Origin of the sequence: Pararhizobium sp. LjRoot255, from assembly GCF_964252905.1 — a bacterium.
GTDB lineage: Bacteria > Pseudomonadota > Alphaproteobacteria > Rhizobiales > Rhizobiaceae > Pararhizobium.
Genome location: NZ_CAXUPQ020000002.1, coordinates 1 through 452,917 on the forward strand (window position 1 = coordinate 1; position 452,917 = coordinate 452,917).

At 59.6% G+C, this 452,917-nt stretch carries 404 protein-coding genes, 48 pseudogenes and 1 riboswitch (1 of these 453 cut by a window edge); of the genes and pseudogenes, 226 read left to right on the forward strand and 226 right to left on the reverse strand.

Annotation, left to right across the window (positions count from 1 at the left end):
• On the reverse strand, nt 1-5,649 hold a 5,649-nt coding region (locus ACSQ2W_RS18980; RefSeq protein WP_436087840.1), incomplete at its 3' end, for a calcium-binding protein.
• 157 nt (nt 5,650-5,806) lie between these two features.
• The gene (locus ACSQ2W_RS18985; RefSeq protein ID WP_436087841.1) at nt 5,807-6,079 is read right to left on the reverse strand and encodes a hypothetical protein; all 273 of its coding nucleotides are present in this window, start codon (nt 6,077-6,079) and stop codon (nt 5,807-5,809) included.
• A 423-nt stretch (nt 6,080-6,502) separates the two neighbouring features.
• Between ACSQ2W_RS18985 and ACSQ2W_RS18990 the strand changes: the two genes are divergently transcribed.
• The 5 genes and pseudogenes from ACSQ2W_RS18990 to ACSQ2W_RS19010 form a co-directional block, all read left to right on the forward strand.
• Complete coding sequence (locus ACSQ2W_RS18990) at nt 6,503-6,676, forward strand: hypothetical protein (protein WP_436087842.1); 174 nt, start codon at nt 6,503-6,505, stop codon at nt 6,674-6,676.
• 210 nt (nt 6,677-6,886) lie between these two features.
• Nucleotides 6,887-7,945 (forward strand): phosphatase PAP2 family protein, encoded by a 1,059-nt coding sequence (locus ACSQ2W_RS18995; protein WP_436087843.1) that lies wholly within the window; start codon nt 6,887-6,889, stop codon nt 7,943-7,945.
• 105 nt (nt 7,946-8,050) lie between these two features.
• Complete coding sequence (locus ACSQ2W_RS19000; protein ID WP_436087844.1) at nt 8,051-9,061, forward strand: acyltransferase family protein; 1,011 nt, start codon at nt 8,051-8,053, stop codon at nt 9,059-9,061.
• Nucleotides 9,062-9,244: 183 nt separating this feature from the next.
• Nucleotides 9,245-9,358 (forward strand): annotated as a pseudogene (locus ACSQ2W_RS19005) (IS30 family transposase); the annotation flags it as partial.
• Nucleotides 9,359-9,547: 189 nt separating this feature from the next.
• Nucleotides 9,548-9,982, forward strand: a pseudogene (locus ACSQ2W_RS19010) (ISNCY family transposase); the annotation flags it as partial.
• 323 nt (nt 9,983-10,305) lie between these two features.
• Here the strand turns inward: ACSQ2W_RS19010 and ACSQ2W_RS19015 are convergent.
• Entirely contained in the window at nt 10,306-11,337 is a 1,032-nt protein-coding gene (locus ACSQ2W_RS19015) for an IS110 family transposase (RefSeq protein WP_436087845.1), read from the reverse strand.
• 122 nt (nt 11,338-11,459) lie between these two features.
• Between ACSQ2W_RS19015 and ACSQ2W_RS19020 the strand changes: the two are divergent.
• Nucleotides 11,460-12,218: pseudogene (locus ACSQ2W_RS19020) on the forward strand (ISNCY family transposase); the annotation flags it as partial.
• Nucleotides 12,219-12,940: 722 nt separating this feature from the next.
• Here the strand turns inward: ACSQ2W_RS19020 and ACSQ2W_RS19025 are convergent.
• Complete coding sequence (locus tag ACSQ2W_RS19025; RefSeq protein ID WP_436087846.1) at nt 12,941-14,440, reverse strand: lipopolysaccharide biosynthesis protein; 1,500 nt, start codon at nt 14,438-14,440, stop codon at nt 12,941-12,943.
• Nucleotides 14,430-15,725, reverse strand: a complete 1,296-nt coding sequence (locus ACSQ2W_RS19030; protein ID WP_436087847.1) for a hypothetical protein — start codon at nt 15,723-15,725, stop codon at nt 14,430-14,432. The genes ACSQ2W_RS19025 and ACSQ2W_RS19030 overlap by 11 nt, the downstream gene beginning before the upstream one ends.
• 268 nt (nt 15,726-15,993) lie before the next feature.
• Between ACSQ2W_RS19030 and ACSQ2W_RS19035 the strand changes: the two genes are divergently transcribed.
• Both ACSQ2W_RS19035 and ACSQ2W_RS19040 read left to right on the forward strand, forming a co-directional pair.
• Entirely contained in the window at nt 15,994-17,265 is a 1,272-nt protein-coding gene (locus ACSQ2W_RS19035) for an O-antigen ligase family protein (protein WP_436087848.1), read from the forward strand.
• 170 nt (nt 17,266-17,435) lie between these two features.
• Nucleotides 17,436-18,110, forward strand: a pseudogene (locus ACSQ2W_RS19040) (IS630 family transposase); the annotation flags it as partial.
• A gap of 34 nt (nt 18,111-18,144) precedes the next feature.
• Here ACSQ2W_RS19040 and ACSQ2W_RS19045 read toward each other — a convergent pair.
• A protein-coding gene (locus ACSQ2W_RS19045; RefSeq protein WP_436087849.1) for an IS5 family transposase occupies nt 18,145-18,899 on the reverse strand; the annotation gives its coding sequence in 2 pieces (ribosomal slippage) (nt 18,145-18,566 and nt 18,566-18,899; 756 coding nt in all).
• Between the two features lie 462 nt (nt 18,900-19,361).
• On the opposite strand from ACSQ2W_RS19045, the gene ACSQ2W_RS19050 reads away from it, so the two are divergent.
• From ACSQ2W_RS19050 to ACSQ2W_RS19065, 4 genes and pseudogenes are all read left to right on the forward strand, one after another.
• On the forward strand, nt 19,362-20,900 hold the full coding sequence (locus tag ACSQ2W_RS19050; RefSeq protein WP_436087850.1) for a dTMP kinase: 1,539 nt from the start codon (nt 19,362-19,364) through the stop codon (nt 20,898-20,900).
• A 23-nt stretch (nt 20,901-20,923) separates the two neighbouring features.
• Nucleotides 20,924-22,081, forward strand: coding sequence for a glycosyltransferase family 4 protein (locus ACSQ2W_RS19055; protein WP_436083675.1), 1,158 nt, complete (start codon nt 20,924-20,926; stop codon nt 22,079-22,081).
• 109 nt (nt 22,082-22,190) lie between these two features.
• On the forward strand, nt 22,191-23,213 hold the full coding sequence (locus tag ACSQ2W_RS19060; RefSeq protein ID WP_436083676.1) for an SDR family NAD(P)-dependent oxidoreductase: 1,023 nt from the start codon (nt 22,191-22,193) through the stop codon (nt 23,211-23,213).
• A 24-nt stretch (nt 23,214-23,237) separates the two neighbouring features.
• Nucleotides 23,238-23,456, forward strand: a pseudogene (locus tag ACSQ2W_RS19065) (IS66 family transposase zinc-finger binding domain-containing protein); the annotation flags it as partial.
• A gap of 64 nt (nt 23,457-23,520) precedes the next feature.
• Here the strand turns inward: ACSQ2W_RS19065 and ACSQ2W_RS19070 are convergent.
• From ACSQ2W_RS19070 to ACSQ2W_RS19090, 5 genes are all read right to left on the reverse strand, one after another.
• Nucleotides 23,521-25,515: a Calx-beta domain-containing protein gene (locus ACSQ2W_RS19070; RefSeq protein ID WP_436087851.1), complete on the reverse strand. Its 1,995-nt coding sequence runs from the start codon at nt 25,513-25,515 to the stop codon at nt 23,521-23,523.
• A gap of 171 nt (nt 25,516-25,686) precedes the next feature.
• Nucleotides 25,687-26,253, reverse strand: coding sequence for a hypothetical protein (locus ACSQ2W_RS19075; RefSeq protein ID WP_436087852.1), 567 nt, complete (start codon nt 26,251-26,253; stop codon nt 25,687-25,689).
• A 389-nt stretch (nt 26,254-26,642) separates the two neighbouring features.
• Complete coding sequence (locus tag ACSQ2W_RS19080) at nt 26,643-27,395, reverse strand: sugar transferase (protein WP_436087853.1); 753 nt, start codon at nt 27,393-27,395, stop codon at nt 26,643-26,645.
• A 34-nt stretch (nt 27,396-27,429) separates the two neighbouring features.
• Nucleotides 27,430-28,518, reverse strand: a complete 1,089-nt coding sequence (locus ACSQ2W_RS19085; RefSeq protein WP_436087854.1) for a DegT/DnrJ/EryC1/StrS family aminotransferase — start codon at nt 28,516-28,518, stop codon at nt 27,430-27,432.
• Nucleotides 28,519-28,621: 103 nt separating this feature from the next.
• Nucleotides 28,622-29,341, reverse strand: a complete 720-nt coding sequence (locus tag ACSQ2W_RS19090; protein ID WP_436087855.1) for a nucleotidyltransferase family protein — start codon at nt 29,339-29,341, stop codon at nt 28,622-28,624.
• Between the two features lie 299 nt (nt 29,342-29,640).
• Here ACSQ2W_RS19090 and ACSQ2W_RS19095 point away from each other — a divergent pair, with 299 nt between their 5' ends.
• On the forward strand, nt 29,641-30,474 hold the full coding sequence (locus tag ACSQ2W_RS19095; RefSeq protein ID WP_436087856.1) for an IS5 family transposase: 834 nt from the start codon (nt 29,641-29,643) through the stop codon (nt 30,472-30,474).
• Nucleotides 30,475-30,553: 79 nt separating this feature from the next.
• On the opposite strand, the gene ACSQ2W_RS19100 is transcribed toward ACSQ2W_RS19095, so the two are convergent.
• Complete coding sequence (locus ACSQ2W_RS19100) at nt 30,554-31,264, reverse strand: LuxR C-terminal-related transcriptional regulator (protein ID WP_436087857.1); 711 nt, start codon at nt 31,262-31,264, stop codon at nt 30,554-30,556.
• Nucleotides 31,265-31,853: 589 nt separating this feature from the next.
• The gene (locus tag ACSQ2W_RS19105) at nt 31,854-33,185 is read right to left on the reverse strand and encodes a polysaccharide biosynthesis/export family protein (protein WP_436087858.1); all 1,332 of its coding nucleotides are present in this window, start codon (nt 33,183-33,185) and stop codon (nt 31,854-31,856) included.
• 551 nt (nt 33,186-33,736) lie between these two features.
• Between ACSQ2W_RS19105 and ACSQ2W_RS19110 the strand changes: the two genes are divergently transcribed.
• From ACSQ2W_RS19110 to ACSQ2W_RS19135, 6 genes and pseudogenes are all read left to right on the forward strand, one after another.
• A complete protein-coding gene (locus ACSQ2W_RS19110) occupies nt 33,737-35,866 on the forward strand; it encodes a GumC family protein (RefSeq protein WP_436087859.1) in 2,130 nt (709 codons plus the stop codon).
• A 277-nt stretch (nt 35,867-36,143) separates the two neighbouring features.
• A pseudogene (locus tag ACSQ2W_RS19115) lies at nt 36,144-36,353 on the forward strand (tyrosine-type recombinase/integrase); the annotation flags it as partial.
• Between the two features lie 104 nt (nt 36,354-36,457).
• Nucleotides 36,458-36,721, forward strand: a complete 264-nt coding sequence (locus ACSQ2W_RS19120) for a tyrosine-type recombinase/integrase (RefSeq protein ID WP_436083689.1) — start codon at nt 36,458-36,460, stop codon at nt 36,719-36,721.
• A gap of 64 nt (nt 36,722-36,785) precedes the next feature.
• Complete coding sequence (locus tag ACSQ2W_RS19125) at nt 36,786-37,550, forward strand: tyrosine-type recombinase/integrase (protein WP_436087860.1); 765 nt, start codon at nt 36,786-36,788, stop codon at nt 37,548-37,550.
• Complete coding sequence (locus ACSQ2W_RS19130) at nt 37,547-38,218, forward strand: tyrosine-type recombinase/integrase (protein WP_436087861.1); 672 nt, start codon at nt 37,547-37,549, stop codon at nt 38,216-38,218. The genes ACSQ2W_RS19125 and ACSQ2W_RS19130 overlap by 4 nt, the downstream gene beginning before the upstream one ends.
• A gap of 27 nt (nt 38,219-38,245) precedes the next feature.
• Nucleotides 38,246-38,524 (forward strand): annotated as a pseudogene (locus ACSQ2W_RS19135) (helix-turn-helix domain-containing protein); the annotation flags it as partial.
• On the opposite strand, the gene tnpB (ACSQ2W_RS19140) reads toward ACSQ2W_RS19135, so the two are convergent.
• Together tnpB (ACSQ2W_RS19140) and ACSQ2W_RS19145 are read right to left on the reverse strand one after the other, a co-directional pair.
• The gene (gene tnpB / locus ACSQ2W_RS19140) at nt 38,439-38,789 is read right to left on the reverse strand and encodes an IS66 family insertion sequence element accessory protein TnpB (protein ID WP_436087862.1); all 351 of its coding nucleotides are present in this window, start codon (nt 38,787-38,789) and stop codon (nt 38,439-38,441) included. The pseudogene ACSQ2W_RS19135 and the gene tnpB (ACSQ2W_RS19140) overlap by 86 nt on opposite strands.
• Before the next feature lie 61 nt (nt 38,790-38,850).
• Nucleotides 38,851-39,123 (reverse strand): transposase, encoded by a 273-nt coding sequence (locus tag ACSQ2W_RS19145; RefSeq protein ID WP_436083693.1) that lies wholly within the window; start codon nt 39,121-39,123, stop codon nt 38,851-38,853.
• A gap of 444 nt (nt 39,124-39,567) precedes the next feature.
• Between ACSQ2W_RS19145 and ACSQ2W_RS19150 the strand changes: the two genes are divergently transcribed.
• Entirely contained in the window at nt 39,568-39,801 is a 234-nt protein-coding gene (locus tag ACSQ2W_RS19150; protein WP_436083694.1) for a hypothetical protein, read from the forward strand.
• A gap of 210 nt (nt 39,802-40,011) precedes the next feature.
• Here ACSQ2W_RS19150 and ACSQ2W_RS19155 read toward each other — a convergent pair whose 3' ends face one another.
• The 3 genes from ACSQ2W_RS19155 to ACSQ2W_RS19165 form a co-directional block, all read right to left on the reverse strand.
• Nucleotides 40,012-41,454: an HlyD family type I secretion periplasmic adaptor subunit gene (locus ACSQ2W_RS19155; protein ID WP_436087863.1), complete on the reverse strand. Its 1,443-nt coding sequence runs from the start codon at nt 41,452-41,454 to the stop codon at nt 40,012-40,014.
• On the reverse strand, nt 41,451-43,211 hold the full coding sequence (locus tag ACSQ2W_RS19160; RefSeq protein WP_436087864.1) for a type I secretion system permease/ATPase: 1,761 nt from the start codon (nt 43,209-43,211) through the stop codon (nt 41,451-41,453). The genes ACSQ2W_RS19155 and ACSQ2W_RS19160 overlap by 4 nt, the downstream gene beginning before the upstream one ends.
• Before the next feature lie 248 nt (nt 43,212-43,459).
• Nucleotides 43,460-44,896, reverse strand: a complete 1,437-nt coding sequence (locus ACSQ2W_RS19165) for a hypothetical protein (RefSeq protein ID WP_436087865.1) — start codon at nt 44,894-44,896, stop codon at nt 43,460-43,462.
• Nucleotides 44,897-45,793: 897 nt separating this feature from the next.
• Between ACSQ2W_RS19165 and glmS the strand changes: the two are divergent.
• Nucleotides 45,794-47,617, forward strand: a pseudogene (glmS, locus tag ACSQ2W_RS19170) (glutamine--fructose-6-phosphate transaminase (isomerizing)).
• Between the two features lie 108 nt (nt 47,618-47,725).
• Here glmS and ACSQ2W_RS19175 read toward each other — a convergent pair.
• From ACSQ2W_RS19175 to nusG, 5 genes and pseudogenes are all read right to left on the reverse strand, one after another.
• A pseudogene (locus ACSQ2W_RS19175) lies at nt 47,726-48,091 on the reverse strand (transposase); the annotation flags it as partial.
• A gap of 91 nt (nt 48,092-48,182) precedes the next feature.
• Complete coding sequence (locus ACSQ2W_RS19180; RefSeq protein ID WP_436087866.1) at nt 48,183-49,496, reverse strand: HlyD family type I secretion periplasmic adaptor subunit; 1,314 nt, start codon at nt 49,494-49,496, stop codon at nt 48,183-48,185.
• A 28-nt stretch (nt 49,497-49,524) separates the two neighbouring features.
• Nucleotides 49,525-51,276: a type I secretion system permease/ATPase gene (locus ACSQ2W_RS19185; protein ID WP_436088930.1), complete on the reverse strand. Its 1,752-nt coding sequence runs from the start codon at nt 51,274-51,276 to the stop codon at nt 49,525-49,527.
• A 1,064-nt stretch (nt 51,277-52,340) separates the two neighbouring features.
• The gene (locus ACSQ2W_RS19190) at nt 52,341-53,951 is read right to left on the reverse strand and encodes a hypothetical protein (protein ID WP_436087867.1); all 1,611 of its coding nucleotides are present in this window, start codon (nt 53,949-53,951) and stop codon (nt 52,341-52,343) included.
• 243 nt (nt 53,952-54,194) lie between these two features.
• Entirely contained in the window at nt 54,195-54,827 is a 633-nt protein-coding gene (gene nusG, locus ACSQ2W_RS19195; protein ID WP_436087868.1) for a transcription termination/antitermination protein NusG, read from the reverse strand.
• A gap of 367 nt (nt 54,828-55,194) precedes the next feature.
• On the opposite strand from nusG, the gene ACSQ2W_RS19200 reads away from it, so the two are divergent.
• The 3 genes from ACSQ2W_RS19200 (at nt 55,195) to ACSQ2W_RS19210 (ending at nt 57,721) form a co-directional block, all read left to right on the forward strand.
• Nucleotides 55,195-56,388 carry a PqqD family peptide modification chaperone gene (locus ACSQ2W_RS19200; protein WP_436087869.1) on the forward strand — a complete coding sequence of 398 codons (1,194 nt, stop codon included), beginning with the start codon at nt 55,195-55,197 and terminating at the stop codon, nt 56,386-56,388.
• Entirely contained in the window at nt 56,388-57,386 is a 999-nt protein-coding gene (locus ACSQ2W_RS19205; RefSeq protein ID WP_436087870.1) for a nucleotidyltransferase family protein, read from the forward strand. Before ACSQ2W_RS19200 ends, ACSQ2W_RS19205 begins: the two co-directional genes overlap by 1 nt.
• Before the next feature lie 83 nt (nt 57,387-57,469).
• Entirely contained in the window at nt 57,470-57,721 is a 252-nt protein-coding gene (locus ACSQ2W_RS19210) for a hypothetical protein (protein ID WP_436087871.1), read from the forward strand.
• Between the two features lie 94 nt (nt 57,722-57,815).
• On the opposite strand, the gene ACSQ2W_RS19215 is transcribed toward ACSQ2W_RS19210, so the two are convergent.
• On the reverse strand, nt 57,816-58,145 hold the full coding sequence (locus ACSQ2W_RS19215; protein ID WP_436089006.1) for a hypothetical protein: 330 nt from the start codon (nt 58,143-58,145) through the stop codon (nt 57,816-57,818).
• On the opposite strand from ACSQ2W_RS19215, the gene ACSQ2W_RS19220 reads away from it, so the two are divergent.
• Nucleotides 58,078-58,257 carry a glycosyltransferase gene (locus ACSQ2W_RS19220; protein WP_436088931.1) on the forward strand — a complete coding sequence of 60 codons (180 nt, stop codon included), beginning with the start codon at nt 58,078-58,080 and terminating at the stop codon, nt 58,255-58,257. The two genes, ACSQ2W_RS19215 and ACSQ2W_RS19220, sit on opposite strands and share 68 nt — an antisense overlap.
• 199 nt (nt 58,258-58,456) lie before the next feature.
• Here ACSQ2W_RS19220 and ACSQ2W_RS19225 read toward each other — a convergent pair whose 3' ends face one another.
• The 3 genes from ACSQ2W_RS19225 to ACSQ2W_RS19235 all read right to left on the reverse strand — a co-directional run bounded on the left by ACSQ2W_RS19225 (nt 58,457) and on the right by ACSQ2W_RS19235 (nt 59,872).
• Nucleotides 58,457-59,005 carry a GNAT family N-acetyltransferase gene (locus ACSQ2W_RS19225; protein WP_436087872.1) on the reverse strand — a complete coding sequence of 183 codons (549 nt, stop codon included), beginning with the start codon at nt 59,003-59,005 and terminating at the stop codon, nt 58,457-58,459.
• On the reverse strand, nt 59,005-59,313 hold the full coding sequence (locus ACSQ2W_RS19230; protein WP_436087873.1) for a DUF1778 domain-containing protein: 309 nt from the start codon (nt 59,311-59,313) through the stop codon (nt 59,005-59,007). The genes ACSQ2W_RS19225 and ACSQ2W_RS19230 overlap by 1 nt, the downstream gene beginning before the upstream one ends.
• A gap of 286 nt (nt 59,314-59,599) precedes the next feature.
• The gene (locus ACSQ2W_RS19235; RefSeq protein WP_436087874.1) at nt 59,600-59,872 is read right to left on the reverse strand and encodes a nitrilase-related carbon-nitrogen hydrolase; all 273 of its coding nucleotides are present in this window, start codon (nt 59,870-59,872) and stop codon (nt 59,600-59,602) included.
• Here ACSQ2W_RS19235 and ACSQ2W_RS19240 point away from each other — a divergent pair.
• A pseudogene (locus ACSQ2W_RS19240) lies at nt 59,856-60,161 on the forward strand (transporter); the annotation flags it as partial. The gene ACSQ2W_RS19235 and the pseudogene ACSQ2W_RS19240 overlap by 17 nt on opposite strands.
• Nucleotides 60,162-60,320: 159 nt before the next feature.
• Here the strand turns inward: ACSQ2W_RS19240 and ACSQ2W_RS19245 are convergent.
• A complete protein-coding gene (locus tag ACSQ2W_RS19245; RefSeq protein WP_436087875.1) occupies nt 60,321-61,487 on the reverse strand; it encodes an ROK family protein in 1,167 nt (388 codons plus the stop codon).
• 252 nt (nt 61,488-61,739) lie between these two features.
• Here ACSQ2W_RS19245 and ACSQ2W_RS19250 point away from each other — a divergent pair, with 252 nt between their 5' ends.
• The 7 genes from ACSQ2W_RS19250 to ACSQ2W_RS19280 all read left to right on the forward strand — a co-directional run bounded on the left by ACSQ2W_RS19250 (nt 61,740) and on the right by ACSQ2W_RS19280 (nt 68,058).
• The gene (locus tag ACSQ2W_RS19250; protein WP_436087876.1) at nt 61,740-63,035 is read left to right on the forward strand and encodes a glycoside hydrolase family 30 protein; all 1,296 of its coding nucleotides are present in this window, start codon (nt 61,740-61,742) and stop codon (nt 63,033-63,035) included.
• Nucleotides 63,036-63,082: 47 nt separating this feature from the next.
• Nucleotides 63,083-64,345, forward strand: coding sequence for an extracellular solute-binding protein (locus ACSQ2W_RS19255; protein WP_436087877.1), 1,263 nt, complete (start codon nt 63,083-63,085; stop codon nt 64,343-64,345).
• Between the two features lie 56 nt (nt 64,346-64,401).
• Nucleotides 64,402-65,322, forward strand: a complete 921-nt coding sequence (locus ACSQ2W_RS19260; protein WP_436087878.1) for a carbohydrate ABC transporter permease — start codon at nt 64,402-64,404, stop codon at nt 65,320-65,322.
• A complete protein-coding gene (locus ACSQ2W_RS19265) occupies nt 65,322-66,152 on the forward strand; it encodes a carbohydrate ABC transporter permease (protein WP_436087879.1) in 831 nt (276 codons plus the stop codon). The genes ACSQ2W_RS19260 and ACSQ2W_RS19265 overlap by 1 nt, the downstream gene beginning before the upstream one ends.
• Before the next feature lie 25 nt (nt 66,153-66,177).
• The gene (locus ACSQ2W_RS19270) at nt 66,178-67,173 is read left to right on the forward strand and encodes an ABC transporter ATP-binding protein (protein ID WP_436087880.1); all 996 of its coding nucleotides are present in this window, start codon (nt 66,178-66,180) and stop codon (nt 67,171-67,173) included.
• A 310-nt stretch (nt 67,174-67,483) separates the two neighbouring features.
• A complete protein-coding gene (locus ACSQ2W_RS19275) occupies nt 67,484-67,762 on the forward strand; it encodes a type II toxin-antitoxin system ParD family antitoxin (RefSeq protein WP_436087881.1) in 279 nt (92 codons plus the stop codon).
• Between the two features lie 2 nt (nt 67,763-67,764).
• A complete protein-coding gene (locus ACSQ2W_RS19280) occupies nt 67,765-68,058 on the forward strand; it encodes a type II toxin-antitoxin system RelE/ParE family toxin (protein ID WP_436087882.1) in 294 nt (97 codons plus the stop codon).
• Between the two features lie 165 nt (nt 68,059-68,223).
• On the opposite strand, the gene ACSQ2W_RS19285 is transcribed toward ACSQ2W_RS19280, so the two are convergent.
• The 4 genes from ACSQ2W_RS19285 to ACSQ2W_RS19300 are packed head-to-tail and all read right to left on the reverse strand — an operon-like array spanning nt 68,224 to nt 71,464.
• Complete coding sequence (locus ACSQ2W_RS19285; protein WP_436087883.1) at nt 68,224-68,952, reverse strand: transporter substrate-binding domain-containing protein; 729 nt, start codon at nt 68,950-68,952, stop codon at nt 68,224-68,226.
• 39 nt (nt 68,953-68,991) lie between these two features.
• Nucleotides 68,992-69,759, reverse strand: coding sequence for a 4-hydroxy-2-oxoheptanedioate aldolase (hpaI, locus tag ACSQ2W_RS19290; protein ID WP_436087884.1), 768 nt, complete (start codon nt 69,757-69,759; stop codon nt 68,992-68,994).
• Between the two features lie 7 nt (nt 69,760-69,766).
• Complete coding sequence (hpaH, locus tag ACSQ2W_RS19295; RefSeq protein WP_436087885.1) at nt 69,767-70,549, reverse strand: 2-oxo-hept-4-ene-1,7-dioate hydratase; 783 nt, start codon at nt 70,547-70,549, stop codon at nt 69,767-69,769.
• A 21-nt stretch (nt 70,550-70,570) separates the two neighbouring features.
• Nucleotides 70,571-71,464, reverse strand: coding sequence for a dioxygenase (locus ACSQ2W_RS19300; protein ID WP_436087886.1), 894 nt, complete (start codon nt 71,462-71,464; stop codon nt 70,571-70,573).
• 286 nt (nt 71,465-71,750) lie between these two features.
• Here ACSQ2W_RS19300 and ACSQ2W_RS19305 point away from each other — a divergent pair, with 286 nt between their 5' ends.
• The 12 genes and pseudogenes from ACSQ2W_RS19305 to ACSQ2W_RS19360 form a co-directional block, all read left to right on the forward strand.
• Nucleotides 71,751-72,491 carry a GntR family transcriptional regulator gene (locus tag ACSQ2W_RS19305; RefSeq protein ID WP_436087887.1) on the forward strand — a complete coding sequence of 247 codons (741 nt, stop codon included), beginning with the start codon at nt 71,751-71,753 and terminating at the stop codon, nt 72,489-72,491.
• Nucleotides 72,492-73,322: a sugar phosphate isomerase/epimerase family protein gene (locus tag ACSQ2W_RS19310; protein WP_436087888.1), complete on the forward strand. Its 831-nt coding sequence runs from the start codon at nt 72,492-72,494 to the stop codon at nt 73,320-73,322. It abuts the gene before it with no gap.
• Nucleotides 73,323-73,397: 75 nt separating this feature from the next.
• Nucleotides 73,398-74,066 carry an amino acid ABC transporter permease gene (locus tag ACSQ2W_RS19315; RefSeq protein WP_436087889.1) on the forward strand — a complete coding sequence of 223 codons (669 nt, stop codon included), beginning with the start codon at nt 73,398-73,400 and terminating at the stop codon, nt 74,064-74,066.
• A gap of 11 nt (nt 74,067-74,077) precedes the next feature.
• On the forward strand, nt 74,078-74,728 hold the full coding sequence (locus ACSQ2W_RS19320; RefSeq protein ID WP_436087890.1) for an amino acid ABC transporter permease: 651 nt from the start codon (nt 74,078-74,080) through the stop codon (nt 74,726-74,728).
• Between the two features lie 52 nt (nt 74,729-74,780).
• A complete protein-coding gene (locus tag ACSQ2W_RS19325; protein ID WP_436087891.1) occupies nt 74,781-75,623 on the forward strand; it encodes a transporter substrate-binding domain-containing protein in 843 nt (280 codons plus the stop codon).
• Between the two features lie 64 nt (nt 75,624-75,687).
• A complete protein-coding gene (locus tag ACSQ2W_RS19330; RefSeq protein WP_436088932.1) occupies nt 75,688-76,410 on the forward strand; it encodes an amino acid ABC transporter ATP-binding protein in 723 nt (240 codons plus the stop codon).
• Between the two features lie 13 nt (nt 76,411-76,423).
• A complete protein-coding gene (locus tag ACSQ2W_RS19335) occupies nt 76,424-77,305 on the forward strand; it encodes a shikimate dehydrogenase (protein WP_436087892.1) in 882 nt (293 codons plus the stop codon).
• Nucleotides 77,306-77,334: 29 nt separating this feature from the next.
• Entirely contained in the window at nt 77,335-77,703 is a 369-nt protein-coding gene (locus ACSQ2W_RS19340) for a 5-carboxymethyl-2-hydroxymuconate Delta-isomerase (RefSeq protein ID WP_436087893.1), read from the forward strand.
• 28 nt (nt 77,704-77,731) lie between these two features.
• The gene (gene aroQ / locus ACSQ2W_RS19345; protein WP_436087894.1) at nt 77,732-78,181 is read left to right on the forward strand and encodes a type II 3-dehydroquinate dehydratase; all 450 of its coding nucleotides are present in this window, start codon (nt 77,732-77,734) and stop codon (nt 78,179-78,181) included.
• 17 nt (nt 78,182-78,198) lie between these two features.
• Nucleotides 78,199-79,236 carry a Gfo/Idh/MocA family protein gene (locus ACSQ2W_RS19350; protein WP_436087895.1) on the forward strand — a complete coding sequence of 346 codons (1,038 nt, stop codon included), beginning with the start codon at nt 78,199-78,201 and terminating at the stop codon, nt 79,234-79,236.
• 470 nt (nt 79,237-79,706) lie between these two features.
• Entirely contained in the window at nt 79,707-80,138 is a 432-nt protein-coding gene (locus tag ACSQ2W_RS19355; RefSeq protein WP_436087896.1) for a CHRD domain-containing protein, read from the forward strand.
• Between the two features lie 60 nt (nt 80,139-80,198).
• A pseudogene (locus tag ACSQ2W_RS19360) lies at nt 80,199-80,384 on the forward strand (integrase); the annotation flags it as partial.
• Between the two features lie 115 nt (nt 80,385-80,499).
• Here the strand turns inward: ACSQ2W_RS19360 and ACSQ2W_RS19365 are convergent.
• Together ACSQ2W_RS19365 and ACSQ2W_RS19370 are read right to left on the reverse strand one after the other, a co-directional pair.
• Entirely contained in the window at nt 80,500-80,754 is a 255-nt protein-coding gene (locus ACSQ2W_RS19365) for a hypothetical protein (protein WP_436089007.1), read from the reverse strand.
• 379 nt (nt 80,755-81,133) lie between these two features.
• Nucleotides 81,134-81,340, reverse strand: a complete 207-nt coding sequence (locus ACSQ2W_RS19370) for a cold-shock protein (protein ID WP_027511051.1) — start codon at nt 81,338-81,340, stop codon at nt 81,134-81,136.
• Nucleotides 81,341-81,771: 431 nt separating this feature from the next.
• On the opposite strand from ACSQ2W_RS19370, the gene ACSQ2W_RS19375 reads away from it, so the two are divergent.
• From ACSQ2W_RS19375 to ACSQ2W_RS19385, 3 genes are all read left to right on the forward strand, one after another.
• The gene (locus ACSQ2W_RS19375) at nt 81,772-82,914 is read left to right on the forward strand and encodes a TRAP transporter substrate-binding protein (protein WP_436087897.1); all 1,143 of its coding nucleotides are present in this window, start codon (nt 81,772-81,774) and stop codon (nt 82,912-82,914) included.
• Nucleotides 82,915-82,988: 74 nt separating this feature from the next.
• A complete protein-coding gene (locus ACSQ2W_RS19380) occupies nt 82,989-83,657 on the forward strand; it encodes a TRAP transporter small permease subunit (protein ID WP_436087898.1) in 669 nt (222 codons plus the stop codon).
• Complete coding sequence (locus tag ACSQ2W_RS19385) at nt 83,654-85,396, forward strand: TRAP transporter large permease (RefSeq protein ID WP_436087899.1); 1,743 nt, start codon at nt 83,654-83,656, stop codon at nt 85,394-85,396. The genes ACSQ2W_RS19380 and ACSQ2W_RS19385 overlap by 4 nt, the downstream gene beginning before the upstream one ends.
• A gap of 46 nt (nt 85,397-85,442) precedes the next feature.
• Here ACSQ2W_RS19385 and ACSQ2W_RS19390 read toward each other — a convergent pair.
• A pseudogene (locus ACSQ2W_RS19390) lies at nt 85,443-85,523 on the reverse strand (hypothetical protein); the annotation flags it as partial.
• Nucleotides 85,524-85,644: 121 nt separating this feature from the next.
• On the opposite strand from ACSQ2W_RS19390, the gene ACSQ2W_RS19395 reads away from it, so the two are divergent.
• Nucleotides 85,645-86,049, forward strand: coding sequence for a 6-pyruvoyl trahydropterin synthase family protein (locus ACSQ2W_RS19395; RefSeq protein ID WP_436087900.1), 405 nt, complete (start codon nt 85,645-85,647; stop codon nt 86,047-86,049).
• A gap of 462 nt (nt 86,050-86,511) precedes the next feature.
• Here ACSQ2W_RS19395 and ACSQ2W_RS19400 read toward each other — a convergent pair whose 3' ends face one another.
• A complete protein-coding gene (locus ACSQ2W_RS19400; protein WP_436087901.1) occupies nt 86,512-87,444 on the reverse strand; it encodes a LysR substrate-binding domain-containing protein in 933 nt (310 codons plus the stop codon).
• 225 nt (nt 87,445-87,669) lie between these two features.
• Here ACSQ2W_RS19400 and katG point away from each other — a divergent pair, with 225 nt between their 5' ends.
• Entirely contained in the window at nt 87,670-89,862 is a 2,193-nt protein-coding gene (gene katG / locus ACSQ2W_RS19405; protein ID WP_436087902.1) for a catalase/peroxidase HPI, read from the forward strand.
• 148 nt (nt 89,863-90,010) lie between these two features.
• On the opposite strand, the gene ACSQ2W_RS19410 is transcribed toward katG, so the two are convergent.
• Nucleotides 90,011-90,937, reverse strand: a complete 927-nt coding sequence (locus tag ACSQ2W_RS19410) for an SMP-30/gluconolactonase/LRE family protein (protein ID WP_436087903.1) — start codon at nt 90,935-90,937, stop codon at nt 90,011-90,013.
• Between the two features lie 121 nt (nt 90,938-91,058).
• Between ACSQ2W_RS19410 and ACSQ2W_RS19415 the strand changes: the two genes are divergently transcribed.
• From ACSQ2W_RS19415 to ACSQ2W_RS19440, 6 genes are all read left to right on the forward strand, one after another.
• On the forward strand, nt 91,059-92,087 hold the full coding sequence (locus ACSQ2W_RS19415) for a LacI family DNA-binding transcriptional regulator (protein WP_436087904.1): 1,029 nt from the start codon (nt 91,059-91,061) through the stop codon (nt 92,085-92,087).
• Between the two features lie 362 nt (nt 92,088-92,449).
• The gene (locus tag ACSQ2W_RS19420; RefSeq protein WP_436087905.1) at nt 92,450-92,992 is read left to right on the forward strand and encodes a gluconokinase; all 543 of its coding nucleotides are present in this window, start codon (nt 92,450-92,452) and stop codon (nt 92,990-92,992) included.
• Nucleotides 92,989-93,180, forward strand: coding sequence for a hypothetical protein (locus ACSQ2W_RS19425; protein ID WP_436087906.1), 192 nt, complete (start codon nt 92,989-92,991; stop codon nt 93,178-93,180). The genes ACSQ2W_RS19420 and ACSQ2W_RS19425 overlap by 4 nt, the downstream gene beginning before the upstream one ends.
• A gap of 90 nt (nt 93,181-93,270) precedes the next feature.
• Complete coding sequence (locus tag ACSQ2W_RS19430) at nt 93,271-94,767, forward strand: sugar ABC transporter ATP-binding protein (protein ID WP_436087907.1); 1,497 nt, start codon at nt 93,271-93,273, stop codon at nt 94,765-94,767.
• A gap of 22 nt (nt 94,768-94,789) precedes the next feature.
• Nucleotides 94,790-95,854 carry an ABC transporter permease gene (locus ACSQ2W_RS19435; protein WP_436087908.1) on the forward strand — a complete coding sequence of 355 codons (1,065 nt, stop codon included), beginning with the start codon at nt 94,790-94,792 and terminating at the stop codon, nt 95,852-95,854.
• Nucleotides 95,855-95,904: 50 nt separating this feature from the next.
• Nucleotides 95,905-97,005 carry an ABC transporter substrate-binding protein gene (locus tag ACSQ2W_RS19440; RefSeq protein ID WP_436087909.1) on the forward strand — a complete coding sequence of 367 codons (1,101 nt, stop codon included), beginning with the start codon at nt 95,905-95,907 and terminating at the stop codon, nt 97,003-97,005.
• A gap of 275 nt (nt 97,006-97,280) precedes the next feature.
• Here the strand turns inward: ACSQ2W_RS19440 and scpB are convergent, their stop codons facing one another.
• Complete coding sequence (gene scpB, locus ACSQ2W_RS19445; RefSeq protein WP_436087910.1) at nt 97,281-97,976, reverse strand: SMC-Scp complex subunit ScpB; 696 nt, start codon at nt 97,974-97,976, stop codon at nt 97,281-97,283.
• 2 nt (nt 97,977-97,978) lie between these two features.
• A complete protein-coding gene (locus ACSQ2W_RS19450; protein ID WP_436087911.1) occupies nt 97,979-98,929 on the reverse strand; it encodes a DUF1403 family protein in 951 nt (316 codons plus the stop codon).
• 466 nt (nt 98,930-99,395) lie between these two features.
• Here ACSQ2W_RS19450 and ACSQ2W_RS19455 point away from each other — a divergent pair, with 466 nt between their 5' ends.
• Nucleotides 99,396-99,611, forward strand: a complete 216-nt coding sequence (locus ACSQ2W_RS19455) for a hypothetical protein (RefSeq protein WP_436087912.1) — start codon at nt 99,396-99,398, stop codon at nt 99,609-99,611.
• A gap of 50 nt (nt 99,612-99,661) precedes the next feature.
• On the opposite strand, the gene ACSQ2W_RS19460 is transcribed toward ACSQ2W_RS19455, so the two are convergent.
• Together ACSQ2W_RS19460 and ACSQ2W_RS19465 are read right to left on the reverse strand one after the other, a co-directional pair.
• Complete coding sequence (locus ACSQ2W_RS19460; protein WP_436087913.1) at nt 99,662-100,894, reverse strand: type II toxin-antitoxin system HipA family toxin; 1,233 nt, start codon at nt 100,892-100,894, stop codon at nt 99,662-99,664.
• Entirely contained in the window at nt 100,891-101,163 is a 273-nt protein-coding gene (locus ACSQ2W_RS19465; protein WP_436087914.1) for a helix-turn-helix domain-containing protein, read from the reverse strand. The genes ACSQ2W_RS19460 and ACSQ2W_RS19465 overlap by 4 nt, the downstream gene beginning before the upstream one ends.
• 619 nt (nt 101,164-101,782) lie before the next feature.
• On the opposite strand from ACSQ2W_RS19465, the gene ACSQ2W_RS19470 reads away from it, so the two are divergent.
• Nucleotides 101,783-102,007, forward strand: a complete 225-nt coding sequence (locus ACSQ2W_RS19470; RefSeq protein WP_436087915.1) for a hypothetical protein — start codon at nt 101,783-101,785, stop codon at nt 102,005-102,007.
• Nucleotides 102,008-102,385: 378 nt separating this feature from the next.
• Here ACSQ2W_RS19470 and ACSQ2W_RS19475 read toward each other — a convergent pair whose 3' ends face one another.
• Nucleotides 102,386-102,571, reverse strand: coding sequence for a hypothetical protein (locus tag ACSQ2W_RS19475; RefSeq protein WP_436089008.1), 186 nt, complete (start codon nt 102,569-102,571; stop codon nt 102,386-102,388).
• A gap of 50 nt (nt 102,572-102,621) precedes the next feature.
• On the opposite strand from ACSQ2W_RS19475, the pseudogene rsgA reads away from it, so the two are divergent.
• Nucleotides 102,622-103,661, forward strand: a pseudogene (rsgA, locus tag ACSQ2W_RS19480) (ribosome small subunit-dependent GTPase A).
• 56 nt (nt 103,662-103,717) lie between these two features.
• Here the strand turns inward: rsgA and ACSQ2W_RS19485 are convergent.
• From ACSQ2W_RS19485 to ACSQ2W_RS19550, 14 genes and pseudogenes are all read right to left on the reverse strand, one after another.
• Nucleotides 103,718-104,676, reverse strand: a pseudogene (locus ACSQ2W_RS19485) (OB-fold nucleic acid binding domain-containing protein); the annotation flags it as partial.
• 2 nt (nt 104,677-104,678) lie between these two features.
• The gene (locus ACSQ2W_RS19490) at nt 104,679-104,864 is read right to left on the reverse strand and encodes a hypothetical protein (protein ID WP_436087916.1); all 186 of its coding nucleotides are present in this window, start codon (nt 104,862-104,864) and stop codon (nt 104,679-104,681) included.
• A gap of 335 nt (nt 104,865-105,199) precedes the next feature.
• Nucleotides 105,200-105,394: a hypothetical protein gene (locus ACSQ2W_RS19495; RefSeq protein WP_436089009.1), complete on the reverse strand. Its 195-nt coding sequence runs from the start codon at nt 105,392-105,394 to the stop codon at nt 105,200-105,202.
• 62 nt (nt 105,395-105,456) lie between these two features.
• The gene (locus tag ACSQ2W_RS19500) at nt 105,457-106,449 is read right to left on the reverse strand and encodes a L,D-transpeptidase family protein (protein WP_436087917.1); all 993 of its coding nucleotides are present in this window, start codon (nt 106,447-106,449) and stop codon (nt 105,457-105,459) included.
• A gap of 181 nt (nt 106,450-106,630) precedes the next feature.
• Nucleotides 106,631-106,792 (reverse strand): annotated as a pseudogene (locus ACSQ2W_RS19505) (helix-turn-helix domain-containing protein); the annotation flags it as partial.
• 254 nt (nt 106,793-107,046) lie between these two features.
• On the reverse strand, nt 107,047-107,751 hold the full coding sequence (locus tag ACSQ2W_RS19510) for a GntR family transcriptional regulator (protein ID WP_283073070.1): 705 nt from the start codon (nt 107,749-107,751) through the stop codon (nt 107,047-107,049).
• 123 nt (nt 107,752-107,874) lie between these two features.
• Complete coding sequence (locus tag ACSQ2W_RS19515; protein ID WP_436087918.1) at nt 107,875-108,630, reverse strand: aspartate/glutamate racemase family protein; 756 nt, start codon at nt 108,628-108,630, stop codon at nt 107,875-107,877.
• Nucleotides 108,631-108,653: 23 nt separating this feature from the next.
• Nucleotides 108,654-109,376, reverse strand: a complete 723-nt coding sequence (locus ACSQ2W_RS19520; RefSeq protein WP_436087919.1) for an ABC transporter ATP-binding protein — start codon at nt 109,374-109,376, stop codon at nt 108,654-108,656.
• Nucleotides 109,377-109,379: 3 nt separating this feature from the next.
• A complete protein-coding gene (locus ACSQ2W_RS19525) occupies nt 109,380-110,159 on the reverse strand; it encodes an ABC transporter ATP-binding protein (RefSeq protein WP_436087920.1) in 780 nt (259 codons plus the stop codon).
• A 3-nt stretch (nt 110,160-110,162) separates the two neighbouring features.
• Nucleotides 110,163-111,152, reverse strand: coding sequence for a branched-chain amino acid ABC transporter permease (locus tag ACSQ2W_RS19530; protein ID WP_436087921.1), 990 nt, complete (start codon nt 111,150-111,152; stop codon nt 110,163-110,165).
• A gap of 4 nt (nt 111,153-111,156) precedes the next feature.
• Entirely contained in the window at nt 111,157-112,023 is an 867-nt protein-coding gene (locus tag ACSQ2W_RS19535; protein ID WP_239601771.1) for a branched-chain amino acid ABC transporter permease, read from the reverse strand.
• A 124-nt stretch (nt 112,024-112,147) separates the two neighbouring features.
• A complete protein-coding gene (locus ACSQ2W_RS19540) occupies nt 112,148-113,347 on the reverse strand; it encodes an ABC transporter substrate-binding protein (RefSeq protein ID WP_283073065.1) in 1,200 nt (399 codons plus the stop codon).
• A gap of 223 nt (nt 113,348-113,570) precedes the next feature.
• A complete protein-coding gene (locus tag ACSQ2W_RS19545; RefSeq protein ID WP_436087922.1) occupies nt 113,571-114,005 on the reverse strand; it encodes a DUF1772 domain-containing protein in 435 nt (144 codons plus the stop codon).
• A gap of 703 nt (nt 114,006-114,708) precedes the next feature.
• Nucleotides 114,709-117,555, reverse strand: coding sequence for an ATP-binding protein (locus tag ACSQ2W_RS19550; protein WP_436087923.1), 2,847 nt, complete (start codon nt 117,553-117,555; stop codon nt 114,709-114,711).
• Nucleotides 117,556-117,874: 319 nt separating this feature from the next.
• On the opposite strand from ACSQ2W_RS19550, the gene ACSQ2W_RS19555 reads away from it, so the two are divergent.
• From ACSQ2W_RS19555 to ACSQ2W_RS19585, 7 genes and pseudogenes are all read left to right on the forward strand, one after another.
• Nucleotides 117,875-118,930, forward strand: coding sequence for an enoyl-CoA hydratase/isomerase family protein (locus tag ACSQ2W_RS19555; protein ID WP_436087924.1), 1,056 nt, complete (start codon nt 117,875-117,877; stop codon nt 118,928-118,930).
• A gap of 70 nt (nt 118,931-119,000) precedes the next feature.
• Nucleotides 119,001-119,807 (forward strand): SDR family NAD(P)-dependent oxidoreductase, encoded by an 807-nt coding sequence (locus ACSQ2W_RS19560; RefSeq protein WP_436087925.1) that lies wholly within the window; start codon nt 119,001-119,003, stop codon nt 119,805-119,807.
• 124 nt (nt 119,808-119,931) lie between these two features.
• Complete coding sequence (locus ACSQ2W_RS19565; protein ID WP_436088933.1) at nt 119,932-120,528, forward strand: VOC family protein; 597 nt, start codon at nt 119,932-119,934, stop codon at nt 120,526-120,528.
• 130 nt (nt 120,529-120,658) lie between these two features.
• Nucleotides 120,659-121,959 (forward strand): annotated as a pseudogene (locus ACSQ2W_RS19570) (epoxide hydrolase family protein).
• An 89-nt stretch (nt 121,960-122,048) separates the two neighbouring features.
• On the forward strand, nt 122,049-122,762 hold the full coding sequence (locus ACSQ2W_RS19575; protein WP_436087926.1) for an SDR family NAD(P)-dependent oxidoreductase: 714 nt from the start codon (nt 122,049-122,051) through the stop codon (nt 122,760-122,762).
• Between the two features lie 80 nt (nt 122,763-122,842).
• Nucleotides 122,843-123,079, forward strand: a complete 237-nt coding sequence (locus ACSQ2W_RS19580; protein WP_436087927.1) for a tautomerase family protein — start codon at nt 122,843-122,845, stop codon at nt 123,077-123,079.
• 226 nt (nt 123,080-123,305) lie between these two features.
• A complete protein-coding gene (locus ACSQ2W_RS19585) occupies nt 123,306-124,661 on the forward strand; it encodes an FAD-containing oxidoreductase (RefSeq protein ID WP_436087928.1) in 1,356 nt (451 codons plus the stop codon).
• 423 nt (nt 124,662-125,084) lie between these two features.
• On the opposite strand, the gene ACSQ2W_RS19590 is transcribed toward ACSQ2W_RS19585, so the two are convergent.
• The 3 genes and pseudogenes from ACSQ2W_RS19590 to ACSQ2W_RS19600 form a co-directional block, all read right to left on the reverse strand.
• On the reverse strand, nt 125,085-125,726 hold the full coding sequence (locus ACSQ2W_RS19590; protein WP_436087929.1) for a peroxiredoxin-like family protein: 642 nt from the start codon (nt 125,724-125,726) through the stop codon (nt 125,085-125,087).
• Nucleotides 125,727-125,741: 15 nt separating this feature from the next.
• Nucleotides 125,742-126,068 (reverse strand): annotated as a pseudogene (locus ACSQ2W_RS19595) (adenylate/guanylate cyclase domain-containing protein); the annotation flags it as partial.
• Between the two features lie 262 nt (nt 126,069-126,330).
• Nucleotides 126,331-126,996: pseudogene (locus tag ACSQ2W_RS19600) on the reverse strand (tetratricopeptide repeat protein); the annotation flags it as partial.
• 2 nt (nt 126,997-126,998) lie between these two features.
• On the opposite strand from ACSQ2W_RS19600, the pseudogene ACSQ2W_RS19605 reads away from it, so the two are divergent.
• Both ACSQ2W_RS19605 and ACSQ2W_RS19610 read left to right on the forward strand, forming a co-directional pair.
• Nucleotides 126,999-127,100 (forward strand): annotated as a pseudogene (locus ACSQ2W_RS19605) (RidA family protein); the annotation flags it as partial.
• Nucleotides 127,101-127,634: 534 nt separating this feature from the next.
• Nucleotides 127,635-129,215, forward strand: coding sequence for a Swt1 family HEPN domain-containing protein (locus ACSQ2W_RS19610; protein WP_436087930.1), 1,581 nt, complete (start codon nt 127,635-127,637; stop codon nt 129,213-129,215).
• Nucleotides 129,216-129,580: 365 nt separating this feature from the next.
• Here ACSQ2W_RS19610 and ACSQ2W_RS19615 read toward each other — a convergent pair whose 3' ends face one another.
• Both ACSQ2W_RS19615 and ACSQ2W_RS19620 read right to left on the reverse strand, forming a co-directional pair.
• Nucleotides 129,581-130,318 (reverse strand): SDR family oxidoreductase, encoded by a 738-nt coding sequence (locus tag ACSQ2W_RS19615; protein ID WP_436087931.1) that lies wholly within the window; start codon nt 130,316-130,318, stop codon nt 129,581-129,583.
• A 259-nt stretch (nt 130,319-130,577) separates the two neighbouring features.
• Complete coding sequence (locus ACSQ2W_RS19620) at nt 130,578-130,973, reverse strand: Ohr family peroxiredoxin (RefSeq protein WP_258163062.1); 396 nt, start codon at nt 130,971-130,973, stop codon at nt 130,578-130,580.
• Nucleotides 130,974-131,242: 269 nt separating this feature from the next.
• Here ACSQ2W_RS19620 and ACSQ2W_RS19625 point away from each other — a divergent pair, with 269 nt between their 5' ends.
• Nucleotides 131,243-134,119, forward strand: a complete 2,877-nt coding sequence (locus ACSQ2W_RS19625; RefSeq protein ID WP_436087932.1) for an ATP-binding protein — start codon at nt 131,243-131,245, stop codon at nt 134,117-134,119.
• 1,100 nt (nt 134,120-135,219) lie between these two features.
• On the forward strand, nt 135,220-136,602 hold the full coding sequence (locus tag ACSQ2W_RS19630) for an alpha/beta fold hydrolase (protein ID WP_436087933.1): 1,383 nt from the start codon (nt 135,220-135,222) through the stop codon (nt 136,600-136,602).
• A gap of 578 nt (nt 136,603-137,180) precedes the next feature.
• Here ACSQ2W_RS19630 and ACSQ2W_RS19635 read toward each other — a convergent pair.
• The 8 genes from ACSQ2W_RS19635 to ACSQ2W_RS19670 are packed head-to-tail and all read right to left on the reverse strand — an operon-like array spanning nt 137,181 to nt 144,341.
• Complete coding sequence (locus tag ACSQ2W_RS19635) at nt 137,181-138,191, reverse strand: alcohol dehydrogenase catalytic domain-containing protein (RefSeq protein ID WP_436087934.1); 1,011 nt, start codon at nt 138,189-138,191, stop codon at nt 137,181-137,183.
• Between the two features lie 4 nt (nt 138,192-138,195).
• The gene (locus ACSQ2W_RS19640) at nt 138,196-139,254 is read right to left on the reverse strand and encodes a branched-chain amino acid ABC transporter permease (RefSeq protein WP_436087935.1); all 1,059 of its coding nucleotides are present in this window, start codon (nt 139,252-139,254) and stop codon (nt 138,196-138,198) included.
• Nucleotides 139,255-139,260: 6 nt separating this feature from the next.
• Entirely contained in the window at nt 139,261-140,118 is an 858-nt protein-coding gene (locus ACSQ2W_RS19645) for a branched-chain amino acid ABC transporter permease (protein WP_436087936.1), read from the reverse strand.
• Nucleotides 140,105-140,851, reverse strand: a complete 747-nt coding sequence (locus tag ACSQ2W_RS19650) for an ABC transporter ATP-binding protein (protein ID WP_436087937.1) — start codon at nt 140,849-140,851, stop codon at nt 140,105-140,107. The genes ACSQ2W_RS19645 and ACSQ2W_RS19650 overlap by 14 nt, the downstream gene beginning before the upstream one ends.
• On the reverse strand, nt 140,848-141,576 hold the full coding sequence (locus ACSQ2W_RS19655) for an ABC transporter ATP-binding protein (RefSeq protein ID WP_436087938.1): 729 nt from the start codon (nt 141,574-141,576) through the stop codon (nt 140,848-140,850). Before ACSQ2W_RS19655 ends, ACSQ2W_RS19650 begins: the two co-directional genes overlap by 4 nt.
• A gap of 20 nt (nt 141,577-141,596) precedes the next feature.
• The gene (locus ACSQ2W_RS19660; protein ID WP_436087939.1) at nt 141,597-142,889 is read right to left on the reverse strand and encodes an ABC transporter substrate-binding protein; all 1,293 of its coding nucleotides are present in this window, start codon (nt 142,887-142,889) and stop codon (nt 141,597-141,599) included.
• A gap of 27 nt (nt 142,890-142,916) precedes the next feature.
• Nucleotides 142,917-143,783: an SDR family NAD(P)-dependent oxidoreductase gene (locus ACSQ2W_RS19665; RefSeq protein WP_436087940.1), complete on the reverse strand. Its 867-nt coding sequence runs from the start codon at nt 143,781-143,783 to the stop codon at nt 142,917-142,919.
• A gap of 42 nt (nt 143,784-143,825) precedes the next feature.
• Nucleotides 143,826-144,341 (reverse strand): 2,4'-dihydroxyacetophenone dioxygenase family protein, encoded by a 516-nt coding sequence (locus ACSQ2W_RS19670; RefSeq protein ID WP_436087941.1) that lies wholly within the window; start codon nt 144,339-144,341, stop codon nt 143,826-143,828.
• Nucleotides 144,342-144,582: 241 nt separating this feature from the next.
• On the opposite strand from ACSQ2W_RS19670, the gene ACSQ2W_RS19675 reads away from it, so the two are divergent.
• Nucleotides 144,583-146,331: a XylR N-terminal domain-containing protein gene (locus ACSQ2W_RS19675; RefSeq protein ID WP_436087942.1), complete on the forward strand. Its 1,749-nt coding sequence runs from the start codon at nt 144,583-144,585 to the stop codon at nt 146,329-146,331.
• 814 nt (nt 146,332-147,145) lie between these two features.
• Here ACSQ2W_RS19675 and ACSQ2W_RS19680 read toward each other — a convergent pair.
• Nucleotides 147,146-149,002, reverse strand: a complete 1,857-nt coding sequence (locus ACSQ2W_RS19680) for a flagellin (RefSeq protein ID WP_436087943.1) — start codon at nt 149,000-149,002, stop codon at nt 147,146-147,148.
• A gap of 685 nt (nt 149,003-149,687) precedes the next feature.
• Between ACSQ2W_RS19680 and ACSQ2W_RS19685 the strand changes: the two are divergent.
• Nucleotides 149,688-150,337: pseudogene (locus tag ACSQ2W_RS19685) on the forward strand (adenylate/guanylate cyclase domain-containing protein); the annotation flags it as partial.
• A 2-nt stretch (nt 150,338-150,339) separates the two neighbouring features.
• Here ACSQ2W_RS19685 and ACSQ2W_RS19690 read toward each other — a convergent pair.
• A pseudogene (locus tag ACSQ2W_RS19690) lies at nt 150,340-150,468 on the reverse strand (aldo/keto reductase); the annotation flags it as partial.
• Nucleotides 150,469-150,525: 57 nt separating this feature from the next.
• Nucleotides 150,526-151,956 carry an MFS transporter gene (locus ACSQ2W_RS19695; RefSeq protein ID WP_436087944.1) on the reverse strand — a complete coding sequence of 477 codons (1,431 nt, stop codon included), beginning with the start codon at nt 151,954-151,956 and terminating at the stop codon, nt 150,526-150,528.
• A 125-nt stretch (nt 151,957-152,081) separates the two neighbouring features.
• Here ACSQ2W_RS19695 and ACSQ2W_RS19700 point away from each other — a divergent pair, with 125 nt between their 5' ends.
• From ACSQ2W_RS19700 to ACSQ2W_RS19720, 5 genes are all read left to right on the forward strand, one after another.
• Nucleotides 152,082-152,975, forward strand: a complete 894-nt coding sequence (locus tag ACSQ2W_RS19700) for a LysR family transcriptional regulator (RefSeq protein ID WP_436087945.1) — start codon at nt 152,082-152,084, stop codon at nt 152,973-152,975.
• A 140-nt stretch (nt 152,976-153,115) separates the two neighbouring features.
• On the forward strand, nt 153,116-153,601 hold the full coding sequence (locus ACSQ2W_RS19705; RefSeq protein WP_436087946.1) for a (R)-mandelonitrile lyase: 486 nt from the start codon (nt 153,116-153,118) through the stop codon (nt 153,599-153,601).
• Nucleotides 153,602-153,691: 90 nt separating this feature from the next.
• On the forward strand, nt 153,692-154,117 hold the full coding sequence (locus ACSQ2W_RS19710) for a cytochrome P460 family protein (protein ID WP_436088934.1): 426 nt from the start codon (nt 153,692-153,694) through the stop codon (nt 154,115-154,117).
• 31 nt (nt 154,118-154,148) lie between these two features.
• Complete coding sequence (locus ACSQ2W_RS19715) at nt 154,149-154,850, forward strand: DUF4405 domain-containing protein (RefSeq protein WP_436087947.1); 702 nt, start codon at nt 154,149-154,151, stop codon at nt 154,848-154,850.
• Nucleotides 154,851-154,916: 66 nt separating this feature from the next.
• On the forward strand, nt 154,917-156,071 hold the full coding sequence (locus ACSQ2W_RS19720) for an aldo/keto reductase (protein WP_436087948.1): 1,155 nt from the start codon (nt 154,917-154,919) through the stop codon (nt 156,069-156,071).
• Between the two features lie 590 nt (nt 156,072-156,661).
• Here ACSQ2W_RS19720 and ACSQ2W_RS19725 read toward each other — a convergent pair.
• The 10 genes from ACSQ2W_RS19725 to ACSQ2W_RS19770 all read right to left on the reverse strand — a co-directional run bounded on the left by ACSQ2W_RS19725 (nt 156,662) and on the right by ACSQ2W_RS19770 (nt 166,974).
• Nucleotides 156,662-157,651, reverse strand: a complete 990-nt coding sequence (locus ACSQ2W_RS19725) for a GlxA family transcriptional regulator (RefSeq protein ID WP_436087949.1) — start codon at nt 157,649-157,651, stop codon at nt 156,662-156,664.
• A gap of 23 nt (nt 157,652-157,674) precedes the next feature.
• Nucleotides 157,675-158,673, reverse strand: a complete 999-nt coding sequence (locus ACSQ2W_RS19730) for a 4-hydroxyproline epimerase (protein ID WP_436087950.1) — start codon at nt 158,671-158,673, stop codon at nt 157,675-157,677.
• A gap of 21 nt (nt 158,674-158,694) precedes the next feature.
• Nucleotides 158,695-159,549 carry an ABC transporter permease gene (locus tag ACSQ2W_RS19735; protein ID WP_436087951.1) on the reverse strand — a complete coding sequence of 285 codons (855 nt, stop codon included), beginning with the start codon at nt 159,547-159,549 and terminating at the stop codon, nt 158,695-158,697.
• Nucleotides 159,549-160,394 carry an ABC transporter permease gene (locus ACSQ2W_RS19740; protein WP_436087952.1) on the reverse strand — a complete coding sequence of 282 codons (846 nt, stop codon included), beginning with the start codon at nt 160,392-160,394 and terminating at the stop codon, nt 159,549-159,551. The genes ACSQ2W_RS19735 and ACSQ2W_RS19740 overlap by 1 nt, the downstream gene beginning before the upstream one ends.
• Before the next feature lie 13 nt (nt 160,395-160,407).
• Nucleotides 160,408-161,499, reverse strand: a complete 1,092-nt coding sequence (locus ACSQ2W_RS19745; protein WP_436087953.1) for a quaternary amine ABC transporter ATP-binding protein — start codon at nt 161,497-161,499, stop codon at nt 160,408-160,410.
• Nucleotides 161,500-161,591: 92 nt separating this feature from the next.
• On the reverse strand, nt 161,592-162,443 hold the full coding sequence (locus ACSQ2W_RS19750) for a glycine betaine ABC transporter substrate-binding protein (RefSeq protein WP_436087954.1): 852 nt from the start codon (nt 162,441-162,443) through the stop codon (nt 161,592-161,594).
• Between the two features lie 77 nt (nt 162,444-162,520).
• Nucleotides 162,521-163,849: an NAD(P)/FAD-dependent oxidoreductase gene (locus ACSQ2W_RS19755; protein ID WP_436087955.1), complete on the reverse strand. Its 1,329-nt coding sequence runs from the start codon at nt 163,847-163,849 to the stop codon at nt 162,521-162,523.
• Nucleotides 163,846-165,363 carry an aldehyde dehydrogenase gene (locus tag ACSQ2W_RS19760; RefSeq protein ID WP_436087956.1) on the reverse strand — a complete coding sequence of 506 codons (1,518 nt, stop codon included), beginning with the start codon at nt 165,361-165,363 and terminating at the stop codon, nt 163,846-163,848. The genes ACSQ2W_RS19755 and ACSQ2W_RS19760 overlap by 4 nt, the downstream gene beginning before the upstream one ends.
• Nucleotides 165,356-166,267, reverse strand: coding sequence for a dihydrodipicolinate synthase family protein (locus ACSQ2W_RS19765; protein WP_436087957.1), 912 nt, complete (start codon nt 166,265-166,267; stop codon nt 165,356-165,358). The genes ACSQ2W_RS19760 and ACSQ2W_RS19765 overlap by 8 nt, the downstream gene beginning before the upstream one ends.
• Entirely contained in the window at nt 166,264-166,974 is a 711-nt protein-coding gene (locus tag ACSQ2W_RS19770) for a GntR family transcriptional regulator (protein WP_436087958.1), read from the reverse strand. Before ACSQ2W_RS19770 ends, ACSQ2W_RS19765 begins: the two co-directional genes overlap by 4 nt.
• A 642-nt stretch (nt 166,975-167,616) precedes the next feature.
• Between ACSQ2W_RS19770 and ACSQ2W_RS19775 the strand changes: the two genes are divergently transcribed.
• From ACSQ2W_RS19775 to ACSQ2W_RS19815, 9 genes and pseudogenes are all read left to right on the forward strand, one after another.
• A complete protein-coding gene (locus ACSQ2W_RS19775) occupies nt 167,617-168,021 on the forward strand; it encodes a hypothetical protein (protein ID WP_436087959.1) in 405 nt (134 codons plus the stop codon).
• A gap of 265 nt (nt 168,022-168,286) precedes the next feature.
• A pseudogene (locus ACSQ2W_RS19780) lies at nt 168,287-168,662 on the forward strand (transposase); the annotation flags it as partial.
• 300 nt (nt 168,663-168,962) lie between these two features.
• On the forward strand, nt 168,963-170,096 hold the full coding sequence (locus ACSQ2W_RS19785) for an aminomethyltransferase family protein (protein WP_436087960.1): 1,134 nt from the start codon (nt 168,963-168,965) through the stop codon (nt 170,094-170,096).
• A gap of 10 nt (nt 170,097-170,106) precedes the next feature.
• Nucleotides 170,107-170,712, forward strand: a complete 606-nt coding sequence (locus ACSQ2W_RS19790) for a dimethylamine monooxygenase subunit DmmA family protein (protein ID WP_436087961.1) — start codon at nt 170,107-170,109, stop codon at nt 170,710-170,712.
• On the forward strand, nt 170,709-171,674 hold the full coding sequence (locus ACSQ2W_RS19795) for a PDR/VanB family oxidoreductase (RefSeq protein WP_436087962.1): 966 nt from the start codon (nt 170,709-170,711) through the stop codon (nt 171,672-171,674). Before ACSQ2W_RS19790 ends, ACSQ2W_RS19795 begins: the two co-directional genes overlap by 4 nt.
• A gap of 18 nt (nt 171,675-171,692) precedes the next feature.
• On the forward strand, nt 171,693-172,733 hold the full coding sequence (locus tag ACSQ2W_RS19800) for a heme-dependent oxidative N-demethylase family protein (RefSeq protein WP_436087963.1): 1,041 nt from the start codon (nt 171,693-171,695) through the stop codon (nt 172,731-172,733).
• A gap of 226 nt (nt 172,734-172,959) precedes the next feature.
• Nucleotides 172,960-174,297 carry an NAD(P)-binding domain-containing protein gene (locus ACSQ2W_RS19805; RefSeq protein WP_436087964.1) on the forward strand — a complete coding sequence of 446 codons (1,338 nt, stop codon included), beginning with the start codon at nt 172,960-172,962 and terminating at the stop codon, nt 174,295-174,297.
• 137 nt (nt 174,298-174,434) lie between these two features.
• Nucleotides 174,435-174,704 carry a type II toxin-antitoxin system ParD family antitoxin gene (locus ACSQ2W_RS19810; protein WP_436087965.1) on the forward strand — a complete coding sequence of 90 codons (270 nt, stop codon included), beginning with the start codon at nt 174,435-174,437 and terminating at the stop codon, nt 174,702-174,704.
• A gap of 51 nt (nt 174,705-174,755) precedes the next feature.
• A complete protein-coding gene (locus ACSQ2W_RS19815; RefSeq protein ID WP_436087966.1) occupies nt 174,756-174,977 on the forward strand; it encodes a type II toxin-antitoxin system RelE/ParE family toxin in 222 nt (73 codons plus the stop codon).
• A gap of 50 nt (nt 174,978-175,027) precedes the next feature.
• On the opposite strand, the gene ACSQ2W_RS19820 is transcribed toward ACSQ2W_RS19815, so the two are convergent.
• Entirely contained in the window at nt 175,028-177,397 is a 2,370-nt protein-coding gene (locus ACSQ2W_RS19820) for a DUF1989 domain-containing protein (protein WP_436087967.1), read from the reverse strand.
• A gap of 291 nt (nt 177,398-177,688) precedes the next feature.
• Here ACSQ2W_RS19820 and ACSQ2W_RS19825 point away from each other — a divergent pair, with 291 nt between their 5' ends.
• From ACSQ2W_RS19825 to ACSQ2W_RS19840, 4 genes and pseudogenes are all read left to right on the forward strand, one after another.
• Nucleotides 177,689-179,476, forward strand: a complete 1,788-nt coding sequence (locus ACSQ2W_RS19825; protein ID WP_436087968.1) for an APC family permease — start codon at nt 177,689-177,691, stop codon at nt 179,474-179,476.
• Nucleotides 179,477-179,657: 181 nt separating this feature from the next.
• A pseudogene (locus ACSQ2W_RS19830) lies at nt 179,658-179,824 on the forward strand (IS21-like element helper ATPase IstB); the annotation flags it as partial.
• A gap of 418 nt (nt 179,825-180,242) precedes the next feature.
• Entirely contained in the window at nt 180,243-180,521 is a 279-nt protein-coding gene (locus ACSQ2W_RS19835; protein ID WP_436087969.1) for a type II toxin-antitoxin system ParD family antitoxin, read from the forward strand.
• A 2-nt stretch (nt 180,522-180,523) separates the two neighbouring features.
• Nucleotides 180,524-180,832, forward strand: a complete 309-nt coding sequence (locus tag ACSQ2W_RS19840; protein WP_436087970.1) for a type II toxin-antitoxin system RelE/ParE family toxin — start codon at nt 180,524-180,526, stop codon at nt 180,830-180,832.
• 158 nt (nt 180,833-180,990) lie between these two features.
• Here ACSQ2W_RS19840 and ACSQ2W_RS19845 read toward each other — a convergent pair whose 3' ends face one another.
• From ACSQ2W_RS19845 to ACSQ2W_RS19875, 7 genes are all read right to left on the reverse strand, one after another.
• Complete coding sequence (locus ACSQ2W_RS19845; protein ID WP_436087971.1) at nt 180,991-182,328, reverse strand: aminotransferase; 1,338 nt, start codon at nt 182,326-182,328, stop codon at nt 180,991-180,993.
• A 62-nt stretch (nt 182,329-182,390) separates the two neighbouring features.
• Entirely contained in the window at nt 182,391-184,748 is a 2,358-nt protein-coding gene (locus tag ACSQ2W_RS19850; RefSeq protein WP_436087972.1) for a xanthine dehydrogenase family protein molybdopterin-binding subunit, read from the reverse strand.
• Nucleotides 184,745-185,215 (reverse strand): (2Fe-2S)-binding protein, encoded by a 471-nt coding sequence (locus ACSQ2W_RS19855; RefSeq protein WP_436087973.1) that lies wholly within the window; start codon nt 185,213-185,215, stop codon nt 184,745-184,747. The genes ACSQ2W_RS19850 and ACSQ2W_RS19855 overlap by 4 nt, the downstream gene beginning before the upstream one ends.
• On the reverse strand, nt 185,215-186,069 hold the full coding sequence (locus ACSQ2W_RS19860) for an FAD binding domain-containing protein (protein WP_436087974.1): 855 nt from the start codon (nt 186,067-186,069) through the stop codon (nt 185,215-185,217). Before ACSQ2W_RS19860 ends, ACSQ2W_RS19855 begins: the two co-directional genes overlap by 1 nt.
• Before the next feature lie 101 nt (nt 186,070-186,170).
• A complete protein-coding gene (locus tag ACSQ2W_RS19865) occupies nt 186,171-188,135 on the reverse strand; it encodes a hydantoinase B/oxoprolinase family protein (RefSeq protein WP_436087975.1) in 1,965 nt (654 codons plus the stop codon).
• 11 nt (nt 188,136-188,146) lie between these two features.
• Nucleotides 188,147-190,165 (reverse strand): hydantoinase/oxoprolinase family protein, encoded by a 2,019-nt coding sequence (locus ACSQ2W_RS19870; RefSeq protein ID WP_436087976.1) that lies wholly within the window; start codon nt 190,163-190,165, stop codon nt 188,147-188,149.
• 117 nt (nt 190,166-190,282) lie between these two features.
• Nucleotides 190,283-191,239 carry a helix-turn-helix domain-containing protein gene (locus ACSQ2W_RS19875; RefSeq protein ID WP_436087977.1) on the reverse strand — a complete coding sequence of 319 codons (957 nt, stop codon included), beginning with the start codon at nt 191,237-191,239 and terminating at the stop codon, nt 190,283-190,285.
• A 522-nt stretch (nt 191,240-191,761) separates the two neighbouring features.
• Here ACSQ2W_RS19875 and torT point away from each other — a divergent pair.
• From torT to ACSQ2W_RS19900, 5 genes and pseudogenes are all read left to right on the forward strand, one after another.
• Nucleotides 191,762-192,817 (forward strand): TMAO reductase system periplasmic protein TorT, encoded by a 1,056-nt coding sequence (gene torT, locus ACSQ2W_RS19880; protein WP_436087978.1) that lies wholly within the window; start codon nt 191,762-191,764, stop codon nt 192,815-192,817.
• Nucleotides 192,817-194,418 carry a sugar ABC transporter ATP-binding protein gene (locus tag ACSQ2W_RS19885; protein ID WP_436087979.1) on the forward strand — a complete coding sequence of 534 codons (1,602 nt, stop codon included), beginning with the start codon at nt 192,817-192,819 and terminating at the stop codon, nt 194,416-194,418. Before torT ends, ACSQ2W_RS19885 begins: the two co-directional genes overlap by 1 nt.
• Before the next feature lie 4 nt (nt 194,419-194,422).
• A complete protein-coding gene (locus tag ACSQ2W_RS19890; protein ID WP_436087980.1) occupies nt 194,423-195,418 on the forward strand; it encodes an ABC transporter permease in 996 nt (331 codons plus the stop codon).
• Complete coding sequence (locus tag ACSQ2W_RS19895; protein WP_436087981.1) at nt 195,415-196,386, forward strand: ABC transporter permease; 972 nt, start codon at nt 195,415-195,417, stop codon at nt 196,384-196,386. Before ACSQ2W_RS19890 ends, ACSQ2W_RS19895 begins: the two co-directional genes overlap by 4 nt.
• Nucleotides 196,387-196,532: 146 nt before the next feature.
• Nucleotides 196,533-196,673 (forward strand): annotated as a pseudogene (locus ACSQ2W_RS19900) (XdhC family protein); the annotation flags it as partial.
• 215 nt (nt 196,674-196,888) lie between these two features.
• Here the strand turns inward: ACSQ2W_RS19900 and ACSQ2W_RS19905 are convergent.
• The 4 genes and pseudogenes from ACSQ2W_RS19905 to ACSQ2W_RS19920 form a co-directional block, all read right to left on the reverse strand.
• Nucleotides 196,889-198,070, reverse strand: coding sequence for a Fic family protein (locus ACSQ2W_RS19905; RefSeq protein WP_436087982.1), 1,182 nt, complete (start codon nt 198,068-198,070; stop codon nt 196,889-196,891).
• 176 nt (nt 198,071-198,246) lie between these two features.
• Nucleotides 198,247-198,495, reverse strand: a complete 249-nt coding sequence (locus ACSQ2W_RS19910; RefSeq protein WP_436087983.1) for a hypothetical protein — start codon at nt 198,493-198,495, stop codon at nt 198,247-198,249.
• A complete protein-coding gene (locus ACSQ2W_RS19915; RefSeq protein ID WP_436087984.1) occupies nt 198,492-198,863 on the reverse strand; it encodes a hypothetical protein in 372 nt (123 codons plus the stop codon). The genes ACSQ2W_RS19910 and ACSQ2W_RS19915 overlap by 4 nt, the downstream gene beginning before the upstream one ends.
• A 146-nt stretch (nt 198,864-199,009) precedes the next feature.
• Nucleotides 199,010-199,090, reverse strand: a pseudogene (locus ACSQ2W_RS19920) (DUF1127 domain-containing protein); the annotation flags it as partial.
• A 176-nt stretch (nt 199,091-199,266) separates the two neighbouring features.
• Here ACSQ2W_RS19920 and minC point away from each other — a divergent pair.
• From minC to minE, 3 genes are read left to right on the forward strand one after another with little or no spacing between them, the layout of a single operon-like run.
• The gene (minC, locus tag ACSQ2W_RS19925; RefSeq protein WP_436088935.1) at nt 199,267-200,001 is read left to right on the forward strand and encodes a septum site-determining protein MinC; all 735 of its coding nucleotides are present in this window, start codon (nt 199,267-199,269) and stop codon (nt 199,999-200,001) included.
• A gap of 35 nt (nt 200,002-200,036) precedes the next feature.
• Nucleotides 200,037-200,852 (forward strand): septum site-determining protein MinD, encoded by an 816-nt coding sequence (gene minD, locus ACSQ2W_RS19930; RefSeq protein ID WP_436087985.1) that lies wholly within the window; start codon nt 200,037-200,039, stop codon nt 200,850-200,852.
• Nucleotides 200,849-201,112 (forward strand): cell division topological specificity factor MinE, encoded by a 264-nt coding sequence (minE, locus tag ACSQ2W_RS19935; RefSeq protein ID WP_436087986.1) that lies wholly within the window; start codon nt 200,849-200,851, stop codon nt 201,110-201,112. The genes minD and minE overlap by 4 nt, the downstream gene beginning before the upstream one ends.
• 314 nt (nt 201,113-201,426) lie before the next feature.
• On the opposite strand, the gene xth is transcribed toward minE, so the two are convergent.
• From xth to ACSQ2W_RS19970, 7 genes are all read right to left on the reverse strand, one after another.
• Entirely contained in the window at nt 201,427-202,197 is a 771-nt protein-coding gene (xth, locus tag ACSQ2W_RS19940; protein ID WP_436087987.1) for an exodeoxyribonuclease III, read from the reverse strand.
• A gap of 13 nt (nt 202,198-202,210) precedes the next feature.
• Nucleotides 202,211-202,852, reverse strand: coding sequence for an alpha/beta hydrolase family protein (locus tag ACSQ2W_RS19945; protein ID WP_436087988.1), 642 nt, complete (start codon nt 202,850-202,852; stop codon nt 202,211-202,213).
• A gap of 1 nt (nt 202,853) precedes the next feature.
• A complete protein-coding gene (locus ACSQ2W_RS19950; RefSeq protein ID WP_436087989.1) occupies nt 202,854-203,939 on the reverse strand; it encodes a tetratricopeptide repeat protein in 1,086 nt (361 codons plus the stop codon).
• Nucleotides 203,939-204,814 carry a Ku protein gene (locus ACSQ2W_RS19955; protein ID WP_436087990.1) on the reverse strand — a complete coding sequence of 292 codons (876 nt, stop codon included), beginning with the start codon at nt 204,812-204,814 and terminating at the stop codon, nt 203,939-203,941. Before ACSQ2W_RS19955 ends, ACSQ2W_RS19950 begins: the two co-directional genes overlap by 1 nt.
• Nucleotides 204,815-204,852: 38 nt before the next feature.
• Nucleotides 204,853-207,303 carry a DNA ligase D gene (gene ligD, locus ACSQ2W_RS19960; protein WP_436087991.1) on the reverse strand — a complete coding sequence of 817 codons (2,451 nt, stop codon included), beginning with the start codon at nt 207,301-207,303 and terminating at the stop codon, nt 204,853-204,855.
• A gap of 154 nt (nt 207,304-207,457) precedes the next feature.
• Nucleotides 207,458-207,667: a dodecin gene (locus ACSQ2W_RS19965; protein ID WP_436083548.1), complete on the reverse strand. Its 210-nt coding sequence runs from the start codon at nt 207,665-207,667 to the stop codon at nt 207,458-207,460.
• Between the two features lie 47 nt (nt 207,668-207,714).
• A complete protein-coding gene (locus ACSQ2W_RS19970; protein WP_436087992.1) occupies nt 207,715-207,999 on the reverse strand; it encodes a hypothetical protein in 285 nt (94 codons plus the stop codon).
• A gap of 164 nt (nt 208,000-208,163) precedes the next feature.
• On the opposite strand from ACSQ2W_RS19970, the gene ACSQ2W_RS19975 reads away from it, so the two are divergent.
• The 6 genes from ACSQ2W_RS19975 to ACSQ2W_RS20000 all read left to right on the forward strand — a co-directional run bounded on the left by ACSQ2W_RS19975 (nt 208,164) and on the right by ACSQ2W_RS20000 (nt 214,185).
• Nucleotides 208,164-208,595 carry a hypothetical protein gene (locus tag ACSQ2W_RS19975; RefSeq protein ID WP_436087993.1) on the forward strand — a complete coding sequence of 144 codons (432 nt, stop codon included), beginning with the start codon at nt 208,164-208,166 and terminating at the stop codon, nt 208,593-208,595.
• 277 nt (nt 208,596-208,872) lie between these two features.
• Nucleotides 208,873-210,216, forward strand: a complete 1,344-nt coding sequence (locus ACSQ2W_RS19980; protein WP_436087994.1) for an extracellular solute-binding protein — start codon at nt 208,873-208,875, stop codon at nt 210,214-210,216.
• A gap of 81 nt (nt 210,217-210,297) precedes the next feature.
• Complete coding sequence (locus ACSQ2W_RS19985) at nt 210,298-211,188, forward strand: carbohydrate ABC transporter permease (RefSeq protein WP_436087995.1); 891 nt, start codon at nt 210,298-210,300, stop codon at nt 211,186-211,188.
• 7 nt (nt 211,189-211,195) lie between these two features.
• The gene (locus tag ACSQ2W_RS19990; protein WP_436087996.1) at nt 211,196-212,083 is read left to right on the forward strand and encodes an ABC transporter permease subunit; all 888 of its coding nucleotides are present in this window, start codon (nt 211,196-211,198) and stop codon (nt 212,081-212,083) included.
• A gap of 30 nt (nt 212,084-212,113) precedes the next feature.
• Nucleotides 212,114-213,274, forward strand: coding sequence for a sn-glycerol-3-phosphate ABC transporter ATP-binding protein UgpC (gene ugpC / locus ACSQ2W_RS19995; protein ID WP_436087997.1), 1,161 nt, complete (start codon nt 212,114-212,116; stop codon nt 213,272-213,274).
• A complete protein-coding gene (locus ACSQ2W_RS20000) occupies nt 213,271-214,185 on the forward strand; it encodes a sugar phosphate isomerase/epimerase family protein (protein ID WP_436087998.1) in 915 nt (304 codons plus the stop codon). The genes ugpC and ACSQ2W_RS20000 overlap by 4 nt, the downstream gene beginning before the upstream one ends.
• 116 nt (nt 214,186-214,301) lie before the next feature.
• Here the strand turns inward: ACSQ2W_RS20000 and ACSQ2W_RS20005 are convergent.
• Nucleotides 214,302-214,497, reverse strand: a pseudogene (locus ACSQ2W_RS20005) (SMC-Scp complex subunit ScpB); the annotation flags it as partial.
• 365 nt (nt 214,498-214,862) lie between these two features.
• Nucleotides 214,863-215,618 (reverse strand): SDR family NAD(P)-dependent oxidoreductase, encoded by a 756-nt coding sequence (locus ACSQ2W_RS20010; protein ID WP_436087999.1) that lies wholly within the window; start codon nt 215,616-215,618, stop codon nt 214,863-214,865.
• A gap of 277 nt (nt 215,619-215,895) precedes the next feature.
• On the opposite strand from ACSQ2W_RS20010, the gene ACSQ2W_RS20015 reads away from it, so the two are divergent.
• The 6 genes from ACSQ2W_RS20015 (at nt 215,896) to ACSQ2W_RS20040 (ending at nt 219,818) form a co-directional block, all read left to right on the forward strand.
• Nucleotides 215,896-216,480 (forward strand): L,D-transpeptidase, encoded by a 585-nt coding sequence (locus tag ACSQ2W_RS20015; RefSeq protein ID WP_436088000.1) that lies wholly within the window; start codon nt 215,896-215,898, stop codon nt 216,478-216,480.
• A gap of 184 nt (nt 216,481-216,664) precedes the next feature.
• Nucleotides 216,665-216,799 carry an ABC transporter gene (locus ACSQ2W_RS20020; RefSeq protein ID WP_436088001.1) on the forward strand — a complete coding sequence of 45 codons (135 nt, stop codon included), beginning with the start codon at nt 216,665-216,667 and terminating at the stop codon, nt 216,797-216,799.
• 186 nt (nt 216,800-216,985) lie between these two features.
• Complete coding sequence (locus ACSQ2W_RS20025) at nt 216,986-217,516, forward strand: hypothetical protein (protein ID WP_436088936.1); 531 nt, start codon at nt 216,986-216,988, stop codon at nt 217,514-217,516.
• A gap of 64 nt (nt 217,517-217,580) precedes the next feature.
• A complete protein-coding gene (locus ACSQ2W_RS20030; RefSeq protein WP_436088937.1) occupies nt 217,581-218,174 on the forward strand; it encodes a protein-S-isoprenylcysteine O-methyltransferase in 594 nt (197 codons plus the stop codon).
• A 10-nt stretch (nt 218,175-218,184) separates the two neighbouring features.
• The gene (locus ACSQ2W_RS20035; protein WP_436088938.1) at nt 218,185-218,970 is read left to right on the forward strand and encodes a hypothetical protein; all 786 of its coding nucleotides are present in this window, start codon (nt 218,185-218,187) and stop codon (nt 218,968-218,970) included.
• On the forward strand, nt 218,967-219,818 hold the full coding sequence (locus ACSQ2W_RS20040) for an SDR family NAD(P)-dependent oxidoreductase (RefSeq protein WP_436088002.1): 852 nt from the start codon (nt 218,967-218,969) through the stop codon (nt 219,816-219,818). Before ACSQ2W_RS20035 ends, ACSQ2W_RS20040 begins: the two co-directional genes overlap by 4 nt.
• Nucleotides 219,819-219,921: 103 nt before the next feature.
• Here the strand turns inward: ACSQ2W_RS20040 and ACSQ2W_RS20045 are convergent.
• Nucleotides 219,922-220,077 (reverse strand): annotated as a pseudogene (locus tag ACSQ2W_RS20045) (recombinase family protein); the annotation flags it as partial.
• Nucleotides 220,078-220,296: 219 nt separating this feature from the next.
• Nucleotides 220,297-223,629 carry an AAA family ATPase gene (locus tag ACSQ2W_RS20050; protein ID WP_436088003.1) on the reverse strand — a complete coding sequence of 1,111 codons (3,333 nt, stop codon included), beginning with the start codon at nt 223,627-223,629 and terminating at the stop codon, nt 220,297-220,299.
• A gap of 238 nt (nt 223,630-223,867) precedes the next feature.
• On the opposite strand from ACSQ2W_RS20050, the pseudogene ACSQ2W_RS20055 reads away from it, so the two are divergent.
• Nucleotides 223,868-224,964 (forward strand): annotated as a pseudogene (locus ACSQ2W_RS20055) (IS1595 family transposase).
• A gap of 77 nt (nt 224,965-225,041) precedes the next feature.
• On the opposite strand, the gene ACSQ2W_RS20060 reads toward ACSQ2W_RS20055, so the two are convergent.
• A complete protein-coding gene (locus ACSQ2W_RS20060; protein ID WP_436088004.1) occupies nt 225,042-225,605 on the reverse strand; it encodes a magnesium transporter in 564 nt (187 codons plus the stop codon).
• Nucleotides 225,606-225,920: 315 nt separating this feature from the next.
• Here ACSQ2W_RS20060 and ACSQ2W_RS20065 point away from each other — a divergent pair, with 315 nt between their 5' ends.
• The gene (locus ACSQ2W_RS20065; protein WP_436088005.1) at nt 225,921-226,754 is read left to right on the forward strand and encodes an IS5 family transposase; all 834 of its coding nucleotides are present in this window, start codon (nt 225,921-225,923) and stop codon (nt 226,752-226,754) included.
• Nucleotides 226,755-226,856: 102 nt separating this feature from the next.
• Nucleotides 226,857-227,189 (forward strand): annotated as a pseudogene (locus ACSQ2W_RS20070) (transposase); the annotation flags it as partial.
• Here ACSQ2W_RS20070 and ACSQ2W_RS20075 read toward each other — a convergent pair.
• The 7 genes and pseudogenes from ACSQ2W_RS20075 to ACSQ2W_RS20105 all read right to left on the reverse strand — a co-directional run bounded on the left by ACSQ2W_RS20075 (nt 227,144) and on the right by ACSQ2W_RS20105 (nt 233,423).
• On the reverse strand, nt 227,144-227,788 hold the full coding sequence (locus tag ACSQ2W_RS20075) for a PQQ-dependent sugar dehydrogenase (RefSeq protein ID WP_436088939.1): 645 nt from the start codon (nt 227,786-227,788) through the stop codon (nt 227,144-227,146). The pseudogene ACSQ2W_RS20070 and the gene ACSQ2W_RS20075 overlap by 46 nt on opposite strands.
• A 423-nt stretch (nt 227,789-228,211) precedes the next feature.
• Entirely contained in the window at nt 228,212-228,268 is a 57-nt protein-coding gene (locus ACSQ2W_RS20080) for an excalibur calcium-binding domain-containing protein (protein ID WP_436088940.1), read from the reverse strand.
• Nucleotides 228,269-228,272: 4 nt separating this feature from the next.
• Nucleotides 228,273-228,470: pseudogene (locus ACSQ2W_RS20085) on the reverse strand (transposase); the annotation flags it as partial.
• Nucleotides 228,471-228,730: 260 nt separating this feature from the next.
• Nucleotides 228,731-229,711 carry a 4-hydroxythreonine-4-phosphate dehydrogenase PdxA gene (gene pdxA, locus ACSQ2W_RS20090; RefSeq protein ID WP_436088006.1) on the reverse strand — a complete coding sequence of 327 codons (981 nt, stop codon included), beginning with the start codon at nt 229,709-229,711 and terminating at the stop codon, nt 228,731-228,733.
• 65 nt (nt 229,712-229,776) lie between these two features.
• Entirely contained in the window at nt 229,777-230,910 is a 1,134-nt protein-coding gene (locus tag ACSQ2W_RS20095; RefSeq protein WP_436088007.1) for an iron-containing alcohol dehydrogenase, read from the reverse strand.
• Between the two features lie 404 nt (nt 230,911-231,314).
• Nucleotides 231,315-232,505, reverse strand: a complete 1,191-nt coding sequence (locus ACSQ2W_RS20100) for a sialidase family protein (RefSeq protein WP_436088008.1) — start codon at nt 232,503-232,505, stop codon at nt 231,315-231,317.
• Nucleotides 232,506-232,517: 12 nt separating this feature from the next.
• Nucleotides 232,518-233,423: a dihydrodipicolinate synthase family protein gene (locus tag ACSQ2W_RS20105; protein WP_436088009.1), complete on the reverse strand. Its 906-nt coding sequence runs from the start codon at nt 233,421-233,423 to the stop codon at nt 232,518-232,520.
• A 298-nt stretch (nt 233,424-233,721) separates the two neighbouring features.
• Between ACSQ2W_RS20105 and ACSQ2W_RS20110 the strand changes: the two genes are divergently transcribed.
• From ACSQ2W_RS20110 to ACSQ2W_RS20150, 9 genes are all read left to right on the forward strand, one after another.
• Nucleotides 233,722-235,374, forward strand: coding sequence for an ABC transporter substrate-binding protein (locus ACSQ2W_RS20110; protein ID WP_436088010.1), 1,653 nt, complete (start codon nt 233,722-233,724; stop codon nt 235,372-235,374).
• A gap of 139 nt (nt 235,375-235,513) precedes the next feature.
• The gene (locus ACSQ2W_RS20115; RefSeq protein WP_436088011.1) at nt 235,514-236,470 is read left to right on the forward strand and encodes an ABC transporter permease; all 957 of its coding nucleotides are present in this window, start codon (nt 235,514-235,516) and stop codon (nt 236,468-236,470) included.
• Between the two features lie 3 nt (nt 236,471-236,473).
• A complete protein-coding gene (locus ACSQ2W_RS20120) occupies nt 236,474-237,436 on the forward strand; it encodes an ABC transporter permease (protein ID WP_436088012.1) in 963 nt (320 codons plus the stop codon).
• The gene (locus tag ACSQ2W_RS20125) at nt 237,436-238,470 is read left to right on the forward strand and encodes an ABC transporter ATP-binding protein (RefSeq protein ID WP_436088013.1); all 1,035 of its coding nucleotides are present in this window, start codon (nt 237,436-237,438) and stop codon (nt 238,468-238,470) included. The genes ACSQ2W_RS20120 and ACSQ2W_RS20125 overlap by 1 nt, the downstream gene beginning before the upstream one ends.
• Nucleotides 238,470-239,462 (forward strand): ABC transporter ATP-binding protein, encoded by a 993-nt coding sequence (locus ACSQ2W_RS20130; RefSeq protein WP_436088014.1) that lies wholly within the window; start codon nt 238,470-238,472, stop codon nt 239,460-239,462. The genes ACSQ2W_RS20125 and ACSQ2W_RS20130 overlap by 1 nt, the downstream gene beginning before the upstream one ends.
• Nucleotides 239,459-240,559, forward strand: coding sequence for a four-carbon acid sugar kinase family protein (locus tag ACSQ2W_RS20135; RefSeq protein ID WP_436088015.1), 1,101 nt, complete (start codon nt 239,459-239,461; stop codon nt 240,557-240,559). Before ACSQ2W_RS20130 ends, ACSQ2W_RS20135 begins: the two co-directional genes overlap by 4 nt.
• A gap of 8 nt (nt 240,560-240,567) precedes the next feature.
• On the forward strand, nt 240,568-241,326 hold the full coding sequence (locus tag ACSQ2W_RS20140) for a FadR/GntR family transcriptional regulator (protein WP_436088016.1): 759 nt from the start codon (nt 240,568-240,570) through the stop codon (nt 241,324-241,326).
• Nucleotides 241,327-241,596: 270 nt separating this feature from the next.
• Nucleotides 241,597-241,803, forward strand: a complete 207-nt coding sequence (locus tag ACSQ2W_RS20145; protein WP_436088017.1) for a hypothetical protein — start codon at nt 241,597-241,599, stop codon at nt 241,801-241,803.
• Nucleotides 241,804-242,163: 360 nt separating this feature from the next.
• A complete protein-coding gene (locus tag ACSQ2W_RS20150; RefSeq protein WP_436088018.1) occupies nt 242,164-242,547 on the forward strand; it encodes a hypothetical protein in 384 nt (127 codons plus the stop codon).
• 237 nt (nt 242,548-242,784) lie between these two features.
• Here the strand turns inward: ACSQ2W_RS20150 and ACSQ2W_RS20155 are convergent, their stop codons facing one another.
• On the reverse strand, nt 242,785-242,982 hold the full coding sequence (locus tag ACSQ2W_RS20155) for a hypothetical protein (protein WP_436083513.1): 198 nt from the start codon (nt 242,980-242,982) through the stop codon (nt 242,785-242,787).
• 196 nt (nt 242,983-243,178) lie between these two features.
• On the opposite strand from ACSQ2W_RS20155, the gene rpsU reads away from it, so the two are divergent.
• Nucleotides 243,179-243,412 carry a 30S ribosomal protein S21 gene (gene rpsU / locus ACSQ2W_RS20160; protein ID WP_436088019.1) on the forward strand — a complete coding sequence of 78 codons (234 nt, stop codon included), beginning with the start codon at nt 243,179-243,181 and terminating at the stop codon, nt 243,410-243,412.
• A gap of 472 nt (nt 243,413-243,884) precedes the next feature.
• Here the strand turns inward: rpsU and ACSQ2W_RS20165 are convergent, their stop codons facing one another.
• Nucleotides 243,885-245,051: a polysaccharide biosynthesis/export family protein gene (locus tag ACSQ2W_RS20165; RefSeq protein WP_436088020.1), complete on the reverse strand. Its 1,167-nt coding sequence runs from the start codon at nt 245,049-245,051 to the stop codon at nt 243,885-243,887.
• Nucleotides 245,052-245,410: 359 nt separating this feature from the next.
• On the opposite strand from ACSQ2W_RS20165, the pseudogene ACSQ2W_RS20170 reads away from it, so the two are divergent.
• Nucleotides 245,411-245,538: pseudogene (locus ACSQ2W_RS20170) on the forward strand (IS5/IS1182 family transposase); the annotation flags it as partial.
• 21 nt (nt 245,539-245,559) lie between these two features.
• Here ACSQ2W_RS20170 and ACSQ2W_RS20175 read toward each other — a convergent pair.
• Nucleotides 245,560-247,761: a glycosyltransferase family 2 protein gene (locus ACSQ2W_RS20175; protein WP_436088021.1), complete on the reverse strand. Its 2,202-nt coding sequence runs from the start codon at nt 247,759-247,761 to the stop codon at nt 245,560-245,562.
• Between ACSQ2W_RS20175 and rfbC the strand changes: the two genes are divergently transcribed.
• The 10 genes and pseudogenes from rfbC to ACSQ2W_RS20225 form a co-directional block, all read left to right on the forward strand.
• Nucleotides 247,736-248,308 (forward strand): dTDP-4-dehydrorhamnose 3,5-epimerase, encoded by a 573-nt coding sequence (rfbC, locus tag ACSQ2W_RS20180; RefSeq protein WP_436088022.1) that lies wholly within the window; start codon nt 247,736-247,738, stop codon nt 248,306-248,308. The two genes, ACSQ2W_RS20175 and rfbC, sit on opposite strands and share 26 nt — an antisense overlap.
• A gap of 16 nt (nt 248,309-248,324) precedes the next feature.
• Nucleotides 248,325-249,230 (forward strand): dTDP-4-dehydrorhamnose reductase, encoded by a 906-nt coding sequence (rfbD, locus tag ACSQ2W_RS20185; protein ID WP_436088023.1) that lies wholly within the window; start codon nt 248,325-248,327, stop codon nt 249,228-249,230.
• On the forward strand, nt 249,227-250,102 hold the full coding sequence (gene rfbA, locus ACSQ2W_RS20190) for a glucose-1-phosphate thymidylyltransferase RfbA (protein WP_436088024.1): 876 nt from the start codon (nt 249,227-249,229) through the stop codon (nt 250,100-250,102). Before rfbD ends, rfbA begins: the two co-directional genes overlap by 4 nt.
• A 75-nt stretch (nt 250,103-250,177) precedes the next feature.
• A complete protein-coding gene (locus ACSQ2W_RS20195) occupies nt 250,178-253,768 on the forward strand; it encodes a glycoside hydrolase family 99-like domain-containing protein (protein WP_436088025.1) in 3,591 nt (1,196 codons plus the stop codon).
• Between the two features lie 112 nt (nt 253,769-253,880).
• A complete protein-coding gene (locus ACSQ2W_RS20200) occupies nt 253,881-254,558 on the forward strand; it encodes an ABC transporter permease (RefSeq protein ID WP_436088026.1) in 678 nt (225 codons plus the stop codon).
• Nucleotides 254,555-255,208, forward strand: a complete 654-nt coding sequence (locus ACSQ2W_RS20205) for an ABC transporter ATP-binding protein (protein WP_436088027.1) — start codon at nt 254,555-254,557, stop codon at nt 255,206-255,208. Before ACSQ2W_RS20200 ends, ACSQ2W_RS20205 begins: the two co-directional genes overlap by 4 nt.
• A 12-nt stretch (nt 255,209-255,220) precedes the next feature.
• The gene (locus tag ACSQ2W_RS20210; protein ID WP_436088028.1) at nt 255,221-256,486 is read left to right on the forward strand and encodes a hypothetical protein; all 1,266 of its coding nucleotides are present in this window, start codon (nt 255,221-255,223) and stop codon (nt 256,484-256,486) included.
• Nucleotides 256,487-256,495: 9 nt separating this feature from the next.
• Nucleotides 256,496-257,590 carry a hypothetical protein gene (locus ACSQ2W_RS20215; RefSeq protein WP_436088029.1) on the forward strand — a complete coding sequence of 365 codons (1,095 nt, stop codon included), beginning with the start codon at nt 256,496-256,498 and terminating at the stop codon, nt 257,588-257,590.
• Nucleotides 257,591-258,955: a hypothetical protein gene (locus ACSQ2W_RS20220; RefSeq protein WP_436088030.1), complete on the forward strand. Its 1,365-nt coding sequence runs from the start codon at nt 257,591-257,593 to the stop codon at nt 258,953-258,955. It begins immediately after the preceding gene.
• Between the two features lie 91 nt (nt 258,956-259,046).
• Nucleotides 259,047-259,176: pseudogene (locus ACSQ2W_RS20225) on the forward strand (IS5/IS1182 family transposase); the annotation flags it as partial.
• A gap of 56 nt (nt 259,177-259,232) precedes the next feature.
• On the opposite strand, the gene ACSQ2W_RS20230 reads toward ACSQ2W_RS20225, so the two are convergent.
• Entirely contained in the window at nt 259,233-259,469 is a 237-nt protein-coding gene (locus ACSQ2W_RS20230) for a hypothetical protein (RefSeq protein WP_436088031.1), read from the reverse strand.
• 111 nt (nt 259,470-259,580) lie between these two features.
• Between ACSQ2W_RS20230 and ACSQ2W_RS20235 the strand changes: the two genes are divergently transcribed.
• Complete coding sequence (locus ACSQ2W_RS20235) at nt 259,581-260,636, forward strand: hypothetical protein (protein ID WP_436088032.1); 1,056 nt, start codon at nt 259,581-259,583, stop codon at nt 260,634-260,636.
• 3 nt (nt 260,637-260,639) lie between these two features.
• On the opposite strand, the gene ACSQ2W_RS20240 is transcribed toward ACSQ2W_RS20235, so the two are convergent.
• Nucleotides 260,640-262,145, reverse strand: coding sequence for a glycosyltransferase domain-containing protein (locus ACSQ2W_RS20240; protein ID WP_436088033.1), 1,506 nt, complete (start codon nt 262,143-262,145; stop codon nt 260,640-260,642).
• A gap of 339 nt (nt 262,146-262,484) precedes the next feature.
• A complete protein-coding gene (locus ACSQ2W_RS20245) occupies nt 262,485-263,456 on the reverse strand; it encodes a capsular polysaccharide export protein, LipB/KpsS family (RefSeq protein ID WP_436088941.1) in 972 nt (323 codons plus the stop codon).
• Nucleotides 263,457-263,690: 234 nt separating this feature from the next.
• On the opposite strand from ACSQ2W_RS20245, the gene rfbB reads away from it, so the two are divergent.
• Nucleotides 263,691-264,752 carry a dTDP-glucose 4,6-dehydratase gene (gene rfbB / locus ACSQ2W_RS20250; protein WP_436088034.1) on the forward strand — a complete coding sequence of 354 codons (1,062 nt, stop codon included), beginning with the start codon at nt 263,691-263,693 and terminating at the stop codon, nt 264,750-264,752.
• A gap of 288 nt (nt 264,753-265,040) precedes the next feature.
• On the opposite strand, the gene ACSQ2W_RS20255 is transcribed toward rfbB, so the two are convergent.
• The 8 genes and pseudogenes from ACSQ2W_RS20255 to ACSQ2W_RS20290 all read right to left on the reverse strand — a co-directional run bounded on the left by ACSQ2W_RS20255 (nt 265,041) and on the right by ACSQ2W_RS20290 (nt 272,079).
• The gene (locus ACSQ2W_RS20255; RefSeq protein WP_436088035.1) at nt 265,041-265,811 is read right to left on the reverse strand and encodes an ABC transporter ATP-binding protein; all 771 of its coding nucleotides are present in this window, start codon (nt 265,809-265,811) and stop codon (nt 265,041-265,043) included.
• A 9-nt stretch (nt 265,812-265,820) separates the two neighbouring features.
• Nucleotides 265,821-266,804, reverse strand: coding sequence for an ABC transporter substrate-binding protein (locus tag ACSQ2W_RS20260; RefSeq protein WP_436088036.1), 984 nt, complete (start codon nt 266,802-266,804; stop codon nt 265,821-265,823).
• A 38-nt stretch (nt 266,805-266,842) separates the two neighbouring features.
• Entirely contained in the window at nt 266,843-267,694 is an 852-nt protein-coding gene (locus tag ACSQ2W_RS20265; RefSeq protein WP_436088037.1) for an ABC transporter permease, read from the reverse strand.
• A 9-nt stretch (nt 267,695-267,703) separates the two neighbouring features.
• The gene (locus ACSQ2W_RS20270; protein WP_436088038.1) at nt 267,704-269,056 is read right to left on the reverse strand and encodes an LLM class flavin-dependent oxidoreductase; all 1,353 of its coding nucleotides are present in this window, start codon (nt 269,054-269,056) and stop codon (nt 267,704-267,706) included.
• 52 nt (nt 269,057-269,108) lie between these two features.
• Nucleotides 269,109-269,669 (reverse strand): FMN reductase, encoded by a 561-nt coding sequence (gene msuE, locus ACSQ2W_RS20275; RefSeq protein ID WP_436088039.1) that lies wholly within the window; start codon nt 269,667-269,669, stop codon nt 269,109-269,111.
• Nucleotides 269,670-269,861: 192 nt separating this feature from the next.
• Nucleotides 269,862-270,779 (reverse strand): nucleotidyltransferase and HEPN domain-containing protein, encoded by a 918-nt coding sequence (locus ACSQ2W_RS20280; protein WP_436088942.1) that lies wholly within the window; start codon nt 270,777-270,779, stop codon nt 269,862-269,864.
• Nucleotides 270,780-270,903: 124 nt separating this feature from the next.
• Nucleotides 270,904-271,184, reverse strand: a pseudogene (locus ACSQ2W_RS20285) (SIS domain-containing protein); the annotation flags it as partial.
• Entirely contained in the window at nt 271,162-272,079 is a 918-nt protein-coding gene (locus tag ACSQ2W_RS20290; RefSeq protein ID WP_436088943.1) for a nucleotidyltransferase and HEPN domain-containing protein, read from the reverse strand. The pseudogene ACSQ2W_RS20285 and the gene ACSQ2W_RS20290, both read right to left, overlap by 23 nt.
• Nucleotides 272,080-272,820: 741 nt before the next feature.
• On the opposite strand from ACSQ2W_RS20290, the gene ACSQ2W_RS20295 reads away from it, so the two are divergent.
• Complete coding sequence (locus ACSQ2W_RS20295; RefSeq protein ID WP_436088040.1) at nt 272,821-273,042, forward strand: hypothetical protein; 222 nt, start codon at nt 272,821-272,823, stop codon at nt 273,040-273,042.
• Here the strand turns inward: ACSQ2W_RS20295 and ACSQ2W_RS20300 are convergent.
• The 5 genes from ACSQ2W_RS20300 to ACSQ2W_RS20320 all read right to left on the reverse strand — a co-directional run bounded on the left by ACSQ2W_RS20300 (nt 273,032) and on the right by ACSQ2W_RS20320 (nt 278,359).
• Nucleotides 273,032-273,742 carry a winged helix-turn-helix transcriptional regulator gene (locus ACSQ2W_RS20300; protein ID WP_436088041.1) on the reverse strand — a complete coding sequence of 237 codons (711 nt, stop codon included), beginning with the start codon at nt 273,740-273,742 and terminating at the stop codon, nt 273,032-273,034. The genes ACSQ2W_RS20295 and ACSQ2W_RS20300 overlap by 11 nt on opposite strands.
• Before the next feature lie 17 nt (nt 273,743-273,759).
• Nucleotides 273,760-274,533 (reverse strand): 3-oxoacyl-ACP reductase FabG, encoded by a 774-nt coding sequence (fabG, locus tag ACSQ2W_RS20305; protein ID WP_436088042.1) that lies wholly within the window; start codon nt 274,531-274,533, stop codon nt 273,760-273,762.
• The gene (locus ACSQ2W_RS20310; protein WP_436088944.1) at nt 274,533-276,239 is read right to left on the reverse strand and encodes an acetolactate synthase catalytic subunit; all 1,707 of its coding nucleotides are present in this window, start codon (nt 276,237-276,239) and stop codon (nt 274,533-274,535) included. The genes fabG and ACSQ2W_RS20310 overlap by 1 nt, the downstream gene beginning before the upstream one ends.
• 5 nt (nt 276,240-276,244) lie before the next feature.
• Nucleotides 276,245-277,600 carry an aspartate aminotransferase family protein gene (locus tag ACSQ2W_RS20315; protein ID WP_436088043.1) on the reverse strand — a complete coding sequence of 452 codons (1,356 nt, stop codon included), beginning with the start codon at nt 277,598-277,600 and terminating at the stop codon, nt 276,245-276,247.
• 102 nt (nt 277,601-277,702) lie between these two features.
• Nucleotides 277,703-278,359, reverse strand: coding sequence for a GntR family transcriptional regulator (locus ACSQ2W_RS20320; protein ID WP_436088044.1), 657 nt, complete (start codon nt 278,357-278,359; stop codon nt 277,703-277,705).
• Nucleotides 278,360-278,563: 204 nt separating this feature from the next.
• On the opposite strand from ACSQ2W_RS20320, the gene ACSQ2W_RS20325 reads away from it, so the two are divergent.
• The 7 genes from ACSQ2W_RS20325 to ACSQ2W_RS20355 all read left to right on the forward strand — a co-directional run bounded on the left by ACSQ2W_RS20325 (nt 278,564) and on the right by ACSQ2W_RS20355 (nt 285,131).
• Nucleotides 278,564-279,673 (forward strand): ABC transporter ATP-binding protein, encoded by a 1,110-nt coding sequence (locus tag ACSQ2W_RS20325; RefSeq protein WP_436088045.1) that lies wholly within the window; start codon nt 278,564-278,566, stop codon nt 279,671-279,673.
• Nucleotides 279,673-280,566, forward strand: a complete 894-nt coding sequence (locus tag ACSQ2W_RS20330; protein ID WP_436088945.1) for an ABC transporter permease — start codon at nt 279,673-279,675, stop codon at nt 280,564-280,566. Before ACSQ2W_RS20325 ends, ACSQ2W_RS20330 begins: the two co-directional genes overlap by 1 nt.
• Nucleotides 280,567-280,723: 157 nt before the next feature.
• The gene (locus ACSQ2W_RS20335) at nt 280,724-281,446 is read left to right on the forward strand and encodes an ABC transporter permease (RefSeq protein WP_436088946.1); all 723 of its coding nucleotides are present in this window, start codon (nt 280,724-280,726) and stop codon (nt 281,444-281,446) included.
• 62 nt (nt 281,447-281,508) lie between these two features.
• Nucleotides 281,509-282,513, forward strand: coding sequence for an extracellular solute-binding protein (locus tag ACSQ2W_RS20340; protein ID WP_436088947.1), 1,005 nt, complete (start codon nt 281,509-281,511; stop codon nt 282,511-282,513).
• Between the two features lie 103 nt (nt 282,514-282,616).
• Nucleotides 282,617-283,324, forward strand: a complete 708-nt coding sequence (locus tag ACSQ2W_RS20345) for a winged helix-turn-helix transcriptional regulator (protein ID WP_436088046.1) — start codon at nt 282,617-282,619, stop codon at nt 283,322-283,324.
• 109 nt (nt 283,325-283,433) lie between these two features.
• Entirely contained in the window at nt 283,434-284,678 is a 1,245-nt protein-coding gene (locus tag ACSQ2W_RS20350; RefSeq protein WP_436088047.1) for an aminotransferase class I/II-fold pyridoxal phosphate-dependent enzyme, read from the forward strand.
• Nucleotides 284,679-284,741: 63 nt separating this feature from the next.
• Entirely contained in the window at nt 284,742-285,131 is a 390-nt protein-coding gene (locus ACSQ2W_RS20355) for a hypothetical protein (RefSeq protein WP_436088048.1), read from the forward strand.
• Here ACSQ2W_RS20355 and ACSQ2W_RS20360 read toward each other — a convergent pair.
• The 5 genes from ACSQ2W_RS20360 to ACSQ2W_RS20380 all read right to left on the reverse strand — a co-directional run bounded on the left by ACSQ2W_RS20360 (nt 285,063) and on the right by ACSQ2W_RS20380 (nt 288,090).
• Nucleotides 285,063-285,542: a helix-turn-helix domain-containing protein gene (locus ACSQ2W_RS20360; RefSeq protein WP_436088049.1), complete on the reverse strand. Its 480-nt coding sequence runs from the start codon at nt 285,540-285,542 to the stop codon at nt 285,063-285,065. The two genes, ACSQ2W_RS20355 and ACSQ2W_RS20360, sit on opposite strands and share 69 nt — an antisense overlap.
• A 153-nt stretch (nt 285,543-285,695) precedes the next feature.
• Complete coding sequence (locus ACSQ2W_RS20365) at nt 285,696-286,247, reverse strand: hypothetical protein (protein ID WP_436088050.1); 552 nt, start codon at nt 286,245-286,247, stop codon at nt 285,696-285,698.
• 27 nt (nt 286,248-286,274) lie between these two features.
• Nucleotides 286,275-286,946 (reverse strand): thermonuclease family protein, encoded by a 672-nt coding sequence (locus ACSQ2W_RS20370; protein ID WP_436088051.1) that lies wholly within the window; start codon nt 286,944-286,946, stop codon nt 286,275-286,277.
• Complete coding sequence (locus tag ACSQ2W_RS20375) at nt 286,943-287,479, reverse strand: thermonuclease family protein (protein WP_436088052.1); 537 nt, start codon at nt 287,477-287,479, stop codon at nt 286,943-286,945. The genes ACSQ2W_RS20370 and ACSQ2W_RS20375 overlap by 4 nt, the downstream gene beginning before the upstream one ends.
• On the reverse strand, nt 287,476-288,090 hold the full coding sequence (locus ACSQ2W_RS20380) for a hypothetical protein (protein WP_436088948.1): 615 nt from the start codon (nt 288,088-288,090) through the stop codon (nt 287,476-287,478). The genes ACSQ2W_RS20375 and ACSQ2W_RS20380 overlap by 4 nt, the downstream gene beginning before the upstream one ends.
• 189 nt (nt 288,091-288,279) lie before the next feature.
• Between ACSQ2W_RS20380 and ACSQ2W_RS20385 the strand changes: the two genes are divergently transcribed.
• From ACSQ2W_RS20385 to ACSQ2W_RS20440, 12 genes are all read left to right on the forward strand, one after another.
• Nucleotides 288,280-289,152 (forward strand): lytic transglycosylase domain-containing protein, encoded by an 873-nt coding sequence (locus ACSQ2W_RS20385; protein WP_436088053.1) that lies wholly within the window; start codon nt 288,280-288,282, stop codon nt 289,150-289,152.
• A 38-nt stretch (nt 289,153-289,190) separates the two neighbouring features.
• Nucleotides 289,191-289,508, forward strand: coding sequence for a TrbC/VirB2 family protein (locus ACSQ2W_RS20390; protein ID WP_436088949.1), 318 nt, complete (start codon nt 289,191-289,193; stop codon nt 289,506-289,508).
• Nucleotides 289,509-289,511: 3 nt separating this feature from the next.
• Complete coding sequence (locus ACSQ2W_RS20395; RefSeq protein WP_436088054.1) at nt 289,512-289,811, forward strand: type IV secretion system protein VirB3; 300 nt, start codon at nt 289,512-289,514, stop codon at nt 289,809-289,811.
• 5 nt (nt 289,812-289,816) lie between these two features.
• Entirely contained in the window at nt 289,817-292,231 is a 2,415-nt protein-coding gene (locus tag ACSQ2W_RS20400; protein WP_436088055.1) for a VirB4 family type IV secretion/conjugal transfer ATPase, read from the forward strand.
• A complete protein-coding gene (locus ACSQ2W_RS20405) occupies nt 292,228-293,310 on the forward strand; it encodes a lytic transglycosylase domain-containing protein (RefSeq protein ID WP_436088056.1) in 1,083 nt (360 codons plus the stop codon). The genes ACSQ2W_RS20400 and ACSQ2W_RS20405 overlap by 4 nt, the downstream gene beginning before the upstream one ends.
• A gap of 11 nt (nt 293,311-293,321) precedes the next feature.
• Complete coding sequence (locus ACSQ2W_RS20410; RefSeq protein WP_436088057.1) at nt 293,322-294,023, forward strand: type IV secretion system protein; 702 nt, start codon at nt 293,322-293,324, stop codon at nt 294,021-294,023.
• A gap of 208 nt (nt 294,024-294,231) precedes the next feature.
• Nucleotides 294,232-295,257, forward strand: a complete 1,026-nt coding sequence (locus ACSQ2W_RS20415; RefSeq protein ID WP_436088058.1) for a type IV secretion system protein — start codon at nt 294,232-294,234, stop codon at nt 295,255-295,257.
• A gap of 34 nt (nt 295,258-295,291) precedes the next feature.
• Nucleotides 295,292-295,984: a virB8 family protein gene (locus tag ACSQ2W_RS20420; protein WP_436088059.1), complete on the forward strand. Its 693-nt coding sequence runs from the start codon at nt 295,292-295,294 to the stop codon at nt 295,982-295,984.
• On the forward strand, nt 295,984-296,793 hold the full coding sequence (locus ACSQ2W_RS20425; protein ID WP_436088060.1) for a TrbG/VirB9 family P-type conjugative transfer protein: 810 nt from the start codon (nt 295,984-295,986) through the stop codon (nt 296,791-296,793). The genes ACSQ2W_RS20420 and ACSQ2W_RS20425 overlap by 1 nt, the downstream gene beginning before the upstream one ends.
• Nucleotides 296,793-298,043 carry a type IV secretion system protein VirB10 gene (virB10, locus tag ACSQ2W_RS20430; RefSeq protein WP_436088061.1) on the forward strand — a complete coding sequence of 417 codons (1,251 nt, stop codon included), beginning with the start codon at nt 296,793-296,795 and terminating at the stop codon, nt 298,041-298,043. Before ACSQ2W_RS20425 ends, virB10 begins: the two co-directional genes overlap by 1 nt.
• Nucleotides 298,009-299,037: a P-type DNA transfer ATPase VirB11 gene (gene virB11 / locus ACSQ2W_RS20435; protein ID WP_436088062.1), complete on the forward strand. Its 1,029-nt coding sequence runs from the start codon at nt 298,009-298,011 to the stop codon at nt 299,035-299,037. The genes virB10 and virB11 overlap by 35 nt, the downstream gene beginning before the upstream one ends.
• Nucleotides 299,034-301,055 carry a type IV secretory system conjugative DNA transfer family protein gene (locus ACSQ2W_RS20440; protein ID WP_436088063.1) on the forward strand — a complete coding sequence of 674 codons (2,022 nt, stop codon included), beginning with the start codon at nt 299,034-299,036 and terminating at the stop codon, nt 301,053-301,055. The genes virB11 and ACSQ2W_RS20440 overlap by 4 nt, the downstream gene beginning before the upstream one ends.
• A gap of 203 nt (nt 301,056-301,258) precedes the next feature.
• Here ACSQ2W_RS20440 and ACSQ2W_RS20445 read toward each other — a convergent pair whose 3' ends face one another.
• Nucleotides 301,259-301,951: a winged helix-turn-helix transcriptional regulator gene (locus ACSQ2W_RS20445; RefSeq protein WP_436088064.1), complete on the reverse strand. Its 693-nt coding sequence runs from the start codon at nt 301,949-301,951 to the stop codon at nt 301,259-301,261.
• Nucleotides 301,952-302,117: 166 nt separating this feature from the next.
• Between ACSQ2W_RS20445 and ACSQ2W_RS20450 the strand changes: the two genes are divergently transcribed.
• From ACSQ2W_RS20450 to ACSQ2W_RS20460, 3 genes and pseudogenes are all read left to right on the forward strand, one after another.
• On the forward strand, nt 302,118-303,275 hold the full coding sequence (locus ACSQ2W_RS20450; protein WP_436088065.1) for an acyl-CoA dehydrogenase family protein: 1,158 nt from the start codon (nt 302,118-302,120) through the stop codon (nt 303,273-303,275).
• A gap of 186 nt (nt 303,276-303,461) precedes the next feature.
• A pseudogene (locus ACSQ2W_RS20455) lies at nt 303,462-304,056 on the forward strand (tyrosine-type recombinase/integrase).
• Between the two features lie 145 nt (nt 304,057-304,201).
• Nucleotides 304,202-304,540, forward strand: a complete 339-nt coding sequence (locus ACSQ2W_RS20460) for a hypothetical protein (protein ID WP_436087426.1) — start codon at nt 304,202-304,204, stop codon at nt 304,538-304,540.
• Between the two features lie 409 nt (nt 304,541-304,949).
• On the opposite strand, the gene ACSQ2W_RS20465 is transcribed toward ACSQ2W_RS20460, so the two are convergent.
• Nucleotides 304,950-305,942: a LacI family DNA-binding transcriptional regulator gene (locus ACSQ2W_RS20465; protein WP_264223100.1), complete on the reverse strand. Its 993-nt coding sequence runs from the start codon at nt 305,940-305,942 to the stop codon at nt 304,950-304,952.
• Between the two features lie 211 nt (nt 305,943-306,153).
• Between ACSQ2W_RS20465 and ACSQ2W_RS20470 the strand changes: the two genes are divergently transcribed.
• From ACSQ2W_RS20470 to iolE, 7 genes are all read left to right on the forward strand, one after another.
• On the forward strand, nt 306,154-307,104 hold the full coding sequence (locus ACSQ2W_RS20470) for a sugar ABC transporter substrate-binding protein (protein ID WP_112858084.1): 951 nt from the start codon (nt 306,154-306,156) through the stop codon (nt 307,102-307,104).
• A 156-nt stretch (nt 307,105-307,260) separates the two neighbouring features.
• Complete coding sequence (locus tag ACSQ2W_RS20475) at nt 307,261-308,382, forward strand: ABC transporter permease (protein ID WP_436088066.1); 1,122 nt, start codon at nt 307,261-307,263, stop codon at nt 308,380-308,382.
• A complete protein-coding gene (locus ACSQ2W_RS20480) occupies nt 308,382-309,170 on the forward strand; it encodes an ATP-binding cassette domain-containing protein (protein WP_112858082.1) in 789 nt (262 codons plus the stop codon). The genes ACSQ2W_RS20475 and ACSQ2W_RS20480 overlap by 1 nt, the downstream gene beginning before the upstream one ends.
• Nucleotides 309,171-309,194: 24 nt before the next feature.
• Nucleotides 309,195-309,992 carry a TIM barrel protein gene (locus ACSQ2W_RS20485; protein WP_115114386.1) on the forward strand — a complete coding sequence of 266 codons (798 nt, stop codon included), beginning with the start codon at nt 309,195-309,197 and terminating at the stop codon, nt 309,990-309,992.
• 31 nt (nt 309,993-310,023) lie between these two features.
• Nucleotides 310,024-311,043 (forward strand): Gfo/Idh/MocA family oxidoreductase, encoded by a 1,020-nt coding sequence (locus tag ACSQ2W_RS20490; protein ID WP_436088067.1) that lies wholly within the window; start codon nt 310,024-310,026, stop codon nt 311,041-311,043.
• A gap of 29 nt (nt 311,044-311,072) precedes the next feature.
• Nucleotides 311,073-311,357 carry an RpiR family transcriptional regulator gene (locus ACSQ2W_RS20495; RefSeq protein ID WP_115114384.1) on the forward strand — a complete coding sequence of 95 codons (285 nt, stop codon included), beginning with the start codon at nt 311,073-311,075 and terminating at the stop codon, nt 311,355-311,357.
• A gap of 22 nt (nt 311,358-311,379) precedes the next feature.
• Nucleotides 311,380-312,306 carry a myo-inosose-2 dehydratase gene (iolE, locus tag ACSQ2W_RS20500; protein WP_436088068.1) on the forward strand — a complete coding sequence of 309 codons (927 nt, stop codon included), beginning with the start codon at nt 311,380-311,382 and terminating at the stop codon, nt 312,304-312,306.
• A 299-nt stretch (nt 312,307-312,605) separates the two neighbouring features.
• On the opposite strand, the pseudogene ACSQ2W_RS20505 reads toward iolE, so the two are convergent.
• From ACSQ2W_RS20505 to ACSQ2W_RS20515, 3 genes and pseudogenes are all read right to left on the reverse strand, one after another.
• Nucleotides 312,606-312,824: pseudogene (locus ACSQ2W_RS20505) on the reverse strand (helix-turn-helix domain-containing protein); the annotation flags it as partial.
• Nucleotides 312,824-313,096 (reverse strand): annotated as a pseudogene (locus ACSQ2W_RS20510) (NAD(P)-binding domain-containing protein); the annotation flags it as partial. The pseudogenes ACSQ2W_RS20510 and ACSQ2W_RS20505, both read right to left, overlap by 1 nt.
• A 72-nt stretch (nt 313,097-313,168) precedes the next feature.
• A complete protein-coding gene (locus tag ACSQ2W_RS20515) occupies nt 313,169-313,903 on the reverse strand; it encodes an SDR family NAD(P)-dependent oxidoreductase (RefSeq protein ID WP_436088069.1) in 735 nt (244 codons plus the stop codon).
• A 227-nt stretch (nt 313,904-314,130) separates the two neighbouring features.
• On the opposite strand from ACSQ2W_RS20515, the gene ACSQ2W_RS20520 reads away from it, so the two are divergent.
• A complete protein-coding gene (locus tag ACSQ2W_RS20520; RefSeq protein ID WP_436088070.1) occupies nt 314,131-315,024 on the forward strand; it encodes a LysR family transcriptional regulator in 894 nt (297 codons plus the stop codon).
• 423 nt (nt 315,025-315,447) lie between these two features.
• Here the strand turns inward: ACSQ2W_RS20520 and ACSQ2W_RS20525 are convergent, their stop codons facing one another.
• Complete coding sequence (locus ACSQ2W_RS20525; protein WP_436088071.1) at nt 315,448-316,137, reverse strand: recombinase family protein; 690 nt, start codon at nt 316,135-316,137, stop codon at nt 315,448-315,450.
• A 165-nt stretch (nt 316,138-316,302) separates the two neighbouring features.
• Complete coding sequence (locus ACSQ2W_RS20530) at nt 316,303-317,910, reverse strand: transposase (RefSeq protein WP_436088950.1); 1,608 nt, start codon at nt 317,908-317,910, stop codon at nt 316,303-316,305.
• Between the two features lie 523 nt (nt 317,911-318,433).
• Here ACSQ2W_RS20530 and ACSQ2W_RS20535 point away from each other — a divergent pair.
• Nucleotides 318,434-318,895, forward strand: coding sequence for a YHS domain-containing (seleno)protein (locus tag ACSQ2W_RS20535; protein ID WP_436088072.1), 462 nt, complete (start codon nt 318,434-318,436; stop codon nt 318,893-318,895).
• A 4-nt stretch (nt 318,896-318,899) separates the two neighbouring features.
• Here the strand turns inward: ACSQ2W_RS20535 and ACSQ2W_RS20540 are convergent, their stop codons facing one another.
• The 3 genes from ACSQ2W_RS20540 to ACSQ2W_RS20550 form a co-directional block, all read right to left on the reverse strand.
• Nucleotides 318,900-320,801, reverse strand: coding sequence for an adenylate/guanylate cyclase domain-containing protein (locus tag ACSQ2W_RS20540; protein ID WP_436088073.1), 1,902 nt, complete (start codon nt 320,799-320,801; stop codon nt 318,900-318,902).
• Between the two features lie 244 nt (nt 320,802-321,045).
• Nucleotides 321,046-321,735, reverse strand: a complete 690-nt coding sequence (locus tag ACSQ2W_RS20545) for a recombinase family protein (protein WP_436088074.1) — start codon at nt 321,733-321,735, stop codon at nt 321,046-321,048.
• 409 nt (nt 321,736-322,144) lie between these two features.
• Nucleotides 322,145-323,695, reverse strand: a complete 1,551-nt coding sequence (locus tag ACSQ2W_RS20550; protein ID WP_436088075.1) for a winged helix-turn-helix domain-containing tetratricopeptide repeat protein — start codon at nt 323,693-323,695, stop codon at nt 322,145-322,147.
• Between the two features lie 118 nt (nt 323,696-323,813).
• Here ACSQ2W_RS20550 and ACSQ2W_RS20555 point away from each other — a divergent pair, with 118 nt between their 5' ends.
• The 3 genes from ACSQ2W_RS20555 (at nt 323,814) to ACSQ2W_RS20565 (ending at nt 325,636) form a co-directional block, all read left to right on the forward strand.
• Nucleotides 323,814-324,248 (forward strand): cupin domain-containing protein, encoded by a 435-nt coding sequence (locus tag ACSQ2W_RS20555; RefSeq protein ID WP_436088076.1) that lies wholly within the window; start codon nt 323,814-323,816, stop codon nt 324,246-324,248.
• 19 nt (nt 324,249-324,267) lie between these two features.
• A complete protein-coding gene (locus ACSQ2W_RS20560) occupies nt 324,268-324,750 on the forward strand; it encodes a RidA family protein (protein WP_436088077.1) in 483 nt (160 codons plus the stop codon).
• 253 nt (nt 324,751-325,003) lie between these two features.
• Nucleotides 325,004-325,636, forward strand: a complete 633-nt coding sequence (locus ACSQ2W_RS20565) for a tyrosine-type recombinase/integrase (protein ID WP_436088078.1) — start codon at nt 325,004-325,006, stop codon at nt 325,634-325,636.
• Nucleotides 325,637-325,820: 184 nt separating this feature from the next.
• Here the strand turns inward: ACSQ2W_RS20565 and ACSQ2W_RS20570 are convergent, their stop codons facing one another.
• From ACSQ2W_RS20570 to ACSQ2W_RS20595, 6 genes are all read right to left on the reverse strand, one after another.
• Nucleotides 325,821-326,441 carry a YdeI/OmpD-associated family protein gene (locus tag ACSQ2W_RS20570; RefSeq protein WP_436088951.1) on the reverse strand — a complete coding sequence of 207 codons (621 nt, stop codon included), beginning with the start codon at nt 326,439-326,441 and terminating at the stop codon, nt 325,821-325,823.
• Between the two features lie 61 nt (nt 326,442-326,502).
• Nucleotides 326,503-326,715, reverse strand: coding sequence for a hypothetical protein (locus tag ACSQ2W_RS20575; protein ID WP_436088079.1), 213 nt, complete (start codon nt 326,713-326,715; stop codon nt 326,503-326,505).
• A 44-nt stretch (nt 326,716-326,759) separates the two neighbouring features.
• The gene (locus tag ACSQ2W_RS20580; RefSeq protein ID WP_436088080.1) at nt 326,760-327,191 is read right to left on the reverse strand and encodes an SRPBCC family protein; all 432 of its coding nucleotides are present in this window, start codon (nt 327,189-327,191) and stop codon (nt 326,760-326,762) included.
• The gene (locus ACSQ2W_RS20585; protein WP_436088081.1) at nt 327,188-327,523 is read right to left on the reverse strand and encodes an ArsR/SmtB family transcription factor; all 336 of its coding nucleotides are present in this window, start codon (nt 327,521-327,523) and stop codon (nt 327,188-327,190) included. The genes ACSQ2W_RS20580 and ACSQ2W_RS20585 overlap by 4 nt, the downstream gene beginning before the upstream one ends.
• 454 nt (nt 327,524-327,977) lie before the next feature.
• Nucleotides 327,978-328,895: an RNA polymerase sigma factor gene (locus tag ACSQ2W_RS20590; RefSeq protein WP_436088082.1), complete on the reverse strand. Its 918-nt coding sequence runs from the start codon at nt 328,893-328,895 to the stop codon at nt 327,978-327,980.
• Complete coding sequence (locus ACSQ2W_RS20595; protein ID WP_436088083.1) at nt 328,892-329,635, reverse strand: SDR family NAD(P)-dependent oxidoreductase; 744 nt, start codon at nt 329,633-329,635, stop codon at nt 328,892-328,894. Before ACSQ2W_RS20595 ends, ACSQ2W_RS20590 begins: the two co-directional genes overlap by 4 nt.
• 569 nt (nt 329,636-330,204) lie before the next feature.
• On the opposite strand from ACSQ2W_RS20595, the gene ACSQ2W_RS20600 reads away from it, so the two are divergent.
• Entirely contained in the window at nt 330,205-330,744 is a 540-nt protein-coding gene (locus ACSQ2W_RS20600) for a 5' nucleotidase, NT5C type (protein WP_436088084.1), read from the forward strand.
• Nucleotides 330,745-331,013: 269 nt separating this feature from the next.
• On the opposite strand, the pseudogene ACSQ2W_RS20605 reads toward ACSQ2W_RS20600, so the two are convergent.
• Nucleotides 331,014-331,319 (reverse strand): annotated as a pseudogene (locus tag ACSQ2W_RS20605) (nucleoside kinase); the annotation flags it as partial.
• 225 nt (nt 331,320-331,544) lie between these two features.
• Between ACSQ2W_RS20605 and ACSQ2W_RS20610 the strand changes: the two are divergent.
• From ACSQ2W_RS20610 to ACSQ2W_RS20620, 3 genes are all read left to right on the forward strand, one after another.
• On the forward strand, nt 331,545-332,288 hold the full coding sequence (locus ACSQ2W_RS20610) for a protein-L-isoaspartate(D-aspartate) O-methyltransferase (RefSeq protein ID WP_436088085.1): 744 nt from the start codon (nt 331,545-331,547) through the stop codon (nt 332,286-332,288).
• A gap of 5 nt (nt 332,289-332,293) precedes the next feature.
• Nucleotides 332,294-334,777 carry an SAM-dependent methyltransferase gene (locus tag ACSQ2W_RS20615; RefSeq protein WP_436088086.1) on the forward strand — a complete coding sequence of 828 codons (2,484 nt, stop codon included), beginning with the start codon at nt 332,294-332,296 and terminating at the stop codon, nt 334,775-334,777.
• Between the two features lie 977 nt (nt 334,778-335,754).
• The gene (locus ACSQ2W_RS20620; protein ID WP_436088087.1) at nt 335,755-336,021 is read left to right on the forward strand and encodes a DUF2277 domain-containing protein; all 267 of its coding nucleotides are present in this window, start codon (nt 335,755-335,757) and stop codon (nt 336,019-336,021) included.
• 130 nt (nt 336,022-336,151) lie between these two features.
• Here the strand turns inward: ACSQ2W_RS20620 and ACSQ2W_RS20625 are convergent, their stop codons facing one another.
• From ACSQ2W_RS20625 to ACSQ2W_RS20655, 7 genes are all read right to left on the reverse strand, one after another.
• A complete protein-coding gene (locus ACSQ2W_RS20625; RefSeq protein WP_436088088.1) occupies nt 336,152-336,856 on the reverse strand; it encodes a class II aldolase/adducin family protein in 705 nt (234 codons plus the stop codon).
• Nucleotides 336,853-338,337, reverse strand: coding sequence for an FGGY-family carbohydrate kinase (locus ACSQ2W_RS20630; protein WP_436088089.1), 1,485 nt, complete (start codon nt 338,335-338,337; stop codon nt 336,853-336,855). The genes ACSQ2W_RS20625 and ACSQ2W_RS20630 overlap by 4 nt, the downstream gene beginning before the upstream one ends.
• A 64-nt stretch (nt 338,338-338,401) precedes the next feature.
• A complete protein-coding gene (locus ACSQ2W_RS20635; protein WP_436088090.1) occupies nt 338,402-339,250 on the reverse strand; it encodes a sugar phosphate isomerase/epimerase family protein in 849 nt (282 codons plus the stop codon).
• A 5-nt stretch (nt 339,251-339,255) separates the two neighbouring features.
• Nucleotides 339,256-340,251, reverse strand: a complete 996-nt coding sequence (locus tag ACSQ2W_RS20640) for an ABC transporter permease (RefSeq protein WP_436088091.1) — start codon at nt 340,249-340,251, stop codon at nt 339,256-339,258.
• A complete protein-coding gene (locus tag ACSQ2W_RS20645; protein ID WP_436083441.1) occupies nt 340,248-341,249 on the reverse strand; it encodes an ABC transporter permease in 1,002 nt (333 codons plus the stop codon). Before ACSQ2W_RS20645 ends, ACSQ2W_RS20640 begins: the two co-directional genes overlap by 4 nt.
• Nucleotides 341,242-342,756: a sugar ABC transporter ATP-binding protein gene (locus tag ACSQ2W_RS20650; protein WP_436088092.1), complete on the reverse strand. Its 1,515-nt coding sequence runs from the start codon at nt 342,754-342,756 to the stop codon at nt 341,242-341,244. Before ACSQ2W_RS20650 ends, ACSQ2W_RS20645 begins: the two co-directional genes overlap by 8 nt.
• 96 nt (nt 342,757-342,852) lie before the next feature.
• The gene (locus tag ACSQ2W_RS20655; protein ID WP_436083439.1) at nt 342,853-343,830 is read right to left on the reverse strand and encodes a substrate-binding domain-containing protein; all 978 of its coding nucleotides are present in this window, start codon (nt 343,828-343,830) and stop codon (nt 342,853-342,855) included.
• Between the two features lie 244 nt (nt 343,831-344,074).
• On the opposite strand from ACSQ2W_RS20655, the gene ACSQ2W_RS20660 reads away from it, so the two are divergent.
• A complete protein-coding gene (locus tag ACSQ2W_RS20660) occupies nt 344,075-345,136 on the forward strand; it encodes a LacI family DNA-binding transcriptional regulator (protein ID WP_436088093.1) in 1,062 nt (353 codons plus the stop codon).
• Between the two features lie 228 nt (nt 345,137-345,364).
• Here the strand turns inward: ACSQ2W_RS20660 and ACSQ2W_RS20665 are convergent, their stop codons facing one another.
• Nucleotides 345,365-345,601, reverse strand: coding sequence for a hypothetical protein (locus ACSQ2W_RS20665; RefSeq protein WP_436088094.1), 237 nt, complete (start codon nt 345,599-345,601; stop codon nt 345,365-345,367).
• Nucleotides 345,602-345,668: 67 nt separating this feature from the next.
• Nucleotides 345,669-346,613, reverse strand: a complete 945-nt coding sequence (locus ACSQ2W_RS20670) for a complex I NDUFA9 subunit family protein (protein WP_436088095.1) — start codon at nt 346,611-346,613, stop codon at nt 345,669-345,671.
• A gap of 625 nt (nt 346,614-347,238) precedes the next feature.
• On the opposite strand from ACSQ2W_RS20670, the gene ACSQ2W_RS20675 reads away from it, so the two are divergent.
• From ACSQ2W_RS20675 to ACSQ2W_RS20690, 4 genes are all read left to right on the forward strand, one after another.
• Complete coding sequence (locus tag ACSQ2W_RS20675; protein WP_436088096.1) at nt 347,239-347,910, forward strand: protein-L-isoaspartate(D-aspartate) O-methyltransferase; 672 nt, start codon at nt 347,239-347,241, stop codon at nt 347,908-347,910.
• Nucleotides 347,911-348,094: 184 nt separating this feature from the next.
• Nucleotides 348,095-348,451, forward strand: a complete 357-nt coding sequence (locus ACSQ2W_RS20680; protein WP_436088097.1) for a DUF1622 domain-containing protein — start codon at nt 348,095-348,097, stop codon at nt 348,449-348,451.
• Between the two features lie 14 nt (nt 348,452-348,465).
• Complete coding sequence (locus ACSQ2W_RS20685; protein ID WP_436088098.1) at nt 348,466-348,942, forward strand: MgtC/SapB family protein; 477 nt, start codon at nt 348,466-348,468, stop codon at nt 348,940-348,942.
• Nucleotides 348,943-349,619: 677 nt separating this feature from the next.
• Nucleotides 349,620-350,015: a hypothetical protein gene (locus ACSQ2W_RS20690; RefSeq protein WP_436088099.1), complete on the forward strand. Its 396-nt coding sequence runs from the start codon at nt 349,620-349,622 to the stop codon at nt 350,013-350,015.
• A 28-nt stretch (nt 350,016-350,043) separates the two neighbouring features.
• Here the strand turns inward: ACSQ2W_RS20690 and ACSQ2W_RS20695 are convergent, their stop codons facing one another.
• Nucleotides 350,044-350,826 (reverse strand): universal stress protein, encoded by a 783-nt coding sequence (locus ACSQ2W_RS20695; RefSeq protein WP_436088100.1) that lies wholly within the window; start codon nt 350,824-350,826, stop codon nt 350,044-350,046.
• Between the two features lie 53 nt (nt 350,827-350,879).
• Nucleotides 350,880-350,940: riboswitch (Fluoride riboswitch) on the reverse strand.
• A 665-nt stretch (nt 350,941-351,605) separates the two neighbouring features.
• On the opposite strand from ACSQ2W_RS20695, the gene ACSQ2W_RS20700 reads away from it, so the two are divergent.
• Complete coding sequence (locus tag ACSQ2W_RS20700; RefSeq protein WP_436088101.1) at nt 351,606-352,130, forward strand: c-type cytochrome; 525 nt, start codon at nt 351,606-351,608, stop codon at nt 352,128-352,130.
• 88 nt (nt 352,131-352,218) lie between these two features.
• On the opposite strand, the gene ACSQ2W_RS20705 is transcribed toward ACSQ2W_RS20700, so the two are convergent.
• The 3 genes from ACSQ2W_RS20705 to ACSQ2W_RS20715 all read right to left on the reverse strand — a co-directional run bounded on the left by ACSQ2W_RS20705 (nt 352,219) and on the right by ACSQ2W_RS20715 (nt 354,716).
• Nucleotides 352,219-352,407: a hypothetical protein gene (locus tag ACSQ2W_RS20705; protein WP_436089010.1), complete on the reverse strand. Its 189-nt coding sequence runs from the start codon at nt 352,405-352,407 to the stop codon at nt 352,219-352,221.
• Entirely contained in the window at nt 352,388-353,926 is a 1,539-nt protein-coding gene (locus tag ACSQ2W_RS20710) for an FAD-dependent oxidoreductase (RefSeq protein WP_436088102.1), read from the reverse strand. Before ACSQ2W_RS20710 ends, ACSQ2W_RS20705 begins: the two co-directional genes overlap by 20 nt.
• Nucleotides 353,927-354,284: 358 nt before the next feature.
• The gene (locus ACSQ2W_RS20715) at nt 354,285-354,716 is read right to left on the reverse strand and encodes a hypothetical protein (RefSeq protein ID WP_436088952.1); all 432 of its coding nucleotides are present in this window, start codon (nt 354,714-354,716) and stop codon (nt 354,285-354,287) included.
• 269 nt (nt 354,717-354,985) lie between these two features.
• Between ACSQ2W_RS20715 and ACSQ2W_RS20720 the strand changes: the two are divergent.
• Nucleotides 354,986-355,105 (forward strand): annotated as a pseudogene (locus tag ACSQ2W_RS20720) (glutaredoxin); the annotation flags it as partial.
• Nucleotides 355,106-355,656: 551 nt separating this feature from the next.
• Here ACSQ2W_RS20720 and ACSQ2W_RS20725 read toward each other — a convergent pair.
• The 5 genes from ACSQ2W_RS20725 to ACSQ2W_RS20745 all read right to left on the reverse strand — a co-directional run bounded on the left by ACSQ2W_RS20725 (nt 355,657) and on the right by ACSQ2W_RS20745 (nt 361,663).
• On the reverse strand, nt 355,657-356,622 hold the full coding sequence (locus ACSQ2W_RS20725) for a hypothetical protein (protein ID WP_436088103.1): 966 nt from the start codon (nt 356,620-356,622) through the stop codon (nt 355,657-355,659).
• 442 nt (nt 356,623-357,064) lie between these two features.
• Nucleotides 357,065-358,714 (reverse strand): IS66 family transposase, encoded by a 1,650-nt coding sequence (tnpC, locus tag ACSQ2W_RS20730; RefSeq protein ID WP_436088104.1) that lies wholly within the window; start codon nt 358,712-358,714, stop codon nt 357,065-357,067.
• Nucleotides 358,715-358,777: 63 nt separating this feature from the next.
• Nucleotides 358,778-359,131: an IS66 family insertion sequence element accessory protein TnpB gene (gene tnpB / locus ACSQ2W_RS20735; protein WP_436088105.1), complete on the reverse strand. Its 354-nt coding sequence runs from the start codon at nt 359,129-359,131 to the stop codon at nt 358,778-358,780.
• Complete coding sequence (tnpA, locus tag ACSQ2W_RS20740) at nt 359,128-359,583, reverse strand: IS66-like element accessory protein TnpA (RefSeq protein ID WP_436088106.1); 456 nt, start codon at nt 359,581-359,583, stop codon at nt 359,128-359,130. Before tnpA ends, tnpB (ACSQ2W_RS20735) begins: the two co-directional genes overlap by 4 nt.
• A gap of 181 nt (nt 359,584-359,764) precedes the next feature.
• Nucleotides 359,765-361,663 carry a potassium transporter Kup gene (locus ACSQ2W_RS20745; RefSeq protein ID WP_436088107.1) on the reverse strand — a complete coding sequence of 633 codons (1,899 nt, stop codon included), beginning with the start codon at nt 361,661-361,663 and terminating at the stop codon, nt 359,765-359,767.
• A 320-nt stretch (nt 361,664-361,983) separates the two neighbouring features.
• Here ACSQ2W_RS20745 and ACSQ2W_RS20750 point away from each other — a divergent pair, with 320 nt between their 5' ends.
• Nucleotides 361,984-362,307, forward strand: coding sequence for a DUF982 domain-containing protein (locus tag ACSQ2W_RS20750; RefSeq protein ID WP_436088108.1), 324 nt, complete (start codon nt 361,984-361,986; stop codon nt 362,305-362,307).
• A 387-nt stretch (nt 362,308-362,694) separates the two neighbouring features.
• Here the strand turns inward: ACSQ2W_RS20750 and ACSQ2W_RS20755 are convergent, their stop codons facing one another.
• The 3 genes and pseudogenes from ACSQ2W_RS20755 to ACSQ2W_RS20765 all read right to left on the reverse strand — a co-directional run bounded on the left by ACSQ2W_RS20755 (nt 362,695) and on the right by ACSQ2W_RS20765 (nt 364,689).
• Nucleotides 362,695-362,970, reverse strand: coding sequence for a hypothetical protein (locus tag ACSQ2W_RS20755; protein ID WP_436088109.1), 276 nt, complete (start codon nt 362,968-362,970; stop codon nt 362,695-362,697).
• A gap of 305 nt (nt 362,971-363,275) precedes the next feature.
• Nucleotides 363,276-363,766, reverse strand: a pseudogene (locus ACSQ2W_RS20760) (hypothetical protein); the annotation flags it as partial.
• Between the two features lie 23 nt (nt 363,767-363,789).
• Complete coding sequence (locus tag ACSQ2W_RS20765; protein ID WP_436088110.1) at nt 363,790-364,689, reverse strand: LysR substrate-binding domain-containing protein; 900 nt, start codon at nt 364,687-364,689, stop codon at nt 363,790-363,792.
• Between the two features lie 118 nt (nt 364,690-364,807).
• On the opposite strand from ACSQ2W_RS20765, the gene ACSQ2W_RS20770 reads away from it, so the two are divergent.
• The 7 genes from ACSQ2W_RS20770 to ACSQ2W_RS20800 all read left to right on the forward strand — a co-directional run bounded on the left by ACSQ2W_RS20770 (nt 364,808) and on the right by ACSQ2W_RS20800 (nt 372,039).
• Nucleotides 364,808-365,740 carry a VOC family protein gene (locus ACSQ2W_RS20770; RefSeq protein ID WP_436088111.1) on the forward strand — a complete coding sequence of 311 codons (933 nt, stop codon included), beginning with the start codon at nt 364,808-364,810 and terminating at the stop codon, nt 365,738-365,740.
• A gap of 95 nt (nt 365,741-365,835) precedes the next feature.
• Complete coding sequence (locus ACSQ2W_RS20775; protein WP_436088112.1) at nt 365,836-366,525, forward strand: hydrolase; 690 nt, start codon at nt 365,836-365,838, stop codon at nt 366,523-366,525.
• A gap of 70 nt (nt 366,526-366,595) precedes the next feature.
• Nucleotides 366,596-366,886: a XapX domain-containing protein gene (locus ACSQ2W_RS20780; protein WP_436088113.1), complete on the forward strand. Its 291-nt coding sequence runs from the start codon at nt 366,596-366,598 to the stop codon at nt 366,884-366,886.
• Complete coding sequence (locus tag ACSQ2W_RS20785) at nt 366,886-368,868, forward strand: amidohydrolase family protein (RefSeq protein ID WP_436088114.1); 1,983 nt, start codon at nt 366,886-366,888, stop codon at nt 368,866-368,868. The genes ACSQ2W_RS20780 and ACSQ2W_RS20785 overlap by 1 nt, the downstream gene beginning before the upstream one ends.
• Nucleotides 368,869-368,878: 10 nt before the next feature.
• Complete coding sequence (locus ACSQ2W_RS20790) at nt 368,879-369,310, forward strand: DoxX family protein (RefSeq protein ID WP_436088115.1); 432 nt, start codon at nt 368,879-368,881, stop codon at nt 369,308-369,310.
• Complete coding sequence (locus ACSQ2W_RS20795) at nt 369,307-370,908, forward strand: MFS transporter (protein ID WP_436088116.1); 1,602 nt, start codon at nt 369,307-369,309, stop codon at nt 370,906-370,908. The genes ACSQ2W_RS20790 and ACSQ2W_RS20795 overlap by 4 nt, the downstream gene beginning before the upstream one ends.
• A 294-nt stretch (nt 370,909-371,202) precedes the next feature.
• Entirely contained in the window at nt 371,203-372,039 is an 837-nt protein-coding gene (locus tag ACSQ2W_RS20800; protein WP_436088953.1) for an alpha/beta fold hydrolase, read from the forward strand.
• A 176-nt stretch (nt 372,040-372,215) separates the two neighbouring features.
• On the opposite strand, the gene ACSQ2W_RS20805 is transcribed toward ACSQ2W_RS20800, so the two are convergent.
• Complete coding sequence (locus ACSQ2W_RS20805; RefSeq protein ID WP_436088117.1) at nt 372,216-373,109, reverse strand: helix-turn-helix transcriptional regulator; 894 nt, start codon at nt 373,107-373,109, stop codon at nt 372,216-372,218.
• 299 nt (nt 373,110-373,408) lie between these two features.
• Here ACSQ2W_RS20805 and ACSQ2W_RS20810 point away from each other — a divergent pair, with 299 nt between their 5' ends.
• The 3 genes and pseudogenes from ACSQ2W_RS20810 to ACSQ2W_RS20820 form a co-directional block, all read left to right on the forward strand.
• On the forward strand, nt 373,409-374,242 hold the full coding sequence (locus tag ACSQ2W_RS20810; RefSeq protein ID WP_436088954.1) for a helix-turn-helix domain-containing protein: 834 nt from the start codon (nt 373,409-373,411) through the stop codon (nt 374,240-374,242).
• A 392-nt stretch (nt 374,243-374,634) separates the two neighbouring features.
• Nucleotides 374,635-374,940 (forward strand): hypothetical protein, encoded by a 306-nt coding sequence (locus ACSQ2W_RS20815; RefSeq protein WP_436088118.1) that lies wholly within the window; start codon nt 374,635-374,637, stop codon nt 374,938-374,940.
• 41 nt (nt 374,941-374,981) lie between these two features.
• A pseudogene (locus ACSQ2W_RS20820) lies at nt 374,982-375,323 on the forward strand (integrase core domain-containing protein); the annotation flags it as partial.
• Nucleotides 375,324-375,338: 15 nt separating this feature from the next.
• Here the strand turns inward: ACSQ2W_RS20820 and ACSQ2W_RS20825 are convergent.
• Nucleotides 375,339-375,553: pseudogene (locus ACSQ2W_RS20825) on the reverse strand (3'-5' exonuclease); the annotation flags it as partial.
• Between the two features lie 408 nt (nt 375,554-375,961).
• Here ACSQ2W_RS20825 and ACSQ2W_RS20830 point away from each other — a divergent pair.
• Both ACSQ2W_RS20830 and ACSQ2W_RS20835 read left to right on the forward strand, forming a co-directional pair.
• A complete protein-coding gene (locus ACSQ2W_RS20830) occupies nt 375,962-377,050 on the forward strand; it encodes a nucleotidyltransferase family protein (protein ID WP_436088119.1) in 1,089 nt (362 codons plus the stop codon).
• 208 nt (nt 377,051-377,258) lie between these two features.
• A pseudogene (locus tag ACSQ2W_RS20835) lies at nt 377,259-377,904 on the forward strand (zinc-binding dehydrogenase); the annotation flags it as partial.
• Nucleotides 377,905-378,244: 340 nt separating this feature from the next.
• Here the strand turns inward: ACSQ2W_RS20835 and ACSQ2W_RS20840 are convergent.
• The 5 genes from ACSQ2W_RS20840 to ACSQ2W_RS20860 all read right to left on the reverse strand — a co-directional run bounded on the left by ACSQ2W_RS20840 (nt 378,245) and on the right by ACSQ2W_RS20860 (nt 382,181).
• Nucleotides 378,245-378,370 (reverse strand): hypothetical protein, encoded by a 126-nt coding sequence (locus ACSQ2W_RS20840; RefSeq protein WP_436088120.1) that lies wholly within the window; start codon nt 378,368-378,370, stop codon nt 378,245-378,247.
• Nucleotides 378,371-378,394: 24 nt separating this feature from the next.
• Nucleotides 378,395-378,811 (reverse strand): organic hydroperoxide resistance protein, encoded by a 417-nt coding sequence (locus ACSQ2W_RS20845; protein WP_436088121.1) that lies wholly within the window; start codon nt 378,809-378,811, stop codon nt 378,395-378,397.
• A gap of 162 nt (nt 378,812-378,973) precedes the next feature.
• The gene (locus ACSQ2W_RS20850; protein ID WP_436088122.1) at nt 378,974-380,296 is read right to left on the reverse strand and encodes a sensor histidine kinase; all 1,323 of its coding nucleotides are present in this window, start codon (nt 380,294-380,296) and stop codon (nt 378,974-378,976) included.
• Complete coding sequence (locus ACSQ2W_RS20855) at nt 380,293-381,033, reverse strand: response regulator (protein ID WP_436088955.1); 741 nt, start codon at nt 381,031-381,033, stop codon at nt 380,293-380,295. Before ACSQ2W_RS20855 ends, ACSQ2W_RS20850 begins: the two co-directional genes overlap by 4 nt.
• A gap of 104 nt (nt 381,034-381,137) precedes the next feature.
• A complete protein-coding gene (locus ACSQ2W_RS20860) occupies nt 381,138-382,181 on the reverse strand; it encodes an alpha/beta fold hydrolase (RefSeq protein WP_436088123.1) in 1,044 nt (347 codons plus the stop codon).
• A gap of 333 nt (nt 382,182-382,514) precedes the next feature.
• Between ACSQ2W_RS20860 and ACSQ2W_RS20865 the strand changes: the two genes are divergently transcribed.
• Both ACSQ2W_RS20865 and ACSQ2W_RS20870 read left to right on the forward strand, forming a co-directional pair.
• Nucleotides 382,515-384,290, forward strand: coding sequence for a cytochrome c biogenesis protein DipZ (locus ACSQ2W_RS20865; protein ID WP_436088124.1), 1,776 nt, complete (start codon nt 382,515-382,517; stop codon nt 384,288-384,290).
• Nucleotides 384,291-384,337: 47 nt separating this feature from the next.
• The gene (locus tag ACSQ2W_RS20870) at nt 384,338-385,096 is read left to right on the forward strand and encodes an alpha/beta hydrolase (protein WP_436088125.1); all 759 of its coding nucleotides are present in this window, start codon (nt 384,338-384,340) and stop codon (nt 385,094-385,096) included.
• Between the two features lie 83 nt (nt 385,097-385,179).
• Here the strand turns inward: ACSQ2W_RS20870 and ACSQ2W_RS20875 are convergent.
• The 5 genes and pseudogenes from ACSQ2W_RS20875 to ACSQ2W_RS20895 form a co-directional block, all read right to left on the reverse strand.
• Nucleotides 385,180-385,472: pseudogene (locus ACSQ2W_RS20875) on the reverse strand (type II toxin-antitoxin system RelE/ParE family toxin).
• A complete protein-coding gene (locus tag ACSQ2W_RS20880) occupies nt 385,469-385,777 on the reverse strand; it encodes a type II toxin-antitoxin system RelB/DinJ family antitoxin (RefSeq protein WP_436088126.1) in 309 nt (102 codons plus the stop codon). The pseudogene ACSQ2W_RS20875 and the gene ACSQ2W_RS20880 overlap by 4 nt, the downstream one beginning before the upstream one ends.
• A 417-nt stretch (nt 385,778-386,194) precedes the next feature.
• The gene (locus tag ACSQ2W_RS20885) at nt 386,195-386,524 is read right to left on the reverse strand and encodes a type II toxin-antitoxin system RelE/ParE family toxin (RefSeq protein ID WP_436088127.1); all 330 of its coding nucleotides are present in this window, start codon (nt 386,522-386,524) and stop codon (nt 386,195-386,197) included.
• Nucleotides 386,521-386,796, reverse strand: coding sequence for a type II toxin-antitoxin system ParD family antitoxin (locus ACSQ2W_RS20890; protein WP_436088128.1), 276 nt, complete (start codon nt 386,794-386,796; stop codon nt 386,521-386,523). Before ACSQ2W_RS20890 ends, ACSQ2W_RS20885 begins: the two co-directional genes overlap by 4 nt.
• A gap of 190 nt (nt 386,797-386,986) precedes the next feature.
• Nucleotides 386,987-388,312 (reverse strand): hemolysin family protein, encoded by a 1,326-nt coding sequence (locus ACSQ2W_RS20895; protein ID WP_436088129.1) that lies wholly within the window; start codon nt 388,310-388,312, stop codon nt 386,987-386,989.
• Nucleotides 388,313-388,868: 556 nt separating this feature from the next.
• Here ACSQ2W_RS20895 and ACSQ2W_RS20900 point away from each other — a divergent pair.
• Nucleotides 388,869-389,447 carry an intradiol ring-cleavage dioxygenase gene (locus ACSQ2W_RS20900; RefSeq protein ID WP_436088130.1) on the forward strand — a complete coding sequence of 193 codons (579 nt, stop codon included), beginning with the start codon at nt 388,869-388,871 and terminating at the stop codon, nt 389,445-389,447.
• Between the two features lie 228 nt (nt 389,448-389,675).
• Here ACSQ2W_RS20900 and ACSQ2W_RS20905 read toward each other — a convergent pair whose 3' ends face one another.
• Together ACSQ2W_RS20905 and ACSQ2W_RS20910 are read right to left on the reverse strand one after the other, a co-directional pair.
• Nucleotides 389,676-390,305, reverse strand: coding sequence for a GntR family transcriptional regulator (locus ACSQ2W_RS20905; protein ID WP_436088956.1), 630 nt, complete (start codon nt 390,303-390,305; stop codon nt 389,676-389,678).
• Nucleotides 390,306-390,478: 173 nt separating this feature from the next.
• The gene (locus ACSQ2W_RS20910; protein WP_436088131.1) at nt 390,479-390,646 is read right to left on the reverse strand and encodes a hypothetical protein; all 168 of its coding nucleotides are present in this window, start codon (nt 390,644-390,646) and stop codon (nt 390,479-390,481) included.
• Nucleotides 390,647-390,705: 59 nt separating this feature from the next.
• On the opposite strand from ACSQ2W_RS20910, the gene ACSQ2W_RS20915 reads away from it, so the two are divergent.
• From ACSQ2W_RS20915 to ACSQ2W_RS20955, 9 genes and pseudogenes are all read left to right on the forward strand, one after another.
• Nucleotides 390,706-391,836, forward strand: coding sequence for a BMP family ABC transporter substrate-binding protein (locus ACSQ2W_RS20915; protein WP_436088132.1), 1,131 nt, complete (start codon nt 390,706-390,708; stop codon nt 391,834-391,836).
• 17 nt (nt 391,837-391,853) lie between these two features.
• Nucleotides 391,854-393,020 (forward strand): ABC transporter permease, encoded by a 1,167-nt coding sequence (locus ACSQ2W_RS20920; RefSeq protein ID WP_436088133.1) that lies wholly within the window; start codon nt 391,854-391,856, stop codon nt 393,018-393,020.
• Nucleotides 393,020-393,946, forward strand: coding sequence for an ABC transporter permease (locus ACSQ2W_RS20925; RefSeq protein ID WP_436088134.1), 927 nt, complete (start codon nt 393,020-393,022; stop codon nt 393,944-393,946). Before ACSQ2W_RS20920 ends, ACSQ2W_RS20925 begins: the two co-directional genes overlap by 1 nt.
• An 11-nt stretch (nt 393,947-393,957) precedes the next feature.
• Entirely contained in the window at nt 393,958-394,677 is a 720-nt protein-coding gene (gene biuH / locus ACSQ2W_RS20930) for a biuret amidohydrolase (protein ID WP_436088135.1), read from the forward strand.
• Complete coding sequence (locus tag ACSQ2W_RS20935; RefSeq protein ID WP_436088136.1) at nt 394,674-396,224, forward strand: ABC transporter ATP-binding protein; 1,551 nt, start codon at nt 394,674-394,676, stop codon at nt 396,222-396,224. Before biuH ends, ACSQ2W_RS20935 begins: the two co-directional genes overlap by 4 nt.
• Nucleotides 396,224-396,892, forward strand: a complete 669-nt coding sequence (locus ACSQ2W_RS20940) for a cysteine hydrolase family protein (protein WP_436088137.1) — start codon at nt 396,224-396,226, stop codon at nt 396,890-396,892. The genes ACSQ2W_RS20935 and ACSQ2W_RS20940 overlap by 1 nt, the downstream gene beginning before the upstream one ends.
• Nucleotides 396,885-397,238, forward strand: coding sequence for a cupin domain-containing protein (locus ACSQ2W_RS20945; protein WP_436083424.1), 354 nt, complete (start codon nt 396,885-396,887; stop codon nt 397,236-397,238). The genes ACSQ2W_RS20940 and ACSQ2W_RS20945 overlap by 8 nt, the downstream gene beginning before the upstream one ends.
• A complete protein-coding gene (gene atzF / locus ACSQ2W_RS20950) occupies nt 397,235-399,055 on the forward strand; it encodes an allophanate hydrolase (RefSeq protein ID WP_436088138.1) in 1,821 nt (606 codons plus the stop codon). Before ACSQ2W_RS20945 ends, atzF begins: the two co-directional genes overlap by 4 nt.
• Nucleotides 399,037-399,381: pseudogene (locus ACSQ2W_RS20955) on the forward strand (BMP family ABC transporter substrate-binding protein); the annotation flags it as partial. The gene atzF and the pseudogene ACSQ2W_RS20955, both read left to right, overlap by 19 nt.
• Nucleotides 399,382-399,414: 33 nt before the next feature.
• On the opposite strand, the gene ACSQ2W_RS20960 reads toward ACSQ2W_RS20955, so the two are convergent.
• On the reverse strand, nt 399,415-400,491 hold the full coding sequence (locus ACSQ2W_RS20960) for a LacI family DNA-binding transcriptional regulator (RefSeq protein WP_436088139.1): 1,077 nt from the start codon (nt 400,489-400,491) through the stop codon (nt 399,415-399,417).
• Nucleotides 400,492-400,711: 220 nt separating this feature from the next.
• Between ACSQ2W_RS20960 and ACSQ2W_RS20965 the strand changes: the two genes are divergently transcribed.
• The 6 genes from ACSQ2W_RS20965 to ACSQ2W_RS20990 all read left to right on the forward strand — a co-directional run bounded on the left by ACSQ2W_RS20965 (nt 400,712) and on the right by ACSQ2W_RS20990 (nt 407,671).
• Nucleotides 400,712-401,665, forward strand: a complete 954-nt coding sequence (locus ACSQ2W_RS20965; RefSeq protein WP_436088140.1) for a sugar phosphate isomerase/epimerase family protein — start codon at nt 400,712-400,714, stop codon at nt 401,663-401,665.
• Between the two features lie 56 nt (nt 401,666-401,721).
• Nucleotides 401,722-402,954 (forward strand): ABC transporter substrate-binding protein, encoded by a 1,233-nt coding sequence (locus tag ACSQ2W_RS20970; protein ID WP_436088141.1) that lies wholly within the window; start codon nt 401,722-401,724, stop codon nt 402,952-402,954.
• Nucleotides 402,955-403,057: 103 nt separating this feature from the next.
• Nucleotides 403,058-403,945 (forward strand): carbohydrate ABC transporter permease, encoded by an 888-nt coding sequence (locus tag ACSQ2W_RS20975; protein ID WP_436088142.1) that lies wholly within the window; start codon nt 403,058-403,060, stop codon nt 403,943-403,945.
• Nucleotides 403,945-404,829, forward strand: a complete 885-nt coding sequence (locus ACSQ2W_RS20980; protein ID WP_436088143.1) for a carbohydrate ABC transporter permease — start codon at nt 403,945-403,947, stop codon at nt 404,827-404,829. Before ACSQ2W_RS20975 ends, ACSQ2W_RS20980 begins: the two co-directional genes overlap by 1 nt.
• A gap of 7 nt (nt 404,830-404,836) precedes the next feature.
• Entirely contained in the window at nt 404,837-405,919 is a 1,083-nt protein-coding gene (locus ACSQ2W_RS20985) for an ABC transporter ATP-binding protein (protein ID WP_436088144.1), read from the forward strand.
• Between the two features lie 84 nt (nt 405,920-406,003).
• On the forward strand, nt 406,004-407,671 hold the full coding sequence (locus tag ACSQ2W_RS20990; RefSeq protein WP_436088145.1) for a GMC oxidoreductase: 1,668 nt from the start codon (nt 406,004-406,006) through the stop codon (nt 407,669-407,671).
• Between the two features lie 209 nt (nt 407,672-407,880).
• On the opposite strand, the pseudogene ACSQ2W_RS20995 reads toward ACSQ2W_RS20990, so the two are convergent.
• From ACSQ2W_RS20995 to ACSQ2W_RS21015, 5 genes and pseudogenes are all read right to left on the reverse strand, one after another.
• Nucleotides 407,881-408,525: pseudogene (locus tag ACSQ2W_RS20995) on the reverse strand (GlxA family transcriptional regulator); the annotation flags it as partial.
• Between the two features lie 46 nt (nt 408,526-408,571).
• The gene (locus ACSQ2W_RS21000; protein WP_436088146.1) at nt 408,572-409,087 is read right to left on the reverse strand and encodes an isochorismatase family protein; all 516 of its coding nucleotides are present in this window, start codon (nt 409,085-409,087) and stop codon (nt 408,572-408,574) included.
• Between the two features lie 113 nt (nt 409,088-409,200).
• Nucleotides 409,201-409,362, reverse strand: coding sequence for a hypothetical protein (locus tag ACSQ2W_RS21005; RefSeq protein WP_436088147.1), 162 nt, complete (start codon nt 409,360-409,362; stop codon nt 409,201-409,203).
• Between the two features lie 11 nt (nt 409,363-409,373).
• Complete coding sequence (locus ACSQ2W_RS21010; RefSeq protein ID WP_436088148.1) at nt 409,374-411,737, reverse strand: hypothetical protein; 2,364 nt, start codon at nt 411,735-411,737, stop codon at nt 409,374-409,376.
• Nucleotides 411,737-412,147 carry a plasmid mobilization protein gene (locus ACSQ2W_RS21015; RefSeq protein WP_436088149.1) on the reverse strand — a complete coding sequence of 137 codons (411 nt, stop codon included), beginning with the start codon at nt 412,145-412,147 and terminating at the stop codon, nt 411,737-411,739. Before ACSQ2W_RS21015 ends, ACSQ2W_RS21010 begins: the two co-directional genes overlap by 1 nt.
• A 487-nt stretch (nt 412,148-412,634) precedes the next feature.
• Here ACSQ2W_RS21015 and ACSQ2W_RS21020 point away from each other — a divergent pair, with 487 nt between their 5' ends.
• Both ACSQ2W_RS21020 and ACSQ2W_RS21025 read left to right on the forward strand, forming a co-directional pair.
• Nucleotides 412,635-413,345 (forward strand): ParA family protein, encoded by a 711-nt coding sequence (locus ACSQ2W_RS21020; protein WP_436088150.1) that lies wholly within the window; start codon nt 412,635-412,637, stop codon nt 413,343-413,345.
• On the forward strand, nt 413,342-413,722 hold the full coding sequence (locus tag ACSQ2W_RS21025; protein ID WP_436088151.1) for a hypothetical protein: 381 nt from the start codon (nt 413,342-413,344) through the stop codon (nt 413,720-413,722). Before ACSQ2W_RS21020 ends, ACSQ2W_RS21025 begins: the two co-directional genes overlap by 4 nt.
• Nucleotides 413,723-413,779: 57 nt before the next feature.
• Here the strand turns inward: ACSQ2W_RS21025 and ACSQ2W_RS21030 are convergent, their stop codons facing one another.
• Nucleotides 413,780-413,914, reverse strand: coding sequence for a hypothetical protein (locus ACSQ2W_RS21030; protein WP_436088152.1), 135 nt, complete (start codon nt 413,912-413,914; stop codon nt 413,780-413,782).
• Nucleotides 413,915-414,180: 266 nt separating this feature from the next.
• Between ACSQ2W_RS21030 and ACSQ2W_RS21035 the strand changes: the two genes are divergently transcribed.
• The 3 genes from ACSQ2W_RS21035 (at nt 414,181) to ACSQ2W_RS21045 (ending at nt 416,098) form a co-directional block, all read left to right on the forward strand.
• A complete protein-coding gene (locus ACSQ2W_RS21035) occupies nt 414,181-415,383 on the forward strand; it encodes a DUF1173 domain-containing protein (RefSeq protein WP_436088957.1) in 1,203 nt (400 codons plus the stop codon).
• A 92-nt stretch (nt 415,384-415,475) separates the two neighbouring features.
• A complete protein-coding gene (locus ACSQ2W_RS21040) occupies nt 415,476-415,745 on the forward strand; it encodes a WGR domain-containing protein (RefSeq protein WP_436088153.1) in 270 nt (89 codons plus the stop codon).
• 38 nt (nt 415,746-415,783) lie between these two features.
• A complete protein-coding gene (locus ACSQ2W_RS21045) occupies nt 415,784-416,098 on the forward strand; it encodes an HU family DNA-binding protein (RefSeq protein ID WP_436088154.1) in 315 nt (104 codons plus the stop codon).
• Between the two features lie 149 nt (nt 416,099-416,247).
• On the opposite strand, the gene ACSQ2W_RS21050 is transcribed toward ACSQ2W_RS21045, so the two are convergent.
• The 19 genes and pseudogenes from ACSQ2W_RS21050 to ACSQ2W_RS21140 form a co-directional block, all read right to left on the reverse strand.
• The gene (locus ACSQ2W_RS21050; RefSeq protein WP_436088155.1) at nt 416,248-416,592 is read right to left on the reverse strand and encodes a DUF2958 domain-containing protein; all 345 of its coding nucleotides are present in this window, start codon (nt 416,590-416,592) and stop codon (nt 416,248-416,250) included.
• A gap of 71 nt (nt 416,593-416,663) precedes the next feature.
• Nucleotides 416,664-416,987, reverse strand: a complete 324-nt coding sequence (locus ACSQ2W_RS21055; protein ID WP_115097633.1) for a DUF736 family protein — start codon at nt 416,985-416,987, stop codon at nt 416,664-416,666.
• 484 nt (nt 416,988-417,471) lie between these two features.
• Nucleotides 417,472-418,006 (reverse strand): annotated as a pseudogene (locus ACSQ2W_RS21060) (hypothetical protein).
• Nucleotides 417,996-418,256, reverse strand: coding sequence for a type II toxin-antitoxin system Phd/YefM family antitoxin (locus tag ACSQ2W_RS21065; protein WP_436088156.1), 261 nt, complete (start codon nt 418,254-418,256; stop codon nt 417,996-417,998). Before ACSQ2W_RS21065 ends, ACSQ2W_RS21060 begins: the two are co-directional and overlap by 11 nt.
• 63 nt (nt 418,257-418,319) lie before the next feature.
• Nucleotides 418,320-419,261 carry a DUF2493 domain-containing protein gene (locus tag ACSQ2W_RS21070; RefSeq protein ID WP_436088157.1) on the reverse strand — a complete coding sequence of 314 codons (942 nt, stop codon included), beginning with the start codon at nt 419,259-419,261 and terminating at the stop codon, nt 418,320-418,322.
• 310 nt (nt 419,262-419,571) lie between these two features.
• Nucleotides 419,572-420,609 (reverse strand): DUF7146 domain-containing protein, encoded by a 1,038-nt coding sequence (locus tag ACSQ2W_RS21075; protein ID WP_436088158.1) that lies wholly within the window; start codon nt 420,607-420,609, stop codon nt 419,572-419,574.
• A gap of 410 nt (nt 420,610-421,019) precedes the next feature.
• Nucleotides 421,020-422,210 (reverse strand): DUF932 domain-containing protein, encoded by a 1,191-nt coding sequence (locus ACSQ2W_RS21080; protein WP_436088159.1) that lies wholly within the window; start codon nt 422,208-422,210, stop codon nt 421,020-421,022.
• 167 nt (nt 422,211-422,377) lie between these two features.
• The gene (locus ACSQ2W_RS21085) at nt 422,378-424,504 is read right to left on the reverse strand and encodes a ParB/RepB/Spo0J family partition protein (protein WP_436088160.1); all 2,127 of its coding nucleotides are present in this window, start codon (nt 424,502-424,504) and stop codon (nt 422,378-422,380) included.
• 1,110 nt (nt 424,505-425,614) lie between these two features.
• A pseudogene (locus tag ACSQ2W_RS21090) lies at nt 425,615-425,779 on the reverse strand (PAS domain S-box protein); the annotation flags it as partial.
• A 78-nt stretch (nt 425,780-425,857) separates the two neighbouring features.
• Nucleotides 425,858-426,517: a DUF6766 family protein gene (locus ACSQ2W_RS21095; protein ID WP_436088958.1), complete on the reverse strand. Its 660-nt coding sequence runs from the start codon at nt 426,515-426,517 to the stop codon at nt 425,858-425,860.
• Between the two features lie 189 nt (nt 426,518-426,706).
• Entirely contained in the window at nt 426,707-427,285 is a 579-nt protein-coding gene (locus ACSQ2W_RS21100) for a cysteine hydrolase family protein (protein ID WP_436088161.1), read from the reverse strand.
• 340 nt (nt 427,286-427,625) lie between these two features.
• The gene (locus tag ACSQ2W_RS21105; protein WP_436088162.1) at nt 427,626-428,936 is read right to left on the reverse strand and encodes an NRAMP family divalent metal transporter; all 1,311 of its coding nucleotides are present in this window, start codon (nt 428,934-428,936) and stop codon (nt 427,626-427,628) included.
• 618 nt (nt 428,937-429,554) lie between these two features.
• The gene (locus ACSQ2W_RS21110) at nt 429,555-429,923 is read right to left on the reverse strand and encodes a response regulator (RefSeq protein ID WP_436088163.1); all 369 of its coding nucleotides are present in this window, start codon (nt 429,921-429,923) and stop codon (nt 429,555-429,557) included.
• A gap of 10 nt (nt 429,924-429,933) precedes the next feature.
• A complete protein-coding gene (locus tag ACSQ2W_RS21115; RefSeq protein WP_436088164.1) occupies nt 429,934-433,029 on the reverse strand; it encodes a CheR family methyltransferase in 3,096 nt (1,031 codons plus the stop codon).
• 291 nt (nt 433,030-433,320) lie between these two features.
• Nucleotides 433,321-433,515, reverse strand: coding sequence for a hypothetical protein (locus ACSQ2W_RS21120; RefSeq protein WP_436088165.1), 195 nt, complete (start codon nt 433,513-433,515; stop codon nt 433,321-433,323).
• A 382-nt stretch (nt 433,516-433,897) separates the two neighbouring features.
• Nucleotides 433,898-434,104: a CsbD family protein gene (locus ACSQ2W_RS21125; protein ID WP_436088166.1), complete on the reverse strand. Its 207-nt coding sequence runs from the start codon at nt 434,102-434,104 to the stop codon at nt 433,898-433,900.
• A gap of 118 nt (nt 434,105-434,222) precedes the next feature.
• Nucleotides 434,223-434,474: pseudogene (locus tag ACSQ2W_RS21130) on the reverse strand (PRC-barrel domain-containing protein); the annotation flags it as partial.
• Between the two features lie 131 nt (nt 434,475-434,605).
• Nucleotides 434,606-435,151: a DUF2934 domain-containing protein gene (locus ACSQ2W_RS21135; protein ID WP_436088167.1), complete on the reverse strand. Its 546-nt coding sequence runs from the start codon at nt 435,149-435,151 to the stop codon at nt 434,606-434,608.
• A gap of 115 nt (nt 435,152-435,266) precedes the next feature.
• Nucleotides 435,267-435,539, reverse strand: a complete 273-nt coding sequence (locus ACSQ2W_RS21140) for a hypothetical protein (protein WP_436088168.1) — start codon at nt 435,537-435,539, stop codon at nt 435,267-435,269.
• Between the two features lie 247 nt (nt 435,540-435,786).
• Here ACSQ2W_RS21140 and ACSQ2W_RS21145 point away from each other — a divergent pair, with 247 nt between their 5' ends.
• Complete coding sequence (locus ACSQ2W_RS21145) at nt 435,787-435,990, forward strand: hypothetical protein (RefSeq protein WP_436088169.1); 204 nt, start codon at nt 435,787-435,789, stop codon at nt 435,988-435,990.
• Nucleotides 435,990-436,217: a hypothetical protein gene (locus ACSQ2W_RS21150; RefSeq protein ID WP_436088170.1), complete on the forward strand. Its 228-nt coding sequence runs from the start codon at nt 435,990-435,992 to the stop codon at nt 436,215-436,217. Before ACSQ2W_RS21145 ends, ACSQ2W_RS21150 begins: the two co-directional genes overlap by 1 nt.
• A gap of 285 nt (nt 436,218-436,502) precedes the next feature.
• Here the strand turns inward: ACSQ2W_RS21150 and ACSQ2W_RS21155 are convergent, their stop codons facing one another.
• Nucleotides 436,503-437,858 (reverse strand): PQQ-dependent sugar dehydrogenase, encoded by a 1,356-nt coding sequence (locus tag ACSQ2W_RS21155; RefSeq protein ID WP_436088171.1) that lies wholly within the window; start codon nt 437,856-437,858, stop codon nt 436,503-436,505.
• Between the two features lie 100 nt (nt 437,859-437,958).
• On the reverse strand, nt 437,959-438,873 hold the full coding sequence (locus ACSQ2W_RS21160) for a hypothetical protein (RefSeq protein ID WP_436088172.1): 915 nt from the start codon (nt 438,871-438,873) through the stop codon (nt 437,959-437,961).
• Nucleotides 438,874-439,152: 279 nt separating this feature from the next.
• On the opposite strand from ACSQ2W_RS21160, the gene ACSQ2W_RS21165 reads away from it, so the two are divergent.
• Both ACSQ2W_RS21165 and ACSQ2W_RS21170 read left to right on the forward strand, forming a co-directional pair.
• Nucleotides 439,153-439,419 (forward strand): hypothetical protein, encoded by a 267-nt coding sequence (locus ACSQ2W_RS21165; protein ID WP_436088173.1) that lies wholly within the window; start codon nt 439,153-439,155, stop codon nt 439,417-439,419.
• A 10-nt stretch (nt 439,420-439,429) separates the two neighbouring features.
• Nucleotides 439,430-439,669, forward strand: a complete 240-nt coding sequence (locus ACSQ2W_RS21170; protein ID WP_436088174.1) for a hypothetical protein — start codon at nt 439,430-439,432, stop codon at nt 439,667-439,669.
• Nucleotides 439,670-440,142: 473 nt separating this feature from the next.
• Here the strand turns inward: ACSQ2W_RS21170 and ACSQ2W_RS21175 are convergent, their stop codons facing one another.
• Nucleotides 440,143-441,594 carry a PAS domain S-box protein gene (locus tag ACSQ2W_RS21175; RefSeq protein ID WP_436088175.1) on the reverse strand — a complete coding sequence of 484 codons (1,452 nt, stop codon included), beginning with the start codon at nt 441,592-441,594 and terminating at the stop codon, nt 440,143-440,145.
• A gap of 504 nt (nt 441,595-442,098) precedes the next feature.
• On the opposite strand from ACSQ2W_RS21175, the gene ACSQ2W_RS21180 reads away from it, so the two are divergent.
• From ACSQ2W_RS21180 to ACSQ2W_RS21195, 4 genes are all read left to right on the forward strand, one after another.
• A complete protein-coding gene (locus ACSQ2W_RS21180) occupies nt 442,099-442,554 on the forward strand; it encodes a pyridoxamine 5'-phosphate oxidase family protein (protein WP_436088176.1) in 456 nt (151 codons plus the stop codon).
• 252 nt (nt 442,555-442,806) lie between these two features.
• Nucleotides 442,807-443,793, forward strand: coding sequence for an NADH-quinone oxidoreductase subunit NuoH (gene nuoH, locus ACSQ2W_RS21185; protein ID WP_436088177.1), 987 nt, complete (start codon nt 442,807-442,809; stop codon nt 443,791-443,793).
• Between the two features lie 30 nt (nt 443,794-443,823).
• On the forward strand, nt 443,824-444,390 hold the full coding sequence (locus ACSQ2W_RS21190) for an NADH-quinone oxidoreductase subunit I (protein ID WP_436088178.1): 567 nt from the start codon (nt 443,824-443,826) through the stop codon (nt 444,388-444,390).
• A 45-nt stretch (nt 444,391-444,435) separates the two neighbouring features.
• Entirely contained in the window at nt 444,436-444,876 is a 441-nt protein-coding gene (locus tag ACSQ2W_RS21195; protein ID WP_436088179.1) for a CBS domain-containing protein, read from the forward strand.
• Between the two features lie 71 nt (nt 444,877-444,947).
• Here ACSQ2W_RS21195 and nuoG read toward each other — a convergent pair whose 3' ends face one another.
• The 8 genes from nuoG to ACSQ2W_RS21235 form a co-directional block, all read right to left on the reverse strand.
• Nucleotides 444,948-447,527, reverse strand: a complete 2,580-nt coding sequence (nuoG, locus tag ACSQ2W_RS21200; RefSeq protein ID WP_436088180.1) for an NADH-quinone oxidoreductase subunit NuoG — start codon at nt 447,525-447,527, stop codon at nt 444,948-444,950.
• Nucleotides 447,528-447,559: 32 nt separating this feature from the next.
• Nucleotides 447,560-448,825 carry an NADH-quinone oxidoreductase subunit NuoF gene (gene nuoF, locus ACSQ2W_RS21205; RefSeq protein ID WP_436088181.1) on the reverse strand — a complete coding sequence of 422 codons (1,266 nt, stop codon included), beginning with the start codon at nt 448,823-448,825 and terminating at the stop codon, nt 447,560-447,562.
• A gap of 4 nt (nt 448,826-448,829) precedes the next feature.
• Nucleotides 448,830-449,342, reverse strand: coding sequence for an NADH-quinone oxidoreductase subunit NuoE (locus ACSQ2W_RS21210; protein ID WP_436088182.1), 513 nt, complete (start codon nt 449,340-449,342; stop codon nt 448,830-448,832).
• Between the two features lie 16 nt (nt 449,343-449,358).
• Complete coding sequence (nuoD, locus tag ACSQ2W_RS21215) at nt 449,359-450,573, reverse strand: NADH dehydrogenase (quinone) subunit D (protein ID WP_436088183.1); 1,215 nt, start codon at nt 450,571-450,573, stop codon at nt 449,359-449,361.
• A gap of 1 nt (nt 450,574) precedes the next feature.
• The gene (locus ACSQ2W_RS21220; protein WP_436088184.1) at nt 450,575-451,138 is read right to left on the reverse strand and encodes an NADH-quinone oxidoreductase subunit C; all 564 of its coding nucleotides are present in this window, start codon (nt 451,136-451,138) and stop codon (nt 450,575-450,577) included.
• Nucleotides 451,135-451,638 carry a NuoB/complex I 20 kDa subunit family protein gene (locus ACSQ2W_RS21225; protein WP_436088185.1) on the reverse strand — a complete coding sequence of 168 codons (504 nt, stop codon included), beginning with the start codon at nt 451,636-451,638 and terminating at the stop codon, nt 451,135-451,137. Before ACSQ2W_RS21225 ends, ACSQ2W_RS21220 begins: the two co-directional genes overlap by 4 nt.
• Nucleotides 451,626-451,991 carry an NADH-quinone oxidoreductase subunit A gene (locus ACSQ2W_RS21230; RefSeq protein ID WP_436088186.1) on the reverse strand — a complete coding sequence of 122 codons (366 nt, stop codon included), beginning with the start codon at nt 451,989-451,991 and terminating at the stop codon, nt 451,626-451,628. The genes ACSQ2W_RS21225 and ACSQ2W_RS21230 overlap by 13 nt, the downstream gene beginning before the upstream one ends.
• Nucleotides 451,992-452,145: 154 nt before the next feature.
• Nucleotides 452,146-452,917 carry the 3' portion of an NADH-quinone oxidoreductase subunit N gene (locus ACSQ2W_RS21235; protein WP_436088187.1) on the reverse strand. The gene runs 668 nt beyond the window's last position, so the window shows 772 of its 1,440 coding nt (coding positions 669-1,440); the start codon falls outside the window, past its right edge; it ends in the stop codon at nt 452,146-452,148.

Sequence of the window (452,917 nt, forward strand, 5' to 3'; positions counted from 1 at the left end):
AGCGTCTCCGGCCCCCGGCGAACTTTCGGCGATAACGACGGTGAGATCGTTGCCGTTGCGCACCAGGGTGACGTCGGCCGGGTTGACATCGGCCAGCAGCAGCCGGTCGTTGGCACCGTTGTTGGCTTCCTCGGTGATGGTGTCGTTGCCGTCACCGCGGGCATAGACATAGGTGTCATTGCCGCCACCGGCGTTCAGAGTGTCATTGCCCTTGCGTCCTCCGAAATCTCCAGCAGCGTCTGTGCCGACCAGGGCGTCGTTACCATCGGTTGCCGAGTCGAAGACTGACCATTGTCGAAGATAAGCGGCCGTCCAATTCGTTCCATTGTCGAATACAATCGATTCCAAACCATATTGGTCGTAGTGGCCGGAAGTCCCTAATAGCCGAATTGTGCCACCGTCTGACGTACCAATCCCCGACTCACCAATCTTCACAAGTAGATCGCCCCCCGCTCGTTCAAAGCTGACTTTCGTCGGATCAACGTCCTTGAGTTTGAGGGTGTTCGTAGTCCCTACCTCTTGTAGTTCTTGAATCGTGTCGTTTCCGTCCCCTCTGGTATAGGTGTAGATGTCAGCACCGAGCCCCCCCGAAAGAATATCAGACCCCGTCCCGCCCACAATCGCGTCATTGCCGAAGCGGCCTTCAATGATGTCGTCCCCATTTTGGCCGACCATCTTGTTGGCCCCATCGTCACCCTTGATGACGTCGTTGAAGGCCGTTCCGGTGACGCTCTCCATTGCCACCAAGGTAGCCACCAGAGTGTCAGTCGATTGCGTCCTGGCTTCGCCTGCCACAAGATCGACGGAGACAGCTTGGCCGAAGTCGGCAAAGGTTACAGTATCAGTCCCCGCACCGCCGTCGATTGCATCCAGTTCGCCTGTATTCCATACACTGATGCTCAGCGTATCCTGGCCCGCATCGCCGAAGATGAGGTCACTGCCGCCCTTGCCGTCGATGAAGTCATCGCCCTCCGCTCCGGAAAGACGTTGATCAAGGTAGGAGCCAACGATCGTGTCTGCGCCCATTGTCCCCGCATAGAAGGCTGAACCTTTTGTGGCCCAATAGGTGATATCCGAGCGCGACCATGTCGTGCCGTCGTCAAAGACAATTTGGTCAATACCAATCCCGTCGGAATTTCTGAAGCGGAACGAATCTTCGTCCCTGATTTGCTGACCATTGGCATTGAATTTGATCAAAAGATCATAGCCATCAATCAGCAGGGTTACGTCCTCGGCATTGATGTCTTCAAGAATGAGTTTGTCGGTGCCAACGACGGAATGGCCTCCTTCGTAAATCGTGTCGTTGCCATCGCCGAGTTTATATTTGAAAATGTCGCCTTCATCAGAAAGGTAGATATAACCTCTTCTCGGGGCGGAAATGATAAGGTCGTCACCTCGACCGCCGACAAACACGTTTGTATGCGTATCATCGCCATGAAGCACGTCGGCTGTCACTGTTCCCCTGAACCAGGCGTTTTCGCGCAATTGGCTGCGGTTCCAAATGGTACCGTCCGCAAACTGAATTTGCTCAAGCCCCCTGGAATAATAATCCCACATTGAAAATGCACCGGCATTGGTAATCACGGCACCGGTGGTCAGATCCTTGATGAAAAGAGTGTCGCCAGTCCTTGAAAGCTGCACGTCAGCCGCATTGAGATCCGTGAGCAACAGCGTGTCGGTTTCGTAACTTTCGCGGGAATCGTCAACGATGATGTCGTTACCGTCGCCGCTGCTGTAGACGAAGGTGTCGCTACCGTTGCCAGCGCTACCGGTCAGCCCGGAAATAATAATATCATCGCCGCCCTTGCCGTAAAAAGTATCGTTCGTCGTTGCCTTGGTAGACAATTGGTCCCGACCTTGAGTGCCACGTATCCACGCATGGTCCCGCATATCGCTACGATCCCACAGCGTTCCGTCGGCAAACTCAATGACGTCGATGCCCACATGCCAACTGTCGTTCCAATTGACGTAATTGAAGGAGCCGCTTGTCACCGTCTGACCAGTGCTGAGCACCGTGATGATCAGATCGTTGTCATTGATCGAAAGTTCAACATCTTCAACGTTAAGGTCTGTAAACAGCAGTTTGTCTGTCTCTGACAATGACCCAGAGGCGTCCTGGATGATATCGTTACCGTCTCCGCGCGAATAGACGAAGGTGTCGTTGCCGGTCTCGTCAGATCGATCGCTTCCAGACACAAGCAGATCGTCTCCGGTTCCACCCTTGAAAACGTCATTCGCGGCGCTTTCATCACTGAGCATATCGGATCCACTTCCTCCATCCAGAGAATCAGATCCTGCGCCGCCTGTAAGAATGTCGTTGCCACTGCCTCCGCTGAGGCTGTCGTTACCCTCGCCGCCATCGAGATAGTCATGCCCTGCATCGCCATTCAGCGTGTCATTCCCTTTGCCTCCAATAAGAGTGTCGTGGCCATCACCTCCATAAATTAGGTCGTTGCCCAATCGACCATCGAAATAATTGTGCCCCTCGGGAGAGGCCAAGACCCTGCCTAATTCGTCGACGCCCTGTCCCGACCCGATAACATCATCGCCATCCGTGCCAAAGCTAATATCGTTCCCGCTGACCTCCTGATCGTAGCTCACAGCGCCAGTCTTAAAATCAAATATATCCCCGGTGTGACCGAGTTCATCGACGAACCAAGACTTCATCATAATTGAATTGAGAGCGATATAAAAATTGTCCACGTCTAATCCGACACTGACGACGCTGGTCATGATCTTCTCACGGCCCCACTCCAGGCCGTTTGAAAATCGGATCGTTTCCAAGCCTTGTGTGCCGTAGTTCCAGTCTTCGACGATGTTGCTCACGCCTTGAAACTGGCCGCCTACTTGAATCACTTCCTGCGTGGACTTGATCAGGATCAGCAGATCATTTCCCCGGCGGATCAACTCCACATCGCTACTTCTGACGTCCTGAAGGACCAGGGTGTCTGTCGTGCGCGCTATGTAGTCGGTCCCATCATCTATTGAGTCGCTGCCATCGCCTTTCTTCCACACGTAAGTGTCAGAGCCCCATCCACCACTCAGCGTGTCGTTACCCCCGTTCCCCTGAAGCGTGTCGTCGAGTGTCGAGCCCACAAGTCCATTTGCCCGTTGATCGCCGCGGTACCATCCTTCGGTAGCAATCTTACTCCGGTCCCAAGAAATACCGTTGTCGAACTGAATGCGATCAACGCCCCAATGGCCCAGGAGCGATTGATCCTGCCGGAAGAATTCGAGATTGGTGATGTATTCCCCGGTCGCTTTAACCTTGATCAACAGCGCATCGCCGTTTCTCGAAAGCTCCACGTCGGAGGGCCGCAAACCCGCGAGCCTCAGAACGTCATTTTCTGACGCCAATCCACTCAGGTCCCGCACGACGTCGTAGCCGTCGCCCTGCGCGTAAACAACGGTGTCGTTGCCTTGGCGGATGCTGATGTCGTCATCGCCGCCGCCACCTTGGAGGATATCATCGAGAACCGTGTCGGTGATGACGTTGTTTTCTTCTGTTCCCATGGCTGTCGTCAGTTCGGCAATGGCATCCCGATCAAGGACAGCGCCGTCCGACAGAACAATCTTGTCGATACCACGGTTCTCGACTCCCCATTCCTTGAAGAAGTTTTCAGAGGAAATGACATCGTTCGAACCGACAAATCGGATCTGCAAAGTGTTGCCGATCCGTTCGAAAATCAGGTCAGCGGCGACACGATCCGTCAGCAGAAGCGTATCCGTCTCGGTCAATGATTTCGCGGTGTCGCGGATATAGTCCTTGCCGTCGCCCTTGCTGAAAAGGAAGAGATCGCTTCCTTCCCTGGAAACAATGATATCGTCGCCTTTGCCACCGACGAACAGGTTGTCACCTTCCAGTCGGACTAACCCATCGGCGGTTTCCGAACCGATCGCTGCATCGCCGCTTACAATTGCAGTAGCAAGAGAAAGCAAGAGCGGATCGGCTATAATGTTTAGAGCTGGCCCCGCGATATCAAGATAGGCTTCGCGGTCATTCTCAAAGGCAATGGGTACCATTCCATTCAGGCCAGCGAGCGCCTTCTCAAGGAAAAGAGCCGCCGCCCCAGTGTTCCCAGGTGTCATTCCGACGATGAGTTCGACCACCTGAGCGACGTTGCCGGGCGTTGGCGAGACAACAGCGTTCTCGGAGTCGGCGTTGCCAAAATTGAGCAGCGCGTATGCGAAATACGGGCTCGAAATCAAGTCATCGAGTTCGCCGCCGCGAAGCAGAACACTCTGGCCGGCCTGCGCAAGAAATGCGGTCATCAGAACATCGACGATCTGGTCAAAACTACCTTCGATGTGACGGCCGAACGAGTCTGTGCTTGGAGACGTATTCGTGCCGAGACCAACGTGCGTCTCAAGATAGCTGTTGCCGAAAAACTTCTCGACCAAGGCCAGATGCTGCGCATCAACGTATTGTCCGCGAGAATTTTGATCGATGCCGTCAACGCCGGCCCATTTGAGGAGAAGCGCTTCGAAACCGCCTCTCAGTTCATCGAAAGAAAGCGTAGCGGCCTGATCCGTCAGTTCCGTCCAGGCTTCAAGGAAATCGGCGTCTTGTGTGGCTTTCCATGCGATTGAATTGATTTGTCCTGAACCTGGCAATTGCGGCAGCAGAAGAACGTCCTCGGCGGGTGTAAAATCGGGCGTGTGATCTCCGGTCGTATCTTGTCGATCTGTCTGAAAATAGACGCTTTGCGTGGTTCCTGTGGAACCGTCGGCGCGGGTAAAAATCGCTTCAAAGCCGATCGTATGGCCATTGTTTAGGCCGTTAACAACGGTCCGCACCAGCGAGATTGATGTAATGCCGGCCTCTGCAAGCGAAACAAGTTCGCCTGCATCCGACACGCCGTCCTGGTCGAGATCGCGCCAAACGCGCAGCTGCTCGAACATTTCGTCGCTCGCGTCGATTTTACCGTCGCTGTTGCTGTCGAGCGTTTCAAGAATGGCGAAGCCATCCTGGTCGGGAGAACCGAACAGCTCCGAGGCACCATCAATGACACCGTTGTTGTTCGCGTCGATGGCAAGAATACCGTCGTCTGACGAAACCCAGCCCGTTTGTTCGGCGAAGCCGTCTTGGTCGTAGTCGAAGTGAACAGCTGAGCCGTCAAGCGCGCTCAGTTCGATGCCATCGCCGTCAAGGTCGAGGACTAGCGGATCCTGAATGACGTTGAGGAGGGGCGAAGGCAGATCCGGGAAAAGCCAATCCACCAAGGGGCCTGCAAGCTTCCCGGCAATCCAGGCTGCCGCGTATACGCCAGCAGCAGTTGCGAGTGCGAGCGCCAATGGGGTCGCGAGAGCGGCGGGAACCGCGACGCCAGCGAGAAGGAACCCAAGCGCGGCCGCGTCCAGTATTGCCGGGCCTAGCCCAGCGCCCACAGCTGCACCTGCAGCGCTGGCTAGCGCTTTTAGCACGCCCGCTGCGACATCCTCGGGAAGACCCGCAGTTGGGTCATCCGACATGGAAGCGTCCGACAGTGCGGCAACCCCGTCAATAATGAAAGGGCCCAAATATTTGGCCCAATGGAACGACGGATTGGTCGCAGCTATCCCAGCGAATACAGCTGCCGCAACCTCCATGGTGGCGCCTAATTTACTCCAGTCAACGCCGGTATTAGGCACGGTTGTCGCAGCAGTCATGTTAGGAATCTCCCCGGTCGAGAACTATCTTAGCTTATTGCAGCAAGTTATGGCGCGCATCGACGTTCGTCGCGATACGCTATAGGTAATAGATTTTAGGAAAACTAGAGTAACTAATGGCGAGTGACGCAAATAAACTCGTAATCTTAGCCAAGTTTTATTTATCTATGTATCTCTCCAAGGAAGGCATTTTATGCACTGCTAGTATAGCTAGAATAATCATGGAAAAAATACCTATCCAAAAACCTACAAAGGTCGAAATCAGCAACACAACAGAAACCCCGCTTGCCAGTATCGTACCTTGCTTGAAGGAATAGGAATAAGGTCTTTGCCGACCCCTGATACCGCAAACAACAGTCATTACTGCATGCAGCACGGCAATGGCGAGAACGATTCCAAAATTCCCAAGCGATAGTATATATTCTTTCATGTACTGCAGCTCCGATATACTAGACGAACGTTGATCGCGGAACGTATTTACTTCGACCTCGGTCTAGCATGAAGTGCAGTTGTAACTCCGTCGGATATGACGAAAAATGTTGCCGCTAACGCTCGCCCTAAGCCCCTAGAATGATGTTAAAAATTGCCCTCAGCCATCTAGAATCACAACTTATTTTCGACGCCCAAAAATTGCAACCATGAACGCGCCACAATCTTTTTTTGTTTATTGTATGAGTGTGGAAAGCTCGGTCCCACTCCCGCCGGGCGGCGATAACATGTTCGATGGTTATTGGACGGTCGGCGTATATTCTCGATCCGTTCTTAAAGTCGGACAGATTCACCACTTTCGTGTCGTGATGCCTATCAGTATTGGGTCGAGCCTGGCCACACGGTCGCTGCGGAGGTCTGATCGATGGCCGGAATTTCCTTGCGGCTGGGGCTTGGGCTGCAGCGCCCGGCGATCAGCAGGGCGCCGGCGGTGGCGACCTATTTCACCGAGTTGACCATCGCGGCCGGAGAGGTCTCCTCGGACCTCACAGATTATCCGGTCTATGTCGATTTCTCAGATTTGCCGGCCGGCTTTTGAAGCCACGTCAAGGCGGATGGTGGCGACATCCGCGTGAAGACGGCCGCCGGAATGGTGATCCCGTTCGATTTGGCGCGTTTTCGACTACTACGATCAGGGCGGCGCGCTGACCGCCATCCGAAATCACAGCTGGGAGACATGGCGCTACTTGACGGAATGCTAAAATTAAGTTGAATTACCGGCCGGGGAAAACAATTCGCGATTGAAACCATGAGAGTGTTCTTTTCGGCCTTCGGGCGAACCGCATTCGACTATCGCTTCGCGTACTTCATTTTGATCTCACATTCGGCACTGATGTCCGGCCTCGTCTGGTATTTCGACGCCAAGCCGCATTTCAGGACGGCGACGACCTATCTTTCCTGGTCGTTTACGGCACTGTTCAATATCGCGATTTTCAACATGCTTTGGATTGTATTCCGGCTTTTTCGGGAGGGTCACGAGCACCCGACGGCGGCATTGAAACAGAAGATGGCTTATCTGTTGTTGCGAAACGATCGGCTCGCTCACGCAACGCATTCAACGCTCATCTTCCTGGCGCTGATCGTCGTTTTCGGCAGTGTTAAATCGACGATCCCGGCGATCACACCCTTCGTTTGGGATGAAACCCTGATCCGTCTTGATCGGGTGATCTTCGCTGGCGTCGATCCTTATGTCGTCACTAGCGCGATTTTCGGCAACGCATACGGCATTACCTATTTGAACTTCGTTTACAATCTCTGGCTTGCCATCTTCATCATATCGATGATCTGGGCTCCATGGATCGGCAATCACACGCTGCGGCTTCGCTACATGCTGACGGCGCTTCTCACATGGTTCGTCGGCGGCAACGTCATGGCGCTCTGTTTTTCGTCGGCCGGACCATGCTTCATTTATCTGCTCAACGGTGATCAAACATTTGTACCGCTGATGGACATGCTGAAGGGCATCGACGCCGAGACCGGCACGGCGTGGGCGCTGTTTGCGCAGAACGTTCTCTGGACATCCTACTCGGTGGAGGAGGGCGCCATCTCCGGCATATCGGCGATGCCCAGCATGCATGTGGCCGAGGCTGTTGTCCTCGCCTGCGTCGCATGGCAGTTCGGCGGGATCCGGCGCTGGCTTGGGGTCGCCTTTGCGGCGACCATCTTCATCGGCTCGATCCAGCTTGGCTGGCACTATGCGAGCGACGGCATTCTCGGCGGTTCGCTGGCCCTCATGTTCTGGAAATCGTCGGCCGTTCTGGCTGCATGGTCGCTGGATCGACCGGAGATGACCGCCGAAGCGGCTTGACCAACATCTGAATTTTTGAATCAACGGCGGCCGGCTCAAACAAGTCACGCGCTGGCAGAATTGATCTGCATTCATTACGATTAGCGTGCAAAAGGAGGGTATTGGTTGCAGTACAATCCAGCACTTGATGGATTGCGTGCCATAGCCGTGTTCGCTGTGGTGGCGTTCCATTGCAGACTGCCTTTGGTGCTCGGCGGAGCGATCGGGGTCGACGTATTCTTCGTGTTGAGCGGCTATCTGATCACCTCAATTTTGCGTGCCGAAGTGATCGAAACCGGGACCGTCTTCCTCGGCCGTTTTTACTGGCGGCGGGCGCTCCGGCTTTGGCCGCCGTTGTTACTGATGCTCGCTGCCTACGGTGCGGTCGCGCCGATTGTATTCCCGTCGCGCAACGCTCTCGTCGATGTGACGCTGGCCGCCACGTATCTGACCGACTACGCCATGGCCTTCTGGCATCAGCCCATCATGATCAGCCACACCTGGTCGCTTTCGGTGGAGGAACATTTCTATCTGCTCTGGCCGCTCGCGATTTTGGCGACGCGATCGCTCTCGACGCGGGCGCTCACAGGCATGTTGGCGGTAGGCTTCGTTGTCGCGACAGCATGGCGCGTCGCCGATGTGTGGATCTGGCAGGACTGGTATCGTAGCTACTACCGCTTCGACACGCGGCTGAGTGGCCTAATCTTGGGCGGCTTGATCGCCGTTATGCCATGGCGGCCCGCGCGAAAAACAGCTGCGACGATCGGCCGGATTTCTTGCTTTGTGCTGATCGTCGCGCTCGTAACGTTCCGTTACAAGGCGCTTTGGTGCACCGCCTGGGGTGGCATCTTCGTCGATCTTGCGGCGGCTGGACTGATCCTTTCGGCGATCTCGGCAGAGGGCACGAGGCTTCATCGCCTGCTGACGCTGCGGCCGATCGTCTATCTCGGGCTGATCTCTTACAGTATCTATCTCTGGCACTATCCGATAGTGCGAATGGTCAGGGGGGTAATCGATCCGTTCATCGCGTTTCCGGCAGTCTCCGTCCTGTCGATCGGGCTGGCGGTGCTTTCTTATGAGTTCATCGAAAAGCCTTTGAAGGCGGTTCGCAGGCGCCAGGCTGAAGCGGCAATCTGATTTTGCGGCGTATGTTCCCATAGTATTGAAAATGTCCCCATCCGCGACATTTTGACATTCCGAATTTCCACGCAGATGGCCTTGCCGCAGAAAACACCGCCACAGTCCCACGCTGCGACGCCGGTTTGGACACCTTTCGGCACCCTCTTTGTGCCCGCATACGCCGGGAACGCGAGTGCGACCATCGATGCGTTCTCACCCTTGCCGGCCTTCGCCCGCCAGAGTTTCACCTTCGACCGCGGTACCGAGTTTCGCGGCTTTAGGGCTTTGGAAGATGGGATCGGCGCCCGAAGCTGGTTGTCTAATCGCGCTTGGCGAGTCAAGCCCGTTTAGAAACGTGCGATGAGCTCCGGGCACGGTTTCACGGCTCGGATTCGGATCGGCCATATGGTGGGTTCTCGGTGTTTCGCCCAGTGCTTCAATTCGACGTGAAGCAATCGTATGTCGGGAACATGGTTGTCTCCGCGGTCGGTATAAAACCGCCGCATGATGGTCTTCGCAGGCAAGGCCTTCCTATGTTCCGCGCGCAGTCTCTGGGAGCTGCTGCCAGCTTCGCGGAATGGCCAAGACCTACGTCCACGACAGGGACGCCTCGTCGCGCCAGATGGTGCGGCATCGATCCGGCACAAGACGATCGGCCGGCCGTCGAATAACCGGATCAACGATGGGGTTCGCGATTATGCTGTGGCTCTCATTCGAGAGCGCTATGCCGATTTCGGTCCAACCTTGGCAGCCGAGAAGCTTGCGGAGCTCGATGGGCTGACGGTATCGCGCGAGACCTTGCGGCACTGGATGACGGAAGCCGGAATCTGGTTGTCGCGCAAGCAGCGCCGGACGTTTCATCAACCGCGATTGCGGCGTGAGGCCTATGGCGAATTGGTGCAGATTGACGGCTCGGAGCACCGCTGGTTGTCTAATCGCATTCGGTCCGTCAAGCTGATTTGAGCATACGGCGACCTCGCCGGCTTGCGAGATATGCAACACGGCGGAATTGATTGGGTGAAGCTGCCCTCGCCGCCGGTGCAGTGCCGTCAAAGCTGTCCAGTGCTGGGAGCAGGGTTGTCTCCGCGGTCGACAAATGTCGCCGCACAATGGTCTTCGCAGGTGGGATCTTCCTAATGTTCGAGGCGCAGTCTCAACAAGCTGCAGCCACCAGAAGCGGAATGATCCTGCCCACGTCCGCAGCAGGGACGCTCAGCACCCAAAGTTAGATGGCGCGCTGAGGGACGAAGGCTGAGCGTCTCCTATATGGTTGCGCCAGCCGATGCGTTGAACACTTCTCCCGTTTTGAGCATGCTGTGCATTATGACCGCGAGTTTCCGGGCGACTGCCACAGCGGCCCGCTTGAAGCCAAGTCGCTCCCGCAGCTTAAGTCCCCAACGCTTGAGACTGCTCTCGGTCCTGGCACTGGTTCTCGTCAGAAGCGCTGTCGCGGCTTCATAAAGCAGCCCACGTAAACGATTGTCACCCCTTCGCGAGATATGGCCGTCATAATCGACCTCGCCTGATTGATAACGCCGCGTTGTCAGCCCAAGCCAGGCGCCCACCGAGCGCGACGTTCGAAAGTTTTCTGGATTTTCAATTGCCGTAACGTAGGACACCGCCGTGACCGCGCCGATTCCCGGAATCGTCATCAATAGCTTCGTGGCTTCGCTCCGACGTGCCACTATGAGCAACTGGCGACCAAGATCGGCTGCGCGCTTGCGGATATCGTGCCAGGCCTCCAAAAGAGGCAAGATAATCTTCGCAAGCTCGTTGTTACCATCTAAAAGCTTCCGCACATCGCCATCAAAGACCCAACCCTTCCCTTTCGGGATGATCAGACCGAAGGTCTTCATCAGGCCGCGGATTTGATTGCCAAGTTGTGTTGAGATGTACAGGAGTTGTTCGCGGGCAGCCACCAATGTGCGGGCCATCATAGTGTCAAACGACTTGACGCGAACCGCTTTGTAAAAGCCTGCTTCAGCGAGTTGCGCTAAGCCATCCGCATCATTGGCGTCGGTCTTGTTGAGCGTCTCGTTCAATACCTTTTGCGCGTGCCGCGCTTCAATGCAGATCGCCGGCACCCCCTCGGCCGTCAGGGCATGATAGAACCACGTCGACAACGGCCCTGTTTCAAAGACGACGCCCCTGGCCTGCGGGGCGTGTTTGCGGATCACCTCAGCCAGGAGCTTTGGATCCGAAGGACACTTTCCCCGCCAGATCCGCTTTCCATCCTGTCGAATCGAAATCGCGGTATCTTTCAACGAAACATCAAGCCCAATATATTGGTTCACGGTTGCCTCCATCCGATGTTTGGGCCCGGTTCCAATCGAGAGCCCGTGTTTCCATCTTATCGGGGGCAACCACCCTCGCCAGCCAAAAACGGCCAGGGCGCCCGCGCCGCGATTACTCCATGTTCGAGAACCGCGGTCCCAAATGCGCCCTGCTCGTCTATATCGACGATGCCACCGGCAAGCTGTTGCATCTGCGCTTTGCCGGCTCGGAGAACACCTTCGACTATCTGCACGCGACGAAGGCTTACTTGCAGCAATGGGGCAAGCCGATCGCGTTCTACAGCGACAAGCATGGCGTCTTTCGCTCGACCCACGCGTCGGAGAAAGACCGGACGAGCGGTCTGACGCAATTCGGTCGGGCACTGTATGAGCTCAACATCGACATTATCTGCGCCAACACCCCGCAGGCCAAAGGCCGCGTAGAAAGGGCCAACCAGACGCTGCAGGATCGGCTGGTGAAGGAACTGCGGCTGCGCGGTATCGATACGATCGCGGCGGCCAACGCCTATGCGCCGGAGTTTATGGCGGATTTCAACTTTCGTTTCGGCAAGCCACCACGCAATCCCAAGGACATGCATCGGCCGCTGGCGGATCACGAGAACCTCGATGGCGCCATGTGCCGCAAGGAGGTTCGTAAGCTGTCGAATTCCTTGACGCTGCGCTATGACAAGGTGATGTTCATTCTCGATCCGACAGAGCGCGCAACGGCGCTGGCGGGCAACAAGGTCGTCGTCTGCGACTATCCCGACGGACGCCTAGAGATCACGGACGGGGAAGCCTCCCTGCCCTACAGAACGTTCGACACCTTACGGTCCGTGCATCGCTCCGAGGTGGTCGAGAACAAACGGCTGGATGACATGCTCTCGATCGTCGCTGAGCTGCCGTCGTGCGGATCAAGGTACCACCCGCCAATGCGGCCATTGGCGAAACCCGAAGAGATTTCCCCTCGAGGATGCTTCGGCGCGCCTTGGAGGAGCAGCCACTGCCGATTTACGGAACCGGCGCCAATGTGCGCGAGTGGCTCTATGTCGACGACTCCGTCGAATAGGCCGTTCGGACCCGGATCGAGTTCGTACACGGCCCTCGTGCCGGCGTCATCGGAGAAGTAGAGGTGCTTGTTGATCGGGTTGTAGGTGACACCGGTCGGGTCATCGGAAAAGGCGAAGGCGGTAAGCGGGCTCAGCAGCGCCCCATGATCAGCAGCACCCCAAGGTGGGTTGGCGATGTAGGTAACGCCTGAAGAGTCGGTGCTGGGCGTCGACTAGGTCGAGGTTTTGGTGGTCCTCACCAAGGTCGTGGATGTCGGCAACTGACGAGGCGAGTCGCTCGTGACGTCTAAACTGAAGGATTCCACATCGCTGAATCTAGTCACTTGAAATCTCTCTTCGCAGGCCCGATCGCCACATCGCTAATGTGTCCGAGGGGGCTGTTGTCATGCTGGTCGGGCCCGTCAAAGCGGCCAAGCATTTAAAGCGCCGCAGGCCAGCCGAGTGGGGACCCAGGCATGATAGGAAATGAGGCAAAGCAGCCCCATTTCAAATCAGGACTAGTCCTGAAGGGTGACAGGCATGGGGGGCCTCCTACCCGCCTTGCCGCCCCGCCGCTATGTTGGGCGGCGCTGGAGCCAAGCCGGGGCAAGGCTCATGAGGACTTGCAATGCCGACCTGCCATCGTGACCAAGGAACAACGCTGGTGCGCGCCAGCACAACAGCGCGCCGGCAGGGGCCGTGGAAAGCACGATCATTCCCAGCAGGGAGAGCGGCGGCGTGTGAAGTTCTCGCAATAAATGCGCAAGAATCCAAGCGCCGCCTCCCACCGTGACCGCGAGCGCCACGCCGGGTAGGTGCGCGACGGCAAAGTCCGACCACTGAAGCCCCGTAAGGCGGAGGCTGAGCTGCGCCATGAGAAGGAAGTTGCTCACCACCGCTATGACGACCCCAAGCGCCACTCCTGTCACACCCCAATGTTGCCCGATGAATGAGCCGGCCGCGACTGCGCAGGCAAAAACGGCTTGCCGCCACGCCCGGGCGTATACGGCCCCCGTTGCCCGGGCAATCGAATCACTGAGCTTGTAACTTGTGCGGAATAGCATCCCCCCCCCCAGGACCTGAAGCGGGAGCACCGCTTTCTCCCATCCGGGGCCGAGCAGCACCTGTACCAGTTCCGGCAGAACAGCCATAACCACCACGCTGGCGGGAAGTACAAGCAATGCACAGGACGCGACTGCGCTGCGAAAAGCGCGTGCCAATCGCGCCGGCTCCTGCTGGACCAGCGCCATCGTCGGAAACAAGACCATATCGAGGGTCTGGCCGACAATCATCGCGGGTGCTGTCATCAGCTGCGCTGCAAGCGCATACAGCCCCAGCGACTCAGCTCCTAGCCAACGACCGACCACCACCTTGTCGGCCTGCCCGGCCAGGTAGTTGAATATGCGAGCGATGGTAAAGCCGCCTCCAAAATAGAGCAGGTCTCCGATCGCGGGTCGTTCCAGCAGAAGCCGTTTCGGGTGCGGCTGGCCGATGAGCAGCGCCAGCATGCGCACGAAATGCTGGCACACCAGCGCACCAACAAGGGCCCAGATCCCAAGGCCGTGCCAGGCTAATAGTGGACCGACGAGAACGAACCCGGCCGCAAAGGCTCCTGCATCGATGCCCGCGAGCCAGCGAAACCGCAACTCGCGCTGGGCCGAGGCCTGCGCCACCATCGATATTCCACGGCACAGGAATACGCCGCAGGTCGCCCGCACCACGGGAACGAGTTCGGTTAGGCGGAATAGGTTCGCGATAATGGGCGCTGCCCACCAGACGAAACCAGCCACGGAAAAGCTGAAAATGAGCGACAGGGTAAACCCAACACGTAGATGGGATTCTTCCACAACAGGCCGCTGCACAATCGCCGGAGCGACGCCCAGGCTTTCGAATATCGCGGAAAAGTTGATGACAACCAGCGCTGCAGCATAGAGGCCAAACTCACTCGGAGCAAGCAATCTGGCCAGAACTATGAGGGCGACGAGTTCCGCAACGGCTAGCCCGCCCATGGAAAGGCCAGTCCACATCAGGCCCACCGCGCTGCGCGCTGCCAAGCCTCGCCGGTCACTCGTCATGACGCGTTTCCTTCTTGGCAACTGGGGTTTGCAAGTGATATGCCGAGACTGTTTCTAGCCAGGACAACCGGGCAACGTAAGCCGCAACAGGTCCACCCGGCTGGCCCCAATTGCTCGCCCAAATGACCTGCGAGCCATCAGGCGAGGGCGATGCATGCGCCTCGCTCAGATAGTCGTCCTTCGCACTTCGATGATGGACGATACGCCGGATTTCGCCGCTTCCGTCAATTTTCAATGCTACGATTTCCCCATACAAGGGCGTCGCTCCGCTTCGCCCCGCCCGCTCGTATGAGCCGCTATATGTCAGGAATACCCAGCCCGGCCGGTTGATGCTGCGCGCTGATGCGTGCTGCGCAAAGCCGCGCGGTGTCAGAACCGTCACCTTACCGTCTGAGAGGCGGCGCTTGATGACTTGATATTTGTCCGGCTCGCTCTTGCTTATTCCGACATAGACATCACTGCCGTCGCTGTCGATCGTCATGTCGCCGTGGCCAGGTCGATGATGCTCAGCCCAGTGCTGGACCTGATGGCCGTCAAAACTGAAGATGTCGGCGATGTCCCTGCCGTCAGGTAATTCTTGATGGCAGAAGATGTACTGGCCCGAAGGCGAAATGGTGCAGTAGTTGTTGGTGCTCTCATGGTCAAGCTGGATATCGGGGTATTTTGTTGCGGATTGTATGTCGTATGCAAAGGTGACCCGTTCGCCAGACGGTTTGACAGCCCGGATCGCCAATCGGTTACCATTCTGCGAAAGGTTGTTCTTTCCGGGGCCGAATTCCAACTTTCGGTACTCTGGGGGAGCGTAGATCGTCATCCGCTCATCGCTGAGCACTTTCCAACGAAATATCTCAGTAGTGCTGACGCAGATCATTTGCGCAGGATCTGTCGGGTGCCACTCGCAGACACCGGATGGGCGGCGCTGGAACAGCGGCTGATAGTTCTGCCCGTCCAGAAAGCACAGCCCAGGGCAGCCTTTTTGGACAACCAGCAAACTCTGATCGGCATTCCATGCCTGCGCGCTGGAATAGCGGTGCCTGCAAAAGGCTGGGTCACAGGCGACTCCGGCCATGATCTCCTTACCCGGATCCGTGACTCGGACGAAAGCAGTACCAAACGCTGGATCGGTGCTCCGCTCGAGATAGCCAGGGACAATCATTTCTGGCACCGCGACCACCCGTGTGTCCGCCAGATTGTCAAAGGCAAGCACATTGCCGCTGCCCGACAGCGCCAAAATCGAGCCCGCCAGCAGTATCGACCCCAGCAATCTGGGCTTGTCTAGGTTCATTGTGGCCTCCGGCGGTCTCTAAGGCCAGAGACCTTTATCGGGGTTGCTGCAGCAATCTCAATAAGATGCTGGCGCAGCATAGTGGAGTAAATACCCCCTTAGTGGGTAAGCGCTGTCGCGATCTAGCCCTTTTTGGGCATCGCAGTATCCGATTTGCACATTCCCGACAGAGGCGAATGTGAGAAGATTGGGCTGTCGCCTCGTGCGCTCGCAGGTCAAAGGGCGAGCACTTGCTGCTTCGGGTTTGGTCTAATCACCGGTCGTGTCAATGATTAAAGATGGACTGCTCGCATTTGGACTGTTGTTGTCGACTGCGACGCAGCTCCGTCTGCCCGGCACGCCTTTAGGAGCCGGCGAGTCGCTGCTCACGATATGGATTGTTGGAGCGCTGGCTGACCTCGCATACCGGGGCGCTCCGGCGCTGACAAGGCCTGTTTCCCATATGCTGCTATTCTGGGCGGTGTTCACCTTCGCCCAGAGCATAGGTTTGCTTTTGGGATTAGCCACAGACAATATCTATGCTTCGGGCGTCCTGCACACCGGACAGGCTTACGCCTTCGTGGCAATTCTGTCGCTTCTCGTGGTCATTCTCCCTGCTTGGCGGCTTCACCGCGTGGCGTGGATAATCTCGGTCTGCGGCGCCGCCACGGTCATTCTGTTGCTCGCCGGCGGCTATGGCATGGTTCCCATGTCAGGCCTTGACCTTTGGATGTGGAACCGGTTCATCGGCTGGTCAATGAATCCAAACCAATTCGGACTTCTATGCACCGTACTTGTGCTCCTGTCGCTTCAAAGCGCAGAAGCGGAGGCTCGCCTGCGCACCAAAATTTTCGCGCTTAGCTGCATGGCCCCTCCTTTCATTGCCGGAATTCTGACCCGAAGCGACTCGTTTACCCTGGCCATTGGCTTTGCGGCACCGCTTTTCGTGGGGAGCAAGTTTCTAATCAGGTTCGTGCGCGCCGAGCGTCAGCCGTCTCTGGTCACGACCGTCGCCAGTCTGATGATCCTGTCACTTCCATTGCTGCTTGCGTCCGTAACCCCGTTCACTCCGAAGATCGCGGAGAATGCGCGCCAAGCGATCGTCGAGACCATGACAGAAAATGATCAAGCTGAAGATCGATTTCAACTCTGGAGTGAAGCGGTGGAAATCGGCCTGAAATCAGGAATGTTGGGCCTCGGACCAGGTCCGCATCTTCTCGGAAAGCGGACGAAACTACCGCCCCCTGAAAAGGCAGAAGCGCATAACACTGCCCTCGACTTGATCACTCAGGGCGGCATCCTAGCTGTGCTGATCTTTTTCTGGATCATTACGGCGGCACTCATCGCTGCCTACCGGGCTGGGCTCATAGCGCTGGCAAGTCTGATTTTCTCGCTATTCGTATATTCCAACTTTCACCTGGTTGTTCGTCACCCGATTTTCTGGTTCTCGGTCGCGCTCGGTCTGGCGGCCATGCATTCAGTCGCACCGCGAAAGTCGACGCGTGTGCGACCGCTCGATATCAGCCCCAGCGCCCCTCGCACCCGAGCCCAAATCAACTGACGAATATTCGCTCACAGCGCTGCCAACGGCGATTCACGGCCCCAGACACCCGTCCCGTCTGCTCCCTCGGCGCCATCCACCAAATTGCCGTCCGCGGTGCCGCTAGTGGTTTCCGCTTTAACATAAGAGTCCGTGTTTTTCTTTGGCGAGTGCGTATGCGAGTGTGGCGCATGCGCACAGGAATATCCTTCACCGTTGCGCCGACCGATTCGCAATGCGCCGCAGAAGCACGTCTGGTGCGCCGAGATCATCCTGCTGAGTGCTGACGGCGTCGGCACCGTCGAGATCATGTGACAGACCGGCAAGTCGAAGACCTGCGTGTGGCGCTGGCAGGAGCGCTTCGCCACAGAAGGGTTCGAGGGTCTCTTGCGCGACAAGACGCGCCCCTCGCGCTTTCGCCGCTCGGGCCGGAGATCAGCGAGCAGGTGTGTGGCGCTTTCGCTTGCCGACCCGCACGGGCGAAACGACGCACTGGACTGCCGACATGATGGCGGCCGAGGTGGGCGTTAGCGCCAGTGCGGTGCGCCGCATCTGGAAGGCGCACGGTCTCCAGCCCCGCCGCTGGCGGGCCTTCAAGCTCTCCAGCGACCCTGAGTTCGTCGCCAAGCTCAAGGACGTCGTCGGCCTTTCGTCGATCCTCCCGCCCACGCCATCGTGCTGTCGGTCGATAAGAAGAGCCAGATCCAGGCGCTCGATCGCACTCAACCCGTCCTGCCCCTGAAGAAGGGCGGCTCGGCACCCTGACGCACGACTACAAGCGGCACGGCACGACCACATTGTTTGCCGCCCTCAACGTGCTCGATGGCACCGTCATCGGCAGGAACATGCAGCGTCACAGTCATCAGACCACGGCACTGGCCTAGGGTCAGGGCTCGTTAATCACAGCCAGAAGATGACAGAAGCTGCGATGCAGATTGCCGAGAAGAAGGTGTGGGCACATCGGTCATAGCGTGTTGCGATGCGCCTCCAAACCTTGAGTTTGGCGAAAAGGTTCTCGACCTTGTGTCTGCGACGATAGAGGGCCTTGTCGTAGACGTACGGTTTCTTCCGGCTTTTAGAGGATGGGATGCAGGGCTCGATGCCCCTTGCGAGGAGCTCTTCGCGGAACCAGGTGCTGTCGTAGCCCTTATCGGCGATGAGGCAATCGGCTTTGGGCAACGCGTTGAGCACGATCCGAGCGCCCTTGTGGTCGCTCATCTGGCCTTCAGAGAGCAGCATGATGATCGGCCGGCCGTCATCATCGCAGACGGCATGGAGCTTCGAGTTCAGTCCGCCCTTAGTGCGCCCGATACGACGGGGAACATCCCCTTTTTTAGAAGGCTTGCCGCCGTGCGGTCGGCCTTCAGATGTGTCGCGTCGATCATGATGCGCTCAGGCTGGGGGCCTTCGCCGGCCAAAGAGGCGAAAATCCTGTCGAACACGCCGAGCCGGCTCCAGCGAATGCAGCGGTTATAGAGCGTCTTATGTGGCCCATACTGCGAAGGTGCATCCTTCCACTGCAGACCATTGCGGATCACATAGACGATACCACTGACGACGCGCTGGTCATCGACACGCGCAACCCCATGAGAAAGCGGAAAATGCGGAGAGATGCGAGCCATTTGGCGCTCGCTTAGCAGAAACAAATCACTCATCAGAAGCCCCTTCAATGGAGACTCTGAATCACATCTCAAACGAAATTAATAGGTCCTGAACCTAGCGGTGTCGAGTGCGTCTTGTCGGCTCCGCCACCACTTCTTGCTTACATTCTGGCTTAGTGAACAGCACTTTTCTTGGGTATTCAGGTTTGGCAAGCGAGCTTCCTGCCGGAAAACCTCCTCATCCTTATTAGCATTAAGTTGATCGTTAGCCGGCGCGCTAGACTGGAAATGGCAAAGGGGCAAAGTCGCCTCAGAGGCGGGTTTCGCAGCCGTGGCATCGGCCCGTTTAGCGGAGGGAGTCCATTGATGAAAGCAGTAATGCAATGTGGCGGTCAGGGAACTCGCCTGTGCCGGTATACCATGGTCCTCCCGATACCTCTGATGCTCGAGCTGCTGCTGTCTGGCTCGATATTGGCCGGATAGACGATTTCCACACCGCCCAGGAGCTCGATTGGGATGTTCAGTCGCCATCATTTGACGTCCATGCAGCCTAAAGCCCATCCCGATGGAGGAACCGGCCCCGAAGCCACGTCAGGCCCCTCACCGAAGGAACCGACACGTCGCCTGCTCGCCTCACTCGACCGTATGGGGCTACGGTACTGCCACTGGAAGAGCAATCTGCGCCTTGCCGACAGCCTTGCTGGCGAAGGGGATCTCGACCTGCTCATCGACCGCCAGGACGCCGCCGGGTTCCAAACCGCGCTGGTCGAAAGCGGTTTCAAGCTCGCGGTTTCCGCGAACGGGGCCGGACATCCCGGTGTCTTCCACGCCTTTGCTCTGGATCCCGATGTGCCGCAGCTGCTTCACGTGCACGCCTATTTCCAGATCGTCACCGGCGACAGTCTGGTCAAGGCCTACCACCTCCCCGTGGAATGGGCGCTGCTGGCCAATACGCGTCGCCTGCACGGCGTTCCGATCCCCACGGTGGAGGCCGAGCTCGTGCTCTTTGCGCTCCGAATTGCGCTCAAGCATACCAGTCTTACGGAGCTGTTTTTGCTTCAGCGCCACTACGACCTCGTGCTGCAGGAGCTGAAATGGCTCTGTGCAAGCGCGAACCGCGGCAAGGCCGAGGTGCTCTGGACGACCTGGTTTCCGGGTACGCCTGTTTCGCTTCTTTATGATCTGATCGAAGCCATCGGCGAGCCGCGGGCCATGGTTCGGCGAATCCTGCTTGGTCGTCAAGTAGCGCGCCATCTCCGTGCCTGGCGACGGCTCAGCACACTCTCGGAAGCGCTGTCCCGGATGCAGCGTGTTCTACTGTTGCTGCTGAGGCGTCGCCGCAGGCTAACCCCTACTGCGGCAGGGGTCGTAATCGCTTTTGTCGGTCCCATGGGCACGGGAAAATCTACCTTGAGTCTCGCCTCGGCCCGCATTCTGGGCCATCATTTCGATGTCCGCGCCGTCCATGTCGGCAAACCTCCCGCGACGTTCGTTTCGCTCCTCCCGCGCCTCGCCCTTCCTTTGGCCCGGCGGATCCTGTCCGGACACCGATCTAGCGCGCGCGCGGAACTTGAGCAGCAGCAAAACGTGCCGCCTTCTTTGCTGAATACTCTGTGGCTCACTGTTCTGGCCCACGACCGCCGCGCGCTTCTGAGCCGTTGCTGGCGCTATGCCGCCGCCGGGTCGATTGTGATTGCCGATCGTTACCCTTCCGCAACCATTGGCGCCGTCGACAGCAGTCGGTTCGATGATGAGGCGCTGGCGCGGTGCGGACGTGGCCTGAAGCAGTGGCTGATGAGGCGCGAGCGGGCTCTCTACACCGGGCTTCCGCAGCCGACGCTTGTCATCCGTTTAACCGCGCCGATCGAGACGTCGCTAAAAAGGGACGCGGTGCGCAATAAGAAAGACGGACCCGATCCCGCAGCCGTAAAGAGGCGCAGAAAGATCGAGACGGAGACTGAATTCCCGGATTCGCGTGTGATTTCCGTTGATACGGAGCAGCCGCTCGAGGAGACGGTGAAAGCCGTGATGAAGGCTCTGTGGGTTAGCGTCTAAGTGGAGCTGTGGGGGGGGGGCCGATGTCTATTCTAACGTCACACGGACAGCGGACGACCGAGCAGGTCGACCATCGTCTACGGATTGTTTTCGTGATTTCGCGCGGAGACGAAATCGGGGGGGCACACATCCACGTGCGCGATCTATCCGCTGCGCTTCGTTCCAGAGGTGCGGAGGTGACGATTTTAGCTGGGCGCGACGGTCGGTTTGCCAATCACCTCAGAGAGCGTGGAATTCCCATTCATTGCGTACGAAACCTGCATCGCAGCGTGGGGCCGTTCCAAGCCGTGAGAGCTGTACTTGAGATCCGAGAACTATTACGTCAGCTTCGCCCCGACATCGTATCGACGCACTCTACCACTGCGGGCCTGCTTGGTCGGATTGCCGCGTCCAGTCTTGGTATCCCGGCTCTGTTTACCGCCCACGGCTGGGGCTTCACGAAGGGGCATCCATGGACCCAGCGTGTTATTTTTTGGCTGGTCGAATGGGCGGCAGCACCGCTTGCGTCTCGTATCATTACGGTATGCGAATCTGACTTCAGTGCTGCCGAGCGGAGCTTCCTGACTCGCAAAGATCGGCTTGTGGCAATCCCGAACGCCATGCCCGACGTCAAGGAATCGCTTCGCGCCCGACCGGAAAGATCGCCGCCCAGGATCGTAATGGTGGCACGCATGGCCTGGCAAAAAGACCATGCGACGCTCTTGCGCGCTCTTGCGCAGTTAATGGACCTCGATTGGCAGCTGGAGCTGGTCGGAGACGGGCCACTGCTCTCCTCTGTCGAGGCGCTCGCTGCCTCGCTGGGGATCGCGTCGCGCGTTCGCTTTACGGGTTATCGACAGGATGTGGCAGAGCGTTTGGCGGATGGGCAGATATTTGTGCTCGCTTCCAATTGGGAAGGATTCCCGCGCTCGATCCTCGAGGCTATGCGAGCGGGGCTGCCCGTGATTGCGTCAGACGTTGGAGGAGTGCGCGAGTCGGTTCGCGAGAGCGAGACCGGATTCATTGTACCGCGGGGAAACATCGATGTCCTCCGCGACCGTCTGCGCTTGCTTATTGCGGCTCCACTGTATCGTCGCCAGATGGGAGAGGCCGGACGGGCTTGGTACGAGAAGCGCTTCTCCCTCGACCGCCTGGTGGCGGAGACAACTGCTGTTTATGACTCTGTGCTTTCGGATTCGTGAATGGAGGTCGGGGCCTCGGTGGTAATCCCCTGTCGCCTCTGTGGGTACGCCGCCATCTTGAACTTCGCGGGTTCAAGCAGAAATAACCAACGATGGGGAACTCAGTGCCATGGCTATCGATACACGCTACGACGGACTAACGACGGTGATCACTGGAGCCGATGGATTCATTGGTTCACATCTGGCGGAGAGCCTCGTACGTCAGGGTGCAAAGGTCACCGCGCTCAGTCTCTACAACTCTTTCGGGCAAAGGGGATGGCTGGATGAGACCCCGGCCGAGCTTCGCCAAGCCATGAATCTCGTGGCTGGCGATGTCCGCGACTCCCATTTTGTGCGCAAGTTGGTCGACGGGGCAGATGTCGTATTTCACCTCGCCGCGTTGATCGCGATCCCTTACAGCTATAGTGCGCCGCAATCCTATGTGGACACCAACATAACGGGCACGGTGAACGTGCTCGAGGCTTGTCGCGCAGGCGGGGTCGGCCGGATGGTCCACACGTCCACCTCCGAAGTCTACGGCACCGCGCAGTTCACACCAATCACCGAAGAACACCCACTTCAAGGCCAGTCACCCTATTCCGCCAGCAAGATTGGTGCGGACAAGATGGTAGAGGCCTATGCCCGATCATTCGAGACGCCCGCCGTCATCATGCGCCCCTTCAACACTTACGGGCCGCGTCAAAGCGAGCGCGCCGTCATTCCGACGATCATCCGGCAGGCCCTCCAGCCGGAATCGAAAGAGATCCGGATTGGTGACCTTAGCCCGATACGAGATTTCAATTTCGTAGACGACACCGTCAGTGCGTTTCTAGCCATCGGCCGAGCGGAACAGCTGAAATGGGGTGCCGCTTATAATGTAGGCTCGGGGTTTGCAGTTACCATTGCCGAGACCGTCGAGCGCATCAGCGAACTCGTGGCTGGGCCAGCCAAACCGATAATCGCGGAAGACGTTCGCAAGCGGCCGGCTGCATCGGAAGTGATGGCGTTAATTGCCGACTCGGATCGTTTTCGAGAGTTGACGGGCTGGGCGCCTCGCGAAACGCTCGACAGCGGCCTCGAAAAGACGATCGAGTGGTGGCGCTACCGGATCGCAGCCGGGCGCGTTCGCCCCGAGTTGAGCTATCTGATCTGACAGGCTTTGCCCCCTCGCTGCCTTGAAGTAGCGGCGGAGATGGCGGCAGGCTCCTCGGCGGTCAGGGCCTTCGAGCGCAAGCGTCCGTCCAGGAAGGCGTTTCCCGAGCATCTGCGGCGCGAGCGCGTCGTCATCGCAGTGCCGGCGACATGCCCGTGCTGCGGTTTTGGCAAGCTGGCGAAGTTTGGCGAGGACATCACCGAGACGCTGGAGGTGATCCCGCGTCAGCGGAAGGTAACCCAGTGGCGCCGCGCGGCTTCGCCGGAAGGCGAAATCCCTCCGGCAAACGACAGCCCCAATTGGAGTGCTAAACGATGAGCCAACCGCTGCCCAAGTCGATCTCGATCACACGCCCGTCATTGACATGGCTGTTCCCGTAGTCGGCGACGTAGAGATTCATTTCACCCGGATCGTCATTGGGATCACTGCTCGGCGCGAATTCCAGGTCCTTGATCTTGGCGCTGGTATCGCCGATCGGGTTGCGGTAATCCTTAAGAAGATCGATGGTCTGCAGGATATTGCCGCCGCGATCGACAACCCAGATATTCTTGCTGAAGCCGCCGCCCACGAAGAACACGTCGTGCTGGGCGTCATAGGCCAGCGCCTCCGGATCCTTGATTACCGTGGGGAGAGTGATCCTGGAGAGAACCTGGCTGATTGCCTTGTCGGTCTCGACGATCGTACGGGAAGTCCCGTTGGCAATGAACACGTTGCCATTGTTCGGGTTGACGGCGACGTCCTCCGGATCGTCACAGTTGAGGGACTTGACCAACACCGTCCCGAGCCTCGCTGTCGGGTTCTGCGGATCGACCCAGAAGACCTTGTAATTATCATCGTCCGTGATGAGCAAATGACCGGTGACCGGGTTGAACGCCAGACCCGTCGGCTCCGTCGTGAAGCCCGTAAGGCTGAGCGACGTCTCCAGGACACCACTCGTGCTGATCTGGAACAGATTGTTCGAGCGGGAGAATGGCTTCTCATCCACTTCCGAATCGGAAAGGAAGAGGCCCTGACCCGGCACATAGGCAAGCCCTGACGGATCCGGGCTGTTGATCCCTCCGGCCTTGATGCTGGTGTCAATGATGTTGACCACGGTCGGATTCGCAGGCGGAGGCGGGTTGACATCATTGTCGGCGATACTGCCCGTTCCCGAGGAATCGGCAAGGGTGAGCGCCGTGCCGCTCGTGACGAGCTTTGCCTCGTTGATCAGGACCTGGAAGGTCTCGGTATTCTCCACGATGGTGTCGTCGCGCAGATTGATGGTGACTTCGACGCTTGTCTGCCCGGCCGGGATATCGACCACGCCACCGCTCACGCCCACGAAGTCCTCACCGGCTGTCGCCGTGCCGTTTTGCGTACTGTAGGTGATGCGCACCGTCTCGGAGGCCGCCGCCGACAGCGTGATCATGAACTTGATCGTGGCCGTGCTGCCTTCCGTCTGCGGGTCGGGCGCTCCGTCCGTGATCGATATTTGCGGCGGTGGTTCTGAACCGCCAGACCCGGAAATCGTGAAGCGGTCGGCGCTCAGGATGCTTGCAATATCCGTATCGAAGGTGGCGATCGCGATCCCGGCTGCGCCGCCGGCACCATCCCCATCCCACATCAAAGTCCGATTTCCACTCGAGTAGATGAACTGCCCGTGAGACGTGGTCGCCTGGTCGCCGGAACTCACAATGGTAAAGTAGTCGCTCGACAGTTTCCCGTTGGTCAGACCGCTCCCCGCGCTCAGGCCGTAATCGGCGGCGAAGATTCCGAGTCGGTCGTCCGCGTCGAAGTCCACCACCCGGTCCGTGCTACTGACCTCAGCTGGACCGAATAGGAACGTGTCGGCGCCGCCACCGCCAGTAAGTATATCTTTTCCCCCGTCTCCAGTAAGGACGTTCGCAGCGGTATTTCCCTTGATCTTGTTGTCGAGTTCATTGCCTGTTCCGTTGATGGTGTCCGTCCCCGTCAGCGTCAGGTTTTCAAAGAACTTGGGAAGGGTGAACGTGATGGAACTCTCGACCAGATCGATTCCGCCATCATCAATGCCGTCGTTGTTTTCATCCTCGCTGATCACATCGCCGACATTATCGATCCTGTAGCGGTCGTTGCCTGATCCGCCGTACATGGCGTCCGCCCCGGTCATGCCGTCGAGCAGGTCATCCCCACCCCGGCCATAAAGGATGTCATTGCCATCCTTGCCGTAAAGCCTGTCGTTCCCCCCCTTGCCATCGAGCAGATCGTTTTCAGCGCCGCCGATGAGGTCCTCGCCAGCATCCGTGCCGATCTTATCTACCATAGCTAGTTCTCCTTTCTGCAACCGGCTCCGAAAGCCGCTATGGCGGGGGCAGCTCTTGCATCACCCGCGGCAATTGTTTCCGCAGCGAGCGTTGCGCTCGGTCAAGCGGTGCCGGACGCGACCGATGAAAACGGCTCTGTTTGATCCGTCATTCAGCGTCGCGGGTACAAGGCGATTTCGCACCAAGTCAGGTCATGGCGATCCGTGTCCCTTCTTCAAGACGATTTCGTCCGCGATCGTCTCGACGGCCATTGCGAGGGTGTCTTGGTCCCGCCAACTCACACGCATCGAATGCCGGCCGGCCTCCTTCAGCAAATCATCAATCATCGAGGAGATCTCGATCTGCCGAAGCGATCTTTGGATGTCGCTCTCAAACAGTCGCTCAAACAACCCTTGACGACGCAGCCGTTTTTTAAGGCGCGCCTGCAGCACTTCGCGCGGCGTCTCCACACGAATGAGCAAATCGGGCGCTGGAACAAGCGATAGTCCTCGCGACAGGGCATGCTGGTTTACCGCACCGGAAAAGAGGGCGAGCGAGCAGAGCGAATTCATAAAGCCCTGATCGAAGATGACGACGCTGTCCGAGGTCAGCGCCGCACTCCAGGAGCCGCAGATGTTCCGCAGATAACGTCGAGCCCGGATCGCTCTGGTCCAGCTCTTTGGCGGCAGGATCTCCATCAGTTGCCCGACGAGCGGGTCGATGGAGACCCCTGGCACCAGCGCGTCCAGAGCGGTGAAGACTTTCGAGGCGCGGGCCAAGGCTGCACGCAGCGCGGAGGGCGGCTTGGTCCCTGCTCCTGGTGGCTCAGAACCTCTTTCTGCAGGTCGCGAGCTCCCGACGAGCCGCACCGCGATGCCCCTAGCATCGAGCGCCGCCTCGAGGGCTCGGGCAAGGGTCGTCTTCCCGGAAGCAGCTGGCCCGAAAAGCTCGATAATGATGGTGTTGCGCCTTGGAGCCGGTATCCTTGCCCATGACGATGGAATCGTGCCGGGATTGCATGCCCGCGAGGGGATCGGGCTTTCCGCACCGAGGAGCGCGCCCGAACCCCACCTCTCACGAGGCACTGGCGTTGCTGCTGTCCGGTGGGACGATCCCTGCGTCGCGTCCGCGGGACCCTGCTCAAAGGGCCTCTGCGGAGTTGCCCAGCTCATAGTTGCATCCTCCTCGCGTGGCTCCAGCTCGAAGGTGGCGATAGAGCGCCCTCCGTCACAGGCGCCTGGCTGGTCCGCAGCGTGGGCAGCTGCGTTGGAAGCTTGGTCAATGTTGGATGGAGGCCGACTACCGCCATGACTCCGCGAACGATCCACACTAGGTCCTTGAGCATGGTCTTACGCGGATAATATTCGAGATCGAGACAGGCCTTCAGCGGGAAGATCACCTCTCGATAAACCTTGATCAGGTCGGTATTCACGGGGTACAGGCTGGCCTCATTGCGAAACGCTGCCTGGCTCGGACCGAATATTCCAGGCCTATAGTCCAAGATAGCCCGGTGCTTGTCGTCGAAGCAGTCGGCAAAAGCGAGGCTCTCTGGCCGCGGGCCGACAAAGGCCATATCTCCCCGGAGGATGTTATAGAGTTGCGGGAGCTCATCGAACTTTGTTTTTGCGAGTAATCGTCCAATTCTGGACGTTCGACCGTCATTGTTGACCGTCAATGGAAGGCCGAAGGGGCTGCAGTCCGCGCGAAATTTGCGAAACTTGTAAATCCGGAAGTGCCTGCCGCCCTGTCCAAGGCGCACCTGCGAGAAGAACACCGGACGGCCGCTCTCCGCGATGATCGCCACGGCAATCAGCAGCATCACGGGGCTTAGAACCGCCAAGCAGACGGCGGCGAACAGAACGTCGAGGGAGCGGGCAATCCAGCCGATAAGACGTGCTGGCGGACGGTCGTCATGGCGCATTACGTATCTCCTCACATTTGTTTCGTGACGTCCTTCATGCCTGCGCAGCAGCGGCCAGAGCGGCGACTACGCGCTCGACGTGACCGTCATCCATGCCGGGATGCAGCGGGAGCGTCAGCTCGCGACGAGAGAATTCCTCCGTCTTCGGGAGCCGAAGGTCGGGTAGCCGAGATCTGTAGAAAGAAAAGTCGTGAACAGGCGGGTAATGGATGCTCGTTTGGATGCCATCGCTTCTCATGGATGCGATGATCCGATCGCGGTCGGCTTCGGCCGGCAAGACGACCGGCATGATGTGATGAGCCGAATCGCAACCCTGCAGGCTGGGGACGAGGATGGTCGGGCAATCGGCTGCCAGAACTTCTGCATATCTGGCCGTCAGGACGCGCCGGCGTTCATTCCACGCTGTCAGGCGACCGAGTTGAACCAGACCCATGGCAGCCCGGAGTTCGTCCATTCGGTAATTGTAGCCGAGCATGGTCACGTCGTAGCGCGGCGCGCCACTCTGGTGGCGCTGGAATGTGCCGCTTGTCATCCCATGACTGCGCATTTGTCGGACTCGCTCCAGAAGGTCGGTTTGAGTCGACACCACCATGCCGCCTTCTGCGGTCGTCATGTTCTTGTTGCCGTAGAAGCTGAAGGCAGCTGCGTCGCCGAAGGTTGCGACGTCCTCGAGGCCCACTGCATGCGCCGCGTCCCCAATGAGGAACAGGCCCCGCCGGGAGGCGAACTCGCGCCATGCGCTGCGCTGCGCGACACAGCCAGCATAGTGCACGACAATGACAGCCTTCGTTCTCGGGGAGCACTTTTGCGCAGCGTCCTCCAGGGACATCAGCGGCATGGCGAGCGACTCGATGTCGACGAAGACAGGCGACGCTCCAGTATACAAGACGCTGTTGGCCGTCGCCACGAATGTGAGCGAGGGCACGAGGACTTCGTCGCCTGGCCCTATCCCCAGTGCATGGAGGATAAGATGAAGTGCGGCGGTGCAAGAGCTGACTGCCACGGCATCGTCCGTGCGATGCCGCTCGGCGAAGGCTAGCTCGAAATCGCGTACACGCGAGCCCATCGTGACCCAGCCGTCGTCCAAGACTTCGGAAACGGCGACCTGCTCCTGACGCCCCAAGATTGGTCGCGCGACGTAAATCTCTGAGCGATCGTCGGCCCCGCTGCCGGCACGCGCCGTTGCGGCACCTCCGCCCGGGGCGGCAGCATTCAGCAGAACAGCCTCAGGCTGCGTAGACGCGTTCAAACGGTGGTGACTGGACATCCCAATCTAGCTCCTGAGCGGTTTGGAAATCTTCGATCCGGCCAATGTCGAGCCACATGCCCTCGTGAATGTAGCTGTGGGTCGGAACGCCTCGCCGAAGGAGGCACAGGATCAAATCATCGAAGCCGAATGGGACGCCCGCAGGAATGTATTGAAGCACCGAGGGCTCCATGCAGTAGACACCCATGCTCACAAGGTTCGAGAGTATCGGTTTTTCCTTGAAGCTGGTGATCCGCCCGTCATGTGCCTCGATGACGCCGAAATCCATTCGAGTCTGCCGGTGCATGGTAGCCACCGTGAGTAGTCCGCCCGTGCTGTGATGGTACTGGGCGAACGCACCGAGGCTCAGATCGGTAATGACATCCCCATTGATCACCAGGAAGCTGGTGTCGAGTTCATCGCGCAGCAAGCCGAGTGGCCCGATCGTCCCCAGGGGTGCCGCTTCATCCGTATAGCGGATCCGGATGTCCCACCGCCGCCCGTCGCCACAGAAGCTCTTAATCAGCTGCCCGAGATAACCGGTGGTGATATAGACCTCTGTCAGGTCGTTTCGTCGAAGCCATTTCAGCAGAAGCTCAAGTACCGGCTGAGAGCGGACTGGCATCAGCGGCTTGGGTAGCACCATAGTGTATGGTCTCAGGCGCGTTCCCTGACCGCCACACTGGATTACGGCTTTCATCGAATCTCTCCCTGAAGTTGACTCGGTACTGCCTCAAAATCCGCGTTTGCGGAGATGTGACAGATCGATGACAGCAATCTAGCAGTCGATCAGTCCTCGGCAACTGCGCATAAGGATAGAAGGCAGTCGAGCGGCAAAGCCATACTTTGTGGAGCATCCTTTTGTGGAGAGCTACCCAAGCGGGATGACCGCTCCAAAAGGGGGTATTACTAGAATTTTTAGAGGCGACTTCAGAAAGAAGTGAGTGATTCCAGCCAGTTGTGATTCCCTCGGATTTGCGAAGATTCGATGGAGATCATATGGCCTGGACTGAAACCACCCGAAAGATTTATGCCCGTAAGGCGAGCCGCTACGCAAGTGATGTGACGGATCGCGAATGGGAATTTATTGCACCATTTCTGCCTGCGCCGTATCGGCTTGGGCGGCCTCGCAAGGCTGACCTACGGGAGATTGTGAACGCGATCCTCTATATTGCTGCGACCGGTTGTCAGTGGCGCATGCTGCCGAAGGACTTCCCGCCTTGCTCGACGGTGCAGCGTTATTTCTACGAATGGCGTGCGATGCGGCTATGGAGCCGGATCAATCATTGTCTGGTGATGGCGGCGCGAGAGCTGGAGGGAAAGGAGGCTTCACCGACGGCAGGGGCAATCGACAGCCAAAGTGTCAAAACCACGGAAAGCGCTGGGATCAAAGGCTTTGATGCTGGCAAGAAGATCAAGGGCCGCAAGCGCCATATCGTGGTCGATACGCTCGGCCTGATGGTTGGCCTCATGGTTCACAGCGCCGATATTCAAGATCGTGACGGTGCTCCCGATCTCCTGAAATCCATCCGGCACCGCTGGCCGTGGTTACTACACATCTTTGCCGACGGCGGCTACGCCGGAGCAAAACTGAAGACGCGATTGGAGAAGATCGGCAAATGGACACTCGAAATCATCAAGCGATCCGACAAGGCCAAAGGCTTCGAGCTATTGCCGCGCCGATGGGTTGTTGAGCGAACCTTTGCCTGGCTCGGTAGATGCAGGAGTCTGGCTAAGGACTTCGAAAAATCCATCGCCTCAGCCGAGGCCTGGATCATGATCGCTCACGTTCGCATGCTCACCAGGCGGCTCGCAAGGTACTATTTTTATTGATGTCTTTTCGAATCCGACTCTTAGATAGCCTTTATTTTTCTGGGGCTTGCTGAGCCGGCTTGATCAGAACGGAAATCGATCACTGCTGGTACGGTGAGGTCTGCTGCCCCGCACCCGTTGCCCACAAGGCCGCCTCGGTCCGGTTCTTTATCCGAAGCTTCCGCAAGATTGCCTTCACATGTACCTTCACGGTGGCATCCGAGATCTCGAGCTTCCTGGCAATCTCCTTATTGGAGTTTCCCTGACTAAGTGACATCAATACTTCAATTTCTCGCGACGAAAGATTAGGCGCCAGGGAAATTATATGAGTTGAATGCCCGTTGTGACCATTGTTTTCGTTGTGCTTCTGTAAGACATACTCCTTTGTGATGAGCGATGTCTTGACCGGAGCGGGGGGAGGGAAAACAGGTTCGCCGAGCAGGACCAATTCCAGCGATTTCACCATGGCTTCGACGCGCATGCCCTTGTCAATCAAACCATGAACACCCGCTTGGATGGCCTGGGTGACTACAGCTTCCTCAACAGAGTCCGCCATTAGAACAACAAATGACTTTGGAAATTGCGTTTTGAGCTTCTCGACGTCCGCTTTAAATCGGCAAATATTTTGCCCCACGTCTATCAAAAACAAATCGACTTCCTGACCCTTTTCTATCAGCTCCCACAACTGAGCCATATTGGCGCATTCGATTTGTTCTTTGAATGCCGTTCGTGCAAATATTCGTGCCAGCCCTGCGCATACAATGTAGTTCGGCTCGACGATTGTAAAATTCCACGTTTTCTTCTTGTTCACGCTGCACCCCCTTCCGGAGTAGGTAGAAATTTTGCAAATAATTCATCATGTCAAAAAAGAAATGGTACCACAGACGCGCAGCGGAGCAATCAACCGGGATAGCCCCAAAAAGTCAACGATGACGTTTCAATGGTCATCTCTAGGGTTGTATACATAGCACAATGGATTTACACTTGTTCGCCAACCCCCTTATACTGTTACCGCTTTTGACGTAGATATTGCCCAGTGCCGGAAAACAGGCTCTTGCTCGACGAGCGAGTTGTCGATGCGGCCACGGATGGCAAATAAAGCGACCACGAGATGGGCACGGGGGTTGGAAGAGCTCTCGGTTCGACCGCAAAACTTTGGCGAAGCGCTGCGTCTCGCCGTCGGCCGCCATCGCAAAGCCTTAAGGTCCTGCCGCAAAGGCTTCGACCACGGAAATGGACAGCGGTCCGGCCAACACAAGCAGGTTGACGAACTCACTCAAGTTGGCGGCAGAGATGAAATGCCAGCGGCCATCGCCTCGCGAAGACTCGGCCTCCTCGTCTATCCGCGCTCCGCTCGAGCATCGATCCGGAAGACCAAGTAGAATTGAGGGATTGAGAGGTTATTTCGCGCTCTGTGCATATTGAGGCCGGTCAATGCCAAGTGCGCCGAGATCATCGCTCGTCGATAAGGACCCTTGGCGTAACGCGACTTCCACCATATCGCCCGGCTCGACCTCTTCATCATACCCCGCTTCAAAAGCGACGGGCTTCATGTCGATCCTGCGAATAACGGTAACCGCCGGGCTGGCCTCCTGGCTGGCCTCCTGGCCGCGCGGGACGGCGATGCCAGCGAGGTCCAATTTCGCCCGCAGACTCTGTAGGCGGGCATGTTCCTCGGCCAGTTTCAGATCTATGGACCGCAGTTCTTCATGAATGCCGAGCCGGCGCTGGTCTTCGAGCTTTTCCAACGACCGGCGCGCCTCGTCCAGCCGTCTGCGCATCTGCATGAGCTCGCTTTCCGTTTGCAGCCGGCGCGTGGCTGAGTAAAGCAATGAGCGTCGGGCCTCCACTACCCGCAAATTGGTGAATGCGCCTTGCCGCAGAAGTTCTTTCGAAGTTTTGTAGACTTGAGTGTCCTCGAGTTCGCCTTGGGTCTCGAGTTCGACGCGTTCGGATAGCGACTTGATCTGCTCCTCAGCAAGAGCCGCGCTCCGGTCCAGAAAGGCCCGCTCGCGATCGAAATCCACCTGCCGAAGCTCACGAATCTGCTTCTCGGTTGCCAGAATGCGCGTCAACGCGTCTTCAGGCACCGGTGCTGCTGGAATTGATGTCTTGTCGAATTCGGCCGTCTCGCCGAGCTCGGTGCGGAACCTCCAGGCGCGGGCGGCGTGGCCAGCCAATGTGAGCCAGCTGGCAATGTAGTCGCTCTGCAGCGGGATCGGATCGTATAGCGGCAGCGTGCCGGTAGTCATAATCGGTGGACGGAGCCCGCCCGCAGACGCGATCGCCTGGCGTACCGTCATCCGTGGCTGGAAAGGATGCTCGCCGGACCGAACAACATCACCGGATACCCATATCGGCGCATATTGCACGATTGCCGCCGATACATCCTCGCGTTCAACCGTACGCGTCAACTCCCGACCATCGGAGGCATAGAGGGTCAGGAGCCGGCTGGTGTAGGCCGCCTGAATAAGTTCGCGAACATTGGCCAACGTGACGCCCTCGACGTCGAGCGTGCCGATGGTCGAAATTGTGATGCTGCCATCGAGCTGAACCGGCGCGCGTTGGCCGAACTGCGGAAGCCCAGCGAGCGAGACCTCGATCACATCGCCCGCATGCAGCCGGTACTCGGAGGCGGCCGACCACGACAGCCCCAAGGCCAGAGCTACTGCGGTGCGGGCCGCCAGACCAAACAACTTGAAAAACGTGCGCTGTCGGTGACGAAGGACCATCGGCGTACTCCAATCTGAAGATTTGCTGGAGTCAGTGCATCTGGCCGGCAGACTGGCCCGGCGCGCTTCACCAGCATCATATAAATGATGACAAAAGCCCCAATATCAATAAATGGAAAATAGGTATGCTCATTCAGGCAGAGCGACATAAGGGGGTACCCCACAGCACCATGATTAGGTAATCCCGCCGAATCCTTACTCAATTTGCATCAATTTACGCGTCGTACAAATGATGAAATTCTATACGCTGGAAATGTTGTGAATGGGGGCAATCGGGTGAGCACTCGCATTCCCATCATCGCATTTGCCGCCGGCTAGTCAAGCAGCCGAGAACGGGTGCTCGCGGGTGGATGGAATGGTTGAGGAGTGGCACGACACAGGCTACCAAGGTCCCCTCGCCGACCAACGGCGTTGACCGTGGTGTTGCGCACCCGCTCTCGGGCCCACTCCTCCGTGGCATCCAATGTCTTCTCAAAACGCTTTGATCGATGCCGACGAACCGCAAAATTAACAAGAGCGACGCCTTCGCGCCCTTATCTCCAGGACGAGCAATGACCTACGAAGAAGACCGTACGCTCCATCTCTTGGATCTTGTTGCACTTTTGGGACGGCGATGGAAGCTGGTCGCCGTTTGCGCCGCGAGTGGTGCGTTGATGGCCATGTTGATTGCTACCAGCATCCCGGCCCGCTATACGGCGAAAGCGCAGTTGCTCGTGGCGCGCTCGGAGTCCGGGCCGGCGGGCTCTTTCGATGAGGCTGTCGTCGACACCCACGTGGAACTCATCCTGTCGCCCAGCCATCTGCGCGCGGTGCAGAAAAGCCTCGCCGAGGATCCCGGCAGCAGCGGTCCCGCAACATCCGATGCGTCCCCGTCCCCGTTTAGTGATCGGGCGCAGCGGCCATGGAGCAAGATGCTTTCAGACGCCATCTTTGGTGCAAACGACGAGCCGCCCTCCTCCCCAACGACGGGTTCATCGGGAGAAGCCGTGCCCGAAGAGTCGGAGCCCATCGATTTCGAGGTCCTCCGGCAAAACCTCAATGTTTATAAGGAACAGCACTCACGTGTAGTTGCCGTAACCTTCACTACAGAGAATCCGCAGATGGCCGCGGTCATTGCGAACCGAGTGGCCGAGATGTACGTAAATAGAGGTCGCGACCGCCTTCAGGCGCGGCGTGAGCGGCTGGAGAAGGAACTGGCCGAACGCATCCCTTCCGCGCGGGCCGCTGTCGAGCGTGCGGAAGCAGCCGTTCGTGACCACCGAATGGCCTCAGGACTTATTGACCAGAAGAACGTCGAATCGATGGATCAGCAGATTGCCGAACTGAGGCGACAGCTCGCAATTGATCTGGCCAGACTTGGAGAACGGGGAGTGCGTCTCTCAGCCTTGCTGAGCCAACAGGATCAGAAAGGGCCTCGCGTCGACGTTTTGAGTGACGGCCAGCCCGCAAATGCCTTCCCACTCGCGACGGAGGCCGAAACAGACGCAGCCGATGCCCTTCACCAAGTAGGTCCGTTACAGCGTGAAGAGTTGAGCCGGCTCCTCGATGAGGTCCTTGCCGAACTGCCCTTCGATCGTAGGGCGCTTGGGGAGCGCCTCCACCGCACTCGGCAACGCCTCGATTCACTCGAACAATCTCGGGAAAGCCTCCGCGAAGCTGAGGCAAAGCTGCGCGAATTGGAGCGTGGGGCCACTGCATCGGCGCAGCTATACGAGAGCCTTCTGCGGCGACAGACCGAAATCTTCGTCCAAGACCGAATTCAAGAGGAAGCACATATTGTCTCTGCTGCATTGCCACCCCAATTTCCGAGCTCGACTTCGCCGGCCCTGTTCGTGCTGCCGGCATTCGTTGCCTTTGCCATCGGCGGCGGATTGACGGCTGTGCTGCTGGAGCGTTTCGACCGTCGCGTGCGCAGCGAGCGCGATGTCGAAGAATCGGTCGGAGTCCCGTGCATCGGGCTCGTGCCCAACCGCTTCCGGATGAACAGCGCGCGACACGCGTTGATCGACGACCCGTTCAACAGCTATGGCGAGGCGGTTCGCTCAGTCGTGGCGACGGCCCTGTCGCGGCGGCGTATTCTCCCGCATCAGGGCCGACTCCGTGATTCGGCCGTCTTCGCCATCACATCGAGTGACAAGGACGACGGAAAGACCGCGCTTGCTCTTAGCTTTGCCCTGAGTGCGGGCACGATTGGGCGGCAGGTCCTGCTCATCGATCTCGATTTTCGCAACCCCAGCATCGCGCATAGTCTTGAGGGATTCGGAAAGGACAGGGCGACGTATTTCGGCGAGGAAACGGTACCCGCTGAGGAAACGGTACCCGCTGAGGAAACGGTCAAGACAATCGCCGAGTTCGGAATCGACTTTCTCCCGCTTTCCTACAGGCGGGAATATGCGCTTTCGTTCCTTTCAACAAACCAGCTTACAATCATGCTGGACAAGTTCAAGGACCAGTATGATTGCATTGTGATCGTAAGCCCACCGCTCCTTGGTGCAACGGAAGCACGCGTCATTGCTTCCGTTGTAGATAACGTCATCTTTGCACTGGAGTGGAGCGCTACGGAGGTCGACGTCGCCCGCCGCGCACTAAGTCAGCTCGGACATGTCGGGATCAAAGATGCACACGAGCGGGTGTTTGGCGTGCTGACGCAAGTTAACATGCGAAAGCACCATTTCCGATAGGAATTCGGGGATTAACAAGAGACGCACCACCAAGCGGCTCCAGCCGCAAGAGTCGATCGTGTCCCGTGAGGTGGTTGCCTACCCGCAACCTGGCAAGGTCGCCGAATGCCTAAACCACCTTGACGATTGGAATGCGATTAGACAACCACTTGTGGGGACGCGGCCCGGCGAGCGAGTGGCTCCGGAGCGTGCGGATTTCGGATTAACGGGACAGCGATTCCGGTAAATCCCGGACAGTCGTTTCACTAAATCGCGGACAGTCTCGCGTTTGGCACATTTGCCGCCGCGCCTTGCGTGGGATGACGTTCGGCACGCGATCGATGCAATCGGCGCAACGACGTCGGTCGGCATCCGCGATCGAGCCGTCCTGCTGCTGCTCGCCACCACGGGCATTCGCAACGGCGAGTTACGCGCCATTCGGCTTCGGGATATCGACTGGCGTACTGGCGAGGTTTTTGTCCGGCGGACCAAGGGCAAGCGTGATCGGGTGGTGCCACTCCTCGAGGAGACCGGCGCCGCACTCGCCGATTACATCCTGCGCGCTCGACCGAAGTGGATAGTCCGTATCTGTTCCTGTCGTTCACGCCGCCGGTGGGACCGTTCAAGTGTGCGGCGCCTGTTTCAAGGATCGTGCGGAAGCGGTTGCGGCATGGCGGGGTCGAACTCGGGCGGGTCGCAGGTGCGCATCTCCTGCGTCACAGCCTTGCTACCCAGCTTGTCGGGCAGCGAAGGCCGATCAACGAGGTCGCCGATCTTCTTGGCCACCGGAGCATCAACACAACGGCGCTGTACGTGAAGGTTGCGGCCTCGCAGCTCGCCGAGGTCGCACTCCCCTTTCCGGGAGGCGCGGCATGACCGTCTTTGCCCGATTCCTCGGCGAGAAGGCGCGTTACATCGAACTGCGCCCGCCACCCGGACGATGGCGCTGGACTTCGTCCTGTCGTTCGGCGGCGCCGCCAACAGCCGCGCCACTCGTCACGGCGTGCTCGGCCGATTCTACGAGTATCTCTCCGTCTATGACGACCAAACCGAGACCTTGGAGCGCAGAGTATTCCCCAGATCCAGGGCGATTCCGCCTCCGCGGATCCTCAGCGAGTCAGAGTTGGTGTCGCTCATCGACGCATGCGCCCGCATTTCGCCAGGCATCCCCCTCAGGGGGCGGACGATGGCGACGCTGATCGGATTTTTGGCAAGCTCGGGCGAAGTGGTCAGGCTTGATCGTTCCGACGTCGATCTGACCAACGGGGTTCTCCTCGTTCGGAAGACAAAGTTCCGCAAGCACCGTCTCGTTCCAGTTCACACGACGACCCAGGCTGCCCTTCGCCACTACGTGCGTGTGCGCGATGCAGCTTTTCCTCAGCCTAAGGACCAGGCCTTCTTTCTGAGCTCCCGTGGCAACCGCCTCTCTGCGACCGGCCTTAAAAACGGTTTTGCTGAGGTCCGCAAGTTCGCCGGCCTTGACGACGGCAAGCCGTTGCGGCCGCACGATCTCAGGCACCGGTTTGCCGTGACCCGCCTGAGCCTTTGGCACCAACAGCGCGCCAACGTCCAGGCGCTGCTCCCGTTGCTCGCCACCTATCTCGGCCACGCCAGCTACAGCGACACAGCCTACTACCTCACTGGCTCGGTGGATCTTCTCGCCATGGCGGCGGAGCGCGCCTTCCTCGATGGAGGCGCAGCATGAGTGAACACCTACTCCTGGCGCCGCTTTTGGAGTCCTACTTTCGCCGGCGCTTGACCAAACAACGCAACGCCACTCCCGCGACCGTGGCCAGCTATCGCGACGCCTTGCGCATGCTGATCCTCTTTGCCGCCGCCCGGCTGCGGAAGAAGCCGGCGGCCTTGGCGCTCGAAGATCTCGATCGAGACCTCGTTCTCGCATTTCTCGACAAACTCGAAGAGAAGCGGAACAACGCCGTCGCCACGCGCAATGCCCGTCTTGCGGCGATACGATCTTTCTTCCGCCATGTCGCAGCCTCCGACCCAGCGTCCTTCGGTGTCGCCCAACGCGTGCTCACGATTCCCATAAAGCGGGCGCACATCGAGGTGACGCACCACCTCACCAAGGCCGAAGTGGACGCCCTCGTTGCGGCGCCCAATCCACGGACGTCACGTGGTCGGCGTGACCGTTCGTTCCTATTGTTCCTGGCACGGACCGGCGCGCGGGTCTCCGAAGGTACCGGCGTCAACGCAAACGACCTTCAGTTGGAGCGGTCGCACCCGCAAGTGCTGCTGCGCGGCAAAGGGCGCAGAGACCGTGTCGTCCCCATTCCTCTGGATCTGGCGAGAGCACTGATACCAACGAGCGCCGTTTCTGACTCTCAGGAGATTCCCAAGGTGTCGCGAATCTGAATCCATGCTGCAAACAGGAGGTTTGCGATGGGTTCGGCGGTTTTGTTGCGTGATGATTTCGACGGAGCTGCTCGTCGACAGCTCGCACGGCAGACGAAGGATGCCAATCAGGCCCGGCGGTTGCTGGCTCTTGCCGCGATCTATGACGGCAGCCCGCGCTCGGATGCGGCACGGATCGGCAGCGTGACGCTGCAGATTGTGCGGGATTGGGTTCTGCGTTTCAACGCGCGCGGCCCCGATGGACTGGTGAATGGCAAAGCGCCTGGCGGCCGAGCGAAGTTGAATGCCGCTCAGCGCCAGGCTCTCGCGATCTCGGTGTGCGTTTCCGACCAAATGACGCCGTTCTGCAACTGCTAAACAGCATCTGAATATTATGTGGCGGAGAATTCCAGATTTGGCAGGCCTCGGCCGGCGCCGAGACGGGCTCCGCCACATAATCTCGCTCGACGCATAAAAAAGGATCGCGGCCGAGGCCCTCCTGCACCAGCAGCACCAGACCCTGCATGCCCTTGCGCATGTCGCAGTGACCGTTCGCGATCCACACCCGCACCCCGGAACTGATCGGGATCATTTGAGCGCTCGCATCACCGCGGCTGCCAGGTCGGATGGCTGTGCGGAGCCAATTCTCACCTTCACGCCATTCGGGAAGTCCACGAGCATGGCCGCTTCGACCGCATCACTGCTGGCAGAGCCAACAAGCTTGGCTTGGACAAAGGCGGGCTCGGCCTGCTGGACCAAAGCTTGCCGCCGCATCTGTAGAGCAGGCAGGTCGAAACCTCGAAGCGGCGCGCAACTTCGGAAACCACCGCGCCTGGCGCGAATGCCTCCGCCAGTATCTGCGCGCGATCTTCTAACGACCATCGCCGACGCCGCTCTGGCCCCGTCAGCAAAACTGCATGTCCCATGAATTGCTCAGTGCGCTCTTAAGTCCACTCTTAAGAGCGCAGACTCACGGCTGCCGCGGAACTTCGCAAGGCGGTCCCTGCCGGAGGGATACTACCATCGGGTAATTTACGCATTTCAGAAATGATGGAACTCTCTTCGCCAAAATAGTCGTTGGAGCAAGTTGGTGAGTGGGTGCACTCTTGCAAGGCGTCAGGCGACCAATCCGATCGGCTGGGGTTTTGTGCGCCATCTGCCGACGTGACGCTGATGAACAGGGCCGAAGAGCCTTGCCACAATCGGCAATGAACAGGTGCGGCCGCGGCTGTCCATGATGGTGGTCGCGCTCGGCCTGTTCTCGGCGGAGCGGTATCTGCTGCGCGTGCTCGTCAGGCATCGGCAAAGCACTTGTACGCTGATCACCGGCGCTAGGCGATGAACTCTATATCCAAGAGGAGCAAAGCTTTGTGCCCGCCAATTTAGAAGAAGCACAAGCCCTGAGCTACGAAGAAGGCGTGCCGCATCCTCGCGATCTGGCTGCAATGCTGCGACGGCGATGGAAGTTGATCGCAGGTTCCGCGCTGTGCGGCGCGCCGATGTTGGAAAATCTGAAGGCAAGCTACGATTGCATAGTGATCGACAGTCCATCCTTGCTTGAGGCAACTGAAGCCCGCGCCTTGTTTCAGTTGCTGACAATGTGATTTTCGCGTTGAAATGGTCTGCGACCGAGGTCAATATTGCGCGTAGAGCCCTCCAACAATTGCGGCACGACGGGATCAAAGATGCACCACAGCGCGTGCTCGGTGTGATAACGCAGGTTAAGGTGCGAGAGCACGCCTTCTATCACCGATAAGCTTCACCATCGATGCGATCCGATGATTTCTGGTCCTGTGGACGGAGCGGATAATTTCCTATTCCCGGAAAGCGCGCCTAATCTGATCTGTGAGTGGTTTCACTAGGTAGGAGATGACCGTGCGATCAGCAGTAAGCAAGAACGCTTCTACCGGCATGCCGGGCTTGAGGCTTTCCGGTTTGAAGGAGCCACGCTGACCTTTGTCGAGCTTGATTCTCACGCTGTAGAAGGACAACCCATTTCGCTCGTCTTCGACGAGGTCCGGTGAAACGGTTAGTACATGTCCCCCGATTTCGGGCGTGATCTGCTGATTGAAGGCCGACAGACGCAGGTGGACTGGCTGGCCGGGCTGGACTTGGTCGATGTCTTGAGGCGCGATGCGCGCTTCCACCGCCAACTTGTCGGCAATGGGGACGATTTTCATGATCGGCTCGCCCGCGGCAACAACGCCTCCTACCGTGTGGATCGCAAGTTGATGTACGCGTCCGGCCTGAGGCGCACGAATGTCGGTTTGCCTCAGAAGCTGATCTGCGGCGATCTTTCGTTCTTCCAACCCCGCGATTTGGGCCTCCGTATCGCGAAGTTCTTGTGCGACGTCGCTGCGCCAATTCTCCTGAATCTGAATGACGGCTATTTCGGTTTCGCTAATCTTGCCCTTGGCCTCGGCGATCGCAGCGATCAGCTGGCCGCGGCCTCCCAGGAGCTGCGCTTCCTGGCGCTCCAACTCCAGCAGTCGTGAGTGCTGGACAAGCTTTTTCTCCCACAGGACTTTCACGCTGCTGAGTTCGTCGCGGACCAGACCAAGCTCCCGCTCCTTAGCCTCCCGTTGAGACTCGAGTCCCGCTATCTCCTTTGTGAGCTGGCCAATCCGCTCCCTGCGTTGCCCGATCTCTGCTTGATAGGCCGCGCGGCGCAGTGCGAACAGTTTCCGTTCCCCTTGGAGGACCCGCGCCACGTGCGCGGCGGAGGAGCGACTCACAATATCCTGGGGAAAGAGGAGCGCTTCAGCACCTTCGCGCTCTGCAGTCAGGCGCGCTTGTCGGGCCGAGAGTTCGTCCAGGCTCTTAGTAATGACGGCAAGGTTGGCGCGAGTGACCGTGTCATCGAGGCGAACCAAGATATCACCTGCCTTAACCTCGTCGCCATCACGCACGTTGATTGCGCCCACAACGCCGCCGCTTAGATGTTGCACCGCCTTCACGTTGGATTCAACCGCAATATGGCCCGGGGCGATCACGGCACCTGACAGCCCCGTCGTCGCGGCCCATGCGCCAAGCCCGCCAAACAGCAGTGCCACGATCGCCGCGCCGAGGACGATGTGCCTGCGCAGGGAGATATCGTTCTGCGTGGGCGCGGATACACCCTTCGCAGGAGCGTAGGCCGCAGGCAATGTCGGCCGATCAATTCTGCCCTTAGCACTTGCTGTCAAATGGCTTTTGTCCGTAGTCAACAGATTCGCGACGCCATGCGCGCGCTGAGCCCAGTCGCGAATACTCATCATCCGGACACCCTTTCCCCCGCTGGAATCGCTCGAATTGATCTCTCGGGCGCAAGCCGCGTCTGCTCCCGCAAAATCATATCCCGGGATCCGAAAGCGTTCTGGCGGCCGGACTGAAGAACGAGCAAGAAATCGACAGCCGCCAGCGCGCTCGGGCGATGGGCAATTATGATGACCACGCCTTTGCGGCGTTTCACGGCAAGGATCGCCTGGTTCAGTGCATGCTCCCCATTGGCATCGAGGTTCGAGTTGGGTTCGTCCAAAACCACGAGGAAGGGATCACCATACAGCGCGCGAGCCAGTCCGATGCGCTGCCGCTGGCCTGCTGAGAGCGATGCTCCGCCTTCGCCGATCTCGGTCTGATATCCGCCAGGCAAGAGCAGGATCGTCTCGTGCATGCCCGCGGCCTTGGCGGCCGCGATGATGGCCGCTGGATCCGGCGTGGGATCAAAGCGAGCGATGTTTTGAGCGATCGTGCCTCCAAATAGCTCGACATCTTGTGGTAGATACCCGACATGCCGCCCCAGCGCGTCAACCGGCCACTGCCCGATCGCGGCCCCGTCCAGGCGGATCTTGCCATACGCTGTCTGCCAGACGCCGACGATCGCCCGCGCCAAGGACGACTTACCCGAAGCACTCGGACCGATGATGCCGAGCGCGGAGCCCGCGGTGAGCGAAAATGCAATATCCTGAGCGACAAAACGGCGCTCGCCCGGAGGAATGACGCCGACACCTTCCACCGAGAGTTCCGATTGCGGCGGCGGCAGCTGCAGTGCATCCCTGGCGGGGGGAACCAGCGCAAAAAGCTCATCCAGCCGGCGCCAGCTTTGTCTGGCGGCAAGAAATCTTTTCGAATGCGCGATAGCCTGTTCGGCAGGCGCCAGGGCCCGCGCCGTAAGAATTGAACTCGCGATGATGATACCGCCAGTGGCCTCCTGGCGGATCACCAAGAACGCGCCGGTCGCTAGCACGAGCGACTGCAGCATCATCCTGAGGCCCCGCGAAAGCGCCCCGAAGGAGCCGGTGATATCGCTGGCCCGTATCTGCGCCTGCCTATAGTTCGTGCTTGCATTGTTCCACAGCGCGGCAAGATTGGATCGCATCCCCATCGCTTCAATGACTTCGGCGTTGCGCATGCTTGCCAGTGCAACGTTGTTGCGTGCCTGAGCATAGCCCGACATTTCAGTTGCCGGACGGCGGACCGTTTTTTCCGTGACGACGGTTACCGCCAAAAGCAGGATCGCACCGATCAACGCTGCCGCGCCCAGCCAAGGATGGAAAGCGAAGCAAAGCCCGAGATAGAGCGGCATCCACGGCAGATCGAAGAGAGCGGCGGGACCGCCGCTGGCCAGGAATCCGGAAATTTGGTCGAGGTCTCGCACTGGCTGTAGGCCTTCGCCCGAGTTGCCCCTCATCAGGGGCAACTTCGACATCACACGATAGGTCGCTTCGTTCAGGCGCTCATCGAGTCCGCTGCCAATACGTGCCAGCACGCGGCCGCGTATGGCGTCGAGCGCGCCCTGAAAAACGTAAAGTATTAAAATTAGGAAGATCAGTGCGACGAGTGTCGGCACGCTGCGGCTGGGCAGAACTCTGTCATAGACCTGCAGCATAAAGATCGAGCCGGATAGCGTCAGCACGTTGAGAAGACCGCTGAAGGCCGCCACCACGAGAAAAGCCCGTCGAAATCGCCGCAGACAGGCAGCTAACTCGGACTTCGCCCCTGACGTGCGGAGCATTCCTAAACCGGATTGTGACATTTCGTCCCCTCAACAACTGCATGTGTGAGCCCGCGATGCGGGCCTTCAACACTACTGGCGTTTGGTTAGTTTTCTGATCGGCCAGCGGCACGCATAATCCCCTGCCTGACCTTCGCCGCCCCGTGCGAATGTCAGCCTCAGATACTCGAGCGTTTAGCCGTGGAGTTACTCAGAGCAACGGCGTATTCTCCTCCAGAAACCAAATGAATCTGGAGGAGAAGTTCCACCGTCCCCCATTGGCTGGGAGTCTAGAGCACGAGGTCACCCGAGGTCAGGTTGACCTCGCCGTGAAGCCAGAGCGTGAACTCAGCCTGAACGTCGGTGTCCACGTTCCCGCTCACAACGGTTGCGTCGGAACCGGCATCGTAGGACACCTTAAGCTGGCCGGGAGCGTCGCTGAAGTCGCCCTGGATCAGATGGAAGGCCTGGTCGCCAGTCAGATCCCTGTTTGCGTCGATCGCTGACAGTTTGATCTTGTCGCCGGCGGCGAAATCCATGATCGTGTCGACGCCGCCGTTCTCGCGCGAGTCGCCGAGGCGGGCCAGGAGGAAGGTGTCGTTCCCGCTGCCGCCCCACAGCTTGTCGACGCCATCATTGCCCCTGATGACATCGTTTCCGGCGGACCCTTTCACGACATCGTTCCCGTTGTTGCCGTCGATGATGTTGTCCAGCCCGTTGCCGATGATGGTCTCACCGTCGCTGGACCCCTTAAAGCTCACGCCGCTGAACGAAGCAGGCTCGGCAGCGAGCGGGGGCTGTTCGGCTACCGGCGGCTGTTCGGCTATCGGCTGCTCGGTGGCAGGTGAATCGGGGGTAATGCCTTCTTCACCGCTGTGTCGCTCGATCCACTCGGTTTTGGCCTCCTGCCAATAGTCGCGCGCCGCCTGGCCCTGCAGGACCGTCCAACCTTCGGGAGGCATCGGGTAGTCGTCCGGGAGCGGTGTGTCCGACAGATTCAGGAAGACGTTGCCTCTGGACTCGACGGTGTTGTTCCAAGCGTCTTGCATGCTGCGGTAGCTGTGGTGCTCAACGTCCTCGATGGCAAAGACCGTGTTAATGAAGCGCAGGTTCGGTGTGACCTCGCCGTCCGTGGCAGAGTCGGTCTTGATCATCGAGGAGTGCGTCATCTCACCCTCGTAAAGGAAAGATTGCATCCGCATCAGCACGCCGTCCAGCGTGACAGTGTTGTTATGGCCGTCGACAGGGCTTGACGACGATGGGTCTACGCTGATGCCACCGAACACCCCGTCGAAAAGGCTGTCACGGATAGTGCCCGTCTGGAGGCGGTCGTTCTCGACCGCGTCGTCGCGGGCGTTGGTGACCCAGACGTCCTCGACGAGGAAGTTAGGGCTGTCCCAAGATACGCGGACAGCGTCCCACGTATTCGTGATATGCCAGTCGCGGATCACGACGCCTGGCGTGCCCTCTGTCCTGATGCCAGCCGAGTTGCCGTCGTTGTAGACGCCACGCCAATCACCGGTCATGTCGACTTTGCCGTTGATCGTGCCGCCATCAAGTATCGCACCCGGTGAGTCGTAGACCATAAAGGGGTACGGGCTGCCGTCGCTCCCATCGTTGTCTTGTGTCCAGGATGCATTTTCGGCATCGATCAGAGTTCCCGCGGCAAGGCCGGAAGCCTTGTAAGGTTTGGAGCCGTAGTCTCCGGTCAGCGTAATTGTAGTCACTATGAAAGTTCTCCAGTTTCTTTCTTTCCCCAGGAGTGAGTGGGGAGGCAATACACGGCTGTGATTTGCAGCCGCCCAATTCGTATATTAGCGGAGTATGGCAAACCTGCGGCGTTTCCGATCACCCTGGTCGCACTCGCGGGATCATGACGCACGACGCACCTCCCGGGTCCGGCGCAAAGGCATGATAGTGCACGACGTTCGCCTTCGGTTCGTTGGCCAGCGGTGCATCCACGACCGGCGCAGCGGCCGGCAATTCGGCGAAGCGCTCGCCGTCGCTGTTTGGGCACGAGCCCCAATCAGGCCACAAATCTCGACCTTTGCGGAATGTCGCCATAGGGAAAGCCTCGATCACCATCGCCGTGATCGGTCACATTCCAGGCATGGACATCAATTGGGCTGCGTTCTCGGAGTGCTTCCCACGCCGACTTGAGCGCCTTTTCCAATCTGGCAATCCGGGAAGAGAGCGGCTCGATCGGTTCAAGGTAAATGCGTCGGTCTCCACGGCGTCGTCATCCTCGATGATCTGCTTCAGCGAAGCCAGGTTCGTCGGCGCGACTTCCAGTTTTGCACCGACCGATAGAGACACAACAGGCCCGCCAAGGCCGTGCCACTGGCTTCGGACCGCGGTCAGAAGGTCAAGTAACCCATGTGGCTGCGGCAATAGCCCTAACAGGCAAATTGAAGCGTGCCGGCCAGGAGAACACAATGCCATAGGCTTGAGTTGATGTTGCTCGCACTGGTCATCGGGGTCGGAATGACAGCTCTGGTGGATGCCCTGCGGGTGCAGTTTTGGATCCTGCTACCGGACAGCGGTCCGCGGAGCTGACCCTCGTATGTCGGTCGCAGCTTCCGAGTTCGTCGAAAACTAGCAATGGAAGGCTTAAGGCAAGTAAAATGTGCGGGATCGTCGGGATTGTCGGGCACTCGCCCGTTGCGCCACTTATCGTGGACGCTCTCAAGCGGCTGGAATATCGCGGCTACGATTCTGCCGGTGTCGCCACTGTTGAGGGCGGGCAGCTCGCCCGCCGACGTGCGGAAGGCAAACTGGTCAACCTCGAGCGCCGGTTGCAGGCCGAACCACTGGGCGGCACGATCGGCATCGGGCACACGCGCTGGGCCACGCACGGCGTCCCGAACGAGACCAATGCCCATCCGCATTTTTCCAGGGATGTGGCGATTGTCCACGATGGCATCATCGAGAATTTCGCGGAACTGCGCGCGGAACTGATCGCAGATGGTTTCGAATTCGCTTCGGAAACCGATACCGAAGTTGTCGCCCATCTGATCTCGCGCGAACTGGCGCGCGGCACGAAACCGGTCGGGGCCGCACACAATGCATTGAAGCGGCTCGAGGGCGCCTTCGCGCTGGCAATCATGTTCCGTGGAGACGAGGATCTGATCATCGGGGCGCGCAACGGGCCCCCGCTTGCGGTGGGCCACGGCGAAGGCGAGATGTATCTGGGCTCCGACGCCATCGCGCTCGCGCCCTTAACCGATTCTATCACCTATCTGGAGGATGGAGACTGGGCGGTCGTGCAGCGTGGCGGCTTGCAGATATTCGACATCAGCGGCACGCCGGTCGAACGTAAGCGGCAGCGGTCGATCGGCTCCTCCTTCCTGGTCGACAAGGGCAATTACCGGCATTTCATGGAGAAGGAAATCCATGAACAGCCGGAGGTGATCTCGCATACCCTTGCGCATTATCTCGACTTCGCCCAGGGAAAGGCCAAGCCGGTCGATCTGCCATTCGATTTCGCGAAGCTCGACCGTATGGCGGTTTCGGCCTGCGGCACCGCTTATCTTGCCGGCCTGATCGGGAAATACTGGTTCGAACGCCTGGGGCGGTTGCCGATCGATATCGATATCGCATCCGAGTTCCGCTATCGGGAAATGCCGCTGTCGAAGTCGAGTGCAGCCCTGTTCATCTCGCAGTCCGGCGAGACTGCCGACACGTTGGCAGCGCTACGCTATTGCCGCAGCGCCGGCATTCCGATCAGCGCAATCGTCAATGTCCGTGAATAGACGATCGCGCGCGAATCTGACTGCATTTTCCCGACGCTTGCCGGGCCGGAGATCGGCGTCGCCTCGACCAAGGCCTTTACCTGCCAGCTTTCAGTGCTTGCAGCGCTCGCGGTACGTGCGGCCGCAGTGCGGGGGACCATCGGCGGGGAAAACGAAAAGCGGCTCATCCGCCAGTTGTCGGAAGCGCCGCGTTTCGCCAGCCAGGTGCTCAAGCTCGGAGAGCAGATCGAGAAGGTCGCGCGCGAACTCACGCAGGTGCGGCATGTGCTGTATCTGGGGCGCGACACCAATTATCCGCTCGCCATGGAAGGCGCGCTCAAGCTCAAGGAGATCTCATATATCCACGGCGAAGGCTATGCCGCGGGCGAACTGAAACACGGCCCCATCGCGTTGGTCGATGAAACCATGCCTGTCATTGTCATCGCGCCGCATGACCGGATTTTCGAGAAGACTGTCTCCAACATGCAGGAGGTCGCAGCCCGCGGCGGCAGGATCATTCTGATCACCGACCGGAAGGGGGCCACGCAGGCAAGCCTGAAGACGATGGAAACGATCATCCTGCCCGACATGCCGGAGATCATAGCGCCGATCATCAACGCCCTGCCGATCCAAATGCTGGCCTATCATACCGCCGTGCACATGGGCACCGACGTTGATCAGCCGCGCAATCTGGCAAAATCCGTCACAGTGGAATAGCTCTCGCGCAGGACCGAGAGCCGGTGGGCGGGGCTGCTTATCGGACGCGCTCATATGGAATACGATGCCACCAGGCACGCAGTGCAATGCGTATCCAGCCGCTCCAAGATAGACCTGCTCGATGGGATTGAGGTCCGGGCTGTAGGGCGGCAGGAAGAAGAGGCGTGCCTCCTTGACGGCGCGGCGCACGGCTTATCCCTTGTGGCTGCCGAGATTGATTACGATGTCGCCCTTGGCGAGCGTGGGCACGAGGACTTTCTGGACATAGAGGGTGAAGAACTCGCCGTTGATCGGCCCGTCGACGACCCAAGGCGCATCGATACGGTCGCAGCGCAAAGCAGCGATGAAGGTCATGGCTTTCCAGTGGCCGTGCGGGACCGGTGCAGCGAGCCGCCGGCCGCGCGGCGCCCAGCCCCGCAGTGGCGCCATATTCGTCTTGATGGTTTCATCGGGAAAGACCAGCCGACAGGCTTCGGAGCCGAGGGGATAGCTTCGTTGGCATCATTGGCAAAATCCTCCTTCAAATGACTTCTGAAACAGGATCCGGCGCGACAAACCGCTCAATCTACTGGTCCCGGAAAGCCCGCATCATCTGATCCGTCAACGGCTTCATCAGATACGAGAGCACCTTGCGCTCACCGGTCTGGATGAAAACCTCGACCGGCATGCCGGGAACGAGCGCTATCTGGCCGAGTCTCTGCAATCCCTCCGGACCCGGGGTGATGCGCACCACGTAATAACTCTCGTTGGTGCGCTGATCCCGCGTGATGTCGGCAGCGACCCTGGAGACCACTCCGATAAGCTCAGGCGTGCTGCGCAGATTGAAGGCGGTGAACCGAAGCAGGGCTGCTTGGCCAACCAGAAGCTGGTCGATGTCTTGCGGAGCCAACTTTGCCTCGACCGTGAGGGCGTCAGCATCAGGGACAATCAGCATGATCGGTTCCCCGGCACCAATGACACCGCCGACGGTGTGCACAATCGACTGATGAACGGTACCGCTCGCAGGAGCACGAATATTGATGCGCGCCAGCTGATCTTCGGCCGTGACGTTTCGCTCCTCGAACTCGGCTATCTTGGCGTCGACCTCGCGCAATTCGCGTCCCGTCTCGCTCGAGAATTCCTTATCCAGTTGCAGGACCTGGAGCTCCACTTCCGCGATCGCTCCCTTTGTCTGCGCAATGCTCGAAACAAGCTGGGCCCGTTCGCCTTCGATCCGCGTAGCTTCGCGTTCATAAGCCGTCAGCTTGGATATCGGCACCAGCTTCTGTTCAAAGAGGCTGCGAATCCCGTCGAGCTCATTGTTGACCAGCTCGATCTCCCTAGCCTTGGCCACTTCCTGGGCCGAATGGCCTTCGATCTGCTTGCGGTACTGTTCCATCCTTTCGTGAAGTCGTGCCTTGTTGCCGGATCGCGCGATCCGGCGAAGTTCGAACAGTCGCTTTTCGCCGGCAACCAGCGCCGCCACCTCGGGAACGCCCATCCGGCTCGCAAGCAATGGAGCGAGCGTCATCTCTTCGCCGCCATCGCGCTCGGCCTCGAGACGGGATTTGCGGGCGTAAAGCTCGTCCAGGCTCCTGGTCACGAACGCGAGATTGGCACGGGGAACAACGTCGCTAAGCCGGACCACAACATCGCCGGCATTTACGTGGTTGCCGTCACGCACGAAGATCTCGCCGACGATACCTCCGGTGGAGTGTTGCACCTTCTTCTCATTATCCTCGACGACCACCGCGCCATGCGCGATGACCGCGCCCGAAATGTCCACGGTTGCGGCCCAGCCGCCGACGATGCCGGCGAGCAGGGTGATGAACGTCACCCCTCCCATGAGATTGCGTCGAATGGACCGCCGGTTGCAGTGCGTCGACCGAATATCTGCCATCTTTGCGCCTGCCTCTTCTCGAGCGCTGTCAATTCGGCCGTTTCGGCGAGATCGAAACGGGCTTCGGGTTGGCGTTGTTGGCCGGCTGCAATGGCAAGAGTTTTGCCAGGACCCGTTCTCGCGGCCCGATCATGTGCATCTGTCCTTCCTTCATCGCCAGAACGAAGTCCAACTCAGAGAGGATGTTCGGTCGATGCGTCACGATCACGACAATCCCGGCGCGGGCCTTGACCCCCCGGATCGCCTCGGCAAGCGCCATTTCGCCTTCAACGTCGAGATTGGAATTCGGCTCGTCGAGGACAACGAGGAACGGGTTCCCGTGGAGCGCGCGCGCGAGCGCCACACGCTGACGCTGTCCCGCCGACAAAGCGGCGCCGCCTTCCCCGATCTGGGTCTCGTAACCGTTGGGCAGGCTGACGATCAGATCATGGACGCCCGCCGCTCGGGCGGCGGCAACGACGACGCCAGGGTCCGGGTACGGGTCGAAGCGGGCAATATTGCCCGCCACCGTCCCCGCAAAAAGCTCGACATCCTGGGGCAGATAGCCCACGTGTCTGCCGAGTTGTTCCGATGGCCACTGATCGAGCGCCGCGCCATCCAGCTTTACCCGCCCCGCCAGGGGCCGCCATGCGCCGACCAGCGCGCGAACGAGGCTCGACTTGCCGGAGCCGCTTGGTCCTATGACGCCGATCCCCGAGCCGGCATCCAGATTGAACTCGATGCCCTGGACAACAACCCGCTGCGTCCCTGGCGCGCCGATCACGAGCCGGTCCACGGTCAAGCTCGATCTCGGTGCCGGAAGCGCCATTGGCTGCACGTCCTGGGGCAGGCGGGCGAGCAGTTGCCCAAGCCTGCGCCAGCTCTGGCGTGCACCCACGAAATTGCGCCAATGGGTGATGGCAAGGTCGATGGGGGCAAGCGCCCTGCCCACCAGGATCGAAGCTGCAATGATGATCCCGGCGGTCGCCTCGCCATGGATCACGAGCCAGGCACCTACGCCTAGCATTGCGGACTGCAGCATCAGCCGCAATGCGCGCGAAGCGCTACCCAGGCCGCCCGTGACATCGCTGACACGCTGCTGCTGGGCGAGGCACTGGCGACTTGCGTCCCGCCATTGGTCATGGAGGCGCCTCCCCATCCCCATCGCCGCGAGGACCTCCGCATTGCGGCGACTCGCCTCGGCGAGGATATTGCGGCGGGCGCCCGTCAAGACCGCCGCGCTCGCTGGCCTGCGCGTGAGTATCTCGGTGGTCGCTGTGAGGAGAACCAGTATGATTGCGCCGCAAATGGCGGTTATCCCGAGAACCGGATGGAAACTCCAGATGATTGCCAGATAGAAGGGGAGCCACGGCAGTTCGAAGAACGCATTGGGTCCCGGCCCCGAGAGAAAGGAGCGGATGCTGTCGATATCGCGCTGCGGCTGCAGCCCGTCGCCCTGATAGCCGACCAAGAGGGGCAGCCTGGTTATCGCGGTGAAAACACGTCCGGAGACCGCCTCGTCCAGTTCGGTGCCGATGCGGGCCATGATGCGACCACGCACGAGGTCGATGATGGCCTGCCCGACGAAGAGAATGCCGGCCAGTATTGCCAGGCCGACCAGCGTCGGAACGCTGCGGCTCGGCAACACGCGGTCATAAACCTGCAGCATAAAAAGCGCACCGTTCAGCATGAGGATGTTGCTCACGCCACTGAACGCCGCAACACCGGCGAGCGCTCCCTTGCAGGAGCCAAGCGCGCTGGCCAGTTCCGAGCCCGCTGCCGGCTTACCGGCAAGGGAAATGGGCCACGCAGCCGCCGATGGCTGTGGCGAGGGTCCCGTCCGCTTCCGCCGTGCCGGCCAGAATAACAGCAACAGGCCGAGACTTCCGATCATCAGCCAGAACGGGAGCCCGTCCGCTGCGCTCTGCAGGTCTTGAAACGACAAAGGATCGGGCAGGTACCCCGTCAGGGCCGCAAGCGCGCTACCGCCGGGATCGCCGATTTGATGAGGCAACAGCAGAGCCAAAGGTCCGGCCTGCGCGAGAGCGATGAAGATCAGAACCATACCGGCAGTCTGCCACTTTGTGAGGCTGCGTCGACGACGGCTATAGCGCGGCCTTTTCCGGCGCCATCCGGTTCGCAACAGCGCCGATCCACCGGGCTCTGCGAGGCGAGGCTCCGCGCGCAGATGGCCCGCCAGAACCACCAGTGCGGTTCCGACAAACATCGTCAAAGCCGGAGGGATGAGATCCAAGATGCCGAGCTCCGCGCCCCCGGGTTCGACACCGTCGGGAAGATAGATCCCCAAGGGCTCCGACAGCGCCTTGACGGCAACGAGAAGATCAAGAAACCGCGATTGGACGAACCAGGCAAATCCAAACAGCAGCAAGACAAAGCCCACGCTCGTGCCGAGCCGGGCGATTCGCCGCACCTGTTTATCTCCCTTGTCTTTTGCGGGCATCGCGCATGAAAATTTGGACCGGATCGGTGGCATCGAAATGATCGCCCATCAAAGCAGCAAGTATCTCGACAAAGAGCGCGAAGAGGACGTTCGAATAGACCTCAGACCTGCTGCATGGCCGCGCCTTACCTGCGCGCTGCAACACGCCAAAGTATTCTCCTCGGAACCGCCGCGAAGCAGTCGGGTCAACACATGCACGATCTTCATTTGCGAAAACCTCCGCTAACCTGTGTGCCTGAGACGACGCCTCGACCGGGAGCCCGCGGGTCGAAAAAGGAAGGTCCGGATTTCAAGAATGCGCTGCAGCCCGGCTTTGCAGGGGATCATTTTCGTCCTGAAAAGGCCAGATCGATGAGCGCGCGCGCTGCATCTCATGAGGCGTCTTTGCGAAGCGGCGAAGCCTTCTACAAGGAGAGCCAGATCTCCTTGAAGAGCTCCCGCTTGACACTCTCAGCGCTAGCGCTGGCGTCGATGGTCCTGATGTCCTTGTCCAAGGCCCGCAGTTCGGCCATGAGTGCCAGCCGCGCGTCGAACCCCTCCCTGGTAATTTCTCCGGGCTTTCGCGCCTCGGAAACCGAATAATCGGAGACGAGATGCAGCGTCAGATGCGGCCTGCAAGAATCCATCCGCTCGTATAGCTTCTTTTCAAGCCGCGCCAGCATGCCCACGCCAGGCGCGGATGAGAGATTTGGCGGTATCATCGGCCCGTCCAGATATCCGTGCCGAAGCTTCTGTGGCCAGCGGTCGCTGATAACGATCATGCCGCGCATTGCCCATCGATGCGCACGGTTCACAACGGCGTACCGTTCGATTGCGATCAGAACTCCCCAGAGCGCCAAACCGACCGATAGTATCCTTCCCATTGCGCGGCTTTCCCGGCCCTCGGTCCGGATCATCGCCTTGAGCTCGCGCCGGCGGTAAAAAGCCAGGCGCTGCAGCCCCTTGCGCAACCACCATCCTCTTCCCTCGCCGGTGCCGACATAAACCTGGGCGCAGCCGAACTTCCATCGAAATATCCGTGTCAGCAGGCTGACCTGCGTGCTCTTTCCCAGTCCGTCCGGAGCGACGAGCGCCACCACGACCCCGCCGGCCCAGGGCCACCGTTTTGGCGGTACGGCGCCGGGCATGACGCGACCTGCGAGCCTCAGGGCGAGATAGGAGGCCTTGCGTACGAAATGAACCGCAGCATCCGCGATACCGCTGGCTCTCGAGAAGCCGCATCTCTGCCGGAGCGAAAGCCTCAGTCTTGCAAGGTCGCCGCTGTGCACCAGAATACCGTCCTCGCTCGGCCGAATCCTGCAGCTGACGCTTCTGCCACGGCCAAATTTGTATTCAATGATGTAGGAATTCGGTTCGCCGGGGGCGGGGGACAGGCGCGCAAGTTGCTCCTTGCGACTGCCACGTATCGCCACCCAACGTTTCCACGGAAGCGTCCACAGACGGAACGCGAAGCGGGCGATCGATATCCGAACCTCGTCCTCAGGGGAGACGACGGGGATGGAAATCCCCCCAACGAATACATGCTCCCACCGCCCGACCGCCGCATGATCGAAAGCCAGGTAGCGCTTGCGAAACTCCCAGCCGACACGAATTCCGACGTGGAGGTCGAGATGGAGATAGGCACCGCATGAAAAATCGGCAACGAACCAATCCTCTCTGCCGGCGCAAACATTGTCGTAGCAAGAGAGGCTTACCCCGCGGCGACCATGCAACTCAGCCATTATCGAACAGAACATCGGGTAGTCCTGCTTATCGAGGAGCACATCCAGATCGTCGCAGCCGGCGACCGCCTCAGGCAGGCTCGCGAGATCCTGGATAATCCCGTATCTCACCCCTGCCTCATCCAGGGCGCGAAACAAGGTTGCCGCCACTGGAAACGCGGCAGCCGTATCGGCTGCGTGCAACGGCGCGATTGCGTCCGAGCCAGCTTGGTCCATGCCTGGTACGTCATTCTGCTTGTCCGCCGCATCCACGGTCAGATTCCGGCGCCCAGCGATTACCTGATGTGGGTTCATATCGTGCTCCCGGGCCGCTTGCCGACCATGGCGCGCGCCGTGTTCGAAGGAGTGACGGTAATGTGCTTGTCCGGGCGGGCTTCGCTTCGCGATCTCTGCATGAAGCGCATGTGTGGCCATTTTGCCAAGGCGACGTCTACTGCGGATTTCTTCGCAAGCTGCCGCACTTAGGGTGAGTCGTGTGACTGCGCCCCCACACCAATAGAAACTATACCAAACAAGAACAATACTCTACATTAACATTCATGTTATAAGCAATTTATCCCTATCAATATACATAGGAACGGATCTATTCATAACATCAATAAGTATTCTTACTGCTCCAGACCGCCCAACATAATCCAAAGTACCAAGCTGGTCCGTAAATGGCCCATTCGTGACCCGTATCTTCTGCCCTGGCTCCCAAAGACTCTTCGGGTGCAGGAACCCCTCGTCATCGGTTGCTGACAGGAGAGTCTCAATGACGCCGAATGGAACCGGAATCGGCGCGCAATCTGTCATGACGAGCTTGCGAACGCCCACGGTGGAATTGATTGGCGACCACCTTTGCTCGCGAATATCGAATGATATGAACAGGTAACCTTCAAAATATGCGGAACAAACCGGTCTGATTTTGCGCGCATGCCGGACAGTTCGCCGTCTTTTCGGCAAATAGGTTCGGAAGTTTTGAGACGACAGGTGTCGTTCGGCCAGGACTTCGCAGCGCTGGTGCGTCTGAACCACATACCAACGTGCACTACGCGCATCCTGGCTGTCCAGCGGTTCCGCAACCGAACTTTCCATTTTTAGCATACTCAATCCTCTGAATGCAGATGGGCCGCCACAAGCAAATAAAATCAACAATTTTGCATGGCCGCGCTCATGCCCGTGAACCATCCATGTTCCGCCACCCGTTGTCGCGAACATCCATGAACATTGCACACCGAGGCGCCAGCCACCCGAGAATGTATCAGGTTCGCGGACCTGCGTGCCATCAGCACTAGAGCGTAACAGGCTGGGAGCAAGTGATTAGCAGATAGATACTTTTTGCCGATCAACCCTGCAAAAAGGCGCAGGCGCATACCACCGTAGTGGAGCGAGCTTACGACGGATTAGACGGATCGGCCCGCTGATTACAGACTTTCAAATGTGCTATTTCTCAAGCGGATTACCGGCTTTGTGAGGCCGAGTTGGGTGCACCATGATTTTTGCCCCTCTGGCGCGGCTGCCGGCGGAGTGAAGACACGGGGTGCGGTCGGCAATTATGACGCGGGAAGGCACGGAGGAGGCCACGACGATGACCTTACTAAAAGCGAATGAAGGAGCTGTCGTGCAAGTTTCCCCTGATGGCGTGGCGGCGGGCCTCGTGACCCAGGCCGGGCTCGTGCGCATCCGTGGGCAGAACATCCTGTTCAGCCCAACCCAGCGCGCCATCTTCGCCCTTAACGACACGGCCGCCGACATCTGGCGCTCGTTGCAGGAAGGCGCTTCACCGGATGCTATCCCGCGCAGGATCATGCGCGGTCACGTTGATGCCCTCGATGCGAAAGAATACGTTCAAACCGCGCTAAGGGACTGGGAGCGCCTGGGCCTGATCCGGCCACACGCACCATCGGCCTCCGCTTCGCTTCACAAGCATGTGGTCCAAACGGTGGCCGTGGCGGACCGTCGCATCCGGATTGTCTATCCCGCGACCCATGTCTTTCCGGCAATCACCGTCTTCAGGCACCTCGAAGTCCAGCCGGAGGCCACCGACACTCTCCTGGAACTGGTCGAGCACGGGGATCGGATCCACGTGTTCCGGAATAGTGACTGGCTTCGGACCTGCTCCCCCGAGGAGATCCCCACCGTGCTGAAGGGGGAATTGCTGTCCGAAGCGCTCGAGCATGGCATCTATGAACTTGCACTCCACGCAGCCGCCCTCTCCTCAGGCGAACGCCTGATCCTGCTCTGCGGCGATCCCGGTGCAGGCAAGACGACGCTGACATTGGCCCTGGCCCAATCGGGCTTCGGCTTCGTCTCGGATGATGTGACCCTTTTGAACTGCGGCGGGCTTGGCATCGGACTTCCCTTCGCCGCCGGCGTCAAGCCCGGCGCATGGCCTCTTCTTGCCGGATACTATCCCGAGCTCGCTGCAGCACCGATCTTCAGGCGCCCCGATGGCAAGCGAGTGCGCTACATCGTGCCGAAACACTTTTCGCCGGTGTCGCAGGCCCCCCGAGCCATAGGCTGGGTGATCCTGCTTAACCGCGACCGCGGCTCCCGTCCCAGTCTGGATCCGGTCGATGCGGTCGGTGCGTTGCGCGGCTTGCTCAACGGTGCGTTTGCGCCCGGCCGAGATCTCGGCAGCACCGCCTTCGAAGTGCTGACACAGGTTATTGGATCGGCCAGGACCTGCTCCCTCACCTATTCCTCGCTGGAAGATGCGTTGGAATTGATCCGGGGAGCTTGCCGGTGATGCGTGCCGACACCGCTCTTGACGCCCTGGTCTCCGGCCTTCAGGGGCACCTCGTCGCCGATGTCGACTGGCAAGCCTTGATCGCACTGGCGAACCACACGCTGCTCACGCCCGCCCTATTCTCCTCGCTCGCCCAATCGGGCCAGATAGAGCGGCTGCCAGGCGACGTGCGCGATTATCTTGCCTTTATCGATGACTGCAATCGGAACCGGAACCTGAGCTTGAGGGCACAGTTGATCGAGACCGTCGCCGCGTTCAACAGCCGAGGGATCGTTCCGATTCTGCTCAAGGGAGCCGTTCCGCTCTTTGTTTCCCCGCCCGGCCGGTTACCCAGCAGGATGACGAGCGATCTCGATATCGCCGTGGAAGCGGGCGAGGAGGCTGCCGCCAAGGCCTGCCTCGAAGAGCTTGGCTATCGTGAGGTGCCGGACGTTCGTGGCATGGCGCGTCCGCAGGATGCGGGCATCCTGGAACTCCGGTCGTATCGGCCGGACGGATTCGGATGCCCCCAGCCCGTCCAACGGGATGGCCTTCGGGTGAAGATTCCTTCCCTTGAGGCCCGCGCAATGCACTGGATCATGCATGACCTCCTCAAGGAAGGAGATTACTGGCGCGGAAGAATCGATCTGCGGCACCTGCACGATCTGGCACAACTCGCCGAAAGCGAACAGTTGGATTGGGCGGCGCTGCGCACGGCAATGCCAAACAAAACCACCCGGAATGCGCTCGACACCCAACTGCTGACCTTGCACCATTTCTTTGGGACGAAGATTCCGGCAGACGCCGCAGGGCGCCCGATGCCCCGCCTCCAGCACTGGAGGCGCATCTATACGGTCAGGCATCCTGTCTCCGGCGCTCCGCTACGCCTCGCCGGCAACCTGGCATGGGGCCTCAGCCGGCTCATACGTTCCCTTGAGCTGGCGCGTCGCAACCCGATCGAACTGGTGCGTCGCGCAGGCCTCATCCTTTCGAATGGGGGGCTACGCTCAAAGATTTAGGGATCAAATCTAAGGTCTCGATGGTTCCCTACACGGACAGGATCTATGCTGTTCATGAGAGTGTTTCCAAAGGAGCCAGGGCAATGGAGAAGAGAAACGACTCAGAAATGGTCCCTGAGGGACTGGAAACTGAAGCGCAGGCTCGAAGAGATTTTCTCAAGAAGGCCGGGCGTTTTGCCGTTGTAACACCTCCGGCGATTACCCTCCTCCTTGGTACGAGCCTGAGTTCGCGCGCCATTGCCAAGTCCAATGGCACACGTCCCGGCTGGGGTTTTGGGGACAAGAACCATACCCACAACGGACCTCCGGGTCTCTGGAAGCGGTTCGGCGGCTGATCGGTGGTCCTTCGCCTCACACTCAGTTCTTGATCATCTTCTTCCACGACTTGGTGTCCACCTATTTTGGTGGACACCTTATGCGTCAGCTTACTCAAGAGAAGACGGCGCGGGGAATTTCGCGCTTGGCGTTGATTTTCCTTGGACCCCGCTCGTTCTGAGCGTGATCTTCCTTTTTCACCCAACGCTCTCGGATAGGTCGCCAGCGGTGGCGGGCTCGTGCTGATCGTCCTGACATTGGCAAACCAGTTGCGTTCCCGGACACCCGCCTCGGCCCATTGGCCGGGAAGACGAGGCGCCGGGGCAGAATGCCGAGGCGGTTCAGGTTCTCGGAATGCGCGAGGCTGCCGTTTGTGATGGTCTCCCGATTGTCCAAGGAAAAAGGCTGTAATATCTCGATAAGCGCCTTTTCGCGCGTCGCCATTTTGAATCCGAAGGCGAGGCTTGATGTTTTCGGCGACGGGCCAGAGCGCGAAAGTCTAGAGAGACTTGTCAAGAAACTCCGCCTTCAGAATAATGTCAGATTCCAAATATAGAATCTTGCAAAATCAGTAATAACGAATAGGATGAATGTCGCGTTTCTACATTGATTACTTTTTCTCATCTTTAAATAGCTGTGACAGTTGATGTATCTATTTTAATTCATTTATTTTTCTAGCATCGCAGGAGCGAGTTGAACTCCGAAGGGTCGCAGGCGACTACCACTGTGATCGTGTGTTTCGACGTCCGAGATACTCACTCGTCCGCAATCAACGTCCGAACGGTTGCGATTGGAAGGAAAAGGCGCATCTCGTTCGAGTGAAAAGGCAGAAACCCGTATTCGAGATAGAGCGCGCGACGTTTTTCTGTACGTTCCGGATTGCCACAGTCAAGGACGTCAAGAACCACCATCGCCACGCCGACATTTTCGGCAACACGCGCGACCCGGGTCAAACAATCGATAAGAAGGTCGCCGCCATATCCGCCTCCCCTGAACTTCTCATCCCGTCCTATCATCGAAATGTAAATCGCCGGTATGGACCCGTGTCCCGGCCTGTTGCGCGCGAACTTATCGGGCAGTTCCGAATAGTCGATCGAATGGGTGTTCAGAGCATAGAAACCGATGACACGTCCGTCTTCGTGAGTCATAACGAAAACGCGTAGATTATCGGCCTTTGAGAGCTTGTTTGCGGTTTTCTTGAAAAAGTTGTCAACCTGTTCAACGCCACATGAAAAAGCCGCCCGATCATGCTTGGCTGGATCGAGCGGCTCTATCGTGATTTTCGGAACTGCTGCCTGCGACATTACTTCGAAACGACCGTTTCACGGTGCCGCTTGAACGCATCCTTCAATCGAGCGCTCGGTGCTGGCGGATTGTCGAGAGCCCCAAAAAACGCTTCATGATCGACCGCCGCAAGGCGCGTGCGTTCATGTGCGGCAATCGTCTCCATTGCCGACTGGTAAGCGGCAGTCATCGCGAACGACGTGTCATCTACACCGGCCAACGCAGCCGCTCTTTGAATGGTCTTCTTGATGTGCGCCTTCGTACGGAAATTCATCCGAGCATCATTGGGCTCATCGACCGTCGCAGTAGCATCGTGGAAAGCACGCATAGACGCCTCCTTCGGCGCATAGTTCACCTTTCTCCACCGTGTACGCTCATGAGGCGTACGTGTCAACAAGATTTAAGCGCTAGGCTGCAAAGTCGCATCGCGTTTCAATCACACGGTTGGGCGATCACCTCCGATGCGGCCGGGAGACGGGACTATTTCCCACCATTGATCCGATACAGATCTATTCGAATTCCGGCATTATTCATGTCATCACTCTCACCTTCCCTGCCGGGACCGGTCAACATCCTCAGTCGAAGCGGCTTCTGAATCGCCCACGTCGCCCTGGTTAGCCGGGGACCTCGTGTCTGGACGGCAATGATGGAAGTCCCGGCAGTCCACCAGCTGTTCCCCCGGCTAGAATTAAATCCGGTGAAGACAGCATCGAATGCAGCACGGGCAAGAAGAGTAATTGCTCGTAGCAAACCAGCGGTGCGACATTTCTGCCGGCGACTTTGACTCCGGGGTTTGCAAAGAGATGAGCACGAGCGCCACCGTGCTGCCCAGCGACATAGATCCACGGCTGCCACATCGCCACTGGTGCCGGTATGCGTTCGACCATCGTTGCTCTGAAGCAGGACGGACCCTGGACCTATGGCGTGCTCGCCAACCATGCCTGGTTATTTGCCGGCAACGACGAGCGAAATGACATCAGCAATAACTTTCTGCAGCCGTTCCTGTCCTATACCAACGCCCGAAGCCTGGACATTCGCTTTGAACACCGAGTCGACCTATGACTGGAAGGCGGAAGAGTGGATGACAGCGGGGATGGGCTATTGGGGGGCTGCGCCGGACAATGCCCGGAAGTCTTGGGATTTCGGCTCGGGCTGACATTCCTCCTTCCCAAGTGAGGCAGCAGGCAAACGCCCATGCCGATGCTGAAAGCGGCATCCTCAAAATGAGTTCCAGGCGAGATATTATCCGATCGGGAGAGTAGCGATCGGAAACCCAGATGGCTCGCAAAACTCGCTTGCTCGGCGATGACAGACGCCAGAAATTACACTGCGTTTTCAGCTCAGTGCCACCCCGGACGCACTTTCAAAATCGAAGAACTTCTGGATCGCAAGTGCTGAAGCGCCGCGCGACCAGATGTTGTTCTCCCAGTCGATCTCGATCGGTGGCGGCACTTCGAAGCTGAATCGTTTAACCGCTTCGGTCATCGGGTCAATCAGCGCCCTGCCAAAACGAATGGCCTCGCCACCGACAATGACCACTTCGGGATCGACAAGGTCGATCATGCCGACGAGGCGAAGGCCGATATCACGGCCGATCGATCCAAGGAACGCAACGGCCTGCGTGTCACCGGCTTCCATTGCTTCCTGCAAGCCGGCCGGTCCCTGCACGGCATTCGTGGCGCACAGTTCCGCCCACTGCCTTTCGATAGCCGGTTCCGAAAACCGATGGCCCCAGTTGGAAAAACCGTCCGTTTTCAAACTGCCGCCATCGACGGCAAAACCGATTTCACCGGCCGCGAAGCGCGCGCCGCGATGGATTTGCCCGTGGAAGATCAGCGCCGACCCAACACCCGTGCCGATGATCAGCACAAGCGCCGAAGAACGCCTGCGCGCCGCGCCAAACAGTTGCTGGGCGATCGCAAAAGCATTGACGTCGTTGTCCACCCAAACGGGAACGTGAACCCGCTCGGCAAGGAGGGACGCGATCGGGACATTGTGCCAGTCGAACCGATGAGAGATCCGACAGACACCATGTTCAACGTCTATCAGTCCCGGCATCGCAAGCCCCACGCCAATCAGCTTTTCTCTGCGCCGGGTGATGTCCGGTATCAGTTGTTCGACCGCCTGCTTCGATGCCTCTGCCACAGTTGAAGGCTCCAGGTTCGGCAAGGCGATCACCGTGGTGGCTAGCGGTTCCGTCGAAAGATCCGTAAGCACCGCCTCAAGACGGTCCGCCATCAGCTTGAGACCGATCGAATATCGGGCGCCGTAATCGAGTTCGACGAGCACCGGCTTACGCCCACCCGTGCTTTGGGTGCTCTCGCCCTCTTTCAGAAACCCTTCCTCGATCAACTCGGAGACCAGCCCCGTTATCGCGGCATTGCTGAGGCCGGTTTTTGCGGCGAGATCCCCGCGGCTCAAGCCCCCTTCCCGACGCAGGAGATTGAGGGCAAGTCTCCGGTTGAGGGCCTTTGCTGTTCCTTGATCGACTTTAAGCGCCATATGCCCATCTTATTTCATTAAGTGAAAAAAGTCTTGCTATAATCCGCAAGAGCCATTAGAAGGCTTGCGAGGATCAATCTCCTGTTGCTGTAGCACAGCCGATTGGCGTCTGGGAGGAGTCCAGACAGTCTTCCAGCAAATAGCGGGCCTACCCGCAGAAACGAACATATTCAGGCACGTATGCGCCGGATGTGGTGCGCGATCCCCTTCGCGCGCCATGGGTTTTTGCGCGCCCCAAGGTGGAACGAGACGATGACGATTACTTGGATTTCAACATGTCCGGCGGAGCAATGGGTCGCCAGGTCAGTCGAACGACCGCTCAACGCCGTGAGTGGTCCCGCGTTGACCACCGGGAAGACGATCCTTGAGAATTTCAAAGGCTTTGGCGGCTGCTTCAATGAGCTCGGCTGGAAGGCACTCCAGCTTGTCGACGACAATGTGCGCCAAACCATCCTTGCGGAGCTGTTTTCCACGGATGCCTGCGCGTTCAACTACTGCCGCCTGCCGATCGGCGCGAACGACTATTCGGAAATTTGGTACAGCCATAATGAAACAGCTGGCGACTTCGCCATGGCTGCTTTCTCCATCGCACGCGACCATAAATATTTGATCCCGTTCATCGAGGCGGCCAGGGAAATGCGGGGCGAGGACTTTATCCTCTTTGCGTCGCCCTGGAGTCCCCCGACCTGGATGAAATTTCCGCAGGCCCACAATTACGGAACGCTTGTCTGGGACCCCGAGTACCGCAAGGCCTACGCCGACTATTTCGTCCGTTTTGTCCAGGCTTACAGCGACGCTGGCATCGCAATCGATGCCGTGCATGTCCAGAATGAACCGAATTCCGACCAGAAATTCCCGTCCTGCATCTGGACAGGGGCCAAGATGCGCGACTTCATCCGCGATGACCTCGGGCCGGCGTTCAAGGCCGCCGGCCTGGAGACGGAAATCTGGGCCGGTACGATCGAACGAGGTGACTTCAACGCCTGGGCGGGCACGATCTTTTCCGATGCCGAGGCGGCCGCCTACATCACCGGGGCCGGATTTCAATGGGCCGGAAAACATGCCGTCCAGCGGACCCGCCAGGCATTTCCGCACCTGCCGATCATCCAAACGGAAAACGAATGCGGCGATGGAACCAACACATGGGACCATGCCCACTACGTCTTCGACCTGATCCAGCACTATATTTCAAACGGCGCTGAAGCCTATGTCTACTGGAACATGGTCCTCAAGCCGCAGGGCGAAAGCACCTGGGGCTGGCAGCAGAACTCGATGATCACCATCGAACCTGAAAACCTGGCCGTGATCTACAATCCAGAATTCTACGTGATGAAGCACTTCAGCGCCTTCATCCGTCCGGGTGCCCAGGTGCTTGCGACCGTGGGACCAATGGCCGCGAACGCGCTTGCCTTCCGCAATCTTGATGGCACGACCGTCGTTGTCATCCAGAATCCCGGCGATGCCCCGCGCGCCGTCCCGCTGTCTCTCGGGGAAGAGACGCTGGCGCTCACCCTGCCCCCACTCTCGATCAACACAATCCGATTTTGACTGTTCAGGTGGACGATTCCCGTCCGCCTTGCTTGAGGAGGAAGTACATGAACATTTCAATGCGCGTGCTCAGGAACACCGCGCTTTTCTTGTCGCTGTCGGCGTCAACCGCACTGGCGCAAACGACCGTCAACATTCTGCGCCCGGAAGTGCCAGCCAATGAGAAGGCCTACTACGACCAGGTCGTCAGTGAATTTGAGAAGGCGCATGCCGGCGTCGACATTGCGTTCGAATACCTCGCCAACGAAGCCTACAAGCAAAAGCTGAGCACGCTTCTGCAATCCGACCAGAAGCCGGACTTGATCTACAGCTGGGCGGGTGGCGTGCTGGCGCAGCAGGCGGAAGCCGGCGTCTTGCAGGATGTTAGTGCGATGATGACGCCGGAATGGGCGGATAGTCTGTCGGCGGCAAGCCTTGCAGCGTTCACCATCGACGGCAAGGTCTTTGGAGTCCCCACCAATGCCAATGAGATCGTGTTCTGGACCAACACGGACCTCGCCGCCAAGGCCGGAATCGATCTGGGTGCCATCAAGACTTGGGACGACTTCCTGGCTGGAGTCAAAAAGGCGAAGGAAGCCGGCATCACGCCGATCGTCGTCGGAGGCAAGGACAAGTGGCCGCTGCATTTCTACTACGGCTATCTGATGGTGCGCGATGCCGGCAAGGACGGCCTGACTGCGGCCATGGCCGGAGAAGGCGATGGCTTTGCAGCCGCACCCTTCGTCAAGGCTGGCGGGGATTTCAAGGCGCTTCTCGATCTTCAACCGTTCCAGCCGGGCTTCATGGACACGACCTTCGAGCAGGCGACCGGCATGTTCGGCGACGGCAAGGGCATTTTCCACCTGATGGGCGACTGGGACTACGGCACAGCGAAGCAGAACTCCGCCACAGGCAAGGGTATCTCTGACGAAAAGATGGCGACCGTCCGGTTCCCGGCAGTTGCCGGCGGTGCTGGGCAGCCAACCGATACGTTCGGCGGCATCAATGGTTTTGCCGTCGTCGCCGGTGCGAAGCCCGAAGCGGTCGAATTCCTGAAATATCTCTCCAGCAAGGAAAACCAAGCGGTAGCTGGTGCCGAGGGCCTCTTCATTCCCGTTACCAAGGGTGCGGATGAAGGGATGAGCAATCCCTTCTTCAAGCAGATGTCGGCCGCCCTAATCGCGTCCAGCTTCCACCAGATCTTCCTCGATCAGGCACTGGGGTCGGACGTTGGGGCGACCATCAACGATGCTGCTGCGGATCTCGCACAGGGCGCGGTGACACCGGAGGAGGCCGCGACAACTGTTCAGGACGCGTGGTCCGTTCGTTGAATTTCGCATCTCGCCGGCAGGCTTGACCTGCCAGCCCCATCCAGTGGAGCGAAGTCATGTCCAACGCAGCAAGCATACGTGCCCCGAAGTCCAATTCAATACTTGCCGATCTCATGTCGAGCAAAGGCCAGGCGGTCCTTCTCATGTTGCCGCCCGCCTTCCTGCTCTTCACCCTCTTCGTCGCTTTGCCGCTGTTCGATGCGGCATACTACAGCCTGTTCAAATGGAACGGCTACGGCACCCCAACCGACTTTGTCGGGCTCGACAACTTCCGTCAGGTCCTCAATCACGGCATCTTCTGGCAGTCCGTTCGGAACACCCTGATCGTCCTGGCTGTTTCGCTGTTCATCCAGTTGCCGCTCGCACTCGGCCTTGCGCTGATGGTCTACGAGAAGACGCCCGCGAACACGTTGTTCCGGCTGGTCTTCTTCCTGCCCTACATCCTGGCCGAAATCGCCTCTGGATTGATCTGGAGCTTCGTCTTCGATGGCAATGCCGGCGTCGCGAGTGCCCTGTTCAAGTCGCTGGGGATGAATCCTGTGTTCATTCTTGCCGATCGCCATTGGGCCTTCCTCGCCATCACGCTTGTGGTGCTGTGGAAGTATTTCGGGTTCCATATGATGATTTTCGTGGCCGCCTTGCAAAGCGTTCCGAAGGAACTTCTGGAGGCAGCACGACTCGAAGGCGCGAAGCGCTGGGAAGTCGTTCGCTTTGTCCAGGTGCCGTTGATCGGGGCGGCAATCGGCGTCTCCGCCTTTTTCGCCGTCGTCGGGTCGCTGCAGCTCTTCGACGTGGTCATTCCGCTCACCAATGGCGGGCCGTCGAATTCGACCCACACCATCGTCACCTATCTCTACACGTTCGGCCTCACCCGCACCAGGATCGGATTCGGAAGCGCTGTCGGCGTCCTGCTCTTCGTTGCCGCCGTCGGGGTTTCGATCCTTTACCAGCGTCAGACCAACAAGAGGAGCAAGTGATGACCTCCGCTCGTTTAATTCCACAGCTCGCTCGTCTGGCGATCCTGCTGATTGTCGTGACGTTCGTCCTCGGCCCTTTGACAGTCGCCGTGTTCGGCGGCTTCAAAACGAATGGCGAACTGCTGGCCAACCCGTTCGGCATTCCGTCGCACTGGAACACGGAATTCTATTCAGCCCTGCTCAACGATCCGAGTTTCTGGAAATATCTCGGTAATTCGCTGATCATCTCGCTGTCCACGGTCGTCCTGACGCTGATCGTCGCGGCCGCCGCCGCATACGTTTTCGCGCAGATCCGATTCTTCGGCTCGAAAATGCTGATGTCCTACCTGCTGGCAGGGCTGGTGTTTCCATTCGCGACGGCGATCCTACCACTGTTCATCAAGGTGCGCGACTTCGGACTGCTCGATAGCTACTGGGCAGTGATCCTGCCGCAGACGGCGTTTGGCCTGTCGCTCTCCATTTTGCTCTTCAAGACGTTTTTTGAACAATTGCCGAAAGAGCTCTTCGAAGCGGCCTACGTTGAGGGGTGCGGCTATATCCGCTTCTTCTGGCGGTTCACCCTGCCCCTTTCGACACCCATCCTCGCCACCGTTGGTGTTTTTGCCTTCGTGCAGAGCTGGAACAACTTCCTGCTGCCGCTCGTGGTGATCAACTCGCGCGAACTGTTTACCTGGCCGCTCGGCATGATGCAGTTCCGCGGCGAATTCCTCGTCGAATGGAACAGGGTTCTGGCTTTCATCACGCTCACCATCCTGCCGGCCGTCGTGTTCTTCGTCGCCGCGCAGAAATACATCGTTGCGGGCCTGACAGGCGGTGCAGTCAAGGGCTGAAGCTTAATTTTGGGAGGATCAGGACATGGCAAATGTAGAACTTAGCAATATCAGCAAGACCTTCGGCGCGATCGAGACGATCCCCGATTTGACGCTGTCGGTTCCGGACGGTTCGTTCACGGTGCTCGTCGGACCCTCCGGCTGCGGAAAGTCGACGTTGTTGCGCATGGTGGCGGGTCTGGAGGCCCCCAGCCGCGGCAAGATCTCGATCGGAGGCCGGGATGTTACCCGCGAAGAGCCGTCCAAGCGCGGCATCTCGATGGTTTTCCAATCCTATGCCCTTTTTCCGCATATGACGGTCGAGCAGAACATCGACTTTGGTCTTCGGCTTTCGAAGACGGCACCGGACGAACGGCAGAAACGCGTGGACGCAGCGGCCGAGATCCTGCATCTCAAGGCACTTTTGAAGCGCAAGCCGGCGGCCCTGTCCGGCGGCCAGCGGCAGCGCGTTGCGATCGGGCGTTCGATCGTCCGCAACCCTGACGTTTTCCTTTTTGACGAACCCCTTTCCAATCTCGACGCAGCGCTCCGCAATCAGATGCGGGTCGAACTCGCCGATCTGCATGGGCGGTTGAAATCGACGATGATCTACGTGACCCACGACCAGGTCGAGGCGATGACGCTCGCCGATCAGATCGTTGTTATGAATGCGGGTCGAATCGAACAGGTCGGTGCGCCAATGGAGCTCTACAATCGTCCGCAAACACTGTTCGTCGCTGGATTCATCGGCTCCCCCCGGATGAACATGATCACCGGTGAGGCCGCAGCAAAGCAAGGCGCAAAGACGATCGGCGTCCGGCCCGAACATATCGAGCTTGGTGAGCATGGCCACTGGAACGGCCGGTTGCGAGTTGCCGAACATCTCGGCAATGAAACGATCGCCTATATCGACTCCGAACTTGGCGAACTGATCGTTCGCATCAATGGCGACCACAAGATGAAAACAGGGGAAGTGCTGCAGTTTCAATTCCTGCAAGAGCACCTCCACCGCTTTGATGACAGTGGGCAACGGATTCCCTGACTGAAGGCTGGCGCTAGCGTTTGCGCCGTTGGTAGAGGAATTCATCACGAGCTTACGCCGGGACCTTACGGCATGAGACATCACTCGAAGGCGATGCCCCATGTCAATCTCTAACGCACGGGCACTAAAATAGAACGGCTTATGGTGCTCGCCTTAATAGATGCGAACCGCTGACCACGGGATGGAGTTAGGGGGACGCATAATCAATTAGTTACCGACATTGTCCTGCTGCTCTAGTTTGCAATGTTTATTACTTGTGTACGGTACGCTAATCGCATACCGTTCTGCGGGTAAGTCGGAGACTAAGACTATGGCGACTGTGGAGAAGATTACAATTGCACTGACGTCGGAGATGGCGGGGTTTGTGCGGAGCGCGGTGGATGCGGGCGAATATGCATCGACGAGTGAAGCCATCCGTGACGCCGTCCGCGAGTGGAAGGAGCGACGTGATTTGCTCGGGTACACAGTCGAGGATCTCCGAGCGCTTGTGCAGGAAGGCATCGAAAGTGGGCCAAGTTCGCGCTCGACAATGGCAGAGGTAAAAGCTGCAGCGCGCCATCGATTGGAATCTCTACGACACGAACGCTAGCCGTGCTTTCAATTATTCGAACCGATCGTGCGGACGAGGACCTGATCGAGATATGGTCTTACATAGCCGTTGAGAACATATCCGCAGCTGACCGTGTTCTTGACGCGATTGAAGCACGCTGGGACAATCTCGCCCGACACCCCTACTCGGGAGTTGCGCGCGACGATATTGCGCCTGACATTCGGCATCTGGTCTCAGGCGAGTATCTAACTCTCTATCGGCTTAGTAGCGGTGCGATTGAAATCGTCCGCGTCCTGCATGGCCGCAGAAAGATATCCTCGAAAGTCATTTTATAAGCGGCAGCCTCACGGTCTCATGAATACGGAGACCCGTGATCGCACGTGTGAGGCGTAAGCCGTAAGGTGATTTATGGAACTTTCCTGTGCGCTTAGTCTGCAGGGGGCAAGCGCACGCAGCGGTTGTCGTAGGTCCCGCAGTCGCTATACCAACCAGGATTTGACTCAATTTGCCAAGGTAACGCCATTGCGTTGCGCTTCGCGGACGACGTTTTCCGAGAAGCCCTGTTGGAGAGCGTCCTCGACGAATGCGCGCACCAGGAGACCCGCAGATGAGTGGGAACAACTGACAGCAATCGTTTGCCTGATAATGAGGAACGGTTCGACTAAAATACGAAACCCTTCATGCTCGCTGACAAAGCGCTCAAGTGCCTGCTTTATGCCCGCAGACGCCTCATGATTGCCGTTCACAAATAGGTCGAGTGATTTCGGTGGCGTTGACGCATGAACCAATTGGGCGTGAGCGAGACGCCGCGCCAAATGGAGGTCGTATGCAGCGTTTCGCGTGACGCAGACTTTCACCCCCTCCATATCTATATCAGAAAAGGAGCGGTACGGACTTTCCTCCCGCACCACAAGCGTGCCTTCTATCAGCGCATAGGCAGGCGAGAATAAAAGCCTGTCTTCACGGGCCGGATCGGCGGCCAGGAAGGCGATGTCCCACTCGTCCTGATCGACCTTTTCCAGGATTTTGGCGGCCGAAGGATATGTAACAAATTCGACGCGACAACCGAGACGCTTTGAAAGATCACGGGCCAGTTCAACGCTGACGCCTTCAAATTTGCCAGTCGCCGGATCGCCTCTCACCAAGGCAACGTTGGCAAGGTTGACCGCCGCACGCAGGTAGCCCTTCGGCAACAGCGCGGCCCGCGAACGTGCAATTTCGTCGGTCATGTTTTCGATCCTCTGCCGAATAGAACGCAAACCCGCTGGTCAGCGTGGCTTGAACTTGGCTGCGAGCGCCTCGGTCCCACGAGCGAGAATACCGACATCGACACCGACCGCGGTAAAGGTCGTTCCGAGTTCGATGCAGCGCGCAGCAAAGGCAGTGTCCGGCGTGAGAATGCCGGCCGGCTTGCCGAGAGCCGCAAGACGGATGATCGCATCCTCGACGGCAGCGACGACCTCAGGATGGCCGGGCTCCCCCGGATGTCCAAGGCTGGCGGCAAGATCGGCGGGGCCGATGAAGACACCATCAACGCCATCGACCGCGGCAATGGCCTCCAACGCCTCCAGTGCCGCACGGGTTTCCAACTGCACCAGCAAGCACAGCTCCTCCTCTGCCCGCTTGGCGTAGCCGGCGACACGGCCAAAGCGCGTCGCCCGCGTCAGCCCGGACACGCCGCGGATACCGGCGAGCGGGTAGCGCATGGCGGAAACCGCTGCTTCGGCTTCCTCCCGGTTCTGCACGTAGGGGATGAGCAGCGTCTGCGCGCCGATGTCGAGATAGCGCTTGATCAGGACCGCGTCGTTGCTGGCAGGGCGCACGATAGGCGAAACGTTATAGGCCGCGACCGCCTGCAATTGCGGCAAGACCGTCAGCACATCGCCGGGCGAGTGCTCGGTATCAAACAGCAGCCAGTCGAACCCGGAGGGGGCCACAATTTCAGCGGCATAGCTGCCCGGGAGGCTGCACCAGAGGCCGATCTGCTGCCTCTTTTCGTGGAGCGCGCGTTTGAAGTGGTTTTCCGGAAGGTTCATGAATCACCTATAGAAACGAGACGCCGAGCGCGCCGATCGGACCGTAATCCGCCTGGATGACATCACCGGCGGCAATATCGACCGGCCGAGTGAAGGAACCGGCCAGGACGATCTGCCCCTTCTCCAGCTTGCCGCCGACCGCATGGAGCTTATTGACGAGCCAGGCAATGCCTGCCGCGGGATGCCCCATGACGGCCGCCGAAACGCCGGACTCCTCGATGATCCCATTCTTGGAGAGCGTTGCCCCGATCCACCGGATGTCGACATCCATCGGACGGATGACGCGGCCCCCGACGACAATGGCGCCGAAGGCCGCGTTGTCCGCGATGGTATCGGTGATCGCGCGTGGGACCTCGGTTCTGTAATCGATGATTTCGAGCGCCGGCACGATGAATTCGGTAGCGCGCATGACGTCGTAGATGCGGGTGTTCGAGCCTTCGAGATCCTCGCCCATGATGAAGGCAAGTTCCACTTCAAGGCGCGGTTTGATGAAGAGGTCGGCCCTGATCTGGGCGCCATCGTTGAACAGAGCATCATCGAGGATGCGCCCGTAATCCGGCTCGGTCATCTTCGATGCCATCTGCATGGCCCGCGATGTCAGGCCGATCTTGTGGCCTGCGACGCGCGCACCTTTGGCAATCCTGCCTTCCGCCCAAAGATCCTGGATGCGGTAGGCGTCCTCGATCTCGATGTGCGGATAGGTCTTGCTGAGTTGCGGGATCGGCACCCGGCTTTCCTCGGCCGTCAGCAACGCCTGTGCCGCAGCGCGGCGCTGTTCATCCGTCAACATGGGTGTCGTTCTCCCGTTTGCTTATTTGATTGGTGCGCGTGGCAGGACTGCCTCGCCGGGCTCCATCACGTATGTGTATTCCAGGGAAAACCAGGGAATATTGACACTCGGATCGTCCGGATGCGGTTCGTCATGCTGCACGAAATCGCCAGTCAGCGCGGACGTCACCCCGAACTGAACGTCGGAATCGATATTCGGATCACTCGGATCGAAAACCTGCGAAATCAAGGTCTTGTACCCTTCCTTGAAGATTAGCGCGTGCAGATGCGCTGGGCGATAAGGGTGACGTCCCTGCACCTTCAAAAGCCGGCCGACGACACCGTCCACCGGGATGGGATAGCCCACCATCTTGACCGTGCTGAACCGGAAGCGACCATCTGCGTCCGTCGTGAATTTGCCCCGCAGGTTCATCTCGGCCTGATCAGGATCCTGGTTCTCGTAGAGACCGACGGGCGACGCGTGCCAAACATCCACCTCGGCGCCCGCAACGGGCTCACCGTGTCTGTCAACAACCCTGCCTCGCACAAACAGCGGAGAGCCGGGCGTATCCGACCGGATAATAGTACCGCCATTTTCAACGCGCGGCGAGTTGAGGCGCCAGAAGGGGCCAAGCAGCGACTGGGACGTTTCGGTCTGGCCCTGATCGCCGTTGTTGAGCAGGCAGACCAGCGTTGAAACGCCGAGCGAACCCGACATCAGGACAAACTCGTTATGGCTGTCGGTTTGCAATTGACCGATTTCGTTGAGGATTGCCGTGGCATCGCGAAACTCCGGCTCCGTCAAGCGGACGTCGCGAACAAAGGCATGCAGATGCTTTACCAGCGCCGTCAGTATCTCGCGAAGTCGGTGATCCGAGGTCTGCTCCATGACCCTCAAAACAGCCGCCGTCACATCCTCTTGGGTCCGTATCACCATCTCACACCTCCACGTGGGTGTGCCTGTTTTGATAAATCATCGATTATTTGTCAAGCAGGCAGTTGTTGAACTGCGGGCATTTTCGCCATAAAGCGCTAACAGCGGCACTAGATTGTCAATAATCGAATTGATTTTGTTATATAAATAGCAGATGGGAGGTTTCCCATGATGCAAATCGACTGTTTTGTTGCCCAAATCGTTTGACACGAATAATCGTTTATTATATCGATCGTCGATAATGAAATCCGACGCCAGAAACGTGCGGAGCCATCTGGGAGGATGCCAATTGCGATCAGGGCCTGGAAGCCTGATTTCGGAAAACGGCGTGGAGGCGGCGACGCCCGCTCCATCGTTTTTGGATGACGGCAAGAACACGATCGCCAGCCAGTTAGTATCGCGGTTGCGCGAAGCAATCATTTCCGGCCAGCTCGAGGCGGGCAGCAAGATCAATCTCGATCGAGCAAAACTGAGTTTTAACGTCAGCCTCAGTCCTTTGCGCGAGGCATTGGCGCGTCTGATTTCAGACGGGTTGGTCGAATTCGAAGACAACCGCGGCTACCGCGTCGCGCCCGTGTCATTGTCCAATCTCAAAGAGATCACCAGTCTGCGCGAGGAATTCGAAACGTATGCGCTGCGGGAATCCATGCGTGTCGGCGATGTCGAATGGGAAGGCAACGTCATGCGCGCGCTGCATCGCCTGAACCGGACGGAACGGGATGCAGCCAAACCCGAAACTCTGGAGCAGTGGGAGGCCGTCCACCGGGAGTTTCATCTGACCCTGATTTCGGGCTGCCGGAAGCCCCTGCTTCTCAATTTCTGCAAGACCATGCTGAACCTGAACGACCGCTATCGGCGCACCTTTCTCACCCGCACATCCGGCGACCGCAACGTCAGTGTCGAGCACAGCGAAATCGCGCAGGGAACGGTAGCGCGGGACATGGACTATGCCTGCGACCGGCTGCGCGAACATATCCATCGCACCGGAACAAATCTACGAAAGCATCTCGCGGAAAAGGGAATTGCCTGAATGGAGACCCGGGAGGAAACCATGCCGGCCAAGATTTCAGTGCCGCCGCTGGGGGTCGCGCATTTTTCAGCGATTGATGTCGAGCCGGCGAAATTCGTGTCGCTTGCCGCAGCAGCGGGCTTTTCGTCGGTTGGCCTGCGCCTATATCCGGCCTTTCCCGGCGCTCCCTATTATGAGCTGCCGGCGAGAAGTGACGCAGCGCGTGACGTTAAAGCGCGTCTGGAGGGTGAAGGGATCTCGCTGTATGACATCGAATTCGTTGTCATCGGGCCGGACTTCGATGCCGCTGCTCTGACGTCCATGCTTGAAGCCGCCAGCGCGCTTGGTGCGCAACGTCTCAGCGTTTGCGGCGACGACCCGGATCGGGAACGCCTCGTTGCCAATTTCGTAGCGCTTTGCGACCTCGCGGCCACCTTCGGCATGGGTGTCGATCTTGAGAACATGGGCTGGCGCACTGTCGCCAGCTTTGATGACAGCCTGACGATCGTGCAGGGATCGAACCGGGACAACGCCGGCGCGCTGATCGATGCGCTGCACTTCTTCCGCAATGGCGGACAAGCTGAGGATGTCTCTGCTGCGCCTCCAGGCATGATCAGAAGCATTCAGCTCTGCGATGCGCGGGGACCTGCGCCGACAACGGCAGATCAAATGGTCAGCGAGGCCAGAACGGGACGGTTTGCTCCGGGGCTGGGTGAGCTTCCCGTGGCGAGCCTGATGAGGGCGTTGCCCGCAGGCGCTGCCGTTTCGGTGGAGGTGCCGATCCATTCCAGTCAGGCGCCCGAGGAGCATTTGCGTCACCTTCACGATGCCACCCGTGCGTTGACCGGCTAACCAGAGGCACAACGCAAAACGGATACCAACACGGAGACAGGCAGAAGAGCCCGTCGACGGAAGAGAGATATTGTCATGAATTACGTGCTGGATTTCAGCGTTGTCTTCGAAAAGATGCCCGACCTGCTGATGGCGGCTCTGGCGACGATCGGCCTTGCACTCGCGGGCATGTCGCTGGCGCTGGTGATCGGCGTCATCGGCGTCGCGGCCCGGACATCGAATATCCGTCCCTTGCGCGCGGCCGTCATCACCTTCGTCGAAGTGGTCCGCAATACACCGTTCCTGGTGCAGATCTTCTTCATCTTCTTCGCTCTACCAATGATGGGCATTCGCCTCAACCCCACGGTCACGGCGATCATCGCGCTGGCCATCAACGGCGGCGCTTATGCGATCGAGATCATTCGCGGCGGGGTCGACAGCGTCCACAAGGGTCAGGTTGAAGCAGGCCTCGCGCTCGGCCTGCACAAGGCGCAGGTGTTCCGCCTGATCGTCCTGAAACCGGCGCTGAGGGCGATCTACCCCTCGCTGACCAGCCAGTTCATCATGCTGACGCTCACCACGTCGGTCTGCACGTCGATCGCAGCCTATGAGCTGACCTCCGTCGCACAGATCATCGAGTCCGACACGTTCCGCAGCTTCGAGGTCTATTTCACGATCACGCTCATGTATCTCGCCATCTCCTGGATGATGATGGGGCTGTTTGCGCTGATCTCGCGTCGTTTCTTCAGCTATCCGGTGCGGTGAGGAGCAGGACAATGGGTGTTATCGGCCAAAACGAAATGCTTTTCCTGCTGCAGGGTCTGAAGTGGACATTGCTTCTGTCTGCGATCGGCTTCATCGGTGGCGGGGTATTCGGACTCCTCATCGCGCTTGCCCGGACGTCCGGACGCTCCGCGCTCCGCAAGACGGCGGCGGGTTATATCTCCGTTTTCCAGGGTACGCCGTTGCTGATGCAGCTGTTCGTCGTCTACTACGGCATCGCGCTTCTCGGCGTCAGCATCGAGGCCTGGGTGGCCGTCGCAATCGCCTTCACACTGCATGCCAGCGCCTTTCTCGGAGAAATCTGGCGCGGCGGCATCCAGGCAATCCCGAAAGGCCAGACGGAAGCCGCCAATGCGCTGGGCCTCCACTATGTGTCGCGGATGAAGGATGTGGTCCTGCCGCAGGCGTTCAAGGTCTCGCTGCCGGCAACGATCGGCTTTCTCGTCCAGCTCATCAAGGGCACGTCGCTTGCCGCCATCGTCGGCTTCATCGAACTCGCCCGCGCCGGACAGATCGTCTCGAACCAGACCTACAGGCCGCTGCTGATCTTCGGCATCGTCGGCGCGATCTACTTCACCATTTGCTGGCCCCTGTCGCTCTATGGGGCCCGGCTCGAGAATCGGATGGCCAAGGCTGCCCGGTAAGTTGGCAATCCAACAAACAGACAAGCTCTTATCAACCAAGGAGGAGAAGGTAATGATCAGCAGCTTCAAGACCGGCCTGAAGCGCCGTGGAATTCTGTTCGCCGCCGCAGCTCTGGTGGTGGCCCCATGGCTACTGCCGATGTCTGCCCAAGCCGCAACGGTCGAGGAGGTCAAGGCCAAGGGCAAGATCGTCGTCGGCATTCAAGGCGACAACGCGCCCTGGGGCTTCGTCAATTCGAGCGGCGTTCAGGACGGCTTCGATGCCGATATCGCCAAGCTTTTCGCCAAGGAACTGGGCGTTGAGGTCGAGTTCTCACCACTCGCGGTCGCTAATCGCATCCCGGCTCTCGTCACTGGCAAGGTCGATATCCTGTTTGCCACCATGGCGATGACCGAGGAACGCGCCAAGTCGATCCAGTACAGCAAGCCGTATGCGGGCAATACAATTTCGCTTTATGGACCGAAGGACAAGAAGATGGCCGAAATCGGCGATCTCGCAGGCCTGGAGATCGGCGTTCCAAAGTCAAGCTCGCAGGATAAGGCGGTGACCACCGCTGTCGGCGATACGGCGACCGTCCGGCGTTTCGACGATGATGCCGCTTCCATCCAGGCCCTGCTTTCGGGCCAGGTGCAGGCGGTGGGCGGCAACCAGTTCTACCTCGACCGTCTGGAGGCGGCCAGTGCCGGCACATACGAACGCAAGATCGATTTCCTGACGACATTCAATGGCGTCGGGACACGACTTGGCGAGAAGGACTGGAATGAGACCGTCAACGCCTTCCTCGACAAGATCCTGGCGAACGGCGAGCACGCCAAGGTCTACGCCAAGTGGATGAAAGTGGACGTTCCGACGTTCCCCGAGTCCATCCCGAACATCCCCTTCACCATCAACTGATACACGTTCTGCGCAGGAGATCGCCGTGCCGCACGCCGCTGACACTCGAAGCCCGCTTCTTTCCATGGAAGCGGTAGACAAATGGTACGGCGCATTTCATGCGTTGAAGAACATCAACCTAACGGTTCGCAAAGGCGAAAAGATCGTCCTTTGCGGACCGTCCGGATCCGGCAAATCCACGCTTATCCGTTGCATCAATGCGCTCGAGAAAATCGAGAAAGGCACGATCATGGTCGAGGGGACAAAGCTGGACGACAGCGGCAAGTCGATCGATGCCGTCCGGCGAGAAGTCGGCATGGTGTTCCAGAGCTTCAACCTGTTTCCGCACATAACGATTCTGGAAAACTGCACGCTTGCGCCGATGCGCGTCCGTGGCACCAGCAAGGCGGATGCTGAGAAAATCGCCCGAAAATATCTCGAACGCGTCCGCATTCTCGATCAGGCCGACAAGTACCCCGCCCAGCTTTCCGGCGGACAGCAGCAGCGTGTTGCGATTGCACGGGCGCTCTGCATGGAGCCGAAAGCCATGCTGTTCGATGAGCCGACCAGCGCGCTTGATCCGGAAATGGTCAAGGAAGTCCTCGACACGATGATCGGTCTGGCGCGGGACGGCATGACGATGATCTGCGTCACCCATGAAATGGGCTTTGCCCGGCAGGTGGCCGACCGCGTGATCTTCATGGCCTCCGGCGAGATCATCGAAGAGGCGCCACCGGAAATTTTCTTCCGCAATCCCACGCATCCGCGCACCCAAGCCTTCCTCGGCGAAATCCTGGCTCATCATTAAGGCGACGCTCACAATGACCGGTTCAAACGGAACATCGCAGACACAGCGCAAGGTCCTAGTGGGATTGATCGGCGCTGGTATCCAGACGTCGAAATCCCCTGCCCTGCATGAGCGCGAGGGCGCGCTTCAGGGGCTCGACTATCGCTATGAACTCCTCGACCTCGCCGAGCGCGGACTGCCTCCCAACGCCCTCTCCGATCTTCTGGCCGAAGAGGAAGCGCGTGGCTTTGCCGGCAGCAACATCACCCACCCCTGCAAGCAGACGGTGATTGAGTACCTCACGGATCTCTCCGACGACGCCCGCATGCTGGGCGCGGTCAACACCGTCGTATTCGAGAATGGAAAGCGCACCGGCCACAACACCGACTGGTACGGTTTCTACGAAAACTTTCAGCGCGGCCTTCCTGACGTTCCGCGGCATCGGGCCGTCCTTCTCGGCGCCGGCGGCGCAGGTGTGGCCGTCGCCCATGCGGCGATGAAACTCGGGATCGAGCGTCTCGCGGTTTTCGATCAGGATAATGCGCGCGCCACCAAGCTGGCGGAGGATCTGAACAGCCGATTTTCCGCCGAACGTGCCTTTGCGATCACCGATGTCGGTGAAGCGATGCGGACCGCCGACGGTCTCATCCATGCGACGCCGACCGGAATGAAGAACCATCCGGGCTTGCCGATCGAGGAGAGCTGGCTCGAGCTCCGCCATTGGGTCGCCGACATCGTCTACATGCCGCTGGTGACCGAGCTTCTAGCCCTTGCAACCCGCCTTGGCTGCCGCACCTTGCCCGGTGGCGGGATGACGGTGTTTCAAGCTGCGGCGGCCTTCAAGCTGTTCTGCGGCATCGAGCCCGACGCCGATAGGATGAGTTCGCACTTTACCGAACTCTGCATCGGCGCCTGAAGCGGCCGCACCCGAAGGGAAGATTGAGAATGCCGCACATCGTTATCGAATACAGTAAGGGAGCCGGAAGTCGGATCGACATGCCGGCACTCGTCAAGGCGGTGCATCGTAGCATCCGCGAAAGCGGTGCGGTGAAGCCGAACGCCGTTCGTACCTTTGCCCGCGAGGCGACGTATTCGCTTGTCGCCGACGGGGACCCGGCCAATCAGTTTGTGCAGATCATCCTGCGCATCGCCCCCGGCCGCCCGGCCGATGAAAAGCGGCAGATATTGCAAACGGTTTATGACGCCGCGGCCAGCATCGCGCGTCCGGCCCTGGACGAAGGACGCTGCGCCTTGCGGGCCGATCTTATCCAGTCGGATCCCGATTTTGCGATCCAGGAAAACACCCTGCCGTGACCAATTCGACAGTTCGAAAGGAAGACATATGAGCCTGATCTACGTTCTCAACGGCCCAAATCTCAATCTGCTCGGCAAGCGCCAGCCACATATCTACGGCTACGAGACGCTCGCCGATGTCGAGGCCGCTTGCCGCCGGTTGGCCTCCGAACTCGGCCACGATATCCGCTTTCACCAGAGCAACCGCGAATACGAAATCATCGACTGGATCCATGAGGCGCGCGAGGAAGGGGCCGGCATCGTCATCAATCCTGCCGCCTTCACCCATACCTCCGTTGCCATTCTCGACGCGCTGAACACCTTCGAGCAACCGGTGATCGAGGTGCATATTTCCAACGTCCACAAGCGCGAAGCCTTCCGTCATCATTCCTTCGTCTCGCAGCGCGCCGATGGCGTGATCGCCGGTCTTGGAACCGAAGGCTATCAGCTTGCAATCCGCCGTGTGGCAAACCTGATCGCGTCTGCCGCGAAGACGTGAGTGGGAAGGGTGTTGGCATGGAACGGAAAGTAAGACTTGCAGTGCTGGGCGCCGGCCTGATCGGCAAGCGACATATCCAGCACGTTCTTGCCGAGCCGCAGGCGGAACTTCTGGCCGTCGTCGATCCGATGCCGCTCGGGCAGCAGATCGCGCAGGAATCCGGCGCTAAATGGTTTCCGACCTTTGCGGCAATGATCGAGACGGATCGTCCCGACGGCGTCATCGTCGCGACGCCCAACCAGGTCCATGTCGCCAACGGCCTCGAAGCCGTTGCCGCCGGGGTGCCGGCGCTGATTGAAAAGCCGATTGCCGGCGATATCGCGGCCGGTGAAAAACTGATCGCCGCGGCGGAAGCCGCTGGCGTTCCGCTTCTGGTCGGCCATCACCGCCGCCACAATCCGATGATCCAGAAGGCGAAAGAGATCATCGACAGCGGCGAGCTTGGCCGTATCCTCGTGGCCAATGCGATGTTCTGGCTGTTCAAGCCGGGCGACTATTTCGACATCGACTGGCGGCGCCAGGCAGGAGCCGGCCCCGTCTTCCTCAACCTGATCCACGACGTCGACAACCTGCGCTACCTCTTCGGCGACATCATTGCCGTCCAGGCGCGCGAATCCAACGCCGTCCGCGGCAATGTCGTCGAGGAAACCTCGGTGATCGTGATGGAATTTTCGAGCGGTCTTCTTGCCACGGCTTCTGTTTCGGATGCCGTCGTCGCGCCCTGGAGCTGGGAGATGACGACGGGCGAAAACCCAGCTTACCCGAAAACGGAGGAGGCATGCTACGTGATCGGCGGGACGCACGGATCCCTGACGATCCCGGCGCTCGACGTGTGGAAGAACGGCATAAAACGCAGCTGGTGTCAGCCCTTTGAAAAGCGCCGCGTCGCCGTTCGGGACGAAGACCCGCTGTTGTTGCAGATCCGGCAGTTCTGCAAGGTGATCCGCGGTGAAGAAGCGCCGCTGGTCAGCGGGCGCGAAGGGCTGAACACGCTCAGGGTCATTGTGGCAGTCAAGCAATCTGCGGCACGCGGCGAACGCGTCGTCCTGGGCTGAAGACGCGCCCAAAGTGACATTTTAACTTCGCGCACAAACGGACATTCCAACGTTGCTGCCACAGTTATTGTAGCCGCAAAGTTGAAGTGTCCTGTTTCTGAAAAGTAAGAATGTCACTCTCCTCGGGTTTTGATGACCTGGGAGATTGCGGATCGGATTGATTCGATGAGCGAGCGTGATCTGCAGCGGATCGAGGTTTTGTCGAAGGTCGTCGACGGCCGGACAACATTTTTGCGCTAACTTTGCCAATAGGGAGAGTTTGCACTGGCGCCGTGGACCGTAGTTCGGCTGATAGGTGTTGTCGTAGGCCCGGTAATGGAGAATCCGGACCGGCAACGAGATCGCAGCACCGGCGCGTTTTCGGCTACTGGTCGTCAGCAATACGCGCCTTATCTACATGCCCTAGCTCCTGCTGGCGGAGCACAATTCAGCAAATGGACCAGCAGCAAAATGAACGGGAGGAATGAACCATGCAATTGAGCGCTTTGAAAGTCGGTGCCATCGCACTTGTGGGGTTTCTCGCTATGGGAGCAACCGGTTTTGCCGAGGAGATGAAGTTCAAGGCTGACCTCAAGGGAAGCACGGAGGTGCCCCCGGTCCAGACCAGCGCCACCGGCACGGCCGACATCACCTACGATTCCGCAACGAAAAATCTTTCCTGGACGATCGAGCACACCGGACTGAGCGGTGACGTCACGGCGGCCCATTTCCACGGCCCGGCCGCGGTCGGGGTGAACGCGCCGCCTGTCGTGCCGATCGACATGTCGGCGCTGGCGAAGGGTTCCGCCACGCTCGACGACGCCCAAGCCACCGATCTTACCGAAGGACGCTGGTACCTGAACCTGCACACTGCCGCGAACCCCGACGGGGAAATCCGCGGCCAGGTGATGAAGGCTCAATAGACTTTAACGCCACGCACCTGCGATCGCCGTTGAAGAATGGCGGCGGTCGCTTCATCAGCTCCTATTGCGTGCGGCAAGCGCTGGCTGACGGAAGCCGGCATCGATAGCGGGCCGGTGTTCCGGCGCATCGATCAATGGGGCAATCTCGATCGGCAGGCGCTGACGTCGCAGTCGGTCAACTTGATTCTCAAAGCGCGCTGCAAGCAGGCCGGGCTCGACGCGGAAAAATTTTCGGCACATGGCTTGTGCCAACCGTGGCATTCCGCTCCTCGAATGCAGCAGTCGGTGGCGCAAGCGGCAAGGTACTATAACAATGCTGAACGCAAGAATGGGCGCGGCGCGGCTGATCGTCTGAGTACGACTACGCGCCGAGTCCGCCGAAGGGCGTATCGGCTAACCTGTCGGATGGTTCCTCCTCTGCCCCATTTGTCTCGGTTGGAGCGCCACGATCGGCGGCAAGCTCTGCCCTGCCCCAGTCTTCGGCAGGCTGCATCAGCGACACCATCTCGCCCTTCAAGCGATGCGATCGTTGCAGGTCGCCGGCGTGGTCCACGTTGCGGCGCGGATCATAGAAGACGTCGATCGCCTCGCTGGCCGCCTGTTGGGCCGTTTCCAACTGCCCTTCAGGATTTCCAGCTCAACCTTCGCCGCAAAGTACCGTCTCATCACCGCGATCAGGTCGCGGTCGCTGGCGCCGATGTCCATGGTCCGCCCTGGCATTGTTCAAGTGAGGCAGTGATCGACAAGATCGCGATGTGCCCTACCCCTGCCGCGATCGTCTGCTTGCGCAACGAAAAGCCCGGCGCGGGAGGAGTGCGCCGGGCTTCGATAGTGACTGACAGCTTGGGAGGAGATGAACCGCATCGGTACACAGAAGATAATACTGCGCTGCAGCAAATTCAAGCCGCGCGATTGCACCGATGACGCGTACCTCAAACTTCAAACGGAAAAGGCCGGGCAAACCCGGCCTTCCGACGATCGCATTGCAGTCAGGCTCAGGCCTGTAGGTTGTCCGCCGACATCTTGCCGGACTTGCGATCCTTCACCAGCTCATAAGTAATCTTCTGGCCATCGTTGAGCCCGCGCATTCCAGCCCGCTCCACCGCGGAAATGTGGACGAAGACATCGGCGCTGCCATCGTCCGGCTGGATGAAACCGAAGCCCTTCGTTGCGTTGAACCACTTTACCGTACCGGTCGCCATAACGTCTTCCTTTTGTCATCTGTCTTGCCGAACCTGTGGGCTCAGCTGACGCTTTTCTTTGCGCTCGTACTGATAGACGCTTTCGGCCACAGGGGAAAGCCATACGACTGTCATGGCGTCTCCCGCGCTCATAAATCACCGCGACGGTGGGCGCTACTTTTTGTCGAAGGAGAAAGCGCTTGCGCAGCATCATATTGACCCCGAGCCGATTTCGGCCGTCAGGTCAAGAGCCGGCCGGGGAACATTTGTAGAGGTCGGTTTTCCGGAACGATATTCGGGCGTTGTTCCCCCGCAATCTTTGCTTGGAGCTTCATTGAGGAGTATTGTTCTGGGTTAACACCCTAGATCACGAGCGGGACGCGGGTGACGTGACCCGGCTCCTCGTCCCGCTTGGTTATGGGCAGGAAAACCTGTGTTTTCGGGAGGACGAGATGAAAGGAAGGACCCAGATTGGAGGGAGGACGTCGCGTCGCAGATTCCTGAGCGGCGCAGCCATGGCGGGCGCGGCGATGATTGCCGCGCCCAGTGTCGTCAAGGCGCAGGGGCCGGTCAACATGCGCTGGCAGAGCACATGGCCCTCCAAGGATATCTTTCACGAATTCGCGCTCGATTTTGCCAAGAAGGTCAACGACATGACCGGCGGCGACCTGAAAATCGAGGTATTGCCGGCGGGCGCCGTCGTGCCTGCTTTCGGTCTGCTCGACGCGGTGTCGCAAGGGACACTCGACGGCGGCCACGGCGTGGTCGTCTATCACTACGGCAAACAGACGGCGCTGGCGCTGTGGGGGTCCGGTCCGGGCTTCGCCATGGACGCCAACATGCTGCTCGCCTGGCACAAATACGGCGGCGGCAAGGAGCTGCTTGCAAAGCTCTATGAATCGATCGGCGCCAATGTCGTTTCGTTCCTCTATGGGCCGATGCCGACGCAGCCGCTCGGCTGGTTCAAGAAGCCCGTGGCCAAGGCCGAGGATCTTCAGGGCCTGAAGTTCCGCACCGTCGGCATTTCCATTGATGTGTTCACCGGTCTCGGCGCGGCGGTCAACGCGCTGCCGGGCGGCGAAATCGTCGCGGCATTGGATCGTGGTCTGCTCGATGCGGCCGAGTTTAACAACGCGTCGTCCGACCGGGTGCTCGGTTTCCCCGACGTCTCGAAGATCTGCATGCTGCAAAGCTATCACCAGAATGCCGAGCAGTTCGAGATCATGTTCAATAAGGCGAAGTACGATGCCCTGCCTGATCAGATGAAGGCCATCATTACCAATGCGGTCGAGGCGGCATCGCAGGACATGCACTGGAAGGCAATCGACCGCTATTCGAAAGACTATGTGGAGATGCAGACGACCGACAAGGTCAAGTTCTACAAGACACCAGACGCGATCCTCAAGAAACAATTGGAGATCTACGACGAGGTCGTGAAGAAGAAGGCCGCGGAAAACCCGATCTTCAAGGAGATCATACTCTCCCAGATCGCCTTTGCCGAGCGGGCGACGCGATGGGAACAGGATACTGTCGTCGGCCGGCGGCTGGCGTTCGATCACTACTTCGGACAGGACGGAGTCGCGAAGGAATTCTGACGCGTGGTGCGTGCATCATCGGGCCGCTGCCCGGTGATGCTGCTGACCAAAGTCTGCGCCATCCGGGGGCACACGTGAACGTTCAGCATTTTCTGCTCAGGATCGATGCAATCAGCGTGTGGGTCGGCAAGGCTGCGGCCTGGCTCATCATAGGGCTGATGACGCTCGTCTGCGTCGAGGTCTTCAAGCGCTACATCATGAACATGCCGACCGCGTGGATCTTCGACGCCAGCAACATGTTCTACGGTACGCTGTTCATGCTGGCCGGAGCCTACGGGCTGGCGCAGAATGCCCACGTGCGCGGCGATTTTCTCTACAGCTCGCTCAGGCCGCGGATACAGGCCGGGCTCGATCTCGTGCTCTACATCTTCTTCTTCCTGCCCGGCATCGCCGCCCTCGTTTACGCCGGCTACGACTACGCGGCACTTTCGTGGCGGATCGGCGAACATTCGACGGTGACGGCCGAGGGGCCGCCGATCTATTACTTCAAGACTGTCATTCCGGTGGCCGGCGCCCTGGTGATGCTTCAGGGCCTCGCCGAGATCGCCCGCTGCGTCATTTGCCTCAGGACCGGTGAATGGCCGAGCCGGCTCCGGGATGTCGAGGAGATCGACGTCGTCGCCGAGCAGCTCGAGCGCAGCGAATATGTCGACGAGGAAACTCGCAAGGCCGCGATTGAGCGCGCGCAGGATATCGAAAAGGCGGCGCGTCAGCGGGGGATGGGGGGAGACATGCAAACGTGAGCGATCCGTTCCTCGGACTGACGATGCTGATGCTCATCGTTGTCGTCATCATCATGGGCTTCCCGACGGCCTTCACGCTGATGGGGCTCGGCATGCTCTTCGGCTTTTATGCCTTCTACAACCCAGCCGAGCACTGGATCGACAATCGCGTCTTCGACCTGATGGTTCAGCGTACCTATGGCGCGATGACCAACGATGTTTTGATTTCCATCCCGCTCTTCGTACTCATGGGCTATGTGATGGAGCGGGGCGCGCTGGTCGACAAGATGTTCTACAGCATCCAGCTTTCTTTCCGGCGGGTGCCCGCGTCGCTTGCCGTTGCGACGCTCATTGTCTGCACTTTCTGGGGCATTGCCAGCGGCCTCGTCGGCGCCGTGGTGGTGCTGATGGGCGTCATCGCGATGAACCCGATGTTGCGCGCCGGCTACGACGTGAAGCTCGCGTCGGGCGTCATCACTGCCGGCGGCACGCTCGGCATTCTGATCCCGCCATCGGTGATGATCATCGTCTACGCGGCGGTTGCGGGGCAGTCGGTCGTCAAACTCTATGCCGCCGCAATGTTCCCCGGCTTTTTCCTCGCACTTCTCTATCTCGCCTATGTTCTCGGCTGGGCGACAATCAATCCGAAGATCGCGCCGGCCCTGCCCGAGGAACAGACAAGAGTTCCGGTGCCCGGCTGGATGAGGAGCTTTGAGACCCTCTATTCGCGCAACATGCCGGCCGGGCTGCTTTCCGCGCTCTTCTCGCCGTCGCGGGCGATGGCGATCGAGACTGAGGAAGGGCGGCTTACGTATTCGAAACTGATCAAGAATGCCTGCGCGGCACTGGTACCGTTCTCGCTCACCGCGTTCACGCTGGCGCTCGTGTGGTGGTATGTCGCCATCCGTCCGCAGGCCTTCGCCGAAGCCGAAGCGCCGGAAGGACTGGAGGAACTCGGCGCGCCGGCGGTCGATGCGGGGCCGGCGTCGGTCGAGGGGCCGGCAACGAGTTTCTACGTGACGTTCGGCATCATAGCAGCCATCGCTGCCGTCGTACTCATCCGTTACTACCGCAACATGACCGCCGATCGCCTGCAGGTCGTGAAGCTTCTCGTCTCCTCCGTCATGCCGCTCGGGATTCTCACTGTCGTCGTGCTCGCCGTTATCCTGTTCGGGATCACCACGGCGACCGAGTCCGCGGCCGTTGGCGCTGCCGGGGCGTTCCTGTTGGCGTTCCAGGCCCGGACACTCAACTGGAAGCGCACCAAGGAGGCGGTGTTCCTGACCGCGAAGACGACAGCGATGGTATGCTGGCTGTTCGTCGGCTCGGCGCTCTTCTCGGCCGTCTTCGCCATTCTCGGCGGTCAGGCGCTCATCGAGCAATGGGTACTGGCGCTCGACCTGACGCCGGTCCAATTCATGATCCTGTCGCAAGCGATCATCTTCATTCTCGGCTGGCCGCTTGAATGGACGGAGATCATCATCATCTTCGTGCCGATCTTCCTGCCGATGCTGAGGCACTTCGACATCGATCCGGTTCTCTGGGGCGTCCTCGTCTTCGTCAATCTGCAGGCGGCGTTCCTGTCGCCGCCGGTGGCGATGTCGGCTTATTATCTCAAGGGCGTCTCGCCACCGCACGTCACCCTCAATCAGATCTTCGCCGGCATGATGCCCTACATGCTGATCGTCATCCTCTGCATGGTCATCATGTATATCTGGCCGGGCATGGCGCTCTGGCTTCCGAACTATCTCTACGGCTAAGCGTTTTGAAATTTTCTGGGAATGTCCGGCGGCATCAGCTCGGTCGTCATCGGGTGTCATTGCCAACGCCACCTTCGAGCCTATCGCCGCCACGGCCCGCGAAAACGCAATCTGCATCCGCCGTGCCGTTTAGGACTTGATCACTGGGTCACTGAACCGTTTCCTGGTGTCCGACGGGTTCTCTCAGTAGGTCATCCCTGTAGACCGCGGAAACGCGGCCGAAATGGAAGAAACCCCACTTCAGGCATATGTCTCGCACCGATTGCCGGTTTGACGGGTGGGTCGACGATCCCTGGATCAGTTCCTTTCTCCCGGAAACCGCATCGGCGGTCAAAGCCGCAGCAGTTCTGCGGGATTGCCGCGCTGAGGTGGCTCATGCCGGTCAGAAACTGATCAAGACGCTTTTGCTGGCGAGTGTCCCAACTGCGGAAAACCTCGCGAAACATTGGTTCAACAGGCTAGGCCCCCGCGTCAGGCTCCGTAGCCATGACCGCGCACATCTCCTGCGGGTAGAGGTTTGGGAAACGCCCAACTGCATGGCGACATACCACACCCAGGATCCCGACTGGTTCGCGTTCAATGCGGCGCCGAAACTGAGCTCCGACAAGTTGAGTCACTTGGTGATCCCAGGCTACGAATCGGGAAGGAGTTAACGTTCGCGGGCCGATGCCAGGCGCCTGCATGCTCGCTGCATTTGCAGCCGGCGCACCGGTGGAAGGCAAGCAAGGCCACTGGACAGAATCGAAGTCGATGCCGTTTTGAGCGTTTCGGCGGCACAGGTTTGGTCACGATCTGCGCGGTCATCCGCTGGAATGTTGCCGGCGATTTGCAGGCCACAAAGTGCAGGCGGTTGTTCGCCCTGATCAGCAATTCTACCAATAGACGCAGTTGCAATTTTACTGCACAACACCCAAAGGAGCGGGGGCTACGCTTTCCAACGGGTCGTCGCATCCTACCCGGCTGGGGCGCGCGGAAACGTTCCGGCCGGACATGCCCGCGGGCCCACGGGCATTGATTGAGATAGGAAGAGCGCGTCGGCGATGCATGTGCCTGAGAACAAGGTGTAACCTGCTGCGGCAACTGTCGCCGCTTGGGCCATCGACAGTATATGGCCGTTAAGTCCCGGCTCTTGCATCCACGATGTCGTAACGCTCGCGCATCGCATCGGCCGACTGACGAACGACTTCTGAAATCTCCAGGAACTGTTTGGCCAAGGGACTTGTCTTGCGCCAGATCATGCCAATCGTTCGCGAGGGCTGGACACTCTGAAAGCGAGCGACAGATACTGACGCGGAACGTGTCTCCACCCCGACGGCCATTTCCGGGATCAAAGTGACACCAATGCCGGCGCCGACCATCTGGACCAGGGTGGACAGAGAGCTACCGTCCAGCAACTCTCGCGGTAGCGCCGTATGCATATTACAGAACGACAAAGCCTGATCGCGAAAACAGTGGCCCTCTTCGAGGAGAAGCAGCCTCATCTCACGGAGCGCTTCGCGATTGGGCACTGGCTTGCCCCGATCCTCGCCTGGCCGGACCAACACGAAATTCTCCGAAAACAACGCAACCTCGGTCAACGAAGGTTCGGATACCGGCAACGCAACAATTGCCGTGTCGAGTCGGCCTTCCGTCAGCTCCTGAACCAGCTTTGAGGTCAGCGTCTCGCGCACATGAATTTCAAGTCCGTCATGCATGCGACTGAGGTTGCCGATGATCGCAGGCAGCAGGTAGGGCGCGATCGTCGGGATGACGCCGATCCGCAACCGCCCCACCAGCCTGTCCTGCGAGGCGCGCGCCAGGTCTCCCAATTCATCGACAGAGCGCAGGATGTCGCGGACGCGCAGGGCAAACGCTTCTCCGAAACTGGTCAGCCGGACTTGACGGGCGGCTCTTTCGAAGAGTTCCGTGCCCAGCGATTCTTCCAGTTCCTTGATCTGCATCGACAACGCAGGCTGGGAGATCGCACAGACATCCGCCGCGCGTCCGAAATGCCCCTGTCGCGCCAACGCCTCGAAATAGCGAAGCTGCTTGAGTGTCAAATTTTTCATAACCGCACCTTATCGCAGCGATCAGAAAATCCAACTTAAATTAATAGAAGGGTTTGGGTATAGTGCCTAAAGCAGAGATGAGATGCAGCCACCGTCACGCCGGTCCGCCGGCGGTGCAACTCGTTGACGTTCAGACCATCCAGAACGCTGACACCCTATGCTCCTTTGCTTCAGGGCGGTCTTCCTCCGGATGGCACACTTCAAGTTAAACAATGGGAGAGAACTATGGATTCAAAAGTCGAAACCGCGGGCAAGTGTCCGGTCGCACACACGGCCCACGGCGGTCGGTCGAATCGGGACTGGTGGCCGAACCAGTTGAATCTCAGGATTCTCCACCAGAACTCCTCCCTCTCCGACCCCATGGGCAAGGCGTTCAACTATGCGCAGGAGTTCAGGAAGCTCGACCTGGAGGCCCTGAAAAGGGATCTCCACGCGCTGATGAGCGATTCGCAGGATTGGTGGCCGGCCGACTTCGGCCATTATGGCCCGCTTTTCATCCGCATGGCATGGCATAGCGCCGGCACCTATCGCACCGGCGACGGCCGCGGCGGCGCAGGAGCCGGGCAGCAACGCTTCGCGCCGCTCAACAGCTGGCCTGATAACGTCAACCTCGACAAGGCGCGCCGGCTGCTCTGGCCGATCAAGCAGAAATACGGCAACAGGATCTCCTGGGCCGACCTGATGATCCTCACCGGCAACGTTGCCTTGGAATCGATGGGCTTCAAGACGTTCGGCTTCGCCGGCGGCCGCCCGGATGTCTGGGAGCCCGAGGAAGACGTCTACTGGGGCGCCGAGGACACCTGGCTTGCCGACAAGCGCTACTCTGGTGAACGAGATCTCGAAAATCCCCTCGCCGCCGTGCAGATGGGGCTGATCTACGTCAATCCGGAAGGACCGAACGGCAGTCCTGATCCACTGGCCGCCGCCCGCGACATCCGCGAGACCTTCGCGCGCATGGCGATGAATGACGAAGAGACCGTCGCCCTCATTGCCGGCGGGCATACCTTCGGCAAGACCCACGGCGCGGGCGACGCCTCACATGTCGGCGTCGAGCCCGAAGGGGCCGGCATCGAGGAGCAGGGCCTCGGCTGGACGAGCAGCTTTGGAGCCGGCAAGGGCGGCGACACGATCAGCAGCGGCCTGGAAGTCACCTGGACGACGACGCCGACGAAGTGGAGCAACAACTTCTTCGGGAACCTGTTCGGCTACGAATGGGAACTGACGAAGAGCCCGGCCGGTGCGCATCAGTGGACACCCAAACATGGCGCCGGCGCTGGTACGGTACCGGACGCGCACGACACGTCCAAGCGTCACGCGCCATCCATGCTGACCACGGACCTCGCCTTACGCTTCGACCCTGCTTACGAAAGGATTGCCCGGCGCTTCTTCGAAAATCCGGATCAGTTCGCAGATGCATTTGCCCGCGCCTGGTTCAAGCTGACCCACCGCGACATGGGTCCGCGCGTGCGCTATCTCGGCCCGGAAGTCCCGGCAGAGGACCTGATCTGGCAAGATCCTGTCCCCGCTGTCGACCATCCCCTGATCGACACGCAGGACATCACCGATCTCAAGGACAAGATCCTTGCGTCGGGACTGTCCATCTCCCAGCTGGTCTCGACCGCCTGGGCGTCGGCGTCTACCTTCCGCGGCTCGGACAAGCGCGGCGGTGCAAACGGCGCGCGCATCCGTCTTAGTCCCCAGAAGGACTGGGAGGTTAACCAGCCGGCCCAGTTGGCAGTCGTGCTCGAGACGTTTGAGGGTATCCAGAAGGCGTTCAACGACGCAAAGCCTGGCGGCAAGAAGGTGTCGCTCGCAGACCTGATCGTCCTCGGCGGCTCTGTGGCCATCGAAAAGGCGGCGAAAAACGCCGGCCACGACATCGACGTTCCGTTCACACCCGGCCGCACCGACGCGACGCAGGAGCAGACCGATGTGGATTCGTTTGCAGTTCTCGAACCGATCGCCGACGGGTTCCGCAACTATCAGAAGGGCGCATATTCCATTTCGCCTGAGGAGTTACTGATCGACAAGGCGCAGCTGCTGACGCTGACTGCGCCGGAAATGACGGTTCTGGTCGGCGGCATGCGCGTGTTGAACGCCAATGCCGGACAGTCCCAGCACGGCGTCTTCACCACGCGCCCCGAGGCCCTCACCAACGACTTCTTCGTCAACCTGCTCGACATGGGCACGGTGTGGAAGGCGGCCCCGGATTCGAAGTATGTGTTCGAGGGACGCGATCGCAACACGGACGAAATGAAGTGGACCGGCACCCGTGTCGATCTCGTCTTCGGTTCGAACTCACAGCTTCGGGCACTTGCCGAGGTTTATGGTCAGGGCGACACTGAAGAGAAGTTCGTGCGCGACTTCGCTGCGGCCTGGACGAAGGTGATGAACGCGGATCGCTTCGATCTCGCCTGATCCGGGCGAAAAGGCGCTCGGGCGCAGTTGAGTCAACTGTGCCCGCGGCCCCCCCGATGGCGGCTGGCTGTCACGCTGAGAGGGTCGATCGCAGCCGATGACGGATTTGGCGCCCCGAAAGAGACGCCTCCTCAAGCTTTCCAAAGCCTCAGCCGAGTCTCGAACCGTTCGCCGTCAGATACACGGCATAGAGCGAACTCGTCGCCGTGATGAACAGCCGGTTGCGCTTGGCGCCGCCGAAGGTGAGGTTCGAGACGATTTCGGGAATGCGGATCTTGCCGATCAGCGTTCCGTCCGGATCGTAGCAGTGAACGCCGTCCGCTGCGCTGGCCCAGATGCGCCCTGTCCGATCGATCCTGAAGCCGTCGAAAAGGCCGCTGGTGCAGGTCGCGAAAACATCGCCACCCGACAGCATTCCCTCATTCGAAACCGAGAACCGCCGGATATGGCGCGGCCCGTTTTCCAGATGGCTGGCGCCGGTGTCGGCGACATAGAGAAGCCGCTCGTCCGGCGAGAAGGCAAGCCCGTTCGGCTTCTGGAAATCACCGGCCACCTTCCTCACGTCGCCGGATTGCGGATCGACGCGATAGACATGGCAGCCGCCGATCTCCTCTTCCCCGTATTCGCCCTCGTAGTCATGCATGATGCCGTAGGATGGATCGGTAAACCAGATTGAGCCGTCGGACTTGACGACGACGTCGTTCGGCGAGTTGAAGCGCTTGCCTTGGTATCGGTCGGCAATCACCTGCACGGTGCCGTCGAAGTCCGTGCGCGTCACCCGCCTCGTCAAATGCTCGCAGGTTACCAGGCGGCCCTGACTGTCCACGGTATTGCCATTGGAATTGTTCGAAGGTTGCCGGAAGACGGACACGGAACCGCCAGTCTCGTCGAACCGCATCATGCGATTGTTCGGAATGTCCGACCAGACGAGAAAACGGCCGGGAGCAAACCAGGCCGGCCCCTCCAGCCAGCGACCGCCTGTCCACAACCGCTCAACACGGGCGTGACCGACAAAGCATGCGGCAAAGCGCGTATCCAGAACGTCGAACCCCGTTCCCTCGATCTCCCCGAACATGTCCTCTCCTTTTCCAATGCGAATTCGCCGCTTGGCGACTGCCGTTGTTTCTTTTGGATGATAGCGATAACATAGGCATGCACAAACAGATTTTTAACGCAACGCTCATGCGGAAACGGCAATGACGAAGACACCCGATGGCAAGACGGCCGAAGCACCGACCATGAGCGATGTGGCCCGGCGCGCCGGCGTTTCGGCCATGACCGTATCGCGCGCGCTGAAAGAAGGCAGCCATGTTTCCAAGGCGACACGCGAGCGGATCACACAGGCCATCAACGAGCTCGGTTATGTTCTTGACCAATCGGCCGGTAGCCTTTCATCCCGGCGTACAGGCTTCGTCGCCGCCATCATCCCTTCGATCAACAATTCGAACTTTTCCGATACGGCACGCGGCATCACCGATGCGCTGGAGGGGACGGGCCTTCAGCTGCTGCTGGGCTATACCAATTATTCGGTCGAGCGGGAAGAAGAACTGATCGAGGCCATGCTGCGGCGCCGACCCGAGGGTATCATCCTGACCGGCGGCTCCCACACGCCGAAAGGCCGGCGTATGCTGGAACAGGCAGGCATCCCCGTCATCGAGACCTGGGACCGGCCGTCCCAGCCGATCGACAAGGTCGTGGGCTTCTCCAACGGCGAGGCGATGGAGCTGCTCGTCGAGACGCTGGCGGCCAAGCGTTACCTGCGCTTTGGCTATATCGGCGGCACGACGGCGCGAGACACCCGCGGTAGCCAGCGCCGGGCGGGGTTTGTCAGCGCCTTGGAAAGGCTGGGGCTGCCATCCGATCGGGTGATCTCCTTTGGCGTCCCGCCAATCTCCATGGAACAGGGCGCGCAGGCGATCGTCAGCATGCTGGAGCGCTGGCCGGACACGCAGGTGGCCCTTTGCGTCTCTGACCTTTCGGCCTTTGGCGCGCTGATGGAATGTCAGCGCCGGGGCATGAAAGTCCCGGAGGACATTGCCATTGCCGGTTTCGGTGACTACGAAATTGCCGCCTGCTGTCACCCGCGCATGACGACCATCAACGTCGATTGCTATGGCATCGGCCGCCTGGCAGCGCTCAAACTGATACAAACCATTCAGGGGCTTGCAACGCCGGCCCCCATCACTGTCACCGGCTTTCGCGTCATCGAGCGCGAGAGCACCTGACGCGACGCTGAGAACAACCGCTAAAACGCGATTTGTACTTCATCGAGCAGCTCGGTCGCCAGCGAGATCGAACGCTCCGCCGCGTCGTCGAGGGATGAGATCGATGGCAAGCGCGGACGCGTCATGGAGGTAGAAGGCGCCGCTTATGTCGATCTCCTTCAACACCACCAGAGATAGGGGTCCGATTTGGCTCTGGTTTCGACACGTCCTTCCACCCGAATTTTTTCTCGCTTGACTTGGCATGTTATCGATAACATACCTTCCAAAGAAACCGCTCGCGTAGGCAAATGTCGATCAACTGGCTGGATCGGCGATTTTTCTCGCAGGCAAGGCATCCTCTTTCTTGAACGGACAAGCGCTCTATGTCGACGGCGACATCAATACCTGCCTTTAAAGGCCCCATTGTCGTCATGGGCGTCAGCGGCTGCGGCAAATCATCGATCGGCGAGCGGCTGGCGGATCGTCTCGGCCTGCCCTTCATCGAGGGCGACAGCCTGCACCCGGCAGCGAACATCGCCAAGATGTCGGCCGGCATTCCGCTGGACGATGCCGACCGCTGGCCCTGGCTGGAAATCATCGGAAAACGCCTTGAACAGGCAAGTGACACGGGCATCGTCATTTCCTGCTCGGCGCTGAAGCGCGCCTATCGAAGCGCGCTGCGGCAGGCGGCGGGCAACGTCCTCGTCTTCGTCTACCTCAAGGGAACGAGAGACATTCTCCTGAATCGGATGACCGTCCGTCCGGGTCATTTTTTCAAGGCCTCGCTGCTCGACAGCCAGTTGGCGACGCTGGAGAGCCCCGAAGGCGAGGATCGTGTCGTGACCGTCGATATTGCCCTCACGCCGGACAGCATCGTCGCAAATGCCTCGAAAGGCCTTGCCGCTCTGAACGGAGTTGAACCATGATCGACAGGCAAGCCTGCAAGATCGCCGTCGTTGGCGCCAGGAGCGTGGGAGCGGCGGTGGCGACACGATTGATCGAGACGGGACAGACGGGCGCGGATGCAACCAAGATCCTCATCGATGTCCGCGGCCGGGCTCGGCGAGCGCGATCGCGCCGGAAGGATGCGCCCGCTCGACGGCACCCCGCCTGAGAAAATTCTGATCGAAGTCACTTCGGTCCTTGACTATGCCAATATGTTATCGATAACATATTCTCAATCGATGCTTTGGGAGGAGCAGGGATGGACAATCGCACACTCATCGAGTTCAACGGGATCACCAAGGTCTTCGGCGGCACCCGCGCGCTCGAAAATGTTTCCATCAGCCTGTTCCCCGGCGAAATTCTTGCCCTTCTTGGGGAGAATGGCGCTGGCAAGTCGACCCTTATCAAGACACTTGCCGGTATCTATAGGCCAGACGGCGGCCAGATCCTGTTTCGCGGCGAGCCCTACAGCCATCGCCCGCCCAAACCGAACGAGCGCCAGCCGGTCGCCTTCATCCATCAGGATCTTGGTCTCGTCGAATGGATGACGGTCGGCGAGAATGTCGGCCTCGCACAGGGCTTTTCCCTGCGCTCGCGACTGATCGACTGGCGCCGCACGGAAGAGCGGGCCTGCGAAGCGCTGAAGCTCGTCGGCTGCGACTTTGATCCGAGTACACGGGTGCAGGACCTGACCCGCACCGAAAAATCACTGGTCGCAATCGCCCGTGCTCTGGCTGTCGAAGCCGACGTGCTGGTACTCGACGAGCCGACCGCCAGCTTGCCCGCAGACGAAGTGGAGCGGCTCTTCGACGCCATCCGCCCGCTCAAGGAGCGCGGCGTTGGCATGATCTATGTGTCGCATCGCCTGGACGAGATCTTCCGTATCGCCGATCGGGTTGCCGTACTGCGCGACGGCCGTCTGGTCGGTCAGCGCCCGGTTGCCGAGACAAGGCCGGACGAGCTGATCGAGATGATCGTCGGTCGCCCGGCCAACCAGCTCTTCGTGAAAGCGCCCAGCAAGCCGGGCAAGACGGTGCTCGTCGCCCGCGATGTCGTTTGCGCGGGAACCGGGCCGATTTCCTTCGACATCCGCCAGAATGAGCTTCTCGGGCTCGTCGGCCTGCGCGGCGCGGGCCAGGAACTGATCGGCCGGGCCCTGTTCGGCTGCGAGGCCTTCGGCGGCACCATCCACCTGAACGGTGAGGAACCGGATCTGGCAAACCCCGTTGCGGCAATGAGATCCGGCATCGGGCTGATCGCGCGCGATCGCACTGAAGAATCCGTCGCGATGTCGCTGTCGCTTCGGGAGAACACCTTCCTCAACCCGGGCGCATCGGGCCGTGGCTTGTTCTCGTTCCTGTCACCAGCGAACGAAGCCGAAGAGGCCCGCAAGATCGGCGAGACCGTCGGTCTTCGTCCGAACGACCAAAGCCTGCCGATCGAAGCGCTGTCGGGCGGCAACCAGCAAAAGGTGGTCGTCGGCCGCTGGCTGCGAACAGGCCGCAAATTGCTCGTCGCGGAAGACCCGACGGCCGGTGTCGACATCGGCGCCAAGGCCGAGATCTACAAGCTGATCGCCCGGGCGGTCGAAGCGGGCCTTGCCGTCGTCGTCGTCTCGACCGACTTCGAGGAAATCGCCCATATCTGTCACCGCGCGCTGGTGTTTTCACGCGGCCGCATTGTCGCCGAACTCCAGGGCGACGCCCTCACCACATCCGCCGTCATTTCCGCCGCTTCGGCATCGGAAGCCGCCTGAGAGACCACGGGAGCCAAGAACCATGCAATCGATCGAATCCACCGCGCTTGAGCCGACGCGCAGCGAACTGGCCGGGCTGACCGCGAGCCAGAAGATCGCCCGCTACATCCCGGTCTACGGTCTGGTGATCCTGACAGTGCTGCTGATTGTGCTGTTTTCGATCCTCCTGCCGACGACCTTTCCAACGCTTCTCAATCTGCGGTCCATCGTCTCCGACAAGGCGATCATCGCGCTCCTGTCACTGGCGGCGATGATCCCGATGGCGTCCGGCCGGATCGACCTTACGGTCGGCTACGGCATCGTACTCTGGCACATCCTGGCGATCAGCCTGCAGACCATGTTCGGCGTGCCATGGCCGATCGCTGTCGTTATCGTGCTGGCGCTCGGCGCCCTCACCGGTTTCCTCAATGGTCTTCTGGTCGAGGTCGCCCGGATCGACAGTTTCATCGCCACGCTCGGCACCGGCACGATCCTCTATGCACTGGCGCTCTGGCACACGGGCGGCAGGCAGGTGGTCGGCGTCCTGCCGGAAGGCTTCTACGCGCTCAATGGCACCATGGTCCTCGGCCTGCCGATCACCGGCTTCTATGTGCTGCTGCTTGCCGGCGCGCTCTGGATCATTCTCGAATATCTACCAATCGGCCGCTACGTCTATGCCATCGGCGCTAACCCGAAAGCGGCGGCGCTGAACGGCATCCCGGTCCGCCGTTTCGTCATTGGCGCCTTCGTCTCGTCCGGAACGCTCGCCGCTCTTGCCGGCGTGCTGCTTGCTTCGAAGCTGCGCATCGGCCAGGCGAGCGTCGGGCTTGAATATCTGCTACCGGCACTCGTCGGCGCCTTTCTCGGCTCCACCACCATCAAGCCCGGCCGCGTCAATGTCTGGGGCACGATGACGGGCGTCATCATTCTTGCCGTCGGTATTTCGGGCATCCAGCAGATCGGCGGGTCGTTCTTCGTCGAGCCCCTCTTCAACGGCGTCACCCTGCTCGTTGCCATCGGCATCGCCGGTTACGCCCAGCGCAAACGCGGTGCGGCCGGCAAGGCGCCCGCGCCAGGCTCGTTACCGGCTAAAGTACAACAGAACTGACAGAACACGGAACTGTGCGAAGCGCACCATCTTCAAAGGGAGGAAGAACCATGAAATGCAGAACACTACTTCAAGGCTCGATTACAGCACTTGCGCTGATGGCCGCATGGCCTGCTCTGGCCGACGCGATGGCGGATGCCAAGGCGATCGTCGATAAATACGCGACCCGTGTCACCGCTTGGGATGGACCGAAGGCGAGCCCGAAGGCGCAGGAGAGCAAGACAATCGTCGTTCTCGCCGGCGACCTGAAGAACGGCGGCATTCTCGGCGTCACCACCGGCGTCGAGGAAGCAGCCGAAGCAATCGGCTGGGAGGTCAAAGTTCTCGACGGCGCGGGCTCGATCGGCGGCCGCACCGCGGCCTTCGGCCAGGCGATGGCCCTGAAGCCCGCCGGCATCATCATCAATGGCTTCGATGCCGTCGAACAGGCGCCCGCACTTGAACAAGCAAAGGCCGGCGGCATTCCGCTGGTCGCCTGGCACGCCGGCCCGGTGATCGGGCCCGATGAAAAGACCGGCCTCTTTGCCAATGTCAGTACGGACGCAATGGAGGTTTCCAAGGCAGCAGCGAACTGGGCCTATACCGACGCCGGTGGCAAGCCGGGCGTGATCATCTTCACCGACAGCACCTATGCTATCGCGATCGCCAAGGCCGACAAGATGAAGGCCGAGATCGAGGCGCTCGGCGGCACGGTGCTGGAATATGTGGATACGCCGATTGCCGAAACCTCGCAACGCATGCCGCAGCTGACGACCTCGCTGTTGCAAAAACACGGCGATCAGTGGACGCACTCGCTTGCCATCAACGACCTCTATTTCGACTTCATGGGCCCGTCGCTCTCAGCAGCCGGCAAGGCCGGCACAGACGCGCCGATCAACGTCGCGGCCGGCGACGGCTCGGAATCGGCCTATCAGCGCATCCGCGCCGGCCAGTTCCAGAAGGTGACGGTCGCCGAACCGCTGAACCTGCAGGGCTGGCAGCTTGTCGACGAACTGAACCGTGCCTTCGCAGGCGAACAGTGGTCGGGCTACCTCTCGCCGCTCCACGTCGTCACCGCGGACAATGTCGAGTTCGACGGCGGGCCGAAGAACACCTTCGACCCGGACAATGGCTACCGCGACGAATACAAGAAACTCTGGGGCAAGATGTAACGGCCTCCCAGCAGCTGGGCACCGTGAATGGTGCCCCTTTTTCCCCAGGCTTGTGAAATCCCCCCAGCCGGAAGCAGTCTCAGGATCATATGCCCTGTTCGAAGGGGACCAGGAAAGGAAGCTGAATTCCGCGCATATATGTGGCGGAAAAGCTCGTGTCGCTCTCGACCCGGTTCGCGGGCGCGGAGGGGTGCGCATCCATCACCATGTTTTCACGGCAAACGGATATCCGGCGGCGTAGGAGGACGCCCATCGCAGACACCAACGGCGACGGCTTATTCCTCATCGCCTTCTTCAGACATTGGCGTTCCGAGATCCGCGGCCAGCATCCTATCGCGGCTGAGTAGCCCTGCGTCCTCCAGCATCTCGATGTCAGGCAGATCGCGCAGGGTGTCGAAGCCGAAGGCTGACAGGAATGCCGGCGTCGTCACGTAGGTGTAAGGCGCCCCGGGCTGCGGGCTGCGTGGACCCGAAGCGATAAGCGCGAGCGAACGCAGGCTGCCGATCAGGTCGCGGCTGATTTCTTTCCCGAAGATCTTCGAAAGCTCTGTGCGCGTCACCGGCTGGAAATAGCCGATCGCCATCAACACGGCCGCTTCACCGGCAGTGAGATCGGCGGTTGCCCGCGTTGGCGCGCCGGACGCACGGATCACGCCGGCATGGGCGGGTTTGGTGCGATGCTGCCAGCCGCCGGCAACGGATACCAGCTCATACGGCCGGCCGCGCAGCTCCTCGCGCAGATCATCGATCAAAAGGTCAATGCTGCAATTGCGGCCGACGACCCGCGCCAGCGTGTCGCGAGACACCGGCGTCGCCGAGGCAAAGATGACGGCTTCGACGCGCTGCATCCATTCGCGCCAGCGCAGCTCCGGCGGCAGGTCGGCGAGCTCGGTGTCGAGTGGTACACTGTCCGAACGCTTCCGCGGGCGTTCGGCCCTTCCGGCCCTGGCCGCATCTGCTTGTCTTGCCATGATCACAATCCGTAGATCCGGAACGTCGAGCGCCCGGACAATTCACGCACGGCGTCGAATTCGATCAGGCGCTCAAACAGTCGGCGGCTCGCCCAGCGCGACAGCTTTGCCGTCCGCAGCGCTCCGGAGACAGCGTCCTCGTCGAGCAGAAGGCGGATTGCCTCGCCTGCCCCTTTGGCCCGCAGCTTCGGCGCAACGACCGCCAGCCGATCGGCACGTCTGGCAAGCTCCGCCGCCAGCCGGCACGCCTCGACCGACGCCTGCACCAGCGCCAGACACACTGCCTGCTCAAATCGCGGCTCTCCCGGACGCACACGGCCCCTCCCCGCCTCGAGACGAAACGCGGTCGAAGCGCGCTGCGCCATCAAGAGCGGGACCGGGCGGTCCCAGCGCAGTCTTTGCGCCAGCGCCCAGTCGGCCAGCCACCAGGCGAGCGCCTCGGCGTCCGGACGGATGGCCCAAAGCTGCGTGACGATCGCGGCGGCGGCAAAAGGCGCCATCCTTGAAGCTTGCATAACGTCATCGATCATGGCCGGGACGGTGGCAAGTTCGTCACTCCAGCGGATAGCGAAGAGATCGGCGAGTTCGCGCAGCATCTTCGTATCGATCGGCGCCGGCCGAGCCGCCAGCCGCTTATAGGCCGCGAAGATGCAGCCGGCCGGCCCCAGTTCATCGCCGGAACCGCACAGGACCCAGGCATCGCGCAAGGCCGCTTCATCCTCGGATCGGCCGGTAAGTCGCACGGCGGATACGGCGCATTTCAGCGCCAGGCGCTGACGCCAGACACCGGCCCAATCTGGTTGCATTCGCACCAGATTGTCGAGCGTATTCAGGGCCGCCCCTGCCAGGAAGGCGGCGTCCGTATCGCTGCTCACGGTGTCGCGCGGAGCCGCCCATGCCGGAACGGCAGGCATTCGATCTGGGCGGACAGTCGGCGAATCGGGCTTCGGCATCCCCGGAGCCTAGATCAAGAGATCATTTTGTGCCACACAACCGCCTGTCGTCGTTCCACAACGTCCGGTCATTTTGCTCTTTATAGTGAGAATGCCGCAAATCAGCGACCAGAACCCCGACATCACGTGAGCGACGGCGCCGCATTCGCCGCGCCAATCACGGCGCTCAGGAAGGGCTAGGAAGTATTGCCCGTCCAATCCTCGTGTCCGTGCCGCACACGGACAATGACCGCCTCCGTCGATAGACGAGCTGCGTTTACCGTTTTCTGACCAAGCGAAAAGCGTCCAACCACGACACCTCGGCAGTCCGCGGGGTTCATATTGACGGTCATCAATTTTTAGTTGCGTCTAGTGAGACGAAGTCCGCCTCTGTCAGCGTGGCGATACCTCAGCGGCACCACGTTGGTTCCAAAGCGTAAGCGATTTCGACAAAGCCGGTATCGAGGCTGCCGCGGAAATCGGCGACATGCTTCGCCGCGGCGAAGAGGTAAAGGAAATCGAGAAGCAACTCTCGGACCCAGCCATCACATTGAACGCGTTCATTCTCTCGATCTCTTTGTTCAAGGACTTGCTGAACGTGTCCGGCACCGCGAAAGCTGACCTTGAGCAGCAGAACCTCCTATTTATGGAGGACGGTGGACCGGCCTATCTGGAAAAGCTCTTGGACAAGGCGTTGGCGTAGCTAACCTGGTGGGATCGGTTGTCGTGTAGACTATCGGAAACAATTTCCGCTCATAGCTGCTGCTGAATTCGTTTGCACCTCTTCAGGATCTGATGGGTTAACCTGTCCAGAACTCGGCTGGGATCCCCTGCGATTTCGGAAATGCCGGCTGCGGCATTGCCACATTGGCTGGCAACCAGCTCCGTTAGTTCCTTTACGCGTTTCACCGTCGAAGCGGCGCTGAGGCCAACGTCGTCAGCTAACGCCTTCCAATCCCCGCCGCGCAAATCGGGTGCAATGAGCCGCCCCCCAATGCCCTGCGGTAGGTTCTGGTCGACCTGCCGATACACCGCTGCGCACATCAAGTCGTAAAGCGGTGCGAGCTTCGCGGACCCGCTAGCGCCGATCAGGATGGAATAGTTTTTGGCATGAGAATCCGAGTTGCAGATCAGCACGTTGAAAATCATCGCATCCAGAAGCTTGAGGCGTTCGCCTGGCGAAACATGCTCGCTGATCGCCTCAAACATCATCTTCAGTGTCACACCCCGGCCTGTAGAGGAGCTCTCATACTTCTGCGATGGAAAGTGACCCGTGAGCTGGCACATGTCCTCCTGATGAAGCCGCCGGATCTCGCTCTGCGGGTCGGCAAATCGATCGTAGCGCTTCACCAGCAGATAACGCCGCTTGCCAGCCACGCCGACCGTGGCTTCGGCCGCTTCCAATCCGCATTTCCGCGCCAGCACCAAGCAGAAGGCCTCGTTTTCGACACTTCCCGCCAGACGGTCCGTATCCGGCTTGATGATATGGGTCGATGGCGTACCGTCTACCGGGATTGAGATCCTGCCGTCCTCATCGCCGAACACAGGCAGTTTCTCCTGCACGCCCGCAAGCGACATGGAGACGCCATGTTCGCCAACGAGGAAAGGCTTCGCTGGAAGCTCGTTAAGAATACGCTCCAGTGCGGCCTCGTCCGGAACAGGCGTCAGGTTTATGCCCGTCCTCCGGGGTTCGCCAATCGACAACGCTCCGGCCGTATCGCGACCTATGTGTGCAAGAAGACCAACAATGTCCTGTGGTGACACTTTCAGGCGTTGACCGATTTCGGCGAGATGGGTTTCTGGAAGCAGGTTTGCTAGCCATGGCAGTAGCCGCTCGGCGCTGACCGGTCCAGATCGAAGCGGCATGGTGAGCGAGATCGGGAAGGCCGAGCGGCGCGCTTCCCAGGACCTGTCGTATTCCAACCGCCATTCGCCTTCGAAAGTCATTTGCGCGACGGGAAGGGTCTCGTAGAAGATCGTCGTCATCGACCATCACCAAAAGTTGGCAAGAAGCCGAGCTCATCTTCCACGGCGGTTGACGACGGTTGGGCTGCCTTGAGGTCGCCGATCTCAAGGCCGACGGTGCGCGCGACGATCAACGCCTTTTCAAGCTGGCAGCTCGGCTTGCCGGATTCAAGCTCGACGATGAACCGCTCGCCCGTGCCGGAGCGCGTTGCAAGCTCGGCCTGGGTCCAGCCGAGGCCCTTGCGTTTTTCTCTGACGGCAGCGCCGAAATCACGTGCGAATCTATACATCCAGCGCCTCCTATTCCGGCTTACCGTACAGGAAGAATTTATAGACTTCAATCAACCCTTACCGATCGGGAAGCGAATCGGTAAGGAGGAGCAGAAGGTTAAACTGATCGGGAAGCTGGCCTCACTTACGAGTCGGTTGGCTATACTGCCTTCCGCTTAACGCCAAGAGGAGACACCGGCCTCGACTGGGCAAGCGACCGATTTGGGGCCGAAGGCGGTCCGTCAGCTTATCGGATAGTGATTTAAGAAAGCGGTTGTTGCGCAAACGACAAGATGCGGCCTGGTCGTCTTCGGACGTTGCCATTATATGCGGCGTTGCCGACCCGCCCGAGCGTCGCTTCGAAAGGCTACGCTTGTCGCTTGGGTAGCATAAACGAAGCGGCGAGGCGGGTGGGTGAACGCGGACACACCCTGTTTATCTGCCCCCTGTTTGCTGCTAATATCATAGTCCCAACTTCACCACCGGTTGTAGAGGGCAAAAATGTCTCGGGCTCGCTTCCTTTCCGTCGCCGCATTCTTAATAGGCTTTGCAACGACGATCCACGCAGCGCCTATCAACATGACAAACAGTCCGTCCTGGACCAGCCCCACCGCTGCAAATCCATCGGATTTGGTTCTGTTGGCAGAGACTAAGAAGCCGCGGATGAAAGCGCCGTCGATCAAGGATAGAGCAACCGGCCTTCAGACCACGGTCGGCTCTGCTGAACTGACTGCCCAGGAATGTGAGCGCGTTGGCGGTGTCGTGACGGGCAACGGTGACCCTAACTGCAAGTCGAACCAGCGGTGCAAGACGACGCTGAGCAATGGCGACATCCGCTCGGTATGTATCGACGAAGCAAATTAGGCTCACCAGTCCTGCTTTTCACCGTAAGCGGCAATCTGGGGCCGTGCAGACGGCGTAGTCCACGGCATCTGAACGAGCAGTCGCTTCCGGGACCAACGGCTTCGCCTCTGAACGGCAGGAACGACGGCGCAAAGCCGTCGTTGAACACATTAATCGCAAATGTCCGCAATAGGCCCGACAGCGGACGAGCTTTTAAAAGGTCTTGATGGGATACGAACCGGCTCCCCCACTTTTGATCAGCGGAAAATTCGAGTGTAGGCGCAAGTTGCTGCTTGTGGTCGCCTGACTAGGGCCGCGGCTGCGTCTTCGACCGAGCTTAACCATATGTGTTCGACACCCTCCTCACGCCCGCAGTCCGGAGAATGGATAATGACAGGTTCAGGGCTCGAACCGCTCCAGCATCCTTTTCAGTTGTGCGTTTTGGAGCTGAAGTTTGCGCGCCAGTTGGTCCCGGAGCAGCCTGATCTCTTCATCAAGGCTGATTGCATCGTCAGAAACGGTGGGAACGCCTGGAGAGGGTTGCGGAACGACTTCAGCCTTTTCCGCTTTCCAAAGCGAGATCATCAGTGCAACTAGGCAGGAAGCCTGCAAAAATCAAAAGGCAAAATTTGTCAATGAATGCGAAGCAAAATTTGACGAACTCCTGTCTCCACTCAGCGTTGGAATTGCTTGGTTGGTCTGACTTTTCGCGGATCAGGTAAAGCCGACCGATGCAGACCTCGTACCCAGGCGCGTCGCGTCGGTTCACCGGGCACGCATCGAGGCGATCGGCGTCACGGGGCCAGCAAGGCTAGAGCTACCAGCCAATGCCAATACGGCTCACTTCGCGGTGGGCGATTGGGTGCTTGCCGATCCCCGGTCCGACATGCTTGTCAGCCGGCTCGACCGGAAAACCGTGTTTAGGCGACGCCCGGAGGTCGGACGTGGCCAACAACTTGTTGCTGCCAACGTCGACACACTGTTGGTCGTGACATCGTGCAACGCCGATTTCAATATTGACCGGCTAGAACGTTACCTAATCATGGCCAACCAGGCGGGCAGCAAACCGGTGATCGTGTTGACCAAGGCTGACACCGCGGACGACGTCGGCCTATTTCAGGCCCAAGCCGAGGCTTTGCAGCGTGACCTACCTGTCGTTGCCTTGAATGGGCGCTCTGCCGATGCAAGCTCCTTTTTGAGTTCCTGGTGCGGCGTTGGCCAAACGATCGCCCTGGTGGGATCGTCCGGAGTCGGAAAGTCGACGTTGGTGAACACGCTGACCAGAGCGGCATCTGACTCAAAGCAGAAAACCGGGACAATTCGCGAATATGACGCGCAAGGCCGTCACACCACGACCGCGCGATCGCTGCATGCAATTCCGGGCGGCGGCTGGGTCATAGATACGCCAGGGATAAGAACACTCTACGTCAGCGATGTCACCGACGGGATCGACACGCTTTTTTCCGACATAACGGAACTGGCACCGCTTTGCCGATTTCGCGATTGTACCCATGCGCATGAACCGGGCTGCGTGGTTCAGGCAGCTGTCAAAAGCGGCACTTTGGCCGCCGACCGCATTGAACGCTGGCGAAGCCTTGTTTGCGAAAACCGTGACAGAACACCTGTCATCAGCGGACCACGCGGCAACAAGATCGTTCGCAAAAAGAAATATTGAAAGTCTGCACGCCTTGATGGGATTCGAACCGCAGACCGAGTCGCCTGCCTTCGGCATCACTGAAAATTCCGGCTTTTGATCTTCAGCGTATCGATATGAAGATCCGGCACGAACATATCTCTTGCCCGAAGCCCCGGCGCCGGTCGTTCGCGGGAATCCGGACTTCCGGGTGAACCAATGGGCGAACTCGTCGCCGCGGCCGGTCGGCGGCCGGAATGCTGCGTCGCGCTCGGTGAGGCTGGACAGATCGGCAGAAAGATCGAAGAGCTGCTGAGCGACCAGGTGAACCACGTCGCCTTCCCGCTGGATCCTGCCGTTGATCGCCATCATGCTCGCGCCGAGCACCACTCGGCGCGACCGCTCGAAGAGCTTTGGCCAGACGACGATATTGGCGACGCCGGTCTCGTCCTCGATGGTGATGAACATCACGCCCTTTGCCGAGCCCGGCCGCTGGCGCACCAGCACCAGGCCGGCTGCCATCAGCCATTGCCCGTCACGCGCCCTCATCGCTTCGGCACAGGTTACGATCCGGCGTTTCGTCAGCCCGCAAAAATCCTAAGGGGTGCTCCCGGAGCGTCAGGCCGGTATGGCTGTAGTCTTCGACGACATTGTGTCCTTCGGTCATCTGCCTGAGTTCGACTGCCGGCTCCTGCTGATCCGCAATCGCCCGTGCCGCACGCTCCGCCGCAGCGGTAAACAGAGGCAGCGGCTCGTCGCGGAGTGCCTTGATCGCCCAGAGCGCATCGCGCCGCTCGAGCCGCAAGCATGGCAGGAAGGCATCGGCTTCGGCAAGTTCGACCAGCGAGGCGACCGGTACGCCCGATCGCCGCCACACGTCGTCAACCGATGCGAAGGGTTCATCGGCGCGGACGGCGACGATACGTGCCGCGTCGGCGGTCGCCAGTCCACGCACCAGGCGCATGCCGAGCCGCACTGCATGCCGGTCTGTCCCCTCCACCGCCTCGAGCGTACAATCCCAGCGCGACCGATTGATGCAGACGGGACGGATTTGAACGCTTAGGCAGCCAGGGCGACGCGATGCGTCATATGGGCTCGAATGGCTTCGCGCGCTTCGGCAGCCGACGAAAAGCGTCTGCCATCAAGCTCCATAACATCGTATTCCACTGCCATGAAGGCAAGGCACCCATCACGCGGCACGAGAACACCAACCGGAATACCCTGGTATTCGACAACTTGCTTCATAACTGAAATCTCCGTTCAAGGCGCAATACTGATTGGCACGGATAAGTGTGGACGCGGTTTGCGTCTGGAAAATGAGAGAATTGAAAAGAGTCGAGATATCGGTCCCGTTCTGAAAGTACATGACATGTCGGGTTTGTCAATTCGATGATCGAAGATCGTAGAATGAAATTTCAATAGTATGATATTTGGCGGGCTTTTTAGGAACTGTGTTCTCGAATGTCTTGTTGCGGCGCAACATAAATCCGTCCTGCGCAATAGGCGCTGTAGGGAGGATTGTCTGCTGTCGCTAGTTTTCTCGACTACCTCCCCGAACCGCGTCGTCGCGCCCATCGAGCTCATGAGCGCCGGTCAGCAGCATCGCGTCGACAGCATTTCTGATGGTCGGTATGAAGATGGTCGCTGAGCCCGACATCGATCACGAGCAACGGGAAGAATATCAGCCTCAACGACCGAGACTCAGCAAGCCCGCGGACGGCGGCTGTTTCCACGCCTTTGGCGCTTTCGGTTTGATGCCCGACGAGCGTATCCATCGATAAGCACCACCTCAGCATTCCAACCGACGCAGGGGCGATGGCCTCAGCTAGTTTAATTCTCACCTCAGAACGGCCGACCTTCGACTGACGAAGTCCACCCGGACGCCTGGCCTGACCATACCGGCCAGCTCTTCCACGTCCCAGTTCGTCAACCGCACACAACCGTGCGATCCAACCTTGTCGATAAGCTTAGGCTCAGGTGTCCCATGTATTCCATAAGTCGGTTCGGTCAGATCGATCCAAACGCTGCCAACCGGACCGTTTGGCCCTTTTGGAATCGTAAGGATCTTGTCATTCTTTCCCTGCTTGAAGTTGAGCTTGGGGTTGTACCTGTATACCGGCATCCTCGCGACGCCCTTGACCTTGTGCCTGCCTGACGGCGTCGGATTGTCTTCACTTCCGATCGTCGCGGGGTACACTGAAAGCAGCGATCCGTTCTCGGCATAGGCCAGCACCTGCCCTGCCTTTTTGTTGACCTCGATCCTCGTGACCTTTCCGTTCCTCGGAGGACCAGGGTTCACGACCCACACTGTATCCCCAGGCACGAACTGCGAAACTGGATTGAGCGCTTTTAAAAGATCCATATCCATGTGGAACCGCTCGGATAGCTTCTCCGCAACACTGGTATATCCGAGGCTCTCCATCTTTGCCTTCTCGCCATAGTCTTCAGGAATCCTGTCAACGAGACCCCTAGCATCCTCTGCCGAGACCACGTAGCTCGCAACGATGGGGGCATGAACTTCCAAGCGGGCGACGACTTCCTGATCAACCCTCCCATCGACAGGAAGGCTGTTCATGGCCTCAAAGCCAGCCACCGCCTCGGTGAGGTTCTCGCCGTACAAGCCATCGATCACGCCTGGAGACGAGCCCGCACGGTCGAGCAGGACCTGAAGACGGACGATCGTTGGGTCGGGATCTGCGGGCGCGGGCGCCTCTGCCCCGATGGAAGCAATCGAAGCCGCATTGATTTCTTCGGGGCGGAGTTCCCGCGCCGTTGCGCCGCCAACGGTGATGGCCAGAACGAGTAGCGACATCGGTAAGGCTGTTTTCATGGAGGACAAATGGCCGGCGCCGGAACTTGTTCCATCGTGCGACTGGCATCAGCTTCGCCGACGCCAGAGGCCGAGTTCGAAGACGGATCATGAGCAAGCCCCGACTGCTCGGATACGAAGCGGTGTGGCGCATCCTTTACGAGGAAACGAAACCGATGGGCAGGCAGCGGTCACCGAATCCTCAAGCCAGGGTCCACCCCGGCCGGATATGAAAACGCTGACGATACTCGGCAGGGGTCAGCCCAATAATACGGGCGAAGATTTTCCGAAAGGAACCAGGGTCGCTGTAGTGAACTTTCCAGGCAATGACATCGACAGGATCGCGCGTAAATTGCAGCAGATCACACGGCCTTGCTGGTCGGCAGGCGTGATCGGGAAGGCGGACAATCCGTGAAATAGCAAGGCTGCTCTCCTTTTCTGCTGCATGTTTCCTTAAATCGTAACCGATTTAGGGATAAAAACATGCAGCAATTCAAAGTGCTACAGCGACCTTTGCGCGTCTGATAAGACGCGCGGCGCTGTAAAATGCTACTGCGCCTTGCGTATAACGCATTTGGCGATGGATGGGCTCGATGCGCCGAATACCGGAACACGATATCAGCGCAAGATATCGGCGAGGTTGCCCGGCTTCTGCTCCGTGCGGTTCAGGTCCAGACCCGACAGCAGGTCGAGCATATGTTCCTTCATCAGGTCCGCAGCCTTGTCGGGGTCACCTGCCTCGATGGCATCGACCAGCGCGTGATGGGCGTGGCTCTCGCAGGTGGTGTCCCGCCGTTTCCAGTAGAGCGCGATGATCAGCGAGGAGTGGGAAACGAGATCGCGGACGAAGCCCGTCATGACGGATTGATCGGCGATTTCGGCAATGCCGACGTGGAACAGGGCGGACAGCATAATCGCGTCGCTGTCGCGTCCGGCGTGCAGCGCCTCATGCTCCCTTTCGAGATGGTGGCGCAGAAGACCCACATCCCCCGGTTTCGCCGCTCTGGCGGCAAGTGCTGCAACCCTCGGCTCGATCAAGGCGCGTGCTTCGAAGACCTCGCGCGCCTCCTTGGGCGAGGGTTGCGCGACGAAGGCGCCGCGATTGGGCTCCAGCCGCACCAGCCAATCGTGCGAAAGCTCCTGGAGGGCGGCGCGGATGACTGTCCGGCTGACCGAATAGATCGACGCCAGCTCATCCTCCGGCAGTTTCGTGCCGGGGGACAGGCGGTGGCCGACGATGGCGTCCCTAAGACTATGATAGATCGGCGACCAGCGCGCCGCCGGCTTTTGACGATCGTTTTCGGGCCTGAGTGTTGTCAACATGTTCATCGTTTTCTGGCGAGTCGGCCCTGTGAAGTCTGATATGGCTCGCCTTCCGGTCAATCCCACCCCGGTGCGCCGCCCCACTCGGCCGAGCCGCAGTCCCATAATTGCAGCGCCGTGGGCCTATGGCGTGCCGTCGGCGCTTTTGTCACCTCCCGGAGACAACGGCGCGTAGAGCCCGGCAAATCGTTTGGCGAGCGGGGCGGCATAGCCACCGACCTTGGATGTCCTTAGACCCAGCGCCGAAACCGTTTCGGCGAGCCTTACCGCGCAGGCGACGCCGTCGAGCACCGGCACGCCGTGTTCCTGCGAAAGCGCATGGGCGAGGTCGGCCATGCCTGCGCAGCCAAGGACGATCGCCTCCGCCTTGTCTTCTGTGATTGCCCGGGCAATCTCGGCGGAGATCTTGCGGCGGGCATCGGAACCGGGCAGCTCGAGGTCGAGCACGGGGACATCCGAGGCGCGGACCTTGGCGCAGCGCGAGGCGAGGCCGTATTTCGACAGGTTGTGCTCGATCGCCGGCACCGAACGGGCGAGCGTGGTGACGACACTGAACTTGCCGGCGATCAGCGTTGCGATATGGAAGGCCGCCTCGCCGATGCCGATCACCGGAGCGTCGGCGGCACAGCGCGCCGCGTCCAGACCGGTGTCGTCGAAACAGGCGATCACATAGGCATCCATCGCGCCCGCCTTTGCCATTTCCGCAATGATGCCCGGGACGACGAAAGCCTCGTCGAAATAACCCTCGATGCTCGGGGGGCCATCCTTCGGGTTGACCGCCACGATTTGCGTTCCGGACGAGGCCGCGACCTCTGCCGCCTTGCCGATCTTGTCGGTCATCGAAGCGGTGGTATTTGGATTTATGACGAGGATGCGCATGTCCTACCGCCTAGTTTCGCCGCCTAGATTTCGCCGCCGAGATAGAGATGCCGGACCCGCTCGTCGGCCAGCATCTCGGCCGAATTTCCGCTGAGCGCCACCTTGCCGGTCGTCAGCGCGTAGGCGCGCTGGGAAACGCGCAGCGCCATGCGCGAATTCTGCTCGACAAGGAGAACGCTGACCTTTTCGTCGCGATTGATCGCCACGATCGAACGCGCGATGTCTTGCACCAGCTTCGGCGCGACGCCGAGCGAGGGCTCGTCGAGCAGCAGCAGGCGAGGTCGCGCCATCAGTGCCCGGCCGATGACCAGCATCTGCTGTTCGCCGCCGCTCATCGTTCCGGCCTGCTGCGAAAAGCGCTCCTTGAGACGCGGAAAGCGCGTCAGCACCATGTCCATGCTCTGCTGAATCTCGATCTTGTTGGTGCGGGTGAAGGCGCCCATCAGCAGGTTGTCGCGCACGGTCATGAAGGGAAAGACGCGGCGTGCCTCCGGCACCATGGAGATGCCCATGCGGACGATCTCATCCGGTGCCGTGCCGTCGATCCGGCTGCCGTGGTAGTGGATCTCGCCCCTGCGGATCTTTCTGAGACCGGTGATGGCGCGCAGGATAGACGACTTGCCCGCGCCGTTTGCACCGATCAGCGCCACGGTCTCGCCTTCGTGCACCTCGATCGACACGCCCTTCAGGGCGTAGACGTGGTCGTAGTAAAGCTCGACGTCATCGAATTTCAGCAGTGGTTCCATGACCTACAATCCGATCGATTCGTCTTCGGCACCGAGATAGGCTTCGATGACCTTGGGGTTCTGCTGGATTTCTGCCGGAACCCCCTCGGCGATCTTCAGGCCGAAGTTGAGCACCACGATGCGGTCCGAGATGTTCATGACCGCCGGCATGTCGTGCTCGACCAGGAGCACGGTGATGCCGCGTTCGCGCAGCTTCCGCACGATCTCGATCGCCCGCCTCGTCTCGTCGTGGTTCATGCCGGCGAAGGGCTCGTCGAGCAGAATGACCGACGGATTGGTGGCAAGCGAGATGGCGATGCCGAGTGCGCGCAGATGCCCGTGGGGCAAGGTGCTGGCGACCTCGCTTTGCATCGCCGCCAGGCCGAGGAAGGCAAGGATCTCCTCTGCCGACGTGCCGAATGCATCCAGGTCGCCGCGCGCCGCCGCGCTGCCGAAATAGAATCCGGCAAGGCTGGCGCGCGAGCGCAGATGATGGGCCGTCACGACATTGTCGCGCACGGTCATGTCCTTGAAGATCGTGGTCTCCTGGAAGGTCCGCACCACTCCCTTTCGGGCAGCGATGTGCGGTGCGAGTCCCGAGATCCGTTCACCCCTGAAACGCACTTCGCCCTCCGTCGGCCGCAGGAACGAGGCGATCAGCTTGAACAGCGTCGATTTGCCGGCGCCGTTCGGCCCGATCACCGAGAGGATCTCGCGTTCGCGCACGGAGAAGGATACGTTGTTGACCGCGACGAGGCCGCCGAAACGCTTGGTGAGGCCGACGATTTCGAGAATATCAGCCACCGCCTAGGCCCTCCTCTTGTGCGTCAGGGTCAGGCTCAGCAGGCCGTTCGGTAACACCAGCATCAACGCGATCAGCACTGTCGAGAAAATCAGGAGCTGGAACTCTCCGGTCTCGAACAACAGGTCCCAGCCGAAATAGAGGACGAAGGTGCCGAGCATCGGCCCGAGAACATAGCCGAGCCCCCCGAGGAAGCAGTTGAGCATGAAATTAACCGAGTCGGCGACCGTGAAGCTCGACGGGTAGATCGACTGGGAGATCGATGCGAACATCGCTCCGCCGACGCCGCCGAGGAAGGACGACAGCGCATAGGCGATAACGCGGAGATAGGCGATGTTGACGCCGATCGAGGAGGCGAGCTCCTCGTTCTGCTGCAGCGACTGGCAGAGCTGGCCGATGCGGGAATGGGCGAGCCGGTAGAGGCCCAGGAAGCAAAGCGCCATCAGCAATACGGAAACAATGTAGAAGGCGAGGCGAGGATTCGCGAGCGTTGCAAAATCCGGAACGAGCGTGATGCCGAAGAAGCTTATGCCGGCAGGCAGGGGAATGCTGACGATACCCGAGGCGCCGTTGGTGATCGTCGGCACGGCAAGGGCGAGAAGGCGGGTGACCTCCGTCAGCACCAGCGTGACCATGGCGAAATAGACGCCGCGCAGGCGCAGGATCGGCAGTCCGATGAGAACGCTTGCGGCGGCGCAGAACAGGCCCGCCAGCGGCAAGGTCAGCCAGAACGATACGCCGTAGTTCATGACCAGGATGGCGGAGACGTAGCCGCCCATCAGCGCGTAGGCGCCCTGGCCGATGTTGATGCGGCCGATATAGAAGGTGATCCACACGCCCGCGCTGATGATGCTGAGAAGCGCTACGGATGTCAGTGTGTAATAAAGATCGCTTCGCCCCGTTGCCGCGATCAGCAGCGGGACCGCCACCAGCAGCACAAGCAGGAACAGGGCGGCCGAGACGATCTTGACGGTATTGGCTCGTGACTTGCCCATCGCCTCAACCCCACGGTTTGCCCATCAGCCCGTGAGGGCGGATGCTCAGGAAGATCATCAGCAGCGCGAAGATGACGAGGTAAGTGATGTCGCCATAGGCGCGCAGCACGGTGAGGCCGACCGATTCCATCATGCCGAGGATGAAGCCGCCGGCGATCGCGCCACCGACGACGCCGGCGCCGCCGATCATCACCATCAGGAAGGCCTTGATCGAGATCGGCCCGCCGATGCCGGAATTGACGCCGGTGATGCTGACGAGGAGCCCGCCGACGATGCCGGCTAGCATCGCCCCGAGCGCGAAGCCGATCATCGAATAGCGTTCGACCTTGACGCCCATCAGTTGCGCGGCGATGCGATCCTGCGCCAGCGCCCGCATGGCCCGGCCCGGCTTGCTGTATTGCATGAAGAGCATGAAGGTGGCGATCATCAGAATGGCGACAACGCCGACGAGAATCCGGTCATAGGGCAGGATCACCCTGTCGGAGACGAAGACGCCGCTGATGATCTTCGGCACGCCGCGCTGCTTCTCACCAAACAGCAACAGCACGACGGCATCGAGGAAGAATGCGGTCGCGGCCGCAAGCAGCATCGTGCTTTCCTCGCGTTTGCTGCGCCGGATCACCGTGCGGAACAGGAATTTCTCCATCAGCGCGCCGACGATCGCGAGCGTCACGCCCGAACAGATCAGCGCGATCACGAAAGGCAGCTTGAGTTGGCCGTAGATCGAATAGGTCACGAAGCCGCCCAGCACATACATCTGGCCATGGGCGAAATTGAGCACGTTCATCAGCGCGAAGATCAGCGTCAATCCGAGCGCGATCAGTGCGTATTGGGCGCCCAGATAGAGTCCGTTGGCAATCACCTGTTCCATAGCGACGGATCCAGTCGGTGGGAGGTTCGGGACTATTCCCGAACCTCGATTGAGGTGCCGGGCTGGCGGTTTTTAAGCTCCCGGTCTCGCTCGCAGGACGATCACAACGTGACCGCGACGAATGTCAGTCCACTTCACCGACGAACAGCGTCTGGAACGCGCCGTCCTTGAACTCGGTCACCACCATCGGCACCGAGACCTGCCGCTTCTGGCCGAAGGACGTCATGCCGACATATTTCAGCGTGCCGTTCTTGGCATAGGGATTGGGCGCCGAGAACGTGTCCATGGTCTTCTTGAACTCCTCGACGTCGTCGATCGCCTTGGGGTTCGCCTTGAGCGTTTCGATGATGTATTCGAGCGCGTAGACCTTGGTATTGGACTCGTCGTTGTATTCGCCGAACTTCTTGATGTAGCGATCGATGAATTCCTCCATCATCGGCGTGCGGATCTCCGGCGTTGAGGCGCCGCCGACCGAGATGAAGCCGTTGGCGAGTTCGCCGGCGCCTTCCTGCAGCACCGTCGCGTCCTGCGCTGTCTCGGCCGAAATCAGGCCTTCATAGCCGAGTTCGCGTGCCGCGCGGATCAGCAACGGCGCATTGGCCGGTGCGACGCCCGACAGCACGAGCAGGTCTGGCTTCAGTTGCACGATGGGTGTCAGCACGGGCGTGAAGTCGCGCGTGTCGGTCTGGTAGGTGTCGGTCTCGGCGACCACTTCGAGCCCGAGTTCCTTGGCGGCAGCAACGCCGCTGTCACGCTGGCTGAGCGGATCGGATTCATTGGCGGCGATGAAGGCGACCTTCTTCACGCCCTTGTTTTCCTTCAGGTATTTGTAAATCGCCGGCCCGGACTGATAATTGGCGACCATGCCGAGCACCGCGTTCGAAGCCGGTGCGACATAAAGCGATTTCGGGAAGGCATAGGGGAAATAGATGATCCCCTTGGATTCCGCCACCGGGCGAACGGCGGCGGCGCCGTCGTCGACATTCGGTCCGACGACATAGCGGATGCCTTCCTGGGCCATCTTCTCCATGCCGGCGATGGCACGCTTGGGATCCTTCTGGTCGTCGAAGGTGACGATGGTGATGTTGTAGGTGTCATCGCCGATCTTCACGCCGCCGGTCTCGTTGATCCAGTCGGCGCGTGTCTGCATCGAGCGCACGTTGGACGTACCCCAGGCGGCGGCGGGACCGCTGGTCACGCCAACGAAGCCGATCTTGAGCACCTTGTTTTCGGCTTGCGCCGAAAAGGTGCCTCCGGCCGCGATTGCCAGCAGCGAAACGGCGCCGAGCGCCAGCGATTTCAATGTCGAGCGTCTGTTGATCATCTCACTCCCCATTTTTTTAGCATCCGGTGCGCCGTGGCGGTGCGGATACGTTAAAGGAAATCCTAGAATACATTGTTGTCAACATTACTGTCTATTTTTGTATACAAAACTGATTGCGCCGTCCCACAGCGCCGCGCGTCTTTTCAGACGCGCAAAGCACTTTGAATGGCTGCTGAGGGGAAATCTCCGAACCGATTGCGCGTGTAGCCCTCGGGAGGACGGTTCAAAGACCGCGAAAGGCTGCGAGCAGAAAGATGGCCGCCGCGATTGCGCCGAGGGCGCTTCGGCCCGCATGAAGCTTGCCCCAGCGGAGAAGAAGGTCACGGGTTTCCTCGCCCGCCTCTTCCGGTCGCGTTGCCTCCAGGCGCCGGTTGACCGGCATGATGACGAGCATCGTATAGGGCCAGTTCAAGATGATGATCGCTGCGCCGACACTCCAAAGCGGATTGCCGGTCTGCCACCACGCCGCAGCGCCGAGGAGGCCGGAAACGAGCGCGAGAGAAGCCTGCATCTCGAAGCCCCGCCGGTACGCCGGACCCCATTGCGCGAGGGCCGCGCGATCATCGAGGCCAAGCCTTGCCGGCTGTTCGGCCACGTTTATGTAAATGGCGGCGCCGAAGAAGATGGACGCCGTGAGCAAAGCGAGCAGACCGAACATTCGACGTTCTCCTATCTCGGACCATCATACACGATGAACGCCCCGACAGCAGGTGCATGGGGCGCATCGGATCGTTATGACAGGCCATAATCATTACCCCGATTGTTCATGCGGATGGTGCGTCAATTATGGGCGATCAAGGATCAACAGGATCGAGCTTACCGAGAGCATTCGGTATCGCGATGCAAAAGTGCTGTTAAAGCAGAGCGGCGCGAATTCCGTCTCCGCATGTTACGTCAATCCAAACGCTCGCTGCCCCGTTTGCAGGGAACCAGTCTTTTTCTACGCAAATACCGCCGGTAGCAGGGTTTTCTTCAATCACCCTGGTCCGCCGTGGCCAAAACACGGATGCACAGATAATTCGCGGCACAAGATATTCGCTGCAGTCGAAGCACCCGCCGTTCCTACGCGGCGGGCGCGAGGCCAAGTCATCGAGTTGCTCGACGCTGCGCAAATCGTGGGTTTATCTGGGCACAAAGTCTTCGGGCGAAGAAAGCCCGAAGAGTGGACACTCGTAGTCGTTCAATCCGTCGACAGGCGCGGCGACGAAAATAAGGTTGAGAGCGAGTTTCTCGACTCCGATACAGGCGAACAGTTTCGCTTTACATGCCTAACGGCGTGGAGCGCGCGAGGCCGCATGACGGTTACCCATAATCTTCAGCTCTGGTCGTGAGCACAACGACAGTTACCCTTCAAAGCTCAGTTAAGCCAATTCGTCTAATAGAGCCTTGGCCCGTTTAACCCTCAGCGCAGAAAACCCTTCGCTAAGACGACCATATACTGGTGCCAGGACTTCAAGCGCCTCGTCATCTTTGTGCGCACGTCGCAACAGCTCAGCCAGGCTTGTCGCGGCAGATAGTTCCCAATAAACGGCCTGCTGCGCACTTGCTTGCCCCATCGATTGGCGCAAGAAGCTCTCTATCAACCCCAGCTTGTCGTAACCACGCAGTAAGAGAAGCTCTGCTTTCACCCTCAGGATTTCCGGCACGAACCACCGGTAGTCTGTCTCAACCGCAAAACGCAACGCCTTGTCGATTTCCTCAAGGCCCTCGTCGAAACGCCCGATCGTTCCCAATGCGGCGGCTAGCTCCGTCAGAAAGAAAGGATAGAACAGAAGGTAACTTGCTTGTTGCATCTCAACGAGGCCGGCGCGGAGCAGAGCGATGCCCGCTTCAGGGTTGTCACCCCTTGCAGCCAGGCTGCCCCTGATGCAGAGGCCCACTGCGTGGAACGGGCGCAACCCGTGTTTGTACGCGAGAAGGACAAGTTCCTCGCCAAAAGCCTTAGCCTTGTCGAACTCGCCAAGGCTCAACGCGACGAAGCCGGCTGCCCAGGCGAGGGCTACACACAGCACGAATGGTTGATTTGTTTCCCGTGCCTCGTCAATCGCGCTGTCTGCCGTCCGAGACGCTGCATCCAAAAAGCCTTGCGACAGCAGATTGATCGTGTTGTGAGCTCTTGCCGACGCGCGCACATCGGCGCCGAGTCGCATCATATCGCTCCGCCGCCTGGCGGACGGATACCGGTCAATCGCCCACTGCAGTCGCTCACAGGCGTGTCCATGCGTCGCCATATATGTTTGCGGTATTCCCACCAGCCAAGCGGCGGTTGCTTGAGATTGGAGGTCACGTTCTCTGGCAACCTCTTCATATTCGCGAGCAAAGGCGAGCGCATCCTTCAATGCCATGGAGCGAGCGGAAAAGAGCCAGAGGCCGCAAGTTGCACGCTGCTGGTAGTCGAAATTGCGGAAGGCATCTGCAAGTGCCAGCCCGCCCGTAAGCATCTCTCGGGCGCGCGGGCTCATCCCTTGAGTATAGATCAGAGCGTAGCCGAGGCTGCATCGCAAAACCATTTCCGTGCGGGTTCCAGTGGCGTCGCCGATTTGTCCGAGCGCCTTTTCGGCCCACTCGCCTGCCTCAGCGATCAGTGACACAGCAACCCAGAAATCGCTTGCAGTAGCTGCAAGCGCGACTCCGAGAGTAGCGTCTCCACCAGACGACAAAGCCCATTTCAATGCCGCACGAAGATTGCCAATCTCGCAGCGATAGTCGTCGAGTTCGTCGACTGTTGCGTCGAACTCGTTCTCTAATGAGAGCGATGAAAACAGGATCAAGCAAAATTCCACGAGACGGCGCATGGCCCGCCCATGTTCATCCGCAGCCAGTTTCTCGAGCGAGTACACTCGAACTGATTCCAGTAGCCGCCACCGTCGAGACGCCTCCGATCCCTCCAGCACCACCAAAGACTTGGAAACCAGGCTGGAAATACCAAGTGCGACGCTCGATTCTATATCGGCAACCACCGCCGTGGCCGCCTCGATCGTGAACCCCGCTGGGAAGATTCCAAGGTGTCGAAGGAGCCGCCGCTCCGCCTCGGGCAGTAGATCGTAACTCCAATCCAGCGTCGCGCGCAGTGTCTGATGTCGCGGCAGTGCGGTGCGCCGCCCGCCGGTAAGCAACGCAAAGCGATCGTCGAGACGCCCTGCAACTTGCTGGATACCAAGCGTTGCTGCGCGAGCAGCAGCGAACTCTATGGCGAGTGGAATGCCGTCGAGTTGACGGCAGATCGAAGTAATCGCCCGAAGTTTATCGCCCTGCGTTTCAAATTCTGCTCGCAGTGAACGTGTCCGTGCGACGAACAGCTGTACGGCGCTGTGCTCCAAGGCATCCTGCGAGCCCTCCAGATCCTGTGCCGGCACCTCGAGTGCCGGGACAGGATAGGCATACTCGCCGTCGATGCGAAGGAGCTCCCGGCTGGTCGCCAGCACACAGACATCCGCACACACGCGAACGATATTTTCGGTGAGCGCCGCTGCAGCCTCGATCACATGCTCGCAATTGTCGAGGATCAGCAGGGCTCTTCTGCCGCCGATCGCCCTCGCCACCAATTCCGGCGAAAGCTTCTCGCCGTGGATCTGCAGATTGAGGACATGAACAAGCGTCGACGGAACCAGATCGGGATCTGACAACGACACCAGCTCAATGAACAAGACATCACCCTGGAAGGTTGGAAACAACCTGCGGCCAACTTCCGATGCCAGCACAGTCTTTCCGATGCCGCCCGGCCCCGTCAGTGTCACCAAACGATGGGCGTAGACGAGGTCGCTGAGTTGCTCGATTGCGGTCTCACGCCCGACGAGCGGCGAGGTAGCGATCGGAATATTAGTCGTGAATGGAACCGCTGGTGACTGCGTCCGTTCGGCCTTATGCGGCTGCGCGGCAAAATTTTCTTGCCGGGCTGTCCAGTCGCCGAGCAGTCGGTAGCCGCGGCCAGCGATTGTCTTGAGGATATTTCGATCCTTGCCGAGTACCTTCCGGATCGCTGATATATGGACCTGAATCGTGTTGTCCTCGACGACAAGACCGGGCCACACCCGCTTCATCAGATCGTCCTTCGTCACCAGTTCGCCGGGCGAATCCAACAGCGTCTCGATGATCTCGAAGGCACGGCTGCCGATCGGTACGACTGAGCCAAGCGCACGCAACTCCCGACGCGCGAGATCGACCTCCCAACCGCGGAACTCAAACACGCGTAGTTCGATCTGTCCCACGGCAATAACCGTCTCAGTTGTTCAGGCTGGGAATTTATAATTTAGGACCCGCTCACGCGCAATGTCCGCTCCTCTATCGACCGCATTGAACTCACAAACGGTATCTGCCCGTATTGGCAGGCGATCAGATGGCTTCAGGACATTTCAGGTTTGCTCACAGAGCTTAAGTGGCCCCTGAACCGGACTGCCCCTACCATCTCCTCATAGAGAAAAACGGCCGCCAGCCATCGAGAATTCAAGGAACCGCCTGAGAGTGCGCGGTTCAATACAGGAGGACGACATGTCAGCAATATCGCTATTGCCTGTACCGCACGAGCCATTGGAGAAGTCGCCGCTTGGTGCCGCAGCCGTCAAAAAGAGTGATCTGACGCAGCGAAAATCCGTCGGGGCACGCAAACCCAGTGTTGTCTCGGCCGGGGCTCTTGCCGTCGCTATCATGAGCGCCAGTGCGGCCGCGGCGGCCGGCGCAGAAATGAGCGCCACCGACACCGCTCAAGTTGCGACAACCCAAGTGATGGCAAATACGTCGCCACGAAGCGCAACTTCATCCGCAAATCAGGTTCTTGTGGAGCGCCGCACGCCTTCCTACTGGCGCGTAACGTTCAACAATCCACCATTCAATATCTTCGGCCCGGAAACCATCCCGCAGCTTGATACTGTGGTTACCGCGATCGAAAATGATCCGAACCTTAGGGTCGTCGTATTTGACAGCGCAGTTCCTGGATTCTTTCTTACCCACTATGATTTCGTTCCTCCGCTGTCGGATTCGACAGGCTTGCCATCCGGGCCGACTGGTCTTCATCCTCTGCCCGACATGCTGGTTCGCTTGTCTCGTGCACCGGTCGTATCGATCAGTTTGATCCGCGGAAGAGCAACCGGTGTCGGGAGCGAACTTGCGTTGGCAAGCGATATGCGTTTCGCAAGCCGCGAAAAGGCCATCCTGTCCCAGTGGGAAGTCGGCGCGGCGCTCGTACCGGGTGGCGGACCAATGGCGCGGCTTCCAAGACTGATGGGCCGCGGGCGGGCACTGGAAATCCTGCTCAGCGCCGACGACATCGACGGCGATTTGGCCGAGAGATATGGCTACGTCAATCGCTCGCTGCCGGACGATCAGCTCGATGGTTTCGTGAATGCGCTCGCTATGCGCATCTCGACCTTTGACGGCAAAGCGATTGCCGACACCAAGCGGCTAGTCGATTTCGCAAGCCTTCCGAGTGATCCGGAGATCGCCGCCGGATGGGATGCATTCATAACATCCGTTCAACGTCCTGAGGCGCAAGCCAAAATCACCCAACTTATGAAACTGGGTCTGCAAACCAACGGCGAGATCGAACGCAAACTTGGTCATTACACTGAGACCCTCACACAGGACTAACTCTCGGAATCTGTCGAGGCGATCTGAACAGCGCGCCTTCACTCGCGCACAGCAAACAGGAGAAGCCCTAATGACTACGTCCAAAGACGGTATCGCTGTGATCACCGGTGCGTCCGCCGGCATTGGAGCCATCTATGCGGATCGCCTGGCGCGCCGCGGCTACGACCTCATCCTCGTGGCACGCAACCAAAGCGCGTTGGACGATGTGGCCAAACGCCTCGTCGCCGCAACGGGCCGTAGCGTGCAGACAGTCGCGGCCGACCTCAACGACAAGACGGATCTTAAGCGAATCGAGACTCTGTTGGCCACCAATCCTGCCATCACTATGCTGGTCAACAACGCCGGTGTCGGCGCTCTGGTATCGCTGCTCGAGTCAGACGTCGATGAGATGGAGGCGATGATCGCCTTGAATATCACGGCGCTCACACGGCTGACATACGCTGTTGTTCCGGCATTCGTGGCCAGCGGACGTGGCACGATCATCAACATTTCCTCGGCCGTCGCGATCGCTCCGGAGATTTTGAACGGTGTCTATGGCGGCACCAAATCCTTTGTGCTGGCGTTCAGTCAATCACTTCACAAGGAGCTTTCCGACAGAAACGTCCGTATCCAAACCGTGTTACCAGGCGCCACCGCGACTAATTTCTGGGCCGCGGCCGGCGGCTCCGTAGACCAACTGCCCAGCAAGATGGTCATGCAATCGCATGACCTCGTCGATGCAGCACTTGCCGGCCTGGATCAGGGCGAGCTGGTCTCGATTCCCTCGCTCCCGGATGAGGCGGATTGGAACGCATACGAAGCGGCACGGCAGAGACTGATCCCCAGCCTTTCGCTTAGCAACCCATCAGCTCGCTACCGCACACCGGCCACCGATTAGTGTGCCGATCCACATCACCAACTCAACTAGAAAGGAAGCGACAATGCCACAGATGGAGGAAACCCGTCAGGGAGAGAAAATATCCAAAACGGCAATCGGGACCGTGAACGCGCGACCTCTCGACATGAAGCTCGAGGTCGTCTCCATCCCGGTTTCGGATGTCGAACGCGCCAAGGATTTCTACATCGGCCTTGGCTGGAGACTGGATGCCGACTTTACCGTCGGAGATACGTTCAGGGTCGTGCAGGTCACTCCCTCCGGCTCACCCGGCTCCGTACACTTTGGAACGAGCGCTACATCAGCTGAGCCAGGCTCAGCGCAGGGCCTTTTCCTTGTCGTCTCGGACATCGAGGCGACGCGGGCCGAGCTGATCGTCCGCGGCGTCGCGGTAAGCAACGTGTTTCACCGCGCCGGTCCGGGAAAGCCTGCGATCAACGGTCGAGATCCGCAGCGGCGCAGCTACGGCTCGTTCGCCACATTCAGTGACCCGGACGGCAATACTTGGCTCCTGCAGGAGGTCACCACCAGGCTGCCAGGACGCGTAGACCCGGACATAACGACGTTCACTTCGTCGATCGAGCTTGCGGCCGCGCTTCGACGCGCCGCCTCCGCTCACGGCGAACACGAAAAGCGGAACGGTGATCAATATGATGCAAACTGGCCAGACTGGTACGCCGCATACATCGTGGCAGAGCAGACCGGCCAGCCGCTGCCACTCTGAAACCGTGCTTGCCTCTCAACCCGCCCTCGCCGCGACAGCAAGGCATCGGAACTCGCCACCTACATCGTCAGCAAGGGTGTCGCCCTCGTCGAACCAGTCAAATAAACCCAACTGACGAAGGATGCCAGCCATGACAGGACAAAAATCAAAAATGCAGATATCTCGACGCTCTTTGTTGTTCGGCGGTGCTGCGATTGGACTGTCCCCGGCCATCCTCCCGTTGGTGGTGACAGCAGCCGACCCGCTCGACGCAGCATCCGCGGCCGTCGAGCGGGTCCAGCCGTTCCGGGCCGAAATTCCCGAGGCCGCCCTCGTCGATTTACGGCAGCGTCTGGCCGTGACCCGTTGGCCGGATGATGAAACGGTGACCGACAGGTCTCAGGGCGTCCAGTCGGCCAAAATGAGGAGACTGATCAATTATTGGCAGACTTCCTACAACTGGCGAAAGGCCGAAGAGAAGCTCAACGCGGTTCCCCAGTTCCTGACCAACCTCGATGGCCTGGACATCCATTTCATCCACGTTCGTTCAAGGCATGAAAACGCACTGCCGCTCATCATGACGCATGGCTGGCCGGGGTCGGTCTTCGAATTGCTGAACGTGATCAAGCCTCTCACCGATCCGACGGCCCATGGCGGCAAGGTGGAAGATGCGTTTCATTTGGTGCTCCCGTCGATCCCTGGCTTCGGTTTCTCGCAGAAGCCGACCAGCACGGGCTGGAATCCTCAACGCATCGCTGCGGCATGGGACATGTTGATGAAGCGTCTCGGCTATGACCGTTACGTCTCCCAAGGCGGCGATTGGGGCGCGATCATCAGTGATGCCCTTGGCCGTCAGGCACCCGATGGTCTGCTGGGCATCCACGTCAACCGGGTCGAACGCGCGACAACGTTTCCCACTGCAGCAGCACAGGCGCTCATGAACGGCGCACCAGTACCAGACAGTCTCTCCCCGGAAGAAAAGTCAGTCTTCGGAGAGGTTCGTGATTTCGTTAACAACGGCTTCGGCTATGCGGCCATCATGAACACGCGTCCCGAGACAATAGGTTACGGCCTCGCTGACTCGCCTGTAGGCTTGGCGGCATGGCTATACGACAAGATATCCGACTGGGTATTTACTCGCGGGGATCCGGAAAAGGCCCTCAGTACGGATGCTATCCTCGATAATATCACACTGTACTGGCTGACGAATACCGGCCCTTCGAGCGGACGGAACTACTGGGAGAACACCGTTTCCGGAGCAAAATTGCCCCCCATCAAAGTTCCGGCCGGCCCGACGAAGTCTACAAGCCGCCGAAGAAGTGGCTTTCCAGGGCCTATCCACAACTCGTCTACTACAACCAGGTTTCCAAAGGCGGGCATTTCGCAGCTTGGGAGGAACCTGAACTGTTCAGCGAAGAGATCAGAACCGCATTCAAGACCATGCGGAGTTAAGCACCGCTAATAGATGACGTGCTGAGCGCAGGTCATCTGACGCGGAAATCTTGAGGTCTTTACTGCCAGCCTCCGTGAAAGGATCAGTCATGAGCACTGAACAGAAAATCGCCATCATCACCGGCGCATCGCAAGGCATCGGCGCCGCTCTGGTGCGCGCCTATCGCGACCGGAACTACCGCGTCATAGCCACCTCCCGATCCGTCGAGGCCCATTCCGATGCTGATATTCTCGCGGTAGCCGGCGATATCAGCAAGCCCGAGACTGCCGAGCGCATCGTCCATGAAGCGCTTGAGCGCTTCGGCCGTATCGACACGCTGGTGAACAATGCCGGGGTCTTCGTTGCCAAACCGTTCCTCGAGTTCACCCAGGAAGACTACGACAGAAACATGGGCGTCAACGTCACCGGCTTCTTCCACATAACCCAGCGCGTCGCCGCCGAGATGCTGAAGCAGGGCTCGGGCCACATCGTCACGATCACCACAAGCCTGGTCAACCAGCCAATTGCCGGTGTACCAGCAGCGCTTGCCTCTCTGACCAAGGGCGGCCTGAACGCCGTAACCAAAGAGCTTGCCATCGAGTTCGCCAAGAGCGGCGTTCGCGTCAACGCTGTCTCGCCGGGGATCATCAAGACGCCGATGAACCCGCCGGAAACGCACGCCGCTCTTGCAGGCCTGCATCCGGTCGGGCGAATGGGCGAAATCCGCGATATCGTCGATGCTGTCCTCTATTTGGAGACCGCGGGCTTCGTCACCGGCGAGATCCTCCACGTCGATGGCGGCCAAAACGCCGGACGTTGGTAAGCACCTGATGCTGGTTCGAGCAGGTGCCGAAACTGGCACATCAAAGCTCGCAAAATCAAACTCTCGAAAAGGAGACTGCAATGCCTATCGTCACCGTACAGGTTACTCGCGAACGATCTGCACCCGGCCGCAATTCGGTATCCGCCGAGGAAAAGGCGGCGATCATCAAGGGGGTCAGTGAGGTGCTGCTCGACGTGCTGAACAAGCCGCTTGAATCGACCTACGTGGTCATCGAGGAGGTCGACCTCGACAACTGGGGCTGGGGCGGCTTTCCGACGGCGCAATACCGCAAGCTGCGCGCCGCCGCCAAGTCCTGAAAAAGCTGACCTGCCATCGCGGACACCCTGCGTTTGATTACCCAAACGGAGGGTGTCGGTGAGAGGTAAAGGGCTTGACCTGAACCTCTTGCCCCGGAAACGGAGGCCTCAGACCGCAGGGCCGGTGCGCCTGGACAGGGTAATGTGATAACCTTAGTCGCTAAGCGAGGAGCGGCGGCGAAACGCGTCCTCGAGGATCAACGACTGGATAGTTCGGAGCAGCCTGATGCAACGGTTCGATGCGATTTTCATCGGCGCTGGCCAGGCCGGCCCCTCCCTCGCAGCACGAATGGCCGAACGCGGCATGAAGGTTGCGCTTATTGAACGAAAATTCCTCGGCGGAACCTGCGTCAATGCCGGCTGCATGCCTACCAAGACTCTGGTTGCCAGCGCCCGCGCGGCCTATGTCAGCAGGCGTGGCGCCGAGTTGGGCGTTAAAATCGAGGGCGCGGTCTCAGTCGACATGCAAATCGTTCGACGCCGCGTACACCAGATAACCATGGACGCCCGGAACGGGCTGGCAGATTGGCTTGGCAATATGGATGGGGTTGCCATTATATATGGCCACGCTCGGTTCGAGGCAGCCGACAGGGTTGGCGTCAATGGCGTGACCTTCACCGCCCCGCGGATATTCCTCAACGTTGGGGCTCGCCCGGTCATTCCCGAGTTGCCGGGAATCAACGCCATCGATTATCTGACTAGCACGTCAATCCTCGACCTCGACACGCTGCCTCGCCACCTCGCTGTCATCGGCGGAAGCTATATCGGCCTGGAGTTCGCGCAGATGTACCGACGGTTCGGCTCGGAAGTCACAGTGATCGAGCGCGGAGCCCATATCGCACCGCGCGAGGACAGCGATGTTTCCCAAGCCATTCAGGAAATCCTTGAGGCGGAGGGTATTGACGTCCGCACGGGTGCGGAACGGATCGCCCTTGCGAGAGGCGGCGACGGGACAAGAATATCGCTGGATAGCGCCGACATCGATGCCAGTCACGTTCTTGTGGCGACCGGGCGCAAGCCGAACACGGATGATCTCGGCCTCGACATCGCCGGGGTCGCAATAGACGCCCGCGGCTACATCGTCGTCGACGACAAGCTGGCGACCAATGTCCCGGGAATCGGCGCGCTCGGCGATTGCAACGGGCGCGGAGCCTTCACGCACACCTCCTACAATGATTTCGAGATCGTAGCCGCCAACCTTATCGATTGCGAAGACCGTAGATTGTCGAGCCGTGTTCCGGCATATGCCCTCTATATTGATCCCCCGCTGGGTCGGGTTGGAATAACAGAAAGGGAAGCAGCCTCCTCAGGCCGGAAGATCATGGTCTCCAAACGCCCCATGGCCCGGGTCGGACGTGCGAAGGAGCGCGACGAAACCATGGGCTTCATCAAAGTGGTAGCTGACGCCGACACCAAGGAAATCCTCGGAGCAGCGATACTCGGCATCGAAGGCGACGAAGCAATCCACGGCATCATCAATGCCATGAATGCCGGGACCCGTTACACCGATCTCCAGTGGTCGGTTCCAATCCATCCAACAGTGTCGGAGTTGATACCGACGCTTCTGAGGAGTTTGGGGTAAAACGCCTAAATCCCACCCATATTGGATGGACGCCTTGAAGGGATCAGAACCGTCGACCCTGTTGTTACAACTTCCATCCGTGTCAAATTTTCTAGACCGTACATGAAATTGGTCTGGGTTGAACGACCGATTCGGGGCCGACTGCCGACCGTCCGCTGCTAGGAGGTGCAACACGAAAACCAGACACATGGCCGCCCGATGCCAAGGTCTGAAACGACGTGATCGCCGCAAGGAGCGGACGTGGCCCCGCATATCCGCTGAGGCTTGCTCACTCCAGCGCCAAGTCACTCCGCGGGGCCGTTGCATGGAAATCGCTACGAAGCTTACGGGCAGACCTTAGCCGCCGCGCTTGACTACCTTGATGATGGCTCAAACCCACGGAATTACCACAGGACGGTGGTCGTCGAGAGAGTTTTCAGCAGCCTATTGATGTGCGACTTCGGAAGCCGCCGACATCAGTTCCTCGGGATTCGGCGCCCTGAACGTATAGCCAACTTCCAAAACTTCAGTGAAGCTCCAGCGTACGATCCCCGCCCGGTCCAGTAGGAACTGACCGACAAGCTGCGCCTGGCCGGAAGCCATCATCTGCTGATCGGCTTCCGTAATCTCATATCCTTCCTTCTTGTTGAGAAACTCGTTCATTGCCATTACGTCCATAGGCTCGGGCAACTCGCCCGGAAGATGGACCCGTATCGCCATGACCGTGTCCATCCCGACCTCACGCAAGCCGAAAGCACGGTGCGAGGCTCGCTCCGGGTCGGACGCCGCGAGAAGATCTGGTGTCGGGTGGTACCGGAAATAGAGCCGCGCGCGTTCGACGGGCGTGTTGACCACCGCCAGGCATTCGACGCCTTTCTCATGTAGGGCCGGTTTTAGTTGCGCCATCGCCGCGACATGGCGCCTGCAGAACGGACAGTGTAGGCCTCGAAACAAACCGATCAGTAACGGGCTACGGCCTCGAAAATCATTGAGCGCGACCTTGCCTTCGCGCGAGATGGCATCGAGTACAACATCTGGTGCCCGGTCGCCCGGCTGCAGCGGGCCGTTGACACTACTCGTGGACATGGACAACCTCCTCGCAAGAAAAGGCAACACGACAAGCGCGTCGGGTTTGAGCCCGTGCTGGGCGCAAACTCCGGCGCCAGAGTAAGTTAGCGTTTGGCTTCTGCCACATTGCCGAGGTCGAGATTAAGCGTTGCAAGCCCATCTTAACACGGAAAAAGCATCTGCGGTTCGCCCGTCTCCCGAGCCGTCATGAGCGCTCGCTATAATAACGGACAGCGAGTTCCGGCTTCCGTGGCATTGGTGGATTTGCGCCAGCGCCAGGACGATCAACGGCACCACCAGATGCTCACGTTGGTCGAGCGCACAGTGGATCTCGATTGCCTTCTCGGCGGCCGGTACACCTCCCCGTGTTCAACGTCTTGAAACTCGGGCGGCCTCGATGTGACCGGATGCCAAATGTGGCGAATGACCTCACACGAGAGCACTCCCGAATGCTATTGCGCTGAAGGTCCGGTTCCCGACCTCGTTTTGGACGCTCAAGTCTGCGACGACCAAGGTCATCAACGGGTCGATTCTTCCGGTTCCTATCCGTCGCGGTTGGTGAGCAGTAGCCCGTTGCGAGCAGCGCGAATGACGGCCACTGCGGTGGAAAGCGGTCGTTTGCCTAGTCTTCAGGACAGATGGCGTTACGACCGGAACCGGTCGTTTGATGTTCCGCCTCTCGCAGCAGGCCCTCGAGGCGGGTCGCCCATTCCTTGTTGCCATCTCTGAACGGACCAAGCGCATCGCCGGCAGGCTCCGGGAGATCGCCTGCAGCGGTGGAGAAGCGGCGAGCCTCCTGACTATGTCCCAAGGCCGTGTGGCAGCACGCCTGAATGCGGAGCAGCGCCGGCCAGTCAGGCCGCGCCTTTAGCGCCGCACGCCCCGTGTCAAGCGCGCCCTCGACGTCGCCCGAAAAGAACAGCGCAAGCATCAAGAGACTGAACCAGACCGCATTCTGCGGATCATGGGGGTTGAGTTCGAGGCCACGAGCCAGCGGCTTTCGCGCGCCGGCCGCATCGCCCACGAAAAGACGGGCCATGCCGAGGACGAGATACCCCAAGGCGAAGCTCGGACCGAGTTCGATGGACCGCTCGGCTGCGAGGATCGCCTGGTCAGCCCTGCCTGTGTAGGCCGACACAATCGCCAGCGCATAGTGTGCATACGGATTCCGGGCGTCGATATATATCGCCCGCAAAGCCGCATCGAGTCCTTCCTTCCCGTCCGCGGCGGGATTTTCTGTCCAGCCATAGGCGATGTGGCCTGCGTTGACCCGCGCCCGCCAGATCTGCGTACGGCCCTGACGCTGGCACCCACGCCCGCTCGTCCATCGGCATGGCCATCCCTTTGAATGCGCCTGTAAACTGCGAAGCGGAAGTGGAAATTGACGGGTGACGCTTAGGGTCGGTTCACGACCTTTGCGGGGTGCGGCGCGAATGACCGTTCATTGCGCAACCGCGACCTCCAGGGTCGTTGCCGCCAACGTCTGCTTTTCGGACGTGGCAAAGCTGTTCTCTACGGCCGAGATGCCGGCGCGAAGCGATCATCAATCTGAAGACAGCTCAATGGCGCTCAGGGCTGCAACCGAACGTCCTTCTGGCAAGGTTCCGTCTTTGGGACAGTCGCCGGCTACCGCTCTTTTCAGATGCAAGTTCTGCGGCAACCCCCGTACACTTGGCCGAACAGTGTCTAGCGTGACAACCGCGTCGGCGCGCGATGAAGGCATCGTGGCCGCGGTTGAGGTTGTAGGTCACGATCTGGCGATGGGCCTGATTGCCGCAGCCTCGCGCTCAAGCCAGCTCATTAGTTCTATAAACTGGGGACGCGATAGTTTTTGGTCACGGTGACGTGCAAACGGACGCGCGAGATTGTATATGGGTAGGGCGGCGCGCGGCCGCCGATCGAACTACGAACGAACAGGCGGTAGCGGTGGAGGACGATGACAGTGCGAGCGACAAGCTCTCGAAGATCGCCTGCGGCGAGCCGCTGACGGCCGCCGAAGAGATCGCACGCGGCGGGCGCGAACTCGCGGCCGAGCGCCTCGCCCGTGAGTATCTGGGATCACCTTCGATCAAAATGGCGCGGGAGCTTTACGAGTCCCCGGCGGCAAAACTCGCCCGCGATTACGCCAATTCGCCTGCGCAGCAGCTCGCCAAACAGGTCGCGCTCGGACTTGGCCCGGCCTTTGGTGCCGCCGAGATCGCGCGCATGGAAACGATGCGCAAGATGCTCGAACCATCCGCGGCGCTGGCGGCGAAGCTAAATGCGATAGAGCCGTTGGCTATCGACCATGCCAGGCTCGCCTCGATCGGCGCGATCATGCCCTCGATCGATCCGAAGGTGATTGCGGCGATCCAGGGCTTGGAGCCGCTCAAGATTGGTCCATCCCTGGCGAGCGCCGTCAGCCAGGCGCAGCGGGCGGTTGAAGAAGCCATGCGCCCGCTGCGCGACATCGGATCGATGATCAAGGAGTTCGAAGAACAGCAGCGCACCGTCCGCAAATCGCTGCTGGCGTCGCTTGCCGGGCCGTTCGGTGACATCGCTAAAACCTCACAATGGGCGAGCACACTCGGCCGGATCGACACTCCCGACATCACCAAGGTGCTGGGTGCCGGGCTTGGCACGGTGGTCGACGACATGCGCGATGCGATCGCCAAAACTTTCATCGGCTCGGCAGCCCTCGATCAGACCAAGATGAGCGCCATGCTTGGGCTGACCGCACGGTTCGAAGCAAATTTCGCGGCGACCCATCTCAAAATGTCGGCGCTCGCCGGAATCAGCGAAGCGTTTGACCGGCGCAGCCATTTCCAGCTCGACGCCTATCAATCGCTGTTCGGCGAATGGCGAACCCGCGTCGATCTACCGGAGAATTTCTGGCGCGACGGGCGCGTGCGCAAGCGCATGTACCGCGAGGCCGAGGTCGATGAAGGGCTGATCGTCGCCGAGCCCGGCATGGCGCTTGAGATCATGATCGAGAGCGGGCTGACTGCCGGGCTTCGCTCAGAGGCCAACGCCGTGGCGGTAGTGACGCTTGGCGAAATATCGATGACAGTGCGGTCGCGCGGCACCAGCAAGGATGCCTATGCGCTGGTCGGACAATTCGAGCAGGAGCTGCGTGCCTATGTCGAGCGCAAGCTCGAAGAGCGCTTCGGTCCTGACTGGTTCAAGCTGCGCGCGTCGAACCTGATCGGCAAGGCTAAGGAGATCCGCAAGGCGGCGATGGGGCGCGGTGAAGCATTTGCCTCGCTCGTCCATTTCACCGAACTGGGTGAGCTGTCAGGGATCATTCAGAGCACGAAAAATTGGGATGAAGTATTCGGCGATGTGTTCGTCGAGAAGACTGAATTCGACCATGACATGCAGAAGTTAATCGCAGTCCGACGTCCGACGATGCACATGCGCCGGATCGACGGCGTGCGCCTCGTAGAAGTGATCTGCGTGGTTCAGCGGCTTTCCGAACAGATGACTGGCGATGGCGCGTGGAAGCTCGCTGCTGAATCGGACCGTTAGGGGGCCGACTGTAGACCGTCCGCTCCTAGGGTTCCCAACAAGGAAGTAGACATCTGGGTACTCGGCGCCAAGGTCGGGATTCGCCCAAAGCGGACAAGCCTATTGATCGCCGGGTCCATTCCCATCATGAGCGGACACTTCAGTTCAATTGGCCCCGATTGTTGAGAAGGCACGTGCAGATTATGCACCCGCAGGCTTGTTTGCCAATTTGCCATTGAAGAGCGGTTTGATGGGCGCGGCACCGAAGACAAATGGCTTGATCCATCAAAACTCCACGGAGGACTTCGCAGCGTTCAACTGGAGACATCTGTGCTTTGCTGACGTCCGAAGGACGGACCTGGCGGGTTTTCGGCCCGCCTCCTCCGTCAAATCTGGCCGAGGCCTCCATCGACGAAGAGTTCAATACCGGTAATGTAGCTGCTGTCATCGGAAGCTAGGAAGACGGCGGCCTTGGCGAGATCGTCCGGATTGCCCAAGCGGCCAAGCGGCACGAGCGTCTTCATCGCATCGCGTACGGCCTGATCGGTGAGAACTGACAAGCCGGGCGTTTCCGCATAGCCTGGGCTCAGCACGTTGATGCGGATGTCGCGTCCTTTGAGGTCGACGATCCAGCCACGGGCGAATGAACGGGTCGCCGCCTTGGTGGCGTCATAGACTGAGAAAGACGGGTAGCCCTTCATCGAAGCGACCGACCCTGTCAGGATCACCGAAGAGCCCGCCGAGAGCAGCGGAAGCGCCTTCTGCACGGTAAAGAGAAGACCACGTACATTGGTATTGAACGTCTTGTCGAAATGGTCTTCGGTGATTTCGCCGAACGTTCCGAATTCGTATAGACCGGCATTGGCGAAGAGGACATCGATACGACCGGCTTTTGCCTTGACGACCTCGTAGATCCGATCGATATCGGCGAGGTTGGCGGCATCGGCCTGGATTGCCGTGGCGTTTCCGCCGATCTCGGCGACGGCCTTGTCGAGTTCTGACTGGCGACGCCCCGTGATGAACACCTGCGCACCTTCCTCGACGAAGCGCTTTGCTGCGCCAAGCCCGATGCCGGCGCTGCCGCCTGTTATGACGGCTACCTTGCCTTCAAGTTTCCTTGTCATTGTTCCGTTCCTTTGAAAAATACGCCGGTTATTGCCAGGCGCTGCGCGTATTGATCCGCCTTCTGATCGCGTGGAAGCGCAGCTAACTGCGTTGAAATCGACACGGTCTCGGCAAGCGGTCCAGTTGTGAATGCTATTTCGACTTCTCAGCGAGCAGTTCACCTGGCGAACGACATGAGTTGCCAATTCCGATGCTTGCGCTCAGTTGATTGATTGGTCGGGTCCGCCTGTCTGCACAGACAGACCCGACAAAGGCGGTTCAGATCAGGTTGGTCGCAACGTTGACGTGGCCGTGCGTCGCCTTGGAATACGGGCAGATGCTGTGAGCGGCCGCGAGCAATTCGCGAGCAATGGTGGGATCGATGCCGGGGACGCTGACATTGAGGCGAGCGCTCAGAAAGTAAGAGCCTTCCTCGGCGTTCAGATCGATCTCGGCGTCGACCGATGTTCCGGCCGGCAGCTTGATCTGCCTCTGCGATGCGGCGAGCTCGATCGCACCCATGTAGCAGGCCGACCAGGCGGCACCGAACAGGTGTTCTGCAGCGGGGTGCGGCTGCTTGAACCTGATGTCCAACTGACCGTCGCTGCTGCGGGTTCCGCCGTCGCGGCCGTTGGTGTTGTGCGTCTTGCCAGTGAAGATTACCTTGGAGGTCATAGCGAATTTCCTTTTGTAGCTGTTGATGTTTGAGTGACTGCACTTCTGTGCTGACCAAGAGCTACTTCACCGAGACCGGAATCGCACGTTATGCGTTGTTAGACGTCAATAGCCGCTATTAGGGCTGTTTTTGCTTGGGGCCGGATAGGGGTGTTGGGCCTGCTTTTGCTGCTTTCGTCGGAGCAAAACCGCGCCCGTCTTCCTCGATAGCATCGGCGAACCCCTTGGCGTATAAAGGGCTTTGGGTGGGGATTGCTGCAGGTAACGTCATGACTGGAGCTTGGGACGATACGGCTGACGGACTGTCCTTCGGTCCCTTCACTCTGAGTGTGAGCCAGCGCCTCCTTGCCAGGGAAGGGGTCTCGATCGAACTGGGCGCGCGCGCCATGGACTTGCTGATCGCGCTGACCTCTGCTCCCAACAAACTTATCAGCAAGCAAGATCTGATTTCACGGGTCTGGCCAGATGTCATCGTCGAGGAAGGCAGCCTGCGCTTTCACATGACGGGTCTGAGGAAGGCGCTTGGCGACGGCCAGGACGGCGCGCGCTACATAACGACGATCGCGGGCCGAGGCTATTGTTTCGTGGCGCCGATCACCCGGCTGAGAGCTCCGCCGGAAACTCGGGCAGACGGCGATTTCCGTCATGCGATCCTTCCAGGCCGCCTTGATCGGATGGTCGGCCGGGAGGAAGATGTCCTGCGTCTGTCCGACAAGCTGATGAAGTCACGCATGGTCACCATCGTCGGCGTTGGCGGCGTCGGAAAGACCACGGTCGCCACTGCCGTGGCGCACCATGTCGCGCCAAGCTTCAACGGGGCTGTTTTGTTCGCCGACTATGGCATGCTGAGCGATTCCGGCCTGGTCGCGGCCGGTATCGCCTCGATGCTCGGGCTGCCGGTCGGATCGAACGATGTGCTTCCCAGCCTGCTTGCCTATCTGTGCGACAAGCAAATTCTGCTGGTCCTCGATACGTGCGAGCACCTGATAGACGCAATTGCGGATCTCGTGGCAAATATAATCGATGCCGCGCCGCATGTGTATCTCCTCGCCACAAGCCGCGAGGCCCTGAGGATCGAAGCCGAAAGCGTTTACAGGCTCGACACGCTCGCCTGCCCACCGGATGATCCGGAAATTTCGATGGAAGCGATTTTGTCGTTTCCCGCAATCCAGTTGTTCATGGAGCGGGCTGCGGCCAGCGGAGCATCTCTCGATGTCAGCGACCGCGATGTCCGCGTCGTCGCGAGCATCTGCCGAAAACTGGACGGCATGGCACTTGCCCTGGAATTGGCCGCGCGAAGGGTCGAGACCTATGGTCTGCTTGAGACCGCAAAGCTTCTCGATCGGCATCTGACATTGGGATGGACGGGATCCCGGACAGCACCACCGCGCCAGAAGACGCTGCAGGCCACTCTCGACTGGAGCTTCGGCCTTCTCACGGAGATGGAACGCGTCGTGCTTCGCAGGCTGGCGATCTTTGTCGGAGACTTCACGCTTGATGCGGCAATGGAGGTGTCCTCCACCCCGGATTTGAATCAGCTCGCCATCTTTGGCGCGATCGAAAGTCTTGTGGCAAAATCACTGCTTGCGACCCATCCGATCGGTGCGACGATGCGCTACCGGCTGCTGGACACGACACGTGCCTATGCACTTCAATCTCTGGCGGATGAGGACCGTGCCGGAGCGGCTGCGCGCCACGCTGTATACAATCAGCGTTGGCTGGAGCAATTCGGCTCTGATTGGCCGAGCTTGTCGACGGGTCATGAGCGGGTGCCGTATTTCATCAGCATAAACAACGCACGAGCAGCGTTGGAATGGTGTTTTGGGGAGAACGGCGATGTCGAGGTAGGCATCAGCCTGGCGGCTTCCGCAGTGCCCGTTTTCCAGGTGATGTCGCTTTTCCCCGAATGTCAGCGTTGGTCGGAGCAGGCGCTTCTCGCACTGGACGACGCCTCGCGGGGAAGCGTCGAGGAGATGCACCTTCAGGCCGGCCTGGGAATCTCCCTTATGTACATGCAAGGCGGCCGTGATACCTCGCAAGTTGCCCTCAATAGAGCGCTGCAGATCGCCGAGGAACGGGGCAATGCGCTCGATCAGTTGCGGATACTGGGGCCGTTGAACATGCTCAAGATGCGTACTGGCGACTTCAACGCCGCCCTTCGCTACGCAAGGCGTTGTTCGGAACTCGCTTCCACGATGACGGATGCTGCAACGCTCGAACTGGGGCATTTCTTTCTAGGGAATTCGCTGCATTTCACAGGCGATCTGGACGGAGCTCGCATCGAACTGGAGGCGGCGGTGAAGGGCGCGCCAGGGCCGCGGCGGACGCCGGCGAGCTATGTCGGGTTCGAAGGAAGGCACCTGGCGGGCGGGATTCTCGCGCGGAACCTGTGGCTACAGGGCAATCCTGCGCAAGCCGACATCCGTGCGCGTCAGACGATCCGTGACGCGGCGGCGCTCGATCATTCGCTGACCCTATGCATCGCATTGCTCGGGGGAATTGCCGTTTTCCTCTGGCGCGATGACCTTCGCAGCGCCGAGGAGCACATCGAATGGCTGATCTCGCGCGCCGGACTGCATTTCCTGTCGCCCTATGTCTCTGTTGCCAGAGGCTTCGAGGCAGAGGTCGCAATTCGCCGGGGCGAAGTGGAGCCAGGTCTGGAGACCTTGCGGCGATGTGTCGAAAAGCTTCATGCGGCGAACTACGAGGTATTCACGACCATGCTGGAGATCTCGATCGTCAAGGGGCTGGCGGCGATCGGCGAGATCGGGGAGGGCATGGCTCGGATCGACCGGACGATCGACCTCGTCGAGAAAAATGGAGACCTCTGCTACATGCCGGAATTGTTGCGCATGAGAGGAAATCTCCTTCTGTCAATGCTGGCGGCTTCGACCGATGGTGCAGAGACGTGCTTCATGCGCTCCCTTGAGTACAGCCGGAAAATTGGCGCCCGCGCATGGGAGCTGCGCGCTGCGACCGATCTCGCTGCGCTCTGGGTCGGCGACGGAAGGGCGCGCAACGCGCGGGCGCTGCTGCAGCCGGTGTTTCAACGATTTAGCGAGGGCTTGGACACTGCGGACCTGATGGCCGCAGAGCGGTTACTGGCAAAAACTGCATTGATCAGGCGCCAACCAAATACCGAATGAACTTCAACTGCAGTTCGATCTGTGGTGCCGTACTATTTCTCGGGGCTCATAGCGGCTGGTACCTTTCGGTCAACTTACACGCCAACACATCCATTCTCTTCGATTGTGCGAGAGGAGTTGATGCTATCTCAACATGAGTCCTCGGTTTCGATCAGAAAAGCCCCGCGAGACCTCGCTGTTGGCACGCAACCCAACCACCGCCAAAAGGCAGCTCGCGACTATTTTGACGTGACCGCAAGCTGACCGTGGGCACGGAGTGGGCCGCCCAACAGTGGCGCCACCTATACGAAGGTGTCGGCTATTCGACGCGTTCCTGGGGGCCCCCAGATGCGCTAAATGGAGGGGCACGAGCACGGAGTTTGATGGAAACTCTTGGCGCAAAGATACCACCTCGTCCAGTTGCTCGGATGTCAGCTTTTGAGGGGCGGCCATGATTAGTTCAACGGCCGAAATGCCGGCGCAGAGCGGCCATGCGCGTGCTGATCGCCCAACGGCAACTTCGGCCCCGAGAGCGGAAATTATTGCCGCTAGCCCTCTCATGTTGACTGATGCCCAAAGCCAGGGCACAAAGGTGGCACCCACGGTCGCTCGCGACAGGAAAACAGAGGGAATTTCAAGGCGATTCCAATAAGCCTTTGAAATCATGTGATAATCCAAGGTCCCCAGGCAAGCACAATTTACGCCTGTAGCGCCTCATTCTCCTCTGACGATCGTCTCCAAAAAATCTTCAGGTTTTACAGCCACATGATACCTTTTCCACGCCGGTAGCCGCAGCTTCGCGCTACTCCGATGTCGCAATCTACGGTCGCACAAAAATTGGCTGGGGACCCAATTTGTTAGGGGCAAATTCTTCCGCTTTGAGCCCAAGAGCTGTCGTCTGCAGCCCGGTCGGCGCTGGCTCGTTTCGACCCTTTAAGACCTTCCCGCGTAAAAGTTGACTGGAAAGTTCCGACCCCGATGCGGCCGTTCAGCCGGTCGTCGCATTACGATGTGCATTTTTTCAAAGGCTCGGCACTTGCGCTCAATCTTAATCCGATCGCCGACATGTGGTAGTGTGATATCTGGCTGAAACTCTGGGGACGCGCTCTGTGGAACGCCGCTTGACCGCGATTCTGGCCGTCGACATGGCAGGCTATAGCCGCCTCATGGAGCAAAATGAGGAAGATATCCTTACGCGTCAGAAGGTGCACCGCACGGAGTTGTTCGATCCGCAGATCGCAACTCGTGGAGGCCGCATCGTCAAGACCACGGGCGACGGGATGTTGGTCGAATTCGCTTCAGCACAGGATGCCGTCCGTTGCGCCATCAACATCCAAGTGGCTATGGCGGACCGTGAGGGAGCGTCACCGGAAGAACGCCGCATTCTCTACCGCCTCGGGATCAATCTCGGGGATGTCCTCTTCGAGGATGGAGATATCTTCGGCGATGGCGTCAACGTGGCTTCCCGCCTTGAGGGGCTGGCGAAGCCAGGCGGCATCTGCATCTCCGACATTGTACATCAAGCGGTCGCGGATAAGATCAAAGTGCCTTTTCGCGACATGGGCAACCAGCGGGTGAAGAATATCTCCCGCCCCATCCGTGTTTGGCAGTGGACACCCGACGCTTCGCTGCCTAGCCCGGAGCTTCCCAAAGCTGCGCAGCAACAACAGGTACAGTTCGCCACTGCCCCAGACGGAGTGCAGATCGCGTGGGCCAGCATTGGCCAAGGGATGCCGGTGCTGAAGGCACCGAATTGGCTGAACCATCTGGAGTATGAATGGCGCAGTCCAATCTGGCACCCATGGCTGGTCAGGTTGGCGAGGCTGTGCCGGCTGGTACGATTCGACCAGCGGGGAAATGGCCTATCGGACTGGGGCGTCGAAGCTGTATCCGAGGGGGCAATGACTGGCGACATGTCGACCGTCGCAGCCGCTGCTGGACTGAGCCGGTTCGCGCTTCTCGGCATTTCGCAAGGATGCTCATTCAGTGTCCGCTACGCCGTGGAGAATCCCGAGCAGGTGACCTGCCTCGTCCTCTTGGGCGGATTTCTTCGGGGTCGGCTCAAGCGGACGCAACCGGACCAAAAGCACCTTTATAAAGTCGGGACGATGATGATCCGCGACGGCTGGGGCTCGACCAATCCAGTCTTCAGGCACTTTTTTACAACAACCTTCATGCCCGACGCTCAGCCCGAGATAGCTGCGAATTTCGACGAACTTCAGCGCATTGCTACGAGTCCGGAAGCGGCGATGCGGATCTGGAAAATGAACAGCACGGTCGATGTGACGGAGTTGGCGAAGCAGGTCAATGTTCCGACGTTGGTCCTGCATTGCATCGGCGATCGCGTCGCGCCGATAGAGGAAGGGCGTCTCATGGCTACGCTTATTCCTAACGCGACCTTCGTTGAGCTTCCTGGAAACAATCATGTGCTCATGGAGGACACGGCTGCCTTCGAACAGTTCTTTGACGAGTACTCCAGGTTCCTGACAGCGTACAACCATTGAAATATGGCCGCTATGGGCGCGCAAAGCGGCTTTTCAGCGGTTTCGCTTCGAACTTCTGCTGTCCACCCGATTCAGACCTTAACACCCTGACGTGCGAGGTCCGCTTTGGGCTCCAAGAGCGGAAATTATTGCCGGTCCGGGCTGCCTGTTGACTGAAGCCCAAAGCCAGGGCACAAAGATGGCATCCACGGTCGCTCGCGACGGAAAAACATAGGGAATTCAAAGGCGATTTTTCTAAACCTTTGAAATCATGTGAGAATCCAAGGTCCCCAGGCAGGCACAATTTGCGCCTGTGAAGAGCACTTCTTTAAGGCGGACGACTTTGGAAAAAGCATCGGCTTTACAAGCATTTGAGCGCTGGCTCGTCGATCACGTTGGCGGAAGCGTGGTTCTCCCCGTTGCAATTTCCTATCGCATAAATTGCTGGCTGGGGACCCTACTTTGCGCGGAAGTTATTTTCCGCTCTGCGCCCAGTAGCCGCCGCAGCGCGTTGCAGAGTTAGCCGCTGTGACTGTTCACTCCTCGCCTTGAGGAGATTCGCACCGTTAGACCCGGACTCATCGAGACCATTCTGCGATTCACACACGGAACGGATCCACCAACACCTTGCACTGGGTTGTGCGTTTGCGCAGCGCCTCGAAGGCGTCAGGCAACCCGCCCAGCGACACTGTTTCGGAAATCAGGTTCTGCGGCGCGTAACGCCCCGAATCCAGCGCGTCGATCGCGGTTGTGAATTCATGCATGTTGAAGAATACCGACATGATGACAGTGACCTCCTTGGTGATCGCCCGGAAACTGTCCAGATGGTCGCGCACGGTGCAGAGCCCCAGCACGACGATCTTGCCGCGAGGCCGGACAAGGCTGATGCAATGATCGACGAGACCCGGCTTGCCGACACATTCGAAGACAATATCCGGCGGGCCACCGAGGGCCGCTTCGATATTCGCCGCCTGAGCCGGATCGGCGGCGATGAAGGCACTCGCCCCAAGTTCCATCGCGCGCGCTTCCTGGTAGTGATGAAGATCGGTCACCGCCACGCTACCCGCGCCGAGCCTGCGGGCCCAGAAGGCGACGGCAAGCCCGATGGCGCCTGCACCCATGATCAGCACTCGATCGCCCTGCCCCATGCCTGCTCGCATCAGCCCATGCAGCGCCACCGAGAGCGGCTCGGCCAGCGCTCCGTCGGCGGCTGAAATGCCCCATGGCAACTTGCGGCACTGCCGGCCGGCAACGGCGGAATATTGTGCATAGCCGCCGCCGATCAGCGCCATGCTGTCGCACCAGGCGGGCTCTCCCTTCAAACAGTTGGCACAATGGCCGCAGCCGCGATTGGGCGCGACCGTCACCTGGTCGCCGACCTTGAAGGCCCCGGCCTTCGAACCGACCTCGACTACTTCGCCGGAAAACTCATGACCGAGAATGTCGCCGGATTTGACGCCAAAGACCGGATCCTCTGTCATGTGAAGATCCGAGCCGCAAATGCCGCAGCGGCAGACCTTCAGTAGAAGATAATCTGTCTTCGGCTTGGGATCTTCCGCGTCCATGATCTTGAGCGGTGCGCCGAGCCGGTCGAAAACTGCGGCCTTCATGACGTCACTTCCTCTTGTCGTCGAATTGGGGGATCAGTTTGCGCCCGACCGGGAACCAAGGTGCATCGAAGATGCGGCAGTAGAATCCCCAGATACCGCTGCGCGCGTAGAGCGCCACGAACAGCGTGAGCATGCCGAGGACGACCATGTAGACCGCGCCGTACTGGCTGAAGTAGCGATCGGCAAAGAAGTAGATCAGGGCACCGATGATCGGGCCCTCGATCGAGCCGATGCCGCCGACCATGACGATGAAGATGCAGATCGATGCCCAATTCGGATCATAGCCGGATGACGGCGTGATCCTGAGCTGCGCCATGTAATAGATCGCACCTGCAAGGCCCGTGCCGACGGCCGATGCGACAAAGATCAGAAAACGCAGGCGCTTGACGTTGACGCCTTGGCTCTCGGCCGCCACCGGGTTGTCGCGCATGGCGGTCAGTGCCAGCCCGTGGCGTGAGCGAAGCAGCCAGTAGCTGCCACCAACGGTCACCAGCAGCATGATCACGCACAGTGTCACGATCGCCACCTCGCGCTGATGCAGGCTGTACTGGGCAAGCACACGAAGCGTGAGCCCCGACCCGGCATTGACGTAGTCGAGATTGCTGGTCAGCAGCCGCAGGGCCTCGGCCACCACCCAGGTGCCGATCGAAAAATACGGGCCGTCCAGCCGGTGCAGCAGGCCATAGGTCGGCACGGCGAGCAGGGCCGGCAGGATCAGGCAGAGCCCCACAGCGAGGAATGGGTTGACGCCGAAATTCGAGGCCAGGACGAACATGAAATAGGCCGAGGCGCCGATGAATGCCTGCTGGCCGACCGACACCAGGCCGGCATAGCCCGCGAGCAGGTTCCACATCTGCGCAATCGCGATCAGGCAGGAAAGCTCGATCGCCCAGCGGATGCTGCCCGATCCCGCCCACCATGGCATGGCGAGCATGGCGACGAGGGCGAGGACGGCGATTGCCTGGGCTGCCCTGCTCGATGTCGTATGCCGCTCAACGCGTGCCGAAGCCAAAACGCCCTCCGTCGGTTCACCGGTCGCGCTCTGCAATATCGTGTGGTTCATGACGGGTTACCTTTTCGAAATCAGGCCCTGCGGCCGGGTCGCGAGCACGAGCAGGAAGACCAGGTGGCCTGCCAGAATTCCCCAGCCGGGATCGAGGCGGAAGCCCACTGCCTGGGAAATGCCGAGCACCATCGATCCCAGGAAGGCGCCCCAGATCGAACCCATACCGCCGATGATGACGGCCTCGAAGGCGTAGAGCAGTTGGGCCGGACCGTCGGCAGGCGAAACGGTAGAGCGCAGCGACTGGAAGACGGCGGCAAATCCGAGGATCCCCACGGCGAGGGCAGTGGCCATGGCATAGACCTTGCGGGGATTGACACCGGTGATCGCCGCAGCCTCGGGATCGGCGGCGGACGCGCGCAGTGCCCGGCCAAACCGCGTATAGCGCAACGTGAGATCGATGCCTCCGGTGAGAAGCGTGGCGACCAGTAACACGATCAGCGGCAGGACACCGAGATAGAGTCCGGCTATGTTCACCGACGCCGCCTCGATGCCTCGTCCCGGAAGCGAACGCGTGTCGGCCGACCAGATCTGCAGCATCAGGTTCTGGAGCGCGATCGACAGACCGAATGTCGCGATCAGCGACGGCAGCGGATCGTCGCCGAGCACGCGATTGAGAACGAGGCGCTGCAGCAGCCAGCCCATGGCCGCAGCCATCGGGATCAGCAGGATCATCAGCGTGAACGGCCCGAAACCGAGGACGGCTGCGAGGGAGATGCCGATCAATGCAAGCAGGATGACGAGGTCGCCATGCGCGATATTGACGATGCGCATGACGCCGAACATGAGCGCCATGCCGAGCGCGTATTGGGCATACATGCCCCCCAGCAGAACCCCCTGGATGATTGCGTCAAGCCACTGCATGGTCAGCTCCGAAATAGGCCCGGGCTATGTCTTCACGCGCGACATCGGCGGAGTTTCCCGAAAGCGTGATCCGGCCTTCCAGAATGCAGTAGAGCCGGTTCGATGCCGCCAGCGCGCGCGACACGTCCTGTTCGACCAGGATCACCGCGGTCCCTGCCTTGGTGATGGCCGGCATGGAATCGTAGATCTCACCGATCACCTTGGGGGCCAGCCCGAGCGATATCTCGTCACAGAGCAGCACTTTCGGCTGGCTGAGCAGCGCGCGGCCGATAGCTACCATCTGCTGCTGGCCGCCGGACATCTTCTCGACTAGCCGCTTGCGCATGGAGGCGAGTGCCGGAAAGAGATCGAAGACGCGCTGCATGGTCCAGGTCGCAGCGCCATTTCCGGCGGCAGACTTGCGGCTGTGATCGACTGCGACAAGGAGATTGTCCTCGACCGTCATGCCGGCAAAGAGCTTGCGGCCCTCCGGCACCATGGCAAAGCCGTTCTGGACCATCTGATAAGGCGCGCTGCCGCCAACCGGTACGCCGGCGCAGCGGATCATCTTACGGTCGGTCGGCAAAAGCCCCATGATCGCCTTCAGCAGTGTCGATTTGCCGGCACCATTGGCGCCGATCAGGGCGACCACCTCACCGGGCATGATCTCGAAATCGACCGAAAAGAGCGCCTGGAAATCGCCGTATCCGGCGCAGAGTCCCTGTGTCGACAGGATCGGTTTTTCGGTTGTCATGCTTCAATTCCCATATAGACGCGGCGTACATTGGGATCGGCGATGACCTCCTGCGGCGTGCCCTCGGCGATCTTCTCCCCGAAATTCAACACCATCATCCGGTCCGCCGCGGCCATGATCGCGTTCAGCACATGCTCGATCCAGACCACCGTCACGTTGCGCCGGCGGACTGTCTTCACAAGATCGACCAGGACATGCGATTCATGCTCGGTCAGGCCACCGGCAATCTCGTCGAGCAGCAGCAGCTTCGGATCGCTCGCCATCGCACGTGCCATTTCCAGACGCTTGCGATCGAGCAGCGTCAGCGAACCCGCGACCTTGTTGGCCTTGTCGGCCAGCCCGCAATCGTCGAGGATCTGGGCGCAATGGTCATTCGCACTTCGTTCCGAGCGCGCGGCGCCGAACATCGCCGCCACCATGAGATTCTCGAATGTGGTCATGCCACCATAGGGCTTGGGAATCTGGTAGGTCCGGCCGATGCCGCGCTTGCACCGCTTGTAGGGCGGCTCATGCTGCAGGATGGCGCCGGCGAACAGGAGTTCGCCGGCGTCCAGTTTTAGGTCGCCGCTGATCAGGTTGAAGAGCGTCGTCTTGCCCGCACCATTCGGCCCCAGGATACCCAGAACCTCGTTGGTGCGCACCTCGAAGCCGACATCGTTGATAACACGAATAGCGCCAAAGGATTTGGACAGGCCCTCTGCTTTGAGGAGCACTTGGTCATGCATGGCGGTGTCGGCCATTTCGATCAGGACCAGTTGAGCTGTGACAGTTTCTGCTCCGGTGCGATCAGCTTGGAGACAGCGTTGTCGACGATCTTGAGGTCATAGGGATATTTCGTGCCCTTCACCCATTGGCCCCCGAAGATCGGCGTCTTGCAGATGTTCGGGTGCGGACCATCGCCGAACTTGATCGGTCCGACAAGCGTATTCAGGTTGGTGGCCTTTGCCGCATCGCGGATCGCTGCCCGGTCACGCGGATCTTCGGCGCGCTTGAGTGTATCGATCACCACTTCCCAGAGCGCATGGGCATAGCCGAGCGGCTGAACCCACTGCTTGTTCTGCGAGCTTTCCCATTCGCCGGCGATGTCGGCACTGGTCTGGCCTGTGAGCGAGGACTTGAATGTGAAGGCCGGTGTCCACCAGACTTCCGTCGACATGCCTTCGCCGAGCGGCCCCATGGCGGCTACGCCCGAGGGGAAGAGCAGTGCAGCGGCAACCGTCACCACTTTGGGCTTGTAGTTCTGCTGGCTGCATTGGGTGATGAAAGTCTTTAGGTCGGACGGATAGGTGATGCCGCCGATGATATCGCATTCCTGCGCCTTGTATTCGGCGATCTGGGCCGAGAAATCGTTGGTGCGCGGCTGGAACATCGACGGGATCACCGTCGTGAAACCCTCCTTCTGTACGGTCGGCGGCAAGCCGTAGTCGTTATTGCCCCAGGTTTCGCCGTCGGCATTGCGCGGAAACAGCATTCCGACCTTCTTGTTGGTCTCGACCGACTTCCAGAGGCCGACGAAGGTGGCCAGCGCATCCTCGAGGCCCCAGAAGAAATGGTAGTTCCACTCGAACGGCTTTTCGGCGCCGCCGCGCGGCATCACGAAAGCCTGCCAGGGTGCCGCCGTCGATATAGAGGGGCAGCCATAGAGTTCGGCCTGGTCCGCCACCGGATTGTTGATGTCCGTGGTCGAGGCCGGAATGATCAGGTGCACCTCGTCGTTGAGGATCAGGTTTCCGGCGATTTCGGCCGCCTTGTTGGGGTTGGACTGCGCGTCGTGGGGAATGATCTCGATATTATATTTCTTCCCCTTGTTCTCAATGCCGCCAGCGAGCAAAGCACGCATCTTGTCGAGCGTGTAGCTGTCGGCCTCGCCGAAGGGCGCCAGCGGTCCGGTCATCGGCGAGACGAAACCGATCTTGATCGTGTCGGTCGTGTTCGCCCGCAGGACATTGGGCATGGCGAGCGTGGCGGCGGCGGCACCCATCAACTTGAGGGCCGTGCGGCGGCTGATACCGCCTTTCAGGAATTCGATGCTGCTCATTGTGTTCTCCTCCTCTTGGTTGGTCGATTACGCCGGCGGGCTGCCTCCCGCAGCCCGCCGCGTAAATTGAATGGCGTCTTCAGCGGGCCTGAGCACCAGGCCTCCGTCGATGACGATATGCGAACCTGTGACGTAGGATGACGCGGGAGATGCCAGGTACAGCGCCAGTCCCTTGATCTCTGAGGCTTCGGCCACCCTGCCGAGGGCCGACCACATACTGAACGCCTTGCGGTCCTCCTCGAACCGCATGCGGCCGCCGGCAATGTTGGTGATGAAGGGACCGGGCGCGATAGCATTGACGAGGATATTGTGGCGGCCGAGTTCCATCGCCGCCTGGCGGACGAGATGGGCGACGCCCGCCTTGGCCGGCATGTAGGGCGTGCCGACGATGCCGTCATTGTAAAGGGCGGCGATGGAGGATGTCGCGATGATCCTGCCGCCGCCGGTGCGCTTCATATGGCGGGCTGCGAGCTTGATCGTGTTGTAGACACTCGTGAGATTGGTGGCGATTACCTTGTCCCAGTGGCTGTCGTTGAGATTGTCGATCTCGCCGTCGGGATTGCGGTTGCCTTCCGGGGTGAGGAAGCCAGGGCCGGCATCGATACCGGCATTGGCGAACACCACGTCGATCCTGCCATGTCGTTCAGCCACGCGATCGAAAGCAGCCGACAGGGCCGGGCGGTCGGTGACGTCCACCCGCAGGCCCCAGACATCGGCATTGCCCCGCGAGAGTTCCTCGACCGTGCGGTCGAGTTCGTCCTGGCTCATATCGAAAATGCAAACGCGTGCGCCTCCATCGGCCAGCACTTCCGCATAGGCGCGGCCAAGACCCGAGGCACCACCCGTCACGATCGCCGACTTGCCCGATACATCGAACATTTCCTGAAGCGACATGCTTCCTCCCGATGCTGCTATTCTGAGGGGTTCCACGACGGATCAGATAAACATCTGCTCGTTGATCTTGAGGTCTTTTTCCCGGCAGTAATTGGTGTAGTGTTCGATGAACCAGAACACGTCCGCCGTGAAAGCAAACTTGGCGTCGTCGTCGTAGAACTCGATGGGGCCGTTGATCCAGAACAGCGCCTTCATGCCGTTTGGGTCGTCGGAATAGAGCGTGTGCGCCGAGCCCGGCAGTTCGTAGACGAAATCGCCCGGACGCGCCGTCCAGTCATATTCGTAATAGCCCCACGATCCCTCGAGCGTCACTGCCGAGACTACACCGCGATGCTTGTGGGTGCCGATCCTGCCGCCGCCCTTGACCCAGAGGATATTGGCGACGGAATTGGTGCGCACGTCGAAACAGAGATGCTTGATCGCCGCGGAATCGCCGAACGGTACCCACGGCGTCGAGGCATCGTCGCCCGGAATATGGGCACCCTCACGGGCAAAACGGCGGATGGCCTCCTCATAGGGCTCTTCGGGCAGCTTGATGATCTTGGGGCGTTCGTTCATGGAAATCTCCTCCAAAATTTTCCATCCGGTCACTGCGTCGAAGCTTAAGAAGCGACGAAAAATCCCGTCAAATTTTTTCTTTCGATGAATTGGATCACCGCGCATTTTCGATGAAAGCCATTGTAATAATGGCAAAAAATCAACACGCAGCGAAAAGGATATCGCATCGCCAGAGAACAATGCCGCGCCGCACAAGTTATGAAATGATAAACTCCTTGCTCAAATCATAAAGTGAACCATGATGAAGCCATATGCGCGTCGGGGCGGGAGGAGCCTGCGGAACTTTGACGCGAGCCACTTCGGGAGGGTGCGTCTCATGAGACTGGCTGTAAATCAGGAGTCACTGCTTGATCGAGGCGGCAACCCAACGATCCGGGAATTTCTGAGCAAGCTCATCTACAATCCGGTCGATGGCACGATCAAACTCAACGAGCGACGCCTCATCATGCAAAGGGCAACCACGCGCGGCGCGTTGCGGGACGAACTGATCCGGCAGTATGGTCGGGACGATGCCTTCATCATCCTCACTCGCCTCGGCTATCTCGCAGGCCAGGAAGATGCCGAGTTCATTCGACAGGCTTGGCCGGCACTCGATCTGGGGGACGCGTTTACGGCCGGAACCAGGCTCCACGTGCTCAAGGGCGAGGTTCGTGTGGAGACCGTCCACAACGACTTCGACTTCAAGAAGGGCAAGTTCTCCGCGGAATTCTTCTGGAACGACAGCGTCGAAGCCACGGAATATCTGGACAGGCACGATATCGCCCATGAATCCATGTGCTGGACGCAGGTGGGCTATGCCGCGGGTTATGCTTCCTACTTTTTCGGCAAGCTGATCGTCTACAAGGAGGTCCAATGCATCGCACGTGGCGATAAGCGCTGCCGGGTGGTCGGTCGTCCGGCGGAAGCCTGGGACAAGGACGATGAGGCGGTCCGGCTCTACCGCCGCCACATACTGGCCGAAGGCAAGCCGTCCGTGCTCCAGCCGCAGTCGATGCGGACGATGGCGCAGCAGCGGGAAGTGGTCGGAGACGCAGGCCTCCATGTCGAGGATCCGGTTGCCACCATCCTGCTCGAGCCGGTGCGGCAGCGTCTGGATCAGATCGCCCAGTTCGTCGACATCCCCGTTCTGATAACCGGCCCTTGCGGCAGCGGAAAATGCGTGGCCGCACGCCATATCCACGACGCGGCTCATGGCCCCACCGCGTCGTTCGAGCGCTTCTCCTGTTCCGCGATCACCGACGGCAACCTGTACGACGTGATCGGTGGCCAACAGCGCCGCGGCCGCAAGCCGGCGCGAAGCGAGGAAACCGCAACAACCATTGTGCTGGAAGACATCGAAAGGCTGGGCGACACGGCCCAGCGTCAAATCACCAGAATGCTCTCAGATGGAACAGCAGGATCGGACGACACGCTGCGCCCGAGACTTATCGTAACCTCGATGCTCTCGCCTCATGAATTGGCAGGCCTGCCGCATCTCCGCAAGGATCTGTTCTATCAGTTCATGGCTCTGCCCGTCGCCATGCCCGCGCTTTCAAGTCGGCCCCGCGACATCGCCCGTCTGGCTGGCGCTATTCTCGGGCGTTTGGCGACGGTATATGGCAAATCCGCACCCTCGCTGGCAGAAGACGCCACAGCATGGATCGCCACGCTTCCGTTGCCTGGTAACTTGCTCGAGCTCGAGGCATTGATGCGTGGCGCAATCTTGTCCGCGAACAAAAATCTCGTGACGGCATCGACGCTGGAAACCGTGGTCCAACGAATGGGAATTCTGCCGTCACAGGCTCGGGTGCAACACGATGCCCTTACGGCTGCTTTGGAGCGGGAGTTGGAGCAAGGCAGCTTCGCCATCGACGATTTCAACCGGCAGATCTATCAGATGACCATCAGGCGCGCGCAAGGCAACGTTGCACTGGCCGCCCGCATGCTCGGCCTAAGCCGCGCGCAGTTCGCCTATCGGCTTAGCCAGATCAGCAACGCAGGGAGACGTTGATCGCATCTCTGATCGACGGCACCGGACCCGGCGCGCACGTACAGCGTAAGTCGCCAAAGCGAAGAACGAATATCATTCGCCGCTAAAATAGGTGTGCGCTTCATTCATTTGCCCTGCTCCCGGCCTTTAGGGTCTTGGAATAAGCCAATTTCGCCATAGGTTCTCGTCGCATCTTGGCTCATCCCGTCGAGGGCCTCGGTCACGGCAGGGAAGTCGGGCGCTGACAGCGCCAGATGGTCCGGCAGCCGATCAAGGCCAAGCGCGGCGATGAGTTCGTATGAGGTCTCAGAGGCGGCGGTAGGAATTCCGAACAGAACAGCCGAAGCTACGCACCTGCCCCGGCGCATCCTCAAAGTCACTGCCAGTGGCCGCATCCCACCCGATTCGGACCTTAACACCCTGACGTGCGAGGTCCGCTTTAGGCCAGCCCCAAGAGCGGAAATTATTACCGTTTTGCACACCGGTTGACTGAGGCCCAAAGCCAGGGCACAAAGGTGGCATCGACGGTCGCTCGCGACGGAAAAACATCGGGAATTCAAAGGCATTTTTTCTAAGTCTTTGAAATCATGTGATAATCAATGTTCCCCAGGCAGGCGCAATTTAGGACTGTAACGCTCTTTTCCGGACGGACTCAAAAATTCTGTAATTTTTACAGCTATTTACTCACATTTTCACCCCAATACTAACCGCGTCGCGCTTCTCGCTGTTGCAATCTACGATCGCACAAAATGTTGGCTAGGGACCCTGTTTTGAACAGTAGCAACCGCTTCCGCTTCCGCTTCCCGCCACATGCGGCCTCCCAGCTCCTATGCAATTAGCGGAACAGCAACACGACGTTTTCGGAGTTTGAGTTCGCGATTTGCAGCGATTGAATACCAAGTTGCTCCTGCGTCTGTAGCGCCTTTAGCCGGGTGGATGCCTCGTTCATATCTGCATCGACTAGGCGTCCGATGCTTTTGTCGAGGCTGAACATGAGTTTGCTGGTAAAGGCGGACTGCATATCTATGCGATTCTGGAACGCACCGAGGGTCGCGGCTCCCTCGATTATCCTCTCGGTGGCGATCTCGATGTAGTCGATGTAGGTCGAGAGCTTATCCGGGTTTGTCGCGATATCGATTGCCAAGAAATTTATCGTCGGGATCGGCTCGATATTGACACGAATGCTGTCGAACTCGATACGCGTTCCACTTCCCCATTTGCGATCCGTTGCCGGGTCCGACTTCATCATGATTGTGCTAGGAGATGTCGCCTCAATGATGAGGTCAGGCCAGTCGGCGTCGATCAACGAGTGAAGTAGGATCGCCATTTCCTCGGCCGTTTCGACCTTACCGCTATCTTTTCCCAGTAGCTCGTTCACATAGGTGCGATTGAAGGAATGGCTGGTTGCCGGGCCGCCATTGACCGAAAAGGTAAAGTTTATCTCCACGCCATCGAGATTCTCGCCGTCCTCATGGACAATGAAATCCTCGAAATACAGCTCCATACCCGAACCTCTGGACCCGAAGTCGAAAGATTCTTTAAGGCCGCCGGCGCTTACGCCGACGCTGCTGAGATTGGCTATCTCGACGTACGACCCGTCGCCGTGGGCCTGGAGCGTCTGGATGCTCATCATTTTGGGATTGTGGATCCAGCTGCCGGAACCGGGCGGAACATAATGACCATAGTTGGCAGAGACGTACGCGCCCTCTACATTCAGCACGGAATTAAGAACCGCCGCAAACTCCGTGTTCGTCGTTATAACTCCGCCAAGGCTTGGATCGAAAGCGTCCACATCCGCCTTGGTGATAGTGATCGGCTTGGGATATCCCAAGTAGTATGGCCCCGGCAGTTCTTCCAATTCTGCAGCAGTACCGCTGTAGTTGTTGGGATTCGACGCTTCCTTATCCAGAATGATATCGAAGCTGATCTGCGCGCCGGGCACAGTGAAGTCCAGCGGCGACCCTACAGGGAAATCGTCCAAGTAGAAGATGCCCGGACCGCCTGCGCTGCCTTCGGGAAGCATCCAACCTGAACCATGGCTGCCGTCATACACAGTTGAGTCCGATATAAGAGGCTCGTCAGAGCTGAACCGTCGCATGCCGCCAAGTGTCTCAAGGTCTCGCGCGTCCGCCTGCAGCAGTCCTCCGCCCGTGCTATTGAAGAGCGAAACAGCCGAGAGGTGAAAATCCATGGCGCGGACAGCGACACCTCCCGATGCCGCGCGCACGAATGCGGATGCGCTGGAGGCCTTGTTGAGATCGAAATCGTATATGTTGGCTATGTCGGTGTTCAGCCAGTTCTCGCCGCTGAAGCTGGCCGAGTGGGCCATGCTTTGAACCTCCCGCTTGAGCTGTTCCAGCTCCTTCTGGATTTTTCCTTTGTCTACCCCGCCCTCCCTTGCCATCACCAATCTGGACTTGAATTCACCGAGTACATCGATGACGGCATCCAGAGCTGCATAGGCGGTATCGGCTTTTGCCGCGGCAAAGCTGAGCGCGTCCGCGACGGCCGAAATCGCCATACTGTCAGACCGCATCGTTGTCGAAATCGACCAGTACGCGGCATTGTCGCTGGCTGTCTGTATTCTCGAGCCGGAGCTCACCTGGCCCTGGGTGGTAGCGATGCTGGAGCCGATAGATCGTAGAGTCTGGAGCGCAGAAATTGCACCCGCATTGTTAAGAATACTGGTCATATTAGATCTTCTTAAAATTGATTTGCTGCCTATCATGGGCGTGAGGATTGCATCCATACAACCAGATTTTTGGTTAATGAATGTTTAAAGGTGAACAGATTTATCAAACATCTCAACGTGCTAATACCGTCGGTAGTTGTGTTAGCCGCCGATCAGTCTCGCGTCACCTTGGTCGGCGTGGCTGTGCGAAAAAAGGCTCCCATCACCAACCTCCAGAGTTCCGGCCGGAACCCCATCCCTGCCAGGGCAGGTGGGGCCAGGCACCTTCGGGGGCTGAAAACGGAAATAATTGCCGGTAAGGCCTCCTGTTGACTGAGGCCCGAAGCCAGGGCGCAGATGGCATCCACTGTCGCTCGCGACGGAAAAACAGAGGCAGTTTAAAGCGATTTTGATAATCATGTGAGAATCCATGTCTCCCAAGCACGTGCAATTTTTGCCTGCATAAGTTCTCGGCATCCCACGATTCTCTTCAGGTTGACTACCGATCTGGTCGCCCGCAATTGCTCGACAGCAGTTTCGTCTTTTTCAATCTGCGATCGCAACTGGCTGGGACCACTTGTCGGCTTCCCCCGGCCTAAAACAAGCAGGTTTAACGCGACATGCGAGAAGCTGCGCTGGCTGCGCGCCCTCTACGTGGTAGAATAAGCGGCGGTCCCCTTACGACACCGAAAGGGCGGGCAGAGATATGGAGAGGCGGCTCACCGCGATACTTTCTGCCGATGTGGTCGGCTGCAGCCGCCTCATGGGAGCGGATGAGGGCGGCACGCTGGAGCGGTTGAAGGCCTGCCGTCGGGAGTTGGTCGATCCCGCGACCAGTCCGTATCGGAGACACAGCGAATTCAGTTGCGCATCGGCGTCAATCCTAGGCGACATCATTGTCGAAGGCGACGACATCTACGGCGACGGCGCCAACATCGCCGCACGCCTGCAGGCTATTGCCCAGCCCGGCGGAATTTGCATATCCGGCACCGCGTTCGATCACGCCGCGCACAAGGCCGACGTCGGTTTCTCGGCTCTCGGCGAGCAGCATCTGAAGAACATAGCCGATCCCGTTCGCGTCTATCGCGTTCTGCTCGACCCCTCGGAGGCGGGCAAGGTCGTCGCGGCCCCTCGGGCCGGACGGGCGGGCCATGATCCTGGCAACGTTTTGCAGTGCTGCTGATCGCGGCCGCTATCATTGTCATCGTATGGCAACGGCCGCTTGCGCCGCAACCTCCATCCATCGCGGTGCTTCCTTTCATCAACTTGAGTGGCGACCCCGGCCAGGATTATTTCACCGATAGAATCACCGACAACCTGATCACCGATCTCGCCAGGCTTTCGGACCTTGACGTCACCTCGTGCGCGCCGCGTATGAGCCTGATCATTTCCGCCTTGTCGGCCGCAGGGCCGTAGACCGAACTCATGCTCATGCATCCCAGCCCGAGGGCCGAGACGTCAAGATTTCCTAGCTTGCGGGTTTTCATACTCTTCACTCCTTTTGATTGGTCGTCATTTCCACCTGCTGCGTTGACGTCGGTCCATCACGCTTCCCGTTCCAGGTTGGCGAGATCGGAAACCGTCTCGGCACGAGGCCGGACGATGAATGCGAGCACCAGGACAAGCGTCAGTCCGATCAGAACCGTGGCCGCCTCCATCGCGATCGCTGCCCGATGCGCAAGGAGCGCCGTTCCGGAAAGACCATCGCTGCCGAAAACGGAAGCTGCGACCAGAATGCCGAGGCCGAGCGAACTGCCGAGCTGGTGGGACACGTTGACCACGCCCGAGGCGGCCCCGGCCCTGTCGAGGGGAACCCGGACTATGCCCGAAGCCGTGAGAGGACCGAGAGCACCACCCTGGCCTGCACCGACCAGCATCATCGGCAACACGAGGGTCCAAATGGAGGAGCCTTCGATCGCCGCGCTCAGCCACCCCATGCCCACGAGCCCGGCCATGACGCTCCCCGTGAGGACCGGACCGGAACCAAAGCGGCCGATCAGTGCCGGGGCGCACATGGCGGCTGCAAAGTTGACGACAGTGGTGGGCAGGAAGGTGATCCCGGCAGCGGCTGGGCTGAGACCGGCGACGCTCTGCAGATATTGCGCAACGAAGAAATAGAAGCCTACATTCGCGCCCAGGAACAATGCCCGTCCCGCATAGGCGGCCACGCGTTCACCGTCGGCAAAAAGAGCCAGCGGCATGATGGGCTCAGCGGCCCGGGATTCGACGATGACAAACACGGCCATCATTACGACGCCGACAGCAACAGCGGAGATTGTCACAGGGTCATCCCAGCCCGACGACGCGGACCGGATCACGCCATAAACGAGCGAAACCATGGCGATCGTGGAGGCAATCGCTCCGAGGATGTCGAAGCGTGCCGGGGACTTTTCAGTTTCGGCGACATAGCGCCCGGCGGCAAGCATCATGGCAATGCCGATGGGCAGGTTGATGAAGAAGCCCACGCGCCAGGATAGCCAGTCTGCTAACAGCCCGCCAACGACGAGACCGACGGCGGCAGAGACACCCGCAGCGGCCGCATAGTAGGAGACCGCCCGTGTTCGTTCGGGGCCCGGTTCGAAGTTGGTCTGCAGGAGGGCGAGTGTCGACGGGGCGAGGAATGCCGATCCGAGGCCCTGTACACCGCGCGCAGCGATCATGACCGCCGGGGTCTCGGCAAGGCCGATGACGAGCGATGCCAGGGCGAATACAGCGAGACCGACGAGCAGCATGCGCCGCCTTCCCAATATGTCCCCGGCCCGCGCGCCGAGAAGCAGGAAGCCGCCGAATGCGAGCGTATAGGCCGTCGATACCCACGACAGGCCCGCATCGGTGAAGCCGAGCTCGGCATGGATTTTCGGTAGCCCGGTGAGGACGATCGAGATGTCCAAAACGATCATTACATAGCTCACCAGGATGATGGCGAGGATCGCGGACTGGTTGGTTCCGCGCGGTTGATGGGTGACCTGCTGCATGTTGGTTTCCGGGAGGAAGGACAGGAGCGGCGGGGTGCCGCTGTTTCGATATCCGGAATCTAGCGGTTGAGCTCGTTTTCGATTAGCGGCTATAATCCGCATAAACCTATTAGATGGACTAATGAATGCCCCAGGAGAACTTCAACGACCTCGTCGCCTTCCTCGCGGTCGCGCGGGAGCAGAGCTTCACGAAGGCCGCGGCGAAGCTGGGCGTCTCGCAATCGGCGCTCAGCCAGACCGTTCGCGGGCTCGAGGCGCGCCTCGGCATCCGGCTCCTGACGCGCACCACGCGCAGCGTCTCGCCGACCGAGGCCGGAGAGCGCCTGCTCAACACGGTGGGGCCACGGTTCGAGGAAATCGAGGCGGAACTCGGCGCGCTCAGCGAATTGAAGGACAGGCCGTCGGGCACGATCCGGATCACGGCCGGCGAGCATCCCGCCATCTGCGTTGTTGCGCCGGCGATCCGGAAGCTGGCCGTCGACTACCCCGACATCAACGTCGAAGTCATCGTCGACTACGGACTGACGGATATCGTCGCGGAGCGTTACGACGCAGGCATCCGGCTCGGAGAACAGGTCGCCAAGGACATGATCGCGGTGAAGGTGAGCGGCGACATGCGGATGGCGGTGGTCGGCTCTCCGGCCTATTTCGAGCACCACCGTCGTCCGGAAACCCCGCAGGACTTGACCGGGCACAATTGCATCAACATGCGGCTTCCCACCCGCGGCGGCATCTACCCCTGGGAGTTCGAGCGCGACGGCCGGGAAATCCGTGTGAGGGTCGATGGACAGCTCGTCTTCAACAACCTCGCCATGCGGATCGACGCCGTGCTCTCCGGCCTTGGCCTCGCCTATCTGCCGGAGGACCAGGCCATCGGCTATCTCGCCTCTGGCCGTCTTGAGCGCGTTCTGGAGGACTGGTGCGAACCGTTCCCCGGCTACCACCTTTATTATCCGAACCGCAGACACGCATCGCCCGCGTTTGCCCTTTTCGTGGATGCCCTTCGGTTTCGCGGCTGATCGAAGAATATCCCATCACGGCTTATCAACTGATCGTGATTTATAAGCTGCGCTAATAGGCTCATACGGTTTACGCCGGCTAATGCTGCGGCGCACTCTCAGCTACCTTGGCTATACCCAATGTGCTGAGAAGGAATCCAATGAAAGGCGAACGCACCATCATCGCCGCCGCAATCACGACTGCGGTGCAACTGACCTCGACGGCGGCATTCGCCGCGAGCGGCGAGCGGATTTCAGTGCTGCGTGCCGGCTCGCAACCATCGACCGCCGGTGCACCGGAGACCTTCACCGGGGCCGTCCGTGTCACATCGCGCTTCAAAGGCACCGATCCCGGGCGCATCGGCGGCGGCATCGTGTCCTTCGATCCCGGCGCGCGCACGGCATGGCACAGCCATCCACTCGGCCAGACCCTCTTCGTCACCACCGGCATCGGGTTGGTGCAGCACTGGAGCGGCGACATTCAGGAGATCAAGCCGGGCGACTTCGTCTGGATACCGCCCGGCGTCAAGCACTGGCACGGCGCGGCACCCGGCGTCGGCATGTCCCATCTCGCCTTCTCGGAGGCGCTCGACGGCAAGGCGGTCGACTGGATGGAGCACGTGACCGACGACCAATACGCGAATTGATCCCCCATCTCAGAACACGTCAGGCTACCAATGACATTCAGCAGGACCAGACTTTTGCGTGTCGCACTCGCGTTTTCGGCAGTCGCCGTCATGGGCATCCAGGTCCATGCCGAGACGAACCGCGTCCAGTTCCCCGAAAACCTCGACGACCTCGTGCACTACACGACCGTGCGCCGCGGCAACGTGACCGAACACATCAGGACCACGCGCGAGGCGATCGACGCCGTCAAGCAGGGGCAACCGATCCCGCACGGTACCCACTTCGTGCTGGTCGACTACCGCGACGGCGCGGTCCACCGCTACTTCGTGATGCAGAAGGGCCAAGGCTGGGGCAATGACTATGACGAAGGCCGCCGCACGGAAGACTGGCAGTTCCAGTGGTTCTGGGCCGACCAGTCGATCAACATGGACGAGAACACGGCGCGCTGTCAGTCCTGTCATTCCTCGCGTTCCGACAAAAGCTTTCTCTACACGTTCGATGCGCTTTCTGCGTTCGACGGCACGGTGATCGAATGACGATCGCCGGCCATCCACGGGAGCTTTCCCGATGAACCCCGTGTTCCTGCTGCGGCTGGCCTTGGACTTTCTTGCCGTCGGTCTGTTCGTGGCCGCTATGGCTTACTGGTGGATGGACAACCGCTCGCACGAACTGATCGGAACGGGCATGTTCGCGCTGCTCTTCCTTCACAACATCTTCAATCGGCGCTGGTATGCCGGCTTTCCCCGGACGCGGCGGCAGGCAAAGCCGCTCGTCACCGTCGGGCTCAACCTCACGCTGCTTGTGACGATGGTGACCCTGCTGACCACGAGCATTCTGATCTCGCAGTCGCTTTTCGGGTTTCTCGCCATCGGCGGCCCCGATGCCAGGGACATCCATATCCTGGCTGCCTACTGGGCCGTGATCATCGTTTCGATCCATCTGGGCCTTCATTGGTCGATCGTCATGAATGTCGTGCGAAACGTGATTGGTGTCCGTCAGCCCCGCCTCGACAGGACCGTGCTTCTCAGGCTCGCGGCTGCGGGGATCGCGGCGTATGGCGTCTACAGTTCCTTCGAACTCGACATCGGGTCGCGACTTCTCCTGATCCCCACGATGCAGTTCTGGGATTTCAACGAGGATACCGCCGGGTTCTTTCTCCGCATCGGCTCAATTGCCGGACTTTACAGCGCGGCGGGTCACTACGGCAGCACGGCCCTCCAGGCCTTTCGACGCGGCCCGGTCGCTCAGCCGACACCGTTGCGGCCGTGAGGACCGAGCGCAGCCAACATGGCGATGCCGGCGCCCATTCCATTTTACCAACAAAGGACATGAAAGATGCAGACGAAGCAACCAATCGAGCTTAACCGTCGAGGCCTGCTGCTGGCAGCCGGCACCCTGGCCGCCGCGGCAAACGTCAGTGCTGCGCAGGCCCAGACCGCGACACCGACAGAGGATACGGCCGCCATCAGCACATCGGAAATCGGACGGCGCAAGCTCGGCTCGCTCGAAGTGTCGAGCGTTGGGATCGGCGTCCAGAACATGAGCCGAACCTATCAGCAGACCATTCCGACGCGGGCGGAGATGCACAACATCATTCGCACCGCCTTCGACCGCGGCCTGACCTTCTACGATGCCGCCGAGGCCTACGGCCCGCACGAGGTCGAGCGGATTCTTGGCGAGGGTGTCGAACCGTTCCGCGACCAGATCGTCATCGCCACAAAGTTCGGCTGGAACATCGACCTCGAGACTGGGGAACGCAAACCCGGGCTCAACAGCCGCCCGGAACATATAAAGCTGGTGGTCGAGGGCATGCTGAAGCGGCTCCGCACCGACCGTATCGATCTGCTCTACCAGCACCGTGTCGACCCGCAGGTGCCGATCGAAGACGTCGCCGGCGTGGTGAAGAACCTGATGACAGAGGGCAAGGTCCTGCACTGGGGTCTATCCGAAATGGGGTTGAACACGCTGCGCCGCGCGCACGCCGTGTTGCCGGTCACAGCCGTTCAGAGTGAATACTCCATGTTGTGGCGTGGCCCGGAGAAAGGCGCGATCCCGGTATGCGAGGAACTCGGCATCGGCTTCGTGCCATGGAGCCCGCTCGGCGTCGGCTTCCTCACCGGCGCGATCGACGCAAGGACACGGTTTGCCCAAGGCGACATTCGCGGCATCGAAACCCGCTTCTCCCCGGAAAACCTGCCGCACAATGTGGCGCTCGTCGAACTCTTGAGGGTTTGGGCTGAGCGCAAGCGGGCCAGACTCGGGCAAATCGCACTGGCATGGCTTATGGCCCAGAAGCCCTGGATCGTGCCGATCCCCGGGACGACGCAGATGGCCCACATGATTGAAAACATCAGCGCACCGGCGCTGCAGTTTTCGTCTGCCGAAATCGCGGAGCTGAACGCCTCTGTGTCGGCAATCGAAATCCAGGGTGCAAGGCTGCCCGACGCCGTTCAGGCCTATTCCGACGTGGAGGCGCCCCAGAAGTCCTGATCCTCAGAGACTCTGACACAGCTAAAGCGGCCCAAAGCGCGATCTTCGCTTTGGGCCGCCGACAGCGGAAATAATTGCCGCTCGTCCCTCTGCTGACTGAGGCCCAAAGCCAGGGCACAAAGGTGGCACCCGCGATCGCTCGCGACGGAAAAACATTGGGAATTCAAAGGTATTTTTACTAAGCCTTTGAAATAAGGTGATAATCCAGATTGCCCAAGCAACCGCAATTTTTGGCCGCATTGCCATCTCAGCATCCTCTCACGCCCGTCAGAAAATCGGCAGAAGCTTCAGCCAGCGAAGATTCGGTATCGTGGTCGCCCTCCATTCGAGACATCACATTTTCAATCTGCGATCGCAACGGCACTGGCTAGGGATCCTCTTTTGTGTGGAAATTAATTCCGCCTTGCGATCCAAATCGGCCTTTCAAGGAGAAGAATTCCGAATTTGCGCTATGGTCGTCGCGCGGATGGAAGACGTTGGATCGGGAGGCAGATACTATGAATCTGTGCGGCATCCGCTAGGGACGCTGGCGGAGGATCACTTCCTGCACATGATCCATACGCTTCTTTGAACTCCAGGACCTAACAGGGTCAATTCAATGCGGCGGTGCGAAGTTTCGTCGGAGACTGTCCGAAAGTCTGCGTAAAGGCGCGAGAGAAGTGCGACGCGTTCTCAAAGCCGACTTCAAGAGCAATTTCAATCAAGGACGCTTTGGTTTTGACAAGCAGTTGCTTTGCTCGCTCCATTCGCACCCGTCGATATACGAGGGCGGGAGAGCTTTTCGTTTCGCCCATGAAGAGACGCTCAAGTTGCCTTCTGGAGAGGCCAACCGATGCCGCGAGCTCGTGGATTGCTAACCTACCCTCAATATGCTGATCCATCATGATCAGCACGGCTCTTATTCTGGGGTCTTTACACTCGATGGACAGGGGCTTGCGAGTTTGGATAGCAAGGGCAGTTCGCGCCTTTTCGATGTGGAGAACCTCCAGAGCATTTCGTTCGGCTTCCTTGCTGATGTGACGCCGCACAATCGAAGCCGCCATGTCGGCAGCGCTGCTTCCCCCAGCGCACGAACCTCTGGTCCTATCGAGATTGAATATTCGGTCAGACCGAACCTGGTGATCGGGGAAACGCTCGCGAAACGCATTGTAGTGAAGCCAGCTTACGCATGTACGATGTCCCTTCATCAGACCGATTTCGGCAAGTATGAATGAGCCGGTGCACACGCCGATCAGCCGAACGTTCTGTGTAGCCGCCTTCTTCAGGAAGGTGACCGTTTCCTGGTCGACAGACGATTCATCTTGGAGGAGACCGCCAACCACCACGATATAATGGAACTGGCTAGGGTCGACGAAATCCGAGGTCGGCGCGACTTTGACGCCGCAACTGGATGTTATGAGATGCCGAGTGCTGCCGAGAACTTCCCAATCGGCGAGAACACGGCCTGATCTGTCGAATTCGTCACTGGCAAGTCGCAGCGTGTCCACGAACAGCGCGAACGCGGAGAGCGTAAAAGACTTCGCGAGAACGAAGCCTATCCTTAGTCGCTCAATGGTCGCGTTTGAATCTGAGGTTTTCATTTCAGCTTCACACCATTGCTCGTCTATTTGATCTGGAACCCATGCGCCAATGGATCGCGGTCATCAACAAAGATCGTGTTATGGCCGATGATCCTCGCCCACCCGCCGACACTTGGTTTGATGCCTCTAAATGGGCCGACATCAATTTCGTCCTCAATGCGTCCTTCGAACACCGTGCCGATCAGGCTTTCCTGGCGAAAGAACGCACCGACCTTTAATCGGCCCTTGCCGTGAAGCTGGGCCATCCGCGCCGATGTGCCCGTTCCACCCGGCGATCGATCGATCGCCTTGTCGCCATAGAAGACTGCCCCACGGCCGTCGGCACTGTCGCTCATCGGACCATCGCACCAGATGGCGTGGTGAACGCCACGTATCCTGTTGTCATCCGGATGCTGCGGGTCGCAGACATCGGCCAAGGCGTCACGCAACCTTACACTGAGGTCGACAATATTGCCCGCCGACATTCCTTCCAGTCCTGCCCAGCACTCCTGCGGTTCGATCACAGCGTAATAGTTTCCGCCATAGGCGATGTCGACGACCAGACGTCCGACGCCCGGAACGTCAACCGCCACATCCGATGCATGGAGGTAGCTTGGTACGTTGAACATGCGCACCGACTCCACGAACTCGCCGGGCTTTTCGTACTCGATGTCGACCCGACCCGCCGGGGTTTCGATCGATAATCTCCCCGCGACCCTCGGCGTGACGAGACCTTCTTCGATGGCAGCGGTGACAAGACCGATGGTGCCTGCGCCGCACATTGGCAGGCATCCGCTGACTTCAATGAAGATGACGGCGAAGTCGCAGTCCTCGCGATAGGCGGGATAGATGATCGCGCCCGACATGATGTCGTGGCCGCGCGGTTCGAACATCAGCGCCTGGCGCACCCAGTCGTGATCGCGGACGAACAGCTCGCGGCGCTCGGCGATCGGCAGGTGCGGCAGGAGGGGACCGCCGCCCGCGACGAGACGGACCGGATTGCCGCACGTATGGGAATCGATGCAGAAGAAGCTGCGCCGCATGGTGGTTCCTTTCTCGTCTTCTCAGTGACTAGGCGCCGGTGCCTGACGCCCTTGAAGCGCGCCGCGCGACAGCCTGTCGAGGAGTATTGCCACCGCCACGATGGCGAGCCCGGCGCGCAAGCCCAGCCCCATTTCCATTCGTGTCAGCCCGCGTGTGACCTCGGCACCCAGTCCACCGGCTCCAACAAGCCCTGCGAGAACGACGATGGCCAACGAGAGGAGGATGCATTGGTTCAGTCCCACGAGCAGTGTCGGAGTGGCCGCCGGAATTTCGATCTTGAAGAGGATCGAGCGCGGCGAAGCGCCGGTTGCTTGTCCGAGTTCCAACAGGTCCTTCGGAACCTGGTTGAACGCCAAAGTTGTCAGTCGCAGCATCGGCGGTATGCCATAGACGATCGTGGCGATAATCGCCGGGACCCGCCCGAGGCTGAAGATCATCACGGCCGGGATGAGATAAACCCACGGGGGAACCGTCTGCATGATGTCCAGCACGGGACGGATCGCCGCCTCGAACTTCCGATACCGGGATGCCAAGATGCCGAGGGGAAACGCGATCAGCACCGAAATACAAACGGACACTGTCACCAGCGCAAGCGTCTGCATCGAAGCTTCCCAGAGTCCAGCCAGGAAACAGAATGCCAGTGCTATCCCACTGGTGACCGCGACGCGGATATTCACGACGATTGCAGCGAAAGCGACGATGACAATGGTGACTGCGTAATAGGGCAGATAAAGCAGCGCAGATTCAATGCCTCCCAGGACTGCCTCGATCACCCTTGTCACGATGTCGAAGAAGGGATGAAAATTGGCGTTCAGCCAGTCGACGACAGGGGCGAGGTAGGCGCCCGGAGAAAACCGAATGGATTCCAGGTTCATCATTTGCCTCCATTGGTGCGGCGTGCTGCACTTTGCGTCAGTCGATCGATCACCATGGTGAGGATCACAATCGCGATGGCGGCGTTGATCGAGGTGGCGATGTCGAGTGTTCTGACGGCACTATAGATCGTTTCGCCCAAGCCGCCGGAACCGACGATGCCAGCAATTACCACCATGCCGAAGGCCATCATCAGGCTCTGGTTGATCCCGGCCATGACGCTGGGGACCGCGAAGGGCAGCCTTATCTTGGCAAACATCTGCCATGGCGTCAGACCGCTCGCCTGGCCCAGTTCGATGAACTCGTGCGGGGTCCTGCGAATGCCGAGAGAAGTCAATCTGATCGCCGGAGGCATCGCGACGATGACAGTCGCCATCAGGGCAGTGGCAGGTCCGTATCCCATCAGCGCGATCGCTGGCAGAAGGTAAATGTAAGGCGGCAGGGTCTGGATGAGATCGAGCACCGGTTCGACAATCCTGTCGAACGTCTTGACGAACCCGGCCACGACGCCGAGCGGGATGCCGATGACAAGCGCCAGGACAGTAGCCGTGATGACCAAGGCCAGCGTGCTCATGGTCTCCGCCCACAGGCCCATCACCGCGCAGCCGATCAGAGCCAATCCGATCAGTAATCCAGCCGTGATGTTGATCAGGCGCCATCCCAGTGCCGCCGCGATGATCGCGACCACATAAAACGGCGGGAGCTGCACCAGCCAAAGGACCCCCTCGTAGGTGCCTTCCAGTACTGCCCTGATGCTGTCGAACAGCCATGAGGCATTGTCACTGATCCAGTTGAGCGCATCGTCGATCTTTTCATCGAAGCTGTCCGTTATGACTGACGTGTCCATGACATTCCCCGATCTATGCCGCTGCTGGCACGTTGCCTGGATTTCCGGCGACGCCACACAGCAGTCCGCGCGCGGTGACGACACCGACGACCTTGCCGTCTTCGACGACAGCAACCGCATCCCGCTTGGACTGCATGGTCAAGTCGATCAGTTCACCGATGTCGGCCTCAGGTGTGGTGCGCAGCAACGAGCCCACGTCGACGTCAGGTTGACCGCTCACGTATTCGGCGACAGTCATCATGACGGAGTGCGCCTTGACGAGGTGGATTCTGGAGATGCCCGCCACGAATTCGGCGACATAGGCGTCGGCGGGCTTGGTCACGATCTCCTCGGCATTGCCGACCTGGACGATGACCCCGTCCTTCATGATGGCGATACGGTCACCGATCCGGATGGCTTCCTCGAGATCGTGGGTGATGAACACGGCAGATTTCCCAAGCGACTTGGTAAGCTGCCGGAATTCATCCTGGAGTTGGCGGCGGATCAAGGGGTCGAGCGCGCTGAACGGCTCGTCCATCAGGATGATCTCGGGATCGGCGGCGATGGCGCGGGCCAGACCGACGCGCTGCTGCATGCCGCCCGACAGTTCCGCCGGATATCGCCCGGTCCAGTCGGAGAGACCGACCTTATCCAGGGCCGCACGGGCTATCTTGTATCGCTCTTCCTTCGGAACGCCCCGGACTTCAAGACCGAAGGCGGCGTTTTCCAGGACGGTACGATGAGGCAGAAGCGCAACGCTTTGGAACACCATTCCGATGTTCCTGGCTCGTATGTCCCGCAGTTGGGCGGCATTCAAGGACGAGATATCCCTGCCTTTGACGAGGATTTTGCCAAGGCTCGGTTCGATCAACCTGTTGAGAAGACGGATGAGGGTCGACTTGCCGCTGCCGGACAGTCCCATGATACAGAAAATCTCGCCGCGGCGGACCTGCAGGCTGGCGTCGGACACCCCCACCACGCAGTCAAAGTCCGTCAGCACCTGTTTCTTCGACAGGCCGTTCTTCTTGACTGCCGCAACGGCCGCGTTCGCTTTGGCTCCGAAAATTTTCCAGACGGACTGGCAGTCGATCAAAACATCGCTGGCATTATTCATTTCAGTGTTCATAGCGTTCCCCGCGAACCAGTTTGATACCGGCGTTCTTTTCGTGGAAGTCCGGGCCGAGCCGCCGAATTCTTCAGCGGCTCGGCCGTTAGGTGTTACTCCGATTTGATATTTTCCCAACGCTTAAGAAGATCGGCATGGCTGTCGGTCCAGTCCTTGACCGCCTCGTCCATCGTCTTGCCGTCGTTGACCGCGCTGTTGATCGCAGTGATGTCGGCAAGCGGGACGTACACGCTGGCAATGACCTCACGGGCGTGAGGATTTTCGGCCGAGAAGCCCTTCTGGCCGATCCAGTAGTAGCTCTGCGGCGGCGGGAATACGCCCTTCGGATCAGCCAGGAACTTCACGTCGTATTTCTGCATCATCCACGACGGCTCCCAGATCGTCACGGCAATCCATTCCTTGCGGTCGGTTGCAGACTTGAGTGCGGCGGTCATGGCCGCGGTGCTGCCTTCGACGAGCTGGAGCTTGAGGCCATATTCCTTTACGGAATTGCTTGTGTCGCGCATCAGACCCGAGCCCGGTTCGATGCCGACGATCTTGCCGCCGAACTTGTCGGCGTTGTCGTTCAACTGGTCCATCGAGTCGATGGTCACGTATTTGGGTACCGCTACGCCCTGGAACAGGCCATGCGAAACCGGCGAGATTTTCTCGAGGCGCTTCTTGTTCTTGTCCCAGTAATCCTGCGCGACATAGTCCGTCTGCGAGGCGAGGATCTGGATGTCACCCTTGCTGAGGGCAGCGTAAGCGATGCCCCATTCGGAGAACGGTACCACCTTCACAGCGTACCCAGAATCCTCCAGAACCTTTTTTGTAATACCGGTGATCGGGGTCAGATCTTCCCACGACATCGTACCGATGGTGATGGACTTTTCTTCCGCATGCGCCGACATCATGGTCATTCCGACCATTGCCGCAGCACATAGCGCTTTCCACAGAGTCTTCATGTTTCGCTCCTAGTTTTCGTTCCCATTATCGTTGAAGCCCAGCGCGTGGCGCAGTCTTCACATTGCGCGGCGAAGGTTCATCCCTCGCGGCCTGCACGCAATTCCTGCAGACGGATCACCGCATTGACGCCAAGCCACGCGAAGGGCTCCGGCGGAAGCCTGGCCGGCTTCGGCTGATCCATGAACTTTTCGAGCTGTTCAGAGTGGGTTCCAGTGGCGAGATCGGCGGCCATCACGCCAGCCAATGTGCTCTTCACTGTTCCGAGACCATTCTCGCAGCATGCGGAGTAAAGGCCTTCCTCGACTTCGCCGAAGGCGGGCACGTGGTTCCGACTGAGACACAGCCGCCCGGCCCAGCTGAACTCGAACGGCACGTCGGCAAGATGCGGGAACCGCGCGTCGAGGGAATGCCGTTGTTCCAAGGCGATTTTTGCCAGGCGTTTGTCGCTCACCTGGACGGTTGTGTCGTAGGTGAACCGCGTCCGGATGACGATCCGCGACCCCTGGTCTGTCGCGATCTGCCGTACTGTTGCGCCCATGGGATCGGCCGGGAGCAGCGCCCATGTCTCGCGTCCGGCCGCCTTTTCAAACGGTGCGGTCATGGAGGCGTAGGTGAAGATATGCATCAGGCGGCCACGGAAATGCCCGAAGTCCTCAATATGGCCGTTGACGCCAACAATCACCTTCGGAGCGGTGACGCTGCCGCAACGCGACGAGGCAGTCCACTTCCCGTCTTCCCGTCCAAGCTTCAGAACAGGCGTGTCCTCGAAGAGGCGGACTTTCTGGCTCAGTCCGGCAGCAAGGTTGCGGATGTAGTCCGCCGGCTGGATCATCACGGCGCCAGGCGTGTAAAGCCCGCCGAGGTAGTAGCTCGACCCGGTGATATCCTGCATTTCCCTCGCATCGAGAAATCGGTGCTTTTCGCCAATTGTCTTGAGCGACTGGCCGTAGTTGGCGTTAAGCTTCATGCCGCGCGCAGTGGCCGCGGCATTGATCTTGCCCGAAGGATCGAAGGTTCGCTTCGACATGCCGTATTCACCAGCAGCGGCGGCTGCGAACGCGATCGCGAAGCGATTTTGCGCGATCTCAAGGGTGGTCGCGGTTTCGCTTGCCACCGAATACTCGCCTGACGAGAGATTATGCGGGACGTCGATCATGTAGCCGGAGTTCCGACCCGAGGTCCCCTTCGCAACTTCACCCGCCTCGAGCACGACTATTTTATCGCTGGGCCGCAGTTGCGAGAGACGGCGGGCTGCGGAGAGGCCTGCAAAGCCTGCGCCGATGATCAACCAGTCTGCAGATATGTCGCCGTCAAGCGACTGGGCGGGAAAGCTTCGATTGCTGATCGCCTCCCAGCCAGAGGTCCCGGATACCGCCGGGAGCCGCTTGACGACATGCTGGCTCATCGAACCGTCTCGTCCACGGAGCGTTCGGACACATCGATCCAGATCGTCTTCAGTTCGGTGTACTGGTCGTGCGCGAAGATCGACTTGTCGCGACCACCGAAGCCAGACTCCTTGTATCCGCCGAACGGTGTCGTCGCGTCGCCTTCGCCGAAGCAGTTGACGGTGACGACGCCCGCCCGGATTTCGCGGGACAGTTTGATCGCCTTGCGCAGGCTTCCGGTATAGACCGACGCGGTCAGGCCGTAGGGGGTATCGTTGGCCAGGGTCACTGCCTCGGCCAGCGAGTTGAAGGTGGTCACCGAAAGGATCGGCCCGAAAACCTCTTCCTGGAACAGACGGCTGGAAGGTGTGACGCCGTCGACGACGGTGGGCTCGACGTAGACACCCTTCTGCGTTTCGCCGCCATGGGCGATCGAAAGCTTCTCCTTTTTCACCTCGTCGAGATAGGATTTGACCTTGTCAAAATGCGCCTTGCTGACGAGAGCGCCGATACGGTTCTCAGGATCGAGAGGATCACCCGTCTTCCAGTCGCGCATGTATGCCCCGATGCGCTCAATCAGTTCATCCTTGATGCTGGAATGGACGATGAGGCGGGATGTCGCCGAGCAGTTCTCCCCCATGTTCCAGAATGCGCCTGTCACCACCTGTTCGGCGACCAGGTCCAGGTCTTCGGCGTCTTCGAGGACGACCGCGGGATTCTTGCCGCCACATTCGAGGACGACACGTTTCAGGTTCGAATCCGCTGCATAGCGGAGGAAACGGCGGCCGGTCGGCGTCGACCCTGTGAAGGTCACCATGTCGACATCCATGTGCATGCCGATCGGTTCGCCGACGTCCGTGCCGCTTCCGGTCACGACGTTGAAGACACCGGCGGGGACACCGGCTTCGTGGGCGAGTTCCGCCACGCGCAGAGCGGTCAGGGTGGTCTCCTGGGCGGGCTTCACGACGACCGAGCACCCGGACGCCAGTGCGGGGCCGATCTTCCAGGCCAGCATCAGCAGCGGGAAGTTCCAGGGAAGAACCGCACCAACCACGCCGATGGGCTCACGCACCACCATCGTCAGCGCCTTGGAGCCGACCGGGGCTGTGTTGTCATAGAGCTTGTCGATGAGTTCGGCGTGCCAACGAATGGTGTGAATGGTGTCCGCCATGTCGACCGTCTGGCATTCGCGAACAGGCTTCCCGCTGTCGAGACTTTCCATGACGGCAAGTTCGTGCCGATTTTCTTCGAGCAGCTTGGCAAACTTCAGCAGGACGTCTTTCCGCTGTCCGGGGGACTGGAGTTGCCAGCGACCATCGTCGAAGGCTGCCTTGGCCTTGGCCACGGCGAAGTCGACGTCGGACGCATCGCATGCCGCCACTTCGGCAAGCACTTCGCCCGTCGCCGGATTGGTTGTCGTGAATGTCTTCCCGGAATGGGCTGGACGGAAGGAGCCATCGACGAACGCGTTGGTCGGCAGTTCGATGGTCCTTGCGATTGCCTTGTATTCGGCCGCTGTCAAAGGTTCATGCATTGTTTGCTCCCGACGTGATCTGGGCGACCGTGCGCTTCAAGGTGGTAACGACAGTTTGGAGGGTTCGCTTTTCCTCTGAATTCAGAGGCCGAAGCGGCGCGCGGACAGAGCCGGTCTTCAGGCCGATCAATTCGCATCCGTGCTTGATCGACTGGACGAACTTTCCGCATTCGAGAAAGTCCATCAGCGGCAGCATGGCGGACATGATCGCGCGGCCCTTGTCGAAGTTCTTCTCAAGGACGCAGGCTTCGTAGAGCGCGACATGCTCGCGCGGCAGGAAGTTGGAGCCGGCGCAAACCCAGCTTCTTGCACCCCAGGCGAAGAATTCGAGCGCCTGGTCGTCCCATCCGCAGGAGAGCCCGATGTGGGGGAACTTCCGCGCCAGCAAATGGAGGTTGCCCATGTCGCCGGAGCTTTCCTTGATCGCCACCACGTTCCTGGATTTTCCGACGCGGGCGAAATAGTCCTCGCGCATGACAACGCCCATGCGAGCCGGATAGTTGTAGAGCATGATCGGCAGGTTGGCCGCGCGGTCGATCGTCAGCGCGTGAACGGCGTTCTCTTTTTCAGTCGGCAGTGCGTAAGGCGGCGACGACACCAGGATCGCGTCTGCGCCGATCTCCTTTGCCGCCTTGGCGTATTCGACCGAATCCTCCGTCCGGGTCGCTCCCGTGCCAACGATGAGGGCTAGTCTGGTGCCGATCACGTTCTTGGCGAAGGCAGCCAGATCGAAGCGCTCCTGGGCGCTCTGGGCGTAATATTCGCCCGTCGAACCGCCGATGATGATGCCGTGCACCTTGGACTCGATAAGAGACTCCAAGACGGCGGCAAAAGCGGCGCGGTCGATCTGACCATCCGGGCCAAGCGGCGTCACCGCCGGCGTGTAGATGCCTTCGAATTTCAAGACGTTTTCTCCATCTTTGGGGTGGGCGTTTCGACCAATGCGTCCGCCTTCATGCCTTGGGGCGCGATGAACATCTCCATGTTTTCGCGCGACAGTTCCCAGTGCTCGAACACGAGATCGACAACTGTGTCCTCGTCGTGCGAGCCAATGGCCAAGATGAAGCCATCATGGTGTTCGACTGCGGTCTGGAGGCGCTTGTGCATGTCATCGTTGCGAGGGCGGAAGAAGGTGTGGCCGATACGAGCGTGATCGATCAGCAGTCTGCCGAGGCTCGGCTGCAGGTAGGCATTTCCGGACATTTCGCCGATGATCTCGTGAAACCTGTTGTTCTCGAGCACCATGGAAAGAGCATCGCCCGAAACACTCGCGCTGCGGAACCGCTCCTGCGTGTCCTTGAGTTCCGAAAGCTGACGCGGCTTGAAGTTCTGGACCGCAAGCCTGCCGATGGCGGCATAGATCATCGGTGCGACAAGGAAGAAATGCCTCAACGTCGAATGGTTCATCGGAATGACCCGAGCACCCCTGTTCGCGCGGATGTCAATGTAACCTTCCCCCTCCAGGCGGCGAAAGATTTCCCTGACCGGCGTGCGCGACAGGCCGTATTTTTCGCTCAGGCTTACCTCGTCCAAATCCTCGTCCGGATCGAGTTCCATGGTCAGAATTTGACGTTTGAGATCGTCGTATAGACTGCTCTTACCGCTCTTCATCTGAAAGCTCCGCTGAATTTCCGGCCTGCCCATAGGCCGCACTTGGCCCGTTGGATGAGAATTTTGCATGGGTTCTTTCGAGAGTCAATGAAATTGTATTTTTCGCGTACACAATAAATACACGACAGAAATACAATCCACTAGTTCTCGCCCATGCACCGCGGCTGAAGGACATGAAAATTGATTGGCTGACATGGCCGCTCAGTTTGCGACGAGCTTTACAGCGTTTGTTGGATAGCGCTCTTATCGAGGTTGGGTAGCCATCCAACGACAGGCATTGGGGCGTTGGACAATGTCGTCCCATACGGCGCAAACTCGTCGAAGCACGCAGCGGAAAAAGCGGTATTGACCTTCAGCGGTACGGTGCTCGTTTGAGCACGGCTGTTATCGTTGAAGAGCCTGTGTCAACCAGCCGGCAGTAAAGTCCGCGATTGCGGACCGTTTGGCGTCAACCGGCACCAGGATGTCAAGTCTTTCCAAATGGGACGCCTGACGAACTGGCCGCCTATATGGCAGGTGATGGCCGGCGCCGCTTTCGGTCTACCGTATATCCGCGTCCCAATAATGTACTGGGGCCGATATTGCTTGACCGTCTCTCGAAAAAGCCCGTACAGCTTCGCGCAGCTAGAGATGGGGAACAAAATGCCAGATTCCGGGGAAGCAAAGTACGACGAGACTGTCCATTTTTTTGAAGTCTTGCACTCCGGTACGGTCACCGGCAAGACGTCGAAAAAGATGACCTACTTCCGTACGCATGAAGCAGCGAATGCGCTTTTCGAAGAGATCGCGGCTCAGGACAAATACGTTTGGCTTTCAGAACGCGCGAACGTGCTCGGCCATAACGACAAATGGTGCTTCTTCCGGTGGTCCGGGAAGGTCTGCAGCAACGTCAACTATCCTTATCCGCCGACAAACAGGGGGCATGGCTACGTCGCCGAAGGTCATATCGAAGTGCCGAAGAAAAGCAGAAAGATGCCCCAACGTTACATCCCACTCGATCCAACGTGGGACGAGGCGCAGAGGGTTAAGAGGGTCATCTCCCTTTAGCATCGATGGGAATTGCCCGCCCATGCGTCAAGAGCGGCGGTATCATTTCCAGTGGGTGTGGTCCCGACGACTCCGGAGGTCTTAGCCCTTCTTCATGGGTTGCCGACGTGCATCTCGCAAGGGAGGCATGCGCGACTCCTACCTTAGTCCACCATTCAAATGATGGGGACGAGCGGCTTAAAGGTAGGCATTCAAGATCTCGATCCGACGGGCGAAACGGGTGATCACCAGCGAAATCGATCCGAAACGCGAATAACCGCAGCGGGTCGGCGTCCTGGTGGCGCTGACATTCGTGTCGGCCGTCGATGCTCCCGAGCGCTTCCGATCATCACGAGCGGTCGGGCGGCATTTCGGATTGACTCCGAAGAAGCACCAATCGGGAGAGACCGATTATAGCGACCGCATCTCGAAGATCGGCGATGTGGGCGTGGCGAACCGCGCTCTGCGAGGCGCCCAACGTCATCCTGACGCGCCCCGTGAAGGGTTCGGATCTGAAGAGCTGGCGCTGGCGGTCGCCAGACGTGCGGGTCCCAGAAAGGCGCGTTGCACTGGCCCGTAAGCTGGCGGTAGTGTTGCATCGCATGCTCAGGGACGGAACCACCTTCATTCCTCGTAAGGCAGCGCCAGCCATGGCGGCTTAATCGGAAGGAGACAATAAGACAGGTTTCCGGCGGGCACGATCATCAGCCCGCCTGAGCGAAGTCCGGTTGCCGGGCCGCAAGCCGGGAGGGAAAGACCTAAAGCTCCGCGTCAAGCGTGATGAATTGCTTCCTTCGGCCCGACCTACCGCCTTTCATGCCTGAAAAACGTCGCGATCCCTCCTTTTCGCGACACCGCATTTTCCCTTTGAGAAATCTGTTCGCCGGGCTTGCCGTTCGGAAAAACGTGCATATACTCAGGAATAAATATTTCCACAGAGTGAAATATAGAGGGAACAAATCATGGCATTGAGCTGGCGTTTTTCCGCCCTGGCAGACCGGCATCGGGCGCTTGGGTCGAAGCTTGAAGACTGGAGCGGTATGGGAACCGCCTGGGCCTACGACAAGGACATCTACGAGGAACACATCGCCGTTCGCACCAAGGCCGGCATCATGGATGTGTCGGGCCTGAAGAAGGTTCACCTCGTCGGCCCGCACGCGATCGCCGTGCTCGAATACATCACCACCCGCGATATGACCAAGATCTATCCCGGCAAGTCGGTCTACGCCTGCATGCTCAATGATCGCGGCCACTTCACCGACGACTGCATCGTCTACCGCACAGGCCCGAACGCCTGGATGCTGGTGCACGGTTCGGGCTCCGGTTTCGAGGAGATCGTCAAGCAAGCGCAGGGCCGCAACTGCGCCGTTCTCTTCGACGACGACCTGCACGACCTGTCGCTGCAGGGCCCGCTTGCCGTCGACTATCTCGAAAAATATGTGCCGGGCATCCGCGACCTCAAGTATTTTCATCACATGCAGACGACGCTGTTTGGGGCGCCCGTGATGATCTCGCGCACCGGCTACACCGGCGAGCGCGGCTACGAAATCTTCGTGCGCGGCCAGGATGCCGGCATGGTCTGGGACCGCATCGTCGATGAAGGCAAGGCGATGGGCATCATTCCCGTCTGCTTCAGCGTTCTCGACATGCTGCGCGTCGAGAGCTACCTGCTGTTCTATCCCTACGACAATTCTCAGATGTATCCGTTTGCCAACGAGCAGCCGGGCGACAGTCTGTGGGAACTCGGCCTCGATTTTACCGCCAGTCCCGGCAAGACCGGCTTCCGCGGCGCCGAGGAACATGCCCGCCTGAAGGGCAAAGAGCGCTTCAAGATCTTCGGCCTGCTGGTCGATGCCGACGGTCCGACTGACCTCGGTGACGAAGTCTGGGCAGACGACAAAAAGGTCGGCGTCATAACCTGCCCGTCCTATTCCAAGCTCACCAACCGCTCGATGGCGATCATGCGGGTCGACGTGCCCTATGCCGTCCAGGGCGCCAAGCTCGAGGTGAAGGGCAAGACCGTCAACGCACCCGCGATCGCCCATACGATCACCTTCGACGATCCGCAGAAAAAGAAGCGGACGGCGCAGGGCTGAGGGTATCGCCATGCTCGTAGCAGGGATCAAAAGCAGACCGGAATATAAAGGGCTCGACATCGAGGCCCACGCCAAACGCCACCTCTTCGTCCTGGAGGGCGAAGGCTCCCAGGCCCTGATCGATCAGGTCACGGGCAAGGGCAGCGAATTCCTGGCGAAATCCGAAATCCTCTATCTGGCGGCAGGCGCTGCGCCCAAAGCTTACGACGCAGCGCTTTCTGCGTTGTCGCCGGACATTTTCTGGCAAGCGCCGACGCTCCAGACGCTGCTCTTTCGCCTGCGCGCCTGTCTCGACGTTGCGCGGATGGGAACCCGGCTTTATATCGCCGGCACTGAGGGCTTCATCGGCCAGATCATGCAGGTGGCGATGGAATACGGCATCGATTTCCATTCGATCCACACCGAGCATCGCGGCTCGACGGCCAGGCGCGTGCAATGCGTGCACTGCAAGGGCATCACCGACAATGTGACGACGAGCCCCTTTGGCTGCACCCATTGCGGTTTACCCCTGCTTGTGCGCGATCACTATTCGAGACGCCTCGGCGCCTTTCAGGGCGTCAATATCGATGCGGAAGAACCGGGTACCGCCCCAGCGCCTGAGGAGATGTTCCCGTGAGCTTGAATACGGATATGCCTGTCAAGGTCGCGGCAGTGACGCAGGTGACCGACCTGGTCAAACGCTTCCGCTTCGAACGGATGGACGGTCATCCGATGCCGTTCTTCTCCGGCGGCGCCCATGTCGTCGTTTCAATGAACGACAACGGTCTCCTGCGCCGCAATCCCTATTCGCTGATGTCCAATCTCGATGACAACAGCGCTTATGAAATCAGTGTGTTGCGTGTTCCCAATTCACGCGGCGGCTCGATCTTCATGCACGACCAGGTGAGACCCGGCGATCAACTGACCGTCAGCCAACCGGTCAACCTCTTCGCGCCTGACCATCGCGGCCGCAAGCACATCCTGTTTGCCGGCGGCATTGGCATCACCCCGTTTATGGCCATGATGGAGCAGTTCAGCCGCGACAACATCGCCTTCGAACTGCACTATGCCATCCGTTCCCGTTCGCACGGCGCCTACTGGCGGCAACTGCTCGACCGCTACGGTCCGCGCCGGATCAAGATCTACGTCGATGAGGAAAAGACCTACATTCCTGTCGCCGAGATCGCCGATAACCAGCCGCTCGGCACGCATCTCTATGTCTGCGGTCCGGCCGGCATGATTGACGGCGTGCTGACGACGGCGCTGAAAGCGGGATGGCCGAAGGAAAACCTGCATTCGGAACGTTTCCTTGCGCCGCCCGCCGGCCTTCCGTTCCAGGTCTTCCTCGAAAAATCCAACATCCACATGACTGTCGGGGAACACCAGAGCATCCTCGAAGCGGCAGAAGCCCATGGCTGCGACGCCCCCTATATGTGCCGCGGCGGCGCCTGCGGCCAATGCGAGACCGAGGTGCTGTCGGGCGACGGCACGATTCAGCACAACGACATCTACCTGTCCGACGAGGAAAAGGCGTCCGGCAAGAAGATCATGATCTGCGTATCCCGTTTCAAAGGCCAGCAACTCGTTCTTCAACTCTAGCACCGGAGAGCCGGAAAGATGACCATCACGTTCAGGAACGAGACGTTCCGCGACGACTTCACCTTCCGCAACAGCCTCTACAACATCAGGCGCTTTCCCTTCCCCTTCGACCGCGACGAGTACATGTACTCGGTCAACATGGAGCCGCATGTCCGGGGGAGAAAAGACAGCGTTTTCGAGAACCTGATCGACGTCGACGAACACTACGTCGCCGAAATGCACGACCGGGCGTTGGTACTGAAGGAAGATCCTCTGCGCTGCCAGGCCCTGCCACACATGATGTCGGCACAATGGGACACGCTGGAGCTCCTGATGGAGCACCAGGCGCAGGACTATCCCGCGCACTTCACCTTGACAAAGGACGGCGACCGCTGGCGCTGGATCAACCGGCCGATGGGGACCGACGACACTTTCACCTTCGGCGATCCATCCACCCTGCCCTATCCGCCGATGGAATACATCACGCGCCAGGCCCAGGGCGATTTCTGCATCGTCGACCAGCGCGACAACAATCTCTGGATGGATGCCGGCATGGTCACAACCCAGGCCGACTGGTCGCTCGATTTCGACATCGGCATGAATTTCATGGAATGGCACGGCCCCGTGCCGCTCGCCCATCAGATCGGCGTCTTCGACCGGGCGCTGAAATTCCTGCTCAACCTGCAGCTGGGCAAGCCGACGCGACGCCTGAACTGGACGATGACGGTCAATCCGCGCCTGGACACCAGCCCGGAAAATTACCACAAATGGGGTCCGGATCGCACCACAGTGACGCCCAAGAATGTCGGCGAGAAGATGCATCTGCGCGTTGAACTGCAGAGCCTCTGGCGCCTGCCGCGCTCCAATGCCATCCTCTTCGTCATCCGCTGCTATCTCATCAGCTTCAACGAATTGGTGACCGTGCCGAAATGGGGCCGACGGCTACCCCGTGTGCTGAAAAGCCTGCCCCCCGAGATCATCGACTACAAGGGTCTCACCCGCAACCGCCCCATCATGCTCGACTGGCTTTCGACATACGATGATGGATCACCGACCAGCCCAGGCATTTTTCCAGATTGAACAACGAAATTTTGAGGGGTGTAGGCAACCTCCTCCCCCGTCATTCCTGTGCTTGTCACAGGAATCCAGTCGCGACGTCTGTCGCGTGAAAGAGAACCCTCTAGAGGCGCAGACTCGGCGCTGCGGGGATCCCCTCCACGAGGGCGAGGATGACGGAGAGAAAAGACCGCCATACCAACAAGGCAAGGGCGACAAAAATGCCCGGAAACAAAGGGAACTGACAGATATGACCAGAGTAGCCGTGATCGGCGCGGGGCCTTCGGGCCTTGCTCAATTGAGAGCCTTCCAGTCGGCAGCCCAGAAGGGCGCCGACATCCCCGAGGTGGTCTGCTTCGAAAAACAGGCCGACTGGGGCGGCCTGTGGAACTACACTTGGCGCACCGGTCTCGACGAATATGGCGAGCCCGTGCATGGCAGCATGTACCGCTATCTCTGGTCGAACGGACCCAAAGAATGTTTGGAATTCGCCGACTATTCCTTCGAGGAGCATTTCGGCAAGCCGATCGCCTCTTATCCGCCCCGCGCGGTGCTGTGGGACTATATCAAGGGCCGCGTCGAAAAGGCCAATGTGCGCAAATGGGTGCGCTTCTCGACGCCCGTGCGCATGGTGAAGTTTGACGAGGCAACGAAGAAATTCACAGTCACGGCTCATAATCGCATCGAAGACCGGATGTATGATGAGGAATTCGACTACGTGGTCGTCGCCTCCGGCCATTTCTCGACCCCCAACGTTCCCTATTTCGACGGTGTGAAAACCTTCAACGGCCGCGTCATGCATGCGCACGACTTCCGCGATGCGCTGGAATTCAAGGACAAGGACGTGCTGATCGTCGGCCGCAGCTATTCGGCCGAGGATATCGGCTCGCAATGCTGGAAATACGGCGCCAAATCGGTGACCACGAGCTATCGTTCCAAGCCGATGGGCTTCAAATGGCCGGAGCGCTTCGAAGAACGACCGCTCTTGCAAAAGCTGGTCAACAAGACCGCCCATTTCGCCGACGGCTCGACCAAGGAAGTCGATGCCCTCATCCTCTGCACCGGCTATCTCCATCACTTCCCGTTTCTGCCCGACGACCTACGTCTGAAGACCGCCAACCGCCTCTGGTCCGACAGCCTCTACAAGGGCGTCGTCTACGAGGACAATCCGCAGCTGATGTATATCGGCATGCAGGACCAGTTCTACACGTTCAACATGTTCGACGCCCAGGCCTGGTACGCTCGCGACGTCATCATGGACCGGATCAAGCTCCCCTCGAAGGAGGGGATGAGGGCGCATTTCGACAAGTGGCGTGCCCGCGAGGAAACGCTCGAAGACGCCGAGCAGATGATCTGGTTCCAGGGTGACTACGTCATCGAGCTTCTGGAGCACACCGACTATCCGAAGTTCGACGTCAAAGGCACCAACCAGACCTTCATGGAATGGGAACACCACAAGGCCGAGAACATCATGGGCTTCCGCGACAACGCCTACCGCTCGCTGATGACCGGCACGATGGCGCCAAAGCATCATACCCCGTGGCTGGAGGCGATGGACGATACGCTGGAAGTCTACCTGAAGAACTGAGGACGTGAGCCTACAACCGTTACGCCGGCATGGATCGTCAAGCCGGCGTATTTCATTGCAGGCAGACGAACCATTTCTTTATAAGCATTTTTGTGATTTCTTCCTATCCATGATACGATGTGGGGAAAGGAGCCCTCATGATGGCAACCATGACTATATCCCTTCCCGATCCGATGAAAGAATGGATCGAAGCGCAGATCAACAAAGGCGAATATGCCAGCACAAGCGATTATGTCCGGGATCTCGTGCGCCGTGATCGATCTCGTCGGGATCAGGAATTGACGATGGAGGAGTTGCGACAAATCGTTGCCGATTCCAGAACCAGCGGCGCAGGCGCGCAAAGCGTGGACGACATTTTCAGGAACGCAGAACGCATTGTCAAAGCGAGAGGCATTTTGTGCGAATAGCTACCGCTTGAGCCTGCGCGCCGAAGACGATCTGTTGCATCTGGAATCGAAATGTTCGGCCTAGCTCAAGCCCGTCGCTACAAGGACGAACTGGAGCAGTGTTTTCAGTTGCTCTCGTCCCACCCGCATATGGGCCGGCTTGCTCCCTCGATCGGTAACGGTGTGCGACGGCATGAGCATAAGAGCCGCATCATTCTTTTTGAAGAAGATGAGAACAATATCCTCATCCTTGCAATCGTGCCCGCGCGCAGCGTCCGGCTGCTAAAACTGTAAGACCATGCTCAATCAACACATCCGGTGCATGAACAAGGGCAACGCCTCCTTCACGACCGCGGCTTGACCTTTTCCGGATCGTAGTGGGCAAACGGCACGATCGTTGCCGGCAACCGCTTCTGCTGGCCATCTAGCTTGCCGATCTCGACGTCGGTCCCGACAGCCGAATGCAGAACATCCATCCGGGCGAGTGCGATCGTCTTCTTGAGCAACGGCGAGCGTGTCGAACTGGTGACGACACCGACCTGCGCCCGGCCGATATGCACGGTATCGCCATGGCCAACGGCCTCGTTTGCGTCGATATCGAGGCCGACTAGCTTGTAGCGCGGGTTTTCCTTGCGCTTGATCAGAGCCTCCCGGCCGATGAAATCCTCGGTCTTCGATTTCAGCGGTACCGTAAAGCCGATGCCGGCCTCGAACGGGTCGGTCTGGTCCGAGAAATCATGGTGGGCAAAGACCAGCCCAGCCTCGATCCGCACCATGTCGAGCGCTTCGAGCCCCATCGGTTTCAAGCCATGTTTCTGCCCGGCTTCCCAGACCGCATCGAACACCGCCAGCGCATCCTTCGGATGACAAAAGATTTCGTAGCCGAGTTCACCGGTGTAACCCGTGCGCGAGACGACGACCGGTGCGCCTTCGAAATGACCAATCCGGCCGATAGCAAAACGGAACCATTCGAGTTCGCCGATCGAGGGCTGCGCCGGTGAGGTCCAGATGATCTCCTTGATGATCTCCCGGCTCTTCGGCCCCTGCACGGCAAGATTATGCATCTGTTCCGTCGAGGACCGTACCCAGGCCTTGAAGCCCTTCTTCTCGGCCTGCTCGCGCAGCCAGAGACCACTCATGTCGTCGCCGCCGATCCAGCGGAAATTGTTCTGCCCCAGCCGAAAGACCGTGCCGTCGTCGATCATGCCGCCATTCTCGTAGCACATGGCTGTATAGACCACCTGCCCTGGCGACAGCTTGCGGATGTCGCGGGTGACACAATATTGCAGCAGCGCCTCGGCATCCGGCCCCGTCACCTCGAATTTCCGGAGCGGCGACAGGTCCATGATCACCGCGTTTTCGCGGCAGGCCCAGTATTCCTCAATCGGCCCTTCATTGTTGAAGCGGTTCGGCAGCCAGTAGCCGCGATATTCGGCGTGGTTGCGTGTCAGCGCCGAGAAGCGCGGGTGGAAGGCTGTTTCCTGGGTCATTTCGGGCTCTGCATCGGGGGTCATTCGGATGGCGACGGCGCGTGAGAATTTTTCTTGCGCCGAATAGGTACGGACATGAATGTCCGTCGGATCCCAGCCATTGGCCGCGTCGATATCGTCCGGGCAGGACGACGAGACGCAGACGAGATCGGTCAGCGCCCGCATCAGCACGTAGTCGCCCGGCCGTGACCATGGCTCGTCTAGATAGAGCTGGTTCTGGTGGTCGATATTGGTGTTGTAGAAATAATTGAGCGCTTCCCAGCCCTTGCGCGGCGCAATACCGTAGGGCGCCAGCGCATGGTTGAAATTGTCGGTGCAATTGATGTGGCCCGGATAGCCCATGTCGTCGTAATAGCGCGAGTTGCAGGCGGTGGCGAAAGCATCATGACGCCCGACCGTATCCTGCACGATCTCCACCAGGGGCTCGAAATCGCGGTCGAATGCCTTGGACGGCAGGCCGGGTGTCGGATAGCTGCGCCCGAGCAGCGTGCGCGTCACCGTCGCGTCCAGCGCCAGATCAAGCCCTTTGTCGACCTTGCGGGCGGAAAAAGCCTGAAAATCGGTACATTGCCGCCCCGCGACGTCGATGATCTGGATGAACTCACCGGCACGCACGAAATAGGCGGAGGCCGTCGCGGCGCGGATGCACAGATCCTGCACCGGATCGGCCATCGGCTCCGGCAGCAGCTCCTCATAGGTGCGCTCGATGGCGCTGCGCGTGATACGAAGCTCGAGTGCCGTCGCGGTGTTCTGGAGTTCAGCATCCATGGCCGGTCCAGGCGCTGAAACGATCAGCAAGCCGTCGAGCGCTATCGTCAGCTCGGCCAAATCTCCGGGCGGCGAGCCATCCCCGAACAGGACTAACGCCTGAGCCGCGGCGAGATCGACGTTCCGGCGTTTCAGCGCGCTGAACGCTCTTCTGGCGCTGTCGTCGTCCCGGGCAAGGATCTCCTGAAGGCCATGCGCGGGACGCGAAAACCAGACGCCGAGCCCGACCGCGTTGAACCGCCCCTTGCCATCGACAAAGCTGACCTCGCAAGGTTGCCCGCCTTCCACGTCCTTGATCGCGACGCGGTCGCCCGCAGCCACCTTGACGACCGCCGCGCCACGCCCCTTGACGCGATAGCGCTCGACGCCGGCAGGCAATGCGGGAATGCCGGGCCTCAGAATCACGCTCGGCCGCGGCGGCGCCAGGAGGCCTGCAAATCTTCCGGAATCCGTCATCTCAGCTCCCACCCGAAGTCACACCCGGTTCAGCGGTCAGGAAGGCGCCGCTTTATGCACCGGCAATGTGGCCAAACTATCCTATGGAAGGCCCGTGAAAGTAAAGAGAGACTTGACCCAGAGGAAAAAAAATTCACTATGAAGATAGGCTGCGTGCGGAAATACGAGACGGGAACGGTGGTGACACTGCAAAAGCAGGCCCCGCCAGCAAGCAAAGCCGCAGCGAGAGCCGTCAATAATGGGGACGCGCGACACCCGCGCTTTACACAAAACTGGTCGAGGAGACTGTTTATGGCAACTATCGTTGAGACCGAGGGGCCGGCGGCTGCGCCTAGCAGCGAGTTGATCCGCGCGCTGGATTGGAAAGGAGCATTCTGGGTCGCCGCCGGCGTCCCCCCGCTCGTCCTTTTCTCCATCGGCGGCATCGCAGGCACGACGGGAAAGCTCGCTTTCGTCGTCTGGATCATTTCGATGGTGATGGGGTTCCTGCAATCCTTCACCTATGCTGAAATCGCCGGCATGTTCGGCAACAAGTCCGGCGGCGCGTCGATCTACGGCGCTACTGCCTGGCTGCGCTATTCGAAATTCATCGCACCGATGTCCGTATGGTGCAACTGGTTCGCCTGGTCGCCGGTTCTGTCGCTCGGCTGCGCCATCGCGGCCGGCTATATTCTCAATGCCCTGTTTCCTATCCCAGGCGCTGACTCCCCGGCCGTCATGGAATGGATCAATGCCAATATGGCAACGCTGACGGCCGATAGTCCGCGCGTCGCCGAGTGGCTTGCGGCCAATGCCGGCAAGACACCGCAGGACGCCATTTCGGCCCTTTTGTCGACCGACGCCGTCACTGCGTTGACGCCTGCGATCCGCGCCTGGTCGCTCGCCACGTTCGACATCCCGTTCCTTGCCACGGCAAACCTTAACGCCACCTTCGTCATCGGCGGCATCCTGATGTTGGTGATCTTCGCGATCCAGCATCGCGGCATCCAGGGAACGGCAAGCGTTCAGAAATGGCTCGCCATCATCGTCCTTCTGCCTTTGCTGGTCATCGGCCTCTACCCGATCTTCTCCGGACAGATTGACAGTGCCAACGTCTCCGGCCTGATCCCCCCGACGGCGGCCTATTCCGGCCTCGACGGCATCTGGAGCAATGGCGGATGGACGCTGTTCCTCGGCGGTCTCTATATCGCGGCATGGTCGACCTACGGCTTCGAGACGGCCGTCTGCTACACCCGTGAGCTGAAGAACCCGAAGACGGATACCTTCAAGGCGATCTTCTATTCGGGTCTCCTGTGCTGCCTGTTCTTCTTCCTCATCCCCTTCACCTTCCAGGGCGTTCTCGGCCACGCGGGCATGCTCGCACCCGGCATCGTCGATGGTACGGGCGTAGCCGAAGCACTCGGTAACCTCGTTCATGGCGGTAAGATCGTCACGCAGATCCTCGTCATCCTGATGATCATGGCACTGTTCCTGGCCATCATGACGGCGATGGCTGGTTCTTCCCGCACGCTCTATCAGGGCGCAAAGGACGGCTGGTTGCCGAAATATCTTGACCACGTCAACGAACACGGCGCACCGACTCGCGCCATGTGGACCGACTTCGCCTTCAACCTCATCCTGCTTGCGATGGCGTCCGACGTCGCCGGCTACTTTTTCGTGCTCGCCGTCTCCAATGTCGGTTACATCATCTTCAACTTCCTCAATCTCAATGCCGGCTGGATCCACCGCATGGACTCGGGCCATGTAAACCGCCCTTGGAAGGCCCCGACCTGGCTGATCGGCCTCAACACCGTTCTCGCCTTCGTCAATGCCCTCTTCCTCGGCGCTGGCGCCAAGGTCTGGGGCTATTCCAATGCGCTCTGGGTCGGCTTCATCTTTGCAGCGCTCATTCTGCCGGTCTTCGCCTATCGCCACTATGTTCGTGACGGCGGCAAGTTCCCGGCGGGCGCCATGGAGGATCTCGGCCTCGTCGGCCAGGACATGGGCGTCAGGAAAGCCGGTATCCTGCCCTATGTCGCACTGGCGGCCGGCCTGGCCGTGGTGCTCGCCGCAAACGCCTACTTCCAGCTTCCGGCCTGATCGGACAGGAACCAACAAGAAAAGGTCGCGCATTGAAGAATGCGCGGCTTTCAGACCGCTACAACCCGTCGCCCTTTCGGCGGGTTTGTTTTTAATCCGGCCCCGTACCCTGGATGCGCTGCGGCTGACCCGTGAACCGGTCGACGATTGCACATTATGACAGCCTGACGAGGGCAAGTTGATTGAACGCACACAGGTTCTCGAACTCATGAGCATGCTGCTCGATGGAATTAATGCGCAGCGCGTACGACGACGTCATGGGAAACGGCATCAAACGACAGCACGAACCACCGCTCATCGTTGGCGATGTCTTGCAGTCGGAGCGCCGAAAAGCAAGCCCACTCCATTAGCTCAGTATCGCCAGCTGCCATGGGCCTTTAGGGATGGTTAGGCCGGCATCGACGCCGGATGGCGGACTAAGGCCCGTTGACACTCACTTGATGGCCAAGTGCGGACCGACTTGTTCATCACGCAACGATCTTCGAGATGAATGTCGAAAGCTACCGGCGACGTTCGTGGAAGCCAAACGCCCGCGCGGCAGACCCGCCTCATTCGCGACATAAGAATCTCATCCAGACCAGATTGTCGCTCGTGTCTCATCCTGATCGTGGCGAAACCCGAACCGCGGGCCGCCTCGGCCGGAAAGTCGACGCGGAACGGGAACCACGTAGTTGCCCGCGTGGCCCTGTCGCCTTGAGTACGTCCATATTCGCCTCTTGCTTGCGGTACGCTAATCGCATACCATGGATGTGACGAGGCTCCTACGATGGCGACGGTCGAGAAGATTACCATTGCACTGACACCTGAGATGGCGGGATTTGTGCGAAGCGCGGTCGATGCTGGCGAATATGCATCGACTAGCGAAGCCATCCGTGACGCCGTGCGTGAGTGGAAGGAAAGACGGGATTTGCTTGGTTATACAGTCGAGGATCTGCGAGCGCTTGTTCAGGAGGGCATCGACAGCGGTCCAAGTTCGCGTTCGACGATGGCAGAGGTGAAAGCGGCCGCGCGCCGTCGCTTTGAATCTTCACGACACGAAAGCTAACTGTGCTTTCTATTGTCCGCACGGATCGTGCCGATGAGGACCTGATCGAAATCTGGTCCTACATTTTCGTTGAAAACATAGTCGCAGCTGATCGAGTTCTCGATGCGATTGAGGCGCGCTGGCAGCATCTGGCACGACACCCCTACTCGGGAGTGGCGCGCGACGATATTGCACCGGGTATTCGGCATCTGGTCTCAGGCGAGTATCTAACTCTTTATCGGCTCACCGGCGGCGCAGTCGAAATCATCCGCGTGCTGCACGGGCGCCGAAAGATCTCCCCCCCAAGTCGTTGTTTAAGGGTGGCCTCGTAGCGGCGTGCTTACGGGCACGAAACCACCACGCTACATCGCACGCGTGGCATAACGGGATATTTATGGAACTCCGCAACCGATATTGCCCGCAGGATGACGGCATATCCAGTGTTTCAGGGTCTGTTCTTATCGGTCAACGACCGGAAGCCCCGCGCAGTTTACTGGCCGAATGTATCAAGGCATAGAGCAAATGTGTCGAAGATAACTTTAATCTGATCTTCGGTTATTATCATGGGCGGACAAAGCGCTATGGCATCACCGATACTCCGGCAGATAATACCGTTCTCCAGCAAGGCTAGGCTGAATCGCATTCCGATTGCGCCTTGAGCCTGTCCGTCGCGCGGCGCGAACTCCAATGCGCCGATCAGCCCAACGCTCCTTGCTTCGAACACGCCCGGCCGTGTGGCAAGTTCATCGAGGCACGCGCCAAACACGGGGGCAAGCGCCTGTACATTTTCCACAAGACGATCCTCCTCGATGATCCGCAAGTTTTCCAGCGCTACGGCCGCTGCGACGGGATGGCCGCTGGTGGTGTATCCATGTCCGAACACGCCGATCCGATGGCTTTCATCCGCGAGGGGCTGATAGACCCTGTCGTTGACGAGCACAGCGGCGATCGGCTGATAGGAGGAAGACAACTGCTTTGACACGGTCATGATATCGGGTCTGATGTCGAAGGTCTGGCACCCGAACATGCTGCCGGTGCGGCCGAAGCCACAGATCACTTCATCCGCAATAAGCAGGATATCGTGGCGCGACAGCACATCCTGCACCGCTTTCCAGTAGCCGGTCGGCGGCACGATGACACCGCCCGCTCCCATCACCGGCTCGCCGATGAAGGCGCCGATCGTTTCGGGACCTTCACGCAATATCAAAGCCTCGAGTTCGGCGGCGCATCGCTGGACGAAAGCGTCTTCGGTTTCGTTAGAGCCCGGCCGGTAATGCGGCGTCAGCGTGTGCAGTATCCGTTCGAAAGGAAGGTCGAACGAGCGATGATTATTGGGAAGGCCGGTCAGGCTCGCGCTCAGTGCGGTCACCCCGTGATAGGCTTTCAGCCGCGATATGATCTTCTTCTTTTGCGGCATGCCGAGCGCATTGGCATGGTACCAGACAAGCTTGATTGCCGTATCATTGGCCTCGGAGCCGGAGTTTGTGAAGAGAACCTTGGACATCGGCACCGGTGCCATGCCGATCAGCTTTTTGGCCAGTTTTGCCACCGCGGCATTCGTCCGCCCCGTGAAGGTATGATAATAGGGCAATACGGCCATCTGTTCGGCAGCAGCGCGCAGAAGTCGGGCTTCGCTGAAGCCGACAGCGACGCTCCATAGGCCAGCCATGCCTTCGATATAACGCTTACCTTGTTGATCGAAGACGTAGATCCCCTCTGCCCGTGAGATCTTGAGTGGCCCCTCGCTCTCATGGCGGCGTGCGTCTGTATAGGAGTGGAGATGGTGCGCCACGTCCATCTCGGATATGCGCGTGATTTGATCTTTCATGACCGGCCTCCCAGCCGTTTAAGAGCAAGTTTCGCGCTTTGCGGGAGCAGAAGCGGAACATGCTATCGGATGGTATTTTCCAGCCACGTGCTGCTGATATGGGTAAAATCGAGCGGCGGATCGACTCTGGTTATCAACTCGAGGACGCGCGGCGGCGTGAGCGGCAGCCTGCACACGCTGCGGCCGGTGGCATTCGCCACGGCGCATGCAACCGCGGCTGCGACATTGAGGATCGGCACTTCACCCGCACCCTTGGTGCCGAGCGGGCCGATCGAAGGCGCACCCTCGTAAAGATCGATCGTCACAGGCACGACGTCCTGGGCCAATGGCAGTCGGTAGGTTTCGAAGCCGGACTGGGCAATGCGTCCCAATGCGTCGATCGTCACTTCCTCATGGAGCGCGTAGCCCAGCCCCTGCACCACGCCACCCTGGACCTGGCCATGGATCGCCCGCGGATTGAGAGCCCGACCGACATCCTGCACCACCTGATAGGAGAGCACGTCGACATGCCCAGTCTCCGGATCGACCGCCACTTCGCAATCGTGGACGGCAAAGACGGGAATGTCGATCGCATCGATGAAATGTGCCATGGCGCAGCCCGCCATGGCTTGGACGCCCGGCTTGGTGAAGGCGCCGGATCCCGCGACCGGTCCGGACAATTGCTGCACGCGCTCGACGACCTTGGCGATCGTCGTGCCCGCCCCCTTGCGTCCAATGATTTCGACGCGGCTGTTGGCAAGCACCAGCTTTTCGCGCGGCGTCTGCAGCATTTCACTGGCGACCGGCAGGATCCTGTTACGGATTTCCTCGCAGGCTTTCAGACTGGCCGCCCCGATCGAGACCGTCGTCCGCCCGCCGCCGACGCCGAGATCCAGCCCGGCTGCATCCGTATCCGCCGCCTTGACTACCACATCGTCCGGGCGAATGCCGAGTTCGGCCGCGACAATCTGTGGTAGCGACTGGACCATGGTGCCCGAGCCTATCTCGACGCCGGTGGTGACGAGCGTCGCACTGCCATCGGCATTGAGGTGGACGGTGGCCGAGGATGGGCCGACGAAAATGAACCATGTGCCGACAGTCGTTGCCCGGCCATAGAGCCGGTCGGCGGCGAGCGGCGCTTTCGAGGGCAGGCTCGCCTTCAACGCTTCCATCCGCTCCACCATCGGACGCAGGACCTCGCCTTCGAACACCTGGCCGGTGGCGCCGATATCGCCATCGCCGAGAACGTTACGCCGCCTGAATTCGAGCGGATCCATGCCGATCGCGTCACAGATCTCATCGGTATGACGTTCCAGTGCGAATGTATTGTAGACGCCGTTGCAGGCGCGAAAGGCCCCGTTCGGGGCGGTATTGGTGTAAACGGCGCGGCTGTTGAGGCGCACCGAGCCGAGCTTGTAATTGCCGCCCAGCGTATGGGCCGTCATTGTCGTGAGGAATATCTGCTCGCCACCAAAGGCGCCGCAATCCATCAGCACAGTCGCCTCGCGCCCGACGATCTCGCCCTCCTTGGTTACGGCGGAACGGATGCGGATTTCGGCATTCTCGCGGCAAAGGCAGGTGATCGTCTCCTCATAGCGGGAATTGATCAGGGCGACGCGCCGACCGGTCTTCTTCGCGAGCAGCGCCGCCATGGGCTCGATGGTGCAATCGAATTTGAGCCCGAAAGCGCCGCCGACGGGAGGAACCGTCACCCGCACCTGCGACGAGGGCACGCCGAGAACCTCGGCCGTCACCTTGCGCACGGTCCAAGGCACCTGCGTGGAAGCGATGATGTGAAACCGGCCATCCTCGAAAGTGGCGACCGCGGCGCGCGGCTCGAAGGGCACATGGCTCTGTCGTCCGACGGTGAAGCAGCTCTCGACAATGGTGACGTCGGGCCGCGCAAAGGCGGCATCGGTATCGCCACGGACGACCTTGGCCTCCCAGGCGACATTGCCTGCCCGCGCTACGCCATCCAGCTGCACTTCATAGGACTTCCAGTCGGGATGAACCAGCGGCGCGCCGGCCGCCAGCGCCTCCGCCATCGTCAATATTGGTGCGAGTGGCTCGATTTCCACCTCAATGACCGCGGTTGCCGCGCGCGCCTGCTCAACCGTGTCAGCGGCGACAGCCGCGATAGGCTCGCCGAAATACCGGATGACGTCACGGGCAAAAAGCGGATGGTCGATCACGCCGATACCGTGCCGGCCGGGAGCGTCTTCGGCCGTAATTACAGCCCGCACGCCTGGCATGTTCTTCGCCTTCGAAGCATCGATGCGCAGGATGCGTGCGGAGGCGATCTCCGATCTCAGGATCGCCGCTTGCAGCGTGCCAGGTCCGGCCTGATCGATGGCGTAGCGTGTCCGGCCGCTCAATTTGTCGTGCGCATCGCGCCGGGCGAGGTTCATCACCGCACCCATGGGAGGAATTGTCAGGTTCATTCCGGACGCTCCTTGTGCTTCGTCGCCACAAGCGCCGCATCGATGATCCGTTCGTAGCCGGTGCAGCGGCAGATATTGCCCGAAAGCGCCGCCTTGATTGCCGCGCGGTCCGCGTCGGGATTTTGCTCGAGAAATGAAGTCAACGTCATCACCATGCCCGGAAAGCACATGCCGCATTGAACAGCGTCGAGGTCCTCAAAAGCCTGCTGAATGGGGTTGAGCGCGCCATCAACGGCAAGGCTCTCGATCGTCGCCACGTTCCGGCCGGCCGCAAGTCCGACAGGGCAAAGACAGGAAACCGTCGGCCTCCCGTCCACATGCACCATGCAGGCACCGCAGAAGCCTTCGCCGCAAACCGGCTTGGTACCGGTCAGCAGCAGATCAGCGCGCAGTACATCGACAAGCGGCGTCATCGGATCGCCCTGGTAGCTATGCGCCTCGCCATTGACGTTCAGCAGGATGGCCATCAGTCGCTCTCCTGCCGGCAAAGGTCTTCGAAGGCGCGGCGCACCAGCACCGGCAGAACCTGGACGCGGTACCAGCCCGGCGCCTCGATGCCGTCGCGGCCTGAAAATTCCTTCGGCATCTCCTCCGCCCTGGCGCCGATGTCCGAAGGCGTCAGTGCCCTGCCCTCGACCAAGGCTTCGAGCCCATGCCAACGGCGCGCCGTCACCTCGACCGAGCCGACGGCGATGCGCACGCCATGGAAAGAGCCGTTGGAATGGCGGTCCGCCTTCACCGAGACGATGACGACCGGATAGTCACCGGCTTTGCGCAATGGCAGGCGGGCATGCGCCGAGCGGTATTTGCCGCGCGGTACATGCACCCGTGCGACCAGTCCCGGCCCGAGCGTCGTCCGCAGGTGGAGAAATTCCTCCATGCTCATCGACAAGGTGCCGATCACCGAGCGGTATTCGATCTTCGCGTCGAGACAGAGCAGCGCCGGCACGAGGTCGGCTGCGGCAAAACCTGCGGCACAGAGATTGCCGCCCACAGTGGCGACCGATCGGATAGCCGGATTGGCCGACCGGCGCGCGGCATCGGTCAATCCTCCGAATTCGCCGGTTGCCGCGAGAGCGGCCGCGAGTTGGGCATGGGTGACGCAGGCACCGATCGAGAGGAGATCGGGCGCGATCCTGAACTCGCCGAGCTCGGCTATCCCGGAAATCGATATTACGGCTCTCGGCAAATATTCACCCCGCAATGGCGCGCGCATTACCCACGTCGCCCCGGCCAGCAGCTTTGCGCCGCCGGCATGGGCGGATAGCGCCGATACCGCTTGATCCACGCTTGTCGCGGATATGAATTCTCTTGTCGTCATCCGGGATATCCCATTTGCAATCGCCGATTTTGCTCCGGTGGCATTTCGATCCGGGTCGAAATGCCACGACGCGCTTGGGAGAAGGCGTCGTGGCGGGGCGCTCACTTCCAGTGCGAAACCGTCCGCTTTTCGTGCATTTCACGGAATTGGCGGGTGGTCTCGGGAAGCTCTGCGCCATTGCCCCAATCGAGGATGACGGCATAGTGCCTGATGACGTCGAGCACATCGATCTTGCCGGACTTGTACATTTCCGAGACTATCGCCGGATCGGTGGCCGTCCGGGCTCGGCGCTCGGCGCGGAGGGAAGCTCGTTCGCGCTCCGTCGCCTCGATATCGATCGCATATTCGGCGAGGTCCGCATCGGCCACCGTGAGCACTACGCCGTAGTCCTTGCGGGCGCGGTCGACAGAGACATAGTCGTTTTCTACGTCCTCCCGCACCATTTCAGGATCACGGTCCAGGGGATCGCCGAAGCCGCCCCCGCCCGCCGTGGGTCGCGAAAAAATGTCGCCCGTGCGGAGCGGCACGTCCGAGAACACCGAGCCGAGCCATTCGTCCCGTTCCTCGCCGGCGCGGCGGATCGTCAATCCATGCGGCATGGATGGCAGGCCACCATTGGTGCCCCAGACCACTGCCCGCTCACGGTCGCAGATATAGGAAATGACCGACTTCTCCGCTTCGAGCAGGATGGAGGTCTTCTCGACGCCGACGCCGCCGCGAAATTTGCCCGGCCCCGCCGAGTCCTGCTTGATTTCGAAACGCGTGGTCAGGACCGGGTTGACCCGTTCCTGTCCCTCGACCGGCTGCGCCATCAGGCCCGTGCCGAAGCACGCGGTCGTGGCGTTGCATCCGTCCAGGCCGTTGCGGCCGCCCCAACCGCCGGGAAGCCAGTCATAGAACATGAAGATCGGCTTTTCGGCATGCCGCAGGTCATGCCCGCCGGTGAGCAGATATTCAAGGTTGAACGAGCAGGAGATCGCCCGCTCCGGAATGATTTTCGACCACATTTCGAAGATCGAATTCATGATCTTCTCGAACGGCATCAGGAAGCCGGTAACCGCGACCGGCCACTGAGCACTGACGATGCTGTTTTCCGGACTGACGATCTCGAAAATGCGATAGAAGCCGCTGTTGAGCGGAAGATCCGGGAAGAACGTCTTCATGCCGGCAGCGACCGCCGAGAACGTGGCGCCGGGCGCCGAATTGTAGATCGATCCGATGGTCGCGTGGCTGCCGCTGAAATCGTAATAGACCTTGTCGCCCTTGATCGTCATCTTGATGTGGATCGGGATCATGCCCTCGCCCGCGGCCGGATCGCGGTCGATATAGTCGACGGTCTCCCAGGTTCCATCCGGCAGGGCGGCGATACGCTGGCGCATGGCGCGCTCGACATAGTCCTGAACGGCGGCCATGCCTGATGTAACCGTCTTGCGGCCATATTTCTTGACCAGCCGCAGCAGGTCGCGTTCCGCCACATGCGTGGCCTGCGCCTGGGCGTGAATATCGCCGATGATGGAGCGCGGATCGCGGGTATTGGCTGCGATCAGATTGGCGACATCGCTGCAGAAGCGGCCGCCGTTGAAGAGGCGCACCGGCGTGATGCGCAACGCCTCGCGGAACATGTCCTTTGCCGAGACATCGAAGGAGCCCGGAACGCTGCCGCCGAGATCCGACCAATGGCCGTTCGACTGGCTGAAACCGATCAACTCGTCCTCGTCGAAGATAGGTCGGATCAGACGGACGTCGCTGAAATGGGTGCCGCCCGCATAGGGATCGTTGATGGCATAGACGTCGCCGGGCAGCATGTCGCCCTCGAATGCGCGGATCACCTCCTTGCAGGTGAAATGCAGGGTTCCGACATGCACCGCGATGTCCTGCGTACCCTGGGCCACCGAATTGCCCTCAGCATCATGCAGGCCGTTCGAAAAATCGCGATTGTAGATCACGAAGGAATAGCAGGTTCTCAGCATCTGTTCGGCCATCTGGTCGACCGAGGTGATGAAGGAATTCTTGAGCACCTCGAAGGTGACGGGATCGAGCCCGTCCAATTTATCACCGTTGTTCATCGCGGATCTCCCTAGAGGTGAATGAGGATGTTGAGGTATTTGTCCACCACCGCAGTGGTGTTCGGCGGCACGACGACGGTCGAGTCGAACTGTTCGACGATCGCAGGTCCCGCGACCTTGAAGCCCGCCGGCAGATCGTTCCGTTCGAAAATCGGAGTGTCGTGCGGCTCGCCTTCGAACCAAACCGCGCGGCGGGACCTCGGTGCCGGCTTTTCCATCCTGGGCTTGTGTTCGGAGAGTTGGGCCTTAGGCACCGTGCCGATCGCCTTGAGCGCGACACGGAAGAGGCTGACGGGCGCATCGTCGCGGCGGAAGTTATATTCGCGCTCATGCTCGCGGTGAAAGCTTTCGACGAACACATTGATGTCGACGACGGGACTCGGCGCCGATACAGCGAGCGAACGCCACTGGCCCTGATACATCATTTCGACGCTGCGCTGCATCACGATGTCTGTATGGGCCACGCCCTCATGCACCAGCCGCTCCAGGGCTTCCTTTTCCAGCCGTAGGAAAGCCGCCTCGATATCTTCCGGCTTCGTCGCGGCCGCATCGGCCATGAAGCTGTCGGAGAAATCGTGCTGGATATCGACCAGCAGGCAACCGAGTGCCGATGTCACGCCGGGATTGGGCGGCACGATGACCACCGGAATGGCAAGCTCCAGGGCAATCGCGGCGCCATGCAATGCCCCCGCGCCCCCAAAGGCGACCAGTGCGAAATCGCGCGGGTCATAGCCACGGCTGATCGAGATGAGGCGGACGGCATTGGCCATATTGGCATTGGCGACCTGGATGATCGATTCCGCTGCAGTATAAACACCGATGCCGAAAGGCTCCGCGACGCCGGTGCGAACGGCCTGTTGCGCAAGTTCGGAACGCAGGGTCAGCTTGCCGCCTGCGAGGCTGGTCCCGAGCCGGCCGAGCACGACATTGGCGTCGGTATTGGTCGGCACGACATTGCCCTTGCCGTAGCAGGCCGGCCCCGGCTGGGAGCCGGCAGACTGCGGACCATTGCGGAGCGATCCCGCCTCGTCGAGCCAGGCGAGCGAGCCGCCGCCGGCGCCGATGGTCAGGACTTCGATGCTTGGAAAGCGGATCGGATAGCCGAACTCGATATACCAGTCCTTGCTGATCCGGGATTCCCCTTCATAGGCCATCGACACATCAGTCGACGTGCCGCCCATGTCGAGGCCGATGGAATTGGGATAACCACAGAGCGTCGCTATGTAACGGCTGGCAATCGCGCCGGCAGCGATGCCGGAGCCCGCCAGGCGCGCGGCAAAATCCTGCACGCTCTTCGGCGTCATCACGCCGCCGCCGGTGTGGAGCAGCAAGAGGTCACGCTTGTAACCCTTGCTGCGCAGGTTGTCGCCGAGCCGTGTGGTGTAGTCGACAACGACGGGACTCAAGACGGCATTGGCGACCGTTGTCGAAAAGCGCTCATGCTCGAAGATTTCCGGCATGACTTCGGACGAAATCGAGACCGGCAGGCCGGGGATCTCCTCGCGCAGGATGGCGCGCATGCGCCTCTCGTTCTCGCCGTTGACGAAGGCGTTCATGAAGCAGACCGATACCGCCTTTACACCGCGCTTTCTGATGATGCGCGCGATGCGCCGCGCGCCTTCTTCATCGAGAGGCGTCAGCACCTTGCCGGCCGCATCGACGCGCTCGGCGACCGTGAGGCGGTCCTTGCGGGACACGTAAGGTTTGGCGACGTCTTTGTAGGCATCCCAGAGATCCTGCTTGTTGGCACGGCGGATTTCGATCACGTCGCGGAAGCCTTCTGTGCAGACCATGACGGTACGCGGCAGGCGGCGCGTGATCAATGCATTGGTGGCGACGGTCGTGCCATGGGAGAACATCGAGACCTGCGAGAGATCGACCTTTGCGTGCTCCACGCCCGACATGATCCCGTCGATCGGATCCGGTGTCGAGGATGTCTTCTCGATCCGGATTTCACCTGTCGTTTCGTCGAGTATGCAGATGTCGGTAAATGTACCGCCGACATCGACCGCAACCCGGATATTTTCCATTTTGTTTTCCTTTCAATGAACAAGCGGCGGCCGTCGCTGACGCAACCTGTGCCGCTTGCATGCAGAAGTTCGATTTTGGCAGGGGACCGCCAGACGGCGGTTAGCTAGGTTTCACGTTCAGCAGAAGGCGTTCTGCCGATATTGGAGCCGCGCTTCACTCGGCGAGCGGCCGAAATAAGCGCGATAGTGCTTGGAAAACTGCGACTGGTCGGAGAACCCCCAACTATAGGCGATGTCCGAAATCGTCAGCTGCGAGCTCTTCTTGCGCAATTCCTCATCGCACATCAGAAGCCGCTGCTCGCGGATCCATTCGCAGATCGACCGGCCGCTATCGGTAAACAGCCGCTGCAGATATCTCAGGGAGATCCCGCAGGAATCGGCGATGTCCTGGGGCAGGAGTTCCTGCTTGTGAAGCTGGTTGCGGATGAATTGCTCGGCCCTGAAAAGATGCGCCGACCGAACGGAACTCAGATTGCTGCTGAGCACGCGCTCGTCGCCCTGGATCGCCATGCACAGCAAATCGACTAGATGCTGGCCGACCACTTCATGCGCGGTCTCATCCATCTCGTTCAAACGGCGGGCGCTTGTCCGCACCGCATCGACAAAATAGGCGCCGACGCCCTTGGTGGCATCGAAGGAAAGCGCCGTAAGCCGTTCCGGCGGCCCGACACGGGCCCGCAGCGTCGAGCTCGGCACTTTCAGGACCCATACCGCATTCGGGCCTGGATGACTGAACTCGTAAGGGGCATCCCCGCGTTCGAGCACGAAGCCGCCGGGTGCGCAGGAGACCTCGCGACCATCCTGGGCAAAGTTGATGCTGGCAATGTCCGGGATGGTGACCAGGAAGCTCTTTTCGCGTTCGGTGACAATCTGGCGCTCGTGGCGCTTATAGAGGATCGCCTCGCATTTGATCCTGGACAGCGACAAATTCCCCATCGACCAGCATTGCAGATCGCCGGCAAACTTATCCTCGTCCCGATATTTGAGGTCGAGCGGGAAATAAGTATTCGAGATAATATCCTGCCAGTAACTCCCGCGAGCCAGCGGATTGGAATTGGTTGTCGAAAAAAGCACTGCCTCATCCTCCTGTGCGAAGGCGGCGGCCGGCTTTGCCGGTCTCACCAATATTTGTTCCCATTCTTTGTTGCCTGACGATAACATGAATTTGCCGGGAGTCTTGTCGCTAGGCGCATTAAATCTCGGCGATCTCGGCATATCGACGGCCATTTGCGGCACGGGAGCGGCGATCGGAACAGATCTGCCATACCGAAAATTGCAGATTCCGCGATACACCTCCCGCTGATATGTAAAACCTCGCGCACGCACGTATCTATTCATAAACCGGATAGTATAGGCGGCTAACCGAGGTCGCCGGCCCATGCCGCTGTGCGCATTGGAACCAGAGTTTGTTCGCGCAGCAATGATGTATTTGTCGAGCTCTCTGCTACGTTAGCAGGCGTGCACATGGCGATGAAGGTACAAATACCTCAACCGCACTTTGACGTGCGAATGCCAGGGAAGGCATTTTTATGCTTTCCGAACGCTCAGTGAAATTGATGCACATAAATATAATTCAAAATAAAAGAGGTGGAACACATGAAACGCACAAGTATGAAGAAGGTGATGCTGTCAGGTCTCCTGGCGCTTCTCCACCCTACTCTGTCCCAGGCCGCGGATATCTGGCCGTTCGACGTGATGGATGTCGTCTCCGGCAAGACCGTTCCCTATCAGGGCCTCGATAAGACGTCGAAGAAATGGCACATCTGTGTACTGTTCCCTCACATGAAGGACAGCTACTGGGTGGGTGTCGACTACGGCATCGCCGACCAGGCCAAGAAGCTCGGCATCAAGGCGACGATTTTCCAGGCGGGCGGTTACACCGAAGCTGCCAAGCAGGTGGCGCAGTATAATGATTGCGTGGCGCTTGGGGTCGACGCGATCGTCATCGGCGCGATTTCCGAAGCCGGACTTGCCAAGAGCATGGCGGAAGGCAAGGCCAAGGGCATCGTTCAGGTCGGCGTGATCAATCCCTTGCAGGGCGATGTGGCGGACGCCAAGATCTACGCCAATTACGATGTCGCAGCCGAGGCGGGCTCGAAGTTCCTGGCCGAAAAATTCAAGGGCAATGCGGACCATGTCAAGCTGCTGCATTTCCCCGGACCGCAGGGATCCGGCTGGGCGGAAGCCTCGACCGAGGGTGTCAAGCGTGGCATAGAAGGCTCGAAGATCGACCTGCTCGACGCGAAATACGGCGATACCGGTAAGAGCATCCAGCTGCAACTGGTCGAGGATGCGCTGCAGGCCTATGACGATATCAGCATTATCTACGGCACTGCGGTCACCGCGGAAGTCGCCAAGCAGGCGCTGCAGGAAGCCGGCGTCGACCGGGACATCACGGTCGCCTCCTACTATTCCAATGAAGGCATCGTCGATCTCGTGAAGAAAGGCGACGTCACGGCGACCGTTACCGAATCGCCGGTCATGGAGGCCCGCATCGCCGTGGATCTCGCCGTCCGCATCCTTGAAAAGCAGGAGCACTACAAGCATCTCAACCCGGCAATGAGCATTGTGACCCAGGACAATATCGATAGTATGGATTTGACCCGTTCCTTCGCACCCGCCGATTGGAAACCGGTCTATTCGGTCGATTGATGGTTATGTTGATAAAGACGGACAATAAGTGCGATACGGGCCTTGAGCGGCCCGTATCGTCCGGCCCCATCCTCTCGATGCGGGCAATCGTCAAACGGTTCGGTGTCTTCGCGGCCCTGTCGGGCGTCGATTTCGACCTCGAAGCCGGCGAGGTCCATGTCCTGTTCGGCGAAAACGGCGCCGGAAAATCAACGCTCATCCAGATCATGGCGGGAGTGCTGCAGGCCGATGAAGGCGAGTACCGGCTGCTCTCCCAAACGATCGCGAACGCCACGCCGGCCAGGATGCAGCATGCCGGCATTTCCGCGGTGTTTCAGGAATTCAGCCTGATCCCCGAAATGACCGTTACCGAAAATCTCTTCCTCGGACGCGAATTGATGCGTTTTGGCCGGCTGGACAAGGCCGCCATGCGCAAGGCAACCGTCGCCATCCTGGCCAAGCTCGGCTTTCTGCTCGATCCGGACGCCAGGATCGTCTCGCTTCGGCGCGCCCATAAGCAGATGGTCGAGATCGCCAAAGCATTGCTGCACGATGCCAAGGTGATGATTTTCGACGAACCGACGGCCTCGCTCGCCGATCAGGAGGCAGCGGCCCTGTTCGACCTGATCGAGACGTTGCGACACCAAGGTCTCGGGATCATCTACATTACGCACCGCATGGCGGAAATCGACCGGCTTGCCGACCGCGTCACCGTGCTGCGCGACGGCTATAAGATCTGCACGCTCGCGCGGGCGGAGATCAGCCATCCGACGCTCGTCAAATCGATGACTGGGCGAAGTTTCGAAACCTTTTATCCGAAGATCAGCCGGACCCCATCCTCGACAGCCGTCGATGTGAAAGGCCTCAGCGCCGCCAATGGCCTGGTGGACCGGGTCGATTTCCAGATCCGCCGCGGCGAAGTTCTCGGGATTGCCGGACTCGCCGGCTGCGGCAAATCAGAGCTGATAAGAGCAATCTATGGCCTGGAAAAGATCACTGATGGCACGATCTGGCTCGACGCCCGGTCGGTGGAAAACCCGACGCCGAGCGCCATGCTCGGCCGTAAGCTGTGCTATTTCCCATCCGATCGTGCCACCGAAGGGCTCTCCATGCGCCAGAGCCTCGGTTGGAACGCGACGATCGCGGCCCTTGATGACGACGCCTTTTCGCAAGGCAGGCTCTGGATCCGGCATCGCGCCGAACGAGATTTCGCCCAGCGCATGATCGCACGTCTCAACATCAAGACGCGCGGCGTGCACGTGCCCGTCGAGGGCATGTCCGGCGGCAACAAGCAGAAGGTCCTGCTGTCGCGCGGGCTGTCGCGCGAACTCGACATCTATCTCTTCGACGAGCCGACAGTGGGCGTCGACGTCCAGGCCAAGGTCGAAATCTACAATTTCATCAAGGAATTGACGGAAGCCGGCAAGGCTGTCGTCGTCTGTTCCTCCGACATGGCCGAAATCATCCATATCTCGCACCGCCTTCTGGTGATGCGGAACGGCAGGATCGTGGCGGAAATGGAAGGCGAGGATATTTCGGAAGAAGCGCTGGTCTCATCCTTCTTCGATCGCCCGAGCGACCAGAGCCGAGCCCTTCAAGCCCAAAGTGCCGGGAAGGAATGATGCCATGGAGACCTTAGCGCAAAACCGGATTTTCAAGGGCATCGCGGCCAGGCCTCCGGTCCTTCCAGTTCTTCTTGCGGCAACCTGCCTGCTGTTCGCCGTGATCGAACCCAAATTCCTGCGGTTCGAGAACATCATGAACATCCTGCGCAACACTTCCTATCTCTCCGTGATCGCGGCGGGCCAGATGCTGGTGATCGTGGTCGGCGGCTTCGACATATCCGTGGGTGCCGTCATCGCGCTCACCAGCGTCACCAGCACCTTGTCCATGGTCTATGTCTTGGAGGTCATGCCGGACTTCGCCATCACAGCCATCGTACTCGGCTGCCTTGCCGGCATGCTGATTGCGGGCCTGATCGGGCTGGCGAACGGCGTCTGCGTTGCGATCCTGCGCGCGCCTCCGTTCATCGTCACCATCGGCACGATGTCGATCGCAATTGGTCTCGCCGAATATCTGTCGGGCGGCACACCGCTTTACGGGCTCCCGGAAATTTTCACCGACACGATTGGCCGTGGTCGCACTCACGGCGTACCAATTGTCGTGCTGATCGCTGCGGTCATCGTGGCGATGCTCGGCTATGTCCTCACCTCGACCAGAACGGGGCGATGCTTCTATGCCGTCGGTGGCAATGAGCGCGGCGCGCATTTCTCCGGTGTAAACGTGCCGCTCCATGTCATCCTCGCCTACGGACTGAGCAGCCTTCTGGCCTCCGCGACGGGGCTGCTTCTGACCTCACGGGTCGGCTCCGGCGAGGCGACGCTTGGAAGCTCGATGATGCTCGACAGTATTGCCGCCGCCATCCTGGCGGGCGTTTCTCTCAAGGGCGGCTCCGGACGCCTGTCAATGGTGGTCCTGGGCGCGTTGTTTCTATCGGTGATTGCCAACGGAATGAATCTGATCCGCATCGACAGCCGCTATCAGGTGATCCTCGTCGGCACGATCGTCATTGCAGCGGCTGCACTCGACAATTTCAAACGTCTGCGGGGCGCAAATCCATGAAAACGGCTTATATCATCCCATGGGGCTCCATCCGTACCCTCGGCATGCCCATAGTGATCCTGGCACTGTTTGCGTTGTTTGCGCTGCTGCAACCCGCCATGGCATCCCTCGCCAACCTGGAGAACCTGCTCAAGCAGACATCGCTTCTCTTCATGCTGGCTGCAGCCCAACTCCTGGTGCTGATCTGCCGTGGGTTCGATCTTTCGGTCGGGGCCAATGTCTCTGTCGTCTCGGTTATTTCCTGCATGGTGATGGTAGCGATGCCGCCGGACCATGCGGGGGTCTCGATCGCGAGCGCTGTGCTGGTGGCGCTCGCAATCGGCTGCGCGATCGGCGCTGTGAACGGCCTTCTGATCGCCTATTTCGAAATCAATCCCTTTGTCGTCACGCTCGGGACCATGAGCATCGTCACCGGTCTGGCAACGACAGTCTCAAACGGCTTTCCGGTGTTCGGCGTCCCCAAGGCGTTCACATATGTGTTCAATCAGTCTCGGCCTGTGGGTCTGCCGGCGCCGCTGGTTGCGGCGATCGTGCTTGCTGTGCTCTTGCACCTGCTGCTGACAAGGACGACGTTCGGCCGGATACTCTATTTGATCGGCGACAATGCTCGAGCAGCCATGGTTGCCGGAAGGAATGTCAAGCTGCACCTGTTCCTCGCCTATTCGGGGTGCGGCGCAATTGCGGCGCTGGCTGGGCTGATGATGACTGCCGGGACGGGATCCGGTGAGCCGAATCTCGGAACGAGCCTCGTGCTGAACAGCATCGCAGCCGCCGTCGTTGGCGGGGCCTCGCTGCGCGGCGGGGTCGGATCCGTGCAGGCCCCGATCCTTGGTGCCTTGCTTGTGACGATCGTGTCCGTGGGAATGAATCTCGCGCAGATAGACGGGTCGCTGCAATCCGTCATCATCGGTTTCATCGTCATTATAGCAGCCTTTGCAGGAACGATTGGCGACAAGCTGCGCCGTTAGCTGCCTGATCCATGATTTGACGGAGTGTCGCCTCTCCGGCTGGCGGGGGCTTGTGGTGTCAAGTTAAATTCGCCGGGAACGCTTCGGCTTGTATGGCGCCCCGCGGCGCACGAGCCCTGGCGGTTCTCGCAAAAGAGAGGCTTGGTATGAGCGAAACGTCTTTGGTGCTGGATCCGCTACTGACGGCGGAAGAGTGGAAGAAGAGCGGCCGCGACGTTGCGATCGCGACCGTGATCGAAACCTGGGGTTCGGCGCCGCGCCCGGTCGGCAGCCACCTTGTAATCGACAAATGATGCGGCACGCCCAGAACCTCGAAACGGTCAACACCTACGAGGGCACGCACGATGTTCACGCGCTGATCCTGGGCCGTGCGCAGACGGGCATGCAGGCGTTCTTTTGATGGGGAAGACCGGTTCTGCGCTTGAGAAGCAGGCACAGGATTTTCGGGCAGCTACATCGCCTTGATGGGACTCGAACCGCAGACCGGTGAATTAGTTGGTTTTCAAACCGCTGCGGGAAGAGGATCGGTGCCTTCACTGAGGATCGCGAGATACCGTCTATAGCTGAAAACGCGACCACGCTTGCGGCCGGTCACCTCCTCAACTATGCCGAACCGCTCCAGATCGGTGAGTGCCGCATTGACGGTAGGGGCCGATAGGCCCGTCTTTTGAACAAGCTGATTTGCCGTCAGGAACGGATTTTGCTGAAAAAGATCATGGATGCGAAGCGCTGAACCGGCTCGGTCGCTTTCAGTTGTGATGCGCTCGCGGTCTTCCTTGAACACCTCGACGATCCGGGTGGCGGCGTCAAACGCCTGGTTGGCGGTGTCGGCGACGCCGGTGAGGAAGAAGTCGAGCCAAGCTTCCCAACTGCCGTGTTCGCGGACCTCCTGGAGCAGTCGATAGTATTCCGTCCGATGGGTCTTCAGGTAAAGACTTAGATACAGTAGCGGCTTACGCAGAATCCCATTCATGCAAAGGTAGAGCGTGACTAGCAAGCGGCCGATACGACCGTTGCCATCCAGGAATGGATGGATCGTTTCGAACTGGACGTGCAGAAGGCCGGCCTTGATTAGTGCAGGCAGCCGCGACCGATCTTCATGCATGAAACGTTCGAGCGCATCCAAGCAGGTGTCCATCTCCGTGACAGGCGGCGGCACGAAGAGTGCATTGCCAGGTCGCGTCCCCCCGATCCAATTCTGCGAGCGCCGGAATTCGCCGGGATTCTTGGTACCGCCGCGCCCACTTTGCAGCAATCGCGCGTGCATTTCACGGATCAGGCGTAGGGACATTGGCAGAGCTTCCAGTCGCTCCAGACCATACATCATGGCATCGACGTAGTTCGAAACTTCGCGGATATCATCGATAGGTTGTCCCGCCTGCGCTTCCGTCTCAAAACGCAGAAGATCGGAGAGCGTCGACTGTGTTCCTTCGATCTGCGAGGAAAGAACAGCTTCCTTCCTGACATACATGTAAAGAAAGAGCTCCTGACGAGGGAGCAGCATCGTGATACCATCTAGCCGTCCGAGAGCTCGCTCCGCCAAGCTAAGACGCTCCAGGAGTGAAAGCACGTCAATGGCAGGCATAGGCGGCAATGGCGGAGGTACGAATGCCCGCACGGTTTCGCCGGCAACGGCTGTTTCGACAAAGCGGCCGAACCGGTGATTTAGCTCGGAATCAGACATGGGCTGATTATGATTTTCAGCTGCTATTTAAGCAAGGGGGCCTTCGCTTAAATAACGAAGCAGCTAAGGTAAGCGCTCTTAAATAAGCGTACGCCCCAGTCGAGCGCCTTGAAAGGATCCGACCCGCAGACCTGATCATCGGTTCGAGTTGGATAACCGATATTTATGGAACTTGGCTACTTCTTTGCCAAAGCAACGCGATTGCGTTGCGCGTCGCGAACGACGTTTTCCGAGAAACCTTCTCGAAGAGCCTCCTCGACGAATTCGCGCACCAAAAGGCCTGCGGCTTGGTGGGCACAACTGACAGCGATCGTTTGCCTGATAATCAGGAACGGCTCCATTAAAATACGAAAACCTTTATGCTCGCTGACAAAGCGCTCAAGTGCCCGCCTTATGCCTGCAGAAGCCTCATGATTGCCGTTCACAAAAGGTCGAGAGATTCCGCTGGTGTCGAAGCATGAACGATTTTGGCATGAGCGAGACGCCGGGACAAATAGAGGTCATAGGCAGCGTTTCGGGTGACGCATTTCACTCCCTCCGCGTCGGCGTCCTGAATGGGCCGATACGGTGTTCCCTCTCGAACCACAAGCGTGCCCTCGATCAGCGCATAGGCAGGTGAAAACGGCAGCCTGTCTTCGCGCGCCGGGTCGGCTGCCAGGAAGGCAATGTCCCACTCGTCCTGATCGACCCGGTCCAGGATACTGGCTGCCGAAACCCGAAGCTTTGCGGGAGGAGGTGCATCGCTTCGATAGGTCTGATCATACACAGACCATGGACAGTGCCAATGTCTCATGCTGCACTGCAGCTATGCAAGAAATACAAGTCGGAAAGGCTTGCGCACAGAACATGGGTCCAACCGACCTTGGACAGGGAGTTCGACGCAAAACGCCCGCGTCATGAGCGGGCGTCGAGCAGTCTCAAAGACCAAATGCTGTACGGTTAGCGCGCCATCGATGCGCGGGCGACGCTGCGGATGTCGGCGCGGTCGATACCGAGGTCCTGCAGTTCACGGCTGGACAGGCATTCCCAAATGACGGTTGCCGCCTCGTCGCGACGACCCGCCGCATAAAGAGCCTGGTCATAAACATAAGGCCATGGGGTTCAGACGACGCGCGCGCTCCGCTGACACGCAGTTCCCTGTTAACCTTCCATTAACCATTTTCTCGCTACACCGAGGCAACGGAAAATTTACCAAGTTGAATGATGTGTTAACCCAATCTAGGCCAATTCGTCTTAAGGGACGATCCTTCCTTGCGCTCGCGTTGACTCCCGAACTGCCGTTCGAAGACTGGCTTGTCCAGCTCGACGAGCTTGCAGCCCGTTCCGCCGGGTTTTTCCTTCGGCGGCCAATTGTGCTCGACGTTCAAGAGCTCGAGATCGATCGTGCGCAGCTGCGCGATCTCGTCAGTCAGCTGGGCATGCGGAACGTCAGAATTATGGGGATCGAAGGTGCTCGCTCTTCATTGCTTGGCCCGGACCTGCCACCCGCGATGAGCGACGGTCGTGCTGCTTCAGACGTTGAATTGCCGACCAATGAGGAAGCGGAAAAAGCAGTTCCTGCTGAGAGCATTGTTGCCTCTAGTCCGCCAACGTCAAAGGCAATGCCGTCGGTCGTCGTGAGCCAACCTGTTCGTTCAGGGCAATCGTTCTTTCACCCCGAGGGCGACGTAACCATCGTCGGCTCGGTCGCATCCGGTGCGGAAGTGGTCGCCGGTGGATCGATTCATGTCTATGGCGCGCTCAGAGGGCGAGCGATGGCTGGTACGATGGGCAACTCCTCAGCACGCATATTCTGCCGCAAGCTCGAGGCAGAGCTGATAGCGATCGACGGGTTCTATCAGACCGCCGAGGACATGGAGCCGGGTCTCCGTGGAAAAGCGGTGCAGATTTGGCTCGAAGGCGAAACGATCAAAGCAGAAGCGCTCAGCTAAACCGAAGGCGTAATCCTATTTAACTGGAGAGGTACATGGGCAAAGTAATCGTGGTCACGTCTGGCAAGGGCGGCGTCGGCAAGACGACGTCGACCGCAGCATTGGGCGCCGCCCTTGCACAAAATGGCGAGAAAGTCGTGGTCGTGGACTTTGACGTCGGCCTGCGCAATCTCGACCTCGTGATGGGTGCGGAAAGGCGCGTGGTCTATGATCTGGTCAATGTCATTCAGGGCGAAGCCAAGCTGACGCAAGCACTGATCCGCGACAAGCGCGTGGAAACACTCTACCTGCTGCCAGCTTCGCAAACACGCGACAAGGACAATCTCACACCGGAAGGCGTGGAGAAGGTTATTACCGCGCTCAGGAATGCTTTTGATTGGGTTATTTGTGACAGTCCTGCGGGCATCGAGCGCGGAGCGACGCTCGCCATGCGTCATGCCGACGTAGCCATCGTCGTGACCAATCCGGAGGTCTCCTCGGTGCGCGATTCCGACCGCATCATTGGCATGCTCGATTCCAAGACGCTTAAAGCCGAGAATGGCGAACAGATGGAGAAGCACCTCCTTCTCACTCGTTACGACCCGGCTCGCGCAGAACGAGGCGACATGCTCAAGGTCGACGACGTTCTTGAGATTCTGTCGATCCCGCTTCTCGGCATCATCCCGGAAAGTATGGATGTCTTGCGTGCGTCCAACGTCGGTGCTCCCGTTACCCTAGCGGATGGTCGCAGCGCTCCGGCAATGGCTTACTTCGACGCTGCACGCCGGCTCAAAGGCGAAATCCTGCCCGTCGCCATTCCAGGTGAAAAGCGGGGTTTCTTCGGTAAAATCTTCGGAAGGAAAGCGGCATGAATCTCTTCCGTTTGTTTTCCCGATCGCAGTCCGCACCAACTGCTCGCGAGCGGCTGCAGGTACTGCTGGCCCACGAGCGGGCCTCGGCCGGCGATTCGGACCTTGTCACCAAGTTGCGCGACGAGATCCTTCGCGCTATCTCCAAGCACATGCAAATCGACAGTGAGAAGGTCAGCGTAAAGTTGGAGCGCGGCCTCCAAGTCTCAACACTAGTCGTCGATGTCGAAATTCCCTTCGATGCAGCGAGAAAGGCGGCCTAAGGGCCGCCACGTTCGTCAAAAGAGGAATAGCCGACCCACCTGACCTGCCATCGATACCGATGGCGTCATCTCATCGAGAATTTCTTCTGCGATCTCAAACAGTTCAGAGGGGGCCCGTATCGTCATCCATACTGTCTCGATAAGCCTTATATTAAGACGCCGCAGTCCGATGCAAGCTCATGACTTCATGTTCCAAATGTGGTTGGAGCAACCGTAAACCCTGGAGCAATTGGCGGTGGCCATTCCATCCCTCCCTTGCAGGATTGCCCAGTTTGCCGACCTGGCCGATCGGCCATCTGAGACCTGACCCGCGCTTACCGTAAAATGATCCACGCTGGTGCGTGGTCGCTTGCTCCATCCAGACCCCGGATATCCCTGTCGACGCCCGCGTTGCCGAGCCGGCGCGTCAGTTTCGGGCTCAAAAGGATGTGGTCGAGGCGCAGTCCGGCGTCGCGCTGCCACCGGTTCCGGCGATAGTCCCAGAACGTATAAATTGCTCCGTCGGGATGAACTTTGCGAAGTGCGTCGAGCCAGCCTTGATCAAGAAGGCGCCGGAACGCAGCGCGGCTCTCGGGCTGGATGAGGGCGTTGTCGTCGTAGGAACGGGTGGGATAGATGTCCCGCGGTTCCGGAACCACGTTGTAGTCGCCGGCAAGCACGACTGGCACGCCGGTCGCAAACAACGTTGCGGCATGCAGCGCAAGGCGGTCGTGCCAGGCAAGTTTGTAATCGAATTTCGGGCCGGGCTGCGGATTTCCGTTGGGTGCATAGAGCGATGCGATCAGAATGCCGTTTACCGCCGCCTCGACGTAGCGGCTCTGCGTATCGGACGGAGCACCGGGCAGCTCGGTCCGGGTCACGACCGGCTCACAGTCACGCGCCAAGATCGCAACTCCATTCCAACCCGGTTGTCCACGCCAGACCGCGCTATAGCCCGCGGCCTCGATCGCCGCCTTGGGGAACTGTCTGTCTGTTGCCTTAAGTTCTTGAAGGCAGACAACATCGGGCCTGGCCACGGTCAACCAAGCAAGCAGGTTTTCGAGCCGCCGGTTGACGCCATTGATGTTGAAGGTTGCGATCTTCATGCGGGCAGCATGGTCAGCGCGCCAGCTTCTCGGCCCACGTCACGACCGCCTTGGCCATGGTCGCAAGGTGATCGGCGGCCGAGAAACCGCAGATGCTCTTGCGAGGTTTGAGGTCATGGTCGCCATCGTCAAGCCAGAGAATTTCGATTCTGTCTGAGAGTGCATAGCCGGGAACTTCCTCCCGGGTACCGAACTCGTCACGCGTCCCCTGGCAGATCAATGTCGGCGTCATCAGCCCGGCGAGATGTTTGGTGCGCAGTTGTTCCGGCTTGCCGGGCGGGTGAAAAGGATAACCGAGGCAAAGAAGCCCGGCGATTTTTCCCGCAGAATAAAGATCGTCAGCAATCATGCTGGCAACCCGCCCGCCCATCGACTTGCCACCGATAATGAGGGGGCCGTCTGCGGCAAGTTCAGCGACGGCCGCCCTATACTCCGGATTAAGCGTTTCCGCGCGGGGCGGTGGCTTGCGGCCCTCCGATGAGCGGCGGGCCGCCATGTAACCGAACTCGAAACGGGCGATGCGAAAGCCCGCCTCGGCGAGAGCCTTGGCAGTCGCGGTCATCGACGCGGAATCCATCGGCGCGCCGGCACCATGTGCAAGTAGGATGGTGACGGTGGCATCGTCCGGTCCGTCGAACAGAAATCGCTCGCCCATCTCAGCCCGCCGTTTTTGCGATGAACTGGAGGTCGACGAACTGCACGCCACGGGCGGCGGCTCGTGCCCATTCGGAATCGCTGTCGAGTTCGAGATAGCGCGCCCACCGGCGTCGCGCCTCGCTGAGATTGCCGGCATCGAATTCAAGTTTCCCCAGATTGAAGATGGCATCCGCGTAGTCGCCGTCGAGTTCGATCGCTTTTTGCAGGTGCCGGCGCGCGGCATCGACCCGCCCACGATCGCCCATAAGCCCGGCGAGGTTGAACCATGCCTCGACGAAGCTCGGGTCGTGCTTGAGGGCGCGCGCATAGTCATGCGCAGCCTCCAGCTGCCGGCCACTGGCCTTGAGGCTATTGGCGCGGTTGAACGCGGCAACGGAGTCCGTCGGATCGATGGCGAGGCAACGTTGATAGAAGGCGGCAGCCTCATCATATTGACCATCAACTTCGGCACCTTCGGCCCGAGAAAAAAGGTCCTCAAGCTCGGCGTCGTCAGGCGTCCCCAGATCGAACAGCAACTGGCCGTCGAGTTCGCTCAAACCTTCGGCATCGCGCACGTAGATCGTGTCCGAGCCCTCGTGATGGAGCGACAGCGCCGTAAGCGAAGCCACCGAACGGGAGCGGTAGACCGACCTTGCGATCGCGCTCCAGGGCGCGCCACTGGCGATCAGGCCGGCATACTTCCTTGCGAGGATCAGGTCGCGGAAGGAGTAGGGTTCCGCGTCGTGCTCGAAGGCATCAAACAGGGAAAGAAAATCAAAACTCCGTGGAGAAAGCCGGGATTGGTCGATCAGCGCCTGCCGTGTCAGGGCAAATGTTTCCGGCGATGTCATCAAACCCAGCAACCGAAGAAATCCGTTCTCGCTGAGGAAACACCTGCCGTGGCTGATTTCCGTGTCGAACCGCGCTTCGATCTCGGCTTCGTTTGCCTTTGCAAGCAAACCTCTGCCGAAGACCAGATGCGAGGTCCGGCGCGTCACACCGCGCCTCAGATGCCCACCCTGCCGCTCGACTTCCCGCGCCGCCAACCGGCGCGGGAATGCGGCCAGTGCGCCGACAATGCCGAATGTCTGACCAGCAACCGCCATCAGATTTTCTTCTTGGCAGCCGGCTTTGCCGCTGCCGAAGCGGCGGTCTTCGCGGCCGGCTTTGCCAGCGGCTCCGACTTGGTCTTGCTCTTGGCGGGGGGCTTCGATTGTGAAAGGCTCGCCTTCAACGCGTCCATGAGATTGATGACATTGCCACGTTCCGGAGCGGCTGCGATGATCGGCTTGTGACCCTTGAGCTTCTCGCGGATCATCTGCATCAGCGCGATTTCGTAGCGATCCTCGTAATTCTTTGGATCGAAGGTCGTCAGCTTCTGCTGGATGAGCGCTTCGGCAAGCTGCAGCATCTCAGGATCGGGGTTTCCGACCGGGATATTGCCGAAATATTCGGCCGTGCCGCGCACCTCGCTGGGATTTCTGAGCGTGCACACGAACATACCGGTCTCGCGCGCGCCAATGGTGACCACCCGCTCGCGACTGGACAAAACCAGACGCGCGATCGCCAGCTTGCCGGATTTTCGCATCGCTTCCCGCAGCACGACGAAGGTCTCCTCGGCCATCGCCCCGTCCGGCGCCAGATAATAGGGAGCATCCTGATAGATGATGTCGACCGACCTTTCGTCGACGAAAGCCTCGATGTTCATGGTGTGGTTGGATTCGATCCGGACGCTCTCAAGATCAGCGTCCTCGATGATGATGTACTTCTTGTCCTCGTACTCGTAACCCTTCACCAGGTCCGACCGTTCGATCAGGCCGAGTTCCGGGTCGACCGGCTTCATGTTGATCCGGTTATGGGTATCCTTGTGAAGCTGATTGAAGCTGATGCGCTCGCTCGAACTGGTTGCGGGATAGAGCCGCACCGGACAGCTCACGAGACTGAGTTTGAGGTAACCTTTCCAACTTGCCCTGGGCGCCATGATCATCTCCTGCGCGGCAATGCGATTATTTTCCGGCCTTAAGGCAACATCGGCAAATCCCTCGAGAATTCGTCAATGTCGTCCCAGGGATCGCCGGACGTGGCCAGAAGGCCCGGCAATGAAGAATAGTTCAAATCCTCCGGAGCGTCGATAGTTTCAAGATCGGTCCAGCTCAAGGGGGTCGACGCAGGCAGATTGGTGCGGGCGCGAAGCGAATAGGGAGCAGCCGACGTGTGCCCGCGGGCATTGCGGTGAAAGTCGATGAAAATGCGCCGTATGCGATTGTCCTTGCCCATTGTCGTGGTGAACATTTGCGGCGCAGTCGCTGCCAGGCGGACGGCAATGTCGCTGGTCGCCCGGTGCACCTTCTTCCAGGTGTGCTCTGGCCTGATCGGCACGACCACGTGGATCCCCTTGCCGCCCGATGTCTTGACGAACGGAACAAGGTCAAGCGCCTCGAGTTGACCGCGGATGTGGACGGCCGCCTCGACCACCTCGCGCCAGGCGATGCCCTCGCCGGGATCGAGGTCGAAGACGATGCGGTCCGGCTTTTCCAGCCGCTTTCGCGTTGTTCCCCAGCTATGGAATTCGACCACGCCGAATTGGGCCAGGGCGAGAAACCCTCTTGCGTCTTCCACCGAGAGGTAGGATTTCGTTTCGCCTTCGGAATTGGTGGTTTCGAATGTCGTCATCGTCGATGGCATGCCGGTGAAGGGATGGCGCTGGAAGAAGCAGTCTTGAGGTTTTCCCGTCGGGCAGCGGACGAGCGAGACCGGGCGGCCGAGAATATGCGGCAGCATGAAATCGCCGACCAAGGCGTAGTAGACCGCAATGTCGAGCTTGGTGGGACCCGATTTACCGAACAGCCGGCGCGTCGGATTGGTGACGGAGATGCTTGCGAGATCGGCGTCCGAGATCAACCGTTCCCGCCGGGCGGAGACCGGCGTGGAGAGCTCGACATCGCGAAGCCCCCTGAAGACGGCGTGGCGAAGCACATTGTCGGCAGTGCGGTTTGCATAATGAATATGCGCCGAGAGCATCGGCCGGACCCAGATGACGTCCCTTGGCGCGCCGTCGAGTTTGGTTGCGCCGGCGCGCAGCGGGTCCAGCCGCGCAAGCAATTGCTTGAGCATGTCCGCGTTGAAGCCCGTGCCGACCTTGCCGCGATATTCCAGTTCGCCATCCACCCATTCGCCGAGTGCGAGCGCGGCAAGGCCCCCGGCAGCCTCGGAGGTCGTGTATCCGGTGATTACGAAATCACCGGCTTTCAACGCCTTGGTCTTGGTCCAGGTTTTCGATCGGCCGCTCTGATAGGGGGCCGAGGCACGCTTCGAGACGATGCCTTCGAGTTCCATTTCCGAGGCCTGCTCGTAAAGCGCACGCCCATCGCCGACGACATGGTCGCTGAGCTGAATGGCGGAGTGACTGGATATGTGCCCCTCGAGCAACTGCGCCAGCAGCGCCTTGCGCTTTTCGAGCGGGACATTGGTCAGGTTCCAGCCGTCGAGATGCAGGAGATCGAAGGCATAGAACACAAGCCTGTTGCCTGCACCCTTGGCGAGCGCGTCCTGCAGCAGCGCGAACCGGCTGATCCCCTTGTCGTCCAGCACCACGATTTCGCCGTCGATGACGGCGTCGCGGCTCGGAAGCCGCCGAAAAGCCTCCGGCAGGTCGCCGTAGCGCTTCGTCCAATCCAGTCCGCCGCGGGTGATCAGATGTGCCGCACCGGCGGCGACGTGCGCCATTGTCCGGTAGCCGTCGAACTTGATCTCGTGCAGCCAGATCTCGCGTTGGTCGGCGCGGCCGGGCGGAATAGCCGTCGGTGTCGCAAGTTGCGGCTCGATGCGCGCTGGCGCAATGCCTTTCACCGCACCGGGAAGCGCGCCGGGGTTGGGTTTTACCGGTCTGGTCGCGGGCTTTGGCCTCTCCACCAGTTCCTCGATCCGGCGGCCGGACTTGACGCTTTCGGGGCGCGCGGCGAGGATGTCGATGGTGTCGTTTGAAGCGAGATCATGCTCCTTGAACAGGAGCCAGTTGCGCTGGTCTTCGTCCCCCGGCTTGGGCTTCAGCCGCGCCAGCATCCAGCCGCCATTGAGCTTTTCGCCGGCAAGCCGGAACTTGAAGGCGCCTGTCCGCAAGCTTTTCTCGACATCGTCCATCGGCGCCCAGACGCCGGTATCCCAGACAATCATTGGACCGGCGCCGTATTCACCTTCGGGAATTACGCCCTCGAAGTCGATATACTCCAGCGGATGATCCTCGGTCTCGACCGCCAGCCGTTTGTCCGCCGGATTGAGCGAGGGTCCCTTCGGGACAGCCCAACTCTTCAGCACGCCGCCGATCTGCAGCCTCAAATCGTAGTGATCTGCGGTGGCATGATGCTTGTGCACGACAAAGCGGTTGCCGCCGCCGGCAAGACTTCCAACCGGCTCCTGCGTTTTCGAAAAGTCCCGCTTCTTGCGATAGGCCGTCAGTTTCGATGTCGCCATTTCTCCATGCCATGGCTTGCCCGGAAAACCTGCAATATCGAGTGGAAGCAACGTTTTTCGCTATGGCCACGCGAAGCGGTTTGTCCTCGCCTGTCGAAAAACGATCGACAGGCGAGCAGCTCTCGGGCTGTAACAGACAACCGGCTCAGCCGCGTCAATCGTCGATCCGAAATCCAACCTTCATGACGACCTGATAGTGCGCCACAACGCCATCCTTGATATGTCCCCGGATCTGATCCACTTCGAACCACTCGAGGTTTCTCATGGTTTTCGAGGCTCTTGAAATCGCTGTCTCGATCGCCTCGGTCAGCGAGACCTTCGAACTACCGATAAGTTCCACCTTCTTATAGACATGGTCGCTCACGTTATCCTCCCGGTTTGCTTCAGGCTGTGTTCGGCTTCTGAGGCGCTCTACTGGACTGCCCAGTCGAGCTGCATCATCACGCCGTCAGCCAAAAGGCTGCCGGCGTGCAACCAACGATCCGGCAATAGTCTGTCGTTGTCAAACGGCCTCGCCAAGCAAGTCTCGTGAAGTTCGCCAAGGCTCACCTCGAACCATTCCTCGAGCTCGGCAGTGACGGCGAGTAGAGGATCGGGCCTCTGCCGATCTCGCTTGGTCGCTGACTTGGCGCGGGCGCTTGGTTTCACTTCACCACCACGCCAAGCAATCCGAAAGCCGACGCGATATTGCTGCATTGAACTCGGCTTGTTCCGGACGGATGAACGGCTCCCTCGTGAACTAGGACCAAAGTCGCGACGCAGTTAGGACCAAAGGCTGACGCGGGCGGATTGAATTCAGGCCAGTATACACCCGATACGCAGCTCGACTCGGACGAGCGCAACGCGGTCGGGGGCACGCCATGAAGATAAAGACCGATCCGATCTGGTATTCCTTGCTGGAGCGCATTCATCCACCCTCACTCGATCGCGAATTTGCCTCGATCGAGTTCGAACTGGCTTTTGCCGTCAATATTCGGACGGCCTTGGCGCTTGTTGAAGCAACGCCTGCTTGTCGCCGGTTTGCCGACATCGCCATAAGCAATGCGGTCAACTACAGTTGTTTACGCCACGGCGGACAAAAGGGCCGGATTCTCGCCGATGCCCTGCGCGCCGTTGACGAGGCATTGTGGCGACTAATAACGGAGTTGCGCAATTGTGAAATGAAGCTCGACGCCTTCGTTGATCGGACCGCGCTTTTTTCGACCGAGATGATCGATCGCAGAGACAGTCGTTTTGACGGGCATGTAGTGGGCCACCAGATATTGAAAGATGATTTGTCTCCCGCCTGGTAAAAGGGGAAAGTTTGTCCTTCATCGAGTGTGATCCGTGCACCGGAACAATCTGGTATTTTCGATGTTGCACATATGCCGCTCCCTGTCACGCAAGCGGCATTTTCAGAACGTAAACCTTGGTTTGCCCGAACAGCGCGCCGGGAATGCCATGGGTTTCATCATTTCATCACAGAAACTAGGACGGAGTGTCACATTCGGCTGCTAGCACGAGGACGAACTGAGCCGAAGAGCCAAGGCGACGGCTGGTCGATCGTCAAACTTCCAAGGAGCACCAGTGATGAAACTCACCGTCATTCAATCTTTCCTGGCCGGCCTTCTGGCCGCGACCGCACTCGGTGCTTCTCCGGCATTTGCCGAGAAAACCAAGTTCGAATTCTGGTATGGCCTCTCCGGCGATCTGGGCGAGCGTGTGCAGGATGCCTGCAAGAAGTTCAATGATTCGCAGGCTGATTTCGAGATCGTCTGCACTTCGCAGAACGGCTACGACACGACACTGCAGAATACCATTGCCGCCTATCGCGCCAAAAAGCATCCGGCGATCACCCAGATCTATGATGCCGGCACGCTCGACCTGATGCTGTCCGGCGCCTTCGTGCCCGCCAAGAAGCTGATGGCCGACAATGGCTACACAATCGACTGGAATAACTATTTCGGCGGCATCGCCAACTATTATGCAACGGTAGCCGGCGAATTGAACTCCTTCCCGTTCAATTCCTCCACCGCCATGTTTTACTACAATGCTGACGCCTTTCACAAAGCCGGCATCGACTTCAAGCCGGACACCTGGGAACAGGTCGAGGAAGCAGCCCGCAAGCTGAAGACCGCTGGCTTTGAATGCCCGCTCGGCTTCAACTTCGACACATGGCAGATGATGGAGCAGTTCTCCGCCATCCACAACCAACCGATCGCCACCAGGGCAAATGGCTATGACGGCCTCGACGCCGAACTCGTCATCAACAAAACCAAGTTCGTCGACCAGGTAAAGTTCTTCAAGAAAATGGCCGACGAGAAGCTGTTCGTCGTCAAGACCAAGCAGCTCGGCATGGATATCGTACCCTCCTTCACCTCACAGACCTGCCAGATGATCCAGACTTCGATTGCCGACCACGGCACGATCGGCAAGACGCTGCCTGAAGGCGTAAAGTGGGAAGTTGCGATGCTTCCGGTCTGGAAGGGCACCGAGCGCCAGAACTCGCTCGTCGGCGGCGCATCGCTATGGGTCATGGCCGGTCGTCCGGAAGTGGAATACAAGGGCGCCGCTGCATTCCTGAACTACATCGCCACCCCGGAAATGGCTGAATGGTGGTCGACGGTCACCGGCTACATCCCGGTTACCAAGACCGGCTTTGAGGCCATGAAGGCCAACGGCTTCTATGACACGGCTCCCTACAAGGGCCGCGAAATCGCGATCCAGAGCCTGACATACACACCGACGTCGCAGAACACCCGCGGCATCCGGCTTGGCGGCTTCACGCAAATCCGCAAGGAGGTAGCGACGTCGCTCGAAGCCATCTTCATGCAGAACGCCGACGTTCAGGCGGAACTCGATCAGGCCGTGGAACGCAGCAACGCCGTTCTGCGCCGCTTCGAAAAGACCTATGCGGGACAGAAGCTGAACTAAGCCTCCGCCCCATACCATGAGAGCCTGCCGGTTTGGCGCGGCGGGCTCTTTTCTCTTTCCTGTTTCGGTTTCAAGTCATCCATGGACAAGCGCTCCGTTTTCAAAAGCTGGTGGTTGCCGATCCTTTTCGCCCTGCCGCAGATTGCTTTGATCCTCCTCTTCTTCTACTGGCCGGCAGTGGCGGTGATGCGGTGGGCTTTCACGCTCGAGCCGCCTTTCGGCGGTGCGGCAGAATTCGTCGGATGGGCGAATTTCCAGGACGTGTTCGCCGATCCCTTCTATTGGAACTCGGTTGTTGTCAGCCTGATCTTTGCCCTGTGCGGAACGCTGTTCACAATCGTCGTCGGCCTCGTCCTGGCGCTCGCGGTCGATCGGCAGTTGCCCGGATCCGGTCTGTTCCGCTTCCTCTATATCCTGCCCTATGCCATCGCCGGACCTGCCGCCGGCATGGCCTTCCGCTTCATTCTCTCGCCTGAGCGCGGTTTGATGGCCTCGGTCAATGCCGCCTTTCCCGATTTCTGGAACCCGGCGAAATATGGCAGCCATGCCCTCGTCCTTGTGATCATCATCTTTGCCTGGAAATGGGCAGGGTATACTTTCATCTTCCTTTTGGCGGGGCTGCAATCGGTCCCGCGTGCGCTGACGGAAGCGGCCGCCATGGATGGAGCCGGTCCGATCCGGCGCGCCGTTGATATCCAGATTCCGATGCTCGCTCCGACGTTGTTCTTCCTGCTCGTCATCATGATGACGGAAGGCTTCGTGGGGGCCGACACCTTCGGTATCGTGCACAACACCACCGGCGGTGGGCCTAATCATGGCACCGAAGTGATGGTCTACCGCATCGTCGACGAGGCCTTTAAAGGCTTGAACTATTCCGGCGCCTCGGCCCAGAGCATCGTCCTGATCGGCCTGATCATGGTCTTCACCTTTATCCAGTTCCGCTTCATCGAGAAGCGGGTGCACTACAAGTGAGCCGATCATGATCCAGCGGACCCCCTTTGCCGATGCGTTCACTTATATCCTGATGATCCTCGGCTTCCTGCTTTTGATCGGCCCTTTCATGGTCATCCTGGCCGGTGCCAGCCAGACTTTGCAGCAGGTCAACAGCGTGCCCTTCCAGTTCGTGCCGCAGGACCGTCTGCTGGAGAACGCCACTGCTGCCTGGTCACGCGCCAGCCTCGGCACCGCGATGACGAACAGCCTGATCATGGCGAGCCTCGTTACCTTCGGCAAAGTGGCGTTGTCGGCCTGCACGGCCTTTGCCATCGTCTTCTTTCGCACGCCCCTCAAGCATTTCTTCTTCTGGATGGTGTTCATCACGCTGATGTTGCCGCTCGAAGTCCGCGTGGTGCCGACCTACGCCGTTGCCGCCGATCTCTTCCAGCCGTTCCGCCTCCTGATTGCCGCTCTCACGGGCATTGAAGTCTCGGTCGAATGGAACCTGCTCAATTCCTATGCCGGCCTGACCTTGCCGCTGATCGCGACGGCGACCGGTACGTTTCTCTACCGCCAGTTCTTCATGACGCTGCCGGATGAACTCGCCGAAGCCGCGCGCATGGACGGATCAGGGCCAATGCGCTTCTTCTTCGACATGCTATTGCCGCTGTCGCGCACCAACATGCTGGCACTCACCACCATCATGTTCGTCTATGGCTGGAACCAGTATCTGTGGCCGCTCCTGATGATCACTGACCCGTCCTACAAGACGATGATGATGTCGCTGGTCGCGCTCCTGCCCTCGGAAAACGGAACGCCGGACTGGAACGTCACACTCGCCGGCTCTCTCATCATCATGGCGCCGCCGCTGATCGTCGTCGCTGTGCTTCAACGCTGGTTCATACGTGGCCTGGTTGCCACCGAAAAATGATCCGCGCTTTAGAAAACAAGGTTCAAGACTATGGCTGACATCGATATCCGCGCCGTCTACAAGTCCTATGGCAAAACAAAGACGCTGCATGGCGTCGATCTTTCCTTTGCGTCCGGCGAATTCGTGGTTATCCTCGGCCCTTCCGGCTGCGGCAAGTCAACACTCCTCAGGATGATTGCAGGGCTCGAGGAAATCACCGCCGGCGAGATCGCGATCAACAGTCGCGTCGTCAACAAGCTGGAGCCGCGCGAACGCGGCTGCGCCATGGTGTTCCAGAACTATGCGCTCTATCCCCACATGACCGTTGCCGGAAACATCGGCTATGCGTTGAAGGTTGCCGGCGTACCCAGGGCCGAGCGCGAAAAGCGCATCGAAGAGACGGCGAAGATCGTCGGCCTGTCCGACCACCTTATGCGCAAACCTGCAGCTCTTTCCGGCGGCCAGCGCCAGCGTGTCGCCATGGCGCGCGCCATTATCCGCGAGCCGAAGGTCTTTTTGTTCGACGAGCCCCTGTCGAACCTCGACGCCAAGCTGCGTGTCACCATGCGCGCCGAGATCCGCAAACTACATCAGCGCCTGTCGGCGACTTCCATCTTCGTCACGCATGATCAGGTCGAAGCGATGACGCTCGCCGACAAGCTGGTGGTGATGAACAAGGGCCATGTCGAACAGGTCGGCCAGCCTCTCGACATTTATCACCGGCCGGCAAGCGTCTTCGTCGCGTCCTTCATCGGTTCGCCGGCTATGAACCTTTTCGAAACCCGCGTCGAAACCGAGACCGCCACGGTTCGGTTCGGGGGCGCCCAAGTGCCGATCGACGGCGCCCTCGCCACGCAATTGCGTGGGAAGGACGTCACCGTCGGCATCCGCCCCGAGCAATGCGTGGTCGTGCAGGCCGGTACCGGCGTATCGGCGAAGGTGGATTTCATCGAAGAGCTCGGTTCCGGCCGTGTCGTTCATGCCGAGATTGATGGGCAGCCCTTTTCCGCCGTCATCGGCGAGCAGACGAACGTGCGGCCCGGGGAGCGGATCAGCCTGGAACTGTCTCTGCCGCAACTGCATGTTTTCGACCGCGACAGCGGGCGACGGATAGAGGTCGACCCCCAGTCACGCGCCACGGAAAATCCGGCGGGTGCTCCGGGACGACTGGCAACCGCTCTGCTTCAATTTTCAAAGGAGAAATTGTCATGAACGACATCATAACCGCCATCGGCTTCTGCAACCGGACCGGCAAAGGTGATCTGAGCGTGCTGGATGCGTCATTGCGGGAAATCGCTGATACCGGCGCCGATGCATGCGAGATCGGTATCTATGGCGAAGAAATCATCAGCGGCGGCCGGATCATCGAGGACCGGACGCAGCGCGTCGCCGAGATCGTCCGGCAATACGACTTCAGGAAACTGTCACTGCACGGCCAGATCGTTTCCAACTTCATGGACCGCGAGCATCTGCACCTGCAGAAGAAGGTTGTGCGAGCCATGCTGGAGCTGTGCAATCGCCTCGGTGCCGGCATTCTCGTGCATCATTCTGGCGCTGCACAGGTTGCAGATGGCGAGAATGGCGCTGATCTCGACCATATGGAACGTGAGGCGCTCGCCGAGATGGCCGAAGTCGCCAGGGGTTACGGTGTCCGCATTGCCCTTGAAAATATCTTCACCACGGAAAGCGGCCAGTATCGCCAGACGCCGAGCCAAGTGGCCGCGACCGTTCGCGCCATCGGTTCCGACAATATCGTGGCACTGATCGATTTCTCGCATGCCTATATCGAATCGACCTTTCGCAATCTCGACTTCCGTGAACAGTTGCGCAACATGGCGCCGGTAACCGGCCATCTGCATGTGCATGACAGCTTCGGTCTACCCTGTTCGATGAAGCGCTTCTATCATCCCGCCGAGGCAAGCGCGCTCGGCATCGGCGACCTGCATCTGCCGATCGGCTGGGGCGACATCCCGTGGGAAGACATCTTCTCCGAGCTGACATTCCTGCCGGATACGACGCTGATCATGGAAATCGGCGCGGAGCGATTTGCAGACCAGCAGCCAGCCTGCGTCGAAACGGCAAGGCATCTTGCGGCATTGCTCACGCGGCAAAAGGCAGCCTGACAAACGCGTAAGTCAAGGCGGCTTTTCGGGCCGCCTCTGACTATGAGCGGCGATAATCTGGTGTGCCTGTGGCACCGTTGCGAGTCTTGTCCTCGTCGTCGCGAACTGCCTTCGCTCTATTCTGCCGCAGCGTCCATTTCCGAAACGACGTCCTCAGACGTAACGCCCAGCTGCGCTCGACGGCTAAGCAGGCCCGCATCTTCGCGCATCTCGGTATCCGGCAGATCACGCAGCGTGTCCAAAGGCGGAGAGGAAATGCCTGGTCGTCACATAGGCGCCGGGCGTCGGGCTGCGCGGTCCGGAGGAGACTAACCCGGAAGCAGGTTGGGATCGAACCAGATTACCGAGCAAACTTAAGGGCGCGCCGGCCATGAAGCGGCATCCGCCTCGCTTGTCGCGGATCCGTGTGAAAGCGCCCAACCCGGCACGAGGGGAAGCTGAATGCTTATCGTCGACACCGCCGTGTAGCCTTGTAGCGCGACAGCGCGAGAACTGGATAGGGCGGCCGCAGGGAGAGCAGGACGACGACCACGATTGTTCTCTCCACGTTCCTACCAGAACTCGCGCGTCCAGTTTGGCAAGGTCCGTCTCAGTTTAGTCGGGATATGACCAAAGCTTCTCAGCCATCATCTATCGCTGCTCGGCAGTTATCAATTCCAGATGAATCTCAACAGCCCCTAGTGCGCAGTATAGGCTCCATCAACAAGGTGGTAGCTTCCAGAAATGAAACTGGCCTGTTCGGACAACAGGAAGCACACAAGAGCCGCGACTTCTTCTGGCGTCCCGCGCCTTGCCATCGGCTGAAGTGCCAGCATCCGACGGGTGCTCGCTATCTCCAAATGCTCCGACAAAAGGGGCGTTTCGATCCAACCAGGGCCTACAGCATTGATGCGAACACCCATTCTGGCGTACTCTAAGGCGGCAACCTTCGTCAGTCCGACAACACCATGCTTGGCGGCGGTGTACGCCGATGCTGTCGGTAATCCAACAGAACCGAGGATGGAAGACATGTTGACTATAGCGCCTCCGCCGGTTTCCACCATGGCGGCGATCTCATACTTCATGCAGTAGAAAACGCCGTTGAGATTGACGTTCAGCAACCTGTGCCAGTCGTCAAGCGGATAATCTGCCGTCGCTTTTCGGACGCCATCGGTGCCGGCATTGTTGACTGCCAAATGCAGCCCGCCGCAGGTCTCGACAACAGACTTCACGAGGCCTTCGACAGCGCCGGCGTCGGCGACGTCGGCGACATGGTGCCGGGCCCGGCCGCCCTGCGAGCGGATCTCGGCGGCAACTGTCTGCGCAGCATCCGCGTCGATATCGGCGACGACCACTTCAGCGCCCTCTTCTGCGAGTTGTCTCGAAACAGCCGCGCCTATGCCGGAGCCTGCGCCGGTCACAAGTGCCACTTTCCCGTCGAAGCCAAGTTTCATTATTTCCACCCTTTTTGCTTATTTTGATCCAGTCGAGCAGACACAGCTGATCGCTGCAAGAAGTTTCGTGAGTAGGCGAGCGGGCTTTCCCACCTTTTGGAAAAACCTCGGCAGCCCACGGACCGGTAGCCGCGTGCCATGCACACGTGGCCATAGACGTTTGAAGCGTGTGCCCTCAAGGCTACCAACGCAAGCGTCCAACGAAGCGAAAGACTTGGTTCATCGGCGCTGTAATGTTAAAGACGATCGCACTGACCGATTTCTAATGCAGGTGGAAATGGACAATGAACACATTGCCCGCCGGGGGCTTGTTCTCGGCAGTCTCGCCTTGATGGCATCCGGATGTACTCCAACGATACGGCGAATCGGGGCGCCCTTTTCGACCGCCTTCGCGGTGGGGCCGCAGCTCCGCCGCAGGCATGTGCCCTATCATGGATACGAACCTCCCGGCACGATCGTCGTCAATACGTCGGAACGCTATCTCTACGCCGTTGAACCGGGCGGCTGGGCCACGCGCTACGCCATCGCCGTCGGAGAGGACGGGCGTACGCTAAAAGGCCCGGCAACCATCGGGCGCAAGGCCGAGTGGCCGTCATGGACACCCACCGCCGATATGATTCGCCGCAAGCCGCAATTGCAGAAATATGCGGCCGGTGTCAGCGGCGGCCCGCACAATCCGCTTGGGGCGTCCGCGCTCTACCTCTACCGCGGCGGCGAGGATACGCTGTTCCGGCTGCACGGAACGAACGAGCCCTGGACCATAGGCCAGGCCGTGTCGAGCGGATGCATTCGCCTGACAAATGAAGACATTGTTGACCTCTACCGGCGCACTCCCGTGGGAACGACGGTGTTGGTGATCTGATAATGCTTGCTGTTTGAGTATTGACGGTTAACCAAGGTGTCCTATTTGTCATAAAACAGGTGCATGAGGGGGGCGACCGGCGCCGACTGTGTTATTTTTGCACTAGGCGACCGTGTAGTTCGTCCGTATTACTATGTATGTTGCCTTCGATGACCTATTTTCACACCGAGGAGAGGAGTACTTGATGAGCAGACTTCTAGTTATCATGATTACCGTGATTTCGGTTGCCAGCTTGAGTGCCTGCGGGACAATTGGCAAAGGCAAAGGGAAGGCCCCACCGCCGGTCGATACGGCAGAACCGGCGCCAGTCTATAAGTGACTTTTGCCTCTGAATTTGGGGGGAGGGTCAAGCGGCCCTTCCCCCTTCTTGCAATTGGGGCTGGGCCGGCACTACCGCTTGCGGCAACTCATGATCGGCGGAAGCTAGCCGCGTCGACGCTCATCAGAGATCGGGAGATAGAGCGTGGCAGTAGCGCTCACGATACTACGGCTGGCGGCTGTCGTCATGCTGTGCTTGACAGCGGTAGGCTGTCAGTCGGAAGACAAGGCGGCGCAGCCGCGTTACGTTTCGGATGCCCGTCCCCTTGAAACGCGGGAAAGCCGATATTTCATCGAATTCCGTTCTCGTTACGCCCTCAGCTATGGCCATGCCTATGTGATCTTTGGACGCCTGGGCCAGGGTGGAGAGATGATCGATCCCGAGGTCGCGGGTCTTGCCCCAGCGACGGCTAGTACGGCACCCTATGTCCTGGGCCATTTCTTGCCGGTGCCGGCCGAAACTGGAGCAAGCGACGGTGACTTGGAAGAGGCGTACCGATCGGCAAGCTGGCGAGTTATGTTGACCGAAGCTCAATACGGGAAAACCGTTGCCTACATACGCCAGCTAAAGGCCAAATCCAAATTCTGGCAGGCGTCGATCTACAACTGCAACGCTTTTGTCGCGGATATCGCACGTTATATGGGGTATAAGGCGCCCGGTATCTGGCTCAGGCCGCAACAATTCATTACAAGGCTTCGAGAGATGAATGCGAGATGACTGCGGCCGGCTGACCGATCCGTCTGTCGAGCTGGTGTAGACACAGAGAGGCCTGGTGACCAATTTGAGCGTATCGGTAGCTGCGGCTGGCAAAATCGTGTGGCTGATCGGGATCGTCACCTGGTATGTGGTCCGGTACCCCTTCGAGCGCCGCGCCAAGCGTGCCCGGATCGTCAGCCATCGCCGTTCCAATCTCGACAGGTTCGCTCTTGTGTCGGGTCTGCTCGGTCTCGCAATCGTGCCCGGGTTTTACCTGCTCACCGGTTTCCCGAAAGCGGCCGACTATCCGACCCGCGGTTGGGCCATCGTTCTCGGCGCATTGATCTTCGCGATTGCCGTCTGGTTTTTTCGCCGCACCCACAAGCGCCTTGGCCGGAACTGGTCGGTGACATTGGAGATTCGCGAGCGGCACGAACTGATTTCCGACGGACCATACGCCCTCATCCGCCACCCCATGTACACGTCATTCCTGCTCATGGGACTTGGTCAGGCATTTCTGCTTTCGAACTGGATAGCCGGACCGGCAGGCATAGTCGGCTTCGCAGTGCTTTTTTTTGCGCGGGTGGACAAGGAGGAGCGTATGATGCTGGAAATTTTCGGCGCACAGTATCGGGACTACATGGGCAGGACCAAGCGAATTATCCCCTATTTGTACTAGAGGTGGCATGATGCGAGGACGAGCCCTCAAGCTTTCCGCAGGACGACGCCTTGTCGGAGATCTGATGCGGTTCTCGATCGGGATCCCACGGGTCACGGTGCAGCGTCAGATGAATCTTGGTGCGCTTCAAAAGGCCCGAATGACGGGGCAAAGCAAGCCATCCTGGACGGTACTTTTCCTGAAAGGATACGCGCTCCTTGCCAGAGAGACCCCAGATCTTCGGCGTGCTTACGTCAAATTCCCCAGACCACAGCTCTATGAATACCCGGTCAGCGTAGCCTCCATTGCCCACGAGCGCGAGTATGACGGTGAGCGCGTCGTGCTGTTAAGTACGATCAAGTGTCCGGAGCGCTCTTCCGTCACTGAACTTGAGGCCTTGATCCACGCGGCCCGAACGCTGCCGATCCCGGAGATCAAGGAGTTCCGGCGTGCGTTGAAAATGGCTCATGCGCCGGGGCCAATCCGATGGCTTCTCATGTGGCTCGGCTTGAATATAGCGCGGAAGCGGGCGCACTATTTCGGCACCTTCCAGTTGTCGGTCTATTCGGGCCTTGGGGCAGAATCGCTGAACCCCCTTACGCCCTTGACGACCCTTCTCAACTACGGTCCGATCTGCCAGGATGGGTCGGTAAACGTCCGCATTCACTACGATCATCGAGTGATGGATGGCGCGAATGTCGCGCGGGCATTGGAGCGTTTTGAACAGATCTTGAATAATGAAGTCGCGGGTGAACTCACAAGCCTTGCTCAAACTGGAGCCTTCTCCGAGGCGATGACCCCAGGCGCGGCGTTATGACCCTGCACAGCGATGTTCGCATGGCTGTCGTTGTGGTGGGTGCGTCCCGGGGCATCGGCAGGGCAATCGCCAAAGTTGCCGCCAGGGAGGGCACTCCGGTCGTGCTCGTCGCGCGTTCGTCTGAAGCGCTGGCCGCTGCGGCGACCGACGTGCTACAGGCAGGAGGCGATGCATTTCCGCTGGAGCTTGATCTTGTGGCAAGCGATGCGACAGCCCGCCTGCAAGATTTCCTTACCAGCAACGGCTTAACCTGCGATGTCCTGGTCAACAGCGCCGGGTATGGTTTGCGAGGAGCAGCCACGACACTTCCTCTCAAGGATCAGCTTGGCATCATCGACCTCAACATCCGTGCCCTCAGCGACCTGACACTGCACTTCCTCCCGGGGATGGTTGCACGTGGCCGTGGTGGCGTGCTCAATCTTGCCTCGGTAGCCAGCTTCACACCCGGTCCCAATATGGCTGTGTACTACGCCAGCAAAAGTTTCGTACGATCTTTTTCGGAGGCACTGCATCAGGAACTGCGCGCCACTGGTGTAACCATCACATGCGTTGCTCCTGGACCCGTGGCAACAGAATTCCTCGAACGGTCCGGCGCCAACAGGGCGCCGCTGTTTAAGATATTACCCAAACTGAATTCGGAATACGTGGCCAAACGGGCGTGGAGCGGGTTCAAATCCCGTCGTCGCCTTGTCGTGCCAGGTGCATCGGCCAAGCTGGCCGTGCTTGCCGCTGCGTTGATACCCAATGCAATCATGCTTCCATTGATTAGCCGACTGCAACGAAGAAGCAGTGACCCCTGCCCTTGTGGCTCAGGTATGCAATACCGAAAATGCTGCGGTGCGCGCTGATTTCAATCGAGAGAACAGCAAAGTCGGGTCCATCCCCGCAAAGGTACAGAATGCGACATAGGATTTACGGTCCTGTGTTTGCATCGTCCTGACAGTGTTCCGATCAGGCGTTGGCCTTAGGCAGTGTGTCAGGCTCGATTTTCAGGACGCGCCTTGCGTGATCACGCAGTTGGCCGGCCGGTCCGACGTATCGGTAGAGCGTTGCACGGCTGATGCTGAGTTCGCGGCATAGGTCTGCGACATTGGTGTCGCGATTGGCAAGTGTTCCGCGCTGCTACCGGCCGTCAGATGCGCAGAAGCCCGGATGGCGGCATCATCATCAAATCGGTCGTAGCTGTCTTTGGTTGATAAAGGCCACGTACATTTTGAGCAGTTCCTGTTCCGACCCAAACTCGGGATGATGGGCTCGGAAAACGACGCTGCGGTACGCTCATCGTGGGCGCAGCAACTCTCCCCGCACGCGAGAGAGCCCGCTAGTCTAGTAAAGCGCATCCAACGCCGATTGTGCCGCGGTGAGGTCCACCAAAGGGTACTTGGTACCAAACCTATCAATCACTGCGTGCAGACGTGCCGCAGCATCCTCGACGCGACCTTGGCGTGCCAGTACTAGCGCTAATTGTGTGGTGGCGCGTAGCTCAAAGAGTTTCGCCTTCTGCCGACGCGCAGTAGCGATTGCTGTTTCGAACAAACCCGTCGCAGCCGTCAGGTCTCCTTCTTGCGCCGCGATCTGACCACGAAGTCGAACACATTCTGCCAGGTAGGACGCTTCGTCCGTATCGAAAATGAGCGTGTCGACATCATCAAGTATTCGCGATGCCTCCTCGATGCGACCGATGGGCACGAGAAGATCACATAGCTCGCACGCTCGATGAGGAGTGTGGAAAACCACGCCATTCCCGCGCCAAAGAAGCATGCTTTCCAGGACATCATTTATGCCGGCATCGCGTTCACCAAGGTGCCAGCGAGCATAGCCACGCCACCTAACGCCGCCACTTCGGCGCTCCGTGTAGCCGTGCCTTTCGCAAATTTCGACGATCTTGGTAGCGTTCTCGAGTAGTTCCTCGTATCGACCGAACACGGCACATAAATCGCATTGAGTGAGATAATGCCAGGCGAGGTCAAAGGGCTTTTCGAGCTGATCAACAGCTCCCGCCATGCGCTCTTTCAGTTGGACTGCAGCATCGACCAAACCCATAATTATCGCCGAGCTGCTAAGATAGAACTGGGCAACAACGCTTTGATCCCCACCACCCAGCAAAATATGCAGGCTGGGATCAATGCGATCAGTCAGATCTAATGACCTACGCAAGGCCTCGGATGCCCGTATTTGTTCTCCCCGATTGAAATGAGCCACTCCCCTCCACGTCCAAAGGCCGCCCATGTAGGCCGGAGGCAAAAGATCGGCGCTTCTCGTTTGTTGCTCCTCAATAATCGTCAGATAGTCGCTGTTGCGCCCGGTGGCGAAATAAAAGGGAGCGAGTGAAAGGACTGCATCACATTGCAACTGGACTAAATCAGTGTTCGCGGCAGCAAGCCGTGCGTCTTCAAGCGTTCTCCTAAGGCGCTCTGAACGATATCCTTCGGCCTGCATCAACGCATTAGCCATAGAGAGGTGGAGACGGGTCATCCGTTCGGCACCCCCGGGCACGTCGCCCAGTCTCTTGCTGCACTCAATTGCACTGGCAAAATTCGACAGAGCTTCGCGAATGGCAGCTCGAGCCACTGCCGCCTCTCCGGCCTTCTGCCATCGCTCGAGAGCCGCCGCCCAATCCCCAGCTTCCTGCAAATGGTGCGCGAGCAGTTCGGGGTGCACCTTCGTGATTTCGGTCCCTTGTTCCTCCAGCACAATTGCGACACGCCTATGCAATTCCTGGCGCTTGCCACGTAGAAGCGTGCTATATGCTGCGTCCTGAACGAGCGCGTGCTTGAAGAGGTACGTGGCGAGTGGTCGCGTCCCGTGACAGAAGACGAGCCCGGCCCCGACAAGTTGATCCAGTGCCCCATTCAGCTCAACCGAGTTCCGCCGTGCGACTGCTGCGAGCAATTCGTAGGAGAACTCGCGGCCAACAACAGCACCGACTTGGGCGACCTCCTTGACGACAGAACCGAGTCGATCGAGCCGCGCCATAAGTGAAGCGTGGAGTGTCGCCGGAACGTTCGATACGGTCGCAGCCGCCCGCGAGAGTACGGTACTCGAGTTGCCGCTCTCCAGCACTGCCTTCGTCAGTTCCTCGACGAAGAGTGGCACGCCATCAGCACGTTCGATGATCTCCATCGCGACGTCGTTCGGCAGCTCGCCTTTGCCAACCATTTGCTGAACGAGCGCGGCACCTTCACGTTGGTCGAGGCGATTGAGCAGGAGCACCGTGACGTGGGCCTGACCGGTCCACGGCGGTTGAAACTCGGGACGGTATGTGACGAGAAGGAGTACTGGCAGGCGCGCTACCCGTTCGATTACGAGGTCGAGCAGCTCGAGCGAACTAGGGTCGATCCAGTGCACGTCCTCGAAAAGCATCAGCACCGGACCTTGGCCCGCTAGCGCTTCGAGTTGGCCGATGAGCACTTCAAACGTCTTTTCTTTCTTTCGTTGGGGCGACAGCTGAAGAGGTGGGAAGCGGCCTTCGGTCGGCAACGACAACAGCTCAGCGAGCAACGCTCCGTCCTCTGGTGAGGTCGGAGCAAGCAGCGCCATCAGTTTGCCTAGTTTCATCTCCGGGGTATCGTCCCGTTCAAAACCGGCCGATCGTTCGAGCTGTGCAATGGTCGGGTGGAGCGGGCTGTCCCGGCGATGCGGTGAGCAAAAATAGCGGAGGCGGGTGTGCGGCTGATCCTGTATACGTTGTTGCAGGGCGACGGCGAGCCGCGACTTTCCGATCCCCGGTTCGCCTGACAGCAGCACGACGCGGCCTGCATCACTTTTTGCGCGGTGCCAGTAGCGTTGCAGCAGGTCGAGCTCTTCTTCACGACCTATCAACGGCGTAGGGGTCGTCCCGTGAAGCGCCTCGAACCGACTTTCGACAGCGCTTTCGCCAACCACCTGATAGTGACGGATGAGCTCCGGGAAACCTTTCACCGCGATTGCGCCAAAATCCCGGTATTCGAAAAGATCGCCGAGGAGTTCTTTCGTTTGAAGCGCGATCACCACTGCGCCGGGCTCGGCCAGAGCTTGCAAACGTGCAGCAAGGTTGGGCGTCTCGCCAACGACGCCGCGCTCCTGCCCCTCGTCCGAGGTGATCAGATCGCCGACGACAACTTGGCCGGTCGCGATGCCGACGCGAACCCGCAAAGGCTCCGACTGCTGAAGCCCTGCGACCGTGTCGACAAGCGCAAGGCCGGCTCGCACCGCCTGCTCCGGGTCGTTCTCGCGCGCCTGCGGGTAACCGAAATACACCAACACGCCGTCACCCATGTACTTGGCCACAAATCCGGAAAACGCGGCGATCGTATCTGCGACACAGCGATGGTAAACCCCTATGATCTCACGCAGATCTTCGAGATCGAGACGCGACGCGAGCGCCGTCGAGCTAACGAGATCAACGAACATGACGGTCAACTGCCGGCGCTCGGCACTGGGCTCGACAGTGGCTGGCTGAATTGTAGTCTCGGTAGCGGTTGGGTTTGAGCGATTTGTCGACGGCCCTAGTTCCCCAATTGCCTTGAGGAGCCGCTTACGATGCCCGAGCAGAATACCGAGCTGCTTCAGGTCCGCGTCGGTTAACTCGGATAAAACTTCTGCGTCGATGGCATTCTCCCGGAATGCCTGTTCGTATTGTTCGAGACCGAGACGACGCAACCAAGCGGCAATGTGCACCCCAGTTCCCCCCGGCGCCTGAATTTGTCTCTGAGAGACATACTAGCTCAAACGGCTGAGAATTCCTCGTCCTAATCTGCGACTGTCGAAGGGCGACGCGGCGCGGCGTTTGTTTCGGCTCGCTTGTGCGGTGTTTGTTCCGCTTTTGTGCGTTGGCTTTTATCAACCAAAGACAGCAAACACCTTGTAATGTAGGGTCTTGCATGCGATTCTTCGATCAGTCCCGAAGGAGATAAGTATGTCTAAAATGATGCTAGCAACGCTTTCCAATATTCGGACAGTTGAAGCATGGTTGCCGCGTTTAGGGATGAGGAGCATTGCCGTCGTTTGCTGGAAGGCATGGTATGGCCGAATGGCAGGGTCTGCCCCGCCTGTGGGTACAAGCGCTCGATCGCGATAGCTGGCCGCGACGTGGGCAAGCGGCGTGCGCGGCCGGGTCTCTATCAATGCTCCAGCGGTGATTGCCGGTTCCAGTTCACGGTGACAACACACACGCCCCTGCACGCCACGAAACTTCCCTTGAGCGTGTGGCTCAAAGCGATGTGGCTGTTGCTGCAGTCGGACAAGGGCTTGTCCTCGGTCCGTCTCGCCGAGACACTTGGGGTGAGCCAACCCACAGCCTGGCGGATCGGTCATGCGCTGCGTCTCATGGTCGCGCGCGAGAACATGCTCGACGGCACGGTAGAGATTGACCATTTCTATCTCGGTGGCGGGCCACGAAAGCATCCCGATGATCCATCGCTCGGAAGAGGCCGCAAGGGGCAAGCGAAAACGCTGAAGACGCCGGTCTTGGCGATTGTTCAGCGACCCGCAGACGTCACCCCGGGTTCCGCTGCGGGCGACGCTCGCGCCGCCGTCGTTACCGGTCTTTCATTGCGTGCTGCCGTAGGTGCGATTGCACCACAAGTTAAGCTTCAGGCACATTTGATGAGTGACGAAGCAAAGGCATTCATGGCTATTGGCGAGAGCTTTGCCGCACACGAGACGGTCAACCACACCAGCCGCGAATATGTCCGTGATACCGTCCACGTCAATTCGGTTGAAGGATTCAATGCTCGGGTCCGCCGAACCATCGCAGGCGTTTTTCATCACATCAGCCCGGAACTTGCCGACCTATATTTCCATGAAATCGGCTTCCGCTGGTCCCAGCGCATTGTCACCGGCCAAGCTGTGCGAAAAAGCCGAAATGGCAGGGAAAGCATGAAAACCCTTTGGTCGCGGGTGCCGCCGTCGCTGCAATTGCTGCAAGTGTTCCGCGCTGCTACCGGCCGTCAGATGCGCAGAAGCCCGGATGGCGGCATCATCATCAAATCGGTCGTAGCTGTCTTTGGTTGATAAAGGCCAACAACGCTAAAGGAGATCAGATCGCGAACACGAAACGGATAGACCGATAAAGCGCGCGTCGAACCAGGTCAGGTTCCAAAAAGAATGAAGGTGGCCACGATCAGGTAAACAAGCATGCTTAGATTGTCCGATACGGCGGTCGTGATTTCGTCAGTGCCAACGGCGGGGTCTCTGCCCATTTTGTGAAATGCGATCGGTATGAGCATGCCCGCCAGCACGGCGATCACGCCGTTGACGACCATCGCTGTCGCTACGGTTACAGATAGCCCGAAATCTTGAAACCAGAAATAGCTGAACACGCCCATCGGCAGTCCGCTCGTAAGTCCGAGGCAAAAACCCACCAGCAATTCCTTAAAGAAGATTCGCCGGGTACGCATGCGGCCAAGGGCGAGCTCTCTTACGAAAAGAGCAAGGGTTTCGGTCCCGATGCTGTCGCTCATATAGACGATCATCGGGACAAAGAAGACCAGCTCGATCCGTTCGGACAATTCCTCCTCATAGGTCTGGCCGATCCAGATCATCACGATACCCGCAGCTACGCTTAGGAGTATCCAAGGCGAGCGCCTCCTCACTTCGTATCCGAAATGCGCCTTGGCGACATTCAATTCAGTATCCGGTTGCTGTGAAGCCATCACTTTGATCTCCACTCACGCCTGAACGTGACGCAGCATCGCGTCCCACCCTCAAGCTTCGCCGTCATTGACAGACGCGCCAGCCTCTGGTGTTTGGCGCAAGCGAGCGTCACGGGTGATTAGATCGATCTACGCTGCAAACTCATGGGGGGAGGATCGACCTCATCTGATCGCAGTATATCACGGTGGTGTGACCTCTGGGGCTTACGACGAAGATGTGAACACATCTCGTCTTAGAGGCTGCCTCAAAAAGATGTGAGTGATTTCAGCCAGTTGTGATTCCTTCGGATTTGCGAAGATTCGATGGAGATCACGATGGCCTGGACTGAAACCACCCGGCGGTATTATGTCCGTCGGACGAGCCGTTATGCAAGCGATGTTACGGATCGCGAATGGGAATTCATTGCACCGTTCCTGCCTGCGCCACGGCGTCTGGGCCGGCCGCGCAAGACCGATTTGCGCGATGTTCTAAACGCCCTTCTCTATATCGCCTCGACAGGCTGCCAGTGGCGGATGCTACCGAAGGACTTTCCGCCCTGTTCGACGGTGCAGCGGTATTTCTATGAATGGCGAGCAATGGGTCTGTGGTCACGGATCAACCATCACCTCGTCATGGAGGCGAGAGAACTGGAGGGGAGAGAAGCCTCTCCGACGGCCGGTGCCATCGACAGCCAAAGCGTCAAAACGACTGAAAGCGGCGGTATCCGGGGCTTTGATGCGGGCAAGAAGATCAAAGGGCGCAAGCGCCACATCATCGTCGATACGCTCGGGCTGATGGTCGGCCTCACAGTGCACAGCGCCGATATCCAGGACCGCGATGGTGCTCCCGATCTCCTGAAATCCATCCGCAACCGATGGCCATGGCTCCTTCATGTCTTCGCCGATGGCGGCTATGCGGGCGGCAAGCTGAAAAAGCGGCTGCAGAAAATCGGGAAATGGACACTCCAGATCATCAAGCGTTCCGACAAGGCGAAGGGTTTCGAAATCCTGCCGCGACGCTGGGTTGTTGAGCGAACCTTCGCATGGCTGGGCCGATGCAGAAGACTGGCTAAGGACTTCGAAAAATCCATCGCTTCAGCAGAAGCATGGATAACCATCGCCCACATCCGCATGCTCACCAGACGCCTCGCAAGATACGGATATCGTTAAAGCCTTTTCGAGTCCGACTCTCAGAGGCTGCCTCAAAAAGATGTGAGTGATTTCAGCCAGTTGTGATTCCTTCGGATTTGCGAAGATTCGATGGAGATCACGATGGCCTGGACTGAAACCACCCGGCGGAATTATGTCTGTCGGACGAGCCGTTATGCAAGCGATGTTGCGGATCGCGAATGGGAATTCATTGCACCGTTCCTGCCTGCGCCACGGCGTCTGGGCCGGCCGCGCAAGACCGATTTGCGCGATGTTCTAAACGCCCTTCTCTATATCGCCTCGACAGGCTGCCAGTGGCGGATGCTACCGAAGGACTTTCCGCCCTGTTCGACGGTGCAGCGGTATTTCTATGAATGGCGAGCAATGGGTCTGTGGTTACGGATCAACCATCACCTCGTCATGGAGGCGAGAGAACTGGAGGGGAGAGAAGCCTCATCGAGCAAGGCCCCACGCCCTATCTCGACGGCGTGGCTTCTCGATAGCAGCGGAAAAACAGCAGCCTGATCAGAAGGACTGTTTCTGTTCCCATTGTTGTAGAAGCTGATCGCCTGAGCGAGATTCTCGTAGCTGCCCGTTCGGCCAGGACCTTCCAGATACGGCCAACCGAAATTGGATCCTGCAGGGCCGGTGCTTATTTCCTCCCAAGTGGTCCAGCCGACATCTCCGACCACAGGCAGGTTGGTCACTGGATCGAAGGTGAAGCGATAGGCGTTGCGCACGCCGGAACAGAATACCTTGGACTGATTGCTGTTCGGATCTGCGGGGTCATAGAAGGGGTTCCCCGGAACGCCCGCGCCGGTAATGGGATCTATCCTCAGGACTTTGCCGGACAGATTGTGAATGTCCTGAGCGCGAACCGTGCGAGGGTCCATGAAATTGTATGACGTGCCGTCTCCGTTGCTGAAGTACAGCATGCCGTCGGGCCCGAAATGGGGGATGCCATGGCTTGCGCGGCAATGTTTGCCCTCAACGGGGAACTGCACTCTCCCTATGCTCCTCCGGCGCGCGGCCGCGCTGCGAAAGAGGCGGTCCATCAAGTCTGGACCCAAGAAGCGGGCGGCGGTTCGATGCCGGCCGTTCGGGCGATCTGGCCTGGTGTCTGGCACCTTTTCCGAGGGTAGGTCACCGGCGATGGCACGTCACTCAACATTTTTGAGCGCCATGCGATGGAGGTTGAACGCCGAGGTCAAGCTTTGTGGCGCATAGTATCTGAAGAAGCAGCTTTGCCGATCGTGCCTTTTCATATCCAGCAGCGCCTTCAAAAAATTGTGGGGATGCCCGAGATCATAAATCAGTTTCACCGATGATGAGTAGATGTGCGGATGACGAATAGCGACGAGAAAAATCCCTCCGGCACAGGGACAACACTGAGGCCCCTTCAGCCGGCAAGCACGCCTTAGGGAACACCCCTATCCTAGTCGTAGCGATCGCCGGATTTTCTCGCTACTAGATCTCACTCACTCGCAGCCTATTCCATCATTGTCGCGATCAAGGCCATAAACATCTGTTCCGATGGCGAAATTCCCTGGGCATCATCCGCCACTGGCACCCCGTCGTGGCGATGTAAAGCAACGCATTCAAGCTGCGCGGTCTGCCCAACCGCCTCGGTCCAGGCAGGCAAGGCGAGATCAATCCCCATTCCCGGTCCGTCAGATCGCTTACATACCGCATTGCGCGTCGGGCATATTGCCGACGGGTGAAATCAGTCCAGCCCATTGTGGTGTCCGTTCGGCGCGATCGCACTACATCACTCTCGATGACACCGGCGCGATGAATGCAGCAAAGGCGGACCCTGTCGGTTTCGTCATTTTGCCAACCGGCGCAGAGACCGGGCTGGGAAGCAATGTGACAGCGCGAGATTTCAGACGGTACGTTCGAGGAGCCTCCTCGTCTCACCCGCGAACTGGAGGCGGGCATCCCGATGAGGCGTCGGTCGCGCGTGCACGGTGATCCCAATGGAGGTTCGTGTCGGGTTTTTACTCCACAATCGCTCTCGGTGAGCGGGCAACCAGTCGCGCATAGTCGATTGCCGACAACATGTTCGCGTGGTTTGCCTTGCCTGTGCCGGCAATGTCGAAGGCGGTCCCGTGATCGACGGAGACACGATCGATCGGCAGCCCGAGCGAGACGTTGACGGCAGTCTCGAACGCGACGAGCTTGATCGGGATATGGCCCTGGTCGTGATACTGCGCCACCACAAGATCGAAGGCGCCGCCATAGGCACGGGCGTAGACGGTATCGGCCGAAATCGGACCGACGACATCGATCCCCTTTTGCCGCGCCAGTTCGACCGCCGGCGCCAGGAACTTCATGTCCTCGTCGCCGAACAGGCCACCCTCGCCGCAATGCGGATTGATGCCGGCGACGGCAATGCGAGCCCTGCGGCCAAGCCGCAGGAAATGTTTGTGCCCCGCCTCGATCGTCGCCAGCACCCGCTCGACGGTCGCCCGTTCGATGGCGGTGCGCAGCGACACATGCGTCGAGACATGGATCGTGTTCAGCCGCTCGGAAGCGAGCAGCATGAAGGAGCTCTTCGACCCGGTGAGATGGGCAAGAAGTCCGGTATGGCCATCAAAATGGTGGCCAGCGAGGTTCATCGCTTCCTTGTTGATCGGTGCCGTGACGATGCAATCGACATCGCCGGCCATGGCAAGCTCGACCGCGCGCTTGATGTAGCGCACGGACGCGTCACCCGCCACGGGACTGACCTTGCCGATCTCCGGCAGGCTGCCGTCGATCGCCACTTCATCGACCGCAACGACACCGGCAGCCGGCATCTCGGAAAACCGCAGTTCCGTTCCCGTCACCCTGTTCGCCCGCTCCAGCGCCGCGACATTGCCTATAATGACGAAGTTTGCCCGATCGGCCTCCGGCAGTGTCGCCAGCGCCTTGACGATGACTTCCGGTCCGACGCCGGCCGGATCGCCGAGTGTGACGGCTACGCGTGATGTGCTCATGATCAATATCCTCTGCGGGCGTTGCTGCCTCTGCGGTCCGGCATGGTGAGCGCGGGCCTATTGTCTCAATAGGCGGCTTGGTAGATCGAAAGAATGTCGCTCCGGCCAAGCTCGCGCGGATTGTTGTCGAGAAGGCGACGAATGGCGAAGGCGTCGTCGGCCATGATGCCGAGATCGTCAGCGGGCACGCCAAGGGCCGAAAGCCGCATCTCGATGCCAAGCCCGGCGCAGAAGCCGAACGACGCGTCGAACACCGATGCCTGGTCGGCGCTCGCCTTAAGGTTCAGCGCCTCGATCACCTGTTTCGTCTTTTCGGTAACGGCGGGCGTGTTGAAGGCCAGAACATGCGGGAAGATCAGGGCATTGGCTGCGCCGTGGGCGATATGCCAGCGGGTTCCGAGCGGATAGGCAAGCGCGTGCCCGCCGGCGGTATTGACCGGACCGAGACAGAGGCCGCCATAGAGCGAGGCAAGCGAGAGCCCTGCCCGCGCCTCCGCATCCGAACCGTCAGCGACAGCGCGGGCGAGATAACGCCCGACCAGGCGAACCCCCTCGATCGCATAGAGATCGATCATCGGGTGGGCCTTGCGGTTGGTGAAGGCCTCGACGCAATGCGCCATGGCATCGACGCCTGTCGCCGCCGTTGTTGGCGCCGGAACCGTAAAGGTCAGCGCGGGATCGATGACGGCGATGTCGGCAAGCATGTGGATGCTCTCGACCGCAAGCTTGGCCTGGGTTTGCGGATCGGTAACCAGGGCGCGAATGCCCGCCTCGCTGCCGGTGCCGGATGTCGTCGGCACTTGCGCAAGTCCTGCCCGGCGTGGTTGCGCAACCTTGCCAGCACCGACGACCTCTCGCAATGTCTGGACGGAACCGGCGAGCACCGATGCGAGCTTGGCGAGGTCCATGGCGCTGCCACCGCCGAAACCGACAATCAGGTCGGCGCGCACCTCGTTTGCGACGGACAGAAGCAAATCGAGATTATCCGTGTCAGGCTCGGGCCTGACTTGCGAGAAGACGGTGACGTCGCCCGGCAACTCGAGACTATCGACGCGGGACGCGTTGAAAGCATCGGAGACGACGAGAACGCGCGAAAAGCCCTGAGCGGCCGCCCAACTCCCGAGTTTTGCCGCGACACCAACGCCGAACTCGATGATTTCAGGTCGAACGATCGTGATGGGCGCGCTCAGGCTTGTCATGATGGATCCTCGTATCTAGGTGTATGCGCCCATCCGACGGTCGCAGCAACATGTAAATTTGTTACACAAGCCGAGCTTTTTTGGCAAGAGAGAACTTGCGATCGTCTGTCTTTTCTGCCTCTCCGGTGAGATGATACTGCAGCGTTGCACGCATTATCTATTTGTTTCGATTACATTTCATCGCTAGTTGGCACATGGACTGCAACTGCACGATACCTGTAACGCTAGCACAAGCCGGCATAAGCCGATCGTCAACACCATGTAAAATTATGAGCTTTTAGCGGTTTTCCTACACTAAAAAGGGCGGTTCTTGGCCAACTTGTCAAAATTTTGGCCCAATGAGGCGATTTTTCTGACGTGTAACCGCCTGCCGAAGCCCGTTGCGCCCGGCAGACTTCAGCCCCTCAACCGAACGCCAGGCGCACGTATTTGATGGCGCGGCGATAATAGGTGTAGGCGATATGCAGCGATCCATCCGCCCCTTCCACGATCGAGGGATAGGAATATTCGCGATTGAGCGCATCCTTGGAATTGTTGGTCAGGCAATAGCCATCGCCGGTATCGAGATCGCGCCGGCGTGAGAAAGTCCGGCCTCCGTCATCGGAGAAGGCGAGGCTCATCGGAGAGCGGGGAACGCCCCAGATTGCCTTGTGCGCCAGGGAACCCGCGACAATTTCGGATTTCTCGCCTTGCACGCCGTCTTCCGCCTCGATCTCGTCATAGAGCGAATGGCGCCGATCATCCGAGGTCGAGGCATTGGAATGGTTATAGACGATGGCGACCCGTCCGCCTGAAAGGCCGGCGGCCTGGATCGACGAATTGTTGTTCGGCAGCTCCGTCGGTTCCGGCGCGCTCCAGCTCATGCCACCGTCGGCGGAGACGCTGCGCAGGATTTGCTCGGCAAAACGGTTACGATAAAAAGCCATCATACGCCCTCCGTCTTGCGCGACGATGTTCATATGCACCGCTCCGACGCTGTCGGGCACATCGACCATCTCCCAGGTCTCACCGGCATCGCGCGATACGAGAACGGCCGCAGTATCGACGTCACCGGTCCAACGCGCTCCAGGCACCCCTATGCAACGGAAGGCCGGAAGAAGCCAGGTTCCCTGGGCGTTGACGACGATCGGCTGACGCACGAATGTGCCCGGAATGTCGCAGAGGACATCGACGGGACCGAATGTTCGGCCGCCGTCCAACGAGACCCGTCGCTTGACAATGGCACCGTCCTGATTTCCCGAGGTTTGCGACGTGAAGATCAGCCAGACCTTGCCGTCCGGTGCTGCGAAAAGAACGGGGTTCTGCTCCGATCTCTGCGGATCGTCCGACATCTTCTCGGGCTGCGACCAGCGGGATGAGCCCGCCACGAGCTGCGACATATAGATCGAGATGTCGCCCATGCCTTCCATCGTGCCGCCAAACCAGACGCAAGCGAGCGTTCCGTCGGGCAGAAAAGCGAGATTTGCGGCGTGATTTTGCACACAAGGCGAAGGCAAAAATGCCTCGAAGCGCCCTTTCTCCAGAGGATGCGGCGAGAGTGCACCGTTCATCAACGCCGGAATTTCGTCGGGCCGAAGGCCAGAAGTGGTGAGCATGGCCATTGCCCCTTACGGTAGTTGCGCGAACTTGGTTGCGAGATCTGCCTGTTCGGCCGCACTCAGCGCCATCAATGGCGGTCGCGGGCGCGCCCAGGCGGCATTGCCGTTCTTCAATCCCACCATTGCCTTGATCGTCGGGATCTGGACATAGGAATTGGAGAGAGACCGATAGGCGCTGATGCGCGCCTGCGCCACTTCGACCTCACCCGCACGGGCCGGATCGCTGGCGTGGTCGTAGACGACCCGCAGGGAATCGGCGACCAGATTGGACGTCGCTGTAATACAGCCCGCGCCGCCAGCCTTGATCAGCGGCAAGAGCAGCGGATCGGCGCCTGCAAGCACGGAAAACCCGGGGAACGCTGCCACAAGCGCCTGCATATTTGCAAAATCACCGGCGGAATCCTTGATCCCCACCACCGTATTCGGGAACGCCTTGATCAGTCGCCCGATCAGCGGAAGCGTCAGCGGAATGCCGGAAACCTGCGGGATGTGGTAGAGCACGATACGAAGCCGGTCGTCGGCGATCGCCTCGATGATCTGTGCATAGGCCGCAAAAAGCCCGTCGTCCGAAACACCCTTGTAATAGAACGGCGGCAACATGACGACGCGGGTAACACCGACCGACAATGCATGCCGGGTCAGTTCGATCGTTTCAGGGATGGCGGCAACGCCGGTACCGGGCATCAGTTGGCTGGCGGAAATACCGGACTTTAGCGCAGCCTCGAGGATCTGCCGGCGTTCTGCCGAGGAGAAGGAATTGGCCTCGCCTGTCGTGCCCAGCAACGCCAGGCCGTGACACCCCTCCTCGATCAAACCGTGGCAATGGGCGGTGAACAGGCCAAGATCTGGCGTATAGTCGGCATTGAGCGGCGTGGTGGCAGCGCTGTAGACGCCGCTTATCCCTTGAATTGCCATCCTGCGAACTCCTCCTGCTCTGCCTGACGCGTTCGGTCTGAACCGCTAAAGGCACCCGTTTTTCCCGCAATCATGACAACTTGTCAAGGAAAATTCAGCGCGTGAAAATCAGCGTGGAAAATATCCAATTGAATAATATAGGCTTTATCCGAAAACAGAATACGGCAGTGAATGTCTGAAAGAATTAATGTTGACATATTTACAATATCAATCCAGTCTCTGACCTCATCATGGCGCGGCAACCTGTCAGGAACCAGACAGATGGAGGGCGCGATGACTGGATCTATGGGAGGATCAGATGTCTAATCGAAACAATGGAAACGGCACGTCACACCTGCAGATGACGCGCCGCAACGCCCTGAAACTCGGCCTCGGCACGAGCGTGGCCTTTGGCCTCTTCGGCCTGAATGCCCGCATCGTCGTGGCGCAGGAAGGCCAGGTACTGAAGGTTGCAAACCCAGCCTTCAATCAGGATTGGTCGCCGTTGCGCGGCGGCGGCGTGCCATATCGCTGGAATTCCGCCTGGTGGGCGTCACCGATGTATTTCGACAGCAAGGGAGAATTGCATCCTTACGTATTTACAAGCTGGGAGCCGGATGCCGACAACAAGACCTGGACCTTCAAGATCGACCCGAAGGCCGTGTTCTCGGATGGTAGCAAGATTACCGCCGAGGATGTGAAGGGCTCCTGGAACGTCTCGGCCATGCCCAACACCAAGAACCAGCGCGCCGACCAGGTGCTGAGCAAGGTCGCCGGCTATGCCGACGTCAGCGGCGGCAAGGCCAAGGAAATTTCCGGCATTGCGACGCCGGACGAAGGCACCGTCGTCGTTACCCTTTCCGATGCCGACCCGATTTTCTTCATGCGCCTGGGCAACCATATCGCCCCGATCACCAAGGCATCGCAGTCGCGTGGCGAAGACGGCGAGGAAGTCGCCGATTGGTACATGCCCGACAATGGCGCAGTCTTCTCCGGCCCATTCAAGCTGACCAGTATCGACCTTGATGCCGGCAAGCTGGTGTTCGAGCCGAACGAGAATTTCTTTGGCCCGAAACCGAAACTCGCGCGCATCGAGATCGACTCGATCGAGGACAACGTCACCGCGACCTCGCTTTTGAAATCCGGCGAATACAACGCCCACACCGAACTCGTCACCTCGACCATTGTGCAGGACCTCGGCGCCAGTTTCGCAGAAGGCCCGCTGATCCCGACCAGCCAGCATTTCTGGTTCAATTCGTCGCGTGCGCCCATGGATGATCCGAAGGTTCGCCAGGCACTGATCATGGCCGTCGATCGCGAGGGCCTGATGAAGGCCTCCTTCCCGGATGGGCCGCACAAGAAGACCGACCAGATTCTCAACTCCGTGCCCGGCGCCGACAATTCCGGCTTCGAGCCCTATCCTTACGATCCGGAAGGCGCAAAGAAGCTTTTGGCGGAATCAAGCTATGGCGGGCCGGAACGCCTGCCCAAGCTTCTCTTCGTCGGCATTTCCGGTCCGGCCATCGAGGCGGCAGCACAGTTCATCGCAGAGCAATGGCGCCAGAACCTCGGTATCACTGCCGTCGACATGAAGCCTCAGCAGGATGCCTATGCCGGCCCCGACCAGAACGCGGTGCAGATTTTCCGCGACGATGTCGGCACGCGTGTTCCAGACGCCGTCTCGTATCTCGCCGGGTCCATCGCCTCGACCTCCTCGAACGCGCAGAACAAGCTTGGCGGATACAAGAACGACAAGGTCGACAGCCTGCTGGCAGAGGCCGCAACCAAGGCGGTGGATGATCCGCAGCGTGTCGCGCTTGCGCTGGAAGCCCAGAAGGCGTTCCGTGAAGACTGGAGCTTTATCCCCTGGTACGCCCAGGCCATGTCGCGCTGGGCCACCGACAAGGTGACCGGCATGGAAAAGAACCTCGACTGGCAGGTCGTGGCACCTTGGGACATCTCGGTCGCTTGAGGCCAAACGAATATATTTCCTGTGCGGGGGCGCGCGCCGCCCCCCGCACAGATTTCGATTGCTGGAGTATGATAGCGCGAGCTTCGCCACGGCGAGAACTCGAAGCTTGACCTTCTGAAAACCAGGGTGGGAGACTGCCATGCTGCGCTACATTACGACCCGTTTCGTCGTCTGGATTCCCTCCGTCCTGCTTGTCATGCTCGGCGTCTATGCCTTGGCCTATTATGGTGCCGGCGATCCGATCAAGCTGATCTTCCTGCGCGCGCCGGGCGACGTCGCCTACAATCCCGAGCGCATCGAGGCGATCCGCGAAAGTGCGGGTCTCAACCGGCCGTTCCTCGTGCAGTTCGGCAGCTATATCTGGAACCTGCTGCATGGCAATTTCGGCAATTCTCTGAGTTCCGGCCGCTCCGTTTGGGCGATGATTTCGGCCGCCGCCCCCGTTTCCTTCAAGCTGGCACTCTGTTCCATCATTCTGACGGCCGTCGTCGCCATTCCACTCGGGCTGATCGCGGCGCTGAATCAGAACACCCGCACCGACTATGCCATCCTTGGCTCGGCCCTGTTCCTCTGGGCGATCCCCGCTTACGTTGCAGGCCCGATGCTGATGGTGCTCCTGATCATGGTTCTGCCCGGGTCGGCCGTTCCCTATGGCTGGGGCGGCATCTTCGACGTGCGCATTCTGCTTCCCCTACTCGTCCTTTCCTTCCAGCCGATCGCCCTGATTGTCCGCCAGACACGTGCTGCCGTGATCGAGGTGCTGTCTGAGGACTTCGTCCGCACCGCCCGTGCCAAGGGCGTGCCGGAAACCATGGTGGCCCTGCGCCATATCCTGCGCCCGGTTCTGACACCCGTCGTCACCCAGCTTGGTCTGATCATGATCACCATCGTCAACGGCGCGATCTTCGTCGAACTCGTCTTCGGTTTGCCGGGTCTCGGCCGCCTGACGGTCAAGGCCCTGACCAATACCGACTATCCGGTCATTCTTGCCGTCACGCTGATCGGCTCGTTCCTGGTGATGATCTCAAACCTCCTGGTCGATGTGCTCTATCCGCTGCTCGACCCGCGCGCCAACGACACCAGAAGGAGCCGCTGACTCATGTCCATCGTCCCTCTGACCAGCCCTGTCGGCACTGATATCGAACCACCCGTCAGCCTGTGGCGCGATGCCTGGCACAGGCTGCGCCGCAATCGGCTTGCCCTTTTTGGCCTCGTCATCGTCGTCATTCTCGCTTTCACCGCGGCCTTCGGCCCATATCTGACACCTTACGACTTTCTCAGCCAGGATCTGAACGCGCGCAACCTGGCGCCGTCGATGTCGCATCTCTTCGGCACTGACGATCTCGGACGGGACGTGTTCAGCCGCGTCATCTACGGCACGCGCACCGCCTTCCTCGTGGCCGTGGTCGTCACGTTCATCGCCGTTCTCATTGGCGTTACTCTGGGCGCGATCGCCGGCTTCTTCGGTGGCTTGCTCGACAGGATCGTCATGTGGGTCACCGACATGACCATGTCGATCCCCAACCTGCTGCTTGTCGTCGTCATCAATGCCTCGCTGAAATCGCCGATCGCCAGCTGGATGGAGAGCCGTTATCTGGCGACCTTGAATCCCATCTATCGCGAAACCATCTGGGTCGATTTCCTGCTCGTCTTCGGCTCGATGGCGCTGATCTCCTGGCCGCCCTATGCCCGCCTCGTCCGCGCCCAGGTGCTGTCGATCCGCTCACGGCCCTATATTACCGCGGCGCAGGCGCTTGGCCTGACCAACCGCATCATCCTGATGCGCTATGTCGTGCCGAATGCGCTTGGACCGCTGATCGTCGCTGTCAGCGCCGGTCTCGGAACAGCCATGGTGCTGGAAAGTGCCTTCTCGTTCCTCGGCGTCGGGGTAAACCCGCCGACCCCGAGCTGGGGCAACATGATCTCGGACGGCCTGCGCGTCTGGCAGCATTATCCGCATCTGCTGGCCGCCCCCGCCGCCGTTCTCGGCCTTGCCTCTGTCGCCTTCTCCTTCCTCGGCGATGGTCTCAACGATGCCCTCAATCCGCGCGGAGCAAGGTGATGATGATGGCCAACGACATTCGCCCTGAACCCACAGCCAAGACCGGTGAGCGTCTGCTGGACGTGAAGGGCCTGACGATCGAGATCGAGACGCGAAACGGCCCCGCGACCATTGTCGATGGCATCGACCTGCATGTCGACAAGGGCGAGACGCTCGGCATTGTTGGCGAGTCCGGCTGCGGCAAGAGCCTGACGATGCTCAGCCTGATGCGGCTTCTGCCCAACAAGATCCACGTCACCAAGGGCGAAGCCAATTTCGCCGGCCGCGACCTGCAAAAGATGTCGAACGCCGATCTGCGCAAGGTGCGTGGCGGCGAGGTCGGCTTCATCTTCCAGGACCCGATGACCTCGCTTAACCCGGTGATGCGCATCGGCCAGCAGCTTGCCGAGCCGCTGATCTATCATCGCGGCATGACCAAGGTAGAGGCGCGCAAGCGGGCCGGCGAACTCCTGAAGCTTGTCGGTATTCCCGGCGCCGAGGAACGCCTCGATGCCTATCCGCACGAGCTCTCCGGCGGCATGCGCCAGCGCGTGATGATTGCCATCGGTCTTGCCTGCAATCCGCAGCTTCTGATAGCAGACGAGCCGACGACCGCGCTTGACGTGACGATCCAGGCGCAGATCGTCGATCTGGTGAAGGAGCTGCGCGACAAGCTTGGCATGTCCGTCGTCTGGATCACCCATGACCTCGCGCTGATCGCCGGTCTCGTCGACCGCATCAACGTGCTCTATGCCGGTACCGTGGTTGAGGATGCGCCGGTCGATGCGCTGTTTGCCACTCCGAGACATCCCTACACACAGGGGCTTCTCGCCTCGATCCCGAAGCTTACCGACGAACGCTCGACACGCCTCAGTTCGATCGGCGGTACACCGCCGGAACCGGGCCGCCGTCCGAAGGGCTGTCCCTTCGCGCCACGCTGCCCGCTGGCCGAGCAGATTTGTCACGATCGCGTTCCCTCGCTGGAAGGCATTGGCCAGGTCGGCACGCACCGTGTCGCCTGCTTTGTCGCGCAACGAAAACTGGAGGCTGCGTGATGGGCGCCCAACCGCTGATGCGCATCGAAAATCTGGTCAAGCACTTCCACGTCCGGCTTGGCGCCTTCGGCGAACGCGCGGCGACCGTGCATGCGCTGGACGACGTCAACTTCGAAATACTCGAAGGCGAAACCCTGAGCCTCGTCGGCGAATCCGGCTGCGGCAAGTCGACCACCGGCTTCACGCTTCTCAACCTGCACCGGGCGACAGGAGGCAAGGTCATCTATCAGGGAAGGAACATCGTCGAGCTTGATGAAAAAGCGATGCGACCCTATCGGCGGCAGCTTCAGATCGTCTTCCAGGATCCCTATTCGACGCTCAACCCGCGCATGACGATCGGCGAGGCTGTGGGCGAACCGATCCTGTTTCACAAGCTTGCAACCAAGGCTGAACTGCCGCAGAAGATTTCCGAACTGCTTGCCGATGTCGGGCTGCCACCACGCTTTGCCTCGCGCTACCCGCATGAACTGTCCGGTGGCCAGCGCCAGCGTGTGGCGATCGCCCGCGCCCTTGCCTGCCAGCCGAAATTCATCGTCTGCGACGAGGCGATCTCGGCACTCGACGTTTCGGTCCAGGCACAGATCATCAACCTGCTTCTGGATCTGCAGCAGAAATACGGACTGACCTACCTTTTCATCGCCCATGACCTTGCGGTGGTCCGCCATATCAGCGACCGGGTCGGCGTCATGTATCTCGGCCGCCTGGCAGAACTGGCAACCCGCGAGGAACTGTTCGAGCATCCGCTGCATCCCTATACCAAGGCGCTTTTGTCCGCCGTGCCCGAGGCCGATCCGGCGCATGAGCGCAGCCGCAAACGCCAGATCCTGCAGGGTGACGTGCCGAGCCCGCTTTCGCCGCCGTCCGGCTGCCGTTTCCACACGCGCTGCCCGATCGCCATGGATGTCTGCAGCAAGGTCGTGCCGGAATGGCGCGAGGCCCGACCCGGGCACATGGTCGCCTGCCACGCTGTCACCGAGGGCTTGCCCGGATGACGCTGCAGGTTGCCATCATCGCCGATGACCTGACGGGTGCGCTCGATACCGGCACGCCCTTCATCGAGGCCGGCCTGAAGGTGGCGGTGGCAATCGAGGTGGAAGCGCTCACCGAGGCAATGAACCGTGCACCCGATGTCGTGGTGGTCAATACCGCGTCGCGGGCGCTGCCCCCAGGCGAAGCCGCCGAACGGATCGTGGCAGCTTTAACAAGGCTCGGTCCGGCTGGGCCGCACATCCTGTTCAAGAAGATCGATTCCCGGCTCAAGGGCAACGTTGCCGCTGAAAGCATGGCGCTCGCCCAGGTTTCAGGTCGCGGCCGGATTATCGTGGCGCCCGCTGTCCCCGATCAGCAGCGTTTCACGATCAATGGCGTCGTCACGGGCCGTGGCGTTGACGTCCCCTCGCCGGTTCGGCCGCTGTTTCCCGAGACATCCCTGCCCATCGATGTCTGCGACGCCGCCAGCGACGCGGACCTGGATCATCTGGTCGCCCGCGCCGATTGGTCCGCGGTGGTTGCCGTCGGCGCACGCGGGCTCGGCAGTGCCCTTGCCCGGTCGCTGGCAAGATCGGCCGGGACACACCCGGCATTTTCGCCAACGATCGAAACACTGTTCGCTTTCGGATCGCGGGATCCGATCACAGCGGCCCAGATCGAGCATCTCGTAGAAAATTGCAAGAGCGTTACCGTAGTGAAAGCGCCTGCCGGCGACCTGCCGCCTCACCTTATCACCAGGCTTCCTGCCGTGGCGCAATGCTCAGGCGAGCAGGCCGGGCACGCTGAAGATGTCGTTCGCCTTTTCGCCGAGCGTATCGGCAAAACCGTCGAAAGGACGAAGCCGGATATGATCATGATGGGCGGCGGCGATACGGCGCTGGCGATCCTGAAGGAATTGGGCGCAACAGTGCTCATCCCGAACGGCGAAATCGACGCGGGCATCCCCTGGTTCGAGATCGAAGATATGCATGGCCGGACAATCCGTTGTGCCGTAAAATCGGGGGGCTTCGGCAATATCAATTCTTTGCTAAAACTCATTCCGGAGAATCTGCTACGGCAAAAGATGTCCAACGAGACAAGGATCGAAAAACAGGCGTGATGAAGAAAATGGCGCAAGATGCCCCCTCAATCGGAGAGCCCGGCCAGGCCGCCAAACCGGAGCGTGGGAAATCCGTGAGGCTGGTCGATCGGGTCTTCGACCAGTTGCGCGAGCGCATCCGTTCCGGCAACTACCCACCGGATTCCCGCCTGCCGGGCGAGCACGAACTGGCCGCGATCATGGGTGTCTCCCGCCCGATCGTGCGCGACGCGCTTGGACGCTTGCGCGAAGAAGGCATGGTCTATTCGCGCCAGGGCGCCGGCACCTTCGTCAGTGCCCAGGCGTCGCCTGCGACGCACCTTGCCTATTCGCCGGTCAAGACGATCGCCGACATCCAGCGCTGCTATGAGTTTCGCCTGACGATCGAGCCTGCGGCGGCTTTTTTCGCCGCCCAGAGGCGCGACGAAGCCGCCCTCCAGAGGATTGCCGCGGCCCTTGCCGACCTGCGCGAGGCGACAAGCCATCAGCTTCATCGCACCGATGCGGATTTCGTGTTCCACAGATGCGTCACCGAAGCGGCCAACAATCATTATTATACGGCCTCGATCGAGGCCCTTAAACCGCACATCGCAGTCGGCATGCACCTGCATGGCCTGTCGCTGATGGGACCGAGGCTCGGACTGGAAAAAGTGTTCGAGGAGCATAACGCCATCTATCAGGCGATTGCCGATGGCCGCGCGGAAGACGCGGAAAAGGCGATGCGACTTCATCTCGAAGGTTCCCGCAACCGCCTCTTCGAAGACCGCGTCCTCGATCTTTCCTTCTGATCGCCCCAAACAGAAAAAGCCGGCGCTCCTTGCAGGACGCCGGCTTTGAAGTCTGTTGTCAGGCTGCTGAAGGTGAGTTGGAAATTCGTCGCCGGAAAAAATGCGCTCTGCCGACACAGGGATCGAAGCCATGTCGTTCGGCTGAACCACATGATCCAGGTTTCGTATGTACCAAGCTGCACGACAAAGGCGACGTTCTTTGAGGACCGGCTGTCGTGGAGCGACAAGTTGGATATAAGCTAGTCGTCAAGACAAATCAGGAGAAAACGCGTGGAAACAACGGAGATTGGCAGTCGCAGCGATTTTGCACTTTGGGCTATTCAGCGCGCGCAGGAAATCGTGACGACTGAGGGTGCGTTCTTTGCGATAGCAGCACGTGATATGAACGAAGAGGCACTTGCCGCAACCGCCGCAAAGCTTGGGAAGGCAATCAGCGATGCGATGCTCGAGGTCTTTGACGGCCTGATTGCTGAATGAGTGCACCCGACAGACAAAGCTGCGGCCGGATTCGAATACTGGTCTGGCCCGATGTGCATTCGGCATGCGGCCTGACCATTTCCTTTTTCTGACAGGTTCTGTTGCCGCCATCTCACCGGCAATAGTGCCGCCCCTCGCCCCGACGCAAAATCCTCCTGAGCCGCAGGCGCAGTCAGCGAATAACCCGGCGATCATTTCTTGTGGGGCGAAAATAGGCTCGCTCCCCGTGGTGGCCGTTGCCCTTGTTCGCACATGTCCATGCGACGAGGTCTCTTGATCGACACCCGAAGGCGATCACACGCTGGCCACACTTTTACCGCACGCACTGACGAAAGCACCAGTTGGTGCGGGAATGGAGGCGTGGCAGTGGAAATCGCAACGGCCACGCCTATGTTCCAGCAGGCGAAACTGCAGCGCGAGGGTTACATGTCAGCTGAAATCAGGCGACGAGCGGCGGAGAATGCATTTCAACGGGCGCGTGAGGCTGGGCACGCCGTTGAACAGGACGACCGTTTCCATGCCTGGATCGAAGAATGGATCGCCGGGCACATCGAGATGCCGGAGGTTGCCAGGCGCTACCGCTCCCTTCTCAGCGAACGATCTGCCAAGCGGCAAGTCCGGGCCGCTGCTCCTGTGGTAGAAAACATCCAGGATCCGAGCGGACCGGCACCCGAACGGCCCTTTGACCTCGAAACCGAAATCAACCGGCTGATGGTCGAGGACCAGCAGACTCCGAAGGAGTGATTGTCCTACGGTAGCTGGCCGCGTCGATCGAAGCCCCAACCGGGCCAAACAGTGCCTCCCTGTGCAGGGCTGGGCCAAAGGGTTGGGTGCTAAAAGGCCCGCCGCATTCCGGCTGACGGTTTCGCTATCGGCAAGATGGCGAAGACCGTCAAGGAACATCTGTTGGAATGATTGGGTAAGCTGAACGGCTCACGACCATGCCCCGGTGACAACCCGCCGCGGCTCAGCAGCCGATCACTAATGCTTTTCTCTCGCCACCAGTGCATCGACCAGGCCGATTTGCGACCGGACGCCGCGTTTGTATTCGGCGATCAAGATCTTCGCCTCGTTGTCCGCTTTGCTTCGAGGCATATTGTTTTGGCTGCACCAGGCATCGAGAACAGTTTGCAGCAGTGTGATATCTTGTGGTGGTATGGCGGTGATAAAATGTTGCATCGGTATCCCTCCCAAGGACGACAACATCAGAGCTGTGCGTCGATCGTCTGTCGCGATCTTCAGCGATGCGACTTTAGTCTAATTAGCCGCTGCTGAATATCGCGAAAAATGATGGCGTCACCCGGCTAGCAAATTTCAGCGAAAGGGATAGATTGCGCCGGCCCTATTCAGGACTGCAAACGTCGAAAGGTTTCAAATGCAGGTATTGGTTCGCGACAACAATGTTGATCAGGCGCTTCGCGTGCTGAAGAAAAAGCTCCAGCGCGAGGGCGTCTTCCGCGAAATGCGTTTGCGGGAAGCCTATGAGAAGCCGTCAGTGAAAAAGGCGCGCCAGAAGTCCGAGGCGATCAGCCGTCAACGCAAGAACGTTCGAAAGCAGATGCAGCGCGAAGGCTTGTTGCCGGCGGCAAAAAAGAAGCCGGGCCGGTAGGTCGCCGTCTACGGCATCGTCTGCCTTTTCAGCCTACACGGCGATAACGCGACGGTGCCGAGCCTTGCGAGGGCGAGCGATACGCGCAGATGCCGGAGAACATCTGGCATCCAGCTTTCCTGAAGGCGGCGGCAGGGCCCCCGCCCCGAACATCGCGAGGCCGTCAGGGCACGGCTTTGATCCCGATGATATCGGCCTCGACATCATGACTGAACGCATCGGTCAAGTCGCCGCCGCGGGCCTTAATTAGGGCCAGGAACTGGGGTTAACGGAGTTTTGCGGTTGACGAAAGTCTGATTCATTCACCCGGAATGATTCGGGAGAATGTGCGCGCGGCTCGGAGGGTGGACGGGCCATTGTGGAAAGCCAGGCCCAATGGTCATGATCCAAGGCCTGCAATCCCTCAAAGCAATGCTGTCCGGTTGGAAACTCCGAACAATGTGTGAATCGCGTAGGGCAAAGCCGCGGATACTTATTTGCTCAAATCATTGATATTCGAAGCAAACGATGCACCTTGGGCAACAGGCGCCACGGTCGTGCTCACGAGCGTCGAGAACTTCCTGATTTCGGCGAGCGACGAATTGGCAATGTAGATCAGGTCACGGTTCTTGATTTTGAAGTTCTTCAGGATGAAGAAGCCGCTTGGGTCCTTCAAATCCACCTGATAGATGACATTGACCGTGCCGTCGCCATGCACGGACCGTGCGTTCGGGGCGAATGCACGGACGAGTTCGACCGGTTCCTGGCGATAGACGAAAACACCCTTGGCGTTTGCTCTTTCGTCGTTGAGGCCGCCAACCTTAGCCAGACCCTGGTTGAGATAGAGCTGTGACTCGTCGAACTGAACCGAGGCGTTGGCGTTCGCTGCTCCGAAAACGGTGAAACTCCGCGGCTGTCGGATAAGCGTGACGACATCGTTCGACTGAACGTAGATGTTTTCACGCGGGTCCGAAATGAGCTGCTCCATCGGGATGGTTTCGGTTTTCACACCACGTGTGATCTGCACGGCCAACTGATGCAACTCCATCCGCGGACCGCCTGCGGTCGCAATAATATCGAGCAGGCGCTCTCCACCGGGCGTCAGCGGAATACGGCCGCTCGCCGCAACCTCACCCGTCACGGTAACAGTGTTCGAGTTGTTCTTGACAACATTGACGAGCACCTGAGGCTCGACGGCCATCCTGCTCAAAGCCTTCTCAATCGTCACCTTGACGGCTTCAGGGCTCTGGCCAGCAACCTTAATGGTCCCTGCATACGGGACCGAGATCGTTCCATTTTCCGAAACAAGCTGGACGGGGATCTGAGCGCTCCCTTGCTGGCTGGAGCCAGCTGAGAACAGTCCATTTTCCGAGGCTTCCCATATCGACACGGTCACGGCATCGCCGACGCCGATGCGCGACGAGCTTTGCCGGCGTGCCGCACCGAATGCGGCCGATAACGGTCGCTCCTGCACGCGCGCAAGCGAATCTGCAACAGCCTGCGATACCGGTATCAGGACGTATGGGGTTTCTGCGGCCTTAGAGCCCGATTGAATGGTCCCAGCACTTGGCCCAGAACTCGGCAGGCCGGTGCAGGAGGACAACACCAAAAGCGACGATGCTGTACCTGACAGGAGTAAAAATCGGATAAGAGGTCGCATTCACTTCAACTTTCAGCCTTGATCGCCAAGGTGTCTCACGGGATTTCGCCAGCATGACTAGCTTAGCGAGGGCTGCCGATCAAGAGCGCATCCCCGTTCCTTTCTGGATCAGAATTATGTCAAAGAGTTTAAGGAACCCACTAATGCTAATCGGCAACACTTCCCCGATATCCAGCACCTCAGTCTGAGAGTCGGTATCGAAAAGACATCAAAAGGCCCTGTTGCAAAAACTTGAAAATTGCGCGATCTGGCGTGGATTTTTTGCGGCAGCATTTTCAATGGACGATTTCAAGTGGCGGCATTTTCGCGGAGGGCGTGATCCTGTGGGCCGTGCTTTGGTACTGCAAATGAGCGAACCTTTGCTCGGCAGATGCAGGAGAGACTGGCTAAGGACTTCGAAAAATCAATCGCCTCAGCCGAGGACTGGATCATGATCGTTCACGTTCGAATGCTCACCAGGCGGCTCGTAAGGTACTATATTTATTGATGTCTTTTCGAATCCGACTCTTTAGAAGGGCCGGGGCATTCGTTCGCCGGCCCTTTCGCTTGCCTCAGTTTTGTCTTCGTCTTCGTGCCGGACAGGCAGTTGCAGTTCCCGGAGCCTTGGCGAAAGGTCGCGTGGCGCAGCATCAAGCACGTGGTCGCCGGCAGTCAGTGAAAGATTGGGATTGTAAAACGGATCCGCCAGCAATGCGCTGCCCCAGCGTTCATGCATGTGTTTTTCTTCAGCCGCAAAACGCGCCAGTTTCTCCGGCGTATCGTCGGCGCCGCGCGACACAGATTCGTGGTGGAACAGCCGCGCATGCGGTGTCCACATGATGCCCTTCCCGATCGCCCGCAGTTTCAGACAATAATCGACATCGTTGAAGGCAACGACAAGACCTTCCTCGTCCATGCCGCCCACCTGCAACCAAAGGCTTCGACGCGTCAGCAGGCAGGCTGCGGTCACCGCGCTCATCTCCTGTCTTTGCTGCATCAGGCCGAAATCTTCGCCCGCATCAGGATGCCGGAAGTGAAACGTGTGCCGGGCTACCGATCCGGCGCCGAGCGTGACTCCTGCATGCTGGGCGTAACCACTCGGGAACAGCAACAGGGCTCCGGCGGCACCAATGCGGGGGTCATCCAGTTCTGCCACCAGTTGATCGAGCCATCCGGGTCCGATCGGATCGATATCGTTGTTGAGAAGGAGGACCAACTCGTGGCGCGCATGTTCCACGCCCAGATTGGAAGCCTTGGAAAAGTTGAACGAACCGGGCAGCGGCAGCCGGCGGAAACGATGGTCTTCTGCATAGGATGCGAAGAGCGCCTCTGTTTCCGGCTCGCGGCTTTCGTTGTCGATGACGATCACGTCGAGGTCGTCCGCGCGGGTGGTGCGGAACAGCGCCTCAATGCAAGCGGAAAGCAGTTCGGCCCGGTCGCGCGTCGGAATAATGACGCTGACTTTGGTCTGCGTGCGGGGATTTTTCGGTTTTGATGGAGTGGCCGGGCGTCGGGCTGTGCTGCGCTGTATCAGCACGCGCGGTACATGGACGATTTGTCCATGCCGGGATGCGGCAATCAGGAGCATGCCCGGTTCGATTCCATGCAGGTCGGGGATGTCTTGCAGAGCGTCCAATCGGATGAGTGCTCCGTCCGGCGCCAGCCAGCCGGTCTCGGCAAGCGGCGGATTCCATGCGGGCTTGAAGAAAGGCGCGAAACGCCGGCCATGGGCGTCGATCTGGTCTTCGTCACAATAGGCGGCGGCAAGCGTCGGATCATCCAGCAGGGGCCGCATCATCTGGGCGATCGCAGTCTCGCCCATCTGCATGCCGGCAGGAAGTCGCATCCAGTAAGCCGAACCTTGGAACTCCGCTCCGATTGCGGGCAGCTCTTCGGCCGGAACTTCCCGGACATCTGCATAGGACTGTTGCGCAAGCGACCGGCGGGTTGCCTCGATCTGAACCGTATTGCCGCCACTGATGGAGACAAATACAGGCGGCGGTGCCGTGTCGCGGGTAAAAAAACCGGGAGATATGGTCAGCTGTGTTTCTGCCTGAGCTTTCATCCAGGCTGAATAGGAGGGCGCGTTGAGAGCTTCGTAAAGCCGGGCGAAACGGTATTCGAACCCCTTGACGTTCCCGCCGAGACGAAGCTTAAGGGCGCGAAACGCCGTGAGCGGAGCCCTGAGCGCACCGAGTATCGCCAGCCTGGCGCGGGATATCCGCTGTACTTTAACTTTGGGTCTTCTCCCCGATATCGCCGCTGCCCGGCCAGGTGCAATTGTAAGTCGACAGAAGCCGTTCGGTGCCCAGGTGTAAAAGCGTCCACGTCCCTGGTCGTCGAGAAGTATATGGCGAATGAGAACGGCTGGAACACGGTCCTGCCTGTGAAGACAAATTCTTGCGACGCGCCCCAATACCTTGTCCGGGTCCGTTATTTCCACGATGATCGGACAATCCAAAAGACGGCTGGCTGCGTCGGCATCAAGCACAACAAAAGGGTCGCAAGCTTCCAGGGTCATGCAGAACTGTTTCCGACCTTCTTTACCCGCCAGCCAGGGGCAGCCACCTGCGCGCAAGGACGCGGATGTCAATGCCAAGCGGGCGCATGTCTGGCATAATTGGTTACCTACGGCAATCGAGACTGGACCAATTTCAGTCGTTCGTGCTAACCTTGCCGTTAACAATTCTGAACAAGGTGGACTTATGTCATTGAAAGTGTTGCTGATCAACCCGAAGCGTTTCGGTGATGATCGCGGATGGTTTAGCGAAGTCTACAACAAAAATAAATTCTCGGAAGTTGGCATTACGGATGAATTTGTGCAGGACAATCATTCTCTCTCCGTTCCCGTCGGAACGTTGAGAGGCTTGCATTTCCAGACTCCTCCCCATGCTCAGGCCAAGCTGGTTCGTTGCATTCGCGGAAAGATTTTTGATGTCGCAGTGGACGTGAGGCGCAATTCCCCGACCTTTGGCAAGTGGGTGGGCGCAGAGCTGTCAGCTGAGAATGGTCGGCAGCTTTATATTCCGGTTGGTTTTGCCCACGGTTTCGTAACGCTGGAGCCTTCGACGGAAGTAACCTACAAGGTGACGGATTTTTATGCGGCCGCCAATGATGGTGGCATCGCCTGGAACGATCCTGAGGTTAACATCGACTGGCCGCTGCCCGCAGGTGTCAAGCCGCTCCTTAGCCCCAAGGATGAGAAGCAGCCGCAGTTGTCGGACTTCGACAGTCCATTCGACTATGACGGCACGCCGCTCACTCTTTTGGAAATTTGAGAGGGCGCACTCTATCATGCGGATACTCGTCACAGGTGCGACCGGTCAGGTCGGCCGGGAACTTTGTCTTTATACCTGGCCGGAAGGCACTGAAATCGTTGCTGCAACGCGCAACGAGCTCGATCTTGCGGATGCCGATGCGATCGAGGCTTTCATCGGCAATGGCGGCTTCGATGCCGTTATCAATCCGGCAGCCTATACCGCCGTCGACAAGGCGGAAAACGATCTCACAACCGCCTGGAAGATCAATGCGCTTGCTGTCGCAGCAATGGCGGCCGCGACCCGTAAGGCCGGCATTCCGCTGCTTCACGTTTCCACCGACTATGTCTTCGATGGAACGAAGGCAGGGGCTTACAGCGAGGATGATCCGATTGATCCTGTCGGCGTCTATGGGGCCTCTAAGGCGGCTGGTGAACTGGCCGTTCGCACGGGGAATCAGCGTCACCTGATCCTGCGGACGTCCTGGGTTTTTTCCGCCCACGGCAACAACTTTGTGAAAACCATGCTGAGGCTTGCCGCGGACCGTCCGTTTCTGCGCGTCGTGGACGACCAGCACGGTTGCCCGACTGCGGCGCGCGATATCGCCGCTACGCTGGCGACGATCGCATTGCGGATGATTGCCGATCCCCAGGCGCCGGCGGGAACCTATCATTTCTCGAACGAAGGCCCGGTGACGTGGTGCGGGTTCGCGCGCGAAATCTTCCGTCAGCGTGCGGCCGGCGGTTATGCGGCGCCGGATGTCGAGGGCATCACGACGGCGGATTACCCCACGCCGGCCAAGCGTCCGGCCAATTCCGTGCTGAATGTCGGAAAACTCGTAAGAGATTATGCCATACGGCCACGGTCATGGACGGAGGCACTCACTGAAACGCTGGCCGAACTCGACCAGAGAAGAACCATTTCTGCGGAGAGCATTTCATGAAGGGCATCATTCTTGCCGGCGGCTCGGGTACACGGCTTCATCCGGCGACACTGGCCGTGAACAAGCAGCTTATTCCGGTATACGACAAGCCGATGATCTATTATCCTTTGTCGGCTCTGATGCTGGCGCATATCCGTGATATCCTGATCATCTCTTCTCCCGAGTACATCGAAAGCTACAAGCGTCTTTTCGACGACGGTTCGCGCTGGGGCCTGAACATGACTTATGCCGAGCAGCCGAGCCCGGATGGCCTTGCGCAAGCCTTTACCATCGGCGCCGATTTCATTGGCAGCGACGATGTCGCGTTGGTTCTGGGTGACAATATCTTTTTCGGAGCAGGTATCAGCACCCTTCTGGCCAATGCGCGAGAGCGAAAGAACGGTGCGACGGTTTTTGCCTATGAGGTGGACGATCCGGAGCGGTACGGCGTTGTCGAGCTCGATGCATCGGGCAAGGCACTTTCGCTGGAAGAGAAGCCGGCAAAGCCAAAATCCAGCATGGCGGTAACCGGCCTTTATTTTTACGATAACAAGGTGGTCAACTATGCCCGCGATTTGAAGCCGTCGGCGCGCGGCGAATACGAGATCACCGATATCAACCGGATCTACATGGAAGAAGGCACTCTCTTCGTCGAGCGCATGTCGCGCGGCTATGCCTGGCTGGATACCGGCACCCATGACAGCCTGCTCGAGGCGTCGGAGTTTGTTCGCACCATTCAGCATCGTCAGGGCACCAGCGTGGCCTGCATCGAGGAAATCGCCTATCTCAACGGCTGGATTTCCCGCGACAAGCTGATCGAATATGGAAAGCTTTTTTCCAAGACCGCCTATGGCAAGTATCTGCTAAAACTGGCGGACGATAAAATCGCCTAGCGACCTGTGGTGTGCCGAGGCAATCCCTGCGTCTTAGACCGTTAAAACAAGATCTGATCCTGGAGTTTCGACCAAGTGGCTTCGACATTAAAAACCGTAGCTGAACTATGGCACCCTGCCATGTTCTGGATGCCTGAGATAACGGTTGTGTCGGCCTGGCCGGAGCATATTCCTTTCGCCTTCTGGCTGACGGCGATGCACCGCCCGCGCAAGTTCGTGGAACTCGGAACGCACGCAGGCGCTTCCTATTTCGCGTTCTGCCAGGCGATAGAAAGGCTAAATCTGTCTACTGCCGCCTATGCTATCGATACGTGGCAGGGCGATGAGCACGCAGGCCATTATGGTGAGGACATCTTCCAAAGTGTGTCAGACACGAATAGCCGCAAGTATATGTCTTTCTCGACCCTGGTCCGTTCCACGTTCGATGATGCGTGTTCATACTTTGAAGACGGCGGCATCGACCTTCTTCATATCGACGGGCTTCATACTTACGACGCCGTGAAACACGATTTCGAAACATGGCTGCCGCTCCTGTCAGACCGGGCGATCGTGCTTTTCCACGATACCAATGTGCGTCGCGACAACTTCGGTGTCTTCAAGTTTTTCGAAGAGGTTGCCGAAAAATATCCATCTTTCAAGTTCAATCACGGCCATGGCCTTGGCGTACTTGGGGTTGGCGAAAACCAGAATGAAAGCCTGCAGGCGTTCTTCAGAATGGCGAACGACGACGATGCGTCAGCGACACTCCGTCTGACTTTTTCGACGTTGGGAGTAATGTGTTCGCAAAAATGGCAGCTCAAGCACTTAGGGGATGTCTGTGCTATCGCACATACGGAAATCAGGGCCAACGAGGCGGAAAAAAGCAGCTTAAGAACGCAGGTGGCAGAATTCCAAGCGGAAGCTCAGTCCTTGAGGGCACACTTGACCTCAGTTGACCAACATCGAGCACACCTCGAGTCTGTGATTGGTGAAAGTAACATTGAAAAGAATGATTTGGCCGCACGCGCGGCTGATCTTGGTGCTGAATCAGATATGTTGCGGAAACGTTTGACTGAAATCGACGAAGAAAAGAGTCAGTTGCAAGAAGTGCTCGGTGAGCGCGATGTACTATTAACGGAACTTAGAAATAAGCTTGAGGCTGAGGCCGCCAATCGAGAGCGTTTGGAAGTATCACTCGAATCAGCATCCAAAGAGAGAGAGCAGTTGTTTAAAGGTAAAGTTGCCGCTACCAAGGTAAGTCTTCTATCAAAGATGGTTTCCCGGATTAAATACGGAAAACCAAACCCGGCTTTTGATGCCGAGTGGTACCTGTCCGTGTATGAGGATGTAAGCGCAAAAAAAGTAGACCCTTGGGGGCACTTTATGCGCTTTGGCATCAAAGAGGGCCGTCGCCCCCACCCCCTTTTTGAGGATAATTGGTACAAGGAGAGCTACCCGGACGTCGTTGGCAGCAGATTTCTGCCTTTTGAACACTATCACCGATTTGGCCAGAAAGAGAACCGCGCGCCTTATTTTGACGAGGCATGGTATATCCGCGCTTATCCGGATGTTGTGAGCAGCGGCCTATCCGCAGCGATGCATTATCAGCTTTACGGCCGGAATGAAGGCAGGGAGCCCTTTAAAGGCTTTAACTCCAAAGCTGAAAAAGTCAGCGCTTTGACGCAGTTAAAAAGCGATTTATCAATACAAAGCATTTATGAAGATGAATACAATTTGCGAAGCTACACGGCAGATGATGGTAGATTTTACCATGAGTATGCCGGGATGGCTGTAGACCCTATCGGGGATGTCCACTTTGACATTAAAACCATAGCGTTCTATTTGCCTCAGATGCACCCAATTCCCGAGAACGATCTCTGGTGGGGCAAAGGGTTTACGGAATGGGTCAATGTTTCCAAGGCGATTCCTCGCTTTGTCGGGCATTACCAGCCAAGGCTGCCGGGTGAACTGGGTTCCTATGATCTCCGTTGCCTGGAGACCATGCAGCGGCAGGTGGAACTGGCGAAGATCTATGGCCTTTACGCTTTTTGTTTTTATTATTACTGGTTTGATGGCAAGAGACTGCTTGAACGTCCTTTGAACATGTTCGCGGAAAACAAGTCTCTCGACATCAATTTCTGTATATGCTGGGCGAATGAAAACTGGACCCGCCGGTGGGATGGCCTTGAATCAGATATCCTGATAGCTCAAAATCACTCGGAAGAAGATTGTGAAGCTGTTTTTCAGGATTGGTTGCCATACATTTCTGATGAGCGCTACATCAGAGTAGACGGCAAGCCTCTTCTTCTCATCTACCGCCCTGATTTGATCCCGGATTTTGCTCGTATGAGTGATATGTGGAGAAAGCGCGCATTTGAATCCGGCTTGACTGGTTTGCACATTCTTGGTGTGTCGGCATTTGGTAACGTGGCGTCGAGCGTGAGTGGCGTTGATGGAACTTACGATTTCCCACCGCACGGGGTCCACGCGCCGCAGGTTGGCGGCGGACCAAGGCTGGACAAAAATGCGACAACAACAGCCTTCTCATATCAGGGGGCTGTCGAAAATATCGAGAATAAGTATCTTGCTCCAGTCTCTGAAGGTAATCTGGTTCATCCCGCAGCACTGGTTGGCTGGGATACCGAACCAAGAAAACCTGGCCGGGGCGACGTGTTCGTAGGGACCTCGCCTACTCTGTTTCGGCGCTGGCTCAAGGCGGCGTTTCAACGTGCGGGACGCGGCCAAAACGCGGACTCCCGTTTCGTGTTTGTGAATGCTTGGAATGAATGGGCGGAAGGAGCGTATCTGGAGCCAGATCGTCGTCACGGTTATGGCTATCTGACGGCGCTGCGTAGCGTCGTTCGCGAATTCGGCATCGACAGCACCGAAATACAGAACATTTGTAATGAGCATAATGCACTGGCACAACCGCCGCAGGAAAAGGTCGTTATGTTGCACCTTTTCTACTATGATCTTGTAGATGAGTTTGCTGGCTTTCTGAGTGATGTCCGACAATCTAAAGGGTTGGATCTTGTCGTAAGCTTTCCGGAGCTTTGGTCCGCCGATGAGGTGCGTACCGCGTTGGACAAATTGAATCCGAGAAAGGCCTTTATCGCGGAAAATTGTGGGCGAGATGTGTATCCCTTCCTCAAGGTCGGGCAACTCATAAAAGATGACGGCTACAAATACGCGTGTAAAATTCACTCGAAAAAATCTACCCACAGGATCGACGGGGCGATTTGGAGAAAGAACCTGCTGGACGGCCTTCTGTCAAAACAGGCCATAAATCAGCTAAAGAAGGGCTTCTTCCACAAAGAGAGAATGGGTATGGCAGCGCCAGAGGACTCCTATCTGCCGCTGAGTGTTGAAAAATACGTTGATGGCAACATTGCTCCGCTGAACTTGCTCACAAAGCGTTTTGACATCTCAGGCGGTTATAGAACCGGAGAGTTTATCGCCGGAACAATGTTCTGGTTCGACTTCGACACGTTGAAGCCAATTTTCGAATCTAATCTCACAACTGATGATTTTGGAATCGATATGGGCCAAGTGGATGGATCTCTCGCGCATGCTTTTGAGCGGTTTTTCACCGTATACGCGAAAGGACAGGGAAAAGACTTTTTCAAGCTCAAGTCTAGCCTAATTTCTTTCGATGTTAATTTCGACGTTAATCAAGACAAGAAGTGATAAATACGTCAATCGAAAGGGCGCCATGCTGCAAAATAAACTAAATATTATTGGCGCCCTTATGCTTCGAGATATGAGAACTCGCTTCGGGCGCTCGCATCTTGGATATATCATGGCGATCATGTGGCCTTTCAGCCATTTGGTCATCATGGCGTCAACAATGGCTTATGGGCGCCGCTTTGTTAACATGGGGGGCGACCCCGTCGTATTTGCCGTTACCGGAATTTTGCCATACATCCTGTGTCTTTATCCTGCCAGAATGATGGGGCAGGCGATCGAGGTAAATCGTGCACTGCTCTTTTTTCCGGTCGTCCGGGCAATAGACATAATGGTGTCTCGAGCACTGATCGAGCTGTTTACGGCTTCTGTGGTTGTTGTTTTGCTCTTTTTCTCGGCTTTTCTGCTCCGTATAGACCTCGTTCCAGCAAATAAATATGCGCTTGTTTCCGGCATTTTGGTGACCGTTTTTCTCGCTATATCCTTTGGGTTTTTTAATAATATTGCATCATCGATATTTAAGATGTGGCATATCATATTTGTGCTGTCTGTTATTATAATGTATTTTACGTCAGGTGTAATATTGAATGTTACTCTGATGCCTTACGAGATCCAGACAATTATATCATATAATCCACTTTTCCAGAGTGTAGAGTGGTTGCGCTCAGCCTATTATGAAGACCATTATTCAGAATTTTTGTCGAAGACATATCTTGTCAAAGTTTCCGCAGTAGTTTTTTTTCTAGGCCTACTGGGTGAACGCTTTCTGCGCGGAAAGCTTCTGTCGTCATGATAAGACTTTCGGAGGTTTTCAAGTATTTTCGGACCAAGAGCGGAACGAAGATCATTCTTGATCACGTTTCAATGAATTTTCGGGCCGGTACCTCCTATGGAATTCTTGGCATCAATGGCGCCGGCAAGTCGACAACGATGCGAATGCTCGCCGGCACAGAACTGCCGAATGCAGGCCGCATAAAGCGCTCAGGGCGCGTATCGTGGCCTCTTGGTTTCGCAGGCGGGCTGCATCCGTTGATGACCGGTAGGGAGAATGTACGGTTCGTCGCCCGGATTTACGGCCAAGATCCGAGGAAAACGGTTGCTTTTGTGGAAGACTTCGCCGAGATCGGCGCGTATATGGACGAGCCATACAAGAACTACTCCTCCGGTATGGCGCAAAGGCTGGCGTTTGGTCTTTCCATGGCGATTGACTTCGAATGCTATCTAATTGACGAAGTGACAGCCGTTGGTGATGCGCGCTTCCAAGCGCGGTGCAACGAGGAGTTTGCGAACCGCCGAGCCCGTTCGGATATCATAATGATATCTCATTCGATGGATACCATTCGGAGTTATTGTAGCAGGGTTGTCGTTCTTGCGCATGGTATCATGTATGAGTACTCGAATGTCGACGATGCCATCGAGCTTTATAATAAGTTGAACGAGTAGGCTGCTGAAATTATGGACAGCGTAGCAACGTCGGCGGGCGGCGCACTCAGGGAAATGAAGTCTATTTCCCGGTCAAGAGCAATTTCCATCGAGTTGCGCCGCGTCGCGCGGACAGCTCGAACTCCGCGTCCTGTTGCCAGCGGTGGCGGTGGATTTCGTGCGCGACGTACCGATCTGTTTTACAGAAGATTTTTTATTGGAAGTTTCATTTGTCTCTTTGTGCTGCCGGTTGTAGTCGGCGCGGTGTATTTCTTTGTTTTGGCTACTGACCAGTACGTATCGGAGGCGCGCTTTTCTGTGAGTTCCGGGCAGCAGAACGGATTGGAGGCCCTTGCGGGTCTTTCGTCTATCCTCGGCGGGAGTCAGTCGAGCGACGGTGCAATCATTGCCCAGTATGTGAAAAGTCGAAGCATTATCGAGGAACTGGAGAAGACTTTTGATCTTCGACGTATGTTCAGGCCGGGCACATGGGATGTTCTCGCAGAGGCACCCAAGAATATGTCGATGGAGAAGTTTGTTAATTACTGGAATGGTCAGATAAAATTGAGTGCTGAACAGAGCAGCGGCCTTGTCACCTTGCAAGTGCGGACGTTTTCTCCGCAGGACAGCCTGGCGCTGGCAAAGGAAATCGTCCGGATCTCGGAAACGATGGTCAATCGCCTGACACGTCGCAACGACGAGAATTCTTTGCAGGAAGCCGCCCGTGAGCTGGATCTTTCCAAGAAGCGACTTGAGGATGCGGTGACCGCCATGCGGGACGCGCGCATCGCTGCGGGGGTTCTCGATGTCGAGCTTGCGGCGAACAGCTATTCCGAATTGTTGACCCAACTCAACATCGAGCTGTCAAAGATAGAGACGCAGATCGAGACGAACCGGAACAATGATGTGGCGACGCCGCAACTTACTTCGCTGAAAGCGCGTGCCGATGCCTTGCGAGGGCAGATTGCCACCTACGAAAACCGCATGGCCGGCCGTCCGGCCGGAGACAAGGACGGCAGCACCCTTGCCGCCCAGGCAAGCGTGCTGACTGACAGGCAGATGGGCTTGACCATCGCGCAGAACGAATACAAGCTTGCGGTGGCTGCCTATGAAAGCGCCCGACTGACGATCGAGCGGCAACGCTCCTACCTGATGGTCTATGTGCAGCCGACGTTGCCGGAGCAATCGCTTTATCCGCAGCGCGGGCTCATGTGGACCGCCGTGATATTCCTGTCTTTTCTGGCGTGGGCGCTTGTGGCCGGTATCGCCATCCTTGTGCGCGACAACACGGCGTCGTAAGAGCTCAGCATGCATTTTTTCGTCGATCAGGACAGTGGTTCATCAATATCGGGTTGGGTCGTTCCGGATAATCCGAGCGACGTTCCCGATTTTATTGTGCGCGTGCCGGGACGGCCGGACATATCGATTTCCGCGAACGTTCTGAGAACCGACCTTCGCGACCTGGGTCTGCATTCAACCGGACTTGCCGGCTTCCACATCGATGAACAGCACGTCGGAGATCTTTCGGAGATTGTGGACGTTACCATCTTCGATGCAAGCGCAGGCATTCCCATTTATCGAAGGCCGGATCCCAACCGGCATCTGGAGAAAAAGCTTCTTCTGATCGATGTCTCCCTGTTCCCGCAGATCCGCATCATCCGCCGCATCATGGCGTTTTTTGCACTGTCCTACCCCGTGGTCGATCGCCTGCCTATCGAAACGATCGGCGCGCTGATCGCGAACAAGGCTGCATCCTCGATTTTCATTACCGGACAGCCCAACTGGATCAGACACGGCAGTCTTGCGCGTGAAAAGGAGTATGTGACGACGGCGTTGCTCCGGGATCCATTCGAGGATCTGGCGGAACGATTGCTTTTCATCGCGCATCTGGCCAGACAACCGGCGCGCAAGTCCTTGAACCACTCGCTTGAAAAATATCAGGACGTGCTGGAATTGATCTCGGAGATGGACTTTTCAGACCGCAAGTCCGTGCTCACCGGCTTTCGGAAAATGTCGCCGGAGTGCCGGCGCCTGTTTCGTTCTCCGATGACATCCGTTCTCGGCGGCACGCCGGAATCCGACTTGCAGCGACGCAATGTGAGCGTCGCGCTGGACAATCTGGCGCAATTCGATGTCGTCGGCGTGCGGCCGCTTTTTGACGAGTTTTCGTCGATGCTGGATGAGTCGCTGGAATCGACCATTGTGCAAGGCAGCCAGCTCGACGCTCTGCCCGGCACCTCGGAACTGGCGGCCATTCTGGCCGAAGTTGGCCTCGTTGCGGATTTGTTGGACGAGGATATCGCACTCTACTCGTTTGCATGTGAAGCCGTTGAGGCGGGTCTCAAAATTGCCTTCGAGCGGGACAAGGTTGGCGCCTCCCGGCTTTCAGCGGAAAATAGGTAAATGGAAACGCAGCAGGAAACCCGCCGTCATGGACTTGCAGCGACCTCGACCGACCATGAGACAGACGGCATGGCCGCCGTCCGGAGCGACTCCCGGCCTCAGGAACGGGAAAAAAATGACAACGGTGGAAAATCGGCTCTGACAACGGTCGCACGGCGTCTGTCCGGTTTTCGCTTCAAAAAATCGACTGGCGAATATGTTCTGGGTCGCGGTGCTAATGACAGGGAGGAGACGGTCAGCGGCGGCGGCGCCGGCCGATTGCTCGTTCGCAGCTTTCTGCTCTTTGTTGCCTTCCCTCCGTTGATCGCCTTTCTCTATTATTCCCTCATCGCCTCGGACGTCTATGTTGCCGAAACAAAGCTGACGGTCCGCGCGGCTCTGGATAACACCGCCAAGTCGTCAGGCTTGTCGGGGGGCGCCAGCTCGATCATCGGCAAGCTCGGATTGGGACAAAGTGGTTCGTCCACCCAGGATTCGCGGATCATCCTCGACTATCTTAAAAGCCGTGCTGCCATAGAGGATGTTGGCGGTCGCGCGACCCTGGCCGAATATTACGAAAAGCCTACGATCGACCGCCTCTCGCGGTTGGATTCCGACGACTACGTCGAGGAAATCGTGGATTATTGGCGCAGCAAAGTCACCGCTTCGGTGGATACCGTGTCCAATATCCTGACACTTAAAGTGAAAGGCTATACCCCCGAGGATGCGTTTTCCCTTGCGCAGAAACTGATCGCCTCGAGTGAGGCATTGATCAACGATATTTCCCGGCGCAGCAGGGGGGATGCCCTGCGACGGGCGCAAGAGGAAGTCGCCCGCAGCATGACCGAACTGGCAAATGCCCGGTTGCAGTTGCTGACCTTGCAGCAGACCACGCGTTCCATCGATCCCGTGGAACGGGCCAAACAGATAACGACGCTGATTTCCGCGCTAACCCTCCAGAAGATACAGTTGGAAAGTCAGTTGGCCGTGTCGGACGCGACAGGCGTCAAAGGCCGTCCGGGTGACCGCTATATTCAGTCTCGTCTCGATGTCATGAACAACCAGATCCGGGATCTGGAAAACATGTTGACGGGTCGGAATACCTCGTCCGCATCCATGCAACTCAAGGATTTCGAGCTGTTGAAGCTGCGGCAGGAGTTTGCGGAGCAGATCTATACACTGGCCCGCGCCAGCTATGAAGAAGCGAGGCGCAATGTGGAGAAACAGCAACTATATCTCGTTGTCGTCGTGCCTCCGTTCAAGCCCGAACACTCCCTTTTCCCTCGTGTGTTTATCGATACGATTTTGGTCTTCCTTGCATGTCTTGTCCTTTGGTCAATCGGCGCGCTAGTGGTTGCCAGCATTTGGGACAGTACGGAATTATAGGTGCGGATTGAGCTAGGCCGGTGACGATTTAAGGTTTGAGGTTCCCAAATGGTTTCAAATCAGATTCAACACTGGCTTTTGGAGGTCAGTGATGGATTGCGATGCTCTTCGGGATGATCAGTGGGAGCAAGGCGTTTGTGCCCGGCGGGACCAAGGGCAAACTCGGTCCGCGAACCAACAACCGGCTTTTTCTGGATGCGTTGCTATGGCCGGCACGGTCTTGCGCGGACGGCTCAGAAGGTTCAGGGCGCTGAGACTGCTGCGGGTCGACTGGTTGTTACTGCGGAGATTTCGCCTTGACGCGCGCGATGAGTTCTTCGTCATCGACGAAGCAGTGGAGAAAGTCGATCCAGGCTTCGGGCGAACGGCGCGCATCTGAGAGTATTTGGCTAAGCTCATCGATGCCATCATCGGTAAGTGCGGTGATTGTCTCACCGTCACCGGTTACGACGCTGATGATACGAAAAGAGCGCTTTACAGCCAAAGTTAATGTGACAAGCGCGCTTTGACTCATGCGCGGGTGCATCCTATTGCAAGGATCAAGACGAGTGTACGGCTGATACGAACCCGCCGGTAACGAACGAAGCAAGGGCCTGCAACAATGCATGACGACCGGTTTAGACGGATGCTTACGCTGGCCTTGCCGAAGCCGCGGCTTCGCGCTGGCGCGACAGGTGCCCCCCGTAAACCAATTCGTCACATCATCCTCTTTGGGCGTCATCCGAATCCAACATCCGACTATTATTTTGCCGCTCGCCTTACAGCGCCTGGCATGCCTCCACACCAAATGGTGGATATCTGCAGCAATGATTTCAGCAGTCTTGATGCAGATGGAGCCTTCATCATTCTCTGCCGGTATGCTTCCGCCACTGTATTGCAATGGATCGAGCAAAAGAGCTCAAAACTTGCCGGGGTAGGATTGTTTCTGGATGATGATATCCCTGCAATCGTAACCGGCCGTGAGGCACCCATTGGCTACCGAATATCCCTTTTCTCCCTGGGACTGATGCCGTTGCGGCGGCTCAACCGGCATCTCGATATTGTATGGGCCTCGACGCCGAGGCTCGCCGATCGCCTGAAGAGCGCGCATGCGCGCGTTCTGCCGCCTGCTCCCTCCGCAAATGTATGGGACGTTCCGCACCAGAACACATCCACCGACGAGGATGGATTGCTGATCGCATATCACGCAACAGCCGTTCACGTGGACGAACACCGCTTTATCCAACCGATTGTCAAGAAAGTACTGGCTGCCCGGCGGCACGTGCGCTTCGAGGTCTTCGCTGGCAAGGCCTCCGCGCATCTTTGGCGGGGTATGGAGCGTGTAACACTCCGCCAGCAGGTGTCCTGGTCTGACTATCTTGCCGAAGCCTTGACGCGGCGGATTGACATCATGCTGGTGCCACTCAGCCCCTCCCGGGTTAATGACTGCCGTTCTTCGACTAAGCGGATCGACGTAGCACGGGCGGGCGCAGCGGGTTTTTTTTCCGTATCTGAAGCGTATGGTTTTCCAGACAAAAGCGGTGAAATCCGTCTCCCTCAAGACCCAACAGTATGGAGTGATACACTTTTGGCACTGATAGATAACCCTAAGCGGAGGCAGGCCGCAGCACAGGCAACGCGCGACCTTGTTGCAGGAATGACCTCTCAGGCGCAGACAGGCCTCGACTTCACCTCTGCTTAAGTTTCATTTTTTGATGATCACGGCCAAAGCATCCGCACAATTCGCACCCAAAGCATAATCCATAGAATCGAACATCTGAATTTCTACAATGCTCTCACTGATATCGCGTAGTACCTCGGGAGTGATAAATGGAGTCGTAGGCAATTCGCCCCTTTGCAGTGCGCGGAGTAGATCACGAGTCTTGGGTGCGGACGGGTCTTCCCACTGTGGGGGTTGATAATGTAAGTCTTCGATAAAATATATTCCCCCACTTGCGAGTTTGGGGAACAAGCAGCCGAGAGTGATTTGCTGATGCTGCGATGCGTGGCTGGCATCGTCAATAATAACGCGGATAGGGTGATGGCAGTTTGCCAATGCTGTAACAAGCTGAACAGGGTTAGATTGGTCAGCCTGCGAGAAAGTGACACGGTCGCGTTTTACAGCTGAAAAATCCGCTATATCTATTCCATGGATTTGGGCGCGCGAAAAGTACTCGTGCCACATAAATAAGGAGGGTGCGTTGTCGTAAGTGCCGGATTGGCCCTGCCGTTGCATATCGTGACCTAGCAGACCGATTTCGACAAGAGTGAATTCCTCTTCTCGTAGCTTCGTCAAATAGTATTCGTATATCCTGGTGTAGAAGTGACGATTATAGTACAGTCTTCCTTTGTCAGATTTGTATTTATTAGCTAAGAATTCCAGTGCTAGCGGAGGATGATAACGGTAGGTGCGGTTTTCTTTGTAGCCGTAATCAAACATATGCTGTCGCGCGGCGACGCCAGCCTCACGCACGTCGCGATTGAGCCAAAGATATACATTGTCATCGAAGCCATAGGGAATTCGTCTGTCCGCGGATGGCCATTTGAATAGTGGATTATCGTCCAGGACTTCATCTATCGACAATACCGGTAAATTTGTCTTTAAGAGACAGAAAGGTAGCGAGATCTGGTCGCGCGCTGAGTAACGTAGAACATGTTCAAACCAGAGATCTCCAAGTGCTATGACATTGGGGTCCATATGGCGGCGTAAAAGAAACGTACCGGCATAAAGACCTGAATGAACTGGATGCCCTGCCACACGATAGGCATCTACTTGTTCACGTACTCTTGCTTCGTCGTCGATAGAGGCCCTGATAACCTCTTCTGCCTCATCGTAGAGGCAATCGCGCCAAGGATGACGCAGGCAGGACAAAGGCACTTCGGGGTCGCCGAGATAGCGGTCGAATATTTCGGACGCAGGGATCATAAGTTGGACTGTATTGTCGATATAGAGCGATTCATCAAAGTCAGATAAATAGAGGTGTGGGCGCAGTTTTGGACTGCGGCTTTCGCGGGCGGTGCCTATTCCTTTCTGAGAGAGCAGAATAATTTCCCAACTATCTGAACGAAGATCGGGATTGTCGGTGAAGCAGATATAGCGGATGTCTCGGTCTGCACCCGTTAGCGTGACCTCATTTAAAACTTCATATTTTCCGAATAAACACGTATACACCACGCGCTTATGCGCTTGCACTTCGTTAAAAGTGGACATCATGCTACTCCCTTTTTTGCCGAAAATCATGCGTGCGAGCAACGGTCAAGCTTCGATTGGCCCTTGCCTGGACTGAGGGAGACGACCCAAACCCTTCACGCCGATAGAAAATATGGAAATATCTGCTTGCACAGCTATGTAAGACAGGACCGTTGCAAATCTCGCCGTTGGGGCTGATGAGCGGAAATGGTTTTTTTGTGAGGCATAGATCGTCACGCGTGCGCACGCCCTACCGAAGGGCAACCACCGGCCGACGATAGTCTTCCCGGGTTTGAGGTTGAACGTTGCTTCGCAGAAGATGCCCTATGTTTCTAAATGAACTCTCGTCTACCCTATCGATCACCGAGCTGTCATCTCCTCCACTAGCAGATCGATAGCCTGCAAGACATGGATCGGCTGCCATGTCGCCGGATCTCTGTAGGAGGGATAGAGCGAGAAGACCACTTCGACGAGTTCGTCGATGGTCGGGCGAGCCTTGCGCCTTTGGGCAATCGCCGCCTTTGCACCTTCGCTCGCATTGTCCTGCGTGAAGCCCCATCCGGCGTAGAACGGGAAAGCATAACAGCGTACCGGCAGGCCGCGCAATAATGCGTCCAACCCGAATTGGCTCGATACCGTCCAGACCTCGTCCACTACATCCAGGATGGAGGCCACCGAAACCTGATCATCGACGAAGACGACGCCCGCAGTTCTGGTGGCGAGTTCCGTCAGGTAGCCCTTGCGGTACCCGGCCATGACGTCGGGGTGGGTGCGCACCAGGCATTGACCACCGCTTGCCACGGCGTCGCGCAACATCTGTTCGAAAGACGCAGCGCTTCCGAGCGCTCGTCCCACTGAGACGTCGCCAACCACCTGATCGACAAGCAGCAGGCGTCGCCGCGTGCTGCTTTCAATTCTCGGGGGCTTGTGCGGCAAGTGGTTGTATTTCGAGAGTTTATGCTCGACCAAAAGTTCGCGGATTGTCTTCCCGCAAGCCGCATTGCGCTGAAGGACGGGATCGCCGATCAGGAGCTCGAGACGGGAGGAAAGGCCGGCATCGACCGGCAAGCCGAGATCATCTGCGATGATCGACAAGGGGATGGATCCGCTCTTGCCCAATCCAACGGAGCGCAGGAAGCCGTCTTCCAGATTCCAGTGCGGCAGGCCGCGCAGGCGGGCAATCCCTATCGCCGTCTTGGCAGGCAGGCGGCCGCCCCAGGATACTATGCCCTTGCTCCCGGGCGAGAGCGTCGTACCCATCTCGGGCAGGTCGAAATAATGGTGCAACCACGGAAATGCCTGGCGGACGACGAATGTCGCGCCGAGCGGCATCTGGGCAGGAGGAAACCATTGTTTTTCCGGAATTGGAGGAAGCTCCACTCTGGTATTGCCTCTCGAGCTGGCTGTTTTTCCCGATGCAGGAAGGGATTATGGTGGCTAGAACTGCGTGTCAATCGGCGACGTTCCTGGTCCGGTACGGCCCGACCAACGCTTGACCAATGTTGCGATCTTTTTTATGCCGAATAGATGTCCGCGCCGACGGACCACAAAGAGAGAGAATTGCCCATGCGCGTATTGGTGACCGGCGGTGCCGGCTTTATTGGATCGGCGGTTGTCCGTCACCTCGTTCTTGAAAAGGGATACGAGGTTCTCAATGTCGATAAACTGACCTACGCAGGAACGCTGACGTCCGTAAAGAACGTTGAGACAAATCCGTTTTATCGGTTCCTGCAGGCAGATATTTGCGATGGGCAGGCTATCTCCGCAGCGATTTCCAGCTTCAGGCCGGATCGTATCATGCATCTTGCAGCGGAAAGCCATGTTGACCGCTCTATTACCGGTGCCCGTGATTTTGTAGAGACGAACGTGCTCGGTACCTTCACGATGCTGGAATGTGCCCGTGCCTACTGGCAGTCGCTGGAGCCCGCCGGCAAGGAAGCGTTTCGCTTCCTGCATGTCTCGACGGATGAGGTTTACGGCTCCCTGAGCGAGGATGGCCTGTTCGAGGAAACCACCCCGTACGATCCGAGTTCACCCTATTCTGCGTCCAAGGCGGCGTCCGACCATCTGGCAAAGGCGTGGACCCGCACCTACGGCATGCCGATTGTCGTATCCAACTGCTCGAACAATTACGGCCCGTTCCACTTTCCGGAAAAGCTCATTCCGCTGATGATCATCAGTGCGCTCGAAGGAAAACCGCTGCCGGTATACGGAAATGGCGTCAATATCCGCGACTGGCTGTTCGTCGAAGACCATGCACGGGCGTTGGACATTATCGCGGAGCGCGGCCGAATCGGAGAGACCTACAATGTCGGCGGTCGCAACGAACGTCGCAATATCGACGTGGTCAAGCGGATCTGCACGCTGATGGATGAGCTTCACCCAGCCGGCAAGCCGCACGAAAGCCTGATCACCTATGTCCAGGATCGTCCCGGCCACGATGCGCGTTACGCCATCGATGCCACCAAGCTCGAAAACGAACTGGGATGGAAAGCTCAAGAGAATTTCGATACGGGCATCGAAAAAACCGTAAAATGGTATCTGGAAAACGAATGGTGGTGGGGACCCCTGCGCCAGAATTACGACGGCAGCCGTCTCGGCCTCCTCAAGACAGTCACGCAAAAATAAGGGCGTGTCGCAAAGTCTCCCGCGGGCAGCAATTATCCCTTGAAGGTCAGTATTTTCATGTTTTGTTAACCTCTTGAAGTCCGAAGGGGCGCGCACGCAGATCGCTTTGATCGTTGACGTCCGATCGGCCAATCATCACGGGGTAGAGTCGGTCCCCAAGGCAGGCGAAGGGACATCAGGTGAACTTGGGAACCTTGTTGCGTTCTCTCCCGCGCCGGACCGAATTAGGATCGCTGCCGAAACGCACCTCCATGGCCCAGCTGTCGACAGCGTTCTCAACTGGCGACTTCAGTGCAGTCCGAAAAGGCTTAGCAGCTCCTCGCGGTGGCGGACGAACGCGCGCGCGCTGCGATCGCGCGGACGCGGCAGATCGATCTCGATCAGCCGCGGCTCAGCCCCCTTTTCGCGCGGTAGGATCAGGATGCGGTCGGCCAGATAGATTGCCTCCTCAAGATCATGGGTGACGAGAATCGTTGTCACATCCTCATCGCGCCAGATCCGCGCAAGCTCCTGCTGCATGCTGATCTTGGTCATCGCGTCGAGCGCCCCAAGCGGTTCGTCGAGCAGCAGGATCTCCGGTTGGACGACGAGAGCGCGGGCAATGCCAACGCGCTGCGCCATACCGCCCGAGAGCTGGCGCGGATAGGCGTTTTCGAACTGTTGCAGGCCGACAAGCTGGACGTAACGACGTGCCCGGGCCTTCGCCTCATGGCGTGGCACGCCACGTGTCTCCAGGCCGAAGGCGACGTTGCCGATCACCGTCAACCAAGGGAGGAGCCGGGGCTCCTGGAAGATGACGGCGCGCTCGGCGCCGACACCTTTGACCGCCTTCCCGTCGATCAGGACCTCACCGGCGTCGGCCGCGTCAAGCCCTGCCAGAACCCGCAACAGGGTCGTCTTGCCCGAACCGCTGGCGCCGACGATGGCCAGGCTTTCACCGGAGCGAATTTGCAGATTGATGTCTCTCAAAACAGCCAAGGGCCTGCCGTTCAGAGTGAAGGACTTAGAGAGGTGACGGATCGTCACCTGTCCGCGGTGGGTTTCCTGTGCGAAGCTCATGGCGTTTCCTCAGTTGCTCGCCGAAGCGCGGTCGCTAGAGAACAGGATGTCCTTGGCCGACAACTGCCCTTCCTTCAGCTTGCCCTCGCGGACCAGCACGTCGATCCAGAACTGGACGTCGCGCTCAACCGGGAGACCGCCGGCACGAACGCCATAGCCGCGGAAGTACTGCGCAATATCGGAGTTTTCGCCGCGCTCCTTCAGCGCCTTGGCGAATATCTGCTTGGTTTCCTCCGGATGATCGCGGGCATAGTCGAGGGCGCGCGCCGACTGCTCGACGAAGGTCTTGGCGGCTTCCGGATGGGCCTTCACGAAGTCGCGGCGCAGTACCACGAAGCCGCCGGCGATTTCGCCGAGCACGTCGGTGTCCCCAAAGACCGCGCGGATGCCGCCGTTTTTCCGCGCAGCGCCCTCAAAGGTCGTCTGCCAGTAGCCAAAGGCTGCAATGTCGACTTGGCCGGAGCGGAGAACCTGCTCCAGCTGCGGGCCTGGTACGACAACCTGGTTGGCGGCATCCGACGGTAGTCCAACCGAGTGCAGGGCTTCCCGAATGGTGTAGTCGAGATGCGCGCCAAGAGTGTTGACGGCGATGCTCTTCCCGGCGATGTCCTTGATTTCTCTGATTGGGCTATTTTCCAGTACGTAGAAGATGGACTGCACCTCGGCATTGATGCCGTTCGACGGATAGGCCGCGACGAAGTCGTTGCCACTGATGATCGCGTTCAGAACGGCGGAGGTCGCAGCACTGCCGATTTCGACGTCGTCCGATGCCAGCGCGATCAGCGATGCGGGACCGCCCGTGGCGTAGCCAACATTTTCGAAGGTGATGCCGGTGCCGTCGAAATAGCCGAGTTCAGCGGCGAGTTCGTGGGCGGACAGGCCGCCCTGGCTCGCCAGGTAGCGGAGCTTGACGGCGTCCGCCGCCGCAGCAGCGCCCGTGAGGCTGAGAAAGAAAGCTGCCGACAGCAGCAGCTTGCGAGAATGGAAGGTCATATCGGTATCCTTTCAGAGAAGAGAAGCGGAAAGAGCGGTTAGGCGCCGGGTTGTGACCAGCGGCAAAGCTTGCGCTGGAGGAGAACGAGCAGGGCGTTGGCGGCAAGGCCAAGCAGCGCGAGCAGCAGGATCGCAGCAAACATCAGGGGGATCTGGAAGTTGTATTGAGCGTTCATGACCTGGAAGCCGATGCCCTTGTTGGCGCCGATCATCTCGGCCGCGATCAGAAGCAGCAGAGCGGTCGTGGCTGAAAGACGCAAACCGATGAAGATAGCCGGCCCGGACGCCGGCAGAACCACACGACGGAATGTCGTCAGCCGCCCAGCGCCATAGGTGCGCGCCATTTCGATGAGCTTGGTATCAACCTCCTTGACACCCCCGACTGTCGACAACAGGGTCGGGAATAGCGTGGCCCAGAAGATCACGAAGACCTTGGAGGTCTCCCCAAGTCCGAGCAGCAGTATGAAGACCGGATAGAGGGCCAGTGCAGAGGTCTGGCGGAAGAACTGCAGGAGCGGATCGAGTGCCTGCTCGATGGCCTTGACCTGCCCCATGAAGAGGCCGAGGGGGATGCCAATTGCAGCGGCCGATGCGAATGCAATGCCGGAGCGCTGCAGACTTATGGCGATATCGTCCAGAAGCGCGCCGCTGGCAAGTCCGTCCCACAAGGCGGCCACGATCACGTCGAGCGGCGGAAAGACCGCCGGATTGACCCAGCCTTGGCTGCTCGACACCTGCCATAGGATGAGAAAACCTGCAACCAGGCCGTAGCGCGCCAGAAACGGAGCGACCAGCACGCGCAGACGTGACGCTATGGCGAGACCCGACCGTTCCGGGCTCGTGAGCCGGAAATTCGTTGTCAGCGATGAGGTGACGCTTTCAAAGGACATGATCGCTCCTCACTCGGCGGCCTGGACTGCCGCGCGCGCGGCTGACCAGCGATTGACGGGGAAAGGCAGGCCAAGATTTTCTCGCAGCGTCCTGCCCTCATAGGCCGTGCGGAACAGGCCGCGCCGCTGCAATTCCGGAATGACCAGATCGACAAAATCGTCGAGTGCCGTCGGAAGCCAGGGCGGCAATATGTTGAAGCCATCGGCGGCTTCATTTTCGAACCATTGCTGCAGCCTGTCGGCGATCTGCTCGACCGAGCCGACGATAGTGTAATGGCCACGGGCGGAAGCGATCCACTGATAGAGCTGGCGAATGGTGAAGTTGTTCTCGTCCGCGATCTGGCGGATAAGCGCCTGGCGGCTCTTCATCCCCTCCGTCGGCGGCGCAGGCGGCAGCGGTCCGTCGACGTCGTAGCCCTGCAGGTCGAGCGTGCCACCGGTCAGGCCGTTCAAAAGGCCAATGCCGTCCTCTTCGACAATCAAGGAGGTCAGTCGCTCGTACTTTTCCCGCGCTTCGCCTTCCGTCCTGCCGACGAAGGGAGAGACGCCAGGCATAACAAGGATATGGTCCGGGTTGCGGCCAAGGCCGCGGGCGCGCGCCTTGATGTCGCGATAAAATTCCTGAGCGGTTTCAATGTGTTGATGGGCAGTGAAGATCACCTCGGCGGTAGCGGCCGCCAGTCCGCGTCCGTCCTCGGACTGGCCAGCCTGAACGATGACCGGATAGCCCTGCGGCGATCGCAAGACATTGAGCGGGCCGCGCACCTGGAAGTGCTCGCCGCGATGGTCGCTCTCGTGCAGCTTCTGCGGATCGTAGAAGACGCCGCTTTTCTTGTCGCGAATGAACGCGTCTTCTTCGAAACTGTCCCAGAGCTTCTTGACGACTTCGACATGCTCCGCGGCCCGCCGATAGCGCGCCGCGTGAGGAAGCTGCGTATCGCGATTGAAGTTTTGCGCCGTGAGATCACCCGTCGTGGTGACAACGTTCCAGCCGGCGCGGCCGCCGGATATAAGATCGAGGGACGCGAACTTGCGTGCCGTCGTATAGGGCTCTTCATAGGTCGTGGAAGACGTGGCGATGAAGCCGAGATGGGTGGTGAAGGGCGCCAGAGCCGAAAACAGCGTCACCGGCTCGAATCCGGCCACCCGGGCATTGCCGCCCTCGCGCGCACCGCCAAAGCCGATCGCTAGATTGTCTGCAAGGAAATAGGCGTCGAAAAGGCCACGTTCGGCTGTCTGCGCCAGGCGCTTGTGAAACTCGAAACTGGTCGCACCATCGGTGGGCTGGTCTGGATGCCGCCATGCCGCAATGTGCTGTCCGCCACCGGGCAAAAATGCTCCAAGCCTGATCTTGCGTTTCATTGCGATTCCTTCCTATTCAGCTCGCTGGGACGGACCCCGGCTGCCGCGTCGTTTATTCTGCCGCAGCCACCGGACGCACCAACAGCGGAAAGAACGCCGCCAACTCATCCACCGCCTGGGCAATACGGTGACGCAGCGGCTGCGCGGCGACGGGGAACTCGGAAAGTTCGCGATCGGAAGCATAGACCGCCGTTGGCAGCGTATGAGCCATGAAGAAGCCGAAGAGCGGTCGGAGCTGGTGCTCCACCATCAGGGCGTGCCGATCGCCGCCGCCGGTTGCGGTGATGACGATCGGCTTCCCACGCAGGGCCAGCGGTTCGATCAGGTCGATCAGATGTTTGAACAACCCCGGATAACTTCCCTTGTACGTCGGCGAGCCGACCACGAGGACATCGGCGGCGATGATGTCATCTATAAGCTGGCGCGCATTGGGATCGAGATCCTCGCACCGCTGGGCCTGGCCCAGCGAAGGGCCGGCATCATGAAGATCGTAGATACGCCGGCGAAATCCATAGCGTTCAGACGCGAGCGCCGAAACCTGCTCGACCAATGACCGAGTTTTCGAGGGGCGGCTGTAGCTGCCGGCAACACCGATGAGTTTGAGCGGGGCCATCTTTTTTCCTTTCGGCTGCGAAGGCAACGTCACTGGTTGCGCAATTCACATTATCTATTGTTTTAATAGACTAAAGGAAAAATCAGTTCGCTCCCTGGGCCGGCACGGAAAAAAGTTTGCCTTCGGCGGAGGTGGACGCGTGGTGACGATTTAACGGAATGAGCAAGGTCTTCCGACGCGATCATGCCGAAATCACCGTGGCTCGCCTCCGACGTGACGAATCCGATCGAGGTGACTTCTGCAAATTTTCTCCACACCCTGGATCAACAATTCGGTTCGCTCGCTCAGCCATCGCAGGGTCTCCTCCGAAATCTCGAAATGCGGCGAGTAGCGCGCTTTGACGTAGGCCTCATTGAGAACATTGAACCAGGCCACGTAGCGCTGCTGATTGCGCGGCCAGATGTCCACAAGTTCGCGGACCTGCTCCTCGGCCAGTCCGCGAAGAAACCGTAAATTGTGTGAGGAGGGACTGTAGTTCGTTAGAACCAACAGAAGGGTAGCGTAGGTTTGCTCGATTGACTGGTGAAGCAGAAAAGCGGCTTCTTTGCCATCGCCTTCAGCTTGATAAAATCTAGCGCCTTTCAGGAATTTGTGTGCATGCGGCAACCGATCTTCAAAATATCCTGACGCCATCTGCCATGCCTCATCGGCGCTGACCTGACCCGGCACCGCCAAGGGCTCGTCGTCAAGCTCGTAGAGCGCCAGACCATCGCGGCGAATATCGACGAAAAAGTACCGTCCGCGCCGCAGTTCCGCGTTCACGTCCCTGAGGGAATGGATGATCAGGCTGGTAGGCGTGCTGATCTCGGGCGTGCGCAGCAGGCGTTCCACCGCCTTGTGCCAATAGGTCGAAAAATCTGCGAGCTTACGATTGTTGACGATGACAAGAATGTCGAAATCGGAGCGGTAGCCCTTCTTCGTGTGGGGCTCATCGACGAAGGTGCCACGGGCATAGGAGCCGAAAAGGATGATCTTCAGGACCCGGCCACGCTTCTTGAACTCTGCCGAGGCCCCTTTCAGCGCATCCTCGAACTCCTCAAGGATGATCTCGACCACGCGGCGGAGCTCGTGCTGCTTAACCGGCGGCAGGTGATCGAGGCTCGTCTTCATCGGCAATAAATAACCCCTTCGGCTCTGATTCGAACCAACTATGCCGGTTTACGGCACAAGAGACAGTGCCGGAAGCTGGCCCGCGTTTCAACGAAGGGTTTGCAAAGTTGTTTTTACACAAGCTTTCGAGAAGCGCGGTTGCTAGCGCATCACGGACGACAAGTTGCAGCATCGATGTCGTCGGGGCCAGCCCGTGCGGGCAGGCTTCCTGGACCTTCGGCAGGGTGATGGCGACGCTGGAATTGCGCGCCAGGCAGGCTTTCCGAATTGCATGTCACGGAAAATGACCGGCACGTTGAAGCCTTGGCATAGGCCAGCATGTTTCCAAGCTCGACGGTCTCGCCCGACCAGAGCAAGGTCTTCCGACGCGACCATGCCGAGATCACCGTGGCTCGCCTCCGTCGGGGCGAATCCGATCGAGATGACTTCTGCAAATTTTCTCCACAGCCTGGATCAACAATTCGGTTCGCTCGCTCAGCCACCGCAGGGTCTCCTCCGAAATCTCAAAATGCGGCGAGTAGCGCGCTTTGACGTAGGCCTCATTGAGAACATTGAACCAGGCCACGTAGCGCTGCTGATTGCGCGGCCAGATGTCCACGAGGTCGCGGGCCTGCTCCTCGACGAGGCCGCGCAGAAAACGAATATTGTGAGAGGGAGGACTATAACTGGTCAGAACCAGAAGCAATGTTGAGTACGCCTGCTCGATTGACTGATGAAGCTCAAAGCTCGCATGCCGATATTGGCCCTTTTGCGCCAGGTACTTCGCGGTGTCGAGAAATGACATCGCGCCGGGCAATCGGTCTTCGAAATATCCTGATGCCATCTGCCAGGCCACATCGGCGCTGACCTGACCCGGCACCGCCAAGGGCTCGTCGTCAAGCTCGTAGAGCGCCAGACCATCGCGGCGAATATCGACGAAAAAGTACCGTCCGCGCCGCAGTTCCGCGTTCACGTCCCGTAGGGAATGGATGATCAGGCTGGTAGGCGTGCTGATCTCGGGCGTGCGCAGCAGGCGCTCCGCCGTCTTGTGCCAATAGGTCGAAAAATCCGCGAGCTTACGATTGTTGACGATGACAAGAATGTCGAAATCGGAGCGGTAGCCCTTCTTCGTGTGGGGCTCATCGACGAAGGTGCCACGGGCATAGGAGCCGAAAAGGATGATCTTCAGGATCCGGCCACGCTTCTTGAACTCTGCCGAGGCCCCTTTCAGCGCATCCTCGAACTCCTCAAGGATGATCTCGACCACGCGGCGGAGCTCGTGCTGCTTGACCGGCGGCAGGTGATCGAGGCTCGTCTTCATCGGCAATAAATAACCCCTTCGGCTCTGATTCGAACCAACTATGCCGGTTTACGGCACAAGAGACAGTGCCGGAAGCTGGCCCGCGTTTCAACGAAGGGTTTGCAAAGATGTTTTCACGCAAGCTTTGCAAACAGAGCCGAGCCGTACGCATCCGAACTGCGCAACCCGCGCGGCCCATGTTTGCCACGTGGGTTCGCTTTTGCATTGCCAGCAACAGCTTGGACCCAAGAACCGGGGCCGTGGACGCAACCGGACAAGAAGAGCGCATCAGAAAATCGAGCATCACGGCGGCAGAGCCAGGGCGCGTGAATTCGCGCATGCAACTTCGGTTCCAGGGCAACCCCAGGAGGTTTAGCACAACGCCGACGGCTCAGCGAAATCGGAGTCGACCGCGCACGAAGTTGGTCTTCCGTTTGGCCCGGACCTATCTCGTTTTTTAGGTACCTTCTTGTACGCCCCGACCAGGCGAGCAAGATGACAGCCAGCGCAGTCACCGTGTCGTTTCGCCCCTGCTCTGCCGGCTCCAAGCCATGCGAGCGCTGCCATGCCCCGTTGCGCCGTTCACGACGGCTTCGGAAGAGCATTTGCCCTTGCCATCGCGGCAACGGCCCTCTAGAATTTTAGCCGCGACGAAACATTCGCCAGGGACGGCACGAGCGTCAATCGATGCGACAACACGCGTGCGACAACGTCCGGCGATCAACCAAAATCACTTCCTGCGCCGGACGCGGGGAGACTATTATGTCGCGCAATCCATCCCGGTCGACGAGACCGCAGCCAACAAACCGTGAGATCGTCAACGAAGGCAGTCCGGCCGATGATGCCATCATCGACCACGCCCATGCACTCTACGGCAGTGAAGCAGCAACCGCCATCGCCTTCTGTGGGCTGGATGCCTGGCTCGACGGCGAGGAGGCGGAATTCCGACACTTGGCCGGAATATTTCGGCGACTCAGGAACTAGACGACTTTGAAGCCTTGACGCCGGATGGCATCTGAAGGGCATAGCCGCGTCCGCGCACCGTGCGGATGAGTTCAGGGCCCAGTGCATCCAGGGCACGGCGGATGTGGCCGATATGGATGTCGACGGTTCGTGGCTCGACTTCGGCATGCTCCGGCCAGCAATTCTCAATAAGGTCGTCGCGGTGGCATACGAGTGTGGGCGCCTGGAGCAGGCGACGCAACAGGCGAAACTGCAACGCCGTCAATGCGACGTTGTTTCCGGCCCGCTGCACTTTCACCGTCGCAAGGTTCATTTCAAGGTCGGCAAACCGAAGCACCGTTCCGGCAGAGCCTGGATGGCCGGCGGCGAGGCGCAGATTGCGCAGACGCCGCAGGAACTGCAGCAGCGCGACCGGATTGAAGGGACGTTCGAGGCGCAGTTCACATGCAGGTGGGGCGACAGTCAGCCCGACCTGATCCCGTGAAAGCAGGATCACGGCGACAGGCGGGGCAACAGACCTCACCGCTGCCAGAAGGGCTCCCCTGTTAATCGACCCTTCCGACCAATCGATCACGGCGGCCGCTACCGCCGTGCGCCGGCAAAGGCGCACTACTTCGAAAGGATCCGTCACAAGAAGAGCATCAAAGCCTTCGTTCACCAGCACATGCCGAAGCAAAAGGAAGAGCTGCACGTCCTCAACGCAGACAAGGATCTTTGGCATGGGCCTGGCTCCGGTTGTCAGAGGGGAGCGAACTCCCCTCCATTCACATCGATGATTGCTCCATTGATGAAGCCAGCACCGCTTGAGACGAGAAACCCGATCGTGCTGGCGACGTCCGCCGGCTCGCCAAGCCGCCCGACCGGAATGCGTGCCAGCGCTGCACGGTTGACCGCGCTGTCGGGGGCGCCCGCCATGTCCGTTGCGATGCGGCCCGGCGCGATGATATTGACGGTCACGCCGGTTCCGGCGCAGGCAGCCAGCAATGAACGCGACAGACCCGACAACGCCGCCTTGGAGACGACATAGGCGGTTCCGGCCACCCTGGGGATGGCCCGCCCGGCAATCGATCCGATCAGGATGATGCGCCCGAACCCCTGCAGTGCCATGGCCGGCACAACGGCCTGGCAGCACAACATCGCTCCGGTCAGATTGACGGAAAGAACGGCATTCCACTCATCGAGACTGACTTGCGCAAAGGGCGTTGCACCATCCGGGCTCTTTGGCGAGATGCCGGCGTTGCAGATCAGCGTGTCGGGGACACGCCACCGGTCCTCGACGTCAGAAAAAAAGCCGGCAACCTGTTGCGGTGACGTCAGATCGACGCATCGCGCGAGGATGCACCCGCCATCGAACTGGCGGCTGAGCTTGGCGGCGGCCTGATCCACATGGGCGGCACTTTGCCCGAAAAAGCCAACCTTGAAGCCGGAATGAAGAAGATGGGTGACGGCGGCAAGTCCAATGCCGGAGCTGCCGCCGGTCACTACCGCAACGCGTTGCGAGAGGTCGATCATCACGCCGCCTGATCCATCCCCGCAAAAAGCGAGAGCGGCGGATGGGCTTCCGGATCCGTCATCACCTCGATCAGGAATGGTCCATCCGCCTCGATACCCTTTCTGATCAGGTCCGCCAGATCGGCGGGATCATCGACGCGCGCAGAGCGGCAACCGCAGGCAGCAGCAATCTGGGCATGATCGACGGGCGCGAAATGGCAAGCCGAGGTATAGCGGCCGAACTTGACGGTTTCGGCGTCTCGCTGGAAGCCAAGGATACCGTTGTTCAACACGATCGTGGTGACAGGGATGTTGAGGCGCACCATGGTTTCAAGCTCCGCCCAGCTATGGGCAAAGCCGCCGTCGCCGACCACGGCCACGACTGGGGTCTGCGGCTGCGCAAGCTTTGCGCCAATCGCCAGCGGAAGCCCCCATCCCAGCCCGGCAAGCCCGCGCGGGGTGATGAACCGCGTCCCCTCGCCTGTGCCCCGCAATTGCCCTGTGACCCACATGGACGAGTAGCTCGCATCGGCGACGACAGTCAGATCGTCGTCAAGCCAGGGCTGAAGTTCGCGCATGACCCTTTCCGGCCGGATCGGCGACTGGTTCGACCGGGCAACCGGCTGACGCGCCTCCTCGAAATCCGCCCAGCAGCGGGCGATCCGATCCTCAAGCTCCTGGCGTGCAGCGTGCCGGAGATCCAGGTTCCGCTCTGCGAGGGCCGCATTCAGCGCTTTCAGACTTTCCCGCGCGTCGCCAGCCAACCGGAGCGCCTCGAAGTTGCGTCCGATCTCCATCGGGTCGACATCGATATGGATCACGTGAGCCGTTTTCGGGATCTGGCGCCAGCTGTCCGTTCCGTTCTGATTGGTGCGCGTGCCGATCAGGATGATCAGGTCCGCCTCCTCCAGGAATTGCCGCGTCTGGGCACCAAGAGACCGGGGGCCTGTCAGTGAGCCAAGGACGCCAAGCGAAAGAGGATGATGCTCATTGACCGCGCCCTTGCCCATATTGGTCGTGCAAACCGGCAAGCTCGCCAGTTCTTGCAGGTGCGCGAGCTGCGTCCAGGCGTTTGCGCCATGCACGCCGCCGCCGGCGAGAACGACCGGCATTTTTGCAGCCGCGATCCACTCGGCTGCCTGTCGGATCGCCTCGTCGGCTGGTCGCCCGCGATCGAGCGGATAGCGCCCGAGGCTGGCACGGCGCACCGTTGCCTCAGGCTTGACCGTCGAGCGAAGCAAGTCCGCCGGCAGCAGTATCGCTACTGGGCCGGGCCGACCCGATGTCGCTGCGGTAAAGGCCGCGTCGATATAGTCGTCGATGCGCTCTTCGGCCTGGACGCGGCGCACCCATTTCGTGCAGGACTGGAAGAGCGCGATATGATCGAGCTCCTGGAAGGCATTTCTGTCGGTCTGGTCCCGTTCAACTTCCTGAACGAGCGCCACAACGGGGATGCTTGCCTTCATGGCTTCGGCCAGCGGCGGCACCAGAAGGGTTGCGGCCGGTCCGTTCTGCGCGGCAACGACGCCGACCTTTCCGGATATCCGGGCATACCCGTCAGCCATCGCGCCCCCCATGTTTTCCTGTCGGTAGGAAATCTGACGGATGCCGCGTGCTTCCGCGGCAAGGACGACCGCCGACGGCAAGCTTTGGGCGAACAGATATTCGACCTCGTGACGCAGAAGGGCGTTTGCGACACGATCGGCCACGGTCTCCTCGATGGGCATGGTATTCACTGCTGCGCCTCCTCTTTGCCACCTTCAGAGGTTGTCAGAAACATTTCGAAAGCGGACGACACGCTGTCGATGTCACCGTCGGTCATAGGCGTCGAAAGGCACGCTGCCGCATCGGCCGGAAGCAAGATACCGTTTTCCCGGAAGAAGCGGCTGAGACTGCGCATCCGTGCTGCCTCCGCCGGCGTCGTCCTTGCATCGGGATAAGTGTTGGGAACCTTGCGCTTTGGATGGATGCGAAAGAGGGATGCCGCTCCCGCGATCGAAAACGAAGCGTCATGCTTTACCGCAAGTTCAGATAACTGCGAGCGCAGCCTGTCGCCCAGCCGTTCCAGCCGCCCGAAATCCTGCGACGTCATGGCTTCCATTGCGACACGCCCGGCAACCATCGAGACAGGATTGGCAGAAAATGTTCCAGCTTGCGGCACAAGCGGCGCCTTTGCATCCGAACCAAAGACCGACATGACGTCGCGGCGTCCGCCGACAGCGCCGATCGGGAACCCTCCGCCGATGATCTTGCCAGCCGTCACGAGGTCTGGCGCAAGCAGGTAGCGAAACGAGGCTCCGTTATAGCCTTGCCTGAGATTGAGCACCTCGTCGGCGATGATGAGGATGCCATGTTCCTGCGCAAATTCGCTGAGACGCTCGATGAACTGAGGAAGGGGCTTGAGGAACCCTGCCCGGCTCGGCATCGGATCGATGAGGATTGCCGCCAGGCTCTTGGCATGAGGCATCAGGCTCTCTTCCAGCCCGTCGACATCGTTGAAATCGAGGACGACGACGGTATCGGCCGTCGTGCCAGGAGCTCCGGTATAGGCCGATCTTGCCGTGCGACGACCGGTCCTTGCGCTGTCAAAGGAACCGTACTGCCCGGTTTCGGCCCAGTCATAGGCGCCGTGATAGGCACCCTCGAAGCGGGCAATCGCCGGTCGGCCCGTGAAGGCGCGGGCCGCCTTGATCGCGAACATCACGGCCTCCGTACCCGAATTGACGAACCGAACCTGCTCGATTGCCGGAATGCGCGAAACCAACAGCTCGGCGAGCGCGATCTCGTGATCGGTCGGGTTTGAGAAGCACGTTCCCTTTCGAAGGAGATCGGTGACGGCGTCAACCACCGGCGCAAAGCCGTGCCCATGGAGGAGCGTGGTAAAATTGTTGTTGAGGTCGAGCAGGCGGTTGCCGTCGACGTCGACGACATAGGCCCCCTCACCCCTTAAGAGATAAGTCGGATACGGATCGAGATCGACCGTGGACCGGGTGACGCCGCTCGGGAATACCCCGCGGCCGCGATGATAGAGATCGGCCGAACGCGGTCGAACATGCCCGGCTGCACGGGCAGCTGTTACTGTAGACATCTGGGTTGCCTTCTGTTGCAAGGGAAAATCAGAAGCTTTGCGCAAGCTTTATTTTTTTGTTGCAACAAAATTGGCTCTCGTCAAGTCGGTATCTCAAAAAACCTAAAGAGCTTCGGCGCGCTCGCGGACGGCAAACCGCAACCGCCTATATCCGTCACGAATGTCGTTTTCGAACGCCGCGCGCAATCCGCCCCCGTCCCGATCAATGAGTGCCTCGATCACCATTTCATGGTTGCGCACCCCGTATTTTGCCTCGGCAAACTCAGGATAAAGGCCATAAAAGGACGGGCCGACACGCAGCCATTGGGCTTCGATCAACGTGACGAGATGCGGCAATCCGCACAGCCGGTACACAAGAAAATGGAATTCCTTGTTGTGCCATAGCGCCCGCTCGTAAGCCCGAGCTTCGAGGGCTGCGTTGATATTTAGCTGAATTTCTCGCAATTTTTCAATGTGTTCCGGCTTGGCGTGATCGACCGCGAGTTGGGCAGCCAGACCCTCGAGCGCGATGCGAATGAGGGTGATCTCTCGCAGGTCGGCTTCTGTAAGGATGGGGACGATGACGGTTTTCGGCCCTGCGTACACAAGGGCGTTTTCCGTGGCCAGACGATTGATTGCATCGCGCGCCGGCGTCGAACTGACGTCCAACGTTTCAGCGACCGACCGCACTGTCAGTTTGTCACCAGGCTTGTAGGCCCCCCTGCTCAACCGGTCCTTCAACTCGGCATAGGCTGCATCCCCAAGGTTTGCGTCTTTCATATTTCATCCTAAACGTGTTGACACAGCATATTTTTGATGCAACAAAAATTGAAGTGTGAAGGTTTTGCAAAGTTTTGGCGCATCAAAGGGTAGCGATTCGTGGTGGCAAAGTCACGCCTCACGCCGGAAAGAGCCGCGAACCGTCCGAAACCGACACGCCCACAGCAGCGCATGAGGGAACCCAACAGCAAGGAGGAAAACGACTTGATCGGACAACAGATGACACTTCGCCGGGTGCAGAAGACCTACGGCGCGGTCTGGGCGGTGCGTGAGACGGATCTTGAGATCGGCAAGGGCGAATTCGTTTCGATCGTCGGCCCGTCCGGGTCGGGTAAAACGACGCTCCTGACGATGATTGCCGGGTTCGAAACGCCGACCGCTGGGTCGATTATGGTCGGCGGCCAGGACGTGACAATGCTCGCGCCGAACCGGCGCAACATCGGCATGGTATTCCAGAAATATGCGCTCTTCCCGCATATGACCGTGCGCCAGAACATCGAGTTCCCGTTGCGCATGCGGCGTCTGGCAAAGGGCCGCGGCTTAGCCGAACGCGTCGATGCGATGCTGGACCTCGTCCAGCTCGGCGCGTTGCAGCACCGCTATCCGCACCAGCTGTCCGGCGGCCAGCAACAACGGGTGGCCGTGGCGCGCGCACTCGTCTTTGACCCTCCCGTCATCCTCATGGACGAGCCGCTGGGCGCGCTCGACAAGAAGCTGCGCGAGGCGATGCAGTTCGAAATAAAACGGCTTCAGGAACGGATCGGCGCAACGGTCATCTATGTGACGCATGACCAGGAAGAGGCGCTCACCATGTCGGACCGCGTGGCCGTCATGCATAAGGGTCGACTGGAGCAGATCGGGACACCGAACAACCTTTATGCCAATCCCGACAACGCTTTCGTCGCCGATTTCGTCGGATCGGTCAATTTCATACCAGGCACCGTGTGCGGCACGGATCACCTCCACGTGGCGATTAAGGTCGGCAACGCCCTCGTCCAGGTTCGTACGCCGCAGGGGCGTCAAGCCTACCGGTACGAGGAGGGCGCCGCCGTCCGGGTTGCCGCTCGGCCTGAGCATATCGCCATCGCACCGTACCGCGATCGCGACGCATTGAGCCTGTCGGGAACGATTGAGACGATGGTGTTTGCCGGCGCCTCAAGAACCGCGCTCGTGCGTCTGCACGAAGTTCCGGAGCTCGTGCTGCGCGCCGATGTACCCTCCAGCATTTCATCTCTTCCGGACCGCGGTTCCAACGTCGCTCTCTCCTTTTCCGTCGACGCGCTCAGGATCTTTGATGCCGAGGGGACTGCATGATGAACATCCAGGCATCCGTCCAGAGGCAAAGCCGGCTTGCCACCATCACAAGACCCCGCGACGCCAGCCGCTACGCACCCCTCACCTCGTGGTTCTTGACCCTTCCGCTGGTTGCGACGTTCGCAGTCGGTTTTCTGTACCCACTAGCCAAGCTCGTGGCGCTCAGCTTTGCAAATGGCGCCGAAAGCTACGTCCGGCTCGGACAGGATGCCCTATACCTCGGTGTGATGACGACGACCGTGATAACCGCCGCGGCTGTCACCGGCTTTTGCCTGGTGCTCGGATATCCGGTCGCTTTCGCCATGACCCGGCTTCGGGGAAAGGCGGCACTCATCACAGCTGCCTGCGTTTTCGTGCCCCTCTGGACGTCGGTTCTGATCAGGTCGTATGCCTGGATCGTCCTGTTGCAGAGAAAAGGCATCATCAACGACGTGCTGCAAGACGCCGGGCTGTCGGTTTACCCGCTAAAGCTCCTCTATACGCAGGGCGCTGTCGTCTTGGCGATGACGCATATCCTTTTGCCGTTTGCCATTCTTCCGATCTATGCGACGTTGCGGACGCTGCCACCAGATTTGGCGCGCGCTGCCGCCAATCTCGGTGCGGGTGCTGCGCGGACTTTCCTTTTGATCACCCTTCCGCTCAGCCTGCCGGGCGTTTTTGCCGGCGCCATCCTCTGCTTCGTTCTCGCACTCGGGTTCTACATCACCCCTGCCCTCATCGGTGGCCCGGGTTCCATGTTGATGGCCACGCTCATCGGTCAGCAAACGACCGTTCTTCTGGACTGGCCGTTCGCGGCAGCGTTGTCGACGGTTCTCTTGTCCGTCGCTCTCCTGATCGTCTTCCTGTTCCGCGGGGCCCTGTTGCTCAGCAAAGGATTTCACAATGTTCATTGACCGAAACATCCAGGCCCAGGAAGCCGCCACCCATCCTGCAACGATGCATCGGTCTCCAAGCCGCCCCGCCAAACAGGTCGTTCTCACCTTGCTGGCCGGGTTCATCGTGGCACTGATCCTCTTCTTTCTCATCCTGCCGACATTGATCATCGTTCCAATGTCGCTCAGCACGACGTCGCACCTTCAATTCCCGCCTCAAGGTATGACCTGGAAATGGTATGCTGCTTATTTCAGCGACCCTGACTGGATGGCGGCAACCTGGTTCAGCCTACGCATCGCCATTGCCACGTCGGTGACGGCCACTATGGTCGGCACGCTGACGGCACTCGCCATCGTCCGGGGGGATGTGCCGTTCAAGACAGCGCTGCATGCGCTATCACTGGGTCCGATGATCGTTCCTCACATCGTGCTCGGCGTCGCACTCTATCTCGTCTTTTCGCCGCTGCAGTTGACCGGAACCCTCAGCGGCTTTCTGATCGGTCACACGGTTCTTGCTGTCCCCTTCGTCGTCATCACCGTGACGGCAGCGCTGCAGCGGCTTGACCCGGCGCTCGAGCTTGCGGCGCTGAATTGCGGCGCAAACCGGGGGCAGACCTTTTTCCATGTCACCCTGCCCAACATTGCCCCAGGTGTCGCGTCGGGAGCCGTGTTTTCCTTCCTTGCGTCGTTTGACGAGGCAACCGTCGCGTTCTTCATTTCGGACGTCGGCGGAAAATCGATCGGGCGCAAGATGTTCGAAGACATCGACTTCAATCTGACGCCTGTCATTGCGGCCGCATCCACCGTGGTCGTCGTCGCCTCGCTTTTTCTGATCGGCTTCGTCCAGCTTCTGTCGAAGGCCGGAACCACCCAAATCAATGCAGGAGTAGAAGACCAATGAAACGTAGACGGATAAATCACGCATACAGTCTGGCCAGCCTGGTCATCGTCGCTACCGCGCTTATGACCCAACATCCGGCGAACGCCCAGGAACAAGTGATCATCGCCTCAACCGGCGGCGCCTATGACCGCGCTCTCAAAGAGGCATGGTTTGATCCCTTTTCCAAAGCCACGGGCGTCGCGGTGACCATCGTATCGGCGACAAACGCAGAAATGCGGGCCAAGGCGGCGGCCATGGTCAAGTCGGGCAATGTGACCTGGGACCTTTATCTCGACGGAGAAATCCAATCAGCCTCCGAGGCCCATAGCCAGGTCACCGAAGACCTCACTGCCTTTTGCGCGCGCTTTTCGACCAAGGCGGACTTGGCAGCCAACGCTTGCGAGGCGGGAGGCGCGCTCCTCCAGTCGACGGCGACCTTGCTCGTCTACCGAAAGGACGATGAATCGCAAGCGGCACCGGAAACATGGGCGGACATGTGGGATCTTGGCAGGTTCCCCGGTGGCCGGGCGTTTCCAAATTTCGACGATCCCTGGCGCGTCCTTGCCGCCGCATTGCTGGCCGACGGCGTCAAAAAGGACGAACTCTTCCCGCTTGATGTGGATCGCGCCTTCCGCAAGCTCGATGAAATCCGCGACGACGTCACGCTTTGGTGGAAAACTGGTGATCAGAGCGTGCAGGGCTTTCGCAACAACGAGTACGACCTCGGCCAGATCTGGCTGACGCGGGCGAAAGCCATGAAGAATGATGGCTTGCCGATCGGCTGGTCTTACAAGGCCGCGTTTCTCGTCGGCGACAGAATTGCACTGATCAAAGGCGCGCCGCACCGGGACAATGCGCTGAAGCTCGTTGCGTTCTGGCTCGACAACCCCGCCGTTCAGGCAAGAGCCTGCGACGTTTTATCCTGCACACCGCCGAGCACGGAGGCGATTTCCCTGATGTCGGAGGAAGCCCGCAAATCCATGCCGACGACAGCGGAGATCAAGGACAGCGTCATCGTTCCCGATGCGACCTGGATCAATGCCAATGCCGCCATGCTGCTGCAGCGGTGGAACAACTGGGTCCGATGATCCGCAAAACGCCACCCGGACAAATTTGGCCGGCTGATATCGTCAAACGATCAAACGGCCGGCCCCCAAAACACAGTCCGCTCCAGAGGCCTTGACCAGTGCCATGACCGATCTCGTAATTATCCATTCCAGAGATCCAGACTTCTACATGCTGATGAGCCATATCCTGGCGGTGGCAGGTTTTCGCGTATTGCTGGCCGAGGATTTCGACGCTGTCGCGGCCTCTGACGTGCCGTCCGTTGTTGCAGTGCTTGTCGACACCAGCGACGTCATCGATGACGTGACAAGGTTCTGCAACGCTCTGAAGGCATGTCCCGCGACAGCGCAGCTGCCGCTCCTTGCGCTCATTTCGGCCCGCCACGAGCACAGCTATCTCGGTCTTCTGAAAGCCGGTATTGACGAGGGTTTCGTGCGGCCCGTTTCACCCGAACGGATCCTCGCTTACCTGCGTGCACTTTTGGGAACGGCGAAGGGTGCCACGATGCCCTCGACCCCGACACGGCCAGTGCTTCGATTTGGCGATCTCGAACTCGACGAGCAGACGCGCCTCGTCAGATGCAAGTCAGGCTGCGCGCAACTGAGCCCGATCGAGTTCCAGTTGCTGAAGCGCCTGCTCGAAGCGCCGGGCCGCGTTCTTTCACGCGCTGATCTCATCGAAACGGCCTGGCCCTCGAACCGTCACGTCAATGCCCGGACCGTAGATGTTCATATTGCAAATCTCCGCCGCACGCTTGCGCAGGCGACTGGACGGACGATCATCCGAACGATCCGCTCGAACGGATACCTCGCAGATGTCACCGACGACGACTGAGCCGGATTTCACCTTCTACAAATCTTGAATTTTCTTTCACAGAAGCTTCGTTGTCATTCCTTGTGTGCCGTGGCCTTCTTCTCGCATAGGTAGCGAAAGAGATTGTCATATGAGCCATACATCCCAACCCACCGGCCGCCAGGTTCAGTTTCGCAATACAGCGGCGATGATCAGCGCGGCTGCTTCCAATTTCGATGCCGCCCACTACCAGGGCATCATGGCGCTGTATGCGATGCCACATGCAGATCGCAGCGTCCGGCTAGCCCATGACGGTTCGACAGTCGTCGACTTCGTACGATGCTCCTATCTCGGTCTCGACAACCACCCAGACATCGTCGCCGGCGCGGCGCAGGCGGTCTGCGAAGCTGGCTCTCTGCACTGGTCTTGCGCCCGGACGCGACTCAATTTCAGTATTCTCGGCGAACTTGAAGAAAATCTTTCCGACCTGTTCCGCGCACGGGTCGTGACATTCACCACGGTCCTTGCAGCCAACATGAGTGCCTTGCCATTGCTTGCCTCGGGTCACCTGACGGCAGGGCAAAAGCCGCTGATCGCCTTCGATCGCCTTGCTCATACGACGCTTGCGCACCACAAGGGAACGGTCGCAGGAGAAACCGGGGTGGAAACGATCCCGCACAATGACCTCGCGGCACTCGAGGCACTGTGCCGTACCCATAGGTCCGTCGCTTATGTCTGTGATGGTGCCTATTCGATGGGAGGAAGCGCTCCTCTTGCCGAACTTCGTGCGCTTCAGGAGAAGTACGGGCTCTTTCTTTACATCGATGACGCACACGGGATTTCCATCATCGGTGAGAATGGGTCGGGTTTTGCGCGATCCGTGTTTGCCGAGCTTGGCGAGCGGACGATCGTCGCCGCTTCACTCGGCAAGGGCTTTGGCGCATCCGGCGGCGTGTTGATGCTCGGAACCGCTGCACAGGAGTTGTTGTTCAGACGCTTTGCGATCGCCCACGCCTTCTCGGCATCCTTGAACACGGCGGCGATCGGCGCGGCACAGGCGTCGGCTCGGATTCATCGAACGGATGAGCTCGCCAGGCGGCAGGAGACGTTAAGGCGAAACCTCGCACTCCTTGACCGGCTGATCCCGACAAAGGACATGGCAAACGACCTGCCGATCCGAACCATACGGTTGGGAGACGAGCTGCTTTCGGTCGCTGCGGCAAGGCAACTGCTGCAGCTCGGATTCTATGCGTCGGCAATTTTCTTTCCGACCGTCTCCCGCGGCGAGGCGGGTTTACGAATCTGCCTGACTGCCTCACATACCGAGCAGCAGATCAGGGATCTCTGCGTCGCAATCGACGGGATCAGGCAAGAGATCCGCCACGCCGGCGCATGAGCGAATGCGGTCTCCAACAAGCAGAATGTCGACGAGCGGCTCAAAGCCCACCAAGGTGATCCGATGAACGATTGTCCCGGCGAGAACCTGTTTTGGCGAACGGTGCATCACGCAAACGTCGTCGCGTCGGTGAAAACCCTAAGGCAGGATGTCGCCAGCGGCGCCCAGGATTGCGAAAAACTCGCGCAGGCGGTGGCCGAAGAGGAGTTGGCCCGCAACGAAATAATCCACTGGCGACCGGCCACTGTCCGCGACGCACAGGTGAAGCTGATCTATCTCGTCTATTTCCTGGCCATTACGAAGGGCTCTTTTGACACAGCCACGATGGCGAAAATCCAAGAAACCGTCGACCACCTCCGGCAACATGGCGGCATGACACGCAGCTCACTTGCTGGGTGTCGTGTTCCCATCCTGAAGAACGGAAACTGTCTCGAGGAGCGTGACGATCGATGACATCGTGTCATTCGGAAGATCTTCCAGCAACTTCATCATTCGAAAGCGGGTGTCGGCTTCCTTTTCGGTCGCGCCCCATAAATGGGGGGCTGCCGCAAAAAGCATAGCAAGTGGTGAGACGCCCAAAACCTCGCTTAGATGGATCAGCCTGCTGACATGCATCTTCGACGAATTGCGTTCATATCGGCCGTAGACCTGCTCGCTCAGGCCAACGAGCGTTGCAAGCTCGGCTCTGCTCAGGTTTTTGCTGTGGCGACAATTCCTGAGGGCCTCACCGATCTTGTCGTCGAGTTCTGCGAACGCAGAGATACCGTCGAACCCCTCCCGTCGGTAGACAGGCTTTTCATTTTCAGGATCCGATGTCTTCACCAGTCCCAAGTCCGCGATGTGACTTTCCAATTTTGTCGTCATATCCCACTAACCCAATCCGCAAGGCGCGAGTCATACATTACGATGCGGCCGACTGGCTATGCACTTCGTTGGGGGTGGTCAATTGAAGCGATGTTACAGATTCGACCCCTTTTGAAACTTGAACAAGCCTCCAGACCGTTCTTTCAACCGGGGTCACTTTTGCAGATTAAACCAGAACCGATTGGACCGATCGGTCGCGTCGTCCTTGATATCGAAATAATAGGGATCGCTGCGCCTGGGCCGCTGCCTAAATTCCGTGAAAGCGCACGCATTATTTCTGGAGAAGACCCGCGTGATGCCGTCGGCGGTCGTCTCGGTGCGGCCGCGGCTTGAGAAGCCGTAAGAGCTGCGTCCGCCTTTGCAGGTCGTCACTTTGCGCGCGCACTGCGATTGTTCCCGCGAAAATCCTTGCCCCCGTCCATCGTCGCCGGTGGTTGGTGTCCAACCCGCCGGGCACTCCGCATATTTCTCATAACCTGGTTTGCCGGCGCCCCCTTCGGGGCAGGTTGGCCAGGAAAATCCGGGCCGCTTCATCGCGGAAATCAGTTTCTCCATCGGGGGATGACATGCCGGAACGTCATGCCAGGATGGATTGGACGCCGCCGCGCAAAGGAGGACTTCGCAGCCCCAATCATCGGCCTTGGAAGGCGAGATCAAGAAACTGGCGACGGTCACTGAAAGCATCGATGCGAGCAGATATTTCATAGACGTTTCCTTCAAAGCGACGAACGATTATCGGTCACGACGTGACGGCTGGCGTCGGGCGTCCGTGAACGGCGGTGAAATCTCGCTGCGGCGCTCGGACAGCAGGTTGAGATCCGCCAGCTGCCGGCGACCCACCGTCTTGTCGATTGCCTTTTGACGCCACTCGGCCATGTCGAGCACATAGGTCGCCCACATCCCATAGCGGGCGGCGACGGCATGGCTTTGCGCCTCAAGGTATCCACTATTGCGCGCAACAGGCGTGATCAGTCTCGCCCATCCGACGCGCAGCATTTCGTGAGCGAGATCCAGACCGCTTGCCGTGCAGACGCCGCGCGCCACATCAGAAGGGTCCTGAACGACAAAACTGCAGCTGACGACGCGGTCGCCAACGGCGCGCTTCAACCAAGCCTTCGCCAGGGCGCCGCATGGCACCGGGGCAAGAGTACCCTTGCTGGATTGGGTTGCCCCTGGATCAAAGGCCCATTGCGGCAGATCACAGCTGTCGATTTCGGCCAAGCGTACAAGCATGCGGTGGTTGCCAAACCACAGCGTTCGTCCGTCGATCACAGCCACCTGCCCCTTTAGCGTACCGCGTCGGCCAACCACCTGCTTGTCCGACGAAGCACCGATCACGTCGGTCGCCCTGGCCTCGCCGGAAGCCATCAAAACGGAAAGAGCGAAAATCACCTTCCGGATCATGGTACCCCCTGTGGCTTCGCCGCACGACTGAGGAAGACTGCCGGATGCCGGACGTCCGAAAACCGCCAGAGCCCTTTTCGCCTCTCGCGTGCGTCCTGCTCAGCGACAGCATAGGGCGCATGAACCGGCAGCCCATCGGCTTTCAGGGTTGCGAAGCCGTAACCCTCCGTGATCATCATCATTGCGAGGTCTAGATGCTGGTTGCCGACCGTGGCGTAGCATGCGACGAAGGTTAGATCGTTCTGTTCGGCCACCGGAATACAGACCGGTTTTGTGTCCTTGATGAAGGCGGCCAGGACTGCGATCGACGCTTCGCCGCAATCGCGCCTGGTTCCTGACCGGTCAGTGTAGGACGTGCCGCGCAAACAGGACTGGAGGCCATAGAGCCTTATGCGTTTGCCCCCGGTAACGACGGTGTCTCCCGTTTCGAACACGGCGCCTTGCAAGAGCTCGAAATAACCCGCAGGCGCAGCATGGGCCAAGGTCACGGAAAGGGTGGCCGCAATCGCGCCCTTGATCAGGACAGGCTTCATTGCGCCGCCACCCGCGGGTCAGCCCACATGCCAAATCCGCCCCGGCCGATCCTCTCTGCGTCGGCGAGATCCGGTCGCATCAGAGTACCGTCCTGCTTTTTTGACAGTCGAAGGGCTCCAAGCGAAACCAGCTGTTCCTCAAGGCTGTCGACCGTGTCCAAGGTGCCCGGATAATTGTAGTATCCGAAGCAGGTGGCATCCTGCAGAGGCGCATTTCGTTCGGTTAGGAACGCACGGCAAAAGATGACCTTGGCCGCTTTCAGCATGATATCCAGTTCCTCACGCGCATAGTCACCACAGCTACCTGCAAAACCTTCCCTCTGGTTGACCATCTCGCCCCGGCAGGGCTCAAGCCCATACAGGTGCAGATCGACTCCGGCATCGACGGCGATATCGACGGGCGACTTTGCGCGAAATCCGCTCGGTGAGGCGAACCCCTTTCGATCCACGACCTTTCCTGCGGGGTCATAATATTCGACCACCAGAACCACCTTTCCGGGGGCGGCCAGCGATTTCACATAGGCAGGATCGACTGCCCCGCCGGCCCATGCGGAGGCGGCCAGGAAAACGGCTGGCGCCACAAGGATTGTTCGTTTCCGGACAATTCGCATTACCGATTGCATCAACATTTTTGCATCCATTGGGTGTAATTTTTTGCTTTGCGTCTCAAAAATTTTATTGTAGATATGAACATATTCGGTAAAGCATTGAAAGGGAAAAAGCAACGCTTTCCCGAAATTCGACCGCCTTTGAGCACGAAATCGAACAGCAATGGAAAAATGTGAGGACGGACCTTGAGATTGAAACGGATCAGCATTTTGGCCGCCTTGCCCCTCCTCGTATTTCCCTTCGAGAACGCATACGCATTTGATAATAAGCATTTTTCTGGCGAAAAATCTCACACTTTCGACACACAAACACTGATCCTTGACAAGGGTTCTTCGAGATCAACCGAAGATTTTGTGCTCGAACCTTCCGGGACCGTGGTCAAAGCCCGGCATGCACAAGGTATGAACACATCGTGGTCTTATTCGAGGCCAGCGGCCGCGCTCGATGTCACAAGGGAGCCATTGCGGGATGAAATCAACTCATCCAGGAAAATGAACATGGTGTATTCACACACGGCTGATCGTCCGAGCCTTGAGACCGAATGCGGCGCCTCCTCCATGAAACCGGGGGAGATCGAAGATCTTGTCGGTATTACCGCCGAAGCCTACGGCGTCGATCCCGCGTTTGCCAAGGCGATCGCCTGGGCGGAAAGCCGGTTCGATCAGACCCGCAACAGCCCGAAAGGTGCGCGCGGGCCAATGCAGCTCATGCCCGACACGGCGCTAAGTCTCGGCGTGCGAGACCTGTGCGATCCAGCATCCAACATTGACGGCGGGATCCGTCACCTCAAAGCCCTCATCGACGAATTCAGGAACCCGCTGGTTACAGCCGCAGCCTACAACGCCGGCAGTAAGGCCGTTTATGACAATGGCGGCATCCCGCCCTACGGCGAAACGATCCGCTACGTGGCCGCGGTGATCAACCGCCAGCTTGGCCTGAAACCGCGCCCCTTGGAGCCCGGAAGCCGTGCAGCAATAACCGCAAATAAGGAATCCGACGGGCAGGCCAGCAGCGTCATCGGTGGGCGAGGCAGCCGGTTCGTCAACGGTGTCATGCACTTCTAAACGAAGAGGATAGGAAAATGAAAATCGTCATGTCCGCCATGCAGAAGAAGGCATTGAACACCACTGCGGTCATGTCTGCGCTTGTGATAGCCCAGCTGGTCGCCGCAGATGTCGCAATGGCGCAGGCCACCAACCAGGCATTCGCGCCACTCCAGACGGTGGTCCAGGCGGTGGTTGATTTCATCACCGGTCCGTTCGGCCGCCTGGTCGCCATCATCGCCGTCATCGGCCTTGGGTTCCTGGCGTTCGCCGGCCGTCTGAGCTGGTTCACCGCAGGAGCCGTGGTCCTTGGGATTGGGCTTGTGTTCGGCGCGCCGGCCATCGTCGACCAGCTGATGTCGACCGTCGGGAACTGAGCCATGGCCGAGTTCAAAGACGACAAGCCAACCCTCACGCCCTTGATCATCGGCCTCACCCGTTCGCCCACACTGTGGGGTGTTCCCTACATGGCCATCGTGGTTGTCATCGGGCTCACGATCATCGCCTGGCTGGCGACCAACGCCGTGTGGGCACTGCTGACCGCGCCGGTTGCCTACCTCGTTCTCTTCACGCTTTGCACCTGGGACAGCCGCATTCTCGACGTGCTGCAGGTTGCGACGCGCATGACCCCGAAGACGCCCAACAAGCCGTTCTGGGGCGCCAATTCCTACGGACCGTGACGCCCATGCTGAAACTCATCCGCGAAGAGCTTGGCTTCGGAACCATCGCCAGTCGGGAAAGACCGATGTCGAAGCATGTTCCGTATCTGCGTCACGTCGCCGACACGGTGGTAAAACTCGAGAGCGGCGCTCTCCTCTCGGTCATTCGCCTGAACGGCCTGTTTTTTCAGACCGAGGATCAGGCCGAACTGAATATGCGGTCCGTCGTTCAAAATACGATGATCCGGGCACTCGGTTCCAGCCGCTTCTCGCTGTGGTCTACCGTGATCCGCCGACAGGTCGAGGGTGACCTCGCAGGCACATTCGCGGATCCGTTCTGTGACCTGCTCAATCGCCGCTACATGGCGCAGCTCAGCGAAAAGCGCATGTTCGCCAATGAACTCTACCTGAGTGTGCTGTGCGCCGGAATGCGAGGAGCGCTTGCGGCCGGCGACAAGGTGCGTCGCCTCGTAAACAGGGCAGGATCGCGCCAAGCGGCAGAGGACCAGTTGCGGGAACCCGTCAGCGAGCTCGAAGAGCTTGTCGGCAATATCTGCCGAGATTTGCAAAAGTACGGCGCTCGTCCGCTTGGCATCATCCACCGCAATGATGAGCCCTATTCCGAGCCCTGCGAATTCTTCGATGCCCTGCTCAGCTGCGGCATTCCCCGCAAGATGCGCCTGCCCCGCATGAGCATTGCAAATTATGTCGGGAGCTCTCGCCTGCACTTCTCCAGGCGCACGCTGCAGGCGCAGGGATCGACAAACGCGGACGACCGTTTCGGTGCCATGCTGTCGATCAAGGAGTATCCGCCGTTCACGGGTCCAGGCATGCTCGACGGCCTCTTGCAGGTCAACCATGAATTCGTTCTGACGCAGTCCTTCACGATTGCCGATAAGCCGATCGCTCAGGAGCGCATCTCACGCCTGAAGCGGCAAATCGCAGCGTCCGACGAAGCAGGCAGTGACGTCGAGAACGATATCGATTTCGCTCTCAACAGCCTGATGAACCAGGAGGCTGTGTTCGGCCTCCATCACATGACCCTGCTTTGCCTGGCGCGCGAGCTCGATGGCGTCAACAAGGCCGTCTCGGATCTCGGCGCCTGCCTGACCGATATGAACGTCAACTGGTTGCGAGAAGACCTTAACCTCGAGGCCGGGTTCTGGGCGCAGCTCCCCGGCAATCATGTCTACATCGCCCGAAAGGCCCTTCTTTCGAGCGCAAACTATTCCGGTCTTTCCTCGATGCACAACTTTGCCGCCGGCCAGACCGACCGCACACATTGGGGCACGCCGATCAGCATCCTGGAGACGACCAGCCAGACGCCGTATTGGTTCAATTTTCATCGAAGGGACATCGGCCATTTCCTGGTGACCGGCCCGACCGGCTCCGGCAAGACCGTCGCCCTCACCTTCCTGCTTGCCCAGGCCTTCCGGGTTCAGCCCACACCCAAGGCTGTCTTCTTCGACAAGGACCGAGGCGGCGAGATCTTCGTTCGCGCAATGAATGGCGCATATGAGGTTCTGACCCCTGGAACGTCCACCGGTTTCAATCCGCTTCAGCTCGACAATACCGGGCCGAACCGGGAGTTCCTGTTGCGTTTGCTGAAGGCAATGCTTCGCCGTGGCGATGGCAGCGACTTCGATCAGGAAGAGCAGGACATTCTTGAGCGCGCTTTGCTGCGGCTGATGCAGGAGCCGGCGACCCAGCGAAATCTCGCGAACCTCTCGGGCCTGCTGATCGGGCGATCGCGGGCTGGCCCGAACGACCTGAATGCGCGCCTGCGGCCATGGATCGACGGAGAAAAGGCCTGGCTCTTCAATGCCCAGCACGATGTCCTCATCCTCTCCGACCGCAGGGTGTTCGGGTTTGACATGTCCAATATCCTTGACAACGAGGAGCTCAGAACACCGGCCTTGATGTACATCTTCCACCGACTCGACGCGCTCCTTGATGGTTCGCCGGTGATGATCTTCATGGACGAAGGCTGGCAGCTCTTACGGGATCCGACCTTCAGCGATTTCATCGTCGACAAGATGAAGACGATCCGCAAGCTGAACGGGATCGTCGGATTCGGCACCCAGTCGGCGGCCGATATCGTGCGCGCGGCCGCCTCCCATACACTGATCGAGCAGTCATCGACCAATATCCATTTCCCCAATCCGCGCGCCGACGAGGAAAGTTACATCAAGCGCTTCGGGCTGACGGTGAAGGAATTCAACTTCATCCGGACCACGCCGCCGGAGAAGCGAACATTTCTCATCAAGCATGGCAGCGACAGCGTTATTGCCAGGCTCGACCTCGGCACGATGCCGGACATGATCAAGGTGTTGTCCGGCCGCAAGGAGACCATCGAGGAATGCGCGCGGCTAAGGCACGAACTGGGCGACGCGCCGTCTGCCTGGCTCCCGCGATTTTGCGGTTGGGAGGCCTGGCCATGAAACGGCTTGCTCTCCCGCTTTTGATGGTTGCCACGGTCGAGATGCCGAGGTCTGCCTCGGCCGACGTTCCCGTGATCGACAAGACGATCCTCGACCACGATACAGCGGCCGACGAGACGACGAGCAAAATCGAGGACACCGACAAAGACCGCCACACGATCAATACGTCGGTCACCTGCTCGATGTACCGCCCCTCCCGACGAAACGATCCGGTTGGTGCCGCCCGGCAGAACGCGGAGATCTCCGGGCTGGTGCGCCGTGTCGCACGCGAAGAGGGCATCGACGAGAACCAGTTCCTCGCGCTCGTCTATCAGGAAAGCCGGTTCAACCCTTGTGCCAAATCCGGCGTTGGCGCGACCGGGCTTGCGCAGTTGATGCCCGGCACCGCAGACGACCTTGGCGTCGACGAGAACAACATCGAGGACAATCTGCGAGGCGGCGCCCACTACTACAGGCGGCAGCTGTGGCGCTTTAACGGGAACGTCTCCCTTGCGCTTGCCGCCTATAACTCCGGTCCCGGCAACGTCAACAAGTACGGTGGGATTCCCCCATTCAAGGAGACACAAGGCTACGTCCGCAGCATCACCCAGGACTGGCTGCCGGCCTTCGGCGGCTCGGACAAGTCGGGCATCCCCCTGAATTACGGTGGCGGCCAAGCGGCTTACACAGCCATGCGGGATTCCACCCTGAACGCCATGGGGACCACAACGGCGACGTCGGAGAGCCTTGCCAGTGTGGGACGTTGGTATCAACAGTTGGCGGGTCTGCAGACCGGGACCATCCAGGACAGCTGGGACCATAACTCCACCGCGCGCAACGCCAATCTCGAAATGATGAACAACGTCATCAAACTTAGCGCGGCGATGGCTGATCTGATCAATTCCCGCAACGCTGTTGCGGCTTCCGATCTGTCAAGTTCGTCGCAATCCACGGAGCGTGGCCGGGACGAAGACGAACCAGACGATACGACGGGTCTCTGCGACCCGCGACAAAAGCTGGTGTGGAATCCCGGGAACAAGACTTGCGTCGAAAAACGCGAAGATGAAACCGACGTTCAACTGTTGCTGCAACCCCAATAGAGGAGCCAATCATGAAGCCTGCGATGATAACCGCTGCGTTTGTCCTTCTGCCATTTGCCACTGTCCTTGCCGATGTACCGGTCATCGACAGGCAAAATTACGAGATCGCCAAACAGACTTCGGATACAACCGACCGGATCCTCAACACCAACAAGAATATCCTGACGACGGTCGAGGACACCTTGAAGGCCGTCACCGGCGATCGGGGCAGCACTGCCGAGCCCTTGCAAAACCTGGCAATCGGCCAGGGCTTCAGCGTCTCGTCCATGCCGTCCCTCGACAGCCTGATCAAAGGTGGCGTCCCGGATTTCGGCAACATGCGTGGTGACGTTTCGAAAGTCGCGACTGCCTTCATCAACGGCCTGCGGTTGGTGAAATCACTCTCCGGCAAGGAGAACAGCGACTTCTCCGGCGACAAATCCTACGAGCAATTGGTCAATACCGTGCTCGGCGTTTCAGCCCTGGTCAATGGGGCGCAAAAGGCAACGGAAACACGGCGCAGTGCCTTTGAGGCGGCTGGACAACAGATCGGCAAGGCCGAAGATATCAAGGGGTCGATTGACCAGAACACCCAGCTGCAGGTGCAGTCGGGCCTCACTCTCAATGAAATGATCGGGGTGCTGAACGGCGCCGTGACATCGCTGCAGGCGGAGAACCAGCGCCGCCTGACGGACATTTCGAACAGCAAAAAAGCCCTCACCTATGGAAATTGACCGGATGCGGCCGCTTGTTTGCTTGAGTGTCATCCTTGCCATGACAGCCCTATCGGGGTGCGGAACCGTCAAGGAAAAGACCGCTCCGTGCAAGCGGCCGGTTGAGCTCAGCTCGTTTGTGGAAGATCCTCGGCAGGCCTGCGGGGCGATGCGCGCCGTCAATGATTCCGCCGCCGCTTTCGCCGCCATTGGAATGGAACAATAGGCAATGGAAGACTTTCTCGGCGCCCTGCTGCAGCGTATCGAGGATTCCGGGACGACGTTTTCGGAAAAGGCGTACACGGTCGTTGCCCAGGAGATCATGCCGCTGCTGCAGATCATGCTGGTGGCCTATGTCGCCTATTATGGTCTGCAGCTGTTTCTGGGTACCGCCCGGATCGGCGTCTCCGAAATCATCGGGCGCATCGTCCGGATGATGATCATTCTGGCGCTCGTCAGCTCCTGGTCGAACTTTAACAACCTGTTCTACCAATGGATCAATGATACGCCGGAGGACGTCGGTCGCGCGATCCTTGCCGCCTCCGGTACCGGCATCACCGAGCCGACCAACGGACTGTCGCAGATCTGGAGGACCGCCAATCAGGCCGCGTCCGCCTTTGCAGAACAATCCGGCTATTTTTCCGTCCTGCCCAGCATGATCGGCGTGCTGATCATGATCGGGGCCGGCGTCTTCATTGCCGTCGCACTGGCGATCCTCATTCTGGCGAAGGTGATGCTGTGGGTATTGATCGGGACGGCGCCGATTTTCATCGCCTGCATGCTGTTCGAGAAAACGAGGGGGTATGGGGTCGGCTGGTTCAATCAGGTCCTGACCTACGCGCTGATCCCCTTGTTCATCTATGTCGTCGCCTCGTTTCTGATCGCGGCCATGGACCCCGAGCTCTCCCAGATCGATGCGGCAAGCGGCGCCAGGACGCTGAGGCTCGCCGACATTGCCGGGTTCCTGCTTCTCTGCGCGGCTGGCGCATTCGTCATGTTTTACATCCACTCGATCGGACAGGGTATCGCTGGCGGCATTGCCGCTGGCGTCGGATCGGTCGGGACCAGCATTGCGAAAAAGGTGGGCATCAAGGCCCCCATGGCCGCTGCACGAGGAGCCAACTCTGCCGGCCGAGCCGCTTACCGCGCCGGCCGTTCCTTGCGCGATCGATACCGCAGTGATGGCGACAACGATGATTCCGGCACCAAGGCTGCGATGCAGACGAAGATCACCCAGCACAGCACGCCGGCCTGAGGGGTCAATAGGCGTTTGAAGGGCATGAGTGACAATGGCAGATACCGATGACGATCGTCTACGTACCTACTATCAAAGCGGCGATATCTGGGAACAGGAAATCGTCAGGAAAGCCAAACGATCGAAAACACTGGCCTGGTTCGTCACGAGCATCTTTGGCGCCATCACGCTCGTCAGTCTGGCAACACTCGCCATGCTCGTCCCCTTGAAGAGCTTCGAGCCCTATATCGTCGAAGTCGACAGGAATACCGGCTATGTCGAGGTCAAGACTGGCCTGACGCGACCGACCAATCTGACCGAGCAGCAGGCTGTGACCCAGGCCAATATCGTTCGCTACATCCGGTCGCGCGAAGGCTATGATCCGTATGCGATCGAGCAGAATTTTGGTATCGCCGCGCTTTTATCGACAGGAAATGCCGCTCGCGAGTTGCAGGACCTGTACAGTGCCGCCAACGTCCAGAACCCGGCCAGGATCTACGGCAGGATCAAACGGGTGACGACTGAGATCGCATCGGTGACCTTTCCGAATGCCAGTACCGGCATCGTGCGCTTTGCGACCGTCGAACAGTCGGAAACGGAGTCCATTCCGCGTCACTGGATCGCTGTTGTCCGCTATCGCTATACCGATACACCGGCCACAAATGAGTGGCGCTTCGAGAACCCCCTCGGTTTCCAGGTTTACGATTATCGCCGTGACCAGGAAACAGTCACCGAGGGGAACCGCTGATGATACGGCTTTGTTTTCTTGTTGGGACGGTGATAATCGTCTCGCTTCCCTCCACCTTCGCAGCCCAGACGCCGGCCTCCGGTCGCCTCGATGCCCGCGTCACAAGCGTTGTCTATCAGGCGAACAATGTTGTGCGCGTGTCTGCCACCTATGGCATCTCGACGATGATCATCTTCGACGAGGACGAAAAATTCGAGACGGTTGCCCTGGGCGACACCGACAGCTGGGATGTCGTACCGACGGACAAGGGCAACATCCTCTTCGTCAAACCCAAGGCGAAAGACGTCACGACCAACATGAATGTCGTAACGACCAAGCGCATCTACTACCTTGAGCTCAACGATTATGCGCCCGAGGACGGCAAGAAAGTCTTCGGCATCCGCTTCGTCTATCCCGAGAAGGGTCTCAATGCCGCCTTGCGAAAGGAGGCTGAAGCGCGGGCGGGCAATCCGAACATTTCGGGGATCGACAAAGCCAACGTCAATATCGACTACTCGTTTTCCGGTGACGACAGGCTGAAGCCGCTGGTGGTTTTCGACGACGGGAAAAAGACCTTCTTCAAATTCGGCGCACGCGTGCCGGCAATTTTCGCGGTGAACGCCGACTTTACCGAGACGCTCCGAAACGTCCGGCGTGAAGGCGACTACCTCGTCATCGACGGCACCGCGACCCAGTACACACTGCGCGACGGCGACCAGTGGACCTGCATCTTCAATTTGAGGAGGCCGGACTTCGGCGCGCCCGACCCCGATATCATGGCGCCAGCCCCGGATGAAAAGGCAACGACACGCCGCAGGAGTGGAAACTGATGCAACGGTCTCCCGAACTCGAAGCAATGCTGGCCGGCGACGAGACAGCGGTGGAGGACACCCGAGCACGGCGAAAGCAGTTCGTCGGAAGTGCAGCACTTGTCCTCGTCGGCGCGGCACTCGCCTATATCGTCGTCTTCGCGCCCGATAAACGCCTGCCAGAAAGTGTCAAAGGCGACGAGGAGTTTACGACCACGACCTTCCGGCCGCCCTCATTTCTGCGTGACGATCAGAAGCAACCGGAAAGAGAACCCGAACCGGTCATAACGTTGCCGGATCCTCCCCTCGAGGAGAAAAAGGAGGAACCAGCAGACACGACCGAGTTTGACGTTCCGCCTCCGCCAGGTGTCGTTGAGGTTGAGGATGAAACGCCGGTCCAGCCTGTGGAAGCAGAAGAGTTTCCGAGGCGTTTCCTGTCAAAGCAGGTCGTGGTGGACACTGCAAAAGCCGACAATGGACAAGGATCTCTCACGTCCGGCAACGGCGAAGGCAGGCCGATCGTCGCGGGCGAGGATCGCAACAGCAAGTTCCTCGCGACCGCATCGGCAATTGGCGACCGATCGGCAAAGGCGCGGCAAATCGGGCGCCTGGATGCGATGATCCCCGAGGGAACGTTGATTCCTGGTCTGCTCGAGACCGCGATCAACAGTGATCTGCCAGGCCAGATTCGGGCCATCGTCTCGCGGGATGTCTATTCTTTCGATGGACGCCGGGTGCTGATCCCGACCGGCACACGGCTCATCGGCGAATATCAGTCCGAAGTCACCCGTGGTCAGAAACGCATCTTTGTCATCTGGACCCGTCTTCTTCGCGACGACGGCGTGTCGATCCGTCTGAACAGCATCGGCACCGATAGCCTTGGTCGCTCCGGGCTGACCGGGCTCGTCGACAACAAATGGCGCGAGCGTTTCGGATCGGCGATCCTCTTGTCGATTGTGGGTGCCGGATCAAGCTACCTGACCGGCTATGGCAGCGGCCAATTCAGTAGCAGCGGGGACGGCGAGACTGATTCCGATCGCGCCGCTGAACTTGCCCGCGAGACGATCGCCCAGACCTTCTCCGGCATGGCCAATCAGGCGCTCGCAGAAAATCTCAAGATCCCGCCGACGATCAGCGTTCACCAGGGCGAGCGCATCTTCGTCAATGTCCGCCAGGACCTCGATTTCTCCGCCATGTATCCGGATCCGGTCGAGGAAGCCTTGAAGGAGATCAAGCATGAGCGAGGCCTTTTCCAAAATCAAAGCCGCTGAGAACAGCCCCTACTATTTCTTGGAGCGGGCTCTCGATCCGCTGCGCACATTCCTTGCCGATCCCACGGTCGTTGAGATTTCGGTCAATCGGCCGGGCCATGTCTATATAGAGCGTCTCGGCGCGGAGGTGATGGAACATCATCATATCCCAACGCTCACAGTGGCAGAGATCGAGAATATCGGCGAACGCGTCGCCGGCGCGACGCACCAGTTCATCAGCCGCATCAATCCAATCCTGAGCGCTGCACTTCCGTCAGGCGAGCGCATCCAGATCGTGCTCCCGCCCGCAGCAGTCGAGGGCGGCGCGATCTCGATCCGCAAACAGGTCACCAGCAACTTTACCCTTGAGGAGTATCGCGACAATGGCTCGCTGGAAAAAGTGTCAGTCGCCGTTGGCGGTCTGAGCGAGGTCGAACGCGAGCTGATCGAACTCCTGCGCGCGGAGCGCATCTACGACTTTATTCACGCTGCCATTCGCAAAAGGCTCTCGATCCTGATCAGCGGAGGCACCTCGACTGGCAAGACGACGTTCCTGAACGCTTGCCTGAAGACCATCGACCCATTCGAGCGCATCCTGACACTCGAGGATACGCGCGAACTGTTTCCGCCGCAGAAGAATGCCGTCCATCTTCTGGCATCGCGGGGCGACCAAGGCACAGCACATGTCAGCATCCAGGCATTGCTCGAGGCGTCTTTGCGCATGCGGCCTGACCGGCTGTTCGTCGGCGAAATCAGAGGCGCGGAGGCTTTTGCCTTCCTTCGCGCGATCAACACCGGTCACCCAGGAAGCATGTCGACCGTCCACGCCGACACGCCGCTCGGTGCCTACGAACAGCTGGCGATGATGATGCAACAAGCGGGATTGTCGTCCGGTTACTCCAAGCAGGATCTGATGTCTTACATCCAGATGGTCATTCCGGTCGTCATCCAGCTTCGTCGGGACGGCGGACGCCGCGGTGTTTCGGAGATTTACTTCTCCAGGCATGCCGCATGAACAGGACCTACCTGGCGGCCTATCTGTTCTTTTGTTGCCTCATCGCGGCTGCGGTGTGGATGCTCAGCTACGCTGTCATCCTGCAACTCCTCTACAAGGATGGTCGCGTGCTTCAGTTGACGGTGACCGCAAACCCGTTCACGCCATTCCAGCAGCTCATGCGCTATTCCGACAATCGGTCTCTGCAGATCGCCGCCTTCGGTGCTTTGTTGCCGGCGGTGGTGATAGCGAGCGCGGCAGCCGTCTTTGGTCTTCGCAGACCCTCCAACCCGCTCGGCGACGCTGCGTTTCAGGACGTCGCCTCGATCCGGCGCGGGAAGTGGTTTCGCAAGGATGGCCATATATTGGGGCGAATCGGCCGCAACATTCTGCGACGGCAGGATGATCGGCATCATCTCGTCATCGGCCCGACGCGCTCTGGCAAGGGCGTTGGCTATGTCATCCCTAACGCGCTGACTTTTTCGGGATCCATGATCGTCACAGATCTCAAGGGCGAGATCTTCCAGCATACGGCTGGCTATCGAAAGTCGAATGGCCATCGGGTCTTTCTGTTCTCGCCGGGCGGGAAGAAGACGCATCGATGGAACCCGCTGGACTTCGTCCGGCAAGATCGCGGAAGCCGCACGATCGATATTCAGAATATGGCGAGCATCCTCATTCCCGAAACCATCGGCTCGGAAAGCGCGGTGTGGCAGGGCACCGCCCAGCAGGTGATCGCCGGCGTCATCAGCTACGTGCTTGAAAGCACCTATTACAAGAACCGGCGCAATCTTGGCGAGGTAAACAGCATCTTCAATGCAGGCCTTGATCTGCAGACGCTGATGAAGTTGATCAAGGAGAAGGAACCCGACCTTTCCAGGTTCACGACTGACAGCTTCAACGCCTATATCTCCCTGAATGAGCGTGCAGCGCGATCAGCGCTCCTCGATATCCAGAGGGCGATGCAGCCGTTTCGCAATGAGCGGGTAATCGCCGCAACCAACGTGACCGACATCGATCTTGCATCGATGCGCCGCAGGCCGGTGACGATTTACCTTGCTCCGAATATCGGCGACATCACCATCCTGCGGCCGCTCCTCACCCTGTTCGTGCAGCAAAGCATGGATCTCCTCACACGTGAGTTTGATCCGGGCGCCCTGCCCGCCTATTTCCTCCTCGACGAGTTCAGGCAGCTCAAGAAGATGGACGAGATCATGAACAAGCTGCCCTATGTGGCTGGCTACAACATCAAGATGGCCTTCATCATTCAGGACCTGAAAAACCTCGACGAGATTTATGGCGAGACATCCCGTCATTCCCTCCTCGGCAATTGCGGCTTACAGCTTATACTTGGCGCCAATGACCAGGCCACCGCCGAGTACGCGTCGCGTGCACTCGGCAAGAAAACGATCCGGTACGAGTCTGAATCCCGTACCCTGGAACGGATGGGCCTGCCACGCCGAACAAAAGTCGAGCAAATTCGCGAACGGGACCTGATGATGCCACAGGAAGTCCGACAGATGCCCGAGGATCGTATGATCCTGCTGGTTGAAGGTCAGCGTCCTATATTCGGCAGCAAGTTCAGATATCACGCGATCGCTCCGTTCAAGATGGCCGCGCGCCTATCCGTCGAGCACCAGCCCGTCGTTCCGGAAGCGGATTTTGTTCCCTCTCTTCCCGTGCCGGCAACCGAAGCCGAGTACGGTGGCGCTCCGCGTGCGGGTGACGCCGACGTTACACCAAGCGCTGCGACCATCAACCATGAGGATGTGCCTCTGATGATCGCACGTGGTTTGTCGGCGAGCGACGAGGCTGGAAAAGATCCGTATAGGAAAGGTATTGCCACAACGGAGGGCCGCACGGAAGCTGCTCGGATTGTTGAGATAGAGGCGCGACTAAAACCCACGGCAGAACGGCTCCGAGAAATGGTTGAGGCTAAAATCGCTCAAGAGCCCAGCATTTCAGCGCGTGGTCGGTTGAGTATTGCCGAAGTTCTCAAGCAGACAGTTCCCGACGCGGTTGAAATAGGTCTCGTATAGTTGGCCAAGGCGACAACGCTCAAGGCTTCAACGATCTGCCTTGTTTTCGGCATGGCGAAAAGAAGGGAGGTTGACGGTGGCCCGGAACGGAGACCGTGCTATTCGGTGACAACTGCCACCAGTTTGGCTGAGGCTCCATATAAACGCCGGGTGACGGGTCTTCGTTTCTGGGTTGTATCCGTCAGAACCTATCGCCTTCGAGTTTAAGCCCTCATCCGGGGGGTGTTGGCGAACACACTAAGACCGAGCCATTCCTGCATGTCGCGCGCGAGACCCCTGTCCCCTTCAAGTTTCAGCGTTTCTGCATCGGTTTCCTGACGTATGGTCGTGAGGCCCATCCAAATTGCGGTCATCGAACGGAGCGACCCTTCAACGAGAAGGTCTACATCATAGCCCGGATCGAAGTTACAGAGGTCGACTTTTCCGTTTTCGACCACAAGCCACCAGCTCTTTTGCGTGGCCGAAAGTTCCGGGTACAGAAACTGTATCGTACAACGGCGGCGCGGAAGTGTTCGTGTATCGAGGCTCCGCCGCATGTCCCACATGAGCAAAGAAGGGTCGAGATTCTTCAAGGAAAGTCGCGATTCCATCCACCGTTGAGCCCAATTTCCGAGACCTATGATCAGAGGTCTCAATTCTTCGCCCGCTGCCGTGAGTTGGTAATCGGTCATGCCGTTCGCACTCCTTGTCACCGTGATGACGCCCGATTGTTCCAGTTCTTTCAGTCGTTTTGACAGGAGTGCCGGAGACATTTTTGGTAGACCGCGGCGCAACTCATTAAAGTGCGTCGATCCGCAAAGGAGCTCGCGGACGACCAAGGTCGTCCACCGCGAGCAGAGGATTTCCGACGCCATTGATACTGGACAGAATTGCCCGTAGCCGTCACGCTCTACCATAAGGACCCTCCACCGGTCTGGATCAGGCACGATATTGCAAAGCAACCGATCCGCCAAACGCTCCTTGCCTGGCCATACGGAGGCGGAGTTCAGTACAGTTCGTGTACTAGCCGCAATTGTGAAACGAGCGCAGAGTTTCAATCCTCACGAGATAGGAGGCATTGATATGCTCGGGCTTGCAGAACCAACACAGAACCTTGGCGGCGGTCGGACCATCGTCGAACTAACCAATTCAGTCCTGCCCACCTTCGCGCAACGCGCCGCATCGATCGACGAGAGCGACACCTTCGTCGGCGAGAATTACGCGCTGCTAAAGGAAGCTGGCCTCGCGCGGGCAGGCGTTCCAATCGAATTGGGCGGGCTAGGCGCGGAAGTGCCCGAACTTTCTGAGATGCTCAAATCCATTGCTCGTGCATGTGGGTCCACTGCGCTTGCCTTTTCCATGCATACCCATCAAGTCGCCATCCCCGCCTGGCGCTGGCGGCATCAAAAGGTGGCCGCGGTGGAGCCGCTCCTAAGACGTGTTGCATCGGAGCAAATCATATTGCTCTCGAGCGGCGGATCAGACTGGATCGGCGGATCGGGCAAGGCCATGAAAGTTGATGGCGGATACCGGATCACCGCGCGTAAACGCTTCACTTCCGGCGCGGCGGCAGGAAACATGCTGATGACCGGTGCTGTTTATGGAGAACAGGACGGCGCGCGCTCCGTCATTCATTTCGGCGTTCCGATGGCATCGCCAGAGGTTTCGATAGAGGACACGTGGCGAACACTTGGAATGAGGGGAACCGGGTCAAACGATATCATCATCGAAAACCTCTTCGTGCCGGATGCGAGTGTCGCATTTTCCAGAAGTGCGGGACAATGGCATCCCGTATTTCAAGTCATCGGCATGATCGCGTTTCCTCTGATCTACGCGGTCTATCTTGGCGTCGCCGAGAGCGCCCGCGACATCGCAGTCAAGATGGTCCGAAGCAGGGCCAACAGCGATCATCTGATCGAGTTGGTCGGGCGCATGGAAACGTCTCTGAGGGCCGCACAGATCGCGCATCGTTGGATGTTGGAGGTGGTTGCTCGAAACGAACCGTCCGCGGAAACCGTCAACGAGGTTATGATCGGCCGTTCCTTGGTCGCGCGGCACGCTATCGAGGTGACGGAGCTTGCAATGGAGGTCGCAGGCGGCGCGGCATTCTATCGAGAGAATGGGCTGGAGCGCTGCTTCCGTGACATACAGGGCGCTCGCTATCATCCGATGCAGCCCGGAGCCCAGGCGCAATACGCGGGTTCATTCGCACTCGGACTTCCCACCGAGAACATTTTCTAGCTCGCGGCGCAACCACGAACTCCGCGGAATCTTAGGATAGGTGGGCTAGTTTGATATCCAGAATCCGAATGGACGAGCCCCGCCAGCAGGGACGACAGAGCAACCTCTTGTCCGCTTCGGGCCACGAACTGCTGCCGATGGCATCCTTCACCCGCCCAAGGTGGGCGATGTGGCGGAGGCACCAACATGGAATCCGACGTATTGCGTTCACGGCGTCCGTGGAACAAAGGAATTCTCGTAGGCCAGAAGCGACCGCTGCAGCCAAAAAACGTGTGGTCAATCCTTGTCCGCCTCCAGATGAGTGGGGCCACACGCGAACTGGCGCTCTTCAATTTGGCCATCGACGTGCATGAGGGTCGAAGACCTGTGGTCTGGAAGCTCCATCAGAGATCGCGCGACCATCATCCAGAAGAAGACAAAGCGCCCCGTCCAGTTTGAAGTGACGGAGCAGACGAAAATCGCGCTGGCAGCATGGCTTCCGTCGGTCAAAAGGACCGGAGGAAGCTACCTGTTCCCCGGCAGACGCCGTCAGTCGGCTCACCTATCGATTCGACAGTACGCGCGCATCGTCCATCGATGGGTACGCAGCATTGGTCTTGAGCCGACCGCCTATGGAACCCATTCGATGCGAAGGACCAAGGCAGCTTTGATATACAAGAAGACGGGTAACCTGCGCGCTGTCCAAATCCTCCTTGGACACACTAAATTGGAAAGCACAGTTCGGTACCTCGGGATCGAGATTGATGACGCGTTGCGAATTGCCGAACAGATAGAGCTCTGAAACGACGGCCATCGGCAAAAGCCGGTGGTCGCCATCGTGCCAATTACGGCATAGTATCTCCTACAACATTTGTGCGGCAACACGGATGAATTCTGATGCGACGCGTGTAAGCTGACAAACCATCTGACACCAAGAAGAGAACGCAGTGCCCCGATTTCTTGCCGTTTACACCATGAAGCCCGAAGACCTCGCCTCCTTTAGGAGCCTGCCCAAAGCCGAGCAGGACGCTATCGACGCCATCGGCCTGAAACAGTGGGCCGCGTGGGAAAACAGAAACGCCGCATCCATCCTTGATCGTGGTGGCATGGTGGGCAAGACGACGCGCATAACCAAGGACGGGGTCGCCAATGCCGTGAATCCTTTCTGCGGTTACCTTGTCGTCGAGGCGGAAACCGTCGACGCCGCGGCAAGGCTGTTCGAGGACCACCCGCACATCACCGTGTTTCCTGGTGACGGCGTAGATATCATGCCCTTTTTGACCTGAACTCCTTCCGATCGGTATCGACCGCCAACGGTTACATCGTCTGAGGGCCGCAGAGGCGGCAAACGGCTGCCTTGGGCATTTACCCCAAAACCTGACGACCGCTTTGCGCCCCCATTTCAGTCGTTCGTGTGACTGTTGCGGTCCTCGGAAAGCGGACGTTCGTGCGCTGGTCTGCAAAGGCTGAAGACGGCTTTGCCTCGCGAGCACAGGACCCAGCGTTTGGCGCTCGCGTAGCGTTTCCTCACTCCTTCACCGAGCGCATAGCCATTGGGTCGGGGGTCGCCTTGCAGCGTTTCCACCAGATCGGCGAGGCAGAGCATGATCGCCGTTGTGACGACCTGATCTCGCAGACTTACAAGATTGACGGAAGCCACGCGGAGGACAGACGAAGTAGCTTTGGCATTCGAGACTAGGTCGAGGCACGCACCACAAGCCGACCGCGAATATTGACGGTGATCTTTTCCCGCTGGCCGAGGAGCATCGCAATTACCGCATCGACCATCTCGGATACGGGCTGCTCATAGGTTGTCAGTCCATAGGACGGCGACGCCGCGAATGCGGCGTTGTCGAACCCGACGACGGCTATATCTTCCGGAACTCTCAACTTGAACTCGCTGCGGATGACGTCGAGCGCGCCGAAAGCCAGAGCGTCATTCTCGCACATGAGGACATCAACACGGTCTGTCGCGGGCGTCTTCTCGAGATAGCGGCGCGCAGCTTCGGCGCCGGCATCGACGCTGTAGCGATCCGCCGCGATTTCCAGCAAGTCGGTGTCGCGTTCACGCCTCCAGAATTCTTTGAAGTTCCGGCGACGGCCGAGAGCCGTCGAGAGGGTTCGCGGCCCACACATGAAGCCCGGTCGATGATAGCCACGCTCCAGGAGGTGCTTGCCAATTTCCGCGATGGCGACGTCGGTGTCGCATGAAACCGCCGGTACGCCCTCGATTTGGCTGTCGCGGGCGAGCACGAACATCGGAGCGCTCCCCCCGCCGAGCTTCCGGTCGTTGAGGGTCTCGTCGCGAAACGCCGTTCCGAGCAGAATGATCGCGTCGACCTGGCGCTGCTCCGCATTCAGGATGGCGTGAATATGGTTGTAGTGGTCATTAATGTTGACGAGGATCGCGACCAGACCTTTGGCCTGCAGCGCGGCGGTTAGTGTCTCCAGAAACGGAAGTTTGTGCGGGTTGCCGAAGTCGTCAACGAGGACCGCGACCTGATGCGTCAGATTGGTGGCCAGGCTTCGCGCCAGAAGATTGGGGCGGTAATTGAGCTTCTCGGCGGCGGCCAGGACCTTGGCCTTGCTCACCTCGGTAATGGAAGAGCCCGGCGTAAACGCACGGATCACCGTCCACTTCGAGACTCCAGCCTCGATGGCCACGTGCTGAGCCGTTGCGCGCTTCATACAAACTCCCTCCCTGCTTCAGAACGTTTATTCCATTTTTTCCGGAATGCGAAATGACCAGTTGATTTTTCTGCACAGCAATCTTATAACGCATCTCGTTTGCTACCGGTAGCAAAAGTATGCACCCGGTAGCAAATTAGGGAGGAAGCGCCGTCTCGGCGCTCGTTGGTTCTCGCGCTTTGGGCGTGGGACAGTTTTGGAGGAGTTTGTAATGAAGTCATTTCTTCGCAGAATCGTGCTCGGTGTCGCAGTTGTTGGAGCGCTCGGCGCTGCTGCAGGTTCGGCACTCGCTCAGGAGGTTTCCATCATCGCCGTGACCCACGGCCAGGCCTCCGATCCATTCTGGTCGATCGTCAAGAACGGCATGATGCAGGCTGGCAAGGACAGCAACGTCAAAGTCGACTATCGAGCCCCTGAAACATTCGACATGGTCGCCATGTCCCAGTTGATCGAAGCCGCGGTCAACCAGAACCCTGCCGGCATCGTCATCTCCAATCCGGATCCGGATGCGCTCGGCCCGGCTATTGAAAAGGCCGTGGCTGCTGGCATTCCGGTAATTTCCATGAATTCCGGCATCGCTGCGGCTTCGAAGCTGGGGATCAAACTTCATGTCGGTCAGGAAGAGCTTTCGGCCGGCAAGACCGTTGGGGAGCGCCTCGCCGGGTTGGGTTTGAAGCATGTTCTCTGCGTCAACCAGGAAGTCGGCAACGCGGCGCTCGATCAGCGCTGCCAGGGTGTTACCGAAGGTTTTGCTGGCGGCAAGGTTACGGTCCTGCCGACCTCTGCCGATCCGGCCGAGATTGAAGCCAAAATCCAGGCGGCTTTGACGTCCGATACGTCGATCGACCTTGTCCTCGGGCTATCGGCCCCGTTGGTCGGCGAGCGCGCTGTCGCCGTCGTTGAGAAGATGGGCAATGGCGACAAGGTAAAGGTCGCATCCTACGATCTGTCGGCAAGCTTCCTGCAGGCTGTTGCCGACGGCAAGGCACTCTTTGCAGTCGATCAGCAGCCTTACCTTCAGGGCTATCTGCCGGTCACCTTCCTGGCGCTCAATTCCCGATACGGCACGATCCCGGCGGGAAATGTTGCATCTGGCCCGAGCTTTGTGACGCAGGAGACGGCCGCGCAGGTCATCGAGAAATCCGCCCAGGGCATCCGCTAACGCGGGTCCGCGGCGCCCTCCGCACCAGGATGCGGAGGGCGTACACTCTTTCAGTTCCATAACGGCTTGCAGTTGAGTGCCCTTTTCGTCCGGGACCGTCCGACATCTGAAGGTAGCACCCGCAATGCCCCGGATATCAGTTCAAAGGATATCGACATGTCCATTGTGGCAGATGACAAAATCAAGAAGACCCCCGCAGACGAACGGTTGAAAAAGGCGTCGGTCGCCACGACGCTGCTTCGTCGGCCAGAACTCGGAGCGGTGGCAGGACTGGTACTCGTAACGGTCTTCTTTCTCTTGACCGCCAATTCTTCAATGTTCACGCTCGCCGGCATCATGAACTTCATGGCCCCGGCCGCCCAACTTGGCATCCTCGCGGTCGGCGCGTCTCTTCTGATGATTGGTGGTGAATACGATCTCTCGATCGGCTCCATGGTCGCGTTTGCGGGCCTGGTGTTCGGCGCTGCCCTCGTTGTCTGGCAGGTTCCGTTGAGCGTGGCGATCCTTATCGCCATCCTCATGGCCGTGGTCATCGGGGTTGTGAATTCCCAGATCGTTATCAAGACCGGACTGCCTTCTTTTATTGTAACACTGGCGTTTCTCTTCATCCTTCGCGGCCTCACGCTTGTCGGCCTCAAGTGGGCAAGCGGGGGTGCCACCCAGCTTCGGGGTATGAAGGAAGCCGCCGCCGGTAGCCCGCTTACATCGATCTTTTCCGGCGATGCGTTTCAAGGACTGTTCGCGTGGCTCGCCTCGAACGATCTAATCGCGAAGTTTCCGAATGGTACCCCCCAGGTGTCCGGCATTCCGGTCGAAATCCTCTGGTTCATCGTGATCGCGCTGCTGGCCACATGGGTTCTTTTGAGAACACGATTCGGCAACTGGATTTTCGCCGTCGGCGGCGACGAACGCGCTGCGCGCAAGTCCGGTGTGCCTGTGGTGCGGGTTAAGACCGTCCTGTTCATCATCACCGCCCTTTGCGCAACGCTTGTCGCCGTCTTGACTGTGCTCGACGCCGGATCGACCGACGCGCGGCGGGGATTCCAGAAGGAGTTTGAGGCCATCATTGCGGCCGTCATCGGCGGGTGCCTGCTGACGGGTGGGTATGGCTCTGCGATCGGTGCATTCTTGGGCTCGATCGTCTTCGGGATGGTGCTGATCGGCCTGACCTACACATCGATCGATCAGGATTGGTATCTCGTCTTCCTGGGTGGAATGCTGCTGGTCGCCGTCATGTTCAACAATGTGATCCGCAAACGCGTGACGGGAGAACGCTGATGTCCTCGATTGATACTCCCCTGGTCGAAGTCAGGAACCTTACCAAGCACTTCGGATCAGTCATCGCACTGAATGGCATTTCCATGGTGGTCAAGCCGAGAGAGGTGCTTTGCCTTCTTGGTGACAACGGCGCGGGCAAGAGCACTCTCATCAACACGCTTGCGGGCGTTCACCAGCCGACATCGGGTGACTTTATCGTCGGCGGCAAGTCGACGACATTCTACAGCCCCCGCGATGCGCTCGATGCCGGCATAGCCACGGTCTACCAGGACCTCGCCATGATCCCGCTTATGTCGATCACGCGAAATTTCTTCATGGGTCGCGAGCCGATGGTGGGATTTGGCCCGTTCAAGCGCATGGACATGAAGTTCGCGGACGAGGTGACACGCGACGAGATGCACAAGATCGGCATCGATATCCGCGATCCGCAGCAGGCGGTCGGCACGCTATCAGGAGGAGAGCGCCAATGCGTCGCCATCGCCCGTGCGGTCTACTTCGGAGCCAAGGTTCTCATTCTTGACGAGCCGACATCGGCCCTCGGCGTGGCCCAGACATCGATGGTGCTCAAATACGTCAACCAGGTTCGCAATAGCGGCCTCGGCGTCATCTTCATCACCCACAACGTCCGCCATGCCTTCGCCGTCGGCAATCGCTTTACCGTTTTGAATCGCGGCAAGACCCTCGGTACCTACGAGAAAGGCGCGATCTCCATCGACGAACTGCAGAACCTCATGGCCGGGGGCAAGGAACTGCAAGTGCTCTCCGACGAACTCGGCGGCACGATTTAAATTCGAACGCATCAGGAAGAAATCATGACAACGATGACCAAATCGTCGCCGTTCACGCTCGCCGTCTGCGCTGAAATGGTGTTCCGCTCCTTGCCCGTAATCAATCGCCTGAAGCGGCTCACAGAGCTCGGCTTCCAGGCCGAAATCTGGGACTGGACGAAGCACGACATCGCAGCAATTGCCAGGTCCGGTGCCACGTTCTCGTCAATGACCGGATATGTGACCGGCACCTTGGCGGACGACGCAGGCGCGGACGAACTTCTGCGCACGGCGCGCCTCTCCATTCCCGTCGCCAAGGAGCTCAATTGCCCGCGCCTCAATCTGCACGGTACGGGCCTCGACGGGCAAGGCCTGCCTGTCGTGAAGTCCGAGGTCGTCACGGGAGCCATGTGGCTCAAAGCCGTCGATACCTTGAAACGCATCGCGGACCTTGGAGAAGAGGAAGGCGTCACCTTCGTTCTCGAAAACCTCAACGAGGCGGTGGATCACCCGAAGACGCCGTTTGCAAAGGCGGCAGACACGATCGCTCTGGTTTCAGCCGTCAACCGGCCTTCCCTCAAGCTCAATCTCGACCTGTACCACGCGCAGATTGGCGAAGGTAACCTGATCGAGCTTTGCCGCACGGCGCTTCCCCACATCGGCGAAATCCAAGTCGCCGACGTACCCGGCCGCAGGGAACCGGGCACGGGCGAGATCAACTACCCGGCAATCGCCGTCGCGCTCGACGCGATGGGCTACCGCGGAACGATCGGCATGGAAGCATGGCCGGAGAGCGACGATGAACTCGCGCTCACCCGCTTCCGCAACGCCTTCTCCATTTGATCAGACGCACCACATTCTTCAGGAGCATTCCATGTCCATCAATCGTCCCGTCAACATCGGCCTCATCGGCGCAGGCCGCATCGGTTCTTTCCACGCCCAAAGCGTCGCCCGCCGGTTGGTGGATGCCAATCTCGTCGCCATCGCCGACCCGGCACCCGGAGCAGCCGAAAAGCTCGCCGCCGAACTCGGCGCGCCGAACGCCTACACGAGCGTGTCCGAGCTGCTCGCCAATCGCGACATCGACGGCGTTGTCATCGCGACCCCGGCGCGGTTCCACACCAATATCGTCGTCGAAGCCGCCGAAGCCGGAAAGGCGGTGTTCTGCGAAAAGCCGATGGCCTTGACGCTGGAGGATGCCGATCGCGCCATTGCCGCTGCCAGGGCGGGCAAGGTGCCGCTGCAGGTCGGTTTCAACCGCCGCTGGGATCAGGCCTTCGCCGAGGGGCGCGCAGCGATCGATGACGGAAAGATCGGGAGCCCTCAGTTGATCCGGTCACTGACCCGCGACCCCGGTCCGTTTGATGCTGACCCCGCCAAAATTCCGCAGTGGACGATCTTCTACGAAACGCTGATCCACGATTTCGACACGCTGCTTTGGCTAAACCCAGGCGCCAAGCCGGTCGAGGTGACGGCCGTCGCCGATGCGCTGGTCCGGCCGGACTTCGCCGACAAGGGTTTCCATGACACTGCGGTCGTCACGGTCCGATTTGACAATGGATCGATCGCTGTCGCGGAAGCCAATTTCTGCGCCATGTACGGCTACGACATCCGTGGCGAGGTCTTTGGTTCCGGCGGCATGGTGACCATGGGAGACGTGCGTCGTTCCAGCATGACCCTGTTCGACAAGAACGGCGTGTCGAATGACACCTGGCGGCGCGACACAGATCATTTCGTCCACGGCTACACCGCCCAGCTCGCCGCATTCGTGGAGGCGATCAGGACCGGCGAGATTACCGGTCCGACTGGCGAGGACGCCCGCAACGCTCTCGCCATCGCGCTCGCCTGCGTCGGCTCGGTTTCGGAGCGCAAGACCGTCAAGCTGATCAACTAAGTTGCCTGGCCGCAAGGGAGTGCCGAAACATGCGCAAGCACATGCGCGCCTTGAATTGTCCGCCTTCGAGTTTTGAGGCGTTGAAGCTGGCGATCGCGTCCCGGCAGGTCATCTTTCCTCTTCGCGTCGAAAATGTCGCGAAGAGGGTTCTCGAAAAACCGGAGCTCATGGCGTTCGAGAGCACGTCTTCGATTGCCGAAGATTGCGGCGTATCCGCGGCGACCGTTGCGCGATTTGTAACGCATATCGGGTTCCGCGACGTTGCGGAGGCGCGCGGCATTTTCCGCGCCGAGCTTTGCCGCCGTTTCGGCTGAAACTTTAAGTAGGAGAGAACAGGTGACAGATTCGACCGAATCGAAGCTTCCGCCGGGCGTTTCGGTGGGCGTAAGCCCACTATCCTGGACGAACGACGTTCTTGAAGACCTGGGCGACAACATCCCGCTCGAGACCTGTCTCGAAGAGGCACGTTCGGCAGGCTACGCGGGTGTGGAACTCGGTCGAAAGTTTCCACGCGATGCCACTGTGCTTGGTCCAATCCTTGAACGTCATGATCTACGTCTAGCGTCGGGTTGGTATTCGGGCTTCCTTGCCGATCGAGACGTCGATCTCGAGCTCAGCCAAGTCCACGCGCACGCTTCCCTGCTCAGAGACATGGGAGCGAAGGTCATGGTCTACGGTGAATGCGGCCGCATGTATCCCGAAGAGCCACTCGACGCGCCGATGTCGAAACGCTTGACCTTGGCACCGACGGAGATCGTTCCCTACGCCGCCAAACTTACCGCCTTTTCCAGAAGGCTCAAAGACGCCTATGGGCTGACGCTCGCCTACCATCATCACCTGATGATGGTGGCGGAAACCTTCGAGGAAATCAGCGCCATCTTCGACGCCGCCGGCCCGGAGGTGGGACTGCTGTTGGACACGGGCCACGCTCGCGCCGCGGGGTTCGATTTCACCCGCCTCATCGAGCGTTTCGCCGATCGAATTGCTCACATTCATCTCAAGGACGTGAGAGTTCAAGTCCTAGCGAGGGTACGGGATGGCAACATGAGCTTTAATGACGGCGTCCGGGCCGGCATGTTTACCGTCCCGGGTGACGGTGACGTGGATTTCGATCCTGTGTTCCAGTTTGTCCGCAAAGGCGGTTACAAGGGTTGGATTGTTGTCGAAGCCGAACAGGACGCGAGTATTGCTCCGCCCAAACCTGCAGTCGGCCGAGCGCATCGCTACCTGTCAGGAAGGCTCTTGCTCCGAAACGAGCGCTGAGGCGAGTTGCAACCGATCCGTCGTCGTGTCTGCCTGGTCTCCGTCTCCTACTGACGCAAGGCGGCTTCGCGAATTTCCAATCGGTTGGGTGGCATTTCCTGCACCGACGCTTCGGATGTCTGCTTTTTCGAGTTGGCTTCCCTAGCAGCGGAACGTCCGTTCACGGCCCGGAACGGACATCGAGCAACGAAATTCTTCTTCAATCGCCCGGCTTCAACAGTCGGTCAGAACGTGTGCTGTTTCCTAGCCGTTGAGATCCGATCCCTCGCGTCTCCAACCCCGTTCACTTCGCTAGTTTCCTTCGATCGGGCCCGCGCCTGAGGGAAGTACTGGTAGAAGGTGACGCGGCTCACTCCTGGGCGGCGGGCGATATCAGCTACCGAGATATCTCCGGCCGCGAGCATGGCTTTGGCAGCTCTCATATCATCTTCAGTGAGCTTGGGTTTTCGTCCACCTTTGCGACCGCGGGCGAGAGCCGCCTTCAGCCCTTCCATGGTCCGCTCACGGTTCAGGTCCAGGAGGTCACATCGACGATGGTCTTCCCCTGCCAGGTGGGCAGCGCCTTCGCGACATCGGCGTGCGACTCGAAACGAACGCCCAAAAAGATGATGTCCGCTTTGACCGCCTCCGCCAGCTTTTTGGGGATGATCGTAGGCCCGATCGCGGCCGCATCGGCTGCAAAGCTTTCCGGCTCGCGCGTGGTTGCCACGGATACTTCGATGCCCTTGTGGGCAAACGCCTTAGCCAGGGCCCTGCCGATATTGCCGAAGCCGATAATTGCGTAGCTCATGTTATTCTCCTTTGTTTTACCACGCCCGGGCGTGCGCCGAATATCGAATGGAACCCGCCCAGGCGTAGTGCGTCAGAGTTGCGCCAGGCCGCCGTCGACGGCGACCTCGCTGGCGGTCATGAAGCTGCTGTCCGACGACGCGAGAAAGGCAGCCGCCGCTCCGATCTCTGCCGGATCGGCCATGCGCTGGAGCGGCGTCATCGCGGCGAAGACCTTCTGGCCCTCCTCGCCTAGCGCTTCCCTCGCGAGTTCGGTCGCCGTCGCTCCGGGCGACAGCACGTTTACGCGGATGCCCGTTCCCTTCAGATCCTCCGCCCAGGTCCGCGCGAGGTTGCGCACCGCCGCTTTGCTCGCGCTGTAGGCGGTGAATGCCGGGGCGCCCGTGGTGCCGGCGCTCGATCCGGTCAGGATGATCGAACCGCCCGGGCCCATCAGCGGCAGCGCCTTCTGGACCGTGAAGATCGTTCCCTTCACGTTGACGTCGAAGGTTTCGTCAATGTGCTCGGCGGTGATCTTGCCGAGCGCAAGCTGGCTTCCCACCCCGGCATTGGCGACTACGATATCGAGAGTTCCGCGCTCGGCCTTCACCGCTGCATAGAGCTTGTCGAGGTCGGCCTCATCGGAAACCGAGCCCTGCACCGCGCGGGCATTGGACCCGAGCTCGGCGACGGCGGCGTCGAGCGCATCCTGCCGGCGGCCGACGATGAAGACGAAAGCGCCCTCCTCGATGAAGCGCTTTGCAGCGGCGAGGCCGATGCCGGTGGCGCCACCGGTGATCACGGCGGTCTTTCCATTCAGTCTGGTCATATTGTGTATCCTTCGTTTCGCTATCTCCGGTCTTTGCCTGTACGGGGAGGTCCCCGCAGAACCTCTACATGGGCTCGCCGAAGTCAGGCAGTCAGTGCGGAATTGCGCACATCGGTGGTGCGAAAACGATCCAGCGAGACAATTGGGCGTCGCGACGGTCGCGCAGATTCAGTTCAGTGTGCTAGTCTGAGCTTGGAAAGCCGTACTGCGCGGCGCAGGAATGCACCATGATCGACTGGGATGACGTTCGCTACTTTCTTGCCGCCGCGCGAGGAGGCTCAGTGCGGGCCGCCGCCAAACATCTCGGAGTGAATCACGCGACCGTGCTGCGACGCATCGCGCAGCTCGAGGACCGCCTGGGGGCGCAGATGTTCGAAAAGCTGCCTTCAGGCTACCGCCTGACAGCTGCGGGCGAGGAGGTCCTCGAGTTCGCGGACCAGATGCAAGCGTCGTCGCACCAGCTGGAAATGCGCGTCTTCGGGCGCGATCAGAGCGTGCGCGGGCTTCTGCGGGTGACACTGCCGGCGCCCCTCGCAGCACACCTGCTCATGTCGGACTTCGCAGATTTCGTACGCCTGCATCCGGGCATCGAGATGGAAATCTTGTCGTCTGGCGAGCTGGCAAACCTGACCAACCGAGAGGCCGACATCGCGATCCGTGTCGTCTATGACCGCGAAGCCTTGCCGCTCAATCTCCACGGCCTGAAGGGACCGGAGCTGTACGGCGGCTTCTACATGTCCGGCGATCAACTCGCTGAGTGGCGGGCGGGCGGGCCGGATCCCAGGTGGATCGCCATAAGTGGTCATGGAGTACCGGACTGGACCCGCGAGGGAGAGCTTCGCACGACTGGGACTCCGTTCCGGACCACGGATTTCGAAGCGCAGATCGCAGCGGTACGGCAAGGTATTGGCATCACGACGCTCCCGTGTTTCGTTGGAGATACCGATCCCCTATTGGAGAGGGTGCCAGGTACCGGCCTACACCTGTATGGACCGGTTTGGCTTCTCACTCAGGGGGAGGCACGCAAGACGAAGCGCGTGCGGCTCTTCACCGAGTTCCTATCCCGCAGGCTTGACGCATACGCGCCGCTTCTCGCCGGGCTGCTCATATCGCCCGACTGACGTCCGACAGGTTACAGGCGACCCTTGCCGTCATCCGGCCGGAAGCCGCGCTGCGATTCCATGAAACGGCCTGGTTCCATTTGCCAATGTTGCGCCGTATCGTCGCCGCCAACACGCGTGGAGCGACGATATCTTGCCCAGCACCAAGCCGGTTGGACGGACCCAAGGTGCGACACGAACAGATGACTGCTTCCGGGGGTGCCTCGAGTCAGTTTTAGCGACCGGAACGGGTCGTAAGCCGTCGTCGCGCGATTCTGAGGCGTGAACGGCAGCTATGCACGTTCGTCAGGTGACGGCCCCACACACGCCATTCGATCGTTGCCTCAGCGATGACGCTCCTGGCGCTTCTTTCTCGTTCCGATCGAGGGAAGCTACGGAAGAAAACCACCTCTCGCGACCTTCCCTTGTCGCGAAAACTCCCGATCAAAGCGACGGTTTTGCAACTGACTTTCGCACAGTCGCAGAACTCAACTTTTGCGACAACATCTCCTGCTTCCCGCTTTCCTTCTGATGTCGAGCCCAGACGCGCTTCACCTGCGCTTCGCTGCAGCCGGTCAGCTTCGCCGTCCTGCTGATACTGTTGCCGCCAGACCGGAAGACAATAATGCGTTCGTGTGTCACCAGGTCAGCTTGGCGTCCGGCATATTTCCCGCCCGCCTTTGCCAATTCGATGCCTTGCCTCTGGCGTTCGCGGCGATCCTCGAAGTCGTCTCGAGCCATTTGCAGGGCGAGCTTCAGCAACATTTCCTGAATGGACTCGAGCACGATCTTGGCAACGCCGTCAGCGCTGGCCGCGATGTCGCTAAGATCCACCACACCAGGTACGGCAAGACGAGCACCCTTATTCCGAATTGTTTCGATCAGCTTTTCAGCTTCAGGCAAGGGCAGACGACTGATGCGGTCTATCTTCTCCGCAACGACAACCTCCCCCGGCTGAAGGTCCGCGATTAGACGAAGCAGCTCCGGCCGGTCGGCGCGAGCACCGGATGCCTTCTCGCGGTAGACGCCGGCGATGTAGTACCCGGCGTCCCTCGCCTCAGCGATGATCGATTCCTGGCGATCGAGATCCTGCCCTTGCGTACTGACCCGCGAATAAACACGAGCAACGTGCATATCCCCTCCTGCTCGGCTCATTTAGATATACCTCAATGCGCTCTGGCTCAGAATTCGGGCAAGCGGATAGCCCCATAGGCTGGGTCAGAAATACGCCGCAGCAATCGCCATGGTTGCGGTGGTCGCGATGTCAAGCGAAGCGAGGAATTGACCCCTCCTATTGCCTCACCGAGGAATGTTACCGAGCACTGCCGACGCCGACGTGCCCGTATCAACTGCCGCTGCGGCGGCAGAGGGCAAGCTCTTAATCCAATCACCATCCAGGATGATCAGCCCAGCCATTTCCATGCGCCAGGCCTTCACAAGCTTTTGCACCATTCTGATGTTCTTTTCCGTGAAGCGGACCGGATCGATCTCTGTCAAGCGTTGCAGCACGCCTGCCGCCGGGAGAGTGGGCTCTTCCTTCAGCCACGCCTTGATCTGTGCCTCGAAGGGCTCGTACATGCTTGGCCTCTTTGGCCATGGTTTGGTCCTTCTATACGGCCGCCGATGCGTTGGTCGTGTCTCACCATTCTTCCAGGCTGTCTTCAGGTTCGCAGCGAAGCGCTGGAGGTCGACAACAATTGGCTCCTCAAGCTTCGGATGCAGGCCACGACGATCGATCCGCCGTCCAAGCTCTTCCTGGGCGGCACGGATCCCGGCAAACAGCAGCACAGGATCGGCTTTTTCCATCATTGCCCGTAGCCGCTCCTTATCGAGCTCAGTCACATCCAGATGCGCAAGGACGCGGGCCACGGGTGGAACCGGCGGATGATAGCGCTTGATCACACGCGCGCCGATCCGCGTCTTCTCCTGCAGCTTGAATGACGGCTGGAACAGATTGCCGTAAAGCCGCACCACTGCATAAAGTCGGCCAAGGGCAGCCGTCGCCTCCGCGCCGACGAACCGGCCGTATCCGACCAGGCGACGCACGATAGCACCGTTCTTTTGCTCCACATGCGCTTGATCGTTCTTTCGATAAGCGCGAGAGCGCGTCACTTCCAATTCCTCGCTGCGGCACCACGAGACGACGAACGCGTTCATGAACGCGCTGTCGTTGTCGAAGTCGACACCTAGCAGCTGAAAGGGAAACAGCGAGCGAGCCTGTTTGATCGCCACGATCACATTGCCGCTGTCACGCGTGCGGACTGGAACACATTCCGTCCAGCCTGTGGCGATATCAGTCAGCACCATCGTCTGCACAAAGCTGCCGGACGAAGACGTGCCGGAATGCGCCACAAAATCGACCTCGACGAAGCCAGGCGGCGGATCATTCCAATCCCCAAAGGTGCGGACCGGAACCGATCGGCGGACAGCCGAACTCATCCCGGCCCGACGCCGCTGACCGCCGCGCGCGACCATACGGACCTCCGTCAAAAGCCGATCCATCGTTGCCGGGCTTACTGTCATCAACTTGGAGCGCAGCGCGTCATCGAGCTCGAGCCGGCCATGCCGCTCAAGCGCAGGTAACAATACGGGTATCAACGGTTTGAGGCGTTTGGAACACAGCCGCTCCGAGGTCTCCCACAACACGATGAGCGCCTCGCGCACATTGCTGTCGTAACGAAGGCTGTTGCCCTTATTGCCAGATGGCCTCTTCTCACGAGTCGCCAGAACCCGGATCGCATGCTTGCGATGATAGCCGGTCACTGCCACGAACTCATCCAGGATGCGGTGCTTGTCGCTGCGGCTTCCCAAGCGATACCGTTCGACGATTGCTACCACCAGCTCCGATCGTGTCGCCATACTGATCCGCCTCGCCATCCACCCTCCGAACCGGGGACAGCGCACCATGGCCACCCCAGTCGGAGCATCCACACTATCGGTAACATTTTGCTTGAGGCAATGCGGGGGTCAGTTTCTCATTTCGCCCGACACGCGAAACTGCCTATTGTGATATTGCGAAAACTAGGCGGCCGGAATCAACGCTAAGCGGAAGCTCGCTTGCTCCGGGTCAATTCACCGCCATGACCCGATAACGACATTTCTGCTGACCGTGGCGGAGGTCCTGAAAGTGGTACAAAGCGGAGATCCGACTCAAAGTCTCGCTCGCCTCATGCGCTGCTGCCATTCGGCCCGGGGGTCAATTTTCTCGATGCTGATTCACAGGTGTAAGAAGCTTCAAGGGGTGTGGCCGCTCAGGCAGGTCTCTTGTCGCGGGTTGCCACAGGTCAACGCGAGGCGTAATCTCCCAGCTATGCCGATAGCGGCCGGCCCTTATGAGCGGGGCCGCACGTGCCGCATGTGACGAGAGCCCAACTCGCCCACCGCCTCTGCGGCCGGCTGATGCTGCTCACGTTCAAGGGAGTTGACGTCAATGAACAGGCGCGATGCGTTGGCCGTCCTGATCGGACTGTCTGCCGCTTTGTCTTTCGCTTTCGACACCCCTGCCCATGGCGAGGAAGACCGCCTCGCCATCAAGGGTTACGACCCTGTGGCCTATTTCACCGAGGCCAAGCCGATGATCGGCGATCCGCAGTACCAGTACGAATTGGATGGCGCCTTATACCGCTTTGCCTCGGCGCGCCACCTCGATCTCTTCAAGGCCGACCCCGATCGATATCTGCCGCAGTACCAAAATTGGTGCACTGCGGCACTGTCGAGGGGCTATCGGTTGGTCGCCGATCCGAACAATTGGGTGATTCACGAAGGTCGCCTGTACGTTTTCGGACTCCCGGCTGGTCCAGGGAAGTTTGCTGCCGATCCGGTGGCCATGGTGGGCAACGCAGACGCGAACTATCCGCGAGTGTCACAGCTCCCTGAATGGCCACCGCAATAGCGCCTCACAAGCCCGCCCGCCTGAGTCCCTCCTTCAGATACGCCGGATAGGCCGGATCTCTGAATCGCGAGCCAAGAAAGTCAAAGCTCATACCGAGCTGCGGCAGGCGTCGCCGTATCTCGGCGACGTAGAGGACCGCCTGCTCCTGGCGCCCAAGCTGTGCCGCTGCGGCTGCGGCCGGGACGTTGAACATCGCGAAATTCGGAAACCGGGAGATCCCACGTTCGGCGACACGTAGGGCATCTTCGTGCCGGCGTGCGAGATAGTAACTGATGGCGAGATCGAAATGGTAGTTCGGCTGGAGCATCGGATCATATTTCAATGCCAGCTCGAGCGACTTGATGGCGCCGGGAAGGTCCCCATCAAACGATTGGAGGGCTCCCCGGACCGCCAACGCATTGGCGTCACTCGGATTGAGGTCGATCGCACGCTGCAGCGCGTTGCGCGCCTGATTGTATTCGGTGCGGATAAGCAGGATGCGACCAAGGGTGCGGTGCCCATCAGGCTCATCGGGAGCGAGCGCAATAGCGCGGCGGGCGAGTTCCTCGGCGCGGGCAAGCTCGCGGTCGGGGAACTCTGTCCAGCCCTGAACCACCTGCGAGTAGATGGCTTCGGCCAGAAGAGCATGGGTGGTGGCATAGTTCGGATCCAGTTCGGTCGCCTTGGTCATTAATTCTCGGACCTGTCGATTGGCGGTCCGAGAAGTGGCATGGCCAACCGCTCGGGCGCGCAACAAGAGGTCGAAGGCATTCTGGTCCGGCCTGGCTTTTTTGAAATGGCGCCGCACCTCCACCTGAGTGATATTGGCTGCCAGTGTGCCAGCAATGTGTTGGGCGATGCTGACCTGAAATTCGAATATGTCCGACAGCTCGCCATCGTATCGATCAGACCACAACACGGTAGCGGCGTCTGCTTCAGTCAGCTGCGCGGAGATCCGCACGCGGTCCTTGGATGCTTTGATGCTGCCGTCAACCATGTATGTTGCGCCAAGTTCGGACGCAATTTCGGCCTGCCGCGCCTTCCGACCCTTGTACCGCAAGACGGCATTGCGGCCGATCACTCGCAAGTTCGTGAAGCGGCCGAGGGCATTGATCACCTCCTCGGTGACGCCGTCGGCGAAGTACTCCTGCGCCTCGTCGCTGGTCTGGTTTGTAAATGGCAGCACGGCGACGATGGGAAGTATAGGGCCGCTGTCTGGTTTGGTTACCGCCGAACTCGCGGCTTGCTGTTCTGGGGCAGGGGCTCGGCCCAGACCGGACCAGACGGCCAAGGCTGCGATGGTGATGAGGATTACGGCCAGACCAGCAATCGCCAGCCGAAGTCCGCTCGCCTTGCCGCTCAAGATACCGGAAACCCGTTTGATCCCTGTTGCTGATGAAGTCGGGTCGATCCGGTAAACCCTGACGGGGTTGGCGATGTTCTTCAGGTGCTGCTCGCCAGCGTCGAACGCCTCAATGTCGAGCTTGTCCCGCACCTGCCGGTAGGCATCGTCGGAGAGGCAGATGCCGCCCGGCGCCGAGATCTGTTCGAGACGCGCAGCGACGTTCACGCCATTGCCGAAGATATCGCCGTCTTCGATGATAATGTCGCCGATGTTGATGCCGACGCGCAGCTCAATGCGCCGTCCTTCCGGAACCGCCTTGTTTCGCTCGAGCATGGCGCGCTGCACGGCAACGGCACAGGCCACCGCCTCAACGACAGAGGGAAACTCCAGCAGTAGACCGTCGCCGGTCGTCTTGACGATGTGGCCCTTGTGCCCGGCGATGAGAGGATCGATCAGCTCCTTGCGGTGCGCCTTGAGGGCTGCCAACGTCTGCGTCTCGTCCTCGCCCATCAGGCGCGAGTAACCCACGACATCGGTCGCGACGATGGCGGCAAGGCGACGTTCTGATGTAGAGCTTTGCACCTCGGCTCCCCGGTCGATCTGGATCTCTCGCCATTGTAGCCCACGACGCCGGAACCGTCGTGGCGAATCGCCGGTCCCTCCCCGCCAGTCTCGCTTTGGGAAGGTCCGCAAAGGGATCAACGTAACGACCTTGTCGGATGCCACCGAGTAGGTCCGGAGATGGCGCTTCTTTCGCGTTCCGATCGAGGGAAGCTACGGAAGAAAACCACCTCTCGCGACCTTCCCTTGTCGCGAAAACTCCCGATCAAAGCGACGGTTTTGCAACTGACTTTCGCACAGTCGCAGAACTCAACTTTTGCGACAACATCTCCTGCTTCCCGCTTTCCTTCTGATGTCGAGCCCAGACGCGCTTCACCTGCGCTTCGCTGCAGCCGGTCAGCTTCGCCGTCCTGCTGATACTGTTGCCGCCAGACCGGAAGACAATAATGCGTTCGTGTGTCACCAGGTCAGCTTGGCGTCCGGCATATTTCCCGCCCGCCTTTGCCAATTCGATGCCTTGCCTCTGGCGTTCGCGGCGATCCTCGAAGTCGTCTCGAGCCATTTGCAGGGCGAGCTTCAGCAACATTTCCTGAATGGACTCGAGCACGATCTTGGCAACGCCGTCAGCGCTGGCCGCGATGTCGCTAAGATCCACCACACCAGGTACGGCAAGACGAGCACCCTTATTCCGAATTGTTTCGATCAGCTTTTCAGCTTCAGGCAAGGGCAGACGACTGATGCGGTCTATCTTCTCCGCAACGACAACCTCCCCCGGCTGAAGGTCCGCGATTAGACGAAGCAGCTCCGGCCGGTCGGCGCGAGCGCCGGATGCCTTCTCGCGGTAGACGCCGGCGATGTAGTACCCGGCATCCCTCGCCTCAGCGATGATCGATTCCTGGCGATCAAGATCCTGCCCTTGCGTACTGACCCGCAGATAAACACGAGCAACGTGCATATCCCCCTCCCGCTCGGCTCATTTAGATATACCTCAATGCGCTCAGGCTCAGAATTCGAGCAAGCGGATAGCCCCATGGGCTGGGTCAGAAATACGCCGCAGTAACCGCCATGGTTGCGGTGGTCGCGAAAGGCTATTGTGGGACGGTGCAAAAATCAGACGCAAAACAGTCGCCTTAATCCGGGCTTTTGCGAAAACCAGGCGGCCGGAATCGACGCTAAGCGGAAGCTCGCTTGCTCCGGATCAATTCTCCGCCATGACCCGCACCGGACCTATGTTCCGCGTGTCGCCAATGCCCGCCCGCATCTCAGCCGTAGAGGCAAACTTTGCCTTCGCCTGGAAGCGGACAACGTGGCAGACCTAGACGGAGGTCGCGTTTGCGGCTCGAAGCCGTCATCCGAGTCTTCGCTCAGATTATGGGCCTCGACCCGTGTTCCGCCTCTCGCAGCAGGCCCTCGAGGCGAGCCGCCCATTCCCTGTTGCCATCTCTGAACGGACCGAGCGCATCGCCTGCAGGCTCCGGGAGATCGCTTGCAGCGGCGGCGAGGCGGCGAGCCTCCTGATTATGTCCCGCGGCCGCGTGGCAGCATGCCTGAATGAGGAGGAGCGCCGGCCAATCAGGCCGCGCCTTTAGCGCCGCGCGTCCCGAGTTGAGCGCGCCCTCGACGTCGCCCGAAAAGAACAGCGCAAGCATCAAGAGGCTGAACCAGACCGCATTCTGGGGATCGTGGGGGTTGAGTTCGAGGCCGCGAGCCAACGGCTTTCGCGCACCGGCCGCATCGCCCACGAAAAGACGGGCCATACCGAGGACGAGATACCCCAAGGCAAAGCTCGGACCGAGTTCGATGGACCGTTCCGCTGCGAGGATCGCATGTTCAGCCCTGCCTGTGTAGGCTGACACAATCGCCAGCGCATAGTGCGCATAGGGATTTCGAGCATCGAGATATATCGCCCGCAGGGCCGCATCGAATCCTTCCTTCCCGTCTGCGGCGAGATTTTCCGTCCAACCATAGGCGATGAGGCCTGCGTTGACCCGCGCCAGCCAAATCTGCGCCTCGGGAAGCATGGGATCGAGTTCCGTGGCCTCTCGGAAGAATTGTCGTGCGAGACTGTGCGTCGGCTGCGTGACCTTGTGAAAGTTGAATGTGCCTTGCCATACGAGATCCCAGGCGGTCACGTTGCCGGTGTGCGGAGCAACCTGAAGTCCATGGCGCAACAGCAACTCGGGCTCGACCGCCGCTGCGATCCGCTCGGCGATGGCGTCCTGCACAGCAAATACATCGGCCACCGGAAGATCGTAATGTTCGGACCAGACGGTGGCGCCCTTCATTGCGTCGGCGAGGTGCACCGATATCCGCATCCGATCGCCGGCACGCCGGATGGCTCCATCCACAAGAAAATCGACGCCAAGTTCGCGCGCGATAGACTTCGGATCCTTCGAGACATTCCCCCTTGCGAAACTCGCCCCGCGCGACGCGACGCGGAACCATCGGAACCGAGCGAGTGCCATGATCAGGTCGTCGGCGATACCGTCGGCCAGATATTGTCTCTCTGCATCGCCGCCGAGATTCTCGAAAGGTAGTACTGCAATCGCGGGGCTGGATCTCGCCTCTGCATACCCTTCGCTACCGGGTCCGTCGGGCCGGCTCTCCACCGGACCGGAAAATCTGTATCCGACCCGTGGGACCGTGACGATCCAGTCGCCGCCGTCGGATGCCGGGCCAAGCAGCTTGCGAAGGGCAGCAATCTGAACGGAAAGATTACTCTCCTCGACAGCGAGCCCTGGCCAAACGGCATCAATCAGCGCCGACTTGGTGACGACACGACCATCTGCCGCGAGCAGAGCGGCAAGTAGCGAAGCGCCGCGGGCGCCAATGGAGACACGCCGATTCTCACGGAGAAGGGATCCGTCCTCGATAACGAACTCGAAGGGGCCGAATACAAGGTGCGGGGTGCTCATATTGGAAATAATACGCCCGATTTTGCAGTTTTTCGCAATTTTTCGGCGTCGTTTCAGGACTTGTGCCGACTCCGCGCGCAGATTCAGCTCCCATGCAGCAGGTGAGGTGGTGAGAGCGATGAAGAACGAAGCAATGCAACCGAAAAATGCTCAAGCATTAACCGCGAAAATCGTACGCGGGAGTGACAGCTATGTCGCCGAGCAGGGATCTGTCTATCGCTCGGGAGTCTCGGCGGAGAGCGTCGGATCCAGCATGCTGTGGCTCGGGATGATCTCGCTACCGGCAGGGAGACGAACCAGCGCCCATCGCCATCAGGGGCACGAGACGGCCCTTCTTATGACCGCAGGCAAAGAGATCGAAATCTGGTCGGGGGCCGAGCTCGAACGGTGCGATAAGGTCCTCCCCGGCGACTACCTGTTCATTCCGGCCGGCGTTCCTCACGTGGCCGTCAATCGCAGCACGGAAAACGCCGAGTTCCTCGGTGCCCGCAACGACCCCGCAGCGAACGAGAGCGTCGTGCTGATGCCGGAGCTCGACGACATCGTACCCTGATCAGGCTAGGAGGTGTGCTATGGCAATCATCGAACAACGTTTGGCCGCTATGGGTCTGGAACTGCCCGAGCCTCTGAAAGTTCGCGAGGGGCTGCGGATGCCTTTCGCCTGGGTCCGGGTGCGCGGCACCCGCGCCTACATCTCGGGTCACGTCGCGTGCAACCGGGATGGCACATTGGCAAAACCCCTCGGCAAGGTCGGGACCGATGTTTCGCCAGAGCAGGGTTACGCGTCTGCGCGGCTCGTTGCCCTAGCCCATCTCGCGAGCCTCAAGCGGGCCGTCGGAAACCTCGATCGGGTTACTGCTTGGCTGCGCGTCTTCGCCATGGTGAATGTTGCTCCGGGTTTCAATGAGACGCCGCTGGTCACAAACGGCTATTCCGATTTGATACTGGAGCTATACGGGCCTGACGCTGGCGCCCACGCCCGCTCGTCCATCGGCATGGCCATCCCTTTGAATGCGCCCGTAAACTGCGAAGCCGAAGTGGAAATTGACGGGTGACCGTATGCGGTTACAAGCTTTTCGAGTCCCTCTGATTGGGCCGATACCTGTGACCCCAGACGCAACCGCTTCCGGCTCTCCAGAACAGATGCCGGCGCAATTCTAATATCGGCATTTATCCCATGTCTCGTACAGCGGAACGGCAACTTCTCGACATCGTATTCCCGAAAGCCGCCGGTCCCCTTGCGGCCCCGTCAATCCTTGCGCTCACGCGTTTTTCCCAACGGCCAATGGTGGCCGAAGGAGAAATCAAATGGGCATTGCACAATATGATCCTACCGCGCTGGGACGTCCGGCATGGAACGCCGGACGGAAGGTCGGCGTCAAGAAGCCCCTAAAGCAGCGCCAGATCTGGGCGATCCGCTTCTTCCTCGACAGGGAGGGGCGCATGAGAGATCGCGCGCTCTTTGACCTCGCAATCGACAGTAAGCTTCGCGGCTGTGATCTAGTTAAAATCAAAATCGGAACGCTCGTGACAGGAACAAAAATTCGAACCCGTGCCATGGTCGTGCAGCAAAAGACCGGCCGTCCGGTGCAGTTCGAGATCACGGCGGACGTGAGGGCAAGTCTGCTTGCATGGCTTGAGCGGAGAGGTGGAACAGTTGACGACTACGCCTTCCCCAGTCGAGTCGACCATACGGAACATCTGAGTACGCGTCAGTATGCCCGATTGGTGGATGAGTGGGTAACCGCAGTCGGACTACGTCGCGAAGACTACGGCACGCACTCGCTTCGGCGTACGAAAGCCGCGATGATCTACAAAGCGACAGGCAATCTTCGCGCGATCCAGATCCTTTTGGGCCATACCAGGATCGAGAACACGGTCAGGTATCTGGGGGTAGACATTGAGGATGCGCTGGAACTAGCGGAGCATACCGAGATTTGACGGAGTGCGGCCCCGCACTCTGCGGGGCCCCATGTGCAGGCTCAAATTATAACGTTTGCGACCGGACAACTATGCGCCCGCTTGTCGGTCTTAGAGTCAGCCGTTGCCTCTGCTCGAAAGCAGACGCCACATTGCTTTCTGCGTAACGGCATCTGTGCGCTAGAAGCGGTCATGGGAATGTTGATTATCGCTCCATTGCACCTTTTCCGGCGACGATATTCGGTCGAAATTTGGCGATGCGTGACCTTCGCGTTTCGGACTTCTTTGTAGAGCTTAGATTGATCACATAGCTTTTCTGCCGCCCTGGCGTCAGGCTCCGAAAGGCTTCTGCAAGTTCCGGATCGGAGTCCAGGGCATCAACCAGCTCATCGGGCAGCTCGATTTCACTCTCATCCTTTTGTGGCTTGATCCCAGCCTCCGCGTAATCCATCGCCTCCTTCAAATAAGACAAGATGACGGTCTTCATCTTTGCTACCTGGATAGTATCCACGAAACAGATCATGTCGGGATGGCGTGTGTTCGGGCCTTGTCTCTGGAGGACGCCGCAAGGGTCTTTCATCAATGCCGCGTTGAAAAAGGTTAAGCGGAAATCATCGCGAAAAGCGCCGAAGATGGCGATATTGCGGTCTCGATGCATGTAACATGGGTGCCCCCATTTTACCGTCTCGACCAGCCCCGCATCGAGGCAAATCTGGCGCAGTGCATTCAGGCCTTGCGCCCATTGCCGCGTCGAACAGTCCGGTCCGGCAAAGCGCTCGCAGCGTCCGCATCCCTTGGTAAAGTAGTCTTCAATTGAAGTGATCATGGTACGGACTGCGAATTCCATCGAATCTCTCGCTGCTAAAGGAAGGAAACAACCCGCGTGACTATACTTTCGATCCCCGCCACCTGGCGGCATACGGGATAGCGAACATGTACAGGCCACTGAACATCAGCACAAAAAGTGGTGGTAACGGCGCATATACGATCGACGGCGGAGGCTCCCCGAGCCCCATGGCCACAAAGTTGGCGATGACGGCCACCGTGAAGACAATCGACAGCCATCGGTGAACCTGGCGAATCCACACATTCGAACGCACATGCAACTCCTGTGCTTATCAGCGTTGAGGGGGCGGGAGACCTTTCAGTCTGTCCCGGTTAAAACCTGTTCCAGCTTTGCAAGGAACTCAGGCCAGCCTGCCTTGGCACCACCGTATGCCTGCCTCTGATCCGGCCGGAATCCAGACTGTTCCATGCGCAGGCGGGTGCCTGTCGCCGTGGTCGAGAGCGAAAACGTCACGACGCTGTTCAGATCGAAGGCAGGATCGTCATGTTTGAAATTCCAGGTATAGGAGAGCGTTCTTTGCGGCTCGACAACGAGCACCTCGCAATCCAGAACGCCACCCCACTCGCCGCGAAGATTAAACCGGTGGCCCACGACAGGACTGAAGTCATTCTTCATCAGCCACTCCGAGATCAGATGAGGCTGGGTGAGCGCCCGCCAGATCTTTTCCGGCGGATGCGCGATCTCGCGCTCGACAATGACGGTGCGTGTTGCAGTCGATGTTTCGCTCATTGGTCCATCCTGTCCAGCAAGTCTTCGAGTTCGTCGAACCGGCCCTGCCAGAAACTTGCCATCTGGTTTGTCCATTCGATCAACGGAGCGAGGGCACCGAGTTGCGCGCTGTAATGGGTTTGGCGACCGTGGTGGCGGTGGCTCACTAGGCCGGCCTGTTTGAGGACGGCCAGATGCTTCGACACGCCTGGCTGGGAAACTCCGGCCCGAGCCGTCAGGGCTGCGACAGTCTGATCACCGTCGCGACACAACCCCTCGAAAATGGCGCGCCGCGTTGGGTCAGCAAGCGTTTTGAAAAGCATGTCCCGATCTGGGATGGCAATATCTGGCATGGCAATCCATAACCCATGAGCTATTGGTTAAATCAATAGCTCACGGGTTATGAGTTCGTCAAGAGGCTTTGAAGAGGAGATGGGCTGGCGTTATCACCAATGACATCAGTGGCGGCGATTTAGGCCGCTTCGGGCCTGATCCCGAACCTTCGCACCGAGGTCTCACATGTCCGCTTGCGTGCTGGGTACCCTAGCAGCGGACGGTCTGCTATCGGCCCCGGACCAGAAAACTGGCACGCTCGTATTGCGAGCGTCCGCAATCGGCCGTCCAGTCGCCAAAGCAGTCAGTTGGCTTCCGGCCCCGTACCGCCAGCAGTCGAGAGCGGAAATTATTTCCGCTTCGCGCCGTCTTGTAGGTCATAGAGGCAGTTGTTGCCTCGGACCGAAAGCGGCCATCGAATTGGTTTGACGCGACGACATCTGTGCGCCAACACGAGCCGTGAGAGCGCCAGGCCTAATATTCGCGTTGCGATGCGGCCCGCGTCACAGCCGCGCCCTCCATGACGTAGGTCGCATATCGATGGTCGCGGATCAGTGTTATCCTTTGGTCCCTCCATTCAAGCAGCATGAAGTAAGCAGGAGCAGCGGACGGCGCAGCCGAGACCAGCAGTATTTCCCTGCCCTCCAGACAAGCCGGTTCGACCCAGACCCGCGGATAATCCGCATAATAGGAAAAGAATCGGCCAACGTTCGCCGTACCGGAGACCTGCGGCCGTCGTGACTGACGAAGCCGAACATCCTCGGCAAGCAGCCTGCGCAGGGCCGTCCAATCTCTCGCGTTGAAGAGCGCTGCGAAATTCAGAACCTCGGCACTTGGGGGCAGCGGAACTTCGGACTCTGACTCGGAGATGGATCGCAATCCTGCCCGACCACGTGAGAGGTGGGCTTTGACAGCGTCGATACTCAGGCCCAATAGCGCGGCGATGTCTGCGATGGACTCTCCCAGCACATCCTTGAGGATCACCGCGCTACGCTGCGGCACCGGCAATTTAGCAAAGTGAGCCAAGGCGATCCGCACCGTGTCCTGCCGAATCAGTGCATCCTCTGGATCAACAGCACTGACATCAGCTAGATCAAAGGCGGTCTCCAGCGGCCTCGACCGACGGGTACTTCGCTGGCGCAGCGCATCAATGGCGCGATTGTGAACAATGCGAAACAGCCAGGGTCGCAGCGGTGTGCCGGACGAGATCGAGCCGACCATCCCGAATGCACTGACTAACGCGTCCTGTATCACGTCCTCGCCGTCGATCACCGAGCCGACCAATCGGGCGGCATAGCGATGCAGTTCCGGGCGAACGGCATCCGCCTCCTTGGCCAGCGCCGCGTACAGTGTGTTCTTCGCTTCTGCTTCGAGGGCAGCTTCATCCGTCATTCGATGACCGTCACACCCGTATCTCCACGCACGGCGTAGATCATAGCCTCTTCTAGCGTCGTCTTGCCGATCAGTTCGGCTACCGTATCGCCAAAGCCACGCGGTGTCATGTCCGGCCAGGTAGCGGCCTGTTCGGCGAATGTCCGGCCCGCCGCCGCAGCATAGCCGGAAATTCCGGCGTTGCCCACGCCGGTTCCTGCGAACATCTGCCGGGGAACAATGACCCGGAAACGCAGGCCCAGGCCGAGCTGGGTCGACAAGCCCTCAGCATATTTTGCAATGAACCACTGCGTCCGTTTTGCTCCTGCATAGCCTCCCGATAGCGGCGAGCCCTGCACCGCGGCTCCGCTGGAAACGAGAACGACCAGCCCGCCCGACGCCATCGGCAACGTCAGAGCGGCCTGGACCCAATGCAGGGCGGCCTTCACATCGACGTTCCAGTTGGTCGTGAACGCGTCCCAGCCAACACGATCGATACGTTCCATGGGCGGTTCCGCGCCGGCATTCATGATGACGACATCAGGTCGTGTCTCTGACATGATCCTCTTCGCGGCGTCAGCATTAGTCGCGTCAGCAGACACAGTCGTCACGGCTAGTTGCTCGCCCAGCGCTTGCAAAGTCGCCGCGTCGCGAGCCACGACGGTCACTTTAGCTGCGCGCGCTACAAACGCCTCGGCCATTCCGAAGCCCAACCCGCGGCTACCACCGACGACAACTATTCGTTTTCCATCCAAATCCATGTTCTTTTCCTCATTCGATCCAACCGCGCAAAGGCAGTCGCGACAAGGACGTTCGAATGAGCTGAAAAGAGTCATCATTTTCGCGCTTGGGCGTGGACAACGAAATGCTTGATTGGGCGCGACGCAACTCAGACAGATTTCGGTCTGTGCTGGCTCCAGTTGCAAATGTGAAATGCCAATTCCTCAACATGCGGACGCTCGGGACGGAAAAAGGGAAACCACTCTGCGCCGCTTCAGTGATCTTTATAAGAGGACGGTAACTTCGCGCTAGCCGCTGCGAAGACCCCATGGCAACTTTGGGTCGAATCTCAGACATTCGCTCCAGCCTTGCTATCGCTTCTCGAGCACCAAAAGCGACCGCCCGCACTCAGTCCGCTTCAGCCGTCGAACTGCCCGTCAGCAGAGCGCCCTCTTAGCGGTCATTGCCAAGGCGGTAAAGCCTCACTGCTTCGCGCCAAGCTGGGCATTGTGACCATTCATGAAGACTTGAAATTTCCCATTACGCGTTTGCCGTACCATAGCGCCGTCAGTTGTGTTACGGCGATGCTGTAGCGCGCCAGGAGATTAACGTGAAAAATCATAAGCCCCGATTGGCTGTCGATATGGATGAGGTTATCGCCGACGCTAACGCGCACCATGCAGCTTGGTATGTCGAGACCTACGGCTATCGATGGTCGGCGGACGACATCGCGAGCAACTCCTTGCGGAAGCTTGTTGCCCCTGAACACGACCAAGCTATGGAGGAGTTGCTTCACCAAGGCGGCGTCTTTGGGGTCTACGACGTGATGCCTGGAAGCCAAGCGGCCCTATCGAAGCTGATGGAAAAGTTCGACGTTTTCATCACAACGGCGGCCATGGAATATCCGGCCTCGTGTGCGCCGAAGTTCGCATGGCTGCAGAAGCATTTTCCCTTCATCCCAGCGCTGAACATCGTCTTTTGTGGCGATAAGAGCATCCTCGCTGCCGACTTTCTGATCGATGATAACGTTCGCCACTTCGCGCGCTTTCAAGGAAAAGGCATCCTGTTTTCAGCGCCGCATAACCTGACTGTGGACTATCCTCACCGGGTTGCCAACTGGGAAGAAGCAGTCGCTCTGCTTGGCGATTAACCGAATACGTCTAACTGGGAGAGAACGCGCCGCGTTGAACTACACTCATCAGGCGTGTGGTAGCGCGGTGTCCGCTTGGGGCCGTCAGGCGACTTGACCATGTCCGGAACGCGCCTCCAAGACGGTCGTTGACGCACCCCGGTTTGTCGTTCTGCAAGCTGCCAGTCGGCTACGAAAGCGACAATGCCGCCAGTGAGCCGTTCAGGCGGCCAGGGTCTTTCCCGCAATAATCGAGTGCTTCCCATCCCATTCACAATACTTTCAGGGCTTCAGGAGAGTTGAGCGAGGATATCGTCGACGACACTTGGGACGGTACCCGCCGTGTCGATATTGATGCCGACGGGAAGATATTCCCGGGTATGATGGTAGCGGAGTACCAGCGCCCGCTCGGCCGGCTCGAAGCCCGGCTCATTCGGCCGCCCATCTAATCGTCGGTTCAACGTCTCAACGTCTATATCCAGCACGAAAACCTTGTCGAATAGCTCCAGGAATTTGTGGAAATTGCGCGAGCCGCCACAGAAGAAGGTGGCAGGATGGGTGGTGTCGGCAGCAATAGCCCGGACCTTGTCGACCGGAATATACACAGACGTAAGCCGCCGCCCGGGCGGAGCTGGTCGGAGTTGCACAGCCCGGGCGGTGGCGGATGGCTCCAGCTAAGCGGCGGAGTGATCGGGATGTCAAAGCAGCGCTATCGCTCCTTCGAGAAGTCTCAAGCTGGCGAGCGGTTGAGAGCCGAGCGAAGTTTGTTCAAAATTTCCTCCGCCGCCGCTATACTCGGCGTTCTCGCCGGGAGAGAGCTTATGGGTCCACTAGCCCAATGCCAAGCGTTACTGGCGGCGGTTCTCGCGAGCGCTGCCACCGTGGTTTCGACATCCGCGCCCGCTCAGGATCGCCTGGCCGAGCGTGCGGCGATGATCGAAACGATCAAATGGCACGCCCGCTCGGCGCCGTCAGCGATCGAGGGTCAGGGCATCGACCCGGCAGTGCTCAAGACGATGGGGAAGGTGCCGCGCGACTTTTTCGTGCCCGAAGAGCAGCGCGGCGCGGCCTATCGAGATCGGCCACTGCCGATCGGATACGGTCAGACGATCTCGCAGCCCTTCATCGTCGCGCTGATGACCGACCTGATCAACGCCGGGCCTGGTGACGCTGTCCTCGAGATCGGCACTGGCTCGGGCTATCAGGCAGCCGTCTTGTCCCCGCTCGCAGCGAAGGTTTACTCGATTGAGATCATACCGGAATTGGGCAAAAGGGCAGCAGCCCGGCTCGCGGAGCTCCGGTTCGACAATGTTGAGGTGAAGGTAGGCGACGGTTATTATGGTTGGTCTGCGCACGCGCCTTTCGACGGCATCGTAGTGACTGCCGCTGCTAGCCACATCCCGCCGCCGCTGGTCGAGCAGCTCGCTAAGGGGGGCCGGATGGTCGTCCCTGTGGGAGGTCCCTTCGCGACCCAGGTTCTCATGCTGGTCGAGAAGCGACGGGACGGAAGCATCACGACCCGGCAGCTGTTGCCAGTGAGCTTTGTGCCGCTAAAGGGAAGGTAAGGCCGATGAGAGCGGGCCTGCTGCCAGTCAGCCTCATATCGGCGGCGACCCTTGCCCACGAAGTGCTGCTGATGCGGCTCTTTTCGATCCTTCAGTGGCATGATTTTTCCTATATGATCATAAGCATCGCTCTCCTGGGCTTCGGCGCGAGCGGTACCTTCCTTGCGTTCGCCCGCCGCCCCCTGGTGGAACGGTATCCGGCCGCTTTTGCGGCGTCGGCAGCGCTGTTCGGCATTACCGCGGTTGCCACCTTCGCCGGTGCCGAACGCCTACCGTTCAACGCGCTTGAGATCGTCTGGAATCCGGGGCAGCTCGGTTGGCTGGCGGCCAGCTATGCTCTCCTGATCCTGCCATTCTTTTTCGGAGCAACCTGTATCGGCCTTGCTTTCAGCCGCCATTCTAGACAGATCGGACGCGTCTATGCCTTTGATCTCGTCGGCGCGGGGAGCGGTGCTCTGGGCACCGTCGGACTGTTATTCCTGGTCTTTCCCTCTGCGGCGCTGCGCTTCGTCGCTGCGCTGGGGTTCGCGGCGGCTGCCCTCGCCGCGACCGGCATGGCTCGCCATCGGTGGCTCTCCGCGGGCGGCCTCGGGATTACAGCCGCGGTCATCGCGGTGTGGCTGCCACCGTACTGGACGGCCCCCGGCCCGCACATGTCGCAGTACAAAGGCCTCCGCATGGCTCTCGAAGTGCCTAACGCGCGGGTGGTTGAGGAGCGATCGAGCCCGCTCGGACTGCTGACGGTTGTCGAGAGCCCGACCGTCCCTTTCCGTTACGTGCCGGGCCTCAGCCTCGCCAACACCCAAGAGCCGCCGGCGCAACTCGCCGTCTTCAACGATGGCGACAGTATTACGGCGCTCACTGCCTACGGCGGCGATCCGGCGACGATCGCCTATCTCGACCGGACAACGGCGGCGCTCCCGTACCGCATTCTTGAGCGGCCGCGAGTGCTAATCCTCGGTGCCGGCGGCAGCGAGCAGGTGCTGCTGGCGCTGCGCGCCGGAGCCGATACCGTGGATGCTGTGGAGGTCAACCCGCAGATGATCGACCTGGCTCGGAACCGCTTCGCCGACTTCGTCGGCGATATCTTCAGCCGACCAAACGTGCATCTGCATCTGGCCGAGGCGCGCGCCTACGCAGCGACAACTGGCGAGCGCTACGACCTGATCCAGATACCACTCCTTGATTCCTTTAGCGCGGCCGCGGCCGGCGTGCAGAGCATGCATGAGAACTACACTTACACCGTGGAGGCGTTGGGAGATTACCTCGCGGTGCTGAGGCCGGCTGGGGTCATCGCCATTACGCGATGGCTGCGGGTACCGCCGCGCGACATCCTCAAGCTGTTCGCCACCGCTATCGCCGCGCTTGAAGCGGATGGTATCGCCGAGCCCGGCCGGCACCTGGCGCTGATCCGGAGCTGGAACACTTCAACCTTGCTCGTCGCCAAGTCGCCGTTCACCGACGGAGACGTCGCAGCCATCCGCGGCTTCGCGGCCGGAAATTTCTTTGACATCTCCTGGGCACAGGGCATCTCCGCAAGCGCCGTGAACAACTACAACCAGCTCGACCAGGAATATCTCTATGAGGGAGCCCTGGCTCTCCTCGGCCCTGAGCGAGCCAACTTCATAGAGCGATACAAGTTCGACATTGCACCGGCCACTGACAATCGGCCCTATTTCTTCGACTTTTTTCGCTGGCGGGCCCTTCCCGAACTCCTGACATTGCGAACCCAAGGTGGGGCAGCCATGCTCGACTGGGGCTATCTGATCCTAGTGATGACACTCGTCCAGGCCGCGATCCTCAGCGCCGTCCTGATCCTGTTGCCGCTCCGGCTTCGCCGACGCACACTTGGGGGGGCCGTACACCGGCTGCGCTTCGGACTCTACTTCCTTGCCTTGGGCCTTGCCTTCCTCTTCATCGAGATCGCGTTCATCCAGCGCTTCGTCCTGTTCCTCGGCCACCCGCTCTACGCTGTCGCTGTCGTGCTTGCGGGTTTCCTCGCCTTCGCCGGTCTCGGTAGCGCCGGAGCCGCACGCTGGATGGCGGGGGTCGGGCGCGGATCGGCGGTGCGCGCGATTGCAGTCGCCGTTGTGGTAATCGCCTTCCTGGCTGCCACCTACCTGCTCGCCCTCCCTTTTATATTCGAACGGCTGCTGGCGCTCGCGGATACCGCGAAGATCGCGATCGCACTCTTCCTTATAGCGCCGCTCGCCGTCTTCATGGGCATGCCGTTTCCCCTCGGCCTCGTCCACGTCGGCGCACGCTCGGAGGCGTTTATTGCCTGGGCGTGGGGGATCAATGGCTGTGCGTCGGTGCTAAGCGCGATCCTCGCCGCACTGCTTGCAATGCAAGTCGGGTTCACTGGCGTCGTGACAATCGCCTGCATCCTTTACCTTATCGCCCCGGCCTTCCTCGCCGGGTCGGATCGATACGATCAGCAGGCGTCGGACGGCTTTGTTCCAGATCTGAACGCGACCACCGACGAATAAGTAATCGCAATCAGCGGTAGTGCGATTGCATATGCTTTTTTGACCGTAGTTCTTCTTCCAATCTATTGCCGGTATCCGAAATTGCCCGTGCCACGCTTCGAGTTGTGCGGATGTTCTCGCCTCATAAAAGCGAAAGAACCTGATCCAAGAGTCTCCGCTTGTTTCAGTCAACAAGATGCGAAAAATTCCGAGATATTTTGTTGCAACTGCTACGATATAAGCTATCTTTTCTTGGGGGACATACTTGATGCGCGCTTTGATCAGCGTAGTCATATTTCTTTCCACCGCCTGTGCTTCCTTACCAAGCAAAAACGATATTGACGGTTTTAGCAGTGCTACCTCTGGAAGCGCGGAGGTCGTAAAGGTCGCAGTCACCTCGTCGCAGCAACTGGCTGCGGATCAGGACGAGCAACTTCAGGTGATGCAGTATGTGCGCGGCGGGCCTTTCTTCGCGCAACTATTCCGGAATCGAGCAAGGTCAAAGGCTGGACAGTGCTCAGATTGGAGTCCGTTTGGCGGCCCTCGGTGACTTACAGGCCTATGCTGACCAAGGCATAGTCGACGAGCTAGAAGCATCCGCTCAGAAGCTTGGCGGATCCGGGGCAACACTTGCAACCGATCAGTCTCGGTGCATCCCCTGTTGTTGCGCCAGCTGTGCAATTAACGGGCCGTGCTATCAGTCAGGCAGAGTAGGACGCGAGAAACAAGGCATTGCAGGCCAACGCACCGCGGTACGTGATGACGCAAGCGCTCCGCAATCAAGCGCTCCGCAATCAAACGCAGGCACTCACTCAAGCCTACAACAAAGTGAGAGGCAGCGCTGCTGCTATGGCTCAGGTAGGTGACGCGCTCGGCGGCCTGTCGTCCCTCATCAGCGCCATTGCTTGATTGTCGGAGGCGATCTCCGGGCCTACCGCGTTTACAATGGTGAGGAATCATTCCCATCATCGGCGAGCAAAGTTCTGGAGGAGCAAGCTATGTGCCGAAACATAAAACCCTTGTTCAATTTCGATCCACCAGCGACGGATCAGGAAGTTCATGACGCCGCGCTACAGTTCGTGCGAAAGCTGAGCGGAACGACCAAACCCTCGAAACGCAACGAGGCCGCGTTCGACCGCGCGGTTAGTTCGATCGCGGCATGTGCCCACGAGCTGCTCGATTCGCTGGAGACTTCGCATCCGCCTCGCGACCGGGACGAAGAAGCCGCAAAGGCGCGCGCGAGGACGGTGGCCCGGTTCACGTGACTCTTGGGCGCTTCACTAGGAAATACACGGAGCAAGACCGCACTCGCGCCCGAAATTGCCGAGATCGTGACGCCGTTGCGCCATGCCCGCCGATCATGGCAGCAGGCGCCGGCACTCGCGGTCTTTCGTTTCAAGACGCGGTTGCCCGCGGCCGGGCCACGTCGTTGATCCCTTCCGCGTCCGGCGCATGGCCGTAGCTCATCTTGCGCATCTGCTCGATCACCCGCGCCATTTCATCGTCGGGCAGCACCGGCGGCTCGCCGAGGGTCAGGGCCTGCACATACATGCGCGACAGGGTCTCGACCTCGATCGCCAGCCACAGCGCCGATTCGAGCGTCTTGCCGAGCGAGATCTGACCGTGCTGGCCAAGCAGGCAGGCGAGCCGGTCCTTTAGTGCCACCAGTGCATGATCGGATAGCGCCTGTGTTCCAAAGGTTGCGTACTCGGCGCAGCGGATCGTCGTGCCGCCGGCGATGCCCGTCATGTAATGGAAGCTCGGAATGGTCTTGTGGTGGCAGGCAAGTGTCGTCGCATAGATCGAATGACAATGGAGCACGACATCAATGTCGGGGCGGTTCTTCAGGATGTCGCGATGGAAGCGCCATTCCGACGACGGCCGGCGGCCAGCATAGGTGCCGTCGAAATCCATCTCCACCAGATCGGCCGGCGTCATGGTGTCATAAGGCAAGGACGACGGCGTGATGAGAAAACCGGTGCCGGCCCGCACGGACAGGTTTCCGGCCGTTCCCTGGTTGATGCCGCTCGAATTCATCCGCCGGCAGGTATCGACCATGTCCCGGCGCAGCGCCGCTGTATCGGTGTGTTTGTCGCTCATTGGATGGACCTTTTATGAAGTGCATTAAAATTCGCGTCTGCCGATTGCCTTGCCACGGCCTGCCAGCGGCGGACATAGGCTGGCAGTTCGGCCGGCGGATGTTGAAAAATCGGCGGCTTTTCGAGAGCGATCGCCGCGCGCGCCGCACGGGTTCCATGACGTGCAAGAAGCGCTGCACCGGACGCGACGCCGTAAGTATCTAGGTTGGAGACCGGATCGCCCTGCGGGCGCAGTGCAGCGACGAGCGCCGCATAGAGTGGATCGCGCAAAAAGCTGCCATCGAGGATAACCCGACCGCTGCTGCCCAAAGCGTCGAGACATTCGATCGTCAACAGCGCGGTATAGAGCACCGCCAAAGCTTTTCGCTCGGCTGCATCGACCGGCTGAGGCCCCGTAATATGCCCCTTGCCGGCACTGCCGGGGAAAAGGCCGTCGTCGTCGCCAAAGGACGGCAGGGCCATGGTGCCCTGCGCAATCATCTGCCTGATGAGTGCTGCATCGGCGTTGGGGCGGTCGGCGTCACGACCGGCGATATGGGTGAACTCCCGTCCGCCCATCGTCAACGCGCCACCGACCGGCCTACCATGGACATCGCTGTTGCAGGTCATTCCCCGATGTTCGTTCAGCCTAATGAGCGGCGTTTTACCACTCAACGCAACAATCCAGGTGCCGGTGGACACGACGGTTGCATCATCGAATCCGGCCGCCTGGTAACGGTAGAAATTAGCGCTGCTGTCGTGAATGCCGGCCAGCACCTTCATCTCCCCCGGCAGGCCATATCTTTTGACAAGGGCCGGACGGATGGTGCCGACCGCTTCCCACGCCTTGGCGAAAGGCGGCAACAGATTTTCCCAGCCTTGCGAGCGGACAATTGGCGACCAGTGTTTTTCCGCGACGTTCCAGAGATGCGACTGGGCGCCGAGGACGGTTGCCTCCGAGACGGCGACGCCCGACAGCCGCCAAGCCCAGTATTGCGGAACGCCAAGAAACCAATACGCACGAGCGAAAGCCCATGGCTCTGTTTGTTGCATCCAGAACATCTGCCGGGCCTGATGGGTGGCCCCGTGCATCATGGCGCTGCCGCGATCGAAGAACGATCCGGCCAGTGGCGTGTATCGTTCGCGGATCTCGTCCGGCAAGGCCTGTTCGTAGTCGATCATCGGCAGAGCCGTTCCGTCATCATCGTCGGGATCCGAACCAACCAGTACGCCGCCGGAACCGTGGCCGGACGAGACGAAGGTTGATAGCGGATGGCGCCTCGCGAGATAGGCGAGAGTATCGAATACCCAGCCACTCAGGGCCCGCAGGTCATGATGTTTCCACGGCCCGTCCTGCGATACGGGATTGGGAATAGACAGAGTTTCAAGAATGGCGCCCGACGCCGTGGCAGCATTGAACTTCACGTTGGTCTTGCCAACATCAAGGACGGCGACCGTCGCGGGCCGCGCGCCTTCCATCCGATCGTTCGTCTGCCCTGCCATCATTTCCGCGTCCCGAACTTGCCTGCATGTGCAGCTGTTCCCGCCGAAGGGGAAAAGTTGACGCTCAGATCAACCCGTATTGTCGCGCCTTGTTGCGCAGGAACGGCAGGCCGTTGCCCATGACTTCCTCCTCGTTCTTTGCCACCGGGCGCCAGACGGCCAAGCCGTAAGCCACCTGGGGCGGCATGTTGATGAAGCTCTCCATCGCCAACCCGCCCTTGAAGCCGATTGCTGCGAGCGTCGCGTAGATCTCGTCCCAGGGCACATTACCGTAGCCCGGCGTACCCCTGTCGCTTTCGGAAAGATGGATGTATTTCAGAAATTCCCGCGCATCGAGAATGCCGTTGGCAGCGCCCTTCTCCTCGATGTTCATGTGATAGGTGTCGAGATGCACGAAGACATTGTCGGCGCCGACGCGCTCGATCATGTCCACCGCCTGGCGAGCGGTGTTGATCAGATGGTTCTCGTAGCGATTGACCGCCTCGACACCCAGCTGGATGCCGCGTGTCTTTGCATATTTTGCCGCCGCTTGCAGGGCGCGGGCGATGTTGTCGTATTCTTTTTCGGTGGGCGGAACGCCGGTGCGCTCGCCAATACCGCCGAAGATCACGCCGGAGAGCGCTTCCGCCCCCATATCCGCGGTCTTGTCGATGGCGACCTTCAGATGTTCGACGGCTTTTTCCGGATGCACCGAGGCCCATGCATGCTCGGGCAGTCCAAGGGAACAGACCGAGCGCAGCTTGTGTTTCTCGAGAAGCTTGCGGCTATGGACCGCATCGACAGCCGGCGCGTCCAGAAGTGCTATCTCGATGAAATCCATCTCGTATTTGACCGCAGCGGCAATCGCCTTTTCCGCTCCCGCGCGGTCCCAATTCATGGTCCACATGCTGGTATGAACGCCAAAACCTTCCATGTGCCTTATCCTTTTTTTCGTTTGAGAAATTTGAGATGCCCGGCCGCAAAGCGCAGGATCATCACGGCAATGAGCAGGATGCCCCAGACGGCCGTCGCCAGATGCTGGTTGGCGCCCATGAGATTGAGACCGGACGCCAGAAGCTGCAGGACGACGAGCGCGACGAAGACCGGAATGACCCGGCCAAAGCCGCCGAACGGATTGACGCCGCCGAGGAAGCAGGCAAGCACGGTGATGAGCAGGTAGGATTCACCGTGGCCGACACGCACCGAGTTGAACCGGGCAAGCATGATGATGCCGGCGACCGCACACATCGCGCCCGACAACGTATAGACCATCACCAGAACCTTGCGGGTATTGACGCCCGAATATCGTGCCGCCTCGATGTTCGAGCCGATCATGTAGGTGTTGAACCCGAGCTTCATCCGCATCAAAAGCAAATGCCAGATCAGCACACAGCCGATGAAGACCAGCAGCGGCACCGGAAAACCGAGGATGCTGCCGTGGCCGAGCGGCTGGAGGAAGGCCGGAAAGCCCGAGACATCGCCGCCGCGCGTCAAAAACTCGCCGAGCCCACGCAAAAAGATCATCATCGACAGCGACACGAGGATCGGATGGGCGCGGGTATAGGCAATCACCAGCCCCATCACCACGCCGCTGAGCGCCCCGACGCCGATACCCAGAGTGCAGCCGAGAAGGAAGGCGAAGGGTCCCGCATCCGCGCCGCCATTCTGCTGAAGTACCCAGGCTGCTGTCAGGCCGGCAATATTGGCTGTGAAGGTGATGGCAAGGTTAAGGCCGCCGGTCAGTACCGGCAGCAGCATGGCGAGCGTCAGCAGGCCCAGTTCCGGCAGCTGGAAGGCAACGGAACCGAAGGTGGCACGGCTCAAGAACTGCGGCGACACCAGGCTGAAGAAGATCAGCACGGCGAACAGGGCAAATCCCGGCCCGGCCATTTCCGGTCCGAGGAAAGCCCTGGTGCGATTGACGATTGCGGTCATTTGCGGCCTCCGTCCTGGCGCATGAACGGCAGCAACTTCTCGATGCTGGTGTTCGATAGAGTAATCGCAACAAGGATAATGGCGCCGACAATCATCTTGAAGGCGAAGGGCGAGACGCCCGCGAGGTTAAGGCCGTTCTGGGTGATCGAGATCAGCAACACTCCGAGTACGCAGCCGAGCACCGACCCCTTGCCGCCGCCAAGACGGGCGCCGCCAAGCACTACGGCGGCGAGCACATCGAGCTCGCGGCCGTAAAGCGCATTCGGAACGACTTCCTGCGCATAATGTGCCTGGATCAGACCGCCGATACCCGCCATCAGGCCGAGCCAGCCGAAAGCGATGAATTGCATCGCGCCGATATTGATGCCGAACCGCCGTGCCCCTTCCGGATTGTCGCCAAAGGCATAGAGCTGCCTTCCCGTGGTCGTTCGGGTGATGAACACCCAAGTCGCGACGACGCAGATGAGCATGACCAGCACCGGCAGGGTGATTTCAATCCAGCTGCCATTCGCCATCTCATGTTCGAACAGGACGACGCGCGAGGTCAGCCAGTCCGGCAAATTGTAAATCGACACCCCACGGGTGAAGAACATCAACAGGCCGAAATAGATGTTGAAGGTGGCGATGGTCGCGACGATCGAGATAATCCGGAATTTGTGGATCAGGAAGGCATTGATCGCGCCTAGTAGAATACCCAGCGAGCCGGCGATCAGCAAGCCGCTCACCCATCCGCCACCGCCCATCCATCCGAGCAGGATTGCGGTGACGTATTGAACGACGGACGCCGCGACGGCGAAGGAGATATCGATGCCGCCGGCGATCAGCACGACCAGCAGGCCGACGGCGAAAATGATGTTGACGGAGCTGGTATTCAGCAGATCGAACGCGTTGCCGAGTGAAAAGAAGCGGTCGGTAGCTATCGACAGGAACAGGCTGATGACCGCGATCACCGCGAGCAGCGCAAATTCGGTTGCGTGGGATTGAACAACCTTACGCATAGACGGCAGCCTCGATATCCTGGAGCGCGCAGTCGCGCGGGAAGAACCAATTGGCGATACGGCCCTTTGCCATGTGCAGCACGCGATCGGCATTGAAATAGACTTCCGGCACCTCATCGGAGATCAGGATAATCGCAAGGCCGCTGTCGGCCAGTTTCGCGACGATATCGAAAATGCCGGCACGCGCGCCGACATCGACGCCGACGGTCGGGGCATCGAGAATGAGCAATTTCGGGTCCGTCGCCAGCCATTTGGCGATGGCGACGCGCTGCTGGTTGCCGCCTGACAGCGTCGAAATGGCATCGCCCTGCTTGCCGATCTTGACGCCGAGATCGGTGATCCATTGCGCAACGAGATTCCGCTTGCTGCCATCGGACAACAACCCGCCAGAGGTGATCCGGTCGAGCGAGGCAATCGCCAGATTGTCGGCGATCGACTGCGGCTGGATGAGACCAAGCGACAGCCGATCCTCGGAAAGATAGGCGACGCCGGCAGCAATGGCGTCGCGGTTCGATGAGAAATGAATTGGCTTGCCTTCGAGCCGGATCGTGCCGGCTTTCGGTTTCAGCATGCCGAACAGGGACAGCGCAAGTTCGGTGCGCCCGGCGCCGAGCAGGCCGGTAATGCCCAGTGTCTCGCCGCGCCGCACGGTAAAGGAGATATCCTCGAACTGGCCGGGGCGGCAGAGACCCTCGACCTCCAGCACCACCGGATTATCTCTAACGTCGCGGGCGCGGATAATTTGGTCGAAGGTCTTGCCGGTCATGAGTTCGGTAATGCGCGACTGGGTCATGCCGGTGGTCGGATAGACGCCGACGAGCGCGCCGTCCCGAAGCACCGTCAGGCGGCTCGAAATCTCCAGCACCTCGGCCAGTCTGTGGCTGACGAACACCACGGCCACGCCGGACGCCGAGAGCGTGCGCACAATGTCAAGCAGGTGATCGGTTTCCGATTGCGTCAGCGAGGCGGTCGGCTCGTCCATGAAAACGAGCTTGGCTTCCCCGATAAGCGCCCTCGCGATTGCCACGATCTGGCGCTGGGCGATCGGATAGTCCTTCAGCGGTCGATCGACATCGAGCGTGACGCCGAGCCGCGCAAGCGCCTTTTGCGCGGTCTCGCGCATGCTGTTGTAGTCGACAAAGCGCGGCCAGCGGCCAAGAACGGTCTGGAAAGCAATGTTTTCGGCAACCGTCATTTCCGGAAACAAGGCAAGATCCTGCCAGATGACCTGGATACCCGCGGCTTGGGCCGTGACCGGCGACATATGCGAATAGGTCTGTCCGTCGTATTCGATGACCGCGCCATCCTGCGGCCGATAGACACCGGTGATGATCTTGATCAGCGTGCTCTTGCCCGAGCCGTTTTCTCCCGCCAGGCAATGCACTTCGCCCGGCAGGACATCGAAGCTGACATTCTTCAACGCCCTGACGCCGCCGAAGGTCATATTGATGTTGCGCAGGGACAGAAGCGGCTTTTGGCCGCTCCCTACGATCGCACGTCCACTCATCGCACTAACCTGTAAATGCTATCCTGTGAAAATTCCGGGGCACCGCCGAGCCGGCCGAAGCCAGCCCGGCAGCCCGGGAGAACACGTTCGGGAGGGTTACAGACCCATGCCTGCAAGCTCGTCCACGGTGTCCTTGTTGATCGGCAGCAACTGATCTACGATGATGTCGTTGCCGACCGGCTTGATCACGCCGAGACCGGGAATGTCGTCTCCCTCCTTGACGCTCTCGCCCTTGATCAGGCGATCGGCCATGGTGACGAAGACTTCGCCGGCCTGTTTCGGATTCCACATAAAGCCGCCGGAAATCGCGTCCGACTTGATCAGTTTTTGGCCCTGACCGGGCGAGAAAGGCCCGAGGACGAAAATTTCGCCGGTCTTGCGGCGCTCTTCGACAGCGCGACCGGCCCCGATCGGTCCTTGACTGCCGAACGCCAGGAAGCCTTTGAGGTCCGGATGAGCGGAGATCAGATCGAGGGCGGTCGAACGGCTCTTGTCGACGTCTTCGGCCACGCCATATCGTTCGCCGACCAGCTTCATGTCGGGATAATTGGACTTGATGTAGGCGATCGCCGCATCCGCCCAGGCATTGTGGAGGGGAACGGTGAGCGAGCCGACGAACACGGCATATTCACCCTTGCCCCCCATTTTCTCCGCCAGAAGCTTGGCATGCGCTTCGCCGAAGCCGGTTGACGAGGCAAGTTCGAAATTCCAGTCAGCGCCCTTCTGACCTGGCGATTCATGCGTGATGACGAAGATGCCGGCTTCCTTGGCCTTGGCCAGGACGGGTTCGAGCACCTTGGCATCGTTCGGAACGACGCCGATAACCTTGACGCCCTGGGCGATCAGATCCTCGATGGCGCGCACTTGCAGCGCCGGATCGGCGCTGGTCGGACCGATCATAAAGGCGTCGAGCCCGAGCTTGGCCCCTTGCTCCTTGATCCCCGCTTCCATGGCATTGAACCACGGAATGCCGCCGATCTTGACGACGACGCCAACCTTGTCGGCGGCCATCGCCGCAAACGAAACGCCAAGCGACAATGATGCAGCAAGCACTGCGATCATAAACTTTTTCATGTTTCTTCCTCCTCTAAACGTTTCCGCACAGGGAAACACTCCCGGGCCGCCCACTGGCGGCCCCTCTCAGTCCAGTTCAAGTCGACGCGGAAATCGCATCCTCCAATTCACCGCCTCCTCAAGCGGGCCTCGACGTGCACAATCGATATTTCTTTTTTTGCACAATCGATGGTGCAATTAATATGTTTTGGATCTAAACTTTCGTCAAGAGGAAATTGGCACTAAGGAACAGCTGGAGGATTTCATGAAGCAGCAGGGCAAGAAGAAGGCTACGATCTACGATCTTTCGATCCTGTCTGGCTGCTCTGCTTCGACCGTCAGCGCGGTGCTCAACGGGACCTGGCGCAAGCGGCGGATCAAGGAAAGCACGGCCGAACTCATTCAGAACCTGGCCGAACAGCATCAATACACCGCCAACCTGCAGGCCCGGGGCTTACGCAAATCCCGCTCCGGACTCGTCGGTCTGCTTCTGCCGGTGCATGACAACCGCTACTTCTCGTCCATGGCGCAGACCTTCGAAGCGCAGGTGCGCAGTCATGGCAAATGTCCGATCGTCGTCAGTGCTTGCCGCGATCCCCAGGAAGAACTGTCGACCGTTGAAACCTTGATTTCCTATTCCATTGACGAGCTTTTCATCGCCGGTGCAACCGATCCGGATAGCGTCCATGTTCTTTGTGAGGCGGCCGGCATCCGCCATATCAATATCGATCTACCTGGGACTAAGGCCCCATCCGTTATCAGCGACAACTACGAAGGCGCCCGGATGCTGACCGAGGCGATCACCCAGCGTTTCAGCGCCGCCCATCCCCTGAAACCGGAAGAGCTTTTCCTGTTCGGCGGGCGCAACGACCATGCGAGCCGGGAACGCATCAGAGGTTTCCGCGACGTCAAGACAGCGTTGCTCGGCGGCGATACGGATAGTTGTATCCAGCCGACAGGCTACTCGCCGAACATGACGCAAAGGGCCTTCGAAGCTTTCTACGAGCGCGAAGGGAAACTGCCGCGCGGGCTGTTCATCAACTCGTCGATCAACTTCGAGGGCCTGCTCCGCTTCATGGCGCAACACCCCCACGAGACCTTCGCCGACATCGTCGTCGGCTGCTACGACTATGATCCCTTCGGATCCTTCCTGCCCTTCCCCGTCATCATGATCCGGCAGGATAGCGAAAGCATGCTCGCCAAGGCATTCGAACTCATCGAGGAAAGCCGTCCCGCCGTAAAAATTCACCTGATACGGCCCGAACTGGTCCATCCGCGAACGGCGCTGAACGGGCCGCTTGATTCGATCCGGGACGTCGATGCCTAGGCATCAACTGCGCCAAAAAGGCGTGCGCGCTGGCCGGATCGAAACGGCATCCCCGCGATTGAGACTGGACGCCGATTCATGGCCGAAGGGCAAACGCACGGAGTGCGCTTCGCCTATCTCTGCAAGCGGCGGCCACAAGTATATTGCTGCCGAGGAAGCGTGTAGGTCACTGTGACAGCAAGCTTGGCCCTGCCGGCCTCGCCCGCGCGCCAAAGGGCGCAGACGGTCTCAAGGCGCGCGATCGGTAAGAGCGTCGGCTCCCTCCTGTTCGGCGCAATGCGCACAGCAGTAAATGATGTCGCCCTGCTCTACTCCATGTCCGATGATCCGGACGCCGCAATGCGGGCATGCCGGAGCGAGTTTCTGGATCGCGCATTCGAAACTATCGAAAGTGTAGGTTACATCCCCCAGGTCCACCCGGAAAGCCTTGTCATAGTCGTTGCCGCACTGGTCGCATCTGGCCATGGCTGTATCCTCCTGTTCAGTCCGACCAACGTCGCGAACAGCGATAGGTTCCGTCATAAGTTCTGGCTCAAGCCTCGTGCGCAATCATGTGGACGACTTCCTCGATGCCGCGGGGTTGGATGCCCAGTTCTTCCAGGCCCGGCAGATCGCTTGCCGCGACATTGTCACGACGCATGAGATCGACTTGGTTGCGCGTGAGTGGCGCCGCGGGAAGAAACTCCGCAGCAGTCGCCAACAGGCTCCATACCGCGAAGGGCACGGGCACCAGCCTGACTCGCGCCTTGAGTTGAGTGGCGACCTCCTGGACGAGTTCCCGATACGAATAAATGCGCGGACCGGCGCACTCGAAGATCAATGCACCCGTGGTATTCTGCCCCGAGGCCAAGCGGCTCACGGCTTCGGCCACGTCCTCGACATGAACCGGTTGCAGCCGAGTGCCCCCTTCGCCGAACAGCGGGTAGATCGGGAGGAGGCGTACCAGCCTCACGATCGTTGTGATGAACGCGTCGTCGGGGCCTGCCATGACAGCGGGACGGACGATCACCGCGCCTGGAAATGCCGTCTTCACCACGTCCTCACCGCGGCCCCGAGCCCGGATGTAATTCGAACGGGACTTCGAATCCGATCCAATGCCCGAAATCTGGATGAACCTCTCGACGCCGGCATCCCGCGCAGCGGTCGCCAAAGCGGCCGCGGCTTCTACGTGGACACGCTCAAAGGTCTCCTTACCGCGCTCGACATAAAGGCTGACCGCATTCACAACAGCGCGAGATCCAGCCACGGCAGCGGCGATCGAGGATGGATCCAGTATGTCCGCCTCGATCTGCTGAAATGGCCTCTGATCGGCTCTGTTGTCCAACTTGTTCTTGCGCGGATGACGCGAGACGGCACGTACATCGATACCCTTATCCACAAGCCTGCTCACGATCCGCCGCCCAACGAAGCCTGTTCCGCCGAACACCGTCACAATATTCTTGTCGGCTAAATCATTTCGACCATGTTGGTTAGTCATCGTGCTCTCTGAGGTTCTCCTGACTAGCGGCGCGTTTCGTCAGTCGCGTTCTCCGGTTATCGGAATACCCGCATCAGGCGCTTGATCCGCTCGGCGGAACGAGTGCTTCTGGTTGCTCGAATCCTCGGTGGCTACCGAACCTTACGGCAGCGTGCCATTCCACGGCCGGCTTGAGGAAACGTTTCCAACTGGCATCCATTCCGCGAACCTCCCCAAATAGGCCGAATTGATGTCGGCTCCGAATCTGTCGCGGGCGCGAAGTTGGCGCACATGGATGCCAGCTGATCGCGCGATCTCCGAAATGCTCCGATATGAGCCGCCATCTTCTCCTGAGCCCAGCGCCGACGCCGCTCGATCGATGTAATCAGATCGATATGCCACTCGACAAAGCAAATCGCAGCAAGCTTCTCCCCTACCGACACTTGTCGAGGTCTCTGAGCGCCATACCTCTCAAAGAGTATCCAAAAAATGGTGAGAGGCAACGATGAGGTACGAACCACGCGAACGATTGCAAACAGTTGCCGACGTCCAGTCCACGCCGACCATCTATGTTGTGGCCGAACTCACCTCTATCGAAAAGCAATCATATGGCCGCTGATGACAATGGCGAGGAAAGGCCGCCCTCATGAAGCCAATGGACGAAGAGCATCTCGCTGTTTTGCGCAGGCACATGGTCGAGGTGATTGCAATCTATGCCGACCTTGAAAGCGAAGAACTCGGCAAGGCGGTGCTCAATGAACGGGTGATGGCAGCGATGCTGCGGGTGCCCCGGCATCTCTTCGTGCCGGCCCCGGCTGCGCCCTTCGCCTACCAGGACATGCCACTGCCGATCGGCTTCGATAAAACCGTCTCGCAGCCCTTCATGGTCGCTCTCATGACCGATCTCCTCGATCCCCAACCGCATGAGGCAGTGCTCGAGATCGGCACCGGACTAGGCTATCAAACCGCGATCCTCGCAGAACTCGCCGGCCAGGTTTGGAGCGTCGAAATCATCGAGGAATTCGCAAACCATGCCGAAGCTCTCCTGCAGACCCTCGGCATATCAAATGTCGGCATTCGTATCGGCGACGGATCACGCGGCTGGCCTGAGCACGCGCCATTCGACAAGATTCTGGTCACCGCGGCGGCCGAGGAGGCGCCGCCGGCTTTGCTTGAGCAACTCAAGCCTCGGGGACGCCTGGTTATGCCTGTGGGATCCGAAGTGCAGTTGCTGACTGTCATCGACAAGGATGCGACAGGACAGCTCGAGGCGCGGCAACTGATCTCGGTTCGGTTCAGCCAGCTCGAGGCGGTCTAATGTGGGTCAGATCTTCAATCTCGCTTAGCACGGTGCGCCATTCGGCAGATGCGCGATGTGCCGTCGGTCATAAATTTGAGAAGGAAAAGGGCGGCTGCGGCCAGGCCCACGGAAAAGGTTTCGACAAAGCGCCGCATAGCGGGACTCGCGAACTGTCCCATGACGAAACAAGCACCCGGAGCTGATGACTATGGACCAGGTCGATACCGTCCTGCAGGGAACAGCCACAGTGCTGGAAGTGGCGGGGGTCGGGGTTATCGTCGTCGGCGCGCTCCTTGCGTTCGTCAGCTCTCTCGGCAGGTTGCGCAAGGGCGAGGCGGACGCCTACTACAACTTCCGCCGGCGCCTGGGACGGGCGATACTTCTTGGCCTCGAGCTTCTTGTCGCCGCCGACATTGTCGGCACCGTCGCTGTGGAGCCGACGCGGGAGAATATCCTGGTCCTCGCATTCATAGTTCTGATTCGAACCTTTCTCAGCGTCTCGCTCACTGTCGAGATCGAGGGTCGCTGGCCGTGGCAGGGCGGCAGGAAGGAAGGATAAAAGGAGTGCTGCGCATGACCGAACTTCCGGCCGAAGCGCTTGAGATCCTACTTAGGCTGTGTGCCGCAGCCGTGCTCGGCGCTGCCATTGGCTTCGAGCGCCGCGTACATCACAAGGCGATCGGCATCGCCGGCATGGTGCTGATCGCGATCGGGTCGACGACCTATATGCTGCTTGGTCGCCACCTCGCTGAGACTGATCCGAGTTCTCTCAGCCGCACGCTTCAGGGTTTTCTCTCCGGCATCGGCTTTCTCGGCGGCGCCGTCATCTTCAGGAGCGGCTTCGACGTAAGGGGAATCAAAGCAGCGGCAGCCGTCTGGATCACCGGCGCACTCGGCCTTGCGATCGGGACCTCCTATTGGGGCCTGGGGATCGTCGTCGGCATCGTGACGGCGGCCGTGCTTTTCATAGCCGACAGTTTTCCAGACGAGGTCAGGGAGAGGAAGCAGGAGCCGGCGGAACTAAAGGGTGATTTCAGTAAGAAGGACTAACAGTCCGCTTGGGTCGCGCGTTCCGGCCCGGAAGAGGGATGGTCGAGCGACCGGTATCGCCCAACCGGAGCCGCTCCGGCTCATGGGTCAGCCAGGAGGTGACTGTTCATCACTCGCTTGAAGGGCACCGCAGATCCGCTAAAAGCGGCAAGCTCAAAATCCGATCTGGAACGTCTCCTCGCGACATATGGGGCGGGAGGAGTTTCTCCGTGCACCGGCATGCTTCTTGTTTGCGTTGGGCATTGGTCATCCTCACTCTTCGCCGGCGCCTTTAACGCGCGCCAAATGCCTCGAACTGGCCGAGCCGAAAACCATGACGTCCGACGTCAAATATTGCTACCAAGACGAAGAGATCGCCGATGTGGCCCCGTGACCAACGAAGAATGACGAGCGGGTGGGAGCGTTCGTAGACGAAGGCTACGAAGAGTTCGCAAGAAGCGACCGGGCATTTCCCCCGGCGAGCGTCAAAGCGGCCGGATCATGTCCAGGAGGTCTTGATCGCGTCAATCGGAATTCGATGATCTGTCACGTGGAATCAATTCGAAAGACGAAAAACCCCGCCAAAGCGGGGTTTCTTGATGGGCAACTGGAAAGCATCGGCTCCAGAGAAACGGCGGCTGAGGAACCATTGGTTCCGTGCAGGGTTTTCCGAGATTGCATCGACAAGGACACGTTTCGTGGGAACGTACATAGACGAACGCGGCAACCGGGTAGCGTCTGAAGATACCGACAAGGTAGTCGAGGCGACGCCAGTGCAGGTGCGTCAGGGATTTCTCGGACGCCCTGTTCTGATGGTCTTGATCGGCGGCCTGATCCTGGCCGCCATCGCTTGGACAATCGCCGAATTCTACGGCGAAGCGGTCGACAACGACGCCGCGACGGAAACGAAGCAGACGATCACCCAGGATTCGAACGCGGTCGTTACTCCGACAAATCAAAAGGTGATCGACAACACGCCAGCGGATGGCGACAGCATGCAGCCCGCACCCACGGACCGGGATCCCACGGCTGAGAGCGGAACGGGCGGTGACTCGCAGTCGGTTACACCAACCGGGACCGAGAAAACCAAGTAGCGCTGCCGGCAGGGGACGTTTCTGCGATTTAGTGCGACATCAGGACCGGCATTGAAATGTTATTCAGCAGATCGTGCGTCGCGCCGCCGAAGATATCTTCGAAAAGCGGCGAGTGGCCATAGGCGCCGCAGACGATGAGATCTGCGCTCTCTCGGTCGAGGCCGGCAAACAACGCGCTTGTGAAATCGGTCTGCCCCGTATCGCGCCATCCTTCCAAGGCTGCCGCAACCCCATGATGTTCGAGATGACTCTTTATCTCCTGAACATCTGCATTTTTGTCGCTGTAGTTTCTCGCGAACACGAACAGGAACACTTTGCGCGCTGCCTTGAGGATTGGCATCGCGTCGTGAACGGCCCTGGTTGACTCGCGGCTGAAATTCCAGGCAATGACCACCTGCTCACCGAGCGCGTCTTCTCCCGTCCAGCCGGTCGGAAGTACCAACATGGGGACCCCTGCTGTCACCAAAATGTCTTTAGGGACTACTGAATTGGAAAGATGGCGGTGGTCCGGATGCGGCTGTGTTGTTATCAGAAGATCAGCGCAATGGGAAAAAAGTTGCTCTGCGGTATGAGCCTCCGGCCTTGCCGCGTGATATTGAAAATCAAGGCCAGCCTCCTGAACTGCGGTTTTGAACTCATCTTCAATAGCCAGCGCTTGATCACGGCTCTCCCCTTCCAGTGCCTCTTTCGTGCTGACGTCGACACCGATCAGCCTGGCTTGGTGCTTGGCAGCGATATTAATGGCAGTGTGCACACGGGCCGCGGAATCTGATCCTGCATCCAAATAAACAACGATATCTCTGTAGGCCATAACTTCCTCCATTTGCGAACGCACAGGACCGAGCGCTTCGCGGTGCTCGCTTCTCCGTCGTAGGAGTCATCAACAGAATCGCGATTAAAGGCGAACTCCATCCCCTTGGGCACTTAATGCCCATTGACGCTGCAGGTTCCGGACGATTGCAAAGAATTATGGATGTCATTTAATTCGGTTGTGCGATGCCTTTGGAAAGACACGACGACGAAGACTTCGGAAGCGATCGACGTCCATGCATACATGTAACGCTATTGATATTCGTTATCGAACAACGATGCTTAGTTGGCATGAACGAGGCGCCACGACATGGAACACCGTGAGCTTCTAAGCGACTTTGTCCGCCTCCACATCCTGCATCACGCCACAGAGGGCGAACTGTATGGCCAGGGGGATGACTGAGGAGCTTGCTTGCCAGCCATGGCCGTCGGCTGAGCCCCAGAGCATGGGGAAGCTTCCGGAGCGCTTCCAGCAACGCGTCCACCGTATCTTGTTCTCGCTCGTATCCCTTGGTCGTTTGCATCAATGTCCATATTCGCTGCGCAGTGAATAAGCCTGTATTGGCGGCTTGACCTCCGGCAGTACATCGCCGCCACGACTCGGCTTTCGGTCCATCGCGGGTGGCTTCATGTACCTCGACGCGCGGTAGTTCAAGCTGACTGCGGCCAAGATGCCCCACTTTTAGAACTGTAGCGCTGGCCGCATATATTAGCTTATAATGAAATACTCACTCGGATGCGCGCCACCGACTGCGCTCCAATATTTAATCGGAGGTAACGATGTTTCGGTCATCTGTTCGGTTCCTTTTATTGGCTGTCTCTGCATTGATGTTGCAGCCAACGGCAAGGGCCGCCGACAAGCAGTTCACACGGGGTGAATATCTCGTCACAATCGGCGGCTGCAACGACTGCCACACACCAGGATATTTCTTTGGGAAACCAGACACTTCGCGCTTTCTCGGCGGTTCGGATGTAGGATTCGAAATCCCCGGGGAGGGTGTTTTCGTCGGCCGCAACATCACGCCGGACGAGCAGACAGGCATCGGCAGCTGGACCAAGGAACAGATAGTGACTGCAATTCAGACCGGACTGCGGCCCGATGGCCGCGTTCTGGCTCCTATCATGCCGTGGCACGCGTTCGCGCAGCTCACCGATGAAGACGCAGCGGCTATTGCTTCCTTCCTTCAGAGTGTCAAACCGGTGAGCAACCAGGTGCCAGGGCCGTTCAAGCCAGGCGAAAAGGTTACAACCTTCGTGTTCCGGATTTTGCCTCCCGGTCAAACCGCAGCCGGAGCACCAAATTAAAGGGCGATCGCCCTCTCGTTCGTCTCGAAGGACACCTTTGTCGTTTCCAATGCAGATCCCCAATGGCGAACGGTGATTTGGTCACTATTCAGCTCCAATTTTTTCGGCGAGAGTGACGAAGCTGGATCAGCTTGGCATCGACCTTCTTGGTCTCGCGCCACCCGCGTTCGTCTTGCCGTGCCGTGTTCGGGGCAAAGGTGACATAGCTCAGGTGCCATTCTTTACCCGGCGTTGCGAGCCATTTGGCGCCTGCTTCGTCAGCAGGCCGCCATTTCATGCTCCATCGCCACCTCAATCATCAGATTTTCGATGTCGCGGGAAATCGAAGCGGCAGCTACTACACGTCCGCCGTACTTGAAGCGCAGCAGACAGTCCCTGGCGGCGATGTCGCCTTCGACCACTATCTCGTCCCATCGTTCGGCATGGCCGACATAATTGATCCTGACGTCATAGTGCTGGCTCCAGAAGAACGGCACGGCTGTAAACTTTTCGCCCTTGGCGAGCATATTGAGCGCCGCGGTTTGCCCTTGTCTTTCGGCGACCACCCAGTGTTCGACGCGAATGTTGTCCCCGCTACGGGGATCAGGCCACCGCGCAATGTCACCGGCCGCGAAGATCCCCGGCACGCTAGTTTCCATAAAACTGTTCACGACGACGCCGCGGTCGGTTGCCAGCCCCGCCGTTTCTGCGAGTCTTGTCCGCGGTCGTACGCCGATGCCGGCGACAACGAAATCAGCGGCCAGCGTGTCGCCGTCGCGAAGTTTCACGTCGTTGCCATTGATGCTGCTCGCGATCTCCTCGAGGTGAAAAACGACTCCGTTGTTCTCGTGAAGGGTCCGGATGAAGTCGCCCATTTGCGGACCCAAAACACGCCCGAGTGGCTGCTTGTCGGGTGCGACGACGTGGACTTCGATTCCGCGGGATCGCAGGGCAGCGGCGACTTCGAGGCCGATAAAGCTGGCGCCAAGCACGACGACACGGCGGGCAGTCGTGGCCCGTTCAATTATGGCCCGGCAGTCGGCAAGTGATCGTAGCATATGGACATGCGGCTGATCGGCACCTGGTATGGTCAGCCGAACCGGCTCTGCACCGGTCGCCAGCAGCAACCTGTCGTAGGGGATCGAGCCTCCACCAGCGAGGACGACCTCCAAGGTGTGCGGATCGATGCGAACCACTTGCGTACCGAGACGCAGGTCGATCTGGTTTTTTGAATAGTAGCTCTCCCCCCGCAGCGGCACCCAGTCCTCCGGCGCCTTGCCGGAAAGATAGTCCTTTGAGAGGTTGGGCCGATCGACAGGCGGCGCTTCGTCGTCGCTGAGCATGACAATACTGCCTTGATACTGTTCTCGCCGCAGCCTCTCGGCCGCGGCAAAGCCGGCCGCACCGCCACCGACGATGACGATCTTCTCGGGCATTGCTTCGACAGAACCCTCGCTTGATGTTGGTTCTGCACGCTTGCGCTTTCCGACCACGAAGATCTTGCCGTCGCGCTGTTCGACCCGCCAGCATGCCAGCGGCCGGAAGGCGGGTGCGCGCAGAGCCTCACCTGTCCTCAAGTCGAAACATGCGTGATGCCACGGGCAGCGGACAGTGTCGCCGGCCACCAGACCGTCGACGAGCGGACCGTTATAGTGCGTGCAGTGCGCGTCAACGGCGAATATCTCCGCCCCGCGGCGCACAAGCAGCACCTGCGCATCGCCGCAATGGCCGACCAGCTTCCTGCCGTCGGGAAGATCGGCAATTCCGATACCTCGCGCCAGATCCGGCCCAGTTGTGTCTGTGTGTTCAGGAGCCATTCTCTTCTCCTTGGCTATCGGGGCGGTGTCCGCCTCTGCGGGCGTAAAGACGAACTGTGTTCGGGTCGCCCGGCCTTTGATATCACCCGGCAGTTTGTTTGCTGCGTCATCCAAGCAGCCGACTTTCTGCACTTCCCAGCGGTTTATTTTTCACCATCCCCGGTTGTCGTAAGATGTGAAACAGGCGAAGGCCCGTGCAGCCGCAGATACCAAGCGACTTTTGAGCCGAATTTTCAGGCAATCCGCCGTGACAAGCCCGTTTGTCCGCGGTTCCCGACGAGACTTGTGCGGGCTTCCTTTTGCTAGAAAAGAGGGAACGCCTCTAGGCTGCCTTCCCTCCTCCGCCTCATCGACGAGATCAAGCGAAAAATGCGCACAGGCGTGCCCAGATTCCCGCCGTCCGATCAATATGTTTTGCCCTGATATAACGCGCCGTCTTTGCCGCGCTTACCGTCGTGCCGAAATGACAGAAGCAGACGATGTCGTGCAACTGGCCGTCGGAGAGTTGGAAAAACCGCTTCGCCTCCCCGTAAGTGTCGTTCTCCAACCCGGCGGCCCGAAGCAAAGGATCATCGAAGGCGACCGAAAGGGCCGAATTGTCGCAACGCAGTGCCGCTCGCACCCTGGCCGGCTGATATTCGGTCTCAAGCAGCGTCGAGAGTACCCGGTGTGGATCACCCTCGAGAAGGTCCACCCAACGTTGGAGACGCCTATCGCGCGGTAGGAGCTGAGGGAAATCCTGGCCAATCTTGGCAAGGGTCAGCAGTTGGTCAAGTTCGTGATGCTTCATTTCATCCTCCCGACGAGTGATGTTGGCTAACATTCCCGACCAAACGCAGAGAGCGTTCGATCGAGGGCTATAATTTTAGAGGTATGGCATGTACCGGCAATATCAAGAACCACGTCGTCAGCATCGCGCACCCGACCCGACCCCCGACCTGCCGCCTTTCAAGATTGAGGCGGCTCAGCGCTATTCAGCGCGTCGAATGCGGCCTCGTCCTGCTGGTGCTGCGCTGTCGCATGCTCCAGCTCGGCCGCGATTTTCTGACGCTCGCCGGCGTCTACATCGACAGGCGCGAACTCAAATACGCCTGTGTCGGCGGCAGCACCCCCTCGGTTTCATCTCACTCGGAGAATCTCATGTTGATCGCCATGGCGATCTGGATGCTCGTAAAGTAGGGTTCCGACTGCCGAGGATAAGCAGGCGTCGGCTTCACGGATGAACGAAAAAACGATTGAGCGTTTCAGAACCGTGAGCAACTCGTTATGAGGAGAGCATGATGGCCCAGGCCCAATCTAATCCGGCATATCATTCCGAAAAGATAAAATCCGAAATGAAGGCGCTCATTCAGCACCTGCGGAGACGTCGACAAGGTTGACGACCCGCAGTTCAAAGCCTTACTCGAGACGTCTGCGGAAGTCATCGGTGGCCTGGTCAAGGCGAACTATGAGCAAAAGAACGAGGCTGCCTGGAAATCATAGGCGGTCAGGCAGTCACCTGCTGGTGTACGGGGACCTGTGGGCGTTCCTGCAGCATGCGTCGAGGTCAAGGACCATGGTCACAGGCGGCACAAGGACCATGACATCGAAGACAAGGACTTCATCGCAGAAACACGGGCGGTTCGTGCGCAGGATCGTCCCGGAAATCCGAAAGGTCCATCAGTTCACCGTTACCAAGATGGAGCGCTCCGTGGCCGACTGCCGGCGGCGGCTTTCAGTTGCCACCGAGCTCACCGGACGACGGGTTCGCCATGATAGCGGCGCTTTGACGGCGTCGACACGCCAAATCCAACCTCCATCATCAGGCGCGGCGCGTGTTTTGCCAATGTCCCCATATGAAAGCCAAACGGATCCTCGACAAAACCGGTGCCGGCTTTTCCGGTCAACGTGATGGCGCTGTCTTCACCATAGAAACCCAGCACTTCATCGGCCGGATGCCCCACGAGCAGCGTCAGTTGATGCTTGATGCGCCGGCGGTTGTGACTGCCGCGGACGTAGACATGCGGGCCGGCATCAGTACCGACGTCGGAGAGATAAAAGAAGAATTTCAACATCCGCCAATCGTCGAGATCGAAATGGAACTTGAACGAGGCGCGGCTGAGATCGGCCTCTGAGGCGGATTTGGTCGGGAAGCTCCACCATGTCCGGGTCGTGATCAATTTGGCTTCGCCACCGAGATAATGCCTTGCCACGTCGAGAAGCAACGGGTCGCGCTGCACCGCCAAGGCGGCGTCACATTGCATCACCCGCTCGAAATGATGGCCGCTCAGGATCGTGTGGCCGAAGCGCCGCTCGGCGTCTGCGTGCTCGGCGGCGAGAAACGCAAGTTTGCGATCGAAGTTGCCAAAACACGGCGTTTCGCGACCGAACCTAGCGATTTCCTCGTGAATCGACGCCGGCAGCGTGAGACCGGTAGCGATACCTGTTCGTCTAAGCTCCGCCGCGACCGCTTCCGCTCGCAGGTCCCCGAACATCGAAGGCGCAACACTTGCGCTCGATCGCACGGGTTTGGCGGTCAGCCAGTGCGCCTTACGAAACGGCATTGTCCGCGCTAGCAGGAACATCGGTAGCCATGCGGGATTTTCCCGCACATCCGTAAGATAGGTTGGGACGCGTGCAGCCATGCGGCGGAGAGCTCCGCCACTGCGAGCGATGCTTTCCAGATCGTCCGGTTTGGAATTGCGCGTGTTGAGCATCTGATATCCTTGCACCATTACAAGGCTTTGCTGACAAAACCTTGTTCTAATCCCGCAGTCTGTTGGCTACGGCAACGCGGCATTGTTTGTGTTGCAATGCAGCAAAAGTATGATCGATAGCCTGACGATGCCTCCGCTGATCCACGCACAGGGGCTATCTTACCTCTGAGCCGCCGGTTTGCTTGGGGCGTATTGTTCGGTCCCTTGCGTATTGGCGTTCTCATGCGGTTCGTTTTTCAAAATCGATCCGCACGGGGTCCGTCAACGCACGCGATCCTGATCTTCACCACTCATCGGCACCTCATCCTTTTTGATGGTGCCTCATTGTGGCGGATCCCAACGTATGCGGCGTCTCCGCCCCATTGATTATGCGGTTTCACTGGTCAGGTCTTTTGCTTGTTGGCGGTGCTACGAGCACGTCGGGGAATCCCGGACGTGCTCATTATGAGGCTTTGGTCCGTTGGGCATAAGCCCACGGCATGAGGGCGTCGATATCTTTGGCGAGATGACCGTTTGCCAGGCTGGTGAAGAGATCTCGTAGGTAGGCGTAGGGTTCGACGCCATTCATTTTGCAGCTTCCGATCAGGCTGGCAAAGCGGGCCCAGTTTCGGCCACCCTCGTCGTGCCCGGCAAACAGCGCGTTGCGGCGGTTCATGGCCGGGCTGCGTATGGCGTTTTCGACCAGGTTTGAATCGATGTCGACGCAGCCATCATCCAGGAACAGCCGGAAGCCGTCTTGTCGTCTCAGCATATAGGCCATGGCCACGCCGAGGTCAGACTTGTGCGAGACACGCGCGGCCTGAGCTGCCAACCAGGTGAAGAACTCATCAACCAGCGGACGCGACAGGTGTTGGCGGACAGCCCGGCGATGTTCGGGATCACGGCCGCGGATGCTGTCCTCGATCTTGTAAAGAGCGGCGATACGTAGCAACGCCTCGTCAACGATGGGCGAGCCCTTCTTTGGCTTGGCCTTGATCAGTTTCCTGCGGCCATGCGCCCAACAGAAGGCCAGCTTCAACGGATCGCCGCCCGTGCGATCTCGCGTCGCGAGGTGCGAATAGCCACCATAGGCGTCTACCTGGATCGTGCCGTTGAAGCCGTCGAGGATTTCTGCGGCATATTCGCCTTTACGCCCAGGACGGTAGTGGAAGACCACGCCCGTGGGCGCAGATCCGTTCCAGCCGCGATCATCGCGCAAAACAGCCCAGAGATAGCCAGTTTTCGTTGTGCCGCGTCCCGGATCCAATACCGGGGCCGTAGTTTCGTCGACGTAAAGTCTTGAGCTGCCTCGCTTCAGGACAATGGCCATGTGGTCGACAACCGGCGCGATCGCAGCACCCGTTCGGCCCATCCAATCGGCCAGGACCGTACGGTCGATCGGTACTCCGTGTCGGGCCATGACGGCTGCCTGACGATTGAGCGGCATATGTTCGGAATGCTTGGATACGGCGATCTGCGCCAACAGGGCTTCGGTCGGCCAGCTCCCTTCCAGCAGATGTGCTGGAGCCTTGGCCTGAACGACGCCCGCGCGGCCCTTGGGACACGCGTATTTCGGGCGGATCGTGACGATCACCTGATAGCAAGCCGGAATCTGATCCAACCGCTCAGTCTTGTCTTCGCCAATGCGCACCATGTTGCCGCAACCGCACGGGCAAGCAATGCTATCGGGCTCGATCACCCGCTCGACCCGCGGCAGGTGCTCAGGCAGAGCGCGCGCCTTGCGCTGTTTGCGGGGCGCAGCATGGTCTGGATTGGCTGCGCTCGCCGCAATTTTTTCCTCGACGAAGGCGATCTGGGCCTGTGTTTCGGCAATCGCCGTCTCAAGGTCCTCCAGTGCCAGTTCCATCTGCGTCGGATCGAGCTTTTCTGATTTAGGCCCGAACTTCGTACGGCGATAGTCCTGAACCTGGCCTTCCAGCTTCTCGATCAGCTCCTTCAGTTCGGTGATGAAGGCGTCCTTTTCGGCCACCACCGCCTGCTCGTGCTGACGTGCCGCACGCTCGACCGACAGCTCGAACTGCACCGCCGCAAAGGCCTTCAATACCTCTGGCGGAAGGTCCGGGAACTGGCTGAGATCGATCGGCTGCGACATGCAGTTTTATAGCAAACCGAAGCAGAAAAGGCTAACAAAACAACGCCGAACTGAACCCGTGAGTCATCCTGCCGCAGTCGGCGCCGTCGCCCGCCGCGCCATCACACGTCGCCAATCCAGACCTTCGAACAAGGCTTCGTATTGTGCCCGCGACAGACGCATCATTCCATCCTGTACCTTCGGCCAGGCAAAATTGCCCTGCTCAAGAACCTTGTAGATCAGCACCATTCCGCTGCCATCCCATACCAGGATTTTCAGGCGATCCCCGCGCTTCGACCGGAAGATCACGGTGACCCCGGAATGCGGATCGAGCTTCAGCTCGGTTTGTACCATCAAGGCCAGAGCCTGATGGCCACAGCGGAAGTCCACCGGTCGCGTTGCGATCAGGATCGGCAATCGTTGTCCCGCGACGATCACGCTGTCCCTCGCATCGCTCGCACCAACGCGGCAATTCGATCAACCGGCACATCGCCGGGAACTTTCACCACAAGGTCTGAGCCGATTTCCAAGGTCACGATCCCCGACGTGGTCGCGACCGGCTCCAGAACTGGCGATGCATCGGCAATCTGCAACGGCTCTGTCGTAATTGCCAAGGGCACAAAGGCAGGCTCAATTGGCGAGCGGTGTTCGCAAGGCACGGCCGCCATCATCTCCGCCGGCAGCGTCAAAAGACCCTGACGGGCTTGCCGCCGCCAGTCCGACAACTGATGCGCAATAACGTCATGACGACGCGCAACATCAATAACCCGTGCACCAGGCTGGAGGCTTTCCGCCACGATCCGAGCCTTCAAATCATTGGGCCAGCGCCGGTTTCCACGGCGCGCCTCAACCACCTCGAAGCGCCCAACAAATCCGTCACCATCCGCCATGCCAAATCTCCAGCTCTTGCCGGAGCCGTTCTGGCACGGACCTCAATGCTCAGGAATATCCAGATTCAATGGGATGGAGACGGCGCATACATCCCAACGGTGAGGGCTGGGTAACTTGTGCAGCGCAAATGGTTCATGCACGTGGTTCCCATGGAACACCTTCCGGCTGTTCCTCGTGTCGCTAGATGGTAACCTGAATGCCCAGTTCCACGACGCGGCCCGTCGGCAGTTGGAAATACTCGGTCGCGCTGCTGGCGTTCCTCGCAAGGGCGATGAAAACCCTGTCCTGCCACAGGGGCATCCCGCCTTTGACCGACGGTTTGATCGTCCGGCGTGACAGGAAGAATGAGGTCGACATGATATCGAATTTCCACCCCAACTTTCGCGCAAGAATAAGGGCTCTCGGAATGTTCGGTTCTTCCATGTATCCGAACGTGACGATTGCCCGGCTGAACAACGGGTTATAACTCTCAAAATGAATCTTCTCCTCGTTGGGGACCACAGGAGAACTGGACGTGACGACACTCAGGATGACGTTGTGCTCATGCAATACTTTGTAGTGTTTGAGGCTGTGAAGCAGGGCTTTCGGAGCGCCCGCGACCTCGCTCGTCAGAAAGACGGCCGTTCCCGGAACCGTGTTGTGTTTCTTCTTGGTCAGGTTGTTGAGCAGGAACTCTAAAGGAACGTCCTCGCCCTTGGTGCGGTCTGAAAGCAGCTTGCGGCCAGAAATCCAGGTCTGCATCACAAACGCGACGAGGATCGCGACGACCGCGGGGACCCAGCCGCCCTGGGGGAATTTCACGACGTTGGCGGCGAAAAAGCCCGCATCGATGATGAACAAGGGCACCACAACAGCCAGCGCCGCAATGACCCGCCAGCGCCAAATCTGTCGCATCACCACGAGAAGGAGGACCGTCGTGACCAGCATCTCCCCTGTGATAGCAATGCCATAGGCGGCCGACAGCGCGCTTGAGCTTTTAAATCCTATGACAAGCAGGATGACCGAGACGAGCAGCAGGAAGTTGACCTGGGGCATGAAAATCTGGCCAGCCTGGGTGTCCGACGTGTGGTGGACGTGAAATCGCGGCAGCAGGTTAAGATGCATGGCCTGGCTCATCAGCGAGAACGCTCCGGAAATCACAGCCTGGCTGGCGATCACCGTCGCCATCGTCGCAAGGATGACCATCGGCAGGCGAGCCCAGTCGGGTTGCATCTCGAAGAACGGATGCTCGACGTGGCCGAGATGGGTGAGGACGAAGGCACCCTGCCCGAAATAGTTCAGAAGGAGACAGGGAAAGACCAACACGAACCACGCAAAGACAATGGGTCGTCGGCCGAAATGTCCAAGGTCGACATAGAGTGCTTCCGCACCCGTCACGGCGAGAAACACGGCTCCCAGGACAGCGATGGAAATATGCGCATGGTCGATCAGAAACCTGATGCCATAGGATGGATCAAGGGCGACAAGAACCTGGGGGGCGTCAATGATATGCCCAAGGCCCGAGACTCCGAGCGCCAGGAACCAGAGCGCCGTGATCGGCCCGAACACAGAAGCGACCCGTCCGGTCCCGAACCTCTGTACGAAGAACAGCGCGACGATGATGCAAACGGTTATCGCGACGACCCAGTCGGCAAATTGCGGGGCGACAACCTCAAGTCCCTCGACCGCAGAGAGAACCGAAATGGCCGGCGTAATGATGGCGTCCCCGAGGAAAAGCGAAGCGCCGACGATGCCCAGGACAAGGACCCAGACCGGCCGGCTCGGAAGACTGTTCATGGCAAGCGTCATCAGCGAGAGCGTACCGCCTTCCCCCTTATTGTCGGCCTTGAGGACGAAGCCCACATACTTAATCGCTACCACAATGGTCAGTGCCCAGACGATGAGCGACAGTAACCCGAGCACTTCAGTTGACGTTCCATCTGATGACCTGCTCGAGGCATGCAGCGCCTCGCGAAATGCGTAAATCGGGCTTGTGCCGATATCGCCGTAGACGACGCCGATTGCGCCGAGAACGAGGATGCGGAAATTTTTGGGGGCGGCGTGGTCGATCCCGTCGATGGTGCTTCCGCTCGCTGTCAACTTGAGATGCTCCTCGCTCTGCACTCCCAAACGTCTTATGTCGTAGAAAGTTCGAGCGTTTGGCAGCATGCGGAAAAATTACCATAAGTTCCCAAAATGCTGACCCTTGCGTGGCGAGCAAAAACGGACATTCACGCTCTCTGCCCAACAGTCCTGTACGGATTCGTACCGACGCCGTCCGAACGACAAATGAAATGGCGCTTCGCAGGACTGAGAGTATCCTGCCTGCGTGGACGCCTCGAGCAAATACCCTGACGACTCCCCAGATCCAATTATCGCACTACCCGCAAAGAGGTAGCGAACACGGAGGACAACAAGAGATGGCTTATCACGACGTTCTGTGGACCCTCCCGCTGAAAATAACAATGGACTCCGGTTTGGAACGTACCTTTGACAGTGTCTGCGAAGCCTCAGTTTTCCTGGAAAACGAATGGCCGCTCAGGCGAGGAGAATTCCACGATGGCGCCGTCTCGGCTTGCAGACGGGTATTAAACCGAATGACGCCCGCGACGGCAGCCCGCGAGGCGTTTATTGCCGCGTGCCTGGAGGCTGGCATGCCGGCGATAAGGGCGGCGCCGCTGCCCTACGCTCGGTCAAACCCACTCGGAACGCCAGTCGCAAGTCCCTCAGATCGTCTAGGTTGAGAAAGCCCTTCAAAAGTCCGCGTCGGCTTCTTGCCGCGATCACTGCGCCCTCTGCACGGAAAGCGCAAATGCTCCAGGCGACGAGCTGATGAACGACGATCGTGCGCCTTCCGTCAACTTGATCTGCTGACTATCGATCGATGGCGCGTGGGCGCTACTTAATATGACGACAGGCGCCCTGCCGCCGACGGTTTGGCAAGCGGAATGCTTCTAGCTACGGCATGATTGATGAATTCTAAAGTAGTCGCGCGACACGACGACGGCACAGCGAGTTGCTGCGAGTGCTCGCCATACACGATGAAGGCGCAAGGAACACATTCCCGACGCCTTCAAAATCGGTTACCGAACGGACTCGGCCCTGCAATCAGCGCTGAGCGACTGACCTATTCAGCGAAGCTTCACGTTGGCATGATCGTTGGCGGCATCCGTGTCGGTGGCCGGCGTCTGGGTGTCGTGACCGGTGAACGGACTTCCCTGGCCGGGCGCCAAGGTACCGCTGTGACCGGCACTGTTGGTCGTAAAGGCGTGCGTCGTGGAAGATGCCGTGCTGCCGGACTTCAATCCATGCTGTTGCGCCTGGAAAAGGTGATCGTCCGCCTGGGCCACGGCGTAGGTGGAGATCAGCAAGACCGCCGCCGCGGTCATCAAGGTATGGATCTTCATCACAAAAACTCCTTCTCTTTTCTGCCCCACACGTACGACACACCAGCCGCCGCCGGTATTCCCCGATCCTCAATCACATCCTCGTGAGCCGCATCCTGAAGAGCGATCACACCGGAACAAGAGCTGCTCGAAAAGCGAAGGTTCTAGGAAAGCCGTGGCTTTGTCTCCTCGATGGTCAGCGGCCAGGTGTCTGCGCGGCGCCGCAGAGGCAGGCAGGCGCTGTGCTCCTACTCTACCCTTTTTAAGTTGTTCGGGCCGCGCCCATCGCTTCGATGGCAGTCGACAAGACCGGAGACGATCTGCCTCCCGGGATTGGACGAAGACGTGCTGTGCATTTCGATTTGCCGGCCGCAGAGATCGCCGGCTGCGAAGTTGGTGTGGAGATCCGCTGCAGCTTGTTCGGCCTCGCTGGTATTGCCCGCCGGCTCGTCGGGGTTGCAGATGAAGATCGGCGTGATGTCACAGCACTTGCGTGATAGACGCCAACCGCATCGGCGGCAACATTGATCGTATCCCGATTGAAACCGACCCGGCAGCGGGAAGATGGTCTGCATCGTCTGAGGCTTGGCCGCCACCAGGCATAGGCTGCCTCGTTTGGGTCCGTCGTCACCATCGACCCGGGAATGGCGTCGTCATCGTTGTCCGGAATAGCTTTGAGAAAGGACCGGTGACCGTGCTCGCGGCATCGCTACCGGCGTCGTGGGATACCGTGAGGCTGGAGCCGAGCGACATGCCCGCCGCCGCCAATCGCAACGGTATTGGTGATTTTCTCGATCGCTGCCTCAGCCCGCGTGAGGCACCTCCTCAATCAGCGATAGTTCATTCGATCGCTGATATAAATGCCGGGATTTGTTGTTCGAAGAACCTCGAGAACGAGGCGATACGCGGCGGCAGCGCCTGGTACGGGGGGTAGTACAGGGTCAGCCATAAATCCGGCGGCGACCAGTCCCGCAGGACGTGAACAAGCCGTCCGGCACGCAGATACTCGGCCACATGGAACTTGGGCAGCATGGCGACCCCGCCCCCGTCGGCAGCCATGCTCGCCAGCATCTCCCCGCTATTGGCGCTGAATGCGCGGCCTGCAGAAATCGTGGCGCTACCACTGCCGTCCGACAGCGTCCAGGTCTCCCGTTTGCTGTCGCCGCTATAGGCGAGGCAATCGTCGGGAATGAGCTCATTGGGGTGCTTCATGTCGGAAAACCGGCTGCCCGGCGCGGCGACGAGAATACGGCGCACGATGCTGATCTTGCGCCAGATCGTGAACTTGTCCGAGGGTGCAGCGGAAATGCGGATCGCCAGATCATAATCGTCGTCAATAATGTTCACGAGCCCATCCGCAAGCGAGATTTCGAAGCTGATCTTCGGGTAGCGTTCCTTGAATGCGGAGAGGATGGGTGGCAGGATCTGCTGACCGAACCAGGTCGGCGCACTGATCCGCAGGCGGCCATGATCCGCTTTGTGGGTATTCATCACATCCTTGCGCGCGTTATCGAGCGCCTGCACCGCCGGCTGTATCTGAGCGGCGAAGATCGCGCCATCGGTCGTCAGCGACACCTGGCGGGTCGTCCGCACAAAGAGTTGCACACCAAGGTCTTCTTCCAAGGCAGCGATTGCCCGGGTCACGGCTGCGGGGGTCATGTCGAGCTCGCGCGCGACCTGCGCGAAATTCCGCTTCTCGGCGGCCAGCAGAAAGGTTCGAAGCAGCTTGTAGTCGTTCATTTATTATTTCACCCAGCGCAATTCATTGACAAGTATTATTGCAATTCCGGCCGCTGATCAACAGGCGTAGGTTTCCAATCACACCAGACAACGGAAGCAACGGCGGAAGGCGAACATTATGATCAAGGATATCAAAGGACTGCATCACATCACGTCGATGGCATCGGATGCTCGGCAGAACAACGCGTTCTTCACGGACACCCTTGGCCTACGCCGCGTGAAGAAGACGGTGAATTTCGACGATCCCAACGTCTACCACCTCTACTACGGTGATGAGGCCGGCACCCCCGGCTCAGTCATGACCTACTTCCCGTTTCCCGACGTAATGCGCGGCCGCCCCGGCGTCGGCGAAGTCAGCGAGACGCAATTCGCAGTTCCCAAGGGCTCACTCTCCTTCTGGCGGGATCGCCTGTCAGCAAAGGCAGCCAGCGACCTGCATGCCGACAGTGCCTTCGGTGCTGAACGCCTCCTGTTCAAAGGGCCGGACGGCGAAGCGTTCGCCCTCGTCGAATCGGAAGACGATGGCCGCAAGGCCTGGAACGGTGCCGGCATCGACGAAAGCGTTGGTATCCGCGGCTTTTCCGGTGCCAAGTTCCGCCTGCATGACACCGCCGCCACTTCCGAACTGCTCGGGTTCATGGGCTACCAGCGCGCCGAGACTGATGGAGATGTCACCCGCTTCATCATCCCAGGCGGCAATGGTGCCGATACCATAGACCTCGAGATCCTCCCGAAAACGCCTTTCGCAAGGCAGGGCGCAGGTTCGGTGCATCACATCGCTTTTGCTGTCGAGAACCGCGCAAAGCAGCTCGAAGTTCGCAAGGCCCTGATGGATACGGGATACCAGGTGACTCCGGTCATCGACCGTGACTACTTCTGGGCCGTCTACTTCCGGACACCCGGCGGCGTACTGTTCGAAATCGCCACGAACGAACCTGGTTTCGACCGCGACGAAGACACGGCACATCTCGGCGAGGTTTTGAAACTGCCGGCACGGTACGAGCCTTATCGTGACCAGATCGAGGCCGGGCTGACACCACTGGCGGCCTGACGTCGCTTTCTAACAATACGGCGGCATAACGTTCAAGACGTGCCGCCTCCCCCGCCCTATTACCTACCTTCAACCCAATCAAAGGAAGACACGCGATGTCCAGCAAGCTTCAGGTCCTCACCCCGCAGAACAGCCAGATCATCTTCATCGACCAGCAGCCGCAGATGGCCTTCGGCGTTCAGTCGATCGATCGCCAGGTCTTGAAGAACAACGTCGTCGGCCTTGCCAAGGCGGCCAGAATCTTCAACGTCCCGACCACCATCACCACCGTCGAGACCGATAGCTTCTCGGGTAACACCTTCCCGGAACTGCTCGCCGTCGTCCCCGACAATGATATTCTCGAGCGCACGTCGATGAATTCCTGGGACGACCAGAACGTCCGCGACGCGCTTGCCAAGAACGCCGCAGACGGCCGCAAGAAGGTCGTCGTCGCTGGCCTGTGGACCGAAGTTTGCAACACAACCTTCGCGCTTTCCTGCATGAATGACACCGACTACGAAATCTACATGGTTGCGGATGCTTCCGGCGGCACGTCCGTCGATGCGCACAAATATGCGATGGACCGCATGGTGCAGGCAGGTGTTGTTCCGGTCACCTGGCAGCAGGTCCTGCTGGAATGGCAGCGCGATTGGGCCCGCAAGGAAACCTATGACGCGGTCACGTCGCTGGTGAAGGAGCATTCCGGCGCCTACGGCATGGGTATCGACTATGCCGTCACCCACGTCCACGGCGGCGCCGAGCGGGTCAGCCATGGCAAGCGGATCGGCCCGAACCCCGCGAAGTAAAACCGTCATCACTCCGGCAGGCCGCCATCTGCCGGAGTGAATTGCTTCCCCCAAGCGAAGGTCACTCTCGATGAAAATCTATCTCCTGTCCCTCAGTGCCGGCCTGCTGGTGGGCGTGATTTACAGCCTGCTTAATGTCCGTTCGCCTGCTCCGCCCGTCGTCGCTCTCATCGGTCTGCTTGGGATCCTTGTCGGTGAGCAGCTCGTGCCGCTGGCAAAAAGCGTCTGGGCTCGTGAGCCTGCTGCCCTTTCCTGGCTTCATCAGGTAAAGCCGCACATGTTCGGTCACCTCCCGAAAGGCGGGCTGAACGTGTTGGAGGTGACCTCCCCCCGCGAAGATCCGGCATCGGAGAAAAGCTGATGACGACGCGCCGCACATTCCTGGGCGCAGCATCGAGCCTCGCCTTTTCAAATCTGTTTTCACCGGCCGATGCCGCCGATCCCATCAAGACCGGAGCCGCCTCCATGCACGCAGACATCGTTCTTCACAACGGATTGATCACGACGCTTGATCGCGCAAATCCGAACGCCACCGCGGTCGCCGTCAAGGACGGTCTGTTCATGGACGTGGGAACCGACCGCGAAGTGATGGCACTCGCCGGACCTGACACGAAGATCGTCGACCTTAAAGGCAAGCGCGTGCTGCCGGGCCTGATCGACAACCACACTCACGTCGTGCGCGGTGGCCTCAACTTCAACATGGAGCTTCGCTGGGATGGCGTTCGGTCACTCGCCGATGCGATTGACATGCTGAAGCGACAGGTGGCGATGACGCCGGCCCCGCAATGGGTACGCGTGGTCGGCGGTTTCACCGAGCACCAGTTCGCCGAAAAACGCCTGCCAACGATCGACGAGATCAATGCGGTCGCACCCGATACCCCCGTCTTCCTGCTCCACCTCTATGACCGCGCGCTTTTGAACGGCGCAGCCCTTCGCGCCGTCGGCTACACCAAGGACACGCCGAACCCGCCGGGTGGAGAGATAAGCCGCGACGCTAACGGCAATCCGACCGGGCTGCTGCTGGCGAAGCCGAATGCGGGCATTCTTTATTCAACTCTCTCCAAGGGACCAAAGCTCCCGTTCGAATACCAGGTCAATTCCACCCGCCACTTCATGCGGGAACTGAACCGTCTCGGGATCACCGGTGTCATCGATGCGGGCGGCGGCTTTCAGAACTACCCGGACGATTATGCGGTCATCCAGAAGCTTTCGGATGAGGACCAGCTCACGGTGCGCCTGGCCTACAATCTGTTCACGCAGAAGCCGAAGGAAGAGAAGCAGGACTTCCTCAACTGGACGCAGTCGGTCAAATACAAGCAGGGAAACGATTACTTCCGGCACAATGGCGCTGGCGAAATGCTCGTCTTCTCGGCCGCGGACTTCGAGGATTTCCGTCAGCCACGGCCGGAGATGGCTCCGGAGATGGAAGGCGAGCTCGAGGAAGTGGTTCGCGTCCTTGCGGAAAACCGCTGGCCCTGGCGCATGCATGCCACCTATGACGAGACCATCTCGCGTTCGCTCGACGTTTTCGAGAAGGTCAACAAGGACATTCCGCTCGAAGGTCTCAACTGGTTCTTCGACCACGCCGAGACGATCTCGGATCGTTCGATCGATCGGATCGCGGCGCTCGGCGGCGGCATCGCGACACAGCACCGCATGGCCTATCAGGGCGAATATTTTGTCGAGCGATACGGTCATGGAGTCGCTGAAGCCACGCCCCCGATCAAGCGCATGCTTGAGAAGGGCGTCAACGTATCCGCAGGTACCGATGCGACACGTGTCGCTTCCTACAATCCATGGGTTTCTCTTGCCTGGATGGTGACCGGAAAGACAGTTGGCGGCATGCAGCTCTACCCGCGCGCCAACTGCCTCGACCGCGAGACGGCGCTGCGGATGTGGACGGAGAAGGTCACCTGGTTCTCCAACGAGGAAGGCAAGAAGGGCCGGATCGAAAAAGGCCAGTTCGCCGACCTCGTCGTGCCGGACAAGGACTTCTTCAGCTGCGCCGAAGACGAGATCTCGTTCCTGTCCTCGCAGTTGACCATGGTCGGCGGCAAGATCGTCTATGGTGCGGGCGACTTCTCAGCGCTCGACGAGAACGACGTACCGCCTGCCATGCCGGACTGGTCTCCCGTTCGCACGTTCGGCGGCTACGCGGCCTGGGGTGAACCGCAGGGCGCAGGTCTGAATTCTCTGCGCCGGGCCGCGATCTCGACTTGCGGCTGCGCCAGTTCCTGTAACGTTCACGGCCACGACCACGCCGGAGCCTGGACATCGAAGCTGCCGATCGCCGATCTCAAGGGCTTCTTCGGCGCGCTCGGTTGCGCATGCTGGGCCGTGTGAGGACATGATCATGATTTCCGGACCCCAACGACACAACGGCCTCGCTTCGCTCGCGGCCTCCCCCGTACTCACTTTCGTGGCGCTGCTTGCCCTGTGCGCGGCCTATATCCAGGGGCCGCTCACCAAGCTCTTCGATTTCCACGGTGCGATTGGTGAGATGGAGCATTTCGGTCTTCATCCGGCAACCTTCTTCGCGGTTGCCGTCATCGCGTTCGAACTGGCAGCCTCGGCAATGATTCTGTCAGGCATCCTGCGATGGCTTGGCGCACTCGCGCTCGCCGTCTTCACGCTTCTTGCGACCTTCGTCGCCGTCCGGTTCTGGGAGATGCCCTCCGGCATGGAACGGATGATGGCGACCAACGCCTTTTTCGAGCATCTTGGTCTTGTCGGCGCCTTCTTCATTGTCGCCATCACTGACCTTACCAAGGGAGCGGGCAAATGAGCGCCGCAAAATCTTCAGGCGGCAGTTTCGCGCCGCTGCGCCAGCCTGTCTTCGCTGTCCTCTGGACGGCGACGGTTCTGGGCAACACCGGCAGCTTCATGCGCGACGTGGCCAGTTCCTGGCTGATGACCGATCTCTCGGCGGCACCCGCGGCCGTCGCCATGGTACAGGCAGCCGGCACCCTGCCGATCTTCCTTCTGGCGATCCCGGCGGGCGTGCTCTCGGACATCCTCGACCGACGCAAGTTCCTGATCGCCATCCAACTCCTGCTCACCAGCGTCAGCATATCGCTGATGGTACTGTCCTACATGGGGATGCTTTCGGTCAGCGCTTTGATCGGGTTGACCTTTCTCGGCGGTATCGGAGCCGCCCTGATGGGGCCGACATGGCAGGCGATCGTGCCTGAACTGGTCCCGCGCGAGGACGTGAAGGGCGCGGTTGCCCTGAACTCGCTTGGGATCAACATCGCGCGCTCGATCGGCCCCGCTGCCGGCGGCGTGCTGCTCGCCGCGTTCGGAGCTGCCGTGACCTACGGCGCAGACGTTGCAAGTTACATCCTGGTCATCGCGGCACTCGTCTGGTGGCCGCGTGCCAAAAATGCCGATGACGCGTTGTCCGAGAACTTCTTCGGCGCGTTCCGCGCCGGACTGCGCTACACCCGAGCCAGCAAGCCGCTTCACGTCGTGCTTCTGCGGGCGGCGATTTTCTTCGCCTTCGCCAGCGCGGTCTGGGCGCTTCTTCCGCTGATCGCGCGTCAGCTTCTAGGCGGGGATGCAGGCTTCTACGGACTTCTGCTCGGTTCGGTCGGTGCAGGCGCCATCGGCGGGGCTCTGATGATGCCGCGTTTGCGTCAGCGCTTCGATTCCGACGGCCTTCTTCTGGGTTCGGCGGTCGTGACGGCTCTCGTCATGGCCGCACTCTCACTCGCTCCCCCGCAATGGCTGGCAGTCGTCGTCCTTCTCTTCCTTGGTGCTGCCTGGATTACCGCCCTTACCACCCTGAACGGTGCGGCGCAGGCTGTCCTGCCGAATTGGGTACGGGGCCGTGGTCTTGCCGTCTATCTGACGGTGTTCAACGGTGCGATGACGGCCGGCAGTCTTGGATGGGGTGCCGTCGGGGAAGCGGCCGGCGTGCCTGGCACGCTGTTGATCGGAGCCACCGGACTGCTCGTCGCCGGCTTCATGATGCACCGGATCAAGCTCCCGTCCGGCGAGGCCGATCTGGTGCCGTCCAACCATTGGCCGGAGCCTCTCGTTGCCCAGCCGGTTGCAAACGACCGCGGGCCGGTGCTCATCCTGATCGACTACCACGTCGAGAAGCACAACCGCGCCAAGTTCCTGCATGCTCTCGACAACATGTCCTCGGAGCGTCGTCGAGACGGCGCCTATGGCTGGGGCGTGACCGAAGACTCCGCCGATCCTGAAAAGATCACCGAGTGGTTCATGGTCGAATCCTGGGCGGAGCATCTGCGGCAGCACAAGCGCGTCTCGAATGCGGATGCCGACCTGCAGAGCAAGGTCCTCGCTTTCCATAGCGGTCCGGAAAAGCCTATCGTGCGACATCTGCTGTCCATCAACAAACCTGGCATGGCGATCTGAAACCGGACATTCTGCAGGCTTTTATTGTTGCAGTTGCCGCAATGAAATAGACATTTTTCTTGCAATTGATGGAGAAGATCGATCGCTCCATTATATCTGCATAGACAACACAACGCCGCTAACGACTGCATCCAACTGGCAGGAACCGCCATGACCGACAGACCGTTCCCAATCAGCCGCCGTGACGCACTTCGTGCCGGCGCTGCCCTCGCCGCCGGCATCGCGCTTCCGATCCGGCCCACCTTCGCGGCACCCGCTTCAACCGCCACCCAGGCACAAACAGGAGAAAACACCATGGGCTTCGTTACAACCACAGACGCCACCGAAATCTTCTTCAAGGACTGGGGTCCGAAGGATGCGCAGCCGATCGTGTTTCACCACGGCTGGCCGCTCTCGTCCGACGACTGGGATGCGCAGATGCTGTTCTTCCTGGCAAAGGGCTATCGCGTCGTCGCCCATGATCGCCGCGGCCATGGCCGATCCGCGCAGGTTTCCGACGGTCACGATATGGACCATTACGCCGCCGACGCCTTTGCCGTCGTCGAAGCGCTCGACCTGAAGAATGCCGTTCATATTGGGCATTCGACAGGGGGTGGCGAGGTTGCCCGTTATGTGGCCAAGCACGGCGAGCCGGCCGGCCGTGTCGCCAAGGCTGTCCTCGTTTCCGCAGTACCGCCTTTAATGCTCAAGACTGCTTCCAATCCGGAAGGCCTGCCGATCGAAGTTTTCGACGGTTTCCGTTCCGCACTGGCCGCCAACCGCGCGCAGTTCTTCCGCGATGTCCCCGCTGGCCCGTTCTACGGCTTCAACCGCGAAGGTGCGACGGTCTATGAGGGCGTGATTCAGAATTGGTGGCGTCAGGGTATGATGGGCGGCGCCAAGGCCCATTATGACGGTATCAAGGCCTTTTCGGAAACCGACCAGACCGAAGACCTGAAGGCGATCAGTGTACCGACACTGGTTCTGCATGGTGAGGACGACCAGATCGTGCCAATCGCAGATGCTGCGCACAAGGCTATCAAGCTCCTGAAGAACGGCACGCTGAAGACCCTTCCCGGCTTCTCGCACGGCATGCTGACCGTCAATGCCGATGTCCTGAATGGCGATCTCCTCGCCTTCATCCAGGCGTAAAAGAAGGAGCGAAACAGGGTCGCTTTAAAATCGTCCTCGTCTCGCACCGCAAGGCTGCTAAGATTGAATTTGCCGCCTAGTACGCGGAATGGTGCCGACGACGATCGTCGGCACCAGAAGATGTTGAATGTCAGGATATGGCGGTTTTCAGGAGAACCGATCGACCATGAAATCGGCTAGTGCCGATTACGCGAGCGCCACACGTCTGGAGTGACACCTGCGGCTTGCTTGAACGTTTCGATGAACATGTCCTCGTTCGGGAACCCGCACGTTTCTGCCACACGGGCGATGGTTTCACCGGTCCTGCTAAGATGCAGCTTTGCCTTGCTTATTCGGCATGCTGAAATCCATTCGAGAACCGACTGTCCGGTCGTCGCCGTGAAGCCGGAACAAAGCTCATCCACAGCAAATCCGCTGGCATCGGCAATCTGATCGATCCCGATCTGGCGCGACAGGTTTGCGGCTATGTACGTCTTTATGCGTTTTTCCTGCATGGACGTCAGCAGGCCGGTGGCCGAAAGACTCTGGGCGGGAGAACGTCCATAGCGATGCGCGAGATGGGCGTTGAATGCCAGCCCGACATGCGGAAGCAGCATGTCTTTCACCTCATCCGGCATGTCGAACATCGGCATCAGGGCTGCACCGAGATCGCGGATCACCGGATCGTCGACCCCACGACAGGTCACAAGATTATCGATCCGCGGCTCGCCAGCTTCCTCCGCAAGCTCGCCAAGATGCGCGCTCGGAATATGAAACGCGAGCGCTTCAAAACGTCCCCGAACGGAAATTGCTGCGCCACCAGTTAGATTGATCAGGCAAATCGAGCCTTGGGGATATCTCTTCAAGAGTGCCGGGGGGCGGTCCGGCCAGATGTCGCAATGATCGACATCGACGAGGTACAACATCACCAGAAACGCGTCGTCAGGCGGAAGGAAGACCGGATCGTCGCCGTCTTCGTAGTCGTGAGTGAGATGCACGATAGAAAGCTGCGCTTCTCGAAGCGGCCTGATCGCGAGAGCTCTGGCTGCCTTGACTCTAAAACTTGCCGCAATTCTGTCGCCGGCCGCCAACGATTCACTCACACTTGTTTCGATTGTCTGAACTGGAAGTTGTATGCCTGCAATTCAGTTCCGCTTTTTGGATGTATCTATCCTTCATTCAGGCGTCTATCTTGTAGAAAAGCATCCTCGTCGGGAAAATTCGACTGGTTGATGGAAAATGGTAGAATTCCCGCGCAACAGCGGTGGCCCGGATTCACCATTCAGCGTTTTCGAGATGGAGGTAATGCGTCTTGGTCCAGGTTCCTTCCCGTCATATCGGTTCTGCTGCTGGACAAGTGAAGGACGGATTCGGGTGCTCTCTCAAGCAGTTGTCGGTCGATCAAACCCTGGCTGGCTCAGACATCGCAATCTTCCGCAAGGCAACGAGCGTCATCCAGCTCGATCAGGTCACGACATCGGCAAGCGATCGAGGCTTCGTCGTCGGGGTCTCGTCGGTCGGAGGCCACAGGCGCCGCATCTTCCGTCACCATCATGCGACGACCCACGACTTCGCCGAGAATTCGATCTATATCCGCGATCTCTCCGAAGCCTACAAAGCAGATCTGAACACGCCGTTCGATTTTCTTTTGTTCGAGATTTCGCAAACGTCGCTCATCAGGTTCGCCGATGAGGCCGAACTGGCCAGCGTGACGACGCTTTCAGCCGAAACAGCGTCCAAGGATATCGTGCTTGCTAATCTTGCTCGTGCGCTGATCCCGGCACTTGAAAGACCGGAGGAAGCAAGCGCGCTGTTCGTCGACCAGATGACGACTGCGATCGGGACCTATCTGGTTCAACGTTACGGCGGACGGCCAAATGCGGCCCCCGGCCGGGCAGGAAACCTATCACGTTCGCATGAGGATCTGGCGAAAAGCATCCTACTTGAAAACCTTGAGGGCGACATCTCGATCTCGGACGTTGCGCAGGCCTGCAATCTGTCACGGGGCTATTTCATTCGGGCATTTCGGGAAACGATGGGAATGACCCCGTATCAGTGGCTTCTCAGCGAGCGGATAAACCGGGCCAAAGCACTGCTTCGCGCTTCCAACGCACCGCTGGCCGAGGTGGCGATCGCCTGCGGTTTCGCGGATCAGAGCCATTTCACCCGGGTGTTCTCAACGATCGTCGGCGCGACGCCGGGTAACTGGCGGCGGAATTCCTGAGCTACGACCGCCCGCTGCAAGTTTCACTCTTCGCGGCTGGTCTGTTCGCGGGTAGCGGGAAAGATTTATGGAGCACTTCTTGCAAGATTAAAGTCGACATTTGAACAACTCTCCCCGCAGGCTCCCATTCAGGATCGCCGCATTCCTGGGCTTCAATCTGCATCGTTCCGCTGGATGACCTTGTAGAGTTGACGTTAGATCGGTCGCCTTGAACGATTCGAACCCACCGCAAAGCAGGTGTATGACGTAGGGGCATGGAACGGCATGCCCGCTCTTGAACGGCTATTCAAATTTTTCACGGCTCGTCTTGGGAGGATGGCTTGTGTAAAGTTTGGGTTGACCGCTTTCGATGGCGAGGACACTCTACCTGCAGCAAGGCAGGAGAGAAAACGATGGACGAGCCAGACAGGTGGCGCCACATGGCAAGCGCGCCGAAAGACGGCAGTCGGATCCTCGTCACGGTCCGCCCGTCTGAACAGGGGCCGGCGGAAGTTGACCTCGCCTACTGGTCGAATGGCGATCAGTTCGGCGCAGAAGGGTGGCGCGCCTCTGATTCCTCCCCCGGCTGCGTCATTGAATATGCCGAGCCGGAGCTGAAGTGCTGGATGCCGATGCCTTCCGCCAATCGCAGCCGCGCATCCATGCCCTCACCCTGGGAAGGCGACGACGCCCAGCAGTTCGACGGGTCGGGGATCTAACGGACCGCTCCGACGTGGTGCAAAGGCCCGATAGCCGTTCGGGGGATCACAAGGTCGAGTGGCACTACATCGCGCCAGGCAAGCCAATGCAGAACGGCTATGTTGAGAGTTTCAACGGTCGGATGCGCGACGAGTTGCTCAACGAGAGCCTGTTCTTCGGCCTCGATCATGCCCGCAGCGCCATCGCTGAATGGGCTGAGGATTATAACCATTTCCGGCCGCACTCATCGCTCGGATGTCAGACCCCGGCAGACTATGCCGGGACCATCGCCGCAACCGGCTCCAACGCTGCGCAAGATGAAAGCTTCGCGTTTCCGCCGGTTGCTCCCACCGCGCCATTTGGCGTATTCAAAGCCGCCGAGGCTCTAATCGCAGCCGGATGAAAGTTCCGTGGCAGGTCAGTTGGAGGCGGTCAGCCGCTTGATGGGCGGATCGGCGTCCGGCCAGCGGTAGATTTCGGTCCGGAGAAAGTGGAACTCGTTGTCGAGTGCGTCCTCATCGACTTTGATCCACCAGGATTTTGGCCGGCCGTCGCTTCCATCAGACCAGCGGTATCCACGGGATTTCAGATGGTCATGTCGAACGGACTGTTTTCGGCGAAGACACGAACGCGCAAATGCGGTCCGCATTTTGCCTGAGGTCTCGCGCTTCAAAACTTCCAGGAGGGCGAAGCAATCATCCAGGACACACCGGATGTCGTTCAGGAACACTATGGCCGTTTCCTGTCGCAGGCAAGGCAGCGCTGGCGGCGAAAATCCTGAACCAAAGTCCCGGAAGCGGCAGCAACTGTTACACCGTGAAGCCAAGGTTTTAGGGGGTCGGGTGCGTTGATTTCAAAGTGAGACCAAAGTAAACCAAGACCTATGGTTTCGGGCACTTCGCTTGTGCCCATCCAGCCTCGCTCAAGACTTGAGAATGACAGTCATAAGGCTGCCCATGCGGACATCCCTACTCTTGCACCGTACCTCCTTCGAAGTTATACTCTTTTTGCGGAAAGGTATAACCATGCGAGAAAAGAAGCGTGAAGGCCATCGATCTGATGTATCAAACCATGCTCGCCGAGTTGGGGCAGCGCTCGCTCGACGCTGCATGGACCGCCGACTTCCCATCCTCTGGCCGGTTTACGCCTGTCACCGTGAAGGATCGGCGCTATTGGTATTTCGACCAGCCTGATGGAAAAGGCGGCCGGACCCGGCGATACGTCGGCCCTGCCGACGATCCGGAGATCGCAAGCCGTGTCGTGACGTTTAAGGAGCAGAAGGACGACCTCCGCGCCAGACGCCGCCTAGTGTCGTCCCTGACCCGCGAGGGGGGGATGATCGCTCCCGACAGCATGTCCGGCGACGTCGTCGAAGCGCTTGCTGCGGGCGGCCTCTTCCGGCTCCGAGGCGTGCTGATCGGAACAGTGGCCTTTCAAACCTACAGCGGCATCCTCGGGGTGCGCCTGCCCATGGCGGCGATCCTGACCGGCGATGCAGACATCGCCCAGGACTACGCCGTCTCTTCGGAGGTGAACGACAGCCTGCCGCCCATCGTCGAGCTGCTGCAGACGGTCGACCCATCGTTCCGACCGGTTCCCCATCGATCAGGGGCAGCAGCATCTTCGGCCTTCCAGACGGCCTCCGGTTACCGCGTGGAGTTCCTAACATCGAACCGAGGATCGAACGGATACATCGACCAGCCTGCGAAGATGCCTGCCCTCGGCGGTGCCAGCGCCGACCCGCTGCGCTTCCTCGATTTCCTGATCAGGGATCCGGTGCGGACGATACTGCTCCACAAGAGCGGCGTCCCTACGACAGTCCCCGCCCCTGAACGGTACGCCGTCCATAAGCTGATCGTCGCCAGCCGCCGATTTAACGACGGCCAGAGCGCCGTGAAGCGGGACAAGGATATCAGGCAGGCTGAACTCCTGTTCGAAGCTCTTCTGCAAACGAGGAGGGCGTCCGACGTGGCTTTGGTCTACAAGGAAGCGTGGGGACGCGGGCAAGCGTGGCAGGATGGAATCCGCGCCGGCGCCGGAATGATGACGGACGATGGCAGGGATCGTCTAAGGGAAAGCCTCAGGGTCGGTGCCGTACAAATCGGCGAAGATGTCACCATGCCGTTCTGAGACTCGAGAGAAATCGACCCCCACCCGGCAAATGCGATGTGGTAGCAAGGTTGGAATGTCCGTTTGTGCGCAAAGTTGAAATGTCACTTTGGGCGCGTCTTCAGCCATTTAGAAATGCGACACTCGGCATGTCCACTTGCGCTGAGGCAAGCCCCCGACCGGACCGGCTGGGCCGGGTTGCAAGGGAAGGGAGGGGGCGGGTGAGACGCCGGGACATGTTCTCGTCGAAATCGCCGTCGCCGGCGTGAACTTTAGGGACATCGGTGTTCGCCAGGGTATGGCCTGGACGGAAACTTCCAATCCGAAAGTACTTGGTGTCGAAGGGGCTGGTCGCGTGCTAGCGATCGGCGCTGACACAGATAATCAGGTTGAGAGACGGCCGCGTTATCGCTCGCGTATCGTCCGATGGCAAGGTCGCAATCGCCAAGCAGGCAGGTGCCGAGGCCGTCATCGTGGATACGAAGGGAGAATTCGCTGACGAGATCCTGCGCCTGACCGACGGCAGGGGCGTGGCAGTGGTCTATGACGGTTCCGGACCCAGACCTTTAAGGGTTCGCTCGAAGCACTTCGCCGGTCAGGTACGTTCTGCTGGTATGGCCCGGTGCTCGGAGGGCCTGGACCGCTGGATATCATGAGCCTGCCGAAAAGCATCAGGATCGGTTACGCCGTCTTTTCCGACCACGTCCATACGTCCGAGCTCCTTCGCGCCCGCACCAGGCAGCTTTTTTGATTGGATTGAGAATGGGTCGCTCAAGGTCAGCATCGGGCGAATCTATCCCCTCGCGCAAGGCGCCCAGGCGCACGCGGACACGGCGAGCCGCGCGACCACCGGTAAGCTGCTTTTGATCCCATAAAGGAGCCAGGGATCAGCGATACAGTGAATTGACCGGCCTGTTGGCACGGCGCCATCCACCGAACACCGTTGTTCGATCTTGCAAGACCGCTCATCCACCACCCGGGCTGGTTTTGGCGCGAGCGACGCCTCAATCCACCTATGGACCAGCGCCTCAAAGCGATTGCCCTTGACCACGCCCTTTTGTCAGGCGAGATCCAGGCATCTGTCCACGCCGACTGAAAGCCGATCCCTCGGCGCTGGGAGGCAGCGGCCCTTCTTGAGCACGAAACCGACAGCCCTGACAGCGCAAGGGGAGCGGCTGTTTCCGCAGCCGCTCCTTCTCCGTATCACTGGTTCCTCTACCCTTGAAGACCAACAGCTGCGGCGAGCGCGGCCATGGGCGATGGTTCCAGCGAGAACGCGTCATAGATACAAGGCGTTGCGAAGACGGCGAGCGCCAGCATACCAACGACTAAGCATTTCATCGAACACTCCATGGATTTCCGAGACTAGGCAAGGGTCAGCTCGACCGCGATATTGCCCCTTGTTGCCTTCGAATAGGGGCAGGTCTGATGAGCTTCCGCGATCAGCGCGCGGGCAAGTTCCGGATCGAGGCCCGGAAGGCGGACCTCCAGCCGCGCTTGCAGCAGATAGGCGCCGTCTGTCACGCCAAAGTCGACTTCGGCATCGACTGCCGTATTCGCCGGAAGTGAAAGCTTGCGCTTGCCCGCAGCAAGACCCAGGGCACCGATGAAGCAGGCAGACCAGCCGGCCGCAAAGAGCTGCTCGGGATTGGTTCCGGGCTTGCCGCTGCGCGGCGGCGACAGGCGCAGGTCGAGCTGCGCATCGTCGCTCCGCGCCACACCGTCGCGGCCGCCGGTAGTGTGGGTCTTGCCGGTATAGAGAACCTTCTCGATCTTCGTCATGGAACACTCCTTGTTCTGTCGCCGCAGCGATGTTGTTGACAGGAGCGTTTTGACGCCTCGAGGTATCCGGCATGTTTCCGAAACGGGTGGAAATGTAGCAGAGTGTAGCGACCGCGCGCCGGGCTACCGTCTCATACAAATGCCTTGCAGAACCGGCATTCTTCAGGGCAGCGATATCTCTGCGCCGAGCCCGCCGCCGGGGCGATTGTAGATCCGCACTGCGCCGCCAACCGACACGGCAAGCTGTTGAGCGATAGCCAGTCCCAATCCTGTACCCCCTGTGTCCCGGTTGCGCGAAGTCTCAAGCCGGAAAAACGGTTGCATGGCGGCTTCCAGCTTGTCGTCCGGAATACCAGGCCCACGATCCAGGACCGTAATCACGATAGCTCCCTCGCCTTTGCGCTCGACGCTGATCTCGGCTGCGCCCGCAAACTTGATGGCGTTGTCGACGAAATTGGTCAGGATACGCCTCAGCGCATGCGGTTTGGTCACGGCCGTGCCCTGGGCGATGCCTGCAACCGTGACGGCCTTGCCGGTGTCCTGGTAATCGTAGGCAATGCTGTCGATGAAGGATGCGAGATCGATACGAGATGTCTTTTCGTCATTGCGGTGAGAACTGCGGGCGTAGGCGATACCATCCTGCACAAGCCGCTCTATTTCACGCAGATCGCTGACCAGCTTATCCTTTTCGGGGGTGTCTTCCGCCATGTCGGCGCGCAGCCGCATGCGTGTGATCGGCGTCTGCAGGTCATGCGAGATCGCTGCGAGGATCTGCACGCGTTCTTCCAGGTAATGGGCGATACGGTCACGCATGGCATTGAAGGCGCGCGCCGCATCGGCGACTTCGCTCGGCCCGCTCTCGCTCAATGGAGAAGAACCCTTCTTGTTGGGATCGAGCGCATCGGCGGCGGCCGCGAGAGCACCAAGCGGGCGAACTGCCTGGTGCACCGCAAACCAGGTGCAGAGGATCAGCAACACCATCTGTGCGGCAAAGACATATGGCAGCCATTCAGCCAACGGCATCACACCGCGCGGCGTCACGTCTATGGTGAGCGGGGAACCATCTGAAAGCGTCAGATGGCCTTGCAGCCGCTTGCCGTCGCCTGGAATGGCTTCGACGCGTAGCGGAAACCTTTTACCTGCCGCCTCCTCGATCCGTTCCGCAATCTCCGCTCCGCGGCCCGACAAATCCGGTACACCGGCAAGTCCCGGCCCAAGAACAAGGCGATAGCTGCCACGGCTCAGGCGGTCCAGCCATTCGGCCCGCTCGTTGGCGGGAAGCCGGTCGATAACGGCGATCGACGTTGCCAGATCGCTTTCCAGTGTCCCGAGCATGACTGCCTTGGCCGACATGTAGCGTTCGGCAAAAAGAATGCTGAAGGACAGGCCATAAGCGACCGCCAATCCGGCAAACAGGATCAGGAAGAGGCGTGCGCGTAGTGTGCTTGGCCACCAGCCGGAACGGGACTTGCCGCCCTCACTCATGTCTTGGGCACCGAGATCTCGACCGGTACGGAGAAGACATAGCCTTCAGCCCGCACCGTCTTGATGTAGGTTGGCTCGCGCGCATCATCGCCGAGCCGCTGGCGCAGACGGCTCACCAACAGGTCGATCGAACGGTCGAACAGCTCGGCGTCGCGGCCCTGCGTGAGGTTCAGGATCTGATCGCGGTTGAGCACGCGGTGGGGATGATCGATGAAGACCCGCAGCAGCCGGTATTCGGCACCACTTAGCGCGATCTCCGTGCCGTCCCCGTCAAGAAGATGCCGGCCAACTGTGTCGAGCCGCCAATCACCAAAAGTCAGCAGCTGTCCTGCCTCGCTGATCTGAAGGTTGGGCGGCAACATTCGCGTGCGCCGCAGCACCGCCTTGATGCGGGCAAGAAGCTCGCGCGCCGCGAAAGGCTTCGGAAGATAGTCGTCGGCTCCCATTTCGAGCCCGATGATCCGGTCCATCTCGTCATCGCGTGCAGTCAGCATGACGATCGGCGTCGCTTTGTGCTTGCCGGCCCGAAGTTCCCGGCAAAGGACCAGCCCGTCATCGCCCGGCATCATCACGTCGAGGACGATCAGATCGGCCATGCTGGTTTCAAGGAAATTGCGCATCTGGCGACCGTCGGCGGCAACCGTCGTCCGAAGACCGTTCTTCTTCAGATAGCTCGATACCAGTTCGCGAATTTCACGATCGTCGTCGACGATCAATATATGGTCGACATGCTCCATCTTTTGTCTTTCAAACACTACAGTCAGCGGCGGAACTACATCCATTATTAGTTTCGTGTCAGTTGCCGCGAGTAAAGCGATTTCTCGCGGCAACCGAATGGCCGTCAAAACTTCGCAACATCCAGTATGGCTTGTGCGAAGGCCTGCGGCGCCTCCTGCGGCAGATTGTGCCCGATGCCCCCAGTTAATGTTCGATGTTCGTACTTTCCTGAGAATTTACCTCTATAGGCCGATGGCTGCGGGTGGGGCGCGCCATTGGCATCGCCTTCCAGGGTGATCGTCGGAATTGTGATGGCCGGTCCCATCGCCAGTTGCTTTTCATAAGCATCGTATTTCGCCTCGCCGTCTACGAGACCGAGCCGCCAGCGATAATTATGGATGGTGATTTCGATATGGTCGGGATTGTCGAACGCGTCTGCTGAGCGGTCGAATGTTTCGTCGTCGAACTTCCATGTCGGCGATGCCGTCTGCCAGATCAGCTTTGCAAAATCACGTGTGTTGGCAGCATAGCCAAGCCGGCCGCGCTCGGTAGCGAAGTAGAACTGGTACCACCAGGACAGCTCGGCCTTCGGCGGCAACGGCTTCTTGTTGACTTCGCGGTTGCCGATCAAATAGCCGCTGACGGAAACCATCGCCTCGCAGCGTTCGGGCCAGAGAGCGGCCATGATGTTAACGGTCCGGGCGCCCCAATCATATCCGCCTAGTATTGCCTTTTCGACGCCGAGTGCATCCATGAAGGCGATCATGTCAGCCGCCAGCGCCGCCTGCTGCCCGTTACGCGGCGTCTCTTCCGCAAGGAAGCGCGTCGTGCCGTAACCGCGAAGGTAGGGAATGATGACGCGGAAGCCTGCATCGGCCAGGATGGGTGCAACATCTACATAGCTGTAGATATCGTAAGGCCAGCCATGCACCAGCAAGACGACCGGCCCACCCTTCGGCCCGGCTTCGGCATATCCAATATCGAGCACACCCGCCTTGACCTGCTTCAGCGCTTCGAACGATGTGTGCTCTCCTGCCTTAGCCGCTGGTAAGGATACAGCGAACGACTGGGCTTTTGCGATCGCGGTCATGCCGAATTCGGCGGCTGCGACGGTCATGGCGGCGACACCGAAGAAGCGGCGGCGCTGGTGGTTGAATTCAGGGGACATCGTACTCTCCAACTCGATTGATCGTGACTTGAAGAAAGCCAATCGCATGTATCCCCCATGTGTCCCACCGAGCCCGCAATTGAATGCGTATGTAGCATCCGGCCGCTTTGATACGTTCTGATACAATTTGCGCCCTGCCTTGCCGGTCTGGGCTGACGCCTCGCCGGAGATTTGTGTCGTTCTGTAGCAGACCCGGCCAACCCCTACACTTCGGTACACTTCACCTGAAACCCGGACACATCCGGGATACGTCGCACCGACCAGATTGGCCCCGTTGCTGGTCGCGCCACATCGCCGTCCAGAGCCCGACCAACCGGTTTCAAGGAAACGACGATGACACTTCTTATTGTTGCCTATCTTGGAGGGGCGCTGACCATCCTCAGCCCGTGCATCCTTCCCATCCTTCCCTTCGTCTTTGCACGCGCGGGACAGCCTTTCATCCGAAGCACGCTGCCCATGCTGATCGGCATGAGTGTTACCTTCGCAATGGTCGCGACGCTTGCGGCGGTTGGCGGTAGCTGGGCGATCAACGCCAACGAATACGGCCGCCTCGTCGCGATCCTGCTGCTTGCGATATTCGGAGTCAGCCTTCTTTCGCCAAGCATTGCGGGCGTCATCACCCAGCCTGTCGTCGACGTCGGCAACAAGCTGTTGAATGCGTCGGGCAAACCCGGCTCAATACCGACTGCCGCAAGCTCTTTCATCCTTGGCGTTGCGACCGGGCTGCTCTGGGCACCCTGCGCCGGGCCTATCCTCGGCCTCCTGCTGACGGGTGCCGCATTGCAGGGTGCCAATCTTCAGACGACCTTCCTGCTCATCGCTTATGCTGCCGGCGCAGCGACATCGCTTGCCATTGCCCTTCTTGTGGGAGCGAAGATCTTTGCCGGCATGAAGCGATCACTCGGCATCAGTGAACGGATTCGCCAGATGCTCGGAGCAGCTGTTTTGGCCGGCGTTGCCGTCATTGCGCTTGGTCTCGATACCGGGCTGCTAGCGCGGCTTTCGTATACCAGCACCGCATCCCTCGAACAGGCCGTACTGGATCGTTTGCATCGGACGCCCGCAGCCGATCCATCATCCGAGATTGCCAGCAATGGGATCATGACTGCCGCCGTCGATACAAGCCGACCCTTCCAGAGCAATCTCCCCGTCGAAGGTCTCGCGCCGTCAGTGGACGGCGCCGTCGAATGGCTGAACTCGCCGCCACTCACAACGGAACAGCTGCGCGGCAAGGTCGTCCTCGTCGATTTCTGGACCTATTCCTGCATCAACTGCATCCGTACCGTCCCGTACGTCCGTGCCTGGGCTGAAAAGTACAAGGACCAGGACTTCGTCGTGATCGGTGTGCATGCCCCGGAATTCGCCTTCGAGAAGAAGATCGACAATGCCAAAACGGCGGTCGAGGATTTCAAGATCGGCTATCCGGTCGCCATCGACAACGACTACAAGATCTGGCGCGCCTTCGAGAACAGCTACTGGCCGGCGCACTACCTGATCGATGCCAACGGGCAGATCCGCTACCATCATTTCGGCGAAGGCAATTACCGCCAGACCGAGCAGGCGATCCAGGACCTGTTGCGCGAAGCCGGCAGCGAGATGGCCGCGAGTGCCCCGGTGACGCCGGACGCCAAGGGTGCTGAGGCAAGCGCTGACCTCAAGAACATCCGTTCCGGCGAAACCTATCTCGGCTACAAGCGCGCCACCAGCTTCGCCTCTCCGGAAAGCCTTCGTGCTGACGGCGCCAACGCGTATTCCATCGACGAACCGGGCCTGAACAAATGGGGCCTCTCGGGAACCTGGACGATTGGCGCCGAACAGGCCGTGCTGGACAAGCCGGATGGCAGCATCGTCTACCGCTTTAGCGCCCGCGATCTTCATCTGGTCCTTGGTCCCGGCGCCGCCGGCAAACCTATTCGCTTCAAAGTGACGATCGACGGCAAGGCTCCCGGACCAAACCATGGCGCCGACACTGACGCTGACGGCCACGGCACGGTGACATCCACCAAGCTCTACCAGCTCGTCCGTCAGTCCGGCCACGTGGAGAAACGGACCTTCGAAATCCGTTTCCTCGATCAAGGCGTGGAAGCCTACGCCTTCACCTTTGGCTGAAACCTCAGATCCCTACCAAACCACCCACAACGACAGGAGTTAAACTCATGAACCGTCATTACATCTCGACCCTCGCACTCGCCTTCGCCACCAGCATCATCGCCTTCGCGGCACAGGCCGCCGAAGTCAAAAATATCGTCATCGTCCATGGCGCGCTTGCCGATGGTTCGGGCTGGCGCAAAGCATCTGATATCCTCGTCCAGCGAGGCTTCAATGTCACGATCGTGCAGCAGCCGATCACGTCGCTCGCCGACGATATCGCGGCTGCCAATCGGGTACTCGACCTGCAAGACGGCCCGACGCTTCTCGTCGGTCACAGCTATGGCGGCATGGTGATCACCGAAGCTGGCCACAGTCCTGTTGTCGCTGGTCTCGTCTACGTCGCAGCTTTCCAGCCGGACAAGGGGGAAAGCCTGCTCAGCCTCGCAAGTGCAAAGCCGTCGGGAGGCATGAACATTCGCGAGACGAAAGACGGGAAATACCTCTACCTCGACCCCGCCGCGTTCGCGAACGACTTCGCCGCGGACCTGCCGAAAGACGACGCCGCGTTTCTGGCAAGGTCGCAGGTTTTCGCGTCAAAGGTAGCTTTTTCAGCCAGAGTCGGGGATCCCGCTTGGAAAACCAGGAAAAGCTGGTCGATCGTCGCCACCGAGGACCGCTCAATCAATCCTGAACTGGAACGCGAGATGGCGAAGCGCGCCGGCAGCGTGGTGACCGAGATCAAGGCGAGCCACGCAGTTTTCGCCTCGCAGCCCGACAAGGTTGCCGACGTTATCGAAACGGCGGCGAAGGCAATGTCGCGCTGATGCCGAAGGTGGCGACCCGAACAACCAAGGGTCGCCACCTGCCCGCCTTGAACGGAATCGAACCTGAAGCGAAGTAGTCACGTCTACTCGTGGGCGAGCTCGATGGGCCACATCTGGGCGCCGTGCAAAACACGCAAGATACGAATCCTGTCCGCTAACACCACGTAGGCTGCGATGTAGGGAGTCCGCGGGATAACAAGTTCGCGAGTTCCAGCAATCCGACCAGACGACCGCTTTCGGGAAAGTCAACAAGTCGACGGGCAGCGCGGACGATTTCCTCGTCCACGTGGACCGCCGCCCTCGGACTCTCTTTCTCAATGTAGCTGAAGATTGTGTCGCGATCATCAAGCGCGTATTGCGCCCAGACGAGCCTCATCGATCACCCGCCACGACCTTGCGCAAAGCTGCCGCACGGCGCTCGCGAAAGTGGGCATCGACGTCGGCATCCTCGACGTCGGGTCGCGTGTCCTCGAGCGCCTGCAAGACCTTCGCACGGAACCAGGCATCATGGGCCTCGCTGTGGCTAACCAGTTCTAGCGGCAGGGCGCCTTCATTCGCTGTCCGGGTTAACAGGATACGGACAGCATCCGAGACCGTAAGACCCATATTTTCTAGAACCGCCGTGGCGCGCTCTTTGACGTCGGCATCAATCCGAGTCTGGACAAGTGCATTTGAAGCCATGTTCGAACCTCCTTCACCACTTGTGAATGTAATTCACCTGCATGACAAATACTAGCGGTCCAGCGAAATGTGTCGCATTCCGAAGACTTCACATCGGCCCTCTGACAGCGCTGTACCTGTTGAGCCATTAGGCGATTTTCGAAGCACAGGACGGGAACCCAGGGCAGGCACGAATGGTTGTGCGCCTAAGTCGATGATTGTGCCGAGTTCTCGCCATGCCATCCCTTGCCTTCTTGTTGCGTCGCGAGCCGCATGCCTTCAAGTTGACTTCACCGCTACTCCGCAAAAATCGCGCTGCGGGCCTTTCTCGCCTTGGCGTTTCCAAGGTCGGTCCGAGAGCAGCCTGGCCGCCTCTTCAAGTTCATTGCGATCAAGGACGTCGAGGATCGAAAGATGCTCGTCGTTTTGTCCGAGGGGTCAGTGATTTTCTGGTTCCTGCATCAAATGCGGGATGTCCAATTTGGCATGAAGCACGCGCCATATGTCGACATGACCGGTGTAGTCGCGATAGAAAACGAGATAGGGGTATTGTTGTAGGGAAAAACTCCGCAGGCCAGGCAATCCCAACTCGTAGGCATATCGCAACGATCCGCACTCCGGATGGCTAGCGATCAGATCGTAAGCTACTTGAAGAGCGTCGATAAAGCCCAGCGCGACCTCGGCTCCAGCCTCGCGTACATAATGGTCGACCGCTGCCTCGACATCGCTGCGAGCCAGCTCCCGGGCGACTATCGTTTTATTATTCACTTGCTGTGCCGACCGCGGACTCGATCGCGCAGACTGGCGAAATAGTCCGCGTCGACCGGTTCACTCTGTGCGGACGAGGCTCCGTCAAGCAACAGCCTACGCAAATCGAGACGATCCTGATCTCGACGTATCAGTTCCCGGATATACTCGCTGCTCGTCCCATAGCCTCGCCCAGCGACTTGCTCATCGACGAAGCTCTTAAGATGGTCCGGTAGGGAAATATTCATTGTGCTCATACGAACAATCATAGCAACTTTGGCAAAAATTGGCAAGAACCCGCACTCTTCGAGTGCGGTGGCCGCGCGGGTTCCCATTGAGATGGGATGGTTGCCGCCCTCCCCAGACGGCATCGCCAATTGGCGGCGAGAGAGCCTTGTGGAAGTGCTAAAGTCGAGGTCTACTGGCGGTGAACTTGTCGACGGTCTCCACCAGGTAACGAATAGCCCGCGGGCATCTCGGGCATCACGCGTCGGAAAGGCGCTTGGCCAGTATCTTGTCGATCCGCCGCCCGTCCATGTCGATGATCTCGAAAGACCATATTTCGTGCCGGAACGTCTCGCCCACGACGGGCAGATGCTTCAGCTTGTAGAGGGCGAAACCCGCGAGGGTGTGGAAGTCGCCGTCGGAGGGACCGTCGCCAAGGTCCAGGCGCTGGAATGCCTCGTAAGCGGGCATCGATCCTTCCATCAGCAACGACCCGTCCGTTCTCTCCACCACGTTGGGGAGTTCCCCCTCGGGACCTGGCAGGTCTCCGGCGATCGCCTCGAGCAGATCGGTCTGCGTGACGATGCCTTCGAGGCTGCCGTATTCATCGATCACGATGGCGAGACGGACGGGGGATGCCTTGAAGTTGTCGAGAACGCGGAAGACCGGTGTGGACTCGTGCAAGACCAGAGGCTGCTTCAAGACCGCCATGGGGTTAATGGTGCCGCCATTGAGAACCTGGATCAGCAAGTCTTTTTTCAGAACCATGCCGATGGGTTCGTCGATCGTCCCGCGAGAGACGACGAGCTGATCGTGTTGCGACTCCCTAATCGTCGTCAGCATGTCTTGCAGGCTGTCGTCAGCGTCGATCCAATCGACGTCCAGCCTCGGCGTCATGATATCGGAGATATGACGGTCGCCGATGTTGAACACCCGTTCGACCAGTTGCTGCTGGGCGACATCAAGAAGACCTCCCTCCTGACTTTCGGCGACGAGCAGCTTGAGTTCGTCCGCCGAATGGAGCGACGATTCGCCCGTTCCCGGACGGAGTCCGACTAGCCGCAGGACCAGGTTACCAAGACCGTTGAGCGTCAAAATGGCGGGCTTGAGCACAACGAGGAAGAAGCCCAGCGGGCGCACCACAGCGAGTGCCGTTCCCTCGCTGCGCTGTAGGGCCAGGCTTTTGGGTGCCAGTTCGCCGAGTACGATATGCAACGCCGTAATGATGATGAACGCGATTGCGACTGCGATGGCGTGCGAACTTGCCGTCGCCCAGGTCCCTGGCAGGAACGCCAGAAGCGGTTGAATGAGATGTGCCAAGGCCGGTTCTCCGACCCAGCCCAATGCGAGCGACGAAATGGTGATGCCGAGCTGGGTGGCCGCTAGATTGGCGTCGAGGTTGTCGACCGCCCTCTGGAGGGCCGTTGAATTCATCCGGCCACCGGCGACCAGTTCGCTCACCCTGCTTCGTCTCACCGAGACCAGCGAGAATTCCGCCGCGACGAAGAAGCCATTCGCGGCAACGAGGAGAAAGACGGCGATTATGCCTACGTAGTCGAATATACTGCCATCCTGGTCGGGCATGCGGTCGAGATTTCCTGTGCTGTTTGTGACTGCAAAAGCGTAGCATGGGTAATCGGGGTGCAGAAACCCCGGCCGGGATTGTTCTAATAACGCGAGGGTGGAGCGTGAACTCGTAACCGGAGCTTCCCGCCGTTCCAACGCTTTGAAACTCACCGTATCCGCAAATCGCCCAGTTGCCCAGCATTGGCCGCCACAGAGATCAGCCCGGGCGGGCGGAAGGCCCAATCCGGTTTTGCCCTTTTTCATACAATGCTGGGCCAATTAGAAAAATTTATTGTCGGCTATGGCCGATCGAGGAATTATCCAAACGCCCGATCGCTTGGCAGTCTGATCGGGGTGCTTATGAGGAAAATCTGTGGCCGCTTCCTGTCCCCGGGAAGAGGCCATTTTTTGACGGCCACCTCGAAATGTACGGTTTCAGCGACTATCCGGTAGGCTAACCACTCCGTGAAACTAACCATGTATTTTTCGAGGATCTGATCAACATCCCGCCCGCCCTACTTCTGCCCAATGGAACCGCAAGGATCGTGGTTCCATGTTCGGGAGATACAGCGCCATGCCCACTCGGCGACATTTCCTTATCGGCTTCGTTGCCACGCCGATTGTACTGCCGAGACTCGGCCATGCAGCCGGCGCTCCTACGCTGTCGCTTACAGCAACTTGCGATGATGACGACGATCTGACGCCAGCGCAGACCGAAGGTCCGTATTTTACGCCGGAAAGCCCTGAAAAGCAGGACTTCGCTAGCGATGCACCGGGCGGTGAAAGGATGACGCTTGCTGGTTACGTGCTGACCGAGGACTGCCAGCCCGTGGCGAAAGCGCTGATCGAGTTATGGCATGCCAATGAGAGCGGCACCTATGACAATAGCGGGTACAAACTCCGCGGACATCAATTCACCGATGCTGAAGGCAGATGGCGGTTCGAGACGATCGTGCCAGGGATATATTCTGGTCGCACCCGGCACTTCCACCTAAAAATCCAACGGCCCGGCGGAGACGTACTTACGACGCAGCTCTATTTTCCCGGTGAGCCGGACAACGAACGTGATAGGATATTCAACGCAACCTTGGTGCTCGATGTCAGGGCGACAAGCGACGGAAAATTCGGTCGCTACGATTTCGTTGTGGCGTAGCCGGGGTGCTTACCATCCTTGAAGCCTTTTGCTTCACCTCGTCCCGCGTCGGACTCGGGCACGATACGCAACAACGCCCGCTGTCACCAAATTAGTTGAATTTTCGATCCAACCTTCTCAATCGATCCTCATAGTCTGGCATACTCGTTACTGGCAGATCCAGCGGGCTGTAAGCGCGGCGATATTCCGAGCTGGCCAAAATCCTGCCCTAAACGGCGTCAGGCAGGATCACCTGGCAGATTCCGCATCGCGTGCAAAAACAATACTGGCGTCACTAACGGTGGCAACATGGGCGTAGGCCGCGCGACTTGCACTAACTGCGTCTGCCCGCAAGACGGCCAGGACGATGGCGTCGTGCTCTTCATAGGACCGCAAAAGGCGACCGGGGAGCCGGAATTGAGCGCGGCGAAACGGGGCAAGACGGGCGCGGGTTTGCGTCACCAGTTCGAACACGTGGTCATTGTGCGCGCCGCGGTAGAGACGTGTATGGAACTCCGTATTGTGGGCCTCATACTCGTCTTCCGCGCCGCGATGGACAAGCCGCGCCGATGCCTTGTGTTCGGACTCCAGCATTCTGCGTTCGTCCACGGTCATGCGTTCCGCCGACAGGCGCGCGCAGATCCCCTCGAGTTCAGCCATCGCCTCGAACATCGAAGCGAGGTGCTGCTGTGACACATTGGTAACGACGGCACTCTTGTTGGGTTCACGCTCGACCAGACCGATGGCGCAAAGTTGACCGAGAGCCTCGCGCACAGGTGTGCGCGACACTTCGAAGCGATTGGCCAGCGAAATCTCGTCCAGCCGCTCGCCAGGCTGCATGGCGCCGGTGATGATCAGATCGGCAATCGCCCGAACCATCTGCTCGACGGTTGTTCCGGACCGGATGACTTCTTTTTTTCTGGCGAGCTTCACGGGTCGAATCTGGTTGAAATTACACTGTATACAGATGCAATGCGTGACCATCATTGTCAATATGCACTTCAACTCCATGATTTTACATTACTATCTCTGCATATAAATTCTGCCGCAAGCTATTGGCCGGTTGAACGACACTCAGGGTTCACACTTCCGGTCAAATTTTCTTCTCTGCTTAAAAATAAATCATCGGCTTGGAAGATTGCATACAGTTTACGCTGCGCGAATTTAAAACAGTCAGCGAACTCCTTTAAAAACAAGATTTTACCGATTGGCACACTCATTGCATACAGTTTCCTGTGACCTTTTCGAACCCGGCTACCCACGCCGCAAGGAGCCCGCCATGACCAAACTCCTTCCCATGAATCGCCGCAGCTTCCTGCAAACAACCGTCTCGGGCGCCGCCGCCATCGGCTTTGCGCCTTCGCTCTTTTCGACGCCTGCCGCCGCCCAGGCTGCGTTGACCGTGGGCTTCATTTATGTCGGCCCCAAGGACGACTACGGCTACAACCAGGCCCATGCCGAAGGCGCCGCCGTCATCAAGGCGATGTCCGGAGTGACCGTCGTTGAAGAGGAAAACGTGCCGGAGACCGTCGACGTCCAGAAGACGATGGAATCGATGATCAACCTCGACGGCGCCAGCCTCGTCTTCCCGACCTCCTTCGGCTACTTCGATCCCCACATGCTGGAAATGGCCAAGAAATACCCCGACGTGCAGTTCCGCCATTGCGGCGGCCTCTGGAAAGAGGGCGTCAACCCGATGAACACGGGTTCCTATTTCGGCTATATCGGCCAGGGGCAATATCTGAACGGCATTGCAGCCGGCTATGCGTCGAAGAGCAAGAAGATCGGCTTCGTCGCCGCAAAACCCATCCCGCAGGTTCTGCAGAACATCAATTCCTTCCTGCTCGGTGCCCGCTCGGTCGATCCGGCCATCACCTGCCAGGTCATCTTCACCGGCGAATGGTCGCTGGCCGTCAAGGAAGCCGAGGCAACCAACGCGTTGATCGACCAGGGTGCCGACGTCATCACCTGCCATGTCGACAGCCCGAAGGTGGTCGTCGAGACGGCCGCCGGACGCGGCGCCTTCGTCTGTGGCTACCACGCCAACCAGAGCCCGCTTGCTCCTGAGAAATATCTGACCGGCGCCGAATGGGCCTGGGGCAACGTCTACACGAAATTCGTAACCGAGGCCCAAGCAGGCACCCCGCTCGGCAACTTCGTCCGCGGCGGCCTGAAGGACGGCTTCGTCAAGATGAGCCCGCTGGGACCTGGCGTCTCGGAGGAAGCCCGCAAGAAGTTCGACGCGACGCTTGCCGAAATGACGGCCGGCAGCTTCTCCGTCTTCAAGGGACCGATCAAGGACAACAAGGGCGGCGATGCCGTCACGGCCGGCCAGACCTTCGCCGAGGACGCGATCGAGCTGGAAAGCATGGCTTATCTTGTCGAGGGCGTCGTCGGCTCGACATCCTGAGAAAATGGGAGAGCGCCATGACGATCGAGGTGAACACACCAACGCTTTCTCCGTTGTCCACCGATGCGCGCAGCCTCAGGCCTCTGCTTGAATGGCTGGCGCGACGGGCCGAACCGGCGGCGATCTCGCTCGGCGCGATCCTTGCCGGCCTGGCGCTCTTCTCCATCTTCATACTGGTGGTCGGCAAATCGCCGGCCGACCTCTTCAAGCTGATGTATACCGGCGGCTTCGGCAGCTGGTTTTCCATCCAGAACAGCCTCAGCCGTGCGGCCCCGCTGCTGCTTACGGCGCTCTGCGTCGCCCTGCCCGCCCGGCTCGGCCTTGTCATCATCGGGGGCGAAGGGGCGGTGGTGCTTGGCGGTGTCGCCGCAGCCGCCATCGCCCTGCCGCTGACGGCGTCCGTCTCGCCGATTGTTGTCCTTCCTCTGATGGCGGCTGCCGGCATGATCGCCGGCGGTATCTGGATCGGCCTCGCCGGTGTTCTACGGCACTATCGCGGCGTCAATGAAACCATCGCTTCGCTGCTTCTCGCCTATATCGCAATTGCCCTGATGAACCATCTGATCGAGGGGCCGCTGCGCGATCCGGCAAGTCTCAACAAGCCCTCGACGGCGCCGCTTCCGGCCGAATACATGCTTGGCAATATCCCCGGCATGGACGTCAATTGGGGTCTCGTCATCGGCATCGTCGCCTGCATCATCGCCTGGGTGCTGATCGAAGCGACAAGCTTCGGCTTTGCCGCCCGCATCGCCGGCGGCAATGTCCGCGCCGCCCAGATTCAAGGCTTGCCTGTGGGACGGCTGATCGTCGGGTTTACCGCGCTTGCAGGGGGCTTCGCCGGATTGGCGGGAATGATCGAGGTCGCAGCCGTGCAAGGGTCCGCCAATGCCTCGCTTGCTGCCGGCTACGGCTATACCGGCATCCTCGTTGCCTTCCTCGCCCGGCACAATCCGCTGGCGATCATCCCGGTCGCCATCCTTCTCGGCGGCATCGACGCCTCGGGCGGGCTGATCCAGCGTCGCATGGGACTGCCGGATGCCACCGTGCTCGTGCTTCAGGGCACGCTCTTTGTCGTGATCCTCTTCTGCGAGACCTTCTACGGCCGCTTCAAGATCTTCAATCCCGATCTTTGGAAAAGCCCCAGCCTCTCAGGAAGGCCCAACCTCTCAGAAAGGAACGCGTGATGGACGAAGCCGGCATCGGCATCTGGGGTGTCCCGCTCGCCATCTTCGCGGGCGCCATCCGCGTCTCCACTCCCTTCATCTTCGTCAGCCTCGGGGAATCGATCACCGAGCGCTCCGGCCGCATCAATCTCGGCCTCGAAGGGACACTCGTCTTCGGTGCCATGACGGCCTATGCCATGGCCGTCATGAGCAATTCGCCCTGGCTCGGCGTTCTTGCCGCCATGGCGACCGGCGCGGTTTTCGGCCTCATCCATGGCTTTATCTGCAAATTCCCGAAGGTCAACGACATCGCCATCGGCATCGCCATGATGCAATTCGGCCTCGGCCTCGCCTTCTTCCTCGGCAAATCCTTCATCCAGCCCGTCGCGCCGCATCTCCCATCCATTCCGCTCGGCGGCTGGTCGGATCTGCCGCAGATCCAATCGGCTTTGAACATCAACGTCCTCTTCATCATCGGCGCGCTCCTATCGGTGGTGCTCTGGTGGGCCTTCAAGAACACCCGCGTCGGCCTCATCCTGCGTGTGGTCGGCGACAGCTCCGACGCCGCCCGCGCAATGGGTCTCAATCCGGATACGGTACGCCTGCTTGCAACCGCCGTCGGCGGCTCGCTAGCAGCGGTCGGGGGCGCCTACCTCTCGCTGTTCTATCCCGGCTCCTGGAACGAAGGCATCTCTTCGGGCCAAGGCCTCATGGCCGTAGCACTTGTCATCTTCGCCCGCTGGAATCCGATCGGCTGCTTCCTTGCCGCCCTGCTCTTCGGCGGCGCCGGCGCTCTCGGCCCCGCCCTGCAATCGGTCGGCGTCACGCAGGGCTACTACCTCTTCTATGCCGCCCCTTACGTCCTCACCCTCGTCATCCTCGTCGCCACTTCCTCGCCCACCCGCTCGCTCGCAGGCGCACCCGGCGCCCTGTCGATCACGAAATAGGATATCCGGCCATGACCCCTCTTGCCGCAACCGCAGTCGCTACCGGCGAAAACCTGAGCTACATCGACGCCGACCCCTACCCCTGGCCCTATAACGGCGCCCTACGTCCGAACAACACTGCGCTGATCATTATCGACATGCAGACGGATTTCTGCGGTCCGGGCGGTTATGTCGATCACATGGGATACAGCCTCTCGCTGGTGCGCGCGCCGATCGAACCGATCAGACACGTGCTTGCCGCCATGCGGGCCAAGGGCTACCACATCATCCACACGCGCGAAGGCCACCGGCCCGACCTCGCCGATCTGCCCGCAAACAAGCGCTGGCGCTCGCGGCGGATCAATGCCGGCATCGGCGACTTCGGGCCCTGTGGCCGCATTCTGGTGCGCGGCGAACCTGGCTGGGATATCATCGAGGAACTCTACCCGATCGAAGGCGAGACGATCATCGATAAGCCCGGCAAGGGATCCTTCTGCGCCACCGATCTGGAACTGATCCTCAACCAGAAGCGTATCGAGAATATCATCCTCACCGGCATCACCACCGATGTCTGCGTCCACACCACCATGCGCGAGGCAAACGACCGCGGTTTCGAATGCCTTCTGCTCGAGGACTGCTGTGGCGCCACCGACTACGGCAATCATCTGGCAGCCATCAAGATGGTGAAAATGCAGGGCGGCGTATTCGGCTCCGTCTCGAACTCCGAGAATCTCGTGAGGCAATTGCCATGATCCAGATCCGTGACACACCGTTGCCCACGGCCGGCAAGGCCGTCGGAATCCAGACGGTCGGCATGACCATGCGCTTCGGCAGCTTTACCGCGCTCGACAATGTCTCGATCGACATTCCGGCCGGCACCTTCCACGCACTGCTCGGCGAAAACGGGGCCGGCAAGTCCACGCTCGTCAAATGCATCATGGGCTTTTATCACCAGACCTTCGGCTCGCTCTCGGTTGACGGCCATGAGGTGTCGGTGCAATCCCCGAAAGATGCCGCGACCTACGGGCTCGGCATGGTCTACCAGCAGTTCACGCTGGTGCCGTCGCTAACCGGCGCCGAAAACCTCGTGATCAACCGCGCGCATGTACCTGCCATCATCAACTGGGCGAAGGAGCGCAAGGACCTTGCCGGTTTCATGGAGCGCATGCCGTTCAAGATCCCGCTCGACCGGCCGGTGCGCGAGCTTGCGGCGGGCGAAAAGCAGAAACTCGAAATCGTCAAGCAGCTCTATCTCGGCCGCAGCTTTCTCATTCTCGATGAACCGACCTCGGTGCTGACACCGGCCGAAGCCGACGAAATGCTCGGCCTTGTGCGCGGCATGACAAAGCGCGGCGAACTCACCGTCCTGATGATCAGCCACAAGTTCCACGAAGTGACGAAGTTCGCCGACGCGGTCACCGTCCTGCGGCGCGGCAAGATGGCGGGCAGCGGCCTGGTCAAGGATCTCTCGACCAAGGATATGGCGGCGATGATGATCGGTGACGTCAAGCTTGCCGAACTCGACACCCGCCTGCCGGTACCAGCCGATGCCAAGCCGATCCTCGTCATCAGCGACATCAAGGCACCGGATCGCACCGGCCTGAAGATGATCGATATCGTCAACTTGGCGGTCCATGCCGGCGAGATCGTCGGCATCGCCGGCATTTCCGGCAACGGCCAGAAGGAGCTTGCCGAAGTTCTCGCAGGCCAGCGCCCGCCGGAAGCCGGCAGCATCACCGTGAAAGGCTCGCTCTACGGCGCCACACGGCAGGAAACGCGCATCAACAACGTCCGGTTCATCCCGGAAGAGCCGCTGAACAACGCCTGTGCGCCCAAAATGACGGTGACGGAAAATCTCGCCTTCCGCACCTTCGACGTAAAGAAACAGGGCGGCGATGCCCTCTGGCTCGACATGAAATCGATGCGCAAGCGCGCGGCCTTGCTGATCTCGGACTTCAAGGTGAAGACGGCGTCGCATTCCTCGCCGATTGCCTCTCTTTCCGGCGGCAACGTCCAGCGCGCCGTGCTTGCCCGCGAGTTGACCGGCGATGTCGATCTCCTGATCGTTTCGAACCCCTGTTTTGGTCTCGACTTTTCGGCCGTCGCTGAAATCCGCGCCCGCATTATGAAGGCGCGCAATTCCGGCACCGCCGTTCTGCTTCTCTCGGAGGATCTCGACGAACTGCTGGAAATGTCGGACCGCATCATGGTGATGTCGGACGGCAAGCTGGTCTATGAAACGCCGGCGCTGTCGGCCGATATTTCCGTCATCGGCGCCCATATGGCAGGACATCACTGATGGCCGAGATCAAGGCCGAACCGTTTGCCTTTCCGCTAAGGCGGGACAAGCTCGCCCTTGTCGTCATCGACATGCAGCGCGACTTCGCCGAGCCCGGCGGCTTCGGCGAAAGCCTCGGCAACGATGTCAGCCGGGTCACCAGGATCGTGCCGGACGTCAAGCGGCTGATCGCGGGATTTCGCGAGGCGGGCCTGCCGGTCATCCACACCATGGAATGCCATCGCCCCGACCTCTCCGATCTGCCCACCGCCAAGCGCAATCGCGGCAATCCCGCCTTGAAGATCGGCGACGAAGGGCCGATGGGCCGGGTGCTGATAGCAGGCGAGCCCGGAACCGCAATCCTTTCCGAACTGGCGCCGATCGACGGCGAAATAGTCATCGAGAAGCCCGGCAAGGGCGCCTTCTATGCCACCCCGCTTGGAGATATCCTCAAGGCGCGCGGTATCGAGCAACTCGTCTTTGCCGGGGTTACCACCGAAGTTTGCGTCCAGACGACGATGAGGGAGGCCAACGACCGGGGCTATGAATGCCTGCTCGCCGAGGACGCAACCGAGAGCTATTTTCCCGAATTCAAGCGGGCGGCGATCGCGATGATCACAGCCCAGGGCGCCATCGTCGGCTGGGTCGCTTCGGTGGACGCCATAATGGAGGGGATCGCTCATGCCTGAAACGACGCGTGAAAATCTGACGACCGGAGGATGGCGGACACTGCCCTTCGAACCGTTCCGCGACGAGGTGACGATCCACTGGATCCAGCCTTTCGAGGGCGATCAGCCTGGCGTGGCGCTGTTGAAATACGAGGCTGGTGCTTCCGTGCCGCGCCATCGGCACATGGGGCTCGAAACCATCCTCGTGCTCGAAGGCACCCAGTCGGACGAAGCGGGCGACTATGGTCCGGGCAGCCTGGTCGTAAACAAGGAAGGCACCGAGCATTCGGTCTGGAGCGATACGGGCTGCGTCGTGCTGATCCAATGGGACCGGCTTGTAAAAATACTGCAAGAGGAACTGGCATGACTGATAATCAGCCATTCGATATCGGCTCCCTGCATGCCGCCTATGCTGCGGGATGGCCGGTTTCGGAAATGATCGAAACCGTGTTCGCCCGCATCGAGACCGTCGCCGATCCAGGCATCTTCCTGTATCTCGCGGACCGGCTGGCCTTGCTCGCGGAAGCCGCGAAACTTGGCCCCTTCGACCCGGTAGCCAGCCCGCTCTGGGGCATCCCCTTCGCGGTCAAGGACAATATAGATGTCTGGGGCATGCCGACCACGGCCGGGTGCCCGGATTACTCCTATATGCCGGAAAAGGACGCGACGGTCGTCCGCCTACTCAAGGCGGCTGGCGCCATCGTCATCGGCAAGACCAATCTCGACCAGTTTGCGACGGGCCTCGTCGGCGTGCGATCGCCCTATCCCATACCGCGCAATGCGATCGATCCTTCCCTCGTGCCCGGCGGCTCGAGTTCCGGTTCCGCCGTCGCCACCGCCCACGGCATCGTCAGTTTCGCTCTCGGCACCGATACGGCGGGATCGGGACGGGTCCCGGCGGGTCTCAACAATATCGTCGGGTTGAAGCCGACCGTCGGAGCGCTCTCGACCACCGGCGTCATCCCCGCCTGCCGCACGCTCGACTGCGTCTCGATCTTCGCGCTCACGGTGGACGATGCCTGGAGCGTTTTCTCCGTCGCCGCCGAACAAGACCATACCGATGCCTACTCCAAATCGATCCCGGCGACCGGCTACGGCCCTCTCCCGCCGGTCCTCAGGATCGGCGTGCCTGCGAAGGGAGATCGGCAGTTCTTCGGCGACAGTGTCATGGAAACCGCATATGCGGCATCGCTCGACATGCTGGCCGGCCTCGGCCACCGGATTGTCGAGGTGCCCTTCTCCGATTTCTACGCCACTGCCAACCTGCTCTACGAAGGCGCCTGGGTCGCCGAGCGTTATGCGGCAGTGAAGGATTTTTTCGACACCAATGAAGCGTCATTCCATCCGGTCACGCGCAAGATCTACGCAGCCGCAAAGTCACTCTCGGCCGCCGACGCGTTCAACGGTCTTTATGCACTACAGGCGCTGAAGCAGAAGGTGGCGCCGCTGATGGCGTCCGTCGATCTGTTCTGCGTGCCGACCGCTCCCCGCCATTACACACGCGCTGATTTGGATGCCGAACCGATCCGCGAGAACAGCCGGCTCGGCACCTACACCAATTTTGTCAATCTACTCGATATGTGCGGCATCGCCGTGCCGACCGGCATCCGCAACGATGGCCTTCCCGCCAGCGTCACGCTTCTGGCGACGTCCGGCAAGGACGGGCTGACGGCGGCGCTTGCGGCAAATATCCACAAGAAGACCGGCCTGACGCTCGGCGCAACCGGCTGGGCACAGCCAGTGACGAACACCGCTGCGGAGGTCAACGAGCCCGGGATGATCGACCTCGTCGTCGTTGGCGCACATCTCTCCGGCATGCCGCTGAATGGCCAATTGATGGATCTGAAGGCAAGGTTTGTCAGAACGGCAACAACCGCTCCCGTCTACCGGCTTTTCAGTCTCGTGGGCCAGACGCCGGCGAAGCCCGGTTTGATCCGCTGTTCAGACGATGAAGGCGCGATGATCGCCGTCGAAGTCTGGCGACTGTCTGCCGCAGCCTTCGGCCAATTCGTAGCCGCCATCCCCCCGCCGCTCAGCATCGGCACCATCAAACTCAGCGACGGCAGCCACGCCAAGGGCTTTCTGGTGGAAGCCGCCGGCCTTGAGAACGCCACCGATATTTCCGATTATGGCGGCTGGCGCGCTTTCATCGACAATATTGCAGCGTGTCGGTCGTCTGGGTGAACTCCTGGTTCGACCCGGCCAAGGAGCAGGAAGCCGCCAAGGCCCTGATGGCGCAAGGCTGCGACGTGATCTTCTCCAATGCGCAGGACACACCGTCCGTTATCGCAGCCTGCGAGGAAGCGGGCGTCTACGCCTTCAATCTCAACTCGTCGATGAAGAAATACGCCCCGAAGATCTATCTCGGCTGCGTCGCGACGGACTGGTCGCCCTTCTTCAAGGCGTCGGTCGACGCCCATTTCGCCGGCTCGTTCAAGGGCGCCAATACCTTTCTCGGCGTCGCCGACAAGGTTGTCGAGGTGGTCGACTGGAACCCCGACATTCCGGCGCTTCACGCAAACGCGAGCGACCAGTGTACGCTCCTACGCCCCGTTCTTAGGAACCGCCATGCTTTCCCGCAGAATGAGCCGGCTACGAATGACTTTGCACACCGCAGACTGTTTTTTGGCCTGCCCGATTGCAGCAAGCAGAAGGGCAACGGCGGCTTGGCCCATATCCTCAACCGGCTGCTCGATCGTGGAAAGCGGCGGAGAGCAGAAGGCGCAGACAGGGGAGCCGTCGAAGGAAACGATCGAGAGATCGTCGGGAATTTTCAGGCCCGTGTGCTGCATCTGGCTCATGAAGGAGATCGCCATGTCATCACTGGTCGCGATTACCGCGGTCGGTTTCTCGGTAAGCGCAACGAAATCGTCCGCAGCTTCGAGCCCTATGTCGAAACCGTGCTGATAGTCGAGCTTTCCACCGGACCGCACCACGGCGGCCTCGGGCAATCCTGCCGCTTCCAACGCCTCGACGACGCCGCCATAACGCTCCACGTCGTGATAGTTGCCTTCGGGGCCCGCGAGATAGAGAAAACGCCTGTGACCAAGGCGGATGAGATCGGCGGTGACGTCCCGCACCGCCTCGCGGTCGTTGGTGACGACGCTCGGCAAGCCGGCATCGCTCATATCGAGCAACATGGAGACGATCGGCAGACCGGCATTGGCGAGCGACCGGCCGTCCACTTCGGGTAGTTTTGATGACAGAATGATCGCTCCGCGAACCGTGCCACCGAAGGCAAGGTCGAGAATGTGCCGCTCGGAAATCTCGTCGCGGCCCAGATTCGCGATCATCAGATTGTAGCCGTCCTGGATGAGCGACTTGTTGATGCTCTGCAGCACCTGCGGGATGACCTGCGAAGCGCCGTAATAAAGCGAGCCCGGCAGGACGATCATGATGATATTGGATTTGCCGACCCGCAGGCCGCGCGCCATCGCGTTCGGGGTATAGCCCAGTTGCTTGGCAGCCGCGTCGATCTTGGCGCGCGTCTTCTCGTTCACTCGCCCGGGATTGGCAAGCGCCCGGCTGACTGTGGAAATCGCGACGCCGGCAAGCCGCGCTACATCTGCCATCAATGGGCCTGACTGCTCCTCCCCGAGCATATCTTTGTTTTTACTCACGCTTCTTTCGTTCCTCCGGATGCTTCGCCTAAAACTCTAGGCCAGCCGATGCCTTATAGCAAACGTTTGCCAAAAATCACTTGCGTAAAAAAACGGCTTGGTTATTATCTACTCATGGCAAACGATTGCCAACGTCTAATGCCTTGAAAAATAACGATTATTAAATGCTGAGCGACGCTTCTGCAAACGGCAGGTCGCACCCGCGGGAAAGGGACTGGCTATGACTACTGGCGACAGGCTCCGCTTCGGCGTCGATCTCGTGACTTTCTTCCATCCCGGCTTCTGGGGCGTCGACAGCCATGACGCCATCGTGGAGCACGCGCGCGCCCAACCGCGCGCCTTCTGGGACAAGATCCTCGACAGCGTGCAAGCGTCCGGCGTCACCGGCGTCGAGCTGACCTTTTCGCCCTTCAACTGGCAGGACGCGATCAAGACTTATGGTTCCATCGACGGCTTCGGGGCAGAGCTGACGAAACGCGGCCTGACGTTGTGCAGCGGCTTCTTCGCAGAACTGGAAGCCGCCGGCGATTTCGCTCAACCCGAAGCTCAGCGCGCACTGATCGACAAGGCGGAACGATACGCCGACTTCCTGAAGGCCTGCGGCAGCGACATCATGGTGATCGGCGCACCGCTTCGCCAGACGCTCGGCGCACAGCCGGTACAGTTTTACGATTTCGACCGCGCCAAGGTGATCGCCGATTTCCTCAACCGGCTCGGCGCGATCCTTTATGCCCGTGGCGTGCGGCTGGCGTTGCACACCGAGGCGCACTCGATCTTCGCCGCTGCGCGCGACGTGGACCTGATGATGATGCTCACCGATCCCGCCTATGTGCACATGTGCCCGGACACCGCCCACATCATCGTTGCCGGCTCCGACCCCGTTCAGCTCGTCGAGCGCCATCACGAGCGCATGATCATCGCCCACTGGAAGGATGCGATCGGCCCCATGCCGGCCGATACCGTGATCGACGAACACATCCACGATCGCCATCAGCCCTACTTCTGCGGCTTCGGCCTCGGTCGGGTCGACTGGCCGGCCTGGATCCGGCTGCTGCGCGACCGGGCCTACGAAGGCTGGGCAATCCTCGAACTCGATGCCGCGCCCGATCCGGTCCGCGACATTGCCAACGGGCTTACGCTCGTCCGGCAGGCGCTCCTGCCGATCTATCGCTGACAATCACTCCCAAGACAACGCCCCGCAAAGAGGGCATTTTTTCAAGAGGTGGAACAATGAAAAGCATGATGAAACTGTTTCTTGCCGGCGTTGTATTTGCTGGCATGCTTGCCCCGGCCGATGCCGAGGACAAGCCGACGATCGAGATCATGTCGTCCTGGACTTCAGGCGGCGAAGCGGCCGCGCTCAACGTCATCAAGAGCGAATTCGAGAAGCGCGGCGGCGTCTGGAAGGACTCCTCGATCGCCGGTTTCGGCGCGGCCGATGCCGCCTTCCAGAACCGTATCGTCGCTGGTGACCCGCCCGGCGCCAAACAGGGCGTCATCGGGCTTGCGGCCGCCGATTTCGTAGGCCAGGGCTTGTTCAATCCGATCGACGACGTGGCCGCCGCCGGCAAATGGACGGGCGCCCTGCCGAAGTCGATCTACGACCTCATTTCCTACGATGGCCAGGTCTATCTCGCACCGACCGGCGCCCATGGCGAAAGCTGGGTGTTCTATTCGAAGGAAGCCTTCGAAAAGGCCGGCATCACGCAGGAGCCCAAGACCTGGGAGGAATTCTTTACCGGCCTCGACAAGCTGAAGGCTGCCGGTATCGTTCCGGTCGCCTGGGGCGGCCAGCCCTGGCAGCAGTCCAAGGTCTTCAACATGATACTGCTCTCACAGGTCGGGATCGACGGCTTCCTGAAGATTTATGTCGACAAGGATAAGAGCGAGGCTTCCATTGAAGGCATCAGGAAGACCCTCGAAATCCTGGGCAAGCTGCGTGGCTATGTCGATGAGGGCGCGGCCGGTCGCAACTGGAACGACGCGACCGCCATGCTGATTACCGCCAAGGCCGGCGTGCAGTTCATGGGCGACTGGGCCAAGGGCGAATTCACGGTCGCCGGTAAGGAAGCGGGCAAGGACTATGGCTGCATGATCGTTCCGGAATCCCCGGGCATGGTCTACATCGCCGATTCCCTCTGGTTCCCCAAGACCGGCGATGCCGGGACCGACAAGGCCCAGAAGCTGCTGGCCGAAGTCGTCATGGACCCGGCCATCCAAGTCGAGTTCTCGCTGAAGAAGGGCTCGGTTCCGATGCGCGCCGACGTCGACAAGTCGAAGCTGGACGTCTGCGCCCAGAAGGGCCTCGAGTTGATGACCGCCGGCGCGATCGTACCGGATCAGGCGATCATACTTACGCCCCAGCAGGTCGGCCTGCTCGATGACTTCGTTGACGAGTATTGGAGCGGCGGCTCGAACGATACGGCCTCCGCAGCCGAAAACTTCTTCGCCATCTTCGAGTAAGATTGCGCCCGTGGCGTCGGCCGATCGCGACGTCGCGGCTGTCGGCCGCCGCCTTGCGCGGCGGCGCGAGAGCCCCGCTTACCCTCCCTCAAAGAGCCGGCCGATGCCCATCAAACGCAAGCCTAATCTTTCCGCGACCTTCGCCCTGCTGCCCACATGGTTCGTCGCGGTCGTGGTCTTCATCGGCACCATGGCCTGGTCGATCCGCCTGTCCTTCACCAATTCGACGCTGTTCCCATCGTCGACCTATGTCGGCTTCGCCCAATATGCGAAGCTGTTCTCTTCCGCCAAATGGCTTGCTTCGCTGCAAAATGTGCTGATCTTCGGCGTCCTTTACGTCGGAGGCTGCCTGCTTCTCGGTTTCCTGCTTGCGGCTGCCCTCGATCGCAAGATCCGTTTCGAAAGCGCCCTCAGGACTATCTTCCTCTATCCCTATGCCATGTCCTTCGTGGTAACGGGTTTGATCTGGCAGTGGATGCTCAATCCGACGCTCGGCATCCAGGCGAGCGTGCGTTCGCTCGGCTGGGAAACCTTCGTCCTCGATTGGGTGGTCAATCGTGACATGGCGATCTATGCGCTGGTGCTCGCGGGCGTATGGCAGGGCGCCGGTCTCGTCATGGTCATTGCACTCGCCGGCATGCGCGGCATCGAGGCAGAGCAATGGAAGGCGGCGCGAATAGACGGCATTCCCGTCTGGCGGATCTATGTCTCGATCATTCTGCCCCAACTGGGGCCGGCACTGGCCGCCGCCGGCATGCTGCTCGCCATGGGCGTGATCAAGACCTACGATATCGTCGTTGCCATGACCAATGGCGGTCCCGGCAATTCGACGGAGGTGCCCGCGAAATTCATCATGGACAACCTGTTCGGACGCCAGAACCTCGGCCTCGCCACGGCTGGCGCGACAGTGCTCGTCCTCGGCGTGATCATGGCAGTCGCGCCGTTCCGATATGCGATGCACGTGCGCAACGGAACGAAGGGATCCGCGTGATGACCCGTCCTTATCCGCACGGCCCGAAGCCGACACAGATCACCGCCGGACGCATCGGCCTCTATGCCTTCCTTTTCATCGCGGCACTCTTCTTCCTGCTGCCGCTCTACACCATGGTTGTCACGTCCCTGAAGACCATGGACGAAATCCGGCTCGGTCAGATCTTTTCCCTGCCGGCCAAGATCGACTTCTCTGCCTGGGTCACTGCCTGGTCCGGCGCCTGCATGGGAACCACCTGCGTTGGAATCCGCACCGGCTTCTGGAATTCGGTGGCGATCACTGTTCCGGCGGTCGGGCTGTCGGTCTTCATCGGCGCTGTCAATGGCTACGCACTGTCGCTCTGGCGGCCACGCGGCGCCAACGTGCTCTTCGGCCTGCTCATGGCCGGCGGCCTCATCCCTTACCAGATCTTCCTCTATCCCATGGTCCGGGCGATGGCGAATGTCGGGCTCTACAATTCGCTGGCCGGCATCATCCTCGTGCATGTCATCTTCGGCCTGCCGCTGGTGACGCTGCTCTTCCGCAACTACTTCGTCAGCGTGCCGGAAGAACTCTGCAAGGCCGCGCGCGTCGATGGCGCGGGCTTCTGGCGCATCTTCTTCGAGATCATGCTGCCGATTGCCGTGCCGATGGTGGTTGTGGTCTCCATGCTTCAGTTCACCGGCATCTGGAACGACTTTCTGCTCGGCCTCGTCTTTGCGGGGCGTGACAACCTGCCGATGACCGTGCAGCTCAACAACATCGTCAACACAACCATGGGCGAGCGCAACTACAACGTGAACATGGCAGCGACGATCCTGACTGCCATCGTTCCGCTCGCCATTTATTTCCTGTCCGGCCGCTGGTTCGTGCGCGGCATCGCCGCCGGCGCAGTCAAGGGGTAACGCTTCCATGCAATCTGCTGTCTCCGTCAAGGATCTGAAGATCGCCTATGGCGACCATACGGTCATCGAGAAGATGTCGATCGACATCGCTCCCCGGGAATTCCTGGTCCTGCTCGGCCCGTCCGGCTGCGGCAAGTCCACACTTCTGAACGCTATCGCCGGCCTTCAGGACATCAGCACCGGTGAGATATGGATCTCCGGCAAGAACGTCAGCTGGGAGGAGCCGAAGGACCGAGGCATCGGTATGGTCTTCCAATCCTATGCACTTTATCCGCGCATGTCGGTGAGGAAGAACCTTTCCTTCGGGCTGCGCGTCGCAGGCCTCCCGAAGACCGAGATCGAGGCGCGTGTCGCGCGCACGGCAGCCCTTCTGCATCTCGACAAACTGCTCGACCGGCGTCCTGCCGAGCTTTCGGGCGGGCAACGCCAGCGCGTCGCCATCGGGCGTGCGCTCGTGCGCGAAGTGGACGTCTTCCTCTTCGACGAGCCGCTTTCCAACCTCGATGCCAAGCTGCGCAACGAACTCCGTGTTGAGATCAAGAAGCTGCACCAGAGTCTCGGCAACACCATGATCTATGTCACTCACGATCAGGTCGAGGCCCTGACCCTTGCCGACCGCATCGCCGTCATGCGTGACGGCGTGATCCAGCAGCTCGCATCGCCGGCCGAGATCTATCACCGCCCGGCCAATCTCTTCGTCGCCGGCTTCATCGGTGCTCCGGCCATGAATTTCCTCGAGGGCCGGATTGAGCAAGGCAACGGGTCGCCGGTCTTCCTGAGCAACGGACTTGCCGTCGATCTCTCCGGCTATTCCTTTCAGGCGGCCGCGTCGGATGGACCAGCAACGCTCGGTTTTCGCCCGGACCATCTGGTGCTCGACGGCGCGGCCAGCAGCCTCCCCACCATTCCTGGCCGCGTCTCCGTCGTCGAGCCGATGGGCTCGGAGGCCGTTCTCTGGTTCGACTGGGCGGGTCAAAGCCTTTCGCTTCGGCTCATGGGCGACGTCACCCTGCAGCCCGGCGACGCCTTGACCCCCGGCCTCGACATTACCAAGGCGTCCCTCTTCGGCGCCGACGGATTGCGCTTGTGACACACGATCCATTTGCTTTCTCGCAATTCCGGACGCGCTTCGAGCTTTTTCTGGAATTGCTTTAGGACAGGACTCGAAAAATACATGTCTCAGATTCTCTATGATGCGCTGGTGATCGGTTCCGGCGCGGCGGGCTCCTTCGCTGTAAAAGAACTGACGGCGCAAGGCCTGTCGGTGCTGCTTCTGGAAGCCGGCCCCGCCGTCGGGCCGAGGGATTTCGATCCCGCCCGCAAGAAGGCGCCGGCGAGCAGCATCAATATCTGGGAGCGCGCGCGGGCGACCGTCAAAGGCCAGCCGATCCAGGCGCGCGCGGCATTCTTTACCGAGCGTTTCAGCCACTTCTTCGTCAACGACCGCAAGAACCCGTACACGACGCCGAAGGACGCGCCCTTTCTCTGGATCCGCGGCCGCCAGGGTGGCGGGCGGCTCCACAGTTTCGGCCGGGTGCTGCTGCGCTGGACGGACGAGGATTTCAAGATCCATTCGCGAACCGGCAAAGGCGTGGACTGGCCGATCTCCTATGACGAGTTGGCGCCGCTCTATGACGAAGTGGAGACCTATCTCGGTCTCTACGGAAACAAGGATCATGTCCCAACCCTACCGGACGGCGTCTATACAAACCCCGCAAGCCTCACGCCGGCGGAGCAGGTTTTCAAGCAGGCGGTGGAAGACCGCTGGCCGGATCGTCATGTCGTCTCCTGGCGCTATATCGCCCCGGATGCCGAGCGCGTGCCGCGACCACTAAGGGAAGCCCAGGCGAGCGGAAGGCTAACGATCCAGTATGATGCTATCGTTCGCCGGATCACCACGGACCAGGAGACTGGCCGCGCAACCGGCGCGGAATTCATCGACCGCAACACAGGCAAGATATCGACCGCCCACGCCGCAACGCTGGTGCTTGCGGCCTCCCCGATCGAAAGCGTGCGGCTTCTCCTCAATTCGGCTTCGGCGAAACATCCGGGCGGGCTCGGCAACAGTTCCGGTGCGCTCGGCCGCTATTTCATGGACCAGCTCCCCTGCCTGGCCTTCGGCTCCTTCTCGAAGGCCAAGGGCTGGGCGCTTGACGAAGCTGCCCCAACGGACCCGTTCTACAATCCGTCTGGCGGAATCTTCATTCCCCGCTTCGGCGAGGCCGACGCCGGCCGCGGTGATTTCGACTACCAGGGCAGCGTCGGCCGCGCGCCGGTCCCCGAGGAAACCGATGCGCGTCTCGCCTTCTTCGGCTTCGGCCGTATGCTGCCCTATGCCGATAACTGCATCACGCTCGATGCTCAACATAAGGACGCTTGGAATATCCCCGTTGCGCATATCCGCTGCGTCATGCATGAGGAGGAGCAGGCGCTGCTTCGCCTGCAGGAAGAAACGCTGATTTCCCTTATCAAGGAGGTCGGTGGCGATCTGGAATTCATCGGTTCGCCCATGGGTCTCAAGGAAATGGGCAAGGGCGCCTTTCCCGATGCGAACGCCTTCAGTCGCTTCATGTTTCGCAAATGGTTCCGTAAAACCATGTGCATGGGCGCGGCGATCCACGAGACAGGCGGCGCGCGCATGGGAGAAACGCCGGAAGATTCGGTGCTCAATCCCTTCAACCAACTCTGGGACGCCCCGAACCTTATCGTCACCGACGCCAGCGCCTTTCCCGGCAGCGGCGTCGCCGGCACGACGCTCACGGTCATGGCGCTGACGCTGCGCGCCTGCCGCAACCTCGTCGACCAGCATCGAAAGCAACTGCAGGCACACGTCGCGGGCTGAACCTTCATGATGGGGCTCTCCCTCATTCCCAGCCGCTGAAGCCAACAAGAAGCGGAACGAATATAAGCGATAGAGGCTCGGATTAAAAACGCGGTGGAGATCAATCTCGAAGCGGCGAAATTAACGCCCTGTTCACACTGTCCGACCCTAGCTACAACGCGATGTTTGGGTGGGATCAGAGTTGGAAGCATATTTTGCGCTTGGTTACGCTACTCATTGTCGGCGGCGGCGGTTTCGTCGCGCATCTGGCTTGGCGGAATCTCGTGCAACCGGCCCCAGGCACGGCGCAATTGTCGGGCGAAGGCAAAGCCGCTTCGCTCTGCAACGGTCTCCATGTTGAGGCGAGAGCCCGATAGCAGCTCGCGTGCCAGCGCGACCCGCATGCGGTTGACATAGTCGGTGACGGTCATGCCGGCGTGATCATTGAAAAGGCGGGAGAGATTGCGTGGACTCGCGGCCGCGACGTCCGCGAGCCGCACGACCGACCACTGCGTAGCAGGATCGGCCGCAACGGCGTCCTGCACGCGGTGAATGCTTGGATGAATATGGTTACGCCCCTCCAGCCAGGGAGACAGCTGTGGGTCGGAGCCGCCGCGGCGAAGATAGACAACGAGATACCGGGCAACGGCCAGCGCCACCGCATGTCCGGCGGTCCGAGCAACGATATGGAGCATCAGATCGATGCCAGCGGTGATACCGGCGCTGGTAAGGCGCTCTCCATCTTCGACATAGAGCCGGTTCTCTCGAACACGCGCCATCGGCGCCAGCCGAGCCAAATCGGCCGTGCAGGCGTGGTGGGTAGTGCAATCGTATCCGTCGAGGAGCCCTGCACGAGCAGCAAAACGCGCGGCGGCACGACCACGAATACAGGGATCTCAACTGGCTGCCGCGCGTCCGCCCTCATGCGGCGATTTTTTCCGCTGGTCCGGCCAACGCTTCTTCCACTGTCGCGAGCCGCGCGAAGCGACCGGCGAGGACCAACTCGGTCCGTGCGCGAATTTCCGTGGCGCTCCACGAGCGCCCAGCGGGATCCGTCATCGGGAAGGTCAGTGTCGCCTCGCCCACATAGTCTACGGCATAGCCGAGATCAGAAGCATGCCGTGTCGTGGTCTCGCAGCACTGTTCGGTACGGCTACCGGAGATGATGACGCGGCAGATACCGTTGCCCGTCAGCCAGACGTCAAGACCCGATCCAACCAGTGCGCTGTGGCGGCGTTTTCTGAAAACAGCATCCGGGATGATTTTGAGCGGCGCTAGCGTTGCGACGAGACCGGAGGCCTCCGAGAAAACACCGAGGCGGCGATGAAGACGATGGACCGAACCACATCTATTTGTGTCCGGGACTACCTCGTTGTCGCGCCGTTTTCGGTAGGTGGGACCAGCATTGACTGGCTGCGGGCCGGGCCTGCAGACCAAGGCTGATCGACGACGTGGCTTATACCCTGAGGCGCAGGCCAAATCAGTGCGCGGATCGCTGGATTAAGCGATAGCAGAATTGTCAGCTGGCAAGCCCGTTTAAGGAGATCGCTTCACCCGAACCATGAAGCAATCGACATCCAAGCCAACGTGAGGACATGGTCGATCACCGCGATCCCCATGACCACAACGAACACGACCCCGAATACCGTGGCCAATCCCTCGTTGGCCTTGGGATCATCCTCGACGACGATGATGCGCCTGTCGTCACGCATGACATGACCTCCTATCGTTCCCGGTCATCGCGATCGCGTCCCTTTCGCTCGTCGGCTTGCCGCTGCCGTTCGTGCAAACGGGGGACTTCTGCCGAATCGCTCCTTGTGGTGTCACCAGCGCTGCGCGGGGAAGCGGCATCGCACGCATGCGTTTCGCCGTCCTTCACCTGCCGGCTTTGCGCATCGACGTCCCGTCCCGCTCCGCCATCGGGCGCACCGCGCTGCGGATCGGGAACCTCGGATGGCCCGGATCGTGCCGTCGTCCGTTCACCGTCGGCTTTCTGCCGCTCGCGCTCGACCGCTTGCAAGGTGTTTTTCAGTTCCTCGTCGACTGCGGCGACGGCGCGGATCAGCCCATTGCCCGCGGCCCCGAGCTCGGCAGCCTTGAGCAACTGCCGATCGAGCTCCTGTTTCAACGCGCCTGTTTTCTCGGGCGCCCCGGCCTGCGCACGCTCCAGGGCGTCGCGAGACCGTTCGACATCAACGAGAACCGCGTTCGCGGCTTCCGCAGCCGCGCGGCCGTAGCGGGCGACCGCATCGTTCCACCGTTGCGTTTCATCATTGCGACCGGCCGTACCGTCGTCCTGGCGATCGACGGTCGCGCCGCGCGGGCGCTGCTCGTTCAACGCGACCAGCTCGCGGCGGACATTGACGTGCTCGCGCGCCGCCGCAGCGATCTCGTCGAAACCGGTGCGCTCATTCGGCGATATCGTCCGCTCCGCCTGAAAGAGGGCGGCCTCGACGCGTTTCTCGTAGGCCTCGAATTCCGGTCGTGTCATGTGGCGCATATCATCCCCCTCCGAAACAAGCTCGACCAACTTTAGCAATTGTGTTTTGAATGGCCCGCCGGAACTGGATGTCTCACCCTGCCCCGACCGCTGCGGGTGAGCCGACGCCGCGCGATCGTCAAGCCGGACCACCTGCGCTGCGACAAACGCGCGTGCAGGCTCAGAGCGCTGCGAAACGCCCACTTCAAGCCACTGCTGCTGCGCCGCCCGGCCATAGGCCCGGCTGCGGGTGGTCTGGGGAAGGCTGTGCCGATCGGCTCGCTTTGCGTCGTAACGGCGCTGTGCCGCGTCGCTCGTTGCCTCATGTTCGGTGCGACCGAGCATGTTCACCGGCCGCACCTGGTTCCTGGAATAAGCCGCGGGGCTCGCCCGATCACGCCGATCGGTCATTTCCATAGCGATGCCGTGCCCCCGCGCCTTCTCGGCCATCGTCAGCCGCCATTGCCGAAACGTCGAAATGCTCGTCTCGATCCGGTCGCCGGCATCCGAGCGCAGCGCGACGATGGCATGCACATGCAGATGCGGCCGCTTGCCGCCCGCCGCTTGCGGCTTGGGATCGCTGGACGCGTCGTGCAAGGAAAAGACATAGCGATGGCCGGCAAACTGCGCACCGAGGAATTCCCGCGCCGCGTCCTGGAAGGCCGTCGCATCGGTGCCTGCCCGGGCCGACAGGACAAGATGCATGACATCGCGCGGCTTGCGGCTGTGAAGCTGATCGCGCCATTCCAGCTGGACGAGATCGCCGGCCTGCCGGTTGTCGCCAACCGGGCGCCCCTGCTCATCCTGCACATCGCCCTTGTGGGTTTCGACGAGCGACCGCAGACGACTGGTTCCGTAATCGGTGCCATTGCCAAAGCCGGTGAAGTGGAAGACTGCGCTGCTGTCTGCGCCGGCCTCCAGCCGTTGCTGCACGATGGCGCTGGCCTTCGCGTCAGCCGAAAGCCGTTCGCCCGTCTTGCTCCTGAGCACCGTGACGCCGTCGATATCGAAGCCGCCGCCATCGGCGCGCTCCGTTACTGCGAAGGCAAAGGCGCGGTCACCGAGCGCCTGCTTGACGATCTGCCGCGCCCGCTCGAACACGTCGTCACTGCCACGGCCGTCCTCCTTGACGGTGACCTGAAACAGCCCGATGTCCCGGCTCTCGGCACGGTTGTTCAGCAGGTGGTCCCAGGCGCCGCCCATCGCGGACAGCTGATCACGGCCCCGCAGCCGGTCGCCCCGTTCGTTCTCGACGACGACCTCGCCGTTTCGCGAGACATAGGTGATCATCGCCCCCAGCCGCGCGCCGCCGCCGAACGATGCTAACTTCACCACGGCCGGCTGACTGCCGGAGGCAAGGCCGGCAAATCGCGCCCGCATCGGCCGATCGGCGTGCCGGTGACCGCCCCTTCCCGGGCGGTCCGTGCCGACCGGCCCAAGGCTCGGCACCGTCAATCTGCCCATAAACTCCGACGGGGCAGCAGCACCTCCGCGGCGGCGGCGCTCATCCTCGTCCGATGATGGCCGCCGCCCCAGCGACAGATCGTGGAGAAAGGCCGCCTTGCGGCTCTCCCATTCGGCGGTGAACGCTCCCAGAAAGAACTCCACTACGCTCTCCCGAGCCGCGTTCGAGCTCCACGCGGGCAAAACGACCGGAGCTCAAGCAGCAGTGCGGCGACGGCACGCTGCCCCGCGTCGATCACCGCCTTCTCCGCCTCCGGCCGATCCGGTTGCCTGCGGTTTGCAGCCCGCGCAAGCTGGTTGAGGTTGACGCCGACGGCCTTGAGATCGCCCAGAAGCAGGCCAAGCACGGCGCGATCCTCCTCGGTCAGGAAGGGACGCACGCCGGCCCCCTCCAGCGTCAGCGACCGCATGAACGCCGAGACCGTCAATCCCGCCCGTCCGGCGGCCGCTTCGATCCTGGCCATGTCCCTGGCGCTGAAGCGGGCATGGACCACCCTGCTCTTACGCTCGTCTGCGTCGGCGGTGACGCTTTCCCTCGGTGCAAACGCGCTCATCGGACCTTTCTCGACGCCGGCCGCAGGCCAATCGACGGCCCGTCCGTCGATCGTCAGCAAATTTGTATCACAAATTTGCGTATCCTGCCAAAGCAACACTACCAATTCGGTAATGATTTTTCAAGTCGAGGAATGACGGAATGCGTCCGGCCCCTGGGCGACCGACAGCCTGGATCGCGCCGTACGGCCGAACCGGTCGCCGCCCGAAAGCGGCAGGGAACCGCGCCACCAGCGGCGGCGCCATCTGCCATAACGATATGAATTGTATGAATGTAATGATTGGACATACATCCACTCGCTACAGTGCGACAATGTGTTTGCTCCGTGCATATGGGCAATGTGGAAGATATTCCACATTGTAGGTCGGACCTGTCGTCTAGCGGCCCACACGCGATCGATATGAATATGTTTTATTCACTATTCGCTTGCACGGATCCGGGCGTTCGAGGCATGATGCGGCGATCGCCACCATGACCGGAAGCGCCCCATGACCAGAACTTATGCGGCAGTGAGCAATAAAGGCGGAGCGGGAAAGACGACGCTCGTGACGTTGCTCGCCGGTGAATATGCGCTGCGCGGTGAGCGCGTTCTCCTGATCGATGCTGACAACCGGCAAAATCTCTCCGGCTGGTGGAAACGATGCGCAGAGAAGAACAACGTGCCCAACCACATAGAGGTCACGGTCGCGTCAACGCAACGGTCGATCGAGCAGGCAATCGATAACCCCGGCCGCTCCTTCGATCTCATCATCATTGATGCGCCCGGCGTTGACAGCTCCCTGCAGACGACGATCATCCGTTCCGCAGAACTGGTGATCTCCCCAATCCAGCCGGCGATCAAGGAACTTGAGGCTGCGGGCCAGGCCGTTGCCGCGGTCAACGAAATCAACGACCAGTACGGCTTGGCGATTGGGCACTTCAATGTTCGCACCCGTATATCCGTGCCAGGGCGAAACCTCGAAGCCTACCGTTATATACGTCCGTTTGTCGCCGGTTTGGTGGCTGCGGAGTATCGCACCCGACTTCTCGACACCGAGCTGTTCGAACGCAACATTTATCGCGAGATCCAGAACGGTCTGGGAACCCTGCAGATGCAGGCGCTGACGGATCCGGTACGAAAGGCCAGGATCGAGGTTCAGGCCCTGGTCGAGGAGATCGAGCGGTACCGGGCATCCAACAGCATCGAAGGTGCACCATGAGCAAGGCGGGCCTCGACTTTAAGGATTTCTCCATCGCGTCGCGCAGGACGGAACCGAAGCCGCAAGCCAATTCCGATGCGTCAGCATTAGCCAGTGTTCCGGTGACGGACAGAAGCGTGGCGCCGATGCTGCCGAAACCCAGCGAGAAGCAACGATGCGAGACGGCCGAAGCGCGGGCGATGGCACAAGAGGATGTCCGCTGCAGTCTGAAGAACCTGAAGCGCATGAAGCAGCGCAACGTGAAATTCTTCGTCAACACTGCTCTCGACTACGACTTGAAGGCGCGCCTGCAACGGGCAGCGCTGGAAAACGATCTGAAGATGACGGCGGTGGTGAAAGCAGCGCTCGACTATTATCTGACGGAAAATGGCTACTGACGAGGCCGCAAACATGGCAGCGCGACATGTCTGCGACGACGAAGTGGAGAACTGCCCTCAGTCGGGCAGCTCCTTCTCGTCGCGTTCTTCGATTGCCGCCTTGAGTTCCGCCTCGATCTGGCGACGCTCCTCGATGGTCGGGGCGTTACGGAGTTCGGCGCGCAGTTCCTCAATGTGCTGTTCGATCGTCATTTCTTCGTCTCCTTGACGTTTGTGAAAGATGGCGATCGCGGCTGTGAGGGGGAAAGACGGGTCAAGGTTCGCGACCGCGATCGGCGGAGCCGGCGCGTGGAGGAGCCGATTTTGTCGGAGCAGAGCGGAGGCAAAATTGGAGGGGCCGCGCGACCTTGAGGCGGCTTTTTCCCTTACAGACAATCATCGGCACTGAGCAGACAGGTTTTGGTCTCGTGTGCCACCCATGAACGTCGCAGACGTTCAAACAGCGGAGGCAAGGCGTGGTGCGTACATTTCACATTGGAGATCAGATCGTCGACGAACAGACCGCGGACTTTGCTGACTGCTTGGCGATCGCATATGAGAAGAAGTTGCGGCCTTTATGCCTTTGCCGAGTGCCTGGTGTGCCCATGTATGTTGCCCGGATTGGCGACCAGCACGTGGTCAAGCGCATGCCTCTCAGCGGCGGAACGCATGGTCCGCAATGCGGGTCCTATGAACCCCCGTATGAACTGACGGGGTTGGGGCCTTTGATCGGAAACGCCATCCAGGTCGATGTCGCAACTGGCGCGGCGGCCTTGAAGCTTGATTTCTCCATGACGAAACTCAGATCTCGGTCGGCATCGGCGCCCGCTGATGCAGAGAGGCCGGAGATGGTGAAGAACGAGACCCGCAAGCTCTCGTTGCGTGCGCTGCTGCATTACCTCTGGCATGAGGGCGGATTGACCGAATGGACAGTGCTCTGGACTGGAAAGCGACACTGGTGGCATGTCCGCAGCCATCTTGTCGAAGCGGCACGGACCATGACCGTACGGGGAGAACCGCTGGTCGATCGGCTGTTCGTCCCCGAACCGTTCCGCGCAGAAGACAAAACTGCCATCGAGCAACGCCGGGCAATGGCGCTGACGGAACTTCACCAGTCGGCGCCCGGCCCAAGGAGGTTGATGCTGCTGGTCGCGGAAATCAAGGAGTTTGGCGAGGCACGATCCGGCCGCAAGGTCGTCATCAAGCATATGCCGGGTTATTCGCTTTTTCTTGAGGATCGCGCCTGGACGTCGTTGCAGCGGCGCTTCAGTGCTCAACTGGAACTGTGGCAGGCCAACGAGGCCTCGCATCTGATGGCCATCATGACGATCGGTGCGGCGGGATCCGCGCTGACGATGATCAACGAAATCGCCGTGATGACGGTGACGGCGGAGTGGCTGCCGGTGGAAAGCGTCTATGAAGAGCGTGTCCTTGCGGAGCTGACAAAGCTGCGGCGCAAGAGCGTGAAGGGGCTGCGGTTTAACTTATCGTCCTCACAGCCGGTGGCGATTGCCACGCTGCCGGAGGCAAAGCCTGTTCCGGTGGCCCTCTATCTCGTGCCGCCGGAGGCTGGCGACGCGTTCGAATCCGCCTTGAGCGACATGATCACGGCACGCTCCGACCTTGATTCCTGGGTCTGGCGGATCAAAGACGGCGAGATGCCGCGCTTGCCTCCGGGTTAAGCATTCCATTCATCACGAAGATGAATCGGTGGTGCCCTATCGATTCATAACTTTCGTTGGACGCCGTCCAGTGGATCGACGATTTTCGGGGCATGTCTCACTATTCGTTTCAGCTCTATTGCCAGCGCGTCGATGCCAGCAAGAACATGGCGCGCTATTACGCCCTGTCGATCCAGCCGACCTTGTTTGGCGAGACCGCTGTCGTCCGCGCCTGGGGACGGATTGGTAGCCGCGGCGGCGAGAAGTGCGAGGTGTTTCCAACGGAGCGGGAGGCCGCTTCGCATTTTCTGGAATTGGCGCGCAAGAAGCGCCGGAAAGGCTACAGACCCGTCAGAAGCTGTGGAAATACTCTCGCTGGCTAGGCTGCGGCGCATCCGAGCCGTGACAACGTCAGGGCTCGGTGCAAAGGTTTTCACCTTTCAACGTAGGAGCTACTATGACCAGCACCAATGAAATCGCAGAGAAGATCGCAAGTGAGCATGGCCTGACCAAGGTTCAGGGCAAGGCTGTTGTCGAGGCGGTAATCGCTGCAATCACGGAAGCCTCCGTTGCCGGCAATGAAACTTCGCTGCCCGGTTTTGGCAAATTCAAATTGAAGGACACGCCGGAGCGCGAAGCACGCAATCCAGCAACGGGTGCCACGATCAAGGTCGCGGCCGCCAAGAAGCTGACCTTTGCGCCGGCCAAGGCGCTGAAGGATGCGCTTAACAAGTGATCCGAGGGGCCGCGGACCTTGAGGCGGCTTTGCCGCCCACGACACGGGGACGGGTCTGAGTAGACAAGGTGGGGTGGGTCTGGCACCACGAGACAAAGGAAAAGGGGGCCGCAACCCGATGGCTGCGGCCCCTTTTCTTACTCACGGTGTCAGGCGACGATCGCTCTCGCTGCCATCGACTCCCTGGCATAGGAGGAAATCGGCCGGTCCGCCTTAAAGGCAAGGTCCCGTTCGACGCGCAGCCCGAGGCGTCCGCGAACAGAATCGATCTCCGAGAGGAGGACGGAGCCGAGCTCCGGAAACCCTATTCCCCGGTCGCAGAGTCCGAAGAGCAGATCGGGATCTTCGGGTTCGGCGGAGGCGATAAGCCAGGTAGCGGCCGCGTCGGGCGTGAACATCTTGACGACTGGATGCGGATCAAAGTCTGGATTGCTTTGGAAGCGCTGGCCGTTGGCGATAAGGGCAGCGCGGCTTTCAGCGGTGATGAGTTGCATCGGAATTCTCCAGGATAACGAGGGTTCTAAAGTGGGCGGCCCCGCTCACCGCGGGCCGGTGAATGCGTCACTCAGGCTGGGTCGTTCCAGAGAATGACCTTGCGGTTCGCCTCGCCACCGGGGGCGGGCGCGACGTTGCCGAAGATCACCCCGATCTCGGGCGCTTCCAGCTTGACCGAGAGGTATTCCTCGCCGGTGCGCTGCGAGTTGCGGTACCAGCCGGCGCCGATCTCGAAGCCGGTGCGCCTATGGATGATGCGGTAGTCGGGGGCGCCTTCGCTTGCCTTCTGAGCGTTCGGGATCAGGGCGATCGGGGCGTTGACCTTGATCGTGGCGAAGATGCCTTCGAGCGAGCCGTCGGTCTTCTCGGTTAGGGTTGCGATCGTGGTGGCCATTGTGGTGTCTCCTTCGGTTGCATCGGGAACCATTCCCGATGGCGCCAAAGAAGGCGGCCCTCGGCCGCGGTCACCGAGCTTGAGCGAGGGCGAACCCCTCCGGGGTTGACCGCACTAGGCCGGGGGTTGCCTACAAAGGCGACATGGAAAGGGAATGGCTCTTGATGTAACCGCAACACGGACCCACATCGATCGGCCACCTGCAAGCTCCTGTCCTGAATGCCGGCTTTTGCATGGGAACTCGGCCGCTGGGGGCTCACCGACGAGTGCGCTCAGCGATCCCGCGGGTTCTCACCATTCTCACTGGCTTAATGGAACTCGGCCTCGGCTGCTGCGTCGCACTTGCACACATCGCAAGGATGCCAGCTGTCACAGCGGGCCGGTCGCTGCAAGCGGCAGTGGTCATTGCCGACTTGCCTCCGCCCAGGGCGGGATCGGCAATAACGATCGACGTGTACGATCTGGTTGCCGCCAGTCCACCGCGTCAGCCGGCCGGCGTGCCCGACGACCATCCGCAAACGCGTGTCTGCCAGCGCGCGTACGGCAGGCTGTCGGAAATAGTCCAGCAGCGGAAGCGTGACAAAACTAAATACGGGTCTCTAGTCGGTGCGATGACCTGACGGCCTGGCTTGCCTCTCGCCTCGGCGAACAGGGCGGCGACCTTCATCATGAAGGGCTTGCTGAAACGGCCAAGCGTCGCCTGCCCCGGTTCGATGTACCAGGAGCGCTCGGCGATATCGTAATTGTATTCGTCAACGACAATCCAACTCTGCTTGAGATCGCCGAGGCCGGCTCTTTGGCGCTCGATCTCAGGAATCGCAAGCGCAAGCCGTCCGGTCTGCGGCGGCTGCGTGGTGATGGCAAGAAGGGCAAGGTGCGTCTCCCGTCACGCGCGCTGCGGACCGCGACGACGACACAGACGGGACGTTGCTTGCGCCCTTCAGTCTCACCGCGCTGGTGTTGCCATGCCCAGAGATAAGGATGGCGATCACTTCGCCCGGGCGGAACTCACGGCTCATCGTCATAGCCCTCGCCGCGCGCCAGCCGCTCGATAGCCTCGCCGAACAGTTCCTCGTGTTCCTTTGGCATCTCCGGGACGCTGTAGACGCGACGGGGATCGGCTCCGGTTCGCATCCGCTCATAGTGGTCATAGCTCATCAGAACGAAACGGGGTTTATTGTGCCGGGTGAGAACGACGGGTTCGCGGCTGGCCGCGTCGGTGACATCGCCGACCTGTTTGTTGAGATCGCCTGTCGTGAATTGTCGCATGGCATGAGTGCTCCTTGGATCTCCATAACATCCATATTTTCCATTTTTGCAAGAAAACGGCACTCACGCGCCATCTCCGCCAAAGCGCCAGACCGGGATGCCGAGGCGGCGGCTTTTGTCGGCGAGATTGCCGGTGATACCGGATCCCGGGAAGATGATGACGCCGGCGGGCATGATCGATAGCATGTCGTCGTTACGGCGGAAGGGCGCGGCCTTGGCGTGCTTCGTCCAGTTGGGCTTGAAGCTGATCTGGGTCACCTTGCGGTTTTCCGCCCAGCAGGCGGCAATGCGCTCGGCGCCTTTAGGCGAACCGCCATGCAGCAGGACCATGTCCGGGAATTTGGTGCGAGCGCGATCGAGCGCATCAAAGATGCGCTCGTGATCGTTGTAGTCCATGCCGCCGGAGAAGGCGATCTTGGTGCCCGCAGGGATCAGCACCTCGGTCTCGGCGTGGCGGCGAGCGGAGAGGAAATCCCTGCTGTCAATCATCGCCGCCGTCATGTTGGCGTGGCTGACCTTTGAGCCGGTGCGCGGGCGCCAGGTCGAACCGGTCTCAGCCTCGAACAGGTCGGCGGCATAGTCGCGCATGAATTCGAAGGAGTTGCGGCGCTCCAGCATCGTGATGCCTTCGGCGATGAGACGCTCGAGCTCGACGCTTTTCACCTCGGAGCCGTCCTGCTCCTGCTGGCCGCTGCGCTGCGCGTCCTCGTTGCGCTGCAGTTCGCGCTGGATGCGCTCGCCGGCGCGGTGGAAGAGATTGACGCTCGACCACAGCAGGTCTTCGAGATCGGGCTCGAGCCGGGTATCGCCGAGCATTTCGGCGAAGGCGTCGAAGATCGCGGTGATGGCCGACTGGACGGCCGGCTCCTCCGGCAGTCCACGCGGGTCTGGCTCGTCCTGGAGAGGGCGGTGGCCGTAGAGCTGCATTTCGTAGATGAAGCGGTCGGTGGGCGAGGATGGGTGGTGAGGCTCAAAACGATCGTCGAGGGGCGCCATGAGGTTCATGTCTCGTCTCCTTGGGATAGGGCCGCGCCTCTCGCGGCCTGACGGCGATCCCTTCCCACGGGCAGACGGTCCGGAACCGCAAGCGCAGCGAAGCGGCCCAGCGAAGCGCCGGGCGGAGGATGGAGGATTTCTTGACCCGCGAGGAGCGCCGGCACCGCCGGCGCGGGGAAGAAATCTGACGGACCCGCAGAAGGACCTGATGTCCCGTGGTAGGGGTCGCTCTCGGCAGGGCGCTGGCGCGCCCTGTCCCGGAGAAAGGCACAACCCTGCCTTGACGCAGATGGCGCGCAGCCGCAGCTGCCGGCCCCTGTCAGACCGGGAGAAAGGCCATCGCGTCATCCGGGACGAGCTGCTCACGCAGCCGCTCCGTCAGCCGGTCCGGTCCCAGTTGCCGCAGGTCCTCATTGAAATCGCCGAGTTCCGGCTCGATGACCAGCGGCAGGATGCCGACGGCCTGTGCGCGCCGGCTCAATCCCTCGATGGCATGGCGACCGGCCGCATCGGCGTCAGCGGTGATGTAGAGGCGCACGGCACCTGGCGGAAATCGGAAGGCGACGAGGTGATTGGCGGTGAGTGCTGCCACCATCGGCATGCCAGGCAGCACGTGTGAGAGTGACAGCATGGTTTCGAGGCCCTCGCCGCCGGCCAGCACCCGCACGGGGCCGCTGACCGGAAAACGGAAGCGCACCGCGTTGCCGAGAAGGCCGCCCAGCGACCGGCGAGGATCTGCGACCGGCGCCTTTCCGCCGCCCACCGGATCGAGCCAGGTGCGGTGCACGCCGGTGATCATGCCGGCTCCATCGGTAACGGCGGCGATCAGGGCGGGGAATACCGAGCTCCCACCGCTCGAAAGATCCCGATGGTAACAGGACGTATGGAATCGGAGGGCTGCGTGAGCGGACGCCCGCAGGATGCCGCGCTGGCGCAGATAGGCGTCGGCCACCGTTCCATGCAGCGGCCTGGCCATGGCGAAGAGCCGGCGTGCTCGCTCGGCAGTCGAGCAATTGACTGGCCGGGTGCCAGTCGCCTCATTCCGCGGGGCGGGTTGCGGCTCCGGCTGCGGCAGGCTGAGAAACCGGCGGGCTTCATGGGCGACATCGCGGAAGTCGACGAGGCAGCAGGTCTCGCGCACAAGGTCGAGGAGATCGCCATGCCGGCCGGTCGCCGCATCCGTCCATTTGCCGGCGCGCGGGCCGGCAAGATGGACATAGAGCGAGCGACCCTTGCTGTTGGCGATATCGCCGACGATCCAGTAGTTGCCGGCGCGAACGCCGGCAGACAGATATTGGCGGCAGACCGCCTCGGCATGTTCTGCCAGGCGGCGCGCGAGGTCTGACGCGGACTGCATGATAGGTCTCCTCAAAGTCGGACGGCTTGATCGCGTTCAAGGAACGGGTAGCAACCGACCCGTTGCCAGGTAGATCCGGTCGGCGCCAGTGGCGTGGTCCGACACAGTCGGGGTGGGGAATTGCCCATCACGCCGGTGGCCGGAGAAGAGATTTCATCGGATGTCCTGTGGAGAGCGGAGAAGAGGATTGGCCTGTCCGGATGCTCTCTGGACCCACCAGACCAACCCCATCCAGCCCCCTCCACCTCCGCCACGCTCGCGGATCAGGTCCGGCGGCCGAGATAATTTCATCGTCGACCACGACGATGGGCAATGGCCGATGTCAGCCAGAGATGACTGTCGACCTTTCGAGAAAGTGATGCCGTCGTCGAGGGCCGGCGGCTGGCGGCATCGGAATGAGCGGGTGAAAGTCAGACCGCGTTTTCGAGGAGCTTTTTGGCCTTGCCTTCCAGCTCGAGACGGGTGTCCTGATGGGTCTTGTCGCGTGCGAGCGCGGTGATCCCCTGCACGAAGTCGAAGATGCTCTCTGGAGGACGTCCCTCCTCCGAGAGAACGGTCTCGATGATCTTGCCGGTTTCGCTCCTGGTGAACCCGCGGCGGCGCAGGAAAGAGTCCCGATCTTCATCGGTGCGGGCGACGATCCTTTCACGGGCGGCCTTGATGCCAGCGACGAATGGAGCAGGCGAGGAGTTGGCGAAGCTCGTCAGCGCAGGAGCGGCGTCGTGGGCGAAACGGTGCGCTGCGAATTTGGAGTGACGGATGTTGATCTCCTCGAAATTCTCCGTGCCCCACAGATTCCTGTTGGCGCACACGGCCCGGAGGTAAAACGATGCAATCCCGAGCGTCTTCGAACCCACCTCGCTGTTCCAGGCGTAGAAGCCGCGGAAATAGAGATCAGGATCGCCGTTCGGCAGCCGACCGGCCTCGATCGGATGCGTGTCGTCCACGAGGAACAGGAACACGTCGCGATCGCTGGCGTAGAGCGTGGTTGTGTCCTTGGTGATGTCCACGAAGGGATTGTGGGTCATCGTTGCCCAGTCGAGTAAGCCCGGCACCTTCCAGATCGTGTCGCCGGTTCCATTGCCGGCGATGTTCATGACGGCTGAAACAAGTTCGTGATCCCAGATGCGGCCATAGTCCGGTCCGGTCACCGCGCGAAGCTCGATGCGCCCGTCGTCGGTTTCGAGTGTCTTCACAAGTTCGGCGCGATGGTTCAGCAATCCATGCTGTAGATTAATGCCGGCAAGTGGCGCCGGCAGCTGACGCATATAGGTTGACGGAGCGCCAACGAGGCTGCAGAGCTGGCCAAAGCTCCAATGGGTCGGCGCGATCGGCCGGGATTGACCGGGAACGATCAGCGCCAGGCGCTCTACGCTATCGCGACTGGCTTCGACCCTGACGGCGTTGGATTCGACCGTGCGGGCATGAGCGCGGTCCGCACGTGACTTGACGGCATCAAAGAGCTCGCCAAGCGACAAGTAGCGCTCGTCGTCCGGGCGTGAGAACCATTCAGACGAGACGCGGCCGATGCGCTCGCCGCGCGAGATGTCGACCTTGAAGCCGGTAGAAACGGGCCGGGAATGCTGGACAAGGTTGTTCATGTTGCAATCTCCAGTAACGAAAAAACCCGACTAATCCACTTTAAGCGAAGGCCGGGCATGGATTGAAAGGAGGCAGACGCTTGAGCAGCACGGTGCTGTTCATCCGTCACGGCGTTGCCTGCGCCGAGATCGCCAATTGCGTGGACACCGAGCGGAACCGAGACCGACTACTCTGCCGCGTCGACTTGGGTTTCCTGAGCACCGTCTTGCGCATCGGCGATGGCGTCACCGACATCTGCGTCCTCGGTCAGGAAGGCCGGGAGATCAGCTGCCTCGACGTCGAATTCCGCATTCCCGCTGCCCTGATCGATCGCGGTCGCGGTCGCATTGGACGATGCCTCATCGTTGTCGGACCGTAGCGGCTCAGGGAGCCATCCGCTTCCTTCAAGAAGCCGTGCTGCCTCGCGGGCCATGTCCGATTTCTTGAGATGGTCAATCAATTGTGCTGATTGTTCGCCCTTCGCCTCGCGAACAGCTTGCAGAATCCGCACTTTGGTCACCCTTCCGAGATAGTTATCGACCGTCGGCGTCCACCCCGCCTCGACCATTCCGAAACCGATCGAGCGGGCAACCTGGTCTGCGTGGGCAATAGCGCGGCTGCGCTTGTTCCACGGCTCGAACGTGGCGTTCAGCGACAGGCTGGCGCAATGGGCGAAAAGCACCTGGCGGCTGACTTCGTCGAGCTGGATCAGGTAGTCCCAGAGTGCGTCTTGATCCTTTGGGAGATCCTGCCCCCAGGCCTCCTGGCGCTGATCGATTTCCTTCGCCCACGGCGTGTCGGCAAGTCCCGGCATCAGACTGAATTTTGCGCTTTGCAGCGTGAGTTCCAGGCACGAGTCTGAACCGTAGAGATAGAAGATCTTCAGCACGAAGCTGTGGAGCACGGCTATGAACGCCATGACCGGATCGTTCGCAAGCGCATTGCGAAGTGCAATCGTCCGGGCTGCCGTCAGATCGAGGATCAGGCGGTCGGGCAGCGGCCGGACGGCGGCGTCTTCTTCCTCGAATTGATCGGAGGAGACGGCCTTGCCGTTCACGGAAATGCCACCCACGGACGAAGCGGCGCTTACCGCCAGTTCACTCGTGTTGTCATCATCAGCTTCGGCTTTCGGCTCGTCGTCTGGCCGGACAAAGCCGCGTTCGACCTTGAGGTCGCCGTTCGCGCCGAGCGAGACAAAGACACCGCCACGAGAGACATCCTGCGGATTGAAGACATACGTCCGTTCGTTCAACCCATCGAGTTCGGTCCCGAGTTCCTCGAGCCTCTTCTCGGTCTCTTCGGAATAATCCTTCGCTTCCGCGTATGCGGCATCGAGCCTGTCATACTCGGCCTTGAGGGCGTCGAAGCGAGCAAGCTCCTGCTCGGTCATTTCCGGCTGCTCGCCGTAGAAGCGGCGAAGGCCTGACATGTGGCCATAGGGGAAATCAAAAGCCGCCTCGACCCATTTCCAGCCTTCGGCCACCTTCAGAGCCGCGGCGTCCGTTCGGAGCTTCTCGATCGCCAGCTGTTCGAGCAATGCGGGATCCTGGAGCCAGCCGCCCTGATCCTGCTCGAACAAATCACGCATGACGACACCTCCCGCAGCCTCGTAGGCGTCGACCCCGACATAGACAGCGCGGCGATCACGCGCCCGGATTGTCGTTTCGGTGAGCAGGCGGCGAATGTAATAGGCTTCCCTGGCATGCGACCGCGATACGGTATCCCAGACCTGCTCCTGGCGAACGTGATCGTTGGTGATCGACAAGGCCATGATCTGTTCAAGAGTCATTTCATCGCTGGCGTAGAGGTCCAACAGACGTGGCGAAACGGAAGCCAGCCTGAGGCGCTGTTTTACATTCGCAACCGAGACGAAGAAGCGGGCGGCGATTTCCTCTTCACCAAGTCCCTGTTCACGAAGGGTCTGAAAGGCACGGAACTGGTCAAGTGGATGGAGCTGAACCCGGTGGAGGTTCTCGGCGAGCGAGGCTTCCGCCTCCAGCGTCTCGCCCTTGCTGACGATGCAAGGGACCCCTGCCGTCTTCGCCAGGCGCTTCTGGGAGACGAGCAGTTCAAGGGCACGGTAGCGCCGACCGCCTGCCGGAATGCGATAAATGCCGGTTTCGTTGCCCTCGCCATCAATCTCAGCCCGCACGTTGAGGCTTAAGAGCAAGCCGCGGCGCGCGATGTCCTCGGCAAGGTCCTCGACCGAGACGCCCGCCTTGATCTTGCGGACGTTCTGCTGGCTGAGCACCAGCCTGTTGAAGGGAATATCACGAGCGGCGCTGAGGGTGATCTTCTGAATGGCCTGTGCCATGTCGTTTCTCCATGACGGGCCGGCCGGAGCCTCTCTCCAAACCTCCAAATCCGTCACAGAATCCCCTCCCCCCTCTCCCTCTCAGCCACTCCCCTCCCCCGCCACATCGCGCGCTCCGCAGGAAGCTCGCGAATGTCGACGCATCTGGCTCTGCGCAACGTTTCGCCTGCCGGCTCAGCATCGAGGATCGATGCTCTATCTGGAATTCGGGTTGTTGGGCCAGGTCGCAGCGCTGTTCCCCTCTCGCCGCGCAACGTGTTTGGCTCACTTCTCCGCGCAGGTATTCAGTATCGGCGTCAGCACCTTCACGTGTTCGTCTATACGCTCGAGCACAGGCGTTGCGCCAATGGCGGTCGAGGCCGTGTTCGGCCGGCACCTCGTAGCCTTTGCAGTGAGGTATGACATGCGTTTTGGGTACTTCGAGCCAGGACCTTGCCCGATAGCGTGGTTCGCTGGCCGAAGGACGCCAGCAACTCGAATAAAGAGGGCGCCAACAAGGCCGATTACGACGATCGACTGCAGGATGAACACTGGCCATTGATCGGACATGGGAACCATGTTTCGCCTTGTGCGTTCCGACAGGCCAACATGAAAGGGCACCGTTATGAACAACATCATCTACCTTGTTGGACTGGTTGTAATCGTGATTGCCATTCTTTCGTTCTTTGGCCTTGGCTAGAGAACCGACGGCGGAAAACTGATGTCATTCCCTCGAAACCAGGCCGCCGAGCATTCTGAAGGTATTGGTACCGGCAAACCACAAGTACCGGGAGGTCACTGGGGTGCTGCGCGGGCTCACTCCTTGTCGCTCAACAAGACACCGACATGCTTGGCCCTGGTAACAAGCAGGACCTTACCCTAAACGTTTCTCCACACCTCAGAGGCCTGGCCTTTCGAAACACGGCCTTTATGTCATCGACCACATCGAAGGAGGAATGAACCATGACATCCAGGTCGCTAATAGCCGTCGCAGCCGTTTCAATTCTCGCATTGTCGGGATGCGCAAGTACGTCGGCGAACAATACGACCTACGCGCAACAGAATTATGGAAGTCCAGCAGCAGTGAGCATTCCCTTGAACTGATGGAACGGTGTCGCCTTCCGCAGCCGCTGTAATGTCGCGGGCGATCTTCGGGGCGCCAATAACCCTGCCGTCGCGGTTTCTGACCGGAGAAACACAAAGCGATATTTCAATCAGGCTTCCATCCTTGCGTCGCCGGATGGTTTCGTAGTGATCGATGCGTTCGCCGCGGCGAATACGGCTCAGGATCTCCGGCTACACCGCCGCGGAAGCCGTCGGCAAGCCTGTCGCCATGCTGATCCCGCTCGACCGTCACAATGAGGATGCTCGGTGTCAGGAACCGGTCTCGCGATGGGGCGCAGCAACCGGCTTTGATTCCGGCGATCCGCGAAACCGGAGGAAAATCGACAAGACGACGAGGACGCCGGTCGAGAGAAATTCCGACTGCCAGTTCTGAAAGGATTCAAACCAGAATTGCGTACTGACCAGGTGCTCGGTGATCGTCATCGGCATTTGTCCGTGCAACCGCGCCTGGGCGTCAGCGGCATCGGCACTGTAACGCAGATGAAGAAGGAAACTCGCCAAAAACAGGGCCATCAGGGCGAGGCCGAGAGAATAGGCATAGATGCTACTCACGATGCCTCCCGCCTTCACGGGCCAGGGCATATCGGGTTCAGCGGCACATATTGCCGGGTCTTCGTCCTGCGGCAATACTTCGTCCGGATCCTTGGATTCCGCCGATCCGCGCTGAAAAAGAAATGCGGTTAGGACCACATAGGCCGACATCTGCAGGAATTCGCTCTCCCAGTTCTCGAACACCGCGGACAGGAAATGCCCTGACGTCGCGTACTCCGAGAGTCCGAGGCTGGAGGAGCCGTGATCGGCAAGTTCCTGATTGTAAACCTGCCAGCCGGTCAGAAGCATCCCGCCAATCATCGTCAAGGTCGCCACGCCCAGCACTATCGTCAATCCGTTGTCACGCAAGAACCGCATGTTCGTACTCCCTACCCAAATGCGCAGGGCCTGTTTGCCAGGTCTTACGGTCTCACCGACAGCGCGGACCGCACCACCTCCAAACGCCACCGACGTCATTTAACCGGTATCGACTTGCTCAGCTTGACCGAGGGTTGCCGCGCCCAGTTCCGTTTTGGTTCCCGAGATCACAGCGATTCATGGATGCCTTCACTGCCACCCCGCGCCCGAGAGAAACTCCTCCGTCTCCATGAGTTCCAATTGAACCGAGAACCTGTTTCCTAGCAATTCCAAAGAAGCGTCATGGGTCTCGTCGGCACCGCTGCAGACAGCGTCTTTCAGAATGATCGTCCGATAGCCGAGATCGATCGCACCCATCACAGTTGCCAGCACGCAGACATCAGTTTCGCCACCGCTGATGACGAGGGTCGAGACGTGCTCGCCTGAGAGAACATTGTGCAGGCGTCCATCGAGCCATGGGGAATAAACGCGTTTGTCGAAGCATCTGGCCGGCGGAATGAGTTTCTTCAAGGCCGGCACGACATCCACCATCTCCTGCGGGAGATGCTCGCCGGTCATCATCCACCATTTGCCATAATAGGCGCGCCACGTTCCGGGCATGAGATCCGGATTTTCAGGCGGGACAAACCGGGTAAATATCGTGTGCATGGCATGCCGTTGCGAAAGCTCCGTCACCTGAGGCAGCACGGTTTGCATCCAGGGAACGTGCCATGGCGTGTCCTCGGCAAACATCCGTTGCATATCAACACAGATATGACGCCACTCCATGGCGCTGTCTCCGAACCAAAAGTTCTCTGCTTCGCGTGCCTCGCGGCTATCCCCGCCATTCCCTATCGATGATCACGTGACATCCCGCATGGCATGAAAAGGTGCGACGTGCTGGGGCGGATCAGTGGTTTCGTCAGGGTTGGGGACATCAGGGTTGGGGATTGGCTCTTCATCCGGCAAACGATCGGGATCCGGCTCTTTGATCGGCGGGTCGGGCTGGCCGATCGGCGGACCACCTGGAATAGGTCCAGTCGTGCCGGGACCTGGTACTGGGTCAACGGGCAATGTCATTTCGAGTCCTCCTTTGCTCAAAACCTCAGATCGCGGAATGGCCGGTTGGCTACAGGACCAACATGGCGACAGCGGCGGATGTCATCAAAGCGGTTGCTCCCCATCCCAGGAACAACATAGCCGGCGATGCCGTGAATTGCTTCATGCGATCCCGTCGGCTGACAACCACCATCATCGCCCCCATGGTGGGTACGGCGACGAAGCCATTGATCACGGCGCTCCAGAACAGGGCCTTAATGGGGTCGATCGATGCGAATTCAATTCCGAGCCCGATCAGCGTGGCAGCGGTGATTACGCTGTAGAAGCCAACCGCCTCCCAGGGTTTGTTGTCCAGTCCACATTTCCAACCCTGGCTCTCCCCGAACGCGTAGGCTGCGGATCCCGCAAGTACCGGGATCGACAGCAGCCCCGTTCCGATGATGCCGAGGCTGAAAATTACGAAAGCGAACTCTCCAGCTAGGGGTCTCAGTGCCTCGGCAACATCGGCCGCTGTGCCGATTTCCGTCTTGCCTGCGGCGTGAAGCGTGGCCGCAGTGCTTATCATGATCGCGATGGCCACAATGTTCGAGACCGCCATTCCACCGAACGTGTCCAGGCGGATCCGACTGAGTGCCTCAGGCGCTTGAGCCGGCGCCCACTTGAGCGGCTCTGTGCTGTCCTTCCTATCGATCTCCTCAACCTCCTGGCTTGACTGCCAGAAGAACAGGTAGGGGCTGATTGTCGTACCAAGGATCGCGACGATCACCGTAAAGCTATCGCCGGTCAGGGGAAACGAGGGCAGCACGAGCCCTTTTGCCGCCGCCGCCCAGTCGACACGAACGACGAAGAGGACTGCCACATATGACAGCAGCACCAGTGTCAGCCATTTGAGGTAACGGGCATAGCGCTCGTAGGGAAGCAACATCTGAAGCGTCAGCGAGAAACCGGCGAAGAACACCGTGGCAGGCGGAGCGGGCATGCCGGTAGCGAGCTCGGCCGAGGCTCCCATGGCGGCCAGGTTGGCTCCGATATTAATGGTGTTAGCGGCGAACAGAAGGAACACGAGACCAAGCACCAGAGGCTTTGGCCAGATCGCGACCATGTTACTTGCAAGCCCACATCCGGTCACCCGTCCGATCCTGGCGCTCACCAGTTGTATCGCTGACATCAAAGGATATGTCAGAAGCATCGTCCATAACATGTTGTACCCGAAATGGGCCCCGGCTTGGGCATAGGTCGCGATACCGCTCGGATCGTCATCTGCGGCCCCGGTGACCAGACCGGGGCCGAGCTGTTTGAAAACTGCAATCCGCCGCGCTCCGCGTCCGTGAGATTTTTCGGTGATGTCACAAGGCACAGCTGAATCAAAAGGCGCGATCATGGCTTCCTCCCGCGCCATCAACTGCGTCGGCGAGGTATGGTTCCACCACGCACGTGGTCGAAGCCCGCTTTGACCCTGACCAGCGCCGTATAAAACGCGGTCCTTTCAGACCATCCGCGCCCGTTGTGCTCGCGATCACGGCTCGCGCGCCCGGCATCAGGCAGCCGGCTCGTTACTTGATCGGTTGGGAAGCTCAGCTCACCTTCGGAAAAACCGGACTCGCTTTCCCGTCTGGTAACGACGAAAGTTCGTCTTTCATCGAGTGTGATCTGTGCACCGGAACAATCCGGTATTTTCGATGTTGCGAATGTGCCGCTCCTGTCTCGCATGCGGCATTTCAGAACGTAAACTTTTGGGCCCGCTGTTCGCAGAGCAGCGGGCCGGGCACAGAAGGAAAGCGATGAGACCACAGTTTAATTGCAGCGGAAGATCACGTGCAGGACCGAGGAAGAACCAAATAGGATTGACAACCTGGAGTTACCGGTTGCGAGATGACAGAAGCAGACAATGTGCAACTGCCCGTCGGCATATTGAAAAAACCGCTTCCCGCACGAGTATTTTGTGCAGATCAAGCGCCAATCAGAATACCGCCATGGCGTGATCGCCAAACGATGCCTTTCATCTTCGCACCGCCAGCAGCTTGCCAACCGTCGCCAGGAGTGCCGTTTCGGATATGGGCTTGCTGACGACCATCCGACCGGAAAACGAGGGCGGCAAGTCACTTGTCGCGTAGCCGGTCATAAATGCAAAAGGTACATAGCGTTCAGCGAGTCGCGTTGCAATCGGATAGGACGTTTCTCCGTTCAGGTTTATGTCGAGCAGCGCCGCCCGCAGCTCAGTGTTGGTGTCAGCGATCAGCGCCAGTGCACCTTCGACCGAGGGCGTGGGACCGACAATCGCATAACCTGCCGCTCGCAACGTCGAGGAATAGTCCTCGGCGACCAGCCACTCGTCCTCGACGATCAGCACGCGTGGCTGCTCAGCCATAAACCCTGCCTCATTGCAGCGGAAAGGAGAATTGCACCTCCAAACCCTCTGCATTGAAAAAAGTTCCCACCGTGCCGCCGAGCCGGTAACCTATCTCGCCCTTTAGCAGTGCGAAGCCGAAACCGGTCCGCTCCGGCTCATCGATCTGAGGTCCATCGCGCTCCCGCCATTTGAGAGCCATCGTCTTCCCGTTGCTCGTCCACTCCAAGGCCACCCTGCCTTCGGGCACGGACAGTGCACCGTATTTGGCGGCGTTGGTCGCCAGTTCGTGGATCACCATCCCGAGGGACAGTCCCTGCTGCGGTTTCAGCCGCAACGCCGGTCCGCCTATCTCAAATCGACCAAGGCCGTAAGGCTCTATCTCCTGTCGGATGAGTTCATCGACCGCCGCCTCGGCCCAGTTCTCGCGCGATAGCAGGCCGTGGGCGCGCGCCATTGAATGCAGCCGCCCGACCAGCGCCTCACTGAACGCCTGGGGTGAGGATGCGTTCTTTAGTGTATGGTTGGCGATGCTGATCACGACTGACAACATATTCTTCACGCGGTGGTTCAATTCCGAGATCAGCAGACGTTGGCGTTCCTCGGACTCGGCCAGTCGAGTGATGTCGATGAAGGTCGCCACCACGCCTTCGATCCGACTGTCACCGTCGCGATAGGGGATCAGTCTCACGAGATAGTGAGCGCCCTCGACGTCAGGGGCAAGCCTATGCTCAATCGTGTTTCCCGTCCTGAATACTTCGGCAATATCCATCCTCAAGCCGGGATAATCGAGCTGCGTGGCGAGATCGGTCAGCGGGCGGCCAACATCAGCGGGGCGCAGGTTGAAGAACGTCGAGGCAGCGGGCGTGAAGTTGCGGATGACCAGATTGCGATCGAGGAAGACCGTGGCGATCTGCGTGGCTTCGAAAAGGTTCTTCAGATCACTATTCGCCCGGTCGAGCTCTTCCAGCTTGCCGCCGAGCTCAGCATTGATCGTATTGAGCTCTTCGTTGAGCGACTGCATCTCTTCCCGCGAGGCTTCGAGTTCCTCATTGGTCGACTGCGATTCCTCATTGACCGACACCAGTTCCTCGTTGGAGGATTTCAGCTCTTCCAACGCGGTCTCATATTCTTCGATCGTCGACTGCAGGCGCTCGCGCGTATCGCGCACCTCGCGCTCGAGGTCCGCCGTGCCGCGGGCGCTTCGCACCTCGTGCTCTATTTCCGTCCGATTTTGAGCCTCGCCCACCGGCGCGAAAAGCACCAGGAACAGCGCTTCGCCGTGACCGTGATCAGCAAGTGGCTCGATGGTGAGCGTCACGAATTGGACACGGTCTTCGGCCTCATCGATGGCGATGTTGTCGCGCACAATGGTGGCACGCGTCTCAATTGCTTCGCGCAGCCCCGATCGCAAGTCGAGGCGCAGGCCGCGGCGCGCGAGCGTCACCAACTGACGCGTCGGCGCCCCTTGAGCCGCCTCGAGATATTTACCGGTTTTCGCCGAGTAGTACACCACATCACCTTCGGCGTTGACCACGACATGTGCGGGTGAGTACCGCTCGAGCACGTGGGCTTCCACCGTCTGGCGCAGCGGAAAGCGCGCCGCCGGGCTCCGTTCGCCGGAGCGAGCATTGCCGCCGGTCGACAGGCTGCTGGCAAGCATCGGCGGCAGGCGCGGTGCGTTTGCGGCGTGCTCGCGCGCCTGGAACAGACGGTGTTTCTTATCCACTGTGGCGAACAGGTTGCCGTGCTGGCTGATGCTTTCCGAGGAGCCGAGGAAGAGGTAGCCGCCTGGTTTCAAGGCGTAGTGGAAGGCTGGGATGACACGCTCCTGCACGTCACGGCCGAAATAGATGAGCAGGTTTCGGCACGAGACCAGGTCCATCCGCGAGAAGGGTGGATCGCGGATCACGCTGTGGGGCGAGAAGATACAAAGTTTCCTGACCTCCTTGCTTAGAACATAGCTCGCGCCGTCGATGTCAAAGAAGCGTCGCCGACGCTCAGCGGAAACCCCCTCAAGCAACGCTTCGGGATAACGCCCTGCGCGTGCCACCGCGATGGCAGGCTCGTCGATGTCGGTCGCGAAAATGTGCACCCGCGGAATCTCAGTGAGGGTGTCCATGTACTCACGTAGAAGAATGCCGATCGAATAGACTTCCTCGCCGGTCGCGCAGCCCGGCACCCAGACACGCACCGTATCGGAGGTGGTGCGCCCTTCGAACAGGCGAGGTATGACGATTTCACCCAGCGCCTTGAACGCGTCGGCGTCGCGGAAGAAAGTCGTGACGTTGATCAGGAGGTCGCGAAACAGGCTTTGCGCCTCGCCGGGATCCGTCCTCAGCCGTCCGATGTAAGTCTCGGCCGATGTGATTTGGGCGAGCTGCATGCGCCGTCTCACGCGGCGGAAAAACGTCTTGGTCTTATACCCGGAAAAATCATGGCCCGACTGACCGCGCAGCACGGCGTAGATTGCCTCGCGCGCAGCATCGAGCTTTTTTTCTTCTGCCTTCCACGCGCTCTCGCCCGGATCACCATTCAAATCGAATCCGCGTGCTAAGGCGATCAGCTTCTGCCCCATTTCTTCAGCCGGAATGGCGAGGTCCACAACGCCGCTGGCGATCGCGCTCTGCGGCATATCGGGATTGCGAGGGCCTGATCCATCCGGGAGTTGCGCCATCGTCAGGCCGCCGTTTTCCTTGATGGCCTTCAAGCCCAGCGTACCATCGGAGTCGCCGCCGGAGAGGACGATCCCTACCGAACGTTCACCCTGGTCCTTGGCCAAGGTGCTGAAGAAGATGTCGATTGGCTTTCGTTCCCGATTTTTGGCATCGGGCCGGTGAATGCGCAGCCGGGCATCATCGATGGTCAGAATGGCGTTTTGCGGCATGACATAAACGGTGCTCTGCTCAACGGGCATGTCGTCTTCCACGACCTTGACAACCATGTCGGTATATCGACCGATCACCTCATGCAGCAGACTTTCGCGCTCAGGGCTGAGGTGCGTGACGACGGCGAACGCCATGCCGCAGTTGTCCGGGAGACCCTTGAAGAAGCCTTCCATGGCGGGAATGCCGCCGGCGGAGGCGCCGATACCGACGATGGGGAAGTTTCGAGAATCGGTCGCCATGGAATTCCTTTGGATCAAAGCATACTGACGCGCGAATTCACTCTTTGACCCGGGTTCTATATTACGCGCCGGACCACGTTGGCTGCAAGCATTGCCGCTGTGGCAATCATCGCGCCTCCTGGCTGACTGGTGCCTCGATGTTCGGTATCGTGCGAAAGGCGTTTGGCTCTGGAAGTGCGCAAGCCGTCGGTAATTTAGAAGAAAGGCAATCTCAGACATACTCATTCATGAGGTAACTGCGCACCGGGCCTTGCGTCCAGAGACACCAGGCAAGCGGGGGAGCCTCGGCCGTTAGTGGATCACTCGCTTGCCTGAAAGCGTGGCGAACTCCTGACCGGTCAGATCAGCAAGAGCAACGAGGATTTCCGCGCGAGAAAAACCGAATCGTTCGAATGTTTCAAAGAGATCGTTGATGTAGATCACAAGTTCCTCGCGGCAATCTTCTACGCGCTCGCTGGATACGATGAGGGCATCTTCAAAGGTCAACACAGGTCACCTCGTTCCTTGCGCGATTGAACTTCTCGGGAAACTCATCACGTGCGCCCAATGTTCCAATAAACCTTGCTGGGTTGGAAATGGACGGCCGCTTTCACGTCAACGCTCTTTTCCTCTGTTCGCCGCGGTATCGCCCTAGTGGCCACTCGGAGATTGGCTGGATCGTGTCCCGGCACGTGGTGTAGGTGGCTCGAGGTAGCAAAGCCGAGCGCCCGCGCTTCTCGTTGCGCCGTAGCGGATCGGCGGGACCGGCGGAAGTAGTCCCGGATCATCCGGGCCAGGATTTACGGGCGTGCTCACACTAAATTCTCCTCGTCGACTATCAGTTCGGAGACGAGAAACCCCGCCAGGAGCGGGGTTTCGTGATGAACGATCAGTTCCAGGTCTGGCGATTGCACCAGGCGTCGATGTCAGCCTTCACACGATCCTTTTCGAGGCCGTAGCGCTCCTGGATCGTGCCTTCCAGCTGATCGCGCTTGCCGGCGATCCGATCAAGGTCATCGTCGGTCAACTTGCCCCACTGTTCCTTGACCTTACCTTTGAACTGCTTCCAGTTACCTTCAACGCGGTTCCAATCCATATCGGTTTCCTCCGGTTATTACGGTATGGAAGAAACCTTTGAGAACCGGATTGGTTCGATTTATCGCCAACAAAAACCAGCCGCCATCAGTCAGCGCGCTGCTTGCGGCTTTGCGTAATCACACCCAATAGGGTGGAATTCCATAGTAATCGTAGACGCGTCGGCCGCTCTCGGCACTCCAGTCAAAGTCCTGGTCTGGCGAATACCTTGGAGCGCCCTCGAGCTGCTCCTTGGTGATGTTTACCTGGAAGCCATTCAGATCCGTATTGTAGTCGAGCACGTCCCACGGCAGGGGAAAGTAGTCATCGCCGATTCCCAGGAAGCCGCCGAAGCTCATCACAGCATAGGCAACGCGCCCGCCACGCTTTTCGGATGTCGGACAGAATCCGAGGGGCCTTTCCCGGGCAGAGACGGCAAGACTTGGGCATCCGGACGGTTCACACTTCTGCCGTAGCCGGCGCTGCCTGCGCGATTCTCAAGTCGCGCAGAAGCGTCGAAAACTCAATCGACTTTCGATTGGAGTTCACAGAATGCCTCCAGTCCCTGCAGATACTTTGCGGTTTCCAAACCGGCCTGCTCCGCCTGGTGGAGATTGTCGCGCAAATCGGCTTCCTTGACCGGCCGTGCCAATTGGTTCGACCATGCTCGCTTGACAAATTCCAGATCATCCTCGTTTGTCCGGCGGGTGAGCGCATCGACTGCTTCAATGATCGCCGTGGGAAAGCCGTTTTTCTCGAGACGATCAAGCGTCCACCCCGGTCCCTTTTCCGCCACGTCGTGGAGATAGGCGACAATTTTCTCATCATTGGTTGAGACCGCGGCAGCGACGCGCTCGCAGTGTCGGATGTAGGCAGACCCCAGTTTGTCGGTCTGGCCCTCGTGAGCCTGTTTCGCCACTTGTTTGGCGTCCTGAAGAAGATGCATTCGCTCGGAGAGTTCAGCCTCAGCGCGGCGCCAATGGTCTTCGTGTCGCCCGTCGGGCCGGCCTTCCTCTTCCCAGAATTCATAGGCTCGCTCGCGCAGCCATTTGATCCAATCGCTTTCCATTTCGGGTCTCCTGATGCTCGGCCAAACGATCGAAGGATCACAATGTTCCGCGTAAGACGAATGCCATGCGTGGCTGATCCGGCGTCCTTCTGCCTGGCGAACGCGCGGTGACAAATTAGGTGCTTGTTTTTGGGGTCGGGGATACTCTCCGCAACGGGTCCGGAACGCCGCGTGCCGAACCTTCGTCCTTGACTTCGTGTGGTGTGGGCGTGGGGATGACGCCGTGCTCAGGATCGGCCACATCCTGCCCCTTCGAACCATCCACGCTTGTTGAACGCTCCGGATCACGGCTCTGGCGTCTGATATGTCGCAGGCGGCTCGTTGCCTCATCGATAAGGGAGGTCAGCTCCTCTTCGGAAAAGTCGGACAGATCGTAAGCCTTGGTCATCATGGTCTCCTGAATGATGAGGTCTATGCGGTGATAAACGCGCAACTTCGCGAAACGACCCAATGGCAGCAGGAAATTCGGCGACGTGACAAAGAGAGGAGCGGTTAATCGCGGCCATCCTTGCCCAAACTGGCTTTCGGGGTTGGCCGAACGGTGTTGCGGTTGTCGGGGTCGTCAAGATGTCAGGCTGCGAGGATCCTGGAACATCTTCGTCCTTCCGAAGTTATCATGGAGAAGGAGAGCAGACATGGAACGGGAAACGCCCAAACAAGGCCCGGCAGGAACGACCGATCAGTCGCCACGCTGGGAAGGGCCTGAAGAAACAAGGCCTCGCGGATATCTGCCCGCGGTAGACAATCCCGAGAACGACCGCGATGCGGCCGGCGAAAATCTCAACGATCCGGATCGCAATAAGCTGAAGGACTGGAGCAGGACCAAGGGTGACAAATGATGGCCGACAAAACTCAAACTCCTGTCGAGAAAATCCACGAGGATGCGAAGGGGCAGTTCGCAAAGCCGATGAAGCACAGCGACAACAATGGCGTCACCAGTGCCAAACCGCGTGTCATTACGGGATCCGACGATGCCACGGCCCACAAAACGCCTCCCGGCCAGAAGCCGGTCGACAAGGAATGGGACCTCAACTACGACGAACGCGCCGTGGACGCCGACGGCTGATGCGGCTTGGCAGACTGTCGCGTGGAGGCTAGAAAACCGCCCATTCCTGATGCGCATGGCTCACGAAGAACAACGCGACCCCACCGATCGGGAGATCTCGCCGGAGCCCCTTGGTCATCAAGTCCAGCCCGATGAACGTCCTCTTGCAACGACTGCGCGAAGGCAAACATGGCTTCGCGCTCTGCCGGCGTCGAGGTTCTCGAAATTCACCGCCCCATCCGGCTCGACACCGTTCCCCGTGCCGCATTCGACCCCAAGCCTCCGTCGCTGCGCCCAAAGGGTGGCTCATTTGCCGCGCTGGGCCGGCGTCACCCGCCAGATAACATTGCCAACGTCGTCGGCGACCAGCAGGGCGCCCGTGTTGTCGAACGTGACGCCGACCGGGCGGCCCATGGCCTTGTCGCCGGCGCCAATGAAGCCGGTGAGGATGTCTTTCGGCCGGCCTGCCGGCTTGCCGTCGCGGAATGGCACGAAGATCACCTTGTAGCCGCTGTGCACGCTTCGGTTCCATGAGCCGTGCTGGCCAACAAAGGCACCGCCGCGGTATGGCGGCCGAAACGAAGAGTCCTGATCGAAGGTTAGCCCCAGCGAAGCGGTGTGCGCGCCAAGGGCATAGTCGGGCTTGATGGCGTTGGCCACGAGGTCCGGCCGGGGCGGCTTGGCGCGAACATCGACATTCTGGCCGAAATAGCTGTAAGGCCAACCGTAGAAGCCGCCGTCGCGCAGCGACGTCATATAATCCGGGACGAGGTCGTCACCGATCTCGTCGCGCTCATTGACGGCCACCCAGAGCCTGCCGCTTTGCGGGTTCCAGGCGAGCCCATTGGGGTTTCGCAAGCCGGAAGCAAAAACCCGTGTCCGGCGGCTGGTAAGATCGAGTTCCAGCACTGCGGCGCGGTCTCTTTCTGCCGCCATGCCATTTTCGCCGACATTGCTGTTGGACCCGACGGTGACGTAGAGCTTGCGGCTTTCGCGACCGGCGATCAGGTCCTTGGTCCAGTGATGATTGATGGCCCCGGCCGGCAGGTCGACGATCTTCTGCGGCGGTGCCGATATCCGGGTTTGACCGGAGGAATAGGGATAGGCGACGATCGCATCAGTGTTGGCGACATAGAGCTTTCCCTGGAAGAGCGCCATGCCGAACGGCGAGTTGAGTTTCTCGATGAAGGGGGTGCGCAGGTCGGCGACACCATCGCCGTCCGTGTCCCGCAGGAGCGTGATACGGTTGGCGCTCTTCGTCGCAGCACCCGCCCGCTTCATGGCCTGGGCCATGAAGACCTTGCGCAGGCTGAAGCCGCTGTCCTTCTTGGCGGGGGCATTCGTCTCGGCGACGAGCACGTCGCCGTTCGGCAACAGATGCATCCAGCGCGGGTGGTCGAGGCCGCCGGCAAAGGCTCTCACCTTCAGGCCCTTCGCCGGTTTCGGCCTCGCGCCACCCGGCCATCCCGTAGCTTCGGCAATGTTGATCGTCGGGATCAATGTCGGTTTCGGTTTGGGCAGCACCGGATCGGAGCCGTAGCCGCCGTTCGTCGCTGTCGTTGCCGTTCTCTGTGCAGAGGGGCCGACACAACCGGCCGCGACCGCTGCAAACAGAACGATGGTTGGAAGACCCGTAAGGAGCGGAGTTCTCAGAGAATTCATGATCGTCGTTCCTCAAGCAGAAGGTTGCCGAGTGAGTGTAGTAAGACGCAAGGGCATCGCGAAATATTCCCTGTTGCCCAACGAGCGGTTGGCTCCACCGTCAGCGCACGGACCCTGACGGCTGCGTTCCCCTCTCGCCGTCGTCCAGGCCCACGGAACCACGCACCCGCTTCCTTCGGGCAGCGCGCCGCGCTGGCCGCAGTTCACCAATCGTCGGCTGCCACCAGCCTCGGCGGCGTTGGTCGGATCCAGGATCGGTGCGTGCCGGCCATGTCGCGACGAGTTCATCGAGATTGGGGTTTCGCCATGATGCCCAGACCATATCCCGGTCATCAATGTGGGGGTAGAAGGCGCTCAGGGCTTTGGTCTCGGCCAACTCTCCGGTGATATCGGTGAATACGACGATGCCGTATGCAGGCGTCGATACCGGGACTCCGAGGGGCGGCCGTTCCTCCGGTGGCACCGGATAGCGACGGCGACGCCTCTCCGCCGACTGCATCCTGGCCACCCTGCCCGCGTCGGTATTTCGGCGTTCTTGGTGGCGACGCTTTCTCGCCTCCGGCTCGTTCCGCTGCGCGGCCTGTTCAATCGTATGCCACCGGCGCCGCAGCTCCTCGTAGGACCGGTACGGCACGTGCCAGACGCGCAGATCCTCGTCCCAATGCGCCCAGGCAATAGCCCTTAGCTCCTCGACGACCGTGCGGGAATACGGCGTCCGGACCCGCAGGTCAGCATCCACTGGCTCGAGGTAAGGACTTCGTATTGGGTCGAACTCGAAGGCATCGCGTCCCTTCTGGTCCCCGTATGCATCCTGATCGGCTGCCTCCTGTGCGAGCCAGCGGTCGATTCTCCGTGCGGCCGTCTTTCCGGGAACAAACCACGCCTTTTGCTCGTCATTCCAGCGCGCCCGTGGGAACGCCTCCATGAAACGCTCGACAGTCCGCCGGTCATAAGGCAACGACGCCGCCACACCTGCTTGCTGCGGCTTGTGGCCGGTATGGTTTTTGCTCACCATGCTCCGCTTCCCTTTCCGCTAGAACAACGCGAGATCGATGCAGAAGTTCAAGTATCGGGAAGTCAACGCCACCAGTGTCTCTCTCATGTGGCTGCAAGGAGCATTCAGATGAAGATGTCATCATCGTCCAGCCGGGGATCACCGAATGGCGCTGCGGAGCTCTTGGCACGCTAAGGAATGGACGGATGGTCGAACTGGAGGAACGAGCCGCGAAGCGGGTCCGCCCTGTCTTCAGGAACAAATTGGCAATTCATGATGTTCTTGCCGATGGAGGGCGCGATGTCAGTAGACACAGCAAAACATCCAGTTAGCCACGCAGATCGCCAACTTGCCTGCCAGGAGGCAGTTGAACGCGCCATGCAGACTATCCTTGCTGACGCGAATACCAAGGGCTGGGGGACGATCGAGGCGATCAACGCGATGGAAGAGGTGTTAAAGCATCTTAGGGTCGCCTATGCCGAAGATCCGGACCCGGCAGACGCCATCAGCGAGACGGACCCTGACCCCACGAATGACTGGCCAGCCGCCGATTCCGTGCCGCGGTAGGAGGGGTGCAATGACCCACTACGCATGGACAATCAAGGCCCGTGGTCGACAGGACATCAAGAATGTGACGACGCTGGCGGGAATCTACGACGTGCTGCGCATCATCGACCTGCCGGGCTTCGCGCCGCCCGAATTCGTCACGATGGGCGCCGAAATTTCAGATCATGGTCATTATACCTACAATGAGGGCGGTGACGACGAATGGTCCCTGATCTGGACGAAGGTGGACGATGCCCCGAATGAGGGCTGATTTCCGGGTCGAGAGGACTACCAGTTTATCCGTGGCCAACTGGATTGATGACAGCGACCTGAAATCGCTCGTTGAAATGCCTGATGCAAAAAATCCACGCCCATCGAGCAGTCATCACGTTTTGCAACAGTCCCTGCGGGGGAACGAATCCCGTGGAACAAGTTCAATCTTTTTTGAGTTGTGGAGGGAATATAGGGGGTCGTTGTGGCGAATCCGAAGCGTGAAGCTCTCGACATCGGCTACGTGCCTACAGGGACGCGAGGTTACACGACCCCGCCCGACATGGCGTTCGAACCAATTGGGGAAATAGCGCAATTGGCGGCTGATGAAGACAGCCGAGGTCGGTCCAAAGCGGACAGCCTGAGGTCGCAGCACTGGTCGTTATTGTGATCGCCGTTCTTTCATTCTCCGGCCTGAGCTGAGAAAGGCGACGATAAATCGCTTGCGAAAACCTAAGCCCACTCAAGCCGGCACTATGCGCAGAGCCGCTCCCGCGCCACGGAAAGGCGGATCGACAGACCCTCGGGTTTCCAATCACGGACGATTTCCCCACCCAACTGGTTTCGGACTGTCGCCTTGCCGAGAAGCGTGCCGAATCCTTCGCCATCGCCCCTGCGCTCGACTGGCGGCCCGCCGTGTTCGGTCCACGTCAGGATGAACCGCTCCCCGTCCTCATGGCAGGAAATGTCAATCGCACCGTCAGGAACGGACAAGGCTCCGTATTTGGCCGCATTGGTGGCGAACTCGTGCAGCAGCAAGGCGAAGCTGGTCACTGCCGAGCCGCCGATCTGAATATCCGCGCCGACCACGCTGGCCCGCGGCCGGTGGCCGGCCAAATCGCCGTCATAGGGCGCCACGATCGTCCCGATCAAACTGTGAAGCGTCGTCGTTGCCCGCTCGGTTTTACCGCTCACGTCAGAGGTCCTGGGGATGGTCAACGCATGTGCCCGCGCCAGTGCGTTCAGGCGGTCTCGCACCGCCGAGGCCAGTTCGGCTGGCGTGTCTGCCGACCGAGCACTGAGGGAGACGACGCTGCTTGCGACCGTGAACAGATTCTTGATCCGGTGATCCATTTCCCGGATGAGAAGATGTTGCTGCTCCTCGGCACGCTTGCGCTCCGTAATATCGCGGGCGATCTTCGAGGCGCCAATAACCCTGCCGTCGCGGTTTCTGATCGGAGAAACACAAAGCGATATTTCAATCAGGCTTCCATCCTTGCGTCGCCGGATGGTTTCGTAGTGATCGATGCGTTCGCCGCGGCGAATACGGCTGAGGATCTCCGGCTCCTCATTGTGACGGTCGAGCGGGATCAGCATGGCGACAGGCTTGCCGACGGCTTCCGCGGCGGTGTAGCCGAACAGGCGTTCAGCACCGGGATTCCAGCTGATGATGGTGCCATTCAGGTCTTTGGCAAGGATCGCATCGTCCGAGGATTCGACGATCGCGGCGAACCGCTGCGCCGCCTCGTCGGCGATTGCCAGGTCGGTAAGATCAACGAGCATGTTGACGGCGCCGATAAGATCGCCCGCTTCGTCGAACAGCGGCGTCGGGAAAGCAAGGAAGGGAATACGGGTGCCATCGGGGCGCTCTGCCACCGCTTCCAAACCGCGATTGGCGCGTTTTTCCTTCAACGCTATCGCCATCGGACATTCGTCGTGCGGCAACGGCCTGCCGTCGGGCCAGTAGAGCTTCCAGGAGCCGCAGAATTCGGCCTTGCCGAGTTCGGGTCGGACGCCCCACATCGCAGCTGCAGCACTGTTGTAAAACGTGATCCGGCCGCTGGCATCCGTCGTGTAGATCGGCTCGGGAAGCGCCTCAAGAATACGCTGGACGCCCGGATCCTCACCCGGTGACGGGCCGTGTAAACTGTCGGCAGAGGACCTGACAGCTTCATCGACGTTTTCGAGGATCGGAAGAGGGGTCATTTGGCTCCCTTGTTCGGAAGTGTCAGCTCCCGGAGGCCGAAAGGTCGGACTGTTTTTGACTATAATCCGCAAGGGCGCTTATCGGAAGTCCCGTTATTTCCCGCACGCGGTCCTCCTGGCCATGCCGACAAGCGAATTGATCTCCCGCGCGAAGGCAGTTTCGTCATCCGCGCGTTTTGGCCGAAACTTTCTTCCGGCGCCGGCGCCATTTGTCGAGTTCCATCACGACCAGCACGGACGAAGCCGCCAGAAGCAGCCCGCCCCATTCTCCGGGCGAAATCGGCGCCAGTTGCAGGGTGTCCCGCGACCAGGGGAGATACATGACGGAAAATATGCAGTGCCTGTTAGGCTCCTAAATGAGCCCGAAGGTTTGTCACTTTCAGGAGATTGGCTCCGGAGATCGTTGCGCCGCGTCAAAATGAAGTGACGTTTTTTCTGTTATTATTTTCATTGTGAAACCTGGTGCCGAGTCAAGCCTAGCGCCGAAAAAGGGAGCCAAATGCGATGATGGTCAAGGAAATGACGCGTCCGGAATGCATCGTCCTGATTTCCGCCAGCCGCCTGGGACGACTAGCCTGCGTCAGAGGCAACCGGCCGTATATCGTCCCGATTCATTATGCCCTCGACGGCAATTGCCTTTATAGCTTCTCCATGCCGGGACAAAAGATCGACTGGATGCGCGAGAACCCTCACGTTTGCGTGGAGATCGACGAGATCTCGGATGGCCGCGGCTGGAGAAGCGCCGTCATTTACGGGAAGTATCAGGAGTTTCCCGACACCGACCAATGGCACCACGAGCGCATTCATGCGTGGTCAATTCTTGAACAGCACAAAAATTGGTGGGAGCCAGGAGCATTGAAGCCGACACCGCAAGCGATTGTGAGCGCTTCGCCTCACCTGTTTTATGGAATTGACATAATCAAGGTAACTGGACGGATGGCAGTCGACGGGGATGTTTAGCCCAGCAGTCGGCTGATCTTGTACCGCCGATGCCGGTCAAATTGCCGGGCCGGTTGCGAGACCGGCCCGGCATCTTGCTGGAATTCGGATCAATGGCCCATCAGCACGGGAATGCTCGACGGCGTGACTGTGATGGCATTGTCAGTGGTGCGTCGCCGTTGTACCGTGTAGCAGTGCGCAAAGTGCTCAATGTATCGCCGGAGCCAAAGTCCGGTCACGTGTTTCAACCCGTTGAATAAGTAGCGGCGGATCATGGAACTTATCGTCGCCCTTGGCCTGATCGTCTTCAAAGTCGCGTTGCTGATTGCGATCCTGCTGCTGCTGCCCTTGCCGCTGACCTGGCTGGAGCGCAAGATCGCCGGACACATGCAGCAGCGGATGGGACCGATGCGCGTCGGTTGGCACGGGCTGCTGCAGCCGTTGGCGGACGGTATCAAGCTCTTATCCAAGGAGGACCACATCCCCGCCGAGGCCGACCGCTTCCTGTTCAAGCTGGCGCCAATCCTGGCACTCGCCCCGCCCTTTGTTGTGTTCGTCGCCATCCCCTTCGGTGAGACCGTCTCGGTCCTGGGCGCCGAGATCACGCTCTATGTCTCCAACATGAACGTAGCGCTCCTTTTCGTCTTCGCGGTGATCGGAATCGAGGTCTATGGCGTCATCTTCGGCGGTTGGGCCGCCAACAGCAAATACGCGGTCCTTGGCAGCCTCAGGACCTGCGCACAGATGATCAGCTACGAGATCCCGATGGGGTTCGCGGTCATCGGCGTGGTCATGTTGGCGCAGTCCATGAGCCTGCTCGATATCGTGCGGGCGCAAGCCGACGTCTGGAACATCGTCTACCAACCGGTCGGCTTCTTTGTGTTCTTCGTCGCCGGATTGGCCGAAGCGCAACGCATTCCCTTCGACCTGGCGGAGGCGGAAGGTGATCTTGGGGCCGGGTTCCATACCGAATACAGTGGTATCCGCTTCGCGTTCTTCATGGTCAGCGAATACGCCATCGTGTTGCTGGTGTCGGTTCTGGTGGTGATCCTGTTCTTCGGCGGTTGGAACGGCGTGCTGGTCCCCTTGCCACCGCTTCTCTGGTTTCTGCTCAAGGTCGCGTTCTTCATCTATTTGTTTATTTGGTTCCGCTTCACGTTCCCCCGCTATCGCTATGACCAGCTGATGGCGATCGGATGGAAAGTCTTGCTTCCTCTATCAATGGCGAACATAATTATAACTGGTGTTATTTTCTTTTAGGAGCCGCAGAGGCTCAGCAGCGGGGCGGCGATGTCGCGCGCACGAGACACAATCGGAGTATGGATCGGCTGGGGGTTCTTCGCCGATCTGGCGAATGCCTTGGCTCTGACCTTCGGCTACATGTTCTCCAGATCCGTGACCATGCAGTATCCCGACAAGGAAAAATGGTTACCCTACTCGCGTTACCGCGGGCATCACTTCTTGAAGCGCGACGAAGAGGGTGAGATCAAATGCGTGGCCTGTGAACTCTGCGCCCGGATTTGTCCCTGCGACTGCATCGAAGTCGTCCCCTACGAGGACGAGAAGGGTAACCGCCGCCCGGCAAAATTCGAGATTGACACGGCCCGCTGTCTGTTCTGCGGGCTGTGCGAGGACGCCTGCCCCGCAGACGCGATCGCGCTCGGCCAACAATATGAGTTTTCGAGTTTTTCCTCGCGTGATTTGGTGATCGGGCGCGACGATCTGCTCGCCAAGCCGGGCAAGGCGGCAACCGGTGGCGGCGTGGTTGCCGCGCGCCTGAATACGAAGAAGGACGTGCTGGTCGAGACGAAAGAGACGCAGGGCTACAACTGGTGGCGGAATATCCGGCGAACGTGAACGCGCGCCAGCTGTCAAACCGAAGCGATCGAGCAGGAGGCTCATATGTTTGTCGGTGAAATCATGAAGAACAAGGGTGTCGGTGTCATCGCGGTCGCTCCTGATCAGACGATGGTGGAAGTCTTGAGGCTGTTTCGCGACAACAATATCGGCTTCGTCGTCGTCAGCCAATCGAACGGCGAATACCTCGGTACGCTGTCGGAGCGAGATTGCTGCAATGCGGTGGCGGAATACGGGGCCGAGGCGGCGGCGATGCGGGTCGCGAACATTATGAACCGCAATGTGGCGACCTGTTCGACACGGGATTTGCTACCCGTCGCGATGGGGATCATGACGCAGCGGCGTACGCGCCATGTGCTGGTCATGGATGAGGACGACGTTGTCGGCGTGGTCAGCATCGGCGATGTGGTTAAACACAGGCTCGACGAAGCGCAGCGCACGGAGCAGGATCTGCAGGATTACATCTGCGGGACCAGGTATCACTGACATCGCCAGCTCGACGTGCAGACGCTGGTCAGGCAGCTTGCCAGGGCACTGCAGTGTCCCACCCCAAATCGTCAGACCCCACGCCAGATCCGTCCTGTGCGGTTGACCTCAAGTGTGGGGTGCACCTTCTCGACCTCCACCGGGCATGGGTATTCACCCCGCCGCATCAGGCTGTTGAGACGCAAGGCCCTGTAGTTTTCCGGCACGAAGACGAGGCCCTTGGGAAACTGCCTGTTGACCTTGAGTTGCGCTGTCAGTTCGCCCCGGGCGGAACGCACAACCACCTGATCGCCATCCGAAAGGCAAAGCTGTGCGGCATCCTGCGCGCTCATCGCGACATAAGGGTCGTTGGCGACCGTATTCATTATCTCTGAGCGTTCGGAAAGATATCCGTTGTGGAACAGGCAGTCGCCGGTGATCAGCGTGAGCCCATCGGCTGCTGTCGGGGCAGGCGGCGCGGCGAAGAACTCGCCGGCCGGTGGCGTCGGCACCACCTTGGTGAATGCGCCGTCGGCCCCAAGCCCGTTCTGCGTCAACCCCCGATAAGCCGGAACCAGCCGGGCAATCTCGTCGAAAATTTCGCCTCGCATCGATGGCTGCAGCGCCTGATTGCGGAGCGCCGCGACGAAGTCGAAGATCGCCAGATTGTCTCGCGCCTCGAAGGTAGGTTCGCGGAATTTGCGGACCTTCTGGGTCCGGCCCTCATTGTTGGTGAACGTGCCGGATTCCTCGCCGTAACCCGCCGCGGGCAGGACGACCTCGGCGAGGCCTGCCGTATCCGTGAGGAAGGTGTCCTGCACGATCAGGAGATCGGCGCCGCCAAGCGCCCGCCTCACAAACTCCCCGTCGGGATAGGCGATCAGGGGGTCGGTCCCGGCGATGTAGAGCGCGCCCATCCGCCCGCTGGCGCAGAGCTCCAGCATGGCATCGAGATCCGCGCCGGGTTCAGACGGGATTTCGGCACCCCAGTTCCGTGCGAGAGTTGTGCGCGCAGCGTCATCGGCGACCGCCTGCAGGCCCGGCAGAGCCGCCGGCAGAACGCCCATGTCCCAGGCGCCCATCTGGTTGGCACGATCGAAAAGGAACTGCATGGCCGGACCTTTGCCGAGCAGGCGCAGAACCCGCAGCAGGTTGTTGAGCTGCTGCAGCGTCGCGCGCGCTTCAGGTGATCTCAGGAGCTCGACGCTGACAAGCACGGTGACGCTTCGACCCTCCCTGAGCGCAGTGGCCAGACGACCCGGCCCGTCACCGCCAGTGCTCACCGCCAGCCTGTCGATTGTCGCTTCGATGTCGGCGAAAGCGTCGCCCGGCATGGCCTGACCAGCCGCCTCTACGAGCCCGGCTACCACCGCCGCGATGCTCGCCGCTTCTCCGCCCGGCGACACGCGAACCACCACCCGGGCATCGGCGTCCAGGCGGGATGGCCGCGCCGAGAGCATGAGCAATCCGGTGTGCCGCCGCCGCGCGCCGTCCCGCAGCAGGTATTCGGTGACCGGGTTCTCCTCGGTCACGTTGCCGCCGACGATGAGCACGCAGTCGTTGGCAATCACGTCGTCCAGCGGTGCGCGGCTGTAAAAGCCTGCCACCAGCGGACCGAGGGTATCGAAGGGCGTGGACCAGCGCGACGAGCAGTCGATGTTGTTGGTGCGGAACACCGTCCGCATCAGCTTCTGGAACTGATAAAGCACCTCGTTGGGCAGGCGCGGCGAGACCAGCCCGCCGGCAGCCTTGCTCTCGACGGCCGAGAGCCGCCGGCGCAGATAGTCCCCCGCTTCGTCCCAGGAAACCGGAACCAGGACGCCATCACGGCGGATCATCGGCCGCTTGATCCGGTCCCGACTCGTGACGAAATCGAGGCCGAAGCGTCCCCGCACGCAGAGCGTTTCGCGATTGACCCCCTCGTCCCACTTCGAGCGCACCCGCATGAACTCGCCCTTGCGCGTGCCCACTGTCAGTTGGCAACCGGTGCCACAATGCGGGCAGACCGTGTCGGTCTCGACCAGATCCCAGGGCCGCGCCTTGTAGCGATAAGGGAAGCTCATCAGCGCGCCGACAGGGCAAACCTCGACGCAATTGCCGCACTGGTCGCAACTTGCGAGGCTGCCCTCGAAGCCGGTGACCGCGGTATCCATGCCTTTTTCGACGGTGCCCAAGGCGACGGCTCCAACCACCTCCTCGCACATCCGCACGCAGCGCTGGCACTGAATGCAGCGGTTGACGTTCATGATGATGACCGGGCTGAGGCGGATGTCCTCGGAGTGGAACACGCGTTTGGGATCGCTGAACTCGCTTCGGCGGGGGCCGTAGGCCATCACCATGTCCTGAAGCTCGCATTCGCCGCCCTTGTCACAAATCGGGCAGTCGAGGGGATGATTGGCAAGGAGCATGTCGAGCATGGAAGACCGCGTTTCGTCGATCAGCGGCGTATTCGTCCGCACGATCATGCCATCGGTGACCGCGGTGGCGCACGAAGGCTGCAACCGCCGCAAGCCCTCGATTTCCACCAGGCACATTCGGCACGAAGCCAGCGGCGGCAACCGCTTCAGATAGCAGAAGGTCGGGATGTCGATGCCCAAACACTGGGCGGCCTGCAGCACGGTCGAGCCGGCCTCAACCTCCAGCGTCTGTCCGTCGATCGTAAAGCTAACCATAGTTCCTCGCAGTCCTGTCCCAGCGCGCCCCTTCAGTGAAACGGGCACCTCCGCTCCTCGATATGGGCGACGAACTCATCGCGGAAATGCTTAAGTGCTGCCCGCAATCCCATCGCTGCGCCGTCACCCAAGGCACAAAACGTATTGCCGAAAATGCCTTTGCAGAGCATCTCCAGCTGCTCCAGATCGCCGGGTGCGCCCTCCCCGGCCTCAATCCGGCGCAGGACCTTCACGGCCCAGTTCAATCCTTCCCGGCATGGCGTGCACTTGCCGCAGGACTCGTGATGGAAGAACTCGATGATCCGGGTGGTCACCTTGACCATGCAGGTCGAGTCGTCGACCACGATCACCCCGGCCGAGCCGAGCATCGAGCCGGCAGCGGCCAGCGAGTCGAAGTCCATCCCAACGTCCAGACCGCGCTCCGGGATCACCGGCGCCGACACGCCGCCGGGGATCACCGCCTTGATCTTGCGCCCTGCTGGCGGCCCGCCGGCATGCTCCTCGACCAGTTCACGCAACGGTATGCCCATTGGCAGCTCGTAGAGGCCCGGTTTGCGCACCTGCCCACTGAGGCAGTAGAGCTTCGGACCAGGGCTCTTATCCGGGCCGATACCCCGAAACCAGTGCGGCCCGCGCGCCACTATGTGCGGCACGCAGACCAGCGTCTCGACGTTGTTGATCACGGTCGGGCTGGCGTAGAGCCCTTCGACGGCTGGAAACGGCGGTTTCAGACGCGGCTGCGCCCGCTTGCCTTCGAGCGAGTCGAGCATCGCCGTCTCCTCGCCGCAGATATAGGCGCCGGCACCGCAATGGATGTGCACGACGAAATTGAAATCCGAGCCTAGAATCCGTGTTCCCAGGTAACCCTTCGCATGGGCTTCAGCGATCGCCTGCTCCAGCCGTCGGATCGCCGCCACGTACTCCCCGCGGATGTAGACATAGGCGATTTCAGCCCCGATAGCGTAGCCACTGATGGCCATGCCCTCGATCAACTGGTGCGGGTCACGCTCCATTATGATCCGGTCCTTGAAGGTGCCCGGCTCGCCCTCGTCGGCGTTGCAGCAGAGATATTTCGGCTTGCCGGCCCGCTTCGGCACGAAGCCCCATTTCATGCCCGTAGGGAATCCGGCTCCGCCACGGCCGCGCAGGTTGGATTGTTTGACGAGCTCGACGACCTCGTCAGGCGCGGACTCGCGCAGCACCTTGGCCAGAGCCTGATAGCCGCCGCCGGACTCGTAGGTGGAGAGCAGATGGCTATCCAAAACATCGATACTCTTGAGGAGAACCGGTTCGAACATGACGCTATTCTCCCGGCGGTGCTGCGGCGGCGAGATCGGCACCAGTCGCTTGTCCCGCCTCCGTCCGCAGCCTGTCCAAAAGCGCATCGACCCGCGCGATGTCGAGGTCGCCGTGATAATCGTCGCCGACCTGCATCACAGGGGCCATCTCGCAAGCGCCGAGGCATTCGACGGTCGAGAGCGTGAACAGCCCGTCCGGGGTCGTGCCGCCCTTCTTGACCCCGAGGACCTCCTCCAGATGCCTCAGCAGGTCCTCGGATCGGCGCAGCATGCAGGAGACGTTGTCGCAGAGCTGCAGGTGGAACATCCCCACCGGCTCGGTATGGAAGAGGGTGTAGAAGGTCGCCAGTTCATAGACCCAGATTCGCTCGACACCGAGGATATCGGCGACCTCTTCCAGCACTGGGCCGGGCAGATGGCCATGTTGCCTCTGCGCGATCAGCAGCGCGGGCATGATCGCCGAGCGCTGATCGGGATACCGCGCCGCTACCTCTTCGATCATTTCGCGCATGGTCATCGTGTCCAAATCCCTGCTACTTGTCCACCTCCGCCATCACCGGATCGAGGCTGCCGAGTACGGCGATCATGTCCGCCAGGTAGCGGGCATTGGTGACCCCGAAGAGCGCCTGGAGGTTGACGAACGAGGGTGCCCGCACCTTCATACGGAACGGTTTTGGCGACCCGTCGCTGATGATGTAGAAGCCGAGCTCTCCCTTTGGCGCCTCGATCGCCGAATAGACCTCGCCCTTCGGCACCTTGAAGCCATAGGCCGACAAGTCGAAATGCTGGATCAGCGCCTCCATCGAGCAGTGGACCCGATCCTTGTCCAGCGGGAAGGCGATCGTCGGCATGTCGATCTGGAACGGCCCCTCGGGCATCTGGTCGATACATTGCTCGATGATCCGGACGCTTTCGCGCATCTCCTCGACCCGGCACAGCCAGCGCGCATAGCAGTCGCCCTCTTTGCGGGTAATGACGTTGAAGTCGAGCCGATCGTAGATTTCATAGGGCTCGTCGCGGCGGATGTCCCAATCGACGCCCGAGGCGCGCAGGTTCGGACCGCTCAGACCGAGATCGATACCGTCCTCGGCGGAGATCACGCCGATCCCCTGCGTGCGCTTCAAAAACACCCGGTTGTTATCGAGCAGTCGTTCATAGTCGCCGATGCGCTTCGGGAAGATGTCACAAAACTCCCGGATCTTCGGGAAGAACCCGTCGGGCAGATCCTCGCGCACGCCGCCGACCCGGCAGAAGGAAGTGTGCATCCGCGCGCCGCTGATCATCTCCAACAGGTCCATGATCATTTCGCGCTCGCGCATCACGTAGAGCAACGCGGTCATGGCGCCCAGGTCCAGCGGCAGCGCCCCGGTGATCAGGAGATGGCCTGATATCCGCGCCAGTTCGGCCATCAGCACGCGGATATATTGGGCGCGGATCGGCGCTTCGATGCCCAGGAGCTTCTCCACTGCCAGCGTGAAAGCCAAGTTGTTCGACGGCGGGCAGAGATAGTCGAGCCGGTCGGTCAGCGGGATGATCTGGGTGTAGGTGAAGCTCTCGGCCAGTTTTTCTGTGCCGCGATGGAGGTAGCCTATATGCGGATCCACGCGCGTGACATATTCGCCGTCCAGTTCGAGAACGAGCCGTAGCACCCCATGCGTGCTGGGATGCTGTGGGCCGAGGTTGAGAAGCACTTCCCTCGTATTGAGCGCTTCGCCTTCAGACCTGCTGAGCTCGGTGACTTCGGTCATTTCAATTCTCCGGCGTGGCACGGCCTCCCAATGGAATGTCCTTGGTGGCAAGGTCCGGCTGCGTCGGCGGCGGACCTTCGGCACCGAAGGGGTTTAGCGTGTCCTTGTAGCCCCGGAGCGGAAAGTCCTTGCGCTGCGGGAAGCCCTCGAACCCTTCCCACATGTAGATCCTGCGCAGATCGGGGTGACCCTCGAACCTGATCCCGTACATGTCCCAGGCTTCGCGCTCATGCCAGTTGGCGGTGCGCCAGACCACCGTCACCGAGGGCACCTGCGGCGGATCGCCGAGGCGGCACTTGATCCGGATGCGCCATTTGTTCGGCAGCGAATAGAGGTGATACACAACCTCGTAGCGCGGTGCCTCGGGGTAATGATCGACCCCGCAGATGTCGGACAGGAAATTGAACCGCAACGCCGGGTGTTCCTTTAGAAACCGGCAAAGCTCGACGATCATCTCAGGCGGAGCGGCAAAGGCATGAACACCGTGCGCGAAGCCAAGGTCGTCGATTGCCTCGCCGAAACGCGTCGTGATCAGGGCGCGGTTGAGAGGCGTCTCCTTGCTCATCGCAGCGCGACCCGTTCCAGAGGAGTCCCGGCCAGCGCTCGGGATTTTTTTATCTTCTCCTGAAGCAGAAGAATGCCGTGCATCAGCGCCTCGGGCCGCGGCGGGCAGCCGGGCACATGCACGTCCACCGGCACGAAGGTTTCCGCCCCCTGCACCACGGCATAGGTGTTGTAGACCCCGCCGGAGATGGCGCAGGTGCCCATGGCGATGACCCAGCGGGGCTCCGGCATCTGGTCATAGAGCCGGCGTACCACGGGCGCGAATTTCCGCGTTATGGTGCCGGCGATGATCATCACGTCAGACTGACGGGGCGATGGCCGGAACACCACCCCGAACCGGTCGAGATCATACCGCGCGCAACCGGCCGAGATCATCTCGATGGCGCAGCAGGCAATTCCGAAGGTCTCAGGCCACAACGCCGACCTTCGGCTCCAGCTGATGATGCTGTCAGCCGTGGTGAACAGCACGCTGTCGCGGATCGCGTTGTTTACTCCTCCCATTCCAGCGCTCCCTTCAGCCAGGCGTAGGCGAAGCCCACGAGAAGCAGCAACATGAAGACGAACATCTCGACATAACCAATGAGCCCGATCTCCTTCAGGACGACAGCCCAGGGAAAGAGGAACATTGCCTCGACATCGAAGACGACCAGCAGGATCGCAAGGATAAAGAACGGCACCCTGAACCGGCCCGCGGCGGCCTCGCCCGATGGGTCCATGCCGCATTCATAGGGCATGTTCTTCTCGGGATAGGGATTGGACGGGCGCAATAGCGAGGAGACGAAAAGCGTCACCACCGCCACCAGAACAATTCCGGCGACCATGAAAAGAACTGGCAGGAATTCCATTGCAGTCATGTCGCATTTCCCCGGTCACCACCGAGAGCCTTGCTCAGGCCGCGACCGACCCCATTCGGGACCGGCGATGCGGTCGCCCCAGTAAGTGACTTGGGCGCTCCTTTCTTTAATTATCAGTCTATTCCGTCGGCGGAATCATTGCAAATCCAATAGATCAGCCGCCAAATACCGAATGTTGAGCAAGCCTGAGAAACCACGCCGGAAACAGGCCGATGCCGATGGTGCCGGCTGCGGTAAAGGCGAGCGTGGCGCGCACCATGGGCGTCAGCGCCGGATCGAACACCCTCTCCGGCTCGCGCATATAGATCACCATGACGATGCGAATGTAAAAGTAGGCGGCGACGGCGCTCAAGAGCACTGCGATCACAGCCAGCATGACGAACCCTTGCTCGACGAGCGCGACCAGCACGTAGAACTTGGCAAAGAACCCGGCCGTCGGCGGAATGCCGGCCAGCGAGAACAGATAGAGCAGCATCAGAAGCGACAGCCCAGGATGAGACCTGGCGAGGCCTGCATAATCTTCGATGACCTCGCCCGAGAAATCGCCGTTTCGCATCATGATGACAGTGCCGAAAATCCCGAGATTCATCAAAGAGTAGATCAGCAGGTAGAGCATCACGCTGGCGATCCCGTCCGCACCACCAGCCACCACGCCGAACGTGGCGAACCCGGCATGGGCAATGCTGGAATAGGCGAGCAGACGCTTGAAATTATCCTGCACCAGCGCCACGAAACTGCCGAGCGCCATCGTCACCACGGCAATGACCGCAACGATGATCCAAACGTCCGAGGCTGCGACCAGAGGATTGAGGAATACCCTGAGGATCACCGCAAACCCCGCCGCCTTGGGGCCGACCGACATGAAGGCGGTGATCGTCGTCGGCGCGCCTTCATAGACGTCCGGCACCCACATATGGAACGGAACC

Excerpts from the sequence above, each read along its gene's own strand:
- ACSQ2W_RS18985 (WP_436087841.1), bottom strand. The coding sequence starts at position 6,079 with ATGAAAGAATATATACTATCGCTTGGGAATTTTGGAATCGTTCTCGCC.
- ACSQ2W_RS18990 (WP_436087842.1), top strand. The coding sequence starts at position 6,503 with ATGGCCGGAATTTCCTTGCGGCTGGGGCTTGGGCTGCAGCGCCCGGCG.
- ACSQ2W_RS18995 (WP_436087843.1), top strand. The coding sequence starts at position 6,887 with ATGAGAGTGTTCTTTTCGGCCTTCGGGCGAACCGCATTCGACTATCGC.
- ACSQ2W_RS19025 (WP_436087846.1), bottom strand. The coding sequence starts at position 14,440 with ATGACGAGTGACCGGCGAGGCTTGGCAGCGCGCAGCGCGGTGGGCCTG.
- ACSQ2W_RS19030 (WP_436087847.1), bottom strand. The coding sequence starts at position 15,725 with ATGAACCTAGACAAGCCCAGATTGCTGGGGTCGATACTGCTGGCGGGC.
- ACSQ2W_RS19035 (WP_436087848.1), top strand. The coding sequence starts at position 15,994 with ATGATTAAAGATGGACTGCTCGCATTTGGACTGTTGTTGTCGACTGCG.
- ACSQ2W_RS19050 (WP_436087850.1), top strand. The coding sequence starts at position 19,362 with ATGTTCAGTCGCCATCATTTGACGTCCATGCAGCCTAAAGCCCATCCC.
- ACSQ2W_RS19055 (WP_436083675.1), top strand. The coding sequence starts at position 20,924 with ATGTCTATTCTAACGTCACACGGACAGCGGACGACCGAGCAGGTCGAC.
- ACSQ2W_RS19060 (WP_436083676.1), top strand. The coding sequence starts at position 22,191 with ATGGCTATCGATACACGCTACGACGGACTAACGACGGTGATCACTGGA.
- ACSQ2W_RS19080 (WP_436087853.1), bottom strand. The coding sequence starts at position 27,395 with ATGCGCCATGACGACCGTCCGCCAGCACGTCTTATCGGCTGGATTGCC.
- ACSQ2W_RS19090 (WP_436087855.1), bottom strand. The coding sequence starts at position 29,341 with ATGAAAGCCGTAATCCAGTGTGGCGGTCAGGGAACGCGCCTGAGACCA.
- ACSQ2W_RS19095 (WP_436087856.1), top strand. The coding sequence starts at position 29,641 with ATGGCCTGGACTGAAACCACCCGAAAGATTTATGCCCGTAAGGCGAGC.
- ACSQ2W_RS19105 (WP_436087858.1), bottom strand. The coding sequence starts at position 33,185 with ATGGTCCTTCGTCACCGACAGCGCACGTTTTTCAAGTTGTTTGGTCTG.
- ACSQ2W_RS19110 (WP_436087859.1), top strand. The coding sequence starts at position 33,737 with ATGACCTACGAAGAAGACCGTACGCTCCATCTCTTGGATCTTGTTGCA.
- ACSQ2W_RS19125 (WP_436087860.1), top strand. The coding sequence starts at position 36,786 with ATGGCGCTGGACTTCGTCCTGTCGTTCGGCGGCGCCGCCAACAGCCGC.
- ACSQ2W_RS19130 (WP_436087861.1), top strand. The coding sequence starts at position 37,547 with ATGAGTGAACACCTACTCCTGGCGCCGCTTTTGGAGTCCTACTTTCGC.
- tnpB (WP_436087862.1), bottom strand. The coding sequence starts at position 38,789 with ATGATCCCGATCAGTTCCGGGGTGCGGGTGTGGATCGCGAACGGTCAC.
- ACSQ2W_RS19145 (WP_436083693.1), bottom strand. The coding sequence starts at position 39,123 with ATGGGACATGCAGTTTTGCTGACGGGGCCAGAGCGGCGTCGGCGATGG.
- ACSQ2W_RS19155 (WP_436087863.1), bottom strand. The coding sequence starts at position 41,454 with ATGATGAGTATTCGCGACTGGGCTCAGCGCGCGCATGGCGTCGCGAAT.
- ACSQ2W_RS19160 (WP_436087864.1), bottom strand. The coding sequence starts at position 43,211 with ATGTCACAATCCGGTTTAGGAATGCTCCGCACGTCAGGGGCGAAGTCC.
- ACSQ2W_RS19180 (WP_436087866.1), bottom strand. The coding sequence starts at position 49,496 with ATGGCAGATATTCGGTCGACGCACTGCAACCGGCGGTCCATTCGACGC.
- ACSQ2W_RS19190 (WP_436087867.1), bottom strand. The coding sequence starts at position 53,951 with ATGAACCCACATCAGGTAATCGCTGGGCGCCGGAATCTGACCGTGGAT.
- nusG (WP_436087868.1), bottom strand. The coding sequence starts at position 54,827 with ATGGTTCACGGGCATGAGCGCGGCCATGCAAAATTGTTGATTTTATTT.
- ACSQ2W_RS19200 (WP_436087869.1), top strand. The coding sequence starts at position 55,195 with ATGACGCGGGAAGGCACGGAGGAGGCCACGACGATGACCTTACTAAAA.
- ACSQ2W_RS19205 (WP_436087870.1), top strand. The coding sequence starts at position 56,388 with ATGCGTGCCGACACCGCTCTTGACGCCCTGGTCTCCGGCCTTCAGGGG.
- ACSQ2W_RS19210 (WP_436087871.1), top strand. The coding sequence starts at position 57,470 with ATGGAGAAGAGAAACGACTCAGAAATGGTCCCTGAGGGACTGGAAACT.
- ACSQ2W_RS19220 (WP_436088931.1), top strand. The coding sequence starts at position 58,078 with ATGGTCTCCCGATTGTCCAAGGAAAAAGGCTGTAATATCTCGATAAGC.
- ACSQ2W_RS19215 (WP_436089006.1), bottom strand. The coding sequence starts at position 58,145 with ATGGCGACGCGCGAAAAGGCGCTTATCGAGATATTACAGCCTTTTTCC.
- ACSQ2W_RS19225 (WP_436087872.1), bottom strand. The coding sequence starts at position 59,005 with ATGTCGCAGGCAGCAGTTCCGAAAATCACGATAGAGCCGCTCGATCCA.
- ACSQ2W_RS19230 (WP_436087873.1), bottom strand. The coding sequence starts at position 59,313 with ATGCGTGCTTTCCACGATGCTACTGCGACGGTCGATGAGCCCAATGAT.
- ACSQ2W_RS19235 (WP_436087874.1), bottom strand. The coding sequence starts at position 59,872 with ATGGTCGAACGCATACCGGCACCAGTGGCGATGTGGCAGCCGTGGATC.
- ACSQ2W_RS19245 (WP_436087875.1), bottom strand. The coding sequence starts at position 61,487 with ATGGCGCTTAAAGTCGATCAAGGAACAGCAAAGGCCCTCAACCGGAGA.
- ACSQ2W_RS19250 (WP_436087876.1), top strand. The coding sequence starts at position 61,740 with ATGACGATTACTTGGATTTCAACATGTCCGGCGGAGCAATGGGTCGCC.
- ACSQ2W_RS19255 (WP_436087877.1), top strand. The coding sequence starts at position 63,083 with ATGAACATTTCAATGCGCGTGCTCAGGAACACCGCGCTTTTCTTGTCG.
- ACSQ2W_RS19260 (WP_436087878.1), top strand. The coding sequence starts at position 64,402 with ATGTCCAACGCAGCAAGCATACGTGCCCCGAAGTCCAATTCAATACTT.
- ACSQ2W_RS19265 (WP_436087879.1), top strand. The coding sequence starts at position 65,322 with ATGACCTCCGCTCGTTTAATTCCACAGCTCGCTCGTCTGGCGATCCTG.
- ACSQ2W_RS19270 (WP_436087880.1), top strand. The coding sequence starts at position 66,178 with ATGGCAAATGTAGAACTTAGCAATATCAGCAAGACCTTCGGCGCGATC.
- ACSQ2W_RS19275 (WP_436087881.1), top strand. The coding sequence starts at position 67,484 with ATGGCGACTGTGGAGAAGATTACAATTGCACTGACGTCGGAGATGGCG.
- ACSQ2W_RS19285 (WP_436087883.1), bottom strand. The coding sequence starts at position 68,952 with ATGACCGACGAAATTGCACGTTCGCGGGCCGCGCTGTTGCCGAAGGGC.
- hpaI (WP_436087884.1), bottom strand. The coding sequence starts at position 69,759 with ATGAACCTTCCGGAAAACCACTTCAAACGCGCGCTCCACGAAAAGAGG.
- hpaH (WP_436087885.1), bottom strand. The coding sequence starts at position 70,549 with ATGTTGACGGATGAACAGCGCCGCGCTGCGGCACAGGCGTTGCTGACG.
- ACSQ2W_RS19300 (WP_436087886.1), bottom strand. The coding sequence starts at position 71,464 with ATGGTGATACGGACCCAAGAGGATGTGACGGCGGCTGTTTTGAGGGTC.
- ACSQ2W_RS19310 (WP_436087888.1), top strand. The coding sequence starts at position 72,492 with ATGGAGACCCGGGAGGAAACCATGCCGGCCAAGATTTCAGTGCCGCCG.
- ACSQ2W_RS19315 (WP_436087889.1), top strand. The coding sequence starts at position 73,398 with ATGAATTACGTGCTGGATTTCAGCGTTGTCTTCGAAAAGATGCCCGAC.
- ACSQ2W_RS19320 (WP_436087890.1), top strand. The coding sequence starts at position 74,078 with ATGGGTGTTATCGGCCAAAACGAAATGCTTTTCCTGCTGCAGGGTCTG.
- ACSQ2W_RS19325 (WP_436087891.1), top strand. The coding sequence starts at position 74,781 with ATGATCAGCAGCTTCAAGACCGGCCTGAAGCGCCGTGGAATTCTGTTC.
- ACSQ2W_RS19330 (WP_436088932.1), top strand. The coding sequence starts at position 75,688 with ATGGAAGCGGTAGACAAATGGTACGGCGCATTTCATGCGTTGAAGAAC.
- ACSQ2W_RS19335 (WP_436087892.1), top strand. The coding sequence starts at position 76,424 with ATGACCGGTTCAAACGGAACATCGCAGACACAGCGCAAGGTCCTAGTG.
- ACSQ2W_RS19340 (WP_436087893.1), top strand. The coding sequence starts at position 77,335 with ATGCCGCACATCGTTATCGAATACAGTAAGGGAGCCGGAAGTCGGATC.
- aroQ (WP_436087894.1), top strand. The coding sequence starts at position 77,732 with ATGAGCCTGATCTACGTTCTCAACGGCCCAAATCTCAATCTGCTCGGC.
- ACSQ2W_RS19350 (WP_436087895.1), top strand. The coding sequence starts at position 78,199 with ATGGAACGGAAAGTAAGACTTGCAGTGCTGGGCGCCGGCCTGATCGGC.
- ACSQ2W_RS19355 (WP_436087896.1), top strand. The coding sequence starts at position 79,707 with ATGCAATTGAGCGCTTTGAAAGTCGGTGCCATCGCACTTGTGGGGTTT.
- ACSQ2W_RS19370 (WP_027511051.1), bottom strand. The coding sequence starts at position 81,340 with ATGGCGACCGGTACGGTAAAGTGGTTCAACGCAACGAAGGGCTTCGGT.
- ACSQ2W_RS19375 (WP_436087897.1), top strand. The coding sequence starts at position 81,772 with ATGAAAGGAAGGACCCAGATTGGAGGGAGGACGTCGCGTCGCAGATTC.
- ACSQ2W_RS19395 (WP_436087900.1), top strand. The coding sequence starts at position 85,645 with ATGTCTCGCACCGATTGCCGGTTTGACGGGTGGGTCGACGATCCCTGG.
- ACSQ2W_RS19400 (WP_436087901.1), bottom strand. The coding sequence starts at position 87,444 with ATGAAAAATTTGACACTCAAGCAGCTTCGCTATTTCGAGGCGTTGGCG.
- katG (WP_436087902.1), top strand. The coding sequence starts at position 87,670 with ATGGATTCAAAAGTCGAAACCGCGGGCAAGTGTCCGGTCGCACACACG.
- ACSQ2W_RS19410 (WP_436087903.1), bottom strand. The coding sequence starts at position 90,937 with ATGTTCGGGGAGATCGAGGGAACGGGGTTCGACGTTCTGGATACGCGC.
- ACSQ2W_RS19415 (WP_436087904.1), top strand. The coding sequence starts at position 91,059 with ATGACGAAGACACCCGATGGCAAGACGGCCGAAGCACCGACCATGAGC.
- ACSQ2W_RS19420 (WP_436087905.1), top strand. The coding sequence starts at position 92,450 with ATGTCGACGGCGACATCAATACCTGCCTTTAAAGGCCCCATTGTCGTC.
- ACSQ2W_RS19425 (WP_436087906.1), top strand. The coding sequence starts at position 92,989 with ATGATCGACAGGCAAGCCTGCAAGATCGCCGTCGTTGGCGCCAGGAGC.
- ACSQ2W_RS19430 (WP_436087907.1), top strand. The coding sequence starts at position 93,271 with ATGGACAATCGCACACTCATCGAGTTCAACGGGATCACCAAGGTCTTC.
- ACSQ2W_RS19435 (WP_436087908.1), top strand. The coding sequence starts at position 94,790 with ATGCAATCGATCGAATCCACCGCGCTTGAGCCGACGCGCAGCGAACTG.
- ACSQ2W_RS19440 (WP_436087909.1), top strand. The coding sequence starts at position 95,905 with ATGAAATGCAGAACACTACTTCAAGGCTCGATTACAGCACTTGCGCTG.
- scpB (WP_436087910.1), bottom strand. The coding sequence starts at position 97,976 with ATGGCAAGACAAGCAGATGCGGCCAGGGCCGGAAGGGCCGAACGCCCG.
- ACSQ2W_RS19450 (WP_436087911.1), bottom strand. The coding sequence starts at position 98,929 with ATGCCGAAGCCCGATTCGCCGACTGTCCGCCCAGATCGAATGCCTGCC.
- ACSQ2W_RS19455 (WP_436087912.1), top strand. The coding sequence starts at position 99,396 with ATGCTTCGCCGCGGCGAAGAGGTAAAGGAAATCGAGAAGCAACTCTCG.
- ACSQ2W_RS19460 (WP_436087913.1), bottom strand. The coding sequence starts at position 100,894 with ATGACGACGATCTTCTACGAGACCCTTCCCGTCGCGCAAATGACTTTC.
- ACSQ2W_RS19465 (WP_436087914.1), bottom strand. The coding sequence starts at position 101,163 with ATGTATAGATTCGCACGTGATTTCGGCGCTGCCGTCAGAGAAAAACGC.
- ACSQ2W_RS19475 (WP_436089008.1), bottom strand. The coding sequence starts at position 102,571 with ATGATCTCGCTTTGGAAAGCGGAAAAGGCTGAAGTCGTTCCGCAACCC.
- ACSQ2W_RS19490 (WP_436087916.1), bottom strand. The coding sequence starts at position 104,864 with ATGAAGCAAGTTGTCGAATACCAGGGTATTCCGGTTGGTGTTCTCGTG.
- ACSQ2W_RS19495 (WP_436089009.1), bottom strand. The coding sequence starts at position 105,394 with ATGGATACGCTCGTCGGGCATCAAACCGAAAGCGCCAAAGGCGTGGAA.
- ACSQ2W_RS19500 (WP_436087917.1), bottom strand. The coding sequence starts at position 106,449 with ATGAAAACAGCCTTACCGATGTCGCTACTCGTTCTGGCCATCACCGTT.
- ACSQ2W_RS19510 (WP_283073070.1), bottom strand. The coding sequence starts at position 107,751 with ATGTTGACAACACTCAGGCCCGAAAACGATCGTCAAAAGCCGGCGGCG.
- ACSQ2W_RS19515 (WP_436087918.1), bottom strand. The coding sequence starts at position 108,630 with ATGCGCATCCTCGTCATAAATCCAAATACCACCGCTTCGATGACCGAC.
- ACSQ2W_RS19520 (WP_436087919.1), bottom strand. The coding sequence starts at position 109,376 with ATGGAACCACTGCTGAAATTCGATGACGTCGAGCTTTACTACGACCAC.
- ACSQ2W_RS19530 (WP_436087921.1), bottom strand. The coding sequence starts at position 111,152 with ATGGGCAAGTCACGAGCCAATACCGTCAAGATCGTCTCGGCCGCCCTG.
- ACSQ2W_RS19535 (WP_239601771.1), bottom strand. The coding sequence starts at position 112,023 with ATGGAACAGGTGATTGCCAACGGACTCTATCTGGGCGCCCAATACGCA.
- ACSQ2W_RS19540 (WP_283073065.1), bottom strand. The coding sequence starts at position 113,347 with ATGATCAACAGACGCTCGACATTGAAATCGCTGGCGCTCGGCGCCGTT.
- ACSQ2W_RS19545 (WP_436087922.1), bottom strand. The coding sequence starts at position 114,005 with ATGTTCGGTCTGCTCGCTTTGCTCACGGCGTCCATCTTCTTCGGCGCC.
- ACSQ2W_RS19560 (WP_436087925.1), top strand. The coding sequence starts at position 119,001 with ATGACTACGTCCAAAGACGGTATCGCTGTGATCACCGGTGCGTCCGCC.
- ACSQ2W_RS19565 (WP_436088933.1), top strand. The coding sequence starts at position 119,932 with ATGAAGCTCGAGGTCGTCTCCATCCCGGTTTCGGATGTCGAACGCGCC.
- ACSQ2W_RS19575 (WP_436087926.1), top strand. The coding sequence starts at position 122,049 with ATGAGCACTGAACAGAAAATCGCCATCATCACCGGCGCATCGCAAGGC.
- ACSQ2W_RS19580 (WP_436087927.1), top strand. The coding sequence starts at position 122,843 with ATGCCTATCGTCACCGTACAGGTTACTCGCGAACGATCTGCACCCGGC.
- ACSQ2W_RS19585 (WP_436087928.1), top strand. The coding sequence starts at position 123,306 with ATGCAACGGTTCGATGCGATTTTCATCGGCGCTGGCCAGGCCGGCCCC.
- ACSQ2W_RS19590 (WP_436087929.1), bottom strand. The coding sequence starts at position 125,726 with ATGTCCACGAGTAGTGTCAACGGCCCGCTGCAGCCGGGCGACCGGGCA.
- ACSQ2W_RS19615 (WP_436087931.1), bottom strand. The coding sequence starts at position 130,318 with ATGACAAGGAAACTTGAAGGCAAGGTAGCCGTCATAACAGGCGGCAGC.
- ACSQ2W_RS19620 (WP_258163062.1), bottom strand. The coding sequence starts at position 130,973 with ATGACCTCCAAGGTAATCTTCACTGGCAAGACGCACAACACCAACGGC.
- ACSQ2W_RS19625 (WP_436087932.1), top strand. The coding sequence starts at position 131,243 with ATGACTGGAGCTTGGGACGATACGGCTGACGGACTGTCCTTCGGTCCC.
- ACSQ2W_RS19635 (WP_436087934.1), bottom strand. The coding sequence starts at position 138,191 with ATGAAGGCCGCAGTTTTCGACCGGCTCGGCGCACCGCTCAAGATCATG.
- ACSQ2W_RS19640 (WP_436087935.1), bottom strand. The coding sequence starts at position 139,254 with ATGAACCACACGATATTGCAGAGCGCGACCGGTGAACCGACGGAGGGC.
- ACSQ2W_RS19645 (WP_436087936.1), bottom strand. The coding sequence starts at position 140,118 with ATGCAGTGGCTTGACGCAATCATCCAGGGGGTTCTGCTGGGGGGCATG.
- ACSQ2W_RS19650 (WP_436087937.1), bottom strand. The coding sequence starts at position 140,851 with ATGACAACCGAAAAACCGATCCTGTCGACACAGGGACTCTGCGCCGGA.
- ACSQ2W_RS19655 (WP_436087938.1), bottom strand. The coding sequence starts at position 141,576 with ATGCATGACCAAGTGCTCCTCAAAGCAGAGGGCCTGTCCAAATCCTTT.
- ACSQ2W_RS19660 (WP_436087939.1), bottom strand. The coding sequence starts at position 142,889 with ATGAGCAGCATCGAATTCCTGAAAGGCGGTATCAGCCGCCGCACGGCC.
- ACSQ2W_RS19665 (WP_436087940.1), bottom strand. The coding sequence starts at position 143,783 with ATGTCGCTTCAGGAAATGTTCGATGTATCGGGCAAGTCGGCGATCGTG.
- ACSQ2W_RS19670 (WP_436087941.1), bottom strand. The coding sequence starts at position 144,341 with ATGAACGAACGCCCCAAGATCATCAAGCTGCCCGAAGAGCCCTATGAG.
- ACSQ2W_RS19675 (WP_436087942.1), top strand. The coding sequence starts at position 144,583 with ATGAAGCCATATGCGCGTCGGGGCGGGAGGAGCCTGCGGAACTTTGAC.
- ACSQ2W_RS19680 (WP_436087943.1), bottom strand. The coding sequence starts at position 149,002 with ATGACCAGTATTCTTAACAATGCGGGTGCAATTTCTGCGCTCCAGACT.
- ACSQ2W_RS19695 (WP_436087944.1), bottom strand. The coding sequence starts at position 151,956 with ATGCAGCAGGTCACCCATCAACCGCGCGGAACCAACCAGTCCGCGATC.
- ACSQ2W_RS19700 (WP_436087945.1), top strand. The coding sequence starts at position 152,082 with ATGCCCCAGGAGAACTTCAACGACCTCGTCGCCTTCCTCGCGGTCGCG.
- ACSQ2W_RS19705 (WP_436087946.1), top strand. The coding sequence starts at position 153,116 with ATGAAAGGCGAACGCACCATCATCGCCGCCGCAATCACGACTGCGGTG.
- ACSQ2W_RS19710 (WP_436088934.1), top strand. The coding sequence starts at position 153,692 with ATGGGCATCCAGGTCCATGCCGAGACGAACCGCGTCCAGTTCCCCGAA.
- ACSQ2W_RS19715 (WP_436087947.1), top strand. The coding sequence starts at position 154,149 with ATGAACCCCGTGTTCCTGCTGCGGCTGGCCTTGGACTTTCTTGCCGTC.
- ACSQ2W_RS19720 (WP_436087948.1), top strand. The coding sequence starts at position 154,917 with ATGCAGACGAAGCAACCAATCGAGCTTAACCGTCGAGGCCTGCTGCTG.
- ACSQ2W_RS19725 (WP_436087949.1), bottom strand. The coding sequence starts at position 157,651 with ATGAAAACCTCAGATTCAAACGCGACCATTGAGCGACTAAGGATAGGC.
- ACSQ2W_RS19730 (WP_436087950.1), bottom strand. The coding sequence starts at position 158,673 with ATGCGGCGCAGCTTCTTCTGCATCGATTCCCATACGTGCGGCAATCCG.
- ACSQ2W_RS19735 (WP_436087951.1), bottom strand. The coding sequence starts at position 159,549 with ATGAACCTGGAATCCATTCGGTTTTCTCCGGGCGCCTACCTCGCCCCT.
- ACSQ2W_RS19740 (WP_436087952.1), bottom strand. The coding sequence starts at position 160,394 with ATGGACACGTCAGTCATAACGGACAGCTTCGATGAAAAGATCGACGAT.
- ACSQ2W_RS19745 (WP_436087953.1), bottom strand. The coding sequence starts at position 161,499 with ATGAACACTGAAATGAATAATGCCAGCGATGTTTTGATCGACTGCCAG.
- ACSQ2W_RS19750 (WP_436087954.1), bottom strand. The coding sequence starts at position 162,443 with ATGAAGACTCTGTGGAAAGCGCTATGTGCTGCGGCAATGGTCGGAATG.
- ACSQ2W_RS19755 (WP_436087955.1), bottom strand. The coding sequence starts at position 163,849 with ATGAGCCAGCATGTCGTCAAGCGGCTCCCGGCGGTATCCGGGACCTCT.
- ACSQ2W_RS19760 (WP_436087956.1), bottom strand. The coding sequence starts at position 165,363 with ATGCATGAACCTTTGACAGCGGCCGAATACAAGGCAATCGCAAGGACC.
- ACSQ2W_RS19770 (WP_436087958.1), bottom strand. The coding sequence starts at position 166,974 with ATGAAGAGCGGTAAGAGCAGTCTATACGACGATCTCAAACGTCAAATT.
- ACSQ2W_RS19775 (WP_436087959.1), top strand. The coding sequence starts at position 167,617 with ATGCCAGATTCCGGGGAAGCAAAGTACGACGAGACTGTCCATTTTTTT.
- ACSQ2W_RS19785 (WP_436087960.1), top strand. The coding sequence starts at position 168,963 with ATGGCATTGAGCTGGCGTTTTTCCGCCCTGGCAGACCGGCATCGGGCG.
- ACSQ2W_RS19790 (WP_436087961.1), top strand. The coding sequence starts at position 170,107 with ATGCTCGTAGCAGGGATCAAAAGCAGACCGGAATATAAAGGGCTCGAC.
- ACSQ2W_RS19800 (WP_436087963.1), top strand. The coding sequence starts at position 171,693 with ATGACCATCACGTTCAGGAACGAGACGTTCCGCGACGACTTCACCTTC.
- ACSQ2W_RS19805 (WP_436087964.1), top strand. The coding sequence starts at position 172,960 with ATGACCAGAGTAGCCGTGATCGGCGCGGGGCCTTCGGGCCTTGCTCAA.
- ACSQ2W_RS19810 (WP_436087965.1), top strand. The coding sequence starts at position 174,435 with ATGATGGCAACCATGACTATATCCCTTCCCGATCCGATGAAAGAATGG.
- ACSQ2W_RS19815 (WP_436087966.1), top strand. The coding sequence starts at position 174,756 with ATGTTCGGCCTAGCTCAAGCCCGTCGCTACAAGGACGAACTGGAGCAG.
- ACSQ2W_RS19820 (WP_436087967.1), bottom strand. The coding sequence starts at position 177,397 with ATGACGGATTCCGGAAGATTTGCAGGCCTCCTGGCGCCGCCGCGGCCG.
- ACSQ2W_RS19825 (WP_436087968.1), top strand. The coding sequence starts at position 177,689 with ATGGCAACTATCGTTGAGACCGAGGGGCCGGCGGCTGCGCCTAGCAGC.
- ACSQ2W_RS19835 (WP_436087969.1), top strand. The coding sequence starts at position 180,243 with ATGGCGACGGTCGAGAAGATTACCATTGCACTGACACCTGAGATGGCG.
- ACSQ2W_RS19845 (WP_436087971.1), bottom strand. The coding sequence starts at position 182,328 with ATGAAAGATCAAATCACGCGCATATCCGAGATGGACGTGGCGCACCAT.
- ACSQ2W_RS19850 (WP_436087972.1), bottom strand. The coding sequence starts at position 184,748 with ATGAACCTGACAATTCCTCCCATGGGTGCGGTGATGAACCTCGCCCGG.
- ACSQ2W_RS19855 (WP_436087973.1), bottom strand. The coding sequence starts at position 185,215 with ATGGCCATCCTGCTGAACGTCAATGGCGAGGCGCATAGCTACCAGGGC.
- ACSQ2W_RS19860 (WP_436087974.1), bottom strand. The coding sequence starts at position 186,069 with ATGACGACAAGAGAATTCATATCCGCGACAAGCGTGGATCAAGCGGTA.
- ACSQ2W_RS19865 (WP_436087975.1), bottom strand. The coding sequence starts at position 188,135 with ATGAACAACGGTGATAAATTGGACGGGCTCGATCCCGTCACCTTCGAG.
- ACSQ2W_RS19870 (WP_436087976.1), bottom strand. The coding sequence starts at position 190,165 with ATGGAAAATATCCGGGTTGCGGTCGATGTCGGCGGTACATTTACCGAC.
- torT (WP_436087978.1), top strand. The coding sequence starts at position 191,762 with ATGAAACGCACAAGTATGAAGAAGGTGATGCTGTCAGGTCTCCTGGCG.
- ACSQ2W_RS19885 (WP_436087979.1), top strand. The coding sequence starts at position 192,817 with ATGGTTATGTTGATAAAGACGGACAATAAGTGCGATACGGGCCTTGAG.
- ACSQ2W_RS19890 (WP_436087980.1), top strand. The coding sequence starts at position 194,423 with ATGGAGACCTTAGCGCAAAACCGGATTTTCAAGGGCATCGCGGCCAGG.
- ACSQ2W_RS19895 (WP_436087981.1), top strand. The coding sequence starts at position 195,415 with ATGAAAACGGCTTATATCATCCCATGGGGCTCCATCCGTACCCTCGGC.
- ACSQ2W_RS19905 (WP_436087982.1), bottom strand. The coding sequence starts at position 198,070 with ATGTCTGATTCCGAGCTAAATCACCGGTTCGGCCGCTTTGTCGAAACA.
- ACSQ2W_RS19915 (WP_436087984.1), bottom strand. The coding sequence starts at position 198,863 with ATGAGACATTGGCACTGTCCATGGTCTGTGTATGATCAGACCTATCGA.
- minD (WP_436087985.1), top strand. The coding sequence starts at position 200,037 with ATGGGCAAAGTAATCGTGGTCACGTCTGGCAAGGGCGGCGTCGGCAAG.
- minE (WP_436087986.1), top strand. The coding sequence starts at position 200,849 with ATGAATCTCTTCCGTTTGTTTTCCCGATCGCAGTCCGCACCAACTGCT.
- xth (WP_436087987.1), bottom strand. The coding sequence starts at position 202,197 with ATGAAGATCGCAACCTTCAACATCAATGGCGTCAACCGGCGGCTCGAA.
- ACSQ2W_RS19945 (WP_436087988.1), bottom strand. The coding sequence starts at position 202,852 with ATGGGCGAGCGATTTCTGTTCGACGGACCGGACGATGCCACCGTCACC.
- ACSQ2W_RS19950 (WP_436087989.1), bottom strand. The coding sequence starts at position 203,939 with ATGGCGGTTGCTGGTCAGACATTCGGCATTGTCGGCGCACTGGCCGCA.
- ACSQ2W_RS19955 (WP_436087990.1), bottom strand. The coding sequence starts at position 204,814 with ATGGCGCCCAGGGCAAGTTGGAAAGGTTACCTCAAACTCAGTCTCGTG.
- ligD (WP_436087991.1), bottom strand. The coding sequence starts at position 207,303 with ATGGCGACATCGAAACTGACGGCCTATCGCAAGAAGCGGGACTTTTCG.
- ACSQ2W_RS19970 (WP_436087992.1), bottom strand. The coding sequence starts at position 207,999 with ATGCAGCAATATCGCGTCGGCTTTCGGATTGCTTGGCGTGGTGGTGAA.
- ACSQ2W_RS19975 (WP_436087993.1), top strand. The coding sequence starts at position 208,164 with ATGAAGATAAAGACCGATCCGATCTGGTATTCCTTGCTGGAGCGCATT.
- ACSQ2W_RS19980 (WP_436087994.1), top strand. The coding sequence starts at position 208,873 with ATGAAACTCACCGTCATTCAATCTTTCCTGGCCGGCCTTCTGGCCGCG.
- ACSQ2W_RS19985 (WP_436087995.1), top strand. The coding sequence starts at position 210,298 with ATGGACAAGCGCTCCGTTTTCAAAAGCTGGTGGTTGCCGATCCTTTTC.
- ACSQ2W_RS19990 (WP_436087996.1), top strand. The coding sequence starts at position 211,196 with ATGATCCAGCGGACCCCCTTTGCCGATGCGTTCACTTATATCCTGATG.
- ugpC (WP_436087997.1), top strand. The coding sequence starts at position 212,114 with ATGGCTGACATCGATATCCGCGCCGTCTACAAGTCCTATGGCAAAACA.
- ACSQ2W_RS20000 (WP_436087998.1), top strand. The coding sequence starts at position 213,271 with ATGAACGACATCATAACCGCCATCGGCTTCTGCAACCGGACCGGCAAA.
- ACSQ2W_RS20010 (WP_436087999.1), bottom strand. The coding sequence starts at position 215,618 with ATGAAACTTGGCTTCGACGGGAAAGTGGCACTTGTGACCGGCGCAGGC.
- ACSQ2W_RS20015 (WP_436088000.1), top strand. The coding sequence starts at position 215,896 with ATGGACAATGAACACATTGCCCGCCGGGGGCTTGTTCTCGGCAGTCTC.
- ACSQ2W_RS20020 (WP_436088001.1), top strand. The coding sequence starts at position 216,665 with ATGAGCAGACTTCTAGTTATCATGATTACCGTGATTTCGGTTGCCAGC.
- ACSQ2W_RS20025 (WP_436088936.1), top strand. The coding sequence starts at position 216,986 with ATGCTGTGCTTGACAGCGGTAGGCTGTCAGTCGGAAGACAAGGCGGCG.
- ACSQ2W_RS20035 (WP_436088938.1), top strand. The coding sequence starts at position 218,185 with ATGCGAGGACGAGCCCTCAAGCTTTCCGCAGGACGACGCCTTGTCGGA.
- ACSQ2W_RS20040 (WP_436088002.1), top strand. The coding sequence starts at position 218,967 with ATGACCCTGCACAGCGATGTTCGCATGGCTGTCGTTGTGGTGGGTGCG.
- ACSQ2W_RS20060 (WP_436088004.1), bottom strand. The coding sequence starts at position 225,605 with ATGGCTTCACAGCAACCGGATACTGAATTGAATGTCGCCAAGGCGCAT.
- ACSQ2W_RS20065 (WP_436088005.1), top strand. The coding sequence starts at position 225,921 with ATGGCCTGGACTGAAACCACCCGGCGGTATTATGTCCGTCGGACGAGC.
- ACSQ2W_RS20075 (WP_436088939.1), bottom strand. The coding sequence starts at position 227,788 with ATGGACCGCCTCTTTCGCAGCGCGGCCGCGCGCCGGAGGAGCATAGGG.
- pdxA (WP_436088006.1), bottom strand. The coding sequence starts at position 229,711 with ATGAGCACATCACGCGTAGCCGTCACACTCGGCGATCCGGCCGGCGTC.
- ACSQ2W_RS20095 (WP_436088007.1), bottom strand. The coding sequence starts at position 230,910 with ATGACAAGCCTGAGCGCGCCCATCACGATCGTTCGACCTGAAATCATC.
- ACSQ2W_RS20100 (WP_436088008.1), bottom strand. The coding sequence starts at position 232,505 with ATGCTCACCACTTCTGGCCTTCGGCCCGACGAAATTCCGGCGTTGATG.
- ACSQ2W_RS20105 (WP_436088009.1), bottom strand. The coding sequence starts at position 233,423 with ATGGCAATTCAAGGGATAAGCGGCGTCTACAGCGCTGCCACCACGCCG.
- ACSQ2W_RS20110 (WP_436088010.1), top strand. The coding sequence starts at position 233,722 with ATGTCTAATCGAAACAATGGAAACGGCACGTCACACCTGCAGATGACG.
- ACSQ2W_RS20115 (WP_436088011.1), top strand. The coding sequence starts at position 235,514 with ATGCTGCGCTACATTACGACCCGTTTCGTCGTCTGGATTCCCTCCGTC.
- ACSQ2W_RS20120 (WP_436088012.1), top strand. The coding sequence starts at position 236,474 with ATGTCCATCGTCCCTCTGACCAGCCCTGTCGGCACTGATATCGAACCA.
- ACSQ2W_RS20125 (WP_436088013.1), top strand. The coding sequence starts at position 237,436 with ATGATGATGGCCAACGACATTCGCCCTGAACCCACAGCCAAGACCGGT.
- ACSQ2W_RS20130 (WP_436088014.1), top strand. The coding sequence starts at position 238,470 with ATGGGCGCCCAACCGCTGATGCGCATCGAAAATCTGGTCAAGCACTTC.
- ACSQ2W_RS20135 (WP_436088015.1), top strand. The coding sequence starts at position 239,459 with ATGACGCTGCAGGTTGCCATCATCGCCGATGACCTGACGGGTGCGCTC.
- ACSQ2W_RS20140 (WP_436088016.1), top strand. The coding sequence starts at position 240,568 with ATGGCGCAAGATGCCCCCTCAATCGGAGAGCCCGGCCAGGCCGCCAAA.
- ACSQ2W_RS20155 (WP_436083513.1), bottom strand. The coding sequence starts at position 242,982 with ATGCAACATTTTATCACCGCCATACCACCACAAGATATCACACTGCTG.
- rpsU (WP_436088019.1), top strand. The coding sequence starts at position 243,179 with ATGCAGGTATTGGTTCGCGACAACAATGTTGATCAGGCGCTTCGCGTG.
- ACSQ2W_RS20165 (WP_436088020.1), bottom strand. The coding sequence starts at position 245,051 with ATGCGACCTCTTATCCGATTTTTACTCCTGTCAGGTACAGCATCGTCG.
- rfbC (WP_436088022.1), top strand. The coding sequence starts at position 247,736 with ATGTCATTGAAAGTGTTGCTGATCAACCCGAAGCGTTTCGGTGATGAT.
- rfbD (WP_436088023.1), top strand. The coding sequence starts at position 248,325 with ATGCGGATACTCGTCACAGGTGCGACCGGTCAGGTCGGCCGGGAACTT.
- rfbA (WP_436088024.1), top strand. The coding sequence starts at position 249,227 with ATGAAGGGCATCATTCTTGCCGGCGGCTCGGGTACACGGCTTCATCCG.
- ACSQ2W_RS20200 (WP_436088026.1), top strand. The coding sequence starts at position 253,881 with ATGGCGATCATGTGGCCTTTCAGCCATTTGGTCATCATGGCGTCAACA.
- ACSQ2W_RS20205 (WP_436088027.1), top strand. The coding sequence starts at position 254,555 with ATGATAAGACTTTCGGAGGTTTTCAAGTATTTTCGGACCAAGAGCGGA.
- ACSQ2W_RS20210 (WP_436088028.1), top strand. The coding sequence starts at position 255,221 with ATGGACAGCGTAGCAACGTCGGCGGGCGGCGCACTCAGGGAAATGAAG.
- ACSQ2W_RS20215 (WP_436088029.1), top strand. The coding sequence starts at position 256,496 with ATGCATTTTTTCGTCGATCAGGACAGTGGTTCATCAATATCGGGTTGG.
- ACSQ2W_RS20220 (WP_436088030.1), top strand. The coding sequence starts at position 257,591 with ATGGAAACGCAGCAGGAAACCCGCCGTCATGGACTTGCAGCGACCTCG.
- ACSQ2W_RS20230 (WP_436088031.1), bottom strand. The coding sequence starts at position 259,469 with ATGAGTCAAAGCGCGCTTGTCACATTAACTTTGGCTGTAAAGCGCTCT.
- ACSQ2W_RS20235 (WP_436088032.1), top strand. The coding sequence starts at position 259,581 with ATGCTTACGCTGGCCTTGCCGAAGCCGCGGCTTCGCGCTGGCGCGACA.
- ACSQ2W_RS20240 (WP_436088033.1), bottom strand. The coding sequence starts at position 262,145 with ATGTCCACTTTTAACGAAGTGCAAGCGCATAAGCGCGTGGTGTATACG.
- ACSQ2W_RS20245 (WP_436088941.1), bottom strand. The coding sequence starts at position 263,456 with ATGCCGCTCGGCGCGACATTCGTCGTCCGCCAGGCATTTCCGTGGTTG.
- rfbB (WP_436088034.1), top strand. The coding sequence starts at position 263,691 with ATGCGCGTATTGGTGACCGGCGGTGCCGGCTTTATTGGATCGGCGGTT.
- ACSQ2W_RS20255 (WP_436088035.1), bottom strand. The coding sequence starts at position 265,811 with ATGAGCTTCGCACAGGAAACCCACCGCGGACAGGTGACGATCCGTCAC.
- ACSQ2W_RS20260 (WP_436088036.1), bottom strand. The coding sequence starts at position 266,804 with ATGACCTTCCATTCTCGCAAGCTGCTGCTGTCGGCAGCTTTCTTTCTC.
- ACSQ2W_RS20265 (WP_436088037.1), bottom strand. The coding sequence starts at position 267,694 with ATGTCCTTTGAAAGCGTCACCTCATCGCTGACAACGAATTTCCGGCTC.
- ACSQ2W_RS20270 (WP_436088038.1), bottom strand. The coding sequence starts at position 269,056 with ATGAAACGCAAGATCAGGCTTGGAGCATTTTTGCCCGGTGGCGGACAG.
- msuE (WP_436088039.1), bottom strand. The coding sequence starts at position 269,669 with ATGGCCCCGCTCAAACTCATCGGTGTTGCCGGCAGCTACAGCCGCCCC.
- ACSQ2W_RS20280 (WP_436088942.1), bottom strand. The coding sequence starts at position 270,779 with ATGAAGACGAGCCTCGATCACCTGCCGCCGGTTAAGCAGCACGAGCTC.
- ACSQ2W_RS20290 (WP_436088943.1), bottom strand. The coding sequence starts at position 272,079 with ATGAAGACGAGCCTCGATCACCTGCCGCCGGTCAAGCAGCACGAGCTC.
- ACSQ2W_RS20295 (WP_436088040.1), top strand. The coding sequence starts at position 272,821 with ATGTCGCGCAATCCATCCCGGTCGACGAGACCGCAGCCAACAAACCGT.
- ACSQ2W_RS20300 (WP_436088041.1), bottom strand. The coding sequence starts at position 273,742 with ATGCCAAAGATCCTTGTCTGCGTTGAGGACGTGCAGCTCTTCCTTTTG.
- fabG (WP_436088042.1), bottom strand. The coding sequence starts at position 274,533 with ATGATCGACCTCTCGCAACGCGTTGCGGTAGTGACCGGCGGCAGCTCC.
- ACSQ2W_RS20310 (WP_436088944.1), bottom strand. The coding sequence starts at position 276,239 with ATGCCCATCGAGGAGACCGTGGCCGATCGTGTCGCAAACGCCCTTCTG.
- ACSQ2W_RS20315 (WP_436088043.1), bottom strand. The coding sequence starts at position 277,600 with ATGTCTACAGTAACAGCTGCCCGTGCAGCCGGGCATGTTCGACCGCGT.
- ACSQ2W_RS20320 (WP_436088044.1), bottom strand. The coding sequence starts at position 278,359 with ATGAAAGACGCAAACCTTGGGGATGCAGCCTATGCCGAGTTGAAGGAC.
- ACSQ2W_RS20330 (WP_436088945.1), top strand. The coding sequence starts at position 279,673 with ATGAACATCCAGGCATCCGTCCAGAGGCAAAGCCGGCTTGCCACCATC.
- ACSQ2W_RS20335 (WP_436088946.1), top strand. The coding sequence starts at position 280,724 with ATGTCGCTCAGCACGACGTCGCACCTTCAATTCCCGCCTCAAGGTATG.
- ACSQ2W_RS20340 (WP_436088947.1), top strand. The coding sequence starts at position 281,509 with ATGACCCAACATCCGGCGAACGCCCAGGAACAAGTGATCATCGCCTCA.
- ACSQ2W_RS20345 (WP_436088046.1), top strand. The coding sequence starts at position 282,617 with ATGACCGATCTCGTAATTATCCATTCCAGAGATCCAGACTTCTACATG.
- ACSQ2W_RS20350 (WP_436088047.1), top strand. The coding sequence starts at position 283,434 with ATGAGCCATACATCCCAACCCACCGGCCGCCAGGTTCAGTTTCGCAAT.
- ACSQ2W_RS20355 (WP_436088048.1), top strand. The coding sequence starts at position 284,742 with ATGAACGATTGTCCCGGCGAGAACCTGTTTTGGCGAACGGTGCATCAC.
- ACSQ2W_RS20360 (WP_436088049.1), bottom strand. The coding sequence starts at position 285,542 with ATGACGACAAAATTGGAAAGTCACATCGCGGACTTGGGACTGGTGAAG.
- ACSQ2W_RS20365 (WP_436088050.1), bottom strand. The coding sequence starts at position 286,247 with ATGAAATATCTGCTCGCATCGATGCTTTCAGTGACCGTCGCCAGTTTC.
- ACSQ2W_RS20370 (WP_436088051.1), bottom strand. The coding sequence starts at position 286,946 with ATGATCCGGAAGGTGATTTTCGCTCTTTCCGTTTTGATGGCTTCCGGC.
- ACSQ2W_RS20375 (WP_436088052.1), bottom strand. The coding sequence starts at position 287,479 with ATGAAGCCTGTCCTGATCAAGGGCGCGATTGCGGCCACCCTTTCCGTG.
- ACSQ2W_RS20380 (WP_436088948.1), bottom strand. The coding sequence starts at position 288,090 with ATGCGAATTGTCCGGAAACGAACAATCCTTGTGGCGCCAGCCGTTTTC.
- ACSQ2W_RS20390 (WP_436088949.1), top strand. The coding sequence starts at position 289,191 with ATGCAGAAGAAGGCATTGAACACCACTGCGGTCATGTCTGCGCTTGTG.
- ACSQ2W_RS20395 (WP_436088054.1), top strand. The coding sequence starts at position 289,512 with ATGGCCGAGTTCAAAGACGACAAGCCAACCCTCACGCCCTTGATCATC.
- ACSQ2W_RS20400 (WP_436088055.1), top strand. The coding sequence starts at position 289,817 with ATGCTGAAACTCATCCGCGAAGAGCTTGGCTTCGGAACCATCGCCAGT.
- ACSQ2W_RS20405 (WP_436088056.1), top strand. The coding sequence starts at position 292,228 with ATGAAACGGCTTGCTCTCCCGCTTTTGATGGTTGCCACGGTCGAGATG.
- ACSQ2W_RS20410 (WP_436088057.1), top strand. The coding sequence starts at position 293,322 with ATGAAGCCTGCGATGATAACCGCTGCGTTTGTCCTTCTGCCATTTGCC.
- ACSQ2W_RS20415 (WP_436088058.1), top strand. The coding sequence starts at position 294,232 with ATGGAAGACTTTCTCGGCGCCCTGCTGCAGCGTATCGAGGATTCCGGG.
- ACSQ2W_RS20420 (WP_436088059.1), top strand. The coding sequence starts at position 295,292 with ATGGCAGATACCGATGACGATCGTCTACGTACCTACTATCAAAGCGGC.
- ACSQ2W_RS20425 (WP_436088060.1), top strand. The coding sequence starts at position 295,984 with ATGATACGGCTTTGTTTTCTTGTTGGGACGGTGATAATCGTCTCGCTT.
- virB10 (WP_436088061.1), top strand. The coding sequence starts at position 296,793 with ATGCAACGGTCTCCCGAACTCGAAGCAATGCTGGCCGGCGACGAGACA.
- virB11 (WP_436088062.1), top strand. The coding sequence starts at position 298,009 with ATGAGCGAGGCCTTTTCCAAAATCAAAGCCGCTGAGAACAGCCCCTAC.
- ACSQ2W_RS20440 (WP_436088063.1), top strand. The coding sequence starts at position 299,034 with ATGAACAGGACCTACCTGGCGGCCTATCTGTTCTTTTGTTGCCTCATC.
- ACSQ2W_RS20445 (WP_436088064.1), bottom strand. The coding sequence starts at position 301,951 with ATGGTAGAGCGTGACGGCTACGGGCAATTCTGTCCAGTATCAATGGCG.
- ACSQ2W_RS20450 (WP_436088065.1), top strand. The coding sequence starts at position 302,118 with ATGCTCGGGCTTGCAGAACCAACACAGAACCTTGGCGGCGGTCGGACC.
- ACSQ2W_RS20465 (WP_264223100.1), bottom strand. The coding sequence starts at position 305,942 with ATGAAGCGCGCAACGGCTCAGCACGTGGCCATCGAGGCTGGAGTCTCG.
- ACSQ2W_RS20470 (WP_112858084.1), top strand. The coding sequence starts at position 306,154 with ATGAAGTCATTTCTTCGCAGAATCGTGCTCGGTGTCGCAGTTGTTGGA.
- ACSQ2W_RS20475 (WP_436088066.1), top strand. The coding sequence starts at position 307,261 with ATGTCCATTGTGGCAGATGACAAAATCAAGAAGACCCCCGCAGACGAA.
- ACSQ2W_RS20480 (WP_112858082.1), top strand. The coding sequence starts at position 308,382 with ATGTCCTCGATTGATACTCCCCTGGTCGAAGTCAGGAACCTTACCAAG.
- ACSQ2W_RS20485 (WP_115114386.1), top strand. The coding sequence starts at position 309,195 with ATGACAACGATGACCAAATCGTCGCCGTTCACGCTCGCCGTCTGCGCT.
- ACSQ2W_RS20490 (WP_436088067.1), top strand. The coding sequence starts at position 310,024 with ATGTCCATCAATCGTCCCGTCAACATCGGCCTCATCGGCGCAGGCCGC.
- ACSQ2W_RS20495 (WP_115114384.1), top strand. The coding sequence starts at position 311,073 with ATGCGCAAGCACATGCGCGCCTTGAATTGTCCGCCTTCGAGTTTTGAG.
- ACSQ2W_RS20515 (WP_436088069.1), bottom strand. The coding sequence starts at position 313,903 with ATGACCAGACTGAATGGAAAGACCGCCGTGATCACCGGTGGCGCCACC.
- ACSQ2W_RS20520 (WP_436088070.1), top strand. The coding sequence starts at position 314,131 with ATGATCGACTGGGATGACGTTCGCTACTTTCTTGCCGCCGCGCGAGGA.
- ACSQ2W_RS20525 (WP_436088071.1), bottom strand. The coding sequence starts at position 316,137 with ATGCACGTTGCTCGTGTTTATTCGCGGGTCAGTACGCAAGGGCAGGAT.
- ACSQ2W_RS20530 (WP_436088950.1), bottom strand. The coding sequence starts at position 317,910 with ATGGTGCGCTGTCCCCGGTTCGGAGGGTGGATGGCGAGGCGGATCAGT.
- ACSQ2W_RS20535 (WP_436088072.1), top strand. The coding sequence starts at position 318,434 with ATGAACAGGCGCGATGCGTTGGCCGTCCTGATCGGACTGTCTGCCGCT.
- ACSQ2W_RS20545 (WP_436088074.1), bottom strand. The coding sequence starts at position 321,735 with ATGCACGTTGCTCGTGTTTATCTGCGGGTCAGTACGCAAGGGCAGGAT.
- ACSQ2W_RS20550 (WP_436088075.1), bottom strand. The coding sequence starts at position 323,695 with ATGAGCACCCCGCACCTTGTATTCGGCCCCTTCGAGTTCGTTATCGAG.
- ACSQ2W_RS20555 (WP_436088076.1), top strand. The coding sequence starts at position 323,814 with ATGAAGAACGAAGCAATGCAACCGAAAAATGCTCAAGCATTAACCGCG.
- ACSQ2W_RS20560 (WP_436088077.1), top strand. The coding sequence starts at position 324,268 with ATGGCAATCATCGAACAACGTTTGGCCGCTATGGGTCTGGAACTGCCC.
- ACSQ2W_RS20565 (WP_436088078.1), top strand. The coding sequence starts at position 325,004 with ATGGGCATTGCACAATATGATCCTACCGCGCTGGGACGTCCGGCATGG.
- ACSQ2W_RS20570 (WP_436088951.1), bottom strand. The coding sequence starts at position 326,441 with ATGATCACTTCAATTGAAGACTACTTTACCAAGGGATGCGGACGCTGC.
- ACSQ2W_RS20580 (WP_436088080.1), bottom strand. The coding sequence starts at position 327,191 with ATGAGCGAAACATCGACTGCAACACGCACCGTCATTGTCGAGCGCGAG.
- ACSQ2W_RS20585 (WP_436088081.1), bottom strand. The coding sequence starts at position 327,523 with ATGCCAGATATTGCCATCCCAGATCGGGACATGCTTTTCAAAACGCTT.
- ACSQ2W_RS20590 (WP_436088082.1), bottom strand. The coding sequence starts at position 328,895 with ATGACGGATGAAGCTGCCCTCGAAGCAGAAGCGAAGAACACACTGTAC.
- ACSQ2W_RS20595 (WP_436088083.1), bottom strand. The coding sequence starts at position 329,635 with ATGGATTTGGATGGAAAACGAATAGTTGTCGTCGGTGGTAGCCGCGGG.
- ACSQ2W_RS20610 (WP_436088085.1), top strand. The coding sequence starts at position 331,545 with ATGGGTCCACTAGCCCAATGCCAAGCGTTACTGGCGGCGGTTCTCGCG.
- ACSQ2W_RS20615 (WP_436088086.1), top strand. The coding sequence starts at position 332,294 with ATGAGAGCGGGCCTGCTGCCAGTCAGCCTCATATCGGCGGCGACCCTT.
- ACSQ2W_RS20620 (WP_436088087.1), top strand. The coding sequence starts at position 335,755 with ATGTGCCGAAACATAAAACCCTTGTTCAATTTCGATCCACCAGCGACG.
- ACSQ2W_RS20625 (WP_436088088.1), bottom strand. The coding sequence starts at position 336,856 with ATGAGCGACAAACACACCGATACAGCGGCGCTGCGCCGGGACATGGTC.
- ACSQ2W_RS20630 (WP_436088089.1), bottom strand. The coding sequence starts at position 338,337 with ATGGCAGGGCAGACGAACGATCGGATGGAAGGCGCGCGGCCCGCGACG.
- ACSQ2W_RS20635 (WP_436088090.1), bottom strand. The coding sequence starts at position 339,250 with ATGGAAGGTTTTGGCGTTCATACCAGCATGTGGACCATGAATTGGGAC.
- ACSQ2W_RS20640 (WP_436088091.1), bottom strand. The coding sequence starts at position 340,251 with ATGACCGCAATCGTCAATCGCACCAGGGCTTTCCTCGGACCGGAAATG.
- ACSQ2W_RS20645 (WP_436083441.1), bottom strand. The coding sequence starts at position 341,249 with ATGCGTAAGGTTGTTCAATCCCACGCAACCGAATTTGCGCTGCTCGCG.
- ACSQ2W_RS20650 (WP_436088092.1), bottom strand. The coding sequence starts at position 342,756 with ATGAGTGGACGTGCGATCGTAGGGAGCGGCCAAAAGCCGCTTCTGTCC.
- ACSQ2W_RS20655 (WP_436083439.1), bottom strand. The coding sequence starts at position 343,830 with ATGAAAAAGTTTATGATCGCAGTGCTTGCTGCATCATTGTCGCTTGGC.
- ACSQ2W_RS20660 (WP_436088093.1), top strand. The coding sequence starts at position 344,075 with ATGAAGCAGCAGGGCAAGAAGAAGGCTACGATCTACGATCTTTCGATC.
- ACSQ2W_RS20665 (WP_436088094.1), bottom strand. The coding sequence starts at position 345,601 with ATGGCCAGATGCGACCAGTGCGGCAACGACTATGACAAGGCTTTCCGG.
- ACSQ2W_RS20670 (WP_436088095.1), bottom strand. The coding sequence starts at position 346,613 with ATGACTAACCAACATGGTCGAAATGATTTAGCCGACAAGAATATTGTG.
- ACSQ2W_RS20675 (WP_436088096.1), top strand. The coding sequence starts at position 347,239 with ATGAAGCCAATGGACGAAGAGCATCTCGCTGTTTTGCGCAGGCACATG.
- ACSQ2W_RS20680 (WP_436088097.1), top strand. The coding sequence starts at position 348,095 with ATGACTATGGACCAGGTCGATACCGTCCTGCAGGGAACAGCCACAGTG.
- ACSQ2W_RS20685 (WP_436088098.1), top strand. The coding sequence starts at position 348,466 with ATGACCGAACTTCCGGCCGAAGCGCTTGAGATCCTACTTAGGCTGTGT.
- ACSQ2W_RS20695 (WP_436088100.1), bottom strand. The coding sequence starts at position 350,826 with ATGGCCTACAGAGATATCGTTGTTTATTTGGATGCAGGATCAGATTCC.
- ACSQ2W_RS20700 (WP_436088101.1), top strand. The coding sequence starts at position 351,606 with ATGTTTCGGTCATCTGTTCGGTTCCTTTTATTGGCTGTCTCTGCATTG.
- ACSQ2W_RS20705 (WP_436089010.1), bottom strand. The coding sequence starts at position 352,407 with ATGAAATGGCGGCCTGCTGACGAAGCAGGCGCCAAATGGCTCGCAACG.
- ACSQ2W_RS20710 (WP_436088102.1), bottom strand. The coding sequence starts at position 353,926 with ATGGCTCCTGAACACACAGACACAACTGGGCCGGATCTGGCGCGAGGT.
- ACSQ2W_RS20715 (WP_436088952.1), bottom strand. The coding sequence starts at position 354,716 with ATGAAGCATCACGAACTTGACCAACTGCTGACCCTTGCCAAGATTGGC.
- ACSQ2W_RS20725 (WP_436088103.1), bottom strand. The coding sequence starts at position 356,622 with ATGCTCAACACGCGCAATTCCAAACCGGACGATCTGGAAAGCATCGCT.
- tnpC (WP_436088104.1), bottom strand. The coding sequence starts at position 358,714 with ATGTCGCAGCCGATCGATCTCAGCCAGTTCCCGGACCTTCCGCCAGAG.
- tnpA (WP_436088106.1), bottom strand. The coding sequence starts at position 359,583 with ATGGCGGATGGTGACGGATTTGTTGGGCGCTTCGAGGTGGTTGAGGCG.
- ACSQ2W_RS20750 (WP_436088108.1), top strand. The coding sequence starts at position 361,984 with ATGGCTTATCACGACGTTCTGTGGACCCTCCCGCTGAAAATAACAATG.
- ACSQ2W_RS20755 (WP_436088109.1), bottom strand. The coding sequence starts at position 362,970 with ATGAAGATCCATACCTTGATGACCGCGGCGGCGGTCTTGCTGATCTCC.
- ACSQ2W_RS20765 (WP_436088110.1), bottom strand. The coding sequence starts at position 364,689 with ATGAACGACTACAAGCTGCTTCGAACCTTTCTGCTGGCCGCCGAGAAG.
- ACSQ2W_RS20770 (WP_436088111.1), top strand. The coding sequence starts at position 364,808 with ATGATCAAGGATATCAAAGGACTGCATCACATCACGTCGATGGCATCG.
- ACSQ2W_RS20775 (WP_436088112.1), top strand. The coding sequence starts at position 365,836 with ATGTCCAGCAAGCTTCAGGTCCTCACCCCGCAGAACAGCCAGATCATC.
- ACSQ2W_RS20780 (WP_436088113.1), top strand. The coding sequence starts at position 366,596 with ATGAAAATCTATCTCCTGTCCCTCAGTGCCGGCCTGCTGGTGGGCGTG.
- ACSQ2W_RS20785 (WP_436088114.1), top strand. The coding sequence starts at position 366,886 with ATGACGACGCGCCGCACATTCCTGGGCGCAGCATCGAGCCTCGCCTTT.
- ACSQ2W_RS20790 (WP_436088115.1), top strand. The coding sequence starts at position 368,879 with ATGATTTCCGGACCCCAACGACACAACGGCCTCGCTTCGCTCGCGGCC.
- ACSQ2W_RS20795 (WP_436088116.1), top strand. The coding sequence starts at position 369,307 with ATGAGCGCCGCAAAATCTTCAGGCGGCAGTTTCGCGCCGCTGCGCCAG.
- ACSQ2W_RS20800 (WP_436088953.1), top strand. The coding sequence starts at position 371,203 with ATGGGCTTCGTTACAACCACAGACGCCACCGAAATCTTCTTCAAGGAC.
- ACSQ2W_RS20815 (WP_436088118.1), top strand. The coding sequence starts at position 374,635 with ATGGACGAGCCAGACAGGTGGCGCCACATGGCAAGCGCGCCGAAAGAC.
- ACSQ2W_RS20840 (WP_436088120.1), bottom strand. The coding sequence starts at position 378,370 with ATGAAATGCTTAGTCGTTGGTATGCTGGCGCTCGCCGTCTTCGCAACG.
- ACSQ2W_RS20845 (WP_436088121.1), bottom strand. The coding sequence starts at position 378,811 with ATGACGAAGATCGAGAAGGTTCTCTATACCGGCAAGACCCACACTACC.
- ACSQ2W_RS20850 (WP_436088122.1), bottom strand. The coding sequence starts at position 380,296 with ATGAGTGAGGGCGGCAAGTCCCGTTCCGGCTGGTGGCCAAGCACACTA.
- ACSQ2W_RS20855 (WP_436088955.1), bottom strand. The coding sequence starts at position 381,033 with ATGGAGCATGTCGACCATATATTGATCGTCGACGACGATCGTGAAATT.
- ACSQ2W_RS20860 (WP_436088123.1), bottom strand. The coding sequence starts at position 382,181 with ATGTCCCCTGAATTCAACCACCAGCGCCGCCGCTTCTTCGGTGTCGCC.
- ACSQ2W_RS20865 (WP_436088124.1), top strand. The coding sequence starts at position 382,515 with ATGACACTTCTTATTGTTGCCTATCTTGGAGGGGCGCTGACCATCCTC.
- ACSQ2W_RS20870 (WP_436088125.1), top strand. The coding sequence starts at position 384,338 with ATGAACCGTCATTACATCTCGACCCTCGCACTCGCCTTCGCCACCAGC.
- ACSQ2W_RS20880 (WP_436088126.1), bottom strand. The coding sequence starts at position 385,777 with ATGGCTTCAAATGCACTTGTCCAGACTCGGATTGATGCCGACGTCAAA.
- ACSQ2W_RS20895 (WP_436088129.1), bottom strand. The coding sequence starts at position 388,312 with ATGCCCGACCAGGATGGCAGTATATTCGACTACGTAGGCATAATCGCC.
- ACSQ2W_RS20900 (WP_436088130.1), top strand. The coding sequence starts at position 388,869 with ATGCCCACTCGGCGACATTTCCTTATCGGCTTCGTTGCCACGCCGATT.
- ACSQ2W_RS20905 (WP_436088956.1), bottom strand. The coding sequence starts at position 390,305 with ATGGTTCGGGCGATTGCCGATCTGATCATCACCGGCGCCATGCAGCCT.
- ACSQ2W_RS20910 (WP_436088131.1), bottom strand. The coding sequence starts at position 390,646 with ATGAGTGTGCCAATCGGTAAAATCTTGTTTTTAAAGGAGTTCGCTGAC.
- ACSQ2W_RS20915 (WP_436088132.1), top strand. The coding sequence starts at position 390,706 with ATGACCAAACTCCTTCCCATGAATCGCCGCAGCTTCCTGCAAACAACC.
- ACSQ2W_RS20920 (WP_436088133.1), top strand. The coding sequence starts at position 391,854 with ATGACGATCGAGGTGAACACACCAACGCTTTCTCCGTTGTCCACCGAT.
- ACSQ2W_RS20925 (WP_436088134.1), top strand. The coding sequence starts at position 393,020 with ATGGACGAAGCCGGCATCGGCATCTGGGGTGTCCCGCTCGCCATCTTC.
- biuH (WP_436088135.1), top strand. The coding sequence starts at position 393,958 with ATGACCCCTCTTGCCGCAACCGCAGTCGCTACCGGCGAAAACCTGAGC.
- ACSQ2W_RS20935 (WP_436088136.1), top strand. The coding sequence starts at position 394,674 with ATGATCCAGATCCGTGACACACCGTTGCCCACGGCCGGCAAGGCCGTC.
- ACSQ2W_RS20940 (WP_436088137.1), top strand. The coding sequence starts at position 396,224 with ATGGCCGAGATCAAGGCCGAACCGTTTGCCTTTCCGCTAAGGCGGGAC.
- ACSQ2W_RS20945 (WP_436083424.1), top strand. The coding sequence starts at position 396,885 with ATGCCTGAAACGACGCGTGAAAATCTGACGACCGGAGGATGGCGGACA.
- atzF (WP_436088138.1), top strand. The coding sequence starts at position 397,235 with ATGACTGATAATCAGCCATTCGATATCGGCTCCCTGCATGCCGCCTAT.
- ACSQ2W_RS20965 (WP_436088140.1), top strand. The coding sequence starts at position 400,712 with ATGACTACTGGCGACAGGCTCCGCTTCGGCGTCGATCTCGTGACTTTC.
- ACSQ2W_RS20970 (WP_436088141.1), top strand. The coding sequence starts at position 401,722 with ATGAAAAGCATGATGAAACTGTTTCTTGCCGGCGTTGTATTTGCTGGC.
- ACSQ2W_RS20975 (WP_436088142.1), top strand. The coding sequence starts at position 403,058 with ATGCCCATCAAACGCAAGCCTAATCTTTCCGCGACCTTCGCCCTGCTG.
- ACSQ2W_RS20980 (WP_436088143.1), top strand. The coding sequence starts at position 403,945 with ATGACCCGTCCTTATCCGCACGGCCCGAAGCCGACACAGATCACCGCC.
- ACSQ2W_RS20985 (WP_436088144.1), top strand. The coding sequence starts at position 404,837 with ATGCAATCTGCTGTCTCCGTCAAGGATCTGAAGATCGCCTATGGCGAC.
- ACSQ2W_RS20990 (WP_436088145.1), top strand. The coding sequence starts at position 406,004 with ATGTCTCAGATTCTCTATGATGCGCTGGTGATCGGTTCCGGCGCGGCG.
- ACSQ2W_RS21005 (WP_436088147.1), bottom strand. The coding sequence starts at position 409,362 with ATGCGTGACGACAGGCGCATCATCGTCGTCGAGGATGATCCCAAGGCC.
- ACSQ2W_RS21015 (WP_436088149.1), bottom strand. The coding sequence starts at position 412,147 with ATGAGCGCGTTTGCACCGAGGGAAAGCGTCACCGCCGACGCAGACGAG.
- ACSQ2W_RS21020 (WP_436088150.1), top strand. The coding sequence starts at position 412,635 with ATGACCAGAACTTATGCGGCAGTGAGCAATAAAGGCGGAGCGGGAAAG.
- ACSQ2W_RS21025 (WP_436088151.1), top strand. The coding sequence starts at position 413,342 with ATGAGCAAGGCGGGCCTCGACTTTAAGGATTTCTCCATCGCGTCGCGC.
- ACSQ2W_RS21030 (WP_436088152.1), bottom strand. The coding sequence starts at position 413,914 with ATGACGATCGAACAGCACATTGAGGAACTGCGCGCCGAACTCCGTAAC.
- ACSQ2W_RS21040 (WP_436088153.1), top strand. The coding sequence starts at position 415,476 with ATGTCTCACTATTCGTTTCAGCTCTATTGCCAGCGCGTCGATGCCAGC.
- ACSQ2W_RS21050 (WP_436088155.1), bottom strand. The coding sequence starts at position 416,592 with ATGCAACTCATCACCGCTGAAAGCCGCGCTGCCCTTATCGCCAACGGC.
- ACSQ2W_RS21055 (WP_115097633.1), bottom strand. The coding sequence starts at position 416,987 with ATGGCCACCACGATCGCAACCCTAACCGAGAAGACCGACGGCTCGCTC.
- ACSQ2W_RS21065 (WP_436088156.1), bottom strand. The coding sequence starts at position 418,256 with ATGCGACAATTCACGACAGGCGATCTCAACAAACAGGTCGGCGATGTC.
- ACSQ2W_RS21070 (WP_436088157.1), bottom strand. The coding sequence starts at position 419,261 with ATGAACCTCATGGCGCCCCTCGACGATCGTTTTGAGCCTCACCACCCA.
- ACSQ2W_RS21075 (WP_436088158.1), bottom strand. The coding sequence starts at position 420,609 with ATGCAGTCCGCGTCAGACCTCGCGCGCCGCCTGGCAGAACATGCCGAG.
- ACSQ2W_RS21080 (WP_436088159.1), bottom strand. The coding sequence starts at position 422,210 with ATGAACAACCTTGTCCAGCATTCCCGGCCCGTTTCTACCGGCTTCAAG.
- ACSQ2W_RS21085 (WP_436088160.1), bottom strand. The coding sequence starts at position 424,504 with ATGGCACAGGCCATTCAGAAGATCACCCTCAGCGCCGCTCGTGATATT.
- ACSQ2W_RS21095 (WP_436088958.1), bottom strand. The coding sequence starts at position 426,517 with ATGCGGTTCTTGCGTGACAACGGATTGACGATAGTGCTGGGCGTGGCG.
- ACSQ2W_RS21100 (WP_436088161.1), bottom strand. The coding sequence starts at position 427,285 with ATGGAGTGGCGTCATATCTGTGTTGATATGCAACGGATGTTTGCCGAG.
- ACSQ2W_RS21105 (WP_436088162.1), bottom strand. The coding sequence starts at position 428,936 with ATGATCGCGCCTTTTGATTCAGCTGTGCCTTGTGACATCACCGAAAAA.
- ACSQ2W_RS21110 (WP_436088163.1), bottom strand. The coding sequence starts at position 429,923 with ATGGCTGAGCAGCCACGCGTGCTGATCGTCGAGGACGAGTGGCTGGTC.
- ACSQ2W_RS21115 (WP_436088164.1), bottom strand. The coding sequence starts at position 433,029 with ATGGCGACCGATTCTCGAAACTTCCCCATCGTCGGTATCGGCGCCTCC.
- ACSQ2W_RS21125 (WP_436088166.1), bottom strand. The coding sequence starts at position 434,104 with ATGGATTGGAACCGCGTTGAAGGTAACTGGAAGCAGTTCAAAGGTAAG.
- ACSQ2W_RS21135 (WP_436088167.1), bottom strand. The coding sequence starts at position 435,151 with ATGGAAAGCGATTGGATCAAATGGCTGCGCGAGCGAGCCTATGAATTC.
- ACSQ2W_RS21140 (WP_436088168.1), bottom strand. The coding sequence starts at position 435,539 with ATGACCAAGGCTTACGATCTGTCCGACTTTTCCGAAGAGGAGCTGACC.
- ACSQ2W_RS21145 (WP_436088169.1), top strand. The coding sequence starts at position 435,787 with ATGGAACGGGAAACGCCCAAACAAGGCCCGGCAGGAACGACCGATCAG.
- ACSQ2W_RS21150 (WP_436088170.1), top strand. The coding sequence starts at position 435,990 with ATGGCCGACAAAACTCAAACTCCTGTCGAGAAAATCCACGAGGATGCG.
- ACSQ2W_RS21155 (WP_436088171.1), bottom strand. The coding sequence starts at position 437,858 with ATGAATTCTCTGAGAACTCCGCTCCTTACGGGTCTTCCAACCATCGTT.
- ACSQ2W_RS21160 (WP_436088172.1), bottom strand. The coding sequence starts at position 438,873 with ATGGTGAGCAAAAACCATACCGGCCACAAGCCGCAGCAAGCAGGTGTG.
- ACSQ2W_RS21165 (WP_436088173.1), top strand. The coding sequence starts at position 439,153 with ATGTCAGTAGACACAGCAAAACATCCAGTTAGCCACGCAGATCGCCAA.
- ACSQ2W_RS21170 (WP_436088174.1), top strand. The coding sequence starts at position 439,430 with ATGACCCACTACGCATGGACAATCAAGGCCCGTGGTCGACAGGACATC.
- ACSQ2W_RS21175 (WP_436088175.1), bottom strand. The coding sequence starts at position 441,594 with ATGACCCCTCTTCCGATCCTCGAAAACGTCGATGAAGCTGTCAGGTCC.
- ACSQ2W_RS21180 (WP_436088176.1), top strand. The coding sequence starts at position 442,099 with ATGATGGTCAAGGAAATGACGCGTCCGGAATGCATCGTCCTGATTTCC.
- nuoH (WP_436088177.1), top strand. The coding sequence starts at position 442,807 with ATGGAACTTATCGTCGCCCTTGGCCTGATCGTCTTCAAAGTCGCGTTG.
- ACSQ2W_RS21190 (WP_436088178.1), top strand. The coding sequence starts at position 443,824 with ATGTCGCGCGCACGAGACACAATCGGAGTATGGATCGGCTGGGGGTTC.
- ACSQ2W_RS21195 (WP_436088179.1), top strand. The coding sequence starts at position 444,436 with ATGTTTGTCGGTGAAATCATGAAGAACAAGGGTGTCGGTGTCATCGCG.
- nuoG (WP_436088180.1), bottom strand. The coding sequence starts at position 447,527 with ATGGTTAGCTTTACGATCGACGGACAGACGCTGGAGGTTGAGGCCGGC.
- nuoF (WP_436088181.1), bottom strand. The coding sequence starts at position 448,825 with ATGTTCGAACCGGTTCTCCTCAAGAGTATCGATGTTTTGGATAGCCAT.
- ACSQ2W_RS21210 (WP_436088182.1), bottom strand. The coding sequence starts at position 449,342 with ATGACCATGCGCGAAATGATCGAAGAGGTAGCGGCGCGGTATCCCGAT.
- nuoD (WP_436088183.1), bottom strand. The coding sequence starts at position 450,573 with ATGACCGAAGTCACCGAGCTCAGCAGGTCTGAAGGCGAAGCGCTCAAT.
- ACSQ2W_RS21220 (WP_436088184.1), bottom strand. The coding sequence starts at position 451,138 with ATGAGCAAGGAGACGCCTCTCAACCGCGCCCTGATCACGACGCGTTTC.
- ACSQ2W_RS21225 (WP_436088185.1), bottom strand. The coding sequence starts at position 451,638 with ATGGGAGGAGTAAACAACGCGATCCGCGACAGCGTGCTGTTCACCACG.
- ACSQ2W_RS21230 (WP_436088186.1), bottom strand. The coding sequence starts at position 451,991 with ATGACTGCAATGGAATTCCTGCCAGTTCTTTTCATGGTCGCCGGAATT.